Origin of the sequence: Aliiroseovarius marinus, from assembly GCF_050881025.1 — a bacterium.
Taxonomy (GTDB): domain Bacteria; phylum Pseudomonadota; class Alphaproteobacteria; order Rhodobacterales; family Rhodobacteraceae; genus Aliiroseovarius; species Aliiroseovarius marinus_A.
In genome coordinates, this window is the sequence record NZ_JBNNXQ010000001.1 from 390,001 (window position 1) to 845,811 (window position 455,811).

Annotated in this window: 433 protein-coding genes, 7 tRNA genes, 1 pseudogene and 3 riboswitches (2 of these 444 cut by a window edge); of the genes and pseudogenes, 230 read left to right on the plus strand and 211 right to left on the minus strand. The window is 57.7% G+C overall.

Translation table 11 applies throughout. The features are described from left to right. Positions 1–306, minus strand: partial view of a winged helix-turn-helix transcriptional regulator gene (locus ACRY08_RS01815; protein ID WP_432448118.1) — the 5' portion only. It extends 111 nt beyond the left edge of the window; 306 of the gene's 417 nt are visible here — the first part of the coding sequence; its start codon is at positions 304–306; its stop codon lies beyond the left edge, outside the window. 105 nt (positions 307–411) lie between these two features. On the opposite strand from ACRY08_RS01815, the gene ACRY08_RS01820 reads away from it, so the two are divergent. Further along, positions 412–807 (plus strand): hypothetical protein, encoded by a 396-nt coding sequence (locus ACRY08_RS01820; RefSeq protein WP_432448119.1) that lies wholly within the window; start codon positions 412–414, stop codon positions 805–807. Here ACRY08_RS01820 and ACRY08_RS01825 read toward each other — a convergent pair. Further along, positions 771–2,276: an FMN-binding glutamate synthase family protein gene (locus ACRY08_RS01825; protein ID WP_432448121.1), complete on the minus strand. Its 1,506-nt coding sequence runs from the start codon at positions 2,274–2,276 to the stop codon at positions 771–773. The two genes, ACRY08_RS01820 and ACRY08_RS01825, sit on opposite strands and share 37 nt — an antisense overlap. A gap of 364 nt (positions 2,277–2,640) precedes the next feature. Here ACRY08_RS01825 and ACRY08_RS01830 point away from each other — a divergent pair, with 364 nt between their 5' ends. Further along, positions 2,641–2,874: a hypothetical protein gene (locus ACRY08_RS01830; protein WP_432448123.1), complete on the plus strand. Its 234-nt coding sequence runs from the start codon at positions 2,641–2,643 to the stop codon at positions 2,872–2,874. A 182-nt stretch (positions 2,875–3,056) separates the two neighbouring features. Here the strand turns inward: ACRY08_RS01830 and clpB are convergent, their stop codons facing one another. Then, the gene (clpB, locus tag ACRY08_RS01835; protein WP_432448124.1) at positions 3,057–5,672 is read right to left on the minus strand and encodes an ATP-dependent chaperone ClpB; all 2,616 of its coding nucleotides are present in this window, start codon (positions 5,670–5,672) and stop codon (positions 3,057–3,059) included. A gap of 199 nt (positions 5,673–5,871) precedes the next feature. On the opposite strand from clpB, the gene ACRY08_RS01840 reads away from it, so the two are divergent. Further along, positions 5,872–6,150: a hypothetical protein gene (locus ACRY08_RS01840; RefSeq protein WP_432448125.1), complete on the plus strand. Its 279-nt coding sequence runs from the start codon at positions 5,872–5,874 to the stop codon at positions 6,148–6,150. 53 nt (positions 6,151–6,203) lie between these two features. Next, positions 6,204–6,899, plus strand: a complete 696-nt coding sequence (pyrF, locus tag ACRY08_RS01845; RefSeq protein ID WP_432448127.1) for an orotidine-5'-phosphate decarboxylase — start codon at positions 6,204–6,206, stop codon at positions 6,897–6,899. Between the two features lie 72 nt (positions 6,900–6,971). On the opposite strand, the gene ACRY08_RS01850 is transcribed toward pyrF, so the two are convergent. The 3 genes from ACRY08_RS01850 to ACRY08_RS01860 form a co-directional block, all read right to left on the minus strand. Continuing rightward, a complete protein-coding gene (locus tag ACRY08_RS01850) occupies positions 6,972–7,241 on the minus strand; it encodes an NfeD family protein (RefSeq protein WP_432448128.1) in 270 nt (89 codons plus the stop codon). Next, positions 7,241–8,128, minus strand: coding sequence for an SPFH domain-containing protein (locus ACRY08_RS01855; RefSeq protein ID WP_432448129.1), 888 nt, complete (start codon positions 8,126–8,128; stop codon positions 7,241–7,243). The genes ACRY08_RS01850 and ACRY08_RS01855 overlap by 1 nt, the downstream gene beginning before the upstream one ends. Before the next feature lie 66 nt (positions 8,129–8,194). Then, complete coding sequence (locus tag ACRY08_RS01860; protein ID WP_432448130.1) at positions 8,195–8,620, minus strand: NUDIX hydrolase; 426 nt, start codon at positions 8,618–8,620, stop codon at positions 8,195–8,197. A gap of 51 nt (positions 8,621–8,671) precedes the next feature. On the opposite strand from ACRY08_RS01860, the gene ACRY08_RS01865 reads away from it, so the two are divergent. Further along, positions 8,672–9,925 (plus strand): DNA polymerase IV, encoded by a 1,254-nt coding sequence (locus tag ACRY08_RS01865; RefSeq protein WP_432448131.1) that lies wholly within the window; start codon positions 8,672–8,674, stop codon positions 9,923–9,925. Between the two features lie 127 nt (positions 9,926–10,052). Here ACRY08_RS01865 and ACRY08_RS01870 read toward each other — a convergent pair whose 3' ends face one another. Beyond that, complete coding sequence (locus ACRY08_RS01870) at positions 10,053–10,913, minus strand: N-formylglutamate amidohydrolase (protein ID WP_432448132.1); 861 nt, start codon at positions 10,911–10,913, stop codon at positions 10,053–10,055. Positions 10,914–11,071: 158 nt separating this feature from the next. On the opposite strand from ACRY08_RS01870, the gene ACRY08_RS01875 reads away from it, so the two are divergent. Both ACRY08_RS01875 and ykgO read left to right on the plus strand, forming a co-directional pair. After that, a tRNA-Val gene (locus tag ACRY08_RS01875) sits at positions 11,072–11,146 on the plus strand. Between the two features lie 81 nt (positions 11,147–11,227). After that, positions 11,228–11,353: a type B 50S ribosomal protein L36 gene (ykgO, locus tag ACRY08_RS01880; protein WP_039685556.1), complete on the plus strand. Its 126-nt coding sequence runs from the start codon at positions 11,228–11,230 to the stop codon at positions 11,351–11,353. A 194-nt stretch (positions 11,354–11,547) separates the two neighbouring features. Here ykgO and ACRY08_RS01885 read toward each other — a convergent pair whose 3' ends face one another. After that, the gene (locus ACRY08_RS01885; RefSeq protein ID WP_432448134.1) at positions 11,548–12,768 is read right to left on the minus strand and encodes a phenylacetate--CoA ligase family protein; all 1,221 of its coding nucleotides are present in this window, start codon (positions 12,766–12,768) and stop codon (positions 11,548–11,550) included. Between the two features lie 112 nt (positions 12,769–12,880). Between ACRY08_RS01885 and ACRY08_RS01890 the strand changes: the two genes are divergently transcribed. Beyond that, complete coding sequence (locus ACRY08_RS01890) at positions 12,881–13,693, plus strand: hypothetical protein (protein ID WP_432448136.1); 813 nt, start codon at positions 12,881–12,883, stop codon at positions 13,691–13,693. A 95-nt stretch (positions 13,694–13,788) separates the two neighbouring features. Here ACRY08_RS01890 and ACRY08_RS01895 read toward each other — a convergent pair whose 3' ends face one another. The 6 genes from ACRY08_RS01895 to ACRY08_RS01920 all read right to left on the minus strand — a co-directional run bounded on the left by ACRY08_RS01895 (position 13,789) and on the right by ACRY08_RS01920 (position 21,157). Then, a complete protein-coding gene (locus ACRY08_RS01895; protein ID WP_432448137.1) occupies positions 13,789–14,613 on the minus strand; it encodes an ABC transporter ATP-binding protein in 825 nt (274 codons plus the stop codon). Between the two features lie 83 nt (positions 14,614–14,696). Continuing rightward, positions 14,697–15,983, minus strand: a complete 1,287-nt coding sequence (locus ACRY08_RS01900; protein WP_432448138.1) for an ABC transporter substrate-binding protein — start codon at positions 15,981–15,983, stop codon at positions 14,697–14,699. A gap of 109 nt (positions 15,984–16,092) precedes the next feature. Further along, positions 16,093–17,169: a branched-chain amino acid ABC transporter permease gene (locus ACRY08_RS01905; RefSeq protein WP_432448140.1), complete on the minus strand. Its 1,077-nt coding sequence runs from the start codon at positions 17,167–17,169 to the stop codon at positions 16,093–16,095. 3 nt (positions 17,170–17,172) lie between these two features. After that, a complete protein-coding gene (locus tag ACRY08_RS01910) occupies positions 17,173–18,159 on the minus strand; it encodes a branched-chain amino acid ABC transporter permease (RefSeq protein WP_432448141.1) in 987 nt (328 codons plus the stop codon). Positions 18,160–18,170: 11 nt separating this feature from the next. Beyond that, a complete protein-coding gene (locus tag ACRY08_RS01915; RefSeq protein WP_432448142.1) occupies positions 18,171–18,995 on the minus strand; it encodes an ABC transporter ATP-binding protein in 825 nt (274 codons plus the stop codon). Further along, positions 18,992–21,157, minus strand: a complete 2,166-nt coding sequence (locus tag ACRY08_RS01920) for an AMP-binding protein (RefSeq protein WP_432448143.1) — start codon at positions 21,155–21,157, stop codon at positions 18,992–18,994. The genes ACRY08_RS01915 and ACRY08_RS01920 overlap by 4 nt, the downstream gene beginning before the upstream one ends. A 226-nt stretch (positions 21,158–21,383) precedes the next feature. On the opposite strand from ACRY08_RS01920, the gene ACRY08_RS01925 reads away from it, so the two are divergent. Together ACRY08_RS01925 and ACRY08_RS01930 are read left to right on the plus strand one after the other, a co-directional pair. Continuing rightward, the gene (locus ACRY08_RS01925) at positions 21,384–23,309 is read left to right on the plus strand and encodes a PAS-domain containing protein (protein WP_432448144.1); all 1,926 of its coding nucleotides are present in this window, start codon (positions 21,384–21,386) and stop codon (positions 23,307–23,309) included. Continuing rightward, the gene (locus ACRY08_RS01930; protein WP_432448145.1) at positions 23,306–24,007 is read left to right on the plus strand and encodes a response regulator transcription factor; all 702 of its coding nucleotides are present in this window, start codon (positions 23,306–23,308) and stop codon (positions 24,005–24,007) included. Before ACRY08_RS01925 ends, ACRY08_RS01930 begins: the two co-directional genes overlap by 4 nt. Here the strand turns inward: ACRY08_RS01930 and ACRY08_RS01935 are convergent. Both ACRY08_RS01935 and fdhF read right to left on the minus strand, forming a co-directional pair. Further along, the gene (locus ACRY08_RS01935; RefSeq protein ID WP_432448146.1) at positions 24,004–24,369 is read right to left on the minus strand and encodes a hypothetical protein; all 366 of its coding nucleotides are present in this window, start codon (positions 24,367–24,369) and stop codon (positions 24,004–24,006) included. The two genes, ACRY08_RS01930 and ACRY08_RS01935, sit on opposite strands and share 4 nt — an antisense overlap. Then, on the minus strand, positions 24,366–27,116 hold the full coding sequence (gene fdhF / locus ACRY08_RS01940; RefSeq protein ID WP_432448148.1) for a formate dehydrogenase subunit alpha: 2,751 nt from the start codon (positions 27,114–27,116) through the stop codon (positions 24,366–24,368). The genes ACRY08_RS01935 and fdhF overlap by 4 nt, the downstream gene beginning before the upstream one ends. A 146-nt stretch (positions 27,117–27,262) precedes the next feature. Between fdhF and ACRY08_RS01945 the strand changes: the two genes are divergently transcribed. The 6 genes from ACRY08_RS01945 (at position 27,263) to ACRY08_RS01970 (ending at position 31,537) form a co-directional block, all read left to right on the plus strand. Beyond that, entirely contained in the window at positions 27,263–27,913 is a 651-nt protein-coding gene (locus ACRY08_RS01945) for a histidine phosphatase family protein (protein WP_432448149.1), read from the plus strand. A gap of 10 nt (positions 27,914–27,923) precedes the next feature. Beyond that, positions 27,924–28,979: a saccharopine dehydrogenase gene (locus ACRY08_RS01950; protein WP_432448151.1), complete on the plus strand. Its 1,056-nt coding sequence runs from the start codon at positions 27,924–27,926 to the stop codon at positions 28,977–28,979. Between the two features lies 1 nt (position 28,980). After that, the gene (locus ACRY08_RS01955) at positions 28,981–29,229 is read left to right on the plus strand and encodes a SemiSWEET family sugar transporter (RefSeq protein ID WP_432448152.1); all 249 of its coding nucleotides are present in this window, start codon (positions 28,981–28,983) and stop codon (positions 29,227–29,229) included. A 13-nt stretch (positions 29,230–29,242) separates the two neighbouring features. Continuing rightward, the gene (locus ACRY08_RS01960; protein WP_432448154.1) at positions 29,243–30,382 is read left to right on the plus strand and encodes a saccharopine dehydrogenase family protein; all 1,140 of its coding nucleotides are present in this window, start codon (positions 29,243–29,245) and stop codon (positions 30,380–30,382) included. A 169-nt stretch (positions 30,383–30,551) separates the two neighbouring features. Beyond that, positions 30,552–31,031 carry a hypothetical protein gene (locus tag ACRY08_RS01965; RefSeq protein WP_432448155.1) on the plus strand — a complete coding sequence of 160 codons (480 nt, stop codon included), beginning with the start codon at positions 30,552–30,554 and terminating at the stop codon, positions 31,029–31,031. Between the two features lie 47 nt (positions 31,032–31,078). Next, positions 31,079–31,537: a hypothetical protein gene (locus ACRY08_RS01970; RefSeq protein WP_432448156.1), complete on the plus strand. Its 459-nt coding sequence runs from the start codon at positions 31,079–31,081 to the stop codon at positions 31,535–31,537. Positions 31,538–31,552: 15 nt separating this feature from the next. Here ACRY08_RS01970 and ACRY08_RS01975 read toward each other — a convergent pair whose 3' ends face one another. The 9 genes from ACRY08_RS01975 to ACRY08_RS02015 all read right to left on the minus strand — a co-directional run bounded on the left by ACRY08_RS01975 (position 31,553) and on the right by ACRY08_RS02015 (position 43,798). Next, complete coding sequence (locus ACRY08_RS01975; RefSeq protein ID WP_432448158.1) at positions 31,553–32,773, minus strand: DNA recombination protein RmuC; 1,221 nt, start codon at positions 32,771–32,773, stop codon at positions 31,553–31,555. After that, entirely contained in the window at positions 32,770–34,632 is a 1,863-nt protein-coding gene (mutL, locus tag ACRY08_RS01980; RefSeq protein ID WP_432448159.1) for a DNA mismatch repair endonuclease MutL, read from the minus strand. The genes ACRY08_RS01975 and mutL overlap by 4 nt, the downstream gene beginning before the upstream one ends. Positions 34,633–34,807: 175 nt before the next feature. Further along, complete coding sequence (locus ACRY08_RS01985) at positions 34,808–36,118, minus strand: M16 family metallopeptidase (protein ID WP_432448161.1); 1,311 nt, start codon at positions 36,116–36,118, stop codon at positions 34,808–34,810. Beyond that, a complete protein-coding gene (locus tag ACRY08_RS01990) occupies positions 36,118–37,464 on the minus strand; it encodes a M16 family metallopeptidase (RefSeq protein ID WP_432448163.1) in 1,347 nt (448 codons plus the stop codon). Before ACRY08_RS01990 ends, ACRY08_RS01985 begins: the two co-directional genes overlap by 1 nt. A 380-nt stretch (positions 37,465–37,844) precedes the next feature. Beyond that, on the minus strand, positions 37,845–38,378 hold the full coding sequence (locus tag ACRY08_RS01995) for a DUF3035 domain-containing protein (RefSeq protein WP_432448164.1): 534 nt from the start codon (positions 38,376–38,378) through the stop codon (positions 37,845–37,847). A 56-nt stretch (positions 38,379–38,434) separates the two neighbouring features. Next, positions 38,435–38,908 (minus strand): signal peptidase II, encoded by a 474-nt coding sequence (locus ACRY08_RS02000; protein WP_432448166.1) that lies wholly within the window; start codon positions 38,906–38,908, stop codon positions 38,435–38,437. Between the two features lie 4 nt (positions 38,909–38,912). Continuing rightward, positions 38,913–40,505, minus strand: coding sequence for a bifunctional phosphoribosylaminoimidazolecarboxamide formyltransferase/IMP cyclohydrolase (gene purH / locus ACRY08_RS02005; RefSeq protein ID WP_432448167.1), 1,593 nt, complete (start codon positions 40,503–40,505; stop codon positions 38,913–38,915). 139 nt (positions 40,506–40,644) lie between these two features. Then, on the minus strand, positions 40,645–42,402 hold the full coding sequence (locus tag ACRY08_RS02010; protein WP_432448168.1) for a heparinase II/III family protein: 1,758 nt from the start codon (positions 42,400–42,402) through the stop codon (positions 40,645–40,647). Between the two features lie 136 nt (positions 42,403–42,538). Continuing rightward, entirely contained in the window at positions 42,539–43,798 is a 1,260-nt protein-coding gene (locus ACRY08_RS02015) for an RsmB/NOP family class I SAM-dependent RNA methyltransferase (RefSeq protein WP_432448170.1), read from the minus strand. Positions 43,799–43,866: 68 nt separating this feature from the next. On the opposite strand from ACRY08_RS02015, the gene ACRY08_RS02020 reads away from it, so the two are divergent. Next, positions 43,867–44,082 (plus strand): DUF1674 domain-containing protein, encoded by a 216-nt coding sequence (locus ACRY08_RS02020; protein ID WP_432448171.1) that lies wholly within the window; start codon positions 43,867–43,869, stop codon positions 44,080–44,082. 100 nt (positions 44,083–44,182) lie between these two features. On the opposite strand, the gene truB is transcribed toward ACRY08_RS02020, so the two are convergent. Then, positions 44,183–45,088, minus strand: a complete 906-nt coding sequence (truB, locus tag ACRY08_RS02025) for a tRNA pseudouridine(55) synthase TruB (protein WP_432448174.1) — start codon at positions 45,086–45,088, stop codon at positions 44,183–44,185. Further along, positions 45,088–45,519 carry a 30S ribosome-binding factor RbfA gene (rbfA, locus tag ACRY08_RS02030; RefSeq protein WP_432448176.1) on the minus strand — a complete coding sequence of 144 codons (432 nt, stop codon included), beginning with the start codon at positions 45,517–45,519 and terminating at the stop codon, positions 45,088–45,090. The genes truB and rbfA overlap by 1 nt, the downstream gene beginning before the upstream one ends. 96 nt (positions 45,520–45,615) lie before the next feature. Here rbfA and dapB point away from each other — a divergent pair, with 96 nt between their 5' ends. Further along, positions 45,616–46,425 (plus strand): 4-hydroxy-tetrahydrodipicolinate reductase, encoded by an 810-nt coding sequence (gene dapB / locus ACRY08_RS02035; protein ID WP_432448177.1) that lies wholly within the window; start codon positions 45,616–45,618, stop codon positions 46,423–46,425. A 100-nt stretch (positions 46,426–46,525) separates the two neighbouring features. Here dapB and deoA read toward each other — a convergent pair whose 3' ends face one another. Then, positions 46,526–47,836, minus strand: coding sequence for a thymidine phosphorylase (gene deoA / locus ACRY08_RS02040; protein ID WP_432448178.1), 1,311 nt, complete (start codon positions 47,834–47,836; stop codon positions 46,526–46,528). Positions 47,837–47,943: 107 nt separating this feature from the next. Between deoA and ACRY08_RS02045 the strand changes: the two genes are divergently transcribed. Then, complete coding sequence (locus ACRY08_RS02045) at positions 47,944–48,450, plus strand: DUF1643 domain-containing protein (protein WP_432448179.1); 507 nt, start codon at positions 47,944–47,946, stop codon at positions 48,448–48,450. 15 nt (positions 48,451–48,465) lie between these two features. Here the strand turns inward: ACRY08_RS02045 and ACRY08_RS02050 are convergent, their stop codons facing one another. Next, positions 48,466–49,716: a calcium-binding protein gene (locus tag ACRY08_RS02050; RefSeq protein WP_432448180.1), complete on the minus strand. Its 1,251-nt coding sequence runs from the start codon at positions 49,714–49,716 to the stop codon at positions 48,466–48,468. Positions 49,717–49,862: 146 nt separating this feature from the next. Between ACRY08_RS02050 and ACRY08_RS02055 the strand changes: the two genes are divergently transcribed. Together ACRY08_RS02055 and rpsO are read left to right on the plus strand one after the other, a co-directional pair. Then, the gene (locus tag ACRY08_RS02055; RefSeq protein ID WP_432448181.1) at positions 49,863–50,171 is read left to right on the plus strand and encodes a DUF5665 domain-containing protein; all 309 of its coding nucleotides are present in this window, start codon (positions 49,863–49,865) and stop codon (positions 50,169–50,171) included. A 138-nt stretch (positions 50,172–50,309) separates the two neighbouring features. Beyond that, complete coding sequence (gene rpsO / locus ACRY08_RS02060) at positions 50,310–50,579, plus strand: 30S ribosomal protein S15 (RefSeq protein ID WP_133485011.1); 270 nt, start codon at positions 50,310–50,312, stop codon at positions 50,577–50,579. A 79-nt stretch (positions 50,580–50,658) separates the two neighbouring features. On the opposite strand, the gene ACRY08_RS02065 is transcribed toward rpsO, so the two are convergent. Then, complete coding sequence (locus ACRY08_RS02065; protein WP_432448183.1) at positions 50,659–51,321, minus strand: SGNH/GDSL hydrolase family protein; 663 nt, start codon at positions 51,319–51,321, stop codon at positions 50,659–50,661. A 217-nt stretch (positions 51,322–51,538) separates the two neighbouring features. Between ACRY08_RS02065 and ACRY08_RS02070 the strand changes: the two genes are divergently transcribed. Together ACRY08_RS02070 and pnp are read left to right on the plus strand one after the other, a co-directional pair. Continuing rightward, on the plus strand, positions 51,539–52,255 hold the full coding sequence (locus ACRY08_RS02070) for a sterol desaturase family protein (RefSeq protein ID WP_432448184.1): 717 nt from the start codon (positions 51,539–51,541) through the stop codon (positions 52,253–52,255). Positions 52,256–52,439: 184 nt separating this feature from the next. Beyond that, positions 52,440–54,593: a polyribonucleotide nucleotidyltransferase gene (pnp, locus tag ACRY08_RS02075; RefSeq protein WP_432448185.1), complete on the plus strand. Its 2,154-nt coding sequence runs from the start codon at positions 52,440–52,442 to the stop codon at positions 54,591–54,593. A gap of 179 nt (positions 54,594–54,772) precedes the next feature. Here the strand turns inward: pnp and ACRY08_RS02080 are convergent, their stop codons facing one another. Then, entirely contained in the window at positions 54,773–55,231 is a 459-nt protein-coding gene (locus ACRY08_RS02080; RefSeq protein ID WP_432448186.1) for an Lrp/AsnC family transcriptional regulator, read from the minus strand. 144 nt (positions 55,232–55,375) lie between these two features. Between ACRY08_RS02080 and ACRY08_RS02085 the strand changes: the two genes are divergently transcribed. After that, positions 55,376–55,810 (plus strand): universal stress protein, encoded by a 435-nt coding sequence (locus ACRY08_RS02085; protein ID WP_432448187.1) that lies wholly within the window; start codon positions 55,376–55,378, stop codon positions 55,808–55,810. 16 nt (positions 55,811–55,826) lie between these two features. Next, positions 55,827–57,371, plus strand: coding sequence for an alanine/glycine:cation symporter family protein (locus tag ACRY08_RS02090; RefSeq protein WP_432448188.1), 1,545 nt, complete (start codon positions 55,827–55,829; stop codon positions 57,369–57,371). A gap of 207 nt (positions 57,372–57,578) precedes the next feature. On the opposite strand, the gene ACRY08_RS02095 is transcribed toward ACRY08_RS02090, so the two are convergent. Next, a complete protein-coding gene (locus ACRY08_RS02095) occupies positions 57,579–58,316 on the minus strand; it encodes a metallophosphoesterase (protein WP_432448189.1) in 738 nt (245 codons plus the stop codon). 107 nt (positions 58,317–58,423) lie between these two features. Between ACRY08_RS02095 and ACRY08_RS02100 the strand changes: the two genes are divergently transcribed. Then, positions 58,424–59,107, plus strand: coding sequence for an aquaporin (locus ACRY08_RS02100; RefSeq protein WP_432448190.1), 684 nt, complete (start codon positions 58,424–58,426; stop codon positions 59,105–59,107). A gap of 162 nt (positions 59,108–59,269) precedes the next feature. Here ACRY08_RS02100 and serA read toward each other — a convergent pair whose 3' ends face one another. Both serA and ACRY08_RS02110 read right to left on the minus strand, forming a co-directional pair. Further along, a complete protein-coding gene (serA, locus tag ACRY08_RS02105; RefSeq protein ID WP_432448191.1) occupies positions 59,270–60,862 on the minus strand; it encodes a phosphoglycerate dehydrogenase in 1,593 nt (530 codons plus the stop codon). A 64-nt stretch (positions 60,863–60,926) separates the two neighbouring features. Then, positions 60,927–62,069, minus strand: a complete 1,143-nt coding sequence (locus ACRY08_RS02110; protein WP_432448192.1) for a phosphoserine transaminase — start codon at positions 62,067–62,069, stop codon at positions 60,927–60,929. 278 nt (positions 62,070–62,347) lie between these two features. On the opposite strand from ACRY08_RS02110, the gene serB reads away from it, so the two are divergent. Both serB and ACRY08_RS02120 read left to right on the plus strand, forming a co-directional pair. Continuing rightward, positions 62,348–63,226 carry a phosphoserine phosphatase SerB gene (gene serB / locus ACRY08_RS02115; protein WP_432448834.1) on the plus strand — a complete coding sequence of 293 codons (879 nt, stop codon included), beginning with the start codon at positions 62,348–62,350 and terminating at the stop codon, positions 63,224–63,226. Further along, positions 63,219–63,977 (plus strand): TSUP family transporter, encoded by a 759-nt coding sequence (locus ACRY08_RS02120; RefSeq protein ID WP_432448193.1) that lies wholly within the window; start codon positions 63,219–63,221, stop codon positions 63,975–63,977. Before serB ends, ACRY08_RS02120 begins: the two co-directional genes overlap by 8 nt. A 31-nt stretch (positions 63,978–64,008) precedes the next feature. Here ACRY08_RS02120 and ACRY08_RS02125 read toward each other — a convergent pair whose 3' ends face one another. Then, positions 64,009–65,013 (minus strand): asparaginase, encoded by a 1,005-nt coding sequence (locus ACRY08_RS02125; protein ID WP_432448194.1) that lies wholly within the window; start codon positions 65,011–65,013, stop codon positions 64,009–64,011. A gap of 188 nt (positions 65,014–65,201) precedes the next feature. Here ACRY08_RS02125 and ACRY08_RS02130 point away from each other — a divergent pair, with 188 nt between their 5' ends. The 4 genes from ACRY08_RS02130 to ACRY08_RS02145 all read left to right on the plus strand — a co-directional run bounded on the left by ACRY08_RS02130 (position 65,202) and on the right by ACRY08_RS02145 (position 67,833). Further along, positions 65,202–65,729: an invasion associated locus B family protein gene (locus tag ACRY08_RS02130; protein ID WP_432448195.1), complete on the plus strand. Its 528-nt coding sequence runs from the start codon at positions 65,202–65,204 to the stop codon at positions 65,727–65,729. A gap of 103 nt (positions 65,730–65,832) precedes the next feature. After that, positions 65,833–67,023 carry a 23S rRNA (adenine(2503)-C(2))-methyltransferase RlmN gene (gene rlmN, locus ACRY08_RS02135; RefSeq protein WP_432448196.1) on the plus strand — a complete coding sequence of 397 codons (1,191 nt, stop codon included), beginning with the start codon at positions 65,833–65,835 and terminating at the stop codon, positions 67,021–67,023. Positions 67,024–67,151: 128 nt separating this feature from the next. Beyond that, the gene (locus tag ACRY08_RS02140) at positions 67,152–67,454 is read left to right on the plus strand and encodes a hypothetical protein (RefSeq protein WP_432448197.1); all 303 of its coding nucleotides are present in this window, start codon (positions 67,152–67,154) and stop codon (positions 67,452–67,454) included. Positions 67,455–67,635: 181 nt separating this feature from the next. Continuing rightward, the gene (locus ACRY08_RS02145) at positions 67,636–67,833 is read left to right on the plus strand and encodes a hypothetical protein (protein ID WP_432448198.1); all 198 of its coding nucleotides are present in this window, start codon (positions 67,636–67,638) and stop codon (positions 67,831–67,833) included. A gap of 9 nt (positions 67,834–67,842) precedes the next feature. Here ACRY08_RS02145 and ACRY08_RS02150 read toward each other — a convergent pair whose 3' ends face one another. After that, on the minus strand, positions 67,843–68,685 hold the full coding sequence (locus ACRY08_RS02150; RefSeq protein WP_432448199.1) for a TIGR00730 family Rossman fold protein: 843 nt from the start codon (positions 68,683–68,685) through the stop codon (positions 67,843–67,845). A gap of 146 nt (positions 68,686–68,831) precedes the next feature. On the opposite strand from ACRY08_RS02150, the gene ACRY08_RS02155 reads away from it, so the two are divergent. The 5 genes from ACRY08_RS02155 (at position 68,832) to ACRY08_RS02175 (ending at position 72,734) form a co-directional block, all read left to right on the plus strand. Next, entirely contained in the window at positions 68,832–69,431 is a 600-nt protein-coding gene (locus ACRY08_RS02155; protein WP_432448200.1) for a GntR family transcriptional regulator, read from the plus strand. A 170-nt stretch (positions 69,432–69,601) separates the two neighbouring features. After that, positions 69,602–70,189 (plus strand): biotin transporter BioY, encoded by a 588-nt coding sequence (locus tag ACRY08_RS02160; RefSeq protein WP_432448201.1) that lies wholly within the window; start codon positions 69,602–69,604, stop codon positions 70,187–70,189. Beyond that, on the plus strand, positions 70,182–71,147 hold the full coding sequence (gene bioB / locus ACRY08_RS02165) for a biotin synthase BioB (RefSeq protein WP_432448202.1): 966 nt from the start codon (positions 70,182–70,184) through the stop codon (positions 71,145–71,147). Before ACRY08_RS02160 ends, bioB begins: the two co-directional genes overlap by 8 nt. A 92-nt stretch (positions 71,148–71,239) precedes the next feature. Beyond that, on the plus strand, positions 71,240–72,067 hold the full coding sequence (gene dapD / locus ACRY08_RS02170; RefSeq protein WP_432448203.1) for a 2,3,4,5-tetrahydropyridine-2,6-dicarboxylate N-succinyltransferase: 828 nt from the start codon (positions 71,240–71,242) through the stop codon (positions 72,065–72,067). Between the two features lie 301 nt (positions 72,068–72,368). Next, positions 72,369–72,734 carry a hypothetical protein gene (locus ACRY08_RS02175; protein WP_432448204.1) on the plus strand — a complete coding sequence of 122 codons (366 nt, stop codon included), beginning with the start codon at positions 72,369–72,371 and terminating at the stop codon, positions 72,732–72,734. An 82-nt stretch (positions 72,735–72,816) separates the two neighbouring features. Here the strand turns inward: ACRY08_RS02175 and ACRY08_RS02180 are convergent, their stop codons facing one another. The 3 genes from ACRY08_RS02180 to ACRY08_RS02190 form a co-directional block, all read right to left on the minus strand. Further along, positions 72,817–73,407, minus strand: coding sequence for a hypothetical protein (locus ACRY08_RS02180; protein ID WP_432448205.1), 591 nt, complete (start codon positions 73,405–73,407; stop codon positions 72,817–72,819). 117 nt (positions 73,408–73,524) lie between these two features. After that, positions 73,525–74,598 carry a Hint domain-containing protein gene (locus tag ACRY08_RS02185; protein WP_432448206.1) on the minus strand — a complete coding sequence of 358 codons (1,074 nt, stop codon included), beginning with the start codon at positions 74,596–74,598 and terminating at the stop codon, positions 73,525–73,527. Positions 74,599–74,616: 18 nt separating this feature from the next. Next, positions 74,617–76,233, minus strand: coding sequence for a Hint domain-containing protein (locus tag ACRY08_RS02190; RefSeq protein ID WP_432448207.1), 1,617 nt, complete (start codon positions 76,231–76,233; stop codon positions 74,617–74,619). A 268-nt stretch (positions 76,234–76,501) separates the two neighbouring features. Here ACRY08_RS02190 and dapE point away from each other — a divergent pair, with 268 nt between their 5' ends. From dapE to ACRY08_RS02205, 3 genes are read left to right on the plus strand one after another with little or no spacing between them, the layout of a single operon-like run. Then, positions 76,502–77,650 carry a succinyl-diaminopimelate desuccinylase gene (gene dapE, locus ACRY08_RS02195; protein WP_432448208.1) on the plus strand — a complete coding sequence of 383 codons (1,149 nt, stop codon included), beginning with the start codon at positions 76,502–76,504 and terminating at the stop codon, positions 77,648–77,650. Then, positions 77,647–79,914, plus strand: a complete 2,268-nt coding sequence (gene rnr, locus ACRY08_RS02200) for a ribonuclease R (protein ID WP_432448209.1) — start codon at positions 77,647–77,649, stop codon at positions 79,912–79,914. Before dapE ends, rnr begins: the two co-directional genes overlap by 4 nt. 28 nt (positions 79,915–79,942) lie before the next feature. Further along, on the plus strand, positions 79,943–81,094 hold the full coding sequence (locus tag ACRY08_RS02205) for a lytic murein transglycosylase (protein ID WP_432448210.1): 1,152 nt from the start codon (positions 79,943–79,945) through the stop codon (positions 81,092–81,094). 3 nt (positions 81,095–81,097) lie between these two features. On the opposite strand, the gene ACRY08_RS02210 is transcribed toward ACRY08_RS02205, so the two are convergent. The 10 genes from ACRY08_RS02210 to ACRY08_RS02255 form a co-directional block, all read right to left on the minus strand. Further along, the gene (locus ACRY08_RS02210) at positions 81,098–82,045 is read right to left on the minus strand and encodes an MBL fold metallo-hydrolase (protein WP_432448211.1); all 948 of its coding nucleotides are present in this window, start codon (positions 82,043–82,045) and stop codon (positions 81,098–81,100) included. A 128-nt stretch (positions 82,046–82,173) separates the two neighbouring features. After that, positions 82,174–82,866, minus strand: coding sequence for a ribulose-phosphate 3-epimerase (gene rpe, locus ACRY08_RS02215; protein WP_432448212.1), 693 nt, complete (start codon positions 82,864–82,866; stop codon positions 82,174–82,176). Positions 82,867–82,947: 81 nt separating this feature from the next. Further along, entirely contained in the window at positions 82,948–83,439 is a 492-nt protein-coding gene (locus ACRY08_RS02220; RefSeq protein ID WP_432448213.1) for a hypothetical protein, read from the minus strand. After that, a complete protein-coding gene (locus ACRY08_RS02225) occupies positions 83,439–83,933 on the minus strand; it encodes an RNA pyrophosphohydrolase (protein WP_432448214.1) in 495 nt (164 codons plus the stop codon). Before ACRY08_RS02225 ends, ACRY08_RS02220 begins: the two co-directional genes overlap by 1 nt. 241 nt (positions 83,934–84,174) lie before the next feature. Then, positions 84,175–85,512, minus strand: a complete 1,338-nt coding sequence (locus tag ACRY08_RS02230; RefSeq protein WP_432448215.1) for a S41 family peptidase — start codon at positions 85,510–85,512, stop codon at positions 84,175–84,177. 4 nt (positions 85,513–85,516) lie between these two features. Continuing rightward, positions 85,517–86,650 (minus strand): murein hydrolase activator EnvC family protein, encoded by a 1,134-nt coding sequence (locus ACRY08_RS02235; protein ID WP_432448216.1) that lies wholly within the window; start codon positions 86,648–86,650, stop codon positions 85,517–85,519. A gap of 26 nt (positions 86,651–86,676) precedes the next feature. Beyond that, entirely contained in the window at positions 86,677–88,197 is a 1,521-nt protein-coding gene (gene gpmI / locus ACRY08_RS02240) for a 2,3-bisphosphoglycerate-independent phosphoglycerate mutase (RefSeq protein ID WP_432448217.1), read from the minus strand. A gap of 84 nt (positions 88,198–88,281) precedes the next feature. Next, entirely contained in the window at positions 88,282–88,752 is a 471-nt protein-coding gene (gene rlmH / locus ACRY08_RS02245; RefSeq protein ID WP_432448218.1) for a 23S rRNA (pseudouridine(1915)-N(3))-methyltransferase RlmH, read from the minus strand. A gap of 15 nt (positions 88,753–88,767) precedes the next feature. After that, complete coding sequence (gene rsfS, locus ACRY08_RS02250) at positions 88,768–89,133, minus strand: ribosome silencing factor (RefSeq protein WP_432448219.1); 366 nt, start codon at positions 89,131–89,133, stop codon at positions 88,768–88,770. 186 nt (positions 89,134–89,319) lie between these two features. Beyond that, complete coding sequence (locus ACRY08_RS02255) at positions 89,320–89,970, minus strand: hypothetical protein (RefSeq protein ID WP_432448860.1); 651 nt, start codon at positions 89,968–89,970, stop codon at positions 89,320–89,322. On the opposite strand from ACRY08_RS02255, the gene ACRY08_RS02260 reads away from it, so the two are divergent. Both ACRY08_RS02260 and ACRY08_RS02265 read left to right on the plus strand, forming a co-directional pair. Continuing rightward, positions 89,939–90,484 carry a DUF2975 domain-containing protein gene (locus ACRY08_RS02260; protein WP_432448220.1) on the plus strand — a complete coding sequence of 182 codons (546 nt, stop codon included), beginning with the start codon at positions 89,939–89,941 and terminating at the stop codon, positions 90,482–90,484. The two genes, ACRY08_RS02255 and ACRY08_RS02260, sit on opposite strands and share 32 nt — an antisense overlap. Continuing rightward, a complete protein-coding gene (locus ACRY08_RS02265; protein WP_432448221.1) occupies positions 90,484–90,687 on the plus strand; it encodes a helix-turn-helix domain-containing protein in 204 nt (67 codons plus the stop codon). The genes ACRY08_RS02260 and ACRY08_RS02265 overlap by 1 nt, the downstream gene beginning before the upstream one ends. A gap of 44 nt (positions 90,688–90,731) precedes the next feature. Here the strand turns inward: ACRY08_RS02265 and ACRY08_RS02270 are convergent, their stop codons facing one another. Continuing rightward, positions 90,732–92,135 (minus strand): mechanosensitive ion channel family protein, encoded by a 1,404-nt coding sequence (locus ACRY08_RS02270; RefSeq protein WP_432448222.1) that lies wholly within the window; start codon positions 92,133–92,135, stop codon positions 90,732–90,734. Positions 92,136–92,396: 261 nt separating this feature from the next. Between ACRY08_RS02270 and leuC the strand changes: the two genes are divergently transcribed. The 9 genes from leuC to ACRY08_RS02315 all read left to right on the plus strand — a co-directional run bounded on the left by leuC (position 92,397) and on the right by ACRY08_RS02315 (position 101,307). Beyond that, entirely contained in the window at positions 92,397–93,806 is a 1,410-nt protein-coding gene (gene leuC, locus ACRY08_RS02275) for a 3-isopropylmalate dehydratase large subunit (protein ID WP_432448223.1), read from the plus strand. Between the two features lie 12 nt (positions 93,807–93,818). Next, positions 93,819–94,424, plus strand: coding sequence for a 3-isopropylmalate dehydratase small subunit (gene leuD, locus ACRY08_RS02280; RefSeq protein WP_432448224.1), 606 nt, complete (start codon positions 93,819–93,821; stop codon positions 94,422–94,424). A 259-nt stretch (positions 94,425–94,683) separates the two neighbouring features. After that, positions 94,684–95,523, plus strand: a complete 840-nt coding sequence (locus ACRY08_RS02285) for a hypothetical protein (RefSeq protein WP_432448225.1) — start codon at positions 94,684–94,686, stop codon at positions 95,521–95,523. A 116-nt stretch (positions 95,524–95,639) separates the two neighbouring features. Next, a complete protein-coding gene (locus tag ACRY08_RS02290; RefSeq protein WP_432448226.1) occupies positions 95,640–96,605 on the plus strand; it encodes an endonuclease/exonuclease/phosphatase family protein in 966 nt (321 codons plus the stop codon). A gap of 75 nt (positions 96,606–96,680) precedes the next feature. Continuing rightward, complete coding sequence (gene leuB, locus ACRY08_RS02295; protein WP_432448227.1) at positions 96,681–97,784, plus strand: 3-isopropylmalate dehydrogenase; 1,104 nt, start codon at positions 96,681–96,683, stop codon at positions 97,782–97,784. Between the two features lie 81 nt (positions 97,785–97,865). Further along, entirely contained in the window at positions 97,866–98,450 is a 585-nt protein-coding gene (locus tag ACRY08_RS02300; protein ID WP_432448228.1) for a GNAT family N-acetyltransferase, read from the plus strand. A 58-nt stretch (positions 98,451–98,508) separates the two neighbouring features. Continuing rightward, positions 98,509–98,585: transfer RNA gene (locus ACRY08_RS02305), tRNA-Pro, on the plus strand. Between the two features lie 231 nt (positions 98,586–98,816). Then, a complete protein-coding gene (locus ACRY08_RS02310; protein ID WP_432448229.1) occupies positions 98,817–99,740 on the plus strand; it encodes a threonine ammonia-lyase in 924 nt (307 codons plus the stop codon). A gap of 4 nt (positions 99,741–99,744) precedes the next feature. Next, on the plus strand, positions 99,745–101,307 hold the full coding sequence (locus tag ACRY08_RS02315; protein WP_432448230.1) for a hypothetical protein: 1,563 nt from the start codon (positions 99,745–99,747) through the stop codon (positions 101,305–101,307). Positions 101,308–101,402: 95 nt separating this feature from the next. Here ACRY08_RS02315 and ACRY08_RS02320 read toward each other — a convergent pair. Continuing rightward, positions 101,403–101,489: transfer RNA gene (locus ACRY08_RS02320), tRNA-Leu, on the minus strand. Between the two features lie 264 nt (positions 101,490–101,753). Between ACRY08_RS02320 and ACRY08_RS02325 the strand changes: the two genes are divergently transcribed. Further along, a complete protein-coding gene (locus tag ACRY08_RS02325) occupies positions 101,754–102,740 on the plus strand; it encodes a complex I NDUFA9 subunit family protein (protein ID WP_432448231.1) in 987 nt (328 codons plus the stop codon). Positions 102,741–102,805: 65 nt separating this feature from the next. Here ACRY08_RS02325 and ACRY08_RS02330 read toward each other — a convergent pair whose 3' ends face one another. Then, positions 102,806–103,609, minus strand: coding sequence for an undecaprenyl-diphosphate phosphatase (locus tag ACRY08_RS02330; RefSeq protein ID WP_432448232.1), 804 nt, complete (start codon positions 103,607–103,609; stop codon positions 102,806–102,808). 240 nt (positions 103,610–103,849) lie between these two features. On the opposite strand from ACRY08_RS02330, the gene ACRY08_RS02335 reads away from it, so the two are divergent. From ACRY08_RS02335 to queG, 5 genes are all read left to right on the plus strand, one after another. Continuing rightward, positions 103,850–105,283, plus strand: a complete 1,434-nt coding sequence (locus tag ACRY08_RS02335; protein WP_432448233.1) for an NAD(P)-dependent oxidoreductase — start codon at positions 103,850–103,852, stop codon at positions 105,281–105,283. A 59-nt stretch (positions 105,284–105,342) separates the two neighbouring features. After that, positions 105,343–109,893 (plus strand): glutamate synthase large subunit, encoded by a 4,551-nt coding sequence (gene gltB / locus ACRY08_RS02340; RefSeq protein ID WP_432448234.1) that lies wholly within the window; start codon positions 105,343–105,345, stop codon positions 109,891–109,893. 95 nt (positions 109,894–109,988) lie between these two features. Continuing rightward, a complete protein-coding gene (gene mtgA / locus ACRY08_RS02345) occupies positions 109,989–110,729 on the plus strand; it encodes a monofunctional biosynthetic peptidoglycan transglycosylase (protein ID WP_432448235.1) in 741 nt (246 codons plus the stop codon). 63 nt (positions 110,730–110,792) lie between these two features. Next, positions 110,793–111,458: an FtsZ-binding protein FzlA gene (gene fzlA, locus ACRY08_RS02350; RefSeq protein WP_432448236.1), complete on the plus strand. Its 666-nt coding sequence runs from the start codon at positions 110,793–110,795 to the stop codon at positions 111,456–111,458. 35 nt (positions 111,459–111,493) lie between these two features. Then, positions 111,494–112,540 carry a tRNA epoxyqueuosine(34) reductase QueG gene (queG, locus tag ACRY08_RS02355; protein WP_432448835.1) on the plus strand — a complete coding sequence of 349 codons (1,047 nt, stop codon included), beginning with the start codon at positions 111,494–111,496 and terminating at the stop codon, positions 112,538–112,540. Here queG and ACRY08_RS02360 read toward each other — a convergent pair. The 3 genes from ACRY08_RS02360 to ACRY08_RS02370 all read right to left on the minus strand — a co-directional run bounded on the left by ACRY08_RS02360 (position 112,530) and on the right by ACRY08_RS02370 (position 114,319). Then, entirely contained in the window at positions 112,530–112,940 is a 411-nt protein-coding gene (locus tag ACRY08_RS02360; protein WP_432448237.1) for a hypothetical protein, read from the minus strand. The two genes, queG and ACRY08_RS02360, sit on opposite strands and share 11 nt — an antisense overlap. A 16-nt stretch (positions 112,941–112,956) precedes the next feature. Then, positions 112,957–113,385 (minus strand): hypothetical protein, encoded by a 429-nt coding sequence (locus ACRY08_RS02365; RefSeq protein ID WP_432448238.1) that lies wholly within the window; start codon positions 113,383–113,385, stop codon positions 112,957–112,959. 67 nt (positions 113,386–113,452) lie between these two features. Next, positions 113,453–114,319 carry a branched-chain amino acid aminotransferase gene (locus ACRY08_RS02370; RefSeq protein ID WP_432448239.1) on the minus strand — a complete coding sequence of 289 codons (867 nt, stop codon included), beginning with the start codon at positions 114,317–114,319 and terminating at the stop codon, positions 113,453–113,455. A 187-nt stretch (positions 114,320–114,506) separates the two neighbouring features. On the opposite strand from ACRY08_RS02370, the gene ACRY08_RS02375 reads away from it, so the two are divergent. Further along, positions 114,507–115,013, plus strand: coding sequence for a MarR family winged helix-turn-helix transcriptional regulator (locus tag ACRY08_RS02375; RefSeq protein ID WP_432448836.1), 507 nt, complete (start codon positions 114,507–114,509; stop codon positions 115,011–115,013). Beyond that, the gene (locus tag ACRY08_RS02380) at positions 115,006–115,707 is read left to right on the plus strand and encodes a response regulator (RefSeq protein ID WP_432448240.1); all 702 of its coding nucleotides are present in this window, start codon (positions 115,006–115,008) and stop codon (positions 115,705–115,707) included. Before ACRY08_RS02375 ends, ACRY08_RS02380 begins: the two co-directional genes overlap by 8 nt. A gap of 39 nt (positions 115,708–115,746) precedes the next feature. On the opposite strand, the gene ACRY08_RS02385 is transcribed toward ACRY08_RS02380, so the two are convergent. Further along, the gene (locus tag ACRY08_RS02385; RefSeq protein WP_432448241.1) at positions 115,747–116,301 is read right to left on the minus strand and encodes a hypothetical protein; all 555 of its coding nucleotides are present in this window, start codon (positions 116,299–116,301) and stop codon (positions 115,747–115,749) included. A gap of 46 nt (positions 116,302–116,347) precedes the next feature. Here ACRY08_RS02385 and ACRY08_RS02390 point away from each other — a divergent pair, with 46 nt between their 5' ends. The 4 genes from ACRY08_RS02390 to dxs are packed head-to-tail and all read left to right on the plus strand — an operon-like array spanning position 116,348 to position 120,330. Beyond that, positions 116,348–117,283, plus strand: a complete 936-nt coding sequence (locus ACRY08_RS02390) for a histone deacetylase family protein (RefSeq protein ID WP_432448242.1) — start codon at positions 116,348–116,350, stop codon at positions 117,281–117,283. Then, positions 117,280–117,522, plus strand: coding sequence for an exodeoxyribonuclease VII small subunit (locus tag ACRY08_RS02395; protein ID WP_432448243.1), 243 nt, complete (start codon positions 117,280–117,282; stop codon positions 117,520–117,522). The genes ACRY08_RS02390 and ACRY08_RS02395 overlap by 4 nt, the downstream gene beginning before the upstream one ends. Beyond that, positions 117,523–118,377 carry a polyprenyl synthetase family protein gene (locus ACRY08_RS02400; protein WP_432448244.1) on the plus strand — a complete coding sequence of 285 codons (855 nt, stop codon included), beginning with the start codon at positions 117,523–117,525 and terminating at the stop codon, positions 118,375–118,377. It abuts the gene before it with no gap. 24 nt (positions 118,378–118,401) lie between these two features. After that, the gene (gene dxs, locus ACRY08_RS02405; protein ID WP_432448245.1) at positions 118,402–120,330 is read left to right on the plus strand and encodes a 1-deoxy-D-xylulose-5-phosphate synthase; all 1,929 of its coding nucleotides are present in this window, start codon (positions 118,402–118,404) and stop codon (positions 120,328–120,330) included. On the opposite strand, the gene ACRY08_RS02410 is transcribed toward dxs, so the two are convergent. Beyond that, positions 120,327–121,160 carry an SDR family oxidoreductase gene (locus ACRY08_RS02410; RefSeq protein WP_432448246.1) on the minus strand — a complete coding sequence of 278 codons (834 nt, stop codon included), beginning with the start codon at positions 121,158–121,160 and terminating at the stop codon, positions 120,327–120,329. The genes dxs and ACRY08_RS02410 overlap by 4 nt on opposite strands. 73 nt (positions 121,161–121,233) lie before the next feature. Here ACRY08_RS02410 and ade point away from each other — a divergent pair, with 73 nt between their 5' ends. The 6 genes from ade to ACRY08_RS02440 all read left to right on the plus strand — a co-directional run bounded on the left by ade (position 121,234) and on the right by ACRY08_RS02440 (position 127,240). Continuing rightward, on the plus strand, positions 121,234–123,060 hold the full coding sequence (gene ade / locus ACRY08_RS02415) for an adenine deaminase (protein WP_432448247.1): 1,827 nt from the start codon (positions 121,234–121,236) through the stop codon (positions 123,058–123,060). Further along, complete coding sequence (locus ACRY08_RS02420) at positions 123,060–124,544, plus strand: AMP nucleosidase (RefSeq protein ID WP_432448248.1); 1,485 nt, start codon at positions 123,060–123,062, stop codon at positions 124,542–124,544. Before ade ends, ACRY08_RS02420 begins: the two co-directional genes overlap by 1 nt. A gap of 247 nt (positions 124,545–124,791) precedes the next feature. After that, on the plus strand, positions 124,792–125,079 hold the full coding sequence (locus ACRY08_RS02425) for an HU family DNA-binding protein (RefSeq protein ID WP_432448249.1): 288 nt from the start codon (positions 124,792–124,794) through the stop codon (positions 125,077–125,079). Positions 125,080–125,170: 91 nt separating this feature from the next. After that, positions 125,171–126,046 (plus strand): DMT family transporter, encoded by an 876-nt coding sequence (locus ACRY08_RS02430; RefSeq protein WP_432448250.1) that lies wholly within the window; start codon positions 125,171–125,173, stop codon positions 126,044–126,046. A 57-nt stretch (positions 126,047–126,103) separates the two neighbouring features. Then, positions 126,104–126,817, plus strand: a complete 714-nt coding sequence (locus tag ACRY08_RS02435; protein WP_432448251.1) for a cytochrome c biogenesis CcdA family protein — start codon at positions 126,104–126,106, stop codon at positions 126,815–126,817. Positions 126,818–126,829: 12 nt separating this feature from the next. After that, entirely contained in the window at positions 126,830–127,240 is a 411-nt protein-coding gene (locus ACRY08_RS02440; protein WP_432448252.1) for a thioredoxin family protein, read from the plus strand. A gap of 34 nt (positions 127,241–127,274) precedes the next feature. Here the strand turns inward: ACRY08_RS02440 and aroC are convergent, their stop codons facing one another. After that, positions 127,275–128,384, minus strand: a complete 1,110-nt coding sequence (aroC, locus tag ACRY08_RS02445; RefSeq protein WP_432448253.1) for a chorismate synthase — start codon at positions 128,382–128,384, stop codon at positions 127,275–127,277. 66 nt (positions 128,385–128,450) lie between these two features. After that, a complete protein-coding gene (locus tag ACRY08_RS02450; protein ID WP_432448254.1) occupies positions 128,451–129,416 on the minus strand; it encodes a DMT family transporter in 966 nt (321 codons plus the stop codon). Positions 129,417–129,512: 96 nt separating this feature from the next. Then, positions 129,513–129,620, plus strand: a riboswitch (TPP riboswitch). 38 nt (positions 129,621–129,658) lie between these two features. On the opposite strand from ACRY08_RS02450, the gene thiB reads away from it, so the two are divergent. From thiB to ACRY08_RS02465, 3 genes are read left to right on the plus strand one after another with little or no spacing between them, the layout of a single operon-like run. Continuing rightward, positions 129,659–130,648, plus strand: a complete 990-nt coding sequence (gene thiB / locus ACRY08_RS02455; RefSeq protein WP_432448255.1) for a thiamine ABC transporter substrate binding subunit — start codon at positions 129,659–129,661, stop codon at positions 130,646–130,648. After that, a complete protein-coding gene (locus ACRY08_RS02460; RefSeq protein WP_432448256.1) occupies positions 130,624–132,183 on the plus strand; it encodes a thiamine/thiamine pyrophosphate ABC transporter permease ThiP in 1,560 nt (519 codons plus the stop codon). The genes thiB and ACRY08_RS02460 overlap by 25 nt, the downstream gene beginning before the upstream one ends. Next, positions 132,170–132,862: a thiamine ABC transporter ATP-binding protein gene (locus tag ACRY08_RS02465; protein ID WP_432448257.1), complete on the plus strand. Its 693-nt coding sequence runs from the start codon at positions 132,170–132,172 to the stop codon at positions 132,860–132,862. Before ACRY08_RS02460 ends, ACRY08_RS02465 begins: the two co-directional genes overlap by 14 nt. Here the strand turns inward: ACRY08_RS02465 and ACRY08_RS02470 are convergent. From ACRY08_RS02470 to dapF, 10 genes are all read right to left on the minus strand, one after another. Next, positions 132,859–133,383, minus strand: a complete 525-nt coding sequence (locus ACRY08_RS02470) for a GNAT family N-acetyltransferase (protein WP_432448258.1) — start codon at positions 133,381–133,383, stop codon at positions 132,859–132,861. The genes ACRY08_RS02465 and ACRY08_RS02470 overlap by 4 nt on opposite strands. A 147-nt stretch (positions 133,384–133,530) precedes the next feature. After that, entirely contained in the window at positions 133,531–134,328 is a 798-nt protein-coding gene (locus tag ACRY08_RS02475) for a cytochrome c1 (RefSeq protein ID WP_432448259.1), read from the minus strand. Positions 134,329–134,342: 14 nt separating this feature from the next. After that, the gene (gene petB / locus ACRY08_RS02480) at positions 134,343–135,656 is read right to left on the minus strand and encodes a cytochrome b (RefSeq protein ID WP_432448260.1); all 1,314 of its coding nucleotides are present in this window, start codon (positions 135,654–135,656) and stop codon (positions 134,343–134,345) included. 11 nt (positions 135,657–135,667) lie between these two features. Further along, positions 135,668–136,234 (minus strand): ubiquinol-cytochrome c reductase iron-sulfur subunit, encoded by a 567-nt coding sequence (gene petA / locus ACRY08_RS02485; RefSeq protein WP_432448261.1) that lies wholly within the window; start codon positions 136,232–136,234, stop codon positions 135,668–135,670. A gap of 219 nt (positions 136,235–136,453) precedes the next feature. Further along, the gene (locus tag ACRY08_RS02490; RefSeq protein WP_432448262.1) at positions 136,454–137,056 is read right to left on the minus strand and encodes a glutathione S-transferase; all 603 of its coding nucleotides are present in this window, start codon (positions 137,054–137,056) and stop codon (positions 136,454–136,456) included. A 3-nt stretch (positions 137,057–137,059) separates the two neighbouring features. Then, on the minus strand, positions 137,060–137,338 hold the full coding sequence (locus tag ACRY08_RS02495; protein WP_432448263.1) for a hypothetical protein: 279 nt from the start codon (positions 137,336–137,338) through the stop codon (positions 137,060–137,062). A gap of 77 nt (positions 137,339–137,415) precedes the next feature. Further along, entirely contained in the window at positions 137,416–137,754 is a 339-nt protein-coding gene (locus ACRY08_RS02500; protein WP_432448265.1) for a hypothetical protein, read from the minus strand. Positions 137,755–137,809: 55 nt separating this feature from the next. After that, positions 137,810–138,421 carry an FMN-binding negative transcriptional regulator gene (locus ACRY08_RS02505; protein ID WP_432448266.1) on the minus strand — a complete coding sequence of 204 codons (612 nt, stop codon included), beginning with the start codon at positions 138,419–138,421 and terminating at the stop codon, positions 137,810–137,812. Between the two features lie 34 nt (positions 138,422–138,455). After that, positions 138,456–139,718, minus strand: a complete 1,263-nt coding sequence (mtaB, locus tag ACRY08_RS02510) for a tRNA (N(6)-L-threonylcarbamoyladenosine(37)-C(2))-methylthiotransferase MtaB (RefSeq protein ID WP_432448267.1) — start codon at positions 139,716–139,718, stop codon at positions 138,456–138,458. Between the two features lies 1 nt (position 139,719). Beyond that, entirely contained in the window at positions 139,720–140,556 is an 837-nt protein-coding gene (dapF, locus tag ACRY08_RS02515; RefSeq protein WP_432448269.1) for a diaminopimelate epimerase, read from the minus strand. Between the two features lie 109 nt (positions 140,557–140,665). On the opposite strand from dapF, the gene ACRY08_RS02520 reads away from it, so the two are divergent. Beyond that, positions 140,666–140,741 (plus strand) — tRNA-Lys (locus ACRY08_RS02520). A 227-nt stretch (positions 140,742–140,968) separates the two neighbouring features. Here the strand turns inward: ACRY08_RS02520 and ACRY08_RS02525 are convergent. Next, positions 140,969–141,958: a type I glyceraldehyde-3-phosphate dehydrogenase gene (locus tag ACRY08_RS02525; RefSeq protein ID WP_432448270.1), complete on the minus strand. Its 990-nt coding sequence runs from the start codon at positions 141,956–141,958 to the stop codon at positions 140,969–140,971. A 74-nt stretch (positions 141,959–142,032) separates the two neighbouring features. After that, positions 142,033–142,860, minus strand: coding sequence for a bifunctional allantoicase/(S)-ureidoglycine aminohydrolase (locus tag ACRY08_RS02530; protein ID WP_432448271.1), 828 nt, complete (start codon positions 142,858–142,860; stop codon positions 142,033–142,035). A 182-nt stretch (positions 142,861–143,042) separates the two neighbouring features. On the opposite strand from ACRY08_RS02530, the gene ACRY08_RS02535 reads away from it, so the two are divergent. From ACRY08_RS02535 to ACRY08_RS02550, 4 genes are read left to right on the plus strand one after another with little or no spacing between them, the layout of a single operon-like run. Then, positions 143,043–143,678 (plus strand): CDP-alcohol phosphatidyltransferase family protein, encoded by a 636-nt coding sequence (locus tag ACRY08_RS02535; protein WP_432448272.1) that lies wholly within the window; start codon positions 143,043–143,045, stop codon positions 143,676–143,678. Then, entirely contained in the window at positions 143,675–144,883 is a 1,209-nt protein-coding gene (locus ACRY08_RS02540; RefSeq protein WP_432448273.1) for an ABC transporter substrate-binding protein, read from the plus strand. The genes ACRY08_RS02535 and ACRY08_RS02540 overlap by 4 nt, the downstream gene beginning before the upstream one ends. A 45-nt stretch (positions 144,884–144,928) precedes the next feature. After that, positions 144,929–146,623: an ABC transporter permease gene (locus ACRY08_RS02545; protein WP_432448274.1), complete on the plus strand. Its 1,695-nt coding sequence runs from the start codon at positions 144,929–144,931 to the stop codon at positions 146,621–146,623. Beyond that, complete coding sequence (locus tag ACRY08_RS02550) at positions 146,616–147,248, plus strand: ATP-binding cassette domain-containing protein (RefSeq protein ID WP_432448275.1); 633 nt, start codon at positions 146,616–146,618, stop codon at positions 147,246–147,248. Before ACRY08_RS02545 ends, ACRY08_RS02550 begins: the two co-directional genes overlap by 8 nt. Positions 147,249–147,251: 3 nt before the next feature. Here ACRY08_RS02550 and ACRY08_RS02555 read toward each other — a convergent pair whose 3' ends face one another. From ACRY08_RS02555 to uraH, 6 genes are all read right to left on the minus strand, one after another. Further along, positions 147,252–147,902: an energy-coupling factor ABC transporter ATP-binding protein gene (locus tag ACRY08_RS02555; protein WP_432448276.1), complete on the minus strand. Its 651-nt coding sequence runs from the start codon at positions 147,900–147,902 to the stop codon at positions 147,252–147,254. Further along, positions 147,889–148,677, minus strand: coding sequence for a cobalt ECF transporter T component CbiQ (cbiQ, locus tag ACRY08_RS02560; RefSeq protein WP_432448277.1), 789 nt, complete (start codon positions 148,675–148,677; stop codon positions 147,889–147,891). The genes ACRY08_RS02555 and cbiQ overlap by 14 nt, the downstream gene beginning before the upstream one ends. Then, a complete protein-coding gene (locus ACRY08_RS02565; protein ID WP_432448278.1) occupies positions 148,674–149,267 on the minus strand; it encodes a cobalt ABC transporter permease in 594 nt (197 codons plus the stop codon). Before ACRY08_RS02565 ends, cbiQ begins: the two co-directional genes overlap by 4 nt. After that, the gene (gene cbiM / locus ACRY08_RS02570) at positions 149,264–149,881 is read right to left on the minus strand and encodes a cobalt transporter CbiM (protein WP_432448279.1); all 618 of its coding nucleotides are present in this window, start codon (positions 149,879–149,881) and stop codon (positions 149,264–149,266) included. The genes ACRY08_RS02565 and cbiM overlap by 4 nt, the downstream gene beginning before the upstream one ends. Positions 149,882–149,891: 10 nt before the next feature. Next, entirely contained in the window at positions 149,892–150,677 is a 786-nt protein-coding gene (locus tag ACRY08_RS02575; protein WP_432448280.1) for a DUF4198 domain-containing protein, read from the minus strand. Between the two features lie 118 nt (positions 150,678–150,795). After that, positions 150,796–151,007, minus strand: a riboswitch (cobalamin riboswitch). 121 nt (positions 151,008–151,128) lie between these two features. Further along, positions 151,129–151,482 carry a hydroxyisourate hydrolase gene (gene uraH / locus ACRY08_RS02580; protein ID WP_432448281.1) on the minus strand — a complete coding sequence of 118 codons (354 nt, stop codon included), beginning with the start codon at positions 151,480–151,482 and terminating at the stop codon, positions 151,129–151,131. A gap of 299 nt (positions 151,483–151,781) precedes the next feature. On the opposite strand from uraH, the gene puuE reads away from it, so the two are divergent. Together puuE and ACRY08_RS02590 are read left to right on the plus strand one after the other, a co-directional pair. Then, positions 151,782–153,197, plus strand: coding sequence for an allantoinase PuuE (gene puuE / locus ACRY08_RS02585; RefSeq protein ID WP_432448282.1), 1,416 nt, complete (start codon positions 151,782–151,784; stop codon positions 153,195–153,197). Further along, complete coding sequence (locus tag ACRY08_RS02590; protein ID WP_432448283.1) at positions 153,194–153,691, plus strand: ureidoglycolate lyase; 498 nt, start codon at positions 153,194–153,196, stop codon at positions 153,689–153,691. Before puuE ends, ACRY08_RS02590 begins: the two co-directional genes overlap by 4 nt. On the opposite strand, the gene ACRY08_RS02595 is transcribed toward ACRY08_RS02590, so the two are convergent. Further along, positions 153,682–155,760 (minus strand): M10 family metallopeptidase C-terminal domain-containing protein, encoded by a 2,079-nt coding sequence (locus ACRY08_RS02595; protein WP_432448284.1) that lies wholly within the window; start codon positions 155,758–155,760, stop codon positions 153,682–153,684. The two genes, ACRY08_RS02590 and ACRY08_RS02595, sit on opposite strands and share 10 nt — an antisense overlap. 298 nt (positions 155,761–156,058) lie before the next feature. On the opposite strand from ACRY08_RS02595, the gene ACRY08_RS02600 reads away from it, so the two are divergent. The 4 genes from ACRY08_RS02600 to ACRY08_RS02615 all read left to right on the plus strand — a co-directional run bounded on the left by ACRY08_RS02600 (position 156,059) and on the right by ACRY08_RS02615 (position 159,995). After that, the gene (locus tag ACRY08_RS02600) at positions 156,059–156,811 is read left to right on the plus strand and encodes an energy-coupling factor ABC transporter ATP-binding protein (protein WP_432448285.1); all 753 of its coding nucleotides are present in this window, start codon (positions 156,059–156,061) and stop codon (positions 156,809–156,811) included. After that, positions 156,786–157,397 (plus strand): energy-coupling factor transporter transmembrane component T family protein, encoded by a 612-nt coding sequence (locus ACRY08_RS02605; RefSeq protein WP_432448286.1) that lies wholly within the window; start codon positions 156,786–156,788, stop codon positions 157,395–157,397. The genes ACRY08_RS02600 and ACRY08_RS02605 overlap by 26 nt, the downstream gene beginning before the upstream one ends. Before the next feature lie 5 nt (positions 157,398–157,402). Further along, positions 157,403–157,948, plus strand: a complete 546-nt coding sequence (locus ACRY08_RS02610) for a biotin transporter BioY (RefSeq protein WP_432448287.1) — start codon at positions 157,403–157,405, stop codon at positions 157,946–157,948. Between the two features lie 316 nt (positions 157,949–158,264). Then, a complete protein-coding gene (locus tag ACRY08_RS02615; protein WP_432448288.1) occupies positions 158,265–159,995 on the plus strand; it encodes a DUF262 domain-containing protein in 1,731 nt (576 codons plus the stop codon). Positions 159,996–160,003: 8 nt separating this feature from the next. Here ACRY08_RS02615 and pncB read toward each other — a convergent pair whose 3' ends face one another. The 5 genes from pncB to ACRY08_RS02640 form a co-directional block, all read right to left on the minus strand. Then, positions 160,004–161,296 (minus strand): nicotinate phosphoribosyltransferase, encoded by a 1,293-nt coding sequence (gene pncB / locus ACRY08_RS02620; RefSeq protein WP_432448289.1) that lies wholly within the window; start codon positions 161,294–161,296, stop codon positions 160,004–160,006. Further along, the gene (gene pncA, locus ACRY08_RS02625; RefSeq protein ID WP_432448290.1) at positions 161,297–161,905 is read right to left on the minus strand and encodes a bifunctional nicotinamidase/pyrazinamidase; all 609 of its coding nucleotides are present in this window, start codon (positions 161,903–161,905) and stop codon (positions 161,297–161,299) included. It abuts the gene before it with no gap. 136 nt (positions 161,906–162,041) lie between these two features. After that, a complete protein-coding gene (locus tag ACRY08_RS02630; protein ID WP_432448291.1) occupies positions 162,042–163,013 on the minus strand; it encodes a polysaccharide biosynthesis/export family protein in 972 nt (323 codons plus the stop codon). A gap of 292 nt (positions 163,014–163,305) precedes the next feature. Beyond that, entirely contained in the window at positions 163,306–163,959 is a 654-nt protein-coding gene (locus tag ACRY08_RS02635; RefSeq protein ID WP_432448292.1) for an ABC transporter ATP-binding protein, read from the minus strand. Between the two features lie 10 nt (positions 163,960–163,969). Beyond that, entirely contained in the window at positions 163,970–165,382 is a 1,413-nt protein-coding gene (locus ACRY08_RS02640) for a hypothetical protein (protein ID WP_432448293.1), read from the minus strand. Positions 165,383–165,395: 13 nt separating this feature from the next. Between ACRY08_RS02640 and ACRY08_RS02645 the strand changes: the two genes are divergently transcribed. Both ACRY08_RS02645 and ACRY08_RS02650 read left to right on the plus strand, forming a co-directional pair. Continuing rightward, on the plus strand, positions 165,396–166,265 hold the full coding sequence (locus ACRY08_RS02645; RefSeq protein ID WP_432448294.1) for an ABC transporter permease: 870 nt from the start codon (positions 165,396–165,398) through the stop codon (positions 166,263–166,265). Between the two features lie 107 nt (positions 166,266–166,372). Next, positions 166,373–168,271, plus strand: a complete 1,899-nt coding sequence (locus ACRY08_RS02650) for a DUF4422 domain-containing protein (protein WP_432448295.1) — start codon at positions 166,373–166,375, stop codon at positions 168,269–168,271. Between the two features lie 30 nt (positions 168,272–168,301). Here ACRY08_RS02650 and ACRY08_RS02655 read toward each other — a convergent pair whose 3' ends face one another. Continuing rightward, on the minus strand, positions 168,302–169,144 hold the full coding sequence (locus tag ACRY08_RS02655; protein WP_432448296.1) for a hypothetical protein: 843 nt from the start codon (positions 169,142–169,144) through the stop codon (positions 168,302–168,304). A 230-nt stretch (positions 169,145–169,374) separates the two neighbouring features. Between ACRY08_RS02655 and ACRY08_RS02660 the strand changes: the two genes are divergently transcribed. Further along, complete coding sequence (locus tag ACRY08_RS02660; protein WP_432448297.1) at positions 169,375–170,373, plus strand: glycosyltransferase; 999 nt, start codon at positions 169,375–169,377, stop codon at positions 170,371–170,373. Positions 170,374–170,401: 28 nt separating this feature from the next. Here ACRY08_RS02660 and glf read toward each other — a convergent pair whose 3' ends face one another. Further along, complete coding sequence (glf, locus tag ACRY08_RS02665) at positions 170,402–171,550, minus strand: UDP-galactopyranose mutase (protein ID WP_432448298.1); 1,149 nt, start codon at positions 171,548–171,550, stop codon at positions 170,402–170,404. 176 nt (positions 171,551–171,726) lie between these two features. Continuing rightward, positions 171,727–173,439 (minus strand): M10 family metallopeptidase C-terminal domain-containing protein, encoded by a 1,713-nt coding sequence (locus ACRY08_RS02670; protein ID WP_432448299.1) that lies wholly within the window; start codon positions 173,437–173,439, stop codon positions 171,727–171,729. 244 nt (positions 173,440–173,683) lie between these two features. Between ACRY08_RS02670 and ACRY08_RS02675 the strand changes: the two genes are divergently transcribed. Together ACRY08_RS02675 and ACRY08_RS02680 are read left to right on the plus strand one after the other, a co-directional pair. After that, complete coding sequence (locus tag ACRY08_RS02675) at positions 173,684–178,132, plus strand: hypothetical protein (protein WP_432448300.1); 4,449 nt, start codon at positions 173,684–173,686, stop codon at positions 178,130–178,132. A 98-nt stretch (positions 178,133–178,230) separates the two neighbouring features. Continuing rightward, entirely contained in the window at positions 178,231–179,052 is an 822-nt protein-coding gene (locus ACRY08_RS02680) for a DUF2793 domain-containing protein (protein ID WP_432448301.1), read from the plus strand. A 39-nt stretch (positions 179,053–179,091) separates the two neighbouring features. On the opposite strand, the gene ACRY08_RS02685 is transcribed toward ACRY08_RS02680, so the two are convergent. Then, positions 179,092–179,727, minus strand: coding sequence for a sugar transferase (locus ACRY08_RS02685; RefSeq protein ID WP_432448302.1), 636 nt, complete (start codon positions 179,725–179,727; stop codon positions 179,092–179,094). Positions 179,728–179,766: 39 nt separating this feature from the next. Then, the gene (locus ACRY08_RS02690; RefSeq protein ID WP_432448303.1) at positions 179,767–181,101 is read right to left on the minus strand and encodes a UDP-glucose dehydrogenase family protein; all 1,335 of its coding nucleotides are present in this window, start codon (positions 181,099–181,101) and stop codon (positions 179,767–179,769) included. A gap of 186 nt (positions 181,102–181,287) precedes the next feature. Here ACRY08_RS02690 and ACRY08_RS02695 point away from each other — a divergent pair, with 186 nt between their 5' ends. From ACRY08_RS02695 to ACRY08_RS02705, 3 genes are all read left to right on the plus strand, one after another. Then, positions 181,288–181,923, plus strand: a complete 636-nt coding sequence (locus ACRY08_RS02695; RefSeq protein WP_432448304.1) for a CAP domain-containing protein — start codon at positions 181,288–181,290, stop codon at positions 181,921–181,923. A gap of 157 nt (positions 181,924–182,080) precedes the next feature. Continuing rightward, positions 182,081–182,293 carry a hypothetical protein gene (locus ACRY08_RS02700; protein ID WP_432448305.1) on the plus strand — a complete coding sequence of 71 codons (213 nt, stop codon included), beginning with the start codon at positions 182,081–182,083 and terminating at the stop codon, positions 182,291–182,293. 128 nt (positions 182,294–182,421) lie between these two features. After that, positions 182,422–183,852, plus strand: a complete 1,431-nt coding sequence (locus ACRY08_RS02705; protein ID WP_432448306.1) for a mannose-1-phosphate guanylyltransferase/mannose-6-phosphate isomerase — start codon at positions 182,422–182,424, stop codon at positions 183,850–183,852. Positions 183,853–183,879: 27 nt separating this feature from the next. Here ACRY08_RS02705 and ACRY08_RS02710 read toward each other — a convergent pair whose 3' ends face one another. Together ACRY08_RS02710 and ACRY08_RS02715 are read right to left on the minus strand one after the other, a co-directional pair. Next, positions 183,880–184,611 carry a YjbF family lipoprotein gene (locus ACRY08_RS02710; protein WP_432448307.1) on the minus strand — a complete coding sequence of 244 codons (732 nt, stop codon included), beginning with the start codon at positions 184,609–184,611 and terminating at the stop codon, positions 183,880–183,882. 2 nt (positions 184,612–184,613) lie between these two features. Next, on the minus strand, positions 184,614–186,734 hold the full coding sequence (locus tag ACRY08_RS02715) for a YjbH domain-containing protein (RefSeq protein ID WP_432448308.1): 2,121 nt from the start codon (positions 186,732–186,734) through the stop codon (positions 184,614–184,616). A gap of 213 nt (positions 186,735–186,947) precedes the next feature. On the opposite strand from ACRY08_RS02715, the gene ACRY08_RS02720 reads away from it, so the two are divergent. After that, entirely contained in the window at positions 186,948–188,105 is a 1,158-nt protein-coding gene (locus ACRY08_RS02720) for an acyl-CoA dehydrogenase family protein (protein WP_432448309.1), read from the plus strand. 11 nt (positions 188,106–188,116) lie between these two features. After that, positions 188,117–189,193 (plus strand): CaiB/BaiF CoA transferase family protein, encoded by a 1,077-nt coding sequence (locus ACRY08_RS02725; RefSeq protein WP_432448310.1) that lies wholly within the window; start codon positions 188,117–188,119, stop codon positions 189,191–189,193. Here the strand turns inward: ACRY08_RS02725 and ACRY08_RS02730 are convergent. The 4 genes from ACRY08_RS02730 to ACRY08_RS02745 form a co-directional block, all read right to left on the minus strand. Then, a complete protein-coding gene (locus ACRY08_RS02730) occupies positions 189,190–190,359 on the minus strand; it encodes an HlyD family type I secretion periplasmic adaptor subunit (protein WP_432448311.1) in 1,170 nt (389 codons plus the stop codon). The two genes, ACRY08_RS02725 and ACRY08_RS02730, sit on opposite strands and share 4 nt — an antisense overlap. Then, the gene (locus ACRY08_RS02735) at positions 190,359–192,803 is read right to left on the minus strand and encodes an ATP-binding cassette domain-containing protein (protein WP_432448312.1); all 2,445 of its coding nucleotides are present in this window, start codon (positions 192,801–192,803) and stop codon (positions 190,359–190,361) included. Before ACRY08_RS02735 ends, ACRY08_RS02730 begins: the two co-directional genes overlap by 1 nt. Then, on the minus strand, positions 192,800–194,083 hold the full coding sequence (locus tag ACRY08_RS02740; protein WP_432448313.1) for a TolC family protein: 1,284 nt from the start codon (positions 194,081–194,083) through the stop codon (positions 192,800–192,802). Before ACRY08_RS02740 ends, ACRY08_RS02735 begins: the two co-directional genes overlap by 4 nt. A 109-nt stretch (positions 194,084–194,192) precedes the next feature. Further along, positions 194,193–197,420, minus strand: a complete 3,228-nt coding sequence (locus ACRY08_RS02745) for an Ig-like domain-containing protein (protein ID WP_432448314.1) — start codon at positions 197,418–197,420, stop codon at positions 194,193–194,195. 328 nt (positions 197,421–197,748) lie between these two features. Here ACRY08_RS02745 and ACRY08_RS02750 point away from each other — a divergent pair. From ACRY08_RS02750 to ACRY08_RS02790, 9 genes are all read left to right on the plus strand, one after another. Beyond that, a tRNA-Arg gene (locus ACRY08_RS02750) sits at positions 197,749–197,825 on the plus strand. A gap of 712 nt (positions 197,826–198,537) precedes the next feature. Further along, complete coding sequence (locus tag ACRY08_RS02755; RefSeq protein ID WP_432448315.1) at positions 198,538–199,569, plus strand: LacI family DNA-binding transcriptional regulator; 1,032 nt, start codon at positions 198,538–198,540, stop codon at positions 199,567–199,569. Positions 199,570–199,687: 118 nt separating this feature from the next. Next, positions 199,688–200,974, plus strand: a complete 1,287-nt coding sequence (locus tag ACRY08_RS02760; RefSeq protein WP_432448316.1) for an ABC transporter substrate-binding protein — start codon at positions 199,688–199,690, stop codon at positions 200,972–200,974. A gap of 216 nt (positions 200,975–201,190) precedes the next feature. Continuing rightward, complete coding sequence (locus ACRY08_RS02765; RefSeq protein WP_432448317.1) at positions 201,191–202,066, plus strand: carbohydrate ABC transporter permease; 876 nt, start codon at positions 201,191–201,193, stop codon at positions 202,064–202,066. A 12-nt stretch (positions 202,067–202,078) separates the two neighbouring features. Next, entirely contained in the window at positions 202,079–202,912 is an 834-nt protein-coding gene (locus tag ACRY08_RS02770) for a carbohydrate ABC transporter permease (RefSeq protein ID WP_432448318.1), read from the plus strand. A 9-nt stretch (positions 202,913–202,921) separates the two neighbouring features. Further along, entirely contained in the window at positions 202,922–203,926 is a 1,005-nt protein-coding gene (locus tag ACRY08_RS02775; protein ID WP_432448319.1) for an ABC transporter ATP-binding protein, read from the plus strand. Further along, positions 203,923–204,696: an L-iditol 2-dehydrogenase gene (locus ACRY08_RS02780; RefSeq protein WP_432448320.1), complete on the plus strand. Its 774-nt coding sequence runs from the start codon at positions 203,923–203,925 to the stop codon at positions 204,694–204,696. The genes ACRY08_RS02775 and ACRY08_RS02780 overlap by 4 nt, the downstream gene beginning before the upstream one ends. After that, complete coding sequence (locus ACRY08_RS02785) at positions 204,696–206,192, plus strand: mannitol dehydrogenase family protein (protein WP_432448321.1); 1,497 nt, start codon at positions 204,696–204,698, stop codon at positions 206,190–206,192. The genes ACRY08_RS02780 and ACRY08_RS02785 overlap by 1 nt, the downstream gene beginning before the upstream one ends. Positions 206,193–206,260: 68 nt before the next feature. Next, a complete protein-coding gene (locus tag ACRY08_RS02790; protein WP_432448322.1) occupies positions 206,261–207,187 on the plus strand; it encodes a carbohydrate kinase family protein in 927 nt (308 codons plus the stop codon). A gap of 33 nt (positions 207,188–207,220) precedes the next feature. Here ACRY08_RS02790 and ACRY08_RS02795 read toward each other — a convergent pair whose 3' ends face one another. Then, entirely contained in the window at positions 207,221–208,168 is a 948-nt protein-coding gene (locus ACRY08_RS02795; RefSeq protein ID WP_432448323.1) for an SDR family oxidoreductase, read from the minus strand. A gap of 159 nt (positions 208,169–208,327) precedes the next feature. Here ACRY08_RS02795 and ACRY08_RS02800 point away from each other — a divergent pair, with 159 nt between their 5' ends. Then, the gene (locus ACRY08_RS02800; RefSeq protein WP_432448324.1) at positions 208,328–209,221 is read left to right on the plus strand and encodes an AraC family transcriptional regulator; all 894 of its coding nucleotides are present in this window, start codon (positions 208,328–208,330) and stop codon (positions 209,219–209,221) included. 285 nt (positions 209,222–209,506) lie between these two features. On the opposite strand, the gene ACRY08_RS02805 is transcribed toward ACRY08_RS02800, so the two are convergent. Further along, positions 209,507–209,944, minus strand: a complete 438-nt coding sequence (locus ACRY08_RS02805; RefSeq protein ID WP_432448325.1) for a MarR family winged helix-turn-helix transcriptional regulator — start codon at positions 209,942–209,944, stop codon at positions 209,507–209,509. A 113-nt stretch (positions 209,945–210,057) separates the two neighbouring features. Here ACRY08_RS02805 and ACRY08_RS02810 point away from each other — a divergent pair, with 113 nt between their 5' ends. The 3 genes from ACRY08_RS02810 (at position 210,058) to ACRY08_RS02820 (ending at position 212,251) form a co-directional block, all read left to right on the plus strand. Further along, on the plus strand, positions 210,058–210,510 hold the full coding sequence (locus tag ACRY08_RS02810; protein ID WP_432448326.1) for a signal transduction protein: 453 nt from the start codon (positions 210,058–210,060) through the stop codon (positions 210,508–210,510). A 39-nt stretch (positions 210,511–210,549) separates the two neighbouring features. After that, complete coding sequence (locus ACRY08_RS02815; RefSeq protein WP_432448327.1) at positions 210,550–211,029, plus strand: DUF1772 domain-containing protein; 480 nt, start codon at positions 210,550–210,552, stop codon at positions 211,027–211,029. 73 nt (positions 211,030–211,102) lie between these two features. Then, positions 211,103–212,251 carry a ferredoxin--NADP reductase gene (locus ACRY08_RS02820; RefSeq protein ID WP_432448328.1) on the plus strand — a complete coding sequence of 383 codons (1,149 nt, stop codon included), beginning with the start codon at positions 211,103–211,105 and terminating at the stop codon, positions 212,249–212,251. A gap of 306 nt (positions 212,252–212,557) precedes the next feature. On the opposite strand, the gene ACRY08_RS02825 is transcribed toward ACRY08_RS02820, so the two are convergent. The 5 genes from ACRY08_RS02825 to ACRY08_RS02845 all read right to left on the minus strand — a co-directional run bounded on the left by ACRY08_RS02825 (position 212,558) and on the right by ACRY08_RS02845 (position 218,794). Further along, positions 212,558–213,958: a TRAP transporter large permease gene (locus ACRY08_RS02825; RefSeq protein WP_432448329.1), complete on the minus strand. Its 1,401-nt coding sequence runs from the start codon at positions 213,956–213,958 to the stop codon at positions 212,558–212,560. A gap of 10 nt (positions 213,959–213,968) precedes the next feature. Further along, a complete protein-coding gene (locus tag ACRY08_RS02830) occupies positions 213,969–214,601 on the minus strand; it encodes a TRAP transporter small permease subunit (protein ID WP_432448330.1) in 633 nt (210 codons plus the stop codon). Positions 214,602–214,659: 58 nt separating this feature from the next. Continuing rightward, on the minus strand, positions 214,660–215,670 hold the full coding sequence (gene dctP, locus ACRY08_RS02835; protein WP_432448331.1) for a TRAP transporter substrate-binding protein DctP: 1,011 nt from the start codon (positions 215,668–215,670) through the stop codon (positions 214,660–214,662). A gap of 122 nt (positions 215,671–215,792) precedes the next feature. Further along, positions 215,793–217,133 carry a sigma-54-dependent transcriptional regulator gene (locus ACRY08_RS02840; protein WP_432448332.1) on the minus strand — a complete coding sequence of 447 codons (1,341 nt, stop codon included), beginning with the start codon at positions 217,131–217,133 and terminating at the stop codon, positions 215,793–215,795. After that, positions 217,133–218,794 (minus strand): sensor histidine kinase, encoded by a 1,662-nt coding sequence (locus ACRY08_RS02845; protein ID WP_432448333.1) that lies wholly within the window; start codon positions 218,792–218,794, stop codon positions 217,133–217,135. The genes ACRY08_RS02840 and ACRY08_RS02845 overlap by 1 nt, the downstream gene beginning before the upstream one ends. Before the next feature lie 529 nt (positions 218,795–219,323). Here ACRY08_RS02845 and ACRY08_RS02850 point away from each other — a divergent pair. The 7 genes from ACRY08_RS02850 to ACRY08_RS02880 all read left to right on the plus strand — a co-directional run bounded on the left by ACRY08_RS02850 (position 219,324) and on the right by ACRY08_RS02880 (position 228,335). Further along, entirely contained in the window at positions 219,324–220,697 is a 1,374-nt protein-coding gene (locus ACRY08_RS02850) for an aspartate aminotransferase family protein (RefSeq protein WP_432448334.1), read from the plus strand. A 10-nt stretch (positions 220,698–220,707) separates the two neighbouring features. Beyond that, on the plus strand, positions 220,708–221,892 hold the full coding sequence (locus ACRY08_RS02855) for a M24 family metallopeptidase (protein ID WP_432448335.1): 1,185 nt from the start codon (positions 220,708–220,710) through the stop codon (positions 221,890–221,892). Between the two features lie 3 nt (positions 221,893–221,895). Continuing rightward, entirely contained in the window at positions 221,896–223,062 is a 1,167-nt protein-coding gene (argE, locus tag ACRY08_RS02860; RefSeq protein ID WP_432448336.1) for an acetylornithine deacetylase, read from the plus strand. Between the two features lie 220 nt (positions 223,063–223,282). Next, positions 223,283–224,533 carry a sarcosine oxidase subunit beta family protein gene (locus ACRY08_RS02865; protein WP_432448337.1) on the plus strand — a complete coding sequence of 417 codons (1,251 nt, stop codon included), beginning with the start codon at positions 223,283–223,285 and terminating at the stop codon, positions 224,531–224,533. Positions 224,534–224,543: 10 nt separating this feature from the next. After that, complete coding sequence (locus ACRY08_RS02870; protein ID WP_432448338.1) at positions 224,544–224,840, plus strand: sarcosine oxidase subunit delta; 297 nt, start codon at positions 224,544–224,546, stop codon at positions 224,838–224,840. Then, complete coding sequence (locus ACRY08_RS02875; protein WP_432448339.1) at positions 224,837–227,791, plus strand: sarcosine oxidase subunit alpha family protein; 2,955 nt, start codon at positions 224,837–224,839, stop codon at positions 227,789–227,791. The genes ACRY08_RS02870 and ACRY08_RS02875 overlap by 4 nt, the downstream gene beginning before the upstream one ends. After that, positions 227,784–228,335 (plus strand): sarcosine oxidase subunit gamma, encoded by a 552-nt coding sequence (locus ACRY08_RS02880; protein WP_432448340.1) that lies wholly within the window; start codon positions 227,784–227,786, stop codon positions 228,333–228,335. The genes ACRY08_RS02875 and ACRY08_RS02880 overlap by 8 nt, the downstream gene beginning before the upstream one ends. 10 nt (positions 228,336–228,345) lie before the next feature. Here the strand turns inward: ACRY08_RS02880 and ACRY08_RS02885 are convergent, their stop codons facing one another. After that, positions 228,346–229,359: a GlxA family transcriptional regulator gene (locus ACRY08_RS02885; RefSeq protein ID WP_432448341.1), complete on the minus strand. Its 1,014-nt coding sequence runs from the start codon at positions 229,357–229,359 to the stop codon at positions 228,346–228,348. Then, positions 229,356–230,264 (minus strand): LysR family transcriptional regulator, encoded by a 909-nt coding sequence (locus tag ACRY08_RS02890; RefSeq protein ID WP_432448342.1) that lies wholly within the window; start codon positions 230,262–230,264, stop codon positions 229,356–229,358. The genes ACRY08_RS02885 and ACRY08_RS02890 overlap by 4 nt, the downstream gene beginning before the upstream one ends. Positions 230,265–230,376: 112 nt before the next feature. On the opposite strand from ACRY08_RS02890, the gene ACRY08_RS02895 reads away from it, so the two are divergent. The 6 genes and pseudogenes from ACRY08_RS02895 to ACRY08_RS02920 all read left to right on the plus strand — a co-directional run bounded on the left by ACRY08_RS02895 (position 230,377) and on the right by ACRY08_RS02920 (position 236,133). Next, the gene (locus ACRY08_RS02895) at positions 230,377–231,825 is read left to right on the plus strand and encodes an aldehyde dehydrogenase family protein (protein ID WP_432448343.1); all 1,449 of its coding nucleotides are present in this window, start codon (positions 230,377–230,379) and stop codon (positions 231,823–231,825) included. Further along, positions 231,825–232,802 (plus strand): membrane dipeptidase, encoded by a 978-nt coding sequence (locus ACRY08_RS02900; RefSeq protein ID WP_432448344.1) that lies wholly within the window; start codon positions 231,825–231,827, stop codon positions 232,800–232,802. The genes ACRY08_RS02895 and ACRY08_RS02900 overlap by 1 nt, the downstream gene beginning before the upstream one ends. Continuing rightward, the gene (locus ACRY08_RS02905) at positions 232,799–234,484 is read left to right on the plus strand and encodes a hypothetical protein (RefSeq protein ID WP_432448345.1); all 1,686 of its coding nucleotides are present in this window, start codon (positions 232,799–232,801) and stop codon (positions 234,482–234,484) included. The genes ACRY08_RS02900 and ACRY08_RS02905 overlap by 4 nt, the downstream gene beginning before the upstream one ends. A gap of 17 nt (positions 234,485–234,501) precedes the next feature. Beyond that, positions 234,502–234,651, plus strand: a pseudogene (locus tag ACRY08_RS02910) (DUF3726 domain-containing protein); the annotation flags it as partial. A gap of 126 nt (positions 234,652–234,777) precedes the next feature. Beyond that, positions 234,778–235,110 carry a hypothetical protein gene (locus ACRY08_RS02915; protein WP_432448861.1) on the plus strand — a complete coding sequence of 111 codons (333 nt, stop codon included), beginning with the start codon at positions 234,778–234,780 and terminating at the stop codon, positions 235,108–235,110. 12 nt (positions 235,111–235,122) lie between these two features. Then, on the plus strand, positions 235,123–236,133 hold the full coding sequence (locus ACRY08_RS02920) for an Ldh family oxidoreductase (protein ID WP_432448346.1): 1,011 nt from the start codon (positions 235,123–235,125) through the stop codon (positions 236,131–236,133). A 277-nt stretch (positions 236,134–236,410) separates the two neighbouring features. Here ACRY08_RS02920 and iolG read toward each other — a convergent pair whose 3' ends face one another. Genes iolG through iolD form a run of 5 tightly spaced genes read right to left on the minus strand, consistent with a single transcriptional unit; the run spans position 236,411 to position 241,941 of the window. After that, positions 236,411–237,400, minus strand: coding sequence for an inositol 2-dehydrogenase (gene iolG / locus ACRY08_RS02925; RefSeq protein WP_432448347.1), 990 nt, complete (start codon positions 237,398–237,400; stop codon positions 236,411–236,413). 1 nt (position 237,401) lies between these two features. Next, positions 237,402–238,232, minus strand: a complete 831-nt coding sequence (locus ACRY08_RS02930) for a class II fructose-bisphosphate aldolase (protein ID WP_432448348.1) — start codon at positions 238,230–238,232, stop codon at positions 237,402–237,404. Continuing rightward, entirely contained in the window at positions 238,229–239,086 is an 858-nt protein-coding gene (locus ACRY08_RS02935; protein ID WP_432448349.1) for a 5-deoxy-glucuronate isomerase, read from the minus strand. Before ACRY08_RS02935 ends, ACRY08_RS02930 begins: the two co-directional genes overlap by 4 nt. A 12-nt stretch (positions 239,087–239,098) precedes the next feature. Then, positions 239,099–240,073 carry a 5-dehydro-2-deoxygluconokinase gene (iolC, locus tag ACRY08_RS02940; protein ID WP_432448837.1) on the minus strand — a complete coding sequence of 325 codons (975 nt, stop codon included), beginning with the start codon at positions 240,071–240,073 and terminating at the stop codon, positions 239,099–239,101. Further along, a complete protein-coding gene (iolD, locus tag ACRY08_RS02945; RefSeq protein ID WP_432448351.1) occupies positions 240,073–241,941 on the minus strand; it encodes a 3D-(3,5/4)-trihydroxycyclohexane-1,2-dione acylhydrolase (decyclizing) in 1,869 nt (622 codons plus the stop codon). The genes iolC and iolD overlap by 1 nt, the downstream gene beginning before the upstream one ends. Positions 241,942–242,063: 122 nt before the next feature. Here iolD and ACRY08_RS02950 point away from each other — a divergent pair, with 122 nt between their 5' ends. Genes ACRY08_RS02950 through ACRY08_RS02960 form a run of 3 tightly spaced genes read left to right on the plus strand, consistent with a single transcriptional unit; the run spans position 242,064 to position 245,224 of the window. Continuing rightward, positions 242,064–243,167, plus strand: a complete 1,104-nt coding sequence (locus ACRY08_RS02950; protein ID WP_432448352.1) for a Gfo/Idh/MocA family protein — start codon at positions 242,064–242,066, stop codon at positions 243,165–243,167. 19 nt (positions 243,168–243,186) lie between these two features. Beyond that, a complete protein-coding gene (locus ACRY08_RS02955) occupies positions 243,187–244,080 on the plus strand; it encodes a TIM barrel protein (protein ID WP_432448353.1) in 894 nt (297 codons plus the stop codon). A gap of 10 nt (positions 244,081–244,090) precedes the next feature. Further along, complete coding sequence (locus tag ACRY08_RS02960; protein ID WP_432448354.1) at positions 244,091–245,224, plus strand: Gfo/Idh/MocA family protein; 1,134 nt, start codon at positions 244,091–244,093, stop codon at positions 245,222–245,224. Between the two features lie 2 nt (positions 245,225–245,226). Here the strand turns inward: ACRY08_RS02960 and ACRY08_RS02965 are convergent, their stop codons facing one another. Continuing rightward, the gene (locus ACRY08_RS02965; RefSeq protein ID WP_432448355.1) at positions 245,227–246,225 is read right to left on the minus strand and encodes a LacI family DNA-binding transcriptional regulator; all 999 of its coding nucleotides are present in this window, start codon (positions 246,223–246,225) and stop codon (positions 245,227–245,229) included. Between the two features lie 189 nt (positions 246,226–246,414). Between ACRY08_RS02965 and ACRY08_RS02970 the strand changes: the two genes are divergently transcribed. The 7 genes from ACRY08_RS02970 (at position 246,415) to ACRY08_RS03000 (ending at position 253,241) form a co-directional block, all read left to right on the plus strand. Next, positions 246,415–247,365 (plus strand): sugar ABC transporter substrate-binding protein, encoded by a 951-nt coding sequence (locus ACRY08_RS02970; RefSeq protein ID WP_432448356.1) that lies wholly within the window; start codon positions 246,415–246,417, stop codon positions 247,363–247,365. A 73-nt stretch (positions 247,366–247,438) separates the two neighbouring features. Continuing rightward, a complete protein-coding gene (locus ACRY08_RS02975) occupies positions 247,439–248,560 on the plus strand; it encodes an ABC transporter permease (protein ID WP_432448357.1) in 1,122 nt (373 codons plus the stop codon). A gap of 1 nt (position 248,561) precedes the next feature. After that, entirely contained in the window at positions 248,562–249,350 is a 789-nt protein-coding gene (locus ACRY08_RS02980; RefSeq protein ID WP_432448358.1) for an ATP-binding cassette domain-containing protein, read from the plus strand. A 390-nt stretch (positions 249,351–249,740) separates the two neighbouring features. Next, positions 249,741–249,953, plus strand: a riboswitch (cobalamin riboswitch). A 102-nt stretch (positions 249,954–250,055) separates the two neighbouring features. Continuing rightward, complete coding sequence (locus ACRY08_RS02985; protein ID WP_432448359.1) at positions 250,056–250,463, plus strand: DUF1636 family protein; 408 nt, start codon at positions 250,056–250,058, stop codon at positions 250,461–250,463. Continuing rightward, positions 250,460–251,242 carry an ABC transporter ATP-binding protein gene (locus ACRY08_RS02990; protein WP_432448360.1) on the plus strand — a complete coding sequence of 261 codons (783 nt, stop codon included), beginning with the start codon at positions 250,460–250,462 and terminating at the stop codon, positions 251,240–251,242. Before ACRY08_RS02985 ends, ACRY08_RS02990 begins: the two co-directional genes overlap by 4 nt. A gap of 24 nt (positions 251,243–251,266) precedes the next feature. Next, the gene (locus ACRY08_RS02995) at positions 251,267–252,211 is read left to right on the plus strand and encodes an ABC transporter substrate-binding protein (protein ID WP_432448361.1); all 945 of its coding nucleotides are present in this window, start codon (positions 251,267–251,269) and stop codon (positions 252,209–252,211) included. Positions 252,212–252,215: 4 nt separating this feature from the next. Further along, complete coding sequence (locus tag ACRY08_RS03000; protein ID WP_432448362.1) at positions 252,216–253,241, plus strand: FecCD family ABC transporter permease; 1,026 nt, start codon at positions 252,216–252,218, stop codon at positions 253,239–253,241. A 132-nt stretch (positions 253,242–253,373) separates the two neighbouring features. Here the strand turns inward: ACRY08_RS03000 and ACRY08_RS03005 are convergent, their stop codons facing one another. The 3 genes from ACRY08_RS03005 to ACRY08_RS03015 all read right to left on the minus strand — a co-directional run bounded on the left by ACRY08_RS03005 (position 253,374) and on the right by ACRY08_RS03015 (position 256,417). Then, positions 253,374–254,885 carry a tripartite tricarboxylate transporter permease gene (locus ACRY08_RS03005; protein WP_432448363.1) on the minus strand — a complete coding sequence of 504 codons (1,512 nt, stop codon included), beginning with the start codon at positions 254,883–254,885 and terminating at the stop codon, positions 253,374–253,376. 1 nt (position 254,886) lies between these two features. Then, positions 254,887–255,369, minus strand: coding sequence for a tripartite tricarboxylate transporter TctB family protein (locus tag ACRY08_RS03010; RefSeq protein WP_432448364.1), 483 nt, complete (start codon positions 255,367–255,369; stop codon positions 254,887–254,889). A gap of 64 nt (positions 255,370–255,433) precedes the next feature. After that, a complete protein-coding gene (locus tag ACRY08_RS03015) occupies positions 255,434–256,417 on the minus strand; it encodes a tripartite tricarboxylate transporter substrate binding protein (RefSeq protein WP_432448365.1) in 984 nt (327 codons plus the stop codon). Positions 256,418–256,525: 108 nt separating this feature from the next. Here ACRY08_RS03015 and ACRY08_RS03020 point away from each other — a divergent pair, with 108 nt between their 5' ends. Genes ACRY08_RS03020 through ACRY08_RS03030 form a run of 3 tightly spaced genes read left to right on the plus strand, consistent with a single transcriptional unit; the run spans position 256,526 to position 259,522 of the window. Next, complete coding sequence (locus tag ACRY08_RS03020) at positions 256,526–257,194, plus strand: response regulator transcription factor (RefSeq protein WP_432448366.1); 669 nt, start codon at positions 256,526–256,528, stop codon at positions 257,192–257,194. Beyond that, positions 257,187–258,536, plus strand: coding sequence for a sensor histidine kinase N-terminal domain-containing protein (locus ACRY08_RS03025; protein WP_432448367.1), 1,350 nt, complete (start codon positions 257,187–257,189; stop codon positions 258,534–258,536). Before ACRY08_RS03020 ends, ACRY08_RS03025 begins: the two co-directional genes overlap by 8 nt. Next, positions 258,515–259,522, plus strand: coding sequence for an ABC transporter substrate-binding protein (locus ACRY08_RS03030; RefSeq protein WP_432448368.1), 1,008 nt, complete (start codon positions 258,515–258,517; stop codon positions 259,520–259,522). The genes ACRY08_RS03025 and ACRY08_RS03030 overlap by 22 nt, the downstream gene beginning before the upstream one ends. Here ACRY08_RS03030 and ACRY08_RS03035 read toward each other — a convergent pair whose 3' ends face one another. Then, entirely contained in the window at positions 259,523–260,401 is an 879-nt protein-coding gene (locus ACRY08_RS03035; RefSeq protein WP_432448369.1) for a hypothetical protein, read from the minus strand. Between the two features lie 11 nt (positions 260,402–260,412). Further along, a complete protein-coding gene (locus tag ACRY08_RS03040) occupies positions 260,413–262,773 on the minus strand; it encodes a vWA domain-containing protein (RefSeq protein WP_432448370.1) in 2,361 nt (786 codons plus the stop codon). Positions 262,774–262,858: 85 nt separating this feature from the next. On the opposite strand from ACRY08_RS03040, the gene ACRY08_RS03045 reads away from it, so the two are divergent. Further along, positions 262,859–263,578 (plus strand): response regulator transcription factor, encoded by a 720-nt coding sequence (locus ACRY08_RS03045; protein WP_432448371.1) that lies wholly within the window; start codon positions 262,859–262,861, stop codon positions 263,576–263,578. Between the two features lie 66 nt (positions 263,579–263,644). Here ACRY08_RS03045 and ACRY08_RS03050 read toward each other — a convergent pair whose 3' ends face one another. After that, positions 263,645–264,109 carry an Lrp/AsnC family transcriptional regulator gene (locus ACRY08_RS03050; protein WP_432448372.1) on the minus strand — a complete coding sequence of 155 codons (465 nt, stop codon included), beginning with the start codon at positions 264,107–264,109 and terminating at the stop codon, positions 263,645–263,647. 114 nt (positions 264,110–264,223) lie between these two features. Between ACRY08_RS03050 and ACRY08_RS03055 the strand changes: the two genes are divergently transcribed. Then, on the plus strand, positions 264,224–265,438 hold the full coding sequence (locus ACRY08_RS03055) for a methionine gamma-lyase (protein WP_432448373.1): 1,215 nt from the start codon (positions 264,224–264,226) through the stop codon (positions 265,436–265,438). Between the two features lie 22 nt (positions 265,439–265,460). After that, positions 265,461–267,857, plus strand: coding sequence for a 1-deoxy-D-xylulose-5-phosphate synthase N-terminal domain-containing protein (locus ACRY08_RS03060; RefSeq protein WP_432448374.1), 2,397 nt, complete (start codon positions 265,461–265,463; stop codon positions 267,855–267,857). A gap of 14 nt (positions 267,858–267,871) precedes the next feature. On the opposite strand, the gene ACRY08_RS03065 is transcribed toward ACRY08_RS03060, so the two are convergent. From ACRY08_RS03065 to ACRY08_RS03105, 9 genes are all read right to left on the minus strand, one after another. Beyond that, a complete protein-coding gene (locus ACRY08_RS03065) occupies positions 267,872–268,666 on the minus strand; it encodes a substrate-binding domain-containing protein (protein ID WP_432448375.1) in 795 nt (264 codons plus the stop codon). Beyond that, complete coding sequence (locus ACRY08_RS03070; protein ID WP_432448376.1) at positions 268,663–269,376, minus strand: ATP-binding cassette domain-containing protein; 714 nt, start codon at positions 269,374–269,376, stop codon at positions 268,663–268,665. Before ACRY08_RS03070 ends, ACRY08_RS03065 begins: the two co-directional genes overlap by 4 nt. After that, complete coding sequence (locus ACRY08_RS03075; RefSeq protein WP_432448838.1) at positions 269,373–270,077, minus strand: ABC transporter permease; 705 nt, start codon at positions 270,075–270,077, stop codon at positions 269,373–269,375. Before ACRY08_RS03075 ends, ACRY08_RS03070 begins: the two co-directional genes overlap by 4 nt. 192 nt (positions 270,078–270,269) lie before the next feature. After that, complete coding sequence (locus ACRY08_RS03080) at positions 270,270–271,265, minus strand: ABC transporter ATP-binding protein (protein WP_432448377.1); 996 nt, start codon at positions 271,263–271,265, stop codon at positions 270,270–270,272. Continuing rightward, positions 271,262–272,296 carry a Gfo/Idh/MocA family protein gene (locus ACRY08_RS03085; protein ID WP_432448378.1) on the minus strand — a complete coding sequence of 345 codons (1,035 nt, stop codon included), beginning with the start codon at positions 272,294–272,296 and terminating at the stop codon, positions 271,262–271,264. The genes ACRY08_RS03080 and ACRY08_RS03085 overlap by 4 nt, the downstream gene beginning before the upstream one ends. Then, complete coding sequence (locus ACRY08_RS03090; protein WP_432448379.1) at positions 272,293–273,132, minus strand: carbohydrate ABC transporter permease; 840 nt, start codon at positions 273,130–273,132, stop codon at positions 272,293–272,295. Before ACRY08_RS03090 ends, ACRY08_RS03085 begins: the two co-directional genes overlap by 4 nt. Positions 273,133–273,144: 12 nt before the next feature. Beyond that, the gene (locus ACRY08_RS03095) at positions 273,145–274,059 is read right to left on the minus strand and encodes a carbohydrate ABC transporter permease (RefSeq protein WP_432448380.1); all 915 of its coding nucleotides are present in this window, start codon (positions 274,057–274,059) and stop codon (positions 273,145–273,147) included. Positions 274,060–274,123: 64 nt separating this feature from the next. Beyond that, the gene (locus ACRY08_RS03100; RefSeq protein ID WP_432448381.1) at positions 274,124–275,377 is read right to left on the minus strand and encodes an ABC transporter substrate-binding protein; all 1,254 of its coding nucleotides are present in this window, start codon (positions 275,375–275,377) and stop codon (positions 274,124–274,126) included. Positions 275,378–275,398: 21 nt separating this feature from the next. Next, positions 275,399–276,292 (minus strand): N-acetylmuramic acid 6-phosphate etherase, encoded by an 894-nt coding sequence (locus ACRY08_RS03105; RefSeq protein WP_432448382.1) that lies wholly within the window; start codon positions 276,290–276,292, stop codon positions 275,399–275,401. Positions 276,293–276,463: 171 nt separating this feature from the next. Between ACRY08_RS03105 and ACRY08_RS03110 the strand changes: the two genes are divergently transcribed. From ACRY08_RS03110 to nagA, 4 genes are read left to right on the plus strand one after another with little or no spacing between them, the layout of a single operon-like run. After that, the gene (locus ACRY08_RS03110) at positions 276,464–277,351 is read left to right on the plus strand and encodes a BadF/BadG/BcrA/BcrD ATPase family protein (protein WP_432448383.1); all 888 of its coding nucleotides are present in this window, start codon (positions 276,464–276,466) and stop codon (positions 277,349–277,351) included. Then, a complete protein-coding gene (locus ACRY08_RS03115; RefSeq protein ID WP_432448384.1) occupies positions 277,348–278,103 on the plus strand; it encodes a GntR family transcriptional regulator in 756 nt (251 codons plus the stop codon). Before ACRY08_RS03110 ends, ACRY08_RS03115 begins: the two co-directional genes overlap by 4 nt. 21 nt (positions 278,104–278,124) lie before the next feature. Further along, on the plus strand, positions 278,125–279,156 hold the full coding sequence (locus tag ACRY08_RS03120; RefSeq protein ID WP_432448385.1) for an SIS domain-containing protein: 1,032 nt from the start codon (positions 278,125–278,127) through the stop codon (positions 279,154–279,156). Further along, positions 279,153–280,292, plus strand: a complete 1,140-nt coding sequence (gene nagA, locus ACRY08_RS03125) for an N-acetylglucosamine-6-phosphate deacetylase (RefSeq protein WP_432448386.1) — start codon at positions 279,153–279,155, stop codon at positions 280,290–280,292. The genes ACRY08_RS03120 and nagA overlap by 4 nt, the downstream gene beginning before the upstream one ends. Before the next feature lie 131 nt (positions 280,293–280,423). Here nagA and gyrB read toward each other — a convergent pair whose 3' ends face one another. The 9 genes from gyrB to mutM form a co-directional block, all read right to left on the minus strand. After that, on the minus strand, positions 280,424–282,841 hold the full coding sequence (gene gyrB, locus ACRY08_RS03130; protein ID WP_432448387.1) for a DNA topoisomerase (ATP-hydrolyzing) subunit B: 2,418 nt from the start codon (positions 282,839–282,841) through the stop codon (positions 280,424–280,426). A 213-nt stretch (positions 282,842–283,054) separates the two neighbouring features. Next, on the minus strand, positions 283,055–283,675 hold the full coding sequence (locus ACRY08_RS03135; RefSeq protein ID WP_432448388.1) for a LysE family translocator: 621 nt from the start codon (positions 283,673–283,675) through the stop codon (positions 283,055–283,057). Then, complete coding sequence (locus ACRY08_RS03140; protein WP_432448839.1) at positions 283,672–284,088, minus strand: VOC family protein; 417 nt, start codon at positions 284,086–284,088, stop codon at positions 283,672–283,674. The genes ACRY08_RS03135 and ACRY08_RS03140 overlap by 4 nt, the downstream gene beginning before the upstream one ends. After that, positions 284,088–285,194: a DNA replication/repair protein RecF gene (gene recF / locus ACRY08_RS03145; RefSeq protein WP_432448389.1), complete on the minus strand. Its 1,107-nt coding sequence runs from the start codon at positions 285,192–285,194 to the stop codon at positions 284,088–284,090. The genes ACRY08_RS03140 and recF overlap by 1 nt, the downstream gene beginning before the upstream one ends. Positions 285,195–285,230: 36 nt before the next feature. Next, a complete protein-coding gene (gene dnaN / locus ACRY08_RS03150) occupies positions 285,231–286,349 on the minus strand; it encodes a DNA polymerase III subunit beta (protein ID WP_432448390.1) in 1,119 nt (372 codons plus the stop codon). A 137-nt stretch (positions 286,350–286,486) separates the two neighbouring features. Then, positions 286,487–287,854, minus strand: a complete 1,368-nt coding sequence (gene dnaA, locus ACRY08_RS03155) for a chromosomal replication initiator protein DnaA (RefSeq protein ID WP_432448391.1) — start codon at positions 287,852–287,854, stop codon at positions 286,487–286,489. Positions 287,855–288,448: 594 nt separating this feature from the next. Continuing rightward, a complete protein-coding gene (rpsT, locus tag ACRY08_RS03160; protein WP_432448392.1) occupies positions 288,449–288,712 on the minus strand; it encodes a 30S ribosomal protein S20 in 264 nt (87 codons plus the stop codon). 157 nt (positions 288,713–288,869) lie between these two features. After that, on the minus strand, positions 288,870–289,646 hold the full coding sequence (locus ACRY08_RS03165) for an enoyl-CoA hydratase (RefSeq protein ID WP_432448393.1): 777 nt from the start codon (positions 289,644–289,646) through the stop codon (positions 288,870–288,872). 66 nt (positions 289,647–289,712) lie between these two features. After that, positions 289,713–290,564 carry a bifunctional DNA-formamidopyrimidine glycosylase/DNA-(apurinic or apyrimidinic site) lyase gene (gene mutM, locus ACRY08_RS03170; RefSeq protein WP_432448394.1) on the minus strand — a complete coding sequence of 284 codons (852 nt, stop codon included), beginning with the start codon at positions 290,562–290,564 and terminating at the stop codon, positions 289,713–289,715. A 74-nt stretch (positions 290,565–290,638) separates the two neighbouring features. On the opposite strand from mutM, the gene ubiE reads away from it, so the two are divergent. Further along, on the plus strand, positions 290,639–291,391 hold the full coding sequence (gene ubiE / locus ACRY08_RS03175; protein WP_432448395.1) for a bifunctional demethylmenaquinone methyltransferase/2-methoxy-6-polyprenyl-1,4-benzoquinol methylase UbiE: 753 nt from the start codon (positions 290,639–290,641) through the stop codon (positions 291,389–291,391). A gap of 1 nt (position 291,392) precedes the next feature. Beyond that, positions 291,393–292,922 carry a 2-polyprenylphenol 6-hydroxylase gene (gene ubiB / locus ACRY08_RS03180; protein ID WP_432448396.1) on the plus strand — a complete coding sequence of 510 codons (1,530 nt, stop codon included), beginning with the start codon at positions 291,393–291,395 and terminating at the stop codon, positions 292,920–292,922. Here the strand turns inward: ubiB and ACRY08_RS03185 are convergent. The 3 genes from ACRY08_RS03185 to ACRY08_RS03195 form a co-directional block, all read right to left on the minus strand. Then, the gene (locus tag ACRY08_RS03185; protein ID WP_432448397.1) at positions 292,908–293,783 is read right to left on the minus strand and encodes a phosphotransferase family protein; all 876 of its coding nucleotides are present in this window, start codon (positions 293,781–293,783) and stop codon (positions 292,908–292,910) included. The two genes, ubiB and ACRY08_RS03185, sit on opposite strands and share 15 nt — an antisense overlap. Before the next feature lie 169 nt (positions 293,784–293,952). Continuing rightward, positions 293,953–294,627, minus strand: a complete 675-nt coding sequence (locus tag ACRY08_RS03190) for a flagellar hook capping FlgD N-terminal domain-containing protein (protein ID WP_432448398.1) — start codon at positions 294,625–294,627, stop codon at positions 293,953–293,955. A 10-nt stretch (positions 294,628–294,637) separates the two neighbouring features. Further along, positions 294,638–296,251, minus strand: a complete 1,614-nt coding sequence (locus ACRY08_RS03195) for a flagellar hook-length control protein FliK (RefSeq protein ID WP_432448399.1) — start codon at positions 296,249–296,251, stop codon at positions 294,638–294,640. Between the two features lie 196 nt (positions 296,252–296,447). Between ACRY08_RS03195 and ACRY08_RS03200 the strand changes: the two genes are divergently transcribed. The 6 genes from ACRY08_RS03200 to ACRY08_RS03225 all read left to right on the plus strand — a co-directional run bounded on the left by ACRY08_RS03200 (position 296,448) and on the right by ACRY08_RS03225 (position 300,158). After that, positions 296,448–296,672 (plus strand): rod-binding protein, encoded by a 225-nt coding sequence (locus tag ACRY08_RS03200; RefSeq protein WP_432448840.1) that lies wholly within the window; start codon positions 296,448–296,450, stop codon positions 296,670–296,672. Next, entirely contained in the window at positions 296,659–297,012 is a 354-nt protein-coding gene (locus ACRY08_RS03205; protein ID WP_432448400.1) for a hypothetical protein, read from the plus strand. Before ACRY08_RS03200 ends, ACRY08_RS03205 begins: the two co-directional genes overlap by 14 nt. Positions 297,013–297,215: 203 nt before the next feature. Further along, on the plus strand, positions 297,216–298,508 hold the full coding sequence (locus ACRY08_RS03210; RefSeq protein WP_432448401.1) for a flagellin: 1,293 nt from the start codon (positions 297,216–297,218) through the stop codon (positions 298,506–298,508). A 77-nt stretch (positions 298,509–298,585) separates the two neighbouring features. After that, positions 298,586–298,966 carry a flagellar biosynthesis regulator FlaF gene (gene flaF / locus ACRY08_RS03215; protein ID WP_432448402.1) on the plus strand — a complete coding sequence of 127 codons (381 nt, stop codon included), beginning with the start codon at positions 298,586–298,588 and terminating at the stop codon, positions 298,964–298,966. Continuing rightward, positions 298,963–299,367 carry a flagellar biosynthesis repressor FlbT gene (gene flbT, locus ACRY08_RS03220; RefSeq protein ID WP_432448403.1) on the plus strand — a complete coding sequence of 135 codons (405 nt, stop codon included), beginning with the start codon at positions 298,963–298,965 and terminating at the stop codon, positions 299,365–299,367. The genes flaF and flbT overlap by 4 nt, the downstream gene beginning before the upstream one ends. A 98-nt stretch (positions 299,368–299,465) precedes the next feature. Then, a complete protein-coding gene (locus ACRY08_RS03225) occupies positions 299,466–300,158 on the plus strand; it encodes a DUF1217 domain-containing protein (protein ID WP_432448404.1) in 693 nt (230 codons plus the stop codon). Between the two features lie 21 nt (positions 300,159–300,179). On the opposite strand, the gene ACRY08_RS03230 is transcribed toward ACRY08_RS03225, so the two are convergent. Next, complete coding sequence (locus ACRY08_RS03230; protein WP_432448405.1) at positions 300,180–301,637, minus strand: FliI/YscN family ATPase; 1,458 nt, start codon at positions 301,635–301,637, stop codon at positions 300,180–300,182. Here ACRY08_RS03230 and ACRY08_RS03235 point away from each other — a divergent pair. Genes ACRY08_RS03235 through ACRY08_RS03275 form a run of 9 tightly spaced genes read left to right on the plus strand, consistent with a single transcriptional unit; the run spans position 301,599 to position 306,151 of the window. After that, entirely contained in the window at positions 301,599–301,979 is a 381-nt protein-coding gene (locus ACRY08_RS03235; protein ID WP_432448406.1) for a FlgB family protein, read from the plus strand. The genes ACRY08_RS03230 and ACRY08_RS03235 overlap by 39 nt on opposite strands. A gap of 11 nt (positions 301,980–301,990) precedes the next feature. Then, the gene (flgC, locus tag ACRY08_RS03240; RefSeq protein WP_432448407.1) at positions 301,991–302,383 is read left to right on the plus strand and encodes a flagellar basal body rod protein FlgC; all 393 of its coding nucleotides are present in this window, start codon (positions 301,991–301,993) and stop codon (positions 302,381–302,383) included. An 11-nt stretch (positions 302,384–302,394) separates the two neighbouring features. Then, positions 302,395–302,685: a flagellar hook-basal body complex protein FliE gene (gene fliE, locus ACRY08_RS03245; RefSeq protein ID WP_432448408.1), complete on the plus strand. Its 291-nt coding sequence runs from the start codon at positions 302,395–302,397 to the stop codon at positions 302,683–302,685. Further along, positions 302,685–302,951 carry a flagellar biosynthetic protein FliQ gene (locus tag ACRY08_RS03250; protein ID WP_432448409.1) on the plus strand — a complete coding sequence of 89 codons (267 nt, stop codon included), beginning with the start codon at positions 302,685–302,687 and terminating at the stop codon, positions 302,949–302,951. Before fliE ends, ACRY08_RS03250 begins: the two co-directional genes overlap by 1 nt. A gap of 1 nt (position 302,952) precedes the next feature. Further along, the gene (locus tag ACRY08_RS03255) at positions 302,953–303,672 is read left to right on the plus strand and encodes a flagellar hook-basal body complex protein (protein WP_432448410.1); all 720 of its coding nucleotides are present in this window, start codon (positions 302,953–302,955) and stop codon (positions 303,670–303,672) included. A 12-nt stretch (positions 303,673–303,684) separates the two neighbouring features. Continuing rightward, a complete protein-coding gene (flgG, locus tag ACRY08_RS03260; RefSeq protein WP_432448411.1) occupies positions 303,685–304,470 on the plus strand; it encodes a flagellar basal-body rod protein FlgG in 786 nt (261 codons plus the stop codon). After that, positions 304,470–304,910 carry a flagellar basal body P-ring formation chaperone FlgA gene (flgA, locus tag ACRY08_RS03265; protein ID WP_432448412.1) on the plus strand — a complete coding sequence of 147 codons (441 nt, stop codon included), beginning with the start codon at positions 304,470–304,472 and terminating at the stop codon, positions 304,908–304,910. The genes flgG and flgA overlap by 1 nt, the downstream gene beginning before the upstream one ends. A 9-nt stretch (positions 304,911–304,919) precedes the next feature. Continuing rightward, positions 304,920–305,645, plus strand: coding sequence for a flagellar basal body L-ring protein FlgH (flgH, locus tag ACRY08_RS03270; RefSeq protein WP_432448413.1), 726 nt, complete (start codon positions 304,920–304,922; stop codon positions 305,643–305,645). Between the two features lie 11 nt (positions 305,646–305,656). Next, positions 305,657–306,151 (plus strand): flagellar basal body-associated FliL family protein, encoded by a 495-nt coding sequence (locus ACRY08_RS03275; protein WP_432448414.1) that lies wholly within the window; start codon positions 305,657–305,659, stop codon positions 306,149–306,151. 10 nt (positions 306,152–306,161) lie between these two features. On the opposite strand, the gene ACRY08_RS03280 is transcribed toward ACRY08_RS03275, so the two are convergent. From ACRY08_RS03280 to ACRY08_RS03290, 3 genes are read right to left on the minus strand one after another with little or no spacing between them, the layout of a single operon-like run. Beyond that, complete coding sequence (locus tag ACRY08_RS03280) at positions 306,162–307,403, minus strand: NAD(P)/FAD-dependent oxidoreductase (protein ID WP_432448415.1); 1,242 nt, start codon at positions 307,401–307,403, stop codon at positions 306,162–306,164. A 14-nt stretch (positions 307,404–307,417) separates the two neighbouring features. Next, positions 307,418–308,383 carry a proline racemase family protein gene (locus ACRY08_RS03285; protein ID WP_432448416.1) on the minus strand — a complete coding sequence of 322 codons (966 nt, stop codon included), beginning with the start codon at positions 308,381–308,383 and terminating at the stop codon, positions 307,418–307,420. After that, positions 308,358–309,296 carry a dihydrodipicolinate synthase family protein gene (locus tag ACRY08_RS03290; protein ID WP_432448417.1) on the minus strand — a complete coding sequence of 313 codons (939 nt, stop codon included), beginning with the start codon at positions 309,294–309,296 and terminating at the stop codon, positions 308,358–308,360. The genes ACRY08_RS03285 and ACRY08_RS03290 overlap by 26 nt, the downstream gene beginning before the upstream one ends. A 127-nt stretch (positions 309,297–309,423) precedes the next feature. On the opposite strand from ACRY08_RS03290, the gene ACRY08_RS03295 reads away from it, so the two are divergent. Continuing rightward, positions 309,424–310,089 carry a GntR family transcriptional regulator gene (locus ACRY08_RS03295; RefSeq protein ID WP_432448418.1) on the plus strand — a complete coding sequence of 222 codons (666 nt, stop codon included), beginning with the start codon at positions 309,424–309,426 and terminating at the stop codon, positions 310,087–310,089. Positions 310,090–310,220: 131 nt separating this feature from the next. Here ACRY08_RS03295 and ACRY08_RS03300 read toward each other — a convergent pair whose 3' ends face one another. The 9 genes from ACRY08_RS03300 to ACRY08_RS03340 all read right to left on the minus strand — a co-directional run bounded on the left by ACRY08_RS03300 (position 310,221) and on the right by ACRY08_RS03340 (position 321,993). Beyond that, positions 310,221–310,913, minus strand: a complete 693-nt coding sequence (locus ACRY08_RS03300) for a fumarylacetoacetate hydrolase family protein (protein WP_432448419.1) — start codon at positions 310,911–310,913, stop codon at positions 310,221–310,223. Further along, complete coding sequence (locus ACRY08_RS03305; protein ID WP_432448420.1) at positions 310,910–311,746, minus strand: alkaline phosphatase family protein; 837 nt, start codon at positions 311,744–311,746, stop codon at positions 310,910–310,912. The genes ACRY08_RS03300 and ACRY08_RS03305 overlap by 4 nt, the downstream gene beginning before the upstream one ends. A gap of 158 nt (positions 311,747–311,904) precedes the next feature. Further along, the gene (locus ACRY08_RS03310) at positions 311,905–313,542 is read right to left on the minus strand and encodes an ABC transporter ATP-binding protein (RefSeq protein WP_432448421.1); all 1,638 of its coding nucleotides are present in this window, start codon (positions 313,540–313,542) and stop codon (positions 311,905–311,907) included. Then, positions 313,539–314,354, minus strand: a complete 816-nt coding sequence (locus tag ACRY08_RS03315) for an ABC transporter permease (protein WP_432448422.1) — start codon at positions 314,352–314,354, stop codon at positions 313,539–313,541. Before ACRY08_RS03315 ends, ACRY08_RS03310 begins: the two co-directional genes overlap by 4 nt. After that, positions 314,351–315,307 carry an ABC transporter permease gene (locus ACRY08_RS03320; RefSeq protein WP_432448423.1) on the minus strand — a complete coding sequence of 319 codons (957 nt, stop codon included), beginning with the start codon at positions 315,305–315,307 and terminating at the stop codon, positions 314,351–314,353. The genes ACRY08_RS03315 and ACRY08_RS03320 overlap by 4 nt, the downstream gene beginning before the upstream one ends. 9 nt (positions 315,308–315,316) lie before the next feature. Next, entirely contained in the window at positions 315,317–316,903 is a 1,587-nt protein-coding gene (locus ACRY08_RS03325) for an ABC transporter substrate-binding protein (RefSeq protein WP_432448424.1), read from the minus strand. A gap of 236 nt (positions 316,904–317,139) precedes the next feature. Further along, positions 317,140–319,794, minus strand: a complete 2,655-nt coding sequence (locus ACRY08_RS03330; RefSeq protein ID WP_432448425.1) for a TRAP transporter large permease subunit — start codon at positions 319,792–319,794, stop codon at positions 317,140–317,142. An 11-nt stretch (positions 319,795–319,805) separates the two neighbouring features. After that, the gene (locus ACRY08_RS03335; protein WP_432448426.1) at positions 319,806–320,798 is read right to left on the minus strand and encodes a TRAP transporter small permease subunit; all 993 of its coding nucleotides are present in this window, start codon (positions 320,796–320,798) and stop codon (positions 319,806–319,808) included. A 109-nt stretch (positions 320,799–320,907) separates the two neighbouring features. Beyond that, a complete protein-coding gene (locus tag ACRY08_RS03340; RefSeq protein ID WP_432448427.1) occupies positions 320,908–321,993 on the minus strand; it encodes a TRAP transporter substrate-binding protein in 1,086 nt (361 codons plus the stop codon). 389 nt (positions 321,994–322,382) lie between these two features. Between ACRY08_RS03340 and ACRY08_RS03345 the strand changes: the two genes are divergently transcribed. Genes ACRY08_RS03345 through ACRY08_RS03355 form a run of 3 tightly spaced genes read left to right on the plus strand, consistent with a single transcriptional unit; the run spans position 322,383 to position 326,974 of the window. Then, positions 322,383–322,847, plus strand: coding sequence for a MarR family winged helix-turn-helix transcriptional regulator (locus ACRY08_RS03345; protein WP_432448428.1), 465 nt, complete (start codon positions 322,383–322,385; stop codon positions 322,845–322,847). A 9-nt stretch (positions 322,848–322,856) separates the two neighbouring features. Beyond that, the gene (locus ACRY08_RS03350) at positions 322,857–323,906 is read left to right on the plus strand and encodes an efflux RND transporter periplasmic adaptor subunit (RefSeq protein WP_432448429.1); all 1,050 of its coding nucleotides are present in this window, start codon (positions 322,857–322,859) and stop codon (positions 323,904–323,906) included. Positions 323,907–323,914: 8 nt separating this feature from the next. Beyond that, a complete protein-coding gene (locus ACRY08_RS03355) occupies positions 323,915–326,974 on the plus strand; it encodes an efflux RND transporter permease subunit (RefSeq protein ID WP_432448430.1) in 3,060 nt (1,019 codons plus the stop codon). A gap of 102 nt (positions 326,975–327,076) precedes the next feature. On the opposite strand, the gene ACRY08_RS03360 is transcribed toward ACRY08_RS03355, so the two are convergent. The 4 genes from ACRY08_RS03360 to ACRY08_RS03375 form a co-directional block, all read right to left on the minus strand. After that, positions 327,077–327,150: transfer RNA gene (locus ACRY08_RS03360), tRNA-Gly, on the minus strand. 155 nt (positions 327,151–327,305) lie between these two features. Further along, positions 327,306–327,773 carry a thioesterase family protein gene (locus ACRY08_RS03365; protein WP_432448431.1) on the minus strand — a complete coding sequence of 156 codons (468 nt, stop codon included), beginning with the start codon at positions 327,771–327,773 and terminating at the stop codon, positions 327,306–327,308. A 15-nt stretch (positions 327,774–327,788) separates the two neighbouring features. Then, on the minus strand, positions 327,789–328,655 hold the full coding sequence (locus ACRY08_RS03370) for an amidohydrolase family protein (RefSeq protein WP_432448432.1): 867 nt from the start codon (positions 328,653–328,655) through the stop codon (positions 327,789–327,791). Beyond that, a complete protein-coding gene (locus ACRY08_RS03375; RefSeq protein WP_432448433.1) occupies positions 328,652–329,653 on the minus strand; it encodes an ester cyclase in 1,002 nt (333 codons plus the stop codon). The genes ACRY08_RS03370 and ACRY08_RS03375 overlap by 4 nt, the downstream gene beginning before the upstream one ends. A 135-nt stretch (positions 329,654–329,788) precedes the next feature. Between ACRY08_RS03375 and ACRY08_RS03380 the strand changes: the two genes are divergently transcribed. The 24 genes from ACRY08_RS03380 (at position 329,789) to ACRY08_RS03495 (ending at position 352,486) form a co-directional block, all read left to right on the plus strand. Then, complete coding sequence (locus ACRY08_RS03380; protein ID WP_432448434.1) at positions 329,789–330,844, plus strand: ABC transporter ATP-binding protein; 1,056 nt, start codon at positions 329,789–329,791, stop codon at positions 330,842–330,844. 81 nt (positions 330,845–330,925) lie between these two features. Beyond that, positions 330,926–332,152 carry an ABC transporter substrate-binding protein gene (locus ACRY08_RS03385; RefSeq protein ID WP_432448435.1) on the plus strand — a complete coding sequence of 409 codons (1,227 nt, stop codon included), beginning with the start codon at positions 330,926–330,928 and terminating at the stop codon, positions 332,150–332,152. A gap of 65 nt (positions 332,153–332,217) precedes the next feature. Next, a complete protein-coding gene (locus ACRY08_RS03390; RefSeq protein ID WP_432448436.1) occupies positions 332,218–333,243 on the plus strand; it encodes a carbohydrate ABC transporter permease in 1,026 nt (341 codons plus the stop codon). 1 nt (position 333,244) lies between these two features. Next, positions 333,245–334,126: a carbohydrate ABC transporter permease gene (locus ACRY08_RS03395; protein ID WP_432448437.1), complete on the plus strand. Its 882-nt coding sequence runs from the start codon at positions 333,245–333,247 to the stop codon at positions 334,124–334,126. A 124-nt stretch (positions 334,127–334,250) separates the two neighbouring features. Continuing rightward, positions 334,251–334,787, plus strand: coding sequence for an ester cyclase (locus ACRY08_RS03400; protein ID WP_432448438.1), 537 nt, complete (start codon positions 334,251–334,253; stop codon positions 334,785–334,787). A 4-nt stretch (positions 334,788–334,791) separates the two neighbouring features. After that, positions 334,792–336,120 (plus strand): histidinol dehydrogenase, encoded by a 1,329-nt coding sequence (gene hisD / locus ACRY08_RS03405; RefSeq protein ID WP_432448439.1) that lies wholly within the window; start codon positions 334,792–334,794, stop codon positions 336,118–336,120. Between the two features lie 64 nt (positions 336,121–336,184). Beyond that, positions 336,185–337,234, plus strand: coding sequence for an ester cyclase (locus ACRY08_RS03410; RefSeq protein ID WP_432448441.1), 1,050 nt, complete (start codon positions 336,185–336,187; stop codon positions 337,232–337,234). After that, complete coding sequence (locus ACRY08_RS03415) at positions 337,231–337,995, plus strand: SDR family NAD(P)-dependent oxidoreductase (protein WP_432448442.1); 765 nt, start codon at positions 337,231–337,233, stop codon at positions 337,993–337,995. Before ACRY08_RS03410 ends, ACRY08_RS03415 begins: the two co-directional genes overlap by 4 nt. Next, the gene (locus ACRY08_RS03420; RefSeq protein ID WP_432448443.1) at positions 337,992–339,017 is read left to right on the plus strand and encodes a LacI family DNA-binding transcriptional regulator; all 1,026 of its coding nucleotides are present in this window, start codon (positions 337,992–337,994) and stop codon (positions 339,015–339,017) included. The genes ACRY08_RS03415 and ACRY08_RS03420 overlap by 4 nt, the downstream gene beginning before the upstream one ends. Beyond that, on the plus strand, positions 339,004–339,993 hold the full coding sequence (locus tag ACRY08_RS03425; RefSeq protein WP_432448444.1) for an ester cyclase: 990 nt from the start codon (positions 339,004–339,006) through the stop codon (positions 339,991–339,993). Before ACRY08_RS03420 ends, ACRY08_RS03425 begins: the two co-directional genes overlap by 14 nt. Positions 339,994–340,144: 151 nt before the next feature. Next, positions 340,145–341,107 carry a cupin domain-containing protein gene (locus ACRY08_RS03430; protein WP_432448445.1) on the plus strand — a complete coding sequence of 321 codons (963 nt, stop codon included), beginning with the start codon at positions 340,145–340,147 and terminating at the stop codon, positions 341,105–341,107. A 27-nt stretch (positions 341,108–341,134) separates the two neighbouring features. Then, positions 341,135–342,259: a cobalamin-independent methionine synthase II family protein gene (locus tag ACRY08_RS03435; protein ID WP_432448446.1), complete on the plus strand. Its 1,125-nt coding sequence runs from the start codon at positions 341,135–341,137 to the stop codon at positions 342,257–342,259. Beyond that, positions 342,256–342,951 carry an alpha/beta fold hydrolase gene (locus ACRY08_RS03440; protein WP_432448447.1) on the plus strand — a complete coding sequence of 232 codons (696 nt, stop codon included), beginning with the start codon at positions 342,256–342,258 and terminating at the stop codon, positions 342,949–342,951. The genes ACRY08_RS03435 and ACRY08_RS03440 overlap by 4 nt, the downstream gene beginning before the upstream one ends. Next, complete coding sequence (locus ACRY08_RS03445; protein ID WP_432448448.1) at positions 342,948–343,643, plus strand: RraA family protein; 696 nt, start codon at positions 342,948–342,950, stop codon at positions 343,641–343,643. Before ACRY08_RS03440 ends, ACRY08_RS03445 begins: the two co-directional genes overlap by 4 nt. A gap of 441 nt (positions 343,644–344,084) precedes the next feature. Further along, positions 344,085–344,537 carry a c-type cytochrome gene (locus ACRY08_RS03450; RefSeq protein ID WP_432448449.1) on the plus strand — a complete coding sequence of 151 codons (453 nt, stop codon included), beginning with the start codon at positions 344,085–344,087 and terminating at the stop codon, positions 344,535–344,537. Positions 344,538–344,558: 21 nt separating this feature from the next. Then, complete coding sequence (locus tag ACRY08_RS03455; RefSeq protein ID WP_432448450.1) at positions 344,559–345,923, plus strand: cbb3-type cytochrome c oxidase subunit I; 1,365 nt, start codon at positions 344,559–344,561, stop codon at positions 345,921–345,923. A gap of 1 nt (position 345,924) precedes the next feature. Beyond that, complete coding sequence (locus tag ACRY08_RS03460; RefSeq protein WP_432448451.1) at positions 345,925–346,731, plus strand: CbbQ/NirQ/NorQ/GpvN family protein; 807 nt, start codon at positions 345,925–345,927, stop codon at positions 346,729–346,731. Positions 346,732–346,804: 73 nt separating this feature from the next. After that, positions 346,805–348,748 (plus strand): nitric oxide reductase activation protein NorD, encoded by a 1,944-nt coding sequence (locus ACRY08_RS03465; RefSeq protein WP_432448452.1) that lies wholly within the window; start codon positions 346,805–346,807, stop codon positions 348,746–348,748. Then, a complete protein-coding gene (locus ACRY08_RS03470) occupies positions 348,745–349,281 on the plus strand; it encodes a cytochrome c oxidase subunit 3 (RefSeq protein WP_432448453.1) in 537 nt (178 codons plus the stop codon). Before ACRY08_RS03465 ends, ACRY08_RS03470 begins: the two co-directional genes overlap by 4 nt. Next, complete coding sequence (locus tag ACRY08_RS03475) at positions 349,281–349,544, plus strand: hypothetical protein (RefSeq protein WP_432448454.1); 264 nt, start codon at positions 349,281–349,283, stop codon at positions 349,542–349,544. The genes ACRY08_RS03470 and ACRY08_RS03475 overlap by 1 nt, the downstream gene beginning before the upstream one ends. A gap of 77 nt (positions 349,545–349,621) precedes the next feature. Beyond that, positions 349,622–349,825 carry a hypothetical protein gene (locus tag ACRY08_RS03480; RefSeq protein WP_432448455.1) on the plus strand — a complete coding sequence of 68 codons (204 nt, stop codon included), beginning with the start codon at positions 349,622–349,624 and terminating at the stop codon, positions 349,823–349,825. Next, a complete protein-coding gene (locus ACRY08_RS03485; RefSeq protein WP_432448456.1) occupies positions 349,822–350,082 on the plus strand; it encodes a hypothetical protein in 261 nt (86 codons plus the stop codon). The genes ACRY08_RS03480 and ACRY08_RS03485 overlap by 4 nt, the downstream gene beginning before the upstream one ends. 535 nt (positions 350,083–350,617) lie before the next feature. Next, complete coding sequence (gene hemA / locus ACRY08_RS03490; RefSeq protein WP_432448457.1) at positions 350,618–351,841, plus strand: 5-aminolevulinate synthase; 1,224 nt, start codon at positions 350,618–350,620, stop codon at positions 351,839–351,841. Positions 351,842–351,898: 57 nt separating this feature from the next. Beyond that, the gene (locus ACRY08_RS03495; protein WP_432448458.1) at positions 351,899–352,486 is read left to right on the plus strand and encodes a DUF2478 domain-containing protein; all 588 of its coding nucleotides are present in this window, start codon (positions 351,899–351,901) and stop codon (positions 352,484–352,486) included. Here ACRY08_RS03495 and ACRY08_RS03500 read toward each other — a convergent pair. The 22 genes from ACRY08_RS03500 to ACRY08_RS03605 all read right to left on the minus strand — a co-directional run bounded on the left by ACRY08_RS03500 (position 352,459) and on the right by ACRY08_RS03605 (position 374,832). Continuing rightward, positions 352,459–353,172 carry a sirohydrochlorin chelatase gene (locus ACRY08_RS03500; RefSeq protein ID WP_432448459.1) on the minus strand — a complete coding sequence of 238 codons (714 nt, stop codon included), beginning with the start codon at positions 353,170–353,172 and terminating at the stop codon, positions 352,459–352,461. The two genes, ACRY08_RS03495 and ACRY08_RS03500, sit on opposite strands and share 28 nt — an antisense overlap. 27 nt (positions 353,173–353,199) lie before the next feature. After that, positions 353,200–354,765, minus strand: coding sequence for a cytochrome D1 domain-containing protein (locus ACRY08_RS03505; RefSeq protein ID WP_432448460.1), 1,566 nt, complete (start codon positions 354,763–354,765; stop codon positions 353,200–353,202). Then, complete coding sequence (gene nirJ, locus ACRY08_RS03510; RefSeq protein ID WP_432448461.1) at positions 354,740–355,954, minus strand: heme d1 biosynthesis radical SAM protein NirJ; 1,215 nt, start codon at positions 355,952–355,954, stop codon at positions 354,740–354,742. Before nirJ ends, ACRY08_RS03505 begins: the two co-directional genes overlap by 26 nt. Before the next feature lies 1 nt (position 355,955). Continuing rightward, positions 355,956–356,444, minus strand: coding sequence for a siroheme decarboxylase subunit beta (gene ahbB / locus ACRY08_RS03515; protein WP_432448462.1), 489 nt, complete (start codon positions 356,442–356,444; stop codon positions 355,956–355,958). Next, a complete protein-coding gene (locus ACRY08_RS03520) occupies positions 356,441–356,893 on the minus strand; it encodes an Lrp/AsnC family transcriptional regulator (protein WP_432448463.1) in 453 nt (150 codons plus the stop codon). Before ACRY08_RS03520 ends, ahbB (ACRY08_RS03515) begins: the two co-directional genes overlap by 4 nt. After that, positions 356,890–357,888 carry a siroheme decarboxylase subunit beta gene (gene ahbB / locus ACRY08_RS03525; protein WP_432448464.1) on the minus strand — a complete coding sequence of 333 codons (999 nt, stop codon included), beginning with the start codon at positions 357,886–357,888 and terminating at the stop codon, positions 356,890–356,892. The genes ACRY08_RS03520 and ahbB (ACRY08_RS03525) overlap by 4 nt, the downstream gene beginning before the upstream one ends. Positions 357,889–357,891: 3 nt before the next feature. Further along, the gene (locus ACRY08_RS03530) at positions 357,892–359,043 is read right to left on the minus strand and encodes a cytochrome D1 domain-containing protein (protein WP_432448465.1); all 1,152 of its coding nucleotides are present in this window, start codon (positions 359,041–359,043) and stop codon (positions 357,892–357,894) included. Beyond that, entirely contained in the window at positions 359,040–359,345 is a 306-nt protein-coding gene (locus ACRY08_RS03535; protein ID WP_432448466.1) for a c-type cytochrome, read from the minus strand. Before ACRY08_RS03535 ends, ACRY08_RS03530 begins: the two co-directional genes overlap by 4 nt. Then, on the minus strand, positions 359,338–360,102 hold the full coding sequence (gene cobA, locus ACRY08_RS03540; protein WP_432448468.1) for a uroporphyrinogen-III C-methyltransferase: 765 nt from the start codon (positions 360,100–360,102) through the stop codon (positions 359,338–359,340). The genes ACRY08_RS03535 and cobA overlap by 8 nt, the downstream gene beginning before the upstream one ends. Positions 360,103–360,323: 221 nt before the next feature. Continuing rightward, positions 360,324–360,752, minus strand: a complete 429-nt coding sequence (locus ACRY08_RS03545; RefSeq protein ID WP_432448470.1) for a cupredoxin domain-containing protein — start codon at positions 360,750–360,752, stop codon at positions 360,324–360,326. 61 nt (positions 360,753–360,813) lie between these two features. After that, positions 360,814–362,613 carry a NapC/NirT family cytochrome c gene (locus ACRY08_RS03550; protein ID WP_432448471.1) on the minus strand — a complete coding sequence of 600 codons (1,800 nt, stop codon included), beginning with the start codon at positions 362,611–362,613 and terminating at the stop codon, positions 360,814–360,816. 103 nt (positions 362,614–362,716) lie between these two features. Beyond that, positions 362,717–364,393: a cytochrome D1 domain-containing protein gene (locus ACRY08_RS03555; RefSeq protein WP_432448472.1), complete on the minus strand. Its 1,677-nt coding sequence runs from the start codon at positions 364,391–364,393 to the stop codon at positions 362,717–362,719. Between the two features lie 219 nt (positions 364,394–364,612). After that, the gene (locus tag ACRY08_RS03560; RefSeq protein ID WP_432448473.1) at positions 364,613–365,311 is read right to left on the minus strand and encodes a Crp/Fnr family transcriptional regulator; all 699 of its coding nucleotides are present in this window, start codon (positions 365,309–365,311) and stop codon (positions 364,613–364,615) included. Positions 365,312–365,554: 243 nt separating this feature from the next. After that, the gene (locus tag ACRY08_RS03565) at positions 365,555–366,454 is read right to left on the minus strand and encodes an FAD:protein FMN transferase (RefSeq protein ID WP_432448474.1); all 900 of its coding nucleotides are present in this window, start codon (positions 366,452–366,454) and stop codon (positions 365,555–365,557) included. Next, a complete protein-coding gene (locus ACRY08_RS03570) occupies positions 366,451–366,969 on the minus strand; it encodes a nitrous oxide reductase accessory protein NosL (protein WP_432448475.1) in 519 nt (172 codons plus the stop codon). Before ACRY08_RS03570 ends, ACRY08_RS03565 begins: the two co-directional genes overlap by 4 nt. After that, positions 366,966–367,787 carry an ABC transporter permease gene (locus ACRY08_RS03575; protein WP_432448476.1) on the minus strand — a complete coding sequence of 274 codons (822 nt, stop codon included), beginning with the start codon at positions 367,785–367,787 and terminating at the stop codon, positions 366,966–366,968. Before ACRY08_RS03575 ends, ACRY08_RS03570 begins: the two co-directional genes overlap by 4 nt. Further along, positions 367,784–368,680: an ABC transporter ATP-binding protein gene (locus ACRY08_RS03580; protein WP_432448477.1), complete on the minus strand. Its 897-nt coding sequence runs from the start codon at positions 368,678–368,680 to the stop codon at positions 367,784–367,786. The genes ACRY08_RS03575 and ACRY08_RS03580 overlap by 4 nt, the downstream gene beginning before the upstream one ends. Further along, positions 368,670–369,929: a nitrous oxide reductase family maturation protein NosD gene (locus ACRY08_RS03585; protein WP_432448478.1), complete on the minus strand. Its 1,260-nt coding sequence runs from the start codon at positions 369,927–369,929 to the stop codon at positions 368,670–368,672. The genes ACRY08_RS03580 and ACRY08_RS03585 overlap by 11 nt, the downstream gene beginning before the upstream one ends. Positions 369,930–369,932: 3 nt before the next feature. Next, positions 369,933–371,846, minus strand: coding sequence for a TAT-dependent nitrous-oxide reductase (gene nosZ, locus ACRY08_RS03590; protein ID WP_432448479.1), 1,914 nt, complete (start codon positions 371,844–371,846; stop codon positions 369,933–369,935). A gap of 23 nt (positions 371,847–371,869) precedes the next feature. Further along, positions 371,870–373,999 carry a 4Fe-4S binding protein gene (locus ACRY08_RS03595; RefSeq protein ID WP_432448480.1) on the minus strand — a complete coding sequence of 710 codons (2,130 nt, stop codon included), beginning with the start codon at positions 373,997–373,999 and terminating at the stop codon, positions 371,870–371,872. A 41-nt stretch (positions 374,000–374,040) separates the two neighbouring features. Next, complete coding sequence (locus ACRY08_RS03600; RefSeq protein ID WP_432448481.1) at positions 374,041–374,538, minus strand: hypothetical protein; 498 nt, start codon at positions 374,536–374,538, stop codon at positions 374,041–374,043. A gap of 218 nt (positions 374,539–374,756) precedes the next feature. Then, positions 374,757–374,832: transfer RNA gene (locus ACRY08_RS03605), tRNA-Thr, on the minus strand. 174 nt (positions 374,833–375,006) lie between these two features. On the opposite strand from ACRY08_RS03605, the gene ACRY08_RS03610 reads away from it, so the two are divergent. Beyond that, positions 375,007–376,239: a urate hydroxylase PuuD gene (locus ACRY08_RS03610; protein WP_432448482.1), complete on the plus strand. Its 1,233-nt coding sequence runs from the start codon at positions 375,007–375,009 to the stop codon at positions 376,237–376,239. A gap of 27 nt (positions 376,240–376,266) precedes the next feature. On the opposite strand, the gene ACRY08_RS03615 is transcribed toward ACRY08_RS03610, so the two are convergent. The 3 genes from ACRY08_RS03615 to ACRY08_RS03625 all read right to left on the minus strand — a co-directional run bounded on the left by ACRY08_RS03615 (position 376,267) and on the right by ACRY08_RS03625 (position 379,801). Continuing rightward, entirely contained in the window at positions 376,267–377,769 is a 1,503-nt protein-coding gene (locus ACRY08_RS03615; protein ID WP_432448483.1) for a heme biosynthesis protein HemY, read from the minus strand. Positions 377,770–377,779: 10 nt separating this feature from the next. Continuing rightward, entirely contained in the window at positions 377,780–379,033 is a 1,254-nt protein-coding gene (locus ACRY08_RS03620) for a COG4223 family protein (RefSeq protein WP_432448484.1), read from the minus strand. Positions 379,034–379,117: 84 nt separating this feature from the next. Continuing rightward, positions 379,118–379,801, minus strand: coding sequence for a uroporphyrinogen-III synthase (locus ACRY08_RS03625; RefSeq protein ID WP_432448485.1), 684 nt, complete (start codon positions 379,799–379,801; stop codon positions 379,118–379,120). A gap of 86 nt (positions 379,802–379,887) precedes the next feature. Between ACRY08_RS03625 and tsaD the strand changes: the two genes are divergently transcribed. The 5 genes from tsaD to ACRY08_RS03650 are packed head-to-tail and all read left to right on the plus strand — an operon-like array spanning position 379,888 to position 383,075. Then, the gene (gene tsaD, locus ACRY08_RS03630) at positions 379,888–381,003 is read left to right on the plus strand and encodes a tRNA (adenosine(37)-N6)-threonylcarbamoyltransferase complex transferase subunit TsaD (RefSeq protein WP_432448486.1); all 1,116 of its coding nucleotides are present in this window, start codon (positions 379,888–379,890) and stop codon (positions 381,001–381,003) included. Continuing rightward, complete coding sequence (locus tag ACRY08_RS03635; protein ID WP_432448487.1) at positions 381,000–381,947, plus strand: NAD(P)H-dependent glycerol-3-phosphate dehydrogenase; 948 nt, start codon at positions 381,000–381,002, stop codon at positions 381,945–381,947. Before tsaD ends, ACRY08_RS03635 begins: the two co-directional genes overlap by 4 nt. Then, entirely contained in the window at positions 381,948–382,220 is a 273-nt protein-coding gene (locus tag ACRY08_RS03640; protein WP_432448488.1) for a YciI family protein, read from the plus strand. After that, entirely contained in the window at positions 382,220–382,636 is a 417-nt protein-coding gene (locus ACRY08_RS03645) for an EVE domain-containing protein (protein WP_432448489.1), read from the plus strand. The genes ACRY08_RS03640 and ACRY08_RS03645 overlap by 1 nt, the downstream gene beginning before the upstream one ends. Positions 382,637–382,685: 49 nt before the next feature. After that, on the plus strand, positions 382,686–383,075 hold the full coding sequence (locus tag ACRY08_RS03650; protein WP_432448491.1) for a DUF1761 domain-containing protein: 390 nt from the start codon (positions 382,686–382,688) through the stop codon (positions 383,073–383,075). Positions 383,076–383,343: 268 nt separating this feature from the next. Here the strand turns inward: ACRY08_RS03650 and ACRY08_RS03655 are convergent, their stop codons facing one another. Beyond that, positions 383,344–383,685 (minus strand): DUF2853 family protein, encoded by a 342-nt coding sequence (locus ACRY08_RS03655; protein ID WP_432448492.1) that lies wholly within the window; start codon positions 383,683–383,685, stop codon positions 383,344–383,346. Positions 383,686–383,848: 163 nt separating this feature from the next. Between ACRY08_RS03655 and lysM the strand changes: the two genes are divergently transcribed. Next, positions 383,849–384,268 carry a peptidoglycan-binding protein LysM gene (gene lysM / locus ACRY08_RS03660; RefSeq protein WP_432448493.1) on the plus strand — a complete coding sequence of 140 codons (420 nt, stop codon included), beginning with the start codon at positions 383,849–383,851 and terminating at the stop codon, positions 384,266–384,268. 154 nt (positions 384,269–384,422) lie between these two features. Beyond that, positions 384,423–385,631 carry a tryptophan synthase subunit beta gene (gene trpB, locus ACRY08_RS03665; protein WP_432448494.1) on the plus strand — a complete coding sequence of 403 codons (1,209 nt, stop codon included), beginning with the start codon at positions 384,423–384,425 and terminating at the stop codon, positions 385,629–385,631. A 143-nt stretch (positions 385,632–385,774) separates the two neighbouring features. On the opposite strand, the gene ahcY is transcribed toward trpB, so the two are convergent. Further along, on the minus strand, positions 385,775–387,160 hold the full coding sequence (gene ahcY / locus ACRY08_RS03670) for an adenosylhomocysteinase (protein ID WP_432448495.1): 1,386 nt from the start codon (positions 387,158–387,160) through the stop codon (positions 385,775–385,777). Between the two features lie 136 nt (positions 387,161–387,296). Here ahcY and ACRY08_RS03675 point away from each other — a divergent pair, with 136 nt between their 5' ends. After that, positions 387,297–387,890 (plus strand): HD domain-containing protein, encoded by a 594-nt coding sequence (locus tag ACRY08_RS03675; RefSeq protein WP_432448496.1) that lies wholly within the window; start codon positions 387,297–387,299, stop codon positions 387,888–387,890. Then, positions 387,890–388,357, plus strand: a complete 468-nt coding sequence (locus ACRY08_RS03680) for a GNAT family N-acetyltransferase (protein WP_432448497.1) — start codon at positions 387,890–387,892, stop codon at positions 388,355–388,357. Before ACRY08_RS03675 ends, ACRY08_RS03680 begins: the two co-directional genes overlap by 1 nt. Here ACRY08_RS03680 and ACRY08_RS03685 read toward each other — a convergent pair. The 3 genes from ACRY08_RS03685 to ACRY08_RS03695 form a co-directional block, all read right to left on the minus strand. Further along, a complete protein-coding gene (locus tag ACRY08_RS03685) occupies positions 388,347–388,628 on the minus strand; it encodes a hypothetical protein (RefSeq protein ID WP_432448498.1) in 282 nt (93 codons plus the stop codon). The two genes, ACRY08_RS03680 and ACRY08_RS03685, sit on opposite strands and share 11 nt — an antisense overlap. Positions 388,629–388,696: 68 nt before the next feature. Beyond that, on the minus strand, positions 388,697–389,251 hold the full coding sequence (locus ACRY08_RS03690; RefSeq protein ID WP_432448499.1) for an ActR/PrrA/RegA family redox response regulator transcription factor: 555 nt from the start codon (positions 389,249–389,251) through the stop codon (positions 388,697–388,699). 83 nt (positions 389,252–389,334) lie between these two features. After that, positions 389,335–389,964, minus strand: coding sequence for an SCO family protein (locus ACRY08_RS03695; RefSeq protein WP_432448500.1), 630 nt, complete (start codon positions 389,962–389,964; stop codon positions 389,335–389,337). A gap of 102 nt (positions 389,965–390,066) precedes the next feature. Here ACRY08_RS03695 and regB point away from each other — a divergent pair, with 102 nt between their 5' ends. The 8 genes from regB (at position 390,067) to trxA (ending at position 402,106) form a co-directional block, all read left to right on the plus strand. Continuing rightward, the gene (regB, locus tag ACRY08_RS03700) at positions 390,067–391,491 is read left to right on the plus strand and encodes a sensor histidine kinase RegB (RefSeq protein ID WP_432448501.1); all 1,425 of its coding nucleotides are present in this window, start codon (positions 390,067–390,069) and stop codon (positions 391,489–391,491) included. 155 nt (positions 391,492–391,646) lie between these two features. After that, entirely contained in the window at positions 391,647–393,236 is a 1,590-nt protein-coding gene (locus tag ACRY08_RS03705; RefSeq protein WP_432448502.1) for a PAS-domain containing protein, read from the plus strand. A gap of 41 nt (positions 393,237–393,277) precedes the next feature. Continuing rightward, positions 393,278–393,766: a tRNA (adenosine(37)-N6)-threonylcarbamoyltransferase complex ATPase subunit type 1 TsaE gene (gene tsaE / locus ACRY08_RS03710; protein WP_432448503.1), complete on the plus strand. Its 489-nt coding sequence runs from the start codon at positions 393,278–393,280 to the stop codon at positions 393,764–393,766. Continuing rightward, complete coding sequence (locus ACRY08_RS03715) at positions 393,763–394,767, plus strand: aminoglycoside phosphotransferase family protein (protein WP_432448504.1); 1,005 nt, start codon at positions 393,763–393,765, stop codon at positions 394,765–394,767. The genes tsaE and ACRY08_RS03715 overlap by 4 nt, the downstream gene beginning before the upstream one ends. A gap of 11 nt (positions 394,768–394,778) precedes the next feature. Continuing rightward, positions 394,779–395,447, plus strand: coding sequence for a nucleotidyltransferase family protein (locus ACRY08_RS03720; RefSeq protein ID WP_432448505.1), 669 nt, complete (start codon positions 394,779–394,781; stop codon positions 395,445–395,447). Beyond that, positions 395,440–398,385 carry a double-strand break repair protein AddB gene (gene addB, locus ACRY08_RS03725; protein ID WP_432448506.1) on the plus strand — a complete coding sequence of 982 codons (2,946 nt, stop codon included), beginning with the start codon at positions 395,440–395,442 and terminating at the stop codon, positions 398,383–398,385. The genes ACRY08_RS03720 and addB overlap by 8 nt, the downstream gene beginning before the upstream one ends. Further along, positions 398,382–401,750 (plus strand): double-strand break repair helicase AddA, encoded by a 3,369-nt coding sequence (addA, locus tag ACRY08_RS03730; protein ID WP_432448507.1) that lies wholly within the window; start codon positions 398,382–398,384, stop codon positions 401,748–401,750. Before addB ends, addA begins: the two co-directional genes overlap by 4 nt. 35 nt (positions 401,751–401,785) lie before the next feature. Continuing rightward, positions 401,786–402,106 carry a thioredoxin gene (trxA, locus tag ACRY08_RS03735; RefSeq protein ID WP_432448508.1) on the plus strand — a complete coding sequence of 107 codons (321 nt, stop codon included), beginning with the start codon at positions 401,786–401,788 and terminating at the stop codon, positions 402,104–402,106. Positions 402,107–402,171: 65 nt separating this feature from the next. On the opposite strand, the gene ACRY08_RS03740 is transcribed toward trxA, so the two are convergent. Further along, a complete protein-coding gene (locus ACRY08_RS03740) occupies positions 402,172–402,774 on the minus strand; it encodes a L,D-transpeptidase (protein ID WP_432448509.1) in 603 nt (200 codons plus the stop codon). A 165-nt stretch (positions 402,775–402,939) separates the two neighbouring features. Here ACRY08_RS03740 and ACRY08_RS03745 point away from each other — a divergent pair, with 165 nt between their 5' ends. Beyond that, complete coding sequence (locus ACRY08_RS03745) at positions 402,940–403,452, plus strand: CAP domain-containing protein (protein WP_432448510.1); 513 nt, start codon at positions 402,940–402,942, stop codon at positions 403,450–403,452. Positions 403,453–403,493: 41 nt separating this feature from the next. Here the strand turns inward: ACRY08_RS03745 and ACRY08_RS03750 are convergent, their stop codons facing one another. The 5 genes from ACRY08_RS03750 to ACRY08_RS03770 form a co-directional block, all read right to left on the minus strand. Then, on the minus strand, positions 403,494–403,988 hold the full coding sequence (locus ACRY08_RS03750) for a L,D-transpeptidase family protein (RefSeq protein WP_432448841.1): 495 nt from the start codon (positions 403,986–403,988) through the stop codon (positions 403,494–403,496). A gap of 100 nt (positions 403,989–404,088) precedes the next feature. Continuing rightward, on the minus strand, positions 404,089–405,312 hold the full coding sequence (locus ACRY08_RS03755) for a class I SAM-dependent RNA methyltransferase (RefSeq protein WP_432448511.1): 1,224 nt from the start codon (positions 405,310–405,312) through the stop codon (positions 404,089–404,091). Continuing rightward, positions 405,309–406,430, minus strand: a complete 1,122-nt coding sequence (locus tag ACRY08_RS03760; protein WP_432448512.1) for a CCA tRNA nucleotidyltransferase — start codon at positions 406,428–406,430, stop codon at positions 405,309–405,311. Before ACRY08_RS03760 ends, ACRY08_RS03755 begins: the two co-directional genes overlap by 4 nt. A 20-nt stretch (positions 406,431–406,450) precedes the next feature. Next, complete coding sequence (locus ACRY08_RS03765) at positions 406,451–407,065, minus strand: CoA pyrophosphatase (RefSeq protein ID WP_432448513.1); 615 nt, start codon at positions 407,063–407,065, stop codon at positions 406,451–406,453. Then, positions 407,037–408,035 (minus strand): Hsp33 family molecular chaperone HslO, encoded by a 999-nt coding sequence (locus tag ACRY08_RS03770; RefSeq protein ID WP_432448514.1) that lies wholly within the window; start codon positions 408,033–408,035, stop codon positions 407,037–407,039. The genes ACRY08_RS03765 and ACRY08_RS03770 overlap by 29 nt, the downstream gene beginning before the upstream one ends. Before the next feature lie 68 nt (positions 408,036–408,103). Here ACRY08_RS03770 and ACRY08_RS03775 point away from each other — a divergent pair, with 68 nt between their 5' ends. After that, positions 408,104–408,538, plus strand: a complete 435-nt coding sequence (locus tag ACRY08_RS03775; RefSeq protein WP_432448515.1) for an NUDIX hydrolase — start codon at positions 408,104–408,106, stop codon at positions 408,536–408,538. On the opposite strand, the gene ACRY08_RS03780 is transcribed toward ACRY08_RS03775, so the two are convergent. After that, a complete protein-coding gene (locus tag ACRY08_RS03780) occupies positions 408,529–409,821 on the minus strand; it encodes a PP2C family protein-serine/threonine phosphatase (protein WP_432448516.1) in 1,293 nt (430 codons plus the stop codon). The genes ACRY08_RS03775 and ACRY08_RS03780 overlap by 10 nt on opposite strands. Positions 409,822–409,964: 143 nt before the next feature. On the opposite strand from ACRY08_RS03780, the gene ACRY08_RS03785 reads away from it, so the two are divergent. Beyond that, entirely contained in the window at positions 409,965–410,279 is a 315-nt protein-coding gene (locus tag ACRY08_RS03785) for an Hpt domain-containing protein (RefSeq protein WP_432448517.1), read from the plus strand. On the opposite strand, the gene ilvA is transcribed toward ACRY08_RS03785, so the two are convergent. Further along, positions 410,276–411,523: a threonine ammonia-lyase IlvA gene (ilvA, locus tag ACRY08_RS03790; RefSeq protein ID WP_432448518.1), complete on the minus strand. Its 1,248-nt coding sequence runs from the start codon at positions 411,521–411,523 to the stop codon at positions 410,276–410,278. The genes ACRY08_RS03785 and ilvA overlap by 4 nt on opposite strands. Positions 411,524–411,640: 117 nt before the next feature. Here ilvA and ACRY08_RS03795 point away from each other — a divergent pair, with 117 nt between their 5' ends. After that, complete coding sequence (locus ACRY08_RS03795) at positions 411,641–412,864, plus strand: argininosuccinate synthase (RefSeq protein WP_432448519.1); 1,224 nt, start codon at positions 411,641–411,643, stop codon at positions 412,862–412,864. Between the two features lie 64 nt (positions 412,865–412,928). Here ACRY08_RS03795 and ACRY08_RS03800 read toward each other — a convergent pair whose 3' ends face one another. Next, positions 412,929–413,807, minus strand: a complete 879-nt coding sequence (locus tag ACRY08_RS03800) for a ribokinase (protein WP_432448842.1) — start codon at positions 413,805–413,807, stop codon at positions 412,929–412,931. Between the two features lie 140 nt (positions 413,808–413,947). Between ACRY08_RS03800 and ACRY08_RS03805 the strand changes: the two genes are divergently transcribed. Beyond that, positions 413,948–414,997 (plus strand): isocitrate/isopropylmalate dehydrogenase family protein, encoded by a 1,050-nt coding sequence (locus tag ACRY08_RS03805; RefSeq protein ID WP_432448520.1) that lies wholly within the window; start codon positions 413,948–413,950, stop codon positions 414,995–414,997. A 172-nt stretch (positions 414,998–415,169) separates the two neighbouring features. Beyond that, positions 415,170–417,386, plus strand: a complete 2,217-nt coding sequence (locus ACRY08_RS03810; protein ID WP_432448521.1) for an NADP-dependent isocitrate dehydrogenase — start codon at positions 415,170–415,172, stop codon at positions 417,384–417,386. A 51-nt stretch (positions 417,387–417,437) separates the two neighbouring features. Here ACRY08_RS03810 and ACRY08_RS03815 read toward each other — a convergent pair whose 3' ends face one another. Further along, the gene (locus ACRY08_RS03815) at positions 417,438–418,304 is read right to left on the minus strand and encodes a hypothetical protein (protein ID WP_432448522.1); all 867 of its coding nucleotides are present in this window, start codon (positions 418,302–418,304) and stop codon (positions 417,438–417,440) included. Positions 418,305–418,346: 42 nt separating this feature from the next. Beyond that, a complete protein-coding gene (locus ACRY08_RS03820) occupies positions 418,347–420,608 on the minus strand; it encodes an NADP-dependent malic enzyme (protein WP_432448523.1) in 2,262 nt (753 codons plus the stop codon). A 242-nt stretch (positions 420,609–420,850) separates the two neighbouring features. Here ACRY08_RS03820 and galE point away from each other — a divergent pair, with 242 nt between their 5' ends. Together galE and mutS are read left to right on the plus strand one after the other, a co-directional pair. Further along, positions 420,851–421,861 carry a UDP-glucose 4-epimerase GalE gene (galE, locus tag ACRY08_RS03825; RefSeq protein WP_432448524.1) on the plus strand — a complete coding sequence of 337 codons (1,011 nt, stop codon included), beginning with the start codon at positions 420,851–420,853 and terminating at the stop codon, positions 421,859–421,861. Positions 421,862–421,957: 96 nt separating this feature from the next. Continuing rightward, on the plus strand, positions 421,958–424,582 hold the full coding sequence (gene mutS, locus ACRY08_RS03830; protein ID WP_432448843.1) for a DNA mismatch repair protein MutS: 2,625 nt from the start codon (positions 421,958–421,960) through the stop codon (positions 424,580–424,582). A gap of 49 nt (positions 424,583–424,631) precedes the next feature. On the opposite strand, the gene ACRY08_RS03835 is transcribed toward mutS, so the two are convergent. Further along, a complete protein-coding gene (locus tag ACRY08_RS03835) occupies positions 424,632–425,198 on the minus strand; it encodes a nucleotide exchange factor GrpE (RefSeq protein WP_432448525.1) in 567 nt (188 codons plus the stop codon). A 23-nt stretch (positions 425,199–425,221) separates the two neighbouring features. Continuing rightward, positions 425,222–426,283, minus strand: coding sequence for a heat-inducible transcriptional repressor HrcA (hrcA, locus tag ACRY08_RS03840; protein ID WP_432448526.1), 1,062 nt, complete (start codon positions 426,281–426,283; stop codon positions 425,222–425,224). Between the two features lie 70 nt (positions 426,284–426,353). Between hrcA and rph the strand changes: the two genes are divergently transcribed. From rph to hemW, 3 genes are read left to right on the plus strand one after another with little or no spacing between them, the layout of a single operon-like run. Further along, positions 426,354–427,064 (plus strand): ribonuclease PH, encoded by a 711-nt coding sequence (gene rph, locus ACRY08_RS03845; protein ID WP_432448527.1) that lies wholly within the window; start codon positions 426,354–426,356, stop codon positions 427,062–427,064. Further along, a complete protein-coding gene (gene rdgB / locus ACRY08_RS03850; protein ID WP_432448528.1) occupies positions 427,064–427,672 on the plus strand; it encodes an RdgB/HAM1 family non-canonical purine NTP pyrophosphatase in 609 nt (202 codons plus the stop codon). The genes rph and rdgB overlap by 1 nt, the downstream gene beginning before the upstream one ends. Then, positions 427,665–428,822: a radical SAM family heme chaperone HemW gene (gene hemW / locus ACRY08_RS03855; RefSeq protein WP_432448529.1), complete on the plus strand. Its 1,158-nt coding sequence runs from the start codon at positions 427,665–427,667 to the stop codon at positions 428,820–428,822. The genes rdgB and hemW overlap by 8 nt, the downstream gene beginning before the upstream one ends. A gap of 8 nt (positions 428,823–428,830) precedes the next feature. Here the strand turns inward: hemW and ACRY08_RS03860 are convergent, their stop codons facing one another. The 7 genes from ACRY08_RS03860 to ACRY08_RS03890 all read right to left on the minus strand — a co-directional run bounded on the left by ACRY08_RS03860 (position 428,831) and on the right by ACRY08_RS03890 (position 436,194). Further along, entirely contained in the window at positions 428,831–429,721 is an 891-nt protein-coding gene (locus tag ACRY08_RS03860) for a ParB/RepB/Spo0J family partition protein (protein ID WP_432448530.1), read from the minus strand. A gap of 8 nt (positions 429,722–429,729) precedes the next feature. Then, positions 429,730–430,524 (minus strand): ParA family protein, encoded by a 795-nt coding sequence (locus ACRY08_RS03865; protein WP_432448531.1) that lies wholly within the window; start codon positions 430,522–430,524, stop codon positions 429,730–429,732. Continuing rightward, positions 430,517–431,137, minus strand: a complete 621-nt coding sequence (gene rsmG, locus ACRY08_RS03870) for a 16S rRNA (guanine(527)-N(7))-methyltransferase RsmG (RefSeq protein ID WP_432448532.1) — start codon at positions 431,135–431,137, stop codon at positions 430,517–430,519. The genes ACRY08_RS03865 and rsmG overlap by 8 nt, the downstream gene beginning before the upstream one ends. Next, entirely contained in the window at positions 431,134–433,017 is a 1,884-nt protein-coding gene (mnmG, locus tag ACRY08_RS03875; protein WP_432448533.1) for a tRNA uridine-5-carboxymethylaminomethyl(34) synthesis enzyme MnmG, read from the minus strand. Before mnmG ends, rsmG begins: the two co-directional genes overlap by 4 nt. 12 nt (positions 433,018–433,029) lie before the next feature. Beyond that, positions 433,030–434,319 carry a tRNA uridine-5-carboxymethylaminomethyl(34) synthesis GTPase MnmE gene (mnmE, locus tag ACRY08_RS03880; RefSeq protein WP_432448534.1) on the minus strand — a complete coding sequence of 430 codons (1,290 nt, stop codon included), beginning with the start codon at positions 434,317–434,319 and terminating at the stop codon, positions 433,030–433,032. A gap of 28 nt (positions 434,320–434,347) precedes the next feature. After that, complete coding sequence (rho, locus tag ACRY08_RS03885) at positions 434,348–435,619, minus strand: transcription termination factor Rho (protein ID WP_432448535.1); 1,272 nt, start codon at positions 435,617–435,619, stop codon at positions 434,348–434,350. Positions 435,620–435,744: 125 nt separating this feature from the next. Next, positions 435,745–436,194 (minus strand): CopD family protein, encoded by a 450-nt coding sequence (locus ACRY08_RS03890; RefSeq protein ID WP_432448536.1) that lies wholly within the window; start codon positions 436,192–436,194, stop codon positions 435,745–435,747. A gap of 394 nt (positions 436,195–436,588) precedes the next feature. On the opposite strand from ACRY08_RS03890, the gene ACRY08_RS03895 reads away from it, so the two are divergent. The 4 genes from ACRY08_RS03895 to dnaQ are packed head-to-tail and all read left to right on the plus strand — an operon-like array spanning position 436,589 to position 439,341. Beyond that, positions 436,589–437,188 (plus strand): Maf family protein, encoded by a 600-nt coding sequence (locus ACRY08_RS03895; RefSeq protein WP_432448537.1) that lies wholly within the window; start codon positions 436,589–436,591, stop codon positions 437,186–437,188. Then, a complete protein-coding gene (locus tag ACRY08_RS03900) occupies positions 437,185–438,021 on the plus strand; it encodes a shikimate dehydrogenase (RefSeq protein ID WP_432448538.1) in 837 nt (278 codons plus the stop codon). Before ACRY08_RS03895 ends, ACRY08_RS03900 begins: the two co-directional genes overlap by 4 nt. Next, positions 438,018–438,617: a dephospho-CoA kinase gene (coaE, locus tag ACRY08_RS03905; RefSeq protein WP_432448539.1), complete on the plus strand. Its 600-nt coding sequence runs from the start codon at positions 438,018–438,020 to the stop codon at positions 438,615–438,617. Before ACRY08_RS03900 ends, coaE begins: the two co-directional genes overlap by 4 nt. Next, complete coding sequence (gene dnaQ, locus ACRY08_RS03910; RefSeq protein WP_432448540.1) at positions 438,610–439,341, plus strand: DNA polymerase III subunit epsilon; 732 nt, start codon at positions 438,610–438,612, stop codon at positions 439,339–439,341. The genes coaE and dnaQ overlap by 8 nt, the downstream gene beginning before the upstream one ends. 6 nt (positions 439,342–439,347) lie before the next feature. Here dnaQ and secB read toward each other — a convergent pair whose 3' ends face one another. After that, a complete protein-coding gene (gene secB, locus ACRY08_RS03915; RefSeq protein WP_432448541.1) occupies positions 439,348–439,839 on the minus strand; it encodes a protein-export chaperone SecB in 492 nt (163 codons plus the stop codon). Between the two features lie 105 nt (positions 439,840–439,944). On the opposite strand from secB, the gene idi reads away from it, so the two are divergent. Further along, positions 439,945–440,466, plus strand: a complete 522-nt coding sequence (idi, locus tag ACRY08_RS03920; RefSeq protein ID WP_432448542.1) for an isopentenyl-diphosphate Delta-isomerase — start codon at positions 439,945–439,947, stop codon at positions 440,464–440,466. Here idi and ACRY08_RS03925 read toward each other — a convergent pair. Next, the gene (locus tag ACRY08_RS03925) at positions 440,446–440,943 is read right to left on the minus strand and encodes an FxsA family protein (RefSeq protein WP_432448543.1); all 498 of its coding nucleotides are present in this window, start codon (positions 440,941–440,943) and stop codon (positions 440,446–440,448) included. The two genes, idi and ACRY08_RS03925, sit on opposite strands and share 21 nt — an antisense overlap. 105 nt (positions 440,944–441,048) lie before the next feature. Between ACRY08_RS03925 and ACRY08_RS03930 the strand changes: the two genes are divergently transcribed. From ACRY08_RS03930 to ACRY08_RS03940, 3 genes are read left to right on the plus strand one after another with little or no spacing between them, the layout of a single operon-like run. Next, positions 441,049–441,708, plus strand: a complete 660-nt coding sequence (locus ACRY08_RS03930) for a Tim44/TimA family putative adaptor protein (RefSeq protein ID WP_432448544.1) — start codon at positions 441,049–441,051, stop codon at positions 441,706–441,708. Further along, entirely contained in the window at positions 441,708–442,739 is a 1,032-nt protein-coding gene (mltA, locus tag ACRY08_RS03935) for a murein transglycosylase A (RefSeq protein WP_432448545.1), read from the plus strand. The genes ACRY08_RS03930 and mltA overlap by 1 nt, the downstream gene beginning before the upstream one ends. Before the next feature lie 3 nt (positions 442,740–442,742). Beyond that, positions 442,743–443,345, plus strand: coding sequence for a Smr/MutS family protein (locus ACRY08_RS03940; RefSeq protein WP_432448546.1), 603 nt, complete (start codon positions 442,743–442,745; stop codon positions 443,343–443,345). Between the two features lie 3 nt (positions 443,346–443,348). On the opposite strand, the gene ACRY08_RS03945 is transcribed toward ACRY08_RS03940, so the two are convergent. Both ACRY08_RS03945 and hslU read right to left on the minus strand, forming a co-directional pair. Continuing rightward, complete coding sequence (locus tag ACRY08_RS03945; RefSeq protein WP_432448547.1) at positions 443,349–444,443, minus strand: alpha/beta hydrolase; 1,095 nt, start codon at positions 444,441–444,443, stop codon at positions 443,349–443,351. A 55-nt stretch (positions 444,444–444,498) separates the two neighbouring features. Then, complete coding sequence (gene hslU, locus ACRY08_RS03950; RefSeq protein ID WP_432448548.1) at positions 444,499–445,806, minus strand: ATP-dependent protease ATPase subunit HslU; 1,308 nt, start codon at positions 445,804–445,806, stop codon at positions 444,499–444,501. A 140-nt stretch (positions 445,807–445,946) separates the two neighbouring features. Here hslU and ACRY08_RS03955 point away from each other — a divergent pair, with 140 nt between their 5' ends. Beyond that, the gene (locus ACRY08_RS03955) at positions 445,947–446,702 is read left to right on the plus strand and encodes a glycoside hydrolase family 25 protein (protein WP_432448549.1); all 756 of its coding nucleotides are present in this window, start codon (positions 445,947–445,949) and stop codon (positions 446,700–446,702) included. Here ACRY08_RS03955 and hslV read toward each other — a convergent pair. Next, on the minus strand, positions 446,689–447,249 hold the full coding sequence (gene hslV, locus ACRY08_RS03960; RefSeq protein WP_432448550.1) for an ATP-dependent protease subunit HslV: 561 nt from the start codon (positions 447,247–447,249) through the stop codon (positions 446,689–446,691). The two genes, ACRY08_RS03955 and hslV, sit on opposite strands and share 14 nt — an antisense overlap. 290 nt (positions 447,250–447,539) lie before the next feature. On the opposite strand from hslV, the gene ACRY08_RS03965 reads away from it, so the two are divergent. Then, a complete protein-coding gene (locus ACRY08_RS03965) occupies positions 447,540–448,268 on the plus strand; it encodes a hypothetical protein (RefSeq protein ID WP_432448551.1) in 729 nt (242 codons plus the stop codon). A 13-nt stretch (positions 448,269–448,281) separates the two neighbouring features. Here the strand turns inward: ACRY08_RS03965 and hemH are convergent, their stop codons facing one another. Together hemH and ACRY08_RS03975 are read right to left on the minus strand one after the other, a co-directional pair. Further along, positions 448,282–449,316 (minus strand): ferrochelatase, encoded by a 1,035-nt coding sequence (hemH, locus tag ACRY08_RS03970; protein ID WP_432448552.1) that lies wholly within the window; start codon positions 449,314–449,316, stop codon positions 448,282–448,284. Between the two features lie 51 nt (positions 449,317–449,367). Then, complete coding sequence (locus ACRY08_RS03975) at positions 449,368–450,198, minus strand: SAM-dependent methyltransferase (protein ID WP_432448553.1); 831 nt, start codon at positions 450,196–450,198, stop codon at positions 449,368–449,370. Positions 450,199–450,222: 24 nt separating this feature from the next. On the opposite strand from ACRY08_RS03975, the gene ACRY08_RS03980 reads away from it, so the two are divergent. Genes ACRY08_RS03980 through ACRY08_RS04000 form a run of 5 tightly spaced genes read left to right on the plus strand, consistent with a single transcriptional unit; the run spans position 450,223 to position 453,297 of the window. Then, entirely contained in the window at positions 450,223–450,945 is a 723-nt protein-coding gene (locus ACRY08_RS03980; RefSeq protein ID WP_432448844.1) for a ComF family protein, read from the plus strand. A 47-nt stretch (positions 450,946–450,992) separates the two neighbouring features. After that, positions 450,993–451,250, plus strand: coding sequence for a glutaredoxin 3 (gene grxC / locus ACRY08_RS03985; protein WP_432448554.1), 258 nt, complete (start codon positions 450,993–450,995; stop codon positions 451,248–451,250). Positions 451,251–451,253: 3 nt separating this feature from the next. After that, positions 451,254–452,072 carry a carbon-nitrogen hydrolase family protein gene (locus tag ACRY08_RS03990; protein ID WP_432448555.1) on the plus strand — a complete coding sequence of 273 codons (819 nt, stop codon included), beginning with the start codon at positions 451,254–451,256 and terminating at the stop codon, positions 452,070–452,072. Further along, positions 452,072–452,518 carry a MarR family winged helix-turn-helix transcriptional regulator gene (locus ACRY08_RS03995; RefSeq protein WP_432448556.1) on the plus strand — a complete coding sequence of 149 codons (447 nt, stop codon included), beginning with the start codon at positions 452,072–452,074 and terminating at the stop codon, positions 452,516–452,518. Before ACRY08_RS03990 ends, ACRY08_RS03995 begins: the two co-directional genes overlap by 1 nt. Continuing rightward, a complete protein-coding gene (locus ACRY08_RS04000) occupies positions 452,515–453,297 on the plus strand; it encodes a GNAT family N-acetyltransferase (protein ID WP_432448557.1) in 783 nt (260 codons plus the stop codon). Before ACRY08_RS03995 ends, ACRY08_RS04000 begins: the two co-directional genes overlap by 4 nt. Positions 453,298–453,415: 118 nt before the next feature. On the opposite strand, the gene ubiG is transcribed toward ACRY08_RS04000, so the two are convergent. Next, positions 453,416–454,168 (minus strand): bifunctional 2-polyprenyl-6-hydroxyphenol methylase/3-demethylubiquinol 3-O-methyltransferase UbiG, encoded by a 753-nt coding sequence (gene ubiG, locus ACRY08_RS04005; protein ID WP_432448558.1) that lies wholly within the window; start codon positions 454,166–454,168, stop codon positions 453,416–453,418. A gap of 52 nt (positions 454,169–454,220) precedes the next feature. Between ubiG and pip the strand changes: the two genes are divergently transcribed. Next, on the plus strand, positions 454,221–455,210 hold the full coding sequence (pip, locus tag ACRY08_RS04010) for a prolyl aminopeptidase (RefSeq protein ID WP_432448559.1): 990 nt from the start codon (positions 454,221–454,223) through the stop codon (positions 455,208–455,210). A 49-nt stretch (positions 455,211–455,259) separates the two neighbouring features. Next, positions 455,260–455,811 carry the 5' portion of a class I SAM-dependent methyltransferase gene (locus tag ACRY08_RS04015; protein ID WP_432448560.1) on the plus strand. The gene runs 63 nt beyond the window's last position, so 552 of the gene's 615 nt are visible here — the first part of the coding sequence; it begins with the start codon at positions 455,260–455,262; its stop codon lies off the right edge, out of view.

Sequence of the window (455,811 nt, forward strand, 5' to 3'; positions counted from 1 at the left end):
CTTAAACGGCACCCCGTCGATTTCTCTGTGTTTGTTTCCCCATTCCAAGAGCGCGAGAAGCGAAACCGCCAACCCCTTCCCTGCGCTTGTCAGGTGATACTCATACCGCGTGCGGGCGCCTTCGGGTTTATATGGGTGCTTTTCGACAATTCCGGCTTCGGTCATTGTTGCCAATCGCGACGACAACACCGACTTGGGGATCGAGATATCCTGCCGTATCGCCTCGAATTTGTGAACGCCGTAAAAAAGCTCGCGAATAATCAGCAAACTCCAGCGATCCCCCAACAGCTCAGCGGCTTTGGCCATACCGCAGCGTTTAGGAGAAAACTGAACATATGATTCTGAGTTTGACATTGATACCTAGCCATTCTAGCGTCATCTGAGTTCGGAAATCAAACTCAGGATTCGCACATGTCTGCTTTATCGCTTCTTTTGCTCGCCAAGATCATACTAACCCTACCACTCATCAATCTCTATCTCTTTGGGGACCAAAAGAGACTTAACAGCCTGCACGGTCAATACGGAGACAATCCCATGATCTATCGGTTTTGCGGGATCGGTCTTCTGGCACTTGTCGCCATATATGGTGCCGCTTTGACAAATTCACTATCCGGCGCGCTTCCCTTCGATCTCATTCTGGTGGGCATTGTCGTGAACTTGGGTGCCGCGACAATGTTGCTTGCATGGAATTCTCACCCCAAGCTGCGCTTTTCGATGTGGGTCTTCGGTGGCGCCGGCGCGGGATTTCTGCTGACCCTGGCCTTTCCTGATCAGGCTTTGATCCCTTTGCTCAACTCCGTCGCGTAAGACGGATAAATCTCGTTCATCGGAATGGATCGCCCGCTATCCTGCACCAGCCGCACGTGCCGCCTGCGCATCTGACGCGGCTCGGCCACACCGACCGAATGGGCGATGGTCTCGACCTCTTTCACGATGCCCTTGGCATAGCGCGCGACCTTCTCGTATTTATCCTCGGGCACCAGACCCTTTTGAAAGCGCGGATCATGGGTTGTGATGCCGGTGGGGCAGGTGTTCTTGTTGCACTTCAACGCCTGAATGCAACCCAGCGAGAACATGAAGCCACGCGCCGAGACGATGAAATCCGCGCCCGCACAAATCGCCCAGGCCACGTCACCGGGATTGACCAGTTTGCCCGAGGCGATGATGCGGATACGATCATGCAGCCCACGCGCATCCCGCAAGTCGACGATCTGCGGCAACGCCTCGCGAATAGGCATGCCCACCAGATCAATCAAAGGCATCGGCGCGGCCCCCGTGCCGCCCTCGCCCCCATCAATGGTGATGAAATCCGGGGCATCCTTGGGGTCACGCGCGGCGATCCGGTCAAACAGCTCTTCAAATGGCTCAATCGCGCCGATCACGGTTTTGAACCCAACCGGTTTGCCGGTGACCTCTCGAATATGAACAAGCATATCCAAGAGATCATCCCAATCGTCGACCTCTGGATGGCGGTTGGGCGATATGGAGGCCTCGCCTTCGCGAATGCCCCGGATCTCCGCAATCTCGGCCGAGACCTTTTCCGCGGGCAGAATGCCGCCTTTGCCGGGCTTGGCGCCCTGCGCCAGCTTCAGCTCAAACATCTTCACCTCGGGGTGGGCCGCTGCCTCGCGCAGCTTCTCGTCAGACAGGTTACCGTCATGATCGCGCACCCCGTATTTCGCGGTGCCGATCTGAAACACCACGTCGCCCCCGCCTTTCAGATGATAAGGCGACAGACCACCCTCGCCCGTGTTCATCCAAACGCCCGCTTTCGCGGTGCCCATGGACAAAGCCTCGACGGCGGGGCGTGACAGGGCACCAAAGCTCATGCCTGACAGGTTGAAGAAAGATTTGGCCTTATAAGGCATACGCGCATGGGGTCCGATCACCATGGGGGCTGTCTGGGCATATTGGCTGCCCAAGGGCGGGAAGGCTGCGTTCACAAAGATGGGCGTTCCGGTGACGGAAAGGTTGCGGGTCGACCCAAAGGCCACCGTGTTGCCATGGCCAGAGGCCGTGCGTTCCACCCAGTGACGCTGCGCGCGGTTGAACGGCAGCTCTTCGCGATCCATGGCAAAGAAATACTGGCGGAAAAACTCGCCAAGGTTGGAAAACAACGCGCGGAACCGGCCGATGACCGGATAATTGCGGCGCACCGCGTCATGGGTTTGCAACCGGTCGATCAGGTAAAGCACCACGACCACGGCCAATGCCACGCCGACCAGAAAGATCAACACCTGCGCCAAAAGCTCGATTGCCCAGAACATTGATTGCATCACATACCCTCCGTTGTCCGGGCAAGTGTAGCGCTCTGGGCGCTGGGGGAAAGACGCGCGCGCTGACATTTCCGTGGGTGCGCGCAAATTCCCGCCAGCCGCGCGCAGATACGTTTTTTGGGCAAAGCGCCGCCGATCAGCCCGGCTGGAACCGGACGGAAGCCGCCAGTGGCAAATTCCTGCTTTGGACCAGATGTTTTTCGCCTATGGGTTGAGGGTATTTTCGCGATCCCCTGCCGATTTTACCGAGACTTACCTTTTCCGGGTGAACCGGGCGGTCCCCAATGTTGGGTTGTCCCCGCGCCGTCTACCGGCGTGCTCGATAACACGAACAACTCACAACCCAACTCACGGAGTTCTACAAATGAAAATTGCATCTTTCGCAAGTGTTCTGGTCCTTGCCGCTTCAAGCGCTGCTTTCGCAGACGGGCTGGACGCAGATGGGGATGGCGTGGTGACCATTGATGAAATGGTCTCCATGTATGCAGATGTCACGCCCGAGGCATTTTCCACGGCTGACACAAATGACGACGGGACACTGGACGCGGATGAACTTGCTGCGGCTCAGGAAGCAGGTTTGATCCCCAGCGAAACCTGACGGTCCCGAGGCGCATCACGATGGCCGCTTGCCCCGATCCCCTACCACCGGGCCAAAAGGTCGCGTGACCCATCGCCTCTGGCACCATGCGTCGTCTCCCCAGACGCACCACTCACGAAAGACTGCGCCCGCCAGATATTCCCTGGCGGGCGCGACTTTATATATAGCTGTGTTCCGGGCACTTAGTGCACCACGGCATCCTCGGGCGGCTTGCGGTTGGACGATGACACGCGGTCACCCACCAAAAGCCCATCAGCGCCTGCGCTGACCGTGATGGTGTCGCCATCCATCACATCACCCGCCAGCAGCATCTCTGCCAGCTGGTTCTGAAGCGCACGCTGGATCACGCGCTTCAGAGGCCGCGCACCGAAGACCGGGTCATAGCCCTCGTCCGCCAACCACTTCTTCGCCGCCTCGTCCAGATCAAGCGAAATGTTGCGCCGCCCCAGACGTTTGGTCAGGCGACCCAGCTGAATGTCGACAATACCATCCATGTCTTCGCGGGTCAGGCGATCGAAGATGATCGTTTCATCCAGACGGTTCAGGAACTCGGGGCGGAAATGCGCGCGCACCGCGTCCATCACATCCCGCTTCGCGTCCGACGCATCCGCCCCATCGGGCAATTGGCTCAGCGCCTGCGCGCCAAGGTTCGAGGTCAGGATGATCAGCGTTTGCTTGAAATCCACGGTGCGCCCCTGCCCGTCGGTCAGGACACCATCGTCCAAGACCTGCAAAAGCACGTTGAACACATCCGGGTGCGCTTTCTCGACCTCGTCGAACAGCACAACCTGATAAGGCCTGCGCCGCACGGCTTCGGTCAACACGCCGCCTTCGTCATAGCCGACATAGCCCGGAGGCGCACCGATCAGGCGGGCGACCGCGTGTTTCTCCATGAACTCGGACATGTCGATACGCACCATCGCGCTGTCGTCGTCAAAGAGGAAGTCCGCCACGGCCTTGGTCAGCTCGGTCTTGCCCACGCCGGTCGGCCCAAGGAACAGGAACGAGCCCAGCGGGCGGTTTTCGTCGTTCAGACCAGCCCGCGCGCGGCGCACAGCGTTGGACAGCGCGGTCACCGCAGAGCCCTGCCCGATCACGCGACGGCCAAGGTCCTCTTCCATGCGCAGAAGTTTTTCGCGTTCGCCTTCCAGCATTTTCGAGGTCGGAATACCGGTCCAGCGTTCGACCACCGAGGCAATCTGTTCTGGGCGCACGGCTTCCTCGACCATCATGTCGGCCTCGGCGCCTTCGGCTTCCTCGAGCTTCTTCTCAAGCCCCGGAATGACGCCGTAAGACAGCTCACCCGCCTTCGCCAGATTGCCCTCGCGCTTGGCACCGTCCAGTTCTGCCCGCGCCCGGTCCAGCTGTTCTTTCAGATCGCGCGCACCTTCCAGCTTGTCGCGTTCGGACTGCCACTTGGCGGTCAGGCTGGCGGATTTCTCGCTCAGGTCCGACAACTCAGCCTCGAGCTTTTCAAGCCGGTCTTTCGACGCCTTGTCGTCCTCAACGCGCAGCGCTTCGGCCTCGATCTGCATTTGCAGGATCTGACGGTCGAGCGCATCCAGCTCTTCGGGTTTTGAGTCCACTTCCATGCGCAAACGGCTGGCCGCTTCGTCCACAAGGTCGATGGCCTTGTCGGGCAGGAAACGGTCGGTGATATAGCGGTGCGACAAGGTCGAGGCTGCCACCAAGGCGCTGTCCGAGATCCGCACCCCGTGGTGCAGCTCGTATTTTTCCTTGATGCCCCGCAGGATCGAGATCGTGTCCTCAACCGTCGGTTCCTCAACCATCACAGGCTGGAAGCGACGGGCCAAAGCCGCGTCTTTCTCGACATATTTGCGGTATTCATCCAGCGTCGTGGCGCCCACACAGTGCAGCTCGCCGCGCGCCAGCGCAGGCTTGATCAAGTTGGCCGCATCCATCGCGCCATCCGATTTACCCGCACCCACAAGCGTGTGCATTTCGTCGATGAACAAGATGATTTCGCCCGCCGCGGCGGTCACTTCGTTCAGGACCGCTTTCAGGCGTTCCTCGAACTCACCGCGGTACTTCGCACCAGCGATCAAGGCACCCATATCCAGCGCCATCAGCTTTTTATTGCGCAGGCTTTCAGGCACGTCACCATTGATGATGCGCAGGGCCAAGCCTTCCGCAATCGCGGTTTTACCCACGCCGGGCTCACCGATCAGAACCGGGTTGTTCTTGGTGCGGCGACTCAGCACCTGCATCGCGCGGCGAATCTCTTCGTCACGCCCAATAATCGGGTCGATCTTACCCTCAGCAGCCGCCTCGGTCAGATCGCGCGCGTATTTCGACAGCGCTTCATAGCTGTCTTCGGCACTGGCACTATCTGCCGTGCGGCCCTGACGGACCTGATTGATCGCGGCGTTCAATTTCTTGGCGTCCACGGCACCCGCATCCAACGCATCCCGCGCGTTCGATTTCACAACGGCCAAAGCCGTCAGCAGCCGTTCAACAGGCACAAAACTGTCGCCCGCCTGTTTGGCCAGCTTCTGCGCCTCGTCGATCACGCTGGCCGTTTTATTGTCCATATAGACCTGAGCGCCATCGCCCGTGACCTTGGACAGCTTGCCAATCGCCGCATCGACGGCCGCACGCACGCGATCGGGCGCACCGCCTGCCTTGGTGATCAGGTTGGCGCTCATGCCTTCCTCGTCATCCATAAGGGCCTTCAGCAAATGTTCGGGAACCAGTCTTTGGTGGTTTTCGCGCATGGCGATGGTCTGTGCAGCCTGAATGAAGCCGCGCGACCGCTCGGTGAACTTCGACAAGTCCATATCACTCTCCTTCTCAAGCGCCCATATTCGGAATGCCCGCCCCTGCGGCACATTCCATTGGGCCTCAGTTTCAAAATGGGAAGCACCTGACAAAAATACAAGATGACGCGACTTTCCAAATAGTCCCCTAAATAGTGAACGAATTTTGCCACAAACTTGAGGCAGATTCGTTGTGTTCACAGTAACGAGGGGACCGAAAATGCGCGTCACTGATGTCGAGATCTCAGAAACAGTCTTCAACGCCCAAGCCGGGGCGCATTTCGCACAGGTGGTGCTGCGCCTGTCCGACGCGGCGGGCAATCTTGTCAGCGACGGCTATTACCTGTCTCGCGCCGCTATGGATGAACATGCAGAGCCGATGACCATTCGCAAAGCACTGATCGACGACGCCTTGCGGCAAGCGCGCCGCATGCCGGAATATCGCAATGGCAGGCAGGAATTGTCGATGGATGCCGACTACGGCCCTATGGTCGCCTGATTGCCAAACATCGCAGCTGCGGTTACCACGGGGCCAAATAAAGGAGCCCCACCATGTCCGACGACCGCCTGATTGTTGCCCTTGATGTCCCCAATGCGCTGGAGGGCCTAAAAATGGCCGAAACGCTGGGGGATGCGGTGAATTTCTATAAGATTGGGCTTGGCATGCTGACCGGAGGTGGTTTGGCGCTGGCCAACGAGCTCAAGACTGAGCTGGGCAAGAAAATCTTCCTCGACATGAAACTTTTCGACATCGGCAACACGGTCGAGGCCGCGGTACGCGGTCTGGCGCAGTTTGATCTGGATTTCCTGACAGTTCATGGCGACCCCCATGTGGTGCGGGCCGCTCAGGAAGGTAAAGGCGCCAAGGATATGAAAATCCTTGCCGTGACCATCCTGACCTCGCTGGACCGGTCGGATCTGGATGCAAGCCTGATCAAACAAGGCGACGTGCAGGACCTGGTTCTGGAACGCGCCGCGCGCGCGATGGAGGCCGGTGCCGATGGGGTCATCGCCAGCCCGCAGGAGGCCAAGCTGATCCGCGCCCTGCCAGAGGCGACGGGCAAATTGATCGTCACGCCGGGCGTGCGGCCCGCAGGGACGGCATTGGGGGATCAAAAGCGGGTGGCCACCCCCGCTCAGGCCATTCAGGATGGTGCGGATCATATTGTGGTTGGCCGCCCGATCCGAAATGCAGAAAATCAGCGCGCGGCCGCCGAAGCCGTGCTGGCCGAGCTTGCGGCCATCTGAGCCTACAAACGAAAAACCCCGCCTCGGTGTCGAGACGGGGTTAAAAACTGGGTGCGTCGAAACCGAAACGCGCTACATTTCATTGATATCCGTATCCCATGTTTTGGCCTGCCCCTGACGCACGCCGAAAACCCGCCGCATGCCAATCCATGCCGCGATCGAGATCACGGCAAAAACCACCAAAAGCCACGGCAGGCTGGGCGATAGTCCCAAAAGCAGCAACAGCCCAACGACCCCCGCGCCAACCGCGAAGCCCAGGAAAATGAAACCAGGTGCCAGCATTTCAAGAATGCCCAACGCAATCGCGCCTGCCACCCAGACCCACCAAACAGACCACAACATCACGATTTCCCCTTCAACAACTTGAACGCATCCCCGAAGGCATCAATCGCATGGGCCGGCAAAATGACGGTCTGCTTGCCCTCTCCCGCGCCGACGGCGGTCAGGGCTTCGACCTGTTTCAATGCCACCTGATACTGCGCGGCCTCGATTCCGTTTTCCTTGATCGCCTTGGCCACAACCTCGGTGGCATAGGCTTCGGCATCCGCCGTGATCCGGCGCGCCTCGGCCTCTTTCTGGGCGGCATAAAGCTCGGCATCTGCGGCCAGTTCCACAGCCCGGCGCTGGCCCTCGGCCTCGGTGACCTGCGCCCGCCGCGCGCGTTCCGCATTCAACTGCTGCAACATCGCCTCGCGGGTGGCCGCATCCAGATTCACGTCCAGAATCTCGGCCCGCGTGACTTCGATCCCCCAGTCATCCACCGCATCGGCGACCTGCTGTTTGATCTGGCTGATCAGCTGCTGTCGGTTGGATTGCACCTCGTCCAGCTCCATCTCGCCGATGCCCGCGCGCACGATGCCCGCCACCGTGGTGGCAATCGCTGCATCCACGTCGCGGATACGGTAGACCGTCTTTTCAGGCTCCAAGATACGGTAGAAAACGCTGGTTTCCACCTGCACCAACACGTTGTCCGAGGTGATCGCGTCCTGACTGGCGGTGGGCAACTGGCGCTCCAGAATGCTGACCTTGTGGCGCACGCGGTCCAGAAACGGCACGATGAAGTTGATCCCCGGCCCCAATACCGACTGAAGACGTCCGAACCGCTCGACCACGTATTTCTGGCTCTGCGGCACGATCTTGACGCCCAGAAAAACGGCAAGGATCAGGAAGAAAGCAAGCAGCAGCAATACGGCATTGCCGCCGCCAAGCTCGGCTGGAATCTCGTTCATAAAAAGGACCTTTCACTGTCAGTCATTGTCTTAAAGATGGGGGCTTTTGGCGGGATTTTCAATCCGTCATAGCCCCAACCCAACCAGTGCCAGCCGCAATCGAGGTTTGAAGGTCGGGATGGCACGCGGGTCATTCAGCCAACGTTCTGGCGACATCAACCGCCAGCGCTGCCCCTCATCCCCAAACTGGATTTGATCCTCATGACCTTTGGGCAGTACTGCGCCAAACCACCATGACCGCTGGGCGCGATTGTCCAGATTTGGGAAGTCCTGCGCCCAGACAAGCGCCGAAGGAGGCAGCGCAAGCCCCAGTTCTTCGTGTGTTTCGCGCAAAACACAGTCCGCGGGGCTTTCCATGCCTTCGCGCCCACCGCCGGGAAAGTCCCACATATTCGGCCACACAATGTCAGGACGATCATCGCGCAGGATAGTCACCAGCTGATCACCAATCACCAGCACCAACTTCGCCCCGTTGAAGTCCTGTTTTTTCATGAGCGCACTCTAGGGTTTGTGACCCGCCCGCGCATCCGCTAATTTCACGCCATGCCATCGCTGTGCCGATCTTGCCTGACCCCCTTTGATGCGGGGCGCCGCTGCCCCAAATGCCGCAGCCCACGGGTAATATCACATCCCGAACTGTTTGAGCTGAGCATCGCGCACATGGATTGTGACGCCTTTTATGCCTCGGTCGAAAAGCGCGATGCACCCGAGCTGGCTGACAAGCCGGTGATCATTGGCGGCGGGCGGCGCGGCGTGGTGTCAACCGCCTGCTATGTGGCCCGCATTCGCGGGGTGCGGTCGGCCATGCCGATGTTTCAGGCGCTGAAGCTTTGCCCCGATGCGGTGGTGATCCGCCCGCGTGGCAGCCACTATGCGGCCGTGTCAAAGCAGATCCGGGCAATGATGGATGACCTGACCCCCTCGGTGGAGCCCCTGTCGCTGGACGAAGCTTTTCTGGATATGACAGGCACAGACAAGCTTCACCACGCCGCCCCAGCGGTGATGCTGGCGGGGCTTGTGAAACGCATGGAGGATGAACTTGGGCTGACCGGGTCCATCGGGCTCAGCCACAACAAGTTTCTGGCCAAAGTGGCCTCGGATCTGGACAAGCCGCGCGGGTTTTCCGTGATCGGGAAAGCCGAAACAGCCGATTTTCTGCGCGACAAACCCGTGGGGCTGATCTGGGGCGTGGGCGGCGTCAGCCAAGCCGCGCTTGATAAAGCGGGCATCCGCACATTCGCAGACCTGCTGAGATGGGAAAAGGATGACCTGCTCCTGCGGTTCGGCGGTATGGGCGAACGGCTCTGGCATCTGGCGCGCGGCGAGGACCGGCGCCGCGTCAGCGCGCATGCGCCAGTGAAGTCCATTTCCAAGGAAACGACCTTTTTCGAAGACACGTCAGATGCGGATCTTCTGGATGGCCACTTGTGGCGCCTGTCCGAACAGGTCGCCGACCGGGCAAAAGCAAAAGACCTTGCCGGTCAGGTGGTCACGTTGAAACTGAAACGCGCGGATTTCCGCAGCCTCACCCGGCAAAGCAATCTGGGCGACAGCACCCAATCGACAGACCGCATATACCGCACAGCGCGCGGGCTTTTTGACACCGTGATCGCCGAAGGACCATTTCGCCTGATCGGCGTCGGCATCAGCCACCTTGGCCCGGCGCAGGACGCCGACCGTTCTGATGACCTTCTGGACCCGAACGCCGCAAAACGGCGCGCCGCCGAACGCGCCACGGACAAGTTGCGTGAGAAGTTTGGCAAGTCGATCATTCGCAAGGGGCGAGCGCTGCGCTAAAGCGTTTCGACTTATTGTTGAGGCACAACAATGAGACGAAACGCGCGGAACCTACCCACGTTGTGGGCGTTTCGAAATCAACTTATGTCTCAAGTTAATCTCGAAACGCTTTAACGCACTCCAAAGGCTATTCGGCCGCCAAAGCGATATCGCCTTGCCCGATCTCTACAAGATCGGCGATGACATCCGACAACCGATCCCGCACCGCGTGGAAATTCGCATTCGGGCGGATCGAGGCCTCGTTCATGTAAAGCGCGCGGTCAATTTCGACCTGCACCACATGCTGCCCACGCGATGGGCGGCCATAGTGGTGAGCCATATAGGCCCCCGCAAACGGGGTGTTGCGCGATGTGATGAAGCCGGCGCGCGTAAAGGCCGCTTCGACCTGCTCCACGATCCGGCTGTCCGCCGAAGCCCCAAAGCGGTCCCCCAGAACCACCTGTGGTGCGGGGCAATTGCGACTGGCCAGACCGGCCACGGCTTCATGTGGCATGGAATGACAATCGATCAGGATCGCCTGACCAAAACGCGCACGTCGCTGATCAAGCAACGCCTGCAATGCCCGGTGATAGGGATGCCAATAGCTGTTCAGCCGCCGTTGCGCCTCTCCCAGTGTGATCTTTCCACGATAGATGGCCCGGCCACCCGAGACGACGCGCGGAATGACCCCCAGCCCCGATGTCACCCGCGCATTGGTATGGCTGTGGCGCAAGCCTTTGATCAGCGCGGGGTCCAGTTCGTCGGCGCCTCGGTTCAGATCCACATAGGCACGCGGCGCATTTGCTGTCAGAAAAGCCGCGCCATGACGGGGGGCCGAGGCAAAAAGCTGGTCGACAAAGGCATCTTCAGAGGACCGGATTGCGCGCTCGTCCAAAATGGAGCGATCAAGGAATTCCCATGGGTAATGCCGCCCGCTATGGGGCGAGGCAAACAGCACCGCGCTGTTCAATTCGGCAGGTTCAGCAAGATGGAAAGGTTCTTGGGACATGCACACCTCTTTGTCATTACATATAAAGGCAAAAATTCTCTGACCAAAAGCCCTTGCACATGACCCCGACTCCTTTTATAGGAACGCGAACCGGCGCGGGAATTCCCGCGTCGCGTTGTTTGGATTGGCTCTTTTGAGCTTGTTCAGCTAAGATTTTCGGGCGATTAGCTCAGCGGTAGAGCACTTCGTTGACATCGAAGGGGTCACTGGTTCGATCCCAGTATCGCCCACCATGAACCGCCGGACGACTGCAGGGTCAGATGGCAAAATGAAGCCTAGGCGCAACCGCAGCGCCGCGTTGAAGGAGATGGACCATGAAAGTTCGTAACTCGCTCCGCTCGCTGAAAAACCGTCACCGCGATTGCCGTATCGTGCGCCGTAAAGGCCGCGTATACGTGATCAACAAGACGCAGCGCCGGTTCAAAGCCCGCCAGGGCTGATCGCTTTAGCAGCGTTCGTTGAAAAGGCCGCCCAATGGGCGGCTTTTTTGTGTCTGATGCATGGGAAGCAGCCGAGACAATAACCGGGCCCACAGAATAACCGGGCCCACAGATCGTTCCTGCCCGAAACAAGAAAAAGGGCCGGGTTGCCCCAGCCCCTTCCAGGAGGAAACTCTGGTTGAAGTGTTTCGGTCTCAGTCGTAGACGCGCTGATCGTCGATGACGATGCCATCGTTGGGCAGACTGCCGGGGGTCACCAGCTCGATCTTGCCTTTCAGCTTCAGCGTATCGGCCACCGACTTGGCATAGGCATCTGCATCGCCTCCCTCGGCCTCGACCTGCACGGTCATCGCGTCCATTTCGCCAACACGGGTGGCAATCACGCGGGCCTTGGCGATCTCGGCATGTTTGGCGACGAAATCTGCGACCTGCTCGGGGCGCACGAACATACCCTTGATCTTGGCGGTTTGGTCAGCGCGGCCCATCCAGCCTTTGATGCGCATATTGGTGCGCCCACAGGGGCTGACACCGGGCAGCACAGCCGACAGGTCGCCCGTGGCAAAGCGGATCAGCGGGTAATCGGGGTTCAGCGTGGTCACCACGACCTCGCCCACCTCACCGGGTGCCACGGGGTCTCCGGTGCCGGGGCGCACGATCTCGACGATCACGCCTTCATCGACAATCATACCTTCCATCGCATCGCTTTCATAAGCCACGTTGCCCAGATCGGCAGTGGCATAACTTTGCAGGCAGGTGATGCCACGATCCGCATATTCCTGACGCAGGCTGGGAAAGAGCGCCCCACCGCCCACGGCCGCTTTGGTGATCTTCAGCTTGATGCCATCCGCATCCGCACGGTCGAGGATGATTTTCAGATAGTCCGGTGTGCCTGCATAGGCCGTGGTGCCGATATCTGCAGCCGCGCGCACCTGCAATTCGGTCTGGCCAACACCAGCCGGAACAACAGCCGCGCCCACCGCACGTGCACCGTTTTCAAAAATCATGCCAGCAGGGGTCAGATGATAGCCAAAGCAGTTCTGAACGATGTCCCCTTTTCCAATGCCACAGGCATTCAGAAAGCGGCCCATGCGCCACCAGTCATGACCGACACCACCGGGTTCATAGATCGGGCCAGGGCTTTGAAAGATATGGGAAAACTCATGGGTCGGCAGGCCACCAAACCCGCCCAGAGGGCCGTTTTCAGCCTGCGATTTGCCAATCTCGGATTTGCGCAACACGGGAAGTGCGGCGAGCGCCTCGGCCGAGGTGATCTTGGCCGGGTCCACATCCGCCAGAAGCGTGGCGTAACCGCTTAGCGCCTTGGCTTTGGCAATCTGCTTGGGCAAGGCATCGGCCAGACCAGCAGCGCGTTCATCCGCCGAGCGGGTTTCAAGGGTGTCGAAATACTCAGACATGGTGGGGACCCTTTCGTTGCAGCGGCAGCGTTGAGCAGGGGGAAACCCGGCCATGCGCTGCATGCAATTGTATACCTATGTTGGTTTGCGTTAGTGTGTGCTGCAACGCAGCATGGGCCGTTTCATCATGATCGACATGACAGACCGCATTCTTTTTGACGAGACCACCCAGATGGTCGAGATCGATTTCTCGGGCCTGACCCTGGGCAGTTCGCAGATCGTGAACGATGTCTACGACCAGATCCACGCGGCGATTGCCGCAAGTGGAGAAGACAAGTGGTTCATCTTGCTGAACGTCACCGGCATGCGCGTTGACAGCTTTGCCTGGACCTCGCAAAGCCGACGCGGCAAGGCGCTGACCAAAGCGCATAGTCAGGGCAGCGTGAAGCTGGATGACAGTGACATCACGCGCAAGGAACTGGCGCGCACTGCGGGAACCGATGCGTTCAATCCGAACCTGTTCGCGGGTCGCGATGCGGCCCTGGCGCGGATCGCCAGCTTCCCCTCGCAACGTGTGGCGAAACTGGACCGGACGCCGCAATATGATGCGGCGCAGATCTCTGGCCGATTGACGTTGACCGATACCGGCCGGTTGGCTGAAATTGACCTGTCCGGCCTGACCCTGCGCCATTCTGGCGACGTCGATGTGGTCTATGGCACCATCGCGATGATGTTGGAGGAAACCGGTCAAAAATGGTTCTTTCTGATCAACACTGAAGGGCTGCGCGTTGAACAGCCCGCATGGCTGTCCCAATCGCGCGCGGCCAAGCGGTTGCGTCTGAGCTACGCGCTTGGGCAGGTTGGATACGGCACAGCCGAACCCCGTGACAATGCGGCGCAAATCGTGGCGCTGCACCAACCCGAACCGCGCGACCGTAGGGCCGCGCTGGCCGAGTTGGACGCCATGCGCGCCCGCGTGGCCTGAGCGACAATTCACGCGGGCTACGGCCCGGCCAATTGCGCGCAGGGCACCCGTCGACACACGAGGTGCCGACAATTTATGCCACGTTTTCAAGTGCATCAGGCCAGCCAACGCTTCCGGCGGCGGTAAGACCGTACATCACGGAAGCTCTTGCGGCCTTCGTCGGACATGCCGAGATAAAACTCTTTCACATCCGGGTTTTCGCGCAGTTCTGCGGCCGGGCCGTCCATCACGATGCGGCCGTTTTCCAGAATATACCCGTAATGGGCATATTTCAGCGCCACATTGGTGTTCTGCTCGGCCAAGAGGAAGGTCACGCCCTGTTCTTCGTTCAGACGTTTCACGATCTCGAAGATCTGCTCCACAAGCTGCGGGGCCAGACCCATCGAGGGTTCGTCCAACAAGATCATCTCGGGGTTCGACATCAGAGCGCGCCCCATGGCAACCATCTGCTGCTCACCACCAGACGTATACCCGGCCTGGCTCTTGCGGCGCTCTCTCAAGCGCGGAAAATATTCATAGACCATCTCAAGATCGCGCGCGATCGCGGCCTTGCCCTGGGTGCGTGTATAAGCGCCCGTCAGCAGGTTTTCTTCAACCGTCAGGTGTTCAAAACAATGGCGGCCTTCCATCACCTGAATGACCCCACGCTTTACCAAAGCGGCCGGGTTCTGTTCGGCAATGTTTTCGCCCTTGTGCTCGATCGAGCCCTTCGTGACTTCGCCGCGTTCGGCTTGCAGAAGGTTCGAGACAGCTTTCAGCGTGGTCGTCTTGCCCGCGCCGTTGCCGCCCAGAAGGGCCGTAATACCACCCTTGGGCACGGTCAGGCTTACGCCTTTCAACACGAGGATCACGTGATTGTAGATCACCTCGATATTGTTGACCTCCAGAAGGGTCTCGTCTGTCTTTGCGGCGTCCAGCATATCAGGTCGTCCTGTTCGTAATCATGTCCCTGGGGGGTGTCCGGGCCCTGTCAGGCCCGGACGGTTTCGTCACAAAGCGTTGCTCAGTTGCAGCGCTCGGTGATGCTGTTTTCAGCGGCATAGGCAGCCGAGTCTTCGTCGATCAGCGGCTGGATCACATCCATGTCCGACGCGCCGAAGTCAGAAATCAGCGCCCACTTGCCAGCGGCAGCGTCCCATTGCTGGATCGCACCAGTGCCCGGTCCGCCGTGGTTCTCACAGCTTACGGTGAACGAGGGGCCAAAGCCGCCCATGCCCAGTTCGGCCATGCGTGCTTCGGTGATTTCAAGCGCTTCCAGACCGTCGCGCATCTGCGCTGCGGTGATGTCTGCGGTGCCGCTCAACTCCTGAGCTTTCTTGGCAGCCTCTGCCAACAGCATCGCCGCATAGACGCCACGGTTGTAGATAGCTTTGCCGATGTTGTCGCCCGCACCAGCCGCTTTGCCAGCATCCACAACGTGTTTCTGAATGTCAGCAAACACCGGGAAGTCGTCACCAACCGCGTGGAAGGTCACAGCCTTGTAGCCATTGGCTGCGTCGCCAGCCGGGGTCACATCGTGGTCACCACCCGACCACCACACACCGATGAAGTTCTCCATCGGATAGCGGATGTTGGCGGCTTCCTGAATGGCAACCTGGTTCATCACGCCCCAGCCCCACATCAGGACATTGTCGGGACGCTCACGACGGATCTGCAGCCACTGCGATTTCTGTTCCTGACCGGGGTGGTCAACAGGGATGGCAACCAGTTCGAAGCCGTGCTTTTCAGCCAGGCCTTCCAGCGTGCGGATCGGCTCTTTGCCGTAGGCAGAGTTGTGGTACAGCAGGGCGATTTTCTTGCCCTTGATGTCGCCGCCATTGATCTCGAGCAGGTGGTTCACAGCCAGCGAAGCCGCGTTCCAGTAGTTGGCCGGGAAGTTGAAGACGTTCGAGAACACCTTGCCGTTGGCTGCCGAGGTACGACCGTAGCCGGGGGTGTAGAGCGGAATGTTGTCAGCGGTCACTTTGGGGATCAGCTGATAGGTGATGCCGGTCGACAGCGGGTTATACACCAGAGCGCCTTCGCCCTTGGTCGACTCGTAGCATTCAACGCCTTTTTCGGTGTTATAGCCGGTTTCACATTCGATCACGTTGACCGCGACGCCACCGATACCACCGTCACGTTCATTCAGAAGCGTGAAATAGTCGGCAAAGCCGTCAGCATAGGGGATGCCGCCCGCGGCGTAAGGGCCGGTGCGATAGCTGAGCGAGGGGAACACCAGATCCGCAAGGACCGGGGTCGCCACCATAAGGGCCGTAACGCTGGCCGCTGCAAGTTTCGTAAATTTCATTTGCTTCCTCCCTAGATAGCAAGTGTTTGTGCCCATTCGGGTCACGTTGGATCGGTGGGCTGATCCTCCTCCTCGAAGGATCAACACACCAGATGGATGTCCGGGGCCCTTAGTGCGGGAAGGGCCACAGACGCAGTTTCTCTTTCGTCAGGCGCCACAGTTGCGCCAGACCGTGCGGTTCGAGGATCAGGAAGATCACGATAAGTCCACCGACGATCATGAACTCGAAATGCGCTGCCAGATCGGTCGGCCAGCCAAGGCCACCCACCAGCACGTTCTTCAGCAGAACCGGCATCAGGACCATGAAGGCTGCGCCTGCAAAGCTGCCGAAGATCGACCCCAGACCACCGATGATGATCATGAAGAGGATCAGGAACGATTTGGCGATGCCGAAGCTTTCGCCTGCTTCTGCGGCGCCAAGATACACGGCGAAGAACAATGCGCCAGCAACACCGACAAAGAAGGACGAGACCGCAAAGGCCGTCAGCTTGGCCATCAGCGGGTTCACCCCGATGATCTCGGCCGCAATGTCCATATCGCGGATGCCCATCCACTGGCGCCCCATCATGCCGCGCGTCAGGTTGCGGGCCACCCAAGCCAGCACCACGACGAACACCAAACAGATCAGGTATTTCGCCCAGGCTTCCGTATTAGGGCCGGTCACGATCACGCCGAAGACAGAACGCTCAGGCGCGTTGATCTGCCCAGATGCCGAGTAGTTGTAGAACCACGGCACCTTGTTGAAGACCCAGACCAGAAAGAACTGGGCAGCAAGCGTGGCCACGGCAAGGTAGAACCCCTTGATGCGCAGCGACGGCAGGCCGAACAGGACCCCAACGACGGCGGTGATGCCACCGGCCAGCAATACGTGGATCACGATCGACACCTCCGGGAAGGCAACCATCAGCTTGTAGACCGCATAAGCGCCCACAGCCATGAACCCCCCGGTACCCAGTGACACCTGACCAGCATAGCCGGTCAGGATGTTCAGGCCCAGCGCCGCGATGGCGTAGATCAGGAACGGGGCAAAGACCGAGTTCACCCAGTAGTCGTTGACGAAGAACGGGATGACGCAGAAGGCCACGAACATCGCGATATAGTACCCCATGCGATCCAGGCGGATCGGGAAGGTCTGGTTGTCGTCCTTGTAGGACGTCTTGAAATCACCGGCTTCACGGTAAAACATGGATCATACCCTCTCGATGATTTTTTCGCCAAACAGGCCCTGTGGCCTGAAGATCAGGAAGACCAGAGCCAGCACATAGGCGAACCAGTTCTGGGTTGCACCGCCGACCAACGGGCCGATGGCAAATTCGAAAAGCTGCTCGCCCACACCGATGATCAGACCGCCGATGATGGCGCCCGGGATCGAGGTGAAACCACCCAGCATCAAAACTGGCAGAGCTTTCAGGGCAATCAGCGACAGCGAGAACTGCACGCCGGACTTGGCGCCCCACATGATGCCTGCAACCAGAGCCACGAAGCCCGCAATCGACCAGACCAGAACCCAGATGAAGCGCAGCGAGATGCCGACCGACAGGGCTGCCGAGTGGTCATCTGCCACCGCGCGAAGGGCACGGCCCTGCTTGGTATACTGCGAGAAGATCACCAGCGCGGTCACCAGAATGATCGCCACAAGCGTTGCGACCAGATCGAGGTTGTCGATGAAGAACCCGTAGCCGAAGGCGTTGTAGGTCAGGTTGTCGATGGCCATGTTCATGCCCTGTGGCAGGCCAACATCAAGCGTCTTGATCTCGGACCCCCACATGATGTCCCCGAAGCCTTCCATGAAATAGGCCAGACCAATGGTCGCCATGAACAGGATGATGTCGGGTTGGCCGATCAGGTGCTGCAGGATGTATTTCTCAACGATCCAGGCAAAGAGCACCATGACCCCGGCCGCCAAAATGATCGCGATGATCGACGGCACTTGCCACGGGAAGTGATGAATATGCGTGCCGAAAACCGCATTGATCAGGTGGCTGAAGGGCACTTGGCCCTGCTGAATGCCCACCAGCGTCAAGGCCGCAAACAGCGCCATAACACCTTGAGCATAGTTGAAGATACCGGACGCCTTGAAGATCAAGACAAAGCCCAGCGCGACGAGTGCGTAGAGTACCCCGGCCATCAGGCCGTTGAGGGTAACCTCCATCGCAAAGAGTAGTTGTTCAGGCATGATCTCCCCCCTTAGTCGTGCGACACGCCGAGATAGGCGTCGATCACATCCTGGTTGTTGCGCACCTCGTCCGGTGTGCCGTCCCCGATTTTCTTGCCGTAATCCATCACGACCACGCGGTCGGACAGGTCCATGACCACGCCCATATCGTGTTCGATCAGGGCGATGGTGGTTCCGAACTCGTCATTCATGTCGAGAATAAAGCGGGACATGTCCTCTTTTTCCTCTACGTTCATGCCGGCCATCGGTTCGTCGAGCAAAAGCAGCGACGGTTCAGCAGCCAGCGCGCGCGCCAGTTCCACACGTTTCTTCAGACCGTAAGGCAGGCGCCCCACGGGCGTCTTGCGGATGTGCTGAATTTCAAGAAAGTCGATGACCTTCTCGCAGGCTTCGCGGTTTTCCAGCTCTTCGCGTTCCGCTTTGCCCTTCCAGATGGCCTGTTGAAACAGGTTCGAGCTCATCTTGTTCAGGCGGCCGGTCATGATGTTGTCCAGCACGGTCATGCCGTCAAACAGCGCGATGTTCTGGAAAGTCCGGGCCAGACCCTGCTGCGCCACCTGATAGGGGCGCATGGGCGGGCGTTTCGACCCACGGAACCAAACCTCGCCTTCCTGGGGTTTATAAAACCCCGAGATGACGTTCAGCATCGAGGACTTACCAGCCCCGTTTGGGCCGATGATCGCGCGGATCTCGCCTTCGCGGATATCAAAGCTGATGTCCTTGATCGCAACCACACCGCCAAAGCGCAGCGTGATGTTCTTGAGGTCCATGACAACGGGGCCAATGGTGCGCCCGTCTTCGGTGACGTAGCTGTCGGCGTTCATATCGGTCGTCATTCTGCCGCCATCCCCTGTTTGGTGCCAACCACAGCCGCATCGCGGATTTCGAGGGTGGCGTTGATCGAACCCTTGCGGCCATCCTCGTAGGTGACCTCGGTTTCGATATATTGCTCGGATTTGCCGCCATAAAGCGCGTCGATCAGAGGTTTGTATTTCTCCTCGACGATCTTACGACGCACTTTCCGGGTGCGGGTCATCTCGCCGTCATCTGCGTCCAGTTCCTTGTGAAGGATCAGGAAGCGGTGGATCTGACAACCCGACAGCATCTCGTCTTCAGCAACCGACTTGTTGACCGTTTCAACGTGTTCCTGAATGGTCGAAACAACGTCGGGATGGCCGGCCAGTTCCTGATAGGAGGCATAGGCCACGTTGTTACGCTCTGCCCAGTTGCCGACGGCGGTCAGGTCGATGTTGATGAAGGCCGTGCACATGTCGCGGTCATTGCCGAAGACAACAGCCTCCAGAATATCCGGGTAGAACTTCAGTTTGTTCTCGACATATTTCGGCGCGAACATCCGGCCATCGGCCATCTTGCCCACATCCTTGGCGCGGTCGATGATGCGCAGGTGGCCGTTCTTCTTGTCGAAGAAGCCAGCATCACCGGTTGCGACCCACCCTTCCGGGTCCTTGGTGTCAGCGGTCGATTCCGGGTTGTTGTAATATTCCACAAACGTGCCGGGCGAGCGGTAGAAGATCTCGCCATTGTCTTCCAGGCGAATTTCCACGCCCGGCGCAGGCACACCCACGGTATCGTTGCGCACTTCGCCATCCGGCTGGACTGTGATGAACACGGTCGCCTCGGTCTGGCCGTAGAGCTGTTTGAGGTTGATCCCCATCGAGCGGTAGAAGGCGAAAATCTCCGGACCGATGGCTTCACCGGCGGTGTAACCCACCCGGATGCGGCCAAAGCCCAGCGTGTCTTTCAAGGGCCCGTAAACCAGCACGTCACCACAGCGATACTTGAAGTATTCCTGCAGGCTACCGCGATAGAGCTTCAGCCCCAGCGGGTCTTTTGCCTTGAAATGATCACGCGCTTTCGAACCGTGGCGCAGTTTCGCAAAGCCAAGACGAATTGCGTTTTCGACAATCGTTTCAGCCGCGAAACCGATGCCCATCGCGTAGTTGAAGCCGTGGCGCAGTTTTTGCTCCAGCGTCTTCTTCTGGGTCGTGACCTTGCGCTTGGGCATGCCGTATTTCTCACCGGCGCCTGCTTTCGCGAAGTCCATGAAATGGTGGAACAGGGCGTATTTCAGATCGCCGCTGTCTTCCATACGGATCATCACGTTGGTCAGCTGGGTTTCAAACACGCGCGGCGGGGCGAAGTAGTAGGTCGGCCCGATTTCGCGCAGGTCGGTCATCATCGTGTCTGCCGATTCCGGGCAGTTCACGCAAAAACCGGTCCACATGGCCTGACCCAGCGAGAAGATGAAGTCACCCACCCATGCCATCGGCAGATAAGCAAGAATGTCTTCGTTGGTGCCAAGGCGATCAAACTCGGACGAGTTCTTTGCGCTTTCGATGATGTTGCGGTTCGACAGAACCACACCTTTCGGACGACCGGTGGTGCCCGAGGTGTAAAGCATCACGCAGGTGCTGTCATAACCCAGCTCGGCTTCGCGGGCTGCCATTTCGTCTTCCAGACGCGCATGGGCCACGCGGCCTTCTTCCTGAATGTCGTGATACCAGTGCAGATGGCTGTGGTCGTATTTGCGCAGACCACGCTTGTCGTAATAAAGCACATGTTCGATGTGATGGATCTTGTCCTGCACCTCGATGACTTTATCGACCTGTTCCTGATCTCCGCAGATGACAAAACGTGCGCCGCAATGGTCCAGCACGTATTCCATCTCTTCGACCACCGCATCCTGATAAAGCGGCACGGGTACAGCGCCAACTTTCTGTGCGGCCACCATCGCCCAATAATGGGCCGGACGGTTGCGGCCAATGATGGCCACGTGGTCCCCGCGGTTGATCCCCAAAGCCAAAAGACCCAAAGCGAGGTTCTGAATCTCTTCAGCGGCCTCAGCCCAGGTCCAGCTTTGCCAGATCCCAAATTCCTTCTCCCGATAAGCCGGGCGATTTCCATATTCCTTCACATTCCGCGCGAGTAGCGCTGGAATCGAGGCAAACGCGCCTGCAGAGGCTAGTTCTTGTGCCAAGTGTTCCTCCCACCGTCGATTGGCCGACGTTCCCAATTCTGGGGTCTGGTTGTCGGCGAATCTTCACCCTCAACCCTGACGTAAAAAAACTCGGGGTCAAAGGTTTCGGCACTTTTTCGCAAATGTATCGAATTGTTACAGATCGGATTTTGCACGAAAATCCCGCCACACGCGCCCTTTCCACCCGCCCGCACAGGTGCTACCGATAAACGCGGGAGGACCTTGCGTGCCGCTATATTCATCCGAAACAGCAGCCCTTACTCAGGCAGGCCTGAACCTAATTCAACAAGCCCTTTCGATCTATGATCGCAAGCTTACGCTGGTCATTGGCAACCGCCAGTTTCAGGACATGTTTGACTTGCCCGACCACCTGGCCCAACCCGGTGCAGGCTTCGCTGAAACCATTCGGCACCTTGCTGAACGCGGTGATTATGGTGCGGTCGGGGATATCGAAAGTTTCGTAACGTCACGTGTCGATCAGGCGCTGGCCTTTGAACCGCATTATGTCGAACGCACACGCGCCAATGGCCGTGTGATTTCCGTCGAGGGGCATCCGTTGCCACAAGGGGGATGGGTCACGGTCTATACCGACATCACCCCGATCAAACGGCAAGAGGCCCTTCTGCGCGCACGATCAGAAGAGCTGTCTGACAAGGTGCTTGGCTACACCGAAGAACTGGCCTCGACCAACCGCGCGCTGGCATCCGCCAACACGGCATTGGAAGAAACCAAACGCCAGTTGACGGAAATGGAAAGCCGCACCCGTCTGACCGCTGAGATGATGCCCGCTCATATCGCGCGCATCGATCAGGATCAGCGATATACGTTTTCCAACCGGCGGCTGGGAAAGGTCATTCCGGGGCGCCCCACGGACCTCTTGGACCTACACGCTTCTGAAGCGTTGGGGGACGAAGCCTATGGGCATATCGGCCCATTTTTCGCCAAAGCTTTTGCCGGTGAACCCAGCGTGTTCGAGTTTACCCACGAAACCTCTGGCCGGCGCATCCGCGTGGCGTTGACCCCGGATGTCAGCGAAGAAGATCAAGAGATCACGGGCGTCTACATCCTGTCGATGGATGTCACCGAAGAGGCCCAATCCCGCGCCGCATTGGCCCAGACGCGCAAACGCGAGCTGGCGGCTCAGCTGACCTCGGGCGTGGCCCATGACTTTTCGAATTTGCTGACCATTATCATGGGGTTGCAGAGCCGTTTGGCCTCTTTGGCAATAGGGGATGAGGCACAGGAACTGGTGCAGGCGACCAACGCGGCCGTGCGCCGTGGCGGGGTGCTTCTGGATCGGATCGCCTCGATTTCGGGGCGCCGGGATATGCATATGGAACCCGTCGATATCACCGAGATGTTGCGGGTCCTGGCCAGCCTTGCCCGCCCGACACTGCCCGACAATGTGACGCTGGATATCGAAATCCGCGACCTTGATGGCCCCTTGGTTCTGGATGCGGGCGCGGTGCAGGACGGGCTTTTGAACCTGATCATCAACGCGACCCACGCGATGGATGACGCCGGTGGGGTCATCACCCTGATTGCCCGCCCGATCCGCGAAACATGGGTCGAGTTTCGCGTCACCGATACAGGGCCGGGCTTTGCCCCCGAGGCGCTGGATCATGCGCTGGACCCGTTTTTCACCACCAAGGGCGGCGAGGGCTCCGGTCTTGGTCTGTCCATGGTCTATGACCAGACCAAAATGGCGGGTGGTCAGCTGAAAATCTTTAACGGCGAAGGGTGCGGCGCGGTCGTATCGATGCGCCTGCCCTTGCGAAAACCAGAACGCCCGATCACGCCACGTCTTGTGTTGCTGATCGAAGATCGCGACGAAATTCGGGAATCTGTGCGCGAAATGCTGATTTCGATGGGGCATCAGGTGATCGAAGCAACCTCGACCGAAGAGGCGCGCGATCTGGTGGCGTTGGACGGGCTTGGATTGATCCTGAGCGACATTATGCTGAAAGGGTCTGAAACCGGGCCGGAACTGCTGCGCGATCTTGCGGCAGAGGGGCTGAATGTCCCGATGCTTCTGATGACCTCCTTGCCTCCGGACGATCCACGCCGCAAGATGGCAGGGTTCGCCGTTTTGCCAAAGCCCTTCACAGCCGGAGAGCTGGCCACGTTTCTCTCGCAAGAGGTGCCATCATGAGCCAACCGATGATTGCCATTCTGGACGACGAACCGGAAATCCGGCGCATGCTGTCAAACGCGTTGGAAGAGGCGGGGTTTCGCACCGCGGCCTTTGCCCGCGCCACGGAATTTGAAGCCGCGCTGAACACGATGGCGCCCGATGTTTGCCTTGTGGATCTGGGCCTTCCGGACCGGGATGGACTGACGCTTGTGCACCGGCTGGCGCTGGAACGCGGCGCATCAATCATTATCATTTCTGGGCGTTCACAGGTGCAAGATCGCGTGACCGGGCTGGAACTGGGGGCGGATGACTACGTCACCAAACCCTTTGAGCCCGCAGAAGTGGTCGCGCGCGTGCGGGCGCGGCTGCGCGGTCAAAGAACCGGCATCAAAACCTCTCAGCTTGCCCGCTTCAACGGCTGGACCGCGCATTTTGACCGCTATGTTCTGGAAGATGACAAAGGCGAGGAGACCGCCTTTTCCCATGCAGAAGGCGAGGTTTTGCGCCTGTTTCTGGACGCCCCTAAGCGGTTGATTTCACGGGCACAAATGCAAGAGACCTTGGGCGGCGTCGCGGGCGAGAGCTTTGACCGGGCGATGGATGTACGCATCTCGCGACTGCGCACCAAGCTGCGCGAAGACCCGAAAAATCCTCGCCTGATCAAGACGATCTATGGCGCGGGATATATTTTTCTGGGTGATGTCAGCTGGGGTTAACGCAGCCGCCAGTAAGCAATTGCAAACAGGGCTTCTGCGGCAACGGCCAGAAAAATGCCCGGCCCGGCAAAGCCGCGCAGAAACTCAACCGTGCCCAAAAGCCCAAGTCCCGCCATCATGATAGCAAACCCCGTGCAGATGGCGCGACGCAGATCGGATGGAGCCGCGTCGCGGCCCAGCCATGCAATCAGGCCCAGCCCGACAAACAGCATCGCAGCCCGTCGCGCCATAAAACCTGCGCTTTCATGCGCCCCCACCTGAAACAGCCAATAAATCAGACCGGGTGCAAAGGTCAGGACCACCGCAAGCACGGCACACAGGGCCGCGGCGATGGTTGAAAGCTGCCTGTAGGTCACATTCATTGCGCTGCGATGACCTCGACCGCCTCGACCTTCACCGCGCAGAACTTCATCTCGGCAATCTTGCCATAGGGATCAAGTGCGGGGTTGGTCAGCAGGTTGGCCGCGGCTTCCACATAGGCGAACGGCAGGAAGACCATGTTTTCAGCGACGGCGTAGTCCGCCCGCGCCATAACGTCGATGGTGCCGCGCCGGGTGGTCAAGCGCACCATGTCGCCAGCCTTCATCCCCATGTCGCGCAGCGTTTTCGGGTTCAGCGAGCAGTTTGCCTCGGGTTCAATCGCGTCCAGCACCGTGGCGCGGCGGGTCATCGAGCCTGTATGCCAATGCTCAAGCTGGCGCCCCGTGGTCAGCACCATCGGGAATTCTTCGTCGGGCACCTCGGCAGGCGGGATGATCGAAGCTGGTGCAAAGCGAGCACGCCCCCCTTCACGCGGGAATTTGTCTCCAAACACCACCGCCTGACCGGGGTCTTCGGGCGACAGCGACGGATAGGTGACGGCGTTCTGGGTTTCCAATCGGTCCCACGAGATATTGGACAGCGAGGGCATGACCCGCTCCATCTCTGCGAAAACCTGGCTCGGATGGTCATAGGTCCAGCCCAGCCCCATGCGTTTTGCCAGCTCGGTCGTGATCTGCCAGTCCTCTTTTGCCTCGCCGGGGGCGGGCACGGCGGGGCGACACATCTGCACCTGACGGTTGGTGTTCGATGTCGTGCCGGTCTTTTCGGCCAGTGCGGCGGCGGGCAGAATAACGTCCGCATAGCAGGCGGTTTCGGTTAGGAAGATGTCCTGGCTGACAAGAAACTCCATCCGGCAGAGCGCTTCGCGCACGTGGTTTACATCCGGGTCGGACATGGCCGGATTTTCACCCAGAATATACATGCCCTTGATCTTGCGATCGTAAACCGCGTCCATGATTTCAACCACGGTCAGGCCGGGGTTCGGGTTCAGCTCGTCGACACCCCAGACCTCGCGATAGAGCGCCTGAACGCTTTCATCCTTCACCGATTTGTAGTCCGGGTAGAACATCGGGATCAGACCCGCATCAGACGCGCCCTGCACGTTGTTCTGACCTCGCAGCGGGTGCAGACCCGTGCCCGGACGACCCACATTCCCGGTCATCAGCGCCAGCGCGATCAGGCAGCGCGAGTTGTCGGTGCCGTGCACGTGCTGGCTGACACCCATGCCCCAGAAGATCATGCCGTTTTTGCCAGCCGCAAAGGTGCGCGCAGCGGCGCGCAGCTCATCCGCCGGGATGCCGCAGACCTCTTCCATCGCTTCGGGCGTGAAGGCCTTCAGATGCTCGCGCATCGCCTCCCAATTCTCGGTATGCGCGGCGATATAGGCATCGTCCTGCAGGCCTTCTTCGGCAATCACATGCATGATCGCGTTCAGCATCGAGACGTCCGCGCCGGGCTTGAACTGCAAGCGGTGCGTTGCGAAACGCCCCATGCCCACACCGCGCGGGTCCATGACGATCAGCTTGCCACCGCGCTGGGTGAACTGTTTGAAATAGGTCGCAGCGACGGGATGGTTTTCGATCGGGTTTGATCCGATGACAATGGCCACGTCGGCGTTTTCGATCTCGTTGAAGGTCGCAGTCACAGCGCCCGAACCGACATTTTCCAGAAGGGCCACAACCGACGATGCGTGGCACAGCCGCGTGCAGTGGTCGACGTTGTTGTGGGTAAAGCCCTGACGAATGAACTTCTGGAAGAGATAGGCCTCTTCATTGGTGCATTTGGCCGAGCCGAAACCGGCCACCGCCTCGCCACCATGGGTGTCGCGCAGGTCCATCAGACCCTTGGCGGCGACATCCAGCGCCTCGTCCCATGTGGCTTCGCGGAAATGGGTCAGCGGGTTGGCAGGGTCCACGTTCAGACCCTTTTCAGCGCCCTCTTTGCGGATCAAGGGTTTGGTCAGGCGGTGCGGGTGGTTGATGTAGTCAAAACCAAAGCGCCCCTTCACGCACAAGCGGCCTTCGTTCGCGGGGCCATTGATGCCCTCGGCATAGACAACCTTGTCATCTTTGACCTTCAGGCTGACCTGGCAGCCCACGCCGCAGAAGGGGCAGATGCTTTCAACTTCGCGGTCGAAATCCGAGGTGTCCTGAACCTTGGCAGGCATCAGTGCGCCCGTTGGGCAGGCCTGCACGCATTCGCCACAGGCCACACAGGTGGACGCGCCCATCGGATCGTCGATATCGAAAACCGGATAGGCGTCATGCCCGCGACCGGCCATGCCGATCACGTCATTCACCTGCACTTCGCGGCAGGCGCGCACGCAGAGGTTACACTGGATGCAAGCATCCAGATTGACGCTCATCGCGACGTGGCTGTCATCCAAAAGCGGCACGCGGTCCTCTTCCAGCTTCGGAAAGCGGCTGGCTTCGACACCGTTCAGCGCTGCCATGTCCAGAAGGTGAGACGAGGTATCATGCGCGGCTTCAGGCTGGTCCGCCATCAAAAGCTCCACCACCATCTTGCGAGCAGATTTTGCACGCGCATTGTCGGTGGTGACCACCATGCCTTCGGCGGGTTCACGGATGCAGGATGCCGCCAGAGTGCGCTCGCCCTCGATCTCGACCACGCAGGCGCGACAGTTCCCGTCGGCGCGCAGGTTCGGAACATCCTTGTGGCACAGATGCGGAATCAGCGTGCCTTCGCGCTTGGCCACATCCCAGATGCTTTCGCCTTCGCGGGCCACAACGTCGCGCCCATCAAGGGTGAATTTGATACCGTCGGTCATCCGTTCCTCCGTCATTCAACGACCAGTATAAACCACGGCTTTCCCTTCGTCATTTCGTCATTCCCGACGCCCGGCATCGTTTTTGCGCCAGACCCCCCTTTCCGAATTGTATCCAATTCTCTAGCAATGGGCGAAAAGGAGCGCACATGACCACCATCACGCTGATCCGCCACGGGCAGGCCAACAACACCGCAACGGACGAGGCGGGCTATGACAGGCTGTCTGATCTGGGCCGCCAGCAAGCGCGGTGGCTGGGGGAACACATGCGCGACACGGGGCAACGATATGAACGCATGTACACCGGCACGCTGACCCGCCACCAACAGACCGCAGATGAATGGGGCGCCAAGGACTTCACCGCCGATGCCCGGCTGGACGAAGTGCGTTATTTCGACCTGTCCGAACGCATGCACGCGCAGTTCGGCATCCCGCATCCAACGAGCCACGAGGAGTTCGTCGACCATTTGCCCCTAACCTTTGCCGCGTGGCAAGAAGGCAAAATCGACGGCGCACCCGAAAGCTTTCACGATTTTCAGACGCGCGTGTCCGAAGTGATACATGACATCGCAGAGCGGGGCGAAGATGCAATCATCTTCACCTCGGGCGGGTTCATTGGCATGGCAACACGGGTGGTAATGGGGTTGGATCTTGGCCCGTTCACCCGCACAATCCTGCCGATCATGAACAGCTCGATCCACCGGATGCGCCTGATGAATGCCGGGCTGACGCTGACCCAGTTTAACGCGGTGCCCCATTTGGAAGCCAAAGACCGCCACCATGCGCAAACCCATATCTAAGGAGACGACGATGACACATCTATGGGTTCGGGCCGAACAACGCCCCAATGAAGATCGCGTTGGATTGACACCGGAAGGGGCCGCCACGCTGATCAAGGCCGGGCTGCGCGTCACGGTCGAAGAAAGCCGCGTGCGGGCGATTGGTATTGATGGCTACCGCGATGCAGGCTGTGGAATTGCGGCTGAAAACAGCTGGCCCGACGCGCCGCTGGATGCGATCATCTTTGGTCTCAAGGAACTGCCCGAAGACGGCACCCCCCTGCCCCATCGCCACATCATGTTCGGTCACGCCTTCAAGGGCCAGCATTCGGGCCGGGCTTTGCTGGAGCGTTTCAAAGCAGGCGGCGGGACACTCTATGATCTAGAGTATCTGGTGGATGAAACCGGCCGACGCGTTGCAGCCTTCGGCTATTGGGCCGGGTTTGCGGGCGCTGCGGTGACGCTGAAAGCCTGGGCCGCACAAAAGCATGGAAAAATCTGCGGTCCGGTCGGCGCTTACAAGAACAAAGACGCGTTGATGGACGAGCTCCGCGCGGAACTGGACACAACTGGCGCGGACCGTCCGAACGCCATTGTCATCGGGGCATTGGGCCGTGTGGGCACGGGCGCTTCGGACCTGATGGAGGCGATGGGCGTCACGGTCACAAAATGGGACATGGCCGAGACCGCAAGCGGCGGACCGTTCCCCGAAATCCTTGACCACAGTCTTTTCATCAACTGCATCCTCGCGGGGCCGCAAACCCCGGTCTTTGTGCCGAAAGCCGCGCTGACCGCTGACCGAAAGCTGACTGCTATTGGCGACGTGGCCTGTGACCCCGACAGCGACTACAACCCGGTGCCCGTCTATGACAAAGCGACCAGCTGGGACGCCCCCGCCCTGCGCGTGGCGGAAGATCCCGTGCTTGATGTGATGGCCATCGACAACCTGCCCTCGATGCTGCCCTTGGAAAGCTCGATCGACTATGCCGGGCAGCTTTTGCCCTCGCTTGCGACGCTGACCGATTTGACATCGGGCGTCTGGGGCCGGGCCGAAGCGACGTTCCGCACTCATATGAAGGACATCTAGCATGGAAACCCTGATCGGCAGCCTTGCCGGGATCGTCAGCACCATTTGCTGGATGCCGCAAACCCTGCGCACATGGCGCACGCGGCAAACCAAGGACCTGTCGCTCTCGACCAACCTGCTGGTGCTGTTGTCGGTCACGCTGTGGCTTGTCTATGGCATCATGCTGGGTGCATGGCCCATGGTGATCGCAAACGCCATTGCGATGGCACTGGTCGGGTCGATCATCGTTGCGAAACTGAAATTCGGCTAAAGGAGCCTTTGACATGACAATCCACTGGTGTGGCACCGGCCTGTCGGCCATCCCCGGCCTGCGTCGCCTGATTGAAAACGGGCGCGAGGTCATCGTCTGGAACCGGACGGTCGAGAAGGCGAAAGAGGCCGTGGGCGATCTGACCAAAGACATTCGCGCGTTTTCGCTGGACGCTCTCGCAGACGCGCTGCAACCCGGCGACATTGCGGTCTCGATGCTGCCCGGCGACCTGCACGTGCCCGTCGCCAAGCTGTGCCTTGAGAACGGCGCGCATTTCGTGTCGTCCAGCTATATCGCGCCCGAAATGCGCGCGCTGGATGGCGCTTTCAAAGACGCCGGACTGGCCTGCGTGAACGAGATCGGGTTGGACCCCGGCATCGACCACCTGATGGCCCATTGGCTGGTCGCGGATTACCGCGCCTCGGACGCCTATGACGTGGGCAACAAGCTGAGCTTCATTTCCTATTGCGGCGGCGTGCCCAAGATCCCGAACCCGTTCCGCTACAAGTTCAGCTGGTCGCCGCTGGGCGTGCTGAAAGCGCTGCGTTCGCCCTCGAAATCCATCAAAGACGGCAAGCCATACGACGTGGCCCGCCCATGGGACGCGATCAGCGCCTATACCGCGCCCTTGCCCGAAGCCGAAACATTCGAGGTCTACCCAAACCGCGACTCGATCCCCTTCATGGAGGACTACAATTTCGACCCCGCATGGGACGTGGACCTGTTCGTGCGCGGCACCCTGCGCCTGAACGGCTGGGCCGAGGCATGGAAAGACGTGTTCGCCGAGGTCGAAACGCTGGATGGCGCATCCGGTGACGCGCGACTGAAAGAGATGTCCGACCAGTTCTGGGACGAAAACTCCTATGACGAAGGCGAACCCGACCGCGTGATCATGTGCGTCGCGCTGAAGGCCCAGAAAGACGGGGCCGATGCCTACCACAAAACCTATGTGATGGACGCATGGGGCGATGATCGCGGCACCGCCATGGCGCGTCTGGTGTCTACGCCTGTGTCGCTCGCGATCGACATGGTGCTGGACGGCAAAGCCCCCTCAGGCGTCACCGCCGCCACGGCTGACCCCAAACTGATCGAGACGTGGATGGGTCATGTAAAGGAACTCGCCCAACACGTGGCCGTGGTCGATCACACCTGAATATTGCGCCCGGCGGCAACGCCGGGCGATCCGCTTTTCCATCCGCTAACCATTTCTAAGCTCGCTTGCGGCAATCATACAAAGATGTGGAACGATCTAGATCCGATCTTCGGCCTTGGGCGTGGTCAGTGCATCGGGCAGGTCCATACAGATGCGGCGAAGAGCAACTATGTTAAATCTTAAGAAACATAAGAAATGGGCACTTGTTTGCGCGGGGTTCATTGCACTGAATTTCATTGGCATAAAAACCACCTGTGTGCGCCTTCCAAATGGGATCAATATTGGAAAACAAGCCGTTCTTGACCTGAGCATGTCCTACTGGAAGCCTGACATCGTACCGAAGTACCCAAGCGGAGCATCGCTTATCCCTGGAGATGCCTGGCCGTTTTATGCGACTGAAACCACCGTCTATGGCAGGGCGATAATGGTCGACGCAACCGATGATTTCGGATTTGCTTGGCGCAAAGATATTGGCTTGACTAAACGCCGCGACGATCCAATTCAATACGATAAAATCGTGTCTGAAGCGGGTGAACTATTGGAAGGTATACCGGATGGCATACTGGGGGTTCACATCGTGATGCTAGAGCTTCAGAAGCGCCCGGAATATGCCGGGCAGCGCTGCAGAACTCGACTGATCAGATGGTAATTCTCCGCGCGACAAAACGATACCGACTGCCAACACTTGGGCGCTCTTTGAAATGGGCACTTGTTTGCGCGGGCCTCGTCGCACTGAACTTCATTGGCGTAAGAACCACCTGCGTGCACCTTCCGAATGGGATCAATATCGGCAAACAAGCCGTTCTTGACCTGAGCAGGTCCTACTGGAAGCCTGACATCGTGCCGAAATACCCAAGCGGAGCATCGGTGCTTCCCGGGGATGCTTGGCCGTTTCACACCACCGCAACGACCATTTATGGAACCGCAGAGGATAGCAAACATGGCGATTTCGAGTTTGCCTGGCGAGAAGATACCGGCTTGATCAGACATGACGAGGACCCGAGGCTGTACGAAACGCTGCTGTCCGACGCGGGTTCGCTACTTGAAGGAACTATCTATGGCGGGTTCGATTCTCACATCGTGTTGTTGGAGCTTCAGAAGCGCCCGGAATATGCCGGGCAGCGATGCAGAACACGGCTGATCAGATGGTGGTGACCGGCGCCGATCGCTTCACCCCTTCCCAATCGGCACCACATTCTCGGCCCCGTCAGACAGTTCCTCAAAATCAAAGTTGTCCAGCCGTGCGGCCCGCTTCCCCGCACGCTCCGCAGCCGTGGTAATCCCCTCAACATCGCGGCGCGCCTGATCGAAATGTGTCTCCAGCTTACCCGCGCGCTCGACCACCAGTTCCACATCGCGGTGCAGGTTTTTCAGCATCTTGCGGATCTCGCCCGCCTGTTCGCGCATCCGCGCGTCTTTCAGGATCGCGCGCATGGTGTTCAGCGTGGCCATGCAGGTGGTGGGCGACACGATCCAGACGCGCGCCTCGAACCCTTCGCGGACCAGTTCGGGGAAGTTGGCGTGCAGCTCGGCATAGACGGCCTCGGACGGCAGGAACATCAGCGCGCCATCGGCGGTTTCGCCTTCGATGATGTATTTTTCCGAGATCGCTTTGATATGCGCCTTCACGGCGACCTTCATCGCTTTGGCGGCTTCGTTGAGCTCGTATTGCGTCTCGGCCTTGCGCAGCGCCTCATAGGCCTCCAACGGGAATTTCGAGTCGATGACAATCGGGCCGGGCGGATTCGGCAGGTGGATCAGACAATCCGCGCGTTTGCCGTTCGAGAGTGTCTGTTGCAGGTCATAGCTGTCTTTTGGCAGCGCCTTGGACACAATATCCGTCAGCTGGATTTCCCCAAACGCCCCGCGGGTCTGCTTGTTCGACAGGATATCCTGAAGGCTCAGCACGTCACCCGACAGTCGCGTGATATTGTCCTGCGCCTTGTCGATCACGGCGAGCCGTTCCTGCAGCTGCGTCAGGCTTTGGGTGGTTTTCACCGTGTTGCCCTGCAGGCTTTCTTTCATTCGTTCCTGCAACTCGGACATGGCGCGGGCGGATTTCATAGCATTGTCATGCAGCCGGTCGTTCATCTGCTGCTGAACCGCCGCCAAACGATGCTCCATCGCCTGAAGCACCTGCGTCTGCCCTGTCGCCTGTGCGTCCGAGACCGTGCGCAACCCGCCCGACAGCTGGTCCTGCCCGGCACCCAGCACCTGCACCGCCTGCCCAAGCCCGCCCATCTGTCGGGCCAAATCCTCGGTCGCCTGCGTCGATCGGCCTGCCCGGCGCATCACGACCAACAGCAGGATCACGATCAACAGCGCCAAAACCGCGCCGCCAATGGCAAGCAATGCCGGAAGCTCCAGCGTTGTGTCACCGATATGGATCATGTGCGTCCAAACAGCCTTTCGATATCTGCGAGTTTCAGTTCCACATAGGTGGGGCGCCCGTGGTTGCACTGTCCGGAATGGGGCGTGGCCTCCATTTCCCGCAGAAGCGCATTCATTTCTTCGGGCCGCATCCAGCGGCCCGACCGGATCGAGCCGTGGCAGGCGACGCGAGACAGAACAGCCTCGATCTTGGCCTGCACCATGTTGCTGTCACCCAAGTCGGCGAGTTCGTCCAGCACGTCCTTGATCATCGCGCTGGCGTTGATCTCGCCCAGAATGGCCGGGGTTTCGCGCACGGCGACGGCGTCGCCTCCGAAGGGTTCGATGACCAGCCCCATCCCCGCCAGATCATCCGCGACCTCGAGCAATCGCGCCACGTCACCCGCTGACAATTCAACAATTTCGGGGATCAGCAGCGCCTGACGCGCGACGCCATTTTCCGCCATCTGGCGTTTCAGTTTTTCATAAACCAGACGTTCATGCGCCGCGTGTTGGTCGACGATAACCATGCCCGTTTCGGTCTGCGTGATGATGTAGTTCTCGTGCACCTGCGCGCGGGCAGCCCCCAAGGGCAGCGCCTCTTGCGGGGCGTTCTGTTCGGGCTCGACCACCGGGTCGAACCGGGCCGAGGGCGCGGACATCTCGGCAAAGCCGGGCGTCTCGGGTGTGGGCATTTGCGCCTGATAGGACGAACGCATCGCGCCAAGGCTGGGGCGATCCATCTGATAGACGCGCGGTTCAGTCGGCTCGGGCCGCATGGCCCCCAACGCTGCCCCCGCCACAGTCGTGGACGCACGATGGCCAGCATTCGCCAGCGCATGACGCAGACCCGAGACAATCAGCCCGCGCGCCACGCCGGGTTCGCGGAACCGCACCTCGGATTTCGCCGGGTGAACGTTCACGTCGACCAGATGCGGGTCGCAACTGACGAACAGCGCCGCCGCCGGGTGACGGTCGCGGCTGAGAAAATCGAAGTAGGCCGCGCGGAGCGCACCGTTCAGCAGCTTGTCCTTCACCGGACGGCCATTCACGAACAGAAACTGCGCCACCGCAGCGCCGCGTGAATAGGTCGGCAGAGCAGCAAAGCCGGTCAGGCGCAGCCCTTCGCGTTCTGCATCAATCGGAATGGCATTTTCCGCGAAATCCCGGCCCAGGATCGTCGCCAATCGGCCCGAAAGAGCGTCGAACATGTCGCCGGTTTCCGGGTCCGCGCGGAAGGTCACGCGACCTTCGCCGCCCCCCGAGACATCGCGCAAGCTAAAGCCGATCTGTGGTTCGGCCATGGCCAGCCGTTTCACCACATCGCTGATCGCCTGTGCCTCGGCCCGGTCGGTGCGCAGAAACTTCAAGCGTGCCGGTGTGGCATAGAACAGGTCGCGCAGCTCGACCACCGTGCCGCCAGAAAGCGCAGCGGGCTTCACCGGCTCCATCTGACCGCCCGCAACCCGGATCACCGCCGCGTCAAACCCGTCTGCGCGCGAGGTGATGGACAGCCGTCCCACCGCGCCAAGCGACGGCAAAGCCTCGCCGCGGAAACCAAACGTGTGAATGTCCAGAAGGTCCGACCCGTCGATTTTCGACGTTGCATGGCGCGACATCGCCAGCGTCAGATCGCCCGGCGCGATGCCACAGCCGTCATCGGTCACGCGGATCAGTGTCTTGCCGCCATCGGCATAGGCCACCTCGATCCGGGCGGCCCCCGCGTCAATGGCGTTTTCCACCAGTTCCTTCACCGCCGAAGCCGGACGTTCCACCACTTCACCCGCCGCGATCCTGTTGATCGCAGCATCATCCAGTTGGCGGATGACCGGACGGCGCGTGGCCTGATCCGGGCTTATGTGGGGGCTATCCTCGGGCATACCACAAAACTTAGCATAGCCTCGCCCGATTCGACCATTGGCGAAATCCGCAGTGTTCGGTCTAAAGCGTTTCGATTTATTGTTGAGGCACGACAATAAATCGAAACGCGCGGAACCTACCAATGTCGTGGGCGTTTCGAAATTAAGTTGTGATCCAACTTAAACTCGAAACGCTTTAGTTTGATGTCACGCCATCGGGCTGTCCGACCACGACGAAATGCAGTTTATCGGGTTGGAAAAGGGTCGCCGCGACCCGGTTCGCGTCCTCCAACGTGACCGCATTGATCTTGTCATTTCGGCTGGCGATATAGTCAATTGGCAGACCTTCCATCTGCATCGCCACCATGATGTTTGCAATATTGGCATTGCCGTCAAACCGAAGCGGATAGGAACCTGTCATGTAGGTTTTCGCGGCGGTCAGTTCATCCTGCGTGAGGCCATTCGTCGCCATGTCGGACCATTCATTGCGCACCACATCAATCGCCTCGGCCATCACCCCATTCTGTGACGAAAAGAAACCGATCAGGCTTTCGGAGAGGTCTGCCGGATAAAGGTAAGTGCTGATCCCGTAGGTCAGCCCGCGCTTTTCGCGCACTTCATCCATCAAACGCCCATTGGACCCCAAGCCGCCCATAACCTCGTTCAGGATATAGGCCGGGAAGAAATCCGGGTGGTCGCGGGGCAGGCCCACATGGCCAAATCGCGCCACGGATTGAGGGGTGTCGAATGGGACGACAGACACACCGCCCGGCAAGCCAAACGCCACCCGTTCAGGCACTGCAGCCCCCGTCGCGGGCAGACCCTCAAACAGCTGATCCAGCAAGACGCCCAGCTCTTGGGCAGAGATGTCACCAACTGCGCCGACAAAGATCCGATCCAAAGCTATTGCATCAACAAAGGCCTGTTGAATGTCAGCGCGGGTCAATGCCGAAACGGTTTCCTCTGTGCCGCCGTCAAAGCTGCCATAGGGATGGTTCCCATAGGCCGCAGCATTCCACGCATCCCCCGCAATTGAGTTTGGGTCGGTGGCGCGCGATGCTAGATGGGACAGAACCTGCCCGCGCACGCGCTCTATCGCATCCTCGTCAAAGCGAGGTTCCGTCAGGGCACTGTGCAACAGCGCCACCGCGGCATCGCGATTTTCGGTCAGAAACTGCGCCGAGATCGAAACAGTATCCACACCCGCATCGAACCCGTAAGACGCGGCCAGTGCTTCGCGTGCCTCGGCAAACCCCTGCGCGTCCAGATCCCCTGCGCCCTCTTCAATCAGGCCCATCATCAGGTTCACGGAACCGCGTTTTCCCGGTCGGTCCAACGACGTGCCGCCGCGAAACCGGATTTCAAGTGACGTGAATGGCAAAGCATTCTCTTCAACCAGCCATGCGGTGATCCCCCCCGGCGAAGTCACGTTCTGGATGGCAATCTCTGCCCGCGCAGGAAGGGTCAAAGCAGCCAGTGCTGCCAAGGTCAGAATAAGGCGTTTCATCACATTTCTTCTCCACCTTCAGGGACCAGCCAGCCGGTCACGGCCCGCCGTTTGTCAAAGACCGCGCGGGCGGCTGCCATCACATCGTCGGGCGTGATGGATTGCAACACGTCAGGCCATGCATGCACGTCTTCAAGTGTCAGCCCTGACGTCAGCGCGGACCCATAACGTTCCGCGCGCGCCATCACATCATCAAGCGCATAGGTCTCGCCTGCGCGGATTTGAAACTTGATACGGTCGAACTGCTCAGCATCAATGCCCGTCTCCAGAAACTGGGCCACTTCACGATCCAGCGCGGCCTCGGCATCCTTCAGGCTCACCCCTTGTGCCGGCACCACGATCAGCGAAAAGCTTGTGCGATCAAGTGAGGTCGAGCTATACCCCGCGCCCGCATAGACCGCGATGTTTTCGTCAAACTGCAAGGCGCGGCCAAGTACCGATGTCGCGCCACTTCCGCCAAGGATTTCAGCAAGATAAACCAAGGCGGCCGCCTGTTTTTGATCCCCCGGATCACGTTCAGGCGCCAGATAGCGACGCAACACATAGGGCTGTGCCACACGGGCATCTTCAAAGCGAAGACGGCGTTCCGCCAGTTGAGGCGGTTCGTCAAGTCGGTCGCGCGGGGCAAGATCGGGCGTTGGGGCGAGCGGGCCATAGTGCTCCTGCGCCAAGCGGCGTACCTCTTCCGGTGTCACATCCCCGGCAACCACAAGAATTGCATTGTTGGGCGCATAAAAGCGCTGGTAGTAGGCCAGCGCAGCTTCTCGCGACAGGTCTTCCATTTCATGCCGCCAGCCGATGACCGGCGTGCCATAGGGGTGGTTCAGATAAGCCGCCGCGTTCATTTGTTCACGAAACAGCGCAGCCGGGTCGCTGTCCGTGCGCTGCGCACGCTCTTCCAAAATGACGTCGCGCTCGGTTGCGATATCATCTTCAGTCAGCTTCAGATTGCGCATCCGGTCGGCTTCCATCTGCATCATCAGTCCCAGCCGATCTGCCGCAACCCGTTGAAAATAAGCCGTGTAATCCTGCGAGGTAAACGCATTGTCCGACCCGCCATTCTCGGCCACGATCCGACTGAACTCTCCCGATGCCATATTGTCCGTCGCTTTGAACAACAGGTGTTCCAGAAAATGCGCGATGCCGGACACGCCGGGCGTTTCATCCGCGGCACCGGCACGATACCACAACATGTGAACGACCACCGGGGCGCGGTGATCCTCGATCACCACCACGTCCAGACCGTTCTCAAGCGTGAAATCAGTGACGCCTTCAAGCGCCTGACTTGTTGTGGGAAGACCCACGGTCAGCATCAAGGCCAAGGCCCCCGCCATCAATCTGTGCATCGGCTGCTCCTTCTGTCCGGTTGCGAAAGCGTTTCGAGACTAACTTGCGACACAAGTTGATTTCGAAACACCCACAATATCAATATGTTCCGCGCGCATCACGCTTATTATCGCGCCTCAACAATACGCCGATACGCTTTAACAAGGTACGACTTGATGGCCCATCATCAAGCCTTGGCAACAGAGATGTGAACGAAGTTAAAGCGTTTCCAGTTATTGCTGACTCAGAGCAATAACTGGAAACGCCCACCATCCTTACATGCTGCGCGGCGTTTCCACATCACGTTCGTTCAACGTAATATGAAAACGCTTTAATGAACCGTGCGCCAGCGGCACTTTGCGCAACGGCAAAAAGGGGCCAATCGGCCCCTTTCAAGTGATTATTCCACCACCAGTGACGGATCGGGTGGCGCAGCCGGGGTCCACAAACCACGGCGGCGCAGACGTTCCAGTTCGCGGTGTTGGTCCAATTCCTGGGCCTCATAGGCGCGGTAGTAGACATTCACGTTGAACAGGCGCTCCAACACTTTACCGCGGTTGTTTTTACGCCATTCAAGATCTTCGGCGGCGAGGCTTTGGCGGATATTCGGCGCAACACCGTAACGGCTTGCCGCGTTGACAATCGCGACTTCGCTTCCACGCAGCTTCGCAGTGTTGGCGCGCCCGCCCAATGCTTGTGCTGCATCTGCCAAAGGCGTCGGATCGGTCAGGTTTGCACCACCGGGCGTCGGGGTCGGCAAAGCACTGAAATCTTTCGGAGGTGTCAGGGGTTTCGTTGGCAGAATGGCGAACTCATCCGGGCCACCTTGTGTGGCCTTGATGTTGAGCAACTTCGGCTCGTTTCCGCTTGAACAACCAGCCAACACGGCCAGCGCCGCTGAAATGGCAAGAATTTTCAAAGACGATCCACGCATTTGACGTCCAACCCCCGGGTTTCCTACGAGCTTCTTAGCCCATTCGCAAAGGCACGTCACGGGGTGTTCTTCGACCCAGCAAAAAGAACCAGCCCAAACGCCCCTGCAAAGACGAATACATCCGCGACATTAAACGAAAATGGGTTCTGGATGCCACAGCAAGACATGTTTAGAAAATCGATGACGGCACCGTGAATCACGCGATCCGCGACATTGCCCAGCGCCCCCCCGACCAAAAGCCCGGCCGAGATCACAGCACGCCGCGCCAAAACCTCTTTGCGCACCCATTGAATGACCCACAAACAAATCACCAGACCCAGCACCACAAGCACCCAGCGCGTGGTTTGCGCATCAGATCCGAACAGGCCGAAATTCACCCCCCGGTTCCAGGCCATCTGGTAAACAAGGTAAGGTGGATAGATCGGAAGCGTGCCAAGACGCTCAAGGTCCAGCACCAAAAGCGCGTGATATTTGCTGGCCTGATCCAACACGAAGGCCAAAAGACCTGACAGAAACATCACGCGCATCATGGGCTTAGTGCCGGAAATGGCGCATGCCGGTGAACACCATGGCAAGGCCTGCTTCGTTGGCGGCGTCGATCACTTCATTGTCGCGCATGGAACCACCCGGCTGGATCACGCAGGTGCCACCGGCGGCTGCGGCCTCCAACAGACCGTCGGGGAAGGGGAAAAACGCATCCGATGCCACGGCAGAGCCTTTCGCAAGGCTTTCATCCAGCCCCAGCTCGGCCGCCATACGTTCCGCTTTCGATGCGGCGACATTGGCACTGTCCAGACGGCTCATCTGGCCGGCACCAACGCCAACAGTTGCTTGGTTCTTCACATAGACGATCGCATTCGATTTCACGTGTTTGGCCACTTTCCACGCAAAGAGCAGATCTTTCATCTGTGCGTCCGTCGGTGCCTTTTCGGTCACCACCTTCAGGTCATCCAGACCGACGTAGCCCACGTCTTTGTCCTGCGCCAAAAGGCCACCAGCCACCTGCTTGTAGGCGGTCAGAGGTGCGCGCGTATCGGGCAGTCCGTCGGTCAACAGAAGACGCAGGTTTTTCTTGGCGGCAAAAATCTCTTTCGCCTCTTCGGACGCACCGGGGGCAATCACCACTTCGGTGAAAATTTCGGTGATCTTGGTGGCGGTTTCCGCGTCCAGCGGCTGGTTCAGCGCGACAATCCCGCCAAAGGCCGAGGTGCGGTCGCAGTCAAACGCCTTTTGATAGGCCTCGGACAGCGTCGCGCCCTGCGCAACGCCGCAGGGGTTGGCGTGTTTGATGATCGCCACTGCGGGGCTGACAGCCGGGTCAAATTCGGCGACCAGTTCGAACGCCGCATCCGTGTCGTTGATGTTGTTGTAAGACAGCTCTTTGCCCTGCAGCTGAACCGCCGTGGCCACGCCGGGACGGTTCGATCCATCGGTGTAGAACGCAGCCTTCTGGTGGCTGTTTTCGCCATAACGCAAGGTCTGCTTCAACTCGCCCGCAAAGGCGCGACGGCGCGGGGCGTCCAGCGCCAAAGCCCCCGCCATCCAGGTGGAAACAGCAGCGTCATAGGCCCCGGTGCGCGCATAGGCGATCTGCGCCTGACGCTGCCGGAAGGCGTAAGAGGTTTCGCCGCCATTGGCATCCAGCTCGGCCAGCAGAGCGTCATAATCCTGCACATCCACGATGACGTTCACAAACGCATGGTTCTTGGCCGCCGCACGGATCATCGCCGGGCCGCCAATGTCGATGTTTTCAATGCAGGTGTCATAATCAGCACCCTTGGCCACGGTTTCCTCGAACGGATAGAGGTTCACCACCAGCAGGTCGATTGCGCCAATGCCATGTTCCTCCATCGAGGCAACATGCGCATCATTGTCACGCAAGGCCAGCAGACCGCCATGCACCATCGGGTGCAGCGTCTTGACGCGGCCATCCATCATTTCAGGGAAGCCTGTCACATCAGCCACATCCTTCACCGCAACGCCCGCATCACGCAGCGCCTTGGCAGACCCACCCGTGGACAGGATCTCGACCCCGCGGGCCTCCAGCGCTTGTCCCAGCTCGATCAGGCCGGTTTTATCGGATACGGAAATCAGCGCACGGCGCACGGGATGAAGGTCGGTGGTCATGTCGGTCTGGCCCCCCAAGGCCTGAAAGTCGTTCGCGCAAGGCCCGTCGATCAAAGCTGGATCACAACCTGATATCCAAACGCTCGCAGCATCAATTCAGTTACGAGCGCTTCGATGGTCACTTGGTTTCAATGACGCATCAAAACGCTTCTGGCAGCTCCGCCCGGTCGGCCTGTTCAAGGTCGCGTAGGACGGTTGGGGTGTCCTGCGCCTTTTCCAGCGTCCAGCGGATGCGTGTCGCATAATCCATTGCGACGCCGGATAGAACCACTTGTTTTGTTTTTCTGGGCTTGAGGCGTATCTTTTCCAGATAAACGCTGCTTTCCAGCCGCATTTCTCCGCGCCCTTCAAACCGAAGCACCCAGATCTCGCCCGATCTCAGCGCCATCGACACCGCCGTGCCCCCCAGATCAAGCGTGGCATCAACCTCGGGGTGCAAATGAAACCGGATGGAAAATGGAACACCCTGAAGCGCCGTGGCATCAAGCGCTTTGTCAAACAGCGCCTGATCCGCGTCGGTCACGGCTGCCAGCGTATCTTCGCCCTTCAGGTCACGCCCGTCATGCGACAACTCAATCCGGCGCATATGGGTCAGCCCGCAGCTGGGCGCGTACCCATCATGTGCCGCCACCAATCCGCTGGTGTCGCCTTCCTGCACCCGCTGCAGGTGAACATGTTTGGGGGGCGCGATCAGAAACAGACGCGGTATGCCGCCCACAAGAACCGGTGCCGACAGGCGTGACGACGAAAGCCCCTGCATTCCCAACACCGAATGCGATGGGGTGGCGCGGCCCGCTTTGTGCCACTCTTCTCCGAAATGCGCACCAGAGCCGCAGTTTACAATCAAGGGGCGGCGCCCTGACGTGACTTCCATCGCCAGGGTCGAGGCATGCCCATTGACCGAGGCTACGCCTTCGGGCGGGGGGGCCGTGTCGATGATCACGCTTGTGCGCCCTGCCGCAAGCCGCGAATAGCCCATAGCCAGCCCGGTATTGACAGCCGCCCTGATGCCCGAGCTTGCCAGTGCGTGATCAAGTCGCCCCTCAAGGCCACGCCCACCACCATGAAACCGGGCAAGCCCGCCGTCTGCATGGCGCAAAGCGCGCAGGGTTGGTGCGATCCGTTCAATCGCCGCCAGATGTGCCTCCTCTGCCTGACGCCCGCTTTCTGACAGGGCGAGAGCAGCCCAGTTCAGCAAGGTGAAAACCTCCAGCAACTCTTCAGGGTTGCGGGTGGCGATGCCCCCATCCGCGTCGATCTGGCTTTCGCATTCTTTAGCCAGCGCCACCAAAGCCGGCTCCACGTGGCGTTCCATGCCGGTCAGGCCAAGACCTGCATAGACCAGCCCCGTCAGCGCCTCGAACCGGGGCAACCCGGCCGATGCGGCCTGCCAGCGTCGTGACAGGAAAATCGTCTGCTGCCCAAGGGACCGGAAAAAGGCGGCACTGTCGTCGGACTTCATCCCGCCCAGCAAAAAGAGCGCATGATTGATCCAACGGATCAGGCGACGCCCGGTCAAATCCGGCGTCCAGCCTTCCCCCCGTCCGCGCCCGTATCTGGAAATCCAGTCCATCAACCAGCTTTGCGCCCGTGCCCGCGCATCTGCATCACCAACCGAAGCCAGATCATCAAGCCAGACAAACCCCTGCAGTTCTTCGGTGAACCCCTGACTGGGTGGATCAATGACCCACGGGCTTTGATCCGGCGCATTCACAAGGTGACCCGCACATAGGAAATTGCCCGCAATCAACTGCTTGCCGCGCGCATAGGCGCCAATTGTGCGCGGTTCCGGCTGAGACACGAACCCGGTGGCAGGCCGCGCCCGCGCGGCACGTTTGGCGTGCCAGCGGTTGGCAAAACGGGTGCGAAACCCGGAAGAGCGTGGTTCTGTCTCCAAAATCGTGCCTCGCCTCAAGTCACTGTCCGGTGGCCGCCCTGCGGCCAAACCCCTCTGGCGGGGGAATTACCGGCAGCATACAGGCCCGCCGGGGCCAAGTCATCGGAGAATTCCTGCCCGCGCGGTTTTTGCCGCCTCAGGGTTTTGTGAAGGCCGTGATGAAGAACCCATCCATGCCGCCCTGATCACTGAGATAATGCGGGAAAAGGCGCAATCCCTCCGGCCCGATCCAGTCTGGATCAATCCCGTCCAGACGCAGGGTATCAAGATCAGGGGTCAGGCCGGGATGCCGTTTGATGGCGTCACGCACCTGTTCCTCGCCCTCGTCGATCAAGAGGCTGCAGGTGCAAAACACAAGCCGCCCGCCCGGCTTCAGAAGCGCCAGCGCCCGGTCGATCATATATTCCTGCAACTCGAACAAAGCCGCGAAATCGCCACCATCCTTGGCCTGCGGAAGATCCGGGTGGCGCCGGATCGTGCCGGTCGCCGTGCAAGGCGCATCCAGCAAGATCGCATCATAGGGTCCGCCTTCATGCTCCAGCGCATCGCCCGCCAACAGCTCTGCCTCAAGCCCCGTGCGGTCGAGGTTTTCCTTCACCCGCTTCAGGCGCCCTTCTGACACATCCAGCGCCGTGACATTGGCCCCCATGGCGGCCAGCTGCATGGTTTTGCCGCCGGGTGCTGCACACATGTCCAGCACCTTGTCCCCGGGCTGCGGCGCAAGGATGCGCGCGGGCAACGCCGCGGCGACGTCCTGCACCCACCAATCGCCCGCCTCATAGCCGGGCAAATTGCTGATCTGTCCATGTTCTGCCAGCCGCACCGATCCGGTGGGCAGAAGTGATCCACCCATTGTGTCCGCCAGCGCGCGCGCATCTGCTTTCGCCGTCAGATCCGCCGGCGCGCCCGCGAAATGCGCGGCCTCCATCGCGGCCACAGCGTCCTTGCCGTAATCCGCCAACAGAGGTTTGCGCAGCCACTTGGGCAGACGCGGCACAGGCAGGCTGTCCCATTTGGCGCGATCTCCGTCGATCTTGCGCAAAACCGCGTTGACCAGCCCCCGCGCATGTTCCGTGTCTTTCTGCACCTTGGCGATCTCGACACAGGCATTCACCACACCATGCGCCGCGCCGCCATCGCAAATCTCGGCCACGCCCAACCGCAGGATATTCAGAACACGCGGCACCGGTCGTTGTCGCAGATAAGGCCCCAACATCCGATCGCAGCGATCCATGCCGCGCAGGGTCAGCATCACCAACCGCTGCACACGGGCGCGATCTTCGACAGGCACTTTTGCCAGCCGTTTTGGCAGCGCCTCGGACAAAAGCCGGTTTTCCTCGGTCACATCATCCAGCAGGTCTACCACCAGATGCCGCACGTCTTTCGGCTGGCCCATCATGCATCCTTTGCGTTTCAACTGAACCGGGCCTATATCATCCCCAAGAAAGCCTCAAGGATTGCAGCATGTCTGACGACCACGAAAACGCCGCCCCCACAGCCGAGGACGAAAAGCGCGATCTGCCGCCTGCCGCACTGCGCGCACTGGCCGAAGCAGAAGAGCGCCGCAAGAAAGCCGCGGCTGAGGCCAAAGAGATTGCCAAAGAATACGGAGGCCGCGATGGCCCCGAGCCCGTGCGCTTTGGCGATTGGGAAAAAAAGGGCATCGCGATCGACTTCTGATCGAACACCTGCAGCACACCCGGACCCGTGCCGCAGGCACGGACCGCCCCAAGCCCACCCCCAAGCCGGTTGACCAGCAGGTCAAAAAGGCGCGGGAGCGTTACTGGTTGAACACGCGGCTTGGGTGCAACTCACCGGCACGGTAGATGCCAACCGCCACCGCCTTGCCTTCGAAACTGGCCCAGGCTTCGTCGCCATAATCCACATCTGACGTCAGCACAGTGCCCGGATTGCCATGCCGCAAACGGGTCGCGCCATCCAGATTGGCGATCAGCTCGGGCAGGTCCTGCAGACCTTCTTCAAGTGGGCGCAGATAAGCGTCCAGATCGCCGGTTTTGGCCAGTTCCTCGACCAGATCCATGCTGACGCCATCTTCGGCATCAAACGGGCCCGACCAAATCCGGCGCAACTCGCGCACATGGCCGTGACAGCCCAGCGCCATGCCCAAATCCCGCGCAATGGCACGCACATAGCCGCCTTTGCCGCAGGTCATCTGAAGCGTGACGTGATCAGGGTCGGGACGATCCACAAAAACCAACTCTTCGACCCAAAGCGGGCGGGCGGCAATCTCGACGTCTTCGCCATCGCGTGCCAGCTTATAGGCGCGCTCCCCATCGATTTTCACTGCCGAGAACTTGGGCGGTATCTGCATGATGTCGCCGGTGAATTGCCCAAGGGCTGCGCGGATATCCTCGTCCGTCGGGCGCGCATCGCTTTCTGCAATCACTTCGCCCTCGGCGTCATCCGTGTTGGTGGCCTGTCCCAGCCGCACCGTGAACTCATAAGCTTTCAGCGCGTCGGTGATATAGGGCACGGTCTTCGTCGCCTCGCCCAGCGCCACGGCCAAAACGCCGGTTGCTTCCGGGTCCAGCGTGCCTGCATGGCCCGCTTTCTTTGCGTCCATCGCCCAGCGCACTTTGTTCACAACCGCGTTCGAACTGATACCGGCGGGCTTATCCACGACCAGCCAGCCATGGATGTCACGCCCCTTCTTGCGACGTCCCATCAGCTGTCCTCTGATCCGTCCATGTCACTATCTTGCGTGTTGCGCAGATCACGCTGCACAGCCTCTTGCGACAAGAGGCGATGCGTTTGATCCATCTGGTCGAAGGTCTCGTCCACCATGAAACGCAAGTCCGGGGTGTGCTTGATCTTCAGCGCACGCCCCAAGATGCGGCGCAGCTCGCCCTTGTTGCGGGCCAGCGCCTTCACGGCCTCGTCGCCGCCCTTGCCACCCAGTGGCAGCGCATAGACAGTCGCAATCGACAGGTCAGCGGTGACCCGCACCTCGCCGATGGTGATCGACATACGCCCCAGGTCGGGGTCATGCACATCGCCACGCATCAGGGTCTCGGACAGGGTCCGGCGGATCAGTTCAGCCACCCGCAGCTGTCGCTGGTTCGGGCCACGTTGGTCATCAAAACGGTTCTTTGCCATAGGCGCCATTTAGGGCTTCCTTGCACGCGACGCAATGGGGGCTTTGCCAAGCAGGCCTTCGCGCGCTAGATAGCGGGCAGTTTGAAGGAGACGATCATGAGCGAATTGCCGGGCATTGTGGTGATGGGGGCATCGGGCCGTATGGGGCAGATGCTGGTGCAAGAGGTAACAGCCAACCCCAAGGCGCGCCTTGCCGGTGCGCTGGAGCGCCCTGGCCATGACTGGATCGGACGCGACATTGGCGAATGCATGGGCGGCCAACCGCTGGGCGTCACCGTCTCGGACGATGCGCTGGAGGTAATGGCCAAGGCGCAGGCCGTGATCGACTTCACCGCCCCCATGGCCACCGTCGCCATGGCCGAAATCGCCGCGCAGGCGCGCGCGGTGCATGTGATCGGCACCACGGGCCTTTCGGATGATGACCTGAAAAAGGTCGCTCTGGCAGGACGCCACGCGAAAGTCGTGCGCGCAGGCAACATGAGCCTTGGCGTGAACCTTCTGGTGCAGCTGACCAAGAAAGTGGCCGAAGCGCTGGACGAGGATTACGACATCGAAATCACCGAGGCGCACCATCACCACAAGGTCGACGCCCCATCCGGCACCGCCTTGATGCTGGGCGAAGCCGCCGCCGAAGGGCGCGGTGTGGATCTGGCAGAGGTATCGGATCGCGGACGTGACGGTATCACTGGTGCACGTGAGCGCGGTCATATCGGCTTTCATGCGGTGCGCGGCGGCGACATCGTGGGGGAACATGATGTGATGTTTGCCGCTGCTGGCGAACGGATCGTGCTGCGCCATCTGGCCACGGACCGTGCCATTTTTGCGCGCGGCGCCGTGAAGGCTGCCTTGTGGGGGCAGGATAAAAAACCCGGTGAATACAATATGTTGGACGTTCTCGGCCTGTAGGCACGCCGCCAATGAAGGGATATGCTCTCGCCTGTCCTTGCCCTAACGGGCGCTGACAGTTGAGGGTAGCCCGTGCCTGCGGCACGAAAGCGGCTTGCGCTCAGGTCAGGATATCCCGGATCAGCGGTCGCTCTGGCGGTGCCTCTTCACCGATGACATAGGCTGCACGCAGGTTCGCTATTGCCACGTCTGCGTCGGCATCATTGGCCGCATGCACAAAGGCGATCACATCCCCTTTGCTCACCGATTGCCCCACTGGTGCTAGTCTGCTAAGCCCAACCGCCGGATCAATCCGGTCCGATGCTTTGCGACGCCCGCCTCCCAGCTCCACCACCGAAAGCCCAACATCACGCGCCTGAATACCGGTGACAAACCCAGACGCCTGCGCTGTGACGTCCCGGACAATCGGCGCCTCGGGCAAGTGGGTATCGGACCGTTCCAACAGATCCGTGGGCCCACCCAAAGCGGTGACCATGCGCGCAAAAACCTCGGCCGCCGCGCCGCTGTCCAGAACCTGGGTTACACGGGCGCGCGCCGCTGCCTGATCGCCCTCGACGCCCGCCAGGATCAACATCTGAGCACAAAGCCCCGTTACCACCTGATCCAGCCGTTCAGTGCGACGCGCGCCGGTCAGAAATTCAATGGCATTTTGCGTCTCCATCGCATTGCCCGCCGCATCCGCCAGCGGCTCATTCATATCCGTCAAAAGCGCGTGGCAGGGCAGACCTGCCAGCTTTGCAACCTTTTGGATGGAACGCGCCAAATCCTGTGCTTGCGAAAACTCGGCCATGAAAGCGCCATTTCCGAATTTCACATCCATCACCAACCCCTCAAGCCCAGCAGCCAGCTTTTTTGAGAGAATCGAGGCGGTGATCAGCGGGATGCTTTCAACCGTCGCGGTCACATCGCGAATCGCATAAAGGCGCTTGTCGGCAGGCGCCAGAGCCGCCGTCTGGCCAATGATCGCACAGCCGACATCGCGCACCACCCTGTCAAACAGCGCATTATCCGGCTGCGAGATATAGCCCGGAATGGCATCCATCTTGTCCAAAGTGCCGCCCGTGTGGCCAAGGCCGCGCCCGGAAATCATCGGCACATAGGCCCCGCAGGCCGCCAGAATGGGGGCCAGCATCAAGCTGACATTGTCCCCCACGCCACCGGTCGAATGCTTGTCGACCACTGGCCCGGGCAGATCAGGCCAACGAAAGACATCACCCGTATCGCGCATCTCAAGTGTTAAAGCTGCTGTTTCATCCGGTGTCAGCCCGTTCAGCCAAGCGGCCATGGCAAAAGCAGCCACCTGCGCGTCACTGGCACGCCCATCGGCGACGGATTGCACCAACTCAGACAGCTCCTCGGCGCTCAGCACCTGTTTGTCCCGTTTTTTGCGGATGATTTCTGAGATCAGCATTTGCACCCCTTTCCCTGTCACCTTCTGCCCTTCTTCGCGGCAAGGCAAGGGCGCACAGATGATGATCAGGGCTTGCCAATTCCGCAACAGGCAGACACAAATCCATCATGATCACGCGCGCGTTTCAAAAGGGCGATGCCCAGTCGACAGCGGTCTATTCAGACTGCGAATCTTACCGCTATATGCTGACGCGGATCTGGGACCCTGCCGGGCGCAAAGCGCTGTTCATTATGCTGAACCCTTCGACCGCAACGGAAGTTCAAAACGACCCCACTGTCGAGCGCTGCGAGCGGCGCGCCCGCACGTTGGGATTTGGGGCGTTTCGTGTCACCAACATATTCGCTTGGCGCGACACGGACCCGCGCAAAATGCGCGCCGCAGAGGAGCCAATCGGGCCGGGCAATGACGCGGCGATATTGGAAAGCTGCCCTTGGGCGGATCAGATCATATGCGGCTGGGGGGCGCATGGGGCGCATCTTGATCGCGGCAATCAGGTCGAGGCGTTGCTGCGCGGCACTGGGCTGCCAACTCATCATCTGGGGCAAACCAAAGACGGGCACCCGAAACACCCACTTTATATTGCCTATGCACAACAACCCGAACGGTGGTTTTGACACCACTTCCGTTCGTCAGACCGTGATATCCTGCGTGACTTCGACGTAAACGTCGTGAATGGTCGCCCCCGGAGCGCCGCGCAGAATGGCAACGACATCTCCGTTCACGGTCACCACGCCGTCGCTTCCGTCACCGGATGGCTGCACATCGTAAACCATGCCCTCTTCATCCAGCTCAGGGTCCAGAGAAATTCTCAGGAAATCTTCGCCCGGCACGAAATCAGTCACCTCGGCGCTGCCAATGCCTTGTTCCGCATCGGAATAGAGCCAGAAGGTATCATTGCCTTCGCCACCAGTCGCCGTATCCGCGCGATCCATAATCAACGTATCATTCCCGGCGCCGCCATCCAGCGTGTCCGCATCGCCATCAATATGCCAATCGAAACTACGCAATTCCTGCGAGCTTTCTTCGAGAGCGTGGCCCAGATGATCAATGACATCGTCACCATCACCCCCAAAAAGCGTATCGGCACCCAAGCCGCCAGCCAGGTGATCATCGCCGGCACCGCCATCCAAGATGTCATCATCCTGTGGCGCGGTTTGCCCAGACTCGGTCAACTCATGCGCGCCACCGCGCAGAATATCATCACCCTCTCCGCCCAAAAGCGTGTCATCGCCATGACCGCCATCCAGAATTGCTTCAATGCTATCGGCCCCGTCGAGACTATCATTGCCCTCGCCTCCAAACGCGGCACTGGCCCCTTCACCCGTGGTGATCTGGTCATCGCCACCACCGCCAAAGAGATAGCCCGCATCGTCGCCGCCTGTCAGAACGTCATCCCCGTCTCCGCCCGAAAGCAGATCAACGGCGCTGCCATCATCGTTTGTCAGTCTCGCGGTGCCGTGGAACAAATCGGCATCACCGCTACCAGTACCGTCAACGCCATCATCTTCAAGCGCCAGGTCATCACCGGCATCCGACCCGGTAACAACATCCGTTTCGGTCACGAAATAAGGCATATCCTCGCGGCCATAATGGGCGTCGGTTTCGCTGCCAAGAAGCTGGTCCAGAAGCGTTTCTTCGCGGTGCGGACTGGGACCATCGCCCATTCCGTCATCCGGCGATAGCACATCACCACCGGATGTATCACCCGAGCCGCCACCTGATCCCGACCCGGCAATGAAGTCGCCATTGTCGCCGACCGGCGGTTCATCGTTCCCCAATCCATTGCCTTCGCCATCATCCGGCGCATCGGCAGAAGACAGCAGGCCATCGGACATAAAGGCTACGGGCACCAGCCCAAGGAACAACAACGAAAACAACATCGAACTGGTCGCTCACTCTTTCAACGGGTTACACCCCGCGAGGATTCGCGGGGCAACAGACACATTCATCCGCTTGCGATTTTAGTCCATGCGTCGCAAACTCACAGAGAATAATACCTCGGATTTTATGTTAATGCAGGTGCAAAATGGTTAACGCGCCCGATGGGACGCCATCGCAACAGCAGCAAACCCAGCTTGCCGCAGAGGTTCGCCACCTACGCACAGAGGTTGAACGGATGAACAATCACCGGTTCATTCAGCTGCATGACAGCCTATGGAAGCTCGGTTTATTTCAGCTTTACAGGGGCCTGGCCTTCGGTTTGGGGTCGGTTCTGGGGGCCACTTTGCTGTTGTCATGGGTCATCTATGCGCTTGGAACCATCGACTTTATCCCTGTGATCGGGGACTGGGCGCATCAGATCATCGAAGAAATCGGCGTGCAGTCCGCCCCTTAAACGGGTTTTCCTTGCCAACTATGGAGATTCTGCCTATACGCCCCCATCCGCTTGCTTGCGCGGGCGGAGCCTCCATGGGCCTTGCTGGACGACATCCCGGCCTGCGCCATCCACTTCAATCTTGTAAAGGAGACCCCGATGTCGATCACTGCTGAAGAAAAGAACCGCCTGATCAAAGAGTTCGGCACCAAAGAAGGCGACACCGGTTCGCCCGAAGTTCAGGTTGCCATTCTGTCGTCGCGCATCGCGACCCTGACCGAGCACTTCAAAACGCACAAGAAAGACAACCACGGCCGCCGTGGTCTGTTGAAAATGGTTGCCCAGCGCCGCAAGCTGCTGGACTACACCCGTGCGAAAGACGAAGCACGCTATCAGGACCTGATCAAGCGTCTGGGTCTGCGTCGCTAAACGCATATCCATACCAACAGAAACGCCCGTCTTCATCCGAAGGCGGGCGTTTTCTTTTGCGCAGACGCGATGTTTCGCCTCAGCGCGTGCGGTCCAGTTTGCGGATCATCTGCGCCAAGCGCACCCCGATCGCAGCACTGCCTTTGCGCGACGGGTGGATCATATCGGCGCCGTGATAGGATCGGTCCCCATGCGGAACAAGTTTGGCGTTTGATAGGAAATAGACGCCCTTATAGCGCTTCGCCATGGTCTTCAGGCGTGCTTCATAGGCGTCACCGTCATCCTTGCAACTTTCGATCACGGACCCGACGCCGGGGCTGCGCAAATAGCCCACCATGATCACTTTTGCACCGGTCTGGCGGATACGGCCGACAAGGTTCACCACCTCTCCGCGTTTGCCGTCTTTGGACACCATGCGATCGATGCGGCGATCACATTTGTTGCACCCACAGCCAAACCACAGGTCATTGCCGCCGCCGGACAAAACAACCCAATCCCACGGCTTGCCGCGAAACTGCTTGCCGATATTCATGCCAATCGCTCCAGTCAGGGGCAGATTGTAGATGATGCGCGCGCCACCCACTGCGCGGTTCGCAACCGGCTCCTTCAAGGACTTGCCCAACATATCACCTATCGAGCGTTTCGACCCCTTGTGCCATGCCATCAGACTGTCGCCGATCACCAAAATACGCGGAGATTGCGCCTCTTTGGCAACCGAAGGCGAGCCGGTCAAAGCTGTCATGAAAACCACTAAGGCAAGAAACACGTCACGCATCATATGCACGTCCAATACTGAAAATGGGCTTCATCCGAAGTACCGCCAACGCCCCGGTGCGATCAAGTCACAATCCCGAAACAACCAGTTTCGTGCCGCACAGACGCGTCGCAACCTGACGCGAGGTCGGGCTTGATCCTTTGGCCCTGCCTGGAACAGGCTGACCGGGAAAAGGGAGGTCGCAATGAAGGAAACACTGCGGGTTTTGATGAATATGGGCACGCTGCACCGGTTGTTTCCGTTGTGGCTGGTCGGTGTCGCAACGCTGGTTATTGGAGCCACCTGGTGGCTGTTTCTTGCGCTGGCCTACGGCGTATTGGCACAGTTCTTCGTCGAATATGCCATGCACCGTTTTCTTCTGCACCGCGAACCACCCACCGATCAGGGCGTCTTCAACGACCTCTATCGCAGCCATATCGGGCATCACGAGTTTCCCTCGGACCCCGAGTTTTTCACAGGCGGCGACCACTGGTATCCGGTGAAATTTGGCCTATTGTCCTGCACGCTGCACGTGCTCGTTCTGTGGCCGATACTGGGGCTGCAATCTGCCGTGCTGTTTAGTGTGGTCGCCCTGTTTGCCGGATCGATCAGCGCCTATACGTTTTACGAATACTGCCACACATTGGCCCATTTGAACGTGCCAAAAGGCTGGTTCGGAAAACGCATCACCCGCACGCATCTGGCGCATCACTTTCAGGATCACGAGGCCACCTATCATGTCAGCTTCGGCATGAACTGGATCGACCGGCTGTTTGGCACCAAACATGACCCAGACACCGCCCGCGCCCGCTATGACCGCGAAACCATCCTGTCCATGGGCATGGACCCGGAAGACCTGCGCCTTGTCACGGCCCGCAAGGCTTTCGGCATCACCAAACTGCCACGCGGCAAGCTGGGTTGATCCCCGCCTGTTTGCGCCTGACAGTTTTGCTTTCCAAAGCCCTTGTTTTCCTGTATGGGCCACGCATCTGAGACGTGACGCTTTGACCCCGGCGCATGAAACGATAGAGGGGTCGGTGGCAATGGGGCCACCATGAAAACGGAAGACCCGGAGGGCCGGGAGTGCTTCCAACTAGGAAAACATGATGTTTGACGTAACTAAAAAATCGATGGAGTGGGGCGAAGAAACCCTGACTCTGGAAACGGGCAAAGTTGCCCGTCAGGCCGACGGTACCGTGATCGCCACTTTGGGCGAGACATCCGTTATGGCCAACGTGACCTTCGCGAAGGCACAGAAGCCCGGTCAGGACTTCTTCCCGCTGACGGTTCACTATAACGAAAAATACTACGCCGCTGGTAAAATCCCCGGTGGCTTCTTCAAACGCGAAGCGCGTCCGACGGAAAAAGAGACGCTGACCTCGCGTCTGATCGACCGTCCGATCCGCCCGCTGTTCGTGCGCGGCTTCAAAAACGAAGTTCTGGTGATCTGCACCGTGCTGAGCCACGACCTTGTCAATGATCCCGATATCGTGGCCATGATCGCGGCTTCCGCTGCTCTGACCATTTCGGGTGCTCCGTTCATGGGTCCGATCGCGGCGGCTCGTGTTGGCTTTGAAGACGGTGAATACGTTCTGAACCCGACCTGCGATGACATGCATCAGCTGCGCAACAACCCCGACCAGCGTCTGGACCTTGTTGTGGCTGGCACCAAAGACGCCGTGATGATGGTGGAATCGGAAGCCTACGAGCTGACTGAAGCTGAAATGCTGGGTGCGGTGAACTTTGCACACGAGCAGATCCAGCCGGTGATCGACCTGATCATCGATCTGGCCGAAGAAGCGGCGAAAGAGCCGTTTGACTTCCAGCCTGCTGACTACTCGGACCTCTACGCTGCTGTGAAAGCCGCTGGCGAAGACAAGATCCGTGCTGCTTACGGCAACACCGACAAACAGGAACGCGTTGCGGCCCTGTCGGTTGCCAAAGAGGAAATCGTTGCCGCTCTGACTGAAGAGCAGCAGGAAGACGAGAACCTTGGTTCGGCGCTGAAGAAGCTGGAAAGCGCGGTTGTACGCGGCGACGTCGTGAAAACCGGCAAGCGCATCGACGGTCGTGCTCTGGACACCGTGCGCCCGATCGTATCGGAAGCAGGCATCCTGCCCCGTACGCACGGTTCGGCCCTGTTCACCCGTGGCGAGACCCAAGGTCTGGTTGTGACCACTCTGGGCACCGGCGACGACGAACAGATGATCGACGCGCTGACCGGCACCTACAAGTCGAACTTCATGCTGCACTACAACTTCCCGCCCTACTCGGTCGGCGAAGTGGGCCGCTTTGGCTTCACTGGCCGTCGTGAAATCGGCCACGGCAAACTGGCATGGCGTGCGCTGCAGGCAGTTCTGCCCTCGGCCACCGACTTCCCCTACACCATCCGCGTTGTGTCCGAGATCACCGAGTCGAACGGCTCGTCCTCGATGGCATCGGTTTGTGGTGGCTCGCTGTCCATGATGGACGCGGCCGTGCCGCTGAAAGCACCGGTTGCCGGTGTTGCCATGGGCCTGATCCTGGAAGATGACGGCTCTTACGCTGTTCTGACCGACATTCTGGGTGACGAAGATCACCTAGGTGACATGGACTTCAAAGTGGCTGGTACCGAAGACGGCATCACGTCACTGCAGATGGACATCAAGGTCGCAGGCATCACGCCTGAGATCATGGAGAAGGCCCTGGCACAAGCCAAGGAAGGCCGTCTGCACATCCTGGGCGAGATGAACAAAGCGCTGTCGGAAGGCCGTCAGGAGTTTTCGGCACACGCACCGCGCATCGAGACCATGAACATCCCGACCGACAAGATCCGTGAAGTGATCGGCTCGGGCGGTAAGGTCATTCGCGAAATCGTCGAAGTGTCGGGCGCCAAGGTCGACATCAACGACGACGGCGTGATCAAGATCGCATCGCCCAACGGCGACGCCATCGCCAAGGCTTACGAGATGATCCACGCGATCGTCGCAGAGCCGGAAGAAGGCGCGATCTACACCGGTAAAGTTGTGAAGATCGTCGACTTCGGCGCCTTCGTGAACTTCTTCGGCAAGCGCGACGGCCTGGTGCACGTATCCCAGATCGAAAACCGCCGCCTGAACCATCCTTCGGACGTTCTGAAGGAAGGCCAGGAAGTGAAAGTCAAACTGCTTGGCTTCGACGATCGCGGCAAGGTCCGCCTGTCGATGAAAATCGTCGATCAGGAAACCGGCGAAGAGATCGCTCCGGAGCCGAAAAAGAAAAAAGAAGACGCTGACGACTAAGGAGGACGGTTCGGGGCACCCCGAACCGGCACCCGGCTTCGGCTGGGTGCGTGTTGTCAGACAAAAGAAAGCCCCGGTGTTTTCACCGGGGCTTTTCTGTTGCGCGGGGCTGCTTTGAACCCGTTTTGACAGATGCCACAACGGGCATGAATGACAGCTATGAAAACCGCTCGCGATGATCAGTCTGCAAGGTAGAATCCTCTGAACTCTTTGACCGTCGACAGGCAAAGGAGGGTCTTCATCTGTGCCACAGACGGGATGAGTGACAAACGCTCCCGGTACAGCGACTCGTAGTCCTCGGTATTTCGTGCTGCCACACGGATCAGATAGTCGGACTCTCCAGAGATCAGATGACATTCCAGAACCTCGGGCATCTCGTGAATAGCCTTCTCAAACGCTTCGATGTGTTCGCGCCGCTGGCTTGTCAGTTTGGCCTCGATGAACACCTGAATCTCCAATCCGACCTTCTTGCGATTCAGTCGTGCGGCGTAGTGAGAAATCTTCCCTTCGGCCTCAAGCATCTTTACCCGCCGGTGGCAGGCAGACAGCGAAAGTCCAACCTGTTCGGACAATCGCGCCATGGAAATTTGGCCGTCCCTTTGGAGTATGGAAAGAATGCGGGTATTAAGCTGATCCATGGGAAAAATTCTTACTCCAGGCTGTGGCATCGAAATATTTCCAGAAATTTTCCTAAATATCAAGAAATGGGAGAACCTTTCTTGTTGCGGTTGCGCTAACCTAAACCCGTCCTGAAACGGACACTCAACAAAAGGGAGGGAAAAATGCCCCACAAGATCGTCGTCGGCTATGACGGCAGTGACAGCGCCAATGCGGCGCTCGCATTTGCAACGGATCTGGCCAAAGCGCAAGGCGGCAACATTGTCGTCGCCCATGTGTTGGAATGGTCGCCATACTCGTTTCTGACCCCAAGTGAACTGGAGGAGCGTCACAAGCGTCGCGGTGAAGAATTGGAGCGCGCAGAGGCTGCGATACTTGCTCCGGCAGTTGAACGTTTGAAAGACAGCGGGCTGCAAATCGACACGGCTCTGAAATACGGTAACATCGCCACAACCTTGGGCGATATCGCGAACGCGTGCGGTGCCGACCAAATTGTGATCGGCCGCAACGGTGAGCCCGGTCTCTCGTCGCGTGTCTTCGGTTCTGTTGCCATCAGTCTTGCACAGGCCGCCCCCGTGCCTGTGACCATTGTGCCTTAAGCGAACAGGAAATATCATGACCAATCAAATTAAGGCGGCAGCTTTGGCTGCTCCCGCCATTCTGGCAGCATCTGCGCCAGCCATGGCTCAATCACTTGATCAAACCATCAATGAAGGCTTCGCAAGCGCGACCGGATGGTTCGTTAGCTTCATCTTCAGCCCGTTCCCCGGAACTTCGTTCCCATGGATTGTGATGTGGCTGGTGATCGCAGCAACGGTATTCACGCTCTACTTCGGTTTCATCCAGTTTCGGGCCTTCCCGCACTCGATCTCGCTGGTCAAGGGTGATTACTCCGACCCCAACGACGCGGGCGAGGTCAGCCACTTCCAAGCGCTTGCCACGGCCCTTTCAGGTACCGTTGGACTTGGTAACATTGCTGGTGTGGCCGTGGCCGTCGGCATCGGCGGACCCGGTGCAACATTCTGGATGATCCTTGCTGGCCTTATGGGCATGGCATCGAAATTCACAGAATGTACGCTGGGTGTGAAATACCGCAATGAGTACGAAGACGGCACCGTATCCGGCGGCCCGATGTACTACATGACCAAAGGCTTCAAGGAGCGCGGTCTTCCCGCAGGCGGCTTTATGGCGGTCCTGTTCTCGGTCTTCTGTATCCTTGGTGCCTTCGGTGGCGGCAACATGTTCCAAGCCAACCAAGCGCATGCACAGATTGCAAACGTTGTCGGCGACTACCCGGGCTGGATCACAGGTCTGGTCTTTGCCGCAATCGTATTTGCGGTGATCGTTGGTGGTCTTAAATCCATCGCAAAGGTGACCGAGAAAGTCGTTCCCTTCATGGGCGTGCTTTACGTGCTGACCGCGCTGGTCATCCTGATCATGAATGCAAACATGATCGGTTGGGCGTTCGGCGAGATCTTCTCGGGTGCGTTCACCGGCGCCGGTGTTGCCGGTGGTATGGTCGGTGCACTGATCCAAGGCTTCAAACGGGCTGCATTCTCGAACGAAGCTGGCGTTGGTTCGGCGGCGATTGCCCACTCGGCAGTGCGCACCAAGGAACCGATCACGGAAGGTTTCGTATCGCTCCTGGAGCCGTTCATCGACACCGTCGTGATCTGCACCATGACCGCCCTGGTGATCATCATCACTGGTCAGCTGATCAGCGATCCGAACACCGGCATGTATCTGCTGGACGAAGGCGCATCGACCATTCAAACGGTTGATGGCAACAAAGGCGTGGCGCTGACATCTGCAGCATTCTCGTCGGCCATTCCGTTCTTCAAGTACATCTTGGCGATTGCGGTTATCTTGTTTGCCTTCTCGACCATGATCAGCTGGTCTTACTATGGCCTCAAGGCCTGGACCTTCCTGTTTGGTGAAGGGCAGACCAAGGAACTGGTGTTCAAGATCATCTTCTGTATCTTCGTCGTGATCGGTGCCTCGGCCAACCTTGGCCCAGTGATCGACTTCTCGGATGCAGCGATCTTTGCCATGGCAGTTGTGAACATCGTCGCGCTCTACTTCCTGATGCCCGTGGTAAAAGGCGAGCTGGACAGCTATCTGTCGCGCCTGAAATCCGGAGAGATCAAGAAGTTCCACTAAGTGCGCTGCGCGCTCCAACACGGAGCGTGTAAATGACTAAGCCGCCGAACATCTCGGCGGCTTAGTTTCGGCTTGGTGGATTGAAGAGCCTAGGGTTTGTCGCCCAACACCGACAAACCATCAAAAGCAGCCATTCATCTTCAGAGGCGTAATGGCTGCTTTGTCCCGCATCGCAGGCGTAATAACTCGGCTTGATCCCGCCGCTCCTTACGTAACAACCACTTCGCGCCCGCCAGCCCCCAGCAACCACACATCCCGCCCCTCAATCACCGCGGCCGAGATCGCTTTCCCATGCCCTGCCCCGGTGTCGATGTTCACCCGATTGCCATAGTGTGTGACCGCGTCGACAGGCGTATGGCCGTGAACGATCAGCGGGCCGTGGTCTGCGTCTGATTGGTGGAACTCTTTACGAATCCAGCACAGGTCATCCTCGGTTTGATCCGCAAGCGCGACGCCTGGACGGATGCCTGCATGGGCGAAGTAGAGATCCCCCAACTGATAGCTGGATGGCAGCTGCGCCAGATAGGCCCGGTGGCTCTCGGGCACCGCGGCACGGGCCTTGGGGTGAAGCTGATAGGTGCGGATACCTTCGGGCACCTCGACACCATAGCTTGCCAAGGTTTCGACCCCACCAATCCGCGTATGCAGCCAGTTGTGGTCATAGAGCAGCTGGGTATCGACCATGGGGTGTTCGCGCAGGAACATCTCCATCATGCGATCATGATTGCCCTTCAGAACCACCCAATTCTCACCACGCGCTTGGCCCTCGATCAGGAATTGGATCACGCCCTTGCTGTCCGGGCCACGGTCTACCAAGTCGCCAATATGTACAACCGGCGCATCACCATCACCACAGCGCGCACGATCTTCGGCAATCAGGGCGTGCGCCGCCTGAAGCTTGTCGAGATGGCCGTGAATATCTCCGATCGCATAGGCGCGCGTCATGTTGACTTTCCTTGTGGGTTTCTATGGCGCCAAATTCCCCGCGACCCGTGGATTTGTCCAGCCCAGAATGGTCGCCAATGCAAATTAGGAAAGAGGGGATCCCCCCAATGAAACACGCAGTAGCAGAATTTATCGGCACCATGACCTTGGTGCTGTTCGGATGTGGTGCCGCAGTGATTGCAGGCGCGGATATTGGCCTGACAGGCATCAGCTTTGCCTTTGGTCTTGCGCTTGTCGGTATGGCTTATGGGATCGGCAATGTGTCGGGTTGCCATATTAACCCAGCTGTGACGATCGGCGCGGTGATCGCGGGTCGTCTGCCCAGCCCAAAAGCGCTGACCTATATCTTGGCGCAGCTGGCCGGGGCCGTCGTGGGCGCAGCAATTCTGTATGTCATAGCGACAGGCAAAGGCGGCGGGTATGACGTGGCCACATCAGGACTTGGACAGAACGGCTGGGGCACTGGCTATTTGGGCGAATATAACGTGGTCTCAGCCTTTGTGTTCGAGCTCGTCGCAACCTTCCTGTTCGTCGTGGTGATCCTTGGCGCGACAGGTGCAGGCGCTCCTGCGGCTGTCGCAGGGATGGCGATCGGCCTGACCTTGGTGGTGATCCATCTGGTCGGCATCAACGTGACCGGCGTATCGGTAAACCCCGCCAGATCGTTTGGCCCGGCTCTCTTTGCCGGGGGGCATGCACTTGGTCAACTATGGCTCTTTATCCTGGCACCGGCACTGGGTGCAGTAGCGGCCGGACTATTGTTCAAGTCAGGTATGCTTGACGCAGACTAAAGCGCTTCGACTTATTGCTGAGTCACGGCAATATATCGAAACGCGCGGAACCTATTGATGGTGTAGGCGTTTCGAAATCAAGTTGCGATCCAACTTAACCTCGAAACGCTATAATCAACAAAAAGCCCCGGAATTCCGGGGCTTTTCTCTTCAGGTCGACACTTATACGTCAAAAACCAATGGGCTGACGGTATTGAACATCCCGGTGTCACAAAGCGACTTCAGGATTGGTTCAGGGATCGGATTGTCCACATAAAGGATCGCAATCGCATCCCCACCGGTTTCCTTCCGGCCCAAGGTAAAGTTGGCGATGTTCACGCCATTTTCACCCATGGTTTTACCCAACGTCCCGATAATCCCCGGCACGTCATTGTTGGTGGTGTAAAGCATATGCTGGCCGATCTCGGCGTCGATATTGATGCCCTTGATCTGAATGAAGCGCGGCTTGCCATCCGAGAACACGGTCCCGGCAATCGAGCGTTCGCGCTTGTCGGTCACAACGGTCAACTTGATGTAACCGTCGAACGTGCCGCCCTTGGCCTGCGTGGTGGTCGAGGTCTTGATGCCGCGATCCGCTGCCACGACCGGCGCGGACACCATGTTCACGTCAGGCGTCTGCGGCTTCATCAGACCAGCAATCACGGCGCAGTCCAGCGCCTTGAGGTTCATTTCCGAGGCCACACCATCATAGAGGATGTTCACGGCCTTAACCGGCTCGTCGGTCAGCTGGCCAACAAAGGCGCCCAGATGCTCGGCCAGTTTGATCCACGGACCCATGACCTTGGCTTCTTCGGCAGTGACCGACGGCATGTTCAGCGCGTTTTGCACAGCCCCGGTCAAAAGGTAATCCGACATCTGTTCGGCCACCTGAAGCGCCACGTTTTCCTGTGCCTCGGTGGTGGCCGCGCCAAGATGCGGCGTGCAGACCACGTTGGGCAGGTTGAAAAGCGGGTTCTCGGTGGCAGGTTCTTCAGCGAAGACATCGAAGGCAGCGCCAGCAACGTGACCCGATTTCAGCAGGTCGGCCAGCGCCTCCTCGTCCACCAGACCACCACGGGCACAGTTGATGATGCGCACGCCTTTCTTGGTCTTCTCAAGGTTTTCGCGGCTCAGGATGTTGCGGGTGGCGTCGATCAGCGGGACGTGCAGCGTGATGAAATCAGCGCGTGCCAGCAGCGCGTCCAGCTCGACCTTTTCAACGCCCATTGCGTCCGCTTTCTCTTCCGACAGGAAGGGGTCATAGGCGACGACTTTCATCTTCAGACCCAGCGCGCGGTCACAGACGATGCCACCGATGTTGCCTGCACCAATGACGCCAAGCGTCTTGTTGGTCAGCTCGACCCCCATGAATTTCGACTTCTCCCACTTACCCGCATGGGTCGAGGCGCTTGCTTCGGGGATTTGACGCGCCACGGCGAACATCATCGCGATGGCGTGTTCGGCGGTGGTGATCATGTTGCCAAAGGGCGTGTTCATCACGATCACACCGGCTTTCGACGCGGCAACCTTGTCCACATTGTCGGTGCCGATCCCGGCGCGCGCGACCACTTTCAGATTGGTCGCAGCTTCAAGGATCTTTTCGGTCACTTTGGTGGCCGAACGGATCGCCAGACCGTCATAGTCTCCGATTTTGGCGGCAAGTGCGTCCTTGTCTTTGCCAAGGTTGGGTTCGAAATCAACGTCAATGCCGCGATCGCGGAAGATCTGAACGGCGGTTTCCGAAAGCTTGTCGGAGACGAGTACTTTGGGGGCCATGGTGGTGGTCCTTCTTCAAAGATGTAGGGGAAAGTCCCGCGCGGGTTTGCGCGGGACGGAATGCTTATTGCGCGTCGATCTCGGCGTTGAACGCCCAATCGATCCACGGCATCAGGGCCGCGACATCCGACGCCTCGACCGTGCCGCCGCACCAGATGCGCAGACCGGCAGGCGCGTCACGATAGGCGCCCACGTCCAGCGCTACGCCTTCGGTTTCCAGCCGCTTGGCGACAGCCTTGGCAAAACCGGCGCCATCTTTGATGCGCGCATCGGTGAACTTCACGCAGACCGAGGTGTTCGAGCGCGTCGCCACATCATCCGCCAGGAAGTCGATCCAGTCGGTCGCCTCGACAAACTTGGTCACTTCGGCGGTGTTGGCATCAGCCCGCTTGATCAGGCCTTGCAGCCCACCCACGGACCGCGCCCAATCCAGCGCAAAGAGGTAGTCTTCCACGGCCAGCATCGAGGGCGTGTTGATCGTCGCACCCGTAAAGATGCCCTCGATCAACTTGCCACCTTTGGTCAGGCGGAAGATCTTCGGCAAAGGCCATGCAGGGGTGTAGCTTTCCAGACGCGCGACCGCGCGCGGGCTCAGGATCAGGATGCCGTGAGCCGCTTCGCCGCCCAGCACTTTCTGCCAAGAGAAGGTGGTCACATCCAGCTTGTCCCACGGCAGGTCCATCGCAAAGGCGGCCGAAGTGGCGTCGCAGATGGTCAGACCTTCGCGGTCGTCCGCGATCCAGTCGCCATTGGGTACACGCACACCCGAGGTGGTGCCGTTCCATGTGAACACAACGTCATTGGCAAAATCGACCGATGCCAGATCAGGCAGCTCGCCATAGTCAGCCGTCTTGGCAACAGCGTCGATTTTCAGCTGTTTCACAACATCGGTGACCCAGCCGGCCCCAAAGCTTTCCCATGCCAGCATCTCGACGCCGCGTTCGCCCAGAAGCGACCATAGGGCCATCTCAACCGCACCGGTGTCGGATGCGGGCACGATGCCGATCTTGTAATCTGCCGGAATGCCCAGCACCTCGCGCGTGCCTTCAATAGCCGCTTTCAGCTTGTCCTTGCCAATGGCGGCACGGTGCGAACGGCCCAAAGCGGCGTCCGACAAAGCATCAAGAGTCCATGTGGGGGGTTTGGCGCAGGGGCCAGAGGAAAAACGCGGGTTAGCCGGCCGCGTTGCCGGTTTCGAAATAGCCATCGATGCTACCCTTCCAGATAAAGCGCCCCTCGTTGGGGAGGGGTGTCCCACGGACCGAGGTAAGGGTCAGGCACGCCCGGTGCAAGCGGAAATATGTCGTGATTGTCGCCCGATGGGTCGAAAACGAGCGCCAAATGACTACGATCGGAAACTTGCGCGCCATCGCGAAACCCTGAATTAACACCCGGTTTACGGATCAAACACAGATTTGCCCTTGTGAAGCGCGGGCCATCTGCCGCATGAAACAGGCAACGAAACCGCCCAGGAGAGAGCTCTTCATGTTCGTCACCACGCTGATCGCATCCCCCAAAGCCCGCAACCTTGACCCGGCGCTGGTCGAGAACCTGCGCAACGCCTGGGGCGGGGGTGACGTGGTGTGGCTTGCACCCGATGAAGCGGCCAGTTTTGATCTGGAAACCCCACCGATGAACGCGCAGGATGTCTGGCAAAGCTGTCAGGATATGGGCGTCGATCTGGTGATCCAGCCGCGCCATGGCCAGCGCAAGAAAATGCTGCTGGCGGATATGGATTCGACCATGATCCAGCAGGAATGCATCGACGAACTGGCGGATGAAGCCGGCGTGGGTGCGCGCGTGAAAGACATCACCGCCCGCGCCATGAATGGAGAGCTGGATTTCGAAGGCGCCATCGACGCGCGCGTTGGCCTGCTTGAGGGCCTGCCCGAACGCATCATCGACGACGTGCTGAAAACCCGGATCACCTATATGCCGGGCGGCGCCACTTTGCTGGCCACGATGAAAGCCAACGGGGCTTATGCGGCGCTTGTCTCGGGCGGGTTCACAGCCTTCACCAGTGCTGTCGCCACCAAGCTGGGGTTTGACGAAAACCGGGCCAACACGCTCGATGTGAAAGACGGCAAGCTCACCGGCCATGTGGTGCGCCCCATTCTGGGGCAAGAGGCCAAGCTGGAAGCGCTGGACCAGATCACTGATCGGCTGGGCATTGACCGATCCGAGGTCATCGCCGTCGGGGATGGCATGAATGATCTCTTGATGCTGGCCAATGCCGGAACCGGGGTGGCGCTGCACGGCAAGCCTGCCCTTCAGGCCGAATGTGATGTGCGGATCAACCATGGTGATCTGACCGCGCTTTTGTACCTGCAAGGCTACGCCAAGTCCGAATTCGTCGATGTTTGAAGCATCGACCGAGGTCTTTCTGTTCCTACTGGCCGCGGGTTTCGTTGCAGGCTTCATTGACAGTATCGCAGGCGGCGGCGGGCTGATCACATTGCCAGCTCTGATGTTGGCAGGCGTGCCGCCTGTCACCGCTTTGGCCACCAACAAAGTACAGGGGCTGTTTGGCGCAGGCATGGCGGCGATCACCTATGCGCGCAAGGGGCATGTCAACCTAAGGCAACAGGTGAAGCCCGCCTTAATCGCCTTCGCCGCGTCCCTTCTGGGTGCGCTTTGTGTGAATGCTCTGCCAACCGATCTGATCCGCTGGTTCCTGCCCGTTCTTCTGGTCGCCATCGCGCTGTTCTTCGCGTTGAAACCGGGCCTCAATGATGTGGACAGGCATCAACGTCTGACGCCTTTGGTGTTCGCTTTGACATTTGTACCGCTGGTCGGATTTTATGACGGACTTTTGGGTCCGGGCGCAGGTGCGTTTTATATGCTGGCCTTCGTCAGCATGGCCGGTCAGGGCATCCTGAAAGCCACCGCCCATACCAAGCTGTTGAATTTTGCGTCAAATGTAGGCGGGCTTGCGGGGTTTTTAATTGTGCTGTCGCCCCTTTGGTTCGTCGGCATCATGATGGGGGCCGCGCAAATCGCCGGCGCCTATGCCGGCGCCACCCTTGCATCGCGCATCGGGTCAAAACTGATCAAACCCCTGCTGGTGATCGCGTCCTGCGCCATGGCGATAAAGCTGGTCATTGACCTGCTCTAGTCAACGAGCACCCAGGTCAGGCGCACGGACGCTACATCGCGAGCAAGGTTTCCGCGGGCCGGATTTCCCCCGTCACCAACCCTGCGAAGTTCACGACATCCGGGTTCAGACGTTTCTTCACATCAGGGTGGGCGGGATCGAGCACACCAAGCTTGACCAAAATAGCGGCAATCGCGCATTCCGAGGCCCGCGTCGCCCCATCTTCGATCTTCAGCGCCACGCCCAGCTGCAAATCAGGGATGATCGCGATGAAAAATGCCTCGGCGCCGGTTTTCAGAGCAACTTTGCCCGGAGCCGTGCGCATCAGTTCCGTGCAGGCGCGGGTTTCGCCCGCCACCAGATCGGGGTGCAGCATCATCGCCTCGCGCAACCGGACCGAGGCACGTGCCCGCGCATCTCCGTCTTCTTTTGCTGCCGCAAACCCGGCCATTGCGCGCCCCATGCCCAGCACGGTGCAGGCATGGTTGGGCGCCGAGCACCCATCGATCCCATAGCCGGGACTGACCTCGTCCGTGACTTCTTCGAAAGCTTGTTTGATGGCCAGCTGAATGGGGTGATCCACCTCGACATATTCCGGGTCCGTCACGCCCATATGGCGGCTAAGGGTCAGAAAGCCTGCGTGTTTGCCTGAACAGTTGTTGTGAATGCGGCAGGGGCTGTCATCGGTTTTGATCAACCCGATCTTGGCAGGCTGATCCGCCGGCCATTGTGGGCCGCAGCGCAAATCATCATTGCCCAGCCCCATATCGTTCAACCAACGCGACACGCGATCCGTGTGGATGGCCGCGCCCTGATGGCTGGCACAGGACAGGGCTAGCTGTTCGGTGGTCAGCCCGGCCGCATCCGCCGCGCCGCTTTCCACCAATGGCAGCGCCTGCAACATCTTGGCGGATGACCGTGGGAAAATCATCTGATTGGGATCCCCCCAACCGTGAACCACCTCGCCTTTGGCGTTGCACACCACTGCATGGCCACGGTGCTGACTTTCCAACATACCGCCGCGCCAGACCTCAACCAGACGTTCCGATTGCCCCATCCCAAGATCCTTCCCTGCATTTCCACGACAAACGCGCGGATTTCCGCCACAGGGGCTTTCATTGCCCCTGCTTTTCAAGCTAAACTAAAAGGACTTGGAAACGACCCAAGCGCATCCGTCAAGGGCCACGTCAGATGGCCTGAATGCGCAAGGGCATGAGGCAGAGGCAGCTGGAGGCTGTGTTAGACATGAAACGGACGATTTTGGGCGCAATTTCCGCGCTGAGCCTAACGCTGGTCGCAACCGGAGCTGTTGCGCAGGAAAGTTCGAACCGCGTGGCCGCGAATACCGATTGGAGCGTCTTCGTAGAAGACAACCCGACCGAATGCTGGAGCGTCTCCAGCCCTAAGGAAACCGTAAACACCAAGAACGGCCGCGCCGTTGCGGTGAAACGCGGCGATATCCTGCTTTTCGTCAGCTACCGCCCCGGCAACAAGGTGAAAGGCGAGGTCTCGTTTACCGGCGGCTATCCCTTCGCCAAGGGGTCCACTGTGGAACTGGCCATCGGCAGCTCGACCTTCCAGCTGTTCACCGACGGGGAATGGGCCTGGTCGGCCTCGCCAGCCGAGGATGCCAAGATCATCGCGGCGATGAAACGCGGCGCCAAAGCCTCGGCATCGGCCCGGTCATCGCGCGGCACCCAGACCAAAGACACGTTCAGCCTGCTGGGCTTTACGGCGGCGGTTGAAGAAGCTGGCAAGCGCTGCGGCGGATAAGTTCTTTTCTTCAGGCAGGCAAAGCGCGCGGGGCTGAAAGCTTCGCGTGACAAGGCTCGTGCGATGGCCTATAGCTGCCGCCCTGATTTCGAAGGAACGCGCTATGGACCCGAAGGCTCCGATCACACAGGATGTCATGACCATCCCCCGCAAACCCCCCGAGGGCGACAAACGCAACCTCGTTGGGATGACGCGCGACCAGATGCGCGATGCGCTGATCCAGATGGGCACGCCTGAAAAGCAGGCCAAGATGCGCACCGGGCAAATCTGGCAGTGGATCTATCAGTGGGGCAAACGCGACTTCGCGGATATGACCAACCTAGCCAAGGCCTATCGCGCCCAGCTGGACGAACATTTCGTGATCGAAATCCCCGAGGTCGTGACCCGGCAGGTGTCCGAAGATGGCACCCGAAAATACCTGTGCCGCATCGCCGGCGGCCACGAGGTCGAGGTCGTTTATATCCCCGAAGAGGGCCGCGGCACGCTGTGCATTTCCTCTCAGGTGGGCTGCACGCTGACCTGCTCTTTCTGTCACACCGGAACGCAAAAGCTGGTGCGCAACCTGACCGCGGCCGAGATCATCGGCCAGGTGATGATGGCACGCGACGACCTTGACGAATGGCCCGTGCCCGGCGCGCCCAAGGATGAAACGCGTCTGTTGTCCAACATCGTGCTGATGGGTATGGGCGAGCCGCTCTACAATTTCGACAACGTGCGCGACGCGATGAAGATCGCGATGGACGCCGAGGGCATTCAGCTGTCACGCCGCCGCATCACCCTGTCAACATCAGGCGTGGTGCCCGAGATTGCCCGCACGGCGCAGGAAATCGGCTGCCTTTTGGCGATCTCGTTCCACGCCACCACGGATGAAACCCGCGATGTGTTGGTGCCGATCAACCGCAAACACAATATCGAAGAGCTTCTGAGCGCGCTTGCCGCCTATCCCAAAGCCTCCAACAGCGAGCGGATCACCTTTGAATACGTGATGCTGGCGGGTGTGAACGATTCAGACGAGGATGCCCACCGCCTGATCGACCACATCAAGCGTCACAACATCCCGGCCAAGATCAATCTGATCCCGTTCAACGAATGGCCGGGCGCGCCCTACAAGCGGTCGTCCAACAACCGCATCCGTGCCTTCGCGAACATCATCTATCAAGCCGGATACGCCAGCCCGATCCGCAAAACACGTGGCGAAGACATCATGGCGGCCTGCGGTCAGCTGAAATCGGAAACCGAACGCGCCCGCAAATCGCGGCGCCAGATCGAGGCCGAGGCCGGGATCACGCGCTGATCCAAAAACTGTCATGGCCCGCGCAATCAGGTCAAAACACCTGACCTGAAAACCGTGGCGGCACACGACAATCCTCTTTAGGCTCGGTGCATATTTCAAACACCATTTGCCAAAAAAGGGAGAAGAACATGTCTTGTTGCGACAGTTGTGATGACCGCAAATCAATGGTCGAAGCCGCCAGCACCTGGATGAATGGGATCAGATCGGGCCAACGCCGATCGGTCACCCTGTATTTTGACGACGGCTATGTGGCCACTGGGCGATTTGTATCGCTGGAAGACGGCTTTTTCACATTCGCGAACGCCCGCAATCCCGGACAGGGCGCAGGCAACAGCAGTGACACTGCCTGGCGCTATGAGGACTTTCCCTATTGCACCGTGAAGCGCATCAGAAGGGACTATTTCCGGCCCTATAAAGGCAGCGGAGAGTAGCGCAACCCAACGCATTGCCCACCAGGTCAATCCCAAACGGGTCCATCCCCTTCGCCTTTTTGTGGCCACAGACAGGCGATGTCTTGCCAGAATTTGCCCCCAAAACACCGCTTTGGTGTTCAATTTCTGCCACCGACACCCTGCATGGTTAATGGATCACGAACGAGGGTGGGCCTTGACCATGCAAATCAAAACAGAAACCAATCGCGTGCTGGACTTTCTGGCCGCTGAACGCGCCAAAGCACCGAACTTTCGCAGCTTCCGGCGCCAGTTGGTGGAATATGGCTATTGCATCTCGAAAGGGGCGCACGGGCTGGTGGTCGAAACCCTGCCCAACCGCCAAACCGTATGTGCGCTCCCTCGAGAATTGCACGTGTGATCTGACGCTCTAGCGCCCCGGCAACGCCGTGCGCGCGCCATCGGAAGGCCAGTTGTCGATCGCGTCAACGGCCTCTTGCGCCGTTTCAACGAACTTGAACAGGTCCAGATCCTCGGCGCTGATGGTGCCCGCATCTGACAGCGCGTCCCAATTGACGATGCGCGTCCAGAACTCCTGCCCGAACAGCAGAATAGGCACTTTCTTCATCCGCCCGGTCTGAATCAGGGTCAACGCTTCGAACAGCTCGTCAAGCGTCCCGAAACCCCCGGGGAAAATGGCAATTGCCTCCGCGCGCATCAGGAAATGCATTTTGCGGATCGCAAAATAGTGGAAGTTGAAACACAAATCCGGGGTGACGTATTCATTGGGTGCCTGCTCATGCGGCAGCACGATATTCAGGCCGATTGATACCCCGCCTGCATCCTCTGCCCCGCGATTGCCTGCTTCCATCACACCGGGGCCACCACCGGTCACAACAACGTTTTCGCGGTGGCTGTTCACCTTCGAGCGCAAGGTCATAAGCCGCGCAAATTCGCGCGCTTCATCATAAAACCGCGACAGCTCTTTCAGCGTTTCCGTGCGCGCGCCGTCTTTCTTCGCGGGCTCCGGGATACGCGCGCCGCCAAACAGCACAACCGTGCTTTCGACCCCGTATTCCTGCATCAAAAGCTCCGGCTTCAACAGCTCAAGCTGCAAACGCACCGGACGCAACTCGTCACGACACATGAAATCCAGATCATCATAAGCAAGCTTATAGGCGGGCGCGCGGGTCTGCGCGGTGTCGGGGGTTTGGTGTGCGGCCTCGCGATCCTGATGGCTGTCGCGAAGCGGGTGGTTGCGGTCGTCTTTCATGTCACTGATCCTGTCACAGCTGCGTTCCCCCAAGAGCTAACGCCTTTGCACGACAGTGACCAGACTTGCGCGATCAAGTTACGGCGAGAATGGGATTGCACCAGCCCACCGCGGGTTTTATCTATTATCTAAAATATGAGGCCCTCATGACAGCTACCATCGCCGATTCCATCTATCGCGAGCTTAGCGCGCAGATCATCTCGGGCGCGCTGCCGGCGGGTGAAAAGCTGCGTCAGGACCATATCGCCAAGGCGTTTGACACCAGCCACGTGCCCGTGCGCGAGGCTCTTTTGCGGCTTGAGGCCCATGGGCTGGCACAAAGCCAACCGCGACGGGGCATGCGGGTCACCGCGCTGGATCCCGAAGAGGTGCGCGAAGTCACCGAGATGCGCGTGGCCCTTGAAACGCTGGCTTTGCGCCACGCCACGCAGCGCGCTACGCCGTTGGACCTGAAACGCGCAGATGACCTGCGCAAGTCCTGCGACGACGCCACCGATATGCCCAGCTGGGAAGCCCGCAATCGCGCCTTTCACATGGCCACCCTTTCCCCCTGCGCCATGCCGCGGCTGTTGCAGACGATAGATGATCTGAGCATCGCAAACGCCCGACACCTATATGCCCATTGGCGTCATCGTTGGGTCCAGCGCATCGATACTGACCACGCGGCGATTCTTCAGGCCATGCGCCGCAAGGATGCAAACGCCGCATGTGAAATACTGACCCGCCACCTGCGCCGCGTCAGCTAAAGCGTTTCGACATATTGTCGTACCTCAACAACAAGTCGAAACGCCTCAAACTCCACCCGCCCATTTTATCTACGAAATTCTGACTGGATATTTTGTGCTTGATATTTTTATCAATAAAAAAGATGCTATGCCCCGACTCATGGTAATTTTATCTACAAAATGGAAAAACGATGACCTCCACCACTCACGCCCCCACCGAAACCCGCAGCCTGTCGCTTTCGGGCCAAGCCATTCGCATCGCCATCGGCGTCGCCCTCCTTGTGGCTTCATCCAAGTTTCAGGTGCCCTTCTATCCGGTGCCGATGACATTGCAGGTCGCAGCCATCATGCTGATCGCCGCCACTTATGGCCTGCGCCTTGGCACGGCCACCTTCGCGGCCTATCTGGCTGCTGGCGCAGCTGGCCTGCCGGTTTTTGCCGGCACGCCTGAAAAAGGCATCGGACTGGCCTATATGCTGGGCGGCACCGGCGGCTACCTACTGGGCTTCCTGATCGCCACCGCGATTGTTGGTTTCGTTGCTGACCGGATGCACAAGCTGGCGATCATCCCCGCGATGCTGGCGGGTCTGGCCGTGGTTTATGCGCTTGGCCTTCTGTGGCTGGCACAATTTGCGCCTGACACCACGACGCTGCTGGCCTGGGGCTTCACGCCTTTCATCTTGGGGGATCTTGTGAAAGTGGCCATCGCCGCCGTCATCGCCATCAAGCTGCCCAAGGCCTTGGGCAGCACGATCCGGGGCACCCAGCCCAATGCTTGATCAGCTGAACGACATCCGGTCCGACTGGACGGTTGACGAAGTGGAGGCGCTGATGCGCCTCCCTTTGCTTGAACTGGTCAGCCGCGCCAATATGGTGCACCGCGCCCATCACGACCCGGACGATATTCAGAAGGCCAGCCTTCTATCGATCAAGACGGGCGCCTGCCCGGAAGACTGCGCCTATTGTCCGCAATCGGCCCATCACAAAGAGGTCGAGCTGGACCGCGAGAAGCTGATGAATCCGGCCCATGTGGTGTCGCTGGCCAAACGCGCCCAACAGGCAGGTGCCGAACGGTTCTGCATGGGGGCCGCCTGGCGTCAGGTGCGCGATGGCGAGGAGTTCGACAACGTGCTGTCCATGGTGCGCGGCGTGCGTGACCTGGGCATGGAAGCCTGCGTCACGCTGGGCATGTTGAAACCGCATCAGGCCGAAGCCTTGGCCCAAGCGGGCCTGACCGCCTACAACCACAACCTCGACACCAGCCCCGAGTTTTACGGCAAGATCATCACCACGCGGACCTATCAGGACCGGCTGGAAACGCTGGCGCATTGCCGCGATGCGGGTCTGGATCTGTGCTGCGGCGGGATCATCGGCATGGGCGAAAGCCTGCGCGACCGCGCCTCGATGCTGCAGGTGCTGGCGGGTTTTGATCCGCACCCCGAAAGTGTCCCGGTAAACGCGCTGGTCCCCGTCGAGGGCACACCGCTGGAAGGCCAGCAAAAAGTCACCGCCTTCGATCTTCTGCGCATGGTCGCGACCGCGCGCATCGTGATGCCAAAAACCCGCGTGCGCCTGTCGGCGGGTCGGTCCGATTTCAGCCCGGCAGAGCAAGCGCTTTGCTTCCTCGCGGGCGCAAATTCGGTCTTCTATGGCGATGTGCTTTTGACCACGCCCAACGCGGGCACCGGTGACGATGTGGACATGTTTGCCGCTTTGGGGGCATTGGACGGCGCTTGAAGCCCACGAAACCCCGCGCGCCCGTTGCACAATGAGCGCGCGGGCCTTATAGCCCATGCGAAACATTTCTTACCGTGACGGAGCTGCCTGACATGTCGAACGCCCAACTCGAAGCCGCCATCGAAGCCGCCTGGGAGGCGCGCGACACGATCACCCCCGCCACCACAGGCGAAACCCGCGAAGCGATCGAAGACACTCTGAATGCGCTGGACAGCGGCAAGCTGCGCGTCGCGGTTCGTCAGGACAATGGCGACTGGCACGTGAACCAATGGGCCAAGAAGGCCGTGCTGCTGGGTTTCCGCATCAAGGACATGGAAGAGCACTCCGGCGGGCCGCAAGGCGGCGGCTGGTGGGATAAGGTCGATTCGAAATTCAAAGGCTGGGACGACAACCAGTGGAAAGCCGCAGGCTTTCGCGCCGTTCCCAATGCCGTGGTCCGCAAATCGGCCTATATCGCGCCGGGCGTGGTTCTGATGCCGTCTTTCGTGAACCTTGGCGCCCACGTGGACGAAGGCACCATGGTCGACACTTGGGCCACTGTCGGTTCTTGCGCCCAGATCGGCAAAAATGTGCACCTGTCAGGTGGCGTTGGCATCGGCGGCGTGCTGGAGCCGATGCAGGCCGGCCCGACGATCATCGAAGACAACTGCTTCATCGGCGCGCGGTCCGAAGTGGTCGAAGGCTGCATCGTACGCGAAGGCTCGGTTCTGGGCATGGGCGTGTTCATCGGCCAGTCGACAAAGATCGTTGACCGTGAAACCGGCGAGGTCATGTATGGCGAAGTGCCGCCCTATTCGGTGGTCGTGGCAGGCTCGATGCCCTCCAAGAACGGCATCAATCTGTACTGCGCCGTGATCGTGAAACGCGTTGACGCCAAAACCCGTTCGAAAACAGGCATCAACGAGCTTTTGCGCGATTGATCCCAAACAAAACGGTACCCTGATTTTCAAGGGCGTGCAGGACCAACCCTGCGCGCCCTTTTTTCTTTTTCCAAAGAAAAAGTGACGTAAATGCCGCCCTCGCCCGTATCACCTTTGTATCATCCAAGAATAAGGGAGGATCACATGATACGCATCATTTTCCTGTCAGGGCTGATCGCGGTCGGATATGCGGCGGAAGCGGCCCAAAGCACCGGCTCTGCCCCTAAACCCACGACCTGTTCGATCGCTGTTTAACCCGGCAAGACTTGATCCCACTGTGGATGCGGCCTAAGCCCTGCATATGGACAAAGACAAGAAACCGAAAAAACCCAAGAAGCCACATCAGGTCTACACGCTGTTGATCGAGGTGGGCCGCAAAGAGGGCGACGGGCTGCCCGAGGGCGCCACGGGGGCTGCGCTGGTGTGCTATGCGTCTGGCGTGGACGAAGCTGAGGCCGTGCGCGAAACGGTCGCCATTCTGAGGCAGGCTGACCTCGCCCCGCTGGACGTGTCCGGCTATGGCAGTCTGGACGAGCGTCTGGACCAAGGCCATGACATCCCTTCGGAAGAGCGCGAGTTGATGGGGCGTGCACTTGCGGAAAACAGCGTGATCGTTGCACAGATGACGCCCTTCTTCGACGACGCGCGCGAAGGCGCGAAACACTGATCTGCACGGGCTGCCCAAGGCCGCCCGTCACCCATCAGAAGATGACGAACGGCTCCGGGCGCACCCTATTTGAGTTACGCCATCAGGGGCGCACGATGGTCACGAAACTGTCGGGCACTGACGGATCCTGCATCAGGATCTTGGCGAGCTCCAGCCGCAGCTGAGACCGATCGCCACCCGCCGTGGTGGCGCCATTGCTTTCGATGATCTCTCCCTCGATGGACAAGGTAATTGCCCGCCCTTCAAAGGCTTGCTGCATCATCGCAATCATCGCAGGCTCCATGCCGCTTTCTGCCGCCGCCTGTTTCAGCTCTGCCAAATCAAACGATACGCGCAGATCGCCATTCTCAAGCCGCTCGATTTTCGCCGATTGCGCCGGAGACATGCCATCATCACCTGCCGCGTCAGCCTCTTCGTTCAGTTTGGCAATCAGGTTATCAATCGTGTCCGTTTCTTCCGTCACACATTGATAGCCTCCGTCATCCAGAACCGTGCCGACACCATCTTCGCAGGGGTCATCACCACTTGCCGCCGCCATCTGATAGGCTTCTGGCCCCATGGTGATCACTGATTTGACCGTGGCCGTGTCGTCGTCATGGACAACAAGCTTCATTTCGGCATCGAAACAGGCCGCCAAAGGCAGCAACAGCAAAAGAAAGAAAAGCTTTTTCATGGAAGTCCCCGAATATCTGTTTGCGGTCAGGCTAAAGCGTTTCGGGACAAACTTGAAGCACATGTGTGTTCCAAAACGCTTCAGAGCGCGCGCGGCGTGGTCCAGAGGCGGATCGCCTCACGCCACGTCCATAAGCGCCAATCCGCGCGCTTCGAACGCATTCAGCGTTGGGTGACACGGCACGCCGCCCAAGGGCAGAAATGCCGGGGGGATATGCGCCAGCGGCGAACTTGCATGAAGTGTCTCAGAGCTGAGCGTGTCGCCAATACACAAGCTTTCCGCCCACATGCCCGCCACATTCAAGTCCGCATGACGATCAAGCACGATATGCACCCAGTTGGCTGACCGCAAACGGCGCAGCTCTTCGACCCCGCGGTGGCCCAGAAGAAACCGGGCCTCGACAAATAGTTTTTCCCGACCGAACATATATTCCGCGCGTTCGTCGCTCAGCAGAAGCTTATAGTTCGGGGCACAGATCAGATCATCTTGCAGTCCGAAATATGGCGCGCGCAATCGGATCGCCCGTGACAGGCCAACCATTGGAAGGCTCTGGCGCACAAGATGGCGCACCGGCAGAGTGAAGCCGGACCCGGTGACCACGCGATCCCCGACATTAAGGTCTTGCACAGGGACATAGCCTGATTGAGTACGCACCAGCGCGCCCTCGTGCAGGCCAGCGGGCAAAGGCACGGGACAAACCTGATCAGCGAAAGCCAGCACACGCACCGGCCCTGCACAATATCGGCGCCCCGCGCGGGTCAACAGGACCAGATCGGACACGGGCATGGGAAACGGGTTGTCGGCAATCTGGATCATCGGGGCGTCAAGCGCTTCGCCCTCAAGCGACAGGCGGGCTGTGCCGCAAGCCGCGTCCCAGCTGAAGGTTGCACGCAATCGCCCGGGTCCAAGCGTGGGAGGCAAGCTCAATGCAATCACGCAGCGGCTGTCTGCATGTTCCTGTGTCTGGACAAGCATCAACCGATTGTCCGCACCAAGATGCAGCTTTAACCGACGTGCCCATCCCTCTGCGGCACTGAAATCCACAAGCGTCGTCCCACCGTCCGGCGGCGAGACATATTCGAACTCGACCAGAAGACTGCCCCGCGACAGAAGCTTCCGGGTGTCCGATTGCATGTCAGGGCAAACACGAAGCTGCGCTTCATAAAGGTCCGATATGCCGATCCAACCCATCTGCGCGCCTCGCCCGCCTTACGCGGCTTCGCGACTGGCCACCAGCAACCGCGCCTCATATCCCTTCAGGGTGCGCCGCGCTGCGGGCGAATAGCCTTCGCCGGTGGTTGGATCGATTTCCGGGAAGATCGCGCAAATCTCTTCAACGATCTCTTGCTCAAAGCTCTTTGTGGTCTGCGGTCCGGGCAGGAAGCTTTCCGATGCCAGCCCGTGTGTGAACACAACCTGATGACGATCAAAGAGCAGATGCACATAGTCAACGTCGCCGCCCTCGATCCGCCGCACCGACCGGTCGTTGACCAGATCCTTCGCCGCCACAAGCACCTCGCGCTCTCCAAACAAAAGCTCGGCCAGCGCATCGCGGATCAAGACCCGATGCAGCGGAGAGACCATGACCTCGCCATGTGTTCCGAAGGTGTTTTCACGAATGCGGATGGGGGCAAAATTGCCCCGTGCCTCAACAGCACGACGCCCGATCCAGCGCAGCGGCTGGGCACCATTGTCCTTGGTCAGCACCAGATCCCCTGGCTCCAAGCCTTCGACCGGGCGCGGACCATCTGGTGTGTCGACCAGCGTTCCCGCGACAAAGCACGGAATGCTGTCCACGGTCACAAAAGCGGTGTCCGTCTCGCCTGTGACACTGTCTTCAACCTTATAGGTGAAGCTGACGTTTTCGGTATCACCATCGCCCACAAGGGTCAGGGTGCCATCCGCATTCAACTGCACCGTCTGCCCCGTCGACAGGGTGACGCTATCCCCTGCGGTCACGGCAATCCCGTTGATATGCGTGATGGTCAGCACACCGGTCGAACTTGTGGTGTCATTCGCCAGCACGTCGATGGTTTTCGACCCATCGGGGTACAGGTTTGTCGTGTCGTCAAAGGCCAAAACTGCGGATTGGATCGAATCCCCCGCAATCAGCAGATTTGAGTCGTAAGAGCTGTCCGCCACATCCGCGATACCGATCTTGATCGAGTTTACGACCCCTGCTGTGACCGGGATTTTCACCGACATTGTAACGGTGAAACCATCCATCTCGGTGTTGTATTGGTCCCCGGTATTGTTGACGTAGAGGTTCGAGTTGTCGGTCGCGTTCACATTCCCGACAGAGCTATCTCCGATCGCCATTTCAACTTCTTGACCATTGATCCAGATGCCAACAGCGTCATTGTAGATCGAATTGGTATATTCGGGATATTCCTCGGACGAGAAAACGAACTGCATCGAGATATACTCGACACCAGCATCTGGCACGAAATCAATTTCCAGGAACGAGGCGTCATATGTATTGGTGCCGGCCAAGGCATTAAAGTCACTGTCGTTGTTCACGCCATAGGTATTGCGCGAAGTGTTCGAGTTCATGTTGGTGTTGGACCCACCATGGCTGTTGGTGAAGCTGGACGTGCGCCCCGTCGACAGAATGACACCGCTGTCAGAGGGCGTCACGCCGGCAGTGGTCGTATCCCCGCCGGAATAGGTGCCCGAACTGCGCCAGTCGCCGGAATAGGATGCCCCGGTCACGGTGACCCCGTCGCCGAAGATTTCTTGCGCCATATTCATGGCACTTGCGCTGTTGTTGATCGAGAGCTCGTTTGCTGTCGCCACGGCCGCCTCCATTCTCAGCGGCAGGGACATGGGAACAAACCGGGCGCAAAGGCGCCGGATATTGGATGCTGCTCTGTCGTGAACCGGCCGTGGTTTTCCACGTGCATACGGCGCACTGACCCTGCCTCAGGTCATTGTTTTCACAACTATGCCTGAATTTTTCCGTTCTGTTAACACATTGTTCACAATTCACGGGCGAAACGCAGGGCTGTCTCCCCCGCGCCACAGCCGCTTATGACAACGCGCCGTTTGCAGCCCCCTTGCCATGCAGGTAGAGAGGAAGAAAGGAGACCCGCGAATGTCACAGCCCATCGATCCCGTTGCCCTGACACAGAAACTGGTGCAATGCCCCTCGGTCACGCCTGACGAAGGTGGGGCGCTGGTCTTGCTGGAGGGGCTGCTGACGCAGGCGGGCTTTGCCTGCACACGGATCGACCGGGGTGGAATCTCGAACCTCTTTGCCCGATGGGGGTCGAAAAACGCCCGCACGCTGGGCTTCAACGGCCATACGGATGTGGTGCCGCTGGGCGACCGAGCTGCCTGGACCGTGGACCCGTTCGGCGGCGAGATCCGCGATGACGGGTTTCTTTATGGGCGTGGGTCCACCGATATGAAATCCGGCGTTGCCGCCTGGGTTGCGGCGGCGATTGATTTCACCCGCGACGCCCCTGAAGATGCCTCGCTGGTGATCACCATCACCGGCGACGAAGAAGCCGATGCCATTGACGGCACCACGGCTATCCTCGACTGGATGAAGGATGCGGGCGAAAGCATGGATGATTGCGTCGTCGGCGAACCCACCTGCCCCAATGAGATGGGCGAGATGATGAAGATCGGACGGCGCGGGTCGCTGACCGCCTTCTTCACCGCGCGGGGCGTGCAGGGCCATGCCGCCTATCCGCATCGTGCGCTGAACCCCGTGCCCGCTTTGGCCCGGCTGATCGCTGATCTGGACGCGCATGAGCTGGATCAGGGCACCGATCATTTCGACGCCTCGACACTTGCCGTGACCACCTTTGACACCGGCAACCCGGCGACCAATGTGATCCCGGCCGACTGCCGCGCCACGGTCAATATCCGCTTCAACGACGCGCATTCGTCAGACAGCGTGATCAAGTGGCTCAAGGGCGAGTGCGCCCGCGTGGGCAAGGACACAGGCGTGGACATCGAGATGACGGTGAAGGTCTCGGGCGAAAGCTTCGTGACCCCGCCCGGTGCCTTGTCCGAGCTGATCGCCACCTCGGTCGAAGCCGAAACAGGGCGCCGGCCCGAGGCCTCAACCTCGGGCGGAACGTCAGATGCGCGGTTCGTGAAAAACCACTGCCCTGTGGTCGAATTTGGCCTTGTGGGCAAAACCATGCACGCCGTGGATGAACGGGTCGAGGTGGCACAGATCACCCAGCTTAAATCCATCTATACCCGCATCATCAGGGATTATTTCGCATGAGCCGCATTCCGACGAAACAAGAGGTTCTGGACTGGATCAGCGAGAACCCAACCCAGACCGGCAAACGCGATATCGCACGGGCCTTCGGCATCAAGGGGGCCGCGCGCATTGACCTGAAACGGCTCTTGAAAGAGCTTGAAGCGGACGGTCATCTGGCCAAACGCGGCAAGACCTATCGCGACCCCGACAAGCTGCCCCCGGTATCCGTGCTGCGTGTCGAGGCCCCCGACGCCGATGGCGACCTGTTCGCAAGCCCGATGGAATGGGCAGGCGAAGGGGCCGCGCCGCGTGCGCTGATCATCGCCAAGGAAGGCGATCCGGCGCTGGCACAGGGCGAACGCATCCTGGCCCGCATGACCGAGGTGAAAGACGAACCCTACGCCTATGAGGCGCGTCTGATCCGCCGCATCGGCACCAACCCGATCCGCATTCTGGGCATCTTCCGCAAAGGATCGGAAGGCGGGCGCATCGTGCCCATCGACAAGGGTGCGGACAAGGAATGGCGCGTCGACCCCGGCGCGGACGAAGGCGCAAAAGATGGCGAGCTGGTCGAGGCGCAGCAATCCGGGCCGAAGTCCCGCATGGGCCTGCCCCGCGCGCGCATCGTGGCACGGTTGGGCGACCCGACGGCGCCCAAGGCCGTCAGCCTGATCGCCATCCACCAGCACGGCATCCCCGACGCCTTCCCCGACAAGGTGATCGAAGAAGCCGACGCACAAAAACCCGCGGGGCTTTCGGGCCGCGAGGACCTGCGCCACCTGCCCCTGATCACCATCGACCCGGCGGATGCGCGCGACCATGACGACGCGGTCTACGCTCATGCAGACGACAACCCCAAGAACCCCGGCGGGCACGTGGTTTGGGTCGCGATTGCTGATGTGGCGCATTACGTGACCCCCGGCTCGGCGCTGGATCACGAAGCGCGCCGCCGGGGCAACTCCAGCTACTTCCCCGACCGCGTGGTGCCGATGCTGCCCGACCGCCTGTCGGGTGATCTGTGCAGCCTGCACGAAGGTGTGCCGCGCGCCTGTCTGGCCGTGCGCATGGTGCTGGACGCGCAGGGTGAAAAGAAAAGCCACAGCTTCATTCGCGGGCTGATGCAGTCCCATGCCTCTCTGAATTATGCCGAGGTGCAGGCCGCACAGGACGGCCAACCCAACGATAAATGCGCACCCCTGATGGACGAGGTGATCGCGCCGCTCTACGCCGCCTACAAGGCCGCCCGACTGGCGCGCGAGGCTCGCCAACCGCTGGATCTGGACCTGCCCGAACGCAAGATCATACTGGGAGAGGACGGCAAGGTCGCCTCGGTCAATTTTGCCGAACGGTTCGACGCCCACCGGCTGATTGAAGAGTTCATGATCCTCGCCAATGTGGCCACCGCCGAAGAGCTGACCCGCCTGCGTCGCCCGCTTCTGTTCCGGGTGCATGAAGAGCCCAGCCCGGAAAAACTGGAGGCGCTGCGCGAGGTCGCACAGGCCTCGGGCTTTACGCTGGCCAAGGGGCAGGTTCTGCAAACGCGCCACCTTAATCACCTGTTGGCACAGGCCGAGGGTACGGAATTTGACGAGCTAGTAAATATCTCGACGCTCCGGTCGATGACACAGGCTTATTACCACCCGCAAAACTTCGGGCATTTCGGCCTGTCGCTGAAAAGCTACGCGCATTTCACGTCGCCGATCCGGCGCTACTCTGACCTGATCGTGCACCGCGCGCTTGTGACTGGGCATGGCTGGGGGGATGACGGGTTGTCGCGGGGGGATATCGACGGGCTGGAAAGCACCGCGCAGCATATTTCCGAGACCGAGCGCCGGTCCATGATGGCCGAACGTGACACTACGGATCGCTATTTGGCAGCCTATCTGGCCGAACGCGTGGGGGCCGAATTCACCGGGCGGGTGGCCGGCATCGCGCGCTTTGGCCTGTTTGTGAAACTGGATGATAGCGGCGCGGACGGGCTGGTCCCGATCAGCACCATCGGAAATGACTATTTCCGTTTTGATGCGGACACCCAAACATTGACCGGCGAAAGGTCGAACCTTGTCATAGGCTTAGGCCAGCGGGCCTTGGTAAAGCTGACCGAGGCTATTCCGACCACCGGGGGGCTGGCACTGGAACTGCTGGAGCTGGAAGGGCGCAAGCTGCCAACTGCACGCGGGCGCAGCCGGGGGAAATCCGGGGGGAAAACTGGCGGGCGAAAAGCCATGACATCCAAACGCAAATCCGCCAAAATCAAGCGAAAGGTAAAGCGATCGCGCAAGTAGCGCCCGCAAATGTGTATGAGGTGTCTGAGTGTCCGGACAGAGTACGTCCCAATTCGAAGGCTTTGAAAGCTGGGTTGTCGGCTTTCGAGATCGGGCGCTGGCGACAGGGGTCTCGGAACGGACGCTTGACCTGTGCTGGCCAAGGCTTTTGCCAGACCCGCGCATCTTGGAAAAACAATCCCATCAGGCTGAATTTACCCTGACCATCTGCGCCTATCTGGATCGGGTGGTCAGTGCGAAACGGGTCAAGGATGGTCGGGCAAGCTTTCGGGCTCATCGTTCCCTTTTGGTGCGGATCGCAGACCGATATCGGGTCGATGCGGCAGCCATCATGGCCATTTGGGGGGTCGAGACGAATTACGGCCGCACCCGCGGGGATTGGTCAACGCTTGGCGCCTTGACCAGTCTGGCACATTCCGGTCATCGCGCCGATTTTTTCGAAAGTGAGCTTCTGGCAGCTTTGTCCATTTTGGATGCAGGCGACATAACGCCAGCGGCCATGGTGGGCAGTTGGGCCGGCGCGATGGGGCATGGGCAGTTTATGCCCTCAAGCTATCATCGCTGGGCGGTGGATTTTGACAGGGATGGACGGCGCGATATCTGGCAGGAAGACCCGACCGATGGTTTGGCGTCGATTGCCAATTATCTTTGGGAACACGGTTGGCGGTTGGGCGCGCCCTGGGGTGTTGAACTGGGGCTGCCCGCGGGGTTCGACTATAGCCTGACCGGGCGCACCACCCGCAAGACCACAGCCGAGTGGACGGCCCTTGGGGTCACGGCTGCCGATGGCGGCGCGCTGGGCGACTACGGGCGGGGCAGCGTTCTTTTGCCGTCTGGCGCAGAGGGCCCCGCGTTTCTGACCTATCACAATTTCGATGTGTTGCTGACCTATAACCGGGCGGAAAGCTATGGCATTGCCGTTGGTCATCTGGCGGATCGGCTGTCCGGGGGACGCAAATTTCTGACACGCTGCCCCGAGGGTCTGACAATGCTGACCCGCGCCGAAATGCGCGAATTGCAGGAACGCCTAACCGGACTTGGGTTCGACACGCAGGGCGCGGACGGGTTCACCGGACCAAACACGCAAGCCGCGCTGCGTGCCTATCAGGCGGCGCGCGGGATGGTGCCAGACGGGGTCGGCACCGGCGCGGTGCTGCAAGCGATCCGCGCCGCGACCTGAGACTTACTCGAATTCCATCTCGGCATAGACCTGACCTGCATTCTTGGTGGCCAGTTCTTCAAATGTGTCGTGATGGGCAAACGGTGTCTGGTCGACGTAATAGGCCTCGTCAAGCGTGCCGCCGTTTTCCAGCAAGCTGCCAATCTCGCCGCGCAGATGCTTAAGATAGCCGATTGTATGTGCCTCGACCTGCGCCATGTTGGTGGGGTAGCCGTGGCCGGGGATCACATAGGTGGCATTGATCGGTGCAAAGACGGTTTCCCAGGTGTCAATCCAGCAGCTTGTGCACGTGTCTTCGAAGATCGGCGGGATGCGATTGTGGAAGGCCATATCACCTGCAATCATCAGGCTGTCTTCTGGCAGCCAAACCTGAATGTCACCCGGGCTGTGGGCAGGACCGGAATAGAGCACCTCGATGGTTTTTCCGCCCATCGTAATGACCTCTTTTTCCTCAAAGGTACGGGTCGGGCCCATCGGTTCGGTGCCTTCCCAGTTTTCCTGCGCATAGCGCTTCATGCCTTCGAAAAGCTGGCCTGCATATTCTTCAAACTCATGGGCCGCATCCACATGGGCCAACACCTCGACCCCCTGCGAAATCCAGTAGTTGTTGCCCAGCATCGCATGGCCCTGGCCGTTTTCGTTGATCACCAGCTTCACCGGCTGGTCGGTGATCGCCTTGATCTCGGCGTGCAGCGCTTCGGCCAGCTTGTAGTTGGCGCCCGCATTCACAACCACCACACCGTCGCCCGTCACGATAAAGCTGAGGTTGTTGTTATGGCCTGCATTTTCATAGGTCGGAGGGGCGGTGGCGCCGATGGCGGACCAGACATTCGGGATCACCTCGACCGGTTTTTCGTAGAGCACCGACGCCGGGTACTGGTCTGCGATGTCTTCATCTGCCAACGCGGGCAGGGCGAGACAGGTCAGGATGGCGGTGGTGATGCGAAACATGGGGGTCCTCCGGAAATAAGCTTCGGATAGATTGTCACATTCGCATGTGTTGTTCTAGCAAAAAGAGAACGCGTCCCGCCGGGGGATGTTAGGCCTCCGGCGGGGATGTTTTCGACAAGAAGAAGAGGTCAGCCCTGCGCGGCTTTGGCAGCGGCGCGCAGCGCGCGGATGTTGTCGCCATAGACCTCGGGCGTGTCGACCGATCCACCTTTGAACACGGCCGATCCTGCAACAAAGCAGTCGGCGCCCGCTTCGACCAGCGGCCCGATTGTGGTGGGATCAACGCCGCCATCAACCTGGATGTGGATGTCACGGTCCCCGATCATCTCGCGCACCTGACGCACCTTTTCGACCGAGGAGGGGATGAACTTCTGCCCACCAAAGCCGGGGTTCACACTCATCACCAGCACCATATCACAAAGCGGCAGCAGGTGTTCGATCACCGACGCAGGCGTGCCGGGGTTCAGGCTGATGCCTGCCTTGGTGCCGGTGGCCTTGATGGCCTGAAGCGTGCGGTGGGGGTGCGGGCCTGCCTCGTAGTGGGCGACGATCATGTCGGCCCCGGCATCGGCATAGGCTTCGATATACGGATCAACGGGCGCGATCATCAGATGCACATCCATGAAGGTCTTCACATGCGGGCGGAAGGCTTTCACGGCGGGCGGGCCGAAGGTCAGGTTCGGCACGAAATGCCCGTCCATCACATCCACATGCACCCAATCCGCACCCTGCGCTTCGATGGCCTGAATTTCCTGCCCGAAATTGGCGAAATCGGCAGAAAGGATCGAGGGCGCGATCTTGATGGAACGATCAAAGGACATGGGCAGGTCTCCGGCAGCAGGGATTTGCCGTTCTTATAGAGAGTTTCGCGCATTTGCGAAGAGCGAAAGCGCCGCCCGGTGCTAGCGCTGCGGCAAATCAGGATCACAACGCTTGCCTTGCATGCACCCCTTTACCTTTTGAAGCGTTGCCCGATCCGGTTCCCCAAAAGCAAACCCGCCGCAGGGATTGGTTTCCAGAAGATAGCGACCATCTTCGCGTTTCAGAAAAACGAGGTGTTCAACGCCATGGGCCAGACCGCCGCACCACGGGCCAAAACACTGCACGTTGATGTCGATGTCTCGCGCGAAGTCCGCATCAAACCCGGAGCGGGTCAGGCTTTTGCCTTCGATCCGGCCTGTCAGATGGTTGTCGGGCTTCACATCCTGCTGCCGCTCCCAATCCACCTTGGGCAGTTTGCGTTCGTCGAATGTGAGCTTGCCCAGAACGGCGACATAATCGTCCGGTGACTTGGCTGCATCTTTGAAACCGGCGACCGCGTTATACGGCATGCAGGACAGGGCAGACACAGCCGTTGGAAGGACGAAAAACAATAGGGCAAGCACAACACGCATCACAAATACTCCTGAAACCCTTTTACCACTTTTGCATAGATATCCCGCTTGAACGGCACGATGTTTTCGACCACCTGATCTGCCCCCATCCACTGCCAGGCACTGAATTCCGGGTGGTCTGTTTCAATATTCACCTGACTGTCATCGCCATGAAAGCGTAACAGGAACCAGCGTTGCTTTTGACCGCGATAGCGCCCCTTCCAGATTTTCGGGACAAGGTCGTGGGGCAAATCATAGGGCAACCAATCGGGCAGTTCGGCTTCGATGGTGACAAGGTCATGGGTGATACCGGTTTCTTCCCACAACTCACGCAGGGCGGCATCGCGCGGGTCTTCGCCATCATCGACGCCACCTTGCGGCATTTGCCACGCGGCGGCTGTGCCCAGTTTGGGAGCGTCAAGTCGTTGGCCGACAAGGGCTTTGCCTTGGGCGTTGACAATCATGATGCCCACACAGGGACGATAGGGCAGCTTGGCGATTTCTTCTGGGGTCATAGGGGCCTTCCGTGGGGTCCATGTCACTTTGGGATGATCCTAAGCATCATGTCAGGAATGGCCAGAGCGGAACGACAAAGGGCTGCCTGACGGCAGCCCTTAAAGCGTTTCGGGACAAACTTGAGGCTCATGTTTATTCCGAAACGCCCACAACATTGATATCTCTTGCCGCGTTTCGGCTTTCCCCTGTCTCAGGTTGAAACCGAAACGCTTTTACCAAAAGTTACCATTTCCCAGCCGGTTACTTTGCGGCCGAGATCGTCGACAGACCTTTGATCAGATCCACAGCATAGGACAGCTGGAAATCGTCATCGCGCAGCTTGGCAGCCTCTTCGGCAGCTTCGCGTTCTTCTTCAATCTGGCGCTGCTCGTCTTCGGACAAGCTGTCATTATTCAGACTGCCACGCAGATCGGCCTCGGACCGCTGACGGGCGGCGTTTTCATCCTCGGAGGTTTCACTGTCGGGTTGACGCGGAGGCTGCTCAACCACGATATCCGGCGACACGCCCAGCGCCTGAATAGAGCGCCCCGACGGCGTATAGTACCGGGCAGTTGTCAGGCGCATGGCCCCGTTTGACGCAAGCGGCATCACCGTCTGAACCGACCCTTTGCCGAAGCTCTTGGTGCCGACAACAATCGCGCGGCGATGGTCCTGAAGCGCGCCCGCAACAATTTCAGAGGCCGAGGCCGAGCCGCCATTGATCAGCACAACAATCGGCTTGCCTTCGGCAAGATCACCCGGTTCGGCGTTCTCGCGCGAGCTTTCGCCCGGATTGCGACCACGGGTCGACACGATCTCTCCGCTTTCAAGGAACGCGTCGGATACGGCAATCGCTTGTGTCAACAGCCCGCCGGGGTTGTTGCGCAGATCCAGAACGAAGCCTTCAACCTTGTCCATGCCGCCCAGCGCTTCAACCTCGCGCGCAAGGCCATCGGCCATGTTGGGGTAGGTTTGATCGTTAAACGTGGTCACACGCAGGACAACCGTGTTGCCCACGGTGCGCGCCGTGGCAGCGGTCAGCTTGATCGTGTCGCGAATGATCGAAACGTCAAAGGGTTCGTCCACGCCTTCGCGCACCACGGTGACAATGATCTCGGACCCGACAGGACCACGCAGCAGGTTAACCGCATCATCCAGTGTCAGCCCCAAAAGGCTGTCGCCATCCACATGGGTGATATAGTCGCCCGACTGCATGCCCGCATCATCCGCCGGCGTGCCATCCATCGGCGAGACCACGCGCACGAAGCCCTCTTCCTGCGTCACCTCAATCCCCAGACCGCCAAAAGACCCGCGGGTTTGCACACGCATATCAGCCGCATCTTTCGGCGACAGATAGCTGGAATGCGGATCAAGCGAGGTCAGCATCCCATCAATGGCGGCCTCGATCAGCTCTCCGGCTTCGACCTCTTCAACATATTGCGCGCGGATACGCTCGAAGATATCGCCAAACAGATCGAGCTGTTCGTAGACACTTGCGTTCTGATCGGCTTCCTGCGCCAGAAGCGGGCCTGCCACTTGTGTGGTCAACACCACCCCTGCGAGCGTACCGCCCAGCGCGGCCATCACGAACTTCTTCATCACATTATTCCTTGCCTGCCGCGAACCAGTCAGCTGGATTCACGGGCGTTCCATCTTTTCTCAACTCTATATAAAGCGTTTCCGACCGCTCTGCGCCAGTTCCTTCCTCCGGATTGATCAAAAACGCTTGATCATCGCCGGGGGCCGCCCCGCCCATAAGGCCAATTGGGGCGCCTTTGGCCAGCACTTCGCCCACATCGCCGTAAAGCTGGCCGAGCCCTGCAAGCACCATCAGATAGCCTTCACCCGGCTCGATAATGGCCACGTTGCCATAGTCAAGAAGCGGGCCAAGATAGCGGATCGTGGCTGGCCACGGCGTTGTGACGATGGCCAGGGGGCGGGTTGCCAGCACAAAACCAGGGCGGCGCACACCGGCGGCGTCAACCTCGTTAAAGCGGCGGATCACCTGCCCCAGAACCGGCATGTCCAGTCGCCCGGCTGCGCCGCGGAAATCGGGCAAGGTTCCAAACCCGCCCCCGCTTTCCGGTTCCGACATCAACCCGTCGGCAAAACTGGCCAGAGTGTCGGCACTGTCCAGCAAAGCCTTCATGCGCGCTTCGTCAGCGGTGAACCGGCGCGGTAATTCGATGCGCCGCGCGATGGCGAGGCTCAGTTCGAACCGGGCCTCTTGCGCGCCCTCCAGCCCGGCCTGCAAGGTGGTCACCGCGCTTTCTTGCAATTTGCGCAGGGTTGTCAGCTCTTCAAGCCCGGCGCGCAAGGTTTCTGCCTGCGCCTGTAGGGCCGGGGTCACCTCGGAGAGAATCATCCCCGCACGCGCGGTGCCAATCGGGCCATCCGGGTGGATCAAAAGCGCAGGCTCGGGCGCTTTCTGGATCGTTTGCAACACGCCCAGAAGCTGCGCCAAGCGATCGCTTTCAGCCTCCAGCGCGCCTTCGATTGTGGCCTCGCGCAGGCTGGCCCGACGCAACCCGTCGCGCAACGCGGCCAGCCCATCTTCATAGGCTTTTACCGTCTGGGTCAGCGCCGCCACGCGATCACGGGATTTCTGTGCATTGGCCAAAGCATCCGTCGCCTGATCCAACGCCTGCATGGCGGCGCGGGCAGCTTCGGTCGGGTTCGAGTTCTGTGCGCTCAGCGGCGTGGTCGAGGCCACCACCGCCAATCCGATGCCTGCCACAGCAGACCAGAGAGCGCGCGTCCGGATCACCGGCAGATCAGGCTTTCGCCGGTCATTTCAGGCGGCTGCGACAGCCCCATCAGCTCTAGCACCGTGGGGGCCAGATCCGCCAAACGTCCGTGGTTCAACGTAATGCCGTCAGGCCCGCCAAACAGCACCACCGGCACCGGATTTGTCGTATGCGCGGTGTGCGGCCCGTTGGTCGCCTGGTCCCACATGGTTTCGCAATTGCCGTGATCAGCCGTGACGATCATCGCGCCGCCGACCTCTTCCAGAACCTCCAGAACCCGGCCCAGCCCGTCATCCACGGCCTCGCAGGCCGCAATGGCTGCGTTCAGATCACCCGTGTGCCCAACCATATCGGGATTGGCAAAGTTGGTGACGATCAGGTCATAGCCCTCGCGAATGGCCTCGACGAAATGTTCAGTCACATCGGGGGCGGACATCTCGGGTTGCAGGTCATAGGTAGCGACTTTGGGCGAGGCGGCCATATAGCGGGTCTCGCCCTCGACCGGATCCTCTTTGCCACCGTTCAGGAAGAAGGTGACATGGGGGTATTTCTCGGTCTCGGCGGTATGAAACTGGGTTTTGCCGTGTTTCGCGACCCATTCGGCCAGCGTGTTCACGATATCCCGCTTGGGAAAGCAGGTGGTCATATAGGCGTTATGGGCGTCGGAATATTCAACCATGCCCAAAAGAGCCGAAAGCCGGGCGCGCTTGCCCACGTCAAATTCGTCAAAGCCCGGCTCGCCAATGGCGCGCAGAACCTCACGGGCACGGTCGGCGCGGAAGTTGATGAAGAACAGGCCGTCGCCGTCCTGAAGGCCCGTGTGGTCGTCGATGATCACCGGACGGATGAACTCGTCAGTGGTCTCGTTGTTGTAGGCCGAGGAAATTGCCGCATCGACCGAGCTGAAGATGTTTCCGGTGCCATGCATGATCGCGTTATAGGCCAGCGACACCCGCTCCCACCGGTTATCACGATCCATCGCAAAATAGCGCCCTGACAAGGTGACGATGCGCGCGTCTTCAGGCAGGTCAGCCTGAAAGGCCGCCAGCTGTTCGCGGGCAGATTGCGGGGCTACATCGCGCCCGTCGGTGATCGCGTGAATGGCAACGGACAGCCCTGCATCGGTCAATGCCTTCGCAGCGGCCACAAGGTGATCCTGATGGCTGTGCACACCGCCCGGGCTGACCAACCCCGCAATATGGGCGGTCCCACCGGCGGCTTTGACATTGGCGGCAAATTCCTGAAGGGCTGCGTTCTGGAAAAAGCTGCCATCCTCGATCGCCAGATCAATCTGCCCCAGATCCATCGCCACCACGCGGCCTGCACCGATATTGGTGTGGCCGACCTCGGAATTGCCCATCTGACCGGTTGGCAGCCCCACATCTGGCCCGTGTGTGATCAGGGTGTTTGACGGGCAGCTGGCCATCAGGCGATCAAAATTGGGCGTTTTCGCCAAAGCAGGCGCGTTATGCTCCACGCCATCGCGCAGACCCCAGCCATCGAGAATACACAATACAACGGGTTTCGGGGTGGTCATCGCGGGGTCCTTTTGCTGCTCGCCCTCTATCTATGGCGCGGGGGCGCATATGGCAACGGGCGCGCGCCGATCAGGCTGGATGTTTCAGACGCGGTGATAGGGGCTTCCGGCCAGAATACTGGCCGCACGATAAAGCTGTTCAGACAGCATCACGCGCACCATCATATGTGGCCAGACCATCTTGCCAAAGGACAGGCTGGCGTCGGCCTTGGCGCGCAGGGATGGGTCGATCCCGTCGGCACCTCCGATAACAAAGGCAACATCCCCGCGCCCGTCGTCGCGCCAGCGGCCCAGCAGGTTGGCGAAATCCGGCGAGGACATGACCTTGCCGCGTTCGTCCATCGTGCAGATCAGCGCGCCCTTGGGAATGGCACGCTCCAACAGGGGTGCCTCGGCAGACATGCCGCCCCCCTTTTTGTCTTCGACTTCATGGAGTGAAAGTGGCCCGAGGCCCAGCGCCCGCCCGGTCCGGTCGAACCGGGTGGAATAGTCATTGATCAGTTCAAGTTCGGGCGATTTACGCAGCCGTCCGACCGCGCAGACATGCACGCGCATTTCATCGCCCCCTGATCAGGTCGCGGCGTCAGCCGCGCCCGGTTCCATCCACATCTTCTCAAGCTGATAGAACTCGCGCACTTCCGGGCGGAACACATGCACGATCACATCGCCCGCATCGATCAGCACCCAATCGCCCTGGCTTTTGCCTTCGAGCTTTGAAAAGACGCCCATTTCTTGCTTCAGCTTGTCGGTGAGCTTTTCCGAAATCGCTGCGACCTGACGCGTCGAGCGGCCCGAACAGACCACCATATTGTCAGCCATCTGCGACTTGCCGTTAAGGCTGATCACCACAACGTCTTCGGCTTTGTCATCTTCAAGGGACTTCAGGACAAGCGCCAGCATCTGCTCGCTGGCTGTTTTTCCGGGGTTAGCCGTCATTGCGGTTTCCCCTGCGGTCGCGCCTGATGCGACCTCTGTTGGCAAAGACAGGACATTGTCCTCCTAACGCTGCACACCGTTCCGCCCCGGTGCTGGGCATGGAAGAATCGTAACACCTGTTTCAGGCAAGCTCAATTGCTACCACCTGATACAGGCGCGTTTTTGTGCAGCTATGCAACAATCCCGTTACTTGCAGAGGTCAAGCCCTGTCGCCGCAGAGGCGGCATCGATATCGCCAACTGCCTCCAGGGCGCGGTCGATCGGGACATTTGTCATCAGCGGCATCATCGTTTTTCCGCCATCCGTACTAAGCCGGATTGAAAACACAGCATCAGGCGTAGGGCCATTCCATTCAGCACAGGCAGCCACACCTACGGATAACGAACCGGTCGACGCATCCGCATCCTCAGTTTCCCAAGCACGCGCACGAGCGATATCTGCGCGCAGGCGGGGAAGATCATTTTCCGCGACACGATAGATGTTGCCTGCACGCGCAAGAACATAGCTGTGCTCAAAGCTTTCCCCCGTGGTCGCAAACCGGGCCGACAGACCAAGCGACGCACCGCCTTCAGGCACCCTGACGCCACTTGGCAGCTGAAGCTCAACGGCAATATCTGCGGGATCATTTGCAAAGGGGTCCATGGTCGCCAAACGCGCTAAGGTAAGCGGGTTCATTTGGCCGCAAGCAGACAGAGACAGCACCAGAAAGGCTGCAAATAGGGCTTTCAACATAACAGGCTCCAATTTTCGCTTGAAAGTTTTCTTTAATGTTTTACGATAAATTTTAAATGTAAAGGATAAAGTTATGGCCGAACACAGGATCCCAAGAAAATACACACGCCTTGCAACCTTGGGGCAGGGATTAAGCCTGCTTCTGCTCGCCGGGATTCCGCTGTTCCTGCTTGGGCAACTGGTTGTTCAAGGCCCTGAAACCTATCTGGAATTCATACCGGGCGCAGAGGCAGCATACCCCCCGGGCCCGCCCCGATCTGCGCTTTTCGCGGCAATTGGTCTGGGCGCGCTTCCAATAGCGGCTAGCCTTTGGGCTTTGTGGCATATCTCGTGCCTTTTTGCCTGCTTCCGCTCGGGGCACATTCTTACAATTGTCGCGACGCGCCATGTCAGGCGCATTGGGCAGGCACTGCTCTTGCAGGCTGTGGCAGCCTTGCTAACGGTGCCGCCAATCACAATGCTTATGACTTTGCACAACCCTGAAGGGCATCGACAGGTCGCGGTAGGGGTCGGATCAAATGAGCTATGGTTGGTTGTAAGCGGCGTGTTGCTGATCGTGATTGGGGCGGCTTTTTCGCAAGCGGTTGAGATCGACCAAGAGAACCGGGGTTTCGTGTAATGCAGATTACAGTAACTTTGGACGTCATGATGGCGCGTCGCAAAATCAAAGGGCGTGAACTGGCCGACAGAATCGGGATCAGCGAACAGAACCTAAGCCTGCTGAAAAGCGGCAAGGTGAAGGGCGTTCGCTTTGAAACTCTGGCCAAAATCTGTGATGTGCTTGATTGTCAGCCCGGCGATATACTTGAGGCGCAGGAATAGGGGCCGCCCGACAATTTGGCGACCAACCCTGGCGAGCCCCCAGATCAATCCGAAATGTGATGAGCGGGCTCTTCTTCCAGCATCCGCACCTCGCGCTGCGGGAAGGGGATCGAGATCCCGTTTTCTTGGAACGCATCCCAGAGCGACAGATAGACATTGCCGCGAATATTGGTCAGCCCGCCCGAGGGATCGTCAATCCAGAACCTCAGAATATAGTCCACCGAGCTGTCGCCAAATCCGACGATATGGCAGACCGGCGGACGGAACGAGAGCACACGGTCAACGCCACTCGCGGCCTCGATCGCAATTTTGCGCACCTTATGGGGGTCATCGCCATAGGCCGTGCCAAAGAAGATATCGAGCCGCACGAAAGAGTTCGTATGTGACCAGTTCACCACTTGCCCGGTGATCAGGTCCTCGTTCGGGATCAGATATTCGCGCCCGTCGCGCGTCACGACCGAGACATATCGCGCACCCAGCTGTTCGATCCAACCGAAGGTATCGCCAAGGCTGATGACGTCACCGGGCTTGATCGACTTATCCAGCAGGATGATCACGCCGGACACAAGGTTCGACACCACCTTTTGCAGGCCAAAACCAAGGCCCACACCGATGGCACCGGACAGAACCGCCAGCCCGGTCAGGTCCACCCCCACGGCCTTCAATGCGATGAAAAACGCCGCGCCATAAAGCGCCATTTGGATGAACTTGACCGCCAACACCCGCATCGAGGGCGAAATGTCCTCGTTTTGTTGGATGCGTGCAGCCGATCCCGTGGCCAGAAGCCGCGCCAGCGCAAACAGCACTGCCAGCACCACTACCACGCGCAGAATGGTCCAAAGAGAGATGCGGAAATCCCCCATCTCCAGCGCAAGGTTATCCAACACATTGGCGGCCTCGGCGGTCACCCCAAGGAAATAGAGCGTCACATAGATCCACATCGCCCACATGACGATGCGCCGAACAGGTCGGTTCGAAATCAGGAACGCTGCAATCCCAACAAAAAGCCACGCACTGACAATGGTCGCGACAAGGGCAATCAGATAGCTGCGCGACGGCCATGTCACCTCGCGCATCACTGACACTGTGCCCCATGACAGCACCAGATAGACCATCATCGAAATGCGGTTGCGCAGGTGAATGGCGAAACGCAGCTTGCGTTTGGACCAACCCTCTTGTGCGCGCAGCCAGGCCTCGACCCGTGGACGGGCAACCCGCCCGATCACAAGCGAGATCGCCACGAGGCACAGCATGATCACCACTTGGTAAAGCCGCCAGGTCTGGGTCAGGCTCAACAGGAAATCACCGCCATCCTCAACAAGGTCCAGCACCTGTTCGGTCAGCGTGCTACTCGACGCGCCTGCCCCGCCTTCGGTTGCCCCCGCGGTGGGTTCTGAAAGCTGTTCGGCGGTTGTGGCGGCCGAAGTATCAACCGTTTCCTGCTCCATTTGGCCTCCTGTTTTGCCCAGCATGACACGGGTTGAAGTACGAGGTCCAGAGCCTGCGCCCTTGCCCCACGCTTCGGAACCATGTATCCCCGCGCCATGACTCGGATTTTTGACATGGATGACCACGCGTTTCTGCCGTGGCGCTTCTTCGGCGCCCAGAACGCGGTGCTTGCCTGCCTATAAGCCTTTGACGCCCGTTCACGCGGGCGAGCAATCCCTGTCACCCTACCCAAATTCACAATGATATCCACGGAGAGCGATATGACCGCCCCGAAGACACTCTATGATAAAATCTGGGATGCCCACGTAGCCCATGAAGCTGACGATGGCACCTGCCTTTTGTATATCGACCGCCATCTGGTGCACGAAGTGACCAGCCCGCAAGCCTTCGAAGGCCTGCGCATGGCGGGCCGCAAGGTGCACGCGCCGGACAAGACCATTGCCGTGCCGGACCACAACGTGCCGACCACTGCAGGCCGCGAGGACCCGGCGCAGATGACCGAAGAAAGCCGCATTCAGGTGGCTGCATTGGACACGAACGCCAAAGAGTTCGGCATCAACTATTACCCGATGAACGACGTGCGCCAAGGCATCGTGCACATCGTGGGCCCCGAGCAGGGCTGGACCCTGCCCGGCATGACCGTGGTCTGCGGTGACAGCCACACCGCCACCCACGGCGCCTTTGGTGCGCTGGCCCACGGCATCGGCACCTCGGAAGTGGAACATGTTCTGGCGACGCAAACGCTGATCCAGAAGAAATCCAAGAACATGAAGGTGGAAATCACCGGCAAGTTGAAGCCGGGCGTGACCGCCAAAGACATCACCCTGGCCGTGATCGGCGAGACCGGCACCGGCGGCGGCACGGGCTATGTCATCGAATATTGCGGCGAAGCGATCCGCGATCTGTCGATGGAAGGCCGCATGACCGTCTGTAACATGGCCATCGAAGGCGGCGCGCGCGCGGGCCTGATCGCGCCAGACGAAACCACGTTTGAGTATTGCAAAGGCCGCCCCCACGCCCCGAAAGCAGGCCAGTGGGAACAGGCTGTCGAATACTGGAAAACGCTCTTCACCGACGAAGGCGCGCATTTCGACAAGGTTGTGACGCTGAAAGGTGAAGAGATCGAGCCGGTCGTGACCTGGGGCACCTCGCCCGAGGACGTTCTGCCGATCTCGGCCGTGGTTCCCAGCCCGTCGGATTTCGAAGGCGGCAAGGTCGACGCAGCTGCGCGTTCGATCGACTATATGGGCCTGACCCCCGGTCAGAAACTGACCGACATCGAGATTGACACCGTCTTTATCGGCTCCTGCACCAATGGTCGCATCGAAGACCTGCGCGCCGTGGCAGACGTGGTCAAAGGCAAGAAGATCAAAGACGGCATGCGCGCGATGATCGTGCCCGGTTCGGGACTGGTGCGCGCTCAGGCCGAAGAAGAAGGTCTGGCCGAGATCTTTGAAGAGGCCGGTTTCGAATGGCGACTGGCCGGGTGCTCCATGTGCCTTGCCATGAACCCCGACCAGCTGGCTGAAAACGAGCGCTGCGCCTCGACCTCGAACCGCAACTTCGAGGGTCGTCAGGGCTACAAGGGCCGCACCCACTTGGTATCGCCCGCCATGGCCGCTGCCGCCGCGCTGACCGGTCGCCTGACCGACGTTCGTGACTTGATCTAAGGAGACCGCAAGATGGAAAAGTTTGAAAAACTGCACGGCATCGCGGCCCCAATGCCGCTGGTGAACATCGACACAGACATGATCATTCCGAAAGTGTTCCTGAAGTCGATTGCCCGCACGGGCTTTGGCAAGAACCTGTTTGACGAGATGCGCTATAACCGCGACGGCTCGGAAATCGAGGATTTCGTGCTGAACAAGCCGCAATACCGCAACGCCGAGATCCTGATCGCCGGTGACAACTTCGGCTGCGGCTCGTCGCGCGAACACGCGCCTTGGGCAATTGCAGATTTCGGCATCAAATGCGTGGTCTCGACCAGCTTTGCCGACATCTTCTTCAACAACTGCTTCAAGAACGGCATCCTGCCGATTGTCTTGCCGCAGGCTGAGGTCGATGTGCTGATGGAAGACGCGGAACGTGGCGAAAACGCCCGTATGACCGTGGACCTGGAAGCCCAGGAAATCACCACTTCGGAAGGCACCACGATCAGCTTCGAGGTCGACGCCTTCAAGAAGCACTGCCTGTTGGAAGGTCTGGACGACATCGGCCTGACGATGGCGAAGAAGGCTTCAATCGAGGCCTATGAAACCCAGGCATCCGCGGCGCGCCCCTGGGTGTAAACGCCTGAAAAAATAACGAAAAAGAAAAGGCCGCCATGTTGCGGCCTTTTTTGTCTCGAATTTGGTGCAAAGTCGCACCAGTTTTCTCTTAATTCCACCACATTTGCCCTGCCAGATGGTCCGGTAGTTGAACTGGAGTTGTGAGCGTGCGCAGTATGTCGCCTGAGGCAAAAGATGACGCCCCAAAAGGCGCAGCTCCAACCGGGAAACAGGATGCGGCACGCAATCGCATCCGGCCAGGTGGAAGGAAGAGGCAGTGATGAACCGCATGATTGGTGCGTGTTTCCGCGCAGTATTGATGGTGATGCTTGTCGCCACCCCGTCGCTATTGGTGCCGGGTGTCTCTGGCGAGAGCGGCCAGATCGTCGCCATCGTGGCCTTCTTTGCCGCCGCCTTCACGATTTTCGAATATGGCTCCACTTACCCCGGCATGGTCGAGTTTCGGGATGCCCCACCCTTTAACCGGCTGCGTTACATCAGCCTGTTTGCCATGGTGTTTTGCCTGTCGGTGATCGCACGCGGTCAGACCGACACAACCACAGCCACGCAATTCCTGACATCCATTGGAGTGCTTGTTGGACAGGCCATCGACTTTCCCTTCAGCCCCGTGCGGCTGGTGGTGTCGATGCTGCCCGATACGGCCTCGTTCACGGATATGGTTCTGTTGCGCGCCGCAGCGGGCATGGCCTACCTGATTTCCTTGCTGTCCATGGCGACCTTCCTGATCTCGCTCAGGTTCACCAATTGGCCGATGCAGGCCACAACCGCTTTCAACGTCTGGATCAACCTGCCGACATTCGACCCGACCACGGGCGGAGACGTCGTGCGCCGTCTGATCCGGGACGCGCGGTTCAATATTCTTCTGGGCTTCCTGTTGCCCTTCATCACGCCTATCATCGTCTCTGCCGCAGCTTCTGTCTTCGGCACCATCTCGGTGGTCAATACGCAAACCCTGATCTGGACGGTGACAGCATGGGCCTTCCTTCCTGCGAGCCTTTTCATGCGTGGCATCGCCATGCAGCGGGTGGCGCTGATGATCAGCTCCGAACGCAAACGCAACACGCGCCGCGCCGAGGAAAATGGCTTCGTAACCGTGTAAGCGCAGCGCTCGTCGCAGCGCTTACCCTTGCAGCTTTCCCCCTACAAACGGCCAGTGCCGAGACCCTGCGTGTCGCCAGCTATCACGCCGATATCCGCAAGAAAGGGCCGGGCCTTTTGTTGCGAGATATCCTGAAGGGCGACACGCAGATCGAGGCGCTGGTGCGCGTGATCGTCACCGCAAAACCTGATGTTCTGGCCCTGCAGGGTTTTGACCATGATCTGGAAAATCACGCGCTGCATGCCTTTCAGAACGCGCTGGCCGCGGCGGGCCACGCAATGCAACACAGCTTCTCTGGCCCTCCGAATACGGGGGTAGAGACAGGGCTGGACCTGAACGGAAACGGCCGGTTTGGCGAAGCTCAGGACGCGCATGGTTATGGGCGCTACACGGGTCAGGGGGGTATGGCGGTGCTCTCGACCATCCCAATGGGCCAGATCCGCGATTTTTCACAGATGCTATGGAAGGACCTGCCCGGCAACAGCTTGCCCGGTCCGGATGACCTGCCATTGCCAGCCCCCGACGCCGCGACGATGCTGCGTCTGTCCTCGGTCGCTCATTGGGATATCGAGCTGACGCCCCCCGGCGCGCCCGCATTTCATCTGCTGACCTTCCACGCCAACACCCCCGTTTTCGACGGGCCCGAGGATCGAAACGGCCGTCGCAACCATGATGAAATCACCTTCTGGGCACGTTATCTTGATGGTGAACTGGCGGGGCACCCGGCCCCTTCCACACCCGTGGTGATCGCCGGAAATGCCAATCTTGATCCCGAGGACGGGGATGGTCGAAAACAGGCCATCCGTGCGCTGCTGGCCCGGCCCGATTTGCAGGACCCACGCCCGCAAAGCGCCGGGGGTGCCGCGGCGGCAGACCCAGAGCACCGGGGGGACCCGGCGTATGACACCGCCGACTGGCCCGATGGCAAACCCGGCAATCTGCGTGTCAGCTATGTGTTGCCCGATGCATCCCTTAACGTGACTGACAGCGGCGTGGTCTGGCCCGCGCCGGATGATCCGTTTGCGCAAACGGTTGAAACCGCATCACGTCACCGGCTTGTTTGGGTCGATATCAAGTTTTAAGCCTTTGTTTTCTTGACCCGAAGCGCCCGGCAGGCTACGCCCATCTGCGACGAATTCAGTGCAAGGAATGCCCCCATGACGAACCCCTCTCTGCTCATCCTGCCCGGTGACGGTATCGGCCAGGAAGTGATGACCGAAGTGCGCAAGGTCATCGATTGGATCGGCGCGAAACGCGGCGTGACCTTCGACGTGAGCGAGGACCTTGTGGGCGGCGCGGCTTACGACAAATACGGATCACCACTGGCCGACGAGACCATGGCCAAAGCGCAAGAGGTTGACGCCGTGCTGTTGGGCGCCGTGGGCGGCCCGAAATACGATGACCTTGATTTCTCCGTCAAACCCGAACGCGGCCTTCTGCGCCTGCGCAAGGAAATGGACCTTTATTCCAACCTGCGCCCGGCCCAGTGCTTTGACGCGCTGGCGGATTTCTCGTCGCTGAAAAAAGACATCGTGTCTGGTCTGGACATCATGATCGTGCGTGAGCTGACCTCGGGCGTTTATTTCGGCGAGCCGCGTGGCATCTTTGAAGAAAACGGCGAGCGTGTCGGCATCAACACCCAGCGCTACACCGAAGCCGAAATCGAACGCGGCGCGCGTTCCGCTTTTGAACTGGCGATGAAACGCGACAAGCGCCTGTGTTCGATGGAAAAAGCCAATGTGATGGAATCGGGCATCCTGTGGCGCGAGGTCGTGACCCGCGTGGCCAAGGACTACCCCGAGGTCGAGCTTTCGCACATGTATGCCGACAACGGCGCCATGCAGCTGGTGCGTGCCCCCAAGCAGTTTGACGTGATCTACACTGACAACCTCTTTGGTGACATCCTGTCGGATTGCGCCGCCATGCTGACCGGATCGCTGGGCATGCTGCCCTCGGCCTCGCTTGGTGCGCCCATGGAAAATGGCCGCCCCAAGGCGCTTTACGAACCCGTACACGGCTCGGCACCGGACATCGCGGGCGAAGGCAAAGCCAACCCCTGCGCCTGTATCCTCAGCTTCGCCATGGCGCTGCGCTATTCCTTCGACATGGGCGAAGAAGCCGACCGTCTGGAAGCCGCTGTCGAGAAAGTGCTGGCCGATGGCGTGCGCACCGGCGACCTGTTGAACGAAGCAGGGAAGACCCCGGTGTCGACCTCGCAAATGGGGGATGCGGTGATCGCGGCGCTGGACGCCAGCCTGTAATCTTTCCACCTTGTCTTTCAAAGCGGCCCGACAGATGTCTGGGCCGCTTTTCTTTTGCGCAATCGCCCCCATATCCAACGCATGACACAAGTGATTTTACATGATGAGCTGCCATCCGGGATGGAGGCAGAGGCCGCAGCGCTCTATTGGGAGGCCTTCGGCGGCAAGTTGGGCAAGCTTCTTGGCCCCGACAACCGCGGTCGCGCTTTTTTCGAGCGCAGCGTGAACCATGCGGCCGTGATCGCCGCCACGGATGCAAACGGTCGCCTTTTGGGGATTGTGGCCCATCAGGCCAGCGGCACCGGTTTTTCCAACGCCACCACCGTGACGCTGTTTCGACACTATGGGCTGGGCGCATTGTGGCGGTTGATCCCGCTGGCGATGCTGGAACGCGCTGCGCCGAAGGGCACTCTGCAGATGGATGGCATCTGCGTGTCAGCTCAGGCGCGCGGACAGGGTGTGGGGCAAGCGCTGTTCAACCGGCTTTTCGACATGGCGCGCGACAGGGGGTTCGCCCGCGTGACGCTGGATGTGATCAACACCAACCCACGCGCCCGTGCGCTTTATGACCGTTTGGGTTTTCAGGCGACCGGAACCGAAACCACCGGCCCGCTGAAACCGCTACTTGGCTTTGACAGCGCCACGAAAATGGTCCTGACCCTGTGATCGCAGCATTTTGGGGCTTGCCACCCGCCCGTCATGGCACTATCCCACGCGGCACGGTCGGGCTGTAGCGCAGCCTGGTAGCGCACCTGCTTCGGGAGCAGGGGGTCGGAGGTTCGAATCCTCTCAGCCCGACCAGTTTCCACGTCATTGCTTTTACGTCCCGGCGAAAGCTGCGGGTTCTATGGCTGCACTGATAGGATGACGACAGGGGCGCGTCGTCACCCCCGCGCCACCCCTGACACCGCATTTCAAACGCCCCCCCCTTTTCCCCTTGGCAAGTTTTGCCCCACCCCATTAGGGTATTTACATACCAATCGGGACAGAAAGATCCCGACCCGTTTTGAGGCCCACAGACGAGTTGCACCAATGACCAACGCCTTGCAGACGCCCCTGCGTGACCTGCACACCGAAGATGGCCGCGTTTTCGTGAAAGATGAAACCGCGCAGATCGGTGGGTCGTTCAAGTTCCGCGGCCCGGATCGCTTTTTTGAAAAGCACCCCGAAATTCGCGCCGTTGTGACCGCCTCCAGCGGCAATCACGCCATCGGGGTCAGCAATGCCGCCAAGATGAACGGCGCAAAGGCAACGATCTATCTGCCCGAAAACACGCCCGAAGCCAAACTGTCCAAGATCCAACAAGCGGGCGGCATCTGCCGCATGGTGCCCGGAAGCTATGAAGATGCGCTAAGCGCGGCCATCGCCCATGCCGAAGCTGGCCCGGACACCCTGCTGCCCAGCTATGACCACCCCGAAATCATCGCCGGGAATGGCGGGCTTTATGACGAAGCCGAAGCGCAGGCTGGCACCCGGTTTGACCGCATCGCTGTCCCGGTCGGCGGCGGCGGCTGCGTGTCCGCCGCGATCCACTACGCGGCTCGGAATGGCGCGCGGGTTCTGGCCGCTGAATACGCCCCGTTTGAACGGATCAGGCAAATCGCATTGGAACAGCAGGGCGACGACATTCAGACCGACCACCCGGCCGCCCCGTCAACCGAAGGGATCGCGATCCGCACCTTGGGCAAGCTGAACCGCCAGATCATCGCAAGCTGCCCAACACTCGATCTGGCTCAGGTGACCTATGAAGAGATGCTGGCCGCCTGCCGCTGGCTCTATGACAGCTTTGGCATCATGGCCGAACTTGGCGCCTCGGCCGGGGTTGCTGCCGCACTGAAACATCGCGCGCAGGGCGCAAGCACGCTTTGTGTGGTGACAGGTGGCAACATCGACCCCACACTACATGCAGAACTGATGGCCGGCCCTTCAAGCCCGCCCGACAGAGGCAAGGATTAGAGCCATGTGGACCCCTTTGGCTTTCGAACGGGATGAATACAAACTGGCACGCGCTGCCGGGCCGGTCTTTTCACATCAGTTCATCCTGACCCCTGACCCGATCGATGAAAGCGACGAGTTTCAACGTCACGACTTCGCGGGCCTGCATCTTTATACCGGCGCAAAGCTGAACGTTCAGATGGCAAAGTCCAAAGCGACCGAGGTGATGGTCCTTGGGGTTGCGGTGGACCCGGACGGGCATGTGCTGACATCCGAACGCCTGATGGACATTCTGCGCGACCACAAAAACAATCTGGCCGAGACGGCGGACTACCTGTCGATGAGCGCTGGACGATATATCTTCGCGATCAGCAATTCCCGCAGCAAATACCTGTATCTTGACCCAACGGGCATGTTGTCCGCGGCATGTGATCCCAAACGGGGCGTCATCGCCTCGGTCGCCACATTGGCCGTGCCCGGCCCGGTCGAACCCAGCGACTACCCAATGTGGGAAGAGGCCGCCTACCCTCGCGGCGCGCGGTTCTCTTTTGGCTATACGCTTGACCGGCGGGTGCGTCAGCTTTTGCCAAACCATCGGCTTGATCTGAAGACATTCACCTCAGAACGGCACTGGCCTTCCGAGGCGCAGGATCTGCGCTGCGCCAGTCCCGAACGTGCCGAAGAGGTGGTCAAGATCGCTTCGGACCGGCACATTCAGGTAATCAGCGCACTGGCCCGCCATTTCCCTGTCGCCCTTCCGGTCACCGCCGGACAGGACAGTCGGCTTTTGCTTGCCCATTCCAAGACATGCCTGAAGGACATCAAGCTGTTCTTCACCCATGTCACCAATTTCAACACCGAACGGGACGCCGAGATTGGCAAGACGCTTTGCGACAAAATTGGCGCGCCCCATACCACCTTTCGCGTGATTGGAAACTTTGGGAAGTTCCGCCCAGACCTTCCCCTGCCCGATCTGCGGCGTCGCATGCTGATCCGTGCGGGATATCTGGTTGATGAGGGCGACCTTGAGCTTGATCCGCAACAAAAACGAGAGCTTGCCGCCGCCGAGGCCGTGCCCGAAGATCATCTGGTGCTGCGCGGCCATGTGACGGATATCTCGAAAGCCGTGCTTTGGCGGTTTATCGGTCTCAAATTTTTCAAATTCCATCGCACCGACGCCTTGCCCGCAGAAACGGCCATCCGGCTGATGCAGCTGCGTCCGGCGAAAAGCGGGATTGTCGATTTTGACAAGTTCAATCCGCTTTACAACGCGTGGATCAAGGGATTGCCGAAAGAGCTGCACCGGCGGTCGGTAGATATGCTGGGCGTCGAACAGTATCGCCCCTACAGCCTCGGCCTGTCGTTCAACAGCTATCAGCGCAACTTCTATTTGGCGCCCGGCAACGACCGGCGCATTATCGCAGCCCTGGCCACCCCACCACCTGATCTGCGCGCCATGCTGTATGTGAACGACATGCTGCTTCAGCAGACTGTGCCGGAATTCTGCGAGATCGAATATGTCCGCGCCGACGACAATGCCATCCGCGAACGCCGCTGGCCGATGGAACGGTCACTGGACACCCAGTGACCTGCGCATCCGAACCGCCTGAACAGGGCATCACGCAACCATGCCCAACGCAGCGGTAGCTGTACGCTCTTTCACCGGAATGTCATCGGGGGAATTGGTGCCCAGAAGAGGACTCGAACCTCCACGTCCATACGGACACTAGCACCTGAAGCTAGCGCGTCTACCAATTCCGCCATCTGGGCACGGGTTGGTGAGGCGGGGATGTAAAGTGACCCGCCGGGAGTGTCAATAACATTTCTAAGCTTTTCTGACAGGTTTCGATTTTCTTTTTCCGGCAGAGAATTGCGAATCCCGGCAACCGGTCTTGCTGATCCGGTCCGCATCCCTGACAAATCGCTTCCAGAACCTCTTCAAACACCTTTGATTACTGTTTGCGCCTTGCTCTGCTCCTCTATCAGGGCTATTCAGTGGCCAAGGAATTTCCAGCGGTTTCAAGGAGAGCTCGCATGTCAAAACTGGTCACCATCTATGGCGGTTCAGGCTTTGTCGGGCGCTATATCGCGCGCCGGATGGCCAAGCAGGGATGGCGTGTACGCGTGGCAGTTCGCCGCCCGAATGAAGCGCTGTTCGTCAAACCCTATGGCGCCGTCGGACAAGTCGAACCGATCCTGTGCAACATTCGTGACGACAATTCTGTCCGCGCCGCCCTGCAAGGTGCGGATGCTGTGGTCAATTGCGTCGGTGTGCTTAGCGAGATTGGCAAAAACGGTTTTGATGCTGTCCATCACGAGGGCGCTGAACGTGTGGCCCGTCTGGCGACTGAAGAGGGCGTGAGCCAGCTGGTTCAGCTTTCAGCCATTGGCGCGGATGCCCAGAGCGACAGCGAATATGCGCGCACCAAGGCCGCTGGCGAAGCAGGCGTTCAGGCCGCTTTTGCCGGTGCTGTGATCCTGCGCCCGTCGGTGATTTTCGGATCAGAAGACCAGTTCTTCAACCGGTTCGCCGAAATGACCCGTTTTGGTCCGATCCTGCCAATCACCGGCGGCAATACCAAATTCCAGCCCGTGCATGTGGACGATGTGGCAAAGGCCGCTGAAGCCGCTGTTCTGGGACAGGTTGAGCCGGGCGTCTACGAGCTTGGCGGTCCCGATGTTGAAACCCTGCGCGCGCTGATTGACCGGATGCTGAACGTGACAGAGCGTCGTCGCTTGGTGGTAAACCTGCCTTTCGGCATCGCGCGACTTCAGGCTGGCATTTTTGATCTTGTGCAGTGGATGACACGCGGCCTGGTGAAGGCCCCTCTGACCCGTGATCAGGTGCGCAACCTCGCCCATGACAATGTGGTCAGCGAAGGCGCAAAGACCTTCGAGGATCTGAACATCACGCCGCGCGCCATGGCCGCGATTTTGCCTGACTATCTCTGGCGCTTCCGCAACCATGGACAATATGCTGCCATTCAGGCCTCGGCCAAGAATCTGCGCAGCGACACCTGATATTTTGAACGAATTTGGACAGGGGCGCGACATGTCGCGCCCTTTGCCGTTTCTGAGGCGTCGTTTCAGAGGTAAACGATTCCCAACAGGATCACCCCCAGCGCCACGCGATAAATCACATAAGGTGTGAAACTGACCGACCGCAGAAGGCGCATCATCAGGCTCAGCGCTAGAAGGGCGGCGAAGAAGGAAAACACCGCTGCAATCGCGCCATCCCGCGCCACTTGCGCATTGGCGGTGGCGACCACCTCGACCCCCAGAAGTGTCGCGGATGCAATGATGGTCGGAATTGACATCAGCATGGCCAGCTTGGCACCATCTGCCCGCGCGTAGCCCAACGCACGCGCGCCCGAAATAGCTGCGCCAGACCGCGAGGTGCCGGGGATCAGCGCCAGCGCCTGCCACAGCCCCATAATCACCGCATCCCGCATAGACCAATCTGTGGCCTGCTTCACTTCAGCGCCCTTTTGGTCAACCCAATAAAGCACAAGCCCGAAGATGATCATGGTCCACGCGATGACCGCAACCGAGCGCATCGCGTCATCCAAACCTGTCAGCTTCAGCACCAACCCGAACAAAACCGCCGGAATCGTAGCGACAATCAGCAAGAAAGCCAGTTTTGCCCCCGGCGTATCCACCTGCCCGCGCATAAGACGCGGCAAGCCTGCAAGGGCCAGACGCACGTCTTGCCAGAAGAACAAGACAACCGCCCCCAACGTGCCCAAATGCACCGCCACGTCGATCGCCTGCCCTTGATCCGGCAAGCCCGTCACATGCGGCAACAGCGCCAGATGGCCGGAAGACGAGACCGGCAGGAACTCGGTCAGGCCCTGAATAATGGCGACCAGAAACAGATGAGCAAGCGACATGAACAGCCCCCGATTGATGTTGACGGCAAGCTACAGAAGCGACCCCCGAAGGGACAGGGGGATAATATGTCAGTACCGCTGACTATTATTGCAGCACTCACCGCGTCAAAATCACACATTCCGACAATTATTTCGCATTTAGGTCAGTATTATTGACTTTTCATTCACATAGAGTCTCTATAGAAGTCACACTCCAAGCCAAAAGTCTGCCCATGACGGGCCAGCCGAGGGAGAGCCAGGATGGCAAAACAGCCAATGTTGAAATTCGTGTCGGTCGACCGGGATATGCCCCAAAAGCGCACCGCCGAGACCCGCAAAGAAGATTTCAACGAGATCTACGCTGAATTCGCCGCTCAGAAAGCTGCCGAGCAGGCCAGCCGCTGTAGTCAGTGTGGCGTGCCCTATTGCCAATCCCATTGCCCGCTGCACAACAACATCCCCGACTGGCTACGGATGACGGCAACCGGCCGCCTGAAGGAAGCCTATGCGCTGAGCCAATCGACCAATACCTTCCCGGAAATCTGCGGCCGCATCTGCCCGCAGGACCGCCTGTGTGAAGGCAATTGCGTGATCGAACAATCCGGCCACGGCACCGTCACCATCGGCGCGGTCGAAAAATACATCACCGACACAGCCTGGGAAAATGGCTGGGTCGAAGACATCACCCCGGTTGCGGATCGGTCCGAGAAGGTTGCCATCATCGGCGCAGGCCCCGGTGGTCTGGCCGCCGCGGACGTGCTGGTGCGCGCTGGCGTCAAAGTCACTGTCTATGACCGCCATGACCGCGCGGGCGGGCTTTTGACCTATGGCATCCCCGGCTTCAAACTGGAAAAAGACGTGGTCATGCGCCGCGTGAAACTGCTGGAAGATGCGGGCGTTCAGTTTGTGCTGAACTGCAATGTCGGTGAAGACATCACCTTCCAGGACATCCGCGCTCAGCATGACGCGGTGCTGCTGGCCACGGGCGTCTACAAGGGGCGTGACCTGACAGGGCCGGGTGCAGGGGCAAAAGGCATTGTGCCCGCACTGGACTACCTGACCTGCTCGAACAAGCTGAGCTTTGGCGACAGCGTGCCTGAGTTTGACAGCGGCGAATTGAACGCCGAAGGCAAAAACATCGTCGTCATCGGCGGCGGTGACACCGCGATGGACTGTGTGCGCACAGCGATCCGTCAGGGCGCCAAATCGGTAAAATGTCTCTATCGCCGCGACCGCGCCAATATGCCCGGTTCGCAGCGTGAAACACAAAACGCCGAAGAAGAGGGCGTGGAGTTCGTTTGGCTGTCGGCCCCGAAAGGGTTCTCGGGCGATCCGGTCAATGGTGTGATCGTGCAAAAGATGCGCCTTGGCGCACCGGATGCTTCGGGACGTCGCAGCCCGGAAGTGATCGAAGGTTCGGACTATACCGAAGATGCCGATCTGGTCATCAAGGCGCTTGGATTTGAACCTGAGGACCTGCCGACCCTTTGGGGCGAAAAAGACCTGCCGGTCACACGTTGGGGCACTGTGAAAGCCGCTTTTGGCACCCACCAGACCGACCTCGATGGTGTCTGGGCCGTAGGCGACATCGTGCGCGGTGCATCGCTGGTGGTCTGGGCCATTCGCGACGGGCGCGAGGCAGGCGCCAACATTCTGGACAGCCTGAACGCGACCGCCGCTGTCGCCGCTGAATAAACCCCATTTCCGGGCACGCCGGGCATCACGGCCCGCGCCCATCCGCAAGGAGAACCGACATGACGAAATATGATGAAAACTGGGTCCGCCGCGAAGAAGCCAAGCGCGCCTTCATGAACGAACATAGCCTTTATCGCGAAGGCGACGAACACAGCTCTTGCGGTGTTGGGCTGGTGGTCGCAGCAGACGGAAAACCGTCACGCAAAGTGGTCGAAGCGGGCATTGATGCCCTGAAAGCCATCTGGCACCGCGGCGCAGTCGACGCAGACGGTAAGACGGGTGACGGTGCGGGTATCCACGTGGATATCCCCGTGCCCTTCTTCTATGACCAAATCCGTCGCACGGGTCACGAGCCGCGCGAAGATCAGCTGATCGCCGTGGGTCAGGTTTTCCTGCCACGCACAGATTTCGGAGCACAGGAAGCGTGCCGGACGATCGTTGAATCCGAAGTTCTGCGCATGGGCTACTACATCTATGGCTGGCGCCACGTGCCGGTGGACATCGACTGTCTGGGCGACAAAGCCAACGCCACCCGACCCGAGATCGAACAGATTTTGATTTCAAACGCCAAAGGTGTCGACGAAGAAACCTTTGAACGCGAGCTTTACGTGATCCGTCGCCGGATCGAGAAAGCCGCCGCGAGCGCACAGATCAACGGGCTTTATATTGCATCGCTCAGCTGCCGCTCGATCATCTACAAAGGCATGATGCTGGCGGAACAGGTTGCGGTTTTCTACCCCGATCTGATGGACGAACGGTTCAAGTCTAAATTTGCGATCTATCACCAGCGCTATTCGACCAACACCTTCCCGCAGTGGTGGCTGGCGCAGCCCTTCCGCATGCTGGCCCATAATGGCGAAATCAACACGCTGAAGGGCAACCTGAACTGGATGAAATCGCACGAGATCCGCATGGCCTCGTCCTTTTTTGGCGAACTTGCCGAAGACATCAAACCCATTGTCCCCGGCGGGTCGTCGGATTCGGCCGCGCTGGATGCCGTGTTCGAAGTGATGGTGCGCGCGGGCCGCTCGGCCCCGATGGCGAAAACCATGCTGGTGCCCGAAAGCTGGTCCAAGCAAGCCATCGACCTGCCCCAGGCATGGAAGGACATGTATTCCTATTGCAACTCGGTCATGGAACCGTGGGACGGCCCCGCCGCCCTTGCCATGACGGATGGTCGCTGGGTCTGCGCCGGTCTGGACCGCAACGGATTGCGCCCGATGCGCTATGTGGTCACCGGCGACGGGCTGGTCATCGCAGGGTCCGAAGCAGGCATGGTGCCCACGGATGAAGCGACTGTGGTTGAAAAAGGCGCGCTTGGACCCGGGCAGCTTCTGGCCGTGGATACCAAGGAAGGCAAGCTGTACCACGACACTGAAATCAAAGATAAACTGGCCGCAGCCCAGCCCTTTGGTGACTGGGTTGGCAAGATCAGCGATCTTGAAGAAAGCCTGTCACAGCTGGAAGAGAAGCCGCTTTATCAAGGCGACGAGTTGCGTCGCCGTCAGGTGGCGGCCGGCTTCACGCTGGAAGAGCTGGAACAGATCCTTGCGCCCATGGCCGAGGATGGCAAAGAGGCGCTGGCCTCGATGGGCGACGACACGCCCTCGGCGGTTTTGTCCAACAAATATCGCCCGCTGTCCCACTTCTTCCGTCAGAACTTCAGCCAGGTGACCAACCCGCCGATCGACAGCTTGCGCGAATTTCGCGTCATGTCGCTGAAGACGCGGTTTGGCAACCTGAAGAACGTGCTGGACGAAAGCGGCGCACAGACAGAAATTCTTGTGCTGGACAGCCCCTTTGTCGGCAACGAGCAGTTCGTGAAGATGACCGAAGGCTTCAACGTGCCCATGGTCGAGATCGACTGCACCTTCTCGTCAGATGGCAGCGACGGCGCGTTGCGCATCGCGCTGGAAGACATCCGCGCCAAGGCCGAAGAGGCCGTGCGTTCGGGGGCTGGCCACCTTGTTCTGACAGATCAGGCACAGGGCGAGGATCGCATCGCCATGCCGATGATTCTGGCCACCTCTGCCGTGCATAGCTGGCTGGTCAAAAAGGGCCTGCGCACCTTCACGTCGCTGAATGTGCGGTCGGCAGAATGCCTTGACCCGCATTATTTCGCGGTGCTGGTGGGCTGTGGCGCGACCACGGTAAACGCCTATCTGGCCGAGGATTCGCTGGCGGATCGGATCGAACGCGGGCTGCTGGATTGCTCGTTGACCGAGGCGGTGCGCCGCTATCGTGAAGCCATCAACCAGGGTCTTTTGAAGATCATGGCAAAGATGGGCATCTCGGTCATCTCGTCCTATCGCGGCGGGTTGAACTTCGAAGCCGTGGGCCTGTCGCGCGCCATGGTGGCCGAGTATTTCCCCGGCATGACCTCGCGTATCTCGGGCATCGGTTTGAACGGCATCCAGAAAAAGTTGGAAGCGGTGCACGCGTCTGGCTTTGGGCCCGGCATGGAAGGCGGCAACAAAGTGTTGCCCGTTGGCGGCTTCTACAAGTCGCGTCGCTCGGGCGAGACACACGCATGGGAAGCCACCTCGATGCACCTTTTGCAATCGGCTTGTGACCGCGCCTCGTTCGAGATGTGGAAGCAGTATTCGGCCAAGATGCGGTCGAACCCGCCGATCCATCTTCGTGACCTTCTGGACATCAAGCCGTTGGGCAAGCCCGTTCCTGTCGAGGAAGTGGAGAGCATCAACGCGATCCGCAAGCGTTTCGTGACGCCGGGCATGTCGCTGGGCGCCCTGTCGCCTGAGGCGCATAAGACGCTGAACGTTGCAATGAACCGGATCGGCGCCAAATCGGATTCGGGTGAGGGCGGTGAAGATCCCGCACATTTCCACCCCGAACCCAATGGCGACAACCCGTCGGCCAAGATCAAGCAGGTGGCGTCAGGCCGTTTCGGTGTGACCGCCGAATACCTGAACCAGTGTGAAGAACTGGAAATCAAGGTCGCCCAGGGTGCGAAACCCGGCGAAGGTGGTCAGCTGCCCGGCATGAAGGTCACCGACCTGATTGCCCGTCTGCGCCACTCGACCAAGGGGGTCACGCTGATCTCGCCGCCGCCGCACCACGATATCTATTCCATCGAGGATCTGGCGCAGCTGATCTATGACCTCAAGCAGATCAACCCGCGCTGTAAAGTGACGGTGAAACTGGTTGCTGCCTCGGGCGTGGGCACGATTGCGGCTGGTGTGGCGAAGGCGAAAGCCGACGTGATCCTGATCTCGGGCCACAATGGTGGCACCGGGGCATCGCCTGCGACGTCGATCAAATTCGCCGGTCTGCCGTGGGAAATGGGTCTGACCGAGGCGCATCAGGTGCTTGCGATGAACAACCTGCGCGACCGCGTGACGCTGCGCACAGATGGCGGCCTGCGCACGGGGCGTGACATTGTCATGGCCGCGATGATGGGCGCCGAGGAATACGGCATCGGCACCGCAGCCCTGATCGCGATGGGCTGTATCATGGTGCGCCAGTGCCAGTCGAACACCTGCCCGGTGGGCGTCTGCACGCAGGATGAAGACCTGCGTGCAAAGTACACCGGATCAGCGGATAAAGTGGTCAACCTGATCACCTTCTACGCACAGGAAGTGCGCGAAATCCTCGCCTCGATCGGCGCGCGTTCGCTGGACGAGGTGATGGGTCGCGCGGACCTTCTGAGCCAGGTGTCTCGTGGCTCGGCGCATCTGGACGATCTTGACCTGAACCCGCTTCTTCTGGTGGTCGATGGCGCTGACAAGATCGAATACAACCGTGATCGTGACCGCAACGCGGTGCCTGACACGCTGGACGCCGAGATCGTGCGCGACGCGCAGCGTTTCTTGGAAGATGGCGAGAAGATGCAGCTGTCCTACACGGTGCAGAACACGCACCGCACAGTGGGTACGCGGATTTCCTCGCATATCGTGAAACGCTTCGGCATGCGCAACTCGTTGCAGCCTGATCACCTGACAGTGAAGCTTCAAGGCTCGGCCGGTCAGTCGCTGGGAGCTTTCGCAGCACCCGGCCTGAAGATCGAAGTGTCAGGTGACGCCAACGACTATGTCGGCAAGGGGCTGTCGGGCGGCACCGTGGTGGTGCGCCCGCCGCTGGTCAGCCCACTGGTCGCGGCTGACAACACGATCATCGGCAACACGGTGCTTTACGGGGCAACCGATGGTTACCTCTTTGCTGCAGGGCGTGCAGGCGAACGTTTCGCCGTGCGCAACTCGGGCGCCAGCGTGGTGATCGAGGGCTGTGGCTCGAACGGCTGTGAATACACAACCGGCGGTGTCGCGGTGATCCTTGGCTCGATTGGGTCCAACTTCGGCGCGGGTATGACGGGCGGCATGGCCTATCTGTACGACCCCGACGGCGAGGCGCAGGACCACATGAATATGGAAAGCCTTGTGACCTGCCCGGTCACGGTCGACCATTGGGAAGCCCAGCTGAAAGGCCTGATCGAACGCCACGTGGCCGAGACCGGTAGCCAGAAGGCAACCGAGATCCTGCGCCATTGGGAGCTTGAGAAAGGCAACTTCCTGCAGGTCTGTCCGAAAGAGATGCTGGACAAACTGCCCGCACCGCTTTCACGCGAGGCTGACGCGATCCCGGCAGAGTAAGCCAACCCAAAACGCTTTGAATCGCCCGCCACCGTGCGGGCGATTTCTTTTGTGCGGTCTTGACCTGAAACCCCGGCGCGTGGTCAGAAAGAACCGTGGCACGAGCAAAAAAGAAATCCTCTCGCAAGACGCGCAAACCGGGGCTGCTGTCGCGGTTGATCGGCCCGCCGCTAGGCTGGATGCGGCGCTGGTTGCGTCGCGCTGTGCTGCTGCTGGCTGCCATCTTCGTTCTGGGCATCGCGGGCTACGCGGTGATCAACCCGCCAACCACACCCTACATCCTGTCCGAAAAAATGCGCCTGGGCGAAGTTGACAGGGCGTGGGTCGATCTGGACGAGGTCGCACCGATCATGGCGCGGTCCATCGTTGCGGCTGAAGACGCAAATTTCTGCGCGCATTGGGGATTTGACATGCGCGCGATCCGGGCGGCGATCGAAGACGGCGGCGGTCGGGGCGCTTCGACCCTGACCCAGCAGGTGGTCAAAAACGTTTATCTCTGGCATGGCCGGTCATGGCCCCGCAAAGCGCTGGAAGCCATGATCACGCCCGCGGTGGAACTGGTTTGGTCCAAGCGCCGGATCGTCGAGGTTTACCTGAACGTGGCGGAGTTCGACGAAGGTGTGTTCGGCATTGAAGCCGCGTCGCGTCACTATTTCGGTATTGGACCAGAGGCGCTTTCCGCCGTGCAGGCTGCCCGGCTGGCCGCGCTTTTGCCAAATCCGAAGGAACGATCCGCCTCGCGCCCCTCTGCATTTGTGCGAAAACGCGCGCAATCCATTCTGGATGGGGCGGCCACGATCCGCGCGGACGGGCGATCGGCTTGCTTCGAGGATTGATCCCGGCGTGCAATCGGGGCAATAGAAGAGAGAGATTTTTCCCAAAGTGACCCTGACTGCACAATGAACCGCCTTTATCACGCCCCCCTGTCCCCCTTCTGCCGCAAGGTCCGCCTGTCGCTGGCTGAAAAGAAGATCGAAGTCGAGTTGGTCGAGGAGCGGTATTGGGAACGCAGCGCGGAATTTCTGCGCCGCAATCCGGCAGGCAAAGTGCCGATCCTGAAAATTGACGGCAAACTGATGACGGAAAGCGCCCCGATTTGCGAATATCTGGAAGAGGCGTATCCAATGCCCTCTTTGCTGCCCGAAGACGCAGATGGCCGCTACGAGGTTCGCCGACTGGTGGCTTGGTTTGACGACAAGTTCCACAACGAGGTCACATCAAACCTGCTGTATGAGCGGGTGAACAAGAAGGTCATGGGCGCAGGCTACCCGGAAAGCTCGAAGATCAAAGCCGGCGCGAAAGCGGTGAAATACCACCTCGACTATATGGGTTGGTTGCTGGATCAGCGGCGTTGGCTGGCAGGCAATATGATGACGCTCGCGGATTTCGCCGCCGCCGCGCATTTGTCGTCGCTGGACTATATCAGTGACGTGGATTGGAACCGGAATGAAAACGTGCGCGAATGGTATGCGAAGATCAAATCGCGCCCTGCCTTCCGGTCCATTCTTGCCGACCAGATTCCCGGATTTCCGCAGCCCGCACATTACGCGGACCTGGACTTTTGACCTCGACCGGGAAGAAAGCGGGATCATCAAATTCCATAGACCCGGTCACAGCCAAATCAGAGATTGACGAACGCGCACGTGACGAAGGGTTTGCAGCCACCGGCGTGTGCCGCCCGGATGCTGTGCCTGAGATTGCCGAGCGCCTGAACCAGTTCGTGGCCGAAGCGCGACATGGGGATATGGCGTGGATGGGCGAACGCATGGGGTGGCGCGGTGACCCCTCTGCGCTTTGGCCCGAAGCGCGTTCTGTCATCATGCTGGCAGAACCCTATACGCCAGATCACGACCCGATGGCCGTTTTGGGTCAGCCCGACCGCGCCGCCATCAGCGTTTACGCGCAAAACCGCGACTATCATGACATCGTGAAAAAGCGCTTGAAGCGCGTTGGCCGCTGGATGATTGAACGCTTTGGCGGAGAGATCAAAGTGTTTGTCGACACGGCACCGGTGATGGAAAAACCGCTGGCCGCGGCGGCGGGGCTGGGCTGGCAGGGCAAGCACACGAACCTGTTGTCACGCGACTTGGGGAACTGGTTTTTCCTTGGCGCAATTTTCACCACGCTGGAACTGCCCGTGGACACGCCGGGCCGTGAAAACTGTGGCAATTGCACAGCCTGTCTTGAGGCCTGCCCGACAGATGCCTTCCCTGCCCCGTTCCAGTTGGATGCCCGACGCTGCATTTCCTATCTGACGATTGAGCACAAAGGCCCGGTAGATGAAGCGTTGCGCGGCCGTTTGGGCAATCACATCTATGGCTGCGACGATTGCCTTGCCGCCTGTCCGTGGAACAAGTTTGCGGTCGCGGCCTCGGAAATCAGATATGCCGCACGGGACGAGCTTTTGGTTCCGAAACTGGCAGAATTGTCATTGCTGGACGACGCAGGGTTTCGTGCGCATTTCGCGGGCAGCCCGATCAAACGCATTGGGCGGGATCGGTTCCTTCGAAACGTACTTTATGCGATTGGCAATTCGGGTGATCAGACGCTTGCGCCGCATGCGGCAGCGCATTTGGCCGATGAAAACCCAGTGGTTGCCGACGCGGCAAAATGGGCCGCAGAGCAGCTGTCGCAGATCAGCGACTGATGCGATACGCCTCGACAACGCTGCGAATGCTGCGCGGAGCCGCGGCATATGAGACGGGCTTGAACTTGGACGCCCCCGCCTGAAACGCCACCCTTACACGCGTAGAATTGGCCACCGGTTTGATCGTCACATGGGCATCAACACCCTTGGCACGAAACGCCCGGTGCAGGGATCGGGCCATATCATCGGCGGTCTCTCGCAATTTTGCATTCGTGCCGACCAACAAAGTCACCTGAATGCCCTCGCGATATCCACCTGTATAGGTGCGCAATTTTTCGACAGTTTGCGACAAAGGGCGCGCTGAAGGATCACCGGTCATGGCGTGATAGCCGAGCGCCCCAAGGGTGGGTGCCCCAAGCAGAGCACTTGCTGACAGGGCATAGACAAAATTGGCCGTCATTCACCATTCTCCTGCATCAGTTGTCGGGGTCTGAATTGAAGGGCACATTCATGCGGTAGGCTTCGACCGCAGCGCGAATGCCCTGCGCGGCTTCGGAATGGGCAACAGGGCCGATATGAGACGCCCCGATGTCATAAGTCACACTGGCAGGGCCACCCGGTTTCGCAACCATCTCTATCGTTGTTTCAACGCCCTTTGCCGCGAACCCCTTTTGAATGGCGCGCGCCAGTGCCTTCGGTGCGGATTGGCGATCCGGATTCCATGTGATGCGGGTCACGATCTGGATGCCCTTGGCCTCGCCGCTATGCTGGTCCAAAGCTTCTTTCGTGATGCCCAAAGGGCGTACTGTGGGGTCTTGGCTGTACCATGCCCAGCCCAAGGCAAGCACAGTGGGGATGGTGATCACAAAGAAGATGCCAATCAGATATTTGGTGCTGGTGCGCATAAAAAACCCGGCCTTTCCTGCGGACAGGATAAAGGCCGGGTGTTCAATTTCAGTTAAGTGGCGCCGTTTAGCTGCGCACGAGTTTTTCGTAGCTTTCCGCGATATCGCGGGTCAGAGCACCCACTTCAAACGTGTAGTCACCAATCTGGCCCACCGGGGTCACTTCGGCAGCGGAGCCGGTCAGCCAGCACTGTTCGAAATCGGCCAGCTCTTCGGGCATGATGTGACGTTCGATCACGTTGATGCCTTTCTCTTTCAGCATGCCGATTACGGTCTGGCGGGTCAGCCCGTTCAAAATCGCATCGGGGATAGGCGTGTGCACCTCGCCGTCCTTCACGAAAAAGACGTTCGCGCCGGTCGCTTCGGCCACATAGCCGCGATAGTCCATGAACAAAGCATCCGAACAGCCCTTTGCTTCAGCCGCGTGTTTGGACATGGTGCAGATCATGTAAAGACCTGCGGCCTTGGCTGCGGTGGGAATTGTTTCCGGCGAGGGGCGTTTCCACTTGGCAATATCCAGCTTCGCACCCTTCATCTTGGCGTCGCCATAATAGTCGCCCCAAGCCCAAGCAGCCACAGCCATGCGCACCGGGTTTTTCGCCGAACTGACACCCATATCCTCGCCGGCCCCACGCCAAGCCACAACGCGCACGTAGGCGTTGGTCAGGCCGTTGGCCTCTACAACGGCTTGCTTTGCGGCCTCGATCTCATCAACGCTATAGGGGATGGGCATATCCATCATCTCGCCCGATTTCAGCAGGCGTGCCGAATGCTTGCGGCTGAGGAAAATCTTGCCGTCGTAAAGACGTTCACCCTCGAACACCGACGAAGCGTAGTGCAAAGCGTGGCTCAGAATGTGGACGTTCGCATCACGCCATTCGACCAGTTGGCCGTCCATCCAGATCTTGCCGTCGCGATCATCATATCCGCTCATATTCCCGTCCTTTCCAGTTCTGCGCCCCAGCTCATTGCCCAAGGCTTTTTCCAAAAGTTGCGCGAAATTGGTCCGCATCGGACATAATATTTCGCGAAATCCGCAATTCGCTATCAATTGATTCTTGGAAAGTCAACAACACTGACATAAAACTGGAACCTGTAACATGAAATGTGATGAGGGTCCGATGGCGGATGTACACACGCCCGGGGGGCAGTCTCTGCTGTTTCTGACAGACGAGCAGCTGAGAAAAGGGATCGAGGCAATGTTCTTTGCCTATCGCGGCTTCACCGCCGACCCTGATCGTATTCTTGATGAACACGGCTATGGGCGCGCGCATCACCGGGCGCTGCATTTCATCAGCCGCACGCCGGGCACCACGGTCAACAACCTTCTGTCGATCCTTGGCGTCACCAAGCAGTCACTGAACCGCGTCCTGCGCACTCTGATCGAAGATGGCTTGGTGGAAAGCCAGGTCGGCAAGCGTGACAAACGGGAACGCAACCTGATCCTGACGGACGCAGGTGTGGCGCTGGAACAGGCCCTGTCTGTTGCCCAGCGCGAACGCATGCGCCAAGCTTACCGCGAAGCAGGGCCTGAGGCTGTGCAAGGGTTTCGCGCCGTGTTGGAGGCCATGATGGACCCACAGCTGCGGCGGCATTTCAATCGGCTGAAGGACGAGCAACATGGCTGATCTGGCAGAGGCTCATCTTCTCATCATTGATGATGACGAACGCATCCGTGGGTTGCTGCAGAAATTTCTGGTGCGCAACGGTTTCTGGGTTTCCTCCGCCCGTGACGCGGCCCACGCCCGACGCCTGTTGGACGGGCTGGATTTCGACCTGATCGTGATGGATGTGATGATGCCCGGCGAAGACGGGATCAGCCTGACGCGCGGCCTGCGCGAAACGCTGTCCACACCCATTCTTCTCTTGACAGCCAAGGGCGATACCGAAGACCGCATTCGTGGGCTGGAAGCCGGGGCAGATGATTATCTGGCCAAACCGTTTGAGCCCAAAGAGCTGCTGCTACGCATCAACGCGATCCTGCGGCGCGTCCCAACGCCCGCAGACACCGTGGCGCCAAAGGACCTGACCTTGGGCGACAAACGCTATGACACGGAACGCGGAGAGCTATGGCAAGGCGAAGAGCTTGTCCGCCTGACCGCCACCGAAGCGCAGTTGATGAAGATATTTTCGGCCACACCGGGCGAAGCCGTCAGCCGGACGTCATTGGTTGAACAGCTGGGCCGGGATCAGGGGCAGGCACAGGAACGCGCGGTAGATGTGCAGATCACCCGGCTGCGTCGCAAGCTTGAAATAGACCCGAAACAACCGCGATACCTGCAAACGGTGCGTGGGGCGGGCTATATGTTGGCGCCGGACTGAGGCGAGGCTTTCCAAGGGAAAAGATGCTCGGCCGGTGGCCTAGTGAAACAGGGCAGCGCATTCTTCGGGCATGTCATAAAGCCAAACGAAGTAGGGCCGACTTTCGGTTCGCAACTTGATCCATGCCCGCTGTTCGTCGACACCGCCATTTCCGCCGGTAGCGATCTCTCCATTGCCGGACAGAAAATTCAGGTCACATATCCCGCTGTTTTCAAGGTCAAGCGTGTCATACCAGCGATAGGTGTATCCTGCGATCATCAGCTGATCCTTGCGCCATGCCAGTGTGATCACCTGCTCCCACCGATTGCGACCTATGGCTATGTTTTCTGATATCACCTGAAGCGACCCACCGGGGGTCAGGTTCAGGCTGGGTTGCTGCCCAACACCCCCGATCCAAACGGCGCGCTCTACCCACATATCTTTGGGGTCGCCATTCAGCCGGATCAAAAGATCCGCTTCACCGGTGTCACCGGCTTCGATCAGCCTGGCAAGATCCGGGATGCCATCCCCGGTGAAGTCCCCGACAAGCTCAGTGGTAAACCCCTGCGCCCAAACCGGGCTGGCGACAAAGACAAGCGGCAGGATGTAGCGCATTGGAACCTCTCTTGTTGTCGCCTCACTATTGTCCTAGCGTCGCGACATGACAACTTTGCTCTATACCCACGCCGTTTGCCATGACCACATCACCCCGCCCGGACACCCGGAACAGGTGGCGCGCCTTGAGGCGATCAACGCCACTCTATCAGGCACTGCGTTTCAGGACCTGATCCGTCGCGACCCGCCGATTGGCTCGCTTGACGACGTGCGGCTTGGCCATTCCCGCGCCTATTTCGAACGGATCGAGAATGCGCAACCCGTCGAAGGGTTGGCACAGCTGGATGGTGACACCTTCATGGCGCCCGGTTCGTTCGAGGCCGCCTTGCGCGCCATTGGCGGCAATATTGATGCCATCGATCAGGTGATGAGCGGACAGGCCCAGAACGCGTTTGTGGCCTGTCGCCCCCCGGGCCACCACGCCGAAAAAGCCAACCCGATGGGGTTTTGCCTGTTCTCGACCGTGGCGATTGCCGCCATTCATGCAGCAAACGCCCATGGTCTGGAACGCATCGCGGTTCTGGATTTCGACGTGCATCATGGCAACGGCACGCAGGATGTGCTGTGGCATGAAAGCCGGGTGCGCTTTGTCTCGTCCCACCAGATGCCGCTTTATCCCGGATCGGGCGGCATTCACCAAAAAGGGGCATTTGGTCAGGTGATCAATATCCCTCTTGAAGAAGCCACCGGTGGAGAGGTTATGAGGGAGGCCTGGGAAAAGGTTCTTTCGGAAGAATTGGAACCCTACGCGCCGCAGCTTGTGCTGGTGTCCGCTGGCTTTGACGCCCATACGCGCGATCCTTTGGCCAATCTGAACTGGGAGACCGAGGATTTCGCATGGCTGGCGCATCGCATCTGCGATCTGGCGGATAAATGCTGCGACGGGCGGGTGGTATCATCGCTTGAGGGCGGCTATGATCTGCAAGCTCTTGGCGACAGCGTCGGGGCATATATTGGCGTGATGATGGAGCGGGGCGCATGAGCGACAAACCAGTGAGCGAGATGTCCTTCGAGGACGCAATGCGGGAACTTGAAACCGTGGTTGGCCAGCTGGAACGCGGCGACGTGGCGCTTGAGGATTCCATCAAGCTTTATGAACGCGGGGCCGAACTGAAAGCGCGCTGCGAAACCAAGCTGAAAGAGGCCGAAGAAAAAGTGGCCGCGATCACGCTGGACAAAAGCGGCACGCCGACCGGAACCTCGCCTGTCGAAGGCCAGTAAATGTTCAAGACGCGGCTAGAAGACGCCGCCCGCGCCGCGCGCAGCCATCTGCACGCAGCCATTGACCCGGCTGGCGCCCTGTCTGCGCCCATGCGCTATGCCACATCCGGCGGCAAAGGTCTGCGCGCTTTCCTTGTGCTTGAAGGGGCGCGACTTCACGGCATGTGTGACACCCGCGCGCTTTGGCCTGCCGCCGCCATCGAAGCCATCCACGCCTATTCCCTTGTGCATGATGACATGCCTTGCATGGATGATGACGACCTGCGGCGCGGGTTGCCAACCGTGCACAAGAAATGGGACGAGGCCACCGCCGTTCTGGTCGGCGACGCGCTGCAAACACTGGCATTTGAGCTTCTGACACATGAAGATGTCGGCGACGCACGTGTGGCCTTGGTCGCCTCTTTGGCGCGTGATGCCGGGCAGCTGGGGATGGTGCATGGTCAGGCGCTGGATATTGCGGCCGAGACCGCCGAGACCCCGCTCACATTGGAACAGATCACAGAGCTTCAGGCCGGAAAAACCGGTGCCTTGATCCGATGGTCAGGCGAAGCGGGCGCCGTTCTTGCCGGGGCAGATTCCGGGCCGCTTAAAGACTACGCAACCGCATTGGGTCTGGCGTTTCAGATCGCAGACGACATTCTGGATGTCGAAGGCGATGCCTCTGCCGTGGGCAAAGCCGTGGGCAAGGATGCAGATGCCGGCAAAGCGACCTTCGTGTCCCTGCTGGGGCTAGATCAGGCGAAAACCCGCGCAAAAGAGCTTGTGGATCAGGCCTGTGACGCGCTTTCGCCCTATGGCGCGGACGCAGATACCTTGCGAGAGGCCGCGCGCTTCGTTATCCAGCGAGACAGGTAGCCCCGAAAGCCAACCGAGACATACATGGCCAATACACCTGACACTCCCATTCTGGACCGCGTGAAGGTTCCTGCCGACATGAAAACCCTGTCGGACCACGAACTTGAACAGCTGGCGCATGAGGTGCGGGCCGAGACCATTTCCGCCGTGTCAGAAACCGGCGGGCATCTGGGCGCGGGGCTTGGCGTTGTTGAGCTTACCGTTGCCCTGCACGCCGTCTTTGACGCGCCCAAGGACCGGATCGTCTGGGATGTGGGCCACCAATGCTATCCGCACAAGATCCTGACCGGACGCCGTGACCGCATCCGCACCCTGCGCTGCGAAGGCGGGCTATCGGGCTTCACCAAACGGTCAGAAAGCCCATTTGATCCGTTTGGCGCGGGGCACAGCTCGACCTCGATTTCCGCAGCACTGGGGTTCTCGGTCGCGCGCGACCTTGGCGGCGCGCCTGAACACGGGATCGGTGACGCGGTGGCGGTGATCGGTGACGGGTCCATGTCCGCCGGCATGGCGTTCGAAGCCATGAACAATGCAGGTCACCTGAACCGCCGCTTGTTTGTGATTCTGAACGACAATGACATGTCCATCGCGCCACCAGTGGGCGCGCTGTCCAGCTATCTCAGCCGCCTTTATGCCGAAGAGCCGTTTCAGGAACTGAAAGCCGCTGCCAAGGGCGCGGTCAGCCTGTTGCCCGAACCCTTTCAGGAAGGCGCGCGTCGGGCCAAGGAAATGGTCAAGTCGATGACTGTCGGCGGCACGCTTTTTGAAGAGCTGGGCTTTTCTTACGTCGGGCCCATTGATGGTCACGATATGGACAGCCTTTTGTCCGTCCTGCGCACTGTGCATGATCGCGCCACCGGCCCGATGCTGATCCATGTGATCACCAAAAAGGGCAAAGGCTATGCGCCCGCCGAAGCAGCCCGCGACCGTGGCCATGCCACTGCCAAGTTCGATGTGGCCAGCGGCAAACAACACAAAGCACCGTCAAACGCGCCCAGCTATACCTCGGTCTTCGGCAAGGAGCTGGCGCGGCTGGCCGCTGAAGACGACAAGGTCTGCGCCGTGACCGCCGCCATGCCGGACGGGACCGGGTTGAACCTGATGGCCGAACGCTATCCGTCGCGTTGCTTTGATGTGGGCATTGCCGAACAGCACGGCGTGACCTTCGCAGCGGGTCTGGCAGCGGGTGGTCTAAAACCCTTCTGCGCGATGTATTCGACCTTCCTGCAGCGCGGCTATGATCAGGTTGTGCATGACGTGGCGGTGCAACGCCTGCCCGTGCGCTTTGCCATTGACCGCGCCGGGCTGGTTGGTGCCGATGGCGCAACCCATGCCGGGTCCTTTGATATCACCTTCATGGCAAACCTGCCCGATATGGTGGTGATGGCTGCTGCTGACGAGGCGGAGCTGATGCATATGATCGCCACGGCTCATTCCATTGACGACCGTCCCTCGGCCTTCCGCTATCCGCGCGGAGAAGGCGTGGGTGTTGAGCTGCCCGAAACGGGTCAGGTGCTGGAGATTGGCAAAGGCCGCATGATCCGAGAAGGCGCGCGGGTGGCGATCCTGTCATTCGGCACACGCCTGTCCGAGGTCGAAGCCGCCGCTGAATCCTTGACCGCGCGAGGCATCAGCCCAACCGTGGCAGACGCCCGTTTCGCCAAGCCCTTGGACCGCGAAATGATCCTGTCTTTGGCTGAAAACCACGAAGCGCTGATCACCATCGAAGAAGGCGCCATCGGCGGTTTCGGCAGCCATGTCGCCCAGCTGCTGGCTGAGGAGGGTGTGTTTGATACCGGACTGAAATTCCGGTCCATGGTGCTGCCCGACACCTTCATCGACCATGCATCGCCCGCGCGCATGTATGAAGATGCGCAGCTCTCCGCCAAGGATATCGAAGCCAAGGTGCTGGATGTTCTGGGCATTGCCCAAATCGGCGAAAAACGGGCCTAACCTTCAGCTTTCAGCAGGGCTTTCAGCCCGTCCTGATAGGTCGGGTAACGCAGTTTCACGCCCAGTTCTTCCTTAATTCGGTCATTGCGCACGCGCTTTGATTCCGCGTAGAAGCTGCGCGCCATGGGGGTCATGTCTGCCGTCTCGAAATCTTCGGAGAGCGGCGCGGGCAGCCCCAGAAGTTCAGCAGCATAAGCCAGCACATCCTCGGGCGGGGCAGCGTTGTCGTCACAGAGGTTATAGATGCGCCCCGGATTTGGTTGCGCAACAGAGGCCAAAAGCACCTGCGCAATATCCTCGACATGAATGCGCGAAAACACCTGATCTTTCTTGATGATCCGCCGCGCCGTACCCTTGCGCACCTTGGCAAACGGCCCACGTCCCGGACCATAGATGCCCGCAAGCCGGAAAATATGCAGCGGCAGGCCGGTTTCCGCGGCAAGGGCTTGCCAGGCGGCCTCGGCTTCGACCCGCATTTGCCCGCGTTTGGTCGAGGGCGTCAGCGGTGTGGTTTCATCCACCCAACCGCCTTGATGATCCCCATAAACCCCAGTGGTGGACAAATAGCCCGCCCAGTCCAGTTGCGGTGCAATTGACGCGATCTCGTCTCTAACCCGGCGCAAAACGGGATCTCCGTCCGCATCCGGTCCGGCAGAAATAAGCAAGTGAGTGGCGCGTGACAGAGGCTCGGAGATATCCGTGCCCGGCCATTTGATCACGTTCGGGCCAGCCTCCCGCGAGGTGCCGATGATGGTGAAATCGTCTGGCAGCGCGGTTGCAAAAGCGCGCGCGGAATAGCCGTAGCCGAATATGAAAAGCGTCTTGTCCATGCGCGCAGTATCGCCACACAGGCTGGATTGAAAAGCGCTAAATCACCCCCGCGCGATAGGGGGTTGCGCTAACATGAGATTTCAGAACAATTGGTCCATGCAAAGACCAAATCTGAAAACATGGCCTGAAAGCGCTGCCCGATTGATCGCCGTGGCGGCCGGGCGCGAGCAGGCGGACAGTGTGATACAAGGCGGGCGCGTGGTGAATGTCCACACGCGCGAGGTTCTGGACTGGCAAGTGGCCATGGCCGATGGGCGGTTCGCCTATGTCGGCCCGGATGCCAGCCATTGTATCGGGTCAGACACACAGGTGATTGACGCCGGTGGGCAGTATCTGATCCCGGGTCTGTGCGACGGGCATATGCATATCGAAAGCGGCATGCTGACCCCGGCAGAATTCGCCCGCGCGGTCATCCCTCATGGGACCACCACCATGTTCACCGACCCGCACGAGGTCGCCAATGTGCTGGGGCTGGAAGGCGTGCGCCTGATGCATGATGAGGCGCTCATCCAGCCTGTGAACATATATACGCAAATGCCAAGCTGCGCGCCCTCTGCACCGGGGCTTGAGACGACAGGATTTGAAATCACCCCCGAGGATGTGGCCGAGGCGATGACATGGCCCGGCATCATCGGGTTGGGCGAGATGATGAATTTCCCCGGCGTGATCAACGGTGATCCCAAGATGCTGGCCGAAATGGCCGCCACGCAGAACGCGGGCAAAACCATCGGCGGGCACTATGCAAGCCCGGACCTTGGCCCGAATTTCCACGCCTATGCGGCTGGCGGTCCGGCAGATGATCACGAAGGTACCTGCGAGGCCGACGCGATCGCGCGCGCACGGCAGGGAATGCGGTCGATGATGCGGCTGGGATCTGCGTGGTTCGATGTTGAAAAGCAGATCACTGCGGTCACGCAAAAGGGTCTGGACCCGCGCAATTTCATCATCTGCACCGATGATTGCCATTCTGGCACGCTGGTCGAGGAAGGCCACGTCAACCGCGCCCTGCGTTATGCGATCAGCTACGGCTGTGATCCGCTGGTCGCGCTTCAAATGGCGACGATCAACACCGCCACGCATTTCGGGTTGGAGCGCGAATTAGGCTCTATTACACCCGGACGGCGCGCGGATGTGATCTTTACCGATGATCTCTCCACCCTGCCAATCAATCGGGTTTTCGCCCGTGGCGTCAGCGTAGCCGAAGCCGGCAAGATCACTGTCGACTGCCCTCATCTGAAATGGCCCGCCCATGCAAAGGCGACAATGCATCTGGGCAAAACCATCATGCCGGACGATTTCATCGTGAAAGCGCCCGACGGGGCGAACTCTGTGACCGCGAAGGTGATCGGCATTGTCGAAAACCAGGCGCCAACAAAGGCTCTAACACGGGACCTTTCGGTGTCTGACGGCATCGTTCAGACCGACGAGGCGCAGGACGTGGCGCAGGTTGCCCTTGTCGAGCGCCACAAAGGTACGGGCGGTGTCGTGAACGGGTTTGTAAACGGGTTTGGGTACACTGGCCAAATGGCCATGGCGTCCACCGTCGCGCATGACAGCCACCACATGATCGTGGTCGGCACATCACGCGATGACATGGCCTTGGCGGCCAATCGCTTGGCCGAGGTTGGCGGCGGAATGTGTGTCTATCAAGGCGGACGCGAGCTTGCCCTGGTCGAACTGCCCGTCGCGGGCCTGATGTCTGATGAACCTGCAACCGAAGTGGCCGAGAAAGCCAAAGGCATCATTGATGCGATGGAGACCTGCGGCTGCACACTGAACAATGCGTCGATCCAGCACAGTTTCTTGGCGCTGGTTGTCATCCCCGAGTTACGGATCTCTGATCTGGGGTTGGTGGACGTAACGAAATTCGAACTGACCGATTTGTTGAAGGATAATTGATGACCCCTGCCGACATTTCCATCCCTGCCCGAACACCTGATGGGGGCGCGCATGAGGTTTTCACGGACCCGCAGGCCGCAGTGGCACGATTGCAGGCGCTGTATGATGCGGCCTGCGCCTTTCTGTGCGACGCCTTCGAAGCAAACGCATCCGGCGATCAGCCACCGACACGATTTCGCGCCTTCTATCCTGAGATTCGCCTGACCACGACCAGCCACGCCCAGACCGATACGCGGCTGAGCTTTGGCCATGTCTCGGCGCCCGGCACTTATGCCAGCACCATCACGCGGCCCGATCTGTTTGAAAACTACCTGATCCAGCAAATCAGGCTTCTGATCGAAAACCACGGCGTTCCCGTGCAGATCGGATATTCGACCACGCCGATACCGGTGCATTTTGCCGTCTCGCGCAATCCAAACATCACCGTGCCGCAAGAAGGTGCGATGACCTATCCGCTGCGTGATGTCTTCGACGTGCCCGACCTGTCCACTACAAATGATGACATCGTGAACGGCGTGGCTGAACGTGATGCCAGCGGTGCGGGGCCGCTTGCGCCTTTCACGGCGCAACGGGTGGATTACTCGCTGGCACGACTGTCACATTACACCGCCACCATGCCCGAGGACTTCCAAAACCACGTTCTGTTCACGAACTACCAGTTCTATGTCGAGGAGTTCGAGGCCTATGCCCGCCAGATGCTGGCCGATCCCAACAGCGGCTATGACGCTTTTGTCGGACCGGGACATCACCGCATCACCTCTGCAGAGGCCGATTTGCCCACCCCGGCAAAACTGCCGCAAATGCCAAGCTATCACCTGACCCGTGCAGATGGTTCCGGGATCACTCTGGTCAATATCGGCGTAGGTCCATCCAACGCAAAAACGGCAACGGATCATATCGCGGTGCTGCGCCCGCACGCTTGGTTGATGGTGGGGCACTGCGCGGGCTTGCGCAACAGCCAGCGGCTTGGGGATTTCGTGCTCGCCCATGCCTATTTGCGCGAAGACAAAGTGCTGGACGACGACCTGCCCATCTGGGTGCCAATCCCGCCTCTGGCCGAAATCCAGATCGCGCTGGAACAGGCTGTGGCCAAGGTGACCGAATACGAAGGGTACGAGCTGAAACGCATCATGCGCACGGGCACGGTTGCGACCTTGGACAATCGCAACTGGGAGTTGCGCGACCAGCGAGGGCCGGTTCAACGTCTGTCCCAATCCCGCGCCATCGCTTTGGATATGGAAAGTGCCACAATCGCGGCCAACGGGTTTCGCTTCAGGGTGCCCTACGGCACGCTGCTTTGCGTGTCCGACAAGCCTCTGCATGGCGAGTTGAAATTGCCAGGCATGGCATCGGACTTCTACAAGACGCAGGTCGCACGGCATTTGCTGATTGGCATTCGTGCGATGGAGAGCCTGCGAAACATGCCGATCGAACGCATTCACAGCCGGAAGTTGCGCAGTTTCGAAGAGACTGCTTTCCTTTAGGGAACCCAGATCAATCAAAACACACATCGGTGCGACGCGCGTATTTCGATCAAACTCCAGAAGTGACTTCGATCAGTCCCGTCCCCCGTTGAATGGGCAGAAAACCAGTAAATCAAGAGGCCATTTCGGCAAAAAAGCGCTATTTATAGGGGAAATATGATCAACAAACCGTTGTGTCGCCCCTCTACATACAGTTAAATGCGCGCAATGAAGCCCAAGTAATGGGTAAATGTGAGGAGTGTAATACATGTCGAAACCGATGACCAAGACGCAGCTTGTTGCTGCACTGGCCGAAGAAATGGGCGCTGACAAGAAGTCGGCAACCGCTGCGCTGGAAGGCATCATCAGCATCATCACCAAGGAAGTTTCGGGCGGCGGCGCCGTGACCCTTCCCGGTGTTGGCAAGATCTACTGCCGCGAGCGTCCGGCCCGTATGGTGCGCAACCCCGCCACCGGCGAACAGATCCACAAAGACGCCGACAAAGTGGTCAAAATGACCATTGCGAAAGCTCTTAAGGACAGCGTGAACGGCTAAGCCGACCGCTTTCGGGCTTGCCCCGATACCTGAATTCAGAAAGGGTCGCCTCAGGGCGGCCCTTTTCTTTTCTCCGCCTGCCGGAGGAACAATGGATTTGCGCGCGATCATGATGGGGCTGGCCTTTGCCCTGATGTGGAGTTCGGCCTTCACATCTGCTCGGATCATCGTGTCCGACGCCTCGCCGCTTTTCGCGCTATCGCTTCGTTTCTTCATTTCCGGGCTTTTGGGCGTGTTGATCGCAAAGGCGCTGGGACAGACCTGGCAATTGACCCGCACCCAATGGCGTGCCGTGGTGATCTTTGGCCTGTGCCAAAATGCGCTTTACCTCGGGTTGAACTTCGTTGCCATGCAGTGGGTCGAAGCCGGGCTGGCGTCGATCATCGCATCGACCATGCCCCTGATGGTCGCATTCGCGGGCTGGGTGGTGATGGGGGACCGTCTACGCCCTCTGGCCATCGCAGGTCTTTTTGCAGGTGTCGTTGGGGTGGCGATGATCATGGGGGCACGTCTGTCCGGTGGGGTCGACGTGACAGGCGTCATCCTGTGCTTCATTGCGGCGGCGGCCCTGACGGCGGCCACGTTGGCGGTGCGCACCGCCTCGTCAGGTGGCAACCTGATGATGATCGTTGGCTTGCAAATGTTCGTCGGCGCCATCGCGCTTTTTGGCGCGGCCCTGGTTATGGAAACCCCCGCTGTCACACCCAGCCTGAAGCTTGCCCTGGCCTTCAGCTACACGGTGCTGGTGCCCGGCCTTCTGGCCACATGGGTGTGGTTTGCGCTGGTGGGCCGGATCGGTGCGATCAAGGCGGCCACGTTCCACTTCCTGAACCCGTTCTTTGGCGTGGCCATCGCATGGGCATTGCTGGGCGAAGCGCTGTCGATCACGGATTTCATCGGCGTGGCCATCATCACGGTGGGCATTCTTGCCGTTCAGCTGTCGAAACAAAACCCCACAGAGACGTGAAGCGGTTTGCCGCCATCGTGAGATGACTTTCGCGCCAAACTCCGTGACATTGCAGTCATGGAACTTGTCTTCGGATATCTTGCGGGCCTTCTGACCCTGATCAACCCCTGCGTCTTGCCGGTGTTGCCCATTGTCTTGGCCACCGCGTTGCAAGCCAGCCGGTTTGGCCCCATGGCCGTTGCCGCCGGGATGAGCGTATCTTTCGTCACGCTGGGCCTTCTGGTCACCGTGCTGGGCTACACGATCGGCCTGACCGAAGACATGGTCGCGCGGGCGGGTGCCATCCTGATGGTGGGCTTTGGCCTGATCCTGATGACCCCGGTTCTATCCGAGCGTTTTGCGACGGCCACGGCCGGTGTCTCGGCCCAGGCAGACACGACGCTGGATGACGTGGACCGGGGCGGCCTGTCCGGTCAGTTCCTTGGTGGGATGTTGCTTGGCGCAGTCTGGAGCCCCTGCATCGGCCCCACGTTGGGCGGTGCGATCTCACTCGCCTCGCAAGGCAAATCGATCACGTGGGCCGCCGCAATCATGATTGCCTTCGCACTGGGTGTGTCCACGATCATCATCGCATTGGGCTATGGCGCGCGGGCCGCGATCATGCGCAGGCAAGCGCTCATGCGGAGAATTGCGCAGAAATCCCGGCCGATCATGGGCGTGGTCTTTGTCGCCGTCGGCACCGCCATCCTGTTCCGTTTTCACCACACACTCGAAGCCTGGGCCGTGCAAAACCTGCCCGCCTGGCTGAATGACCTCTCTGTATCCCTCTGAAAGGAGACCACCATGAACCGTCGAGACTTCCTGTCCCTGACCGCAGCCGTATCCCTTGTCCCCGCCTTGGCGCGCGCAGGCGCCATGGACTATGCCCCGGGCCTTGTCACCAAGGCGTTAGAAAACGGCGAGACCGTGTTTCTAGACTTCAAAGCCAGCTGGTGCTCGACCTGCGCGGCGCAAGAACGTGTGATCAACGCCCTGAAGGCCGAGAACCCGGCCTATGACAAAGCCATCACCTTTATCGACGTGGATTGGGACCAGCATGGCAAATCAGAGCTTGCAAAATCCCTGCGCATTCCGCGCCGTTCAACACTTGTGGTGCTGAAAGGCGACAAGGAACTTGGCCGCATCGTTGCAGGTACATCCAAGGCGGATATTAAGGCTCTGATGGACACGGCGCTAGACGCCGCTTCGGCTTAAGCTCGACCTCTATGAAATCGGCTAAGGCAATACCTTAGCCGATCTGGCCGCGCGGCCCTTCGCCGATCTGCGCGCGATGCAGCATCAGGTGATCAAGGATCACACAGGCGGCCATCGCCTCGCCCACGGGCACAGCGCGAATACCAACACAGGGGTCATGACGCCCCTTGGTGATGACCTCGATCGCTTCACCAGTTTTGGTGATCGACTGGCGTGGGGTCAGGATCGAGCTGGTCGGCTTCACCGCAAAACGCACGACAATGTCCTGCCCTGACGATATGCCACCCAGAATGCCGCCAGCGTGGTTCGAACTGAACACGGGCTGCCCGTCATTCCCCATGAAAATCTCATCTGCATTTTCGGTTCCGCGCAGACCTGCAGCGGCCATACCTTCGCCGATCTCGACGCCTTTTACGGCGTTGATTGACATCATCGCGGCGGCCAAATCAGTGTCTAACTTGGCATAGATCGGCGCGCCCAGTCCGGCTGGCGCGCCACGCACCACAACTTCAATCGCAGCACCGACAGAATCGTTTTCCTTCACACGCAAATGCTGCAGATAGTCTTCCCATTCCTGCACGGCGCTCGCATCGGGCAACCAAAAAGCATTCTGGTCAATCGCGTCCCAGTCAAACTTTTCACGATCCAGATGCTTTTCGCCCATCTGGGTCATGTAGCCCTTGATCTCGAGCCCCGGCACCAGCGCCTTCAGCGCCTCGCGGGCAACACCCCCGGCGGCCACGCGCGCGGCCGTTTCACGGGCCGAGGATCGGCCTCCGCCGCGCGGATCGCGAATCCCGTATTTCTGCCAATAGGTGATGTCAGCATGACCGGGGCGAAAGGTTTTTTCGATCTCGCCATAATCCTTGGAGCGCTGATCCGTGTTTTCGATCATCAACTGGATCGGCGTGCCGGTGGTCTGGCCTTCGTACACGCCCGATAGGATGCGCACCTGATCCGGTTCGTTGCGGGCGGTGGTGTTCTTGTTCTGACCCGGACGGCGCTTGTCCAGCCACACCTGCAGCATCTCAGGTTCAAGCGGTACGCCGGGGGGGCACCCGTCCACGGTCGCGCCCAAGGCAGGCCCGTGGCTTTCACCCCAGGTGGTGACACGGAAGATATGACCAAAGCTGTTCATCGACATGGGTGCGCTCCTTCATTCCCCAGCGTGATAGCGAAGGGAGGTTCGAAAGGGAAGCACCCCGGCGCATCACTCCCCGCTTTGCTGTGGCCTGCGGTGTTTCGGCTTCGGTGAGGGACCCGCATCATAACGCGGGTTCGGGTTGCGCAGGATGGGGTTGCGCACCGAAACAGACGGGCGGCTTTCCCGCCAGACGATGAACACGCCCGAGGCAATGATCACCGCGGCACCAACGCCCACCCACATATCCGGCAGCTCGCCGAAAAACAGCGCCCCGAATGCGGCGGCCCACAGGATTTGACTGTATTGGGTTGGCGCGACCACCGCCGCTGGTGCCGCGCGGTAGGCCGCAATGATCATCATCTGCGCAAAGACCGACATGACCCCCACGCTGGCAGCCAGCCCAAGGTCGGTGATTTGCATCGGCACATACACGAAAGGCAAGGTGATCCCCATCGCCAAAATGGATGACAGCATGGGGTAAAGGATCATGACCGCTGTACGCTCTTCTCCGCCGATCTTGCGCATGATGATCGACCCAAGCGCTGAACAGAACGCCGCTATCAACGCGCAGATATGTCCAAAGGTGATGACGGTCACACCCGGGCGCAGCACGATCAGCACACCTATTAGGCCGATAATCACGGCGGCCCAACGCTGTCCGCGCACCGGCTCTCCCAGAAGCATCGCGGACATGGCGGTGATCAGCAGAGGTGTTGCAAAAAGCAGCGCATATACTTCTGCTAGGGGCAAAACGGTAAAGGCATAAAACGCCGTGGACATCGCGATGACGGATGTGGCCGCACGGGTCAGGATCAACCACGGATGATGTGGGCGGAAATTGTCGACCTGCCGATCAGCCAGCATCATCACAGCCATCGGCACAAAGGCAAACAGCATGGCAAAAAAGATGATCTGAAACACGGCAAACTGCATGCCGAGCTGTTTGATCACCGCGTCATGGGTGGCAAAAATCGCAAAAGCGGCAAAGGCAAAGCCCAGCCCGCGCAGGGGGGATTGAGGCATCTCCGACATGGAGCCGTCCGATCATAGTGGGTGTTAACGCTCACATCGCTGATCTTTAGGCCAAGGTCAAGGGGCTTGCAAATCTCCTGCAAACCCGTCAGGAGTAATCCCACCTCGGGGTGCTGTGACACCACAGCTGAGATGCGCAATCCGCGCGGACCCGTTGAACCTGAACCGGCTAACACCGGCGGAGGGAAGGTGATTTGGATGCCCCAAATGCCCCCATCCGTCCGGCGCATATGGAGGACCCAATGAAGACAGCCCTTTCATTTGTCGCAGGACTTGCACTGACCACGACCGCCGCCCTGGCTGCGGATAAACCCGTGCTGCAAGTTTATGCGCCTGACTATTTCGCATCCGAGTGGGGCCCCGGCCCTTCGATCGAAAAAGGCTTTGAAGCCCAATGCAATTGCGATCTGGAGTTTGTCACCGGCGACGTCATGCCCCGCCTGATGCTGGAAGGCGAACGCACCGAAGCTGACGTGGTGATCGGCTTGAACACCGACGTGACTGCCCGCGCCCGTGCGTCCGGCCTATTCGCCGCTCACGGGTTGGACGTCAGCGGCCTGACCCTGCCCGTCGACTGGACCGACGACACCTTCGTACCGTTCGACTACAGCTATACCGCCTTCATCTATGACAACACCAAGATCACCGAGGCGCCCACCAGCTTTGATGCGCTTCTGGCGATGCCGGACGACACCAAAATCGTCATTCAGGACCCGCGCAGCTCGATCTCGGGCCTGGCGCTTCTGTTGTGGGTCAAATCAATCTACGGCGATAAAGCAGACGAGGCTTGGGCCAAGCTGAACCCGAAGATCCTGACCGTCACCAAAGGCTGGTCAGAGGCGTATGGCATGTTCACCGATGGCGAAGCCGACATGGTGCTGTCCTACGTGACCTCGCCCGCCTATCACATCATCGCCGAGGAAGACCTGACCAAGTCTGCCGCCATCTTCGACGAAGGCCACTATCTGTATGTGGACCTCGTGGGCAAAATCGCGAACACCGATCAGCCTGAACTGGCCGACGCCTTCATGGCCTATGTGCTCAGCGAAGAATTCCAGTCAGGTATCTCGACCACCAACTGGTCCTTCCCGTCGAAACTGGCCGCTGACAAGCTGCCGGAAGGCTTCCAAAACCTTCCCGTGCCCGCCAAGGCGCTGGTCTTCTCGGAAGAAGAGGCCGAGGCAATCCGCAAGTCGGCTCTGGACGAATGGCTCGCCGCGTCTACCAAATAAACCGCACCACCATCCTTGGCGCCCTGGCGCTTGGGGTGGTGGTCTGCCTGACCCTTGGCACGCTCATCGCTGTTGCGATGCGGGCCGAGGGCGGCACGGGCCTAGGCCCGGCTGATTGGGCCGCGCTGCGCTTTACGATTTGGCAAGCGCTTCTGTCTGCTGCCCTCAGCGTCATCCTTGCGATCCCCGTCGCCCGCGCACTGGCGCGCCGCAGCTTCCCCGGCCGCTCTGTCCTGATCACCCTTTTGGGCGCGCCGTTCATCCTGCCTGTGATCGTTGCCATCCTTGGCCTGATCGCAGTATTCGGCCGCACCGGGTTGATCTCGCAGGTCCTGGGATGGTTCGGGTTCGAGCCGATCTCGGTCTACGGCTATCACGGCGTCATTCTCGCCCATGTGTTCTTTAACTTGCCGCTCGCCACCCGCCTGATCCTACAAGGCTGGCTGGCCATTCCGTCCGAACGCTTCCGTCTGGCGGCATCGCTTGGCATGGGCCCCTCTGACATCGCCCGCACCTTGGAACGCCCGATGCTGCGCGAGGTCGTGCCTGGTGCGTTCCTAGTCATCTTCCTGATCTGCCTGACCTCTTTCGCCGTCGCGCTTGCGCTTGGCGGTGGACCCAAAGCGACCACGGTGGAACTTGCAATCTACGAGGCATTCCGCTTCGATTTCGACCTTGGCCGCGCGGCTCTTCTGGCGCTTGTGCAGTTCACCCTTGGCGCCACTGCAGCCCTTCTGGCCCTGCGCGTGGCGATCCCCGGCGATATGGGCACGGGGCTGGACCGCGCCGTGACCCGCTGGGACGACACCCGCCTTTTGCGCGTGCAAGACGTCACCGCAATCCTTCTGGCGAGCCTTTTCCTGATCCTGCCCCTGACCATGGTTGTGCTGGACGGGTTGCCTCGTCTATTGACCCTCCCGGCCGAGGTCTTCTCCGCCGCGGCCCGTTCCGTCATGGTCGCGCTACTCTCGGCCGCTGTAACCTTGATGCTCTCGCTACCGATTGCCGCTTTCGCGGTGCGTAGCACGTCGCGGTTGGTCGAGGGCATCGGGTATCTCACCATCGCCGCTTCGCCTCTGGTGATCGGCACCGGGCTGTTCATCATCGTCTTTCCTTTCGTAAAGCCGTCGGACCTTGCGTTGCCGATCACGGCGCTGGTGAACGCGGCCATGAGCCTGCCGTTTACCCTACGCGCGCTGGTGCCCGCCCTGACCGCGATCGAGCGGGACTACGGCAAGCTGGCGGATGGGCTGGGGATGACCGGAATGGCCCGGTTGCGTCACCTGTGGCTGCCGCGCCTGCGCCGACCGATGGGATTTGCACTGGGGTTGGCGGCGGCTCTGTCCATGGGCGACCTTGGTGTCATCGCCATGTTTGCAGACGGATCAAATGCCACTTTGCCCCTACAGCTTTATCGCCTGATGACAGCCTATCGGATGGAGGACGCAGCCGCAGCCGCCCTTCTGCTTCTGGCCCTGTCTCTGGCGTTGTTCTGGGTCTTCGACAAAGGAGGTCGCGTAGATGCTGACCGTTGACAACATGCGCATCGCGCTGGGTGATTTCAGCCTTGCCGGAGATTTCAAGATTGCCCCCGGAGCACGCGTTGCCGTGCTTGGCCCGTCCGGGGCCGGGAAATCCACGTTGCTGGCGGCCATTGCTGGGTTCCAACCGCTAGATGCGGGGCAAATCCTCTGGGACGCAAAGCCCATGCCCAAAGACCCCGCCGCGCGTCCGATCAGCATGGTATTTCAGGACAACAACCTGTTCCCCCACCTGACCGTCGCGCAGAACGTGGGGCTGGGCCTGCGCCCGAACCTGCGCTTGTCAGACGAGGACAATACCCGCGTCGCAAACGCCCTGACCCGCGTGGGGCTGGAGGGTATGGGAGACCGCAAACCCGCGCAGCTCTCCGGTGGTCAAATCGCCCGCGTGGCGCTGGCCCGCGTGCTCTTACGCGACCGCCCGGTGCTGCTTCTGGACGAACCCTTCGGCGCGCTTGGCCCTGCGCTGAAAGCCGAAATGCTGGAACTGGTCCGCACGCTGCTGGATGAGACCGGAGCAACTCTTCTGATGGTCAGCCACGACCCTGAGGACGCCCGCGTGCTGTGTGATCAGGTGGTGCTGGTGGCGGATGGGGTGGCCCATGCGCCCGTTGGGACGGAGGAGATGTTCGCGAACCCGCCGGAGGTGATGCGGGAGTATTTGGGAGGCTAAGGAAACTCACGCACATACATGTCGGTGTCCGCAGTCGAGAGTTCTTGTTTCAATTCAAATCCGGCTTTCTGTAGCACACGCGCCGAAGCAATGTTGTGCTTGTCGACACCGCCAACCAAACGCACGGGCCTGATTTGTCCGACGGCCGAGCACAGGCCGAGCAACATCTCCGACGCGTACCCCTGCCCCCATGCATGTTGTGCAAACAGATAGCCAATATGCAGCACGGTTTGACCTAGTGCGTCCGCCCCTTCTGCAAGGATCAACAGCCCCACGATGTCAGACGTATGCAGGCTCTCTATAATATGAACGTCACTTTCTTCGAACCTGGCATCAATCCAGTCCGAAATAGAGCCCTTGCCACCCTGCAATTGAAGAGACGGTGGCAGATGTTCGAGAACCTCTGGCGTCAGAACTCCACGGAGCTCAACTTCCAGAGATGCGCGCCTCACATGATCCGCAAGCACGTCGCGCCAACTGAATACCGAGAGATGCTGTGTTGTGAAGCAGCAGCAGGCCATCGAGGCTCCTAGATCCGAAGTTTGAGCAACCCTATCAGGTGCCAAAGCTTCAGTCCATTTGCGCCCGAACCCGTGGCCTCCCACATGGCCGGTTGGACAAAAAAGGGCGCCTTGCGGCGCCCTTCTCTATTCTATCAAACCCAACGCTTAGGCGTCGAATTTCTTGCCCTTGTGCGGGGCCCAGAGCTTCTTGTTCGTCAGGTACAGAAGCGAGGTCAGGAGGACCAGCATCAGGACCGAAACGAAACCGGCTTGCTTGCGCGCCATCATCTTGGGCTCAGCTGTCCACATCAGGAAGGCTGCAACGTCTTCGGCCAAGTGGTGGGCCGAGTTGTTGTGACCGTCGTCATAGTCGACGGAACCATCTTCCAACTGCGGAGGCATGGAGGTCCAGCCACCCGGGAACACGTCGTTGCCGTTCAGGTACTGACCAGCGACTTCCTGTTCTTCACCGTTAAACCCGGTCAGGAAAGCGGCGATGTATTCCGCGCCACCCATGCCTTTGACCAGCTGGTTCAAACCGGTGCCTGCCGGGCCGTGGAAGCCCGCGCGGGCCTTGGCCATCAAGGACAGGTCAGGACCCATGCCGTCACCTTCAACGGTCGGGAAGAAGTCCGCAGGCGTACGCGCGCGGTCATCATCCAGTTCCGGATCAAAGATGGTGAAGTTTTCGGCCGCATAAGCGCGAACTTCATCCTCGGTGTATTCGGGGCCACCTTTGTCCGACAGGGTACGCAGCGGCACGTAGCGCAGACCGTGACAGGCCGAGCAGACCTCGGTGTACACTTTCAGGCCGCGACGCAGCTGTTCCTTGTCATACTTACCAAACGGGCCTTCGAACGAGAAAGCAACGTCATGGACGTGACCGCCGTCCCCAGCTGCCTGAGCCGGACCAGCGGCCAGACCCAGAGCGATGATAGCGGTTGCTGTGAGTTGTTTGATCATTGTTCTCGATCCTCTCACTCGGCTGCGCCGGGATAATGGGCGTTGAAATCTTCCTCGATCGTTGCCGGCGGCGTTGCGGGTTTCTCGAAGAGACCCAGAAGCGGCAGGATAACCAGGAAGTAGGCGAACCAATAGGTGGAGCCGATCAGCGAAATCCAGTCATGCGGGAAGTTCGTGTCACGTGCACCAACCCACATCAGAACGACGAAGTCGATCAGAAGCAGGCGATACCACCATTTGAAGGCCGGGCGATATTGACCAGAGCGCACCGACGATGTGTCCAGCCAGGGTGCCAGGGCCATCACGATGATGGCGCCGAACATGGCCAGCACGCCGAAGAACTTGGCGTCGATGATGCCGCCGGTCACGAAGCTGACCAGTTGCACAACCCAAACGTCAGCAGTGAAGGCGCGCAGGATCGCGTAGAAGGGCAGGAAGTACCATTCGGGCACGATATGTGCGGGCGTCGCCAGGGCGTTTGCCTCGATGTAGTTGTCGGGGTGACCCAGATAGTTGGGCATGAAGCCGACAATCGCAAAGAAACCGATCAGAACCAGACCCAGCGCGAACAGATCTTTGATCACGAAGTAGGGCCAGAACGGCAGGGTGTCTTTCTTGGCTTCTTCTTTCGAACCACGGCGCACTTCAACACCGGTCGGGTTGTTGTTGCCCGTGGTGTGGAAGGCCCAGATGTGAACAGCGACAAGTGCCGCAATCACGAAGGGCAGCAGATAGTGCAGCGAGAAGAAGCGGTTCAGCGTGGCATTGTCCACAGCAGGTCCGCCCAGAAGGAAGGTCTGCAGCGGCTCGCCGATGAACGGGATCGCACCAAAGAGGCCGGTGATAACCGTCGCACCCCAGAAGGACATCTGACCCCAAGGCAGAACGTAGCCCATGAAGCCCGTGGCCATCATCAGAAGATAGATGATCATGCCAACGATCCATGTGATCTCGCGGGGGGCCTTGTACGACCCGTAGAACAGGCCGCGGAAGATGTGGATGTACACAGCCAGGAAGAACAGCGATGCGCCGTTCATGTGGATATAGCGGATCATATGACCGCCATTTACATCACGCATGATGTGTTCGATCGACGCGAAAGCCAGATCAACATGCGGGGTGTAGTGCATTACCAGAATGATGCCGGTGACGATTTGCAGCACCAGGCAGAAGGCAAGAACGATGCCCCAGATCCACCACCAGTTCAGGTTTTTCGGCGTGGGGATCATCAGCGTGCCATAAGCAAGGCCAACGATGGGCAGACGTTCGTCCAGCCACTTTTCAAAGCCCGACTTGGGCTCGTAGTGATCGTGAGGAATTCCAGACATGTAAGCCTCCCTTATCCCAGTTTGATCGTCGTTTCGTCGACGAACTCGGCGACGGGAACGGGCAGGTTTTCAGGTGCCGGACCTTTGCGGATACGGCCCGAGGTGTCGTAGTGCGACCCGTGGCAGGGGCAGTACCAACCGCCAAACTCGCCAGCGCCATCACCCAGAGGCACACAGCCAAGGTGAGTACACACACCCATCATCACCAGCCATTCGCCAGCTTCGTCCATGGCACGGTTCTGGTCGTCTGCCGACAGGGCTGCGTCACGGTTGTCGTTACGGGCGAAACCGTCGATCAGGTTGTCAGCGGTGTTGTCCGCACGGGCAACGTCGATTTCTTCCTGCGTACGGCGGCGGATGAAAACCGGCTTGCCCAGCCATTTCACGGTGATCTGGCTGCCAACGGCAACGTCAGCAATATCAACGCGAATCGAGCTGAGCGCCCGAACATCGGCGGATGGGTTCATCTGATTGACGAGCGGCCAGGCGGCAGCACCGGCTGTTACAGCAGCGGCCCCCCCGGTTGCATAGTAAAGGAAATCCCGGCGGGTCCCTTCATGGTCGTCGGCGTGTGACACGAGCGCATCTCCCTAGCTAGGTTGCAAAACCGCAACCGACACGACTTGAGACCGCTTGAGAAAGCAGTCCGTTTCGCGGCTGTTTAGCCAACCAGAAGCGTTCAGTCCAGAAGTCATTAGGGCGCAGGGGGGGCTTTTCAAGCCATTGATGTCACATGTTAGCGCCCGCAGCATGATTTGTGCGCATTCACCCCCTCTGGTTGAGCCGTCATGGGCGACTCAGGTGGGCTTGGTGGCAACCATGGCTTCGCGGGTGCAAAACACGGCAAACCAGTCATCCAGAGCATCCCGGCCCTTGCGCCAGTTTCGATCGTCATGACGGAAATCCAGATAGCCCAGCGCGCAGCCCACAGCAATCTGCCCCATGTCGAGCGGACCTGAAAGATGGCTCATCCAGCGGCTATTGAGCGCATCCAGCGCGCCTTCGATCTTGCCCCATTGGGCATCCATCCAGCCGCCATACTGCATATCTTCGGGACGGCAACGGTTCTCGTAGACCATCAGCACACCTGCATCCATGATTGCATCCGCAGTGGCTTCCAAGGTCAAAACTTCCCAGATCCGATCCTCGGGGTACAAATTGCTGCCCGCGCGGGCGTCCAGAAAACGGGTAATCACCCGGCTGTCATACAGCGCCGGCCCATCCGGTCGGATCAGCGCAGGAATTTTTGACAGCGGGTTTGCGGCTGTGATCGTGGGATGCGGCGCGGTCGGGGACGACGCGATATCAATCCGCTCGATATCCTCGTTTTGACCGGTTTCATGAAGCAATACCCGCACCTTGCGGGCAAACGGCGACGGGCCAGCCGAGATCAGTTGCATCTGTTACACCTTTCGAAATCGGATACGGGTGAGGCTGACGGCATCAATCTCGAACCCCGGCCCATTTTCGCCAAGCCGGATCACCCGGCGCATCCGCGCGGTGGTGTTGACCTGTTCGCGCTCGCGCCGCGCGGTCAGACCCTCTGGCGCATCATCCAAGGCATCCTCGGCACGCTGATCACGCCGCCCGCGTTCAACCGAACGGGCAAGCGCATAAGTCGCAACCGCGACAGTGCCGTAACGCAAAGCGACGGCAGCAATTGGGGCAAGTGGTAGAGCCATGGGTTCCTCCTTGTCCTAAATGTAGGAAGTCCGACCGCTTCTGTCCACTTACGCAGGGGTATCCACACTGATTATAGCTATTTGTCGCCAGAGTCAGACTTAAGCTTCTCAAGATGCTCCTGACGCATTTTTGCAGTCATCTCGATCCGGCGTTCGTTTTGCAGGGCCCGAGCGCCGTCAATATCTCGCTTCGCTCGAGCATACCAAACGACGCCCACCAGACCGCTAAGAGCAAGGCTTATCACAACAGCCATGGGTATCGAGATTACCGTCAGCCCAAGTTCCCAACGGATTGGAAAACTGACCACTGTGAAAACACCCCATGAGAGCATCCAAAACAGGAAAGCCTCATTGGAAGCACTCCGCCGGGCATGGCGTGCAAGATATGCATCGCTTTCAATTTTGTTGTGATTCAAAATTACCTCCACCCATTCATATAGTTATGATAGGGTGCAACTTGGGGCTTTCAACCTAGGCGGGCGGTTCATTCATCAGTTTTGCAACTTCGGCAAGCTCCTGCCCAAGGCCAGTTAGCATGTGCCGTGCCGCGGATTTGCGCACCCCATCGGGTTTGTTTTGGCCCAGTTTCCACGTGCCATCAATCGTCTCGACCTCAAGCCGCATGGGAACAATCATGCGCTCCATTTTTGCAATGGCTTCGGGTGACATCTTGTCGAAGGTCCATGGGGCTTTGCCTTCAATGCGCGCCTCGTACGCCGCTGACTGACGTTCAAGAATGTCATGAAGCGCAACCTGCTCCAGCGGGACCAGCCGCCCACGCAGATGCACGGCGACATAGTTCCAAGTGGGCACCTGATCCTCCGCCCCGTACCAATCGGGCGAGACATAGCCATCCGGGCCCGTCACGGCGATGACCGCCTGGGTCTCCTGTTTCAGCCGGGCAATGGGATTGGAGCGGACCAAATGGAACTCGGCCATCTTGCCGTCATCGGATAGAAGAAACGGGATGTGAGACAGCAAAAGCTCATCCGCTGTCACGCAAAGCGTGCCGAATGCGCGCGTTTGCGCGAAGCTGATATTCGCGGCCTGCTCCGCGCCACGAAAGATCTTGTTGGGGTGCATGTTTCATCCTCTGGCAGTCCTGCCCGGAAGATGATCAGACAATCAGTTGTTTGTCCACGATGCGGCTTGGTGTGGCCGTGATCAGCGCGCCTTCTTCTTGCGGCTCATCAAAGACAACTTCAGCAAAGAACTCGGTGCGTCCCATTGTTGGGTTTTCCATCAAGACCCGATGTTCACGCCCGACATGTTCCGACAAATGGCGTTGAACCTGCGCATCTCCCGCCGCGCGCAGCCGTGCCGCACGCTCTTTGATTACGTTGCCGTTCACCTTGTTGGGAATCTTCGCCGCAGGCGTGCCTTCGCGCTTTGAGTACGGGAAGACGTGCAGCCAGGTCAGGTCACAATCTTCGACAAGCTTCAGGCTGTTTTCGAAATGCGCATCGGTTTCGGTGGGGAAGCCTGCAATGATGTCCGCACCGAAGGTGATGCCGGGGCGCAGTTTGCGGGCCTCTTCACAAAACGCAATTGCGTCGTCACGCAGATGGCGGCGCGCCATGCGTTTCAGGATCAGGTCATCGCCGTGCTGCAGGCTGAGGTGGAGATGTGGCATCAATCGCGGCTCGGAGGCGATGGCCAGCATCAGGTTCTCATCCGCCTCGATGGAATCGATCGAGCTGATGCGAAGGCGCGGCAGGTCCGGCACCAAACGCAGAATACGCATAACCAGATCGCCCAAACGCGGTTCCCCCGGCAGGTCAGCACCCCAGCTGGTCAGGTCCACGCCGGTCAGAACGACCTCGTTGAAGCCGCGATCCACAAGACGTTTGATCTGGTCCACAACCACGCCCGCAGGAACAGAGCGGGAGTTTCCTCGGCCATAGGGGATGATGCAAAATGTGCAGCGGTGATCGCAGCCGTTCTGGACCTGCACATAGGCACGGGACCGCGTGCCGAACCCATCGATCAGGTGGCTGGCGGTTTCCGTCACCGACATGATGTCGTTGACCTGCACGCGCTCAGTCTCGCCGATCAGGTCGGGGGCTAGCCCCGCCCAAGTTTCAGGCGACATCTTCTCATGATTGCCGATGACGGCGTCGACTTCATCCATGGCGGTGAAGGTCTCGGGCTCGGTCTGAGCCGCACAGCCGGTGACGATCACCTTGGCGTCAGGGTTTTCGCGGCGCAGCTTGCGGATCTCCTGCCGCGCCTTACGCACGGCTTCCGCAGTCACCGCACATGTGTTGACCACCACGGCCCCCTCAACGCCCGCATCATCCGCCAGACGTTTCATCGCCTCGGTTTCATAGGCGTTCAGGCGACAGCCCAGCGTCGCAAAGACAGGAGGTTTCGACGCCATCTTACAGCCCCTTCAGGAAGGCTTGCGTCAGCTGGCCCTTATAAACAAATGCGGTGGGGCCGGTCATCCAGACGCCGTCGTCGCGCCAATCCAGGGTCAACCATCCGCCATCCAGCTCCATCCGCACGCGCTTGTCCGTCAGGCCGCGTTGATGGGCCGCCACAGCGGTCGCACAGGCGCCGGACCCACAGGCCAGGGTGATCCCGGTGCCGCGCTCCCAAACGCGCATCCGGATCTCATCGCGTGACCGCACCTGAGCAAACTCGACATTTGTGGCTTCTGGGAAAAGCGGATCGTTTTCGAACCGGGGACCAATGCCTTCGACATCCACCGCCTCGGCATCATCCACAAAGAACACGCAATGCGGATTGCCCATGCCAACGGCCACAGGATCGCCATCTAGTGGAAGATGCTGCAAGTCCACATCCTGTGACAGCGGCAGATCTTTCCACGTCACCTGAGGTTGCCCCATGTTGACAGCAACCAAATCGCCATCGGCACGAGCCTCCAGCAGGCCGCGCGCAGTGCGGATCGTCAGCGCATCCTTGCCCGTCTGATCCATCATATAGCGCGCCACACAGCGCGTCGCGTTCCCGCAAGCGCCGGCCCGGCTGCCATCCGCGTTCCAGAAATCCAGATCAATATCCGCCTCGTCCGAGCTTCTGATCTCGGCCAGTTGATCGAACCCGACTCCACGATTGCGATCGCCCAGCCCCGCTGCCAAATCACCTGTCACAATAGCATCCCGCCCCCGTGAATCGATCATCACGAAGTCATTGCCTGCCCCATGCCATTTCATGAACTCAAAGGCATCCATATCTGCGCTTTCATTGGCCATAGGCCGCGATATAAGCCCTTGGCAAAACTTTTGCCAGAGATCGTGCAGATTCATTCGAAAATGGGGTTGACCCCGACCGCCCGTCGCTTTAGTCACCGCGCCACAGAGTGGGCCGTTAGCTCAGTTGGTAGAGCAACTGACTTTTAATCAGTGGGTCGAAGGTTCGAATCCTTCACGGCTCACCACTTTCATCTTAAATATCAAGATGTTGCGAGCCGCGCCTTAGGGCGCGGCTTTCGCTTGTCGAGCTGCCAGAGACGGCTCAAAGACGCAATAGGTGAGAATCGAGAGCGCTTCAGATACTGCTCTCCATACTGTGAAATTCATCCACAGCCATGGCAGAACACCGACACCAACGCCGGCAAAAACCGTCTTTCAAACATCGACAACCACACGATCCAAATTGGAAAACCTAAGCGCGTGCGATCCGTTTCGCCACATCGAGCATGCGGTGCGAAAAACCCCATTCATTGTCATACCAGCCAAAGACCCTCAAAAGTCCACCGGCACAGACCGAGGTCTCCAACCCTGATATCACAAGGCTTTCCGGGCGCATTCTCAGGTCCGAAGAAACCAGCGGTTCTTCCGTCCACCCCAGAACCTGCCCATTGGCCGCAGCTTTCAGTATTTCATTGGCTTGTTCCTCAGATGCATCCCGTGACAATCGCACGGTCAGGTCAATCGCAGAAACACTGGCGGTCGGAACCCGGATTGCACGCGCCTCGATCCGATCTGCCAGATGCGGCAGCACTTCGCCCACAAGGTTGCGTGCGCTGGTGGTTGTTGGCACCATGGACAGTGCCGCCGCCCTTGATCGCGCCGGATTATCGCGCGGCTTGTCAACAGTTGGCTGGCTGCCGGTATAGCAATGCACCGTGGTCATATGTCCACCGACAATGCCCAGCTCGTCATCAAGAAGCTTTAGAAGCGGGGCCAACGCATTGGTCGTACATGAGGCGTTCGACACAATCTTCTGTCCCGTCAGCTGATCATCATTCGCGCCCAGCACGATGGTCACGTCAGCCTCGGATGATGGCCCTGAAATCAGCACATTCCGGGCACCTGCCTGAAGTCCGCGCTCTGCCACCGCGCGTTTTCCGGCCATGCCGGTGCATTCCAGAACCACGTCGATATCGCCGAGATCCATCGAACTGATATCTGCAAGATCATGAAAAGGAATGGTTGTGCCGTTGATGGTCAATTCACCATCACCTGCCGTCACCTCTCCGGGGAAGGGCCCAAAAACACTGTCGTATTTGAACAGGTAGGCACAGGTATCAAGGTTCTCGATGTCGTTGATAAAGGCCACTTCGAACGGGCCGGGATCAGCGGACAAGATGCGCAGGATCGACCGGCCGATACGGCCAAACCCATTCAGCCCGATGCGGATTTTATCTGACATGCCTTCATCCCTTCACGCTTTGCAACGTTACAGAAGGGGAATGGCTCAGAAAGCGCAAGAGCCAGTGGCGACATTTACGGGTGTCCAAGCGGCATGTGCCGATTGACATCCTTGTAAAGCAGATACCGGAAGGGGCCGGGGCCGCCTGCATAGCAAGCCTGCGGGCAAAATGCGCGCAGCCACATGTAGTCGCCGGCCTCTACCTCGACCCAATCCTGATTAAGCCTGTAGACCGCCTTACCTTCCAGAACATAAAGCCCGTGCTCCATCACATGGGTTTCGGCAAACGGAATCACGCCGCCGGGTTGAAAGGTGACGATATTGACATGCATGTCATGAGACATATCCGCCGGGTCCACGAAGCGCGTCGTGGCCCAAGCCCCATCCGTATCGGGCATTGGGATCGGTGGGTGGGTGGCCTCGGTCGTGACAAAGGGGCGGGGCGGGGCAATGCCATCAACCGGCTGATAGGCTTTCCGAATCCAGTGGAAACTGGTGGGCTCTGTGGACACATTGGACAGCGTCCAGCCGCAGCCCGCGGGAAGATAAGCATACCCCCCTACCCCCAGCACATGCTCTGTGCCTTCAATATTCAAAGCAATCTCGCCCGCCACAACGAAGATCACGGCCTGCGCGCTGGTGTCGGCTTCTGGCTGCGTGGACCCACCGCCGGGTGCGACTTCGGCAATATAGTGCGAAAACGTCTCCGCAAAGCCGGACAGGGGTCGCGCCAATACCCAGAACCGCGCCTTGTTCCAATGGGGCAGCGCCGAGGTGGTAATGTCTGAAAGCGTGCCCTTCGGGATCACCGCATAGGCGTCGGTAAAGACGGCACGGTCGGTCAGCAGCTGCGTTTGCGGTGGAAGGCCGCCTTTGGGCACATAATAGGTGGGTTTGGACATGAGCCTCTCCTTCAGACGCCCCACTAAAGCGCGAATAGGCGCAAACGCCAAGCAATTTACGCCCGACGCTGAGGGCCGAGATGACAGCATCTCACGTTTTCGTAAGTTGGATAGACGCGAACCGGAATTCGGTTCACAAAACACACGAACCCACGCAGGTTTGGGATCAACAAGGAGGCGTCATGCTGGACGCATATGCACGAAAACTGATTGACCCGCCCCTGAACAGGGTGGGGCGCATGCTGGCGCGCATGGGCATCAGTGCGAATGCCGTGACGCTTTTCGGGCTTGCACTGGGGCTGGCGGCTGCCGGGGCGATTGCCGCCGGGGCCTTTACCATGGCGCTTTGGTTGGTGCTTCTTTCACGGCTGGCTGATGGGCTGGATGGTGCAGTGGCACGTGCGGCGCAAAAAACCGACTTCGGCGGCTATCTCGACATCGCTTCGGATTTTCTGTTTTACGGCATCGTGCCCTTCGGCTTCGTGCTTTATGACCCGACAACAAATGGCATTGCAGGCGCTTATTTGTTGCTAAGTTTCTATGTGAACGGCGCAAGCTTTCTGGGCTTTGCCATCCTGGCCGAAAAGCGCGAAATGCAAACAAGCGCTCAAGGCGTGAAGTCGCTTTATTACTCCAACGGACTGCTTGAAGGCACCGAAACCATCGCCTTTTTTGTGCTGCTTTGCCTGGCACCCCGCTTCTTCATGCCACTGGCTTGGGCCTTTGGCACCTTGTGCTTCATCACCGCCTTCCTACGCGTCTGGGGCGCGTATCAGGTGTTTGGTGACCCGATATCCGATCAACAGGAGACCTCATGAAACCTCTCGCTTTTGCCGCCGGTCTGGCGGTGTCCACCCTATTGCCACTGGCCACTCAAGCAGACCCTAATCCGGCGGATTGGGACGCTGTCCTGACCGAAGCAAAGGGTCAGACCGTCTATTGGAACGCCTGGGGCGGATCGCCCACCACCAATGCCTTCATTGACTGGGCCGGCGACCAGATCGAAGCGCGCTATGGCGTCACATTGGAACATGTGAAACTGACCGACACCGCCGACGCCGTGACCCGTGTTCTGTCTGAAAAGCAAGCCGGACAGAACGAAGATGGCGCGATTGATATGATCTGGATCAACGGCGCCAATTTCGCATCGATGAAAGATGCGGACCTTCTTTTCGGGCCCTTCGCCGAACAGCTTCCAAACTGGGAATTTGTCGATGTTGACGGCAAAACCGTGCGCACCGACTTCACCGTGCCAGTCGACGGCTTTGAAGCCCCGTGGGCCATGGCGCAGGTTGTGTTCATGTATGACACGGCGGACATCCCCGCTCCCCTGCCCTCGGCCGCGGCAATCCTTGACTGGGCCAAGTCGCATCCGGGTCGCTTCACCTATCCGCAGCCACCGGATTTTCTGGGTACCACTTTTCTAAAACAGATGCTGGTCGAGCTGCTCGATGACACCACGCCACTCTCGCAACCGGTGACAGACGAAACCTATGCCAAAACCACCGCCCCGCTTTGGGATTATCTTGAAGAGTTGACACCCGTGCTTTGGCGCGAGGGTCGCACCTTTCCCGCCACCGGCACGCAGCAGATCCAGCTGATGAATGACGGCGAGCTGGACCTGGCCATCTCGTTCAGCCCCGGCGCGGCCTCTACCGCCATTGCCAATTACGAGCTGCCAAACACGGTGCGCACCTTCGTTCTGGACAAAGGCACGATCGGCAACGCCTCATTTGTGGCAATTCCCTATAACTCGGGCTCGAAAGCTGGTGCGATGGTGCTGGCAAACTTCCTGATGTCCCCCGAGGCGCAGGCCAACGCCCAAAATCCCGATGTACTGGGCTATGGCACGGTCCTGAATATGGATGCCCTGTCCGACGACGATCGCGCCCGGTTCGAGGAACTGGAACTGGGCATTGCCACCTTGTCGCCCGCAGAGCTTGGCCGTGTACAGGACGAGCCGCATCCCAGCTGGATGACCCGCATTGCCGAAGACTGGCAATCCCGCTACGGCGTGCAGTAACCTCTGTGCCCCGCGGTCAATGCGGGGCGCAAACCAGACACTGATATGGCCAGCTTCCCGCGCATTCCACTTTTCCCTGCCCTCACCGCACTGATCCTTCTGGGACCAGTTGTGACCGGTTTGGCGGGCACGGTTCTGCCTGCATTTGGCCATTTCCCGGCAGCCGGCCATCATGGCCCGTCGCTGGACGCCTTTCGCACCCTTCTGACATGGCCGGGATTGGGGGCGGCCACGCGGCTCTCTCTTGTCACCGGGCTGGCCGCTTCGTTCCTGTCAATCGCGATGACCGCGCTGATTTTGGCCGGTTGGTCAGGCACGCGGGGGTTTCGTAGCCTTGAGCGCCTGTTGTCCCCCTTCCTGTCCGTGCCCCATGCGGCGGCGGCCTTTGGGCTGGCTTTTCTGATCGCACCGTCTGGTTGGATCGCAAGGCTGTTTTCACCCTGGCTCACCGGGTGGGACCGCCCGCCCGATCTGTTGATCCTGAACGACCCTTGGGGCCTCAGCCTCATCGCGGGAATGGTGGTGAAAGAGGTGCCATTCCTGTTGCTCATGTCCATCGCGGCCCTTGGCCAGATAGATGGCACAAGGCGCATGGCGCTGTGTCAAAGCATGGGGTACGGGCGCATTCGGGCATGGATGATCGCCATCTTCCCGGCGCTCTATGCGCGCATTCGCTTGCCCGTGCTGGTCGTGCTGACATGGTCCATGTCCGTGGTCGATGTGGCCGTCATCCTTGGACCATCAACGCCCCCGACACTATCGGTGCAAATCGTGCGCTGGATGTCAGACCCGGACATCGCGCAACGCCTGCTGGCCGCTGCGGCGGCCTTGTGGCAATTGGGACTTGTCATTGGGGCCGTTGGGCTTTGGTGGCTGGGCGAACACCTATTCAGCCGGCTGGGCCTTGTCCAAAGCCAGTCCGGGCGCCGCGGATCACATGACTTACCCCTGCGGGTGGCTGGGTTCACAATGGGGCTTGCAACGTCAATTGCGCTGATCTTCAGCCTGCTTGGATTGCTTGTCTGGTCCTTTGCCGGGTTCTGGAGCTTCCCCGACCTTGCCCCGGATCAACTTAGCCTGCGCAGTTGGGCGCGCCACTGGTCGGGCGCGTTCGAGGCCTTTGGTGAAACCGCCCTGATTGCCACGCTTGCCGTCGCAATCGGGCTTGTCCTGACCGTCGGCTGCCTGGAAACCGAAGAGCGTCACAACTTACGCCTCACCCGGCGGGGCATGTGGTTGATCTATCTGCCCTTGATCGTGCCGCAAACGGCCTTTTTGCCGGGGCTTCAAACCCTGTTTCTGACACTTGGGTTGGACATGGGGCGCATGCCTGTTGTGCTTATGCATCTGGTCTTTGTCTTGCCCTATCTGCGCCTGTCGCTGGAAGGGCCGTGGCAGGGATGGGATCGCAGACAAGCCACCGTGGCCAAGGCCATGGGCGCGTCGCATGCGCGTATTCTCTGGCGTTTGCGCCTGCCCATGCTTCTGGCGCCGCTTCTGACAGCGACTGCTGTGGGGGTGGCAGTTTCCGTCGGGCAATATCTGCCCACGTTGCTGGCAGGCGGTGGCCGGATTGAAACATTGACCACTGAAGCGGTTGCTCTGGCCTCGGGCGGAGACCGGCGTGCCATTGGTGTATTTGGATTGATGCAGACGGGCGCCGCATTGCTGCCATTCGCGCTGGCCTTGGCTCTGCCCGCGCTGATATGGCGCAATCGAAAAGGGGTAAGATATGGCTGACGGTCTTTCGCTGGAAAACATCGTAATCAAAAAGGGAGAGGACACCCTTTTGTCAGTCGACGCGCGGATTCCCCCCGGCACAGTGACCACCATTATGGGGCCGTCTGGCGTTGGAAAATCCACACTTCTGTCAGCAGTGATTGGCACATTGGCCCCTGAGTTCACGCTCTCTGGTCAGATCAAACTGAACGGGCAGGATCTGACCCGCTTGCCCCCCGAAGCCCGCGGCACCGGCATCCTGTTTCAGGACGCGCTGCTGTTTCCCCATCTCAGCGTCGGTGCAAACCTTGCATTTGGCCTGACGCCCGGCGGCACACGCACGGAGCGGCGAGACAGGATTGATGCCGCCCTTTGCGAGGTTGGCCTTGAAGGGTTTGCCCAGCGTGACCCCGCCACCCTCTCAGGCGGGCAACGCGCACGGGTGGCCTTGATGCGTATGCTGCTGTCACAGCCCAAAGCGCTGTTGCTGGACGAACCCTTCGCGGGTCTCGATGCTGAGTTGCGTGGGCAGATACGGGATCTTGTCTTTGAGCACGCAAGCGCAGGCGCTTTGCCGGTGCTTTTGGTGACACATGACCGCGAAGACGCGCTGGCCGCCGGTGGGCCAGTCATCACGCTGGATTAGAGCCTAGAAACGGGTCAGTTTGCAGCTTTCAAGCCGATACCCCGTCGGCGCGATACTGGTGCGAAACTCGGGGTCGTGACTGACCAGTAAAATGGATTGATCCAAGCTGCTCAGGATATCAACCAGACGGGCATAATTGTCCGGGTCAAGCGCATTGGTCGGCTCATCCAGGATCAGCACCTCTGGCTCCATCGCCAACACCGTCGCGAGCGTAACCAAACGCTTCTCGCCGCCTGAGAGCTTATGCGTGACACGGTCGCGCAGGTGCATCAGCCCCAGCCGGGACAAAACATCGTCAACAATCGACAGGGCTTCATGTTTAGACTTGCCCAGATTAAGCGGCCCAAAGGCAACATCTTCGGCAACCGTTGGGCAGAAAAGCTGGTCATCGGCATCCTGAAATACAAACCCGATACGGCGGCGCAGATCGTGAAAATCAGCCTCTTCCGTTCGTATCTGGCCAAAGGCCGAAATCTCGCCCGATGTGGGCACCAAAAGACCCATGATGATTTTCAGAAGCGTCGATTTCCCTGCCCCGTTCGGACCGACAATCGACAACCGCTCGCCGGGTGCCAACCGCATTGATGCGCCGTCAAGCACCGGGTCCAGCCCCGGATAGGCAAAGTGAATGTCTGAAAGCTCAATGAGCGACATAGGCGACCTCTGCCCAGATCAGGGCGGCCAGAGCCAGCGACAGGGCGCCGGCAAACATCAAATCCATACGGGTCAGGCGGAAGTCTTCCAACAACACGATCCGGCCGGAAAACCCACGGCATTTCATCGCGGCCAGAATGCGTTCGGATCGTTCAATCGCGCGCACCAGCATCATGCCCACCAGATAGCCATAGCTACGATAGGTGTGCCAATTGGTGCTCGGTCGGAACCCCCGCAGTTTCATCGAGGTTCTCAGGCGCAGATATTCCTCGCGCAGCACATCGATATAGCGGATCGTGAACATCATCAGATGCACCAGCCGTTCAGGCGTTTTCAGCGCAAACAGCGCGTGCCCCATGGTGACGGGTTCCATCGAGCCAACCAAGGTCATCACCGCCAGAATGACCGCATTGGCAGTCAGTGCAATTTCCGTGGCGCGCCAGAGGCCTTCCCATGTGGCATCAAACCCCCACAGGGTGAATATAGGCGTGCCGGGCATGGTAAAGGGCAGCAAAACCAGTGTGAAGATGATGAACCCATCCATCATCGCCATGCGTTTCAGCGTCTTTTGAAACGGCAGCCCTGAAATGACCAAAAGCCACATCGACAGGATCAGGGCAACCGACAGAACGCGCAGATCAGACAGGCCGACCACCGTGATTGCATAGACAACCGTCATCACAATCCGCATGCGCGGGTCCAAGGACGATACCGCCGCCCGCAGCGCCCCAAAGCCTGACAGGGGTTTGTCGCTTGATGTCAGGACATAGGTCACTTACCACCCTCCAGCTTGCGCCGCGCGGCGATATAAAAGCCCAGCCCAAAAAGGCCAATGATATAGCCGATCCCACCCAATACGGTCTGCAAGTCGTTCTTGTTCTTATAGGCGGCGATCTCTTGGCGCAGCGGGCGCAGTTCCGTGCGCAACATGGTGGCCAGCTCTGATCTGGCTTCGTCTGTCAGCCCCGCATGCACGGCCTCTCCTGCGTTGACAGTGTTCCCTTGCAGAACCGACGCCCCTGCGCTGTCCTGGGCAGCAACCTGCCCCATCAGTTGGGCGACTTCGGCGGCAGGCATGGTGACCTCGGCCACGTGACCCGCACCAAGGTCACCGCGAAAAATATGGGTGACCGGCTGTGTTGGGGTAAAGATGAAAAACCCATCTGCATCGGTCACGGTGTCACCCAGTTTTTTACCGGAGTCGTCAAACACCTCAATCGCCAGTTCAACGGCCATATCACCGCTGGAAAAGCCGATCTCGCCTTCGATGTCAGATCCAGAGGCAAAGACGCTGGCAATCACGTTGTGCGCCAACAGAGGAAGCGGCACGGACAGGGCAAGGATCAACGAGATGATGCGGATCATGCGAGACTACCTCGTGGGTTCAAAAACAGCTCGGGCTTCACACGGCGGGCCAGGAAGATCGCAGCACCTGTCAAAAGTGCTTCGATTACCATGACCGGGATATGAGCAAAGAACACAAGTTTGGCTGCGGGGATAAACTCATCCCCGGACAGCATCAGCGAAAAGGCAACGGCGAGCGTGGTTGTGGCGATGGCAAAACCGCCGCCAATCCCACCCCAGATCGCGCCGTGCATTGGGCTGCCGCGAGCCACAAGCGGGCGGAAAATCAAACCCGCCATGACAGCAGGCAGAGCAATATTCACCGCGTTCACGCCCAGAACGGTCAGCCCGCCGAAGCCAAAGAATACCGCCTGTAGCAAAAGCCCGACAAACAGCGCAGGAAAGGCCGCCCAGCCCAGAACCAGACCGGCCAACCCGTTCAGGATCAGGTGAACCGAACTGGGGCCGATCGGCACATGGATCAGTGACGCCACGAAGAAGCTTGCAGACAGAACCCCAGCCGCCGGGATACGTTCCAGCGGCAGTTTCTTTAGCCCCATGGCGAGGCCGCCAACCGCAATCACCGCGCCGCCAAGCAGCACGGGATTTGACAGGGCTCCATCTACGATATGCATTGCGCGGTCCTTACTTCAGCTCTGTGGCGTTGATCCACAGAACGGCGTCCTGGCTCAGCTCTTTGCCGTCATGCTCTTTCGCCGGGCCGGACCCCAGCGCCGCGAACCCCCAATTGCCTGCTTTCGGGATGCCGAACGTGAACACGCCATTGGCATCTGTCATGGCAACAATCGTGCCGCCCGGCATCGGGCCGACCGTGGCGTCAGTGGTTGCAAAAGCCGTCAGGTCGGGCTCGGACGCCATGTATTCGATCTCGATCTCGGCACCCGCAACAGGCTTACCCTCTGACAACACGATCCCAGAAAAAGTCGAGCCGACGACGACGTTATAGGGTTTGTTCAAAGGCAGAATCTCGGTCGGCAGACCAACGGGCTGGTCCCAATCGGTGGGCAGCGTGTTGCGGTTCAGAACCGATTTCGTGATCTGCTGAATGTAGATATCTTCGCTTTCCTCATAGTACGGCGCAGGCACGGTCACGACCACATAGTCACCCGAGCGTTTGACCGGCACAGAGGCGGTAAATGCAGCGGCTTCATTGTGTGCGCCCTTGAACGTAGCGGGCGCCACACGATCCATCAGGTCGGTTTTCTCGCCATTGTGGATCATGAAATACTCTTGCGGCTTTTCCATATCCATGGCGTGCCCGTTTTCCATCGGGTGCCAGAAAATCAGGCCCATCGGCACGTCGCCGGGCTTTTCAATCAGCACCTCGTCAGTGTGTTGCAAAAGGAAATGTGCCTGTGCGGCAACAGGTAATATAGCGGCCAAGGCTGCGGCCAGAATTGTCTTCTTCATATCGTCCTCATTCGACGTCGCAGGTCGCCCTGCAATTTAGAATGAACGAACGGGGTATTGGCTCGGGAAGGTCTTTGACCGCCGGGCCAGACGCTCACCCCGGCGTCCGGTGGAAATGGGCAATGCCCAGCGTCCGGCAGGTCTCCTGACTCGCGGGTCTTTGCTTGGCTGGCCTTCCCGGGATTGCCCCAGTGGCATATTCAGCTTCGCTCGCCGCTCACAGTTGCGGGGGCAGTTACGGGTTTGGCGCCTTATGGCTACACCTCACCGTATTCCCTATTACTACCGCGGTGCCTCTGCACGCACGGAACCGATCGCTTGATTTGAATGTCAGATAAGCAAGGTGCGAGTCAAGCAATTGCGCTTGCGCAAATGGGTCGCAGACAGGCAATAGCATGTCGCGAAATATCGCAACACACTGATTTTGCGTCACTTAATTTCAAGAGATTTATTAGCTACCGCGATAGGTGGAATACCCATAGGGGCTTAGCAGCAGCGGCACATGATAATGAGCAGGCTCTGACATACCAAAACGCAGGGGGACCTGATCCAGAAACAAAGGTTCTTTTCCGCTTTGATCTGACACACGCAGGTAGTCCCCGGCATGAAAAATCAGTTCATAAACCCCGGTTTCAAATTCATCTGCTGGCAAAATCTGTTCATCGGTGCGCCCATCATCATTGGTCACAAGCGACCTGACCAATGCCCGCGTGTCACCTTCAATCCGGTAGAGGTCAATTTGCAGCCCTTGAGCTGGGCAGCCCTTGGCTGTGTCGAGCACATGAGTGGTAAGATATCCGGTCATTGCGGCCTCCGTTCAGTCACCTCGCTACTATGAAGGGGCAATAGGCTTTGAACCAGCCCGTTCTTACCTGTGGCGTCCGGCGGCGCGCTGGATGCCTTGCCACAAGCCTTATCCTTCTTGGCACGCACTTAGATCCAACAAAGCCGAAAGCCGAGAGCAACGGCTTGCAGAACAAAGGCACGCTCTCAGGCATGACTTCGCATCATCATCCAGCAAATCCAACAAAACATGAAACGCTCGTGACCTCGCACAAATTCGCATATAACTGGAAAATCAAACCACGTCGCGAAGAGGTTCCTGTGAAACGATACACCCGTGATATGCGCGGTTACGGCCCCAATGCACCGCACCCGCAATGGCCGGGCAACGCCAAGGTCGCAGTTCAGTTCGTGTTGAATTACGAAGAAGGGGGCGAGAATTGCGTGCTTCATGGCGATGCCGCATCCGAGGCCTTCCTGTCTGACATTCCGGGTGCATCCCAATGGGCCGGGCAACGCCATTGGAACATGGAATCAATCTATGAATACGGTGCGCGGTCCGGGTTCTGGCGCCTGCACCGCTTGTTCACATCCGCGGGCATTCCTCTGACAATTTACGGCGTCGCGACCGCTCTTGCGCGCAGCCCGGAACAGGTTGCTGCAATGCGGGCCGCCGATTGGGAAATCGCAAGCCACGGCCTGAAATGGGTCGAACACAAAGACATGACCGAAGAGGATGAACGCGCCGCGATCGCCGAGGCGGTGAGGCTGCACACCGAAGTCGTGGGCACACCGCCGCGCGGGTGGTATACAGGGCGCTGTTCTGAAAACACGGTGCGCTTGGTCGCTGAACATGGCGGGTTTGACTATGTATCCGACACCTATGACGATGACTTGCCCTATTGGGCTGAAATAGGGTCGCATGATCAGTTGATCATTCCCTACACGCTGGAAGCAAATGACATGCGATTTGCCACAGCACCCGGCTGGGTGACAGGGGATGACTTCGGGCGATATCTGATAGATGCCTTTGACACGCTTTACGCAGAAGGCATCGAAGGGCGCCCCGCGATGATGACCGTGGGCCTTCATTGCCGCCTGATTGGGCGGCCGGGCAAAATTGCAGGGTTGAAACGGTTTATCGCACACCTTCAGTCTCATGATCACGTCTGGTGCCCTCGTCGGATCGATATTGCCGCGCATTGGGCCAATACCCATCCTCCGGCCCGCTTCGAGCGACCGAGCCAGATGCCGAAAGACCGGTTCGTCAGCCTATATGGCAGTATTTTCGAACACTCACCCTGGGTCGCGGAACGTGCCTATTCACTGGAACTTGGCCCGGCACATGACAGCGCAATCGGGTTGCACAACGCGCTTTGCCGCGCTTTCAGATCGGCAACAGAGGAAGAACGTTTGGCAGTACTGAACGCCCATCCGGACCTTGCCGGCAAACTGGCTTCGGCAGGTCGGTTGACCGCAGAGAGCACGTCGGAACAAGCGGGCGCGGGGCTGGACATGCTGACGGATGAAGAGCGCGCGACCTTCACCCGCCTAAACACGGACTATGTGGCCAAACATGGCTTTCCCTTCATCATCGCGGTGCGTGACCACGATAAAGGCTCTATCCTTGCTCAATTCCACAAACGGATCGACAATGACCGCGCAACGGAATTTTCGGAAGCCTGCCGACAGGTCGAGCGGATAGCCGCATTCCGCCTGAAGGACATGCTACCGTGATCGTCGCCCAGCCTCTGACCGCAGACGCATTCTCCGCGTTTGGTGATGTGATCGAGCTGACCGACCGTGACAGCCTGACCATCAATGACGGCATGTGTCAAAGGCATCACGATCTGGCGCATCTCGATTTTTCAGACGGCAAAGCCGGGATCAGCCTGTTCGACGGAAAAGCCCGACAGTTCCCCTATTCTCTGGATCTTGTCGAACGCCATCCATTTGGCTCTCAGGCCTTCATTCCGATGAACAATGTACCTCTTCTGATCACGGTTTGCCCGGATGAAAACGGACACCCCGGAACCCCGCAAGCCTTCCTGGCGCGCGCGGATCAGGCTGTGAACCTGCACCGCGGCACATGGCATGGCGTGCTGGCCCCGATTGGCGCGCAAGGGCTATATGCGGTTGTGGATCGGATCGGTGCCGGCAGCAATCTGGAAGAGGTGCGCTTTGAGAAGCCCTACAGGATCAGCGCGCCCAATTCGACCAATCAGAAATAAGAAATGTCGTCTGCCATCGCCATCTTGTTGCTGACATCAGACACAATAAGCTTATCGCCGTTGCCGAAATTCAGATACAAATCACCTTTGTAGAGCTTCCCGTATTTTTTCAGCATGGAAGAAACGGACATATTGCCTTGAACCAGATCACGATCAATCTTGATCTTATCTCCCTGCCCAGCACGGAAATCGGCAATGCGGTCCACACCGTCGTTGAATATGAATGTGTCTGCACCGGCGCCACCATACAGCTTGTCTGACCCCCGACCGCCATACAACTTGTCATTGCCATTTCCACCGTTCAAGGTATCGCCTTGGTCTCCGCCATAAAGCTTGTCAGCACCATTTCCACCATAAAGGCGGTCAGATCCGCTGCCACCCCACAAGTTGTCGTTTCCATCAAAGCCGTGAAGGAAATCATTACCGTCTCGTCCTACAAGACCGTTCCAAGCACTATTCCCGCGCACTTCGTCGTTTGCAGTTCCGCCAAATACAATTTCAACTGAGGTGAACTTGTCGCCAAACGCCGCACCCCAAGCTTTTTTACCACTGCGCAAATCAACAACAACCCGCGATGCCTCGGCAGAGTAATCTGCTGAATCGCGCCCAGCACCACCATCAAACCGATCAGCACCGGCGCCACCAACCATGCGATCGTTGCCGTCCTGACCTCTAAGCCAATCCGCACCGTTTTCACCGTTCAGAGTGTCATTGCCGGCGCCGCCACGAATTTCATCAGCACCGTCGCCGCCCATAAGCTGGTCATTGCCATTGCCACCACGCAGCAGATCCTCCCCACCGCGCCCTTCAAGGACATCATTACCGTTGCGCCCCTCAAGAGTGTTGTTTTCACCATCCCCATTCAGGGTGTCATCAAAATTCGACCCGACAACATGCTCAATCGAGACATACTGATCCCCGGCTGCCGCGCCCGACTGAGACACAGCCTGTAAGTCAACACCAACCGACCCCGTTGCATTGAAGTAGGTTACCCAATCCCTACCGGTGCCGCCGTCGTAGGTATCAGCGCCCAGACTATGCCAAAACAGATCATTGCCACCGCGCCCAAACAACTGATTGTCACTGTCATTGGCAAAAAACACATCAGTTCCACCGCCGCCAATGGCATTTTCAATCACCACCCCATGCGAAAGTACAAGGTTTCCCGTGTAGCCCAGAACATCGGAAATCCCTTCCTCACGCAAATCGAGCTTTTGCTTCACATTCACGTTGGAGAAATCAAATGTATCCGTGCCCGATGTATCAAACACGGTCATGGTCGTACCAATATATTCCCCCGCCAGCGAGGCGAACTGGGAGGCAGGCCCTTCGGCGTTGGAATTGAAGCCATAAGTAGTTGCGCCCGCGTTTGCTGCAACCGGCACGCCGTAAAGGTCCTGTATGGCCTTGATGTCGGCTGCCATCGGGGTCAGCACAAATGCCAAAGACGCATCAATGTCTGTATTCTCGGTTTGCGAGAAATAGGACATAACCGTCATCTGCCAACTGTCCTGCCGGTACTGGGCGTCAGCCCCATAACTGGCAGACCCGTTGTAACTTCCGGAATGTCCCAAGCCCAGCGCGTGCCCGATTTCGTGGACATAGGTCTGGTAGGAATAGGAATGCAGGTCATATTCATCCCCGGCATACCACCAGGTCGGAATATTCACGAATGACTGCGTGATGGTAGAGGAATACCACGGGTTGGACCAAGCGAATGCGCCGCTTTGGTCGCTTTGCTGAAATACAATCTGTGCGCCGGCACCGCCCGTATTCTGAAACGTGATCCCCGACACTGCCGACCAAGCTTCGAATGCCTGCTCAACAAACCAAACGCCCGCAGCATCAAGTTGGTCAACCGAATAGGTCAGCGTACCGCCAGCGGCAACGTTGAACTTATGCGGCGGTGCGAGTGAGGCTTCGTTCCAAAACCCTGTGGTCAAATAGTCAGCGACCTGATCAACGGTGAAATTCTGTTTGTTAGACGAACTCGAACCCGAACTGCCGCTGCCACTGTGCCCCTCGTCGTGACCGTGGTCGTGATCATGCGAATGCTGGCCCATCACCATAACTCGTTCCTCAATATATTTCTCGCCTGCAGATTGATTACACCGTTCACCAACACATCATCAATACCCGTATCCGCTATCCATCGCAGCGCAAGAAGATTACCGCTCATGGGTTAAACTGAGCTTAGTATCGCTGAAAAACCCGACGCAGAGCTTCTGACATGATGCCGCACACAACACCCGACGCGAAACAAGGCAAGAATAGTTGACTTCCAGCCAGTCTCACGACAGTTGGGGATCACCCTGCATAAGCACCAACCGAGCGAACCGACCGCCAAAACCGGGACAGTACGACGCCATGCAAAATATGACAGAGACGAAGCAAAAATCTGCCGACCAGATCGCGGCGCGTATGACCGGTGTGGATCTTACCCTCGACGGAAAGCCCGTTTTGACGGACGTCTCTGTGACTCTTGCCCACCCGCGGATCGGGGTGGTTGGGCGGAACGGCTCGGGAAAAACCAGTTTCTCGCGTGTGCTTTGTGGTCTGCAAGCCCCCACATCCGGTCAAATTCGTATCGACGGGATGGACCCGGCAAAGAACCGCAAGGCCGCTTTGCAGGTCGTCGGCATTCTTTTTCAGAACCCCGACCACCAGATTATCTTCCCAACCGTGATCGAGGAGGTCTCCTTTGGCCTGAAGCAACAAGGGCATGACACCCCTGAAACCGCCGCACTGGACGTGCTCGCGCGGTTTGGCAAAGCCCATTGGAAAGACGCGCATATCTACAGTCTTTCTCAGGGTCAAAAACAGCTGGTGTGCCTGATGTCGATCCTTGCGATGAACCCGAAGCTTGTGATCCTTGATGAGCCGTTTTCAGGTCTGGATATTCCGACCCGGCGCCAAATCCAGCGCTTCCTTGATCGCTATGAGGGGACCCTTGTGCATGTCTCGCATGATCCCCGTGATCTTGCGGAGTACGATCACATCATCTGGATCGACCAAGGCCGTCTGCATGAAGAAGGGCACCCAGCCGACATCCTGCCGCGCTATGAAGATGCAATGAACAAAATCGGAGAGGGCGATGATATCTCTGACCTCTCCAGTTGAAACGCGCGCGCATAGGTGGCCCGCGGGTCTGAAACTTGGCGCGCTGTGCCTGTCGACAGTTTTGCTGTTCATGATCAAGCCCCCCCTGTTTCAACTATGCGCCGGGGCCGTGACACTTGGGCTATACCTTCTGCCCGGCCGCCTTTTTGCAAAAGCAGGCGCGCGCGCCCTGTGGCGGCTTTGGCCTTTTGTGTTGCTGTTGATGGTCTGGCACGTGATCAGCGGCGACCTTGGGCAGGGCCTGCTGATTTCGACCAGAATGATCACGGCGGTGGGTCTGGCAAATCTGGTAACGATGACAACCCGGCTAAGCGATATGATTGCCCTGATCCGGTGGCTGGCAACGCCTTTGCGGCTGATCGGGCTAAAAACTGTCTATCTTGAGATTGCCATCGCGCTGGCCATACGTTTCACGCCAGTTCTGCTGGACAAATCGCAAAAGCTGTCGCAGTCATGGCGCGCCCGATCCGCACGTCGCCCCGGTTGGCGCATTGTTCTGCCCTTTGCCGTGTTGGCACTGGACGATGCGGACCACGTTGCCGAAGCCCTGCGCGCACGCGGCGGATTTGATGCCATGAAGGAGTGAGGACCATGGAAAAGAACGTAACTCTTATCGCCCTGTTTGCAGCCCTGATCGCAGCACTGGGGCTGATCCCGCCGATTTCCCTGCCCATCGGCGTGCCAATCACGGCGCAAGGCCTTGGCATCATGCTCTGCGGCACCGTGCTTGGCGCAAAACGCGGCGCACTGGCGGTGCTTTTGTTCCTGCTGCTGGTCGCAATCGGATTGCCGCTTCTGGCCGGCGGACGTGGCGGCGCGGCCGTCTTTGTCGGCGCCACCGGAGGCTTCCTGTTCGGCTTTCCCATCGCCGCTTTCGTCACGGGCCTGATCGTGGAGAAATGGCGCACAGGCAAACTGGCCGTGATCGCAAGCGTCGCCGCCATCATCGGGTGCGTTCTGGTGCTCTATGTATTCGGCATCATCGGCATGTCGATTGTGCTGGGCAAACCGATCATGGCCATGGCGGCCGTGATGGGCGTCTATGTTCCCGGAGATATCGCCAAAGCTGTCATCGCCGGGCTGCTGACCTCGGGCCTTTACAACATCCGCCCCGCCAGCGTCCTGTCGCGCAGCTGATACGCCCAAACACCGGGTTGGGCGCCAGACGCCCACCCCAATCTCTGCACCCGCGGTCGAGCACCACCGCGCAGCAATCCCCATGCGACCCCGAGGCCGCGAGCTATACCCAAAAAGCCGTCACCGCCGCCCGGAATTTCCTCGGGAGAGGATGGGCCGCGTGACAAGCGGAAATGTTTAAACCTTTTAACGCGGGACAGGCCGGGAAGTTGAAAGTTCTACGGCGTTTTGGGTTGGGGTTTAAAGGGTTTGAGGCTGAATCTATTGCAGCTAATCTAATTTAAGTGGATGTTGTTCGGTAGATCGAGAGGCACTTATGGCGACAAAGACATTTAGTACAGACAACAATACATATCGGCAGTTGCTCGCTGGAGGCGGTACATTACAGATCCCAAGATTTCAAAGAGACTATAGCTGGAAAGAAGAGCAATGGGATGACCTCTGGTCTGACGTTCTTGATTTGATGGAAGAACCAGATGGTGGATCTCACTATATGGGCTATTTGGTCTTGCAACCCAAAAAGGGAGATGTGTTGGACATCATTGATGGGCAGCAACGAATGACCACCCTCTCCCTTTTGGTTCTTTCGGCGATGCGGAAGCTCAAAGAATTAAAGGCTTCCGGGTATGATGAACTCAAAAACGAACAAAGACTTGAGGAACTGCGGAGAACCTACATAGGACAAATTGACACGGTTTCGCTGGAGGTTAATTCTAAACTCACTTTGAATCGAAACAACGATCACTACTACCAAACCTATTTGACAACGTTGCGCACAATGCCGTCGCGTGGTTTCAAAGCGTCTGAGCATTCAATGCGAAAGGCTACAGATTGGTTTTCGAAGAAATTTGCGGAACACGTCAGAGCAACTGGAAGACCTGAAGACGAACACGGCGAAGTGATCGCCCAGTTCGTGGACACGCTGAGTCGGGGTTTGTTTTTCACGGTTATTACTGTTGATGATGAGCTAAACGCATACAAAGTATTCGAGACTCTAAACGCAAGAGGAGTGAAGCTTGCTGCACCTGACCTGCTTAAGAACTACCTGTTCTCAGTAATCAGTAGGGACGCTGACCCTAAGAAGCACGACGAGGAAATGGATAGGGTCGAACAAAGATGGTCAAATATTCTGGAGCGACTTCAATCGGAGAACATTACGTCATACTTGCGCACCTATTGGGGAGCGCGTCGCTCATTTGTTCGCCAATCAGAACTCTTCAAAGTAATTAAGAGAAGTATCGACGACAGAAAACAAGCTTTCGAACTGATTTCGGGTCTTGAAGATGGGATGGAAACTTATCTTTCCCTGAGCCAACCAGATCAATCAGCGTGGACTGGCGAAGACAAAGACAACGCCAAGCTTTTGAAAATGTTCAGTGTACGTCAACCCTTCGCGCTTTTGATGGCGGCTCAAGATCGCATCCCGAACGGCTTTAGTCAGATACTCAAAGGCATTGTGAACATCACAATGCGCTACAATGTTATCAGCAATCTACAGGCAGCGGAACAAGAACGGACCTATTCGCGCGTCGCAATCGCAATATCAAAAGGGGACCTAATAAATTCAAACGAAGTACTAAGCGAACTTCGTTCTGTTTATCCAAGTGATCAAGTTTTTAAGGCTAGTTTTGAAACCAAAACATTTGACACGACAAACAGTCGAAATAAGCAGATTGTCCGCTATTTGCTCGCAAAGATCCAAGCCCAAGAAACTCAAACGGCATTCTCTTGGCCGCCTCCCGCAATCAGCGTAGAGCATATTCTTCCTGAAAACCCAGATAAGAACTGGCCCGAATTTGACGACGCGACGGCAGCAGCGGAAGTCTACAGGATCGGGAACATGACGCTTCTAGAGGAACAAACAAACCGATCTATCGGCAACAAATCCTACAATGATAAACGCCCTGAGCTTGCAAAAAGTAAGATTCTGACAACTTCGAAGTTAGCGGCAAGCTACCAAACTTGGGATATAGATGCTATTAATGATCGGCAATCTTCTATGGCTAAAATGGCTACAGGTATCTGGCGCGTAGCTCAACTTTCTTAGTTCCAAGCTTAAACCACCACCTCCATCCCCACCTGCTCGCCGACGCCAAACACCCGCTTACAGCGCGCAATCTCGTCCTCCGGACCCATCGCCTTGTTGGGGTTGTCGGACAGTTTCACCGTCGCCCTCCCGTTTGCTTTCACGGCCTTACAGACCAGCGAGAACGGGGCGAGGGCGTTGTCCGGCACGAGGTCTCGGAAATCGTTGGTCAGGAGCGTACCCCATCCAAAGCTGGTGCGCACTCGACCCGCGAATTGCTGGTGCAGTTCGATGATTTTGTCGGTGTCCAGACCGTCCGAGAAGATAACCATTTTCTGGGTGGGATCCTCGCCGCGGGATTTCCACCAGTTGATGGCGGTCTCGGCGCCCGTCGCGGGGTCTCCGCTGTCGATGCGGATGCCGGTCCAACCGGCCAGCCAATCAGGGGCGTTCTGAAGGAAGCCTTCGGTGCCATAGGTGTCGGGCAGGATGATGCGCAGGTTGCCGTCGTGCTCCTGTTGCCAGTCAGCGAGCACGTCATAGGGGGCTTGGGCGAGTTCGGCGTCGTCTTGGGCCAAGGCCGCGTAGACCATGGGGAGTTCGTGGGCGTTGGTGCCGATCGCCTCGATGTCACGTTTCATGGCGATGTGGCAGTTCGAGGTGCCGACGAAGCTGCCGCCCAACCCCTCCATCGCCGCTTGCACGCACCAGTCCTGCCAGAGATAGGAGTGGCGGCGGCGGGTGCCGAAATCTGCAAGGCGGAGGGTGTCGAGGGTGCGGAGCCCGGAAATCTTCTCCCACGCGCGGGTCATGGCGCGGGCGTAGAGGACTTGCAGTTCGAACTTGCCCATGCCGCGCAGGACGGCGCGGGAGCGGAGTTCCATGAGGACGGAGAGCGCGGGGATTTCCCACAGCATAACCTCGGGCCAGGAGCCTTCGAAGGTGAGTTCGTATTGGTCGCCCACGCGTTCGAGGTGGTAGGCGGGGAGGCGCATGTTCTCGAACCACTCCATGAAGTCGGGGCGGAACATCTGGCGTTTGCCATAGAAGGTGTTACCGCGCAGCCATGTGCTTTCGCCACGCGACAGCGATAGCGAGCGGATATGATCGAGTTGCTCACGCAGTTCACCTTCGTCGATGAGGTCAGCAAGGGGCACGTGTTTTGAGCGGTTGATCAGGCTGAAGGTGACCTGCGCGTCGGGTTTGTTGCGGAAGACCGACTGACACATGAGCAGCTTGTAGAAATCGGTGTCGATCAGCGAGCGGACGATCGGGTCGATCTTGAAGCTGTGATTGTAGACGCGGGTGGCAATATCGACCATTTACGCCTCCAGCGTGACGCCTGCGGCGCGCATGTTGTCACGCGCTGTGGCAAGCGAGCCGTCAAGGCCGATGGCCCGGCAAGCGTGTTCCAGCACGGTGACGTCGAAACCCAGTTTGGCGCCGTCGATGGCCGAGTAGGCGACGCAGAAATCAGTGGCGAGGCCGACTAGGGTCAACTTGGTGACGCCACGGCTACGCAGGTAGCCCTCCAGCCCAGTCGGCGTGGTCTGGTCGTTCTCGAAAAATGCCGAGTAGCTGTCGATCTGCGGGCGGAAACCTTTGCGGATCACAAGGTCGGCGGGGTCAGTCAAGAGGTCAGGGTGGAAGGCCGCGCCTTCGGTGCCCTGCACGCAGTGGTCGGGCCAAAGGACTTGGGGGCCATAGGGCATTTCGGTCATCTCAAACGGGGCTTTGCCGTCGTGGGAGGTCGCGAAAGACGAATGGCCCGCCGGGTGCCAGTCCTGCGTGAGCACCCCAACAGCGAACTCAGGCAGCATGGCGTTGATCAGCGGCACGATCTGGTCGCCATCGGCGACGGCAAGCGCTCCGCCCGGGCAGAAGTCATTCTGCACATCGATAACGATCAGGGCTTCATCTATTGGGCGCATGGCAATCCTCCTGAAACTACATGGGTAGGCAGCACAGGGGACCGGGTCAAGTTGTTGCTGTCAGAGGCAAGCACCGGACACGAAAAGGGCGCACCCAGTGATGCGCCCCGTTTGGTTTTTCATAGTATCTGTCAGATCAAAGTCGACTGATATCGTAGGTGATCCCCGTCAACTGGCGCAAAACGCCCAACAAAACGCCCGCCGAAGCAATTGAGCTTTCGGTGACAAGAACAGTGTCGCGATCCTGCACCTCAAACTTACCCGCGCTGAACAAGCCATCAGCCGTCGTCAGGTCGATCACGAAAACTGTACGCTCGTTTTCGGGGCCATTGCCGTCATTGCGCACGGCTTTCGACGAATAGTTGCGAAGCACTAGGATACCTTTGGGATTTGCGCGTCCGTCGGTCAACCCACCGATCATCGACATGGCATCAAGGGCAGAGATCTCTGACCGCGAGAAAGGCACAATGGCTTCTTTGCTCGCGGCCCCAAGCGAGCGGAAATAACGGCTGTCTGAAACCAAGGCGATCTTGTCACCGGGACGCAGGGCAACATCTGCTGAAGAACGGCTCATCACATGATCAAGCGACCGCATATAAGTACGGCCACCACGGATCAGCTTAACTTGCGGGTTCTTGAGATTTTGCTGCGGGCCTCCGGACGTGGCGATCGCGTTCAGGACGGTCATGTTCGGATCCTCAAGCGGGATCGGGCCAGGGTTTGAAACACCCGCCACAACCGATACGGCACCACGAACACCTTGCTGCACCCCAAGCTGAACCTGAGCCGAAGGAATGACCTCTTCATATTTACGCTGGATACGTGCACGCGCTGAAGGCTGCGACAAACCGGCAATGTGAACGGTACCCACAAACGGCAGGAAAATGGTTCCGCCCGCAGACACCTGCATGTCCTGCATGCTTACAGTCTTCTGCGAGGGAGAAGACAAAAGGCTGTCCTCTTCACTGTCCCAAACCGTGATATTCACACGATCAAAAGCGCGAATGGGCTTGTCTGATCCGACTGCACCCTTGCCGGGCCAAGAATAGCTTTTCTTGCTGTCCGCCGCTGGCCACTTGGAGAATTTCGGCAAGCTTTCGCGTGTCACACGATAGACAGCAAGATCTGAATGCGTCGTGTTTTCACTTCCAACGACCTCAGATTGAAAAGCGGCCCCGCGAGGCGCACCGCATGCACCCACGGCCAAGAGCGAAATAACAACCAAAATCAAGCGCATATACGCACCCCCAATGTGCCAGATCCATTGACGCTAAACAGTCTACAAATCGCCGTGGACCATAGGGGGGAAAGCCAAATTTAACAAGGTGGGTATCGCATATTTTGACATGTGCGCCACCCAGAACACAACCAGCAGCGCTTTGCCGAAGACTTCAAGTTAACTACGCGCTCATTTCCCGGTGCTTCTCGACCGCCTCACCAACATCCTTGAAATGCATGATCTTGCCCTTGTGCAATATACAGGCCTGGTCACACACCCGTTGGATCACGTTCAAATTATGCGTCACCAAAAGCGCACCGCTGGACTGCATCCGGTCCGTGAAAACACGCATGCTTTTCTTGCGAAACCGCGCATCGCCGACTGACGTAACCTCATCGACCAGGTAGGTATCGAACTTGATCCCCATAGACACACCAAAGGCCAGGCGCGAACGCATACCTGATGAGTAGGTTCGAATAGGCAGATAAAAACGCTGCCCAAGTTCGGCAAACTCCTCGACATAGGCGCGCAGCTCATCCGTATCCACACCATAAATACGTGCTAGAAACTTGGTGTTTTGCGCACCTGTAAGATCCGGGTGGAAACTGCCCGAAAATCCAATCGGCCAACTTACTGTACCCGAAATATCTATCGTGCCGCTGTCCTTCGCCATAACACCTGCAACCATGCGAAGAAGGCTGGATTTTCCCGCACCGTTGCCGCCCAGCAGGCCAATGACCTTTCCTGACTCAAAATCGATACTGATATTGTCAGCGACAACATTTGTCTGCCCGTTCAAATAGTAGGCTTTGCGCAGGTTCCTTATCCTGATCATCGCGACCTCGTTAGCGCCTGTCGCGTACAGAATAGTAGATCATCGTCGCCACAACCCAAAGCCCGAGCAAGAAAACCGCAATGGTTCCGATGATAATGAGCCGCTGAGGGTGCTGTGCTGATTCAGCGAGAGTTGGCTCGATATAGGCCGCAAGATACCGCGACTTACGCGACGCCTCTGCTGTTGCTGCGTCAAGATTGGCCAAGGCTGATAGGTAAGTGGTTTCCGCAAACTTCCGGTCTACCGAAAGACGTTCATATTCACCGATCAAATCTGCGTAGGCGCCACTGATCGTGCCCTCTTCTGAACTGAACCGTTCACGCTCGTCGGCCAAGCGCTGCTCGATCACTTCAACGCGACGACGCGCCTGAACCAAACGCGGATCACCTGCGCGCGCGGTCTGCGTATACAAATCAAGTTCGATTTGCGCTGATGCCAATTGCGTCTGAAGTGAATTCAAAAGCCCCATGCGCCCGAGAATGTCGGCTTCAGGGTCAATGATCTGTGTCCTCAGACGGAATGTTTGAATGGCCGTGCGCGCCTCGCGCAATCGCTCCAATGCTGCATCCAGCTCTGCACGCGCATAGCTCGTCGCATCATTTCTGGCAATTGCCGTCAGATCATTGATCATGCGAGAGCTTTCGTCGTAAATCTGATCAGCAACCGCTTTCGCATCTTCAGGGCGAAATGCTGTGACGCGGACTTCAATCAGCCCAGCCCCACTGTCGTAAAACACCTTAACAACCCGCTTCCAGAACGACTGTAGTTCCTCGATGGTGGCATCTTGTTTAACGCCAAATATCGGGTCACTTGGCATATGGTACATAGCCTTCAGATCAAGCGCCTCATCCACCAGGCGCACAATCCTCTGGCTTTGGATGAACTCGAACAGAACATCGGTGTCAGAACCGCTTGAGGACCCCGACAATTGTGCAATGCCCCCGAGCATCTCGACAGGAGAAGCTTGATCTTCAGCGCGAACGAAAAAGCCAAGATGAGACGCATATTGATCTTTGGCAATCAGCGTAAGGTAAGCGGTCGCCAATAGAACGGGCACCACAACGGCGCCAATAAATGTCTTTTTTACAAGGCCGTGACGCTTGCGCAGCCTAGCTGGTCCAGCGGGCTGAGGGAGTGGCTTCTCATCCGGTTTCTGAGCAGGCTCTTGTTGCTTGGCTGGCTCCGTTTGCGGCTCAGTTACGTCCTGCTTTGAATTATCAGCCGATTGCTCGGACGTGTTCTGATCAGCGGTTGCTTCTGGCTGAGCGGATGCGGTCTGTTTGTCTTTCTTGATAGGGGCATCTCCCCATCCATCATCATCCAGTTCGTCATCCAGCGCCTTCGCCTCGGCTTTGGCGTCCTTGGCGGCGTCATCGGCGTCTGGCCGCTTTTCCTCAACGGAAGCTTTAACTGCTGTATTCATTTGTGTATCCAAGTTGAAACACTTTGCAAAACGAGTGCTTTGGGGCACTTATCGGACACCTGACGAAACGAATCAACTCGATATTGAGAATATGGTAGCAGCTACACCACAGGACCCGACACGATTTAAGATGGGTCGCGCAATCGTCGCACTCATGCTGCGTGAGATGAGTTCGACTTATGGACGTTCATCTATGGGCTACTTCTGGGCGCTCGCGGAACCCATTGGTGGCATCGCCTTCCTGACCGTTATCTTCTCGCTTGCCCTGCGTTCACCCTCTATTGGGGATAGCTTCGCGCTTTACTACGCAACAGGCATGCTGCCGATGCAGCTGTTCACGCAAACAAGCAACAAAACGGCGGCATCAATCAAGTTTTCCAAGGCATTGCTGGGCTACCCAAGGGTCACCTTTGTGGATGCGATCATTGCCCGGATCACACTGAATAGCCTGACCCATTTCGTCATCAGTTTCGTTCTGATTGGCGGCATGGTGATCATCAGCCCATCCTTTGTCTTTCTGAACGTCCCGCAAATGGCCCTGGCATTCATGATGGCTGTTTCGCTGGCATTGGGTTTCGGAATGATGAACTGCTTTTTGTTCTGGCGCGTTCCTGTTTGGAAACAGCTTTGGGGCATCCTGACGCGCCCGCTATTTTTGATATCTGGCGTGCTCTACAATTTTGAAGACCTACCTCAAAACGCGCAAGACATTTTGTGGTACAATCCTGTGGTGCACGTGATTGGCCAGATGCGAATGGGTGTCTTTGCCACGTATGAACCCACGTATATTTCGTATATTTATGTCTTCGGGCTGTCGATCACGTTTACGGCCTTGGGGCTCGTACTTCTCAAGCGCTACTACAACGACATCATGTTCAAATAAACAGGCGACGCAAGCTGATTGGCACGTCGCCACCATAGGCCAATCCTTGCCTATCAAGGGGGCATACTCTAACTAAAGCGCGTTTGCCGCCCCTGAAAGACCCATACATGACCGCCACGCTTTACACTGCCTACCACAAAGCCTCTCATATTCTTGAGAACGATTCAGTGCGACCCATCCATGTTGGCGCTGCAGCGTCCGATCATGTCTTGCCCATGCAACGAGATGATGAAGGCGATCATATTTCAGAAAAGAACCCATATTTCTGCGAGCTGACAGCCCAGTATTGGGCGTGGAAGAACGACACCACATCCTCACATGTGGGCCTGCAACACTACCGCCGATTTCTGCAAATCAACCCGGATACAAACAAGGACACATTGTCCATCCACGGGACACGGCTGCCCGGGTTCTTCTACGGCTTCATCGATGACATCGGCCAATCAACAGACCAAATCGAACGCTGCGTGGCCGAATATGACATCGTTCTTCCAATCCCCTTTGACGTCAGCAATATCGGCTTCAGATCTACGCGCGAACAATACGCAAAATCCGAACATCACATCGGTTCGGATCTGGACCTTGTGGAAGAGATTATCGCAAGCGATCACCCTGAGTACGTAAACGCCTGCAAGGCTGAGTTTGACGGAACGGTTTTTTATCAGACCAACACGTTCCTGCTGCGCAAAGACATTTTTGACGACTACAGCAGCTGGCTTTTTGACATCTTGTTCAAAGCAGAGAAGCGGATCGATGCCAGTGCGCGCGACCAGCAAGCCGCACGTGTTTTCGGATATCTGTCCGAGCGTCTCTTCAACGTCTACCTGCGGCGCTATCGCGAAATGCACCCGGAGACCCGTGTTCTGGAGGTTCCTCTGTGTTTCATCGAGAACACTGACCCGTTAGAGCCGATCCCGGAGTTTTTCGAATTTGACGACGTCGAACAGACCATGCAGCTGGCGGTCGCCACGGATGCCAATTTCGCGCCCTATTGCCACGTTCTTGTGGCATCGGTCATCCGCAATCGCAAACGCGACTACGGCATCAACATCATCCTGCTCGAAGGCGGCCTATCCGCACAGGATATCGACCACTTCCGTCGTTACGCAAAACGATATCCGCTTGTAAATGTTCAAGTTCTTTCAATGGCGCATGCGTTTTCAAACGTCTATCTACGCCCGCCATTCTCCAAAGAAACCTTTTATCGTCTGATCCTGCCAGACCTGCTGCCCAATCATAAGAAGATCCTGTATCTGGACGCAGACATGACTGCGGTCGAAGATATCATCGAGCTGTGGGAGACCGAACTCGGAAACGCGCCAATCGCTGCTGCGACAGACTTCATCAATGTTGGATTTCAGGAAAGCGGCACACCCAGCGACATTGCCACGGGGACAATTCCAGCCAAGACTTATGCCGCGAACGTCTTGGGTCTGGACGGCATCGAAAACCAGTACTTCCAAGCTGGCACCTTGTTGATGAACCTTGACGAACTGCGCAAACGGAACATGTCGCGCATCCTAGTCGACGACATCCAGAAGAACAAATACTGGTTCCTGGATCAGGATGTTCTGAACAAACACCTCGCCCGCGATGCGGTGAAAATCGGGCAAGAGTGGAATGTATATCACGTTGCAGACGACCTAATGACAGCACTCGGCGCAGAACATCTCGCCGAGCTGAATGCGGGCCGCCAGTCACCCAAGATTGCCCATTTCGCCGGTATTGCCAAACCGTGGCACAACACGGTTCACCCGCTGAGCTGGGTGTTCTGGGAGCATGCCCGTCACACCCCATACTACGAAATCCTGATTATCCAGCTAAAGCGCAAACACCTGATTCAGCTTTTCCCCCATCCAAAAGATCTGTTGGGGCGCGCCTCTTTCAATCAGCCGAAGATGACGCTCTACCGATCCCTGCGCATGGTCTATCAACGCCTGCCCAAACGCGTGCGGGGCTATCTGCCACATAATTTGGTCAGAAAACTGGTCGATATGCTGCGCTGACCAGACAGAGCGCTCGCCAAGTCTACGGCCTCACGACCGCAGCGAATTGATCACACGGCGCAGGTGGTATTTTGCCTTGTCCTGAAGCGTCGGAGGTTGCGCGGCCCGGGGGGTATTCGGATAGGCCCCCAACTTCTCCTGCTGCTCCATGATCGTATCGTATAGCTCCAAATCCAGCTGGTTGGCGTTGCGGAACTTCTCCAAAACGACGGGACTGATATCCGCTTCGGTCACCACTGTGCCGTGCTCGACTCGTTTGAGCGTGTTCACAACCGGCACCTCGATAGTCCGGTCCTCCTGCTTCACCGCACTGACAACACGCGACAGATACCAATCAGTGCGGTCCTGTGTGGCCACACCGATATAGTGCTTGTTCAACCTAGCCATCAGAAGGTCACGATCATTGACCCTGCCACACAACCATCTCACTTGCCGGTTCGCCGCCCGCTTCGCCCCGGTAAAGGTCAGCACATAGTCGTCCAGGGATGCAAACTTCTCGGCGAAACTGGCGTGTCTCGGGTGCATGTTGCTGCGATTGTAGTTGTACAAGGACACCACCCGCTTGAGCGGTTCGCGGATGACCGCGATACAGTAAATTGGCCGAGGGCGGGGAAGTCCCGGATAGAACAACCCTGAAAATTCCAAGTGCCCCGTCAGGAACTTACCATCATAGGGGGCCTTGCTATTGGCCTGCTTCCATTCTTCGCGCGCCTTGTCCCATGCAAGATGCAGGTTGGGCGAAAACTCCGCCTTCAAAACCGATTGAACGGCAACACCTGCAGTCTTCGGAATGTGGATATGGGCAAGCATGCTGTTAGGTTCGATCGGGAGTTTCCCCATCAACCTGTCCATGCATTCATCCAAATCTTGCACCTTGTTATCCTCACGCCTCTTCAATCTCTTGCGTCCGGTTAGCAACTCAAACCAAATAAATCAATTGCACCCGAACCGATGCGAGGCACCGGTAGAAAAAAATATCCGGCGCGACGGACACCCCACCCTTGTAGGGGGCATGGTGGATTGTGGGAATCATTGACATTGCCATGCAACTATGGGGAATAGTCCGGATATTTCGGCCAAGCGGCAAAATAAAGGGCAGCCCATTGACACGTCAAACCAACGACCTATCAAGCCGCCTAAAACTCATCGCCGTCGTGGTGACATATAACCGACTTGCCAAACTCAAGCTGACGATTTCGCATTTGCTTGAAAACGCCCCCCATGCGCTTGATACGATTGTGGTGGTCAACAACGCGTCGACCGATGGGACGGCCGAATGGCTTGATACCGTAACCGACCCTCGTGTCGATGTGATGACCTCGACCCGAAACCTTGGTGGTGCCGGGGGATTTGAGAAAGGGCTGCGGCGTGCCTTCGGGCATCATCATGCCGACTGGGCAGTGGTGATGGATGACGACGCCTGGGCCGAGGTTGGCGCGTTCGAAAGCTTCGTGACTTCTGCGCCTGATGAAAACACCGCGGTTGCTGCTGCGGTCTATTACCCGGACGGCCGCATCTGCGAAATGAACCGCCCGTCAGAAAACCCGTTCTGGCACCCGCGCATTTTCCTGCGCACGCTTGTGAAGGGACGGGATGGCTATCACATTCCCCATGATGCTTACTCTGCACCCACGCCACACCCGATTGACCTGACCTCTTTTGTTGGCCTGTTCATCTCGCGCCAGATGGTCGAGGTCGCGGGCTACCCTGACCCCGGTCTGTTCATCTACGGCGATGACGTGATCTATACGCTGGGGCTGCGCAAGCAGGGGTTCAAGATCAACTTCGACCCGGCCCTTCGGTTTGTGCACGATTGCACGACCTTCACGCCCGGACAGAAGAAAACCTACACCCCTCTGTGGAAAGTCTACTACGCCTACCGCAACGGTCTGATGATGTACCGCCGCGCCGGAGGGATTATGTTCTGGGCGCTTCTGCCCCTGTTGCTGATCCAGTGGAAACGCGTGGCGAACCGCTATGGCGACAACAGGGACAAATACGAACGCTTGCGCAAGATCGGCATCCGCGACGGGCTGCGCCGCTGTTCAAAACGGTCTCATGCCGAAGTGCTTGAGATCATGAATGGCCGGGATGCTGGCTAGCAGGGTGCAAAAGCCGCGCGCCGTCAGGTCAAAGCGGATCGACAAAAAACGCCGGAACCTTGCCGCCATTTGAGCTGGCCGACAGAAAACCGTCCGCAGCATCCAAAGCCTCGCGGATTGTCACATCCATATCGAGGTAACGATAGGTGCCCAACCGGCCAACGAAACTGACACGCGCAGTCTGCTTTGCCAGTGCGACATACTCTGCCAGCAGCGCTTTTTCATCTACCTGGCGGATCGGGTAGTAAGGGATATCATCCGGCCCGCATTCACGCGAGAACTCGCGGTAGCACACAGACTGGTCATGGCTTTCCCATGGGCTGAAATGCTTGTGTTCGGTGATCCGGGTGTATGGCACGCTCTCCTCGCCATAGTTCATCACCGCACAGCCTTGATAATCCCCGTCATGAGAAAAACGTTCGAAATCAAGGGTGCGATAGCCCAAACGACCCAGTTCATAGTCGAAATAGCCATCTAGCGGCCCGGAATAGAACACGTGGTCATACCCATCGGCCTGATCGCGAGAAAAGGTCGTTTCGAGATGAACGGTGATCGAAGGGTGATCCAAAATCGCCTCGATCAGTGCCGTATACCCCTGCTCTGGCATGCCCTGAAACTTGTGAAAGAAATAGTTGTCATCATAGTTGAAACGCACAGGCAGCCGCTTGAGGATACTTGCGGGCAGCTCAGATGGATGCATGCCCCATTGTTTGATCGTGTACCCTTTGAAGAACGCCTCGTAGAGGTCTTTACCGACAAACCGCATGGCCTGCTCTTCGAAGGTTTGCGGGTCGCTGATGCTGGTGTCGGCCTGTTCACTGGTGATGAACGCATGGGCCTCTTCCGGGCGCATTGCACGTCCGAAGAACTGGTTGATCGTGTGAAGATTGATCGGCAACGAAAACACAGTGCCCTTGGCCGTCGTTTTCACCCGGTTCTTGTAAGGCAGGAAGGGGGTGAAACTGTTGACGTAGGTCCAGACCTCTTCATCATCCGTGTGGAAGATATGCGGGCCATAGACGTGCACCATGACACCCGTTTCATCGTCGCGTTCGGTATGGCAATTCCCCGCCACATGAGACCGGCTGTCGACAATAGTGATATCATGACCAGCTTCGGCAAGCTTGCGACCAATCACGGCGCCGCTCAGCCCCGCCCCTACGAGTAGAATTTTCATCGCCAACTCCGCCATTTCAAATCCAGAGGGGTTGTTTCATATCCACCGAAGCAAAGCAAATTCTATTGATCACGTGCCAGACAAACTGGCCCAAAATGGGTGTCGTCGGATCAGGGGAGCAGGGCCCTGCGCACCAAAAAATCATACACGGGCCATAGTCCTAAATCGAGCAGTCGCTAGAAAAACTGTATGTCATCCGCAAGCGCGGTTAAGCCCGTTACGCCATTCACGGTCAGACTGTCGCCATTGTCCAGCGTTATCACCGCGTTTCCATTCACGATCTCCGCGTTGTCGATCAGGAACTGAGCGGCATCTGTTGTGGCAACAAGGCTCGCTTTAATTCTGATCGTATCCCGTTCAGATCTATTAAAGTCGACAATTGTATCGTTGCCTGCAGTGAATTCAAAAACATCCGCACCAAGACCGCCTGTCAACAGGTCCGCACCACTTCCACCGCTCAGAATATCATCGCCTGAAGAACCACCAAGCTGATCATCGTGGTCCCCGCCATACAGCCTGTCGTTCCCATTTCCGCCAACAAGAACATCATTCCCAGCGGAGCCATATAGAAAGTCCGTATGATCGCCACCATAAAGCTGATCGTTTCCGTTCCCACCAATAAGGAAATCGCTTCCGGTGTTTCCATAAAGCTGATCGTTCTGATCCCCGCCATAGAGGTGATCGTTGCCCCGCCCCCCCGAGATCAGGTCATGCCCCGTTGATCCATAGACCGTATCAGCATGGTTACCGCCATAGATTTTGTCGCTACCGCCATCCCCAACAAGATAGTCATTCCCATCCGCGCCATAGAGACGATCATTCCCATCGCCCCCGAAAATCCGATCATTTCCCCCCAGTCCATTGACCATGTCATTCCCCCTCCAGCTTCTAACAAGGTCATTTCCGTTGCCCGCCCAGATTTTGTTTGCGACCCAGTTTCCAAACAACTGATCATCTCCAGCACCAGATTTGATATTCTCGATGATCGTTTTTTTCTCGATTTTCACATTTTTATATTTGCCACGCACATTGGAAAAGCTCCCCGGCGACAGGGATATTTTCTGGTCCTTCAGGGTATGAGTGAACTTCAGAACATCGATGCCACCTTGATCAAAAACGGTCATGGCACCCACATATTTGGTTTTCGAAAAAAGCTTGGCCGGACCTGCTGCGTTCGAATGCACCCCCCAAATTGTGTTTCCGGCATTCACTTTCTTGGCCCCACTCGGGACACCATAGAGGTTCTGAATCGCGTGAATATCTGCCGACATTGGCGTCACCACATACGCTTTCGAACCAACAACGTTTGGGTTTTCCGTTTGCGAAAAGTAAGACATGACACTGGATTGCCAGCTGTCATCGGCAAATTTTGCGTGTTTATGAAAACTGCCATGACCATTGTAATTGCCGGGGTGTCCCAGACCCAATGCATGGCCCAATTCGTGTAGATAGGTCTGATAGCCATAGCTGACGAGCTTGTAAGCATCCCCAGCAATCCAATCTTTCGAGACATTGATATGCGCCTTAACGATCTCGCTGCCTTTGTAGTAGTTGACGCTATAGGCCCCCTTCTGGGCATCGTCGAAACGAATGTCAGATTTTGAAAAGGCCACTTTCTTGAAGCTGATACCTGAAACGGCAGACCAGGCGGCGAGTGCTTTGTAAGCAAACCACTTCCCTGATTTTGAAAGCTTGTCGGCATTGAAGGTAATGACACGCCCGGGTTCGAGATCAAAATGGGCGTTCTTAGGTGTTTTTAAGTAGGCCGCGAAACCCGACGTCAAATGATAGGCAAGACCTTGGTCGCCACCAAAGGGTTTGGCTTGATAGCTCGTTACGACATTGTTTGCCTGAGCTCCCCATTGGAAAAAAGTTTCAGCCTTGTGCATTTACTCAACTCCATATTCTTCATCGGGCCGCAATTCTCAACGTCAGTACGCTAAGCTGGAAATGAGGCATTTTTAGGTCGCTGACCCGGTCAGTCTATGGGTTCGAAAATCAACATTTCATTAATTATCAATTGCTAACAAATAGTTGCGCGTTTCTTAGTTTCCATAAATCGCTGTTAAGAACTGCGCCCCGATATTGGGTCTGCGCCAATTTGTGCGTGGGTGAAATATCGAGGTGGTCGGGGTGGCCAGTTTTAGTTTCGCTGGTACCGTTGCTGGTGCCAGCATACTCTACGAGTCCGGCATCACGGACGTGCAGATCACATGGCAGGGTGGCCAAGCGTATCTGTACACGGTGAGCGGTTCTGCAGACGGGGTGATGGCGTTTTCCATCGGCTCAGGCGGGACCCTGACCCTCCGTGAACAGATCGCGACAAGCAGCGGCACGGTGGCCTCGCCAGTGCCAACGCTGGAAGTTGTCGAACACAATGGATCTGAAACCCTGCTTGCCTTTGGCCAGTATGACTGGCTTCTTTCCGGCTTCGACACGCAAGGCAATGCGGGGCTGGGCAATGTCGAGCAGTACCAATGGGGCCCAAGTGGCGTCGGGCTTCTGTCCGCTTTCCACGCGGCCCAGATTGATGGAACAACACATATCTATGCCGCGAGCACCACAGGCACAGGGTTCAAGCACTACACGGTCGATGCATCGAACACTTTCACCCTTGAAAGTGATCATAGCCAGTTCGCATCGATTGATGAGCCGGACATCGTGGACTTTGAAACCATCAATGTTGGCGGCACAGAAGTTCTAATTGCCATTTCTTCGCTACATGACGGCATTCAAAGCTTCACACTGGACAGCAATGGGACACCGACACTGGTCAGCGATTTCGCCGCGGAAAACTACTTTCCAGTGGGCAATCCAACAAAGATCACAACGGTAGAAGTCGGAGGGTCGTCTTTTGTGATCGCGGCGGCTGCCGGCAGCTCTTCCTTGACCGTTCTGGAAGTTGCTTCAGATGGGAAGCTCACGCCGGTTGACCACGTGATCGACAACCTCTTTACCCGTTTCTCTGACGTGACCGAGATCGCCTCCATCACCGTTGGAGACCGCGCCTATGTCGTCGCCGGGGGATCGGATGACGGGTTGTCGTTATTCACCGTCTTGTCGGATGGCACCTTGGTGTTGCTGGACACGATTGAGGACACCAATTCGACGACGCTGCAAAACATCTCTGCGTTGGAAATGGTGAATATCGGTGGTCAGATTGTCGTCTATGTGACCAGTGAAACAGAAGCAGGAATAACGAGTTACACGATTGACCCCGGCAGTCTTGGTCAGATCATTGAAGGGGGGATTGGCAGCGACACTCTGGCCGGTGGCGCCTCGCAGGATATGCTGCTGGGTGGGTTGGGGAATGACACCCTGTCGGGGGGCAACGGCGCGGATATTCTGAAAGACGGAGATGGCCAAGACACTCTGACCGGAGGAAGCGGCGCAGATAGGTTCTGCCTTGTGGCCGACGACGAACTGGACACGATTACGGACTTCAATCCCTCGCAGGACACGCTCGATCTGTCCGGCTATCATATGCTTTATGACGCCAATCAGCTGAACATTCAGTCGATGTCGTGGGGAGCGAAAATCACATATCGCGACGAAACGCTCGACATCTATCGCGCGGGCGGAGGCGCGTTGAACGCCTCTCATTTCACCACCAACAGCACCTTGACGTTGGAAAGACCGCCGAACGGGTTCGAACAAATCGCCGACGTTTTTTCAGGCACCGCAGGAGACGATGTTCTGGTCGGAGACGACGGGCGTGACATCCTGCACGGCCTTGATGGAAACGATACGATACTGTGGTCAGAGGGTGGCGATCTTTTATATGGCGGTGCGGGCATTGACACTGTGTCATATGCAAGTGCCGCGACCGGGGTGACCGTCAATCTGAACACCGGTGCAGGTGACGGTGGTGCCCTTGGCGATCAATATGATTCCATCGAGAACGTTCAAGGGTCTCAATTCGCGGACCATCTGACGGGCAATGGCGGTGCAAATCAGCTCTTCGGCGGCAACGGAAATGACGTCCTGAATGGTGGCGCGGGCGCGGATCACCTTGATGGTGGACAAGGGATCGACACCTTGAGCTACGCGTATCAAGGACAGTCTGTACACGTGTCACTGCTGACAGGAACCGCGACCGGAGGCGCCAGTGGGGACACATGGGCCAACATCGAAGACCTCAGGGGTTCGAACGGCAGTGACGTCTTGGAGGGGGAACACGGGAACAACAGGATCGAAGGCGGCGACGGCCATGACGTCGTGCATGGCCAGGGCGGCCAGGACACTCTGCTTGGCGAAAACGGCAATGACACTCTTCATGGCGGGGACGGGAACGATACGCTGGAAGGCGGCGACGGAAACGATCATCTTCACGGAGATGATGGTGACGACATCCTGCGCGGTGGGAATGGGGATGACGTCCTGTCTGGGGGCGCTGGCGCGGATCAATTCATCGGTGGCGCAGGTACCGACACGCTTGATTACTCCGGTATTAGCGGAGGTGTCACAATCGACTTTAGAACAGGCGTTGGAACCGGGAACGCTCTTGGGGATACGATCCATTCGATCGAGGTAATTGGCGGGTCAAACGCGAATGACAACATCGGAGGAACCGATGATAGCGAAACCCTTCAGGGCAATGCGGGCAATGATGTCCTGAAGGGCCATATGGGTGATGATTCCCTTTATGGAGGCACGGGCGACGATGTGTTGATTGGGGGCGTGGGAGCCGATGTGATGTTCGGCGGCACCGGCATGGATACAGTCTCTTACGCAGCGGCCGCTCAGGGTGTTGAATTGAGCCTGCAATCCGGCGGCACAATCGGGGAAGCGCTGGGCGATCAGTTCAACTCTATTGAGCGTGTTGTCGGTTCTGACCACAACGACGTGATTTCAGGCAATTCCAGCAACAACTATCTAGAGGGTGGTCAGGGGGATGACGTACTGATCGGCGGCGGCGGCAACGACCAGCTTGTGGGTGGCAGCGGGTTTGATCTGATCAGCTATGAGACCGCCCAGAGCGCTGCCAACGTTTGGCTTTGGTCTGGGACCGGCTCGGGCGCGGCACAGGGGGACAGCTGGTCAGAAATCGAAGGGGTTCGCGGCTCCAACTATAACGATTTGCTGAGTGGCGATGATCAAGACAACAGATTGGAAGGTGGGCGCGGAAATGATCGGCTCTATGGCGGTTTGGGTGCGGACCTGCTGTTGGGCGGTGACGGCAATGACTCGCTGTTTGGCGGGGACGGAGATGACGATCTGCACGGTGGCTCGGGTGACGACACATTTGTGGGCGGCAGCGGTGCAGACGTTTTCAACGGCGGCGACGGCATCGATACCCTGGACTACTCATCCATAAGCGGGGGTGTCGTGGTCGATTTTACCAACGGAACCGGGGCCGGAGATACTGCGGGAGATCAGATAGTATCGATCGAGATTATCCGAGGGTCGGAACAACTGGATATTATCCGCGGCTCTACAGATGCTGATCGGCTTTATGGCGAGGGAGGAAACGACACGCTGCATGGCGATCTGGGCAACGACCGATTGTTCGGTGGATACGGCGGCGACATACTGACGGGGGACGACGGCGCAGATAGCCTCTTTGGTCAGGCCGGAACAGACACGCTCAATGGTGGAGACGGCGACGATATCCTAAGCGGTGGGGATGGCAATGATGTGTCCTACGGCGAAGACGGGAACGACCTGTTCTATTCGGGCAACGGCAATGACCTGTTTGATGGAGGAACCGGTTTCGACACTGTCAGCTATCTTGGGCAAAGCAACGGTGTAACGATCAACCTGTCGAAAGGTTGGCATGCCGGGGCAGCCCTGCGCGACAGATTTGTTTCGATCGAAGAATTCATTGGCACAAACAAAAGAGACCTCCTGACCGGCTCTTCAGGAAACGATACATTTCGCGGTGCAAATGGCCATGACGTTCTGAACGGTCGAGGAGGAGATGATGTGTTGTACGGCGGCATGGGCAATGACCGCTTCATCGCCGGTCTCGGAAGCGACCGTTACTATGGTGACACGGGCCGTGACACCGTTGATATGCGCTACAGCTCAAGCGCCGCAACTGTCGATCTGGCACTGAACACGGCGGGCGGATCCATGTCTGGCGACAAATTCTACAGCATCGAGATTCTTTGGGGGTCAAAGTACGGGGATGTCTTCACCGGCAACTGGGCCAATAACGTTTTCAAAGGGTTCGGTGGAAACGATCGCATGCACGGCGGGAACGGCCACGATACGCTTTATGGCGGCGGAGGGCATGACTACCTGTGGGGCGGTTCGGGCAATGACACCCTTCGCGGCTATAAAGGCAGGGACTATCTGGATGGCGGCCCGGGGAATGACCGGCTCTATGGTGGGCAGGGCGGCGATACCTTCGTTTTCAATGCAGGCCGAGATCATTTCAAAGCTTTCAGTCATAAATGGGACACCATCCGACTGGATCGCGATTTGTGGGGCGGGGGCTGGAAATCTGTCAAGAACATCCTGAAATACGCAAAAATTAAGGGAGGCAAGGCTCACTTCGACTTTGGAGGTGGCGACAAGCTTGTCATCGATGGGGTGAAAAAACTAAGCTACCTGGAAGACAATATCGAAACCTACTGAAGCGCCAAAGCCGCACCCGCAACGCACGCTCCCCTGACCCGGTGTTAACCAATTGGCAGCATCACTCGGACGGGAGGTTCAAATTTGCGGAGATCCCCATGAGCAATTCCACAGTGCTGTCGCTGCCGCTTTTGCAGGCATCACAGGCGCAGAAACACGTCACTCATAACGAAGCGCTTCGGCTGCTTGATATCCTTGTGCAATTGTCAGTGAAAACCGCTGATGACACCGCCCCACCGCCCGGAGCAACCGATGGCGACCGGTATTTGGTGGCGGCAGGCGCAACCGGAGACTGGGCCGGCGAAGACACCAAAATCGCCCTGCTGGAAAATGGCAGCTGGCAGTTCTTCACCCCGCTGGAAGGTTGGCGCGCAGATGTCACGGCCAGTGGTGAACAGATGCGCTTTGATGGCAGCAGCTGGATCCTTGTTTCACAAGACCTCAACGGTATTGACCTTGTTGGCGTGAACACCTCGGCCGACGCCACCAACCGGCTGGCGGTTTCAGCGGATGCAACATTGTTGACCCATGATGGCAGTTCACATCAGCTGAAAGTCAACAAAGCCTCGACCGGCGACACCGGGTCGCTGCTGTTCCAGAACAACTGGTCGGGTCGCGCTGAAATGGGCTTGGCTGGCACCGATGATTTCTCGATCAAGACCAGTGCAGACGGGTCTGCGTGGAATGACACGGTGATCGCTTCGACCACTGGTGACGTCGGCATTGGCAAAGCCCCTGCTGCGAAACTCGACGTCGATGGCATCATGCGGTTGACCCCGGTGACAGTAGCAAGCCTGCCTGCGGCCGCAACACAGGGCGCAGGCGCAATCGCGTTTGTTTCCGATGCGTCCGGAGGTGCCCAGCTTGCTTATTGCGATGGCACAGCCTGGCTGAAAGTGGCCGATGGCACAGCCGTCTGAAGACATCACAAGATGCGGCAGGCCCTCGTCTGCCGCGTCTTAGCCGCGCATACGCCGCGCACGACGACCGGGCAAAGGCATCAGTTTTGCAGCGGTAAGATACAGGACATAGATATCCAGCCGGATGGATTTATTGCGGCTATAAATCGCATCCAGTTCCGCTTTGCGCGGAATGCAGCGACGGATATACACCGCTTCGCTTTCTTTTTGCGACGCGCATTTCGCCAGCATCCGCTCTTCATGACCGTGGAAAATAATAGATGCCAGCCCGGTAATCCCCGGACGTTCCTGAAGCACCACTTTGTAAACCTCGGGACATTTCTTGACGTATCTCGGATCAGGCGGACGCGGCCCGACGAAACTCATCTCGCCCTTCAGCACATTCCAGATTTGTGGCAATTCATCCAGCCGCCAACGGCGCATACTGCGACCCAGAGGCGTGATGCGGTTTTTTTTGTGCCCGCCGGTGATGCCCACATTCTCATGCGCTGGAACAGAGCGCATGGTGCGCACTTTCAGAAGGTCAAATTCTCGGTCAAAACTGGCGCTGCGGCGGGAACGATAAATGAACGGTCGTCCATCCTTCACAATCACCACAACATAAAGCACCGCCAGCACCGGGATCACCGGTACGGCAAGCAAAAGTGCAAACGTGATGTCAAAGAGGCGCTTCAAACTCAGCCTGTTCCGTTCCAATCGAACCCCTACCGGGGGTCAGCCAACCCATCCATCTTTATCGAAACCACGGCGCCCAATGGCGCAGTAAGCTTCGAACCCGGCACGCTTGGCATCTTTGGGAGAATAAATGTTGCGCAAATCTGCCATTCGCGCGGTCTCCATCCGTTTTGCCAACCGCTTCAGATCCAGAGCACGGAACTCGTTCCACTCGGTCAAAATCACCACTGCGTCCGCATTCTGCGCCGCCTTATACGCATCTTCAAACCAATGTGCACCCGGTAAAAGCGCTTCCCCCTCAGAACGCCCTTGCGGGTCCACCACACGCAGCTTGGCCCCTGCCCCGATCAACGCAGGCACAATGGTCAGCGCAGGCGCATCCCGCATGTCATCGGTATTGGGTTTGAAGGTGACGCCCAGCATCGCAATGGTCTTGCCGGAAACAGAACCGTCGCAAAGATCGACAATCTTGTCGATCATACGCCGCTTAACCTCGTCATTGACGGATATGACCGTCTCGGTGATCTGCATCGGCATCCCATGTTCCTGCCCGATCCGTGCCAACGCGCGCGTGTCCTTGGGGAAACAACTGCCGCCGTAGCCCGGCCCCGCATGCAGGAACTTGTTGCCGATCCGGCCATCCAGCCCAATGCCTTTTGACACCTGTTTCACGTCTGCACCCACACGCTCACAAAGCGCGGCGATCTCGTTCACAAAAGTGATCTTGGTGGCCAGGAATGCATTGGCCGCGTATTTGATCATCTCGGCGCTTTCCAGATCGGTGGTCACAATTGGGAAATCGCGCAGGAAAAGCGGGCGATAGATCTCTGCCATGACATCTGCAGCCCGTTCAGTCTGCACGCCAACCACCACTCGGTCGGGCCGCATGAAGTCGTCAATCGCCGCGCCCTCGCGCAGGAATTCCGGGTTCGAAGCCACATCAAACTCAAGCTCTGGGGCAGCCTTGTGAATGATCTGCTTCACCTTACGGTTGGTGCCCACAGGAACGGTCGATTTGGTTACGATTACCGCGTAGTGATCAAGCGAATCAGCAATCTCTTCAGCCGCTGAATATACATAAGTCAGGTCCGCATGGCCGTCTCCACGACGCGTTGGCGTTCCAACTGCAATAAAAATCGCATCCGCGCCCTTCAACGCCTCTTTCAACTCCTGCGTGAAGGAAAGTCGGCCAGCGGCAACGTTTTTTGCCATCAAATCCTCAAGGCCCGGCTCATAAATCGGGACCTCACCACGTTCGAGCATCGCGATCTTCGAGGGGTCCTTGTCGACACACACGACATCATGACCAAAATCCGAAAAACAAATGCCCGATACCAGCCCGACATACCCCGTTCCGATCATCGCAATTTTCATCTGCTCACACTCACCAAATTTGTCATTATTCTTACCAAACCGGGATGCGCCATCAGGCCTTTCCTGTCAACGCTACAAGCGATATCCCGCCGGAAAAGCCTGGTCCCAAAAATGCCAGATTCACGTCACCGCAATGCCGTGTAAATCTGCGATGCATGACAGGTCATAACCTGTCGGAGATGTGTGATGAAAAAGAAATTTGGCTTGCCGCTTCTTGCCGCCGCTGCGCTTTCTGTGTCGCTCTTTGCGGGACAAGCCCATGCTGCCTGCGCAGTGAAACATGTGCCAGGGTCCGAAAAATCCATATCTCACAAGGGGTTGAACCAAGCCCTGTTGGAACGCGCCATCTTGGCAAACATCAATGCCGAACGGTGCCGCCGCGGATTGTCACCGCTGGCTTCAAATGCTGGCCTGCGCAAACAAGCCGCCCGCCATTCAGCATGGATGGCAAGTGCCCGCCGCCTAAGCCACAAGGCAACACGCGGAAATCGTTCACTGAACGCGCGCCTGAAAGCATCGGGCATGCGATATCGCGCGGGTGCAGAGAACATTGGCGTCATGAATGTCTACAACATCCATGGCCGCCACTTCATGATTCGCGCCGCCAGCAGCTGTAACTTCACAACAACTTCGGGACAGCGCATCAACAAGCACAGCTATGCAAGCCTTGCGCGCCTTGCGACACGTTTGTGGATGGAATCGCCCGGCCATCGTAAGAATATTCTGAAAAGAAACGTATCTTACAGCGGTATAGGCGGCGCCATTCAGCCTGCAGCAGCGCATTGTGGTGAGGTTTTCCTTACCCATATCTTCGCGGGGTAAGGCAGGTATTGCAATGCTGCCACAGGGTAGGATTCATCTCTCTTGTGAGCACTTTGAAACCAAAAACAGACTTCCAATAGAGCCGCGTGTGTGCAAAACAATCATGGACGGCTCGCTAACCAAGCGATGCCCGCGAATTAATTATGGAGTATGGAACATGAAAAAAGTGATGACCCTTGCCGCTGCCGGCATGATCGCCCTGACCGCCCCGGCTTTCGCTGGCGCCTATGGTGACTCGGTTGTAGCCGAAGAAGAAGTTGTTGTTGTTGAAGAAGCAGGCAGCTCGCTGGGCAACACCGGCATGGCTCTGCTGGGCCTGGCACTGGTTGCTGGCATCATCGCCGCTTCGGACTCGTCGTCGGAAGAATAATTTGATCTCCTCGAAAGAGGTTATCAAACGAAAACGGCAGGCCCTCGGGCTTGCCGTTTTTGCTTTTTAGGATCATGATTCCTCACATGTTCGCCAGTGTCGGCGTCATTCATTAGGTGAGGCATCGTGTGAACAGAATTGTTCCGATCATTCTGGCAGGCGGCATCGGAACGCGGCTCTGGCCGATTTCACGCCAAAGCTATCCCAAGCAGTTTCGCAAACTTCGCGACGGCTCCAGCCTGTTTCAACACACGGCGCGTCGCTTTCAGGGCCGCGGATTTTCGCGCCCAATCATCATCACGGGTGAAGATTATCGCTTTCACGTGGTTGAGCAGATGGGCGAAATTGCTGGCTTGCCAGAACTGATTTTGCTGGAACCCAGTGGGCGCAACACGGCCCCTGCTGTTCTGGCGGCAACGCTGGCACAGGCGGAAAAGGATCCCCAAGCGCTTTGTCTGGTGACACCCTCAGACCATTTCCTACCCGACAGTCCCGCGTTTCTACGCGCCGTAGAGATTGGGACCCAAGCCGCATTGGAAGGCCATATTGTCACGTTCGGCGTCAAACCTGATCGCCCGGAAACGGGGTATGGCTATCTGGAACTTCCGCCCACACCGGATCACGATACCTCATGGGTCAAGCTCCTCTCGTTCGTTGAAAAACCCGACCTTGCAGACGCCGAGACGTTTCTAAATGAAGGGCGCCACCTATGGAACGCGGGCATTTTCCTGTTTCGCTGCGCGGATATGCTGGATGCATTCCGCGCATATGCCCCCGAAATGCTGCCCGGCGTGCAAGACGCCCTTAGGAACCACAAGCCGGACCTTGGCTTTACCCGTCTTGATCCGTCTGCATGGGATCAAGTCGAAGCGCAGTCGATTGACTATGCCGTGATGGAACACGCCAAAAACCTGGCTGTGGTGCCATATGACGGGCGCTGGTCGGACCTGGGCACGTGGCAAAGCATGTGGCAGGAGGAAGCGCCAGAGGATACCCCCGATGGCGCCGTTACCATTGGCGAAAGCCATGCTGTTGATTGTCACAACAGCTTTCTGTTTTCAGATGGTGGCAAACAGGTTCTTGTCGGGCTGGGGCTGGAGAACATCGTGGCCGTTGCGACAGGGGATGCCGTTCTGGTGGCAGACCGCAACCGTACCAACGAGGTCGGCGAACTGGTCAAAACGCTGTCTGGAAAAGGAATAACCCAAGCAAAAGAGCTTTCACGGGACTATCGTCCATGGGGTTGGTTCGAACGGCTGGCATCAGGGTCCGGTTTTCAGGTCAAGATGATCACCGTGCATCCGGGCGGCATTCTGTCGCTTCAGTCACACACGCATCGCGCCGAACATTGGGTTGTTGTGGAAGGCGAAGCCGAGGTGACCATCGGCAACGACACCTTCACCCTGCGCCAAAACCAGTCCGCCTATGTCCCAACCGGCGAGGTCCACAGGCTGGAAAACACGGGGGATCGCGACGCCGTTCTGATCGAAGTTCAAACCGGCAGCTATCTGGGCGAGGATGATATCATTCGCTACGAAGACGTATACGCACGCAGCTAAAGTGTTTCGCCGCCCGGCGCGATCAAATCAAAGGCGCAGGTTCTGAATGGCAAGGCTGCCGATGCGCTGACCAACCCATTGGCTGGATTTCAACACATTGCCGCGCCCATCAACCCAGTAAAGGTTGGTGAACGAAATCGCGCCGTTCGAACAGCTCTCTTTCATCACCGCCGCATCTGCATTGATGTCCCCGACAGCGACACGCTCGGACTTGGTCCGCGCCAACGTACAATTCACTGTCAGGCGCGTATTCTGACCCAGATCACCCAGATAGTAGTGATCGCGTGTGTAGCTCGCATTGCGGCGCGCCGTGATTGCCGAAACCGCGCTGTCGATGCTTGACGACATCAAGTCTTCACCCAGCCCGCGCGTGTTCGTCAAAACTCCGCGATTATAGGTGATCCCTTGTCCCGTAGCGCTGCCCCAGGTCACGTGATTGCCATTGCGCCCAACCGGGTTCATCGCCAGTACCGAGTTGGTTTCAACCCGTACCACAATCGCAATCGGGCCTTTGGTCGCTGCAAGAGCTTTGGCAACGATCACATTGGGATCAGCCGCTGCCGCAGGGCCCGCCGTTTTCTTGGCCTTGCCGGGTTTGATCTTGGACCCAATTTTCTGGCCCGCATCTTTCAGAAACCCGGCCGTCGCCTTGGCCAGTTCTGTTTCACTTTTGTCAGATCCACAGGAAGCAAGAGCCAGCACAAGTCCAGCCCCCATTAGCACCGCGCGGGCGCGTCTGTTCACATCAAGCCGCAGCACGGTTACCTCCAGAATTTACCCCAACGGTTGGCGAAGGCATCTCCGTGACCTTCCTCAACCCATTCAAACAGGCGACCATCCACCTTCAGGCGTGCGCCACCGTCACGTTCCAGCGAACGCAGCTCGGCAGCTGATTGATTGCGCGATGGGGTGCCCAGCGCCCATTCAAACGGAATTGACAGGCGGATACCTTTGTCAAAGGACCCTTCGCCGAAATCCTCGGCCGAGACGTTGGTCTTGGTGGCATAGCCCCCAATCTTCCAACCGTTGGCGAAGGTCCGATCCACCGACAAAGTGGCCCCGTAGTCGCCAGCCAGATAGCGGCCAACATCAACGCGGGTCGAGAAACCGTTGCCAAAGTCATAATAGGCCGACACGTGGCCGGTTACGATGTCGTAGTCCTGGAAACCAAAGAGCTGATCATAGTCACGCTTCTTCACCCAAGCGACTTCACCACCAATGGCCAAACGGCTGTCCACGGGCTTCCACAATAGCTCAGCCGAGACACCGCCGAACATCTTTTCCAGATAACCCACGGTTACGCGGCTATAGAGGTTTTTGCCCGGACGGTCGTACCAGCTGGCCGTCAGGTGTTCGATCGCGGGGTCGCCCTGCTGCGCATAAAGCGCGCCTTCGGTGCGCACATGCGGCAGCACAGAGGTGTTGAGATAATCATCATCGTCCAGATTGCCCCAGATACTTTTCTGGATCGCGCCGGACAAAACGATATTTGGCGTCAGCTGATATTTCGCGCTCAACCGCACGCCGAAATCACCGCGCACCGGGCTTGAGGGGTCAAAGAAGCTCAGCGCCATATAAGGGGCCAGCGCCCAGCTGAACCGGTTTTCAGGGTTCACCAGTTCGGAATTGCGCACCGCGCGCGGCGTGGCTTCGTCGATGGTGACGTGCTTGAATATCTCGGTGGACGGCGCATGCTCCAAACGCTCGATATCACTGCGGCGCATGGTGACGCTGGACAGGGGAACGCCGTTTTCCACCAAGGTGACCACAAAGGTCTCGACCGAAGGCGGCATGGCATGGGTCAGGATACGTGCGGTGCGACCGACGGCCTGCGACTGGGCATTAAAGCGCTTGTTCTCGACCTTAACTTCGACCCGGTTGGCCCCAAGGTTCATGGCGTGAAGAACCATGCCTTCTTTACCAACAGCATCACCGACCGCACGACGCAAACCCGTTTCATTGGTGGGGTCTGACACCCATGCCGTATCCCATGCCGCTGCATTCGAACGCGACGGGCGCGGCTTTACCGGCAGAGGCGCTTTTTCATTGCCCGAACGTGCCTGCGGATTGCGCGGGTTCAGACGGAAGGTCAGGCTTGCACCCAACGTGTTGCCGGCGACGTAAAAGGCGTTCAGGTGAACGGCCGGGGCCACTTCGTAATCGATACCAAAGTTGAACGGGGAGTCATGGGTCATAATGCCATGCTCGCGCTCACGCTGGAAACTGTCCGACGAATACTCGGCCTTGACGGTCAGCTTATCATTGACCTTATAGGACAAGCCCGCAAAGGGAGACACATCCCCCCGGAACCACTGCCCAAAGCTCAGGTTTCCGCCCACACCGAAATCAAGATCAGGGCGCACGCCGGTTGAACCGATCACGTTGTAGGTGGCAAGTCGCCCCCAACCCAGACCGCCGGTCACTTGCAGACGGTCACCGAAACTTTTCGTCGCAACGACATATTCACCCGCGTAGATCCCGGTGCCGATCAGGTCGCGGATACCAACCGAGACGGCCGGCAAATACTTGCTTTCGTTCAGGATGCGGTATTGCAGGTCGAAACTGCGATCGAAAAAATCTTGCCCTTTCAAGGGGCCGCTGATCCAGTATTTCTCAAGCTTGGTGTAACGGAAACTGCCCGACAAACGCGGCAGGATCTGGAAGGTCAGCGTGCCGTTCGCGATCGGGCCAAACTGCGTATAGGTGAAGGCAAGCTCACTATCCTCTGCAGCCGCGGCCGACGGCATCGCGATCAATCCGGGCGTACCGTAAATGGTATAACTTGATGACAGCGTGCCAACTTCGGCCATCGCAGGTGTCGATCCCACGCCCAGAAGGCCCAGCGCTGCAAGTTTGCAGAAGTCCACCCGAATATTCCTCACCGCTGTCTCCGTTCAACGCTTTTGTTTTCAAATACGTGATCCTGAAAGACAAAGCACGAAAAACCGACACGATCCTTCGAAAACTGGTGGATTGTCGCGCAAATACACAGGTTCCGTCGCGTCTGCTCTACAATGTGTAACGCCACGTTACCAGCCCTGACGGGGCAGCCTGCGCATATAGTTCAGGAAAATCACACCGAAACGGAGCACCCCATGAGCCTGTTCACCCCTACCGCCGCCTGGGTCAGCGACGAACACCGTATGTTCGCTGAAATGACCAACCGCTTTTTTGCCGATGAACTGACCCCGAATATCGAACGTTGGGTGGATCAGGGCATTGTGGATCGCGACTTCTGGCGCACGGCCGGGCAGGCAGGCATCATGGGTGGCGCCATTCCCGAAGAACATGGCGGCGCGGGTGGCGATATGGGCTTCGAAAGCGTTGTTATTTATGAACAAACGCGAACGGGGGATTGCGGCTGGGGCTATGGCATTCAGTCGATTGTGACCCACTACATCACCGCCTATGGCAGCGACGAACAGAAAGCCCGCTGGCTGCCCGGCCTTGCCTCGGGCGAGATTGTGGGCGCCATCGCGATGACCGAGCCCGGCACGGGATCTGATCTGCAGGCGGTACGCACGCGGGCCGAAAAGGACGGCAACCAGTATAAGATCAACGGATCGAAGATTTTCATCACCAACGGACAGGCTGCTGACCTGATCATCACCGTGTGCAAAACCGACCCGGAGGCCGGCGGCAAGGGCATCTCGCTGATCGTTGTCGAGCCAGACAAATGTGAAGGGTTCGAGCGAGGCAAGAACCTTAAGAAACTGGGCATGAAAGCCAATGATACTTCCGAGCTGTTTTACCAGGATGTGAAGGTGCCCCTGACCAACCTTCTGGGCGCGGAAGAGGGGCAGGGATTTTACCAATTGATGAAGCAGCTGCCGTGGGAACGGTTGCTGATCGCCATTCAGGCCCTTGGGGCGATTGATTTCGCGCTGGAACAGACAATTGCCTACACACAAGAACGCAAGGCCTTTGGCCAGCGTGTGATGGATTTCCAAAACACCCGCTTCAAGCTGGCCGAGTGCAAAACCAAGGCCGAAGTGCTGCGCAGTTTCGTCAACGATGGCATCGCGCAACTGATCAACGGCACGCTGGACGCTCCCACCGCCTCGATGGCGAAATATTGGGGCAGCGAGGTGCAAAACGAGATCATGCATGAATGCCTGCAGCTTTTCGGCGGCTACGGCTATATGACCGAATACCCGATTGCGCGGCTTTATGCGGACGCGCGGGTACAGATGATCTATGGTGGCACAAACGAGATTATGAAAGAGCTGATCGCCCGCTCGATCGACAGCTGATCGGAGATACCATGCCCCCGCTTCAAGGCCTGAAAACCGTCGAAATACAAGGCCTTGGCCCCACACCTTTTGCGGCTATGTGGCTTGCAGATATGGGGGCGGAGGTGGTGCGCATCCAACGCCCGAACCTCAAGCCACTGATCCCACAGAAGGTGGATGTGCTGAACCGCGGGCGCGGCTTTGTTGAACTGGACCTGAAGGACGATGCGGACCGCGCCCGCGCGCATGACCTGATCACCCGCGCCGATATGCTGATCGAGGGCATGCGCCCCGGTGTGATGGAGCGTCTGGGTCTGGGCCCCAGTGATTTCCCGAACAATCCCGGTCTGGTCTATGGGCGCATGACAGGTTGGGGGCAATCCGGCCCGCTGGCGCAATCGGCGGGCCACGACATCAACTACATTGCGATCACCGGCGCGCTCCATGCCATTGGCGGCGCACATCCGGTGCCGCCTTTGAACCTTCTGGGTGATTTCGGCGGCGGCGGCATGTATCTGGTGGCTGGCATGCTGGCGGCCCTGCATGGCGCGAAAACCACGGGCAAAGGGCAGGTGGTGGACGCCGCGATCACCGATGGCACCGCGCATCTGATGGCGATGATCTATTCCATGTATGGGTCGGGCATCTGGGCCGACGCGCGCGAAGCGAACCTGCTGGATGGTGGCGCGCCGTTTTATGCGGTCTATGAATGTGCTTGTGGCGGGCATATGTCCGTGGGCGCGCTCGAGGCAAAGTTCTATGCAGAATTTCTGGACCGGATTGGGCTGTCAGACGCAGACCTACCCGCACAGATGGACGTACCCGGCTGGCCTAAATTGCGAACGGCTTTCACCGAGAAGTTCAAGGAAAAGACCCGTGACGAGTGGGCGGCCATTCTGGAAGGCACGGACGCCTGCTGCGCGCCTGTCCTGTCCCTGTCCGAAGCGCCCGAGCATCCGCACAACAAGGCGCGGGGCAGCTTCATCCAGATCGACAATGTGGTGCAACCCAATAGCGCCCCACAGATGTCTGGCCAGAGGGATGGCGCCGCGCCCGGAGAAGAGCAGACACCGCTACCCTTCGCAGACGTTTTGTCCCGCTGGGCTTAAGGTTCGCGGAACGCTTCGCGCGATTTGTAGAGCGGCTTCAACAGATACTGCAGGATGGTCTTTTCGCCCGTGTGCAGTTCAACCTGTGCCAACATTCCCGGGCGGATTTCGATCTGTTTCTGACGATCTGATAACCCGGACATATCCATGCGCACGGTCACCCGGTAATGCGGTTCAGCGTTGGGGTCACGTTCTTCTGTGAATGTATCAGCCGAGATGAAGTCTACTTCGCCCTTCAGCGACCCATAGATCGTGTAGTCATAGGCCGACAGTTTCACCGTCGCCTCTTGCCCACGTTTCACATTGGCGATGTCCTTGGGCTTCACACGCGCCTCGATGAACACGTCTTCGTCCAAGGGAATGATCTGGAAAATCTCTTCACCGGGGCGCACGACGCCGCCGATGGTGGTCACGGCCAGGTTGTTCACGATGCCGCGCATCGGGCTTTTCAACACGGTCCGGTTCAGCTGGTCCTGGCTCAGTTTCAGGTTCTGCTTCAAGGTCGCCAGCTCTTTCAACGTGTCGGAATATTCTTGCGCGCGGTCCAGTTCGGTCTGGGTGACGATCTCGTTATAGCGCATCTCGGCGTCACCAAAGGCCTTGCGCACGCGTGTCACTTCGATCAGGGCGACGATCTTGTCGTCCAGCAAATCTTCCATCACCTGCAGCTCGCGCCCGGCTTCATCCAGCACGCGTTTTGCGCCTTCGGAGCGGCTGACATAGTCGCCCTGACGCGCCGCCAACAGTGCGCGTTCCGAAGCAACAATATCGCGCCCGCGGGTGGCGAACTCTTCCGGCACCGTGAAATCAAACTGCCCTTCCAGCTCGGCCTCCAGCCGCAGGCGGCGAATTTCCAACGCGGCGATCTGGTCCAACAGATCATCCACCGAGGTCTGAAATTCGGTCCCGTAAAGCCGCGCCAGAACGTCGCCCGGTTCGACCACGTCACCCTGTTTCACCGTCAGCTCTGCCAGAATACCACCTTCGAGGTTCTGAATGATCTGCGGGCGTGACGATGAAATCACCGTCCCGTCGCCGCGCACGATCTCGTCCACCCAAGCGAAGGCCGCCCAGAGCAGGAACAGGATCACGGTTGCCGCCGAAAGGTAGACCACCGTCGACGGGCCCTTCAGATCACTTTCAAACTGCGCGTCAAGCGAGGCCATCAACTTGCTCCTTGTCCAGCAGATTTCAGATGCGACAGAACCTGATCACGCGGACCGTCCACAGCAAGCCGACCGTTTTGCATGATCACCGTGCGTTCCGTCAGTTTCAGGATCGGCACGCGGTGGGTGGCGATGATTGCGGTGCGACCCTGAAGCCAGCTTTCCAACCGGCTGACCAGTGTCGTCTCCAAGGTCTGATCCAGCGCGGCGGTGGGTTCGTCCAACAGCACCACTTTCGGATCCTGCAGCCAGATCCGCGCCCAACCGATGGACTGGCGCTGACCGATGGACAGACCTTCGCCCGCGTCACGAATTTCAAGATCCAACCCCTTAGAATGACCGCGCACAAAGGGGCCAAGACCCGCGAAGTCCAACGCCTGCAACAGGCGATCATCGTCGCGCTCCAGTGACGACAGGTTCAGGTTGTCGCGCAGCGTGCCGGCAAACAGCCGCACGTCTTGGGACAAGTACCCAATGTTGCGGCGCAGATCGCGCGGGGCGATCTGGCTCATGTCGATCCCGTCGATCATCACGCGGCCCGATTGCGGCGCATAAAGGCCCGACAGGATCTTCAGAAGCGTCGATTTTCCCGATCCATTGGCACCAAGCACCGCCAGCCGCTGCCCCGGCTCGATGGCCAGGCCGGGTACATCCAGTCCCGGCGCGTCCTCGTCATAGGCGAAACGCAGCTCGCGCAGTTCGAAATTCCCCGACAGGGTTTCGCGGCGCAGATAGGTGCGTCCCTCGGCCTCGTCCTGTTCAGAGCCGGCAATCGTATCCAGCCCGTCCAGTGCAGATTTCACGTTGGACCAGCGCGCCAGCGTGGATGACAGCTGTGTCAGCGGCGACAGGGTACGCCCCGTCAAAATGCCCACGGCAATGATCGAGCCCACAGTAAACTCACCCGCGAAAACCAGATAGGTGCCCATGATCACGGCAGAAACGTAAGTGGCCTGTTGCACACCCTGCGACCAGAAGGTCAGCCAGCCCGACAGCCGTCGCTGTTCACTGTTCTTCACCGCCGACAACATGGTCAGCTCGGTCCACAATCGGCGCACACGGTCTTCACCGCGCTGCGATTTCACCGTGTCATGTTCAAAGATCACCTCGTGCAACAGCCGTGCCGCCTTGGCCGAGGCCCCTTGCGTTTCCTGGCTGATCCGCACCATGTGCTTTTGCAGGAAATAGCCCGGCAGCACCATCAGGATGCCACCTGCAATCAGGATCCACACAACGTTTCCGGCGATCGAGGCGACCAGCGCAAGGAACAGGAAAATGAAGGGAATATCGGTCAGCGCACCCACCGACGACGCAGTGAAAAACTCGCGCACCGAGCCAAATTCGCGCATCGCCGAAAACAGCCCCGACGGCGAGGTCGGCCGTTTGTCCGAGCGCATGCCCAACACCCGATCCATCAAGAGCTTCTGGATGTTCAGCTCAATCGCCCGCCCAGCCCCGTCCATCAGACGCGCGCGGGCAGCTTTCAACCCGGCCTCAAGCATGATCGCAACGAAAGCGCCTGCCGCCAGCACCCAAAGCGTGGCCGAGGACTGGTGCGGGATCACCCGGTCATAAACCTGCAGCGAAAACAGCGCGACGGCGACCGCAAGCAAGTTCGCCACGAAAGAGCCCAGCGCTACATCCATGAAGTAGCGCTTGTATTTCGGCAGCTCGCCCCAGAACCAGTGATCAGCCAGACGCGAGGTCGCGTGACGGTCGGCCAAGTCGTTCAGGCTTGCCTCGGCACGCAGCACGACACCTGTGAAATGCGGCGCGAAATCGGCCAGCGGAACCTCGGTGCGTCCTTCGCGGGCGCCCGGTTCAAACAAGGTCACATGATCTGCGGTCTGCGCCTCGACCAGCACAACCTGACCGTTTTGCATCATCGCCAAACCGGGCCAGATTTGAGGTGTTGGCACGCCAGAGAGAATGCGTTCGCTGCTTAACCCAGTTGAGGCGACCCCTGCCTCGATCACATCAATGCCAATCGCTTCGTCAGGGCCAAAACTCTCTGCCCGCGTGACCATCGCTTCGGCGATATCCACCGCATGTGCTTCATGGCCCAGCAGCCCGGCATAAGTCGCGATCAACTGCGCGCGGCCCTGCAAACGCTCTTGTGCGGTCAGGTTTTGCGTTGGTGTATTTGCCGCCGGGCGCACCAGTTTGGGCTTGGGCTTGATCTTCATGCGCGGCTTGGGCGCCGAGACCTTTGCCGCATCTGTCTTCTCTGGGCTGGGCGTTGCCACCTGCATAACCTTGCGGCGTGCTTTCGGCTGAGCCGCTGGTGGTTTGGGCGCGGGTTTCGGTGTGGAAACAGAAACCGTCCGGCGTGCCTTTTTCGGCGCAGGGTTGGCATTTGCCGAACCACCACTGACCCGGCGCGCCGTCGCCCCCGATATTGTCGTCGGCAGGGGCTTGCCCTGTGCGGCGTTCGGATCGCTCATATTTCAGATCCGTTCACCAAAAGGCCAAACTCACGCGCGGCCTCAACTTCCGTCCGGGCAATCTCATAGCGCACAGACACATGTTCCTGTTCCAGTCGCGACAGGTTCTCGACCACGCCAACCACATCCATGACTGTGCGTTGACCTGCGTTGAACTGACGCTTGAACAGGTCGGTATTTGCCCGCGCCTGCCCCACAAGGCTTTCGGCCTGTTTTTCACGTCGCTTCAGCGAAATGAGCTTCTGCGTCAGCGCAGCTTGCCGGCGGCGGCTGTCTTCCTGCGCCTGTGCGATCCGGCGTTCAGCGCCATCGCGCGCGGCCTTTACAGCTGCCAGATTGTCCATCGTGCCAAAACCGAACCCCTGATCCGAGGTCATCATCAGGCCCGCTTTCCCAGTGCCACCGATCTCGCCGCGTGCAGCCAGCCCTGGCAACAGCCCGGCCCGGTCAATCTTGGCCTGCGCCACATCGCGGCTCAGTTCCGCTTCTGCCAGAAGTACGGTCAGCGGTTGCCCGCGCGACGGGTCTTTGACATCTGACGTGCCCTTTACCCCGGTGACATCACTTGCCGACATCGCCGACAGCTCTGCCAGCGACGTCTTGGCGTTTTGCATTTGGCTGTCATAGGTGGATTGCAGCTCGGACAGCTTGGCGCGGATCACGTTTTGCTCGGACATATCCGACACCCCGCCATTCACGCGCGCCGTCATGATCCGGTCAAATTCGCGCATCTGCCCAAGGGCACGGTCGGCCGCGGCGGCTTTCTCGCGTGCCTCTTCGGCTTTCAGATACAGCTCAAGCCCTGTGTGGACGCGATCATTGGTATCAACGGACAAGTTCACGGCAGCGGCTTCAACATCCGCACGGGCGAACTCGCGCTCGGCCTTCTTGCGGCCATTGTCATAAAGCACCTGGTCCACGACCAGTGACGCAACCAGCTCGCCAAGGCTATCAAGGGAAACCTGCGGCCCCAGCGTTGGCAGCCAGTTCTTGTCGGCGGCACGGGCGCGCAACTTGGCGGCGGTCAGCTCGGCCTCGGCCGGGCGGGACGAGGCCGCCAGCACCGACTTGGCAATCTGATCGTAGGACGACCCCGGCATCAACACTGACTGGCGCGCCTGAAGGTTCGAGATGGTGGCAGATTGCGTCTTGCCTTCTGGTTGGAAGAAATTGCGCGGCGAAGATCGTGTGACCTCTGCCCCATCGCCTGGCGCGGATCCAAGACCCCCGCCGATGCCGTTCATGCACCCGCCCAGCGTCGTGCACAGCACAACAGCCATAAACGTGCGCGGAATATCCCGCCCTTTGAACAAAGCTCTGCCTCGCTTTTATATGTTTATCGGCAGGCCGCGATCATTTGGCGCCGCGGCCTTGCCGTTACTCGTATACTTACACCACGCTGGTGTTGACGTTCACGTCCTCCTGAATATAGAGCACGCCTTCGTTGCCCAGCGTATAGATCTCGTAGGTCTGACCGTTGATGGTCTCGGTCGTGTTGGTGTCCACGGCGCCAGCCGCATTCACCGTATCGCCACTGCCGCCATGGATGGTCAGCTCGTTCGAGTTGCCCGACGCGGCCAGCAGATCAGCTTCCGAAATGGTCAGAGTGCTGTCTTCCGAGTACTGCAACATGTCCACCGCTTCGATCTGGAACCCATCCAGCCCGGCGTTGGTCAAATCGAACGACGTCGACACGCCGTCATTGGTCAGCATCAGGGTCGAGGACTGGTTACCCGCCGCATCGGTCTTGGTGAAGACCAGCTGCGTGCCATCGGCCAGCGGCGCATCGAAGTCAAAGACCAGCTCGCCATATTCGGCGTCCACCTCAAGGTCATAGGCAACCTCGCTGATCGACCCGTCCGGGTTCAGCTGCTGCACAACTGTGGTGCCTTCGTCATCCAGCGTGTTCACTTCGCGAAGACCGTTGGTGCCCTGGTTGATCGCGGTGACCAAAGGCGCATCGGGCGCTTCTGCATCAACGGCGATGACCTCGGTGGCGGTGGCCCGGTTTCCTGCCAGGTCCTGCGCTGCGACGGTCAGGGTAAAGTCACCCTGCTCTGTCGGCATTTCGGCACCTTCAAAGTCCACGTCCCAATTGCCGTTTGCATCGACAATCGCCTGATGGGTGATGCCGTTGAAGGTCACATGAACAATGGATCCGGGTTCTGTGGTGCCCGTAAAGGTCATGCCATCTGCAGCCTCGGCGCCATTGACGACATCGCCATTGGTGCCTTCTGTGCTGGTGATCGCATGGTTGGTCACGATCGTGTCCACCTCGATATCCTTGGTCAACACATCCACGTTGCCTGCCGCATCGGTCGAGGTCACGGTAATGCCGCTGTCGCCGTGCTGAATGTCACCGACACCGAAATTCACACTCCAGTTGCCCGATCCGTCAACCGTTGCCGGTACAGCCGCGTTGCTTCCAATCTGCACCATCACTGTCGAACCAATTTCGACCGTGCCGGTGATCAGAACACCATCGTCAAGCTCTACGGCATTGATGACATTGTCACCGGCAATATTGCCTGCGGTGATCGAATGATTGTCAACAAAAGTATCCACTTCGACCGTATCGCTGACCGTCTTGGAGTTGCCATACTGATCGCTGATCGACGCCGTGATATTCGCGGTATAGTCACCCTGTGTGACTTCATTGGCCTGATAGACCGCAGACCATTCCCCGGTCGGAGAAGCGGTCACAACTTTTTCGACACCATGTAGTGTCACAGTCACATCCATGCCCGGCGTCGCTGTGCCGGTCACGATCACACCATCTGACGATTCAACCGCGTTGATCACATCGTCCAGCTCAATGGGAGCAGAGGACAGCGCCACATCACCCGCGACCGTATCCACGATCACATTTTGGGTCAGGCTAGAGGTGTTACCTGCCAGATCAGTGGACGACACCACCAGCTGGGTGGTGGTTTCCCCTGACGGCAGTTCAGCCGTTGTGAAGTCAAAGCTCCATGCACCGTCCGAACCCACGGTCATGGTTTTGGTCGTGCCCCCCAGCGAAATGGTGACACTTGCGCCCGGCTCTGTTGTGCCGGTCAGGGTCAAACCGCCTGCCACATCTGCGGCATTCAGAACGCCGTCATCAATGGTCGCATTCGCATCCTGTGCAAAGTCACGCACCAGAGTGTCGATCTCAACCGTGTGGCTGGCCGTCGCGATGTTGCCGGCAGGCGACGTCGCGGTCGCCGTAAACTCCGCATCATATTCACCCGGAGTGAAATCGCCGGCTGGGAAGGTCACAGACCAGCTGCCATCCACGGCGACCGTGGCGGGATAGCTGTCACCACCCACCATCTGCACCATAACGGTCGATCCGGGTTGGGCTGTGCCAGTCAGCGTCACACCACTGGGCAATTCGCCTTCGTTGACAATGCCGTCTCCGGCCACCGGAGTGGCGCTGAACTCGACCGACGCTGTCGTGTCGACCGACAGAGTTTCAGTCACTGTCGTGGTGTTGTTATAGCCATCGGTCGAACGGATCGTGACATTGGCTTCGTATTTGCCTGTCGGAATCTCGCCCGTTGCGAAATTGACCGTCCAGCTGCCATCTGTGCCAACTGTCGTGGTATGCGTGACCCCGGCAATCGTGACAGACAGGCTTGCACCCGCTTCACCCTGCCCCGAAATCTCGACCCCATCATCGCGATCAGACCGGTTTACGGTGATGCCCGTCGATTGGGTGCCATAGGTCACATCCACATCGGGCGCCGTTTGGTCGATAAAGACATTCGGGCCGTCCAGGTTGATCACCTTTCCGCCCTCTTCGGTGATTGTCACCGATGCATCATAGTCGCCATCCGCGGGCACGTTCCCACCGGTAAAGCTGGCGCTCCACTCTCCATCGTCTCCAATCGTTGTCGTGACGGTTTTACCGCCGATGACAACTTCGACAGTGGATCCCGGCGTGCCGGTGCCCGTCACGATAACCTCGCGCGTGTCGCCGCCTCCGATCACCTGAGCCGTATCATCGACGCTCGGTGTATAGGTCTTGTCGCCGCCGCCACCGCCGCCGCCAGTGCCACCGTCACCATCATCTCCGTCACCGCCGCCAAGCACGCCGCCAACCAGCCCAAGACCGCCAACAGCCCCTGCGATCGGCAGTGCCGCAGCACCAGCACCGCCACCGGCGCCAAGAAGACCAAGGCCCAGCGCCTGCGAGACTTCTTCGTCTCCAGCAACGACACCGTCCGCATAAACATCCGCGCCGGCCTCGGCGACGACCATCGGATCATCTGGGAAGACCAACCCATCCAGATGGCTCCATTTGCCCCAGCTGGCCGCTTCGGCGTAAGAGACGCGGCCATGCGCATCGACGGACGCTTCTATAAGCGCGCCGTTTTCATTCAGATACAGGTGATTTTCCTGAACCCCGTTATCTGCGAAGAACCCGCTCAACACGATCTTGCGGCCATCCGCCAGATAGAGTTCCAAGTCCTCTCCAGCTCGAACATATTCCCGTACTTGATCTCGCCCGATATTAAGCGAAACCGCGCCATCCTGGCCCAGGGTCAATGTGTCGGAAATTCCGGATTCAATAAGTGCGCCGTGCTGCAAAATGCCAGCATCGTCGCGAACGATATACTCGATCGCCTGCATGGTACCGCCTACCTCAGTATGTTACGGCCTTGTTTTTATGGCCGTTTCTTTTGCTCTATTCTCCCATTAGCCAGTTTTTGCGCATATTTCTAGTGGAAATCCCTCAAACAAACACAAAATGGGCCATGCGGCGCGAAATGTTGTAAATTCGCAAACAATATATTGGGGGGAGACTTCTGCACCTCTACAAGCAGAAATCGTCGACAGGACCCATTCGGGGGTGCTTGGGTGCATCTTTCGGGCGTAACAATAAACAAACCAAAACGTCGATTTTTTTCGTTTTAGCGCTTGCAAAGCCCGCAACCGAAGGATACATCCCCGCTACCGCGCTCTGGTAGCTCAGCTGGATAGAGTACTTGACTACGAATCAAGGGGTCGGGGGTTCGAATCCTCCCCAGAGCGCCACTTCTTCCTCTGTGAAACGACGCATAGTTTTGGCATTTGACGACCATACTCGTTCCACTGGCGGTTTTTCCTTATTCCTCATGCTAGGGTCAGACTTACAGGCTCAGACGGCTTGGCCAAAGACAAAGGCCTTACTAATCGGGTTGCCAGTGGAGGAGCGCTGCACTCTCACTCACTGAGACGGTCAGGTGTGTTTGGCTTAACCTGTTATTTCCGACCGAAGGATACGTGTCTCACTTACGAGGTGAAGGGAGGGCGGAAAGGCGTCACTCGCCGCAATACAGAGAACACCCATGGTCGCAAACAACAGTATCGCCAATCACCTGGTGGGTGCGGAATATGCCATTGATGTCTATTCGCGACGACTGCGGTGCGGGGCAAAGCGGATGTGTGCAGCTACGACTATTGGCTACGCAGCGTTTCTTGATATCCGCGGCCTATTCTCCACTGGGTCGACAAACAGGTCGTTGAGCTAAGATATGAGGTGCTGCACCCAACTTTTTCATTTGCTATGCCCTGACTGCGCCAGAGTTGGTCTAGCAAGCGCGTGCTCCTCTAGGCGATCAACGAAAACATTTCAGACAAGCTGTTCTTGCTTTGGCGCCAAGGCAAGAAGTATTTTTACGCGCGTCAACTATAAACTTTACAACAATGAGCTTCTTAAGCATCCTTCGAACCTAGGAAAAGGAACGTGCTTACGGAAGGGTTCGCTATGAGCGATCAAAAAATCAAGAATATGGAGGACTTTGCCGCAGTTAGCGGTATCTCTCGTCCGACAATTTCGAAGTATTTCAATGATCCCGATAGCGTTCGGAAATCCACGCGCGAGAAAATCGAGACCGCGTTAGAGCAACATGACTATCGGCCGAACATATATGCGGTGAATCAGAATCGACGTCAGACTAAAAATATTGGTTTGGTGGTTCCCAACTTAACTGACCCCTTTTTCGCCGGTTTTGCCCGAACGATTGAAGGGCTTGTCGTCAAGGCTGGCTTTAATCCGTTGCTGCTCAGCTCTCATGGTGGGCCCGAGCAAGAGCTTGCAAACCTCGACAGCCTTCGGTCTATCAAACCAGCGGGTGTGTTGTTGGCGCCCCTCGGTCGGGCATCGCTAGAAAAGCAGGTTCAAGAGTTCACCGATGAAGTCCCAACCGTGTTGTTTGACGCCAATCTCGAAGGGATTGGCGAGGCGTTCTTTGGCTCAGACAACAACCAAAGTATCAGTTTGATTGTTGATTATCTGTGCCGATCGGGCGAGCCACCGGTATTTTTTGAGTTGAAGGCACCCATCAACCCAAACGCATACAAACGACGTTCCGCCTATTTAGACGCCATGGAACGATTGGGGCATTCGCCACATCTGATCCAGGTCGATGGACAGGGTTGGAACTTTGAAGAAATCGGTTTTCGTGAAGGATCTCGGATCCTATCCAATCAACAGCTTCCTTCGAAAACAATTTTGTGCTCAAACGACCGGCTCGCAATTGGTCTGCTCGCAGCTGCATTTGAAAACGGCTTGAAGGTCGGCCGTGATCCGGGGGCTTCTCTTAGAATTGCTGGGCATGACGATCACCCATTCTCGCGCTTTACATGCCCGAGCTTGACGACCGTCTCGCAAGACTATGAGGCTATTGCAGCAAAAAGTGTCGAGACCGTTTTGTCATTGGTCGATTCTAGAGAACGCCTAAAAACGCGCGAAGAAATGCTATTTGAGGGTAAGCTGGTCATGCGGGGTTCTGCTTAACGCTATGATATCATTAAACTTACTTAGCTAATTTTACGCGTGTAAAGATATGGATTGACGCGAAGCAATAAACGTTGGTAGCGTTTGTGCACAACATCCAATCTAGGGAGGAACCCGGATGTCTTTTAAAAATGCACTTTGCGCTGCAAGCGCAATTGCCCTTTTGGGGGGCGCTGGCGCGAACGCCGACAGCCTGACAATCGCGATCGTGAACAACGGTCACATGATCAACATGCAAAAAGTCGCAGAAGCCTACACTGCGGAAACCGGGGTCGAACTCAACTGGGTTTCTCTGGAAGAAGGCGTCCTGCGCGAGCAGGTTACTTCGGACACCGCGACAGGTGGCGGTCAGTATGACATCATCAACATTGGCATGCAGGAAGCGCCCATCTGGGGGGCTGCTGGATGGATCGAACCGCTGAGCTTCAGCGCTGAATACGATGTGGATGATATCCTGCCTGCCATGCGAAATGGTCTGTCGCACGAAGGTACGCTCTATGCCGCGCCCTTCTATGGTGAATCGTCAATGGTTATGTACCGCAAAGACCTGGCTGACGCCGCCGGTGTAACCATCGCTGACAACGACAGCTGGGACAATGTCAAGGCCGCCGCAGCTGCAATCCACGACCCGGAAAACGGCGTTTATGGCGCCTGTCTGCGCGGCAAGCCGGGCTGGGGTGACAACATGGCGTTCATCACCACGGTCGTTAACTCGTTCGGCGGTGCTTGGTTTGATGCCGACATGAAACCTGTTCTGGATAGCGCAGAATGGAATGCCGCGATCAACTTCTACGTTGATTTGCTTGGCAACTATGGCCCTCCGGGTTCGGAAGGGAATTCGTTCAACGAAATTCTTGCGCTCTACAATGAAGGCAAGTGCGGCATGTGGATCGACGCGACGATCGCGGCTTCGTTCCTTGAAGTCGACGGTGTCGCCTACGCGCAGTCGCCGAACGCTGGCAACCCTGTTGGGGCCAACTGGTTGTGGGCATGGGCGATGGCAATCCCCGCCGGTTCACCGAACGCTGAAGCTGCTGGTGCCTTCATCGAGTGGGCAACGTCGAAAGACTACGTGAAAGCCGTTGGCAACCATCCGGACTTTGGTTGGGGCTCTGTTCCGACCGGTCAGCGTGCATCGACCTATGCGATCCCTGAATTCCAGGCCGCAGCGGGTTTCGCAGCTGCTGAATTGGCAGCGATCGACAGCGCCGCACCTGAAGCAACAGAACTGAAGCCTTACGTAGGCGTTCAGTTCGCCGCCATCCCGGAGTTCCCGGAAGTAGGTTCGGCAGTCGCTCAGGAGATGGCTGCTGCTCTGTCCGGTGCCAAGTCGGTCGAAGATGCTCTGGCAGCATCACAAGCCGCAGCTGATGCAATCATGCGTGAAGCTGGCTACTACGAGTAACTACACAGCTAGGAGGGCCTGGTCTCGCCGGGCCCTCTCACCACTCAGCCGCTTTTGTTGAGTTAACGACCCTGCGGCGCCTAAAGTTCAATCATTCGCAACTGACACGTCACAAGCTAAACGATGACCTCGTTTTGCTGGGAGGATAGACTAATGTCTGACAGAAAGCTTCCTAGGCTTCTTCAAACTCCAGCGGTTCTGCTGCTATTGGTTTGGATGCTGATCCCACTTGGGATGACTCTTTACTTCTCGTTCATCCGGTATGTGCTGAACAGCCTTCGCCGTCCGGAATGGACGACGCCCAGTCTGAGCAACTGGCGTGGGTTCGGGAACTATGAATTTGTTCTGAAGTCCAAGGATTTCCTGCTCGCCATTCAAAACAGCCTCTTCATCGTGTGCAGCATTCTGTTTTTGACTGTGATTTTGGGTGTGCTGATTGCGGTTCTGATCAACAAGAGCTTTCCGGGGCAAGGAATTGTCCGGGTATTGCTGATCTCACCGTTCTTCGTAATGCCTGCGGTGAATGCCGTCCTTTGGATCAACATGATCCTTGACCCTGTCCTGGGTTTGCAGGGTATCGCCGTTGCCGGGATAAACGATATCCTAGATGGGTTGCGACAAATGCCCGTTCTTGGCGGCTTCTTCTCGCTTTGGCCAGAATTTGAACCGGTATCGTTCCGTGCGACCCAAACATCCGCCATCGCGGTGATCATGATGGTGACATGGCAATGGACACCCTTCGCGGTTCTCATCTTCATGACCTCGCTTCAATCCGAGGATCAGCAACAAAAAGAAGCTGCTGTACTGGATGGCGCAAGCACCTGGTCGCAGTTCCGGTTTCTGACACTGCCGCACCTTGGCCGCCCGATTGCCATCGTGGTGATGATCCAGGCGATTTTCCACCTTTCGCTCTATGCGGAAATCGAGATCGTAAGCCGCGGCAACGGGAACAAGAACCTGCCTTACCTGATCGGTGAGTTCGCTAACAACAACATCGGCGCAGCCAGTGCCACCGGCATCTTTGCCGTAATCCTTGCCAACATCGTCGCGATCTTTCTGCTGCGCATGGTTGGCAAAACTCTGATGGAATAGGAGGGCTAGATCATGGCAATCGTTGCACAATCCTCGAAGTTTGGCACTTATGGGCGCCCTGTTCTGGCCTGGGGTGTTGGGCTGCTGTTCTTCTTCCCCATTTTCTGGATGGTTTTGACAAGCTTCAAAACAGACGCAGACGCGGTGAAGCCTGAATTCCTGTTCTTCTTCACACCAACGCTTGAGAACTATCTCAACATGACCGAGAACTATGACTATTGGCGCTTTGCCCGTAACTCTGTCATCTCAGCTGTTTCAGCGACAGTGTTTACCTTGTTCGTCAGCGTCCCCGCAGCCTATGCGATGGCGTTCAACCCAAGCCGGGCGACCAAGGACGTTCTGATGTGGATGTTGTCGACCAAGATGCTTCCGGCAGCGGCAGTGCTGTATCCGATGATCTTCTTGGCAAAAAGCATCGGGCTGTATGACACCCATATCTTGGTCATCACCGTGCTGAGCCTGATCAATCTGCCGATCGCAATCTGGATGTTGTTCACCTACTTCAAGGAAATCCCGAAGGACATCATCGAAGCGGGCAAAATGGACGGCGTGAACACATGGGGCGAGATCAAAGAGATCCTTATTCCCCTTGCTTGGGGCGGCATTGCATCAACCGCGCTTCTGGTCTTCATCTTTTGCTGGAACGAAGCCTACTGGACGGTTCGCCTGACCACCATCGACGCGGCGACTCTCTCTAAGCTCATTGAAGGCAACCGGGCCCCTGAAGGTCTGTTCTTCGGACGCCTTTCAGCCGTCTCAACCGCAGCCGTCGGACCCATCGTTGTCCTTGGATGGTTCTGCCAGAAACAACTAGTCCAAGGCTTGACCTTCGGCGCTGTGAAATAAGGAAAGATCATGGGACGTATTGTACTCGATCAAGTATCCAAGAAATTCGGTGACGTTGAAGTCATCCCCCCACTGGACCTGACCATCGAAGATGGAGAGTTTGCTGTTTTCGTCGGTCCGTCGGGCTGCGGCAAGTCCACGCTTCTGCGCATGATTGCGGGTCTCGAGGATCTAACCTCCGGCAACATCGAAATCGACGGCGAGGTCGTGACCGAGGTTCCGCCTTCGAAGCGCGGCTTGGCCATGGTGTTCCAGTCCTATGCGCTTTATCCGCATATGACGGTGCGCAAAAACATCGGCTTCCCGCTCCGCATGGAGAAGATGGAACAGGAAGAGATCAACAAACGTGTTGAAGCCGCTGCGCAGTCTTTGAACCTGAACGACTATCTGGATCGCAAGCCCGGGCAACTTTCCGGTGGCCAGCGACAGCGGGTCGCCATTGGCCGCGCGATCGTACGTGACCCTTCAGCATTTCTGTTTGACGAACCACTGTCGAACCTTGATGCAGCATTGCGCGTCGGGATGCGTCTGGAAATCAGCGAAATGCACGAACGCATGCAGACAACCATGATCTACGTGACGCATGATCAGGTTGAAGCGATGACAATGGCCAACAAGATCGTAGTGCTTCAGGCTGGTGTGATCGAGCAGGTTGGCTCGCCGCTGGAACTGTATCACAAACCTCAGAATGTGTTCGTGGCAGGTTTCATCGGCTCACCGAAGATGAACATCTTCTCTGGCCCAGAGGCTGAAAAGCTGGGTGCGCACACCATCGGAATCCGCCCAGAGCACACTGACGTCAGCATGACTGAAGGCACCTGGAAGGGCACCGTGGGTGTCGCGGAACACCTTGGGTCTGACACGTTTATCCACGTTCATGATACCGGGCTTGCAGACATGATCACTGTGCGCATCACCGGAGACATTTCGGTGAAACACGGAGATGACATTTATCTGACCCCGCAAGCGGATCAGATCCACAAATTCGACGCACAAGGGCTGCGGATCGAATGAACCGTCTGGATGGAAAATCTGCGCTGATAACGGGGGGCGCCCGTGGCATCGGGTTGGCCTTCGCCAAAGCCTATGCGGCCGAGGGTGCGCGGGTTGCCATTGCGGACATCAACGTTGAAAGGGCGCGAGACGCCGCAGCCGAAATTGGTGACGCAGCACTGGCCGTGGAAATGGATGTCTCTCGACAAAACAGCATTGATGCGGCTGTTCTTAAAACGGTGTCGGAATTCGACCAGATCGACATTCTGATCAACAACGCGGCCGTCTTCACCGCCGCACCGATCATCGAAATCACGCGTGAAGACTATGCGCGTGTATTCGACATCAATGTTGCTGGAACCTTGTTCACTCTACAAGCCGTTGCGCGTCACATGATCGAGCAAGGCATTCGGGGCAAGATCATAAACATGGCCAGTCAGGCGGGACGTCGGGGAGAATCCCTGGTTGCCACCTATTGCGCCTCGAAAGCAGCCGTCATCAGTTTGACTCAGTCCGCTGGGCTGAACCTGATCGCGCACGGGATCAACGTGAACGCGATCGCCCCGGGGGTCGTGGATGGTGAACACTGGGACGGCGTTGATGCTCTTTTCGCCAGGTACGAGGGTAAGGCCCTGGGACAAAAGAAAAAGGAAGTTGGCGACGCCGTTCCCTTCGGGCGAATGGCGCAGGCGGAAGACCTAACCGGGATGGCGATTTTTCTTGCCTCTCAAGACTCCGACTACATCGTTGCACAGACCTACAATGTCGATGGCGGGAACTGGATGAGCTGATGGTAGATCTCGCGCAGGAAACCGAATTGATGAAACTGAACGACGCGACCCTAAGTCAGCTCCCCGAGGCTGTCTTGCGCCCGCGCTATGATCGCGCGCGGCTTAAACCTGGGATTGTCCACATAGGCGTTGGCAATTTTCACCGTGCCCACCAAGCATGGTATCTACATCGCCTGATGCAACAGGGCGACGCGTTTGATTGGGCGATCATTGGTGCAGGCGTTCGTCAATATGACGCCAGCATGCGGGAAAAACTGCTTGCGCAGGACTGCTTGACAACGCTGATTGAACTGGACCCATCGTCGGCGACTGCGGAAGTTATCGGCTCGATGATTGATTACCTTCCCATCGAGGACAGCAATAGCGCACTGATCGAACGAATGGCACGGCCAGATATCCGCATCGTGGCAATGACCGTGACCGAGGGTGGATATTTCATTGACCCAGCCACCAAGGGATTTGACCCAACGCACCCAGACATCATCCATGACAGTCGCAACCCTAGTACGCCAAGAACCGCGTTCGGAGCGATTGTTGCGGCCCTTCGTCTGCGCCGTGAAAACGGGTTCGGCCCCTTCACCTGCCTGTGCTGTGACAACTTGCAGGGCAACGGGGATGTACTACGCCAAACAACTGTATCTTTGGCGCGACTAGCGGACCCAGATCTTGCAAACTGGATTGACGCAAACTGCACGTTTCCAAATTCCATGGTCGACAGTATTGTACCCGCAACCGGCCCGAACGAGCTGGCCTTGGCGCAGCAACTGGGCATTGATGATTTGACCCCTGTGACCCACGAAAACTTCCGCCAATGGGTGATGGAGGACGACTTCTGCGCCGGACGCCCGAACTGGGAAAACGTCGGCGCCACCTTTACGGATGATGTCCACAGCTTCGAGACAATGAAGATCCGTATTCTGAACGGTGGTCATCAGGTGATCGCCGTTCCGGGTGAGGTTCTTTCGATCAAAACGATTGCAGATTGCATGAAACATGAACTGATCAGCCAATTCTTTACCAAAGTGGCGCAAGAGGAGATCGCACCGCTGGTCAAACCTGTCTCGGGCATGGCCACAAAGGAATATGTCGCGTTGGTCCATAAACGTTTCTCAAACCCCAAGATCATCGACACAACCCGTCGGGTGGCCTTCGACGGCTCTTCGCGCCATCCCGGTTTTGTTATTCCCTCTATCCGTGAAGGTCTTGCGAATGGCACTCCTATCGAGGGGCTTACCTTGGTCGAAGCAGCATGGGCACGGATGTGTGAAGGGACGCGTGATGATGGCAGTCGGATCGAGCCGAACGATCCAAACTGGAACGACTTGAATGCGAAGGCCTTGGAAGCTCGTACAAAACCGAGCGCATGGCTTGAGATGAGCCAATTTTACGGTGACCTCGCGGTTGAACCTCGTTTTGCTGACAGCTTCGCTCGGTGGCTCTGCTTCATATGGGAAGAAGGGCTGGAAGCTGCGATCACAACCTATCTCGAAACCTGAGACATGACCCAAATCTACAATTTCATGCACGCGACTGGTATTCGACCCTTGTTCATTGAGGAAATCCTATGATCCTTTGCTGTGGTGAAGCCCTAATCGACATGATCCCTGAGCAAACGGTTCAGGGTCCGGATGGCTACGTGCCGCGATCCGGCGGTGCGATATTCAATACAGCCATTGGTTTGGGTCGCCTTGGTTGTCGCACGGGCCTTCTAAGCGGGATTTCAACAGATATGTTTGGCCATCAACTTATGGCCGATCTGAGGGCTAGCAATGTCGACACCCGATACGTCATTCGATCAGATCGTCCAACGACACTTGCGTTTGTAAAGCTATCCGATGGACATGCGTCGTACTCGTTTTTTGACGAAAATTCCGCTGGCCGAATGATTGCACCACATGACCTGCCTGAAAAAGTTGACGATGTATCCGCCCTATATTTCGGCGGCATCAGTCTGGCTTGCGATCCGGGTGCCGAGACCTACGCGCAACTTGCCGAAGTGCTTGCGCCCAATTGTGTTGTGATGATCGACCCCAATATCCGGCCCAGTTTCATCAAAAATGAACAGGCATATCGGGACCGCCTTGAGCGACTGTTCGGTTTGGCCGATATTGTGAAAGTCTCCGACGAAGACTTGAACTGGATCATTCAAACTGCGGATACGCTTGAGGAAAAAGTCACTCAAATACAGAAACTTGGGCCTTCAGTTGTGATCATGACGCGTGGCAGCTCCGGTGCGCAAGCATGGTTGCCAGATGGGCGTTCAATCTTTGTCGCCAGTCAGAAGGTCGATGTTGTCGACACCGTTGGTGCTGGGGACAGTTTCAATGCCGGTGTCCTTGCAAACCTGTCCGAAGCAGGTTTGCTTACCAAAACCGCAATTCGTGCGGTGTCAGAAAATGACCTCGCGGACGCAATTGGTTTCGGTGCGCGAGTCGCTGCAATCAATGTCGGCCGAGTTGGCGCAAATCCACCATGGCGTGATGAGCTTTGATAAATCGATTAAGCACGCCACGTGAGTATGCAACTAGAAATCCCAGCAAAATCCTGTCGCCTCTTCAGACACTTCCCATAGTTTTTCCATGACAGCCTTGTCGTAGGCGTGAGGATTGAGCCTGCCCTTGCCAACCGGGCCGCCAGTTTGCATTGGCCCCGTGGGTCCATAAAGTGCGCGTTGCTCCAGCCCATCCTCGGTCGCACACATGATTTCCGGATAAGCGCCCTTCTCTGCGCTTTGTACCATTGGCGTCTTGCTGATCAGCCACCAAGCTATCCGCGTCAAAAGTCCGCCACTGGAGCTTATCAATGATGTCGCGGAAGCACCGGGGTGGCAGACGTATACCTGAACTTCCTTACTTGTCGCCGTTAGACGATCCTGCAGCTCATAGGCGAACATCATTTGCGCCAATTTGCTTTGGCTGTAGACAGGGTTGGCACTGTAATTCTTATCCCAGTTCATATCGTCAAACTGGATCGTCTTGATCCCCAGATTGTATCCTAGGCTTGCTACTACAACGATCCGCCCCCTACTTGCATTGATCCGGTCATACAGCATTCCGCACAGCAGGAAATGACCGTAGTGATTTGTTCCAAGCTGGCTTTCAAAGCCATCAACCGTCAGCTTCTGTGTCGGCACTTGCGCGATGGCTGCGTTGCAGATCAGAGCGTCGATCTGAGGAACAGCGTGCTTCACCTCATCCGCCGCGTTGCGCACGCTTGATAGATCGGACAAGTCCATACGTACAAAGCTCACATCAGCTTCTGACCCGAACTCTTTTTTCAGCTTCTTGATAGCAGCAGTCGATTTGTCCGCGCCGCGGTTCAGCATCACCACCTTTGCCCCTTTCGACAGGAATATCCGCGAGGCCTGAAATCCGGCACCGGCGTTGCCGCCCGTGATGACATAGGTTTTACCCGCAAGTGACACGAGACGTTCAGGTGACCAGCCTCTGGGTCCAAAAGTTGTATCTGCCATTATTTGCTCCTTCTGGCGCTGGCGTGCGCGGTTCATACCTCATCCTGAAAAGGTAGATAACTCTCACCAATAGATACAAATAGGCGATATCATCGCGATTACTTGCCTAATTGTCTCAAGCGAGTTGTTTCACCTATAGTTGCCGCACTAGATTGACCCATGAGCAAAAACCAGATCAAACAGCTTATAAAAAGCCGTGCTAACCAAGACGGCCTAACGGAAACCGGCATTCAGGGCGTGCGCTTGTTCCAGGCGACACAAGCGATCCCTTGTATTCCTGTAGTATATGAACCCTGCATCGTTGCCATCGTGAGCGGCACGAAGGAGGCCGTTTTGGATGGCCGAAGGCATATCTACGACGACAGGCAATACTTGTGCTGCCCAATGTCGATGCCCGTGAAGGCGGGGACACCTACTGCATCCCCCGACAATCCCCTCTATGGCGTATTCATTTCACTAGATCAGCGAGCCATGACGGAACTGGCATTTGAGATGGAAAACGCCGGAGAGGTCCTCCCTGCAACCAATGAGGGTTTGCGCGTAGACGGGATCAAGATGGCCAAATGGGATACGCGTTTCACCGATGCGCTGTTAAGGCTGTTGCAACTTGGAGCGAATCCGACGGACACGGCGGTTCTCGGGGATGCGCGTTTGCGCGAACTGTACTATGCGATCCTTCAAGGCGAGGCGGGGATCTTTGCGCGGCACGCCTTTGGTGCCGGTAACGCCATCGCGCGGTCCATCGCGCATGTGTCGTCACATCTGGATGCACCGATTTCGATTCATGACATGGCGACCCGCGCAGGCATGAGCCGCGCCGTTTTCCATCGCAAGTTCAAGGAAGTCACGACAATGGCGCCGATCCAATTCGTGAAATCTATGCGCCTCAACACTGCGGCGATGAAAATCGCAGGCGGCATGACCGTGAACACCGCGGCAATGCAGGTGGGATATGTCAGCACGTCCCAGTTCAGCCGAGAATTCAAACGCATGTATGGGCAGTCACCACGACGGTGGAGAGATGACCATCAGGTTGCGATTGGAGATAATTGAGCATGCATTTTACCATTTCATTGAGAAGTCTCAGACCAGGCGGGTTTTGCAAAGGCTCCGGCTTGTCGCGAAATCAGGATCGCCAAGCTTGCCGCCAAGTTGCCTTTGATTGGTCCATCCTGATCAGCCAAGATCATCAAGTTTACAACTTGCCTCAGACCCAACTAACGCTTCCACAAGTTGAACGCACATAGTTCTTTCGGCTCAACGGCTTAACACCTGGACGAGGTAGCTAAGGCTAGTCTCACTGTGGCGCTCTGTTCGGCACAGCATCGGCAGCTCGAATTAGCTTTCTACTTCCTTGATCCTTCCAATAACGCGCCGCATGTAGTCCAAGAATGCTTGTGTCTCTGCGTCTGAAAGATCGGCGAGCACATCTTCGTTGATTTGCATCGCTGCCAGATGGGCCGAGTCCCGAATAGAGCGCCCTTTCTCAGTCAAATGGATTGTGCGCGCGCGCGCATCCGCCGGGTGCTCTTTGCGGGTAATCAACCCATCTCTCTCCATCCTTGTCAGCGTGTTTGCCAAGGTTGCTTGCTCGATATCGAGCAGCGCCAAAAGCTCTTTCTGCGTTAGTCCGTCTTTCTCCCATAGGACCAAGAGTGTCGGGAACTGCCCGGGGACAATCCCGAGCGGTGCTATTCGCTTGCGAAGTATTTCTACAAGCAGGCGGGCCATGTGGTTCACGAGGTATCCCGCTGAAGTCATGCGATCAAATTCCATAGCTCACAATTATCATTGCATAGCAAGCTATGTAACAGTATATAGCTTGCTATGCAAATCGAATCAGAAGGATCATTTTGATGAAAACACTCTCAGCAACTTGCGCCCTGCTCATGGCTCTTTCGGGCGCAGCGATGGCTCAATCAGACAAGATGACACCTGGTCGCGAGCTGGCGGAGCTTGTCTTTGGCTCAATCGAAGATGACCCGAACGGAACCGCCGACATGGGTGAGTTTGTCAGCTTCGGCCAAGACATTTACATCTCGATGGACGCCAATGACGACGGTTCTGTGGATAAGAATGAGTTTATCGAATGGGACTTTGGTTTCGACTTCATCGCAGAAGATGAAGGACAGGAACGCGCATATCTAACAGCGCAAAAGGTGATCTTTGCGATCTGGGATCGCGATGCCGACGGTAAAATCACCCAAAGCGAATATCACAAATCCATGGTGAATGACTTCAAACGCGCTGACGTTGACGACGACGCGTTTCTGACGCGTGGCGAATTCCTAGACGGTTATGTCGTCAACCTCGCCTATCGCGCCGCGCTTACCGGCAACTAAGCCCTTCACTTCACAAAACAGGTCGGGCTGATCTGGCACATGTGGGTCAGCTCAAAACAACGGAGCCAGAGCATGATTAAAGCAGCATTCAATATTGTGGCCATCTGCGGGGCGGCAGGGTTTGCAGGCGTTATGCTGAGCATCGGCGTGACACTGGGTGGGTATTGGCGCAGCCTGCCCACACAAGATTTTCTCGATTGGTTCGCAACCAACAATCAGTTCGTTTCGCGATCAATCCCGCTCATCTTCATGCCAACTCTGATCGGTCTGATCGGGTCTGTTTCCCTGTCCTGGGGCAACCCCGAGCTTAGATATTGGTTGCTGAGCGCGGCGTGTGTCTTTGTCGTGGCCATCCTTACATTTGCGTTCTTTGTGCCAACCAACACAGCATTCGCCGCAGGAAACATGGACGCAGTCACAGGTGCCGCTAAACTGAACCAATGGCTGACAATCCACTATTTCCGAATTGGGTTTGGCTTTGCCGCCGCGATATTCGGCTGCATCGCGCTCAAAGCATGACTGCACAAACTGACTTGCCCCAAAACACAACATTTCTGGCCCTCGTTGAGGCCATCGCGAAGAGGATAACCAAATGAAAACCCGCATCCACGCCATCGCAGGCGCAATCGGCCTGCTCATGATCCTGACCTTCTGGAGTTCGACCGTTCTGTCAGAGCTGTTTGGATCATATGAAACCATCGCGGCAGTGAAGGGATGGATCCTCAAGGGGATGTTCATCCTGATCCCGGCAATGGCAATTGTCGGCGGATCAGGGATGTCGCTGGGGTCGGGTCGAACAGAAAAACTGGTCACGGCCAAGCAGAAACGGATGCCGATCATTGCGGCCAACGGGCTTTTGATCTTGTTGCCGATGGCCTTCATTCTGGAAGCCAAAGCCGCGGCCGGTACGTTTGATACGATGTTCTATATTCTGCAAGGGATCGAACTGATCGCAGGCGCGACCAACCTGACTTTGATGGGTCTGAATATGCGCGATGGTATCCGTTTGACCGGGCGGAAGGGCCAAACAACAACAGTGAAGGTCGTAGGGCGCGAGATGGTTGCGGATGATACGCTTGCCGTGAAGCTCGCAAAACCCGCCGGGTTTACATTTAAGCCGGGCCAAGCCATCCGCCTGACGATCCCCGCTGAAGCAACGCATGGTGCGGGTGAAGCACGCATTCTTTCGATCGCAAGCGCCCCTCACGAGGCCGAGATAACCGTCATAACTCGCCTGCGCGACAACAGTGCCTTTAAGCAGGCTCTGAAAGTGATGCCAGAAGGCACGGAGCTGCAGATCGCCGGGCCGCTGGGCAGCTTTACGAAGGACGGTGATCAAGAGCGTCCCTCGGTATTTCTGGCCGGTGGGATTGGCATTACACCGTTTCTGTCAATGATCCGCGACGCTGATCACTCTGGCCGCTTGGACAACACAACGCTGTTCTATTCCAACCGCAGCCCTGCCGGTTCGGCGATGCTGGAGGAGTTGCAAAAACTGGCTTCGGCACACACAGGATTTCAGCTGGTCGCCACGATGTCAGATGCCAAAGAAGGCAGTGATTGGAAAGGCGCAACAGGTTGGATCGATCAGGAGATGCTGCGCAAGCATCTGACCGACCTCACAAGCCCGGTCTACTATTGCGTCGGTCCCGGTACATTCGTTGCAGCGATGACTGAATTGCTGACCTCAGCAGGTGTCAAAAAAGACAATATTCGGCTTGAACAGTTCAGCGGGTATTGATGCTGATCAACTCGGTGTAGGTTCAATTTGCCCGGATCACTTTCAGGCAATTGAATAGCAGTCATTAATGCCTGACGCGGCATTGGTCGCGTCCAGGCTCTTTCTGGGCACTCTCTGCACCTGGAACCAATGACCGCTTTCAAGCTGCTCTGAGGCGACGGAAAACCTCTGTGTCGTCAATGGCAAAACTATGCTTCGCCTCACACAGGCACAGCCAGAGACAAGACCCCGTCAAATAGGGTCAAACGCTTTCTACCCAGCGCACGCCACATCGAAAGCACTTGCTCAACAGGCCTTCGAACGTTGTCAGACTTGCCCGGGCAACCACAGTACAATTGCAGGGAATGCGACCAGAAGTGCGATCGTGATGGCATCCGCGATGAAGAACGGCGTCACGCCCTTGAACACATCCTGAACACTCAAATCATCGCGCACGCCCGCTACGACGAAGCAGTTCAAACCGATCGGTGGTGTGATCAGACAGAACTCGGCCATCTTCACCACCAAGATCCCGAACCAGATCGCACACATTGGCCCCGACATCCCGAAGGTGCTATCCGCAGCGGACACGAACTCGCCCCCGTTCAGGGCCATGACGGCGGGATAAACCACGGGCAATGTCAAGAGCAGCATGCCGATGGCGTCCATGAACATTCCCAAGACCGCATAGGCCAGCAGGATGCAGATCAGGATCAGCATGGGCGACATGGTCAGCGATGTGATCCAAGCCGAGAACGCGGCGGGAAGCTCGGCAAAGCCTAGGAACCGGACATAGATCAGCACACCCCAGATGATGGTGAAGATCATGACGCTCAGCTTCGCGGTTTCCAGCAGAGCATCTTTCAGCTGTGCCCACCGCATCCCACGATAGAGAGCCATCAGAAAGACCACGAAGGCTCCGATTGCGCCACCTTCTGTCGGGGTGCCCCACGCCTCGCCGCCAAACGGGTTGTAAACAAATAGGATGATGGTCAGGACAACGACAAGGATCGGCAAGGCGGGGGGGAGCGCGACGAAACGCTCTTTCCACGTGAAGCCTTTGACGGGGGGCCCGAAATCTTTGATCACCACCGCCATACCAACGATCAGGGCGCCATAGATGAACGCCGAGAAGGCGCCCGGGATGAAGCCCGCCAGCAAGAGCTTGCCCACGTCTTGTTCGACGATAATTGCATAGATCACCAGAATGGCCGAGGGCGGGATGAGCGACGCCAGCGTACCACCCGCAGCAACCACACCCGCTGCAAACTGCTTGTTATAGCCAATCTTCAGCATCTCGGGGATGGCGATGCGGGCGAAAACCGCCGAGGTCGCCACAGACGCACCGGACACCGCGGCGAACCCTGCGGTCGCGAACACCGTCGACACAGCCAACCCACCGGGCACCCACGCGAGCCACCGCTTTGCAGCCTCGAACAGGGCTTTGGTCAGCCCGGCATAATAGGCCAGATAGCCGATCAGGATGAAGGTGGGGATCAGGCTAAGCGCCTGACTGGAAATCTTGGAATGCGGCACTTGGCCAGCGGTTTTGACCGCAATGGTCATCGCCTTGCCGAAGCGGGCCGGATCATAGCCAAACTTGGCCCAGAAAATCCAGATCAGCCCAATCATTCCGGCAGTTGCCGCGGCAAAGGCCACGCGCATTCCCAATATGACAAGAACGAGAAGGCCGCCCGAAACGATTAGGCCAATTTCAATCGGTTCCATACCATTATCCTTAAGCGTCGTTGCCCGAGACGTGCTCGGCTTCCATTGCGGCCTGCTGGGCGGCGTCGGCGATCAGCGGAACGGCAATTGGGGACGTTGTCCCAGTGACCAAAGCGCGTGCATAGGCCCAGACCTGCAACGCAAGGCGCAGGCACAGAACAGAGAACGCAACGGGGGCCAGGAGTTTCGCGGGCCAAAGCGGCAGAGAGATATCGACCGAGCTGTCGCGGCTCCACAAGGGCGCGGCGAAGTCAAAGCTGCGGTCGAAATGTGCCCAGCTGCCCCAGACAAGAAGCAGCATCAGGGCAAGAACGAACAGCGTTGTGATCAGCTCGACCAGATACAGGCTGCGACCACGAAGTGCGCCGACCAGCATGTCCATCCGAATATGACCTCCATCGCGTTGAGTAAACGAGATGCCCATGAAGGCAATCAGTGGCATGGCCTGTTCGATCCAGTCTATATAGCCCGGCAGGGGCTGATTGGCGAAGTTGCGTCCGCTGACGGATACGACTGCCAGGACCATCAGGGAAAAGACTGCAAGCCCGCTGATCAAGGCCAACACGCCTTCAACGCGATATAGCTTTTGGTCGATGCGGCTTAGGACGCTGTCGTCGGTCAGGACAAGGGATGAACCTGCCATGGCACCACTCCGTTCAAAAAAAGGAAGCCCTGCGCCGGCGAGGCGCGGGGCGATGGGTTTAGCTGCCGTTGGCAATCATGCCGGTGACAAGATCATACAGCTCTTGTGCGGGCAGGCCCCGAGCCGTGTTATCGGCGATCCACGCCTCGGCGGCCGGGGCAGCGGCGGCATCGCGGAAGGCTGCAATCTCGTCATCCGAGAAGGTGACCTGCTGGATGCCCTTTTCTTCCAGCGCGGGGCCCCATGCGACCATGGTCTTGTTGTTGTAGTTGTCGACATAATGGGCCAGAGCCTCGTCCACGGAACCCAACAAGGCATCGCGGTGTTCATCCGACAGATTGGCCAGCGCGTCCGAGTTCACCACAACCGGGCAGTTCACGGTGCCGGGGTTCAGGTTGGTGGTCCACCAGGTGGCGTTCTCAATCGTGCCAAAGGACATATGGGCATGGGGGGCAAAGCTGACCGCCTTGACCACACCGCTGTCCATGGCCTGACGCACTTCCGAGGCAGACATCGAGGTCGGAACAGCGCCAATGGTTTCCATTGCCTTGCCAATCCCACCGGTCGCGCGCACGGTCAGACCCTTGAAGTCTTCCAAGGTTGAGGGCGCATCACCCGCACCAACAATGTTATACTGGGGCAGAGGCGACGGCATCAGCAGCGTCGCGTTCCAGCGCGCCATGTCAGCTTGCGTTGCCGGGTGGTTATAGACCGCCATCGACAGCGCAATCTCTTGCTCAAGCGACGTTACACCCAAAAACGGCAACTCCAGCACGGTGATCGAAGGGTTCTTGTCGCGGTGATAGCCCGCGCAGAACTGGGCCATTTCGAACGCTTCAATCGAAATCCCATCCAAGTTTTCTTTGTTCTTGGATAGGCCGCCATAGCTGAGGTTCAGGGTGAACTCGCCATTGGTTTTCTCGCTGACCAACTCGGCCAGTTTCTCAACATGCTCGGTAAAGGCGCGGCGTTTGCCCCACAGGGACACGTTCCAATCTGTGGCGAATGCTTCGCTGGCAATAGTCAGAGACAGCGCAGCAAGAGCCGCGCTTTTGAAAGTCGATCGCATGGTATTCCTCCCAGAAATCGCGAATTTGTGGGCACAGTATCCGTGCTGCGATCAGTCCTGACTATGAGGGAAATTGCCTGCGCTGAATGGCCAGCCCTGCGGAAATCCGCAGGGCAAATGGGCTACAGTAGCGCGTCTTTATCCAGCCCCAGTTTGACGATCTTTTCGTTCAACGTCCGGCGCCCGATCCCAAGCGCCTCGGCGGCGGCATCCATGCGGCCCTCATGCGCCTGAATGGCCTTGCCAATCAGCTCGCGCTCAAACGCGGCCACGGCTTCGCGCAGAGTGCCGGGAATATCGTCCAGATGCTGATCGGCTTCGATCGCCTGGGTCATGGAGCCCCCGCCGCGCCGCGCCGCCAGCACACGGCGCTCGCACACATTGCGCAATTCGCGCACATTGCCAGGCCAATCATGGGCCAGAAGGGCTGCCAGATCGTCCTGCGTGAGAGGGGGGACGGCCAGCTCATAAATCTTGGCGTAGTCATCCAAAAAATGGCGCGCCAGCAAGGCGATATCATCACGTCTTTGGCGTAATGAAGGCACGGTCAATACCACTGTGTTGATACGAAAAAGAAAATCCTGCCGCAGTCGCCCCTCTTTCACTGCCTCTGCCACATCTTCACTGGTGGTCGAAATGACGCGAAATTCCGTTGTAACCGTTTGCGTCGCCCCTACGGGCAGCACTTGTTTGTCTTCCAACACCCGCAACAGCTTGGCTTGCACCGCAAGAGGGCAGGCGCAGACCTCATCCAGAAACAACGTTCCGCCCGAAGCAGCGGTCAACCGCCCCTCGCGCTCACCTGCGACCCCGAACATCTCGACCTCGAATGTGTCAGGGGACAGCGCAGCACAGTTCAAAGCCAAAAATGGCACCTGCCCGTCGCCTCCCAAATCATGGAACGCCTGGGCAACCAATTCCTTGCCAGTTCCGGTTTCGCCGGTGATCAGAACGCTGGCCCCAATATCGGCCAAGGCCATGACATCATCGCGCAGTGTTGCGACCTCATCTGTTTGCCCCAGAAGAACCCGATCCAACCCGGACAACCGCATCAGCCGGGCTTTCAGCCGAGCGTTGTCGCGCCGCATCCGATTTTGTTCTGCGGCATGTGTCAGGATGCGCAGCAGGCGACGCGGTTCATAGGGCTTTTCGACAAAGCTATAAGCCCCATCCTGCATCGCTTGAACCGCCATCGGAATATCCCCATGCGCCGAGATCAGCACAAGCGGCGGGGCCCGTTCAAAATCCAGAGAATTCAGCAGCTCGAGCCCGCTCATGCCAGGCATCTGAACATCTGAGAGGATCACATCAGGCGTCATATCCACCAGCATCAACGACACCTGCGCAGCGCGCGAAATTGCCTCTGCATGCCAACCCGCCGCAGTCAGGAGATCCACGAGCGATTGGCGCATGGCTTTGTCATCATCGACAATCAAAACGCTATAGGGGCGTGTGTCCACCATCAAACCTGACCCTCTTCAAACGCGGCATGAGGAAAGGTTACACGAAAAACCGCCCCTTCCGGGTCAACATTTCGCGCGGTCATCTCGCCATCGTGATCCTTCACAATACTGGCCGAAATCGCCAGGCCCAGCCCCATCCCGCGCCCACTTTCGCGGGTCGTGACAAAAGGCTCCTTCAGGTCTTCCAATGTGGCGGAGCCGATGCCATGCCCGTTGTCTTCGATCTCGACCCAAGCATCAGCGCCGGTGATACCAGCCCGCATAATCAACCTCGGGGGGGTACGATCTTCGCTGGCATCCAACGCGTTGCGGACAAGATTGGTCATGACCTGTTCAACCCGCAATCGAATACCGCGAATGGGAACAGGCTGTGGCGGCAGATCCAGCGCCACCTCGGCCCCGATCTGCTGGACATTCGGCGCGACAAGTTCAAGCGACATCTGGATCGCCTCGCGCAGGTCCAGTTCTTTGAACGCTTCGGCATCCGAGCTTGCGAAAAACTTCAGCTGACGGGTGATCCCCTCCATCCGATCCACCAACCCACCGATATCAGCGGTCAGCTTATTGCCGCCACCCCCGCCGATCTCGGCGGCAACAAGGTGATTTCGCATGGCCGCAATTGGCTGCCCCAACTCATGTGAGACCGAGGCGGCCAGCCGTCCTAGGGCAGCCAGTCGGCTGGCGCTCTCAAGCTCGTTTTGGGTGCGTTTCAAGCGTCGCTCGGCCGTCAGCCTTTCGGTGATCTCCGTTGCCAACCGTTCGTTCGCCTGCCGCAGCTCGGCCTCTTCACGCTCAGAACGGCGCAGTTCCGCATCCACACGGCGCGCGCGCTGGATTTGAAACAAGATCAGCGCGACCGCAGCAAGAATCATTGCAATCGCTGTCACCAGCCACGCCCGCGTGCGCGCTTGATCATCGCTTGCAAAGAAATGGAGCTGCCACCCATGCGGCAGGTCATCCGCCACCAGATGCAGATGCTCAGATGACCCGATCCGGGCGCGTTGATCTGCCAGCAAGGACCAATCGAGTGGCGCCAAATCTTGTCCCGAGAACTGCCGCGCCTCAACTATTTCCTGCCGCCGTTCCGCCGTCAGCGGTGATAGCACCCGATAACGCCACGATGGGTCCGATGCCAGCAATACCACCCCATCCTTGTTGGCCAGAAACACCCGCTCGCCCGAACTGACCCAATTGTCTTCAAGCCCAGAGATATTGATCTTTATCGCCAGAACGCCAAGCATCTCGCCGGTCGTGTCATAAACCGCATCCGCCATGAAATATCCCGGCAGACCCGTGGTTGCCCCAATCGCATAAAACCGCCCCTGCTTACCCGATAGCGCATCCTGAAAATATGGGCGGAACGCATAATTCTGCCCGATGAAACTGCTTGTGTCCTGCGCGTTCGAAGCGGCAATAGTCAGACCATCCAGATCAATCAGATAAATCGCATCCAGCCCGGCGCGCGCCGCAAAATCCCGGATCCGCGCGTTCAGCTGATCCGTCCCGCGCCCTTTCGCGGTCTCGATCACAAACGGATCGCGAGCCAGTACGTAGGTCAGGTGCGAAAACCGCTCCAACTCCCCCGAAACCGAGCTTTGATAGAGCGAAAGGCGCCCCTGTGCTTTGGTCAGCTCTTCCGATTGAAAATAGCTATAGGACATCCTGAACAGGATGAGCGAAACGACCACAGTCGCGACGATCGGTAGGATAAGAGACCGCAAACGCATATAAATCGATTGGCTGGAAACACATGGGAAAGCAAGTGATTACTTTTCTCTCTCCATTGCAGGGCGGGAGTTGCAACTGCTCGAGCTACTCAAATGGGGCGCTAAATACTCGGCACCCGTAAGGGGGAAGTTCGTGTCTGCCGATGATCAACGGAAGGGTTATCTGCACCCCTGCATACTCGAGACCTCGGATTTACCCGTGCCTTGAGAAGCTGGCTTTGACGTTCTTTAAGGAGCCTTCAGAACAAGCCTTCACAACCGATCATCGCCGGGCTGTAATTTTTGTTGCTGAAGCGGGTACCTTCATGCATCAATTGAAATACCCAGACAATAAAGGCATTGCGCGCTGCTGTCGGGGAGAGCGGAGCCCGTCTGCTCAGGTTGAACCCCTAGGGTATCATGCGTGCATCAGGCTCCTTTCACGACACCCGGCGGCGCGCCGCCTGAACCTGAAGGGCACTGCATGCTTCACAATGATCAACTTGAAACCTGGGACCGCGAAAACTTCTTTCATCCCTCGACGCATCTGGCCGAGTTCGCGCGGGGCAACGCTCCTCATCGCGTGATCACCGGCGGTACCGGCTGTCATATCGAAGATCGCGACGGGAACCGCCTGCTCGACGCCTTTGCCGGACTTTACTGCGTGAATGTGGGCTATGGCCGGCCCGAGATTGCCGACGCAATTGCCGACCAGGCCCGCGAGCTGGCCTACTACCATTCCTATGTCGGGCATGGGACCGAAGCCTCGATCACCCTGTCAAAAATGATCATCGACCGGGCACCGAAGCACATGTCGAAGGTCTATTTCGGTCTGTCCGGCTCGGATGCGAACGAAACCAACATCAAGCTGATCTGGTACTATAACAACATCCTTGGGCGTCCCGAGAAAAAGAAGATCATCTCGCGCTGGCGAGGGTATCACGGGTCTGGGTTGATGACGGGATCGCTGACCGGGCTCGAGCTGTTTCACAACAAGTTCGACCTGCCCTTGGCGCAGGTGATCCACACCGAAGCGCCCTATTTCTTCCGTCGTCCGGATGTCACCCAAACCGAGGCCGAATTCGTGTCCCATTGCGCATCAGAGCTGGAAGCACTGATTGCACGTGAAGGCGCTGACACCATCGCCGCATTCATCGGCGAGCCGGTGCTGGGCACGGGCGGGATCGTGCCGCCACCCGAGGGCTATTGGGAGGCGATTCAAGCGGTGCTTGAGAAGCACGATATTCTTCTGGTCGCAGACGAGGTCGTCACCGGGTTTGGTCGCTTGGGAACGATGTTTGGGTCAGAACACTATGGCCTTCGCCCGGACCTGATCACCATCGCCAAGGGGCTGACATCGGCCTATGCACCGCTGTCGGGCACCATCGTGTCAGACAAGATGTGGAAAGTGCTCGAGCAAGGAACGGACGAAAACGGACCCATCGGTCATGGCTGGACCTATTCGGCCCACCCGATTGGCGCGGCGGCTGGCGTTGCCAACCTGAAGCTGATTGATGATCTGGATCTGGTCGCGAATGCGGGCGCGGTCGGGGGGTATCTGAACGCAACGATGCAGGACGCATTAGGGTCACACGCTCACGTCGGCGAGGTCCGCGGCGAAGGGATGCTGTGCGCGGTCGAATTCGTGGCTGACAAGGACAGCCGCACATTCTTTGATGCCGACGACAAGATCGGCCCGCAGATCGCCGCCAAACTGCTGGAACAAGACAACATCATCGCCCGCGCCATGCCGCAGGGAGACATTCTGGGCTTCGCCCCGCCGTTCTGCCTGACCAAGGAAGAAGCGGACCAGATCGTGGCCGCCACGGTGCGGGCTGTTCGCGCGGTACTGAGCTAAGGAGGTTTCAATGGCACAAACAAACGCACCATTCAGCCAAGCAGAATATCAACGCAGACTGACTCTGACCCGAACCGCGATGGCACAGGCCGGACTGGATGCGATCTTTGTCACCGATCCGTCAAACCAAGCGTGGCTGACCGGCTATGATGGCTGGTCCTTCTATGTCCATCAGGGTGTGATCCTGACGATGGAGGGCGAGCCGATCTGGTGGGGCCGCTACATGGACATGATGGGCGGACGCCGTACTTGCTGGATGGGTCACGAGAACATACTCGGCTATGGCGATCACTTCGTTCAGTCCACCGTGGTGCATCCGATGCAAGACCTTGCCGCGCACCTCAAAGCGCGCGGATTGGACAAAGCCCGTATCGGCGTCGAGATGGAGAACTACTACTACTCGGCCAAGGCTCATGCGGTGCTGAGAGAAGAAATGCCCGAGGCCACGCTTGAGGATGCGACCGCTTTGGTGAACTGGCAAAGACTGGTCAAATCCGAAGACGAGATTGCCTTCATCCGCAAGGCGGCGCGTATCTCGGAAAAAGTGGTTCAGACCGCAATTGACCGCGCCGCGCCGGGCGTACGCAAGAACGATCTGGTGGCTGACATCATGCATGCGGGCATCACCGGGGTCGGAGAGGTCTGGGGCGACTATCCTGCGATTGTCCCCCTGACGCCCTCCGGGCTGGACGCCACCGCCGCCCATCTGACATGGGACGGTGCCCCGATGCGCGAAGGCGAAGCGACCTTCTTTGAACTCTCAGGCTGCTACCGCCGCTATCACGCACCGCTCTGCCGGACCGTGTTCCTTGGCAAACCGTCGGAGGAGATGCTGCGGGCAGAACAAGCCCAGCTTGAAGGCATCGAAGCAGGTCTGAACGCAGCGCGGGCCGGCAATCGCACCTGTGACATCGCCAATGCCTTCATGGATGTGCTTGCCAATCACGGGATCGAACGGTCAGGCCGGATGGGCTATCCCATTGGCCTGAGTTATCCGCCCGACTGGGGGGAACGCACCGCGTCGATCCGCAGCGAAGATGAAACGGTTCTTGAACCCGGGATGGTCTTCCATTTCATGCCTGCGCTTTGGATGGACAGCTGGGGGCTTGAGACGACCGAAACCATCCTGATCCGCGACAGCGGCGCGGCCGAGCCGATGTGCAACATCGACCGTAAGCTCTTTGTGAAAGGCTAACCCATGCTGATTGATGCCAAGCGCATTCTGAAAGACCTGATCGCTTTTCCAACGGTCTCGGCGGATAGCAATCTGGCAATGATCAGCTATATGGAGGATCACCTTGAAACCTGTGGGGCGCGGGTCGAGGTTTTTCACGATCCCACGGGGCAGAAAGCCAATCTTTTTGCCACGCTGGGGCCGGACGTCGACGGTGGGCTGGTCCTGTCCGGGCACAGCGATGTGGTGCCCGTCACCGATCAGGACTGGTCTTCGGACCCGTTTGAAATGGTTGAACGTGATGGAAGGCTTTACGGGCGCGGAACCTGTGACATGAAAGGGTTTATTGCCGCGACACTTGCGATGGCTCCGCATTTCGCACGAACGCCTCGCAGCTCACCCATCCACTTTGCCTTCACCTATGACGAAGAAACCGGCTGTATTGGAGCAGGGCATCTGGCGCAATCGCTGTCTGAGCGCGGCATACGCCCCTCAATGGCGATCATTGGCGAGCCGACCATGATGCGCATTATCGAAGGCCATAAGGGCTGCTACGAGTATTCGACACACTTTCAAGGGCTAGAAGGCCACGGCTCGGCCCCCGATCTGGGGGTGAACGCGGTGGAATATGCGGTGCGCTACGTGGCGCGGCTTTTGGAATTGCGCGACCAGCTGAAGGCCAAGGCGCCAGAGGATAGCCGTTTTGACCCACCGTGGACCACGCTGAACGTCGGCGCCCTGCACGGCGGCAGCGTGCACAATGTTATTGCCCCAAAAGCAAAGGTGGATTGGGAAATGCGGCCGGTGCAGAACTCGGATGCGCAGTACGTCAAGCAAGCCATCGACACCTATTGCACCGACACGCTGCTGCCTGCCATGCAGGCCGTGTACCCGGATGCCTCGATCGAGACCGAGATCATCGGTGAGGTCGCAGGTTTGATCCCGGTTGATGGCAACGAAGCCAAGCGCATCCTAACCGAACTGACCGGGGCCAATTCGGCAGATGTCGTCCCTTTTGGAACAGAGGCCGGGATTTTTCAGAAGCTTGGCATGGATGTTGTTGTCTGTGGGCCGGGAAGCATTGAGCAGGCCCATAAGGCAGACGAATTCCTCGAGATCGATCAGCTGTCGCAATGTCTGGAGCTGCTGAAAAAAATTGATGGGGCAATCGCCAAAGTCGTTGCAGATTGATCGTTATGTGTTCCGGCACTGGCAGCCAATCCAGCATGGCGCCAGACAAAAGCTCTTGGCTGAGGTTGGACGCCAACGCATCTGACAGCCAAAAAAGATGCACATCAAACAGATCTTCTCAGACCCTAGTTGTCGGTTTTGTGGGTGCTTTTGGCAGAAACAATGCAGGCAATGTGGTCGCAAATGCATCCTACTTGGTAATGAACTATCAGGATGCACCATGAGATATTCTGCTCTGAGACTGATCAAGGAAGCCCTGACCGGCCACAAGGGCTGGGGCGCGCAATGGCGCGATGCTGATCCTAAAGAAGCCTATGATTATGTGATCATTGGAGGCGGCGGGCATGGGTTGGCCACAGCCTATTATCTGGCGAAAGAGTTTCAGGGCGCGCGGATCGCGGTGCTGGAAAAGGGCTGGATCGGTGGCGGCAATGTGGGTCGGAACACCACGATCATCCGTTCGAACTATCTGCTGGACGGAAACGAGCCGTTTTACGAGTTTTCGCTGAAGCTCTGGGAAGGCCTCGAACAGGACCTGAACTACAACGCGATGGTCAGCCAGCGGGGCATTCTGAACCTCGTGCATACGGATGCGCAGCGGGATGCGGCGCGCAGGCGCGGCAACGCGATGATCCTGAACGGATCAGATGCTGAACTGCTGGATACAGACGGCGTGCGCGCCATGTATCCCTTCCTGAATTTCGACAACGCCCGTTTCCCGATCAAGGGTGGGCTGTTGCATCGCCGCGGCGGCACTGTGCGCCATGACGCGGTCGCCTGGGGCTATGCCCGCGGTGCGGACCAGCGCGGCGTGGACATCATCCAGAATTGCGAAGTCACGGGCTTCAAGATCGAAGACGGGCGCGTGCTGGGGGTTGAAACCTCGCGCGGGTTTATCGGCGCCAAGAAAGTGGGCGTCTCGGTCGCAGGCAGCTCCAGCCGCGTGATGGCAATGGCAGGGATGCGTCTGCCCATTGAAAGCCATGTGCTGCAAGCCTTTGTGTCCGAGGGATTGAAACCCTTCATTCCGGGCGTGATCACCTATGGCGCCGGTCATTTCTATTGCAGCCAATCCGACAAGGGCGGGCTGGTCTTTGGCGGCGATATCGACGGCTACAATTCCTACGCGCAACGCGGCAACCTGCCGGTGGTCGAGGATGTGATCGAGAGCGGCATGTCATTGATCCCCGGTCTAGGTCGAGCGCGGCTTCTGCGCAGCTGGGGCGGTATCATGGACATGTCGATGGATGGCTCACCCTTCATCGACAAGACCCATATCGAAGGGCTCTATTTCAATGGCGGTTGGTGCTATGGTGGCTTCAAAGCCACGCCTGCCGCGGGCTTCTGCTTTGCCCATCTTCTGAAAACCGACCACCCGCATGAGACCGCAAAAGCCTATCGGCTGGACCGGTTCATGACCGGGCACATGATCGACGAAAAAGGGCAAGGCGCCCAGCCCAACTTGCACTGAGGACAGAGAGATGATCATCAACCATCCATTGCTGGGACCACGTGATGCACAGGAATTTACCTATCTGGGCGACGCAAATCTGATCAACCGTCCCTATTGGCTGTCGGAAAACGCCCTGCGCGAGTTTCACGACTATCTGCATCTGCGCGACAACCCGGCGGGTCTGCACCGCGAACTGTGGTTCCACGAACAGGGTGACCGGTCATGGCTGGTCGTGACCCGCGACACCACCACGCATGAGATCACCAAGGTCGAACTGGCCCGCGATGTTGCCCGTGCCAACGGTGCCGCTGTGGTGGTGCAATGACACAGGTAAACCGCCTTGCGGGCGGGCTGATCGACCACGCGACCCCGCTCACTTTTAGCTTCGATGGCAAAAGCTATCAAGGTTACGCGGGCGACACGCTCGCCTCTGCGCTTCTTGCCAATGGTGTGAGCCTGATGGGGCGTTCGTTCAAATACCACCGCCCGCGCGGCGTGCTGACGGCCGGGTCCGAGGAACCAAATGCGCTGGTCGAGCTGCGCTCTGGTGGACGACAGGAACCCAACACCCGCGCCACCGTGGCCGAGATTTATGACGGGTTCGTTGCCCATTCGCAAAACCGCTGGCCGTCGCTGGAACGCGATGTCATGGCGATCAATGATCGCTTCTCGGCCTTCCTGAGCGCTGGGTTTTACTACAAGACCTTCATGTGGCCGCGGGCGTTTTGGGAGAAGCTCTACGAGCCGATCATTCGCAAAGCCGCCGGTCTGGGCAGCCTGACAGGCGAAGGTGACCCCGACGCCTATGACAAGGGCTTCCTGCATTGCGACCTTCTGGTGGTGGGCGCAGGCCCTGCAGGTCTGGCCGCCGCGCTGACGGCTGGTCGGGCAGGCGCGCAAGTGATCCTTGCGGACGAGGATTTCCGTCTGGGCGGACGTCTTCTGGCAGAAACCGCTCCGCTGTCCGATCAGTCCGGCGCGGAATGGGTTGAACACGCGCAGGCCGAATTGACCTCGCTTACCAATGTCCGCGTGATGCCGCGCACCACCGTCTTTGGCGCGTACGATCACGGCGTCTATGGCGCGGTCGAACGCAACGCGGATCACCTGATTGCCCCCGAGGCAAACAAACCTCGCCAGACGCTCTGGCGAATCTATTCCAAACGCGCTTTGGTCGCCACCGGTGCGATCGAGCGTCCGATCGGGTTTGAAAACAACGACCGTCCCGGGGTGATGCTGGCCGGAGCCACCCGCGCCTACGCCAACCGCTATGCGGCCACGCCCGCGCAGTCGGTTGTGGTTTTTGCCAACAACGATGACGCCCACCAGACCGCCCGCGACCTGATCGCCAAAGGGATCGAAGTGCCCGCCGTTGTGGATATCCGCCCCGATGCACCAGCCATAGACGGCACCGAGGTGCTGTCCGGCGCGCATGTCGTGGACACCAAGGGCCGTCTGGATCTGAGCTCGGTCACCGTGCGCTTGGCAAACGGCCAGACCCGCGTGATCCCCTGTGGTGCACTGGCCATGTCGGGCGGCTGGAACCCCAACCTTGGCCTGACCTGCCATCAGCGTGGGCGTCCGGTTTGGAATGAAGATATCCATGCCTTTATGCCGGGAAAGGGCTTGCCATCAGGACAGAGCGTTGCTGGGGCAGCCATGGGTGAGATGTCGACCCATGCGGCGTTGATCGGAGGCGCTGCGAAGGCTGTGGAAGCGCTCTCAGATATGGGCATCGCGACCAATGCAGCGGACTTGCCCAAAGCCGAAGACGCTCCGGTGTCGCTCACCCCGTTTTGGCATGTGCAGGGCGCAAAACGCGCATGGCTGGATTTCCAGAACGACGTCACCGTCAAGGATGTGAAACTGGCGCATCAGGAAAACTTCACATCTGTCGAGCACTTGAAACGCTACACCACGCTGGGCATGGCGACCGATCAGGGCAAAACCTCGAACATGGGCGCGTTGGCGGTGATGGCCGAGCTGACCGGCAAGTCGATCCCCGACACGGGCACCACCATTTTCCGCCCGCCTTACACGCCGGTCTCGATGGGTGCGTTTGCGGGCCGTGCGGTGGGGAAAGAGTTCCATCCGACCCGCCTGACCCCCAGCCACAAATGGGCCGAGGAGCAGGGCGCGGTGTTTGTTGAGGTCGGCAACTGGCTGCGCGCGCAATGGTTCCCGCAAGACGGCGAGACGCACTGGCGCCAATCGGTGGACCGCGAGGTTCTGGCGACCCGCAACTCGGTCGGTATCTGTGATGTGACCACGCTGGGCAAGATCGACGTTCAGGGGACGGATGCCGCGGAATTCCTGAATAAAATCTATGCCAATGGCTTTGCGAAACTGCCTGTGGGCAAGGTGCGCTATGGGTTGATGCTGCGCGAAGATGGCGTGGCCTATGATGACGGCACCGCCGCCCGTCTGGCCGAAGACCATTTCGTCGTGACCACCACCACGGCCAACGCGGTTCTGGTCTATCGCAACATGGAATTCGCCCGCCAATGCCTGTGGCCGGATCTAGACGTACAGCTGATTTCCACCACCGAGGCCTGGGCGCAATACGCGGTCGCTGGCCCCAATGCGCGTAAGCTTCTGCAAAAGATCGTGGACCCGGACTTCGACATCTCGAACGACGCGTTCCCGTTCATGGCCTGCGGTGAAATCACCGTCTGCGGCGGCTGTCGTGCACGGCTCTTCCGCATCTCGTTCTCGGGCGAATTGGCGTATGAAATCGCCGTGCCGACCCGCTATGGCGACGCCTTGATGCGCGAGATGATGGCGGCGGGTGAAGAGTTCGACGTGACCCCCTATGGCACCGAAGCGTTGGGCGTGATGCGGATTGAAAAGGGACATGCGGCGGGCAACGAGTTGAATGGCACCACCACGGCGCTGAACCTCGGGCTGGGCCGCATGGTGTCGACCAAGAAGGATTGCATCGGCAATGTGCTGTCGCGTCGCGATGGGATGAACGCAGAAGATGCGCTGAACCTTGTGGGACTGCGCCCCGTGGACGCGTCGAAACCCGTTCCAGCCGGCGGGCATCTTATGAACGCGACCGGTCCTGTCAATGCGGCGCATGATCAGGGCTATGTCACCTCGGCCGCCTATTCGCCAATACTGCAAAGCGCCATTGGTCTAGGGTTTGTCAAGTCCGGATTTGAGCGGATGGGCGAGCAGTTGCGGCTGGTTAACCCACTGGAAGGGAAAGAGGTTTTGGTCGAAATCGTCAGTCCTCATTTTGTCGATCCGGAGGGAGAGAAGCTCCGTGCATAAGTTGAAACCCATCACCCCGCTGGGCACGGAGACCCCGCGCGTGGACCAGATCGGAACGCTGACCATTTCCGAAGTTGTGGATCAGGCTCTGGCATCTGTGGCTGCACGTGAGGGACAACTGGACGCGCTGACAAAGGCGTTTCCATTGACCTTGCCGGATGTGGGGACATCCGCAACTCAGGGCGATCTAACCGCTTTTTGGACCGGTCCCGATCAGTGGATGATCTCGGCCAATCACGACCAGCACGAATTGCTGGCCGCTGAGGTGAAACATTTGGTCGGCACCACCGCGTCCGTCGTCGAGCAAACAGACGGTTGGTGCCGGTTTGACATTTCGGGCGCCGCCCTATGCGACCTCATTGAGCGTCTGTCCAATGTGCCTGTCCGTAGCATGGCCACCGGCGATGTCATTCGCGGTACAATCGAGCATCTGGGCGCGTTCTTGTGGCGACTGGCCGGCGACCGCATGGCCGTGATCGCCCCGCGGTCCTCGGCCGCGTCCTTGCATCACGCATTGGTGGCGGCGGCCCGTTCGATCGCCTAAGCCACGCAATTCACGAGGGCAGCGCGTCGCTGCCCTTGACCCGCATCGAGTTCTTCGCCCGCCGATCTGCAATCGGCGTCATTCCAAAGCTTTCGCGGTAATGCCGCAGAAACGCGCCGGGTGTGGCATAGCCCACCATAAACGCGACCTCGGTCACCGGTGTATTGGAATACAGCACCAGCTGGCGCGCTTGGTTCATCCGCATTTTCCGGTAATATTTCAACGGGCTCTGCCCCGTCGCTTCCTTGAAGCTGCGTTCCAGCGAGCGGGTCGAGACGCCCACCGCCTCGGCCACTTTGCTGATCTGGATCGGGCTCTCGATATGCTCGGCAAAATGCTCGATTGCGCGCGCGACCTGTTTGGGCAGCAGGTCCTGACTTTTTGCGGTGTCATGGGCCGGGGTCTTCTGTGCGGCGGCGGCGCTGCGGATATAGGGGTGCTGGAACCAGCAAGCGACCTCGGCCATGATGTCTCCGCCCAGACGGGTCTCGATCAAAGACAGCATGTGGTCGAAGGCGGCCGAGGCGCCGGAAATGGTCGTATAATCCCCATCTTCGCAGATCACCGTGCTTTGCGCCGGGATGTCTGGAAACTCAGCCTCAAAAGCAGCCTCGTAGCACCAATGAACCGACAATGGATTGTCGCGCGTCAGCCCGGTATGGGCCAGGGCAAATACCCCCCCACTGATCGCGCCAAGCCGGGTTTTGCTGCGCTGATACCGTTGAAGGGCGGCATTGGCGCGTGACGGGGCTGCGAAGCGGGCATTTGGGCCAGCGGTGAACAGCAGAAGATCCAGCTCTCCGGCGTCGGCCAGCGTGCAATCCGGGGCAAAGCTGACCCCGGCTGACGAGCCTACTGGGGCGTCCTCCTCGGCAATCACCTTCCAGCGAAATGCCTCTTGCCCTGAGATCTCATTGGCGGCACGCAAGGGTTCGATGCATGAGGTCAGGCAGGCCATCGGAAAGCCGGGAAAGATCAGGATCCCCAAGGTTAGAGGCGGCAGGGTGGTGCTTGCATCGGTCACGAGGGCGCTCCCATCACTGTATCTTGCGAGATCTCTGCAGCGATCTCGAGGATGTGCCGTTCCAGAAGGCGTGCGGCGGGGGATAGGGTCGAATCAGCCCGGCGCAGCAGGTGAATTTCGCGCTTTGCCTGAGGATCAGCCAGCGGGCGAAAGACCAAACCCGCTGAGTTTGATGCCCTGACGGCCATTTCGGGTAGAATTGTGATGCCGATATTGGCCTGCACCATCCCCATGATTGATGTCAGGTTATGAGCCGACAACAGCGCTTTTTCGTGCAGCAGAACCGATGCATCAGCGCTGATCCCCGCCGACAGCGAGTTCGCAATAAGCCGCTCGTTCGCCAAAGCATCCCAGGTGACCGGGCCGGTATCCTGCGCCAACGCATGGGACCGCGCGCAGATCACGCCAAACGTGTCTGACAACAGGTGGTGACTGTTCAGTCCTGTGTTTTTCTGGCCCAGTGTGGCGATGCCAATATCGATACGGTCACGCGACAGTTCGTGCAGGATCGAGCTAGAGTCCATATCGCGAAGCTCAATGTCGACATCGCCGTAGTCATTGATATGGCGTGAAAAAACCTGTGGGATGATGGTGCCTGCAACAGATGGCACGGTGGCGATGCGCACATGCCCGTGGGTGGCCTTGGCAAAGCCCTCGATCGCTTTCACCGTGTTGTCGAACTGCTGCAGCTCGCGCTCGGCCTGCTCCAGAACAAAGCTTCCCAAAGCGGTCAGTTTGCTTTTGCGGTCGGTTTCAAACAGGGGTTCACCCAGATGGGTTTCCAGCTGTTTCAGCATCATGGACACAGCCGAAGGCGTGCGCCCCAACGTCTGGGCCGCATCGCTTAAATTTCCGCTGCGGGCAACGGTCGCAAAGCCGCGTAGCATTTCAATCTTCAGCGCCATTGTGATCACACTTCAGTTTTGCTTTAATAGCTTTCAGTAATTTGAGTTTGATTGAAGTTGTCAAAAAAGTCCATACTTGTCGAAACTGACTTCTGTGTGAGGCGACACTTCCATGACTGATATCCAAAAGAACTTGATCGCTGGCGAATGGCTGGCTGGCGTAAGCGAGATTGAAAACCGCAACCCATCGGACCTGTCCGATCTGGTCGGCGTATTTGCGCAAGCCAGCAGCGACCAGCTAGAGGCCACGCTGGACCAAGCCAAGGTGGCACAGCGCGAATGGGAAGCCTACGGCATGGAGCGCAAGCAGGCGGTTCTGAACGCCATCGGCAACGAGCTGATCGCACGCTGCGAGGAACTGGGCACGCTTCTGGCCCGTGAAGAAGGCAAACCCTTCGCGGAAGGCAAAGGCGAGGTGTACCGCGCCGGCCAATTCTTCACCTACTACGCAGCGGAATGCCTGCGTCAGATTGGCGAGAACGCGGACAGCGTGCGCCCGGACATCGAAATCGACGTGCGCCGCGAGGCTGTTGGCACCGTCGCCATCATCTCGCCCTGGAACTTCCCGACCGCGACAGCCTCGTGGAAGATCGCACCGGCCCTGTGCTACGGCAACGCCGTGGTGTGGAAACCCGCCAATGTGACGCCCGCCTCGGCTGTTGCGCTGGCCGAGATCATCAACCGCCAGGACATTCCGAAAGGTCTGTTCAGCCTTGTGATGGGCGCAGGTCGCGAAATCGGCCAGCGTCTGGTGGAAAGCCCGAAGGTGAACGCCATTTCCTTCACCGGTTCGGTGCCTGTGGGCAAGGGTATCGCCTCGGCCGCGATCCAGAACCTGACCAAGGTGCAGATGGAGATGGGTTCAAAGAACGCGCTGGCCGTGATGGACGACGCCGATCTGGATCTGGCCGTGACGCTGGCCCTTGGCGGCGCCTTCGGTGGCACCGGTCAGAAATGTACTGCGTCCTCGCGTCTGGTTGTGCACGAAGCCATCCACGACGCCTTTGTCGAAAAACTGGTGGCTGGCGCACAGGCGATGAAGGTGGGTCACGCGTTGGAAGAGGGCACCCAGATGGGTCCCGTTGTCAGCGAACAGCAGTTGTCCGAGAACCTTGCCTATGTTGATCTGGGTAAGTCGGAAGGCGCTGAACTGGCCTGTGGCGGTGCGCGTCTTGAGATGCCGCATCAGGGCTTTTACATGTCGCCGGGCGTGTTCCTGAACACCACCAACGACATGCGCATCAACCGCGAAGAGATGTTCGCGCCGCTGACATCCGTGATCAAGGTTGGCAGCTATGACGAGGCGCTGGCCACCGTCAACGACACCAACTTCGGTCTGACCTCGGGCATCGTGACGAAATCGCTGGCCCGCGCCACGCATTTCCGCCGCAACGCGCGCACAGGTGTTGTCACCGTGAACCTGCCGACCGCTGGCACCGATTACCACGTGCCGTTCGGTGGCCGTGGCGACAGCTCCTACGGCCCGCGTGAACAGGGCAAGGCAGCCGCCGAGTTCTACACCACGGTCAAGACCGCTTACATCAGTGCCGGTCCTGTCTGATGCGTATCGACGGTCTTCAATACGCCAACTGGTCCGAGAAGATCTTCCGCCAGCTTCGTGAAGGGGGCGTGGATGCAATCCACGTCACCATCTCGTACCACGAGAACTTCCGCGAAACGGTTCTGAACTTTGAAAAGTGGAACCGCTGGTTTGAAACCTACCCGGATTTGATCATGAAAGGTCAGTGGGCTTCGGATATCGACGTGGCCATTGAGACCGGGCGCACGGCTGTTTTCTTCGGCTTCCAGAACCCGTCGCCGATTGAAGACGACATCGGTCTGGTTGAAATCGTGCACACGCTTGGTGCGCGCTTCATGCAGCTGACCTATAACAACCAGTCGCTTCTGGCGACCGGCTGTTACGAGGCCGAAGACATGGGCATCACCCGCATGGGCAAACAGGTCATCAAAGAGATGAACCGCGTGGGCCTTGTGGTGGATATGAGCCACTCGGCAGACCGTTCGACCATCGAGGCGGCCGAGCTGTCCGAGCGCCCCATCGCCATCACCCATGCCAACCCGCATGACTGGTCGCCTGCGCTGCGCAACAAGAAAGACGACGTGATCCGCGCCGTGACGGAAAACGGCGGCATGTTCGGTTTCTCGATCTACCCGCACCATCTGAAAGACAAGTCCGCCTGCACGCTGGAAAGCTTCTGCGAGATGATCGCCCGCACGGCAGACAAGTACGGTGTTGAGCATCTGGGGATCGGCACCGACCTGTGTCAGGACCAGCCCGACAGCATCGTTGAATGGATGCGCGTGGGCCGGTGGACCAAGGAAATCGACTACGGCGAAGGGTCTGCATCAAACGCAGGCTTCCCGCCGATGCCCAGTTGGTTCGAAGACAACCGGCACTTTGGCAACATCGAAGCTGGCTTGAAGGCCACTGGCATGTCTGCCGACGAAGTTGCCGGAATCATGGGGCGCAACTGGTATCGTTTCTTTGGCGAAAACTTTGGGGCTCGGATCAAATGAACAAAGCAGATTCACATAGTGCGCGCCGAGACCCCGCCATCGTGATGCGCCTTGAGCGTCTTGGATCTCTGCATCAATGCCGCCTGAGCTTCATGCGTGTCCTTACCCGCCGTTTGGCGCAAGAAAACTGGCAGTTCTCACGTCCGGTATTTGACGTTGATGCCAATGGCGTAGGGCATGCAGTCTATACAGCACAAGGGCCGCAACGCGCATACTCTCTTGTGGCCTTTGCGCATGATCTGCCGCCAGAGATGCGCTCGGATCGCGTGATCGCAACCGCATGGGATGCCACATTCACGCTATTTGACGGGGTCCCGGATGCCGATGACATCAAGCGTCTGTCCGAAAACGTACCACTGCAAGAAGCGGGTCGGGTCAGCGAAAAGGAAATATCGGTTTCGCGCGCCAATCGATCGGTGCGTCTATGGGCTCATTTCGTAGATGCCCTTGCGTCTGGTCAGCAGCCCGATCAAGACAAGATTGATGCTGTTGGATACCTGATGCGAACCACTGCAGTCTATGGATCAGGCAAGCTGGGCGCGGCGGACCGCGAAAGCATTGCAGACCGCGATGAAATGATCGTCCCTTTTCAGGCCGAGATGTTGTCGGTCTTTCTGACCCGTGCCTTCGTGCGTGATCTGGTCCAGCATATGGCAAATGCCAAGGGTGGCGCCGATGCGGTGCAGCTTGACCCCGGCATTGCCCGCCAGCTTGGGATCGGCAACTCGACGGGATTGGGAATGGCGCCCTTCATCGTCAATCACCCCATTCTGTTCAACAACTGGATCATTGCCCGCGAAGAGGCGATTGCCCGCGTGCGATCCCTGAAAACGGCGACGGATGCCGCACGAAAGACCTTCACGAACATATTGCGCAGAAGCGAGGCCTCGGTTGACCGTTGGCAGTCCGAGCACCCGATCCAGATTGAGAAGCTCACGCAACTGCGCGCTGATATTGCGACCCTATCTGCGTTCATCGAAGGGGATGTTCTTCTCGGTGACAACCCATGGGACGAACTGATGCAGTGGGCAGAAAAGGAGCTCAGCCTGGAAGGGCAGGAGCTTGTTGCCTCGCTTGTGCTCGAACCTTACGGCGATCTTGTAGATGGATTGGCGGTCTGCATGGCGGACAGCAACGCGGATGCTTTCGCAATTGATGGCGCCATGTCCGTCGCGCAATGTCGGGCGCTGATCGAAAAAAGTTTCGGCTGGGCGTTCGACATTGACTGGACTAAAAAAGAAAACCGCGCGCGCGCTTGGTATGTTTCGGAAGAGAAGCTTGAACCGCGCCTTGGAGAACGGTTTGACGAACCGATCGAGGACTACGAACAGCCCCTTGCCCCTGCGCGTGATGCGGTTGCCGCCCACGTAGGTCTTGCCGCGTTTGACGATGAACAGCCGATTGCCGAGTTCCTGTTGCATCACCCCGAACATCGCCACACGATCCGGCGTGCGCAGATTGGCGGCATCGCGCCCTATGGCGAAATTCATGACAACACGATCTGCGCCACGGTTCTTCCCATCGACATGTTGCGCGCCAAACTATCTTTCTTTGGCGCAACACATTTCGACCCACGTTCTGATCGTTGGGTTCGTATTTGCATGTATGCCGGCGCACCCTACCCAGAAGATCTGACAGACGAAAACGCGGACCTTTGGGTGTACCCGGAGGTCACACAATGAGCTACTCGTTGAATGAGATGGAAGCGACAGCCAAGCGTGCGACGCGTGGTGCAGGATACCCCTGGGGTTTGGCCGAGGACGCTGCAAAAGCTGCCCGCTGGCTTTGCGTTCAAGGTCTGGATGGCAGCGCCGAGTTGGCGCACGTTTTGGAATGTCGATTTGAGGAACAGCCCACGAAACACAGGCCACACGCGCTTGCAGGCGTTTGGCAGGCCGAAAGCGATCTATGCCCCCTTGCTGCGGGTGCTTTATTGTCTGATTGCGCGCAGAACTTGAGAGCTGCACCGATTGAGATGCAGCACGTTATTGCCCCATCGGTTCTGCTGCCCTTTGCGGCAAACGCTGCAAAACGGCTGGGTCGAGCGGTCCTTATCGAAATCGACGAAGTGGTCGCCGTGACAGATGGCGCGCACCTCGACGTGCAAGGCAAACTACCCAGCCTAGCTCAGCGGGTGGTGGTGTCCCAATGCACTGAAACGGTGACGCCCCGCCACTTGCAGACCCGCTCTCACCCCTCCGCACAAAGCTGGGATATTCTGAACCGCTTTGCCCACAAGACATACGCCCCCGCAACCGAAGAATCCCGCGCATTGGGTGCCGGGGCGGGACTGTCTGACAATGACTAAGAAAGCATCAACATGGTAGATACGCAAACCCTGACCCTGGCCGAGATCGAAGACCTGTCTTTCCGTGCGCTTGTCGCCGCCGGTACATCTGAAGACAACGCGCGCCCTCTGGCGGCGGCCACTGCCGCGACCGAAGCCGACGGCGTTGCCAGCCATGGGCTTGCCTATATCCCGATCTATTGCGAACACGTGCAATGCGGGAAGGTAGATGGTCAGGCCAAGCCGAGCCTGACACGCCCACGCCCCAGCGTCGTCGCCGTCGATGCCGCAACCGGTTTTGCACATTCGGCAATTGATCTTGGGTTCGAAGCCTTGATCCCCGCCGCCCGCGAACAGGGCGTCGCCGTTTTGTCGATCCGCAACAGCTATAACTGCGGCGTTCTGGGGTATCACACCTATCGGTTGGCACAGCAGGGGCTGCTTGGCATCGGCTTCACCAACGCACCGGCGTCCATTGCGCCTTCTGGCGGAGCCAAGCCGGTCGTGGGGACAAACCCGTTTTCGATTGCGGCCCCGGGCGTGGATGGTCAGCCCGCGATCTTGATTGACCAAAGCGCCAGCACCATCGCCAAAAGTGAGGTGATGAAACATGCGCGTGAAGGCAACCCCATCCCCGTTGGATGGGCTTTGGACGCAGATGGCAACCCGACAACCGATCCAAATGTGGGGCTGAAAGGCTCGATGGCACCGTCGGGTGGCTACAAAGGCGTCGGCGTCGCGTTGCTGACCGAGATCATGGCCGCTGCCATGACCGGCGCAACCCTTGGAATTGACGCGTCACCCTTCTCGGGAACAGCGGGAGGCCCCCCAAAAACGGGGCAGTTCTTTATCGCAATTGACCCCGGAGCCACCGCAGGCGACGCCTATTCAACCAGTGTTGTCGCTTTGGCCCAAGCTATTCACCAACAAGAAGGCGCGCACCTACCTGGTGATGGCCGGCGTCATAAAAGGTTGTCTGCACAGAAAAATGGCGTTGCCGTAAACAAGGCAACACTTGCCAAGATCGAAGCAATCTTGAGCTGAAACCGGGCGGGAACTGATCGAAGCCTTGCTGTTCACAATGGTCATGGGGCTTGTGTGTGTTGTACTGGCGAGAACACTCTATCGCGACGGTGTGCACGATAAATCGGATGCAGCGGATCGAGCGTTGGCAGCTGAATGCGTAAGTTAGAACAAAACCAGGCAGCCCCTAACGGATGCCTGGTTTTACCGATCTCGAACCCCAACAAAAACTTGGACTAAGTTGAAGCCACAGCAGGCGACACAGCAACAAAACGGGGCGCCCGAACGCTTAGTCCTTTCAGATCAGGTTCACTGGTCCGCCCTGAACATAGGACTCTGTAGCTTTATCTGCGAGAATCTGTGCTTGCAGCCCATCATTCAAGTTTGGCGTTGGGGATGTGCCCTTTGATATCGCGTCGATGAAATGGCGCATCTCGGCACGGTAGGCGGCTTCATATCGTTCCAGGAAGAAATGTTGCGCAGGGGCCCGCGTGAACCCCGATGCGGTGGCCATTTCGACAGTGTTTTCATGGACGTTGTCTGCACGCAGCATCCCACCAGACCCATGCACTTCAATCCGTTGATCATAGCCATAGCTGGCGCGGCGCGAATTTGTAATCTGGCAGATCTTGCCGCTGGCAGTGGTCAAGGTAACAGCGGCCGTATCGACATCTCCTGCCTTGCCGATCTCGGGATCAACAAGTGAGGCGCCGACGGCATAGATCCGAACAAACTCCTCGCCCAGCAGAAAACGCGCCATGTCCAGATCATGGATCATCATGTCGCGAAACAACCCGCCTGAGCTTTTTATATAGCTGACGGGGGGTGGGGACGGATCGCGAGACTGGATCGTCACGATCTCGACTTCACCGATCTGTCCTTGCCGCAGGCGGGATTGCAGGTCTGCAAAGTTTGGATCAAAGCGCCGGTTGAAGGCCGTCAGGAACGGCACGCCAGCGTCTTCCACAACCTTCATGCAATCGCGGATGCGATCTGATGACAGGTCCACGGGTTTCTCGCAGAAGATGGCTTTGCCCGCACGGGCAGCGGCATGGATCAGGTCGTAATGCGTGTCCGTCGGGGTGCCGATCACCACGGCGTCTACGTCCGCGCTTTCAATCAGGGCCAGGGGCTCCAGCACCTTCGCGCCGGTGCGGTCCGCCAAGGCTCGCGCCGGGTCGGCGAAGGCATCCGCGACAGCGGTCACCGAGGTGCCGTCGATCTGGCTGATCGAGCGGGCATGTACCTGACCAATCCGGCCACAGCCCAGAAGTCCAATCCGTGTCATCTTAGGCTCCTTTGAACGCTTGCAGAACCCGGCGGGTTGCTGCCACCACCGGGTCGTGGGTTTCTTTCAGGATTTGCACCCGGTCAAACCGCGCCGGGTCGGCATTGATGGCATCGCGCAGAGCGTGTCCAAAGGCCATGCGCAGCTCGGTCCCGATGTTGAACTTGCAGATCTTCGATCCACGGGCAAGCGCGGTGCGCTGGGCGACCGGCACGCCTGAGCCGCCATGGATCACCAAGGGCACCTCGGTCACGGCCTCGATTGCACGAATGCGATCCACGTCCAAACCGCCTTCCTTGTCCTGCTGCAAATGCACGTTCCCGACCGAGATCGCCATCGCATCCACGCCGCTGTCGCGGGCGAAGGCCGCGGCTTCCTCGGGGTCCGTCCCGGCAGAACCTTCGCCACCGGAATAGCCGACGAAGCCGATTTCGCCTTCACAGGACACACCTGCCGCATGGGCCATTTCCGCAATCGCTGCGGTCTCGTCGATGTTCTGCTGAAGTGGTTTGCGCGACCCGTCGAACATCACCGAGGTAAACCCGCTGTCGATCGCCTCGCGGCATTCATCGAACGTGTACCCGTGGTCAAGGTGCGCCACGACCGGAACAGACGCGGCTTCGGCCAAATGGCGAAACATCTTGCCAAGTACCGGCAGGGGCGTGTGCTCGCGGCAGGACGGGCCTGCCTGCAGAATGACCGAAACACCCTCGGCCTCGGCCGCTGCCACATAAGCGCGCATTTCTTCCCAGCCCAGCGTGACCAGACCGGCCACGGCGTAGCCTTCCTTCAGCGCGGGCTGAAGGACATCTTTCAACGTCACAAGGGTCATTTGAACTTGGCCACCATGTCCATGATGCCGGGAATGGTCTGCAGCTGCTCTTCATGCGTCGGCTGGAAATACTGCTTCAGCGAGCGCTGGCTGAGACCGCCCAGAATGGTGAAGTAATACATCTGATAGCCCGGCAGAACCGCGCAAGGATGATAGCCCTTGTCCAACATGATCGTGGACCCATCCATGATATGATAGGCATCACCCGGCTTGTTGTCTTCACGCTGCAACATCTGCACGCCCGAACCGTAATTCGGCTTGAAGCGGAAATTGTAGGTCTCGTCGTGGCGGGTTTCGATCATCCCACCCTGCGGGTGCGGGCGATCCGTGTCGTGCTTGTGCGACGGGAAGCCGGACCAGCCGCCTTCGCCCACGGTGTAAAGCTCGCTGACCAAAAGGCGCCCCACGCGGTCGTGGTGGTTTGCGCCAAGGATATGCTTGATTTTGCGGTGGGTCTTGGTGTCGTCCGATCCGTATTGCACCACGTCCAATTCGGCCTCGCGCACGTCGAAAGGCTCTAGCACCTTGTCGTATTTCGCACCGGCGATGAAGGTCTCGGTCGCATCGGTTTTACAGGTGATACGCACCTTGGCACCGACGGGGACATAGACGCCCTCTGGCTCGCCATCCCACACGTCCTCGGTGCGGTTTCCGAGGTCGGGATAGATCGCGCCCTCGACATCCACATCGACCGTGCCGGTGGCAGGCACCACGCAGGTCTCGTAGCCGGGTACGGCGTATTCGAAGACCTCGCCCTTTTTCAGTTTGACAATGTTGAAATAGTTCAGCGGGACCAGGTCGTTATCCGCATCCACAATGGGTTTGTTCTGGTTGTCATGAGGCGCAATATGCATTGGGCTCTCCTTTCATTCCGTTGGGCCGGGATGCGAGGCCAGAAAGGCCTCAAGCTCGGCGGTTGTGGGCATGGCGTTGGCGCAGCCGGGTTTCGAGACGACGATGGATGCACAGGCCGAGCCGCGCAGGACGGCGTCGCGCAACCTGTGTCCTGCAGCGATCGAGGCCAGCAGCCCCGCCATGAAGCTGTCGCCAGCACCATTGGGTTTAACGGCAGTGACGGGATAGATGCCTGTTCGGATCTCTTCCCCATCAACCAAGGTGATCGCGCCTTCATGGCCCATCTTATAGACCACCATGCGCCCTTCGGCGGCGAGCGCACGCGCTTTGTCGAGCCCTTTGTCGATGCCGCCCGCCATGAAGCCAAACTCCTCGTCATTGCCGACGATCAGGTCACTTGCTTCGCCCGCACGCGACAGGACGTCTGCCGCAACCTCGGGCGAGGGCCAGCTATAGGGGCGGTAGTCGATGTCAAAGATCACCGGCAGTCCGGCCTTGCGGGCCTTGTCAAACGCCCCAAAGGTGGCCGAACGCGACGGTTCGGCAGCAAACACGGTGCCTGCCGTGATCAGTGCCGTAAAGGCCGAATAGTCGACCGCATCCATATCCGCTTCGGTGACCTGAAAATCGGCGGCCCCGTTGCGATAGATGACGTTCTGGAAATCCTCGATACAGCTTTCATATACCGCCAGAGATGTCCGGGCCTCGCCGCCGACCGACCGGACATAGCGTGTCTCGACGCCGTAGTCTTTCAAGCGGTTCAAGCAGAACCGTCCCACCGCGTCATCCGAGACGGACGTCACCAGCGCGGCCTCTGCTCCGAGCTTCACAAGCCCCGCGCAGATATTGGCCGACGAGCCGCCCAGATCAGCGCGGAATGTGGTGGCATCTTCGCTTTTGGTACCAATCGGGTCCGCGAACATATCCATGCCCGCGCGTCCAAAGACTGCAAAACGATTGCCTTTGATGCCTTCGATCAACGCCATCATACGCCTCGACGCTGCTTGGAACGGGAAGCTTCCCAGTCGATATGCGCGGCGCGCACGCGGTCATCTTCGGTGATGTGTGGTGTGCCGACCTCCCACCAGGCGTGACCTTCGGTGGTCCAGCCCTCGTAGGGGTCCACATCCATCACAATCACATAGGTTTTGTCTGACGCCTTGGCCCGTTTGAACGCCTCGCCAAGCTCGGCAGGGTTCGAGACCTTTTCGGCAACAGCCCCCATCGACGTCGCGTGGGCCACGAAGTCCACGCCAAAAGGCTGCGGGATGGTCGGGCAGTCCTCGAGCAAGTTGTTGAAGCTTTCGTTGCCGGTGTTGTTCTGAAGCTTGTTGATGACGGCGAAGCCACCATTGTCCAGCACCATGACGATCATCTTCTTGTCCGACAGGACGCTGGAATAAATGTCGGAGTTCAGCATCATATAAGAGCCATCGCCGCAGAAGGTGATCACGTCCTGATCAGGCTCCATCTGGGCTTGCGCGATGCGGGCCCCCCAAGCGCCTGCAATCTCGTAGCCCATGCAAGAGAAGCCGAACTCAACATCGACGGTGCCAATGTCCAAAGTGCGCCAGTTGGCGGTCACCTCGGCGGGCAGACCGCCAGCCGCAGCCACAACGCGGTCGCGTTTGTCACACAGGGCGTTCACAACGCCGATGGCCTGTGCATAGGAGTTCGGACGGTTGCCGTAGGACACGTTCTTTTCAACATAGTCGTCCCAGCTTTTCCGCTCGGCCTGTGCAAAGGCCACCCAATCTGCGGGTCCTTTATAGTCGCTCGCAGCACCTAGGGCCGCAAGACTTAGCTTGGCGTCCCCCACAACGGGCAGGGACATGTGCTTGCCCGCGTCATGCCGCGCCGCGTTGATTGAGATGAATTGCGCATCCTTGTCAAAAGCCGTCCATGAACCTGTGGTGAAATCCTGCAGGCGGGTGCCGACAGCGACGATGACGTCTGCTTTCTCGGCGATCGCGTTGGCGCTATCCGATCCGGTGACGCCGATGGGGCCGATGTTCAGCGGGTGCTCTGCCAGCATGTTGGCGCGCCCGGCGATGGTTTCGACCACCGGAATGTTGTGGGTCTCGGCAAACGCGGTCAGCTCGTCGACCGCGCGCGAGTACTGCACGCCACCACCCGCGATGATCATGGGACGTTCGGCGCCAGCGAGGGCAGCGACCGCATCGGCGATCTCGGCATCGTCTGGCGATTGCCGACGAATGCGGTGCACCTTCTTTTCAAAGAACTTGACCGGATAGTCATAGGTCCAGCCCTGAACATCCTGCGGAAGGCCAAGGAAAGCCGGGCCGCAATCAGCGGGGTCCAGCATTGTGGCGATTGCGGCCGGCAACGACTGGATCACTTGCGCCGGGTGGCTGATACGATCCCAATAACGGCTGACCGGCTTGAACGCGTCATTCACACCAAAGGTCGGATCGTAGAAGTTCTCCATCTGCTGCAGCACGGGATCAGGCAGGCGGGTCAGGAACGTGTCGCCGCACAAAAGCAGCATGGGCAAACGGTTGGCATGGGCAAGCCCGGCTGCCGTCAGAAGATTGGCGGTGCCCGGTCCGGCGCTCGCCGTACAGAACATGAAACGCTGGCGCAGCCATGTCTTGGCATAGCCCGCGGCTGCGAATCCCATACTCTGTTCATTCTGTCCACGATACAGCGGCAGCTCGTCACGCACAGTGTTCAGTGCCTCGCCCAGACAGGTCACATTGCCATGCCCAAAGATGCCGAAACCGCCTCCACACAGGCGCATTTCTTTTCCGTTGATTTCAATGAACTGGTTGGAAAGCCAGCGAATGATCGCCTGAGCGGTTGTCAGGCGGATGGTGTCGTCTTGCGCAGACATGTCAGCGTATCTCCCACGGGAAAAGTCAGTGCGGTGCCGAATGCGGCTTGCGGGGTTTCGATTCTCAGGATACAGTTTTTGCAACCGGTTGCAAATTGTTTTCAAACGAGGGAGGCGTCAACGTGGCACAGATCGGCATTGGCATCCTTGGTGGCGGCTACATGGGTAAGGCCCATGCGGTGGCCATGTCCGCTGTTGGCGCAGTGTTTGGAACGACGCTTCGCCCGCGATTGGAAATGGTCTGCGCGTCGTCCCCGGAAAGTGCCGAACGCTATTGCCAAGCCTATGGGTTCGCCCGCGCAACTGATAATTGGCGCGCGTTGGTCGAGGATGATGCGGTCGAAGCGATTGTCATCGCCACGCCGCAAGAAACCCACCGGCAGATCGCCGAGGCCGCCTTTGCCTTGGGCAAGCCTGTTTTCTGTGAAAAACCTTTGGGTGCATCGCTTGAAGACAGTGCGTCCATGGTGGCCACGGCTGAGGCATCGGGTGTGACGAACATGGTTGGTTTCAACTACATCCGCACGCCAGCCAGCCAATACGCGCGCGCCTTGATTGAGGCCGGAGAGATTGGCGACATCACCTGGTTTCGTGGCGAACACACAGAGGATTTTTATGCGGACCCGCAGACTCCAGCGAGCTGGCGCACCAGCGGGATGGCAAATGGCACGATGGGAGACCTTGCGCCGCATATGGTGAATGCAGCGCTGGCCCTGTTGGGTCCGATTGCGCGGGTCATGGCCGAAGTTGAAACCGTTCACAGTGATAGGCCGGGCGGGCGCGTGACCAATGACGACCACGCTCAAATGATGTGCCGCTTTGAAAATGGGGCAATGGGACAGATGTATTTCAGCCGCATCGCGACCGGGCGCAAGATGGGCTATGCATATGAAATCACCGGCACCAAAGGCGCGATCCGCTTTGATCAGGAAGATCAGAATGCGCTTTGGCTTTATCGGATGGACGACCCCGAAGCCGAGCGTGGCTTTCGCAAAATCCTGACAGGTCCCGCCCATCCTGACTATGAGCCCTTCTGTCAGGGACCGGGGCACGGCACCGGGTATCAGGACCAGATCATTATCGAGGCCCGCGACTTCCTGCGCGCCATCGAAACCGGCGCGGATGTGTGGCCCACCTTCCGTGACGGGCATGAAGTGAACCGGGTGATTGCAGCGGGGCTTGCCTCGTCTGATAGTCAAACCTGGAAAGACATCAACGACTTCTGAGCATCGGAGACACTAAAAGATGAGCATCAGAATTGGCAACGCGCCCTGTTCCTGGGGTGTTGAGTTTGCGGATGATCCGCGCAACCCGACATGGCGATCTGTCCTGAAAGACTGCGCCGAGGCGGGCTATAAGGGCATCGAATTGGGGCCCGTGGGCTTCATGCCTGAAGACCCTGCCGAGCTGGGTGAAGCATTGGCCGAACACGATCTGGACCTGATCGGCGGCGTTGTGTTCCGTGCCTATCACGACCCTGACGCATGGGACGATGTTCTGGACGCCACGCACCGTACGGCGCGGGCGTTGAAGGCGCATGGCGCGCAGCATCTTGTGCTGATCGACTCGATCTCGCCCCGCCGTGCGCCAACCGCGGGTCGGGCAGCCGAAGCCGAGCAGATGGACAAGGCCGAGTGGGTGGCCTATCGCGACCGGATCGCGGAAAGCGCCCGGATTGGCGCAGAGGAATATGGCCTGACCGTCGGCATCCACGCCCACGCCGCGGGTTTTATGGATTTCGAGCCGGAGCTTGAACGGTTGCTGAACGAGGTCGACGAAAGGCTTCTGAAAATCTGCTTTGACACTGGTCACCACTCCTACGCCGGCTTTGATCCCGTGGCGTTTATGAAGCGCCATGTCGATCGGATTTCCTATATGCATTTCAAGGATATCGACCCAAAGGTGAAAGCCGACGTGATCGAGAAGCGCACTGGCTTCTATGATGCCTGCGGGCAAGGGATCTTCTGCAATCTGGGCGAGGGCGACGTGGACTTCCCGGCCGTGCGCCAGGTGCTGTTGGACGCAGGGTTTGAAGGCTGGTGTACGGTCGAACAAGACTGCGACCCAACGCTTGACCCAGACCCTGTGGGAGATGCTCGCAAGAACCGCGAATACCTAGAATCCATCGGCTTCAAGTAAGGGGGGCGACATGACGAAACTGAAATGGGGCATGATCGGGGGCGGCGAAGGTAGCCAAATCGGTCCGGCGCATCGCCTTGGCGCCCTTGCAGACGGCCGCTTCGAATTCACCGCTGGAGCCTTGGATCACCGTCCCGATGTGGGGCGCGAATATGCGCAGCGTTTGGGCCTTGCAGCGGACCGTGCCTATGGCGACTGGGAAGAGATGCTGGCAGGCGAAAAAGACCGAGACGACAAGATCGATCTGGTCACTGTTGCCACACCGAACGCCACGCATTTCGAGATCACCAAGAACTTTCTGGAAGCCGGCTTTAACGTGCTGTGCGAAAAGCCGATGACCATGACGGTCGAAGAAGGTGAAGAGATCGTCAAGGTCGCCGAGAAATCGGGCAAGATCTGCGCAGTGAACTACTGCTATTCAGCCTATCCGATGGTACGGCAGGCCCGCGCGATGGTGCGCGCAGGCGAAGTTGGCAAGATCCGTCTGGTCGTCACCAGCTTCAGCCATGGTCATCACGGCGATGCGACGGACGCCGACAATCCGCGTGTGCGTTGGCGCTATGATCCTGAAATGGCAGGGGTTTCCGGGCAATTTGCCGATTGCGGCATCCATGCCCTGCACATGGCGAGCTTCATCTGCGATGACGAGGTGCAACGCCTCTCGGCCGACTTTGCCTCGACCATTCCGTCGCGTGTGCTGGAAGATGACGCAATGGTCAATTTCCGCATGGAAGGCGGAACTGTTGGGCGGCTTTGGACGTCGTCGGTGGCCATCGGCCGCCAGCACGGGTTCGACATTCAGGTGTTTGGTGAAACTGGCGGGCTGCGCTGGGCGTCCGAGCAACCCAACCAACTGGTCTATACCCCGGTTGGTGGCCGCACCCAGATCATCGAGAAGGGCGAAGGCGGACTGCATGAAGACGCACAACGTCTGAGCCGCGTGGCCATCGCCCATCCCGAGGGCTTCCCGCTGGCCGTCGCCAACATTTATTGCGATCTGGCGGATGCCATCTCCGGCGCGGATCGCGACGGGTTGCCCAATGCGGCGGATGGTGTGCGGTCCATGGCTGCCGTTCACACTGCTGTGGCGTCGGCCAAGGATGGCGGGGCATGGATGGATGCCCGCCCGCCGATGTTCCGATAAGCTTATGGGGCGGGGCGCAATGTGCCCCGCTCGACGATTGAACAAGGGAAAATTCGGGCCTCGGGATAGCGGTCCGGTTCGTCCAGCATTGCCACCATCAGTTCGATCGACGAGGTCACGATCTGCTGGATCGGCTGGTGAATCGTGGTCAGGTCGATGTTTTCCCACCGCGCCATTTCCATATCGTTCAGACCGATGATGCCAATGTCCTCAGGCACGCGCAGATTGCTGTCCTCGATGGCGGATAAAGCACCGATGGACAGCACGTCATCACCGCAGAAATAGGCTTGAGCGGGGGTGGTTTCGATCAGCCTGAGCATCTCTTTCCGTCCCGCATCGAACGAATAGGCTTCGGCAAAGGAGTGGGCGGTCAGAATGTCCGGGTGCTTGGTCATCTCTGACATGAAGCCGGCATATCGGTCCTGTGTCGACGTGGCATCCTCGGGGCCGCCCATGAATCCGACATGCGTGTATCCGCGCGCGATCAGGGCCTGCGCAGCCATGCGTCCGCACTCAACGTTGTCGATCCCGACAACATGAACCTGCGGTGCCGATGAGGAACGCCCAAAGCTGTGCACAACCGGCACGCCCGCGTCGCGAAACGCCTTAGCAAAGCCGGGCGGCAATGTGGACGAGGCGACAACGACGCCATCGACAGAATACTGACGCAGCATCCGCACCGACGCTTCGGGGTCCGTTTCGTCAGTCAAGTTCACCAGAAGCGGGCGCAAACCACGGTCCTGAAGCCCCCGTGTGAACAGGTCAAATACTTCAAGGAAGATCGGGTTGTGGAAGTTGTTCGAAACAAGACCAATCAGTTTTGTGCGCCCCGTGGTCAGCGAAGAAGCAAGAGCATTCGGGCTGTATCCAAGATCGCGCGCGGCCTTTTCAACCTTGCGCCGCATTTTATCGGAAACCGATGCACCATCGGTGAAAGTGCGCGATACGGCCGACCGTGATACGCCTGCGCGTTCTGCAACCTCTTTCAACGTAACGGCCATGTAGTGCTTGCCTTCTTAGCTTGCGTCTTTGATCCTTTTAGCGCGTTTTCTCGGTCTCTGCAGCATGAAACGAACCAGTCCTTTTTGCAACCGGTTGCAAAATGATGTCGGATGTGGTTTACTTTGAGTCGGAGAGGCGGGGAGGACCGCTCTCGCACCGGAAATAAGGTGAATTTTTGGGAGGAAATCATGACTTCACTTACGAAGAAACTTGCGCTTGCGGCCGCCGTGGTTGCAGCGCCGCTGATGGCGGCGACCGCTGCCTCGGCCGAGGGCGAGAAATACATTCTTGTCAGCCACGCGCCTGACAGCGACAGCTGGTGGAACACCATCAAGAACGGCATCGCGCTTGCTGGCGACCAAATGGGTGTCGAGGTTGAATATCGCAACCCGCCCACCGGCGACTTGGCTGACATGGCCCGCATCATCGAGCAGGCCGCAGCATCTGGCCCGAACGGCATCATTACGACTCTGTCGGACTATGATGTGCTGTCCGGCCCGATCAAAGCAGCCGTGGACAGCGGCGTTGACGTGATCATCATGAACTCGGGCACGCCGGATCAGGCGCGTGAAGTTGGCGCGCTGATGTATGTCGGTCAGCCGGAATATGATGCAGGTTACGCTGCCGGTCTGCGCGCCAAGGGTGACGGTGTCGGTTCGTTCCTCTGCGTGAACCACTACATCTCGTCGCCTTCTTCGACCGAGCGCTGCCAGGGCTTTGCTGATGGTCTGGGCATCGAGCTGGGCAACCAGATGATCGACTCAGGCCAAGACCCGTCAGAGATCAAAAACCGCGTTCTGGCCTATCTGTCGGCCAACCCGGACACAAATGCTGTTCTGACGCTTGGGCCGACCAGCGCAGATCCCACGCTGTTGGCGCTGGAAGAAAACGGCATGGCCGGTGACATCTACTTCGGCACCTTCGATCTGGGCGAAGAGATCGTCAAAGGCATCAAGTCCGGCGTGATCAACTGGGGCATTGACCAGCAGCCCTTCCTGCAGGCCTACCTGCCGGTTGTGGTTCTGACCAACTTCCACCGCTATGGCGTTCTGCCCGGCAACAACATCAACTCCGGCCCCGGCTTCGTGACAGCGGACGGCCTGGAAAAAGTTGAGATGTTCGCAGGCGAATACCGCTGATATTCTCCCAAAGGGCGGCCGGAGCGATTTGGCCGCCCTTATTCCATCCTGAATAAGGACACAGAGGCTTACCATGTCCAATGCACCCACCGAAACCGCGGTCGATGAAAGGATCAAAACCCGATCCCGATTCCGCGAAGCGATGATCCGCCCCGAACTGGGCGGGATTGTCGGCACTGTCGCCGTTTTCACATTCTTCCTGTTGTTTGCCTTCGACAGCGGCATGTTCAACAGCCAAGGCATCATGAACTGGTCAACCGTTTCGGCCCAATTCATGATCATTGCCGTGGGCGCCTGCCTTTTGATGATCGCAGGCGAATTTGACCTCTCGGTTGGCTCAATGATCGGCTTCGCGGGGATGCTGATCGCAATCTTCAGCGTGACACTCGGCTGGCCGGTCTGGATGGCGATCCTTCTGACATTCGCAATGTGTATCGCGATCGGGGCACTGAACGGATACATCGTGATCCGCACTGGCCTGCCAAGCTTTATCGTGACGCTGGCCTTTCTCTTCATCCTGCGTGGCTTTGCGATCTTCCTGCCGCAGGTGATCGAACGCAAAACCATCATTGGTGGGATCAAGGATGTGGCCGAAGGTGACTGGCTGGCGCCGATCTTTGGCGGCAAAATTTTCACCGGCCTATTCCAGTGGATGGGGGACGCGGGCATCATCGCCGTGTTCGAACGCGGCAGCCGCAAAGGCCAACCCGTCGTCGATGGCATTCCCATGCTGATCATCTGGGCCATCGTTCTGGTTATTTTCGGCCACGTTCTGTTGACCAAAACCAAATTTGGCAACTGGATCTTTGCCGCAGGCGGTGACGCCGAAGCCGCGCGCAACTCGGGTGTGCCGGTCAACAAGGTCAAGGTCCTGATGTTCATGTTCACCGCATTCTGCGCGACCGTCTTCGCTGTCTGCCAGGTGATGGAGTTCGGATCGGCCGGTGCCGACCGCGGTCTTCTCAAGGAATTTGAGGCGATCATCGCCGTGGTCATCGGTGGCGCGTTGCTGACAGGTGGCTATGGGTCTGTGTTGGGGGCGGCGCTTGGCGCGCTGATCTTCGGCGTCGTCCAGCAGGGCCTGTTCTTTGCCGGTGTCGAAAGCAGCCTGTTCCGCGTGTTCCTTGGGGTGATCCTGTTGGGCGCCGTGATCCTGAACACCTATATCCGTCGCATCATCACGGGGGAGCGTTGATATGAATCCTGAAAAAGCTCCAATCATCCAGATGAAGAACATCGAGAAGCATTTCGGCAGCGTGATCGCGCTGGCGGGTGTCTCGCTCGAGGTCTTCCCCGGGGAATGCCACTGTCTTCTTGGTGACAATGGTGCCGGCAAATCGACCTTCATCAAGACGATGTCAGGCGTACATCAGCCGACCCATGGCGAGATTTATTTCGAGGGCAAGCCAATGAGCTTTGGTGACCCGCGCGATGCAATCTCGGCAGGGATCGCGACAGTGCACCAGCACCTTGCGATGATCCCCCTAATGTCGGTCAGCCGCAACTTCTTCATGGGCAATGAGCCGGTGAAGAAAGTTGGGCCGATGAAGTTCTTCGATCATGACCTTGCCAATCAGGTCACGATGGAGGAGATGCGCAAAATGGGCATCAACCTTCGTGGCCCGGATCAGGCTGTAGGCACCCTATCAGGCGGCGAACGTCAAACGGTCGCCATTGCGCGCGCCGTGCATTTCGGCGCCAAGGTGTTGATCCTGGACGAGCCCACATCGGCTCTAGGCGTGCGTCAGACCGCAAATGTGCTGGCCACGATCGACAAGGTCCGCAAGCAAGGCATTGCGGTGGTTTTCATCACCCACAACGTGCGCCACGCCTTGGCTGTTGGAGATCGGTTCACAGTTCTTAATCGCGGCCAGACACTTGGTACGGCCCAGCGCGGACAGATCACGCCCGAAGAACTGCAAGATCTGATGGCGGGCGGACAAGAGCTGGTTGCTCTGGAAGGCAGCTTGGGGGGCACGGTCTAAGTCCCGCGCTCACCAAATCCGACCAATACCGGAACATAAAACGCAAAGTAGCACCCGCTGGCCTTAGTGCCTGCGGGTGTTATGCCATCGCGCCGTTGGACCTGTCTCGTATTTGAACCACCCAATACGCGCATTTCCGCCAACTTTTCTCAGACTGCGACCGTGCATTGTCTTGCCTAGAGCCGAGTGGCGGCGGCGTGGATTGTAAGTACCATTGATGCATTCAAAGAGTGCCATCCTGGCTTTTCATCGTGCGTTCAACGATCTCTATCAAGTCAATTTGACTTAGCTGGCGCAAGTGCGAAATCACCAAAAACCCAAAGAGTTCACGACGCGCTCTGTTGCTTGTTTCGGCGCGCAACTCTTGTGTTGACAATCATCGCACTCCTCGACAGCTTCCAGCGTGATGGTTTCGGCGCGCCAAAGGCAAACCGGATGAAAAGGGAATACGGTGAGGAAGAGCCAATCGGCGCCAAACCCGTGACTGCCCCCGCAACTGTAAGCGGCGAGCACCCCCGAGACACCACTGGAGCAATGCTCTGGGAAGGTAGGGGGAAGCATTGAGCCGCGAGTCAGGAGACCTGCCATCTGAACCGAAACTCAAACCGGGCGGGGTGTCCTGGAAGGAGGCCAGTTTGGCTTTGATGGCATTTGCCGCGTTCAGATTTGGTGTCTTTCCCTCCCCGCACACGCGCGGAGGGCGTCATGAACCGGAACACAACACACAAAATTACCATCTGCACATCCTGCCGGCACAAAGGCAGAACCTGTCGGCCGAGCTATGAACTGATCGACAGGCTTCGTCTGGCCGTGTCCGCCGTGGGCGATGCGATCAGCGAAGACTTCGAGATCTCTGGCACGGCCTGCATGGCAGGCTGTGATCGCCCCTGCACGGTCGCCTATCACAGCACGCGCAAAGCATCCTATCTGTTTGGCGACATCAACCCGGATGACGACATCGCCGACCTTTTGGAATTTGCACGACAATACGCGCTCCTTCACGATGGATGGTGCAGCTCTGTCGATCGACCGGGGAAACTTCGGAGCACAACCCTGGCCCGCATTCCGGCCACCATCATGGCCGTAGAAGACACTTTGGAGCGGGCATCATGAGCGCTGCAGGACTACGGGTCGAAGGCGTCACCTGGGCACCGTCACGCAAGTGTCCTTTGCTGCTCCATGAAACAAGCTTTGATGTCCCGGCGGGGCAAACCCTTGGCGTCGTCGGGCCAAACGGAGCGGGCAAAACCACGCTTTTGCGTCTGATCTATGGCTTTAACCGGCCGTTCACCGGACAGGTGTCCGTTGGTGGCCAGTCTCTGTCCACCCTCGCCCCGCGCGCGGTCGCCCGTATGGTCGCCGCCGTATTGCAAGAACAACCCACCGACTTCGCGCTGAGCGTACGCGAGATCGTCGCCCTTGGCCGCGTGCCACATCGCTTGGGCTTCGCGACCCTCGGCAACCGCGATGAGGAAGTGATCGCAGCTGCCCTAGACCGAATGGACCTGCACGGCATGGCACATCGCAGCCTGTCGACCCTTTCGGGCGGAGAGCGTCAGCGCGTCATGGTGGCCCGGGCTCTGGCGCAGGAGCCTCAGGTTCTGGTGTTGGATGAGCCGACCAATCATCTTGATATCCGGCATCAGCTTGAGGTGCTCCAACTGATCCGAGACCTTGATCTGACCATCATCACCTCGCTGCACGACCTGAACCTCGCCGCAGATATCTGCGACCAAATCTTGGTGCTGTGCAACGGGCATATGATGGCCGTTGGCACCCCTCAAGACGTGCTATCTGACCGGCTGGTATCAAAAACCTTCATGGTACAGGCCCGACTTGAAGAACTGAGCCTGAGCCGCAAATCCCATTTCTCTTTTCAACTTCCAAACTGAACAAAGGCAAACCCTATGAAACACATGTCCCATGCCCTTGGCATGAGCCTTCTGGCGACCTCGGCAATGGCAGATGTCACCGTCGACAGCTGCAACCGACACGTCACCTTTGACGCGCCGCCCAAAGCTGCCGTGTCCAACGATGTGAACCTGACCGAAATGATGCTGGTACTTGGTTTGGCCGATCGCATGGTCGGCTACACCGGCATTTCGGGCTGGAAAACTCTGAATGAAAATATGCGATCTGGTGTTGAAGTCCTGCCCGAACTTTCCGCCAAATACCCCTCGAAAGAAGTGCTGGTCGGCGCGGGCGCCGATTTTTACTTTGCCGGCTGGAACTATGGCTTGAAGGCAGGTGGCGAAGTGACGCCCGAAACCTTGGAGCCCTTTGGCATCAAGGTCTACGAGCTGACCGAAAGCTGCATCCATATCGGCGAGAAGCCGAAAGTCAGCATGAATGACATGTACAACGACATCCTGAATCTTGGGAAAATCTTCGGCGAAGACGTCAAAGCGCAGGAGCTGGTGGCAGGTTATAAAACAGAGCTGAGCACCTTCACCGCAGGCCTGAAAACCGCCGACCAGCCGCTGCGCGTGTTTGTTTATGACAGCGGCGAAGACACGCCCTTTACCGCAGGACGATACGCCATGCCGACCGCGTTGATCGAAGCAGCGGGCGGCAAGAACATCTTGGATGATTTTGAGAAAAGCTGGGCCACTGTCACGTGGGAAGAGGTTGTCGAACGCAATCCCGAAGTTGTTGTGATCGTGAATTACGGCGATGTGACCGCCGAAGAGAAACGCGCCTTCATGATGAACAACCCGGCTTTTGCCGATCTTGACGCGGTAAAGAATGACCGTTTCGTCGTGCTGGAATATGTCGAAGCCACCCCCGGCCCGCGCAACATCAACGCCGTGAAGAAACTGGCCAATGGTTTCTGGGGTCACGGCGGTCATCAGGGGCAATAAGACGATGCGGCACTCCACACAGCGTTTCCCCCTGGCGGGTATTTTCCTGATCGGAGCAGCTCTGTTTGGGCTGTCGCTTTCCTTCGCAATTTCGGTGGGCGCGGTTTCCGTGCCCATCGACACCGTGTGGGGCGTGTTTTTCAACCGAATGGGTCTGTCGGATGCCGAACCCACCTGGTCCGCGGGGCGCGCCGCCATCGTGTGGGAAATCCGCTTCCCCCGTGCGCTTCTGGCGACAATGGTCGGGGCCGGGCTGGCCGTTGTCGGTGCGTCGCTTCAAGCGGTTACCCGCAACCCGCTGGCTGATCCTCACCTGCTGGGCATCTCTTCAGGCGGCGCATTTGGCGCGGTGGCGGCGCTGTTGCACACGGGCCTATTCATGGGGCTCCTGACCGTGCCGCTCATGGCGTTTCTGGGTGCCCTGATGGCCACGGCCATGGTGTTGGGCGTGTCACGGATGGCCTCTGCCACCTCGGCGGATCGATTGGTTCTGGCAGGCGTTGCCGTGTCCTTCGTGATTATGGCAGGCGCCAACATCCTGATCTTTCTGGGCGACCCACGCGCCACACATACGGTGGTGTTTTGGATGCTCGGAGGGCTGGGTCTGGCCCAATGGTCACATCTTGCCTATCCGCTTGTCATTCTTCTGCTGGCCGGGGCCTGGCTTTGGGTGCAATCGCCAAAGCTGAATGCCATGACGATTGGGGACGAAACCGCGACGACACTTGGTATCTCTGTGGCCAAGTTCCGTTTGTCCGTCTTCGTCGCAGGCGCCCTCATCACCGGCGTCATGGTCGCCTTCTCGGGGCTTATCGGATTTGTGGGTTTGATGGTGCCTCACATCGTGCGGATGATGGTGGGCGGGGACTATGCACGTGTCCTGCCGGTATCCGCCTTGTTCGGGGGCATCTTCCTGCTCTGCGCTGACATCGCCGCACGTACCCTGATGGCACCCGAGGACATTCCAATCGGCATCATCACCGGCTTGATCGGCGGGTTGTTCTTCATTGGAGTTTTGGCACGAAGGTAAGCCAACACATACTGCTCTTGCAGTGGCGCGATGATCAGCTTCTGCGTTTGGTTACCTAAAGCGTCCTGCCATAAACCTGATTTGCGGGTTTGGGGCAGGACGCGCGAAACGACGATCAAAGGGGGATGACATTCAATCGCCCTCGGCAACCCCTTCAGCGCGTGCTTTTGCACGCCTTGCACGATAGCTTGGCAGCGCGACCAACAGCACCGCGACCGCCAGAAGCGCAAGTGTCAAAGGCCGTTCCCAGATAAAGGCAATTCCATCGTAGAGTTGCATTGACCGCGCAAAGTTGTCCTCCATCATACCACCCAGAATGAAGCCAATCAGAAGCGGAGCAAGCGGATAGTCGGCGAATTTAAGCGCCGTTGCGAAAACCCCGAACCCGACCAACAACAAAAGTTCGGTTGCATTGTTCTGGCCGATATAGGCCCCCATAAGCGTGAAGAACAATATGAATGGGATCAGGAAGTTGCGCGGAACCGACAAGACCTTGGCGATATAGGGGATCAAGGGCAGGTTCAAAATCAACAGGACAAGATTGCCAATGAACATCGAAATGATGACTGCCCAGAAAATCTGAGGCTCATCAATCATCAGGCGTGGTCCGGGGGTAACATTCAACGCGATCAGCGCACCCAACAGAATGGCCGTTGTCCCTGAACCAGGAATGCCCAATGTCAGCAGAGGCACGAAAGAACCCGTACAGGCCGCATTATTGGCGGTTTCTGGTGCCGCGAGTCCTTTGATCGACCCTTTGCCAAACTCGTCCTGTTCATGTTTGGGGGCGATATTGCGTTCAACTGCATAGCCAAGAAAGCTGGCGATGGTTGCCCCCGCACCGGGAAGCACCCCGATGAAAAACCCCTGCAGAGATTGTCGCCCTATGACAGGGGTCAGAGCTTTCGCCTCTGCGCCGGTGATCCGCAGATCCTTGATTTCGCCACTGTTCCCACTCAGACTTTTGGGTTTCAGGACAAGAAACAGCGCTTCAGGCAAAGCAAACATAGCCATCGCCAGCGTGATAAAGCCAAAGCCCGACTGCAAATCCATGATGCCCATCGTGAACCGTGGCAGGTTGAACAATGCGCCTTCGCCCACAGTAGCCATGATAAGACCCAGCAGTGTCATGATCATTGCTTTGGCCACCTGACCGGTTCCCGCGAATGCGGCAATCGCTGAAAGCCCGACCACCATCAGTGCAAAATATTCAGCTGAATGGAAAAGAAGCGCAACGGAGGACAGCGCAGGTGCAAATATCATCAGCAACAACGCCCCGATGGTACCGCCCGCAAAGCTGGAGATTGCTGCGATCGTCAGTGCTTTTCCTGCCTTGCCCTGTCGCGCCATGGGGTAACCGTCAAAACTTGACGCCACGGTGCCAGCGACGCCAGGCGCATTGAGCAGGATAGAAGACGTCGAACCTCCGAAGATCGCACCATAGTAGACGCCTGCCAGCAGGATCAGAGCCGCAGACGGGTCCCCCATCGAGATCGCAACAGGGATCATAATCGCAATAATCGACATTGGTCCAAGACCGGGCAGCATGCCGATGAACGTGCCAATCAGGCAGCCGCCAATCACCATGAAAAGGTTCTGAAACGAAAGCGCCGTTGTCAGGCCAATAAGCAGTCCTTCAATCATGTCAGCCTCCGATAAAGCCCGGCAAGGGGCGCATGTAGATGCCAAGAACTTCCTGCACCAGATACCACACGCCAACTGCTGAGATCACAGAGACTGGCAGCATGATGTGCCATTTGCGCTCACCCAGAATAAAGGAGCCAAGTGCAAGGAACGTTGTGGTGGAAAGAAGAAATCCAGCGGGACGAAGGCAAAGCGAATAGGCAACCATAAGCGCCAAAAGCATCAAAGCCTGACCCAGATGATAATCTTGCAAACGCCGATAGTCGATTTCGGCTTCTTTGCTTTCACTTTTCTCAAAACCCAGAAGAATGATCAGCGTTGTGAACACGCCAAGAACCGATAGAACTTTCGGAAACGTGCTTGGCCAAATCGGATTGCGGCGCATGAACGGAGCAAGGTTTCCATCCATGGTGAACCATGCCGCATAGCCATAGGCCAAACATACGCCCAACAACAAAAGTGCGATCCAACGATCCAGTGCCACTGACTTCCCTCCCAAGAAACTTCGATTTGCAGCAGAGCGTCAGCCGCTCTGCTGCGTGTTGTAGTCAGAGAAAGCCGAGCTTTTTCATCAGACCGCCGATGGCTTCTTCCTGCGCTTCGAGGAATTTCAGGAAGTCATCTCCGGAATTGTGGATATTGACCCACCCGTTGCGGGCGCGCACGTCTTCCCACTCTGCCGTATCATACATTTTGGAAAGCGCTTCCTGATACATGGCCAGTTTGTCAGCAGGCAAACCCGGAGCCCCAAAGAACCCGCGCCAGTTCACAAACTCAGTATCAATGCCCTGCTCTTTCATGGTCATCGCATCAGGTGCTGCACCAACGCGCTCGGGCGAGGTGACGCCAATGATTTTCACCTCTCCAGCATTGGACAGATCAACAGCCTCGGAGAAGCCTGTCGACAAAGCGGCAATTTCGCCAGACAGCAACGCCGCCATGGCTTTGCCACCTGCATCATAGGCAATGTACTTCACGTTCAGTGCATCTTTGCCTGCAGCTTCCATCACCATGGCCGCCACCAGATGATCCATCCCGCCGGGTACAGATCCACCACCGATAGCCGTTTTCGCTGGATCGGCGTCATAGGCGGCAATCAGATCTGCCATCGAGTTGATCGGGCTGTCCTTGCCAACAACAATGGCCGCATAGTCCCCAATCGTACCTGCAACAAGCGTCAGATCCCGGAAGTTATGCGGAAAAACACCGGTAAGCGAGCGAATGACGATGGGCGTTGAATTGACCATCAGGGTACCGTGGCTGCTGGCTGCATTTTCGATCAGATACCCAATCGCCTTGCCGCCACCGCCGCCAGACATGTTTTCAAAAGTGGCGCTGCCAACAAGACCCGAAGCCGTCAGAGCCTCGCCCGTTCCGCGCGCCGTTCCATCCCAACCACCACCGGCACCGCCGGGGATCAGAAAGTGAATACTGTCAGCAACCTTGTGCCCATCAGCCAAACCCGGCCCTGCAAGACCAAGCGCTGCCATAGCCGCGATAAAGGTGCGGCGACCTAGTGCAAGTTTCAACATATTGTCCTCCCAATTGACAACTGTCCGCATCGCGGCTCAGTTGAAGGGATATGAACACACCAACCTGACACAAACCTGTCACACGCCAACAAGAGGCTGACACCGGCCATGAAGTTCCTGCTGATCGAAGACAATCAAGAACTGGCAAACGCAATCGGCTCTCGGATGCGACTAGACGGCCATGTTGTTGATCACGCAGAGAATTTGGAAGACGCATCGGAGTTCGTTGCCACGGGGGACTATGACCTTATCTTGCTCGATATCATGCTTCCTGACGGCGACGGACGAGAGTTTCTGAAACGCCACAGAGCAAGTGATCTTGATACGCCAGTCATCGTTCTGACCGCGCGAAGTCAGGTCTCGGATAGAATCGGATCGCTTGATTTGGGTGCTGATGACTACATGACCAAACCATTTGATCACGCCGAACTCGAAGCCCGATGCCGCGCTATTTTGCGCCGCAGAACAAAAAACACAAAGACGACGATCGAGCTGGGTGGGGTCATTTTTGACCCGGTAGCAGGTCGTCTGAAAGTCGCCGGCACACTGGTCAATTTACGCAATCGAGAGCTTCGCCTTCTAGAGATTTTCATGAATGCGCCGGGGCAGGTTTTTTCAAAGAGCAAGCTCTCGGATCGACTGTTTTCCTACGATGACGATGTCTCTGAGAACGCGATCGAGGTCTATATCGGCCGCCTTCGCAAACGTCTATCCGCATCAGATTTGGGGATCACGACATTGCGCGGGATTGGCTACAGGCTGGATCAGAATGAGTAGCGCCGCCGTCTCTGGATCACTCAGAAACCAGTTGATGTTGGCATTGATCACTGGCGCCGCAGTTCTTGCATTTCTGTTATTTTTCACCGTACGCAGCTTTGCCGTTCAGGTCGCCCAACGTGGTCAGGACAACATCCTTCAGGCCTCGGTCACTGCGATGCTTGATGCAGCCGCCATCCGCGATGGAACGGTCGAACTTGATCTTCCCTATTCTGCATTCTCCATGCTTGGAACACCCGCAGATGACAGGGTGTTCTATGCCGTTTATCAAGATGGCCAGTTCTTGTCAGGCTATGACGATCTGGCATTCACTGATGAGGCTACGTTTCAATCCGGACAGATACGCGGGTCTCATGTGCGCATGACCGGAGCAACCCGCACGCTAATTGGACAGGGAAAACGTACGGACATTCAGATTGTCCTTGCCCAGACACAGGATTCTCTGTCGAAAACACTCCGTCAGATTTCGCGCAATGCAGCCATTCTGGGTCTAAGCTTTTTCGCGCTGGCCGCTGTTCTGTCCTATTGGGCAACCGCGACAACGATCGGCCAGTTAGGCCGGCTGACAACCTCGGTCACACGAAGAGGGCCACAGGATCTTAGCCCCTTTCACAAACCGGTACCGCACGAAATGGCGCCACTGGTCACATCACTGAATTCCCTTATGGGACGACTTGATCATTCCCTGAGCCAATCAGAAGACTTCATTGCCGAGGCCGCACATCGTGTGCGCACCCCGCTTGCAACAGTCCGGTCTTATGCCGAGGCCACCTTGCAGCGGGTCGACAAGCCAGAAAACCGCGACGCCATGCGCGCGATGGTCAAAGCCATCGATGAAAGTTCACGCGCGGCCGGGCAGCTTCTTGACCACGCCATGATCACATTCCGGGCCGACCACTTGAACAAAGACGACATCGATCTCGTCAAACTGGTGCGTGATTTGGTCCAGCGCATGACACCCATTGCCGAAATGAAAGACATGTCGATCTCGCTTTTGGGTGACCCAACCGTACCATCTTCTGGCGACCCCATTTTGCTTCAGAATGCTGTGCGCAACCTGATTGACAACGCCATGAAATACGGGCCCGCCGAAAGCACAATCGAGATTTCTGTTTCGCAAGCCCCCAAACCACAGATCTCCGTATGCGATCACGGGCCGGGCTTTCCTGAAACAGAAATAGAATTGCTGACAAAGCGGTTTCAACGCGGCGCGAACGCCAAGGATACAATTGGGTCCGGGCTTGGCCTGACAATCGCTCAAGACGTCGCCGTCGCCCATGGAGGCGCGATCAAACTGAGCAACCGACCCGGAGGTGGCGCATGCGTTTCTATCTTGCTTTAGCTCTTATATTCCTTTGCAACACCTCATGGGCACAGGAATGGGAAGATCACGAAACCTTCAGCGGCCCGCAAAGCAGCACCACGCTGAAAGTCATATCGAGCACAGACACGGATCTTTTTGCCCCTTTGATCCAGGCTTTTATGACGAAAAACCCCGACGTTGCCGTCGATTATTTTGTGACCGGAACCGCGGATCTCGACAGGCTCTTTCGCAAGGAACCAGACGGGTTCGACATCGCCATATCAAGCGCGATGGACCTGCAGTTCAAACTTGCAAATGATGGCTACGCCCGCGCGCTGAACACTATTGTGCACCCTCCGTGGGCACATTGGAGAAAAAGCTTGTTTGCCTTTACTGCCGAACCAGCTGCAATCGTGATCAACAGGTCGGCTTTCGATGGCTGGCCTGTCCCTCGGTCGCGTCAGGAGCTGATCGAAGCCTTGCGGGCACGCCCCGAGTTTTTCCGAAATCGTATCGGCACCTATGACGTAAACCAGTCCGGGCTCGGCTACCTTTTTGCAACACAAGACGCCCGGGCGACCGATACGTTCTGGAGGCTTATGGAGGTTATGGGAAGCTTGGGGGTTCGGCTATACTGTTGTTCGGGCGATATGATTGATGATCTGATCAGCGGGGAAATCATGGTCGCCTACAACGTGCTTGGCAGCTATGCCGAAGCCCGCTCTGACAACCAAAACACCCTCGAGATCATCTTGCCCTCAGACTTTCCCACAACAATGATGCGAACCGCTTTGGTATCGCGTAACTCCAAAAACTGGACAGCAGCCGAAAGGTTCATCCAGTTTCTGGTCACCTACCAATCCAATCCAGCAGAAGACACGCAATCGCTACCGCCATTGATTGACAGGAAAAACGGTTCCGAACGCGCGACTATTGCGCTTGGCCCTGCCCTGATGACTTTTCTGGACACCCTAAAGCGAAACAAGTTTCTTACCGAATGGGAGAATGCGGTGATCCAGAACTAGTCAGCTCTCGGTTTTGGTATACGCCCCGGTCACAATGGCGGTGCAGACCTCTGACCCGCCGGCCATTTGCGCCAATACGGGCGTCAGCTTCATCAGCACCCGCCCCCAGACATCAATCCGGGTTTCCGACCGGGCGGCGAGTGCGAAGGTGACGCTTAGTGACATGCCGGAGCCGTCGACCTCCAACTTGTAGGGTTCCGCGTGAAAGCCGTTCGTCCCGCTTTCCACCCAATGAAGCGATGCATAATCAGGGTTCAGATCGGCAGGCACCCAGCCCGGGTGGCTGAAGATAACGTCTTTGCTTGCGGACCGAATGGCCTGCGCCGCAACCATTTCACCGACGCCCTGCGGGCAGCCAGAGATATCCGGCGGCGCCATCTGCAGGCCCCATGTGCCATGTTGCGGATGAAATCGTGTCTGTGTTGTGCCGGTGAAGAAGTCCTTCGGGCCATCAAAAACAGTTTCAGTTTTCAAAGCGTCATCTGCCGTGAAGGTGATGTCTTCGCGTGTGTCCAGACCCTCGCCTTCAGCGAAGTCCAGATTCTCTCGCAGATCGCTGCCTTCACCTTCGGCAAAGGTTATATCGTCGTGTTTCTCTGTCACAACCCCATCTGCGCCAAAGACCATCTCGTATTCTTCGGGCGAGGTATAGGCCGGGCTAGTCGCTCCGGTTTTCGCATTTTTCACGATGATCTCGGGCACCCCGAAGGTATCGACAATACCGCGCCCTGCGAACATGTCGTTCAACGTGGCCTCGTCCAACATCGTGCCCGAAAAGCTCAGCTCGCCCCCGTGATCAATATATAGCGGCAGTTCCTGCGCGGCGCTCGCCAAAGGCAGCGTCGACATCAGCATTCCGATAATCATGCATCGCTTCATCACAGGACCCCTTAGTAGAGTTTCACAAATGCGGTCTGGTTGGTCGCGGTATTGGTGATCTGACCCGACCATTGATTGCTTTCGCCATCCCAATTTCCGGGACGTGACAAGAGCAGCTCGATGGCCCCATCCGCAAAGGCAACGCGCCCCTGCATGCTGGTCACAAGGGGGTGGTTGTCCCAGCCAAGGCGCAAATCAGCCTCGACCACAGACCCGTCCTGCAGGCCAAACTGACCGGGATTGGACAGCATCATCTGCGCTTTGATGGTCTCTGCCCGTTCATCTGGTTCCACGAACTTCATCAACCCGATTGTGCCGCCCATGATCTTGTCCTCGACGGTCCAGCTGCGGTCCAGCGGCAGCCAACCCTCGGGTTTGGGCATGTCGCCATGCAGGCTGAAATAGATCAGCTCGAAATCTGTCTGATCACGCAAAACATCCGTCGCCTCGTGGCACAGCAACCCTTGCGGAACCTCTTTACAGGGACCAAGCTGCGCGTCCCATTGGCGCGGGTTGAGCGCCACGCCGAATGCGCCGCCATGCGCGCGCGCCATGTGAACGGTCGGCTGCTCTGCCTGTGCCCCGCCAGCGGTGGTGTAGTAAAACGGCTCTTCGCTGGCCCAGCCGGCGGGCATGGCCCATTCCAAGGCCACGCGGCGATCCTGTATCCGACAGGGAGCCTCTCCGTCGCAGGCAGCCCAGACCGTAAATGGCAGGGATCTGGGACCGCTTTCCGCAGCCAGCTCTTCTTCGCTGATCATCGTGTCAGCGGCTTCGCCACTGGCGGAATGATCCCCGATGTCCTGCGCACTGTCTGGCAGGATGTCGATCACCGCCAGATGATGGTCCGTTCCATCCTGACGCAAAAGCTGAAGGCGATATGTGCCGGGCTGGACCTGTGGCGGCACCAACACCAACCCTTCATCGGGCACATCCGCCAAATGGCTATCCTGACCATCCAACCCGATGAACATCACCTGATCACCCTCAGTGATAGGCCCGTCCACCCGAAGCCCCCCGCCCATGCCGGGGCTAAGCGGTTCAACAAGCTGTGCCAGAGTGAAGACGGGCGCGGCATCCTGCGTGACAGCCGCCGCGTCGCCAGAATTGCTTTGCGTACCCGGCGCGACCAAAGTGACCGGGAAACGGCCCAGATTGTCCCCCAGATCGTAGCTTCCGTCGGCGATGACAATGATCTCATATGCGCCTGCTGGAAGGTCATATTCCCATGGATTGAAACTGTGCTCGGTGGTGTCGGGGTCGCTTCCAAACCGGTAGGTATAGGTCACATTCTGGTCATAGGCGCTGGCCCCGGCAGGAAAGAGCATCACGTTGTAGGTGGCGTTTTGTTGCAGGGGTTTCAGGCTGGTCAGCGTGAAAGAGATGCTGCCATCCGTGGCAAATGGCCCGGCACTTGTCACCTCGAACGCCGCGTTGCCTGCGGCAAATGGAATGGCAACCTCTTGCGTTGTGCCATCCAGAGTGACGGCCAGCTCTCCGGCCCCGCCATCCCCTTGCGCCTCGAAGCGCCAATCGCCGGTGGGCAATGCGATCTTCAGCCCGGTCAACACCTGATCGGCCCCGGTCAGGCTGCCAAGGTCGCGTGTTTCCCCTGTGTCCGAGTTGGTTGCGCGAAGCGACACAGTGGCGGGGCGTGCGGTCCCTTCTGATGTCGACACCGTCACATGGGCTGTGGTCAGGATGGTGGGGCTTGACGTGGACTGCGTCACCTTCGTCATGGCGGTGCTCAATGTTTCAGCGTTGCGTGCGTCCAAATACGTCCCGCCGGTGCTGTCAGCCAAACATTGCAACTGGGCTTTGTCTGCCGCTTCGCGGATATCAAACCCAATCACATGAGCGGTGAAATCAACGCCAAGCTTTTCAAGCTCTGCCCCCACGGCACAAGGGTCCAGATCGCAGGTTTCCCGGCCATCCGACAACAAAACAACCGTGGCTGCATTTTCAGTGTATTTCAGCTCTTCTGCCGCCATCCGTACCGCTTGCGAAAGCGGTGTTTTGCCGCGAGGCACCAACCCTTTCACCACCTCCGCCAGACCCGCAGCCGCCGCGGCTGAGGGCCGGGTCAACAGCTCGATATCACCGCAATCCCCTTTGCGCCGATGCCCATAGGCGATCAGCCCAACGGGTTGTTTTGTCTGCACCCAGGTCTTGGAAAGATCTGCAAACACCTTGCGGGCAATCTCGATCTTGGCGGTGCCGTCCACCTGCCCCCACATGGACCCAGAGGCATCGAACACAACCATCAAATCAGCGTCGTCCGCAGTCTGGGCATGTGCCGCTGTCCAAAATGACGACGCGATCAGCGCATAAAAACCCGCACCACCCAGATAAGACCAACGTGACTTTGCCATTCCAATCCCCTTCAACAATGTATCGCCGATGATTGAGTGGCTTGTCGGAATTGGCAACTTATCAAAACTGATATATCAATTTCATATGAACAGAGATCTTCTGGAAGCTGCCTATCGGCTTGAAACGGCAATGTCGCTGGAAAAAACCTGGCGCACGATCTCGGATGTCATGACGAGTCACCAGTTGAACCGTATGTATTATATCATGCGTGACGATGGCGCCGTGCCAAACTGGTTTGTTCTGTCCAACCTTCCAAGCCACTGGCCCCTGCAGGAAACAAAGAAACCCGGCTTTTTCGAACCTTTTGTCGCCCATTGCTGCGCCACGTTTGAACCAACCAAAGTTGGCGTGGAGTTTGTGGACCGGCATCAGGGGTATATTGACGACCAGACGCGCCAATATATTTCAGAGGTGGCCAAGTTCGATTGGACCGCAGGCCTTGGCTTCCCTTGCGGCCTGATTGGTTCGGGCCAATATGGCGGGTTTCTGATTGGCAACGATATGAACCGCCATGATTTCGAGCGCAGCGTCTTGCCGTTGGTGGACCAGTTGCAATCCTTCTGCCTGATTGCGCATCGAAAAATTGACGACTGGCGCCGCAAACACGCAGAGATTTCACCACGTCGCCGCCTGAGCGCACGCGAACATCAAGTGCTGGAACTGATGTCGAAAGGCCTGCGCCCCAAAGCCATCGCCGCTCATCTGGACCTGAGCGAAGCGAGCATCCGGCTTTACATTAAGAACGCACGCCTGAAACTGGGGGCTGCCACGAAAGAAGAGGCTTTGGCACGCTTTTTGCAATAAGCAAAACTAATCCACGCCACTCAATTCTTTGCAATCCAGTACAAGTTGCCGCTTGGAATTCCTGCTTCAGTTTTCATAGGCGTTGGGAAAAACAGCCGTTCGTTTAACGGTTCCATAGACAAAGCTCGTATCGATAGAGGCGATGCCACCGATGGGGTGAATGCGGTTTCGAATGAACATTTCATAGGCGTCTAGGTCAGGCACAAGCACGCGAAGCTGATAATCCATCGCGCCCGTCATCACATGACACTCCAGAACTTCTTCAATCAGACGGATCTGCTTCTCGAAATTCTGAACATCCTCTTGGTTGTGACGTTCCAGTTTAACCCGCACGAATACCGTGATGGCAAGGCCATAGGCAGCCGCATCGACATCGGCACTGTAGCCTTGGATAACCCCTTGTTCCTCCAAGTTCCGAACGCGGCGCAGGCAGGGAGACGGCGATAGGTGCACCGCATTTGCAAGGTCCTGATTTGTCATGCGGCCGTCTTGTTGTAGCGCGCGAATGATCTGTTTGTCTTTGGCGTCCATGTTCGACCTTATTGGCATATTATGCCAAATTCGTAGCAAGACGAGGCATAATTGGCAAGCACATGCCTTTAGCGGAAGCATATCATGACCTCAAATTACAACAGGAACCACGTCATGATCCGTCATTCTGGCTTTGCCACCCGCGCCATTCACCATGCCTATGATCCTCAACAGAATGAAGGCGCCCTGACGCCGCCATTGCATCTGACGTCAACTTTTGCCTTTGAAACGGCAGAAGCGGGGGGTGAGATGTTTGAAGGCGCGCGCGAGGGCCACATCTATAGCCGCATCTCGAACCCGACCTGCGACCTTCTGGAGCAACGCATTGCTACCCTGGAAGGCGCTGAAGCCGCGCTGGCGCTCTCTTCAGGTATGGGCGCAATCACGGCGGCGCTTTGGACCGTTCTGAGCCCCGGTGACGAACTGATTGTCGACGAAACACTTTACGGCTGCACCTTTGCCTTCATGCGTCATGGGCTGGCCAAATGGGGGGTCACCATCACCCATGTGGATATGACCGACCCCGAAAACGTCCGCGCCGCGATCAGCGACAAGACCCGCGTTGTCTATTTTGAAACGCCCGCCAATCCGAACATGCGCTTGGTGGACATCGCCAAGACAGCAGAAATTGCCCATTCTGCCGGGGCAATTGTGATCGTCGACAACACCTATGCCACGCCATATCTGACCCGCCCGATCGCGCTGGGTGCCGATCTGGTGGTGCATTCCGCCACCAAGTACCTCGGCGGTCATGGCGACGTGGTGGCCGGTCTGGTCGCAGGCACGGCTGAAATGGTGCAGGATATCCGCCTTGTCGGCATGAAGGACATGACCGGCGCGGTCATGGCGCCGTTCAACGCCATGCTGATCCTGCGCGGGCTGAAAACACTGGCGCTGCGCCTTGATCGCCATTGCGCCTCGGCCCAGACCGTGGCCGCCTGGCTGGACGCCCACCCGGCGGTTGGCACGGTGCATTACCCCGGCCTGACCTCGTTCCCGCAGCATGATCTGGCCAGCCGCCAGATGGACAAGCCCGGAGCAATGATTGCCTTCGAGCTTGCCAGCGACATGGAAGGCGGCATGGCAGCAGGGATCGCCCTGATGAACCGCCTGAACATGATCCAGCGCGCCGTGTCCCTTGGTGACGCGGAAAGCCTGATCCAGCACCCCGCGTCGATGACCCATTCGACCTACACCCCCGAGGAACGCGCCGCCCATGGCATCAGCGACGGTTTGATCCGCCTGTCCGTTGGTCTAGAAGAGGTGGAAGACATCCTTGCCGATCTGGACCAGGCCCTGCCTACGCCCGCACGCCAGGCCGCTGAATAAGCCAACCAAGGGAAGCTTTGCCATGACTGCAGATATTCAACATCTGAAAACCATCGAGCAGCGGCTCTTGTGGTTGTCGCATTGGATGATCCACCACGCCAACCACCTGCGCCCGAAGGTGGATGGGATCAAGATCGGCGGGCATCAGGCCTCGTCGGCCTCGATGGTGTCGATCATGACCGCACTCTATTTCTCGACCCTGAAGCCCGAGGATAGGGTGGCCGTGAAGCCCCATGCTTCGCCAATCTTTCACGCCATTCAGTATCTGATGGGCAACCAGACGCGCGAGAAAATGGAAAACTTCCGCGGCTATGGTGGGGTGCAAAGCTACCCCAGCCGGACCAAGGATATCGACGACGTGGATTTCTCGACCGGGTCCGTGGGTCTGGGCGTGGCGATCACGTCCTTTGCCTCGATTGTTCAGGACTACATCAAGGCAAAATCCTGGGGCGCGGATGCCCCGATGGGCCGCATGGTGGCGCTGGTTGGCGACGCTGAGCTGGACGAGGGCAACATTTATGAGGCCCTGCAGGAAGGCTGGAAGAACGACCTGCGCAACACCTGGTGGGTCATTGACTATAACCGCCAGTCGCTGGACGGGATCGTGCGCGAGGGGTTGTTTGAACGGATCGAGAAGATCTTTGACGCCTTTGGCTGGGACGTGGTGCGTATCAAGCACGGCGCCCTGCAACGTGCCGCCTTTGAAGAACCGGGTGGCGACAAGCTGCGCGCGTGGGTCGACAGCTGCCCCAATCAGGACTATTCGGCCCTGACCTTCATGGGCGGCGCGGTCTGGCGCAAGCGGCTGATGGATGATCTTGGCGATCAGGGTGATGTGACCGCACTGATCGAGGCGCGCAGCGATGACGAGCTGGCGGCCCTGATGGAAAACCTCGGCGGCAACTGCGTCGAGACCATGGCCCAGAGTTTTGACGCCATCGACCATGACCGTCCGACCTGTTTTCTGGCCTATACGATCAAAGGCTGGGGCACGCCCATCGCAGGTCACAAGGACAACCACGGCGGGTTGATGAACACCACCCAATTTGGCGCCTGGCAAAAGCACATGGGCGTGGCTCAGGGTGAGGAATGGGAGCCGCTGGCCACCGTCAGTGACCCCGCCGCGCTGCGTGACTTCCTGTCACGGGTGCCCTTCTTTTCCAATGGCCCGCGCCGCTTTGCCGATGACAAGTTGGCTGTGCCCGCCATCGACATCGACACCTCGCGCGAGACCTCGACGCAGATGGCCTTTGGCAAGGTGCTGGATGACCTGTCAAAAGGCGACAGCGAACTGGCCGCGCGCATCGTGACCACCTCGCCTGACGTGACGGGGACCACCAACCTTGGGCCCTGGGTGAACCGCCGCAAGCTGTTTGCGCGCACCGCGCAGGCTGATGCCTTCATCGAAAACCGCATCCCCTCGACTGCGAAATGGGAGTTCACGCCGGACGGCCAGCATATCGAGCTGGGCATCGCCGAGATGAACCTGATGCTGCTTTTGGGCGCGGCTGGCCTGTCGCATTCGATCTTCGGCAAGCGGCTTATTCCCATCGGCACGGTCTATGACCCCTTCGTGGCCCGCGGGCTCGATGCGCTGAACTACGCCTGTTATCAGGATGCGCGCTTCATCCTTGTGGGCACGCCATCCGGTGTGACGCTGGCGCCTGAAGGCGGCGCGCACCAATCGGTGGGTTCCCCGCTGATCGGCATGTCGCAGGACGGTCTGGCCAGTTTTGAACCGGCCTTTGCTGACGAGCTGGCGGTGATCATGGGCTGGGCCTTTGACTACGTGCAGCGCGACGGCGAAGGTGACCCCGACGAACGCACCTGGCTGCGCGATGAAACCGGCGGATCGGTCTATCTGCGCCTGACCACCAACCCCATCGAACAGCCCGGCAAACGGGTTGATGATGACTTCCGCCAGGGGGCCATCGACGGCGCCTATTGGCTGCGCAAACCCGGGCCGAACTGCGAAGTGGTCATTGCCTATCAGGGTGCGGTTGCCCCCGAGGCGATCAAGGCGGCAGGTCAGATCGGCGAAACCCGCCGCGATGTGGGCGTTCTGGCCGTGACCTCGGCCGACCGTCTGAACGCCGGCTGGACGGCCGCGCAACGCGCGCGATCACGTGGCAATGTCTCTGCGCAATCCCACATCGAAACCCTGATGGCGGGTCTTCCACGGCACTGCAAACTCATCACCGTGATAGACGGGCACCCGGCCACCCTGTCATGGCTCGGCAGCGTTGAGGGGCATCAAACCATCCCGCTGGGCGTCGAGCACTTTGGCCAAACCGGCACGATCGGTGACCTGTATCGTCACCACGGCATTGACGCCGACGCGATCGTCAAGAAGGTGAACGCCTTGACGGATGGAAGACGCACAGACCGAAGCGTGTTGGATCAACTGGCCCGGAACTGAGGTTTTTCCTCGGATCATTCCGCGTTGAAGACAAACAGCGTCTCGCCGTCGATCTTGTAGCCATTGATCAGCTCTTTGGCTGTTTCGGAATGCAACCACGCCTCCAACTCGGCCGCCAGTTCGGTTTTCACATGGGCGTGGTTGTCGGGGTTCACGGGCAGATAGGCGTATTGGTTGAACAAAACCGGATCCCCGGCAAACAGCACAACAAGGTCGCTTTTATTCCCGAAGTTCAACCAGCTTGCACGATCCGCCAAGATATATGCGTTCAGACCCGCCGCCGTATTCAAAGCCGCGCCCATCCCCGCGCCCACCGCATTGTACCAGTTGCCTTCGGGTAAGATTTCCGCCGCGTGCCACAAACTGAGCTCTTTCTTATGCGTACCGCTGTCGTCGCCCCTGCTGACGAAGGGGGCACGGGCATCTGCGATACGCTTCAAAGCGTCTGCCGCCTTGCCCGCCTCTTTCACATTGGCGATATCCTTTGCGGGACCGACAAACACGAAATCGTTGTACATGATCTCGGTGCGATGCAAGCCAAAGCCCGCTTCCAGAAACTTCTCTTCTGCAGCGCGTGAATGAACCAAAATCGCATCCACATCCCCGGCCTCGCCCAATTTGATCGCTTGACCCGTGCCGACCACCAGAAGCTGGACATCGATCCCGGTGTCTTTCTTGATCTGAGGCAACAGAATGTCGGACAAACCCGAATTGTGAAATGACGTGGTCACCGCCAGCTTCATTTCTTCCGCAATGGCCCCTGTGGCCAGAAAAACGGCGGTAGCAGCAGCGAAGAACGCTCTTTTCATTCGACGATATCTCCTTTTAGAAAGGCTTGAGATTCAGGGCTGGAATTGCCACCGAAGAACGTTTCCGCGCAGCAGTGTTCGTGGATCCTGCCATTCAGTAGGAACAGGACTTCAGTCGCCAGTCGACGGGCCTGACCCATATCATGGGTCGACATTATCAACCGTGTTCCAACCGCTGCCGTGCGGGTCAGAATCTCTTCGATCTCACGCGTCGCGCGCCCATCAAGAGAGGCGCAGGGTTCGTCGAGAAACAGAAGCTCTGGTTTGGTTATAAGCGCGCGGGCAAGCGCGAGTTTCTGGCGTTCGCCGCCGGACAGGAAATGACCAGGACGATCCAACATGTCGGCCAATCCCACCTCTGCCGCTGCATCGGCTGCGTGATCTCGTGCGTCGGCCCGGCTGTACCCGGCCAGTCGTAACGGATAGGCCAGATTGCCGACAACCGACCTGCGCATCATAATCGGCTGTTGAAATACAAACGCCTGATGGGCGCGGGCTTCCTCGGGCGAGCAGGCCCACTGAATGCTGCCGCCTCCCAACCGCGCAATGCCATGCATCATGCGCAAAAGCGACGTCTTCCCGGCGCCGTTCGGACCAACAACAACGGTGACCCCTTTCGCTTGCAGTTGAATATCCACAGGGCCGACCAGTGTTTTGCCGGCGCGGCGCAGCGTTGCACCCTTAAGTATGACTGGGAAAAGATTGCTCACCAACGCCCCGCCCGTTCGGTTTGGCCAATCACGTGGATGGCAAGGTTGACAGCAATGGCCATAGCGATCAGCACAAAACCCAAACCAAGGGCCAGCGCGAACTCTCCCTTTCCTGTTTCAAGTGCAATGGCAGTCGTCAGAACACGTGTATGATGGTCAATATTGCCTCCGACCACCATGATCGCACCGACCTCTCCGATCGCACGACCGAACCCGGCGAGTGACGCGGTCAAAAGTGCCCGACGTCCGTCCCAGAGAAGGGCTTGCACCCGCTGCATCTGTGTCGTGTTCATCGAGATCAACAAGTCATGATAGTCTGACCACAGCTCACGCAGTGACTGATGGGCAATGGACGCAATCAACGGCACGATAATAATGACCTGCGCGATGATCATGGCGGTCGGCGTGAACAAAAGGCCCAAAACTCCAAAAGGTCCCGACCGGCTGAGCAACACATAGACGATCAGACCCACCACCACCGGAGGCAAGCCCATAAGCGCATTGAGAACCGCGATCGTAACCCGGCGCGCCCGAAACCTGCGCACCGCCAGCAAGGCGCCCAAAGGCAACGCAATCGCCGAAGCGATCAGCAAAGCTGATAGCGTCACATATAACGACCGCAACGTGATTTCGATCAGGTCCGCGTCGAACGTTATGAGCAGCCAGAAAGCTTCTGTTATCCCGGACCAGATTTCCAAGATGTCATCCTCTAATGCGCCCAAGGACCAACGGTCCAGATCGCCGCCATGGTGGTCAGATTGCTCGACCACCAGCTCGATGATCAACCACAACTTTACGCGAGGCAAAAGAGGTTTCTAACAAAGAAGCGGCATTTTGGTTGCGTTGGCCGCCTCCACGCGGGTGTCCCTCGGCTTCAGTTTCCGAGCGGCCGTCTAGCCAACGCGTGCGCCCTCAGGGTCAAAATAGAAAACACTCTTGTTGGCATACCCGAATGTCAGCTGTTGACCGTCATGGACATCATGCTGACCAAACAGCCGCGCCGTGATCTGTTGATCCCCAACATGCGCAATAACGTTGGTGTCACCGCCAAGCTTTTCCACATGGCTTACGGTCACGGACAAAGCCCCATCCTTGTCAACAAACAGGTCCTCCGGGCGCACGCCCATGGTGCGATTGTCACCATCCGTCACCAAGCTTGCAGGGAAGAAATTCATCGCTGGAGAGCCAAGGAAACCCGCCACAAACTGGTTGGCCGGGTTGTTGTAAAGCTCCATCGGACTGCCCACCTGTTCGACCCGGCCATCGCGCAGAACAACGATCTTGTCAGCAAGCGTCATCGCCTCTGTCTGGTCATGGGTCACATAGATCATCGACGTGCCAAGCTGCGCATGCAGACCGGCAATCTCGATCCGCGTGTTCATGCGCAGGGCCGCATCAAGGTTCGACAGGGGTTCGTCAAACAGGAAAATCTTCGGGTGACGCACAATGGCACGGCCAATGGCCACACGTTGCCTTTGGCCGCCCGAAAGTTCGGATGGGTATCGGTCCAGATATTCGTCCAGATTAAGCATCCGGCTGGCCTCGGCCACGCGGTCGTCGATCACGCTTTTGGGCTGCTTTTCCTGTTTCAGGGCCAGCGACATGTTTTTGCGCACATTCAGATGCGGATACAACGCATAGCTTTGGAACACCATTGCAAGCCCCCGCTTCGAGGGCGGGGTCATATTCACCACATCATCCCCGATCCGGATCTCACCCGAGCTTGCGTCTTCAAGCCCGGCAATCACGCGCAGAAGGGTTGACTTGCCGCAACCGGATGGGCCGACGAATACGACGAACTCGCCTTCTTCGATCTCGATATTGATGTCTTTCAAAACATGAACTTTGCCGAAGGATTTGTTCACATTGGTCAGGGTCAGCGCCGTCATGGCGTCACCTCCGTTAGGTTTACGGGTTGTCCGGAACGGACGCTTTCGTCAGCGGCCAGGCAAATGGCCAGAGACTGAACAGCGTCCTGCATATGGCGGGTCAGGTCGATGTCATCACGGATCGCGCGCAGCATATAGGCTTGTTCGGCGTCACAGAGGTCCTGGTGGCCGGGCTCGTCCGGCAGGTCAATCAGGGTATCGCCATCGGGGCGGTGCACCAGCAACCCACCGACCTTTGTGTGGCCATCCACATCTGAAGACTCCGCTTTGTCGGCTTCGGTGATGGAAACCGACCCGGCGGGCGAGATCACGTCTTTCACAAAAAACGCCGTCTCGGACATCATGGGCCCCCAGCCAGCTTCGTACCAGCCGACCGATCCATCGTCGAAGGCGACCTGAAACTGGCCGTAGTTGTACATGTCGGGCGCAATCTCGTCGGACAGGCGCAGGCCCATCGCGTTCACGCGCACGGGTTTGGCATCCGTGATCTGGCACCAGACATCGATATAGTGCACCCCGCAATCGACGATTGGCGCAGTGGTCTGCATCAGGGCTTTGTGGGTCTCCCACTCGGCACCTTTGCTTTGCTGGTTCAGGTTCATTCGGAAGACGTAGGGCCCACCCAAAGCACGGGCTTCTTCGATCAGGCGCACCCAGCTGGGATGGTGGCGCAGGATATATCCCACAACCAGTTTCCGGCCCAGCCGGGCCGCCGTTTCCACAACCCGGTGCGCGTCATCCACCGTCGTTGCCAAGGGCTTTTCGACGAAGACATGTGCGCCTGCTTGCATCGCAGCCACGGCATAGTCTGCGTGGCTATCGGAATAGGTGGCAATGACCACGAGGTCGGGGTGAGTGGTGGCGAGGGCCTCGTGGAAATCGGTATAGATCGGATAGTTGGTCAGTTCAGGCTGATCGGTCTCACCTGAGCGATTGACCAGCCCCACAATCTCAGCGTCCGGGTGGTGGTGATGCGCCAGCGCATGGCTCATCCCCATATTGCCCAAGCCTGCGATTAGAACTCGGGTCATTTCACAGCTCCCGACGTGATGCCGCGGATCAGTTGACGCGAGAAAATCACATAAAGCACCAAGACCGGCAGGATCGCCATCGACAGCGCGGACAGAACCGCATTCCAGTCGGTCACAAATTGACCGATGAAGACCTGGCTGCCCAGGGTGAGCGTTTTGGTTTCCTCGGCCGGGGCCAAGATCAGCGGGAACCAAAGGTCGTTCCAGATCGGGATCATGTTGAAGACTGCAACCGTCGCCATGGCTGGGCGCACCAAGGGCAGCACCAGTTTGAAGAAGATCGCGTATTCGGAAAGCCCGTCAATGCGCCCCGCATTCTTCAAATCGTCCGAGACCTGCTTCATGAACTCGGACAGGATGAAGACAGCCAGTGGCAGGCCTTGCGCGGTATAGACAAGGATCAGCGCCCAGAGCGAGTTAACCAGCCCTGTCGCCACCATCATCTCAAGGATCGCAACGGTGCCGATGCGGATCGGGATCATGATGCCAAGAGCAAGGTAAAGCCCCATCAGCGTGTTGCCTTTGAACCGGTACTCGGCCAGTGCAAAAGCCGCCATGGCACCGAACAACAGCACAAAGAACAGCGACGCAACGGTCACGATCATCGAGTTCTGGAAGTAGAGGAAGAAATCCCCCTGCTTCATCACCGTCTGATAGCCGATCATCGAAAAGCTGTCCGCATCTGGCAAGGCTAGAGGCTCGCGGAAGATTGCTTTGCGCGTCTTGAAACTATTGATCAGGATCACGAAGACCGGGAACAACGCAATCAGCGTGTAAAGGATCAGCGCGCCATGCATCGCGGCTGTATTCAGCGGGTTTGTGCGGGCCTGGTTCATGGTCCTAACTCCTTACAGCTGATACCGGCGCATCCGGGTTTGGATGCCAAAAAGATAGAGGCAGACACCCACCAGGATGATCGCGAACATGGCACCAGCGATGGCCGATCCCATATGCGGGTCACCCAGTTGCAACTGGAAGCCAAAGAACGTCCGATACATGAACGTGCCAAGGATATCGGTCGAGAAATCTGGCCCCGCCAGCGCACCTTGCGCGGCATAGATCAGGTCGAACGCGTTGAAATTACCGACGAAAGTCAGGATCGAGATGATGCCGATGGACGGCAGGATCAGCGGAAGCTTAATCTTCCAAAAGGCCGACATGCCGGTGATCCCGTCAATCTCGCCCGCTTCCAGAACCTCTTCGGGGATCGACAAAAGGGCGGCGTAGATCAGCATCATCGGGATACCGACAAACTGCCAGACGGAAATCAGCGCAAGCGTGGTCAGCGCGTATTCTTCTTTGCCCAACCACGGCGCAAACAGAGATTTCAGACCCACCGCGTCCAGCATCGAAGGTGCAATACCCCAGATGGGCGACAGGATCAGTTTCCACGCGAAGCCAACAATCACGAAGCTCATGATCGTGGGAATAAATATGGCCGATCGGTAGAGCGCGGCGAACCGGAGCCTTGGATGGCTCAGGATGGCTGCCAGCGCGACGCCGATTGGGTTTTGGACCAGCATATGGACCAGAAAGAACCAGAAGTTATTGCCCAACGCGTTCCAAAACTGCTCCGACCAGATCGGGTCCCCGAACAGCGTGCGGAAATTCTGAAGCCCTACATAGACACGCGTTTGATCCACTTCGCTGAACAGCGACAAGCGCAACGTGTTGAACAGCGGGAAGATCATCACTGCCGTATAGACAAGCACCGCAGGGGCAAGGAACACGGCAATATGCCAACGGATACGAGGCTTTTGCATGGGAAACTCCGGGTGTGTGCCCGGACGCCATCAAAGCGTCCGGGTCGTTTGCAACAGAGGGAGGTTACTGTTGCGGTGCGTACCAGCTAGCCAGACCGTCTTGCAATTTCTGGCCAAGCTCTTCGGGCGACGAGGTGCCTTTGATGGCGGCAACCGATGCACCCCAGGTGTCATTTTCCAGGTTCGGCGTGCCACGCGACAGGATCTGGTATGTCGAGCGGATAGTGCTTTCGCACTCGCCGCGCCAGCCGACGATCTCTTTCGCCAGCGGGTCTTCCAGCTCAACAGGCGTGCTGGACAGCGGGAAGAAACCGGGCAAGGCGTTGCCGAAGATCGACGCGAACTCGGGGCTGGCGACCCAAGACAGGAAGGTTTTTGCCGCTTCCGGGTTGGCCGTCTTGGCGTTCATACCGATGCCGATATCGGTGTGGTCCGAGATATAGCAGGTGTCGCCCGCATTCTGGACGGGCGGCTTGAAGGCGCCCATTTCGAAGTCAACCAAAGCGTTGAAGCCCGAGATTTCCCACGAACCGGCCGGATAAACCGCAGCACGGCCCAGCGTGAACAGGTTCTGGCTGTCGGGATAGGTCTGGGCCTCATAGCCGTCCCCCAGATAGCCGCCCCATTTGGCGAGCGTCGCATAAGGCGCTACCCACTGCGGGTCGGTCAGTTTCTGTTCGCCTTTGATCAGCGCCAGACGACCTTCCTCACCTTTCCAATAGTTCGGACCGATGTTGTTGTAGCCCATGGTTGCGGCTTCCCACTGGTCGTTGGTGCCCATCGCCATCGGGATATAGCTGCCATCTTCCTTGATCTTATCGAGGGCGGCGAAGAACTCGGCTTCGGTGTTTGGAACTTCGATGCCCAGCTCGGCAAAGGCATCTTTATTGTAGATGAAGCCGTGGATCACCGATGCCATCGGCACGCAGAAGCTGGCCGAGCCATCATCGGTCTGCCACGCAGATTTCGCCACGTCCGAGAAGTTGCCCATGGCTTCCATGCCGCCCAGATCAGCCAGATGACCGGCATCATACAGCGCAAGCGAGGCGTCAAACGGGCGACAGGTGATCAGGTCACCGGCAGAGCCCGCGTCCAGCTTCGAGTTCAGAACTGCGTTATATTCCGCAGGGGCCGACGGGGTGAACTTCACCTTGATGCCGGGGTGTTCGGCCTCAAAGGCCGGAATAATCTTGTCCTGCCACAGGGTCAGGTCGTCATTGCGCCAGCTTTCGATGGTCAGCGTGACATCTTCAGCATAGGCGCTGGTCGCGACCAGCGCCGTTCCAGCAAGGGCCAGTGAGATAATGTTGCGTTTCATGTTTTCCTCCCAGGGGTTTGGTTATTGGTTTTTAAGTTTCTCCAGCACCGGACGCAGACGCCCTTTGCTGGAAATCAGTTGCGCCTGAGCGGCCTCAAGACCGCCCACGCCGCAGGCAATTAAAATGGCCGGCTTCACCTGACCGCCCGCCTGTGACAAGGCATCCGCAGCAACTGCATCATCCACAGCTGAAATCTGCGCCACGATCGTGCGCGCACGTGTGACAAGCTTGGCGTTGTCGGCGGTCAGGTTGACCATCATGCCGTCGTGAACATGACCCAGTTCGACTGCCATCAATGTCGACAGGCTGTTCAGCGCGATCTTTTGTGCGGTGCCCGCGCCCATGCGGGTCGACCCAGACAGAACTTCAGGCGGCGTCGCCAGCAAGATCGGATGGTCGGAAAGCTTCAGCAAAGGCGTGCCTGCATTGTTGGCGATGCCAATCACGGTGGCCCCCGCAGCTTTTGCAAGGCGGGCTGCTTCGAGTGTGTAAGGGGTTGTGCCACTGGCCGAGACGGCAATCACGCAATCTTGCGCCGTTATATCGTTCAGGCTGGCCTGTATCTGATCCGTTTCATCTTCTGTGCCACCCGGCATCTCGGCGCTGGTGGGCAATCCACCTGCCATGTGAATGCGTATCTGGGCAGGTGGGATGGAGAACGTCCCCCCCAACTCCATCGCATCGGCCGCGGCCATCAAACCGGAAGAGCCCGCCGCCACATAGTGCAAACGACCACCCTGCGCGATGCAGGTCGCCATCGATCGACTTGCTTGCGCAATAAAAGGGGCCGCCGCATCTACAGCGGCAGCGGCATCACCCTGCCCTTGCGAAAGAAGCACAGCAATCTCGTCCAGCGGCTGCTTATCCAGCCCCTTTGCGGCGACGTGCAATTGTTCCGTGACCTTTTGCGACACGCGATTCCCCCCTTGGATTGGCAAATAACATACCTATTAGATACCATTTGTCTACCATTTTGTTTTAGCCGCCCATCCACGGGCAAAGTTGGGCGCAAAACCAGCTATTTCGCGTAGGCAATTGCCAGTTGGCTCTTTCAATGTTCGAAAAGGTATTATATAGGTATCAGAATGAATCGCATGACGACCCATACCACTTCACCCGTTCTTGCCATTGATGGCGGCGGAACGCGCTGCCGCCTCGCCCTAAGGGACAGGCAGGAAGACGCGATTGTCGAACTTGGCTCAGCCAATGTCACAACGGATTTTGACGCTGGAATTTCAGAACTTATCCGCGGACTGGACCAACTTGCTGCGCGCACCGGTCTGTCTCTGGCCGCCTTGTCCAAATTTCCCGCCTATGTCGGGCTTGCAGGTGTCGCCGGTGAAGCCATTGCTGACCGGGCCGCCAAGGCGCTGCCATTCGAACATATCCTGGTTGAAGACGACCGCCCGTCCGCGCTTGTCGGTGCATTGGGCGCGAAAGACGGTATCGTGGCGCATTGTGGCACCGGATCATTTCTGGCCGCGCAGTCAGATGGACGTCGGAGATTTGCGGGTGGCTGGGGGCCCGTGCTGGGTGACCCGGCATCTGCGCAATGGGTAGGGCGACGCGGCCTGACAATGACATTGAACGCAGTGGATGGCATATGCGACCACAGCGCCTTGTCCCGGTATTTCCTTGACCGCTTCTCAGGCGCTGCAGGCATTGTTGCCTTTGCCGCAACCGCGCGCCCGTCTGAATTTGGGGCGCTAGCTCCGCAAGTGACAGCACATGCGGAAGACAAAGACCGGCTAGCCCGAAAAGTGATGCAAGAAGCCGGTGACAGCATCGCGGATGCTCTGCCAGTGTTGGGTTGGTTGCCCGGCATGACCATCTGCCTGACGGGCGGAATTGCCCCCCACTATGCACCATACCTGCCGGACACCATGCAAAGCTGCATCGCCGCCCCGCTGGGCAGCCCTTTGTCCGGCGCATTGGCACTGGCGCAAGCATTCAGCGAGGAGATCACCGCATGACCGCCTCTGATTTCCTCGACCCGCAAGCCTGGCTGGGGCAAAGCTCTGGCCCGCGTTACGTACAACTCCGCCGTCGCCTTGAAGACGCGATCGAACAGGGCATACTGCCTCCGGACAGCTCTTTGCCGCCCGAACGCGAAATTGCAGAGATCACGGACCTGTCACGCGTCACCGTGCGCAAGGCCATTCAAGAGCTGGTGAAATCTGGCATTGTCGAACAGCGGCAAGGGTCCGGGTCCTTTGTACGCGCCCCGGTGGCGCGGGTCGAACAGTCCCTGTCCCACCTGACTTCCTTCACCGAGGACATGAGGCGCCGGGGGCTTGAGACCACGTCGCGCTGGCTGGAACGTGGCGTTTTCATCCCATCGCCAGAAGAGGTGCTGACGCTGGGGCTTGCCACGGGCGATTCCGTCGCACGCATCTATCGTCTGCGCGAAGCCGGTGGCCAACCCATGGCGCTGGAACGCGCATCGCTGCCCATGGACATCCTGCCCAACCCGATCGAAGTATCGCGATCACTCTACGAAGTGCTTGAACAAAGCGGCAATCGCCCGGTTCGGGCCGTACAAAAGATCTCGGCGATAAATCTGGACCCCGAGGATGCAGATCTTCTGGGCGTGGCAGAAGGCACCGCCGGGCTGAGCATTCAGCGCATTTCCTATCTGGACAGTGGCCGCGTGGCCGAGCTGACCAAATCTGTCTATCGCGGCGACGCCTATGACTTCGTGGCCGAGCTGCGCCTCTCCAATTGAACAACATGAAGGCTGCCTGACATGTCAAACCAACCGACAACGCGCATGCGGCGCGAAATCAATGAAATTCCCGACGCTGTTGAACGGCTGTTGACCGAAGGGCGCGCGGGCGTTCTGGCCACGGCCGAGGAAATCCGCGCCTGCGACCCGCGTTTTCTTCTGTCCGTGGCACGTGGGTCATCGGATCACGCGGCAACCTATCTAAAATACGTAAGCGAGCTGCTTCTGGGCCTGCCGATGGCCTCGGTCGGACCGTCGGTCAAATCGATTTATGGCGTCGACGTGGCGGGCAAAGGGTCGCTCTGTATCTCGGTATCTCAGTCAGGCCAAAGCCCGGACATTGTGCGCCTGACAGAGGCCTTCGCCAAGACCGGCGCCTATACTGTGGCGATCACCAATGACGCCGACTCACCTTTGGCCAATGCGACCACGGCGACCCTGCCCATCCATGCCGGCCCAGAGCTGAGCGTGGCAGCGACCAAGACATTCGTCACCTCTCTTGTCGCCGGGCTTTGGCTTCTGGCGCAGTTAAAGGACGATGCCGAGCTGATCACAGCCATTCATGCATTGCCCCGACACCTTCAAGAGGCAACCGAATGCGACTGGTCCCCGGTAGTCGAAGCCGTCGACGGGCGGTCCCTGTTCACACTTGGGCGCGGACCAAGCTGGGCGATCTCGAATGAAGCGGCCCTGAAGTTCAAGGAAACCAGCCAAATCCATGCAGAAAGCTATTCGTCGGCCGAAGTGCTGCACGGTCCGGTTTCCATCGTCGAACCGGGTTTCCCTGTGATCGCGTTTGCCGCACAGGATGCGGCCGAAGACAGTGTCGCGGAAGTGGCAGATACGCTCGCCGACAAGGGGGCACTTGCCTTCGCGACCTCGAACCGGGTCAAATCGGCCACCTGCCTGCCCCATGTGCGCACCGATCACTGGATCACCGACCCGATCGCCTCGATCGTCTCGTTTTATGGCATGGTTGAAACCGTCGCGGCCCGCCGCGGGATCAACCCGGACACACCGCGCCACTTGAAGAAAGTGACAGAAACGGTATGACACAAACGGCGGTGACATTTCGCAATGGGCGCATCTTTGATGGGTCGGAATTCCACGACGCACACGCTGTCCGTTTCGAAAACGGCGTGCTGAGCGCTTTTGGCCGCGACACCGAAATCGAAGATATCGGCCAGGTAGTCGATCTGGCAGGGGACATCCTCAGCCCCGGCTATGTTGATCTGCAAGTCAATGGCGGCGACGGGATCATGCTGGGCGATGATCCATCGGTCCAAACCCTTGAACGCATGTCACGCGCCCATCGCGCATTGGGGGTCACTTGGTTTCTGCCCACCCTGATCACCGACACGGCTGAAAACACACGCGCGGCAATTGCCGCCACAACCGACGCCATCAGACAAAAGGTGCCGGGCATCGCAGGTCTTCATCTGGAAGGCCCGCACCTGTCCGTCACGCGCAAAGGGGCCCATGACGCGGCGCTGATCCGACCGATGCAGGATGATGACCTCTCCGAGCTTCTAAAGGCGGCAGCCACGCTGCCCTGCCTGAAAGTAACCATCGCTCCGGAAAATGTGTCCGAGGCGCAGGTTGCGGCCTTGGCCGATGCAGGCGTGCTGGTGTCACTTGGGCATACAGACGCGGACTATGACACCTGCAGGCGGTACATGGATGCGGGCGCGCGCTGCGTCACGCATCTGTTCAACGCAATGAGCCAACTGGGCAATCGCGAACCGGGCCTTGTGGGGGCCGCCCTGTCTGCCGGAGAGGTTTCGACAGGTTTGATTGCGGACTTGGTCCATGTCCACCCGGAAACCATCCGCGCTGCCTGGTCAGCAAAGACCGGTCCCGGGCGCATATTTCTGGTCAGCGACGCCATGGCCGTAGCGGGGTCTGACACAACAGAATTCCAACTGAACGGACGTACCATTCACCGCCAGGACGGTAAGCTGACACTGGACGATGGGACACTTGCCGGTGCAGACCTTGATCTGACCACGGCTATACGGATGCTGGTGACGAAGGTCGGTATGCCCCTTGCAGAAGCGCTTAGCGCGGCAACAAAATCCCCGACGCAACTGATCAAGATGCCAACAAAAGGCCCAACGGACCCAGATTGCAACCTGTCAGATCTGATACGGATTTCCCATGATCTCAGCAAATTGGAAATTCTTGGGTAAAGCTATCACCACCCTGCTCCCTATCCCAGACGTAGGTCGACAGAGCAGTAAGATCGGGCAGGACGCGCGAAACATGGATATGTTGCGCTGCGCCCGACCAATTCCCCGGCTCAGGTTAGAGGTCGGACGCTTTAGAAATCTAGGTTTTCCACGGAAAGCGCGTTTTGCTGAATGAACTCGCGGCGGGGTTCCACCACATCGCCCATCAGCTTGGTGAAGATGTCGTCAGCCTCGGACAAATCATCCACTTTTACCTGCAGAAGCGTGCGCGCTTCCGGGTCAAGCGTTGTTTCCCAAAGTTGATCGGGGTTCATCTCTCCCAGCCCTTTATAGCGCTGCAACGTCAGGCCCTTTTCCCCCTCGGCAAGAACGGCGTTCAACAGGCCGATCGGACCCTGAACCGTGATCTCGCGATCTTTGCGCGACAGCTGAGAGCTATCGCGATACACATCCCGCGTGTCCATCGATACTTCGGACAGGCGACGTGCTTCGCCTGAGCGCAGCACGGCACCATCCAGCGTGCGAATCTCTTCAACGCCACGCAGAATACGGGCCAGCCGAATGCCGTGATCCTGTGTGATCCGACCCTGCCAGCCACGCTCGTATTCCACTGCCACTTTGTCCAGCCGCGCTGCAACATCGTCTGCCACACGCTGCAAATCGGCATCTGCACGACCCGGATCAAACGCACCGGCAAGCGCGGCTTGTTCCAGAATATTGCGCGGATAATGCGTGGGGAAGGCATCCAGAATACGTTTGAACGTGCGCGCGCCATCAACCACACGCGCCAGATCTGCCCCGGCGATCTCTTCGCCGCTGGACAGGCGCAGAACGGTGCCCTCAATGCCCTGATCAATCAGGTAGTCCTCAAGAGCGGTCTGGTCTTTCACATAGACCTCGGACTTGCCACGCGCCACTTTGTAAAGCGGCGGCTGCGCGATGTAGAGATACCCGCCCTCGATCAGTTCCGGCATCTGGCGGAAGAAGAAGGTCAAGAGAAGCGTGCGAATATGCGCGCCATCCACATCCGCATCCGTCATGATGACGATCTTGTGGTAACGCAGCTTTTCGATGTTGAATTCGTCGCGACCAATGCCGGTGCCCAAAGCGGTGATCAGCGTGCCGATCTCCTGACTGGACAGCATCCGATCGAACCGCGCGCGTTCCACGTTCAGGATTTTACCGCGCAGAGGCAGAACAGCCTGATCATGGCGCGAACGACCTTGCTTTGCAGACCCGCCGGCAGAGTCACCCTCGACCAAGAAGATTTCACGTTTGGCCGGATCTTTTTCCTGACAATCCGCAAGCTTGCCGGGCAGCGATGCCACATCAAGCGTTGATTTCTTCCGCGTCATTTCACGGGCTTTGCGGGCGGCTTCGCGGGCCAACGCGGCCTCGATGATTTTGCCGACGATCATCCGCGCGATTTGCGGGTTCTCATCAAACCACTCTTGCAGCTTTTCGTTCATCAGACCTTCGACAGCAGGGCGCACTTCCGACGACACCAGTTTGTCCTTGGTTTGTGAACTGAACTTCGGGTCCGGCACTTTCACCGACAAAACACAAGTCAGACCTTCGCGCGCATCGTCCCCGGTGAAATTCACCTTTTCCTTTTTCGCCAATCCCGAAGAGTTGGCATAGAGGTTCAGCGTGCGCGTCAGCGCCCCACGGAAGCCCGCCAAATGCGTGCCGCCGTCGCGCTGAGGGATGTTGTTGGTGAAAGGCAGCACGTTCTCGTGATAGCCATCATTCCACCACATCGCGACCTCGACCCCGATGCCATCCTTTTCGCCGGTCACGAAAATCGGCTCTTCCATCAAAGGGGTCTTCGAGCGGTCAAGATACTTCACGAACTCCTTCACGCCACCATCATAGTGCAGCTCAGAGCGCAGCTTTTCGGCCGGACGTTCATCTTCGATGATGATGCGCACGCCGGAATTCAGGAAAGACAGTTCGCGCAGGCGATTTTCCAGCGTCTTGAACTGATAGTCGAGGTTCGAAAATGTGTCGGTCGAGGCCAGAAAGCGCACCTCGGTCCCGGTGCGGTCGCCACACTCGCCCACGACCTCAAGATGCTTCGCTGTCTCGCCGCGTTCAAAGCGCGCCACATGCTCTTTGCCGTCGCGCCAGATGCGCAGCTCCAGCCAGTCGGACAGGGCGTTCACAACGGACACACCAACGCCGTGCAGGCCGCCGGACACCTTGTAGGAATTCGAATCGAACTTCCCTCCGGCATGCAGCTGGGTCATGATCACCTCTGCGGCTGAAACGCCCTCTTCCGGGTGCGTGTCGACAGGAATGCCGCGCCCGTTGTCGCTGACCGACACGGAATTATCCGCATGGATCGTGACCGTAACCGCGTCGGCGTGACCGGCCAATGCTTCGTCGATGCCGTTATCCACGACCTCGTAAACCATATGATGCAGACCCGATCCGTCATCGGTGTCACCGATATACATGCCGGGGCGCTTGCGCACCGCCTCCAAGCCTTTGAGAACTTTGATGGATTCGGCGCCGTATTCGGCACCGTTCTGCGCGTCGTCAGTCATGTGGGACTTCCTGTTGTTCGTTCCGGAAAATATAGTGTTTCCGCACAGGATTGTCACGCATGTGACACAAGATTTAGCGGTTTTATGGCGATGTTTTTCCTAAAGCGTTTCGACGTATTGTTAAGGCACAATAGTCAGGCGAAACGCGCGGAACCTATTGATGTTGCGGGCGTTTCGAAATCAACTTTTGTCTCAAGCTAATCTCGAAACGCTTTAGACGAAAGGGATCACCAGTCCGACCATAACCAGCAGGCCTCCGGCCGCGTAGTTCATGTGCGTAAGTGCGCTCTCGGACGACAACAGAACACGGGCACGATCAACAAAATACGCCAGGATCAGATTGCCCACCAAGGGTACGATGAAGGACGCCACCGCGATCGCGATAATATCAACACCCGTCAGGCGCGAGAGGTCGAAGAACCCCGGCAAAACCCCCATGTAGAACAAAATGGCCTTGGGGTTTGACAAGATCACGATCAATCCCGCCACGAAACCTGCCAGCATACCTGGCCGCGTTAGCCGCCCGTCACCAGTCACTTTTTGGCCAGCCGACCGGATGATCGTGATACCAAGCCAAAGAAAGAAGAGTGCCGCGATGATGCGCAGCACCAACATCCCCCCTTCGACGCTGGCGGCCACCCAGCCCATGCCCAGCGCGGCCAAAACGGACCAGAAGATATCTCCGACCGCAACACCAAGCGTCAGCGGCCAGGCCTGCGCATATCCACCTGCCAAAACCCGTGCGACCAGCGCCACCCAGACCGGCCCCGGTGTCAAAAACAGAATGAACAGTCCAAATATGTAGAAGCCGAGTTCAGCGGGCGAGATTGTCATGCCAGGTGGCCGTCCTCATCCAGCGGCCAGTAAGGATTCATCGCATATTCCCAGACATGCCCGTCAGGGTCGGAGAAATATCCAGAATACCCACCCCAAAAGATTTTTTCAGGCCGGGTGACCACATTGCCCCCGGCGGTAATGGCCGCGTCGTAGGCCGCATCAACCTCGGCTTCTGTTGGAAAATTCTGCCCGAGAGTCATCGCGCCGGTTCCCAAACTCTGGACGGGGCGCTTCATGTCCTCGGAAAGCCCTTCAAGCGTATAAAAACCCAGTTTCATGCCATTCATGTCGTAAAAGGCCACCTTCTCCATCACTTCAGATGGCGACCAGCCGATTGCGCCGTAGAAGGAGACAGCACGGTCCAGATCCTTCACGCCCAACGTGATCAACGTAACCCGGTTGCTTTTCATCATGTCACCTCCTGCACATCCGAGATCCCATCGACCTCGGTCACTTCAAAATGGCTGGCGCGCGCACCCAGTTCGGCGAACAATTCCGGACCAGTGCCGGTCATGAAAGCCTGCGCGCCCAGCGCACAAATCTCGTCATAAAGCGCTGCGCGCCGTCCGGCATCCAAATGCGCGGCAACCTCGTCCAGCAACAAGATTGGCGGGGCGCCGAAGCTTTCTGCCAGTGCGCGCCCATTCGCCAATATCAACGACACCAATAGCGCTTTCTGCTCGCCCGTTGAACAATCCCGGGCAGCAATGCCCTTGGCCGCATAGACCGCCGCCAGATCACTGCGATGCGGGCCCACAAGCGTGCGGCCAGCCATCAGATCACGCGAACGGCTTTCCGCGAAAGCCAGCGCAAGATCTGCGCTGTCTTCGGGTAAATCCTCCCCAACCGGCTGGGTCATAGAGAGGTCCGCCACGGGAAATGCGGTCTCGGCCTCTTTCTGAGCTGATAGTAACTGCGCCACAGCCTGGTTTCGGTTGGCAATGATCATCGCCCCTGAGCGCGCCATCTGCGCCTCTAATGCGCCATACCATTGCCCATCCCGCTGCCCGTCTTTCAACAGCCTGTTGCGATCGCGCATGGCCTTTTCATAACTTAGAACAGCATCCGCATGCCCCGGCTCGAAGCTCATGGTCATACGGTCCAAAAACCGTCGCCGCCCTTCGGCGCCGTCCACCCAAAGCCGGTCCATCACCGGCACCAGCCAAACAACCCGCGCAATGCGCCCTAGCGCGACTTGCGGCGCGGTTTTTCCATCAATCTTCACCTGCCGGGACGTCCCGGCTTCGACCCAGGTTTCCACCTCGTGCACGTGATGAAGACTTTTCATCACGCCCGTGATTTTCCACCCCACGGCTTCAGGTTTGCGGATCATTTCGTCCAGACCCGCCCGGCGCAATCCACGCCCCGGCGACAACATAGACACCGCTTCGAGTATGTTGGTTTTGCCTGCCCCGTTGCGCCCATGCAGCACAACCGGGCGCCCATCCAGTGACAAGCGCGCCAGCTTATGGCTTCGGAAATGGCTGAGTGTCAGCTCGCGAAGGGCGAGTGTCATCGCGCCCTCCTTGTCAGCGGTTCAATGACGGACAGGTCACACACGCATGGGCATGACAACATAAACGGCGCTGGTGTCATTGCCTTCGCGCATCAGGGTGGGGTCACCGGACGAATTGAACATGAAGACAGCGTTTTCACGGTCCACCTGGCTGGCGATCTCGAGCAGGTACTTCGCATTAAACCCAATCTCGAGCCGTTCGTCATTGTACGCGACGACCAGCTCTTCCTCGGCCGCGCCCGCGTCAGGCGCGTTCACCGAAAGCACCAGCCTGTCTTCGTCCAACTGCAGCTTGACGGCACGCGACCGTTCGGAAGACACGGTGGCAACGCGGTCGACGGCCTGCGCAAATTCGCTAGCATCCACTTCAAGCTTGCGGGTGTTTCCGGCAGGGATCACGCGCGTGTAGTCAGGGAAGGTGCCGTCGATGACTTTCGAGGTCAGAGTGATCGCAGGGGTTGCAAAACGCACCTTGGTTTCCGAGACCGACACAGCAATCACCGCTTCGTCATCATCCAGAAGCTTGCGCAGCTCGCCCACGGTTTTGCGCGGGACGATCACGCCGGGCATTTCTTCGGCACCCGCAGGCAGATCCGCATCAATGCGCGCAAGACGGTGACCATCCGTGGCCACGCAGCGCAGCACCTTGCCGCCATCTGCGTCAGACACATGCATATAGACGCCGTTCAGATAATACCGCGTTTCCTCGGTCGAAATGGCAAATTTGGACTTGTCGAACAGGCGGCGCAGCACCGGTGCCGGGGCCGAGAAGTTGGCCGAGTATTCGGACGACGCCATCACCGGGAAGTCTTCCTTCGGCAGGGTGGCCAGCGAGAAGTTCGAGCGCCCCGCCTCGACGCTAAGACGCCCGGTGGCGCCGTCATCAGTCAGCTGAACAAGCGCACCATCGGGCAGCTTGCGGACAATCTCGTGCAGGGTCACGGCGGACACGGTGGTTGCCCCTGCGCGCTCAACCATCGCAGCGGTTTTGTCGACAACTTCAATATCCAGATCGGTTGCCCGGAACGACACGCTGTCGCCCTCGGCCTCGATCAGAACATTGGCCAGAATCGGAATGGTGTTGCGGCGTTCTACAACTGATTGCGCCTGTGCCACGGCTTTCAACAGTGCGCCGCGTTCAATACTGATCTTCATATCCCACTCCTGACAGATACCTGGGCCGCGCGCAGCTATCGCGCGCCGCCCGGCTCAATTTGTTACCCGGAATGTCCATTGGTTTGTCGGGCGGGTCAAGGCCTTAAGGCCCAAAACCCACCCTTGCAAGCACCCTGTCAGGCTTCCAGCGCGCGGCGCAGAAGCTCCAGATCCTCGGCAATCTGATCGTCGATGCCCTTCAGCTCGTCGATCCGCTTGACGCCATGCATGACCGTTGTGTGATCACGACCGCCAAACCGGCGACCGATCTCGGGCAGTGACCGCGAGGTCATGTGCTTGGCCAGATACATCGCCACCTGCCGCGGGCGGGCAATGGTGCGCACGCGCTTGGGGCCAATCATATCGGACAGGCGAATGTTGTAATGCTCAGACACTTTGCGCTGAATTTCCTCGACCGTGACCTTGCGATCTGACGCGCGCAAAATGTCACCAAGGCAATCCTGTGCCAACTCCAGCGTGATCTCGCGACCCACCAGCGAGGCGAAAGCAAACAGCCGCATCAAAGCACCTTCAAGCACCCGCACATTGGTCGAGATGCGATGCGCCAGGAACTCCAGCACGCCGTCGGCAATCACCAGACCCTTGTATTGCTCGCGATAAGCGTTGACCTTGTTTTGCAACACACCCAGACGCAACTCGTAGTCGGTCGGGTGCAGATCCACCACAAGGCCGCATTGCAGACGGCTTTTGATGCGATCTTCAAGGTCCTTGATCTCGCCCGGGGCGCGGTCAGCAGAAATGATGATCTGTTTGTTCTGATCCACCAGCGCATTGAACGTGTGGAAGAACTCTTCCTGCGTCGAATCCTTGCCGGCGATGAACTGAACGTCATCCACCATCAGAACATCAACCGAGCGGAACAGCTGTTTGAAATCCATCATCTGCTTTTCGCGGATCGCCTGAACAAAGCGATACATGAACTGTTCGGCCGACAGGTAAACAACGCGCAGTTCGGGCTGGCGGGTCTTCATTTCATGGGCAATGGCGTGCATCAGGTGGGTCTTGCCCAGCCCAACGCCGCCGTAAAGAAACAGCGGATTGAAGGTGACCGGGCCACCCTCGGCCACGCGGCGCGCGGCGGCATGGGCCAGCTCGTTAGGCTTGCCGACCACGAAACTGTCAAAGGTGAACCGCGCATCCAGCGCCGCACCGGGCAGGTCATCGTGATCATCTGACACAGCCGCGGCAGCAGCACCAACACCATTGGTCTTGGCAACCGCGGCTGGCTTTTCAGCCGCACCGGATTTGGGGACTGAGAACATCAGACGATTGACCGACAGTCCCGCGCCAATCATGTAGCTCAGGATTTTGTCGCCGAAATTGCGTTCCACCCAATTGCCCATGAAATTGGTTGGCACCAGAAAGGTCGCCACCCCGTTGTCCAGCTGTGCAAATTCAAGGGGCTCAATCCAGTTGGTATAGTTGTTCTGTCCCACTGCTTTCTGCAGCTTGTTACGGACCTGTCCCCATTCTTCGTTTGTCATATTACCTCGACCCGAGCTCTTCTTTTTAAGACCGTTCGCAAGCAGTCTCTTCAAACCAAAACCTACACGCGCAGAAATGCGCACACGGATCACATCGATGGTCCTGCCTCGCCAGAACCATCACCAACAACGCCACAAGGCAAACGCACAGCAAAACGGATTTGCCGTTACGTGCCCGATAGGCCACGAGACTTGATGTCGCTCAGGCGTGTGCGTCCCAAAGCACGCGCCTCCCCCTCTGTATCTGTCCGTCACCTAACGGCAACCTCGGCAGATACCGATGGTCGAATCCCTGATGATACGCAAAAGGCGGATCGCCAAGCAGCAGTCAACAACTTAACCCATTAAAAATCAACGGGTTAGTCTAAAGTTTTATCATAGTCCCAAGTCGGCGATGTGAATCGCTGAGGGCAAGCTAGCAATCTGCCAGCGGGCCACGCAACACATCTTCGCGCTTGACTCTGACTTTGGAAAAACGAATCCCAAGCCGCTTACACAATTCCGATCTTCAGCACCAAAAATGCAAAAAGAGCGTGCCCGTCTGGACACGCTCTTTTTGTTTTTCACCTGCACCCTTTCGGTGCAGAATCACGCTTAGGCCAGGGCCTTCACGCGTGCGGCCAAGCGCGAAACTTTACGCGCGGCGGTGTTCTTGTGGTAGACGCCTTTGGTCACACCGCGCATCAGCTCAGGCTGAGCAGCTTTCAGGGCAGCAGCGGCTGCATCCTTGTCGCCCGAAGCGATGGCTTCTTCAACGGCGCGCAGATAGGTGCGGATGCGCGAACGGCGGGCTTTGTTTACAGCGAAGCGACGCTCGTTCTGACGGGCGCGTTTTTTAGCTTGGGGCGAATTTGCCATGTGTCTGATCCCTCTTTCGGGTGTGTTTGCGTTGTCTAAGCTGCGCGTACAGCACCCGACCGGGTTCAGAACCGGTGATTCTGGCCTAAGCGGGCCTCACGCGCATGGATGGGCTGCCCTTTAAGCCATTTCGGCCGCAAAGGGAAGCCCTGTTTCTTTACTTGTCGCGGAACTGCGGTTCGCGCTTCTCGGTGAAGGCGGCCATGCCCTCTTTCTGATCCTCGGTCGCGAAAAGCGAATGGAACACGCGGCGTTCAAACAAGATGCCCTCGGTCAGGGGCAGTTGCTCGGCACGGTTTACCGATTCCTTGATCGCCATCACGGTGACCATGGATTTCTCGGCGATCTTGGCCGCGGCCGACATGGCTTCGTCCATCAGCTTCTTGGCGGGCACCACGCGGCTGACCAGCCCCGAACGCTCGGCTTCTTCAGCATCCATGAAGCGGCCTGTCAGGTTCATGTCCATAGATTTGGCGCGTCCAACCAGTTTGGTCAGGCGCTGCGTGCCACCCATGCCGGCCATCACGCCCAGGTTCACCTCGGGCTGGCCAAACTTGGCGGTGTCAGAGGCAATGATGAAGTCGCACATCATGGCCAGCTCACACCCGCCGCCCAGCGCGTAGCCAGATACGGCTGCGATGATCGGCTTGCGGATACGCATGATGGCGTCTTCTTCTGGTGTGAACAGATCGCCGGTGAACACGTCGACGAAGCTTTTCTCGGCCATCATCTTGATGTCAGCGCCGGCTGCGAAAGCCTTTTCAGACCCGGTGACGACGATGCAGCGCACTTTGTCATTGGCCTGGGCTTCGGCCAGGGCCTCGCCCAGCTCGCCCAAAAGCTCCAGGTTCAGCGCGTTCAGCGCGTCGGGCCTGTTCAGTTTGATCAGCGTGACGTGATCTTCGGTCTCTACGATGATATTCTTGTAGGCCATGGTTCCCCTTGCCTTTGTCCCAAGTCATTGGCCGGAATACGTAGCACGCCCGACCGTTCATTCAAGTTATCTTTGGCATTGCGCACAATAGAAAGTCGAGCGTCCGGATTGCACGATTCGCCGGATTTCCGCCTCGCAGCCCGAAGTGACGCAACGTTCACCCTCGCGGCCATAGACCCGGAAACTGTGTTGAAAATAACCAAGATCACCATCCGCCTGCCGGTGATCGCGCAAGGATGAGCCGCCGCTCTCAATCGCCTCTGACAGCACGTCGCGAATGATCGGAACCAGCCCCGCCACTCGGGTTTCGGCAATGCGCCCCGCCTTGCGCGTGGGGTGAATACCGGCCCGAAACAACACTTCACAGACATAAATATTCCCAAGGCCCGCGATGATTCCCTGATCCAAAAGAGCGGTTTTAATGGGCGTGTTCTTTCCCCGGAACGCCTCGATCAAATACGCCCCGTCAAACTGATTGCCTAAGGGCTCAGGCCCCAGAACCCGTATCAGTTTGTGATCATCCAGCGCATCGGTCTGGCACAGATCCATCGCCCCGAACCGCCGCGCATCGTTGAACGTGACCCGCGCCCCATTTTCCATGTGAAACACTACGTGGTCGTGTTTCTCCAACGGGGGATGATCATGATGGTACTTGCCCAGCGCGCGACCGGTGATCTGCATCCGGCCTGACATGCCAAGATGCACAATCAGCGTCTCGCCCGTGTTCAGATCTATCAGCAGGTATTTCGACCGCCGCCCCAGCCGCTCAATGCGCGCACCCGACAGCCGGTCCGCCATCCGGTCGGGAAAGGGCCAGCGCAGCCCTTCGCGGCGCACTTCGGCACGTTTGATGACGCTGTCCTGCATCACCGGGGTCAGCCCGCGGCGAACTGTCTCGACCTCTGGTAATTCCGGCATGGTTCAAGCCTCTCCATTGTGCGCGCCCCACTGTCACGATAAGAGGGAGCAACTGCAAGGATTGGGCAAGCCAGATGAGCACATCCGACACCAGAAAAACCCATTTCGGGTTCAAAACTGTCGACGAAGACCAAAAGGCCGGCATGGTCCATGGCGTCTTTACCAACGTAGCTTCGAAATATGACATCATGAATGACGTGATGTCCGTGGGCATTCACCGGGTCTGGAAAGACGCAATGATGGATTGGCTCGCCCCGCGCGACGGGCAGCGCCTGTTGGACGTGGCTGGCGGCACGGGCGACATTTCGTTCCGTTTTCTGGGGCGCGCGCCCGGCGCTGAAGCGGTCGTTTTGGACATGACCGAAAGCATGCTGGTCGAAGGGCGCAAACGTGCCGAGGCCGGAAATCTGGCCGACAAGCTGGACTGGGTTGTGGGCGACGCCATGGCCCTGCCGTTCGAAGACAACAGCTTTGACCGCTATACGATCAGCTTCGGTATTCGCAACGTGACCCGCATTCCCGACGCTTTGCGCGAAGCTTACCGCGTGCTGAAGCCCGGCGGTCGCCTGATGGTGCTGGAGTTCAGCCAGCTGCCCAATGACGGGATGCAAAAGCTTTATGACCTTTATTCCTTCAACGTCATCCCGCGCATGGGCAAGATGATCGCGGATGACTACGACAGCTATCAGTATCTGGTGGAATCGATCCGCAAATTCCCCGATCAGGACACTTTCCTGCAGATGATCCGTGACGCAGGGTTCGAGAACGCGAAATACCGCAACCTGTCGATGGGGATCGCGGCGATGCATTCGGGCTGGAAAATCTAAGATGCGTGGACCTCACAACATCTGGCGGCTGATCCGTACCGGCGCTACCTTCCAACGCACAGGCGCCATGGGCGTGGTGCTGGACGCGATGAGCGCCCCACCCGCGCTGCGCATTGCCGCCCGCGTGATCGGCTTTCCCTTCGCGTTTCTGGGCAAGAAAGGCGACACCTCCCTGCCGCCTGTGACCCGCGCGATCACCGCGCTGGGGCCAGCCTACATCAAGTTTGGGCAGATCCTATCAACCCGCCCGGACGTGGTTGGACCGGAACTGGCTGACCAGTTGCAATACCTGCAGGACAAGCTGCCGCCCTTCCCGCAAGAGGTTGCGCGCCGCATGATCGAGGCAGAACTGGGCATCTCGATCGACGAGACATTCTCGGAGTTTTCCGAACCCGTTGCCGCCGCCTCAATCGCGCAGGTGCACCGCGCACGCATCGCGGAAACCGGCAAAGAGGTCGCTGTAAAAGTGTTGCGTCCGAACATCGAACGCGCCTTCCGCACCGATATTGACGCCTTCCATTTCTCGGCCAAGCTGATCGAGTTTCTGCTGCCCTCGACTCGCCGTTTGCGCCCGACCGATGTGGTCGAGCATTTCGAAGGCGTGGTGATGGGCGAGTTGGATTTGCGCCTTGAAAGTGCCTCCGCCAGCGAGTTTGCCGAGAATACTGCGGGTGATGCAGGCTTCATCGTGCCCGAGGTCAACTGGTCACTGACCGGCCGCACCGTGATGACGCTGGGCTGGGGCGAAGGCATGGCCGCCAACGATCTGGAGGCCATTCGCGCCTCGGGTCTGGACATGAAGGACCTAGGCGAACGGGTGTTGCAACTGTTCCTGTCCCACGCATTGCGTGATGGGCTGTTTCATGGCGACATGCATCAGGGCAACCTGAAATTTGCTCCCAACGGAGACATTATCGCCATTGATTTTGGCATCATGGGGCGGATCGACGAATATACCCGCCGCGTCTATGCCGAGATTCTCTATGGCTTCATCACGCGCGACTATCGCCGCGTGGCCGAAGTGCATTTCGAAGCAGGCTATGTGCCAGCCAATCAGGACGTCGAAGAATTTGCCCGCGCCCTTCGTGCCGTGGGTGAACCGATTTTCGGCATGAACGCCACGCAGATATCGATGGGGCGGCTCCTGTCTTACCTCTTTGAAGTAACAGAAAAATTCGGGATGGAAACACGCACCGAGCTGATCCTCCTACAACGGACCATGGTGGTGGTCGAAGGAGTCGCGCGATCCCTGCATTCGGACATCAATATCTGGCAAGTCGCGAAACCGGTGGTGGAAAACTATATCTCCAGCTCGATCGGTCCACGCGCCTTGATCAGTGATTTGGGCCGCACACTGCGGGTCTTGGCCCGGTTCGGACCGCGCCTGCCAGAGCTGGCGGAAGCGGCTTTGATACGCCAGTCTACACCCCTTCCTGAACCTGATCGGGCCCGCCCGCTGCGTGCGATGGGTTATGTCGCTCTTGGCGGGTTCGTGGCGCTTGCGGCCGTGTGGATTTCAACCCTGCTCTAGCCCTGCCAGTTCAAGGTCAAAAGCTTGCAGATAAGCCGTGTCCCCCCGCGCGGCTTTCCACTTGCAATAAGCGGCCATGCGCCAGTGGAACAGGGGCTCTAGCGCCAGGTATCGTGTTGCCACATCCGGACGACCACTTGCACTGGCATAGGTTGCCAGAAAGTCCTGCTTTTCTGCCGGTGTCAGCGCGCGATGCCCATAGAGCACCTGCATGGTCGGGGAAAGAAAGATGGCGACATCCTCAGCGGGATCACCAATGGCCGGGCATTGCCAGTCGATCAAACGCAGGCCGTCTGGTTGCACCAGAATGTTCCCCGGTACGATGTCACCATGAAGAAAGACTTTGCGGGCAGCGGGGGCGCCGCCTGCCATAGACGGCAAGGGAAGAGTTGCCCCGGCTTCGCGCAGCATATTCTGTCCTTCGACCGTCAAAGCATCGGGCGCATCAGACCGTTCCGGCAATCCTTCCGGCAACGGCTGGGCATGCAGCCGCGCCATCGTCTGGGCAATATCCGCGATTTCTCCGCGCCAGGGTTGCCCGTCCAGATGCTCATAAAGCAAACTGGTGCCAAGCGCGCTTTGTTGAAACGCCAGCAGGCGGGGCGCCAGGGATCGACCGGCGAGTGCGGACAACGCAATTGCCTCCCGTGTCCCATCATTGACGAAAAGAGGGGTCGCCGCAGCAGGATCGTAGAGCTTGCAAACAAGATCCCGCCCACCCTCGCGATCAGAGACGCGCCAGATCGGATTGCTACGCCCACCCAGCAATGGGGTCCAATGAGCGCTTGCCGAAATATGACCAGAGGCAACCCAGAGCGCCCTAAGCGCATCCCCAGTTTTTTGTTCATCTCTGAACGGCATTCCACCTCTCCCCCAAGCCCGCAAAGCTAAAGCGTTTCGGTTTTAACCTGAGACTGGGGAAAACCGAAGCGCGCCAAGAGATATCAATGTCGTGGGCGTTTCGGAATAGACATGTGCCTCAAGTCCATCCCGAAACGCTTTAGGTTGATCCGGAGGGAAGCTCAAGTGGTCACACGGCCTCGCGCAGCGCGGTGATGGCGTCTGCCTGTACTTTCTCTCCACTTTCCAGAACCAGCCACAGATTGCCGCCATCATTCTGTGTTTCAACGATACGCCCATAGGCCTCGATTGGATCGGTGGACAGGTGCAATCCATTGCTGCGACTGGTGAGTTCAAAAGAATAGACCCCATGTGGCAGCGGATCGCCATATTGATCCAACCCATCCCATTCGACAGGTTCAGTCGACACGGGCAATGCTTTGCTGTCAACGATCCCGCCATCAGCATCTTTCACCACCAGTATCAGCTCATCGGCAGCAGATGCGGGTTTTGGGGACAAGGTGATCGGGTCACCGTCAAAGGTAACCGGCGCCGCCACGCGGGCTTCTTTTCCGACCCAATCAGCGATATCGGACATGCCCATAAGGCCAAGCTGAGTCCCCATCCCCTTGAGCAGCTCATTGGTTTGCACTTGCTGTTCAACATTGGCAAAGGTTGCCAGTTGCACCGCGTAGTCCGTGGATTCAATGGGGTTCAGGGGGTCTTGATTTTCCATCTGCGCGGTCAGCATGACAAGAAAAGTCTCGAAATCCGAGGCAATCATGGCATCGGTGCCTTCCGAGCTATCAAGATATTGCGCCGGTGGCGCGGTCAATGCGGCGGGCATGTTCTGGACGGGGTCCATCGCTGTCTCCTTAAATGCGAATATCTACACCAGACAAGGCGGCCAACGCCGGCGTCAGGTGGGTGTGCCCAGAGGGCTGTGAAGAGGGCTCTGCAGTCGCAGCGGGCTGGGAGCTGTAAATATCCGTTCTCTGTTCCTGATCAGGTGACCCATCGCCAGATGTGCTTGTGTCGCCTTGCTCAAACGTAAAACTGACATCTTCGTAGCCAAGGGTGCGGAATTCTTGTGCCAATTGTTCGATATTGCGCCGCATAAGCTCGAGCGTTTCTGGGCGTTCGAAGGTCAACGACACGGACATGCTTTGCGCGTCAGGCGCAAAGGTCATGCGAAGCTTCCCAAGCTCTTCCGGGTTCAATGTGATTTCAACTGGTTTGTCCGGCACGATGCGGGCCTGCCCGATAATCTGGGCCGCTATACTGCGTGGCACCTCTGCGGCGCGCATCTCGGCACCTGGCCTCATGCCGGATTGATCAGGCGCTCGCGGCTCAAACAGGGCAGCCTCAAACTGCTTTGACGTTTCTATGTCAGAAACCGGAATTTCGCTGAAAACATATGCATCCGGTCGGACCGGCAGCATGGAACTCCCTTGATTTGCCACCGTCAAGCCTTCCGGCGACGACGAGCTCCGCGCATCAGTAATCTGAGCTTTGATTGACGCAGGTTCGACCTCGCCCTTCAGAGCACCTCTGGTCCTTCTTGAAGGTTCCGTTTCATGCCGTGTCGATGCGTTCGCTGACCCCTGTGCAAAAGAAGGTACGGCACCGGGCTGAGTAGGAGCGACATTGGCTGCTGATGTGCTTCGATCACCAAACTGAGTTGCTCCGCCCTGTGTCTGACCTTGCAATGGCTCGCCCTTCTTGTCCGAGTGTTCCGCATTCATTTTTGCAGCGCCTGGCTGAGGTTGGTTCGGAACATCGATACGCGACGCTTGCGCAGAGCTGGCTTGCAGGGGCTGCGACAAAGCCGGCGCGTTTTTGCCGGAAACCTCCGCAGGAAACTGCGCAGGCAGGCGATCATCAGGTTCCTTTGTCGTTCTTAACGTTTCTTGCTCCAACGCTTCGTTCGATGCCGGCTGCCCATTCGAAAACGCAATGTGCGAGTTGGCCTGCGATATCACGTTTGCTTTGGCGTCTTGGGTGTCGGTTTTCGTATCTAACGTTGGCGCCGAAGGCAGCCAAAACTCAGGTTCCCCATCGGCATTGCGCGCCTGAACATGCGCAGTTTCCACCTGCCCGCTCATACGTTCAGACGGCGCTACGATTGGCGTGACCTCTGAGAGCGTCCCGGGCATGTCAGTGTTGGTCGCCGCTGCGGACCAAGGTACGCCTGTTTCTGTTTCGGTCTGAATATGAATGCTTTCCCTGGGCGCATCGATTTGCATTTCAGGTGATTTCTGCCCGCTCACAAATGGGGGCATCATGGGAACGGCGGTATCCGAAGTGACTTTGTTTGGCACATCTACGGAATTCGTCGACGCTGCCATCACGAGGTCCAAAGAGAACACGAGGTCCTGCTCGGGCACATCCTGTCCGCCCGCCTGCTCGGGCAGTTGCACAGCTTGCTCTGATGGCAAAGCTTCTTTGTCTCCGACCCTGGATAGGATCTGTTGCATTGGAATATGCATCTTTGACCTCGGGTATTCTTCCGCCGACACCAGCAAAAAAACACAGAGGAGTTACCACTTCTTTACTGGTTTGCCCGAAGATCGAGAAAATTTTCATGACCCGAGAGGCACTCGAATGATCACTGGAGCGATGCCCCCAACCGTGACGCAATCCTCTTCTGGCCCGCAGGACAACAGCGCGCGTGACAAGAAGCTTATGGACGCGGCCAAAGACCTTGAAGCAACGTTCCTGTCCGAGATGCTGAAGGCGGCAAAATTTGGCGAAGCTCGAGAAGGGCTTGGTGGCGGTGGCATCGGCGAGGAACAGTTTAGCTCTTTCCTACGCCAAACTCAGGCCGAAGAAATGGTCAAAGCCGGCGGTATTGGCTTGGCGCAAACCCTGTTTGAAGCCTTGAAGGAGCGTGCCGATGGGACTGTTTAGCACCGCAGGAAAGACCGATCTTCTTGAGGATGTTCTGGAACGTGAACGAGCGCTTCTCCTCTCCGGCGACATTCTTGGTCTGCAGCAACTGATCCCACATAAAGAGACCTTGCTCAAAAACGTGGTGACGCAAACGCTGCATCCGGATGCCATTGAACGGCTGAAATCTCTGGCCGCGCGCAATCAGGCACTTCTTGAAAGCTGCGCACGGGGCGTTCAGACCGCCAAGGCGCGACTGCAGGAACTTCAATCCGTCAAACAGGAACTGCGCACCTATACAGAGCAGGGAAAAAACCAGATGTTGTCGCGGGGCACCTCCAGCTTCGAACGTCGTGCCTAGAGATATTTTCCATAAAATTTAAGGCATTGAGCGCATACGGATTTAGATTTCCTTCACAAGTTCCAAGTCAAGATTTGCCTGCATCCCGTGGGGTGGCGCGCGCCAAAAAAGGTAGCGCTCAAGTCAGAATGACTTCTGAAACCCGCTTTCGGGCGGATTGAAAAACCCGGCGCAAAGCGCCGCTTGACTGAAGGAAAATGCCAATGTCCAGCATTCTGACCAACAACAGCGCCATGGTGGCGCTGCAGACGCTGAAAAATATTAACTCGAACCTGTCTTCAACCCAGGCCGAGATCTCGACCGGTAAATCCGTCGGATCCGCAAAAGACAACTCTGCTGTCTGGGCGATCTCGAAAGTCATGGAAGCCGATGTAAAGGGCTTCAAGGGCATCTCGGAAAGCCTCTCGCTTGGGGAAAGCACCGTCGCAGTGGCGCGCCAGGCTTCTGAAACCGTGACCGACCTTCTGACCGAAATCAAAGGCAAGATCGTTGCGGCGCAAGAAGACAACGTGGATCGCGGCAAGATTCAGACCGATATCGTTGCACTGCGCGATCAGATCACGTCTGTGGTCAACGCCGCTCAGTTCAATGGCCTGAACCTTGTTGATGGGTCGCAGTCGGGCACCAACTCGAACGGGAACACTGGTGTTGACGTTCTGTCGTCGCTTGATCGTAAAGCTGATGGCACCGTTGTCACCAGCTCGATCGGGGTCGATTCACAGAACCTGTCGCTGACTGCAGGCACCACGCTCGCCGCTGGCGCCGCTTCGGTCGGCACAGATGCCGGCACCGCTGGCGTCATCGACGCGAATGACGGTGGTACCAACGATTCGATCACGCTGGATACTTTTGCGTTCCTCGACACGTCAGGTGGCGCAACCGGCACCGCGGCCGTCAAACCCGATGCCGCCGGCGTAGATACCGCCGTCGACACCGGTATGGTTGTGGGCGACCAGCTGTCGCTGACCATCGGATCGGTGCAGGGCAACTATGTGGTGAAAGAAGGTGATACCGCTGAATCGGTCGTCGCAGGCATGAAAAATGCTCTCGTATCGGCCGGCTTGGATGCCAACAGCTTCTCGATGGATATCGACACCAACGCAGCAGAGCTGGTGATCACCAACGAAACGAATGCTGACATGGCCTTCTCGTTCAGCGCAACGCGCGGATCAGGTGGCCTGGCAGGTCTGGCGACCATGGACGTTTCTTCTGCTTCCGGGGCTGATGCAGCCTTGGGTGCCGTCGAGAACATGATCCAGACCTCGATTGACGCCTCGGCGGCCTTCGGTTCGGTCGAAGGACGGATCGAAATTCAATCGAACTTCGTTGGGAAACTGTCTGACTCGCTGAAGTCCGGCATCGGCGCCCTTGTGGACGCCGATATGGAGGCCACATCAGCCCGTCTGCAGGCCTTGCAGGTTCAACAACAGCTGGGCACACAGGCTCTGTCGATCGCCAACCAGGCGCCGCAGAACATCCTGTCACTGTTCCGCTAATGAACTGAGAGGGCGCCAAAAGGCGCCCTCTTATTCACCCCTGAATACACATATCACCGTCACTGGAAGGAAAACCCGTGAACGCAGTGCCCTCGGCCAAAACGGCCTACAATTCAACATCTATGGCGCCCGTCCGCACATCTCGCGGTACAGAATACGAAGTCTTCGCGCGCGTCACACGCAACATTCAATCCGCCGCATCCGCTGGCGAAACGGGATTTGGAAAGCTCGCCCAAGCGCTACACGACAACCGGCGGCTTTGGACGCTGCTCGCAGCAGACGTTTCAGAAAACGAAAATGGCCTGCCGGCAGACCTGCGCGCCCGCATATTCTATCTTTCTGAATTCACTGCCGATCACAGTCGCAAGGTCCTGTCTGAAGGCGAAAGCGCAGACATCCTTGTAGAAATCAACACGGCCATGATGCGTGGCCTTCGCCAGATGACGGAGGCAGCATGAGCGGTCTTGTCCTGAAACTCAGCCCGAAAGAACGTGTTCTTATCAACGGCGCCGTCATCGAGAATGGTGACCGCAGATCGCGATTGTCGATTGTCACACCCAACGCCAATATTTTGCGACTTCGCGATGCCATTCATCCGGAAGAGGTCAACACCCCTGTGAGACGGGTGTGCTATATTGCGCAACTGGTGTTGTCTGGAGACGCCGAAAAATCCGAGGCGAAGCTGCAACTTCTTCGCGGCATTGAACAGCTAAGTCAAATCCTTGTGGATGACGACAGCAGGTCGCTTCTGGACAGCGCTTCATCCGCTGCAATGGACGAGCAATTTTATCTCGCCATGAAGCATCTTCGTGCGTTGTTGCCACGCGAAGAGCGGCTGCTGGCTGCGCGCCTGTCATGAGCTATCAGCCGGTCATACCATTCGGCGGCATGGCCGGTTGGTCCTTTCTGAACAGAACCAGAGAGGCCCAACAGGAGGCATTTGAAACCTCGCCTCAGATGCAGCGTGATACCAATTATTTCGTTGAAAATATTGGAAAAATACAGACCGCCGAGGAGTTGGTCGGCGACTATAGACTTTTGAAGGTCGCTCTTGGGGCCTATGGTCTGGACGACGACATCGGGAACCGGTTCTTCGTGCAAAAGGTGCTGGAAGACGGAACACTGGACACAGATGATCTTGCCAACAAATTGTCTGACAAGCGCTACCTTGAAATGGCACAGGATTTCGGGTTCGGAGATTTCGACATACCCAGCACCCAGCTTTCGGATTTTGGAGCCAAGACGGTTGAGGCCTACAAAGAGAGACAGTTTGAAATCGCTGTTGGAGAGCAAAGCCAAGACCTGCGCTTGGCCATGTCTCTTGATCGCGATTTGGGCGAGATCCTGAAGAAATCCAGCTCCGACGAGACAAAATGGTTCAGCATGATGGGCAACCCACCTTTGCGATCCGTGTTTGAAACCGCACTCGGGCTTCCCAGCAGCTTTGGCACGCTCGACCTTGATCAACAACTTGAGGAGTTTCGCAATAAGTCCGAGCAATATTTCGGAAGTTCCGAGATTGACCAGTTTTCCGATCCGGAAAAGCGCGAAGAGCTGAACCGGCTCTTCCTTGTGCGCTCTCAAATCGCCAATGGAACAGCCTCGATGTCAGGTGGCGCAATCGCACTAACCCTTCTACAAAATATTTGACCGTAGACGCAGGCCACCTCGTCAAGCATCCGTCTGCATGGCGGCCGTCAGTTTCTCAAAACTCGCCCCAGTCCCCGACACTTCGCTTTCTGTCAGGAACTTGTCCAGCAATGGCCAGGCCTGAATCGCTTCGTCCAGTTCTGCATCGTTCCCTGCACTGTACAGCCCAGAGCGGATCATCATTTCAGATCGATCATATGCTCCCAACAGCCTACGTGCCTTTGATATCAATAGGTTTTCTTCATCAGTTGCTGCATCCGGAAGCGCTCGGGAAACGGATCTGAGAAGATCAATGGCCGGAAATCGGCCACGCTCCGCAATTTTTCGGTCCAAAACAACATGACCGTCCAGAACACCCCGAAGAATATCCGCGACGGGTTCTTCCATATCGGATCCTGCGACCAGTACCGAAAACACGGCGGTGATATCCCCAGAACTGCCAGCCCCCGGGCCCGCCCGTTCACACAAGGTGGTGATTTGATGTGCCGTTGAGGGTGGAAAACCGCGCAGATTCCCAGCCTCCCCTGACGCCAAAGAAATCTCTCTATGTGCCTCAGCAAAGCGCGTGACGCTATCCGCCAGAAAAAGCACATGCTGACCCTGATCGCGAAAATGCTCTGCAATCGTCATGGCGGTCCACGCACATCGACGGCGCACCATTGGAGACTGGTCCGAGGTCGCCGCGACGACCACTGACCGCCGCATACCTTCTTCTCCCAACACACGTTCGACAAACTCACGCACTTCGCGCCCTCGTTCGCCAACAAGCGCAATCACGACAACATCAGCTTGTAAACCGCGGGCAAGTTTCGCGAGCAACGTAGATTTACCAACACCCGATCCGGCGAATAGCCCGATGCGTTGCCCCCGGACGATCGGCAACAACGTATTGAAAACAGCCAACCCCGTTTCAAGCCGCGCGCCCAACGGACGGCGCTCGGTCGGATTGATCGCTTCCCCGCGCAGCTTTCTGCCAGACACACCGCGCAAGATGGGCCGTCCATCCAGTGGTTGACCCATCGGGTCCACCACACGCCCAATCCAGCCATCATCCGGCGCGATACTCACGCCCCCGTGCAAGATAACCTCATCACCGATTTGCACGCCTGTCGTGTCACCGTCAGGCAAGATGGTCACCGTGTCTTTCGACAGGTTCAACACCTCGCCCATACGGGCACTGGCATGTTTCGGCTTAATTTCAACCAGATCGGCCTGAGCCGCTTTATCCGACAGCCCCGAAACCTCGAGCACACCGCGAGAGATAGAAGAGATTCGACCGATATCAGCGGCAATCTGAAAAGACGAAATCTCTGCACATAGTTGTTCCAATCCGACTGTGGTCACCTGATGTTCCTTCTGCTTCTGGAAACCGTTTTTAAAGGAATCAGGGTTAAGGCTTAGTTGAAGCCAATCGAGGGAGAAGCCCCGATGTACGAAAAAATGCAGATCTTTAACAAGGCAACCAGCCTTGCGAAACATGCCGCTGCACGTCAGTCCGTCATTGCACAGAATGTGGCCAATGCGGATACACCCGGGTATCGCGCCCGGGATATTGCCTCATTCGCGCAATCCTATAAGGCAGGCGAAAGCGCGAGCATGCGCGCCACGCGGGTTGCTCATCTGAATGGCGCCATGGGCGCCCAATCCAACACCGAACCCGATGAAGTCTACCGGCCGGGGGCCATGTCCCCCAACGGCAACTCAGTTGCGCTGGAAAGCGAAATGATGGCCGCGGCCGAGGCAAAACGGGATCACGACCTAGCACTCGCCGTTTACAAAACAACGCTTGGCATCATGCGAAGCTCGCTTGGCCGCAGATAGGGGGCAGCACCATGAGTGATCTTAGAAATTCCGTTGCAGCCGCCGCTTCTGGCATGCAGGCCCAGGCCGAAAGGCTGCGCCATGTGTCAGAGAACATCGCGAATGCTGACACGCCGGGTTATCGCCGGAAAATGGTTAGCTTTGAGGCCGCCATGAATGCTGGTCAAAGCACCGGTCTTGTCGAGACCGGCAGGGTGCAGCTTGATAAGACAGCGTTGCCTTCCGTGTTCGATCCATCTCATCCGCTTGCGAATGAAAACGGGTTCTATGACGGGTCAAATGTGGACCTTGTGATCGAGCTTGCTGACGCACGTGAAGCCCAGAGAAGCTATGAAGCCAACCTGAAAATGTTCGACCAGTCCCGCCAAATGTCACGCGGGCTGCTGGACCTGCTGCGTAGATAAAGGAGAGAACAATGGATATCAAAACCGCTCTCGCGACACAGCAATATGCTGCATCCCGGCAAGCCGCTCAACCCATTCAAGGGTCAGAACAAAGTGCGAACTCTTTCGCTCGGGTTGCCGACGATTTTGCGAAAACAGTTCAAAATGCGGAACAGACGGCCATGTCAGCCATGTCCGGAGATGCCGACCCGCACGCCCTGGTGCAAGCCCTCGCACAGACTGAACTGGCGGTCGAAACTGCCGTCACCGTTCGGGACAAGGTGGTCGAAGCCTACCAGGAAATTCTGAGGATGCCGATCTGATGGATGAGATTGTATTCTACGACACCCTGCGAGCCGGGCTTTGGAGCGCAACCCTGATCTCCATGCCGATCCTGACGGTCGCGTTGATCGCCGGTCTGGTTGTTGGCTTGTTTCAAGCCCTGACATCCATTCAGGAAATGACACTGACCTTTGTCCCCAAGCTGGTGGCAATTCTCGTCGTGTTCTGGGGCAGCATGGGGTTCATGACCGAAACGCTCGTCGGGTTCTTTCAAACCCGTCTTATCCCACTGATCGCAGGAGGATAGCATGGACAATATCGGCTACACCTCCCTTACCCGCCAATCGGGCCTGATGCGCGAAATGCAGACCGTTGCGAACAACATCGCGAACGCATCAACAACCGGCTTCCGGCGCGAAGGTGTTATCTTCTCGGAGTTCGTTCACAACTTGGAACAAGCCGACCCGTCCCTATCAATGGCACGTGCCAACACTCGTGCCATTGATCTGAGCCAGGGCACATTGACCCAAACTGGTGGCACGTTCGACTTCGCCATCGAAGGCGATGGGTTCTTTCTGGTTGACGGGGCAGATGGGCAATATCTGTCGCGCGCTGGATCATTCACGCCTTCTGCAGAGGGCGAGTTGATGACCGCCGACGGATACCGGCTTCTGGACGCAGGAGGGTCCCCTGTTTTCGTGCCCCCCGGCGCGCAGTCAATCATCTTGTCGCGTGACGGCACAATGTCTGCAGATGGAAACCCGCTGTCGAATATCGGGCTATATGTTCCGACCGACCCAAACGACTTGCTGCATAGAAGCGGTGTGCTGTTCGAAGCACCCGGCGGTGTCGAGCCCGCCCTGACGGAACCCGTCATTCTGCAGGGGTTCGTTGAGAACTCAAATGTCGATCCGATCATCGAGGTCGCCCGCATGATCGAAGTTCAGCGCAGCTATGAACTGGGCCAACAATTTCTTGAAACCGAGGATCAGCGCATCCGCTCTGTCCTGAAAACGGTCATGGGATAAAGGAGATCTAAGATGAGAGCACTCAAGATTGCCGCGACCGGAATGATGGCCCAGCAGATGCGGGTTGAGACCATTTCCAACAACCTCGCGAACATGTCGACCACTGGCTATAACGCGAGAAGGGCGGAATTTGCGGACCTTCACTACCAACAACTTGCACGCGCCGGGTCGATCAATGCGTCCAATGGCGCGACATTGCCGACGGGTATCCAGCTTGGGTTGGGCGTTCGTACATCCTCGGTCAATATGCTGGTCCAACAAGGCACCCTTGCCCAAACCGGCGGCAAGTTGGACCTTGCAATCGAGGGTCAAGGCTATCTCGAAGTTACACTGCCGTCAGGTGCGTCAGCATACACACGTGATGGGGGACTGAAGCTCACAGGTGATGGATTGATTGTCACCACGGATGGCTACCCCGTTGTGCCGGAAATCACCGTACCAGCGGATGCGCGCGACATTTCTATCAACGCGGACGGGGAGGTCTATGCCTATTTCGAGAACGTCGTCGAACCTGAACTTCTAGGCAGTCTGACCCTTGCGAATTTCACAAATGACAAGGGATTGGAGGCCATCGGCTCAAACATGTTCCGTGAAACGCCTGCATCCGGTCCCGCCGTTGTGGGGGCTCCTGGTGAAGATGGTCGTGGACGCCTTCGGCAGGGATATCTTGAAAACAGCTCTGTCGATTCAGTACGTGAAATCACCGAACTGATCGAAGCGCAGCGAGGCTATGAGCTGAACTCAAAAGTCATTACCGCAGCCGATCAGATGCTCGCAGCAACGACCCAGGTGCGCTGATGAAACATCTGATCTGGACATTTCTATTCGGCAGTTTTGCACTGCCCGCGCTTTGCGACACGGTGGTGGCCACCCGCAACATCCGAACCAACAGCATTATCACGGAAACCGATCTAAAACTGGTCGCAACGGAAACTCCGGGCGGATTCGATACGGTAGAGGATATTGTCGGCCAAGAGGCCCGCGCAGTCATCTATGCCGGACGCCCGGTCATGGTCAAAGACATTGGCCCACCTGCCCTGATCGAACGCAATCAGATCGTCGCCCTTCTGTATAAGGCAGGTGGGCTTTCCATATACGCAGAAGGTCGAAGCCTATCCCGTGCCGGGTTGGGTGATCGCGTTCGAATCATGAATCTCAGCTCTCGTTCAACTGTCTCTGGCACCGTCCAGCAAGATGGCAGTGTGCTCGTTTCAAGTTCAATTCAACACACAAACTAAAGGCAGATTATGCGGATTGTTCTCCTCTTCATCACTCTGATCTCAATCACCGCATGTGCGCGAGTAAAAGACATTGGGCAACCACCCGAACTCCAACCGGTCGAAATGAGCGCCGAGCACATAGCTATGAACGCCTCCGCTCTTCCACTGAAAACTCCTGAAAAGCCCAAGCAGCATCGGGCCTCTTTGTGGAGCGGTGGACGCCAATCATTGTTGGGCGATCGCCGCGCGCAGATGGCCGGAGACATCATGACAGTGGTGATTGAAATCAATGATCGTGCGGAGTTTTCCAACAGTTCAGCACGCGCCCGCGGAGGGGCTGAAGAGATGGGAATTCCAAACCTTTTTGGGATCCCGCAATCAGTGGACAAAGACCTTCCGACAGGCGCGTCTCTTGGCAAGGCGGTTTCGCTATCTTCCAGCAGCACCTCAAATGGGAACGGCACTATCAAGCGAAACGAAAAGCTTGAGCTCCGCGTTGCTGCAACGGTGATTGGCACTCTTCCAAATGGCGTCCTTCAAATTCAGGGTACGCAGGAAGTACGCGTAAATTTCGAACTCAGAGAGCTTCTTGTCACAGGGTTTGTTCGCCCCGAAGATATCTCGCGCCAGAACGAGATCTCATATGACAAAATCGCCTCGGCTCGCATTTCATATGGTGGCCGTGGACAGATTACGGACGTGCAACAACCGCGATACGGCCAACAAGTCGCCGATATCGTTCTTCCGTTCTAAGGACTGGATCAATGGGTAAAATACTTCCGATACTTCTTGCATTGATTGGCTTGGCGGCTGGTGTTGGTGGCGGCATTATGTTGCGCCCGCCTCCCGAAGTGGTTGAAATCAACCCCTGCGGCGAAGGGGAAGCTGCACCAAAACCTGCTGCCGAAGAAGATCTCGAGGAGGAAGGGGCAACAAGCAGCGAGTTCGTGAAACTGAACAATCAGTTTGTTGTGCCAATCATCGAAAGTGAGAAGGTCAAAGGGCTTGTGGTGCTGTCCTTGAGCATAGAGGTCGAAACGGGCTCACGCGAAGGGGTTTACCAGAGGGAGCCGAAGCTACAGGACGCCCTACTGCAAACTTTGTTCGACCATGCAAACCGCGGAGGATTTGATGGCGTATTCACACAATCCAGCCGCCTGGACACGCTGCGCACGGCCCTTACAGAAAGCGCCCGCGTCGTTTTAGGCCCTGTCGTGATAGATGTCGAAGTCACCAACATTGTCAGACAGGACATTTAAATCATGGCGATTAGAACCGGTCAGAGGAAAAAGGCGTCAGATCAATAGCGCCGGACCGGTCCAATACCAAATCTCTGACCAGTTCGGCGGTTCCTGCCGATTGCGTTAGGCCCAAATGCGCATGCCCGAATGCGTAGACCACCTGATGCGCACGGCTGGAACGGGAGATCACAGGACGGCTGTCGGGAAGCGATGGGCGGTATCCCATCCATTGCACTCCATCTTTCAGATCGATACCCGGCATGAAACGGCGCACTTTTTCAACGAGGATTTCAGACCGGCGATAGTTTGCGGGCGCTTTCAGCCCTGCAAGCTCAACAGCCCCGCCTATTCGAATACCATTCCCGATGCGGCTGGCAACAAACCCATGATCAGCGAATGTTACATGTGTTTTCAGATCGAAGGTCGTATATGCGTAGGTCGTGTTGTAGCCGCGTTCTGTTTCAAGCGGCATATGATCCCCAAGCTGCTTTGCCAGATGATGAGACCATGCACCTGCTGAGATCACACAGCTTTTTGCCCGCCATTTCCCGTGATTGGTCGTAACCTCGACGTGATCGTCTATTGTCTGAATGCCACTGACCTCGGCAATTTCGAAGCACCCGCCCGCATCCTGAAAGGCCTGACCCACATTTTTTGTCCAAACCGCAGGGTCTGTGCAATTGAACCATCCAGGCGTATACCCAGCATAGGTGAAACGAGACGAGATGCCGGGCTGCACCTCTGCAATTGCAGCCGCAGACCTGAGAAGTTCAAAATCAATTCCCAGCTCCTTTCGCCTGTTCCAGACATGACCAGCCGCATCGAAGCTGCGTTGACTATCATATAGCTGAAGCTGCCCTTCGCGCCGTATCAGATGCTCGGCCTGAAGCCGGTTCAACTGACGTTCAAACGCGTCTTTGCACAGCCTCATCAATTCCGCCTGAGCACGTATGGATTCCAGATAGGTTTTCTTGTGACTGGCCCGCCAGAACCGATACATCCATGGAAGCAGTGCTGGCAAATAGGTGGGGCGCACCGAAAGTGGCCCAAGCGGATCGAGCAACCATCGCGGCGCTTTTTGCATAATGCCAGGCGCGGCAAGAGGCTCGATTTCAGAGAAGGCAAAGGCGCCCGCATTGCCTGCCGATGTCTCGGCACCAACCCCTTTTCGGTCTAGAAGCAGAACTTTCTGCCCCGCGTCCCGCAACGCCAGCGCCGCGCTAACTCCAACGATCCCTGCCCCAATGACAACTACATCAAAACTGCTCATGCCGTCCCTACCTGTCAGGAAATTCCATTCATGTATGGATCGTCGCAAGAAAAAATCAATTCAGAAAGTGCCGTGACATAGGCGCGGCCCAATATTTCCGGGACTACTCGATCATTTTCCGCATGCTGAAACTTCAAGCGATATCGGCTTCCAATGATGCTCTCTTGCACCCAAGTATCTCCGGGGGCCACACAACCGTCTTCCGCCAAACAGGCCAGCTTTGCCGACGACCCCGTGCCGCATGGGGAGCGGTCAAAAGCACCACCCGGGCAAAGCACAAAATTGCGCGCGTCACTTCCTTCCCGCAGGGCGGGTCCCGAGAATTCGATATGATCAATAAACGCACCGTTTTGGCCCGTGATATTATCAGCCACCAACGCATCGCGTATTCGTGTAGCGATCACTGTCAAATCGTTCACATGAGACAGCTGCAAAGGCGTTTCGATGTCGCTGGTCAGGAAAAACCAGTTGCCGCCCCAGGCCACATCGCCGGAGATCTGACCCAGCCCGTCGACGGCTACAGTCACATTTTTCAGATGCCTGTAGCTGGGAACATTGGTCACACGAACGGTGTTGTCATCAAGTAGGTCAACCGCAACCACGCCCACAGGTGTTTCAAACCGATGAACACCCGGACTGATGCGCCCCAGATAAGCAAGCGTCACCGCCAAGCCGATCGTGGCATGACCGCACATCCCAAGATTTCCAACCGTGTTGAAAAAAATCACGCCAGCCGAGCAGCTTGGGTCTTCGCTTTCGACCAGATAGGCGCCAACGATGGCATCATGACCACGCGGCTCGTTCAAGACGGCTGAGTATATCCAAGCGTGGTCGTTGCGCAGAACTTCGGCCTTCTGCGCAACGGTGCCCGGTCCAAGGTCAGGACCGCCGCTTAGAATAACCCGCGTGGGTTCGCCCGCGGTATGGCTATCAACCACTTTCATATTGGGCCGATCAGCCCTGACCTTTCCAGTTCGCATACCAAGCCTTGAATTGTTCAAATTGCGCACGCGCAAAGTTGCTTTGGGCCGCACTCAACTTATCGCTTTCATTGAAATGATAGCGGTAGTTCTTGTCCCCGGACAGCTCCATCAAAAACTTGTAGTAAAGAACCAGGTCGGCGCCTTCATCAAAGCGGGACAGAACCGCCAATGCATCTTCCAATTCCAAGGCGCGCCGATGGGCCACCGGATCACCTTTCGCCGCTTTGGATGAAAGCTCGACCAGATGCAGGACTTCTTTGGGCAGCACGTTGCCAATACCCGTGATCGCCCCTTCGGCGCCGCATCGGGTATACCCATGCACCACGGCCGTATCTACGCCGACAGCCAAGGTAACTTTGTCATCCTGGGACGTGATATGCTCCGCCGCATAGCTTAGGTCATCCTTGCCCCCAAATTCTTTGAAGCCAACCAAGTTCGGATGTTCAGCACGCAAGGAAAAAAACAAATCCGCACGTGTTGCGAACCCATAATAGGGGCTGTTGTAGATTACCGCAGGCGTATCGGGGGCGGCTGACAGGATCGCTTTGAAGTGATCGCGTTGCGCTGCAATCGAACTGCCACGCGACAAAACACGAGGGATCACCATCAGCCCTCGTGCGCCGACAGCGGCAGCATGTTCTGCATGGGCCACCGCCATGCGCGTGTTGATCGCGCCCGTACCGACGATGACCGGCACCCCTGCATCCGTCAGGCGCGCGACACCTTCCATGCGTTCGGCATCGGTCAAAAGCGGCCAATCCCCCATCGAGCCGCAATAGACAACGGCCGACATGCCTTGTGCCATCAACGCCGCGCCCTTCTCGACCAGAGCGTCAAAGTTTGGGGTGCGGTCCGCGTTGCAGGGGGTCATCAACGCAGGAATGCATCCATGAAAAGCAGAAACAGTCATCACTTCGTCCTTTAAACCTGATGTTTTCATGTGCATAACTTATATTGTATCCAATATTCAATATAAATATCGAAATGCTTCAACCTTTGGACACAACTTGCTAATCTGCGCCGAAGGAGACCCCTCGATGCAGCTAAAATCCGTGGATATTTCGAAAACAGCCTCGGCCACGTCGATCATTTTTGATTCGCTCAAGAAGGCGATCGTCGAAGGAGAGCTGACCGCTGGGACGCCTCTTCGGCAGGACGAGATCGCAAAAATGTTCAACACGTCCCGCATACCGGTGCGAGAGGCGATCTTACGTCTGGAAGAGCACGGATTGGTGAAATCTCAGCGTTATAAGGGCGCTGTGGTGTCATCCCTGTCACCAGAGGAAGCGTCAGAGATTTTTGACTTTCGTGCTTTGCTGGAACCGCATCTGATTGGGGTCGCGGTTCCCAAAATGACGCCTGAAGTCCTTGCAACCTCGCGCACCTATTGTGATGCATTTGCCAAGTCACCAGACCCGATGGAGTGGGGTGATTTGAACCGACGTTTTCACGCCACCCTCTATGAGGCCAGCGGGTTGACCTATCACATCGAAGCCATCGACAACGCGCTGAACCGAATTGACCGTTACCTGCGCGCGCAGCTGGTCCTGAGCGATGGCATGATGCGGGCAAACAACGAGCACAGCCAGATCCAGGACGCGTGCGAGCGCGGTGACGCCGAAGCTGCTGCAGACCTGACACGGGCGCATATTCTTGGTGCGCGCGACAGCTTGTTGTCAAACCTCGCGCGCCTGACGCGTTAACAGGGACACGCTTTACTTTGGGTCGCTGATTATCTGTCCGCGACAAACCCTGCCGTTCTCGGGTTCGACGCGGTGTCTGAGACTTTGGGAAAACACGTGGGGAACCCGTTCGTCCTCAGAAACTCATCCACCTATTCCGCTTCAATATGTGTCTCGACCCGGCCCAAGCCGTCAATCTCTGCAACGCAGTGATCACCGTGGGTCAATTCAGAAACACCTTCTGGCGTACCGGTGAATATCAAATCCCCGGGCATGAGTTCCACCAATGACGACAGATACGCGATCACTTCCTCAACCGACCAGATCAAGTCTGACAGGTCAGATGTCTGTCTTGCCTCACCATTCACCGACAGCGCAATCCGACCCTGTTTGAAATGTCCCGTTTCACCGACTGGATGCAACTCTCCGCAGGGCGCAGAATGGTCAAAACCTTTCGCCATATCCCATGGACGCCCGGCCGCTTTCGCCTCGGCCTGGATATCTCGCCGGGTCAGATCATTTCCCACTGCATAGCCCCAGACGTGATCCAGCGCGTCCTTGACGGCAATGTCGCGCCCGCCGGTGCCTATGGCGACCACCAGTTCAACCTCGTGATGCAGGTTCGATGTGCCGGGCGGGTAGGATATGGTTGCGCCATCCGGCACCAAGGTGTCAGCAGGCTTTGAGAAAAAGAACGGCAACTCGCGGTCTGGGTTTGACCCCATTTCACGCGCATGGGCTGCATAATTCTGACCAACGCAATAGATCCGGCGCACTGGGAACTTTTGATCGGACCCGGCCACGGGTAAAAACGGTTGTGCCGATGCGGGAATTGCCCAAGTCATTTAAGAAACACCTTTCCATTCATCGTGTCTGCGACCGGCGCGCCCATCAGAGACAAAACAGTTGGCGCCAATTGCGTTTGGCACAGAATATCACTGTCATCCGCAATCGTTGCATCCCCGAAATAGTAAAGCGCGACATCCTGTTGCACATCTTCATGACCGCCATGATGACCGCGATCTGTTTGGCCGTGATCAGCGGTCACGATCACCTCATAACCCTGATCCCGCCAGCGTTTGATGAACGGGGCCATCTGTTCATCCATCTTGAAACAGGCATCATCCATTTCATGACAGTCATGCCCAAATCGGTGCCCCATACTGTCCAGCGTACACGTGTGCAGGATACCGTAGTCGATCTTCTTGCGCTCGCACAGCATGGTCAGCGTGCCAAACAGATCGACATCCGCGGGGGTGCATTGGTTGATCATCCCATAGCCGGACATTGTGTGGAACCGGCCGTGATTGATGGTGTCGCTGTCTGGCTCGTCATATTCCACATCACGCACCACGTCGAAAGGCGAACGATTGAAGAACTCGGACCAGAAGGAATGCGTGACCGCCCCCGTCACGCCACCTGCCTTACGCACCTGACTGAAAATGTCGTCATGTGACAGGCGAAAGACGTCATGATTGCCCGTGCAGCCGTGCTCCTGCGGGGTGACCCCGGTATGGATCGAAGCATAACAGCTGGCCGAGGTCGACGGCAGCACCGCGCGCATCTTGAGCAATTTGGCGTCGCCGGATTGCACCCAACCTTCCAGATTGCCAAATAACCGGCGCCAATTGCGATACGGCACACCGTCGATGATAAGAAGCAGGAGTTTTCTGTCCATGTCTGCGCCCTTCCAGATTGCGCATTACGTTGCCTCACCCTAAGCGCCCCCAATCACAGATTTATGCAACATACGCGCCAAGTTGATGTCGGTTTTGATCTTCGCAACGAAAACGAGGGCATCAATGCGATGCCCTCGTCTGGATCTTGCCGCCGACCCTAGTTGCCTGCACTTTCCATCTTGCGGTTTTGGACAACCTCTTCCAGCCAGCCAAGCCGCATTTCAGGAACGGAACTAAGCAGCAGGTCGGTATAGTCGTCAAAGGGCGGCGCAAGCACTTCAGCCTTCGGGCCATAGCGCACGACGCGCCCCTGATACATCACAGCAATACTGTCCGCGATGGCTTTCACCGTCGCAAGATCGTGGGTGATGAACAGATAGGCCACGTTTTCGATCTTTTGCAGATTTTCCAGAAGTTTCAGGATGTCATCAGCCACCAAAGGATCAAGCGCCGAGGTGACTTCGTCGCAGATGATCACTTTGGGTTTGGCCGCCAGTGCGCGGGCAATACAGACACGTTGCTTCTGTCCGCCCGAAAGCTCTGCTGGATAGCGATCGATAAAAGCTTCGCCCATTTCGATCTCGTCCAGAAGCTCGATGATCCGCTTCTTCTTTTCGGCACCTTTCATGCCGAAATAGAATTCCAAAGGCCGACCGATGATCGTCCCAACGGTCTGGCGCGGGTTCATGGCGACATCTGCCATCTGATAAATCATCTGCAGCTCGCGCAGGTCCTCACGCGAACGGCCTTCCAAATCCGAAGACAGGTCACGCCCGTCAAAATGGATTTTTCCTTCTCGTGGGGGGAGCAACCCGGTGATCACACGCGCGGTTGTCGATTTTCCTGACCCGCTTTCCCCCACCACAGCCAGCGTCTGGCCGGGATGCAGTTCCATGGAGACATTATGCAACACGTCGAAATTCGTGCCCTTGTATCGGGCGGTGACATTTTCCACCGTCAGAACAGGTGTGTCCGTGGGCGGCTTGCCATCATGTTGTGTCGACCGGACAGACACCAGGTCGCGGGTATATTCCTCGACCGGGTTGTTGATGATCTGATCTGTCGTGCCATGTTCGACCATGTCACCCATCTTCAACACCATGATCTCATCCGAGACCTGCGCCACCACCGCAAGATCGTGCGTGATATAGAGCGCAGCCACACCGGTGTCCCGAATGGCTTCTTTAATCGCCATCAGAACGTCGATCTGAGTGGTCACATCAAGTGCGGTTGTTGGTTCGTCAAACACCACCAGATCAGGCTCGGGACACAGCGCCAGCGCCGTCATGCAGCGCTGCAACTGACCGCCCGAAACCTGGTGCGGATAGCGATCACCAATGTTTTCGGGATCCGGCAGGCCAAGCTTGGTGAACAGTTCAATCGCGCGGGCCTCGGCGACTTTCTTGGTGAACTTGCCCGCGTGCAAAGACGCCTCGATCACCTGTTCCATGATCTTCTTGGCCGGATTGAAACTGGCGGCAGCGGACTGGCTGACATAGGTCACCTCGGTCCCGCGCAGCTTGCGCAAATCGCGTAGGCTGGTGCCAATGATCTCGCGACCGTTGACCCAGACTTTGCCGCCGGTGATCTCGACCCCACCCCGGCCATAGGCCATCGAGGCAAGGCCGATGGTGGATTTCCCCGCCCCGCTTTCACCGATCAGGCCAAGCACCTTGCCCTTCTCAAGCTCAAACGAAACGCCGTGGACAATTTCGATATCCTTGGGTTTTTCGCCGGGTGGATAGATACGCGCGCCGATTTTCAGGTTTTCGACCTTTAAAAGCTTGTCGCTCATCCGCGGCCTCCTTTCAGGCTGGTGGTGCGGTTCAGCACCCAGTCGGCGACAAGGTTCACAGAGATCGCCAATGTCGCAATGGCCACGGCAGGCACAAGCGCTGCCGGGATGCCATAAACAATGCCGTCTTTGTTTTCCTTCACAATGCCACCCCAGTCAGCATTGGGCGGTTGTACGCCAAGGCCAAGGAACGAAAGTGTCGACACGAAGAGAACAGCGAAGATAAAGCGCAGACCCATTTCGGCCACCAAAGGCGATAGCGCGTTGGGCAGGATTTCGCGGAAAATGATCCAGCGACGCCCCTCGCCGCGCAATTTGGCAGCTTCAACGAAATCCATGACGTTGATATCAACGGCGACCGCGCGGGCCAGACGATAGACACGGGTCGAATCCAGCAGTCCCATCACAAGGATCAAGATGAACAGTGTCACCGGCATGACTGAAAGCACAACCAGAGCGAAGATCAGTGTCGGGATCGACATGATCAGATCGACAAAGCGGCTCATTGCCTGATCAATCCAACCGCCAACCACTGCAGCTGTAAATCCAAGGATTGAACCGAGTGTAAAGCTGAGGATCGTCGCAGCGGTGGCGATGAAAATCGTCGTCCGCCCGCCATAGATCATACGGGTCAGCAGATCACGCCCAATGTTATCGGTGCCCAGCCAGTGCTCTGACGAGGACGGCTCCCAGACATCACCAACGATCTCGGTCATAGAGTAAGGCGCAATCAATGGGGCAAAGACTGCCACAAAGAAATACAGCCCGGTGAAAAACAGGCCGATCAAGGCCGCAGGAGGTATTCTTGTCATTTCGGATGCCTCAGCCTTGGGTTCGCCAGGATCGACACGATGTCAGCCACCATGTTCAGCCCGATATAGACCGCCGCGAAGATCAGGCCGCAGGCCTGCACAACGGGCACGTCACGTTTGGCCACGTGGTCAACCAGATACTGGCCCATGCCGGGATAGACGAAGACCACCTCGACAACCACAACGCCCACAACAAGATACGCGAGGTTCAGCATGACCACGTTCACGACAGGGGCGATGGCATTTGGGAACGCATGGCGTGCGATGACCTGAAAGCTTGTCAGGCCCTTCAGTTCAGCCGTTTCGATATAGGCCGACTGCATCACGTTCAGAATGGCGGCACGCGTCATACGCATCATATGCGCCAGCACGACCATGGTCAGAACAGTCACAGGCAGCGCAATCGCGCTGAGCTTCTCGCCCAGAGACATGCTGTCATAGATCGTGGACACGGTGGGCGCCCAGCCCAGTTTCACGCCGACATAGAACATCAGCACGTAACCGATCAGGAATTCAGGTACCGAGATCGACGCCAAAGTCACCGCCGAAATCAGTTTGTCGGGCCAACGTTCGCGATAGCGCACAGCCAATAGACCAAGGAAAATGGCCAATGGCACGGCAACAACTGCGGCCCAGAACGCCAGGAACAGCGTGTTTTTCAGACGCCCGCCAAGGCTATCAACAATGTCACGACCATTGGTCAGAGCCGTGCCCAGATCACCCTGCAGCGCACCAAACAGCCAATTGAAGTAGCGTGTGGTGGCGGGCTGATCCATGCCCAGTTCTTTGCGCAGGTTCGCAAGGCTTTCGGGCGTGGCGGACTGTCCAAGGATGTTTTGTGCGACGTCACCCGGCAGGATGGTGGTGCCCGCAAAAATCAGCACCGAAGCCGCAAGAAGCAGAAGGGCGCTCAGCGCAAGGCGCTGAGCTACCAGTTTAAGGACGGGATGCATGAGCTGGCCTTATTTCAACCAGCAACGCGAAGCTGCCAGACCAGCCATCAGTTCGGCGTTCGGATCTGGCATATAACCACCGATGTCGTTGCTGACCCCGTCGATGAAGTCGTTGAACATCGGAACAATCACGCCACCTTCGTCATGCAGGATGCGTGCCATGTTGCTGTACAGCTCTTTACGCTTAACCGGATCAAGCTCGGCCTTGGCTGCCTGCAGCATGTTGTCGAAATCGGCGTTCTTGAAACGGGTGTCATTCCAGTCAGCCGTCGACAGATAGGCCGTCGAATACATCTGATCCTGCACCGGACGGCCCGTCCAGTAAGACGCACAGAAGGGCTGCTTGTTCCAGACTTCCGACCAGTAGCCGTCATTCGGTTCACGCTTGATTTCCAGCGGAATGCCAGCGGCGGCCGCACTTTGCTGGAACAGCTGTGCCGCGTCGACAGCGCCCGGGAAGGCGGTTTCAGCGACACGCAGAATGATCGGAGTACCATCGTGGCCCGAGTTCTTATAGTGCTCGGCCGCTTTAACCGGATCGTATTCGCGCTGCTCCATGCTGTCGTCGAACAGCGGGTAAGCAGCGTTGATCGGAACATCGTTGCCGACGCCACCATAGCCGCGAAGGATCTTGTCCACCATTTCTTGACGGTTGATCGCGTATTTCAGCGCAAGGCGCAGCTCTTTGTTGTCGAAAGGCGGCGTGTCGGTGTGCATGATGAACACATAGTGACCACGGCCCGAGACGTTCTGAACGGTGATGTTTGGTGCGCGATCCAGCAGGCTGGCGATCTTCGGATCGACCGAGTTCACCATATGCACCTGACCCGACTGCAGAGCCGACATACGGGCGGTTGCGTCGTTGATCACCAGAATCTCAACCGAGTCTGCGTGCCCTACGCTGTCATCCCAGTGATTGGCAAACTTGGTGAAGGTGTGGCGCACACCCGGTTCGTTGCTTTCAATCTGGTAGGGGCCCGTGCCGATCCCGGCATTGGGGTCATCCATGCCGCCATTGGGCTGGATCACCAGGTGATAGTCAGCCATCAGATAGGGAAGGTCAGCATTCGGCGTATCAAGGTTCAGCGTCAGAGTGTTGCCGCTGACCGACATGCTTTCGATGCCCTTTACGATACCCAAGGCGCCCGATTTGGATTCTTCATTCGAATGACGCTCGATCGTTTTCATCGCGTCTTCTGCGGTCAGGGTTTTGCCATTGTGAAACTCAACGCCCTGACGAATGTTGAAGTGCCAGGTTTTCGCGTCAGCCGAGCTGTCAATGCTTTCCGCAATGCGCATGTCGATCTCACCAGTTGGCGAGACGTTCACAAGCGTATCACCCCAGTTGCCCAGTGCAGCGCGCGGCGTCTGTGACGCAACAAGGCCCGGATCCAGCGAATCCGTACCTGCGCCACCGTTCATACCCAGTTTGATGGTGCCGCCCTTGTTGGGTGCAGCCGCCATGGCAGCGGTGGACAGCATGGTGCTTGCCGCAGCAGTCGACATGCCCAGCGCGCTGGCGCGCCCCATGAAATCGCGACGCGACATCTTACGTTCTGCCACGCGCTTGGACAGGTATTCGAGTTCTTTTGACATTGAGTGCTCCCTGAGTGTTCGGCGTGACTCGTGGTCCGCCTTTTTTATCGGTTCCGCTAACAGAGTTGCCCAGAAGCAGGCATATCGCAAGGGTGGATACCGACTTCGCGTTACAAGTTTGCGACATGCAAAGTCAAAAAGCGACACTCAACTTGGCGCCTGCGACATCGATGCAGCCTTACCAGAAACGAAAAAAGGCCGGGAAATGCCCGGCCTTTTCAGTTCGTTGATACCAATCAGAAGTTCAGAGAAATATCCCGATGGTACGAGGTGCACGACGCCATTTCGAGCGCTTGCTCTCTGGTAAAGCGCGGCTGCTGACGGACACCAAGCGTGTCACTGATTCCATCCACATAGACCGTCAGACCGGAGCGAAGAGCACTGTCTGCAGAGGCGCGCCAGCCCAGCTGAGCCTCGTAAGCCGCAACCGCATCGTCATAGGCGGCCATCGCCTTGTCGCGATCGGGCGTTTTGGCTTTCAGCGCTTTGCGGGCCTTGCCCAGCGCCTTCTTCACATCGCCCGCGCCTTCGATCTTGCCAAAAGCCTTCGCAAGATCGTTTACAAGACCCTCAGCTTCCTTTTCCGGGACCGTCATGATGGTTGCTTTCATGTCGCGCAGTTGTTGCTCCATTGCGGCAAAATCATCATTTGCATCCAGCACAGCCAAAACAGCCTGCGGCGCCTCATAGGCCGCATCCGCAGCGCGGCGATATTTGGTGCGCGCGGTGTTCTCTGCCTTGGTCAGCTTCTGGAATGTGCCATTCACTTCGGCCCAGCTTGCGGGGATTTCCGATTTCAGATGCTCTATCTCGGCCTGCAGAACGGCGACCTCTGCTTCAAGGGCTGCACGTGCTGACGCTTGGCTTTCGTCACGCATCCGACTGATCGTCGTCGACAGCTCTTTCGCATGGGCTTCTGCGCGGCGAACTTTCTTCTCGATCGCGCGCACGACCTTCTGTTGCGGACGATAAGCATCTGCAGCGGCTGAAACTTCGTCAGCAGAGGCAAAAGCACTGTCCAGCTCGACAAGTGCCGTGTCAGCCGCATCAAATCCGTCGGTCAGGTCACCGGCCAGATCCTTGGGCAGCACAGAAAGATCCATGGCGCGTGCTGCTGAAATCGCATCTCGCGTGGCGGTGCTTTGTGCCAATTGCTGACCTACATAGTCTTCAAGGCAGAGCTGCAGCTTGGGATTGCGCGGCGGCGGGCTGCTTTCAGACAGGAAGCTCACCCGGTTGGGCAGGTAGTTCACCAAAGGCGGGTACAGACCCACGATCACCAGTGCTGCGATCTGCAGCGAAATGAACGCGATGACGCCCTTGTACATCTGCACGGTCTTCACAATCGCCGGAGCAACCCCGCGTAGATAGAACAGCGCAAAGCCGAAAGGCGGTGTCAGGAAACTGGTCTGAATGTTCAGACCAATCATCACGCCCAACCAGACTGCGGTGATGTTTGCTTCGGGGTCAGCCAGCAGGATCGGCGCAACGATGGGCACAACAACCACGGCAATCTCGATAAAGTCGAGGAAGAAGCCAAGGATGAAGATCACCAGCATCACGATAAAGAACTGCATCCAGAAGCCGCCGGGCAGGCTCAGAAGGAACTCTTTCACAAGCTCTTCGCCACCAAAGGCGCGGAAGGCTGCCGTCAGCATCGCCGCGCCCAGCAGAATGATGAACACCAGCGACGTCGTCTTGGCGGTTTCAAGCATGACGCCCGCCAGCGTGTCTTCGATATTCATCACGCGCCAGCAGGACCAGACAAGCGCCACCAGCAACATCACGACAGCAATGGCGCCAAGGATGATGCCCAGCATGTCCGTGCTGTCTTGAATAGACTTCACGTTCATGTCGAAATTGGCTAGGACAAAGCCAATCATCGTCAAGGCAGCAATGGCCAGAAGGGCCGGATAATACAGTGACTTACCGGCTTTCGGCAGTCGGTATCCCGCCATGATCATCGCACCTGCGGCACCAATGGCACCCGCTTGGTTGACCGTGGCCACACCTGCGATGATCGACCCCAGTACAAGGAAGATCAGCGCCAAAGGCGGCACCAGCGTGATCAGCATGGTTTTGACGAAGGTGGTGTCATATTTGCCTTCGTAGGGCACAGCCGGCGCCAGTTTCGGGCGCAGGATCGCGAAGACCAGAATATAGGCCATATACAGGCCCACCAGGAGCAGCCCGGGAATGAACGCGCCAAGGAACATTTCGCCTGCCGAGGTGGAAGCCACATCGAAGACGGACGGCATTGACAGCTCCCCCGTCGCCTCTTTGTGCAGAGCCTTACGCGCAGTCGAAGCTTGGTCCGTGGCCGATGCCAGCTGGTCGGCCAGAATGATCAGCACGATGGATGGCGGAATGATCTGCCCCAACGTGCCCGACGCGGCAATCGTACCCGTCGCAAGTGACGGCGAATACTTGTTGCGCAGCATTGCAGGCAGCGAGATCAGGCCCATCGCAACAACGGTTGCCCCGACGATCCCGGTGGTAGCCGCCAAGAGCGCGCCCACGAAAACAACCGAGATACCAAGACCACCCGGCACCGGGCCAAAAAGTTGTGCCATCGCGACCAGGAGGTCTTCGGCGATTTTTGACCGCTGCAACATGATGCCCATGAAGATGAACAATGGGATGGCGATAAGCGTATCCCTCTCAACCTCCCAATAGACCCCCCTGAGGTTGGTCACCCCCGCAGACAGCCATTGGTTTGGCCCACCCGAATGGAAATAGGCATCAGTTGAGCCTGCAAAGATATAGCCGGCACCCGCCGCAAGGCCGATGGTGATGATGGCCGCGCCGGGAAGGGCAAAGGCCACGGGATAGCCTGACCCAAGCGCTGCGGCCATGATCAGGATAAGAAGAGCAAGGAAGTAGAATTCCATCAATCAGGTCCTCAGTGCGCCGCCGGTGCGACGTCTCGGTGTCCGGGCTCGTCGCGTTGGTCTGCGACGGCCTCAAGGAAATAGCTGACAAACTGGATCAGCATGGTGATGGCAAAGACGCCCAGAAAGGCGGCCATCTGGTATTTGATGAACATGCCGACGCCGCCGGCCTGGCTGATCTCGAAGTTGACGATCGGGCTGTTGATGATTGCGGTTTTGCCGTTGAAGCCAACCGCCATGATCACCCAGACGGTGCTCATACCCAGCGCAATCGACCCAAACGCATTCACGAATCCGCGCGTGGTACGCCCGAAGCCCGCATAAAGCACGTCGACGCGCACATGGCCCTCTTCAAACAACGTATAGGCCGAGGCAAAAAGGAACAGTGCCGCATACCAATAGCGTACAAGGTCACCCATCAGGGCTTGTTCATAGCTGAAGACAAAGCGCGAGATCACGATCAGAAGCTCTGCGGCCACGATCATCAACGCAAGCCAGGTAAAGCCCAACGTGCGCGAGCGCAGCGCAATCAAGAAGCCCAGTGCGATCAATGGCATGTGAATGTATGGGCCAACCCAGCGCGCCTTGTTGAACAGCTTGGCCGTCTCATCCCCGAACATGGCGTTCAGGATACCTTCGACCCGCATGAAGGCCACGGCGCTGTCAGCAATCCCGACCAGCAGCACGGCCCAGAACATTGCCCGGATGATGTAGATGTTGAAGTGATGAATTTTCATCGCATCCCAGCGCAGCGATGTAGATCGGCTGCCCAGAACATAAAGCGCAGCGACCCCGATTGACGCGGCATAGACCGCCAGGTTCACCCAGCTGCCGCCCGTGGCGCTTCCGTTGAAAAACGGCTTCACACCCGGCAGTCCAAACCCGACCACAAGAGCGTTATTCACCAAAAACGCAAACAGGAAACCCAGCATGCCCCAGGCAAAAAGCCGGGCCGTAATGGCGGGTTCGCCGTTGCGTGGAATGTCGGAAAAATCGGTTGCCATATGCTCCCCCGAGATCTGAAGACGCTTTGCCGGTTTTCACACCCAGACCGGCCGCCTTGCAAAAGAGCGGGACCGAAGCCCCGCTCTGATTTCATTTATACGTCGTGGTTCAGCCCAGACCCAACACGCGGTTGCGCTGGTTGATGTAGCCCACTTCGAACTGAGCCATCATGTTGCCCATTTCGCGCAGCTTGCCCTGGAAGCTGTCATTGATGCGCGCAGCCAGATCCGAGTGGTCGCGCGTTTCCGCGAACACTTCTTCTGCCGCCTCACCGAAGCTGTCCCAGACATCGTCATTGAACGAACGCACCTGCACGCCCTGCTCGTCCACGAGCTTGGCCAGGTACTCACCATTCTTGGCGATAAGTTCGTCATGCGCATAAGCGTGCTCTTCTGCACAAGCGGCTTCGATCACGGCTTTCTCGTAATCGGACAGACCTTCGTACCACGATTTGTTCATGCCGAAGGCCAGACCACCGCCCGGCTCGTGCATACCAGCCGTGTAGTAGAACTTGGCCGCTTCGTAGAACTTCATGAAGTAGTCGTTATAGGGACCAACCCACTCGGTCGCGTCGATCGAACCCGAAACAAGGTTTTCATAGATCTGCGAACCCGGCAGCGACACGGTCGAGGCGCCCAGTTTCGACAGAACCTGACCACCAAGGCCCGGCATACGCATTTTCAGACCCTTCAGGTCATCGGCGCTTTCGATTTCCTTGTTGAACCAGCCACCAGCTTGGGTGCCGGTCGAACCACAGGCCAGAGCCTTCAGGCCGAACTCGCCCGAAACCTCATCCCACAGTTCCTGACCGCCACCAAAGCGGATCCATGCATTCCATTCCGGGGTCGACATACCAAACGGTACGGACGTGAAATAGGCAAAACCGGGGTGTTTGCCGGTCCAGTAGTAATCGGCGGCGATATAGGCCTGCGCGTTGCCCGAGGCAACTTCGTCAAACGAATCAAACGCGCCAACACGTTCGCCCGACGCGAAGTATTCAACGTTCAGCGCGCCATCGGACAGTTGACCGATCCGGGCGGCCAGGCGCTGTGCCGAGATGCCCAGACCCGGGAAGTCCCGCGGCCAGGTCGATACGATGGTCAGGGTCTTGCCACCTTGGGCAAGTGCAGGGGTTGCAAGTGCGGTTGCACCGGCACCCAGCGCTGCACCCTTCAGAAACTTACGGCGTTCCATGTTGGTATTTCTCCTCCGAGTTTTATTCTGATCTTGTCAGAAGCACGAGCCCGACCAACGGCCAGCCCGCGCTGCCACGCCAATTACTACGCAGCTAAAATCAGATTTCAAATGATATTTCGCCAACTGGTAATATTTTTTTACCAGTTGAGGTCAGACATGCCTGAGCCAGCTGCGGCGTGATATCCCCACAAACTGGACCTAACACCTTGATGATTGCCGAGGATTCGCATCTGCGCAATGGCAAGCTTGAGGTTACGTATGGGCAAGTTCGTCGCAGGTGAACTGACTGACATAATTGCTCAAAAAGGCCGCAATTTTACTTTCTTCTCTGGATATTTCATTTTCTGAACTATAATGAGAGGCAGTCGAGTTGAATTTGGTGCACAATGACCCGCCCTGAAAAAGACCCGTATCTTGTCCCACCGCCCGAACCAGAGCTGCGCGCTTTGATTGGGGTTTTCGCGCTTTACCACTTTATTGAAACCAATATGGACGTGCCGGATGCCGCGTGTGACCTGCCCCATTTTGAGCGCAAGATCCTGGTGTCACTGGATCACCCAAAGCGAATCGGAACGCTCGCACGCGAGATGAATGTGCTACCATCAACCATGACCGTCGCAGCCGACCAACTGGAACTTCACGGGCTGGCCCAGCGCGCTCGCGACCCGGATGATCGCCGGGCCTGGCTTTTGACCCTGACCGAAAAGGGACAAGCCCAGCGCACGGAATTGGTTGCACTGGCACGCGCGCTGCTTTGCGACACTCTTGGCCTAAGCGAAGACGAGTTACATGGGTTTGCAAAGATCGCCGCCAAGATACACACGAATATTCGTCACCTGACGACCAACTGAGGACCGCCTATGACTGTTACCAAATCCGCACTGACCGCACTGGCTCTTTCCTTCGCCACCGCAGTGTCACCGGCGTCAGCACAAGACATCGCAAAGCCGGTCAAACTGATGACCATCGAGGACAAACGACTGGCCTTCAGTCGGGTTTTCTACGGCAAAGTCGTCGCACGCCAGACCGTGGACCTGGCATTTCAGGTTGGCGGGCAAATCACCGAGTTTCCTGTGATCGAAGGCGAATTCGTGGCCGAAGGCAGCCTAGTGGCCCAGTTGGACCAAGAACAATTCTCACTAGCCTTGGAACAGGCGACTTTGCAGAAGGATCAGGCCGAACGCACGCTTGAACGCCTGACCAAACTGCGCGGCAACACCGTCAGTCAGGTTTCGATTGATGATGCGGAAACCCAGGTTGGTCTAAGCGACATCGCGTTCCGACAGGCCGAAAAGAACCTGGACAACGCCACGCTCTGGGCGCCCTTTGACGCCTTGGTCGCAGCTCGCCACGTGGGCAACTTCAACACGATTGGCGCCGGATCCCCGATCGTGCGGTTGCACGATATGAGCGAAATCCGGGTGGAAATTGATGTGCCCGAAATCCTGTTCCAAACCGCGGGCGATGAAAAGAACCTGAGCATTGATGCCCATTTCCCCGGCCATGACGGCGCTTACCCGCTGCAAATTCGCGAGTTCAATGCAGAGGCTGCATCTGCAGGCCAAACCTATCGGCTGACCTTGGGCATGGTGCCTCAGGACGGGTTGCGCGTTTTGCCCGGCTCATCGGTGAATGTCGAAATCTCGGCTGATCACGACGCGGCTGTGATCGATCTTCCACAATCCGCCATGGCGGTGGCCCCGGATGGGACACCCCAGGTCATGATCTATGTCGAAGGCGCGGATGGCACTGGCACCATCAGGGCCACATCTGTCGAGATCACCCCCGCCGCCGATGGGCGTGTCACCGTCACATCAGGCCTGTCGCAAGGCGATGTGATCGTCGCTGCGGGGGCCTCCGCGGTGTCTGATGGCGCGCGCGTTCGTCCCTTCAACGGCTTTGCGAACTGAGGTCTGACATGCTCAACATTGCCCGCGCCTCAATCGAAAAGCCGCTTTATACGTGGCTGATCATCCTGACGATGCTGCTTGGCGGCATCTACGGGTTCTTCAACCTTGGTCGACTGGAAGACCCGGCCTTTACCATCAAACAGGCCGTTGTGGTCACCCACTATCCGGGTGCCAGTGCCCAGCAGGTCGCAACCGAAGTGTCCGAACCGCTGGAAAGCGCCCTTCAGAAGATGGAGGAGGTCGACAAGATCACCTCGACCAACCGTCCCGGTGAAAGTCGCATTGATGTCGAGATTAAATCCACCTACCCGGCAGACGCGCTTCCAGACATCTGGACCCGACTGCGCGCCCGCATTCGCGACACCGCGCGACAGTTGCCGTCGGGCGTTGCCCAACCCTTTGTGAACGACAGTTTCGGTGATGTGTTTGGCTTGTATTACGCCGTCACAGCGCCGGGGTTCTCTGACGCCGAAAAGCACGATCTGGCCACATTCCTGCGCCGCGAGCTGCTGGTCGTTGATGGCGTGGCCGATGTGGACCTTGCAGGCCTGCCCGAAGAGGTCATCTATGTCGAACCCAACATGACCATCGCCTTCAATCAGGGCATTCCACCAAACGCGCTGATGCAGGCATTTTCCACGTCAAACTCGGTGGCCCCGGCTGGCGGGCTGGACAGTGATGGCGGCCGCACAAGGTTTCGAACCCCTGAAGGCTCGGACACCGTCGAAGACATTGCGTCCCTGACGGTCGGTGTGAACGGCGTTCTGGTAAACGTTATCGACGTCGCCGAGGTCAGCCGTGAACGCGCGGCCAACCCAACCCAGATGATCCGCTTCAACGGGCAAGATGCGTTTACCATCGCCATTGCCGGGCTTGAAAACGAAGACATTGTGAAAGTCGGTCACCGCGTGGATGCCAGGCTGGCCGAACTGGATGCCAGCATTCCGCACGGCATTGACCTTCACCCGATCTATCAACAGCATCTGGTGGTCGAGCAAAGCTCCAACGACTTCCTGAAGAACCTTGCGATGTCAGTTGCCATTGTCATCGTGGTTCTGGGCGCGTTCATGGGATGGCGCGCGGCGTTGGTGATCGGCTCCACACTGCTTTTGACGGTCGTCGGCACCCTTTTGTTCATGTGGCTTTTTTCGATCGAGATGGAGCGCATTTCACTGGGCGCGCTGATCATCGCCATGGGCATGCTAGTGGACAATGCCATTGTTGTGGCCGAGGGCATGCAGGTCTCGATGTTGCGCGGTCGCACGTCGCGTGAAGCCGCAGACGAGGCAGCGCAGAAAACTCAGATCCCACTTCTTGGCGCAACCGTCATCGGTATCATGGCCTTTGCCGGGATTGGGTTGTCACCCGACAGCACGGGCGAGTTTCTCTTTTCGCTTTTCGCAGTGATCGGCATATCGCTTCTGCTGTCATGGGTTCTGGCCCTGACAGTGACACCGCTTTTGGGTCACTATTTGTTCAAAGAGGACAATCAAAGCGCGGACGACGCCTATTCTGGTCCGTTCTTCCGGGCTTACAAACGCATATTGGACTTGGCGCTGACCTTCCGCTGGCCCGTCATTGCTGCACTTGTGGCGACCACGGCAGCCTGTTTCATGGGGTTCGCGCAGGTTAAACAGCAGTTCTTCCCGAACTCGAACACGCCCCTTTTCTTTGTCTACTACAAGCTTCCGCAAGGCAGTTCGATCCATCAGGTCTCAGAGGACCTGACCCAAATCGAAAACTGGTTGCTCAAGGAAGAAAAAGTTGTGTCGGTCGCATCTTATGCTGGTCGCGGGGCGTCGCGTTTCATGCTGACCTACGATGGTGGCAAAGACAACCAAAGCTACGGTCACCTGATCATCCGCACCGCAGATCTGGCAGATATTCCTGATCTGCATTCCCGGCTTGAAACCTTCGGAAAAGAGACCTTCCCCGAAGCGGAATTCCGCGTGCAGCGTTTGGTGTTCGGCCCCGGTGGCGGCGACCCAATTCAAGCACGTTTCTCGGGCAGCGACCCAAAGGTGCTGCGGGCCTTGGCCAATGAAGCCATTGATCTGATGAAGGCAAATTCAGACAACCTTCTGAACCTGCGCACGGATTGGCGCGAGCAAGAGCTCGCCATCGAGCCGGTCTACGCCACGCAACGCGCCCAGTCGGCAGGGATCACGCGCGATGATGTGGCGTCGACGCTGCTTTTCGCGACAGACGGGATGCAGGGCGGTGTCTATCGCGAACGCGAACGTCAAATCCCTATCATCCTTCGCCGCCCGAATGACGAACAATTCAACCTGAACAACCAGTTGGTCTTTTCGTCAGTCGCAGGCCAGCACCTGCCCATCGAGCAGGTCACGGACGGGTTTGAGTTCAAGGTTGAAAACACTTTGGTTCAGCGCCGTAACCGCGTGCCGACCATATCGGTTGGTGCGGATGTTGCACCCGATGTAACCCCAGCCCACGCCCATGGCGAAATCCGTTCCGCAATCGAAGCGATGGCGCTGCCTGCTGGGTATAGTTTGGAATGGGGGGGCGAATTTGAAAACGCCAGCCAAGCGCAGGAAAGTCTTGGTGCGCAGCTCCCGCTGAGCGCATTGATCATGGTCCTGATCTCGATCCTGCTGTTCAATGCAATCCGCCAGCCGATTGTGATCTGGTTGTTGGTGCCGATGTCGGTAAACGGTGTCGTGGTCGGGCTATTGGGAACAGGCATGCCTTTCAGTTTCACCGCCCTTCTGGGGCTGCTCAGCCTGTCAGGTATGCTGATCAAGAACGGCATCGTTCTGGTAGAGGAAATCGACCTTGTCCGCGCACCGGGCCTGCCCTTGCGACAGGCCATCATTGATGCCTCTGCATCACGTGTGCGCCCGGTCGTTCTGGCAGCGGTGACCACAATCTTGGGAATGGCGCCACTGTTGTCAGACGCGTTCTTCGTTTCCATGTCAATCACGATCATGGGTGGACTGGCCTTTGCCTCCATCCTGACATTGGTGGCCGCGCCGGTCTTCTATTACGTGTTTTTCAAACGCGATGAAAAACGGGAAGTCACAGACAAAGCGGCGCAACCTGCATGATCTTCTGCGGGGTGTTCATGGTTGGACATCCCGGCATACATGCACGAAACGAAGCGGATATTCCTGCCGCATATCGGTATGCTTGAAGCTGTGTGAAAGGACTGGAGCGGGCGGCGGGAATCGAACCCGCGTCATTAGCTTGGAAGGCTAAGGTCTTACCACTACACAACGCCCGCCCAGTAAAATCACGACATATTTCATGCGCTTCTGGGCGTCAAGTGCACCCAGCACGGGAAATTGGAAGAGTGGTTGCTTGAAGGGTCTAAACCAGCCACAACCCGCAATAACCAAGCGTGAGCATCTGGCAATTGTGAATTGACTTGTTCTTTGGTCAAGTCGAGCGCCAGAGCATCATCTTGCGGGACCGGCGGTCGAAAGCATCTGGGTTAGGCACTCGCGCTGATGCCAACCGTTCGGCAATCTCGGGCGGCATGGCTGCTGCACGTGGTTCTGGGTTTTGGTTGACGTGAAGCTCCATGGTCTCGCTGATCGCCACGGGGGTGCCGTCGTGCTGCATGGTCAGATGCAGGTGAAACCTCTTTTCGTCGCTGTCCAGCACCACGGTTTCGACACGCAACTCTGCGCCAAGTTTGACCTCTTTCAGGAAATACTTGTGGTCTTCCAGCAGGTAGATCGTGCATCCGGTGCGCTGGCGATATGCCGCGTCGAACCCGATCGCATCCTGAACGGCGTCGACGGCATAGCTGAAAATCAGCCCGTAATAGGCGTCTTGCATATGGCCGTTATAGTCGATCCAGTCGGAAATGACGGTGGTCTCGTAGATGAAGGTTTCACTCATCTTTCAGTCCTTACCTCAGAGCCCATAGAATGCCGCGGCAGTATCATGGAATACCGCCTTGTGCATCTCGTGCGGAACGATGGCGCGGTGCGCTTTGACCAGCGTGGCATAGTCGGAATACAGGCTGTCGACCGGGAAGTTTGATCCGAACATGCAGCGGTCAGGACCAAACTGCTCAAGGCAGGTTTCGATGATTGGTCGGAAGTCGTCGACTGCCCAATCATGCTGAAACATACCCAGGCCCGAGAGTTTACAGGTCACTTGGGGCAGGGCAGATAGGTCGCTCAGTTTGGTGGCCCAATCGGCAAGCCCCGCGGTTGAACGATCATTCGGGCTGCCTGCATGGCATAGGGCGACCTTGGTGTCCGGGGCCTGTTCCAGCACCCGCGCAGTTTTGGCCATCAGCTCGGGGATCAATTGCAGATCAAAGGACAGTCCGCGATGGCCAGCCTCGCGCAGCCCCTCAAGAAATCGCGGATTGTCCAGCAGGTCGTTGGTGCCTGTTACTGCGTCTTCACCAGGCGCGCGGCCGACGATCTGACGCACGCCCTTGACGGTGGACAGCGCTTGAAAGGCATCGAGCTGCGCGTTCAGATCCGCTCCGGTCAGGTCGCAGAACACTACCTGCGCAATCGGCCAGTCTGGCGTGGCATCGGCGACGGACTGTACCCATTTGGCCTCGGCCAAGCCGTCATCGGCGCCGACCTGAATGTGGACCGATGCCGAGACCCCTTGTGCCGCCGCATCCCTGCGAAATTCATCCAGCAGATAGTTTCGTTGAATCGGTGAGGGGTCTCCGAAAAACCGTTCGACGCCTTTGGCCATCAGCCAAGGATAGCGAACCGCAGTCAGGTCCCACAGGTGATGATGCGCGTCGATCATGCGTATTCTCCGTCCTGTAGGCGCTGCAGGACATCAAGGCCCTGCGATTTCCAAAAATGCAGAAGGTCGATGAAGATCCAGTTCTCGGCCAGCTTATCCCCGTCACGGCGATAGATGTCGATCACGCGAAACTCACTCGTCTTATTGGTCGCAGGCATTCCCATGAAGTCACAGCTTAGACGGGCCGTGAAATTGGGCCAACCGAAGAAACCACCATAAGCGCCCTCGGCCAGTCGGGCGATGTGGGTGGTTTTGGACCGGTCCGAGAATGCTGCACGGAATGGGCCAGAGTGCTGTTTCGCATATCGTTGGATCGTATAGGTCGCACCGATTCCGGTCGGCCCCCACCATAGCATGTCCTCGGCCCAAGTCTGTCGCAACTCATCTTCGAGACTCAGTTCGTTGTCCCATTGCCCAAGATCACCAATCATGCGGTTGATCAGGGCCAGCGTATCCCTGCCTTCCTGTGAGGGTCGGTCATCGAACAGCAACCCGTCATGGGTTTGTGGCCCGGGTTGCACCAATTGAGCGGCGGTATGGTCGGGGAAAGGCACAATGCCCGCCTGAGCCATCAGGTGCAGCAGGTCGAAGTACATTGCCGTCTCGACGATCCTGCCTCCTTCGACCTTGTGAAACTCACAATAGCGTAGCATGGCGATTTTGCCGGTCGGCGGGATGCTGCAAAAGGCCTTGTCGAACAGACCCATCAGGTGCCCCATAGACACCACCCAGACGCTAGAGAATTCGTCCATGTGGTTGGCGCCTGCAAAAAAGATATCTTGGCGCCGCTGGAGCGATGTCAGACTTTGGCGCAGCGGACGCCAAAAGTCGGTCGCAACCTGCGAAGGGGCGGTCATCTCATTAAACGGATGGAACCCGCGCCACACGAAATTTGCGCCTGTATGTGCCTGCAAGACCTGCACCAGATCTGAGTCTGGGGCGTCGAACGCGGCATGGAATCGCTGCACCACGGCTTTGGCGTCTTGAATCATCTTCATTAATTTTCGCTTCCCGTCAGTGGCTTGAGGACTATTTGCATACGCTTGCAAAATTACCTTGCCAAATTGTCGCAGGCCAGTCTAACGTTTTTGCATGCGTATGCAAAAACTGATTCCAATGGGAGGGGAATCCGAATGGCCGAGATTCAGCTGAAGAACATCAGCAAGCGTTGGGGCAGTTTCGTGGGGGTTGAAAACTTCGACCTGACCATTGCGGATAAAGAGTTTCTGGTGCTTCTGGGACCGTCGGGCTGTGGCAAGACCACCACCATGCGCATGATCGCAGGGCTTGAAGATGCGACCGAAGGCGACATTCTGGTCGATGGCGTCAAGGTCAATGATCTCGAGCCCAAGGACCGCGATGTAGCGATGGTGTTCCAAAGCTATGCGCTCTATCCCAACATGAACGTCTACGAGAACATCCGCTTTCCGCTCAAGGTGCGCGGCATTGACCCCAAAACCCATGACGAAAAAGTCCGCCGCGCCAGCGCCATGGTCGAGCTGGACGATTTCCTACACCGCAAACCGGCCGAACTGTCGGGCGGCCAGCGTCAGCGCGTGGCCTTGGCCCGTGCCATCGTGCGCGAGCCCAATGTGTTTCTGATGGACGAACCACTGTCGAACCTTGACGCAAAGCTGCGCGTCTCGACCCGGGCGCAGATCAAGAACCTGTCGCACGAGTTGGCCGTGACCACGATCTATGTGACCCACGACCAGATCGAGGCGATGACCCTTGCCGACCGCGTGGTCATTATGAAGCAGGGAGTGGTACAGCAGGTTGGAACGCCGGTCGACATCTATGACCGACCGGCCAACACCTTTGTCGCCAGCTTCATCGGCTCACCTGCCATGAACCTGATCGAGGGTACGATGGAAGGCGGAGTGTTCCGTTCGAAATACACTGAAGTTACCGGGCTGGATGCCCCCGACGGCCCCATAACCCTTGGCTTCCGCGCCGAGGACGCGAACGTCGTTGTTGATGGCTCCAAAGGCGAGATAAACGCGCCGATCTACACCCTGGAGCTGTTGGGAGACAGCACCATGGTCTCGGTCCGTTTGGCCGGTCAGTTGGTGTCAGTGAAAGCCGACAAGACATTCCGCGCCGAAATCGACGACACCGTCTCGATGCATATCCACAAAGATCACTGCCACCTGTTCGATGCTGAAACAGGGGCACGTTTGGGGAGTTAACCCCACTTCTTCCGCCGCAAGGCGGGACCATCAAAGGGTGCAGACTTCGAAGATGCACCCACCACCCAGGGAGGAATACCAATGTTTTTTAGGAAAGTGGCTCTGTCCAGCGCCTTTGCCCTCATGGCAGGAAGCGCCTTTGCCTGTGAAATTGGCGCGCGCGTGAACATCATCGGCAACGAATTCCCGGCAATTCAGACCGTTGGCGCAGGCGCGGCGGAATGTACCGGTGCAGAGGTAAAGAGAAACCTGACTGCGGACCACAAGGACATCCACGTGGCCGGTATGCAGGGCAACCCGGCAGAGTACACCTCGGCGATCGTGGCGAACTCGACCCTGACCATCTTGATGAATGACGATCTGGTGCGTCCGCTGGATGAACTGGTCGCAAAGCATGGGCAAGGCTTGCAGAAGTCGCAGCTGATCACCGTCGACGGCAAAGTAATGGCTGTTGCCTTCATGGCAAATGCCCAGCACCTGATGTACCGCAAGGATGTTCTGGCCGATCTGGGCATCGAGCCGCCAAAAACCTATGAAGAGATGCTCCAGGCGGCCAAGATGATCCGCGAGAAGGGCGTCATGCAGAACCCGATCGGCGGCGCATATGCTGCGGGTTGGAACTTGGCGCAGGAATTCAACAACATGTTCATCGGTTATGGCGGCACCTTCTTTAAGGAAGGCACCGCAGAACCGAACATCAACTCGGAAGCTGGCGTGAACACGCTGAACATGATGAAGGCGCTGACCGAGTACATGAACCCCGATTTCCTGACTCATGACTCGAACGCGACCAATGCCGAATACCGTGCGGGCAACATCGCGCTTCTGAACATGTGGGGCTCGCGCGCCGCAACCCAGACCACTGCTGACGGTGTCACAGACGAGGTCAAGAACGGCCACGCCATCGCGGGTCCGATGACCGTGGGCGGCGGTTCGATCCCGGCGTCGACGCTGTGGTGGGATGGCTGGACCGTAGCCAAGAACATTTCGGACGAGGAAGCCGAGGCGACCTTCGTTGCTATGATGAACGGTATCCGTCCCGAGCTGATGCAGGATGCGGAAATCGCATCGCAAGCTGTCTGGCTGATCGAAGGCTATGAGCCGACCGAGGCAGCAATTGGTGTGTTCGACGCTGCAAAAGCTGGCACAGTGCCCTACCCGATGGTTCCCTATATGGGCCTGATGCATGGCGCGATCGGCAACGAACTGGCCGACTTCCTGCAAGGCAAGGAAAGCGCCGAGCAAGCGCTTGCCGACATCGAAGCAGCATATCGCGCTGCAGCCATGGAAAAAGGCTTCCTTAAGTAAGTCTTCCTCCCAACCGGAGAGGGGCAATCCTCTCCGGTTTTCATTCACTTAGTCTGGGTCCCAAGATGAAACATAGAACGTTCTTCTGGTTCTTCCTGCCGACGGGTCTTGCGATGTTTCTGTTCATCGCGCTGCCGATTGTTTCGGTGGTGACCCAGTCGGTCTTTGCCCCACATGAAGCGGTCTTAAAGACCGTTGAGAACTGCACCCCTCTGGTGGGCTGTACGACCGAAACCACCGTCGACCAAGAGGCCACCCGCGCCATCCGCGACGCGCAACCCCTTGGTCGTTTCGTCGGGCTGGATATCTATCTGGACCGCGGACACCTTGCGATTGCTGAACTGAACGAGGCATGGGACACCGCAGAGACCTGGGGTGACTTCTGGGACCGCCTGTTCAACCTGCCGCTTTATCGCGCGCTGGCATTTACCCTGACATTTACCTTCATCGTGACCCCGATGCTGATTGTGGTCGGCTTGATGATCGCGCTCGCCGTGAACTCGCTGCACCGCCACCTGAAGGGTCTGATGATCTTCTTCTCGCTTCTGCCGATGATCGTGACGCCGCTGATCGGCTCGCTGATCCTGTTCTGGATGGTCGACAGTCGCGGCATCATCGGTTCGGCGCTGGTGGCGCTGGCGGGGGATCCGAATTTCTCGCTCAAGGCATCGACCGGGCTGACCTGGGTGATGTTGATCGTCTACGGGATCTGGCACTCGGCCCCATTTGCCTTCGTGGTCTTCTATGCCGGGCTTCAGACCTTGCCCAAAGACCAGATCGAGGCCGCTCAGATTGACGGTGCAACCCGCTGGCAACAGATCAAATACGTGGTTGTTCCACACCTGATGCCGCTGGTGACCTTTGTGGCGCTGATCCAGCTGATGGACAACTTCCGGGTCTTCGAGCCTGTGGTCGGCTTCAACGCCTCGGCGCATGCCACATCACTGTCGTGGATCATCTTCAACGATCTCGGCGGCGAAACCCGACAGCTCTCGGCTGCTTCTGCAACCTCGGTTCTGACAATCATTGGCGTCGCAATCCTGCTGTCGCCCGTCCTGGTGCGCACTTGGCGTGATTTTAAGGGGAAGTAACATGGCCTCCAAAGCACAAAGACGCCCGCTGGGCCTGAGCATCATGATTTATGGCTTTGTTGGGCTGTGGTTCATCCTTGCCGCCTTCCCGTTCTTCTGGACGCTGTGGGGATCGTTCAAGGTCGAGCTCGACTTCTTCTCGATCGCAGACTGGACCAATGCCATCACGGGTGAGCGCACCAAGGCAACCTATGACAGCGCCTTCACCGGTGCCGCCTATCACGGCGCATGGGTGCAGGAAGAGTTCTGGCGCAATGTCATCAACACCTTCATGGTGTGCTTCTTCGTGGTCCTGACCTCGCTGACAATCGGCACGCTGGGTGGCTATGCTCTGTCGCGTTCTGGCTATCGCTATACCTTCTGGCTGCTCATCACCGCTCTGATCTTCCGCGCCATGCCGCCGATTACCTTGGTCGCCGGGTATCTGCTGCCCTTCTTTGAATGGAACGTTTGGGGCATTCTGCCGACCACGATCATCGTACTTGTGGCGATCAACCAGCCCTTCACGCTATGGATGCTGCATTCCTTCTTCCAGAACATCCCCAAGGAACTGGATGAAAGTGCCAAAGTGGATGGCTGTACCCAGTTTCAGGCCTTCCGCCATGTCATCGTGCCGGTCATGTGGCCGGGCGTGATCACCACCGGACTGTTCAGCTTCCTTCTGGCCTATAACGACTTCGCTGTTACCGCGATGCTGCTGTCGGAAAGCAACCGCACCATGGTGCCTGCCATCGCCGCTTTCCTTGGCACGACCTATACCGAAGGCAACGTGATGTTTGCTGTTGCGGCTGTTGTCTCGGCTACTGCGCCCCTGTTCGTCCTGGTGATGTTCTTCCAGCGCCAGATCGTTTCGGGTCTGACCGCCGGAGCCGTAAAGGGATGAGCGCATCCGCCCGTCATAACGCCATGGCGCGCCATCCGGCGTTGAACAGAATGCCACGGGATTTTCTGAGCGGGGTGCGCGTCACCCCCTCACGACCCCAATGCATTCTGAAAGGAGAGGCCCGATGAAAGGCTCCCGTCCCGAACAAGCCGTGCTGACGCGCGACACTGACATAAGCAAAACAGACGAAACCCGCCGGGTGATCGAAACCATGGTGGACGGTCTGAACGACCACCGCATCGACGACATTGGCGAGTTCTTTGCCCAAGGGTTCCGCTGGATGGGCAACCAAGGCTGCGGCACCAAGACGGGACTGCAAGAGTTCCAAGACAACTGGCAGCGCCCGTTCCAAGCCGCGTTTTCGGACAAAACCTGCATCGATGAGGCCCGCCTTTACATGGGCGAATGGGCCGCCGCCTTCGGGCGTCAGGAAGCTACCCATTCAGGGGAATTTATGGGCATCGCGCCCACCGGCAAGCGGGTCGAGATCCGCTATATGGATTTCTGGAAGGTCGTGGACGGCAAGATCGTCGACAACTGGGTGAACGTAGATTTCGCCCATGTCGCCGCACAGCTGGGCGTCGACCTTTTCAACGGCGAGGGCTGGGAAGCATTTGATCGCGGCGAAAAAGAAGCGCCGCGTCCCAAGAACCAAGGATAAGACCATGACCATCGAATACCTGAAACGTGGCAAACCCGAAGCAGACCGTGCCGAGGATGACGCCAAGACGGCGGCCGTTGTCGCCGCCACTCTGAAAGACATCGAGACGCGTGGCGACGCAGCAGTGCACGAACTGGCGGTCAAGTTCGACAGTTACGACCGTCCCAGCTATCGCCTATCTGAAGACGAGATCAAGGCCATCATCGACAAGGTCTCGGACCAAGACATGGCTGACATTCGCTTCGCCCAAGAGCAGGTGACGAACTTCGCCCAAGCGCAGCGCGACAGCATGCTGGATATCGAGGTTGAAACCTTGCCCGGCGTGATCCTTGGACACAAGAATATCCCGGTGCAATCGGTGGGTTGCTATGTGCCCGGCGGCAAGTTCCCGATGGTGGCCTCGGCGCATATGTCAGTCGCCACGGCAAAGGTGGCCGGCGTGCCGCGCATCATCGCCTGCACGCCGCCCTTCAACGGCGAACCAAACCCCGCAGTGATCGCCGCCATGCATCTGGGTGGCGCGGACGAGATCTACGTTCTGGGCGGCATCCAAGCGGTGGGTGCGATGGCCATTGGTACGGAAAGCATTGCGCCCGTGCACCTGCTGGTCGGCCCCGGCAACGCCTTCGTGGCCGAAGCCAAGCGTCAGCTCTTTGGCCGCGTTGGCATCGATCTGTTCGCGGGCCCGACTGAAACCATGGTGATTGCGGACGACACCGTGGACGCCGAACTGTGCGCCACTGATCTCCTCGGTCAGGCAGAGCACGGATATAACTCTCCTGCTGTGCTTGTCACCAACTCTCGGAGCCTGGCCGAGGAGACCCTGTCCGAGATCGACCGCATCCTAGACATCCTGCCCACCGCTGGCACTGCACGTGTCAGCTGGGAGGAGTATGGCGAGGTGATCCTGTGCGATACCTATGATGAGATGCTGGCCGTGGCAGACGATATCGCATCCGAGCACGTGCAGGTGATGACCGATCGTGATGACTGGTTCCTTGAAAACATGACCTGCTATGGAGCGCTGTTTCTTGGCCCGCGCACCAATGTCGCCAATGGCGACAAAGTGATCGGCACCAACCACACGCTGCCGACCAAGAAGGCCGGGCGCTATACCGGCGGTCTTTGGGTGGGCAAGTTCTTGAAAACGCACAGCTATCAGAAAGTCACCACCGACGAGGCGGCAACGCTGATCGGCGAATACGGCTCGCGTCTGTGCATGCTGGAAGGCTTTGTTGGGCATGCCGAACAGTGCAATCTGCGGGTGCGTCGCTATGGCGGGATCAACATCCCCTATGGCGAAGGGGCACCCTATCGCGACGCCGCAGAGTGAGATGAAGACGGGGGATGAGGGGCACTGCCCCGCGCTCCCCAAGGTATTTTGAACAAGAGGAAAGATGGACCGTCATAGCCGCCACAAGCAGTTGATTGCGCCCCTGCGTGCGGCGATGCGGGATTTCTCTGGGCAGCCGGTGCGGGAGGCTCTCGAAGGGCTTCTGGCCGAGGATGCCGAGATCCGTTTGTGTCATCCCATTGGCACGATGCGCGGGGCAGGCGAAGTCTATAAAACCGCCTATGCGCCGCTCCTATCTGCGATGCCCGATTTGGAACGGCGCGACTGGATCGTCATGGCGGGCGTGGATGGCCACGGCTGCGATTGGGTCGGGTGCGCTGGGCATTATCTTGGCACCTTCACCGCGCCTTGGCTGGACATTCCACCGACTGGTCATCTGGCACATATGCGCTTTCACGAGTTCTACCGCTTCAACGGCGACAAGGTTGTCGAGGTGCAGGCGATCTGGGACATCCCGGAACTGATGATGCAGGCTGGGGCATGGCCCATGGCTCCGTCGCTCGGGCGTGAGATTTTTGTTCCCGGACCTGCAACGCAAGACGGTTGTGTGGCGGATCCGTGGGATGCCGCGCGGGCCCAGGCGTCCTGCGACCATATCGTCGATATGCTGTCCCATCTTGTCCGGCACCCCGCGCAAGGTGGGCCCGAGGTGATGGAAATGGAGCGCTTCTGGCATCCACGGTTCAACTGGTACGGCCCTGCCGGGATCGGCACCGCGCGCGGCTTCGAAGGCTTTCGCAACTGGCATCAAATCCCGTTTTTGGCCGCCATGCCCGATCGCGGCGCCCACGACGACGCGTTGACCTTCCACTTCTTCGGGGATGGCGACTATGCCGCTGTTACGGGCTGGCCCAACATGAAACAAACAATCAGCGGCGATGGCTGGTTGGGGATCGCGCCCGCTGGGCAAGAGATCACGCTGCGCTCACTGGACTTCTGGCGCATGGAAAACGGGTTGATCCGTGAGAACTGGGTGCTGGTCGATCTGCTGGACATTTTCGACCAGTTGGGTGTGGATGTGCTGGCACGTATGCGCATGTTCAACAAGGCCCGACCAACGGGCAGAATTACTAAGACCGGAGACCGCCCATGACCCTGCCCAATACCCCTTCTTTCCGACTGGACGGAAAACGCGCATTGGTCGCCGGGGCCAGTTCGGGTATTGGTCTGGCCTGCGCTGTGGCTGTGGCCGAGGCTGGGGCTGAGGTCACGGTCGCGGCCCGTCGTGCCGAGGCGCTGGAGGATCTGGTCTCGCAGTTGAAGGATGCAGGGTTCTCGGCGCGGGCGCTGGCCATGGATGTCGCAGACGTCTCGGCCACGCAGGCTGCGGTGGCAGAGCACGGTCCATTTGATGTGCTGGTGAACTCTGCCGGGTTGGCGCGCCACTCCGCTGCCGAAGACACCATGGAAGATGATTTCGATGCCGTCGCGGGTCTGAACATCAAAGGGGCCTATTTCCTGACGCAAGCCGTGGCCAAAGGGCTGATTGAAGCAGATAAACCCGGATCGCTGATCAACATCTCAAGTCAGATGGCCAAGGTTGGCGGTCTGGACCGCGCTGTCTATTCCGCCACCAAACACGCGGTGGAAGGCTTCACCAAGTCTATGGCGATTGAGTGGGGCAAGAAGGGCATCCGGATCAACACGATCTGCCCGACCTTCATCGTGACCCCGCTGACTCAGTCGACCTTTGATCGCCCCGAGCGTCGTGCCTGGATCGAGGACAAGATCAAGCTTGGCCGCATTGGTCAGGTCGAGGACATTATGGGCGGGGTGGTCTTTCTGGCGTCCGAGGCGTCTAGCCTGATTACCGGAACCGCCTTGATGATCGATGGGGGGTGGACGGCAGAATGAAGCTCAAGGTCACATCCGCCGAAGTTGCCGAACGCGCTGGCGTCAGCCAGTCTGCGGTCAGCCGCGTCTATACACCCGGAGCGTCTGCGTCGAAGAAAACGATCGAGAAGGTACGCAAAGCTGCGGCTGAACTGGGCTATCGCCCCAATGTTCTTGCGCGCGCCATGGTGTCAGGTCGGTCGCGCATCATCGGGCTGGTGGTGGCCTATCTGGAAAACCAGTTCTACCCGATCGTGCTCGAGAAGCTGTCCAATGCGCTTCAGGAACAGGGCTATCACATCCTGATTTTCACGGCGCCAAACTCGACAGACGGGATCGACGGCGTGATTCAAGATCTGATGGACTACCAAGTGGATGGGATCGTGGCGGCGTCAGTCTCGTTGTCGTCGGACCTGGCGGAACGCGCTACACAAGCTGGCATCCCGGTGGTTCTGTTCAACAGGGGCCAAGACAACAGCCCCTTTGTCGAGGTGACATCGGATAACATAGCGGGTGGGCGACAGGTGGCAGAATTCCTGCTCGAGGCAGGTCACGAACGGATCGCGCATATCTCGGGCTGGCAAGGCAGTTCGACCGGACGTGAACGGCAGCAAGGCTTCAATGCCGCCCTTGCCGAGGCAGGGGCCGCGTCGGTGGCCACGCTGGATGGAATGTATAATCGCGATGTGGCGATGGAGTGCACCGAGACCCTGCTGCGCGATCACACCCCGGACGCCATTTTCGTCGGCAATGACCATATGGCCTTCGCGGTCATTGACCGGCTGCGTGCCCATGGCGTGGTGGTCGGCCAAGACATCTCAGTCATCGGTTATGACGATGTGCCGATGGCGTCGTGGGGGGCCTATGACCTGACCACGATCCGCCAGCCCGTGAACCGGATGGTGGATGCCACGGTCTCGGCTTTGATGCAGCATATCGAAAACCCAAACGCCGCAGAACCGCGCCGCGAGGCCATCGAAGGGCCGTTGATCGTGCGCGGTTCTGCCCGCAAGCCCAAAGGATGGACCAATGAAGGGATTTGACCCCAAGTTCCGCGATTTTCCTGATTACATTATCGGGATCACCAAAGAGATTTGGGAAGATCGCGGGCTGGCCACGCTGCATGACTATTACGCGCCCAAAATCGTGGTGCGCAGCCCCGGCAGTGTGGTGATCGGCAATGAAAGCGTGATTGGCGCCACCATGGCGACCCTTGCTGAATTTCCCGACCGCGAGCTGCTGGGCGAGGATGTGATCTGGTCCGGCACACCCGAGGATGGGATGCTGTCCTCGCACCGGATTCTGACCACGGCGACCCATCTGGGGGATGGCGTCTACGGGGCCGCTACGGGCAAACGTTTGGCCTATCGCGTGATTGCCGATTGCCACGCCAAGAACAACGCCATCGACGACGAATGGCTGATCCGCGACCAAGGCGCGATTGTGCGGCAGATGGGTTGGGATGTTGTGGACTATGCCCGCGATCTGATTACCCGCGAAGGCGGACCCGAGGCCTGTGTCAAACCCTTCACGCCCGAGATCGACCAAACCGGCCCCTATAGAGGGCACGGCAATGACAATGAATGGGGAAGTCGCCACGCCGGCATTCTGACCCGTATCATGAACGCCGACATCACCGTGATCAAAGCGGAATACGACCGCGCGGTGCAGGCTGAATTTGCGGGCGGTGTGACCGGCCACGGCTGGGATCCCGTCGAACGGTTCTGGATGGGTCTGCGCGCCTCCTTCCCGTCGGCAAAGTTCAAAATCCACCATCAGATTGGCCGCGACGACGCGCATATGCCGCCCCGCTCCGCCATTAGGTGGAGCCTGACAGGGACACATGACGGCTGGGGCGCGTTCGGGCGTCCAACAGGCGCGCAGGTCCATGTGATGGGTGCCAGTCATGCCGAGTTCGGCGCGGTTCTACCCGGTCAGGTCAAACTGCGTCGCGAATGGACCCTGTTCGACGAAACCTCGGTCTGGAAACAGATCTTGCTGCACACGGGTGATCTCTGAATGGCGAGCCGGATTTCATATCTGGATGCCAGTCAGGCGACCCGCAGGTTCCACTGCTTTCGGGCAGCCTTGCGGGCGAAGCGGCTGAACAATCGCCCGCCCGGGGCTGAGATGTGACCCCACAATCTCAGCACATGAAAGGAACAAAGATATGAGTACCATCCAATCCCGCATCGTCCGCTATGGCGAACTGCAGCCCTGTAAAACCGCCTTCATCGACGCCCACACGCCGGGCTCGGACCAGAAGGAAAACTTCACCATCATTGGCGGCGGCGTGTCGGAAAGCCCCGACCAGCATGTCCACATCACGGACAAGATTGGCTTCAACATTGGCGCGGCAGGACAGCCCCCGAAATGCCGCAACAGCCTGCACAGCCACACCACCGCCGAGGTGTTCTTCGTGGCCAAAGGCCGCTGGCGCTTTTTCTGGGGCCTGCACGGCAAAGCAGGTGAATTCATCGCCGAGGAAGGCGACATTTTCAACATACCCACCGGCATCTTCCGTGGGTTCGAGAACGTTGGCGATGACTACGGCATGATCATGTCGATCCTTGGCGGCGATGATGCGGGCGGTGGTGTGACCTGGGCCCCGCATGTCATCCAAGACGCCGAAACGCATGGCTTGATGCTGGGCGAAAACGGCGTGCTCTATGACAGCAAGAAGGGCGAGGAACTGCCCCACAACGTGGCCCCGATGCCGCTGCTGACTGACGAGCAACTGAAGGACTATCCCGAGGTGCCGGTGGATGCAGTGATCGGCCACTATGTCGCTCGTTATTGGGATCTGGCAGCCCTAGCGGCCAAAGGGCCTGCGAAGGTCATCGGCGAAGATGCCGTCATCAAAGACAAGCCGGGGTTCGAGGTCGAGTTCCTCGCCCGTGGCTCGGCTCAGAACGATGCGGTCACCGCGGATAAACCGGTGGTCCTGATGCCCGCACGCGGCCATTGGCGCGTGTCGGTGAATGATGTGACCACCACGGTATCCGGCGGCGACACCGTTCTGGTTTTGCCCGGTGAAAGCTATTCGGCAGCACCATCCATGACCGGTGAGGCGGGACTGTACCGCATCACCGCCACGGATGATCCGGCGGGTGCCACGTGGACCGGAAACTGATCTGAAACCAACGGGAAGGAGCCCACAATGACGCATATCAAAACCACCCATGTGGGCTCCCTCCCACGCTCGCAGAACGTGGTCGATTTCATATTCGCCCGCGAAAACGAGCAGCCTTTCGATCAAGCCGAGTTTGACGCCTGCATGACCGCCGCGGTATCCGAGACCGTGCGTAAACAGGTTGAGGCCGGGGTCGACATCGTGTCCGATGGAGAGACCTCGAAAATCTCCTACGCGACCTATGTGAAGGATCGTTATACCGGCTTTGCAGGCGATAGCCCGCGCAACGCGCCTGCCGATCTGAAGATGTTCCCCGGCTTTCTGAAGCGCCTTGCCGATGATGGTGGCACGCCAAAATATGCCCGCCCCATGTGTGTGGGCGAGGTGGTGTCGAAGGGGCAGGGAGAGCTTGAAAAAGACATCGCCAATCTGAAGGCTGCGATGGCCGAACATGGTGCCGAGCGGGGCTTCATGAACGCCGCCTCGCCCGGCGTGATTTCCCTGTTTCTGCAGAACGACTATTACAAGAGTCGCGAGGCCTATCTGGCTGCACTGGCCGACGCAATGAAGACGGAATACGAGACCATCGTTGCCTCGGGTCTGGACTTGCAACTGGACTGCCCCGATCTGGCCCTGTCGCGCCATATGCTGTTCACGGACCTGTCGGATGACGAGTTCATCAAGGTCGCGAACATGCATGTCGAGGCGCTGAACCATGCGCTGTCCGACGTGCCCGCCGACAAGGTGCGCGTGCATATTTGCTGGGGCAATTACGAAGGCCCGCATTGCTGCGACATACCCATGTCCAAGATGTTCGACACGCTGATGGCGACCAAGTCGCGCTACGTGCTGTTTGAAACCTCGAACCCGCGCCACGGCCACGAATGGACGACCTTCCGCGATCGTAAGGCGGATATCCCGGACAATAAGGTGCTGGTGCCCGGCGTGGTCGATACGACAACCAACTTCGTGGAACATCCCGAGCTGGTTGCTGAACGCATCACCCGCTTTGTCGACATCGTGGGTGCAGACCGTGTGATTGCCGGCTCGGATTGCGGCTTTGGCACGTTTGCGGGGTTCGGCGCGGTTGACCCCGACATTGCCTACGCCAAGCTGAAATCACTGTCCGATGGGGCGGCTTTGGTCAAATGACGCCTCTGATCCTGCTGCCCGGGATGATGTGCGACGCGCGCCTGTTTGGGCCGCAGATCGACGCGCTGTCCGGGCCCACTCCCCTTGTGATCATGCCGATGGGCGCGCATGACAGCATGTCCGCGCTGGCCAGGAGCGTGCTGCGCAACGCGCCGCCGCGCTTTGCGGTGGCGGGTCTGTCGATGGGCGGCATTCTGGCGATGGAGGTTCTGCGCCAAGACCCTAACCGCGTTGCCGGGATGGCCCTTATGGACACCAACCCCTTGGCTGAAAAGGAAGAGGTCAAAGCCCGCCGCGCGCCACAGATTGCCGCCGCCAAGAACGGTGAGCTACGCCGGGTCATGCGAGATGAAATGAAGCCGAACTATCTGACCGACGGCCCTAATCGCGGGGCCATACTGGACCTGTGCATGGCGATGGCAATGGATCTGGGCCCAGAGGTGTTCGTAAACCAGTCCAAGGCCCTGCGCGACCGCCCGGACCAGACGGATACGCTGCGCGCCTTCACTGGACCGACGCTTGTGCTGTGTGGGCGGGATGACGCGCTGTGCCCTGTCTCGCGCCATGAACTGATGCATGACCTCATGCCCCACAGCACGCTTGAAATCATCGAAGACGCGGGCCATTTGCCCACGTTGGAACAACCTGAACAAACCACGGCGGCCCTGTCCCGCTGGTTGGAGGCCCTATGACCCCATCCCTTCTTGCCCTTCTGCAAAAAGTCGACACGCCCACCATTTGCAACGCCATCGAAGTGGCCCAAGGCAAACGCGGCTTCAGCGCCTTCACCCGTGGCACCATGCTGTGCTCGGACCCGGATGGCGGGGCGATGGTGGGCTATGCCCGCACTGCGAAAATCGCCGCCGTGAACCCGCCTGAAGAAGACCCCGCCGTGATCAAAGAGCGGCGCATGAACTACTATCGCCACATGTCAGAAGGTCCGCGCCCGGCGGTTACAGTGGTCGAGGACTTGGACTATCCCCACGCCATCGGCGCCTATTGGGGCGAGATCAACACGACTGTCCACAAAGGCTTCGGCATATCGGGCGCGCTGACCAACGGCGTGATGCGCGACCTTGGCGATCTGCCCGAAGGCTTCCCTGTGGTGGCAGGATCAATCGGCCCGAGCCACGGCTTCGTTCATGTGAAAGAGATCGGCACCGAGGTCGAGATTTTCGGCATGACAGTGCGCGACGGCGATCTGGTGCATGCCGACCGACATGGTGCCTTGGTCATCCCACCCGAGGTAGTGCCAATGCTCGAAGACGCGATCCACAAACTGCTCGATACCGAAAAGCTGGTTCTGGATCCCGCCCGTGCCGACGGGTTTGACTTCGACATGTTCGAGAAAGCTTGGGCAGCGTTCGAGACCTCACGGACCTGAAGCCAAGTTAGGCAAGTCAGACAATCCTGAAGCCGGCTTTCACCGCAATCGTTGCGAAGGAGGGGAATGGGCCATTACCGCCCCTCCATTGCGGCTTCTCTGTTCAATTTCCATTCCGAGCGCAATAACGCTCTCCCTCCCGGTCCTCGGGAGGGTGGGTAAAGAGAACTCTCCGGTGTGGGAGCGCAAATCTGTGCGATCTTTCCCGCACCGCGTCCAATTTCCAAAGCCCGTTCTATGGCGGTTTGGCGCGCGGCTTGTGCCGCACGCTGAGCCGGATCAGGCGCGCGCATGACACCCTCGAGTTTAAGCCAGCGGTGAAACAGAGCGTCGCTTCGATCACGACCACAACCCGAAAGCGCAAGCTCCTTAACAATAGTCAAGCAGCTTGCGCGGGGACTCGCCTATCAAAAAACTCGGATAACTGAGCTGGAGGCCGATATGCGAGAAGTCATGACTAAGACCATGGCACGTAACGTGTTCTATGGCGGCTCGCTGTTCTTCATTGTGGTCTTTTTGATTTTGTCGGCACATTCGGTTCGCTACGTCGTGAACCAGTCGACAGCAAATGCCCCACTGACGGACAGTGTCGCCCGTGGCAAACATGTGTGGGAAAAACACGCCTGCATTAACTGCCACACACTTATGGGGGAAGGTGCCTACTTTGCCCCGGAACTTCAAAACGTGATGACCCGGTGGGGTGTGCAAGACGAACCTGAAGACGCCTTTGAGGTGTTGAAAGGTTGGATGGAAGCGCAGCCGACCGGCATCGAAGGGCGTCGTCAGATGCCACAATTCAACCTGAGCGACGAAGAGATTCGTGATCTGGCGGAGTTCTTCCGCTGGGTGAACACCATCGACGCCCAAGGTTGGCCGCCCAACGAGGCGGGCTAAGGCCGGACGAGGAGACAAGACATGAAATACCAAACACAAAAAATTGCCTATTGGTACTTCCTGGCAGCCATGGTGTTGTTCGCCGTGCAGGTGTCAGGTGGCCTTTTGGCAGGTTGGATCTATGTCAGCCCGAACTTCCTGTCCGAGCTGCTGCCGTTCAACATCATCCGCATGCTGCACACCAACTCTTTGGTCGTGTGGTTGCTTCTGGGGTTCTTTGGTGCGGCCTACTTCCTTGTACCGGAAGAAGCTGAACGCGAGATCCATTCACCCAAGCTGGCCTATCTGCAGCTGATCATCCTGCTGCTGGGAACCGCGGGCGTGGTCGTGACCTATGTGTTCGACCTGTTCCAAGGCAACTGGCTGCTGGGCAAGGAAGGCCGCGAGTTCATCGAACAGCCGGTCTGGGTGAAAGTGGGCATCGTCGTTGCCGCTTTGATGTTCCTTTACAACATCTCGATGACGGTTCTGAAGGGTCGTAAAACCGCGATCACGAACGTGCTGCTTCTGGGCCTCTGGGGTCTGGCACTGCTGTTCCTGTTTGCCTTCTACAACCCCGCAAACCTGGCGCTGGACAAAATGTTCTGGTGGTACATCGTCCACCTGTGGGTGGAAGGTACCTGGGAATTGGTGATGGCCTCGATCCTGGCCTACCTGCTTCTGAAACTGACCGGTGTGGACCGTGAGGTCATTGAAAAATGGCTCTATATCATCGTCGCCACCGCGCTGTTCTCGGGCATTCTGGGTACAGGTCACCACTACTACTGGATCGGTCTGCCCGGCTACTGGCAGTGGATCGGTTCGATCTTCTCATCGCTTGAGGTGATCCCCTTCTTCGCCATGATGAGCTTCAGCTTTGTCATGGTGTGGAAAGGCAAACGCGACCACCCGAACAAAGCGGCCTTGCTTTGGGCATTGGGTGCCGCAACTGTCGCCTTCTTTGGCGCAGGTGTCTGGGGCTTCCTGCACACGCTGCACGGTGTGAACTATTACACCCACGGCACGCAGATCACGGCCGCTCACGGTCACCTTGCCTTCTTCGGCGCTTATGTGTCGGTGAACCTGGCGATCTTCACCTATGCCTTCCCGATCCTGACCGGTCGCGACCCCTATAACCAGGTCCTCAACATGGTCAGTTTCTGGCTGATGACCGGTGGTATGGCGTTCATGACCTTTGTCCTGACCTTTGCAGGCACCGTGCAAACGCACCTGCAGCGCGTCATGGGTGAGAACTTCATGGACATTCAGGAAGGTCTGAACATTTTCTACCTGATGCGCTGGGGCTCTGGCCTGTGCGTCGTCATCGGTGCGATCCTGTTCATTTACGCCCAACTTGCGCCGCGCAAAGAGATCATCACGCGTAGTGCTGAAAGCGAAGGTGCCTGATATGGCCGCCGTAGAAAAAACCACGGAGGGGGCTTCGGCCCCCTTCTACTCACCCGTCGCCGATGAATGCGAAATTTTTGAAGCCGCTGAACGCCATGGGCTGCCGCTGCTTTTAAAAGGTCCGACCGGATGTGGTAAGACCCGCTTCGTCGCTCATATGGCCGCCCAACTGGGTCGCCCCCTTTACACCGTTGCCTGCCACGATGACCTCTCTGCCGCCGACCTTGTGGGTCGCTACCTTCTGAAAGGTGGAGAAACCGTCTGGGTCGATGGCCCCCTGACCCGCGCTGTGCGCGAGGGCGCCATTTGCTACCTCGACGAGGTTGTCGAAGCCCGCAAGGATGTCACCGTTGTTCTGCACCCGCTGACCGATGACCGCCGCATCTTGCCCCTGGACAAGACTGGCGAGGAGATCGAGGCTGCTTCGGGCTTCATGCTCGTGGCCAGCTACAACCCCGGCTACCAGAACATCCTGAAGACATTGAAACCTTCAACCCGCCAGCGTTTCCTTTCTGTCGACTTCGATTTCCCTTCCCACGACCGTGAAATCGAGATTGTGACACGCGAAAGCGGGCTGGATGTCAGCCGGGCGACGTCCCTCGTCCGGCTGGCAAACAAACTGCGCGGCCTGAAAGGCCAAGATCTGGAAGAGGGCGTCTCGACGCGCCTTGTGATCTACTGTGCCACGCTGGTTCAGGACGGCATGCCCGTCGAACGCGCAATCCGCACAGCCATGATCGAGCCCCTGACCGACGACGAAGATGTCAAGCAGGGCCTTCTGGATCTGGTCACCGCGATCTACGGCTAAGGCCAAGTTGCGACCGGTCACGCGCCGGTCGCAACACACCCAAACAGGACAACCTAATCACCCGAGGTTCCCCATGTCCGAACGTATTTTCGACCCCTTTGAGCCCGAAGAAACCGTTGGCAAGATCTGGCACAAATATGCCAGCGCTCTGGATGCCCGCGACGACCATGACGACACCGCCGTGTCTCTGGACGAAATCTCCGGCCGGCTCGGGGTGTTCTTCCGCGGTCTTGGCGGCAGCCACGCCGCCGAGATCAAGCCAGCAACGATGAAGGTCTCGAACCACCGCTTGTCTTTCCGCAAGGCCCTTGGCACATGGCGCGAACGCGAGGTGCGACCCAGCTTTGACGGCGAGGCGCTGCGCCTGCCCGAAAAAATTGCCGAGTTCCCCGCCCGCGAGGCAAATGCCGCGCTCTATTTCTGGCTGGTGGCTTCGGTTGCCCATGCGCCCGAGGCAGTCTTCGAAGATGATCCCCTACGTGCGGATTTGCGCGCGCTTCAAGCCTCGATCGCCATGACGCAGGCCACACTGAACGATTGCCCCGGCCTTCGCGGGTTTTATGAAACCCTCGTGGGCGCCTGCCGCACTATGCGCCCTGACACCAAATTACCGCGCGTCGAAGCCGCGATGGAAGCCGCCATCGAGCACTTGCTGGGCGGCCCGGAACCCAAGGGCAAACTGGCGATGGAATTTGTCACTCTGATCCGCCAGCCGGGCGCGCTGCTGGACGCCCATTCGGCCCCGTCAGGCTATCGCCCCTTCCGCCCGGTGCCGATGTGGCCCGACCTGCGACCGATGGCCAAACGCGCAGCCGTGGACCGGCTGCCCGAAAGCGAAGAGCAAGGACAGGGGCAAGGTGAGGAAGCCGAGGGCACCAAGGCGGCACGCCGGTCCGAAAGTGATCTGGCCGAGCGTCGCGACAGCCTGATCCTGCACAAGTTCGAAGCGATTTTCAGCTGGGTGGAAAGCCTGAACATGAACCGTCGCGTCGAAGATGATGACGAGGATAACGCCCGCCGCGCCGCCGAAGACCAAGACGAGCTGGCGCTGGGTCAGGTGTCTAAGAAAACGGCGACGCGCCTGAAGTTCCACCTTGACCTCTCACCCGAGGACGCCGATCGCGAGCGGCTCTCTGGCAAACACATGTATCCTGAATGGGACCACCGCACGGCCAGTTATATCCCCGACCACGCCCGAGTTCTGTCCAGCGTCGCGGACGAGGTCGAAGCCATCGACCCCGACCCAGCCACCGCCCGGCGCATTCGTGCCGTGAAACGGCAGTTCGAAGCGCTGCGCCCGAAGCGCGTGATCCTGCCGCGCCAGCTGGATGGTGACGAACTGGATCTGGAAGCCGCGATTGCGGCGCAGGTTGAACTGCGCGCCACAGGCCGCTCCAGCGACCGGGTCTATCGCGCGGCAAAGGTTCTGGAGCGTGATCTGGCGATCTCGGTCCTGATGGATATTTCACGTTCCACTGAGGCCGCCATAGGCGACCGTCAGGTGATCGACGTGGAAAAAGAAGCGCTGACCGCGCTGGCTTGGGGACTGAACGCCTGCGGCGATGATTTCGCGATCAACACGTTTTCGTCTCTGAAGCGGGGCCGGGTCTATGTGCAGGAATGCAAAGGTTTCGACGAACCTATGGGCCCAAGGGTCGAGGCGCGCATCGGAGGGCTGACCCCGGCCTTCTATACCCGCCTTGGCGCCGCAATCCGCCATAGCTCCACCGGACTGGACGACCGCCCCAACGCGCGCCGCCTTCTGCTGGTCATCACCGATGGCAAGCCCAACGATCTGGATCACTACGAAGGCCGCCACGGGATCGAAGACAGCCGCATGGCTGTGCGCGAAGCCCGCCGCAAAGGCCATGCCGTGCACGGCGTCGTGGTGGATCAGAAAGGGCAGGGCTGGGTGCAACGGATCTTTGGCACGGACGGATTTTCAGTCGTGCCCGATGCAAGCCGCCTGACCGCCGCACTGCCCGAGATTTATCGCCACATCACAGGTGGGGCATGACGGATCAAACCAGCGTTCTGGACGAGCTGCCCGGCGATCTGATGATCTGGATTCTTATCGTGTCCGAGCTTCTGGTTTTTGGCGCCGGGCTTTTGGCGTTTCTGGGCATGCGGGCGATGGACCCCACCGGGTTTGCCGAAGATCAGGCGGTCTTGAACCGCGTGGCCGGCGCCGCCAACACCGTCGTTCTGGTCACCAGCGGCTATTGTGCGGCCCGCGCCGTGCATTCCGTGAACCGCACCCGCCACTGGCTGGCAGGTGCGATGGGGCTGGGACTGGTCTTCCTGATCGTCAAATGGTTCGAATACGCTGAAAAGGCGCGGCTGGGCATCTCGATCGAGACCAGCGATTTCTTTACCTTCTACTACCTGCTGACCGGGTTTCACGCCCTGCATGTCGTGGCCGGGCTGGTGATATTCGCGCTGCTCATGCGCTGGGGGAACGCCCGCAATCTGGAAGCCGGGGCTGCGTTCTGGCACATGGTCGATCTGGTCTGGATCCTGCTGTTTCCCATCATCTATCTGGTGCACTGATGACCGCAACGATCCTGACCCGCGCATTGGCCCTGCTTGTGGCACTCAGCCTGATGACCACCATCTTTGCCGGCGTCCTGCCCGAGGCTGGGCCGGTCTTTGTCATGACGGTGCTGCTTCTGTCAGGCCTGAAATCCCGCGTGATCCTGACCGACTATCTTGGCCTGCGCGCGGCCCCGACATTCCGGGCGGGGTTCACCGCGTTTCTGATCGGATTTCTGGGGCTGGCTGCACTGCTCTATGCCCTGCCTTTAGCGATGTGAGCCTGCTTGACCATGATCAAGAAAAGGCGACCCAAGGCCCGCTATGTTGGGGGCCGAACATGACAGGAGTTCAGAAGATGAACGCTTTCAAACTGGCCGCAGCTGCGGCGCTCATGGCCTCACCCGCCATTGCCCATCACGATCATACCCCGCTACGTGAAGCCGTTGTCGACGGCCACTCCCACGCGGTTGGAGGCGCAACCATCTGGCTGGCCGCAGGCGCCATCGCCATGGTGATCGCGCTGTTCGCCGTGCAGAAATCGGTATTCCGCAAGCGATGACGCCCGCGCAAAACAAATCCGGGCGCTGGCCTGTCTGGGCCGTATCTCTGGTGCTCTACCCGTTTGCAGCAGGGGCCGCTTATGTGAACCTGTTCTTCCTGTTCCTGATGGGGCAGGCGATAGGGCTGCGCGCCATTTCCAGCGTCGAGGCCGTGATCGGCGGTATCATTCTAGGCATTCCCTTTGCCTGGATCGCCGGGCGCTGGATGCGCGGCATGATCGACGAGGCCGAAGACGCAGCCGACCGCGAAATCTAGACTCAGGCCAGTTTGGTTCTCAGGCCTTTCTCTGCTACCCGAGTTAAAAATTGCGATCGCCTGATCTGTATCGATGGGCATTGGTCGGCATATAGGCGCGATCAAAATCCGCTTGAAGTTACACTTTCCAAGGCCCGAAACGTCAGATTATTTGCGCCGCTTGACGTTGGTTAAGTGCCGCGTGAAGCAGCTGTGTCAGGTTCGCTTCATGGCCCACCCAGCGAGGTTCCTACCCTTCCACCTCGTTCCTGTTTCTCGACGACGGCCTCAGTGATCATGTCGCCTCTGTTCTTGGGTGAGGCCGGCGGCGACGCAGATCACGCCCGGGTGTTCGCACCCATAGGCCAACCGCCTTTATGCATGATCCCTCATGCATGCCGAGGCCGGTCGCTGCCCCTTACCGGGCAGCAGGCGGTTGGTCTTTCACTTTGTCGTAAGCACAAACTGAAATCCTGCGCGACTTGACTATCGTCATGCCCCACAGACCCCAGATCATGTTCACTTGGTGCAACGACAGACGTTCGGAGGATGACACATGGACTATCAGGCCTATTTCAAAACCCGCCTGAACACCCTGCGGGAAGATGGAAATTATCGCATCTTTGCTGATCTGGAACGCAAACGCGGCGCCTTTCCCAACGCCCACCACCGCGGCGAGAACGGCAAAGGTGACGTGACCATCTGGTGTTCGAACGACTATCTCGGCATGGGTCAACACCCTGATGTGCTATCGGCCATGCACCATGCGCTGGACACAGTGGGCGCTGGGGCTGGCGGCACCCGTAATATCTCGGGCACAACACATGAACATGTATTGCTAGAGGCCGAGTTGGCCGACCTGCATGGTAAGGAAGCCGCGCTCCTGTTCACCTCGGGATATGTCTCTAACTGGGCGGCACTGGGTACTTTGGCATCGCAAATTCCTGGCTGCATCGTGTTCTCGGACGCCCTGAACCATGCCTCGATGATCGAAGGCATTCGCCATTCGAAAGCACCGCGCGTCATCTGGAAACACAACGACCTTGAAGACCTCGAAGCAAAGCTCGCCGCTGCCGATCCCACGGCGCCAAAGCTGATCGCATTTGAAAGCGTCTACTCCATGGATGGCGACATCGCTCCGATCAATGAGATTTGTGACCTTGCCGACAAATACGGCGCCATGACTTATCTGGACGAGGTCCACGCCGTCGGCCTTTATGGCCCGCGTGGTGGCGGTATCGCCGAACGCGAAGGATTGATGGATCGGCTCACCGTGATCGAAGGCACATTGGGCAAAGCCTACGGCGTGGTGGGCGGCTACATAGCTGCCTCGGCCGAGCTGTGTGACTTTGTGCGAAGCTTTGCCAGTGGCTTTATTTTCACAACAGCACTTCCCCCGGCTGTCGCAGCAGGTGCCCGCGCGTCTGTACAGCACTTGAAACGCTCACAGACCGAACGGTCCCGGCAAAAAGAACGTGTCGCAACCGTGCGCGCTGGATTGGACGAAATGGGCATCCCGCATATCGAAAACCCCAGCCACATTATTCCGGTGATGGTCGGTGATCCCGTGAAGTGTAAGTTCCTTTCGGATGTGCTGATGCGTGATCACGGCATCTACATTCAGCCGATCAACTATCCCACAGTTCCCAAAGGCACCGAACGGCTGCGCATCACACCATCCCCGGTACACACAGATGCGGATATCCAGCACCTGCTGAACGCGCTGGAAGAGCTTTGGGCGCAATGCGAGATCGCACGGGTTCCAATGGCAGCGCAGTAGGCGAATTGGCATCCTGCCGCGTTGAGAAACGGTTCTGGCTATTTTGCTTCATTGCACATGGCCGCACATCTGGTGCTGGCACAAATACAGAAACGGCACGAAGAGAAGACTATGAAAATAGGCTCTATTACGTCTGAAAACCGCGGCGAAACCGATCAGATTCTCGTCGATCTGGCTGCGAAGATGCAGGCAAATGGCAAACGCCTGGTGGGTATCGTCAAGGATGTTGAATATGAAAGCCGGTTTGAGAACGGATGTGACATGCGGGTACGGGTACTGCCCGATGGCCCCGTCATACCCATTACACAATCTCTAGGTGACGGATCAGGCGCTTGCCGCCTTGATCCAGCCGGCATTACATTGGCGGTTCAAACCGTGATCAATAGCAACCTGAAAGAGGCAGATTTGTTCATCCTGAACAAATTTGGCCCGGAAGAAGGGCAAGGGCGCGGATTTCGTGATGCAATCAGCCTTGCCGTCAGCGCAGGCGTGCCTGTTTTGGTCGGGCTGGGATCAGGGGCCGAAATTCGCTCAAAGTTCGACATGTTTTGCGGCGGGGTGGCCGAAGCCATTGCCCCCGATTTGAACAAAATCGAACGCTGGGTAGATAGCGACAATCAGCTGGCCGACCGCAACAGGCTGTGATCAGCTTCGTACCCGCTGATGGCGTCGGCAATCATCTGGTCGACCCCCGGAAAACTGCTGATCACAGGTAGAACATGGCCGGTAAAACCACCTGATTTCAATGCTGCGTCGACGTCGTCCCGGACATGCTCGCCTTCCATTGCGAAATAAGGAAGACAAAGCGCGCCTTTGCCCACCTTTTTACACATGTCGATGATGGACGGATCTTGCTCCAGAAAGCCGACTTCCACCCTCGCATCCGGCAAAAGCTTGCCCAGCGCTGCGGAAAACGTGCGGGTTACACGTGCAGGTGCCGATCGCCCGCTGCCCGACCCATGCGCCACCACAAACAAAGAGGCATTTTCCGACTGAAGCGATTCCTGCACCTGCTCTGCGGCAATTCCCGGAAGGGCCGGGTCCATCCCAAATGGCACCATGATATCGCCCTGTCGCGATGCGACCCGACCCGCCAATGCCGTCCGAACGAACCACCCATCCGTCATGAAAAGAGGATATATCGCACCTCCGGGTTTCAACCGTTCAAGCGCTTGCTCCAAGCGACCCGGAGCCGCCATCGTGGCACAGCTCAGTACCGTATCTGACATCTTGTCCTGAACCCCTTCAACCAGCCTGTGCAATGCGTTTTCGGCTGGAATAGGGTCTGAAGGCTGACCATGTGACACGATGAGTGCATCAGCAAGTTGCATTTCTGGCTCCTTTTGTGCGAGCGCGGATCAGTGGCTTGTACCTTCTTCGAAGGTGATCTTGTTTTGAACATTATACTTGCCAGAAGGCTTTCGCATCGGCAGGCGTTTTACGATTTCAAGCGTCTTGGCATCATAGACCAGAACCTCGCCGTCATCCTCCCAAACCGACACCAGCGCATGGCTGCCATCCTTGGTGAATTCAACATGAGCAACCGTCGCGCCCGGAACCGGACGCAGGGTTTTCACAATCTCCAGGCTCTGTTTGTCGATGATGTGCATCGCGTCTTTGTTCGGTCCAAAAAACACATCCGCCCAGACATAGGGGGAGTTTTTATGGCTGCGCATGAAAAAGCCCGGCCCGTCAGTTTCGATTCTTTTCACAGTTTGCCAACTTTGCATGTCGATCACGGACACGACGCCTTCTTTCAGGTGAGGCGTTGCCATCACGGTGCTGTCACCATGCGCCCAGGTAATACCCGATCCCAGATGCGGCATGCCCGGAAGATCCAGATCAGCCACTTTCTGTCCAATCACAAGATCAATGACCAGCCCGTCCTCTCCCTTTCGTGACGCACCCATGACGTGCTCGTAGCTTTGGTCAAAGAAGAAATCGTCCAAGAAGTCCGGTGTGGTGATTTTTCGGACCGGAAAATCGGTGTCTTGCTTCGTCGGACCTTCGACCCGCCAATCATGGGTGAACCCACCAGCAAAGAGGTTCATATCGGGATGTTTGGCATAAGAAACCTCCCATATCTCAGGAACATCCTTTAGGGCGAGCACAAAGCTTTCACGCGGCGGCGCCTGATATACAGCTGAAACGCGACTGGGCGTACCATCCTTGCCTAGGACCTGGTGAACCTCGGCAACCGACAGATCTTCGGTTGACAGGATGGTCAATGTATTGGGCAGGTAGTTGGCGACAGCAAGCCATTTGCCGTCACCCGACATGGCGATGTTTCGACTGTTCAGCCCCGCGCGCACACGGCCCACCTGTTTCAACGCATAGATGTCATATTTCTGCACCCAACCATCGCGCGACATGATGAAAACGAACTTGCCATCCGGTGTGAATTTCGGCCCGCCATGCACGGCAAAAGGTGTGGCAAACCGATCGAGCACCTCGAACGTGTCCCCATCCAGAACCGAGACATGGTGATCCCCGGTTTCCACCGCCAGCGTGATATTCATCGGGTCCGAGGACCAGACCGGGCCATCAACAGGCGCATAATCCTCGTCCATCACCCTGCTGGCCATGATTTCCTCCGGCCCCCAAGGCGGGATCACATCAAGCGGTGTCTTCAGATACGCTGCGAGCTCCGCGATACGCTCATCTGACAATTCTTCAGCGTAGCCCGGCATCTGCGTGGCGACGCGACCGTCGCGGATGACCGCTTCGATCTTGGGGCCGCGCATACGCTTCAGCGTTTCCGGGATCAACGCAGGACCTTGAGCCCCAAGGCGATTGGCATCGTGACAGTCGGCACAAAGCTCTTGATAATCCGCGACGGGGTCGGCCCAGAGGGCAATAGGTAGAGCCGCAATGCCAACAGCCATTGCGATGGCGCGCTTAAGTGAACTGGTGTTTCGGGTCATTGCTTTTACCTCGGAAGGGGGTGACTTCGAGCCGTTCAGCATCAGCCACGCCAATTTCGTCATTTGTCAGATAGCAGGCCGGGTCTTCGGCCCACGGGTCTCCGGTAACCTGCAGCGCGCGGATGCGGGTATTGCCACCACAGACATCCTTGATCGCACAGTCCCCGCAGCGCCCTTTGAGCGGCCGCGGGCGGGTACGCAGAGTGGCCAGCATCGCATCATCCCCGGTCCACAACTCGGAAAATGGGGTCTCTTTCACATTCCCGATCGTGTAGTCGGACCAGTAGGTGTCCGGGTGAACCTTGCCGAGAAAGTCGATGTTGGCGACGCCCAGCCCGGACGCATTTCCGCCCCAGGCCACAAGGTGATCACGCAGGTGGGCAACCAAGGCCGGTGCAAACCGCGCTTGCGCCCATTGCAGGAAATAGCCTGCATCCGCATCATTGTTCCCAGTCACAATGTCCAGCTGTCGGCCACCATTGGCGCTTTCCCAGGCACGTTCCAGAAGCAGGTCCATTCCTTTTCGCGTCATCTGGTGATGGGCATCTTCACCGCGATGCTTGTCGCCGCGCCCGGCATAGACGAGGTGCGAAAGATAGAACTTATCAACCCCCTCATCATCACAAAGCTTCAGAAGGTCTGGCAGATGGTGTTGCGTGCCCTCGGTCAGGCAGAACCGCAAACCCACACGCACGTCGCGCTTCTTCAATTCACGCACGCCGCGGACTGCGGCATCAAAGGCGCCGTCTACTCCGCGAAACCAATCGTTTGTCTTGCCGATTCCGTCGATCGAAATGCCCACATAGTTGAACCCGATATCCGCCACCTGATCAGCCGTATCGCCAAAAATCTTGGTGCCATTTGTGGACAGCGCCAATACGCGCGTAAGCTTGCGCGCCCGTTCGGCAAGTGGGAACAGATAGGGGCTGTCCAGTGGCTCGCCCCCCGACAGGATGATCGCAGGTACTTTGAACTGGCCGAGATCTTCCAGCGTCTCAAACGCCTGATCCTCGGTCAGCTCGCCAGGAAACTTCACATCGGCGGACACCGTGTAGCAGTGGCGGCAACGCAGGTTGCAACGACGTGTCAGGTTCCAGATCACCACCGGTTTCACCATGCCCGACCCACGGCGCTGGCGCACGGGGGTAGGGTTGGCAAGCTGATGCATATATTCAGTCAGGCGGAACATATCAGCCCCCTTTCTTACGAAGCCGTAGCCCCGTCTTTTTCAGAATTCGGGTGGAATAGAGTGTATCCGAGGCAATCAACGCGTCGCCCAGAAGGTCCACGATCTGAAGCCGCTTCTCCTCTACCTCTTCGCGCGATGACCCATGCACCATGGCAAAAAGATTGTAGGGCCAATCAGGTAGGGCACGCGGACGTTCATAGCAATGCGTGACAAAAGGCAGCGCGCCGATCTTCGGACCGATCCTGGCCAATGAAGCGTCTTCGACATTCCAAACCGTCATGCCGTTGGCTGTCATTCCCAGCTTGTAATGGTTGGGCGCAGCGGCGATCCTGCGGATCACGCCACTTTCCTTCATAGCAGCCAGTCGGGTGGTCAGATCATCTTCAGTCAGGCCAAGCTCCTTGGCCACTTGCGCATAAGGCGCGGGAACCAAAGGCAAGCCCGATTGCAAAGCCTCAATGATGGTGCGATCTGTTGCATCAATCGTCATGCCGCCACCCTGAAGCCAATGAAAAACTCCTGAAGCTTCGGGAACTGATTCACTTTCAGCCCGGTTTCCGCTTCGATCTTTGCCGCAGTGTCGGCAATACCATCCAATGTCTCGCAGGCCAGCACGAACCACATATTCAACTTGTGAGCGCGTTCGTAATTATGCGCGACCTCGTCAAAGGCATTCACCTTTGCGCAAACCTCGTCAAAGCGCGCGGCCGGCACTTCCATCGCACAAAGACAAAAGGCCCCTCCCATGGCGGCAGCATCGAAAAACGGCCCAAACCGGGTCAGAATACCGCTTTCACGCAGGGATTTTACACGGATCAGCAGCGCGTCTTCGCTCAGGCCCAGCTTGCTGGCCAGCGGCGCGAAAGGGCGAGGCGTCAAGGGAAGATCCTCTTGCAGCGCGTTTACCAATGCCCGGTCGATATCATCCAGATCGTTCATGCCACGGCCCCTTTTCTGCGCGTAATCATCGCACCATTCTGGCGAAAGCAGCGGGTCGAGAAGAGCGCCTTGTGTTCGCACCCAACAAGCGGCTCAAGCGCTTTTGCGCGTTCCAGAACCGCCATGGCATCCGGCCGGGACTTGGCATGGATCATGGAGTAAAGCCGGTATGGCCAAACATCATCGACAGGTGTGCGTTCGTAGCAGAGCGTAACGCCCGGAAGTGACGCCAAGGCGGTCCCCGCTTCAACGACGCGCGAAGCAGACACGTTCCAGACCACCATCGCATTCGATGTCCAGCCCAACGCCCTGTGGCGCACAATCACGCCAAGCCGCGAGAGAACTCGGGCTTTCTGCAGCGCCGTGATCCGGGAAAGAACATCATCTTCCGAAAGCCCAAGGTCGCGGGCAACCTCGGCATAAGGCGTGGGCACGATCGGAAGACCCTGCGTCAGGGCATTCATGATTTCGTGATCTCCCGCCTGAATAGAGTCTAATTCAAGCGGTGTTTGCTCAGAAGAGCTTATGGGATTTGATACGCCCGACATACGAAACCCAAGATCGACATTGAACGGGCGAACCAGTCTAAGGTCCAAGACCCGCAAACCTGATCTTTCACTGATCCGCGCCAGCGTCGCGTCTACATGAGCGCGATCGGGGCCGGTTGCGACGAACCACAGGTTCCAGTGGTCTTCGCGCTCATAGGAATGGTTTACACCTGGTTCATCATTGATGATCTGGGCGACTTTCTCCAGGTCCACTTCGGGTGCTGCGACCGCGGCCAGAGTTGAAGCAGACAGAGTGTTCGGGGCGCAGGTGCCGCCAACACGCGTAATCCGCCCGCTTTGGTTCATCCGGGTCAGGCGCGACAGAACATCGTCTTCCGAGATGTCCAAATCCTTGGCGATAATCTGAAACGGGCGTGGGCAGATGGGGAAATTCCGTTGCCAATCATCCAGCAGCCTGCGGTCAATGGGATCGTGAACGTTTTTCATCACTCACAACCCTGTCCGATGCGCACGCGCAGTAAAGAAGATGCCCGACGGGCTATCGGCCTCGATCTCGCGCAGGAATTCGAAACTGTGAGTGTCATAGACCTTCACTTTGTTCTCATCCCGCACGCTGACCCAGATTTCATGCCCGCGCGACGTGAACTCCATGTGCAACACGGCGGGGCCGGGTTTGAACTGATGGATCACCTCTTTGGTGACGCTGTCGATCACCTGAATGGTGTCATTCATCGGATGCGCAAAGTTGACCCATACCTGACGCCCATCAGGGCGGGCCATGGCGAACACCGGCTGGCTATAGGTTTTGGTGCGGCCGGTTTCTTCCAGCGTGTTGGCGTCGATCCAGAGCACCTCGTGGTGACCAACGGCGGGCAACACGAATTCCGCGCCGGTCAGCGCCCAACCTTCAAGGTGAGGCATCTTGTAGACCGGCATTTCTTTTTGTCCGCGCCCATAATTGGGCAAAACACGGATGGGTTTCGGGTTGTCCTGCCAAAGGTCGAGCGCGGTCAGGCCGTCCTCACCGAAAAGCCCGGTGATATAGGTGCGTCCATTGCCAGTCACCAATGCGTCATAGGGGTTTTCACCCATCTCAGGGATCTTGGTGATCGCAGGGGCGCCTTCGCCAGACATGTCGGCAATCCAGGTCTCGCCCGTGTCCCACATGGTGAACACAAAACGGCGGCCCGGTGCGTCGACCAGCCCGATGGTTTTTGATCCGGTCGGGATGTCGGCCACCATCTCAAGCGTGTCGGCATCAAAGACGCGCACGCCGCCGGGTTCGTAGTTTGAGACCGCGACCAGCTTGCCGTCGTCAGAAATTGCGCCGCCGATCGAGTTTCCGCCCTGCACGACGCGCCCTGCTATCTTGCGTTCAACGATATCCACCTTCGTCAAACCGCCATCACGGCCAAACACATAGGCGTAGCGTTCATCCGGCGAATACACCATCGAAGCATGGCTGAGATCCCCCAAACCCTCGATTCGCGCCAGCGACGCGCGCTCGGACTGATCCACCAGAAGAACCGATCCTTTGGCGCGTTCGATCACAAGGCCAAGATCGCCGGTCGCAATGGTATCGGCGATGGCGGTTGTCCCCAGCATGGCAGCAAGAACAATGGAAGAGATCAGCGGTTTCATTCTGTGCTTCCTTTCAAAAGATAGTCGGCAATCCAGGCGGCTTCGGCCTCGGTGATCAGAGGGCGCCAAGGGGGCATGGCCGTGTCCGGGATTCCGTCCAGGATCACGATCTGCAGTACCTCGGGGTCATAGTGCTCTAGGGTCTCGGGCCGGATATCCGGCCCCAGCCCACCCTTAAGGGTCAGCCCATGACAAGAACCGCAATCCTGATGCACCAAACGCGCCAACGCGTCTGGATCAGGTCCGGCACTTTCTGCATGCGCGGCACCCATGAAGAGAAGAGAAGCCAATAAACTACGCATGGGCCGCAACTTCCTGGGCCGGGTCAGGCAATGCTTCATCATAAAGTGAGACGACTTTGCCGATGTAGAACAAAGTGGGCGGTTTCAGCTTGGCTTCGCGACTGTCCGTCGCGATCCGATCAAGTCGTGAAATCAACCGGCGTTCATCTGTGGTTGTCGCCTTCGATATGGCCATCACAGGGGTCGAGCCGGACAGGCCTTCGGTCATCAGCCCCACGGCGATCTGACCAATATTAGCGACCCCCATATACACAACAAGCGTGGTGTTCGGATCGGCCAGCTTCTTCCAGTCCAAATCCAATACGTCGTCGGATTGCCGGTGACCTGTCACAAACTGCACGCCAGTTGCCAAACCGCGATGGGTCAGCGGCACGCCGGTCACACTGGCCACGCCCTGAGCTGCGGTAATGCCTGGAGCATACTCGACCTCAATCCCGCGTTCTTTGAGATGTGCTGCCTCTTCCGAGCCACGCCCAAAGATCAGCGGGTCGCCGCCTTTCAGGCGCGCCACAATACGACCTGCAGCGGCCTCGTTTGCAAGTATCTCATTGATGCCCTCTTGCGGAACAGTATGCCGGTCAGAGGCTTTTCCAACGTAGATCATCTTTGCATCGGGGTTGGACATCGCGACAATCTCGGGTGACACAAGGCGATCATACACAACCGCATTCGCCTCTTTCAGCATGCGAACCGCCTTCATGGTCATCAGCTCCGGGTCGCCGGGGCCTGCGCCGATGAGGTATACTTTTCCGGTCATGACTTCTCTCGCTCGTCCATTGTCTGACCACAAGCCACACACCATCATGGACGACTGCACGGGTTCTGCGCCGTAGGGGAGGTATCGCCAGCGGGTGAGGCTTGGGCCGCGTTACAAGGGTAAGATGCGCGCAGGACGCCCTTGGTTCCTTGACAAAAGTTAAGCCGCCCTGAATTCAGAGCGGCCTGCTATTTTTGACGTTCATTTCCCATTGTTAGGGTCTATTTTGATGTGACCGTAACCATCCCGATCATCTCTTGTGTTTCCCAATGAGGACCACAAAGGTATTTTTGATCACCCTCCGTCAGGAACGTGAACTCGATGACTTCTTCCGGAAAGGCGCGATCGCTTTCGGGCTCTCCGGGAACGATCACGCTGTGGCTGGTGCGTTTATCGACATTGACCCAACGCACGGTCGTGCCCACGGGAACGGCAATCTCAGCAGGGCAGAAGCTGTACTTGTACATCTTCACCACAGTGACACCTTCTGCTTCTTCAGAAGGGGCACCGGTCATCTCAGTATAGCGCTCTTCTGCTTCGGCACATATGGCCGCGCGCTTGGCATCATCCCCATCAGCAGCACCAAACGAAACCGAACATAGAAGAGCGGTAGGCGCCAGGAAGGCCGTACGGAAAAATGAAAGCTGCATGTGATGTCCTTTCCGAAAGGAATATACGCGGCGGCCTACTGGGATCGGCCGCCGCGTCAGTTTATTGTGCGACCACGTTGATCGTGGCTTCTGCGTTGTCCAGAGCAAGGCTGGTGTTCAGTGTCACGTGGTGGAAACGCGCGGCTGCAAAGTCATCATGGATTGCGAAGCCAACCGTATAGGTTTTGCCCGCCTCCAACGCGACATCGCCTTCACCACCAACCAAAGGCCGCGAGAAGACCACGGTCCAAGTGCCGTCCGGTGACAGATTGGCTTCGCCCGCCATTTCGCCACCGTTTTGCACGCGGCTTTCCAGCAGGTAGCCGTTTTCTGCCGTACCATCAGCGTAGACGCGCAGAAGATCCATGAAGCTGCCATCGGCCAGCATCTGGTCGATCTCTTCGGGGGTCTTCAGCTGATCCCAGCCACCCTGAGCCTTGCCGCGACGGCCCTTGATCTCGATCTTGGTGCGGCTTTCGCTCAGATACTTGGTGATTGTACTGTCAGCTTTCAGCTGGGCTGCCACATCACCGCTGGCGGCGATTGCCTCTGCACCCGGATCGAACGGCATATAGGTGTTGTCCGCGTGGCAGGTCGCCCAGCAGCCAACCTGATCGCCCATCTCGATACCCGTACCGGTGATCATCATGGCCACCTTAATCTGGTTGTCCGGGTCCATTTTTCCGCCATCCACGAAGGGGGCAGGCTTGTGGCCGTCATCCGTCCATTGCATGCGGAAATAGACATTTTCGCCATCATGTGTGGCCTGAACAGTTGCGCCGATCACACCACGTTTGCCGGGAATAGGCGTTGGTTCCAATTCGTCCTTCTTGCCGCCACCACCGGCGACAATCTTGGTGCCGATGGCCTCCATTTCGGCCGCGTGGCAAGTGGTACACTGATCGCCACCCTTGGTCAGCGGACGGGCGCCACCATGGGTTTTCCCGTTCTGCACCCATTCAAACGAAGCTTGCCCCGGATAGAACAGGGTCAGGTCAGACGCGGCAACCGCGCTCCAGTCCACATTGGGCGCAACATTGCCACCCTCCGCAGCTCCGGCATCGGTCGCTGTGCCAGACATCTCGGCCTCGACCTTGGCGCGCTCGTCAGTGCGCGCGGCTTCAACAGCCGCCATGATTCGTGCCTTCTGAGCCTCTTCCTCGGCCTTCTTGGCTTCAGCTTCAGCCGCTTCCTTGGCTTCGACACGCGCAAGGCTGTCCAGATAGGCCTGCGGGATTTCACGGGCAAATTTCGGGTTCGGTGCTTCCAGCGTTTCCAGATATGCCTCGTCTGCACGGTCGCGCACATCAAGGTGTGCAATGCCCTTGTGGCAGTCGATGCAGGTCTGCCCGTTTTGCATGGCGTTGAGGTGCTGCTGACGGGCGCGCGGCGCTTGAAACTCCGGCATCATGCTGTCGAAATGGTGACAGTTGCGGCATTCACGGCTGTCCGTGGCCTTCATCCGTTCCCATTCATTCATCGCCAGTTGCAGGCGGTGCGCGTCAAATTTTTCAGGCGTGTTGATCTTGCCAGTGATCTTGCCCCACACCTCTTTCGAGGCCTTGATCTTGCGGATGATCTTGTGAGTCCAGTCCTTCGGCACATGGCAGTCCGAACAGACCGCGCCCACACCAGACCGGTTCACATCGTGGATCGTGCCTTTGTATTCCTCATAGACGTAATCTCCCATCTCATGACACGAGATGCAGAAGTCCTTGGTGTTCGTGGCTTCCATGGCGGTGTTGAAACCACCCCAGAAGATAATGCCCGCTATAAAGACGCCGGCAACCCCGGCCAGGGGCATGCCCCACAGGAACGTGCGTCTCCAAAGCGGCTTTTTGGGTGTTTGACCGTTGGTCATTGTCCAGGCTCCATTTTGGCTGGGTTAGAGACTGATTCCCATCCGGGTTTCAGCAAAAAGGGGCGGGCGCTTGGCCCGCCCCCTGGGTGTTTTCAAATCGCCCTTAGGTGACGTGGTTCGAACGGTTGTAAACGTTGAACTTGCCGGTCGGGGCATAGAGACCTTTCACACGGGTCTTCTCTTCCAGAGTCTGAGCGTCGAAGATAACCATCTCGCCGTTCGGCTCTTTCGAAGAAGCACGGTTCCATTTCGAAACCCATACCTCGGTGCCATCTTTGTTGAACTCGAAGTGAACGGCGACGTTGCCTTCCTCTTCGGTGATCTGGATGGTTTTCACGATCTCACCGGTCTCTTTCGAGATGACCTGAACCGACTGCTGCACTTCCAGCTCGGGGTGCTTCGTCTGGTCAACCCAGTAGTAGTCCGAGTTCGGGTGCGTCCGGATGAACAGACCAGCACCATCGGTTTCGACCTCGTAGCAGGTCTTCCAGGCGTCGTCCGGGCGGCCTTCGGGGTCGTTGCCCCAAACCGTCACGGTGCCTTCACCAAGGTGCGTCGTACCAGCAACCGGACCACATTTCGGGTCAACCCAGTTGGCGCCCGGGCCGGGGTGCGGCAGAGCAGCGGTGTCGATCATTGCCTCAAGCTTGCGCTCTTTGGTGTCCACAACAACCATCTTGTTCGACGCGTTGGCCGCAATCTGGAAGTAACGACCGGTCGGGTCAAAGAAACCATCGTGAAGGAACTTGGCCGAGTTGATCTTGTCGATCCTGAGGTTGTCCAGGTCGGAGTAATCAACCTGCCACAGCTGGCCCAGTTCTTTCACGGCAACGATCCAGGTCGGCTCGTTCGGCGTGGTGTAGATGGCTGCCACGCGGCTTTCTTCCACATAGTCGCCGTCCACGTTGGTACCGCGGGTCGAAACCACTTTCAGCGGCTCCATGGTCTGGGCGTCAACGATCGCGAAATGCGGAGGCCAGTAAGCGCCACCGATCACGTATTTACCGTCGCCGGATACAGCCACGTCACGGGCGTCATAGCCAATGGTGACTTCTGAAACCAACATCTTGTCCGGCGTCTGCCAGAGGTCGATTTTGGTCATCTTGCCGTCGCGGCCCATCGTGTACCAGAAGCGGCCCGGATTTTCCGGCTCTTCCAGCTTGTGGTGCTCGGAGGCTTTCAGAACGTGCACAGCATAACCTGTCGGGATGTGTGCCAGAACTTCTTTGGTGTCGCCGTCGATCACGGCCACTTTGCCTACGTCACGCTCGATGACGACGAAGAAGTTTTCCCAGTTGCGGCCATGCAGCGGCTCGGTCGGGTAGTCGGCTTCTTCGACATAGACCTTGCGGGTCTCTTTCATCATAGCCAGTGACATCTCTGGCGGCTTGGGCGGATCCATCTGGATATAGGTCGCCATATCCTTGATTTCCTGCTCGGTCATGATGTCCGAGAAGTTGTTCATCCCGCCTTCAGTACCCCAGGAGATGATTTTCTCCAGGCGTTCCTGACCAAGCTTCAGCGTACCACTGATGGTTTCGGTACCGTCAGCGTTTTTGGTCTTCACAACCGGCTCAAGGCTTTTGCCGGTTGCACCTTTGCGCAGCACGCCGTGACAACCGGCGCAGCGTTCAAAGTAGAGTTGTTTCGAGGCTTCGAAAGCCTCCTCGCTCAAGGTGGGGCCCTCGGCCATAGCCGGCAGAGCGACGCTGCCCAGCATCATGGCAAAGCCAATCCCCAGCGAATTGCGGATTTTCTTTTGGGTGGTTCCAAGTGACATGATCACTCTCCGTTTGCTTGGTGAGGCAAGGAGAGAATGAACCGAGTAGGGCTGGGTCTTCTTGACAATTGTCAACAAGACTCTCGAAATCGTGAGCGACCGACTTAATCACATATATATCAATGGTTTGGTCACGTTTTTTTCGGCTTTGAAACGTTGAATTCCGGACGCAAAAGCCCAACCCAATCCCACTTAACCTGTGAACTTCAAAGAATCCTGTCAGCGCAGCCAGGCTTGCGCAGGATCTTCTTCGGCGTAGACACGAAGATGGGCAATGTCATCAATCTTCGCCCGGTTCTGCTTCACCGAAACCCCTTCGCTTTTCAAACGTGCAAAAGCGCGACTTAGGCTTTCCGGTTTCATGCCAAGACGTCCCGCAATCAGGATTTTGTCGTAAGGCAAAACGACCTCGCAGGAACCCGTTTCGCATTCACACAACTCGCACAGAAACTCGGCGACACGCTGTGCACCTGTCCGGGCTTTCAGCGCCTCGATCTGGGCAACAAGGTTGTGCAGATGGGCAAAGGTTGCAGACAGAAGCGAAATGGCCGTATCGGGAGTTTCACGAATTCTGCGCAGGTAATCCTCTGCCTCAATGCGCATCAAGGTGCATTGGGTCACAGCCTCTGCGGAAACCGGGTAAACATCCCCGCGGAACGCTGCAGCCTCTCCGAAACTGCGGCCCTTTGTGAACACGCCGACAACCGCCTCGGCCCCGCTGGGTGCGATCCGATACAGTTTCACCCATCCTTGCAACACAATGAAAATCGCTTTCGCCGTTTCGCCTTGCAAAAAGATGGTCTGGCCGCGGTCGTACTCATGCACAATCGCGCGCGACAGAAGCAACTCGGCCTCTTCCGCTGGCATGGAGCCAAGCAACAGCGATTTACGCGCCAGCGCTTTGTATTCCGGCTGCATTCGGTGGCTCCCCTCGCTACCTGCCAGTATTGGATACGATTTTTAGCCCCATATTGGCAAGCAAACTGCAGCGCCCTTCCGCGACGGAGGGTACGTTGGGTCTATGAGTTTTTCAAACCAAAGCGTTTCGAGATTTACTTGAGACACAAGTTGATTTCGAAACGCCCACAACATCAATAGGTTCCGCGCGTTTCGCCTCATTGTTGTGCCTCAACAATAAGTCGAAACGCTTTAACTATGTGTTCAGGCGGTGATCAACTTCTCAATTCGCGCTGACGGAAAGCGATGCATCATCGCGTCGACCTGCTTTGGCGACATGATGCAAGCTGCGGTGGACAGGCCGTCGGCAATGGCCGCCTCTGCCGCCGATACACACACCATTTTCTGACGTGCTGCGTGACCCGATGGCGATATGATGTGGCGTTGATCTGCACCATAGCCCATCGCCACGGGCGCTGAAGTCGCTACAGCGCGGTCAGAGGTGGTCAGCCGATGTACGAGCCGGCCATCCGGAAGAGCAACCCCAATCGACCACGGCCCGGAAGGTCCGTTCCCCATCGCGGCGACCTCGCCCATATCCAGCAATACGTTTCGCAACCCCTGCGACCGCAACAGATCTGCGATGCGGTCAGTGATCGCGCCCTGCGCCACACCATTCAACGTCAGCGAGCCGCCTCGGTTCAACCGGACAGACGATGTTCCAAAGCTCAGCTGACCCCACCCCACCAGCGCCCTTGCTGCCGCAACACGCTCAGGATTTTTCTGCAACGCGAGTGCCGTCCACAAAGGCTGGATCGACGGATCGAATGCGCCTTCGCTGGCCTTGTGCAAAACGTCGCAAAGGCTGAGAAGCTGCAGAAGCTCTGGCGAAGGAGTGGTCAGCACCTTGTTTTTGTTCAGTCGGGTCAGCTCTGAATCGTCTCTATACAGGCTAAATATGCCCTCGAGACGTGACAGTTCCGCTTCGATCAGCCCGAAAATAGGTGCGGCTTCACTGTCGCTAATCCCCACCAGTTTCATCGAGACAGGACCTCCCAATGCATAGCCGGTCCAGCGTGCCACATGTGCACAAGCCGCGCCGGGGAAAACAGCGGTGGCGGCGGCGGTGATCGCCAAAAAACGGCGGCGGGTGGTGGTGTTCATAGCGGGGTCTCCAGGGTGAGAGAGAGATCAACAGGGCCAAGCGCGGCCTCATCGGGAATGGCGTCAAAGGGCAGGCTTTCACCGCCATAAGTGGCGGTAAACTCCGCAGCCCCTTCAGGTGTGGCAAAGGGCACAATCTCTGGGGCGCCCATACCTCCGGCGACCATGGCGCCGACCACATAGATCGCGTCGTCGGCTGGAATCCAGTTCGACACGCCCGGCTCTGCCCAGCTGGAAGCCGCGCTCATATTGCTGACATAAATCGCTGTTATCTCGGCGTCACGTTCCGGGCTTTTCAGATAAGCGATCATGTCACGCACCTGTGCAAAGAACAGGGGGGCAGGATGACCATCCAGATGAATTTGGCCCTTTGGACCACCATGTTCGGCAATGTTCATCTGACAGAAATAGCTCAGCGCCTGTTCGGTCAGATCAGCCGGGGGCGGAGGCGCTTTTGCCTCGTCTTCATTGCAAGCGGCCAGCGCCAGCGTGGCAAGCAGGATGAAGCGCTTCATGGCTCGACCCTCTTGAACGCGGCGCGGGCCAAAAGGAACGCCAGAACCGGCCAGACAGCCAGCGATGCGGGCGCTGCCCATGCGGGCAAAGTCTGTGCGGCTCCCGCCATGCCGGATGCCAAGGCGACGCCGTCCGAGGCGGCGATATTCCACACCCGGAACGCATCCGCCGGGTTGGCAACCATCAGCCATGGGAAGATCGAGCGGGTGAACGTGCCGCTGCCATCCATTACGACTGCGCCCAGAAGGCCAAGGTCATAGAGCACGACAAAGACCAGCCACAGGCCCGCCGACAAGCCAGCCGCAGCAGTTGCGCTGCGAGATAGGGCGGACACGAGGTAGCCAAGCGCAAGAAAGACCGCGCCCAGAAGGATCGAGGTGGCGATCAGGCGGGCCAGAGCAATCAGGCTCTCTGCCCCTGCCCCGCCGGACCAAGCAGCAATCGCACCCGCCGAGCCAAAGCCGACGGTCATGGCAAAACCAAGGGCCGCCAGATGCGCGGCGAACTTGCCCAGCAGAATTTCTCCCCGCCCGGCCGGGTAGGACAGTAGCAAGGACAGGCTGCCGCGTTCGGCTTCGCCTGCGATGGCGTCGAAACTGATCATCAGGGCCAGAAGGGGCGCGAGGTAGACCGACAGTGTGGTCATCGAGGTGACCGAGATGGTCAGCATATCGACCCCCAACGTGCCTGTCGGCGCGCTGCCTGCAAAGGTCAATGCCAGTGCGAAGAGCACCATCACGATCGTTGCCATCAAAAGCCAGCGGTTGCGGCGAAGGATCAGCATCTCGGTCGAGGCGATGGACAGGAAACGGGTCATTGCATCCCCTCCTTGGCATAGTGACGATAGAGGTCTTCAAGCCGCGGCGGCGTCATTTCGATATCCGCGACGGCCTCGCCCATCGCGGCCACGTCACGCAGCCGGGCCATCTTCTGGTCGGGGGCGCAAAGAATCTCGACCGACGCGCCATTGATGCGCGTGCCGCCCATCGTTTCAGCGATCTGATCGGCATGGGCGCCGGTAGCGCGAATGCGCAATCGGGTGGGCAGACCGGCCTGGACCGACAGCGCCTCGAGCGTGTCATCGGCCACCTTCACGCCTTGGCGCAGAATGGCGATGCGGTCGGTACGCGCCTCGACCTCGGTCAATGCGTGGCTGGCGATCAGAACGGCGGTGCCTTGTGCGGCCAGCTCGTCGATGATGGCATAAAGGTCTTGGCGCGAGATCGGATCGAGCCCACTTGTGGGTTCGTCCAGAAGTGCCACTTTTGGACTGCCCAGCAGGACCTGCGCCAGACCCAGTCGTTGGCGCATTCCCTTGGAATAGGCACCAATCCGGCGGTCCATGGCGTCGCCCAGACCCACGCGATCCAGAAGGCCGGAAATATCCGCGCCCTGCCCATCAAGCCGGGCAAAGAGCGTCAGTTGCTCGCGCCCGGTCAGGGCCGGGTGAAAGCTGACCGCTTCAGGAAGGTAAGCGGTCATGCGGCGGGCCTGTGCCGAGCCGGGCTTCGCGCCATTGATGCTTATCCGGCCATCCGTGAGAGGTGTCAGGCCCAGTATGGTCTTGATCAGGGTGGATTTCCCCGCCCCGTTATGACCCAGAAGCGCCACGCGCTCGCCGGGGTTCACGGTCAGGGAAACATCGTCCAGAACGGTCGCTTTGCCGCGATCCTTCCGAACGTTTTCAATAGTCAGTGCGTTATCCGTCATGGGGCACCTTTGCGATCGCAGGCGGTCTCGGCGCCTGCATGAGTGGGTGAGAGTCCACCACCCCGCCCGGTAAAAGCGCGGGGAAAGCGGATTGAGACCAGCGCACCAGCTGAACAGCCGGAGAGCCAAGAAGCATTTTTGCGGCAGGTTGGGTCCACAGCACGTGATCCATGCTGTCATTGGGGCGGTAAGGCGCGTCGGCCACGCCGTCCCCGTCCACGTCAAACGCGGCGAAGTCGGACCAGTGGTTGCCCTGTCCTTCCTCGGACCATTCGACCCATTTGGTCGACACGTATTTCACCTGCGTTCGGTTGCCGATGAAGCTGTTGCCAACGATCCGGTTGTTGTCGGAGCCGGCGGTAAAGTGAATGCCAATCCCGCAGCCCTGAAACCAGTTGCCAGAGAAGTCGTTCTTGTTCGAGTTATAAAGGAACGTGCATTTCTCGGCCGCGTTCTTCACATAGTTCCCGGTGATCACACTGCGGTTGGCGTAGTTCAGCATGACGCCGTGGTCGCGATCATTGATCGACACATTGTCCGTGACCTTCACGCGGGTTGAAAACATGATCGCGTAGCCAAGGTGGTTGCCGATCGACACGTTGCCCGACACCTCGGTGTTGTCGGCATACATATAATGTACGGCAAAGCGCAGGTCGCGGAACGTGTTATCGCGGAAGATGTTCTTTTTCGATGAGTTGACGAAGATGCCATCGCGGCCCCAGCGGACCCGATTATTTTCGACAATCGCACCGGGCGCGTTCCAGACATAAATGCCATTGCCGCGCGCGTTCATATGGCGATCCTGACGTCCTTCGATCCGGTTGCCCGACACCAACGCATCATCCGCGCCGTGGATGTCGATGCCGTAAAGGTTGCCCAAAAGCACGTTGTCGCGAATGACCGGCGCGTCAGCAGTTTTCAAAAGCTGAATACCACTGTCGATGCCCTCATGTTCGGACCCGGAGCCAATCACGGTCAGGCCTTGCACGGTCACGTTGTCACCGGTCACGGTGATCACGCTGCCGCTGCCTTGCCCGTCAATGGTGGCTTCCCCGCCCCCATCAAGCGTCACGGCTTTGTCCAGAACGACATTTTCAAAGTAAGTCCCGGGCCGCAGGCGAAGCGTGTCGCCTTCTGCGGCCCGAGCCAGTGTTTCGGCAATGGCTCCTGTCCTGTTGGGCACATCCCAATCCGCCGCCTGCGAGGGGTAGGCAGACAGAATTAATCCAAGGGTCAGGAGCCACCGCATATCTTACGCCTCGCGAGGTTCTACGAACATCCGGCCGCGCATCTCCATGTGGAGCGCGTGGCAGAACCACTGGCAATAGAACCAGTGAACGCCCGGACGGTCTGCGACGAAGGTCACGGATGCGGTTGCCTGCGGGGCGACCTCCATGGCGACACCGAAGTTGGCCATGCAGAACCCGTGGGTCACGTCGTCCACGTCATCAAGGTTGGTCACGTAAACGGTCACCTCGTCACCTTGTTTGACGGTGAACTTCTCCATCGAGAAGGTCGGTGCGACCGAGTACATGTAAACACGCACCTTGGTCGGATCGTCCTTGTCGCGGATGATCTCGTCATGGCCGTCTTCCAGCGACACACCATCGGCTTCGGCCTGCTTACGGGCGTCTTCCCATGTAATGTCGTTGCGATCCCAGACATTGACCGGGTTCACTTTCGAACGATGAACAACAATTGAATCGTGCGGCTCGGCGAAGGTCGGGCCATCGTGGACCACCTTCATCTTGTCGCCCGAGATGTCGATCAGCTGCTCGTTTTCAGGCTTCAGCGGACCAACATTCAGGAAGCGGTCTTTCGAGAACTTGTTCATCGAAATAAGCCACTTGCCGTCAGCTTCGGCGGTTTCACCCATCGAGGTCGAGTTGTGGCCCGGCTGATAGTGCACGTCCACCTTGTCGCGGATCGGGTCAACGTCTTCGCCTGCATAGGCTTTGATCGCGTCTTCGATATTCCACTTCACAACCTGGCTGTCCAGGAACAGCGTGGTGTAGGCGTTGCCTTTCCCGTCAAACGCGGTGTGTAGCGGTCCAAGACCCAGTTCGGGCTCGGCCACAACGCAGCTGCGTTCATCTGCACCGGCGAACACGTCGTCAACTTTTTCAACGTCGATCACCGAAACGGTGGGCGACAGTTTACCGTTGATACAGATATGTTTCTTGTCCGGAGCCGCATTCACGCCGTGTGGCGAGTTCGGGATTGGGATGTAGCGCGTGTAGTTCTTGTTCTGACCCTTACGGCCATCAATCACTTTCACACCTTTCAGCTCCTGATAATCACCTGCGGCGATGCCAGCTTCGATTTCCTTGATGTTGAAGACAACAACGTGGTCCAGCTCGCTTTCGGTCATCTCGGGCAGGTTCATCCCCATTTCCGAGTTATACGAGGTCGAGAAGGCGTATTTGCCCTGGTAGTCACAGTCGGTGTTGTCGAGGTTACCCGACACGATCACCTGCCATGCAATCTCCATGGTGTCGCCGTCGATCGCCGTGAAGATGTTCACGTATTCGGTCGGTTCGTCCAGGATTTTGCCGTCATTGACCAGCGGTGCTTCGTGTTCACCGTTGGCGAAAACGTAGCCAGTGCGCGGGAACTTCTGCGGACGCAACCCGTGGATGTCATGCGCGTTCGGGATCTCGATGATCTTGTCGCATTTCATCACGTCACAACGCACGCGGGCCACACGGGTGTTGGCTTTGTCGTTCATGAACAGATAGCGGCCGTCATAGGTACCATCCGTGAAGGACATGTGCGGGTGGTGAAGGTCACCGTTGTCATAGGTGACTTTGTTGTTTGCAGCCAGGAACTGCTTGGTTTCCGGCAGCAGACCTTCAGTCAGAATTTTCAGCGACTCGTTGGTTTGACCCCAGCCAGTGGCCGAGCAACGGTTGAACACGGGCACCCGCATCAGCTCGCGCATCGAGGGCATACCCAAAATGCGAAGCTCGCCGGTTTGGCCCGAGGACCAGAAGCCGTAATATTCGTCAAGTTCGCCGGGCTCCATGCTGACCTTGGCAGCCGCGCTTGCCTCTTTTGCGGTCATCAAAGTAGAGCCGACACCGGTGCCGGCGAAGACCGCGCCCGTGGCGGTGGCCCCCAACATGCCCCGGCGGGTCATGGATAGTTTCTTGGTTTCTTCAGTCATTGTGTTTCCTCCTTGGAGTATGACTATTTGGCGTTTGGATGGTTCGCCGGTGGGTTTCGCGGTGGGATCGTCATGTCCACCTTCCCGGCACGCTCACGACGCTTCAGCGTCTTGATCACAACCGGGCATTTCTCGGACGACTGGTACAGAACCTGGCAATGCAGGCAGTCGACACACTCGTTGGGATTGATCTCGCCTGTCGGGTGAATGGCCTGAACGGGGCATTCATTGCGGCAGGTCTGACAGGGATGGCCGCATTCGTGATAGCGTTTCAGCCAATCGAACATGCGGATACGGGCGGGGATCGCCAGCGCACCGCCCAGCGGGCAGAGGTAGCGACAATAGAAACGCTCGACGAACAATCCGGCGATCAGAAGCAGGACGGCAAAGACCACGAAGGGCCATTCGCGCACGAACTTCAGGATGATCGCGGTCTTGAAGGGTTCAACTTCGGCATAAGTCTCGGCCAATGGGATCGAGACCATCGACAGACCAAAGAGCCCGAAGAAGATCATGTATTTGATCGGCCACAGGCGTTCATGCAGGCCCCATGGCAGAGTCCATTGCGGGATTTTCAGCGCTTGGGCGGCCTTGTTCAAAAGCTCTTGCAGCGCACCGAAGGGGCAGAGCCAGCCACAATAAGCACCACGGCCCCAAAAGATCAGCGCGGCGGCCACGGCAAACCACTGAATGAAGACCAGCGGGTCCATCAGGAAGGCATCCCAGGTGAAGCCCGACCGCAAGCTACCCGCCAGCGCCATCAGGTTCACGATGGACAGCTGCGCGTTGGCATACCAGCCAAGGAATACCAGCGTGAAACTCAGGTAACCGATGCGGAACCAGTAAAACGCGCGCGCGTTGCGGGTGGCGTGAAACTGGAAGAAGAACGCGCCGGTCAGGACCAGAAGCATGACGCCCAGCACGCCAATCTCGACCGTTTTGTCTTTCCAGATGCGTTTCCACAGCGCGGATTTCGCGGCGGCTTCAGCATCCGCGTCATCGACAACGGGTGCAGCGGCTGCCACGGGCAACAAGAAACGCTCGGGCAGTTTGTAACCAAGATCAAACGTCAGGAACGTGCGCTCAAGTGCGCCAATCGACCGCTGCGCCAAAAGCTGCATGCGGAAAGGCTCGGTCGGGTCAAACTCGGCGTTCGCGGGCACCTTGAAGATGTCCAGCTCGGTGAAGCTGGGGCTGTCATCGGTGGCCAGCGCACCAAGACGGCGTTGTTGCTTGTCAAAGAAACGCACCGAGTTATCGCCCTGGATCATCTGAATCCGGTCGAAAATCCCACCGCGCACATAGCCCGAGCCTTTGAAACTGTAGGCCCCGCGCCCCAAAAGCAAGATCGCCTGCTCGCCTTCGTCCAACCATTCGATCAGGTTTGCGTATTCCGCGTTGCCCAGCAGGGTCCGGCCAATGGACGGCACCGAGACCACGGCCATATGCATGTCGATGAACGTGTCTTCGGGTGCGCCGCGTTCCGGGCGGGCAATGGCTTTAGGGTCGCCAGTCGCCTCAAACGCCGCGTTGATCTGACCAATGTCCAGTGTCAGGCGACGCACCGACCCGTCTCCGGATAGGGTGGACCAGTCCGAGGTCTCGTCCTTCGTCATGTCAATCTCACGGCGCGGCCCGTCTTGGGTGGCCGGGGACAAACCGCCCAGTCCAAGCGCACGCGACACTTTGATGCCGCCCCGCACAAGGCTGTCGTCGATCACCATGATCGTCACGGTCGCCCCCGAGATAATGTCCAGGTCATGCGCATCGCCACCCGCGGCCGCCTCGGCCTTCAGGTCCAGCCCGGCATAGCCCTCGGTCAGCTTGACCATTTTCGAATTGGGAATACCGATCAACACAATCGGTTCGGAGTGCTTCACCAGCTTCACGCCGGTCAGCACCGCATCGTGATCAATCGCGGCAACCACATGAATGGGTTTGCCGGAATAGCCCGTCGTGCCGACGAAATCCGAAGTCAGGAAGGCAAACGCAATGGTCTCGCCACCCTTCAGGATTGGCGCAACCGGAACATCGTCGCGAATGGGGCCGAACGCATCAGCGCCGGGGACCAGTTCGGCCGGGGTCAGATCGGGAAGGAACTTTGCAAGACTGTCTGCGCTTGCAGCGGTTGTCACAACCCCGCTCAGGGTCATAACGAGGGCACAAAGCCAAATATATATTGCGCGCTTTACGTTCACAGCGCACCTCCATTGAAAAGGGAATCCGCCATGATCGCGCACAAGGCGCGCGCTGTTTTTTCTTTGTTCACAGTTGGGGGGCCACGGGTTTCGGGCCAAGCATGTTTAGACCACAGCCCAGAAAACTGAGGACCTAAGGAAACCTGCATGGCTTGCATTTCCAGCTGAAGTTGTTGTGTGCCATTGACAGCCAAAAGGTCAAAGGCAACCGTCGCGCAGTTCACGCAATCTGCGCAGTCCGGGCAATCTGTGCTTTCATCAGGTGACCCCGATTTCGCAATGGCGTTCCCGTCGGAATCCATTTGCACATATGACACACCGAAATCCGAACAAATCTCAATCCAGTTCCCAGATGACGCCTGCGCAGCATTCACGCCGATCAACTGAAGCGACAGTGCAAGAACAGCCATAATAGCAACCGCAGAACGCAAAGCGCCCGCAGACGCCAACAGCGCCTTGGCATACCAGCCTCTATGATTTGCGAAAAAACGCACGCGTGATTCCCCGGTCAGTTTCCTGACCAAGTTCCTTCGGAAAGGCCGGGCACTTATTGACAATAGTCAAAGGGGGGTGTGCATTTGACGTGCTTTGGCCCTGAGAGCTTAGTCTCGCAAGCATTGAAAGCAGCCGCTCTCTCAGCGCGGGCTGCTTGGGAGGTCACACCCACGGCTCGGAAAAAAATCTTCTGGAATATGGAGTTATTTGATTTTTTTGGTGCCGCTGAGAGGACTCGAACCTCCGACCCCATCATTACGAATGACGTGCTCTACCAGCTGAGCTACAGCGGCCCATGTCAGCTGCCCTTCACGGGGGCAGCAGCGAGGGGGTTTTAGACGTGCGCTGGGATGGGTGCAAGAGAAATTCCGTCCGGCAAAAGCCAACAAAAGATTGGACCTGAACCATGGTTTTGAGGTTAGTCTGGTGGTCGCGCCGCTGACGGCGTTGGGAAACGGGGGCTAAACATGACAGACCTTGCCATTTTCTGGGAATGGATCGCCTTTGCAGTGAGGTGGTTGCACGTGATCACGGCAATCGCATGGATCGGGTCATCTTTTTATTTCATCGCGCTTGATCTTGGGTTGCGCAAAGCCCCGGATCTTCCCAAAGGCGCGCATGGTGAGGAATGGCAAGTGCATGGAGGCGGGTTTTATCACATCCGCAAGTATCTGGTGGCACCGGAAAACATGCCCGAACACCTGACCTGGTTCAAATGGGAAAGCTATGCAACCTGGCTGTCAGGAGCTGCCCTTTTGATGGTGATCTACTGGGTCGGCGGCGAGCTCTACCTGATCGACGCCACCAAGACTGAATTGGCATTGTGGCAAGGCATCGCGATATCAGCGGCCTCATTGACCGTCGGATGGCTGGTCTATGACAGGCTGTGCAAATCCGGGTTGGCGGCAAAACCGACCCTGCTGATGCTGCTGCTTTTTGCCCTTCTGGTGGCAATGGGCTGGGGCTACAATCAGATTTTCACCGGTCGCGCGATGATGCTGCACCTTGGCGCCTTCACGGCGACAATCATGACAGCAAATGTGTTTTTTATCATCATGCCCAATCAACGTATTGTGGTGAAAGACCTGCAAGAAGGTCGCACACCTGACGCCAAATACGGGAAAATCGCGAAACTCAGATCGACACATAACAACTATCTGACCTTGCCCGTCGTGTTTCTTATGCTGTCCAACCACTACCCGTTGGCCTTCGCATCACAGTACAATTGGGTGATCGCCGCACTGGTCTTTCTGATGGGTGTCACAATCCGGCATTATTTCAATTCGATGCATGCCCGCGTTGGCAAACCCACATGGACATGGGCCGTTACCACGATCCTGTTTATCCTGATCATGTGGCTGTCCACCGCCCCGCTGGACCAAAGCGACTATGACACTGAAGAATCGCGGGCGCTTACACCGACCGAACAAAGGTTCGCGCAAGCCGCCGGGTTTGAGGATGTCTCGGACATCGTTCTGGGCCGCTGTTCGATGTGCCACGCGCGCGAGCCGGGCTACGAAGGCATTCACCGCGCGCCGAAAAATGTGCTGCTTGAAACTGCCCCAGAGGTCGCGCGCTGGGCCAAGGCGATTTACCTGCAGGCCGGGCGTACAACGGCCATGCCGCCTGCCAATGTCAGCTACATGGAGCCCGAAGAGCGTCACGCCATCGTGGCATGGTATCAGGCGGCAACCAACTGATCCCGCCTGACCGCTGCCTTACGCCGATCAGTGGATAATGGGCTTCTCGTCTGCCTCTTTGACAACTTCGCCCTCCAAGACAGTTGGCTCGTCCTCTTCCTTGGCCTCAACCATATCCGCTGCCTCTTCGTCTGCTTGGGCGATTTCGGCAGTTTCGTTGCCAACCACTAAAGGCAGCATCTCTGTCCCGGCAGGAACGGCATCCTCTGCTGCGGGCGCGGGCTTCCAGGCCAGCGTGTCAAACCCATCGCAGTTGTTGCAGACAGGAAGCCAGGCGGCGTGAACATGGTTGCAGCTTTCGCAGACCCACTGAGGACCACGCGGCGCGGTGACGGCACGTGCCAACAGCGCACGAACGTCGTGATCTGTCGCTCCCTCTCCGCGTTCGATGGCCGCAAGCAGTGTCAATGCACGCTGTGACGGCATCGTATCGGGCAAATCGCCCAGCGCCTTGCGCGCCGCAGGATAGTCCTCGGCTGCAATGTTCAATTCAGCCACCAACATTCGGGTTTCCGGATCGCCGTCACGATGCTTGGTCAGCGCTCGGAACCGCTTGATCCGTTCGGACGGGCTTTCTTCTGGGGCGATTTCGGCGAATGCCGCTGCGATGTCAGGATGCGGTTGCGCGGACCATGCTTTCACCAACACCCGAGCCGCATATTTCGGCTTACCGTCCTCGATATACCCACGCGCAGCCATGACGGCTGCCGGCACCAGATCAGGCGATAGACGGTTCGCCTCGATCGCAGCTTCGCGTGCTTCGATGGGGTTACCGTCTTTCATCACACCTTTCGCCTCGGACAGTGCAAGAACCGCATCACGACGCTTGTGCACGTCACGCGGCAACGCGCCGTATTTCAGCTTGGCACCCAATGTTTCACGTGCGCCTTTCCAATCGTTGTTTTGAGCCTGAAGGCCCAGCAGAAGATCCTGCGTTTCATTATGACGCGGCTTCAGGGCAAATGCCTTCTTCGCCAGCTTCATCGCGGTTTCCGTGTCACCTTCTTCGATCTTTTGCTTCATAATGCCACGAACACCAACAAACTGGGTGCGTTCGTCTTTCAATAGCCGCTTGTAAACCTGCGCGGCTTTGCGTTTATCCCCTGTCATTTCGGCAGCTTGCGCACTGAGCAGATTGGTCAGTTCAGGGCGGCGCAGGTATTTCTCGGCCCGCGCGGCTTTGGTCATCGCCGTGCTGCCTTCACCCGATGCCAGCGCCATCATGCCCTCGGCCAGCGCCTCGTAGCCTTTGCGCTCACGCGAGCGGTCAAAGTAGCGCGAAATCGCTGTTTCATCCCCGTTCACGAAGCGGATGAATGCCACCAGCAAACCAAAAACGATCAAGGCCAGCCAGATCACAATCACCAGAAGCACTCCGGCAATAACCGCTTGCAAAGGCGCCATGTTGAATTCGGTCGCACCGATGGCGATGCGCACACCACCTTCGGTTTCCATAAGGATGCCGGCCCCCATCGTCACAAGCGCGATGGCAGCCACAAAAAGGATAATCTTGAAAAGAGACCAAAGCATCGGCGCGTCCTTAATTCAGGTTCAGTTGTTGGGCAGTTTCGCGGGCGGCATGAAGGGCATCGCGGCGTTCCGTTGCCCGCGCGATCCATGCATCAAGCGCAGGCTTTCCTGCCTCTGGCATAGCTTCAAGCTCGTTCAAGGCGACATCAATCTGCCCGGCTTTCAGCGCAGCCTCGGCGCGCGACAGAACGGCATCTGCATCATCGCCCTCTTTCGGCTCCAGCGAACGTGTGCCCAGCTGAGTGCGGAAGAATGCGGAAACCCGGTCCATAGACCCATCTTCCACCGCGGCACGGATCGACGCCTCAAGCGCAGACCGAGCGGCCTCTGGAAAGCTTGTTTGCAGGTTTGTCTGGGTCGCCACCCCGTCTGCCGCCGCAGATGAAAGCGCGGCCGGAGCCTCAATCGCTGCATTTTCAGTCAAATCAAAAAGCGCATCGCTGAAGGGCTGGCCCGTTTCAAGTGCGGCTTGCAAACGCGACAAAGCTGCGCGAGCGGCGGCGGATTTCGCAGCCGTAGCGGCCGACACTTCTAACGTTTCCGCGTTTTCTTTTTGCGATGTGATTTGCGCCAGTTCTGTATCCAGCATCTGACGCATCTGCTGCAATTCACGCTCGTATGCCGCCGCAGCTGCGGCCGCGGCTTCCATGCCAGAGCCTTGGGGCAGCTTTTCGACGGTATGAATGCGATTTTCCAGCTCGGAGATTTTGCCCGACAGCGTGTCGAATTGCATCCGAAGTTGCTCCAAGGCGCCCGTGGTCTCGCCGCGCAACTGATCGACTGCACGATCAGATGAAAGAGCTTCAATCGCAGTGGAGCGTTCTGCACCCGCCGCTTCCAGGCCAGCTACATGTTCCTTCAGCGCTCCAAGTTCTTCTACAATCGGGTCTACGCCATTTTGCGGGAAAGGCCATTGATCTGGATATCTTGCGGCGCCAAATCCAGCCGCAGCTGCGATTGCGCCCCCAAGCAGCAATGCAAAAAAACCAGATCCACTGGTTTTCGTTTTTTCAACGGCCACCGGCTCCACTTTTTCTGCGCCCGCCTCCGGCGCCCCATCGACTGATTTGTCACCGTCAGACACTGGGGCCGCTTTCGATCCGTTGTCATCTTCAACCAGATCATGCACCGGCTCTGTTTTCGGCGACTCCTTAGATGCTGGTTTCGCTTTTTCAGCAGCTTTTTCGGAGCTGGTGTCTTCGATCACCACGGCCTCTTCGACCTTCTCCACCTTGTCCTTGGCTGGTTTGCGCGATTTGGCCAATGTGTGAACCCCCGAATCTCACTTAAAATTTGCGACTTTTACGTCACTTAACCTAGCTTGCACCCGCCCAGCTCTCAAGCTGGGTCACGCGTTTAACGCTGCGACAATCCTGCTCACCATCGCATTCCCGGTGGGTTCCGGGGCAATCTCGACGACCCCTCCCATCAACTCCGTCCATGCCGCTGCGACCGCATCGCTTATTGCAATGACGCGGAGCCTCTGGCCAGGCCGGTCAATCGCCTGACCAGTCAAGCGGGCCGAACGCGGTGAAAAAAGGGGAAGGAGCGTTGGTTCCTCCCCTTCAATGGCTTTCTTCGCAGCGACACTAAGTGGTTGCGTGACCTGCGCATAAACCTGCAAATCCTGTGTGGTGCGCCCCATCTCACGCAAGTGGGCAGCTATATCCACCGCCTTATGTGATCCACACAGATGCACCAGAGGCGCATCGCCCGAGGTTTCTCGAAGCTGATCCAAAAGCCTGTGTGCATCAGGCGCCAAAGTAACAATAGTCGCACCCTGCGCCCGCGCGTGCTCTGCGGTTTTTTGCCCGACACAATGAACATTCACCCCGAGAAGTGGGCCCCGCACCGCATTGCAGGAGGTCAGGATCACTTCGGCCCCTGTGGGCAAAACAGGCCAGTCGCCGATTGGCGCGATCTCAATCACAGGCGACAGGATCACGTCTGGCTCATGGCCAAGACCTTGCACAACATCGCGCAACAGGCTCTGTGCGGCCTTGGCCGGGCGCGTCAGAACAAGTTTTGTCATGTTTGGCATGGGCATCGCCGGGATTGTCTCATCTCAACCTAGGTGTTACCCCGAGCCGACCACCCTCGCAACAAATCGCTATCATTATGACCGACTTCGCAGATACAGCAGGCACGCTCACCTTCCTTGGGTTGGAAAGCTCTTGCGATGACACGGCCGCTGCCGTGGTCCGACACGACCCCGGTTTACCGCCCAAAGTGATATCCTCGGTTGTTGCTGGGCAAACAGAACTGCACGCAGATTTTGGCGGCGTTGTGCCGGAGATCGCAGCCCGCGCCCATACTGAGAAAATGGATATCTGCGTGGAACAGGCTCTAACAAAGGCGAATTTGAACCTTTCTGACGTCGACGGAATTGCCGTAACGGCCGGACCAGGCCTGATCGGGGGCGTTTTGGCGGGGGTCATGTGCGCAAAAGGTCTGGCCATCGGGTCAAGCAAGCCTTTGGTCGGTGTGAACCATCTGGCGGGCCACGCCCTGACCCCTAGGTTGACGGATCAAATCGAATTTCCCTACCTCATGCTTTTGGTCTCTGGTGGCCATTGCCAGTTTCTTATCGCCAAAGGACCCGAAGAGTTCACCCGCTTGGGGGGAACCATTGATGATGCTCCAGGGGAAGCTTTTGACAAAACAGCAAAGCTTCTAGGTCTGCCACAGCCCGGTGGACCTTCGGTTGAAGAACAGGCACATATGGGCGATGCAAAACGTTTTCGGTTCCCCAGACCACTTCTTGATCGACCGGATTGCGATATGAGTTTCTCAGGCCTAAAGACCGCCCTTTTGCGCGAACGAGACCGGCTTGTCGAAACACATGGCGGCCTTCACAAACAAGATCGGGCAGATCTTTGCGCAGGTTTCCAGGACGCAATCCGTGACGTACTGGCCGAAAAATCGAAACGCGCATTGTTGCGGTATATGGAGCTGTCTCCAGAACACCCAACCCTTGCCGTGGCCGGGGGTGTCGCCGCCAACATGTCAATTCGGGGCGCGTTAGAGACGATTTGCGCCGAATTGGACACCCGTTTTCTCGCGCCTCCCCTCTCTCTTTGCACGGACAACGCTGCGATGATCGCTTGGGCCGGTATCGAGCGCTATCGCTTGGGTGGTCGCGATGGCATGGACTTAAAAGCCCGCCCGCGCTGGCCACTGGACGCACAGGCGCCTGCCATGCTTGGATCGGGAAAGAAAGGAGCCAAGGCATGAGCATTTCAGTTTTGGGCGCAGGTGCATTCGGTACCGCCTTGGCAATCTCACTTGCCCAGGACGGAAAGCGGATAGTGCTTTGGGCACGTGATCCGGGGGACATGCAGAACACGCGCGAGAACACGCGCCGCCTTCCCGGATACGAGCTTCCCGCCAGCCTGACGGTCACAGGTGACCTCGCGCAAGCCTGTGATGCGCCCATTCTTTTGCTGGCCACCCCGATGCAAAGCCTTTCGGAATTCATACGCGCTCACGCAGATATCCTGTCGGGAAAGATTCTTGTGGCGTGCTGCAAGGGTGTTGATCTGAAAACGGGTCTTGGTCCCGCGGAGATCATCCGCGCCAATTGCCCAAGCGCTACCCCGGCGATCCTGTCCGGCCCAAGTTTTGCAGTTGATATCGCGGCTGGTTTGCCCACCGCCCTTACACTTGCTTGCGAAAACGGCGAGATACTTCAGTCTGCGCTTTCAACCCACAATATCAGGCTCTATCGCAGCGCAGATCTGGCAGGGGTAGAGATCGGCGGCGCGCTCAAAAATGTCGTTGCCATCGCCTGTGGCATTGCAATTGGTGCCGGGCTGGGGGAAAGCGCGCGGGCAGCTCTGATGACGCGCGGCTTCGCTGAAATGCAACGATACGCGATCGCACATGGCGCTCGGCCCGAAACTCTGGCTGGTCTGTCCGGTTTTGGTGATCTGGCCCTGACTTGCGCATCTGAAAAGTCACGTAACTTCGCATATGGCCTTGCATTGGGCCGCGGCACCGCGCTCCCCACCGGCACCACGGTTGAAGGGAAAGCAACAGCCAAAGCAGTCTCTATTCACGCCCAATCCATAGGTCTTGATATGCCAATCGCGGATATGGTCGTCGCCGTTCTGGACAATCTCATCACCATCAGAGAGGCTATCGACATGTTGCTAGCCCGCCCGTTGAAGGAAGAATAAATGCTCATCGCGATCATCTGCACTGACAAACCCGGCGCAATCGAAACCCGCAAAGCCAACAGAGAGGCCCATCTTGCCTATCTGAAAGACACAGGCGTCGTTCAGCAAGCCGGACCATTTCTTGATGATGATGGCGTTATGTGCGGCTCGCTTCTGGTGTTGGACGTGGATGACATGGCAGAGGCAAGAACATGGGCGGAAAATGACCCTTATGCCAAAGCTGGACTCTTCTCCGATGTGCGCATCCAGCATTGGAACAGGGTGATTGGATAATGGCTTATTGGCTGTTCAAATCCGAGGTATCAACCTGGAGCTGGGATCAGCAAGTTGCCAAAGGCGACGCAGGCGAAGAATGGGATGGCGTGCGAAACTATCAGGCGCGCAATCACATGCGGGCGATGAAATGTGGTGACCTTGGGTTTTTCTACCATTCACAAAAGGAAAAAGAGATCGTCGGCATTGTCGAGGTGATCGCTGAAAGCCACCCCGACAGCACAACAGATGACGCCCGATGGGACTGCGTGGATATCAAGGCCGTTCGAGCGCTGAAAAACCCCGTATCACTCGCCATGTGCAAGGATGATGTTCGGCTTGCAGATATGGTTCTTGTCAACAACACGCGCCTCTCCGTACAGCCCGTGTCAGAAGATGAGTGGCAGATCATCCTTCAACTGTCTGAAGACGTCTAAGAGTGCCTGTGCCATACTGATCACAGAAACGGCAAACAGGAGAGATCATATGTTGCAAGTATTGGTAGCTGCAATCGCAGGGTATGCCTTTGGCGCGGCTTGGTACATGGCGCTGGCCAAGCGCTGGGTCGAAGCATCAGGCATCGAGACTGACGAAAATGGCCGTCCTCTGAACGGGTCTGACCCAAAGCCATATATCGTTGCCTTTGTCGGCGCTATATTGGTTGCAGGTATGATGCGCCATATCTTCGCCATGGCAGGCATCGAAGGGGCTGGCAAATCGGTCATAACCGGCCTGGGACTTGGCCTTTTTGTGGTTGCGCCTTGGATGGCAAACAACGTGATGTTCAGCGATCGGTCAAAATCGTTGATTTGGATTGATGGCGGCTATGCGGTTGGTGGCTGCACCGTGATTGCATTGGTTTTGGGACTGTTCTGAGCCCTTCAAACAAAAAGGAGGGCTCCGACGTCTCGAACCCCTCCTTTTCCACCCCACGTGCTCCCTCAGCACCACACGTGTCTCTGAATAAAAAGGGTCCGACCGTCCTGATCGTTCTTAGAAGCTAAAACAGTTCAGGCTGTTTCGCAATCTCATAGAGCGTCGAAAACTATTCAAAATCAATGCATTAAGGTTTCTTAAGCCTTAACAGAAAACAGGGCGATGCCAATTCTGACAACGCCCTGCTTACAAAAGAAAAATCGTCAGCTTACCCGTAGACGGATTCCTTACCGAAATGCTTCACCAGCATATAATAGACGACAGCGCGATACTTGTTCCGTTCGCTGCGCCCATAGGTTTCGATCACCGCATTGATCGCATCCATCAGCTGAGGACCATCAGCAAGACCCAGCTTCTTGATCAGGAAGTTCTCTTTGACGGTCTCAAGCTCACTGTCCTGCGTCGCAGCTACGGTCGAAGCGTCATCATTGTAGATCGCCGGCCCACACCCAATCGTTACCTTGGTCAGAAGATCCATATCCGGCGTGATGCCGCATTTCGACTTCAGATCTTCAGCATATTTTGCAATCAATTCGTCACGTTTTCCCATTTCGGTCTCCCAAAGTTGCGTCCGGGCACAGCCCCAATTCAGTAAAAGACTAGGCGCAATTAACGACTTCGCAAAGGAAAAGTTTGCCCCAGCATTCCCCCTAGGATTTTGCGTTGTAATAACGCAGGATGCGGCGGACACTTGGTCTTACAAGGAGGAAATCATGGGTCTGTGGAACTTTGTGAAAGGCGCCGGAAAGTCGCTTTTCGGTGGAAACGACGAGGCCGCTTCGGCCGATACGCTGAACAAAGAGGTCGCCGATCTGGGTATCGACACCTCGGGTCTGGATATCAAGGTTGACGGTGAGAAGGTCACCGTCTCGGGCGGCGAGAACCTCAGCGCAGAAGAGCGCGAAAAGGTCATTCTGGCTGTCGGTAATGTTGAGGGCGTCGCAGAGGTGGAGGCCGAGCTGGAAAACGAGCCGACCTTCCATACTGTAGAGAAAGGCGACACGCTTTGGGCCATCGCGGAAAAAACACTTGGCAACGGCGCGCGCTACAAAGATATCTTTGAAGCCAACAAGCCGATGCTGAAGGACCCGGACCTGATCTACCCCGGTCAGAACCTGCGCATTCCCAGCTGATCTGCACCGATACACCAACATTCACGGCCCGCCCAATCGGCGGGCCGTATTTTTATTGCCCCATTGGCCTCACAGCCGCAATTTTCGACTTGTAGCGTGGCCCGTTTCCCTGTCTCATCCCGGTGAATGCAGACAGACTAGGGGACCACGGAACATGGCATCATATTTGAAATCCACACCGACACGTGAGGGCTATTTTGGCGACTACGGCGGAGCGATGCTGCCACCCCCGCTTGAGCCTCACTTCAAAGAGATTCGCGAAGCCTATGACCGCATCTCGAAATCCGCAGATTTCATTGCCGAACTTCGCCATATTCGCAAACACTTCCAGGGTCGCCCAACCCCGGTTTCCTATCTTAAAAACCTGTCCGAACAATGTGGCGGGGCACAGATTTATGCCAAACGCGAGGACCTGAACCACACCGGTGCACACAAGCTGAACCATTGCATGGGCGAAGGTTTGTTGGCCAAGTTCATGGGTAAGAAAAAGCTGATGGCGGAAACCGGTGCAGGCCAACACGGCGTCGCGCTGGCCACCGCCGCTGCTTATTTTGGTCTGGAATGCGAAATCCACATGGGCGAGATCGACATCGCCAAAGAAGCCCCCAATGTCACCCGGATGAAGCTTCTTGGCGCAGAGGTTGTGCCGGTCGGCTTTGGTGGACGTTCCCTGAAAGAGGCCGTGGACAGCTGTTTTGGCAGCTACATGGAGCAAGCCGATAACGCACTTTTCGCGATTGGCTCTGTCGTAGGCCCGCACCCTTTCCCAATGATGGTGCGCGACTTCCAACACATTGTCGGCATTGAGGCGCGCGAACAGTTTTTGGAAATGACCGGTGATCTGCCAGATATGGTCGCCGCCTGCGTGGGTGGTGGATCGAACGCAATGGGCCTCTTTTCGGGCTTCATCGACGATCAGGATGTCGAACTGTACGGCGTCGAACCGATGGGGACATCGTCGAAACTGGGCGAACATGCCGCCACAATCACTTTCGGTGAAGATGGCGACATTCACGGCTTCCGCACCATGGTTCTGAAAGACGAAAACGGCGAGCCCGCACCCGTGCATACGGTTGCCTCAGGTCTTGACTATCCGGGCGTTGGGCCGGAACACGCCCATCTGCACCGCACTGGCAAAGCGAACTATACCGCCTGCGACGACAAAGAAGCGCTGAACGCGTTTTTCACCGTCAGCCGCACCGAAGGCATCATTCCGGCTCTCGAAAGCGCCCACGCGGTCGCCTTCGCCATGCGCGAAGCCCCTAAACATCCGGGCAAATCCATCCTGATCAACATGTCAGGCCGCGGTGACAAGGATATCGACTACGTGACAGAAAACTTCGGCTTTGGTGAAGACCTCTAAACTCGACACCTGCCGCGCGGCTCATTTTTTTGTTCAAAGAACCTTGAGGTGAGCGGCAAAACCGCTAGGGGCAATGCCCCTAGCTTGAAAAAGCAAAGCGCCGCCCGGTTGGGCGGCGCTTTTCCGTCAGGAAACCTTCTGGATCAGTACCGGTAGTGTTCGGGCTTGAAAGGACCGTCGACTGAAACACCGATATAGTCGGCCTGCTCTTTGTTCAGAGTAGAAAGCTTGACGCCAATCCGTTCCAGATGCAGTCGCGCCACTTTCTCGTCCAGATGCTTGGGCAGAATATAGACGTCATTTTTATACTCATCGCCCTTCAGCCAAAGTTCCATCTGCGCCAGAACCTGATTGGTGAAGGACGCCGACATCACGAAGCTGGGATGCCCCGTGGCATTGCCAAGGTTCAACAGGCGCCCTTCTGACAGCAGAATGATCCGGCTGCCCGAGGGCATCTCGATCATATCAACCTGATCCTTGATGTTGGTCCATTTATGGTTCTTCAGGCTTGCCACCTGAATTTCATTGTCGAAGTGGCCAATGTTGCCAACAATCGCCATGTCCTTCATCGCGCGCATATGCTCGATGCGGATCACATCCTTGTTGCCAGTGGTGGTGATGAAGATGTCAGCATCGGAAACCGCGTCTTCCAGCGTCACGACCTCGAACCCATCCATCGCGGCCTGCAGCGCGCAAATCGGATCAACCTCGGTCACCTTCACACGCGCGCCGGCCCCACGCAGCGATGCCGCAGAACCCTTGCCCACATCGCCATATCCACAGACAACTGCAACCTTACCCGCCATCATCGTATCGGTCGCACGACGAATGCCGTCCACCAGAGATTCCTTGCAGCCATATTTGTTGTCGAACTTCGACTTGGTGACAGAATCGTTCACGTTGATCGCCGGGAAGGGCAGCTGGCCGTTTTTCACCAGATCGTAGAGGCGGTGCACACCGGTGGTCGTTTCTTCCGACACACCCTTGATTTGGTCACGCATCTTGGTGAACCAACCGGGCGTTTCCGTCATGCGCTTTTTGATCTGTGCGTGAATGACAGCCTCTTCCTCAGATCCGGCAACACCCAGATCCTCGCCCGCTTCAGCACGCGCACCCAGAAGGATGTAGAGCGTGGCGTCGCCGCCATCATCCAAGATCAGGTTCGGACCGTCCGGAAACTGGAACGAACGATCCAGATAGTCCCAATGTTCTTCCAGCGATTGGCCCTTGATGGCAAAGACCGGCACGCCCGCATCAGCAATCGCCGCCGCCGCGTGATCCTGCGTCGAGAAGATGTTGCACGACGCCCAGCGCACATCCGCACCCAACGCGACCAGAGTTTCGATCAGCACTGCGGTCTGGATCGTCATATGCAGAGAGCCAACGATACGCGCGCCCGAAAGCGGCTTGGCCTCGCCATACTCGTCACGCAGCGCCATCAGGCCCGGCATCTCGGTTTCGGCAATATCAAGCTCCTTGCGGCCGAAAGCGGCAAGAGCGATGTCTTTGACAATATAATCCTGGGTCACGGCGGTTCTCCGGTCTTGATCCCGTTTCGTTGCGCCTGCCCTAGCATCCTACCCGTGAACACGCAATGAACGCCGATTGACTTCACGCGCAAAAAGGCGACATTGCAGACCTCAATCGGCAAAGAAGGACCCCAAAATGCCCGCCCAACCCCGCGCCTGGCAACGTATGCTTTCGGGACGTCGTCTGGACCTGCTCGATCCCACCCCAATGGATATCGAGATCGAGGACATCGCCCATGGGCTGGCTTTTGTCGCACGTTGGAATGGGCAGACCTTGGGCGATTTTCCCTATTCCGTCGCCGAGCATTCCCTGCTGGTCGAAACCCTTTATACCCGCATGAACCCGAACGCCCCGGTCAAATGGCGACTGGCGGCGCTGCTGCATGACGCACCGGAATATGTAATCGGCGATATGATTTCGCCGGTCAAGGCCGCCGTTGGCCCCAGTTACGGAGAGCTGGACGACCGCCTCACCGCCGCCATCCACATCCGCTTTGGCCTACCAGCGAAATTACCTGTCGCCGTCAAGAAAGCCATCAAGCGCGCCGATAAGATATCAGCTTTTCTGGAGGCCACACAGATCGCAGGGTTCAGCACGGTTGAAGCCGGGAAGTTTTTCGGCACTCCGAAACCGGACCTGACTACAGGCCTGGAAATCACATTACGCCCCCCCGCAGAGGTGCGCCGTGATTTCACCCAACGCCACGAAGCGTTGCTAAAGGAGCTTTGATGATCACGACCCGAGAAGCCCGGCCAGAGGATGCTCAAGGCATGAGCGAATTGATCACGCCGATCCTTGAGGGATGGGGAAGCAACCGCCGCCGTGATCCGGAACACATGCGTGCAAATTACATAGAGCACACGGACAATATCCGATGCACCATCGCGTATGATGAAACTGGTCAAATTCTGGGATTTCAGTCTCTAATCCTGCCCAAAACAGCCAACCCTTACAACACACCAGACGGCTGGGGAGAGATCGGTACATATGTAGCAGTAAGCAACGGACGCTCAGGTATTGGGCGGGCAATGTTTGCCGATAGCTTAGATGCTGCACGCAAGGCAGGGATCACAGATATCGAAGCCTCGATCGGACGCGACAATCCCCAAGGGCGGGCCTACTACGCGGCCATGGGGTTCGTGACCCATGACCTAACGGAAACGCTGGACAGGAAACGGTACCGGGTCAGCCCGTAGCGGTGCAGGTCTTGCCCGAAGCCGTGCCGCCTGACCGCCAGCCAACAAACCGTTCTTTGGTAAAGGTCAGAACAAGATTACCCCACCGCAACTGCTGCCGGATTTCCGGCGCGCACCCGGTTAATGGCAGCGCGACATGGCGCCCCAACTCTCGGTCAAGAACGGGCACAACACCTTTCGGAGAACGCCCGAAATCGATGCGCTTGCCAACGGGATCCACCCGCAGCCCGGCATTGTCTGGTCGAATATCCACCCCGATGCGAGGAGGCATTTTTTCAGGTTGAGGTGCGACGCAGCCTGACACCAAAACAACGCCGATCAAAAAAGCACCGATACGCGTCATTTCGGGCTGCGTTTGGCCAGAATCCGTTGCAGGGTCCGGCGATGCATATTCAACCGTCGCGCTGTTTCGGACACGTTGCGGTCGCACAGCTCGTAAACGCGTTGGATATGCTCCCAGCGCACACGATCTGCTGACATTGGATTTTCGGGCGGCGGCGGCAGTTCGTCGGGCTTGGCCAGCAAGGCCGCCGTGATGTCATTGGCATCCGCGGGTTTTGACAGATAGTCATTTGCCCCCAGCTTTACCGCAGCGACAGCCGTGGCAATGGCGCCATATCCCGTCAAAACAACAACGCGCGCATCTGGGCGTTTTTCACGGATGGTTTCGACCACATCCAGACCGTTGCCATCCTCCAATCGCAGGTCAACCACCGCATAGGCTGGCGGGCGGGCGGTCGCGATTGCACGACCGGCCGCAACGGACCCGGCCGTTTCCGGCGCGAAACCGCGTTTTTCCATCGCTCTGGCAAGCCGCCGCAAGAACGGTTCATCATCATCAACCAGCAGCAGAGTTGCATCATCCCCAATCGGAGCCAGTTCCTCGGTCGTCATCCGTCACCCTCCGGATCGCGCTTCATCAATAGAATACCTAGGCATTCCCTATCGTCAGGTCAAATTCGACGCCGCGTTCCCTGCTATGCGCCAAGCGCATCAATGAAGCACCCAACCCGATCCGCCATAGACGCCGGACTTTCATCGCGCTTGAAGAAATCCGCAAAGCCGCTTTCAGGAAACATCAGATAGGTGAAGGTCGAATGGTCGATCAGATAGTATTCTTCCTGGCCGGCTTCTGGCTCTTGCTTGCGATAGTAGGTTTTGTAGGCCTGACTGGCGGCCTTCACCTGTTCAGCCGTGCCCGTCAAACCAAGCATATCTTCATGCATATAGCTTGTGAAATCGGCAAGATGCTCTGGTGTGTCGCGTTCTGGGTCGACAGAAATAAATGCCGACTGAACATCATATCCGCGATCTTCAAGCAGGCGCATAGCCTCGGCGTTTCGGGCATTGTCCAGCGGGCAAACATCCGGGCAGAACGTGTACCCAAAGTAAACCAACGTTGGTTTGGTGATCACATCCTTTTCTGTCACAGTCTTGCCGGTTTCATCCACCAGTTCGAAAGGCCCCCCGATCGAGGCCACCCCAGTGCCAACACTACCCGCACGGCATTGGGCAAGCACATCGCCTTCTCCGGACGTGACATAGTAGGTGACACCAACAAGAGCGGCGACGGCGGTGGCGGCGACAATGGCAGATACGCGCTGCATCAGATTACTCCTTCAATCCTGGCGGCATTGATCCTTTGTTTTACGACGACTAACAAGGGAACATGTTGACGCAAGCAAAAAACACCCGGGGCAGGATCACAAATGACTGATGAGACCAGCCAGGTAGCACAACCCACCTCTCAGGATGCAGTCAACTTCAAAAACCGGCTGACCATCCGCTTGCGCACTCTTGTGGTGCTGCGCTGGGCGGCGATCTTTGGCCAGCTTGCAGCGATCATCGTCGCTTTGCGGTTCTTTGCGCTCGACATAAATCTTGGCCTTGCAGCAATCGCGATTGGCATGGCGGTTGTTGCGAACCTTGCTTCGATCGCTGTTTACCCCCGCAACATGCGCCTGAACGAACGGCAGGCAATCCTGACGCTGATGTTCGATACATTTCAGCTGGCCTTCATGGTGTTTTTGACCGGTGGGTTGCACAATCCGTTTGTCGTTTTGATTGTCGCACCCGTCACAGTCGCAGCCACAGCGCTTTCCAGCCGCGCCACGGTCATCGTCGGCGCTTTCGCCGTTGCGGCAACAACATTCGTGGCCGATTTCAACTTGCCGCTGTTAACCCTTTCCGGCGAAGCCATGCGGATGCCTGATGTCTTTGTCTTCGGGCTTTGGGTGGCCGTAGTCATTTCGGTTGTCTTCATTGGCCTATATACGCGCCGGATCTCGTCAGAAATGGCATCGATGTCAGACGCGCTACTCGCCGCACAAATGGCACTTGCGCGTGAGCAGAACCTGACCGATCTGGGCGGTGTCGTTGCCGCTGCCGCACATGAGCTGGGCACACCGCTCGCAACCATCAAACTTGTGGCATCCGAATTAGCCGAAGAACTGTCCGACCGGCAGGAGTTGCGCGAAGACGCAGCTCTTATCCACGAACAAGCCAACCGGTGCCGCGACATTCTTCAATCGATGGGGCGGGCTGGCAAAGACGATATGCTGGTCAAAACAGTCCCCATCATCGCGCTGATCGAAGAGGCTGCTGAACCTCACAGCGACCGCGGGAAGATAATCGAAATCGAGATCACTTGCGAAGGCGCTACTCCCGAAAATCAACCGTTTGTCCAGCGCCGCCCGGAAATCATTCATGGGTTGCGAAACCTGATCCAGAATGCGGTCGATTTCGCATCGACCAAAGTCTGGGTCGAGCTGTGCTGGAGCGATCACGACATTCGCATTCGCGTCATTGATGATGGGAAAGGGTATTCGCCAGACGTGATTGGCTGGATAGGCGACCCGCTATTGAAAGCACGCAAACCCAGTCACGAGCGCGGCACACGTTCTGGGTACAACGGCATGGGTCTGGGTTTGTTCATTGCCAAAACACTGCTTGAACGGACAGGGGCGCAACTGAGCTTTGCCAATGGCACCGAACCATACACCGGACGCCCACACCCGCGCGAACGATCCGGCGCCATCGTCCAGGTCACTTGGAATCGTGCCATAAGCGGATTGGAATCACACGCATCAGGCGCAGCGCTTGGGGAAAACAAGCCCTTTCCCGTGCAAGGATAAGCAAGATAGGTTAACGTCCTTTAGGACATTTTTCCTGTGGTTTCTAAGCGCTACACGAAATTGCCATATTCAGTTAAACCTTCATTAACCAAGCACAGCTTAGGTTGAAGCTTGTCTGATGCGTGCCCGCACGCTGCAAATCGACAGGTGGAATGATGGAAAATACAGTTCTTGCTCTTGGCCTTGTTGTTGTCGCTTTTACGATTTCCCTTGTTAGCCTCTATGTGATGTCCCTGTTTGAACGCCGCCGAAGCAAAACTTTAAGGCATGAGGCGAACTCGGAACTGGGAAGCATTGTTTTCCTGTTTGATAACGAAACCTCTGTGGATTCCACATCAAACGCTGAACAGCTTATGGCATCCGCGCCGCGCCAGAGAAACAAAAGCGATTGGGGGCATTTTGCAGCTTTGCTGCAGCCTCGCTTTCCAAACCTGACCGAACAAATCGGTGAACTGGCCGAACTTGGCCAGATGACCATCGTCTCATCAGATGGCAGCAATCGCATCGAAGCAGAGTGGCTAAACGGACTGGCGCGCATTGAGCTGATAGACACCGAAAGCGCCAGTGACGCGACGATGCCCGATCGCCTCAGCCTCGCAGCGATGCAGCACGAACTGGACACGTTGCGCAGCACCGCAGAACACGTGCCCCATCTGATCTGGCGTGAAAATGATCAACACGCCATCACATGGGCCAACCGCGCCTATATCGACACGGCTGCATTGCTTACCCCTGATGTGGACATTGCACCCTGGCCACCACAACGTCTGTTTGAACGGGCCCACCTGAACGAAGTTCGTGACGGTCAGGATGATCAATCCCCTCTGCGCATGGCGATTGACCTGCCCAATCGCAGCGAACGCAGCTGGTTCGAAATTCACGAGACAATTCTTGGCAATGAAAGCCTGTTTACCGCCACACCCGTCGACAAACTGGTCCACGCCGAAAACTCCTTGTCAGAATTCGTGACAACCCTGACCAAAACTTTCGCTCACCTGCCCATTGGTCTTGCGATTTTCGACCGCAAACGTCAGCTGGCCCTGTTCAATCCAGCGCTGACTGACCTTTTGACCTTACCGATTGAGTTTCTTGTCGGAAAACCCAAATTATTCTCTTTTCTGGACCAGCTGCGTGAAAAACGCATGATGCCCGAACCGCGCGACTACATGTCTTGGCGCCAACAAATGGCCGATCTGGAGGCCGCGGCGGTAAATGGCACGTATGAAGAAACGTGGTCCTTACCCACCGGCCAAACCTATCGGGTCACGGGCAGGCCACAGCCCGGGGGCGCCGTTGCCTTTCTCTTTGAAGACATCACCGCAGAGATATCGCTGACCCGCCGATTCAGGTCAGAGCTCGAAATGGGGCAATCCGCGCTCGACAGCATGCCCGAGGCGGTGGCCGTATTTTCCGCAGGCGGCGTCCTTTCGATGTCGAACGAAGCTTATGATTCACTTTGGGGCAACGACCCCTCGACAACTCTTGGCGATGTAAATCTGGGGGACGCTGTCGCAACATGGCGCAGGAAAGCGCAGGACACTCAAGTCTGGCAACAGCTTAAAAGCTTTGTCGCGGCGCATGGCGAAAGAACGGAGCAACACGCTCAGGTGCCCCTAAAGGATGGTCGTACGCTGGAATGTCGCTTTGTTCCGGTCATCCGTGGGGGGACGCTTGTCAGTTTCCGGCCTTCGCAAACAAAACAAGACCCCGCAAAGCTGGAGACGCCCGTACCGCTGGAAGCATGAACAGGCTTGCGTCGAGATAATCAGGGGATAAAACTCCTGCCATGGGCAAAGCGTTTTATCACAAGCTACATTTATCGACCGCCACGGATACTCAGGATTTTGCGATTGCCCTTGCTGCCCGCCTGAAGCCCGGAGACACAATACTTTTGGAAGGGCAGATCGGCGCCGGCAAAACCCATTTTGCGCGCGCGTTCATACAATCCCTTCTTGCGGCACATGGCCTTATGGAAGATGTGCCATCGCCGACCTTTACCATTGTTCAAACTTATGAGGCAGGCGGGGTCGAGGTCTGGCACGCGGATCTATATCGCCTGACCCACCCCGATGAAGTCGAAGAGCTGGGGTTGGTGGACGCGTTCACGTCAGCCATTTGTCTGGTTGAATGGCCCGACCGCCTTGGCGAGTTATTGCCCGCTGACGCGCTGAAAATCTCATTTTCACCGCACCCGGAAAAAGGTGAAGATTACCGCGAAGCAAACCTGACATCGACCGACCCCAAGTGGTTTGAAGCCCTAAGGGGGCTGCTATGACGACATCGCCGCGGCAAACCGAAATTGATGGTTTCCTCAAATCTGCAGGATGGAACAACGCTCAGCGCATTGCCCTGACCGGCGATGCTTCGACACGGTTATACGAACGGTTGATCCGAAATGATTGTGGAAGCCAGGCAATCCTGATGAACGCCGCTCCGGAAATCGCGGGGTCACAAGCCCGTTTTGTCGAGGTCACGCAATTCTTGGCGGATCTGGGTCTGTCAGCGCCATCCGTTTTGCATCAGGACCTCGCACGCGGGTTGCTGCTGCTAGAGGATTTGGGCGATGCGCTATTTGCAAATCTTACCCACTCATCCCCAGAGATTGAGCCTGAACTCTACGAAGCAGCAACCGATGTCATTCACCATCTGCACAGCGTTGCCGCGCCTGAAGACCTGCCAGATTTCGGCCCACAGGAAATGGCTGAAGCGATAGATCTGGTATTTTTGTGGTACCGCGATGGTGGCGCAGACGTGCTTACGGAATCCGACCAGAAAGCCACTGCTTCTCTTGCCCAATTGTTGTCCGGGATTGGTTCGTTCGATTGGCTGTCTTTGCGGGACTACCATGCGGAAAACCTCATCTGGCTACCAACTCGCAAAAAGCTGGCACGCGTTGGGCTTCTTGACTATCAGGACGCGGTCCGAACCCACCGCCTCTACGATCTGGTTTCTCTGATCCGAGATGCCCGCCGCGATGTGCCTGACGCCCTTGCGACTCATCTGATCCATCGTTTTGCTGATAAAATCAGCATGACCCGAGAAGAGGCTGAACGACAGGTCGCAATCATTGCTGTCCAACGCAATCTTCGTATTTTGGGGGTGTTCGCGCGCCTGTCGCTTCGTGACGGGAAAGCTGGCTATACTGATCTTCTTCCAAGGGTCTGGAGGCACCTTCAACACGATCTGTCCCACCCCGCTTTGGCTGGGTTTTCAGAAACTCTCTCGTCACTGCCCGCCCCGACCCCCTCTCACCTCGCGACGCTGGTTTCCAAATGATACACTCCGCCATGATCTTCGCCGCCGGGCGCGGCACCCGCATGCTGGACCTGACCCGGACACGTCCAAAGCCTTTGATCGAGGTTGCGGGAAAACCCCTGATCGACCATGCGCATGCCCTGACCATCGACGCAGGCATTCAAAATACCGTGGTCAACGCGCACTATCTTGGAGACCAGATTGCTTCACATTTCAACGGCCGGAATGTGCAGATATCGAATGAGCCGGATGCACTTCTGGAAACCGGAGGAGGCCTAAAACACGCACTTCCGCTTCTTGGGGCTGACCCAGTTATCACGCTGAATTCTGATGCTGTCTGGACCGGACCGAACCCAATTAAACGCCTCATGGAGGCATGGGACCCCGACCGTATGGAAGCGCTGTTGATGCTGGTGTCCAATCAGAACGCCGTCGGGCACAAGGGGAAAGGTGATTTTTTGATGAGTGAGACAGGGCGCCTGACCCGCGGACCTGGCTTGACCTTCACGGGCTGCCAAATCATCAAAACGAACCGGATCGCGACCCGGCCAGAGACAGTGTTTTCGCTGAACCCCGTATGGGATGAAATGATCCAAGAGGATGGCGTATTTGGGATATGCCATGACGGCAACTGGTGTGATGTGGGTCATCCCGAAGGCATAAAACTGGCTGAGGATATGCTGGAGCGATTGAATGTTTGAACCCAGCGACCGCCCTCGCGTTTTCGGTGTTGGCCTTGGTGTGGATTTTCCCAAAGCACTTCTGGCGGGATTGAGAACACGGCTAAGATCACACCCACCGCATGCCTTCTCGCGGGTTGAGTTGATCGTAAACACACGCAAGATGCAGTCCCGACTGCACGAGCTGGTCTTGCAAAGCGGTCCAACTTTTTTCCCAAAAATCCGCGTGGTCAGCGATCTGGTGTCTGACGTGTCTCTCACCGGTGCGATGACACCCGTTTCACCGCTTCGCCGTCGCCTTGAATTGCGCCAACTGGTTGTCGCTTTATTGGCACGTGAACCGGATCTTGCACCGCAAAGCTCTGCATTTGACCTTGCCGACAGTCTTGCAAAACTCATGGATGAAATGCACAGCGAAGGCGTTACGCCTGAAACCCTTCGCAACCTTGATGTAGGCGATATGTCCACACACTGGGAGCGAAGCCTAAGCTTTGTATCACTGGTCGATCGGTACTTTGGCGAACAGGAAGAACCTGATGTCGAAACCCTTCTAAGGCTATCAATTGAAGAAAAAATAAGGAACTGGACGGCATCGCCCCCTGAACATCCGATCATCATTGCAGGATCAACCGGGTCGCGTGGCGCGACAGCTCTGCTGATGCAAGCCGTCGCGAAATTGCCGCAGGGTGCGGTCATTCTTCCCGGTGTGGATGAAAACATGTCTGAAGCTCAATGGTCGCGGCTGGACGATAGTTTGACCGGCGAAGACCATCCTCAGTTCCGCTTTGCCAAGCTGGCCCGCAGCCTTTCGTTGACGCAAAATGATATCACCCAATGGAACCCTGACAGTAAACCAGCGAACGCGCGTCGAAACGCGCTTGTTTCATTGGCCCTTTGCCCGGCACCCATCACAGACCAGTGGATGGTTGAGGGTAAAAAATTTGTGGATGTGCGGACCGCAGGAAAGGGCCTGACCCTCGTTGAAGCGCGACTTCCACGTGAGGAAGCGCAGGCAATCGCGGTTATCCTCAAGAAATCTCTACAGGATGGCGTGCCCGTCGCACTGATTACGCCGGATCGGAACCTAACCAGACAGGTATCCGCCATTCTGGACCGATGGCACCTGATCGCCGATGACAGCGCGGGACGCCCTCTGTCTCTTTCTGCCCCCGGTCGGTTTTTGCGGCAGGTGCTGGACCTGCTGTGCGGCGACCCAGGAAATGAGGGGCTTCTTGCCCTTCTAAAACATCCCTTAACGCACAGCGCACCCAATGGTCGCGGCGATCATTTGCGCAGAACGCGCGAGCTTGAACTGCAAGTCCTAAGGGGACATCATGGTCCGCTTTCGCCGCAAAAGCTCTTGGACTGGGCGGCGAAATTTGAAGAGGATCCAGATCGGATTGCCTGGGCAGAATGGATCATAAACACTTTCTTTGACACCACGCTCAAAGGGGAAAATGATCTTAGCTCACTGCTGGCTCATCACCTGAAACTTGCAGAGAGTATCGCGCAAGGCGTCAATAAACAGGAAGCCAGCCAGCTTTGGCAGAACACCGCGGGTGAGAAAGCACGTGAAATCGTCTCCAAGCTGAAACAAGAGGCCGCTCACGGCGGAAAGATGGCTGCGTCTGAATATCGCGATCTTTTTAGGTCCGTTTTTGATAAGGAAGTCATTCGGGATACGGTATCTTCGCATCCTGGCATTATGATCTGGGGGACCATGGAGGCGCGGGTCCAGGGTGCTGACAGGGTCATACTTGCAGGGTTAAATGAAGGCTCATGGCCCGAAATGCCAGCGCCCGATCCCTGGCTAAACCGCCAGCTGCGCCTTGACGCCGGGCTTCTTTTGCCCGAACGCCGAACAGGCCTGTCTGCGCACGATTTTCAGCAGGCCATCGCAACAAAAGAGGTATTTCTGACGCGCGCCAAGCGAAATGATGAAAGCGAAACCATTCCCTCGCGCTGGCTAAACCGACTGTGCAATTTAATGTCAGGCATGTCTGACGAGGGCATCGAAACGCTCGAAGAAATGCGGGAGCGAGGCAAGAAATGGCTCGTATGGGGATCCATGCTGGACGAGCCGGAAGACGTGATAGCCGCATCACCCAGACCCTCGCCCGCACCGCCGGTCTCGACACGACCCAGCCAGCTTTCCGCAACTTCGATCACGCGTTTGGTGCGTGATCCATACTCTATCTATGCTGAAAAAGTTCTTGGGCTTCGTGCACTTGCCCCACTCAGCCAAACCGACGACCCATTACTGCGGGGTACGGCAATCCACGAGGTGTTTGAAAAATTTGTAGCTGGATATGTGGACGGCGCAGATTTTGAAAGTGAACGCGCACGCCTGCTTGCAATCGCGCAAGACGTCCTAGGCAATATGGCCCCATCGCGTGCTGTTGAGCTTCTTTGGCTGGCAAGGATCGATAAGATTGCCGATTGGTTCATTGACGGTGAAAAAGACCGTCAGGCCCGGGCGGATGAGATTGCCCTGGAAATCAGAGGCACGCTCCATATTCCCGAACTTGGCTTCACCCTGAATGCCACCGCCGACCGTGTTGACCAGCTGTCAGATGGTCAGCTCGACATCTATGACTATAAAACCGGGCAACCTCCCAGCAAGAAGGCTCAACTTCATTTCGATAAGCAACTTCTGTTGGAGGCTGTCATCGCTGAAGCGGGTGGATTTAAAGATATCGCACCACGCCACATACGTTCAGTTTGCTATCTGGGCCTTGGTAAGGGCGTTGTTGAACGCACTGAAATAACGCCAGAGATCACACGCAGCATCCGTGAAGAGCTTCACAGCCTGATCAGAGCCTATTCAAGCCCAGAACGCGGCTACACCTCACGGCGCGCCGTTCAGAAACAGCGCTTTGATGGGGACTACGACCAGCTCGCCCGCTTCGGTGAATGGGATGACAGCGAAGATGCTGAAACAATGGAGGTCGGAACGTGAACATCGACAGCGCCACGCTTCGACAGAACGAAGCCGCGACACCTGACACCTCTACATGGCTTTCGGCAAATGCCGGATCCGGAAAGACCCGCGTTCTGACCGATCGGGTCGCAAGGCTTCTTTTATCAGGCGTGTCACCGCAGAACATCTTGTGCCTGACCTACACCAAAGCCGCCGCAAGCGAGATGCAGAACCGTCTGTTTCAGACTTTGGGCCGCTGGGCCATGCTGGACGACACAACACTGTCTTCCGAACTAAAAAAACTTGGAGAACAGGCCGGAGGCGATCTGGCCTCAGCGCGGCGTTTGTTTGCACGCGCTATTGAAACGCCGGGCGGGCTGAAAATTCAAACCATTCATGCCTATTGCGCCGGCTTGTTGCGCCGCTTCCCAATGGAGGCGGGTGTCTCGCCGCAATTTACTGAAATGGATGATCGCGCATCAAAAACCATGCGGCAGAACATCTTGGAACGTATGTGCGAATCCTCTGGCGATAGTGCTTTGGTTCAAGAAATCTTCCGCTATCTCGGGGGCGGGGATATTGATGGCTTACTGATCGACATCACAAAACATCGCGAGCTTTTCATAACGCCCCTGACCAGGGAAGAACTGAAGCAAAAACTTCAGATTTCTTCTGCCGACAGCATCGAAGATGTGCTCGAGACCTGTTTTCAGCCAGGGGATCTGAATACCCTCAAGGCCTTTGCAAGCCATCTCGCCACAGGAAGCGCGATGGATGTCAAACACGCAAAGCTTCTGGCGGAGGTTTCTCTGACGCATCCGAATATGGCGCTTCTGTTGGCTCTTGAGAAATTTGTCCTTCTTCAAAAAGCGCCTTTTGAGGCCAAAATCGGCAAAGTTCCAACGAAGAAGCTTCAAACCGGTGTTTGCGAAGCAATTATGCCCCAGTTGAATGCACTCTTCGAACGTGTTGAGCAGGCCCGCAGGCAGCGCATTGCGCTTTCAAACCTTGAAAGGAACCTTGCTCTGCATGCGTTTTCTCATAGGTTTTGTGCGCTCTATGAAACTGAAAAAGCTCGACGAGGATTTTTGGATTTCGATGATCTGATCACCAAAGCAAGATCCCTTCTGACCGATCCCTCGATTGCATCTTGGGTTCTGTACCGACTTGATGGCGGAATTGACCATATTCTTGTGGACGAAGCTCAGGATACGAGCCCCGCGCAATGGGCCATCATTGATAATCTTGCGCGTGAGTTCACCAGCGGATCTGGCGCGCGCGATGACGTGGAGCGGACCATATTTGTCGTTGGTGACCCTAAGCAATCCATCTACTCATTTCAGGGCGCTGAGCCTGCCGCCTTCGAAAAAATGCGCGACAGTTTTGCCTCTCGTTTGAAGGATGTGGGGAAAACGCTTTCGGTTTTGCCGCTTGAGCATTCATTTCGATCGTCGGCCGCAATTCTGGAGTTTGTCGATTCCGCGCTGGACGAAGGGGATGGGCTAGGTGGTGAATTCAAGCACATCGCATTTTTTGACCAGCTCCCCGGTCGTGTTGATTTGTGGCCCGCTGTAGAGCAGGTGTCGGATGACGAAGATCGCCTTTGGAGCGATCCCGTCGATCGACCCTCGCCGCGCAATCATGTGGTGCAGCTTGCCGACCATATCGCGCAAGATATCCAGCACCTCATAGAAACAGAGACTATTCAAGCCAAAGAAGGTCATCGAAGAGCTGTGACTGCAGGAGATATTCTTATCCTCGTGCGGTCTCGCTCCACGCTTTTTGATGAAATAATCCGCGCCTGCAAAACACGCAACTTGCCGATATCCGGCGCAGACCGGCTCAAAGTCAGCGCTGAGCTTGCGGTAAAAGACCTGACAGCAATTCTGTCATTTCTTGCCACGCCTGAAGATGACCTGTCGCTGGCCTGTGCGCTCAAGTCCCCGTTATTTGGTTGGAGCGAAGATCAGTTGTTTCGCCTGTCGCACGGTCGCCCTAAGGGGAAATATCTTTGGCGCGCCCTGTCGGAGCAAAGCGAACGATATGAGCAGGAACTTGCAGTCCTGAGTGATCTTCGAGACGTTTCCGATTTTCTGCGTCCCTATGAGTTGATCGAGCGCGTCCTGAACCGGCATCAAGGGCGCCGAAAGTTCTTAGGTCGTCTTGGCCAGGAGGCCGCCGATGGGATTGATGCATTCCTGTCTCAATCCATGGCGTTCGAGCGATTGGAGGTTCCCAGCCTTACCGGGTTTCTGAACTGGCTTCAGGCTGATGACATAACAATTAAACGACAGATGGATACGGTGGGCGATCAGATCCGCGTCATGACAATTCATGGCGCCAAAGGCCTGGAAGCTCCCATCGTCTATCTTCCAGACCTTGCACGGAAAAGGGTTACGACCCCTCCGCAGGTGCTGTGCGTGGATGGACAATACCCGGTTTGGACACCTCCTTCCAATGAACGAGATCCTCTATCCGAAGACGCGTTGTTGAGCCTTCGGCAGGCCGACAACGAAGAACGAAATCGTCTTCTCTATGTTGCCATGACACGCGCTGAACAGTGGCTAATCCTGGCCGCCGCCGGAGAAGTCGGGGAAAAAGACACCGAGTGGTATCGCATATGCGAACGTGCGATGAGCCAGCGGCCTGCGGTGAAGCACGCCTTTCCGACAGGTCTGGGTCACCGGCTGGAACACGGGAGTTGGGACGGCGCCATTCATAGCCCCTCCCCAGAAAAAGAGTCTATTTCAGCTGAAAATGACACTTGGGAAACGGACATCCACCCTCTTCAGCCCCAGACCCCCAGCCCGGCATCTCCATCTCAGCTTGGTGGTGAAAAAACTGTCACAGGTGGCGGCGAAGAGGATCGGAACCCCGAAGCTTTGGCTCATGGAACCTTTGTCCATCAGCTGCTGGAACATTTGCCACAACACCCCGAAAGCAGCTGGGTAAAAATCGCCGGGAAATTGGCGGAAGCCAACAACCCAGAGCCCCATTCAGATTTCAAATCAGCCCTTCGAGAAGCATCCGGAGTAATCCAGGATCCGGAATTGAGCTGGGTTTTTGGGCCAGAAAGCATGGCCGAGGTGGAGGTCAGCACACCGCTAGGCCAACCCAATGAACAGATCATGCATGGAATTCTTGATCGGATAATCATCCGGGACGATCACATTCTTGTGGTCGACTTTAAGACAAATCGCCGCGTACCGGGTGAGCTTGATGATGTCCCAGAAGGGATTTTACGACAGATGGGAGCCTATCGTGCAATGCTCAAACCACTATATCCGCAACACGATATTGAAACGGCGATCATCTGGACCGCATCGCGCGATCTGATGTATTTACCCGACGCTTTGGTCGATCAGGCCTTTGCGCGCCTTGACGCTTCTCACCTGCCTACCTAGGTTCTCGTCAACCACTAGTTTCAGGAGAACACAAAATGGCAACTGTCGCTGTCACTGACGCCACTTTCGACGCCGAGGTCCGCAATTCCGATATCCCGGTCATCGTGGATTTTTGGGCTGAATGGTGTGGCCCGTGCAAACAGATTGGCCCGGCTCTGGAAGAGCTTTCGGCCGAGTATGAAGGCAAGGTCAAAATCGTGAAGGTCAATGTAGACGAAAACCCGAATTCACCCGCTCAGATGGGTGTACGCGGTATCCCTGCATTGTTTATGTTCAAAGATGGTCAGGTGATTTCAAACAAGGTTGGCGCTGCCCCGAAAGCTGCACTGCAGTCCTGGATCGACGAAAGCGTCTGATACTCACTTCAGAAACAAAAAACCCCACCTGATTGGTGGGGTTTTTTTTTGGTGCTCAATCAGGTTCAGATCAACAGTACCTGAGTACCCTTTTTCGCATATCCAAAAAGCTCCTGAATGTGCTGATTGTAAAGCCCGATGCAGCCATTCGACGACTGACGCCCGATTTTGCGCGTATCATGGGTTCCGTGGATTCGGTAATAAGTCCAACCCAGATAAAGCGCGTGAGTGCCCAACGGATTATCCGGCCCCGGCCCCACAAAAGCAGGCCATTCCGGGTTGCGCTTGCGCATCGCGGGGGTCGGCGCCCAGGACGGACCTTCTACCTTGCGAATTACGCTGGTGCGACCGCGGCGCGTCAGATCTTCTGACAGTGGGACAGACGATGGGTACAGGCGATAAATCGAGAGGTCTTCAGACCAATAATGCAAAACGCGCGAGCTGATATCCACAAGGATCGCACCATTCTTGGTGTTGCTGAAATAGGGGCGCCAATCCAAAGAGCGAAAGCTTGAAATATTCCGCTTCACCACCTCGGTCAGATCACGTTCGACTTCGGTGGTATTGCCAAATTGAGCCAATGCCGGGCTTGCAATTGTCCCTGCTGCCGCAACAGACCCGCTCAGAAATGCGCGCCGACCAAGCACGGTCTTGGTATTTTTCGACATGGGTTTCTCCATAAAATCACTCATATTTTCTAGCCTTATATTGCGAACTGGCATCAGTCGCAAATCAAACACATGTGAAATTGCCCAAATCAAGCGTGCGTTATTTGATCTTGGATCATTCTCTCTATAGACAGACTTGGAAACAATCTTTTTGTGAGTACCACAATGCGCCCTATTTTAATTGCCCTTGCCACAGCTCTTGCATTGACCGCCTGTCAGACCGGGGGGACCGAGGGAGGCTCGAAGGTCTATCGCATCTCTGCCGCAAAAGCGTCTAAGGTTCAGTACCGCATGCTGGATTCCATAAACGAACTGCGTCAGGCCTCAGGCGCGGGACCTGTTAAGCTGGATAGCAAGCTTAACGCAGCAGCATCCACGCATGCGCGCGATATGTCGGTGCAGAACCGGCCGTGGCATTTCGGCTCGGATGGGTCTTCACCCATCGATCGCTCAAATCGCGCTGGATTCCGCGGCATGTTCATCGGCGAAACCATTTCCGAAACCTTCGAAGATGAGCTGCAAACACTTTCTGCCTGGATGGACAAGGAAGACACCCGGCGCATCATCCTTGATCCTCGCGCAACAAGCATGGGATTCTCTTGGCATCAGGAGCGTAACGGAAAACTGTGGTGGGTGCTTGAGATGGGACGGGCGGGAACATTGGTTCCGTCTAGCTAAGCGATCGAAGCGAGATAGAACCCCTGCCCAGCCGCAGCTGCTCAGGGGTTGATATCAATGATCGTGCCCACACGAACCATCGTGTAAATCTCGATCATTTCTTTATTGTCCACGGAAATACAGCCAGCCGTCCAGTCTGGCCCGTTGGGATCCTGCTTGCGACGATCCCCGTGGATAAAAATATCTCCGCCGGGTTTTCGCCCCTGCGATTTCGCAAAATCAATATCATTCTGATTGGGGTAGGATATTCCAAGCGAAAGATAAAACTTGCTTCTGGGGTTTCGCCGATCAATCAGATAGCGCCCTTCGGGCGTGCGGCCGTCGCCTTCGAATTGCTTTGCACCGGTAGGCGCGAACCCAAGTTCGATATCATAGGCCTTAAGAACATCAGCATGGTGCAAAAGGTACATCTTCCGCGCTGATTTGTTGACAACAATCCGCGTCACTTCCGGTCCTGTATATTCATGCCGCTTAGGGCCACAAGACATCAGCAAGGCCACAGAAAGCGCCAAACAGGCTGCAAGTACTCGTTTCATGACTGATCCGCTCTTTATGGTTTCTTGCGCGTTATCGTAGTGCACAGCCCGCGGAAGGCAAGAGAGCCATTCTCCGCGACGCCGATCGGCAATGGAATTCCTAAGGCAGGCGGAAAATCGCGGCCTGTTCGACATGTGTGGACCATCTAAACTGATCAACAACGTGAACCGGCCCCATCTCATATCCCGCTCCAACAAGAACAGAAGCATCGCGTGCAAAGGTGACCGGATTACAGGACACCATCGCAATACGCTTTATCCCCGATTTCGCAAGCTCAGCGATCTGAGCCTCAGCGCCTGCACGCGGGGGATCAATCACAGCGGCATCAAAGCCCTTAAACTCATCAGGCAGAAGCGGCGCGCGGAAAAGATCGCGGGTTTCAGTGGTCACCATCCGCAGGCCTGATGTATGACGCCACCCTGCATCAAGCGCCTGCATCATGTCTGCTTGACCTTCGACCGCGTGAACTTCGGCATTCTCGGCAAGGGGAAGTGAAAAAGTGCCACATCCCGCAAACAGATCTACAACCCGACGCGCATCGCGCAGCCCTTCTTTTACAACCGCCAACAGAGAGGCTTCGCCTTCCTTGGTAGCTTGCAAAAACGCTCCAGGCGGGGGCGTTACCTTCGCCGCACCGAAAACCTGGAAAGGCGCACGGGCCATCGCGATCACTTCGCCATCCCAACTGAGCCGTGCAAGCCCATATTCATGCAAAAGCTGAGCGAGCGTGGCTTCGAGCGTGCGATCAAGGGGCTTGCCCCCCGTCACAGCTACATCCAGACCATTTGCAGATAGCGTCAACGTTGCCGAAATCTCTGCTTTGCGAGAAGCGCCTGCCATTGCCAAAGCGCCAACGGCCTTACACCCGTCAAGAATTTCAGGAACAAGTAATTTACAGTTATCGATGCCACTGATCGAACCGGATGCGCGCCCATGAAATCCAACAATCGGGCCCTTTTTTCCCCGACGTGCTGAAAGCGTCGCTCGCCGCCGCGAGAGGGCAGGAGATGTCTCTGTTTCAGCCAAATCTGCACTTATTCCGCGCGCTGATAGGGCCAAACCAACAACTTCATTTTTCCAATTGGCAACGAAATCATCCGAAGCATGCTGCAACGAACACCCCCCGCAGGCATTGTAGTGCGCACATGGCGCCTTGATGCGATCTGCTGATGGCGTGACGATACGCGGTGATGCGATCCGACCATCGGCAACATCCCCAGTCACGATCTCACCCGGCAAACAACGCGGCGCAAAAACGGGGCCTTGGGCAATACCATCTCCTTGATGGCCCAATCGCTCGATATGAAACAGCGTCTCTGTCACGTCAGCAGTTCCTCTTTGCTCAACTGAAATTCGGAAGCAATCCAGACAGCCTCCAATCGCTTCAATTCTGTTCCAAGTTCCGCGCCGGTAAATTCAGGCATCAGATCCTTGGCCTCAACTGGGAAACACACACGCGTTCCGCGCTCCAGATCCGACTCTAATCCTGCAGGAAGAGGTGTTTCGAACACTGCGGCACGCAATAGTATGATGTCCCGTGCCAGTTCAGATCCATGCCGATATGCAAGCTCTGACGGTGGCGTGACTGTTCCAATACCATCCCGCAATTCCAGCAACCGTGCTGCTTGCTTGCGAGACAGGCGCAAACGCCTTGCTGTTTCGTCCCCGCCCAACAACGCCAAGCGGCGCAATGGATCAGCAGATATCCCGGCTTCCAGATGTACCAATAAGCCCAACTTGGACGCATCCGCTCCCGGCAGAAGGCAGTTTAGAACCCCTGACGCCTCCATCGCTGCCAATGCCGGCGCCGGGTCGGGCGCTTTCATAAGCTTCAGCATTTCTGCACCAATCCGCTCCGCCGAAAGCGTCTCTAATCCTGCCAAATTTGCCGCACAGGCTGCCAGCCCGTCCGGGTCAATTCCTGCATACGCATCACCGAACCACGCATGGAACCGGAAAAACCGCAGGCTGCGAAGATAGTCTTCCCGGATGCGCGTCTGCGCATCATCGATGAACCGCACCCGACGTGCGGCCAAATCCTTCAAGCCATTTACTGGATCATGCACGACCCCGGAACGATCCGCATAGAGAGCGTTCATTGTAAAATCACGCCGATGCGCATCGTCTTCAACCGTAGTTGAAAATGCCACAACAGCCCGCCTGCCATCCGTTTCGACGTCACGGCGAAAGGTCGTGATCTCGACCGGAAGATGGTCGCAAATCACGGTCACTGTGCCATGCTCAAATCCAGTTGGCACAACCTTTAAACCCGCCTTTTTTGCCAAATCCATCACGCGCTGAGGTGTTGCATCTGTGGTCATGTCCAGATCAGAGACTTCGACCCCCAACAGCGCATTTCGTACACATCCACCAACCAAAAAGGCCTGATGCCCTTTCTGGAGCAACAGATCAAAAATCCGCTGAAGGCGCTCATCCGCCAACCAGGTTGATGTGATACGTGTCATGTTTCCAACAATTCAGCAAAACCCCGCAGCATGCGAGCCGTGGCACCCCAAATATAATAGGGGCCAAATGGAACCGTTTCATAGTTGCGCATTCTGCCCTGCCAAATCCGGCCTTGTTGGCGGTATTGAGCAAGATCAGTGACGTGTTTGAGCGGAACCGAGAACACCTCTTCAACTTCCCCCGGCTCCGGAGTTGGCGTAAATGTGTCTGAGATGAACGCAACAACCGGCGTGACCAAGAAGCCCGTTACCGTTTCATGTGGCGGTAAGTTCCCAAGAACTTCAACACTGGCTGCCTGAAGTCCGATTTCTTCATGCGCTTCACGCAGGGCAGCGGCTTCGATCGACGCATCGGCATCGTCGCGCTTGCCGCCCGGAAAAGCGATCTGGCCGGGGTGATGTTTAAGCGCAGAGGACCGTTTGGTCAGGATAACGCTCAACTCAGACTCGTGATAAAACAGGGGGACAAGCACCGCCGCTGGCCGCAATTGGCGGTCCGGCGATAATTTTATATCCGGATGTAGATCGAAATCAGAACTGGCCGGGCCAGGCCGGGCAAGAGCCATGCGGATATTATCCAAGTCAGACGTCACCCGAGCCGCCCTTTGCATCCTTTCCCACCGTCATTGGATCAAGGTCGTAATGCGCGCCACAAAACTGGCAATCCGCCGTCACGCGCCCGTCCTCGGTGGTCATATGCGCCAAATCCTTAGCCGAATAAATGGAAAGGCTTTCTCTCACACGGTCTTCAGAACAAGTGCAGCCAAAACGAACAGGTTGCGCGTCAAACACGCGCGGGCCTTCTTCGTGAAACAGTCTGTATAGCAGGTCCGTGGGCGTCACGGAGGGCCCAACCAGCTCCATCTCCTCAACTGAATCCAGCAAGATATTCGCCCGGTTCCAGTTTTCCTCGTCATCTCCGCTGACCAAATCTGACGCTGTCAAAAGCCCATCTTCATCTGTGCCTTCGTCAATGCTGACATGCGGCGAAGCTTTTGGCATATGCTGCAACATGACCGCTCCGGCACGCCAGCCATCCTCTCCTTCACCCCAAATCGACTTTCCAAATGTCAGATGGAAACGGGTGGGCAGCTGTTCAGATTGCGCGAAATAGGCTTGAGCACAATCAGCCAGAGAGGTCCCGGCGATAGGCGTCATTCCGGTATATGGTGCTTTGCCATCACCCTGATCGATCAAAACGGCAAAGAACCCTTTTCCGATCAAATCCAGCCCAGCACCACCGGCGGCAAGTTTTTCTTCGTCATAGCTGGCATAGGCCCGGATCATTGCGGGTTCGGCATCCGAGCCGGGGGCATAGTAATCCGTTGCGATCAACCTTGCGCCACCATCGCCTCTGATTTGCAGGGACAGTTTCCAACGCAGTTTGATTGCCTGGCCGATCATCGCAGTCAGGATCGCCGCTTCAGCGACTAGCGCCTCGATCTGCGCAGGATAGTCATGCTGAGACAGGATCTGATCCAGCACGCCATCAAGGCGCGCGAAGCGTCCGCGCACATCGCTTCTGTCCAGTTGAAACGGGAGGATCGTATCATCCCAGGCGATCTTGTTTCCGAGTGTCATGGGGTTTCCTATTGGCCGTTAGATTGGCATACCGCGTCTATATGGGGGCGGCAACCAAAGGTAAAAGGATGATCCGTCGATTTGGTTCTTCGAAACGCGCCAATCAGCGTTATCGGTTGCGCGCAGGTGCATATGCAATTCTGCCGCGCGCCGGCAAGCTATTGCTTACCCATCAAGGTGGTCTATTCGATGAGTTCCAGCTTCCAGGTGGTGGCATCGAGCCAGGTGAATCACCACTGGCTGCACTGTTTCGTGAAGTCTTTGAAGAAACCGGATGGACAATCGCCCGACCCAGAAAACTGGGCGCTTTCAGAAGGTTCACCTATATGCCGGAATACGATTTATGGGCAGAAAAGCTCTGCCATATCTACACGGCTTGGCCGGTGCGCATGATCTCTGCACCGACCGAGAAGGATCATTCACCGGTATGGGTGTCGCCTGACTGCGCAAAACAGCTAATTGCCAATGATGGGGACCGAGATTTTGTTGCCCGCTATGTCTGAACGCCTTTGTAGCTCATCATAATACAAGACAAGTCATCCCCAAATTCTGAGCTGCCCGCAAAGGCATCCAGCCCCCAAACCAGCGCCTCAAAAAACTGTTCGTTTGTCAAATTGTGATTCGTTGTCAGAAGCGTGGCAAAGCCATCTTCATCAAGCATATCGCCTTTTGCATTTTCGCATTCTGTAAATCCATCCGAATACAGCACCAAACGCTCACCCGGTGCGATCGTAACGGATTGTCGTTCAAAGGTTGCGCCATTGATCAGGCCCACAGGCATGCCACCTGTGCCAATATAGTCTACGGAGCCATTCTTGCGCAGGATCACCGGGTTCGGGTGCCCACATTGAGTGTACTCTACCTTGCCAGTGTGAAGGTTCAGATAGGCCAGAACCATCGTGAAGTAGTGTTCGGACTGCAGCTCATCAATCAGAATATTGTTCAATTGAGCCGCAACATCTTCCGGCGGCTTTGCACCGAAAACACCACCATCCATCTGCTCAAGCGCGATGTTTTGGCCGGGTGAACCGTCAGACAGATAGGATGCAAGCCGCGCGGTCAGCAGCGCTGACGCGATTCCGTGACCAGAAACATCAATCGAGTAGAAGGCCATACGCTTTGAATCTATGCGAAAATATCCAACAAGATCCCCCCCGACATGACCCGAAGGTTGAAGCATCTGGGACACTTCTGCGTCGATGAAATCCCGATAGGTTTCCCGAACCAAAGCCAGCTGCATTTTCCGTGCAGCCAAAAGATCCCGGTCCAGAGAGTCATACAAGCACTGCAGCTCGGCCAAAGTTGAGCTGACAAGGTTGTTTTTGGCCTGAAGCTCTTTTTGCATGGCCAACACCCGGGCGCCCGCATTGATCCTTGCGCGAAGCTCCTCTGGATTGACCGGTTTCGGTAGAAAATCGTCTGCGCCGACATCAAGGCCCTGCGCCACGGCACCTTTCTCGGTCTTCGAGGTCAGCAGGATAAAATATATGTACTTATCACCCGGCAGTTCGCGCAGCGTTTTGCAGAACTCCAGGCCATTCATACCCGGCATCATCCAGTCACTTAGGATAAGGTCGATATCCTCAGACGCACAAATCTCAAGCGCCTCGATGCCTGATGCCGCCTCTAACACTCGATAGCCTTGTTTCAACAATGAAGAACCAAGCAGCCGTCGCTGTGCGCGGCTGTCATCCACCACAAGAATCGTTCGAACAGCTTCCGTCGCCTGATCGGGCGGCTGATCAACCTTTGTAGCTTCAGGTATATGTTGCGGTATCGCGCTCAAAAGATCCTCGTTTTCCCTTGATCTGGCCCATGAATATTCCCGCCGGTTTAACAGGCGCTTAAACGTAAAATTGTCTTTTGTTTTGCAAGTTACCGGTCATTAACCTTGCTGTGGCACCCTGCGCGGTAAAGATGGAGGGATGCATGATCAGCTGGGCCCGTGTGAACGAGTTGAAAGACGAAATAGGCGAGGAAGATTTCGCCGAAGTGGCAGAAATGTTTCTGGAAGAGGTAGAGGAAGTGATCGCCAAGCTGCGTTCAGCCCCCGTTGAACAAGAGTTGGAACAGGATCTGCACTTTCTGAAAAGTTCGGCGCTTAATCTCGGCTTCGACGCCATGTCAAAATTATGCGGGGATGGAGAAACGAAAGCCGCACAAGGAGCATATTCTGCAATATCATTGCCCGGTCTGTTTGAGACCTACGAAGCCTCGAAACATGCCTTCGCGCAAGGCGCCTAGACCACAAACTCCGCGATGGTTTCGTCCTCGGTGATGTCTGAGTAAGCAAATCCATTTGCTTCCAGCTTTTCAAAGAGCGCCGCAAAATTTGCTGGATCAGTTGTTTCGATCCCCAAAAGAACCGACCCGAAATTCCGGGCGCTTTTCTTCATATACTCAAAGCGCGAGATATTGTCGTCCGGACCCAACATCTGAAGGAAGTCCTTCAAGGCACCTGGGCGTTGCGGCAAACGCAAAACAAAGTACTTTTTCAAACCCGAGAACCGTTGCGCGCGCTCCTTGACTTCGGGCAAGCGCTCAAAATCAAAATTCCCACCCGATGTGACACAGACCACCGTCTTTCCTTTGATCTGCTCTTTAAGGTCCTTAAGCGCATCCACCGACAAAGCTCCAGCTGGCTCCAAAACCACGCCTTCAACATTCAGCATATCAACAATGGTTGTGCAGATTCGGTCTTCTGGTATGGCAAGCACATGCGCGCGTGGCACCGATTTCAAAACCGAAAATGTCAGCTCTCCGATCCGCGCGACCGCAGCACCGTCCACGAAACTGTCCACCTCGGGCAACGTAACCAGCTGACCCGCCTCAAGTGCAGCAGAAAGGCTCGCCCCACCAGCCGGCTCCGCGAGCCGTACATCGACTCCATCCGCCATTTCCCGGAAATAGCGAATCATCCCAGAAGACAGGCCGCCACCGCCAACAGGCAGGACAATCATATCCGGCGCGCGGCCCAGTTGCCGGTCGATCTCTACCGCCACGCTGGCTTGCCCTTCAATGACATCACTATCATCAAAGGGGGACAGGAAGTGCCCGTTCTCAGCGTCGCAATACGCTTTTGCAGCTTCAAGCGTATCGTCGAAATAGTCACCAACAAGGCGGATCTCGATACAATCCCCGCCAAAAATACGTGTTTTCTGTATCTTTTGCTGGGGCGTGGTCACGGGCATGAAAATCACCCCCCGCACTCCAAAATGACGGCTGACGAAGGCCACGCCCTGAGCGTGATTTCCGGCAGATGCACACACAAACAAATCGCGCGACGCATCCTGCGCCAGCGCTTTGCCCATCGCATTCAAGGCACCACGGATCTTATAGCTTCGTACCGGGCTTAGATCCTCGCGCTTAAGCCAAATATCCGCGCCATACAAAGCCGACAAATGATCATTGCGCTGCAAGGGGGTTGCCGGAAACAACGCCCGCATCTGCTGTTCAGCCACACGGGCTCTTTTCAGAAAATCACTCATAGTGCGCCATGTTGCCCATCTGCGACGATGGAGCAACCCCAAAGAGCGCCTGCCCCCTTGCCCACAAGGGTCAAACCCAATACACCCGCGCGGAAACCAAATGAACGGAGACGTGACATGTCCGCGCCCAAGAAAGTTGTTCTGGCCTATTCTGGCGGCCTCGACACCTCGATCATTCTGAAATGGCTGCAAACTGAATATGGCTGCGAAGTGATCACTTTCACTGCTGACCTTGGTCAGGGTGAAGAGTTGGAGCCGGCCCGCAAAAAAGCCGAGATGCTGGGCATCAAACCCGAGAACATCCATATCGAGGACCTGCGCGAAGAGTTTGTACGCGACTATGTCTTCCCGATGTTCCGCGCCAATGCACAATACGAGGGCCTCTATCTGCTGGGCACCTCGATCGCGCGACCGCTAATTTCAAAACGTCTCGTTGAAATTGCCAAAGAGCATGGGGCGGATGCGGTAAGCCACGGTGCAACCGGCAAAGGCAACGACCAGGTGCGGTTCGAACTGGCTTGCTATGCGCTTGACCCCGACATCAAAGTGATTGCCCCGTGGCGGGAATGGGATCTTGGATCGCGCACGCGCCTTCTGGAGTTTGCCGAGCAGCACCAGATTCCGGTTGCCAAAGACAAGCGCGGCGAAGCGCCCTTCTCGGTCGATGCGAACCTTTTGCACACCTCGTCCGAGGGCAAGGTTTTGGAAGACCCGGCCGAAGATGCGCCTGATTACGTCTATCAGCGCACTGTGCACCCCGAGGATGCGCCGGACACGCCCGAATTCATCGAGATTGAATTCGAAAAAGGTGACCCCGTTGGCATCAACGGCGAAAAGATGTCGCCCGCGACCATTCTGACTGCGCTGAACGAATACGGTCGCAAGCACGGTATTGGCCGTCTGGATCTGGTGGAAGGCCGCTATGTCGGCATGAAGTCTCGTGGGATTTATGAAACCCCCGGCGGCACCATCCTGTTGGATGCGCATCGTGGCATTGAATCGATCACCATGGACCGCGGCGCGATGCATCTGAAAGACGAGCTGATGCCGAAATATGCCGAGCTGATCTATAACGGCTACTGGTTCTCGCCCGAACGCGAAATGCTGCAGGCCGCCATTGACTCCAGCCAGGACCACGTCACCGGCACCGTGCGCATGAAGCTTTACAAAGGTCTTGCCCGCGTGGTGGGTCGTTGGTCGGATCACTCGCTCTATTCCGAAGAGCATGTGACCTTCGAAGAGGACATGGGCGCCTATGACCAGACCGATGCAGCCGGGTTCATCCAGTTGAACGCCCTGCGTCTGAAACTGATCGCGATGCGCAACAACCGCTTCAAATAATCGAATTCTGAACCCTCAAACGCCCCTGTGGAAACGCGGGGGCGTTTTCTTTTTTGCGCATACCTCAGGGCCGGGCAGACAGAAATGCCTCAACTTCGTCTCGGGCAGGCATGGCATCTGCTGTGCCTTTCTGCGTAACCTGAATAGCAGAGGCCGCAGAAGCTAAGATCAGAGCCTGTTCCGGCTTGATCCCCTGATCAAGCGCCGCCGCGACATAGCCGATGAAGCAGTCCCCGGCACCGGTTGTGTCCACGGGCGTCACGGCAAATGCAGGCACTTGAAGGGGCGGGCCGTTGCGTTGCAACAAACGAGCGCCTTGCGCCCCGCGGGTTATCAAAACAGAAGGCACGTCAAGTTCTTCAACCGATTGTCCAAGCGCGCATGAAAGCTGATCCGCTTCGACATCATTCAAAACAAGCATATCTATGACCGGAAGCATCTTCGCCGCAGCTTCAGCGCTGAATGGCGCGGCGGAATAGATAACCCGCAATCCGTACTCTTGTGCCAGCTGTGCGGCTTCAAATGTCAGGTTGGTTTCGTTTTGTAAAACGAGCGTGTCGCCCTTTTTGGCACCCACCAGAATAGATTCAATGCGTTGCAGATCCTGACAGGAATTCGCACCAGAGAAGAGAACAATGACATTCTCGCCCTCAGGATCGACACAGATATTTGCATGCGCTGTGGGAACCTGAACCCGCGCCACGCCGGACACATCAACCCCCGCCGCCTTCATGCTGTCTGCGCACCATGCGCCATCAGGCCCAATGGCGCCAATATGAAACACCTGCGAGCCAGCCAATGCGGCGGCCACTGACTGATTGGCCCCTTTACCGCCCAGGCCAATGTCATGGCCGAGCGCCGCTAGAGTCTCTCCCGGGCGCGGAAGGTGTGACACTGCGTAAAAGTTATCGATGTTGATTGAACCAAGATTGAAGATGCTCACGACCGTCTCCTTATCCTTGCAGCCTAACGCCCTTGTCGGACAGCGCAAGAGCACCCTATTGTGACATGGAAGCGCTTTGTTTTATTCACTTTAGTGAATAAGACTTTGCTATTGTATTCCATTGTATACCGTATATACGAATGACAAATTCGCTTATCAGCATGGAGACCACCATGACCAAGATCCAAGCCACTCTTATCCCCGGCGATGGTATCGGCCCGGAAATCACCGAAGCCGTCACCGCCATTCTTGACCATATGGGCAGCCCCTTTGACTGGGATGTTCAGCAGGGCGGTGTGTCCGCACTGGACGCCACCGGCTCGCCCTTGCCCGAAGCCACGCTGGACAGCATTCGCCGCACCAAGCTGGCGCTGAAGGGTCCGTTGACAACACCTGTTGGCGGCGGCTTCAAGTCGATCAACCTGCAACTGCGTCAGGCCTTCAACCTCTATGCCAATGTACGCCCAACCAAGACGATCAAGGCGGATGGCCGGTTCGACAATGTGGACATGGTGATCTTCCGCGAGAACCTGGAAGGGTATTACATCTCGGACGAAGGCTACATGGAGCACAATGGCGACCCCGAAGGGAAAGTTTTCTCGACCGGCTACAACACCAAGGAAGGCGCCCAGCGCATCACCCGCGCCGCGTTTGAATATGCGCTGGCCAATGGGCGCAAGAAGGTCTCGATCGTGCATAAGGCCAATATCCTGAAATTGCTGTCCGGCATGTTTCTGGAAGAGGCGCGCAAGGTCGCTCTGGAATATGAAGGCCGTGTCGATTTCGACGAACGCATCGTAGATGCCTGCGCCATGCAGATGGTAATGTATCCCGATGCCTTTGACGTAATCGTCACCACCAACCTGTTTGGTGACATTCTGTCTGACCTCGCCGCCGGCCTGGTGGGTGGGCTTGGCCTTGCGCCCGGCGCCAACATCGGCAAAGACGCTGCGATCTTCGAGGCCGTGCACGGCTCGGCCCCTGACATCGCAGGCCAACAAAAAGCGAACCCCTGCGCCTTCCTGATGGCCGCCGGGCTGATGTTGGAACATGTGGGCAAGACGGACGACGCCCAGCGCCTGAAAAAGGCTGTGATCGAAACCGTTCAGGCCAAGGATCGCGTTACCCCCGACCTTGGCGGCACAGGCAACACCATGTCGATCGCAGAAGCGATCATGGATCGCCTGTAGCCTGAATTCGAAGGGTCGTGGCCCCGGCTGCGACCCTTTTTCACGGCGCTGTTAGCGCTCCGCCCTTTTTTTCTTCACGGGTTTTGTGTAAGGGGAAGGGGAAATCTCACCTTTCACCGTCCGGGGCGTTGACCCGCCGGTGAAGCTCTCCGCGAAAAAGAGGTGTCCTGACATGACCGATAAACCGCAAGCAGACATTCTGTATACCATTGTAGACGAAGCGCCGGAACTGGCCTCGGCCTCGTTCCTTCCGATTATCCGCAAATTCGTTTCCGCCGCTGATATTACCGTTGGCACGCCGGACATTTCGCTGGCTGGCCGCATCATCGCGACATTCCCGGAAAACCTGACCGACGATCAGCGTCAATCGGACGAACTGGCAGAGCTGGGCAAGCTTGTGAAGACCCCCGACGCCAACGTCATCAAACTGCCCAACATCTCGGCCTCGGTGCCGCAGCTGGTTGCGGCCATTGAAGAGCTTCAGGCACAGGGTTACAACCTTCCCAGCTACCCGGAAGATCCCCAGACTGACGACGAAAAGGCCATCCGTGCCCGTTACGACGCCATCAAAGGTTCAGCCGTGAACCCGGTACTGCGCGAAGGCAACTCGGACCGCCGTTCGGCCCGCGCCGTTAAGAACTTCGCCCAGAATAACCCGCATTCGATGGGAGCTTGGGAGAAGTCCTCGAAGACCAAAGTGTCGTCGATGCCAGGCAACGACTTCTATGCCAACGAAGTATCGGCCACCATCACCGCCGCCCAGGCCGGTGACGCGAAAATCGAATTCGTAGGAAAGGACGGAGCAACCACCGTTCTGAAAGACGGCTGGCCGCTGGAAGAAGGCACCATCGCGGATGCAACCTTCATGTCGGCGAAAGCGCTGGGTGCCTTCTTGGCTGACGCCATCGAAGACACCAAGAAAGACGGCACCATGTTCTCGCTTCACATGAAAGCGACCATGATGAAAGTGTCGGACCCGATCATCTTCGGCCACGCTGTCAAAGCATGGCTGGGTCCGGTTTGGGACAAGCACGGTGAAGCAATTGCTGCTGCCGGCGGTTCGCCTAACTCGGGTCTGGGTGACGTTCTGGCTGCCATCGAAAGCATGGACAACGCTGACGAGATCAAAGCGGAAATCGCTGCCTTGGACCGTCCGTCCATGTACATGGTCGACTCGGACAAAGGCATTACCAACCTGCATGTGCCGTCGGACGTGATCATCGACGCCTCGATGCCCGCCGTGATCCGCGCTGGCGGCAAGGGCTGGGACGAGGCTGGTGCGAAAGGTGACACCAACTGCGTGATCCCCGACCGCTGCTATGCCACCGTCTATGACGAAACCATCAACTTCTTCAAAGCCAACGGCGCGCTGGACGTGACCACCGCGGGTTCGGTGGCAAACGTTGGCCTGATGGCCCAAAAAGCAGAAGAATACGGTTCGCACCCGACCACGTTTGAAGCCCCGGCAGACGGCACCATCCGCATCGTGACCGCCAATGGCGACACGCTGCACGCGCATGAAGTCGAAGCTGGTGACATCTGGCGGTCCTGCACCGTGAAGAAGGCTCCGATTGAAAACTGGATCGAGCTGGCCATGGACCGTCAGCGCCTGACCGGTTCGGAAGCAATCTTCTGGCTGGACGCTAACCGCGCCCACGATGCCGAGCTGATCAAATACGTGACACCCGCACTGGAAGCCGCCGGCAAATCTGACCTGTTCCAAATCATGGCCCCGCGTGAAGCCACCGCGCAATCGCTGAAAACCATCACGGCTGGCAACGATAGCATCGCCATCACCGGCAACGTGCTGCGTGACTATCTGACCGACCTGTTCCCGATCCTGGAACTGGGCACCTCGGCCAAGATGCTGTCGATCGTGAAACTGATGAAAGGCGGCGGTCTGTTTGAAACCGGTGCTGGCGGGTCTGCTCCGAAGCACGTGCAGCAGCTGGTCGAACAAAACCACCTGCGCTGGGATTCGATGGGTGAGTTCTGCGCACTGGGTGAAAGCCTGAACTTCCTGGCGGACGTCAAAGGCAACGCAAAAGCCGGTGTTCTGGGTGCCGCAGCCGAAGCTGCGACCCAAGGTATTCTGGACAACAACCGTTCGCCATCGCGCAAAGTGGGCGAGCCCGACAACCGCGACAGCCACTACTGGTTTGCACGCTATTGGGCAGAAGCTCTGGCTGCACAATCTGATGATGCTGATCTGGCCGCCGAATTTACACCAATCGCCAAGGCACTGGCTGAAGGCGAAGCTGCGATCCTTTCCGAAATGGCCGCAGCACAAGGACCAGCCGCGGACATCGGTGGCTATTTCCGCCCATCGGTTGAGCTGAAAGCGAAAGTGATGCGCCCCTCGGCCACGCTGAACGCGATCATCGGCTGATCACTGTTTCACAATCTTAAAACGCCCCGTCGTAACTTCGGCGGGGCGTTTTTAATTCAACGGGGCCAAAACACCACCACGCTCAAGCTCTGCGCGCGTGGGTTCCCAAAGCTGATCAGGTGGCGTCTCAAAAGCTTGATCCACAAACCAGTCCTGCACACCTCGATCCGCTAAAAACTGCCGGTCTCGCTGTTGTTCAGCCTCTATGTCGAACAATGGCAGGGCCGCATTCCCCTCCAGCACATAGCGATGAAACCCCAGTTGCGCACCCGCATCCAGAATGCGTGTCTGACCGGCCATGAAGACCAACGTGCAGGACGAAGCACAGCGTCGTTGCACGTGGGTTCCAAGGTTGTTTTGTAAAACCAGCTGCGCCAACCCGCGGGCTTCAAATACATTCCCGCCATGGCTATCCAACAGAAGCGTTTTCAGGTTTGGATGAGTGACCAATGCCGCGCGAAACGCCTTCGTCACACCCGGAGATATGGTCCCTGACAACGCAAGGCTCGTACCGTCCTGAGAAACATCAAGGCTATATAGACCTGCGTGGTATTGTGACCGCCGCTCTGCATAGTCGCTTGGCGTCTCAGGGTCATCCGTCGCAAGCCAAACAGCCCACCACAAAGACATCATGACAAAAACAGCGACAATCAAGACGATCATACCGCCCCAAACAGGCAACTGCGCGCCCAGCGCCGTCCCGTGCCGATCAAGCGCTCGAAAATACCCAACCGCTTGCCAGACCAAGAGCGAAAGATCTGCTGCTATCAGGGGAAGGACCAATAATGGTGACAAAGACGCTTGATTTGAAAGCGCGATGAGGAAAGAAACCATTGCCAAACGCACACCAACCGCATTGATCCAGAAGCTCTGAACCACAGGGTGTTTGCCTTGCCAATGAGATTTCAGGTACCGCATGGCAAAGCCTAGGCCCCGCCACGCGGCTACGTCAAACGGCGTTTACTTCTCGCCCAAACGTGCGGCGGCAAGAACTGCCATGTTCAGAATGTCATTGGACGTCGAGTTCGTGGAGCAAATCTGGATCGGTTGATCAATGCCGGAAAGGATCGGACCAATCACCGTCGCGCCAGCAAGCTCTTGCATCATTTTTACCGAAATCGACGCCGAATGGCGGGCGGGTACAACCAGAATATTTGCAGGCCCTGACAGACGACAGAACGGATACTGCGCCATAACCTCAGGGTTCAGAGCCACATCAGCCGTCATCTCTCCATCGAACTCAAAATCCACGCCACGAGCCTCAAGTATTGCAGGCGCCTCGTGCAGTTTTTGCGCGCGTTCCGACACCGGGTAGCCAAATGTTGAGAAGCTGACAAAAGCCACACGCGGCTCCAAGCCCAATCCTCGTGCCACGGCTGCCGCGCGTTCTGCGATATTTGCCAGATCTTCGGTCTCGGGCCATTCATGCACCAGCGTATCCGCCATCAATACAATACGCCCGCGATGCAAAACCGCCGTAACACCAACCGCCCCATCTGCTGCGGTGGCGTCAAACACGTGGTTAATACGATCGAGAACATAGGCCGATTTCCGCGTCGCACCGGTGATCAACCCGTCACCATGGCCATGCGCCAACATCAGCGAGGCAAAGACGTGGCGATCCCGCGCCGCCAGGCGGTGAATATCATGGCGGTCGAAACCCTGTCGCTGCAGCCGCTCGTAGAGGTAGTCCTTGTAGGTGTTCAGATGCGGCGTGTTGGCTGCATTAACCACGCGCAATTCGCGCACGGCATCGCCCAGACCTTCTGCTTCCAGCTTGGTCTTCACATCATCCTCACGACCGACAACCAGCGCGCGCCCATAGCCATTCCGCTGATACTGTACAGCGGCACGCAGAGCTTGTGGGTTGTCACCCTCTGCAAAGATCATTGACGCCTGGTTCTTGCGTGCCCGCGCCGTGATCCCGCGCAGGATCGAGGCAGTCGGATCCATCCGCGCCTTCAGGCTGAGTTCGTAGCCATCCATGTCGATGATCGGGCGACGTGCCACCCCTGTGTCCATCCCGGCCTTGGCAACCGCAGGCGGGATCACGTGAATCAGGCGCGGATCGAAAGGCGTTGGAATGATATAGTCGCGGCCGAAGGTCAGCTTGGTGCCATATGCCATGGCAACCTCGTCCGGCACGTCTTCGCGCGCCAATTCAGCCAGAGCACGGGCACAAGCGATTTTCATCTCGTCATTGATCGCGCGCGCGTTGATATCCAATGCCCCGCGGAACAGATACGGAAAGCCCAGAACGTTGTTCACCTGGTTGGGATAATCCGACCGGCCAGTAGCAACGATCGCATCATTGCGCACCTCGTGCGCCTCTTCCGGAGTGATTTCCGGATCGGGGTTCGCCATGGCGAAAATGACCGGATTATCCGCCATCGAGGCGACCATATCCTGCGTCACAGCCCCCTTGACCGACACACCGAGGAACACATCCGCCCCATCCATCGCCTCTTCCAGCGTACGCAGCTTCGTATTGGCCGCATGGGCCGATTTCCACTGGTTCATGCCGTCTTTGCGGCCCTGATAGATCACGCCCTTGGTGTCACAGACGATGCAATTATCATGCTGTGCGCCCATAGCCTTGATCAGCTCAATACAAGCAATCCCAGCCGCCCCGGCGCCGTTCAGAACAATGCGACAGTCTTCGATCTTCTTGCCCGAGAGGTGCAGCGCATTCATCAAGCCAGCCGCGCAGATCACCGCTGTACCGTGCTGGTCATCATGGAAGACAGGGATATCCATCTCTTCTTTAAGGCGCTGCTCAATAATGAAACACTCGGGCGCCTTGATGTCTTCCAGATTGATGCCGCCAAAAGTTGGCCCCATCAGCTTGACCGCATTGATGATCGCCTCGGGGTCTTCGGTGTCCAGCTCGATATCAATAGAATCCACATCGGCAAATCGCTTGAACAAAACCGCTTTGCCTTCCATCACCGGCTTAGAGGCAAGCGCACCGAGATTTCCAAGCCCCAGCACAGCCGTCCCGTTGGAAATCACCGCCACAAGATTTCCCTTGGTGGTGTAATCATATGCTGTCTGCGGATCCGCCGCGATCGCCTCACAGGGAACGGCCACACCGGGCGAATACGCCAAGGACAGGTCACGCTGCGTTGTCATCGGGACCGAAGGCGTGACTTCAAATTTGCCCGGCGACGGGTCAAGATGGAAAGCTAGCGCCTCTTCAGGTGTGATCTTCGCTTTGGGCATATCGCGGGCCTTTGTCTTCTATCCGGAAGCCCAACCCATACAGGGGCAATTTCGCAGCCTCAACCGCTATTCGCGTAGTTTTATGTCTTTGGTAGCATTAATCTGGGTACTTTTCGCAAAGCCCCCACCCCGATGCCGCAATTTTCTAAATTTTTTGACTGGAATTTACCTCCGCCACTTTCCGGCGTGCCTTTTTCTTGCATCCAGCCTATATCACTCTCGGTTACTTCAAGAGGTTTCACATGGCACAGAAAATACTTTTGACGGGCGGCGCCGGGTTCATCGGGTCGCATACCTATGTGGAATTGGCGAAAGCTGGGTACGAGGTTGTCATCCTCGACAATTTTTCCAACGCCCAGCGCGATGTAACTGATCGGCTCGAAGTAATCTCTGGCCAGGACGTCACCTGTGTAGAAGGGGATGTCTTGAACGCCCCACTGCTGGACAAGCTGTTCGCAGATCACAAGTTTGACGCCGTTATTCACTTCGCTGCCTTGAAGGCTGTCGGCGAAAGCACCGAAAAGCCTCTGGACTATCTCACCACCAACATTTCGGGCCTGTACACGTTGCTTGGCGCAATGAAAAAGGCAGAGGTGTTCTCGCTGGTTTTCTCGTCATCAGCCACTGTTTACGGACAGCCCGACCAGCTGCCTGTACCCGAGACCGCACCCCGCAGCTTTAACAACCCATATGGCTATACAAAGCTGGTCTGCGAACAATCGCTGGAACAAGTTGCCGCCTCGGATGACCGCTGGGCATTTGGCATCCTACGCTACTTCAACCCCGCCGGAGCACACGATACTGCCCTTATTGGCGAAGATCCCAACGACATTCCCAACAATCTGATGCCCTATATTGCCAAAGTGGCCACAGGTGAGCTTGAGAAACTGTCGGTCTTTGGGGACGACTACGACACACCGGATGGTACCGGCGTGCGCGACTATATTCACGTGATGGATCTGGCGCGCGGCCACGTACAGTCGGTCGACGCCCTTTTGCGTACGGGCAACAGTCACACCGTGAACCTTGGAACTGGCACCGGGTATTCCGTGATCGATATGCTGCGCGCCTATGAAAAGGCTGCCGGGAAAGACCTGCCGCATCAGATGGCGCCTCGACGTGCTGGCGATGTGGCCAGCGTCTACGGAGACCCTGATCTGGCCCGTGAAGTTCTGGGCTTTCAGGCCGAACGGGACCTCGACGACATGTGCCAATCCAGCTGGAACTGGGTCTCGCGCCGCAAAAACACCTGACCCCCCTTTCGCCCCCTTCATCAACCCCCTAATCTGGCGCAAATCACGTAGCCTGGGGGCAAAAAGGTGAGCGAAAAACCGGCCAAGGTCACGCCGATGATGGCGCAGTTCCTCGAGATCAAAGAGGGCTATCCAGACGCGCTTTTGTTCTATCGCATGGGCGATTTCTACGAGCTGTTCTTTGATGACGCTGTGGCCGCAGCGGCCGCTTTGGATATCGCCCTGACCAAGCGCGGCAAGCATCTAGGCGAAGACATCCCGATGTGTGGTGTCCCAGTTCATTCTGCCGAAGGTTATCTGCTTTCCCTAATCCGGAAAGGTTTCCGGGTAGCGGTCTGTGAGCAGCTCGAAAACCCGGCAGAGGCGAAAAAGCGCGGCTCGAAATCTGTCGTAAAGCGCGATGTGGTGCGGTTGGTTACACCGGGCACATTGACCGAAGAGAGCCTTCTGGATGCACGTCGCCACAATTACCTGGCCGCATTTAACGATGTCCGCGGTGAAGGCGCGCTGGCTTGGGTCGATATTTCCACCGGTGCCTTCCATGTCATGCCCTGCCCACATCTGCGCCTTGGGCCGGAACTGGCTCGCCTTGCCCCGCGCGAAGTTGTCTTGTCTGAAACCAACACAGAGAACTCGGCAGAAGCAGTGACTGATGCGGGCGCATCACCCACCGAACTTGGCCGATCAGCGTTTGACAGCGCGAATGCCGAAAAGCGCCTGATCGACCTCTACAAGGTTGGGTCTTTGGACGCCTTTGGCAATTTCTCCCGCGCCGAAATGGGCGCGATGGGCGCAATCGTCGAATATCTGGATATAACCCAAAAAGGAAAACTCCCCCTTTTGCGCCCGCCAGTGAAAGAGCTGTCACAGGGCGCAATGCAGATCGACGCCGCCACCCGGCGAAATCTCGAGCTGACACATAGCTTGTCCGGTGGGCGCGAAGGATCGCTTCTGGCCACGATTGATCGAACGGTTACTGCAGGCGGTGGACGCTTGTTAGAACGTCGCATCTCAAGCCCATCACGCGACCTGAACGAAATCCATGCACGCCATGACGCGGTGCGTTTTCTGCTGGAACAGAGACTGATTTGCGACACAACGCGCGAAGCCTTGCGCAATGTGCCCGATATTGATCGCGCCTTGTCACGTCTGGGATTGGAGCGCGGTGGGCCCCGTGACCTTGCCGCCATTCGAAATGGTTTGGCAGCGGCGCAAGAGCTTTCGGATCGGCTTTCGCAGGGCGATCTACCTGCAAAGCTCGGGAATGCTTCACAGCGGCTCAAGGGCCATGACCCCCTGATTGACCTTCTGGACCAGGCCTTGGTGGCAGAGCCACCGCTTCTGGCCCGCGATGGCGGATTCATTGCACCGGGCTATGACCAGGATCTAGATGAATCACGCCAGCTACGTGATGAAGGGCGCAGTGTCATCGCCGGCATGCAGGCCCAGTACGCCGAACACACCGGCATCAGCGCATTGAAGGTCAAGCATAACAACGTCCTTGGGTATTTCATCGAAACAACCGCCACCCATGCGCAGAAGATGCTGAACCCTCCGCTGTCAGAAACCTATATTCACCGACAAACCACGGCCAATGCCGTGCGCTTCACCACCGTGGCGCTCAGCGATATGGAAACTAAAATCCTGAATGCCGGAAACCGTGCGCTTGAGATTGAGAAAGGTCTCTATTCCAGCCTAACTGAACAGGTATTGAAGCGGGCCGCTGAAATTGGAGAGACGGCGCGCGCGCTGTCAGAAATTGACGTCGCAACCGGCTTTGCAGATTTGGCCCGGTCAGATGGCTGGGCGGCCCCCAAGATTGATGACAGCCGCGCGTTTCACGTTCTTGCAGGTCGCCACCCTGTGGTCGAAGCCGCATTGCGGAAAACCGGCAGCTCGTTTGTTGCAAATGATTGCGATCTTGCGGATGGCACGAACAGTGCCGACATCTGGCTTCTTACCGGGCCCAATATGGCAGGTAAATCAACCTTCCTTAGACAAAATGCGCTGATCGCTCTTTTGGCTCAGGCAGGAAGCTTTGTACCAGCAAAAGAGGCGCATATTGGCCTTGTCTCGCAACTCTTCAGTCGGGTTGGCGCGTCGGATGATCTGGCACGCGGGCGATCCACTTTCATGGTAGAGATGGTTGAAACAGCGGCCATTCTAAACCAAGCCGATGATCGCGCTCTTGTCATTCTCGATGAAATTGGCCGCGGCACAGCAACCTATGACGGGTTGTCCATCGCGTGGGCAACGCTGGAGCACCTGCACGACGTAAACAAATCCCGTGCGCTATTTGCCACTCACTATCACGAAATGACCCAGCTTTCGGACAAGCTTGATGGCGTCGAAAACGCCACGATTTCCGTTAAAGAGTGGGAAGGAGAGGTTATTTTCCTTCACGAAGTGCACAAGGGAGCGGCTGATCGGTCTTATGGGGTTCAGGTCGCCAAGCTTGCGGGGCTTCCTGAAAGCGTGGTGGCCCGTGCCAATGTTGTCCTTGATGCGTTGGAAAAAGGAGAGCGAGAGGGGTCTGGCCAAAAGGCGGTGATCGACGATCTTCCGCTGTTCTCGGCAAGTGCAAAACCTGAGCCTGAAACCAAAATGCCTCAGTATCTGAAAGACCTGGAGTTGGTGCTTCACGACGCGCATCCGGATGACATGAAGCCGATCGAGGCTTTAAGCCTGCTCTACGAGCTAAAAGAAATCATGAACGACTAAGCCAACAAAAACCCCCGCGCCCTGCGGGGGTTTTAAGGTGTTCTTTGATTTAAGCGGGCGTAGAAGACACGCCAACCTGCGCAGGCCGCAAAAGCCGGTCGTGCAACATAAAGCCCTCAGCCATCACCTGAATGATGTCACCGGCCTTGGTGCCCGGAACAGGGGCCTCGAACATAGCTTCGTGCACTTCCGGGTCAAAGGCATCGCCGATTTCCGGCGCCAAAAGGCGAATGCCGTGTTTGTCAAAAATGCCCAGCAGCGCACGCATGGTCAGCTCAACACCTTCCAAAAGCGCTTTGTCCGCCTCGCCCGCCTCTTTCGAAGCGTCCAGTGCACGTTTCATGTTGTCGTAAACCGGCAGCATGTCGCGTGCGAGCTTTGATCCGCCATAATTCTCGGCCTCGCGACGGTCGCGCTCTCCACGCTTGCGTGCATTTTCTGCATCCGCAAGGGCCCGCATGAAGCGGTCTTTCATCTCATCCCGCTCTGCCCGGAGCGCCGTCAGCTCATCTTCGCCGCTCTGCTCTTCGACGCCCTCATCAGCGCCCGTTTCCGCCATCAGCTCTTCAATGGCGGCTTCCACGTTTTCAACCGCATCGGTTTTCGCGTCAGTCATGTCTTTGCCTTTGTCCTTGGCTTCTATCCTCGGTCCGCGATCATTTTGCCGATCAGCTGCGCCGTATAGTCCACAACGGGAACAATCCGACCATAGTTCAGCCGCGTCGGTCCGATCACGCCAACCGCACCAATTACCTTTCGATCAGCGTTCATATATGGGGAAACCACCAAAGAGCTACCCGAAAGTGAAAAAAGTTTGTTCTCTGAACCAATAAAAATGCGAACGCCCTCGCCCTGATCAGCGAGATCAAGGAATTCTGCAATATCACGCTTGCGCTCCAGATCATCAAACAGCGTTTTTATCCGCTCAAGGTCTGCGGCTTCGGTGTCCTGATCCAAGAGATTCGAGCGCCCGCGCACAATGAGCCGCTCATAGGGAAGCCCTTCATTTTCCCACAGGGCCGCACCACTTTCGACGAGCGCATGCGCCAGTGTATCCAACTCTTGTCGGCGCGATTTTATCTCTTGCGCGACGATGCCTTGTAGCTGAGAAATCGTGCGGCCCTCGGCTAGGGCATTCAGAAAGTTAGCGGCCTCTCGCAAAGAGCTGGGCGTTTGCCCAGCGGGCGGTGTGAACACACGATTCTCCACATGCCCATCAGCAAACACCAAAACCACCAACGCGCGATCCGGGCCAAGCGTCACAAATTCGATGTGTTTAATTGGGGCTTCGTGTTTTGGCGTCAGCACAAGACTTGCGCCGGCAGTAATGCCCGACAGCGCAGATCCGACACGATCCATCATCTGGGATATGTCGCCCTCGACACCGACAGTCGCATCAATTTTCTGCCGATCATCCGTTGTCAGGTCCGAAACCTCAAGCAGTCCATCGACAAACATACGAAGCCCAAGTTCGGTTGGGATGCGTCCGGCTGAAACATGCGGACTGCCCAAAAGACCCATAAACTCCAGATCCTGCATCACATTTCGGATTGTCGCAGCGCTGACCTTTTCTGTCATGGCGCGCGTCAGAGTGCGCGACCCTACAGGCGTCCCGGTTTCAAGATAGCTTTCGACCACACAACGAAACACCTCGCGCGAGCGGGCATTCATATCATCCATAATTTCCGGGCCGTCATGCATGTCTATTGCCTTGCCTTTTTGCCGGACCCATGGGTATCACGCTTTTGAACATGAAATAAAGGAAGAAGCCATGCGTCCCTCTGGTCGAAATTTAGATCAAATGCGTCCGATTTCAATCGAGACCGATGTGACAAAACACGCGGAAGGCTCGTGCATGATCCGGGTCGGAGATACTCATGTGCTTTGCACCGCGTCGCTGGAAGAGCGCGTTCCCCCGTTCTTGCGCAACTCGGGCAAGGGCTGGGTGACTGCAGAATATGGAATGCTGCCCCGTTCAACCGGCTCGCGCATGCGCCGCGAGGCAGCAGCTGGCAAACAAGGTGGCCGCACCGTCGAAATTCAGCGCTTGATCGGCCGCAGCCTACGTGCTGGTGTCGATCTTGTGGGACTTGGCGAGCGTCAGATCACCGTGGACTGTGATGTTATTCAGGCCGACGGCGGCACGCGTTGCGCCGCAATTACTGGTGGCTGGGTCGCGCTGCGCCTTGCCGTAAACAAGCTATTGAAAGCCGGAGATATTTCAACTGATCCCCTGATGGACCCAGTGGCAGCCGTGTCGTGCGGGGTCTATGCCGGCCAACCCGTCTTGGATCTGGACTACCCAGAAGACAGCGAAGCCGGTGTGGATGGTAACTTCGTCATGTGTGGCCCCAAGTTGATCGAGGTTCAAATGTCTGCGGAAGGCTCGACCTTCAGTCGCACTCAAATGAACGAGCTTATGGATCTAGCCGAAAAAGGCGTGTCTGAACTGGTTGCCGCTCAGATCAAGGCAACCACCTAATGCGCAAATTTGACGGCGATAAACTGGTGGTTGCCACTCATAATGCCGGAAAGCTACGCGAAATATCGGCTCTACTGGCACCGTTTGGAATCGCCGTCACCTCTGCCGGTGAGCTGGGCCTGAAAGAACCTGCAGAAACCGAAGACAGCTTTGCTGGAAATGCGCGGATCAAAGCACATTTCGCCGCCAAATCCAGCGGACTACCCGCCCTGTCCGATGACAGCGGCATCATGGTCGATGCTCTGGATGGCGCCCCCGGCGTATACACCGCAGATTGGGCCGAAACGCCCAACGGGCGCGATTTTCCGATGGCGATGGAGAAAACCTGGTCGCTGCTTGAACAAAAGTCCGCTCCACACCCCAGAACCGCACAGTTTTGCTGTACACTCTGCCTTGCGTGGCCAGACGGTCACGACGAAATTTTCGAAGGCAAAGTGGACGGATCGCTGACGTGGCCCATGCGTGGCGATAAGGGGTTTGGCTACGACCCAATCTTCGTGCCCAGGGGCTTTGACATCACATTTGCCGAAATGGACCCCGACAAAAAACACGCCATGAGCCACCGTGCGGACGCATTCGCCAAGCTGGTCCGAGGCGCCTTTGCCTGAGAATTGGCAAATTGGCGGCTTTGGGCTTTATGTCCACTGGCCTTTCTGCGCGTCTAAGTGCCCCTATTGCGATTTTAACAGCCACGTCACGGCGAAAATCGACCAATCCGAATGGGCCGAAGCCTATAAAGCTGAGATTCAGCGCTACGCGACGCAAACACCAGACCGCGTGCTGTCTTCGATCTTCTTCGGGGGCGGAACGCCCAGCCTGATGGACCCACAAACAGTGGACAGTATTATCCAGGCCGCTCAAAAGGCCTGGACCTTTGCCAATGACATCGAGATCACTTTGGAGGCGAACCCCAGCTCAATCGAGATGGAGAACTTCGCGGGTTACAAGGCAGCGGGCGTAAACAGAGTTTCAATGGGCATACAGGCCCTGAATGAAACCGATCTCCGCGCACTTGGTCGTTTGCACAGCGTAAGCGAGGCAAAAAAGGCTCTAACACTCGCCAACTCTATCTTTGATCGTGTCAGTTTCGATCTGATTTATGCCCGTCAGAACCAAACCCTGAAGAGCTGGGAGGCGGAGCTGAACGAGGCCATTGGCTTTGGCCCTACTCATATGTCGCTGTATCAACTGACAATTGAACCAGATACCGCCTTCGGCGCACGCCATAAGGCAGGTAAGCTCTTGGGGTTGCCCAGAGACGAGCTAGCGACCGATATGTATTTTCTGACGCAAGAGATCACAAAACATGCGGGCCTACCCAGCTATGAAGTCTCTAATCATGCTCAACGCGGCCAAGAAAGCCGTCATAACATGATCTACTGGCGCGGAGGTGACTGGGTTGGGATAGGTCCCGGGGCGCACGGCAGACTGACGCTGGGCAGCACCAGGTTTGCAACCGCAACACCGCTACAGCCAAATCAGTGGCTCGCCACCGCTTCTGATCAGGGAGGAGAAATCCTTCGTGACGCCCTCGAGGCAGATGAAATTGGGACAGAGTATCTGCTAATGGGCCTAAGGACGGTCGAGGGAATTGACCTCAAGCGCTTGAAAAGCATCAGCGGCATGTCCATAGAGCAAAGCAAAATCAATGGCTTACTAGAGATCGGCCTGATAGAACTGTCTAACGATCGTCTCTGGGCGACCGAAAGTGGTCGCCCGATACTGAATGGCATTATTCGCGAATTGATGCCTGATTGAGCAAGCGATCAGACAGAAAGCTTCCCGCAAAGCTCGTCGAGTTCGTCAAGATTTGAATAACGGATGCTCATGACGCCGGCCTCTCCGCCCGACAGGTGGTCGATTTGCACCTTCATGCCAATAGCAGCAGAGAGATCGGCCTCCAGCGCCTTCGTGTCTGCGTCCTTTTCTTTCCGAACTGTAGGTGATTTGGCCGGGTTAGGCTCGCTTTTTCCCTTTGCCAGCTTCTCAGCCGCGCGTACAGAAAGGCCCTTCTTAATGATCTGCCGCGCCAAATCGACCGGATTATCTGCGGTCACAAGTGTTCGCGCGTGACCAGCCGACAGCCGTCCCTCACGCACAAACTCCTGAACTTCGTCTGGCAGATTTAGCAGGCGTAGAAGGTTGGCGATGTGGCTACGGCTTTTGCCCAGAGCTTCGGAAACCTTTTCTTGCGTGTGCCCAAAGCGGTCCATCAAATCGCGATAGCCAGCAGCCTCTTCAATGGCATTCAGATCCGCACGCTGAATGTTCTCGATAATAGCAACTTCAAGCGCCTCTGTATCATCGTAGCTACGAACGATAACAGGCAACTCATGCAGTTGGGCAATCTGAGAAGCGCGCCAACGGCGTTCGCCGGCAACAATCTCATACTCACCTTCAGCATTAGGTTTTGGCCGAACGATCAGCGGCTGAATAACGCCTTTTTCTTTGATCGATGACGCAAGATCGTCCAATTGCTCTTGTGTAAAGCGGCGCCGTGGCTGTTCGGGGTTGGGCGAAATACGCTCAATTGGAACAAGCAGGTCGGCACGCCGAGGTGTTTCAGATTTTGTGGTCGAAGGCTCCTCTACCACAACATCTGCCATAAGTGCTGACAGACCTCGTCCAAGACCGCGCGATTTTTGTTTATTGCTCATAGTGCCTCCTACGCCTTTTTGGACAGCTCTCGCGCGAGATCGCGATAAGCCTGGCTGCCTTTTGAGTTTGGATCATACATCAATACAGGCATTGCAAAAGACGGTGCTTCGCTAACACGTACGTTTCTTGGAATGACCGTTTCAAAAACCAAAGCGCCCAGATTATCACGCGCATCCGCTTCCACCTGTCGGGAAAGGTTGTTCCGTGCATCATACATTGTAAGCACGACACCCTCGATGCGCAGGTCAGCATTTGCGGCCTGCCGCACCTCGCGCACAGTCAGCATAAGCTGAGACAGGCCTTCGAGTGCAAAAAATTCGCTTTGAAGGGGGATCAGGACACTATCCGCGGCGACAAGCGCATTTACTGTAAGAAGGTTCAAAGAAGGGGGGCAATCGATCAAGATGTAGTCCAGCCCAAGCGCCAGCAGCTCAGGGACCTGAAGAGCGTCCTTCAACAGATGGCTCCGCTTTTCATTTGAAACAAGCTCAATATCCGCTGAGGACAGGTCTGTAGTTGCAGGTGCGATCAACAGATTGCTAAGATCCGTTTCCTGGAGCACATCCAGTAGAGGCGCCTCGTCGAGCAAGAGGTCATAAGTCGACAGATCTCGCTTCTCAGCCCCAACCCCAAGACCGGTCGAGGCATTTCCTTGAGGATCAAGATCAAGCAAAAGCACTGATTTTCCCTGTTCCGCAAGGGCCGCGCCTAGATTGATCGTCGTGGTTGTCTTTCCAACCCCACCCTTTTGGTTGGTGATGGCAATTACCTTTGGAGATTTCGTTTGTGATGTATCAGGCACGCGAAAGTTCTCCGATTCTCAGAATAGCAGCATCCGAATTGGTCTTGCTGGCATAGGTATCATATTGAAAAGACCAGTTTTCAAGTGCTGAATCTATCTCATCTTTGTAGTTCCGGCCTTTTAAAAACAGACACTCACCATCTTTTGCAAGATGCCTGAAGGCCAGCGACAAAAGGTCATCAAGGCTTGCTAGAGCTCGGGCTGATACAATTTCCGCATTCTGCTTTGGTGCCGCCTCAATACGCTCACTTATCACAGTGAGCTTCGCACCGGTTTCTCGCCCCACGGTTCGCAAAAAAGCTGATTTTCGTTGGTCGCTCTCAATGCAGGTTGTTGTTCGATCAGGGTCCGTCTCAAGTGCCAAAATGGCCGTAACCACCCCTGGAAAGCCCCCTCCACTTCCCAAATCGCACCAATTTCTGTGATGCCCCGGCGCAATTTCTGCGACTTGGGCAGAATCCATAAAATGTCGAATCCACATGTCCCTGATAGTAGAAGGCGCAACCAGATTGATCGCGGGATTCCACTTTTGCAGAAGTGTGGCATAGGTGAGCAGCCGCTCCTGTGTTTCACGTGAAACATCGACCTGCTCAAAAAACTGCGCCTGGGTCATGCGCTGCGCGCCCTTTTGTTTTTACGAAGTCGGGACAAAAGCAAGGTAAGCGCGGCGGGCGTCATACCTTCAACCCTACCCGCATGCGCAAGGGTTTTTGGCCGAACACGGGTTAGCTTGTCCGCCAGCTCGTTTGAAAGACCATCGATTCCGCAATAATCAAAGTCATCCGGTATTTTATGTGCTTCATCCCTGCGAAGAGCGTCCACGTCTCGCTCCTGTCTTTCAATATAGTTGGCATAAAGCGCGTCACGGCCCACTTGTTGTTGAATTTCGGAGGGTATCTTCGCCAACTCAGGGGCGATACTGACAACATCAGAAAAGGTGACGTCTGGAAAAGCCAAAAGCTCGTAAGCAGAACGACGTGCGCCATCCTTACGCACCTTGAAACCGGCATCGCCAAGCTTCGATGCAGAAAAGCTGGTCGTCTTCAGTTTCTCTGTTGCAGTTGATAGCCGCCCCATCTTTTCCGAAAACAGCCGCGCCCTATTGTCACCGACACAACCCAAGCCCATCCCAAATGGTGTCAGGCGCTGATCCGCGTTGTCGGCTCGTAAGGATAGGCGGTATTCGGCGCGTGATGTAAACATTCGGTAAGGTTCGCTTACGCCCCGTGTGATCAAATCATCAACCATTACGCCAATGTAGGACGTAGCGCGGGTAAATATAGCTGGATCCAGCCCAGCCGCCTTCCGCGCGGCGTTTAGCCCGGCGACCAGCCCCTGTGCCGCTGCCTCTTCATAGCCCGTGGTGCCGTTTATTTGCCCCGCAAGATACAGGTTTTCAACATCTCGAAGCTCAAGGGTGTCCGTCAGGGCGCGTGGATCGACGTAGTCATATTCAATCGCATATCCAGACTGTAGAATTTTGGTTTGTTCCAAGCCCCTGATTGACCGAACATAAGCCTCTTGAACATCGATTGGCAAAGAAGTGCTGATGCCGTTTGGATAAACCGTATGATCATTCAGACCTTCAGGCTCCAAGAAAATCTGATGGCTTTCTTTGTCAGAAAAACGAACAATCTTGTCTTCAATAGACGGGCAATAGCGAGGGCCAACTCCATCAATATGCCCACCATACATGGCGGATTTTTCCAGATTATTCCTGATAATATCATGAGTCTGTGAATTGGTATGGGTGATCCCGCACGAAATTTGCCGCGCCTCCGGAGTGGCGTTCAGAAACGAAAACATGCTGGGCACGTCATCGCCCGGCTGAGATTCCAGCGAGTCCCAATCAATCGTCCGGCCATCGAGGCGTGGTGGCGTACCTGTTTTCAAGCGCCCCAAAGGCAGCCCGAAGCCGTCAATCCGCTCCGCCAGGCGAACGGAAGGCCGATCACCCATACGTCCGCCTTGGGACTTTTGTTCGCCAATATGAATAATACCGCGCAGAAACGTCCCAGTGGTCAGAATAACGGTTCGCGATTTTATCTCGCTGCCGTCTTCCAGAACGATTCCATGAACGGATAACCCATCAACGATCAAATCAGTGGTTTCGCCAATGATAAGCGACAAGTTGGGCGTCGAACGAACTTCTGACTGCATGGCAGATTGATAGATTTTCCGATCTGCCTGCGCACGTGGACCTTGAACTGCAGGGCCTTTTCGACGGTTTAGCAACCTGAACTGAATACCGGCGCGGTCAGCGACACGCCCCATCAGGCCATCCATGGCATCTATCTCACGAACCAGATGCCCCTTACCCAAACCGCCAATCGCTGGATTACATGACATTACCCCAAGATCTTCTTTTCTTAGGGTAACCAGTGCGGTACTCGCACCCAGTCGCGCGGCCGCATGTGCCGCATCCACACCCGCGTGTCCACCACCGACAACTACGACGTCAAAATCATAATGTTTCACGTGAAACACTCCCATCTACCGATGCGGTTATTTACCAAGGCAAAAGCTAGAAAAAATCTCATCAAGCAGATGCTCGACATCTACACGGCCTACCAAGGCGTCAAGCGCCCTCAAGGCCGTCCTAACTTCTTCCGCTGCAAACTCAGATCGGTCAGCTCCATGATCTATCTCGATTCGAGCTTCATCCAAAGCGTTCTTCGCATTCTTCATTGCGATACGATGACGCTCGCGAGTGGCCGTCCCCGCACCCTGGACACGTTCACTTAGTGTGATTGATATCTTTGAAACCAGCTCATCGAGTCCCTGCCCGGTCACCCCGGAAACTGAGAACTCAGTAGAATTTCGCTCATCAGCCTTTCCAACGACCAAAACATCTCCGTCTACAGGCTGAATGGAGAGGCTTTCGTTTTCGTGTTCCAACAAAAAGACACGCATATCTGCCGCTTGTGCCCGCGACATCGCTCTTTCGATACCGATTGCTTCAACCGTATCCGTCGTTTCCCTTAACCCAGCAGTATCCAACAGCGTCACCGCAAGGCCCGCCAGCTCCATCTGAACTTCAATGACGTCTCTTGTTGTTCCGGCAACTTCAGACGTGATCGCTGCATCTCTGCCAGCCAGCGCGTTTAGCAGTGTTGATTTGCCAACATTCGGTTTTCCAATGATTGCGACCTCAAAACCGGATCGAATCCTCTCGGCAATAACCGACCCAGAAACCTCTTTTTCCAAAGCACTGGAGACCTCTGCCAAAAGGGATCTGACCTCCGGCGACACATCAACCGGCACATCCTCGTCAGCAAAGTCAATTGTCGCCTCAAGCAATGCCGCTGCACGTATCAAATTTGCCCGCCATTTCTCTGCAATCGACCCTAGTGCACCAGAAAGCACGTTATATGCCTGCTTCCGTTGGGCTTCTGTTTCTGCCTCCAGAAGGTCTGCCAGCCCCTCGACTTGCGCAAGATCCATACAGTCGTTTTCGAGGGCACGCCGCGTAAACTCGCCTGGCTCTGCAAATCTAAGCCCATCAATTTCTGAAAGCTCAAACAAAACCGCGCGGATTACTGCCCCAGAACCATGAAGCTGCAACTCAACAACGCTTTCTCTGGTAAAACTCGATCCCTCTTCGAAACAAAGCACAAGCGCCTCATCAAGCACCAGACCACCCTGCCCAACGAGCTTTCTTAGGCCCGCCGTTCTGATTTCTGGAAGTTCACCAGCCAATTGACGGGCTGCTGAAAATGCAAGTGGCCCGGAAATCCGGACCACAGCGACACCCGCTTTTCCACGAGCACTGGCAAGAGCAAAAATCGTGTCCATTCTGCTAACTCATTGTTATGAATACATATTATGCATTCATTGAGTCGAAGAACTCGCCATTCGACTTGGTTTGTTTCAACTTGGAAATCAGGAACTCGATCGCGTCGGTTGTGCCCATTGGGTTCAAGATACGGCGCAGCACATATGTCTTCTGAAGATCCTTGGCATCAACCAACAGATCTTCTTTCCGGGTGCCTGATTTGAGGATGTCGATCGCCGGGAAAACGCGCTTGTCTGCAACTTTGCGGTCCAGAACGATCTCGCTGTTACCCGTGCCTTTGAATTCCTCAAAGATCACTTCATCCATACGCGAACCGGTTTCAATAAGAGCTGTGGCGATAATGGTCAAAGAACCACCCTCTTCGATATTCCGCGCCGCGCCAAAGAACCTCTTTGGTCGCTGCAGAGCGTTCGCATCAACACCGCCAGTCAGAACTTTGCCTGATGATGGCACCGTCGTGTTGAACGCGCGGCCAAGGCGGGTGATCGAATCGAGCAAGATCACAACATCGCGCTTGTGTTCAACAAGACGTTTGGCCTTTTCAATCACCATCTCGGACACAGCCACGTGACGCGTTGCCGGTTCATCGAAGGTCGAAGACACAACCTCACCTTTCACCGAGCGCTGCATATCCGTCACCTCTTCGGGACGTTCATCGATCAAAAGCACAATCAGATAACATTCCGGGTGATTTTTCTCGATCGAATGCGCGATATTCTGCAAAATCACGGTCTTACCAGTCCGCGGGGGTGCCACGATCAGCGAACGCTGACCTTTCCCAATCGGTGCCACAAGGTCGATGATCCGCGCGGAACGGTCTTTGATGGTGGGATCCTCGATCTCCATCTTCAGGCGTTCATCTGGGTAAAGCGGGGTCAGGTTGTCGAAAGCCACTTTGTGTTTGGCTTCCTCAGGATCACCAAAATTGATTTTCTCGACCATAGTGATCGCGAAATAGTTTTCGTTCTCTCGCGGTGCATTGATAACACCCTCGACGGTATCACCTGTACGCAGTGAATACTGACGGATCACTTCGGGCGAGACATAGATATCATCCGGGCCTGGCAGATAGTTTGCTTCAGGGGAGCGCAGAAAACCGAACCCATCCTGCAAAACTTCAAGTACGCCATCCCCGCCGATGACCCATTCATCCTCTGCCAGCTCTTTCAGGATCGAGAACATCATCTCGCCCTTGCGCATGGTAGAAGCGTTTTCGATTTCCAGCTCTTCTGCCATCGAGACGAGCTCTTTGGGGCTTTTGGCTTTCAGATCAGCGAGATTCAGACGGTTTTCGGACATGGATATGCTCTGCAATGGATCACGACGACGCTCAAGCGTGGTCTGATGACGCGTAGGGAAAAACTCAGGCCGGACGGCCTGCTTGCCCGATCACATAAGCCGCCACGTCTGTGGAGTCAACGAAATCAGAATTTAAACACCACCGAGAAGACAATCACGATCATCAAAAGCGTCGGCAATTCGTTCATCATGCGATAACGGCGTCCGGTCAGCGTGTTTGTACCTGACATGAACTCTTTTCGCCGTGCGGCCAGCCACATATGAAACCAGGTCATACCAATTACTGAAAACCCTTTCGTCCAGAGCCAGACAGACCCCCAATCCACCACACCTGGCGTCATCACCAGACAAAGGCCAAAGATCCAGCTGCTGATCATAGCCGGGTTCATGATCGCCTTCAGAAGCCTGCGTTCCATCGTTTGGAACAGTTCATCTGTTTCAGTGCCTGATCCAACAACCTCGACGTGATAAACAAACAGACGAGGTAAATAAAAAAGACCGGCCATCCAAGCAATCACAGAAATGATATGAAGCGACTTGGTCCAGAAATAGATATCTGACAGAAATTCACCCATTCTCTGCATTCCTTGCTTTCGACATGACCTGACCCTTCTTAAATAAATAAAAGAGAAGAAGAAAAGATGATGATGATGATTGTCCTGTGGATAATGGGGATTATACAATTACCCCCGAAGTTTTTCACAGGTGGATAACTACGCTTCATGCGCAGAAAACCAAAGAAAACCCTATATTTTTCTGAGAGTATAGCACCATAAAGCTGTCCAATTCTGTGGATGAAAAAGCAGAAACCTTGAAAATCCACAGGATGTAAAAATTGCTTACCTACAGTGGAAGAAAAGCGGAAACTGGAATAGAAACCACGTGACTTATCCATCTACATGATGGGGGACTGGTTTATCCCGAGATTCCAACACCGAAACAAACAGAAGTTTTCCACAAGGTTATCACATGGCTGCGTCTTTGATCCTTGCTTCAACCTCTAAGATCCGGGCAACACTTCTTCGCAATGCTGGGCTGGATATTGAAATCGTACCAGCGCGTATCGACGAAGAAATGATCCGAGCCTCTCTTGAAGCGGAAAATATGCATCCGCGCGACATTGCGGACGCTCTGGCGGAAGGAAAAGCCCGCAAAATTGCAGAAAAACACCCCGACCGGACCGTTCTTGGCTGTGATCAGGTGGCGGAGTTGGGTGGCGCCATTTTGTCCAAGCCTGCCAGCCCCGAAGAAGCGCGGGCGCAACTCTCTGCAATGTCCGGTCAAACACATCGCTTGCTCTCGGCGGCAGTTGTGTATCGAGAGGCCAAACCCGTCTGGAGACATGTAGGATTGGTGCGCCTGAAAATGCGTGATCTCGGTGCGTCTTACATACAGGACTATGTGCAGCGGAACTGGGATAGTATTCAACACTCTGTTGGTGCGTATAAACTGGAAGAAGAGGGCGTGCGGCTTTTCTCAAGGATTGACGGCGACTATTTCAATGTGTTGGGCTTGCCACTGTCCGAACTTCTATCCCATCTGATCTCGCAAGGAGATATCGAGATATGAGCGCCAAGCGCATTCCTCTGGCCGGCGTGATCGGCGATCCCATTGCACATTCGCTGTCGCCACGGCTTCATGGTCATTGGCTATCGTCTATGGGACTGCCCGGACATTATATTCCGATGCATGTGGTCGCTGAGGATTTGGAGCAAGTGCTGCGAACGCTTCAGAAAGTGGGCTTTGCAGGTGTGAATATCACCATTCCCCACAAAGAAGCCGTGCTTGAAATTGCAGATAAGATCACGGATCGGGCGGCGCTTATGGGAGCCGCAAATACATTGATCTTTGGGAAAGATGGTTCGATTTACGCTGATAATACAGATGGCTATGGATTTACGCAGAATGTGCGTCAGGGAGCTCCGAATTGGAACCCATCTGCAGGGCCGGCCGCTGTGTTTGGCGCTGGTGGTGCATCGCGCGCTGTGGTCGCTTCGTTGTTGGAGCTGGGCGTGCCCATATTGCGTCTTTCCAACCGCAGCCGTCCCCGCGCGGATGCGTTGCGTCAGGAGTTTGGTACCCGCATCGAGGTCTTCGACTGGATTCATGCCGGCAACATGCTGGATGGTGCTGAAACTGTGGTGAACACGACCTCGTTGGGCATGACTGGCAAACCGGAGTTCCGTGTACCCTTGGATGGGTTCAAGCCGGGCGCCGTGGTGACGGATCTTGTATACACGCCGCTCCGCACGCACTTCCTTCAAGCTGCCGAGGCCGCTGGTTGCATCACAGTGGATGGATTGGGCATGCTGTTGCATCAAGCCGTGCCCGGCTTTGAGCGCTGGTTTGGCGTGCGCCCAGAAGTGACCGAAGACCTGCGAACTGCGGTGATGGGCACATGAACGGGCCCTTTGTTATTGGTCTTACTGGTTCGATCGGCATGGGGAAATCCACCACCGCGAAACTCTTCGCCGAGGCAGGTGTGCCAATTTGGGATGCTGATGCGGCTGTTCATCGTATCTATTCGCCCGGAGGTGCAGCTGTTCAGCCGCTGCGCGCAATCTGCCCGGAGGCGATAGTCGATGGCGGTGTGGATCGGGACCGACTGAAGGAATGGTTGGGGCGCGATGACACGGCTTTAAGCCAGCTAGAGGCCATAGTGCATCCCCTTGTCGCAGAAGATCGCGCGACGTTTCTGGCTGAAACGGATGCGCCTGTTGTTCTTCTGGACATGCCCCTGTTGTTCGAAATCGGCGCGCACGATCATGTTGATCTTGTGGTGGTGGTATCCACCGACGCCAAAACCCAACGTGACCGCGTTTTGGCCCGCGGCACCATGACTGAAGCGCAGCTTGAAGCGATCCTTGCAAAGCAGGTTCCAGATGCTGAAAAACGAGCGCGGGCAGATGTGATTATCCCAACGGACAGCTTGGAAGGGGCTTCATTGGCTGTTTCTGAGGTGATTGCCCATGTGGAAGAAAGGCGCCGCAATGCGTGAAATCGTCTTGGATACGGAAACCACCGGATTTGATCCGCAATCCGGTGATCGCATTGTCGAGATCGGGTGCCTAGAGCTGCTCAACCATATGCCCACCGGGCGCACATATCATCAATATATTAACCCGGAACGCGGCATGCCGGACGAGGCGTTCGGCGTGCATGGTATCGGCCCTGATCTTCTGGACAACCCCCGCCCCGCTGAACCCGGAGAGGTTTTGCTGAAGGACAAACCGGTGTTCAAAGAGGTCGGACAAGCGTTTCTGGACTTCATCGGGGATGCGCAACTGGTCATCCACAACGCGAGCTTTGATATGAAGTTCCTGAACGCCGAGCTGAAGTGGATGGGCCTGCCGGAAATCCCATGGGCGCGCGCGTTGGATACCTTGGCCATGGCGCGCAAAAAGTTTCCGGGCGCTCCGGCTTCGTTGGATGCGCTATGTCGGCGCTATGCGATTGACAACTCATCACGCACCCTACACGGCGCGCTTTTGGACAGTGAAATTCTGGCCGAAGTTTATCTGGAACTAATTGGCGGCAGACAGCCGGATCTGGTTCTGGCGGGGGATACGACAGCGCAGTCCAGTAATGATGCTGTCGAAAACTGGAGGCCGCGCCCACGACCGAATGCACTGCCATCGCGCTTGAGCGAAAAAGAAACCGCCGCCCATGATGCTTTTGTGGAAAAGCTGGGCGACGGCGCGATTTGGAAAAAATTCAGCTAATTCGGTTCAGCTGACGGGCGCTTGTGCGGCCTCTGCGGCTGCGCGGCGCTCGATTTCCTGACGATACAGAGCCAGGAAGTCGACCGTATCCAGATTCAGCGGCGGGAAGCCACCATCGCGGGTGATGTCGGAAACGATCCGACGCACGAACGGGAAAGTCATGCGCGGGCATTCGATCATCAGGAAGGGATGGATCTGTTCTTCCGGCACGTTTTCGATGTGAAAAATGCCTGCATATTCCAGCTCCAGCAGGAACAATTGTTCACCGCCAGTTTTGTTGCGCGATCCGACGGTGTATTTTGTAACCACCTCGTACTGGTGGTCCACATTGCGCTTCTTTGCGTCCAGCGCAACCTCGACGCTGATATCAGGCTGAACTTCGCCCTGAACGCCGGCTTGTGCCAGGATGTTTTCAAAAGACATGTCGCGGATATACTGACCCAGCACCTGCATTTTCGGCGGGACGGGGGCTTGTTGTTGGTTTGTTTCCTCGGCCATGGGACCTCTCCTTCGGGAAAAACTGTCGGGATGTCCTTAGCAGGTTGGGCCAGCACCCTCAACCAAGGGGTTTCGCGAGCGCGAATTTGACGCTATGGGAGCCGGATGGAGACGATGATCCCCGCCTGGATTGATGGCAAACTTACCCCGGTTGAAAAGCTAAAAGCCCATGTGAAGGGCTTTAGGCATAAGGCCGTGTCCGTTTTTCTGATCCATGACGGCAAGGTGTTGATACAACAGCGCGCAGCCGGAAAATATCACACGCCAAACCTTTGGGCGAATACCTGTTGCACGCATCCGCATTGGGGCGAAGACCCTGCCGATTGTGCGGTGCGCCGGCTGGAAGATGAGCTGGGCATCACTGGCGTGGCCCCGATTTGGGCTGAGTTGTTGGAGTATCGGGCGGATGTTGGCGATGGCTTGGTCGAGCATGAAGTCGTCGACCTTTTCGTTGCGCATTGCGATGAACTTCCCGCTCTTTCGCTGAACCCGGATGAGGTTCAGGCGACGCGCTGGATCAGCCAAGAGGATCTGAATAACGAGATTTCAGAAGCACCAGAAAAATTTACGCCATGGCTGCGCATCTACATGGAAAACCACGCGAAATCAGTGTTTGGTCCAACCTGAAGGGCCTTTAATCTCTCCATGCGTTGGTTTCTTGCTTGCGGTGACATCGGTGAAGTCGCCGTCAATAATGTCCTCATCTGTCGGCCGCTGGTGTCGAGCGCCGCCCTCGGGACCCATGGTGAAGCTCTGAACTTTCACACGCGCCCGTGCCCAGTGAAACACAGCACGGCGAACGGCCGGGATCAAAAGCGCGAAGCCGACAAAATCAGTGAAAAACCCGGGGGTTAAAAGCAGCGCCCCGGAAAACAGGATCATTGCCCCATGTGCCAGCGGTTCGGTCGGATCATTAAGTTGCCCGAAGCTTTCACGCAGCTGCGACATGGCCAGCGCCCCTTGGGCGCGCATAAGTTGCGTGCCCACAACGGCCGTCAATACGACGATCAGAAGAGTGGGCCAAAGGCCAATTGCACCGCCGATTTGTATGAACAGAGCGATCTCGATCAGCGGAACTGCGATGAACAGCGCAAAAAGCCACATATTGTGCGATCTCCTTTTCGTGACACCGGTGGACTTGGCCCGGCTCTGCACCTACATATGTCACCGGTTGACGCGTTTCCATATGGCGCTTGAAAAGAGGTACACATGAGCTCTTCACTGATCCAGTTGCTCGTTCTGGCTGGCATAGCCTTGTTTTTGATCCTGCGCCTGCGCGACGTGCTGGGTACGCGTGAAGGGTTTGAAAAGCCTACCGTGGCCCGACAAGACGATCGGCGTCTGTCACGTGAGAACCTTGAGGTGATCGAAGGTGGTCCCGACAGCGACATCACTGACCACGCAGAAGAAGGCAGCGATGCGGCCAAGGCACTGGCTGCGATGAAAAGCGCAGAGCCTGGTTTTAATGTGGGTGAGTTCTTGGGCGGTGCCCGCGGCGCCTATGAAATGATCCTGATGGGGTTCGAAGCTGGCGATATGGCCAAGATCAAACCATTCCTGTCGGATGAGGTTTATGAGAGCTTTGCGGCCGTTGTCGAAGATCGTGATGCCAAAGGGCTGAGCGTCGAGGCGAATTTCGTCGGTTTGCGCGAGCTAAAGCTTGAAGATGCCGAGTTTGACAAAACCACCCGCGAGGGTGAGGTGACCGTGCGTTTCATCGGTGAACTGACATCTGTCGTGCGCGACAAAGGCGGGGATATCATTGAGGGCAACCCCAATGAGGTGAAGCGTCAGAAAGACATCTGGACCTTTGCGCGCATCATGGGGTCTGAAAACCCCAATTGGCAGCTTGTCGCAACAGGTGGCTGATGCTGGCCCGGCTGGCACTTGCGCTGGTCTTTCTGGCCGCGCCAGCCCAAGCAGCGCCCGAGGCCGCTGAGGTCACTCTTCTGTCTTTTGAGGACCTGAAGGGCTGGGATGATGATGATCATCAAGCTGGCCTTCAGGTGTTTTTGGATACGTGCCGTGATCTGGATGATGCGCAATGGCGATCCATTTGTGCGTTGGCGCAGAGCCAAGGGGACGGGAAGGCCTTTTTCGAGTTGTTTTTTCGACCCCTGCTGATTGAAAACGGTGAGCCCCCTCTTTTCACAGCTTATTATGAGCCGGAAATAGCCGGGTCATTGGTTGAAACAGATCACTATCGGCACCCGGTCTACGCCTACCCATCGGATGCTCCGAAAGGCACATCGTGGCTGACCAGGCGTGAGATTGAAGAGGGTGGTGCCCTGAAGGGGCGCGGGCTGGAAATAGCTTGGGTCGCTGATCCGGTTGAACTTCAATTCCTGCAGATTCAAGGCTCAGGGCGTATACGCTTGCGCAACGGGCAGACGGTGCGCCTTGGATACGGGGGCAACAACGGTCACCGGTTTAAGTCTTTGGGAAAAGAGCTGGTGCGCCGCGGCGTTTACGAGCCACATCAGGTGTCCCAGACCGTTATTCGCAACTGGGTTAGTCGCAATCCCGTTGAGGGGCACGATCTTCTGATGTCCAACCCCTCATACGTATTCTTTCGAAAGATTGGCACGGTGTCTCGCCAGAAGGGGCCGCTTGGGGCCATGAACCGTTCGATAACGGCACATCGAAGCCTGGCGGTGGACCCAAAATATACCCCCCTTGGTGCACCGGTCTGGTTGGAAAAAGCGGGTGCGGAACCCTTTAGTCGCCTGATGGTCGCACAGGACACCGGGTCGCGGGTAAAGGGCGCACAACGGGCAGATATTTTCTGGGGAACAGGTGATGCGGCTGGAAAAGCAGCGGGTCGCATTCGCGATGGCGGGCGCATGATTGTGTTGTTGCCGATCCAGCGCGCCTATGCGCTTTTGCCCGAGGGTCTTTGACCGATGGCGCGCCGCCCCGGGAAACTAAGCGCAGATGACAAAGCGCTTTGGAAGAAGGTGACCGAAAGCACCCAGCGCCTGCGAACCACAGCTGCACGGCCTGATGCCCGCACTGAAACGTCAGAGGCACAGCCACGCAAAGCGCCGAAACTTCCAGAAGTAAAGCACCCGCGGTTTCAGATTGGCGAACGTGCAAATCAATCCCGCAAGCCACATGATCTTGCCCCCTCAATGGCGGACCGTATTGCGGGTCAGCCGATTGCAATGGACCGCAAGGCCTTCGGCAAGATGAAAAAAGGCCGCCTGTCCCCGGAAGCGCGGATTGACTTGCACGGTATGACCATTGCGCAAGCACATCCTGTATTAAACCGCTTCATACTTGATGCGGTTGCGCATGATCGCCGTCTGGTTCTGGTGATTACGGGCAAAGGCAAGCACCGCGACGATGGTGGCCCAATACCGGTGCGCCACGGGGTGTTGCGCCATCAGGTTCCGCATTGGCTAAATTCGGCGCCACTGCGTCAACACGTCCTGCAGATATCCGAGGCTCATCTGAAGCATGGAGGCCAAGGCGCCTATTATGTTTATCTGAGGCGCAAGAGGTAAGCGCTATTCCGATTTGTTCGGGACGATCAGACGCGTGGCGTTTTGCACCACCAAAACGGATCCAGGCAATAGGCCGGGGCGAGTGGTTGGATCTTGCCCATAAGCGGCATCCAGATTTGGAAGACTGTTGAGCAGTCTCAGAAATGCTGGCGAAGCCAGCGCGACATTGTGCTCAAGCGCACCGTCAGAAAAGGCCGAAACATCCACCATCGTTACATTCAAATCGGCCAGCGCCCGGACGTCTGTTGAGTTGCCAAGACGTTCGCTTTGCCCTGTAATTCCTGCAGACAGCCGTAGTGCCCGGTCGCGGCTGGAGGTGAATATATAGAATGGCTCAGGAAGCTTGCCGATCCGTTTGGCCTGCTGGCGGAACAGGTCGATATCGATGTCTGGTGAAATCAGAACGACGCCGCCGATATTCGACAGGGCGCTATGCCCGCCTGAAATTGCCATTTGGCGCAGCGTTTCCATCGCTAGCAAAGCACCCATGGAATGACCGACAACCAAAATTTCATCGACGCCAGCACGCTCTACACTTGCCAACATTTTCTCTAGCCCATCACGTGCAAAAAGCATGGAATCGCGATCATACCCATAACCCAAGGGGTGGCCGGCGCTGGGCCAGGAATAGTGGACGGGCAGGAACGGAAGCTTCAGGTCCTCGGAGAGTTGGGCAAACCGATAAAGCCCTTCGGAAAAGCGATTGTTAAATCCATGCACAAACACAATGGCGGTTCGGGCCTCTCCGCGTCGGCCCTTCAGTGCGTTACGCATAGATTGTTCGAACGCTTTTGGTGTTGCGAACTGCGCATAATCATCCAAAAGGAAGTGCTTTGATGGGTCGGGCGTTTTACGGCCGGGCCAGTTTATTTCGCCGGGAATGCGATCTTCCGGAATAGAAATATCTGCGCGCCCGTAGAGGATTTCAGTACCCCTTTCACCTGTCGGGCGTCCCTCGGCGCTTAATTCGCGCGTTGTGGCAACAAAAACTTTCTGAACAGAACCGATCTCGCCTGCCCCACGATGAAGTGTAATCTCTCCACGAGGTGCGCAGGCAGCGAGTGCGGAGACAAGTAAGATGGGAAAGAACAGACGCAATGAACACTCCTCGGCTTTCCACTGGATAGCCGAGAAGTCCCATTGTGCCTAGCCATCAGAGGACATAGCGGCTTACATCTGTTGATGTGATCAGCGCACCAAGGTTTTCTTCGACAAAGCCCGCATCCACCACAACAGTATCACCAGAGCGATCCGGGGCCGTGAAGCTCAGCTCTTCGAACACACGCTCCAAAACGGTATAGAGACGCCGTGCGCCAATGTTTTCAACGCTTTGATTTACGTCGGCGGCAATCTTGGCGAGCGCTGAAATACCGTCTTCAGTGAAGTTAACCTCGACGGCCTCGGTGCCCATCAGTGCTGTGTACTGGCGAGTTAGTGCGTTGTCAGTTTCGGTCAGGATGCGCACAAAATCTTCTTCTGTCAGCGCGCGCAGTTCGACCCGAATGGGTAGGCGGCCTTGCAGTTCCGGCAAAAGATCTGATGGCTTTGCCACATGGAATGCACCAGAAGCGATAAACAGAATATGGTCGGTTTTTACCGGACCGTGCTTGGTTGAGACGGTGGTTCCCTCAATCAAAGGCAGCAGGTCCCGCTGAACGCCTTCGCGGCTGACATCACCGCCGCGCGCCTCTGCCCTGGCACATACTTTGTCGATCTCGTCTAGAAACACGATGCCATTTTGCTCAACCGCTTCAAGCGCGGCACGCGTGACGGTTTCGTCATCCAACAGCTTGTCCGCCTCGTCCGAGATCAGCACCTCGTAGCTGTCGCGCACGGTCATTTTCTTTTTCACGGTGCGCCCACCAAGCGCTTTGCCAAACATGTCACCCAGGTTCAGCATTCCCATGCCCTGCCCGGGTTGTCCCGGCATATCGAACATCTGCATAGGGTTCGATGCATCTGCGACATCCAGTTCAACCTCGTGATCATCCAGTTCGCCTGAGCGCAGCTTTTTGCGGAACATTTCGCGGGTTGCTTCGCGCGCGTCCTCGCCAGCGATGGCCTCGATGACACGGTCCTCAGCAGCACTTTCGGCGCGTGCTTTTACGTCTTCGCGCATATGTTCGCGGGTTTGCATGATGGCCGCGTCTACCAGATCACGCACAATCTGCTCTACGTCACGACCAACATAGCCCACTTCGGTGAACTTTGTGGCTTCGACCTTGATAAACGGCGCGCGGGCCAGCTTTGCAAGGCGGCGGCTGATTTCAGTCTTGCCGACGCCTGTTGGGCCAATCATCAGGATGTTCTTCGGATAGACCTCGTCGCGTAGATCGTCTGACAACTGCTTGCGGCGCCAGCGATTGCGCAGCGCGACAGCCACGGCGCGCTTGGCGTCCTTCTGCCCAATAATGAAGCGATCCAATTCGGATACGATCTCACGCGGTGTCAGGTCGGTCATGTCTGTCTTTCTCCAGCGGCTTCCCGTCTAAGTAAGCACCCTGCCGCCGGGTGCAAGCCTTGCGTCTTGCCGATCAGGGTCAAGCTGTGGCTTCATGGGGTCATTGTTCCACAAGTTACCCTCAGCGCGAGAGGATTTCCATGCGCCTGTTTTTGACGATACTCATTTCATTGCTTCTGAGCGTGACAATCGCGCAGGCTGGCAAACCCCTGAAGCTGAACCCAAAATATGAAGACGCGGACCCATATCCGTGGGATGAAATTTACCCGTATCAATATCCGGTGCATGGGTTGGATGTGTCGCGGTGGCAGGGGGATATCAATTGGAAACAGGCGCGGCGCTCGGGCGTGTCATTTGTTTTCATCAAGGCCACCGAGGGCGTCGAGGAAAAAGACCCGATGTTCCAAAGCCATTGGCGCGGAGCAGGGCGCGCCGGTGTGCCGCGTGCGGCGTATCACTATTTCTATTTCTGCGCACCGGCAACCAAGCAGGCGCGGTGGTTTATTCGCAACGTTCCGAAGCTGCGAAATGGTTTGCCGCATGTTCTGGATATGGAATGGAATCCGCGCTCTCCAACCTGCCGACACCGCCCCACTCCGCGCAAGGTTCGCGCCGAGGCGAAGAGGTTTCTAGACATTCTCGAGGCCCATTATGGTCGGCGCCCGATTGTCTATACGACGGTGGATTTTTGGCAGGATACCGGGATTGGAAAGCTGAAAGATACCTATTTTTGGTTGCGGTCGGTGGCGGCCCATCCCAAGGACCGCTATCCCGGTGCCAACTGGCTGTTCTGGCAGTATACCGGGACCGGACTTGTGCCGGGCGTAAAAGGAAAGGTGGACATCAACGTGTTCCGATCAACACCAGAGAACTGGCTGAAGTTTAGCCGCCAGTGATTTCTTCTACGGTCAGATTTCCGTTGGTGTAGACGCAGATATCTGCAGCGATGGCCATTGCTTTGCGCGCGATGGTTTCGGCATCACCGTCAGCCTCCATCAGGCCACGGGCCGCGGCCAGAGCGAAATTTCCCCCCGATCCGATGGCGGCAACATCATGTTCTGGCTCAAGCACATCCCCGGCGCCGGTGATCACAAACAGATCATTGCCGTCCGTGACGATCAGCATCGCTTCGAGCTTTTGCAGATATTTGTCCGTGCGCCAGTCTTTGGCAAGCTCGACCGATGCGCGCGCCAGTTGGCCGGGCGTGGCTTCCAGCTTGGTTTCCAGCCTTTCCAACAGGGTGAATGCATCCGCAGTTGATCCGGCAAAACCCGCGACCACATCGAAGCCGCCGGGGGATAGGCGTCGGACTTTCCGCGCGCTTCCTTTAATCACGGTCTGACCAAGGCTGACTTGCCCGTCTCCTGCAATTACAACCTTGCCGCCTTTGCGCACCCCGATGATCGTGGTGCCGTGCCATCCGGGGAAATCCGTCTCTGCCATGTTGCCTCCGTTGGGTTTCTTTCTATATGGACCCGTGGCCCGGATCGCACAAGCTTAGGCGGGTTGTTCTTGCTACAAGGGGCAGATAGCGTGCGCTCATGCCTGTTGCCCGAATTCTTCGTATTTATCTTGAAGTGGACATGCTTGAACACGCGCGATCCGGCGGGTTCGGCATTCTTTCCAGGTTGAAAAACGCTTTAGAATCGCGCGGTTTTCGTGTCGAGTTCCGCAGGAATAGTGACGAAGAAAGACTGAAATCTGCACAAAGGCAGGGCTATTCCCTGTTTCATATGCAGGACCCATTTCACGACCGCGCACTGAACCTGCGGCGCAGTTATTTCTATCCCTACTGGCGGATCGAGAGCACGGCTGAGCGATGGAATTTCGAGGTGGCGCAGAAAGCGTTCTATGCGCCGGTAATTGATGCAGCTGCGACAAAGGACTGGGCGGATGGCTGGCGCAAGTGGCTTTTGAAAACATCGCTTGATGCGGTTTCGCGGGACGGCCCGATCTATGTGCCCCTTCAAGGCCGCCTTCTGTCACAACGCAGCTTTCAGGTCGCTAGCCCCATTCAGATGTTGCGTGACACGCTAGAACGCAACCCCCAGACACCTGTCTTGGCTGGGCTTCACCCTGGTGAGTTTTATGAGCAGGACGAAAGAGATGCTGTCGAGGCGCTGGGCTCTGAATTTCAGAACCTGACGGTTCAGACCGGCCAGATGGAGGATGTCCTAAAGGCCTGCCGTTATGTCGTGACCCAAAACTCTTCGGCCGCGCTTATGGGGTATTTCCTGCACAAGCCTGCCGTACTTTATGGAAAGGTCGACTTTCATCATATTGCGGCGAATGTGGCTGACTTGGGGGTGGATGGCGCGTTTGATGCCGTGGCTGATCAATGTCCGGAATTCGATAAATACCTGTTTTGGTTTACCGAGATGAATGCAATCAAAGCAGATGCAGATGACGCCGAAGAGCGGCTTCTGAACTTGCTCGCAAGACGCGGCTGGGATGTGGATTAGGCGGGGTTAGAGCCTATTCTATCCACCCGCCCAGGTTTTTCTCAGCGATGCCAACCAGAGCTTGGATATGTGCGTCATCATCGTTCAGGCAAGGAATATAGCTGAAGCTCTCACCGCCTGCCTCAATGAAGGCTTCTTGGATTTCTTCTTGGATTTCTTCCAGCGTTTCGATGCAATCGGCCGAGAATGCGGGTGCGATAACGGCAATGTTTTTCTTGCCAGCTTTTGCAAGGCGCGCGACCTCTTCAACCGTGTAGGGCTTCAGCCATTCTTCCGGACCAAAAACCGATTGGAATGTCGTGGTTATTTCGGCTTCGTCCCAACCTAGCCGCTCTTTCAGCAGTCGCGTGCTTTTCTGGCATTGGCAGTGATAGGGATCCCCTTCCAGCAGATATCGCTTGGGCATGCCGTGATAAGAAACAACCAGTAGATCGGGCCGTTTTTCCATCGCTTCATAGCCGCGCTCGACGGATTGCGCCAGCGCATCCACATAGGCGGGATCGTCGAAATAGGGCTCGATGGTACGTGACGCGGGTTGCCATTTCTCGCTCATCAGCGCGCGGAAAAACTGGTCATTCGCCGTGCCCATCGTGGCGCCGGCGTAGTGGGGATAAAGCGGGAAAAAGAGGATGCGATCACAGCCAGCGGCAACCATTTCAGCGACTTTGGATTTTGTCGATGGATTGCCGTAGCGCATGCAAAAATCAACCATGACACCATCGCCATATTTGGCTTCAAAACAGTCTCTAAGCTTGGCAACTTGCGCTTTTGTGATGGTCATCAGGGGGCTTTCGCCCTGCTCTTCATTCCAGATCGATTTATATGCTTCACCTGAGGACTTTGGGCGCTTTGTCAGGATGATGGCTTGCAGGATGGGCTGCCATTTCCAGGCGGGATAGTCGATCACCCGCTTATCCGACAGGAACTCATTCAGATAGCGGCGCATGGACCAATAATCATAGCCATCAGGTGTACCAAGATTGGCAAACAAAACACCCACTTTTCGGGCGGGCAGTTTCGGGTGATCCGAGGGCATCTTCATGATCATGGCAGCATCCTTCGTCGCGTTTCGTTCTAGATAGGCGCTTTTGTCAGGGGGTCAATCGGTCAAATTGGTCTCATTGGTGCCCAGTGCGTCGGCAAGGCGCGTGGTGGCAGATCCTGGGCGCAGAGGTTTTTGCTGACTGTCGTCGGGTGTCCAGCCGGTCAGAAAGATCATCTCGAAGCTTGCGCAAATGCGCCCATTGCCTGCGGGAAAATGCGCGTCATAACTTTTGGATAGCTCTGTGAAAAAGCTGCTTGGCAAAGGTGTTTTCAGTCTTTGTTCCAGCGCATTTCGCTCTCCCATCAGGCGCAAATCCCTCATCAGGGCAAAAGCGTCTTGATAAGTGACCTCGCGCAGGGCGCTATCGGCGACCGGCAAGGCAAGGCCTGCGCGTTGCAAAAGCGCGCCCAGATCGCGGATTTCGCCCATCGGCAGAATCCGCGGAGACAAGCCGCCAGTCTTTGCAATTTCGGTTTCGGACAGGACTGCGCGCAGCTCTTGCAGTGTTTGACCGCCGAACATGACGGCCATGAAAAGACCATCCTTTATCAGTGCCCGGCTACATTGAATGATCTGACCAATAGGATCGTTGGCCCAATGAAGCGACAGGCCATGGATCACCAGGTCGTGTTCACCAGGGTGTAAAGAGAGAACCTCGGTGTCGGGTACAACGGTCGCATTCGGAAAGCTTTCAGACCATATTTCCGGAAAACCCGTAACGATCGCGGGTTTGGTAAACGTTCTGTTAACCTCTGTTAGGCGATCCTTGATTTCATCAATGGCAAGTTCCTGAAGGAACATGCCCTCTTGTGTCGCACGCCTGCGGTTCTGATCCAGCTGGCGTGTATCCGTAAGCTTTGGCGGTGTGTTGTCTGGCAGCTTCATGGGCGCGGACCATAGATGGAAGGTATGAAAATGCAATCGGTGCTGAGCCTGATCTATCCGCCGCAATGCATCAGCTGCGATCAGTCGACCGAGCGTGACTTTGCTCTATGCGGCTCCTGTTGGCGTGAGACCCCCTTTATCGAGGGCTTGGTCTGCGACCTTTGCGGGGAGCCGCTTGCTGGTGAAGATGATGGACATGTTGCTCATTGTGATGCCTGCATGAAACTGGAGCGGCCCTGGACGCAGGGGCGATCTGCGATGCTCTATGGGAAAAACGCCCGAAAGTTGATTTTGGCAATGAAACACGGGGACCGGCCTGAAATCGCGCGCGCTGCGGGTCCTTGGCTGGCGCGAGCGGGGCGGGATATCTTTCCCGATGATCCCGTGATTGTGCCGATCCCTATTCATTGGAGCCGACGGCTTAAGCGTCGCTACAATCAATCGGCCGAGCTTGGTCGGGCACTATCAAAAGAAACGCGGTTCGAGCATGTACCGGATGCGCTGATCCGGCCAATTCGCACGCAACCTCATGAAGGCATGACGCAAGAGGCACGGTTTCAAAATATGGAGCGCGCCATTCAGCCGCACCCAAAGCAAGGCGCGCGGATCAAAGCGCGGGATGTCATTTTGCTTGATGACGTTATGACATCCGGCGCCACCTTTCATGCAGCGACTCACGCAGCTTTGAAAGCTGGCGCGGCATCGGTCCGGGTTCTGTCCCTTGCGCGCGTTGCGCGAGATGCCTAATTGCCTATAGTCCGCATGGGAGCGGTTTGGCAAAAGGGGTATCTAACATGCAGCCAGTTACCATTTACACGTCGCCGCTTTGTGGATTTTGTCATGCGGCCAAGCGTTTGCTGAAATCAAAGGGCGTGAAATTCAACGAAATTGATGTCATGATGAAGCCCGCTAAGCGGCAGGAAATGATGTCACGCGCACATGGGCGCCACACAGTGCCGCAAATCTTTGTGGGCGATATTCACGTGGGCGGATGTGACGACCTCTATGATCTTGAGCGCAGCGGTAAGCTTGATCCGCTATTGGCAAGCTGATCCATGCGGGCGGCGCTGATCCAGTTTACAGCGGGCGACGATCCGTCTGTTAATTTGGAGGCGTTGCGCAGCTTGCTGGCGCAAGCAGCTCATGATGGGGCTGATCTGATATTGACGCCGGAAGTGTCCAATATCGTTTCGACCAGCAGACGCCACCAGAACGAGGTGCTGCACAAGGAAGCAGATGACCCCTCACTTGCTGCGCTGCGTAACGACGCCGAGAAGTTAGGGGTCTGGCTTCTGGTCGGATCGCTTGCCCTGAAGACAGGTGATCCGGATGGCCGATTTGCGAACCGCTCTTTCATGATCTCGCCCAAGGGGGCAATCTGTGCGCGCTATGACAAAATCCACATGTTTGATGTCGAAATAGACGCGCGCGAGAGCTACCGGGAAAGCGCAGGGTATCGTCCGGGAAGCAAGGCGGTTGTGGCGCATACGGCGCTGGCCAAGGTCGGGATGACCATTTGTTACGATATGCGCTTTCCGCACCTTTTTCGCAGATTGGCCAAAGCGGGCGCACAGATCATCACGGTTCCCGCCGCGTTTTCCCCGGTAACCGGGGCAGCGCATTGGGAAAGCCTGTTGCGTGCGCGCGCAATCGAGAACGGTGTTTTCATTCTGGCGCCTGCACAATGCGGACAGAATACCGCCAACAGAGCAACCTACGGACATTCGTTGGTGGTATCCCCGTGGGGTGAAATTCTGGCCGATGCGGGGGACGGTCCGGGCATCACAATGGTTGATCTTGACCTTGAAGACGTGGAAAGGTCGCGCGGGCGCGTGCCGTCCCTGTTTCATGATCGCGAATTTGAAGGCCCCTGATGTCGGAAAGCTCTGTCGAAACCCTGTCTGTCGCCCTTTTCAGCGAAATGTTCATGGCGGACCAGCTGGCCCGCAACCGGCTGTCGAAAGCCCTGCCAAAGGGTATGGAACTAAGTCATTTTTCCGTGCTCAACCATCTGGCGCGTGTCGGAGAAGAAAAAAGCCCCGCCCAGCTGGCCAAGGCTTTTCATGTCACGCGCGGCGCAATGACCAACACGTTGAACAAGCTGGAATGGGCAGGGCATGTTCATATTCGACCCGACTGGGATGATGCGCGGCGCAAGTTTGTGACGATCTCGCCGGCTGGACGGTCGGCGCGGGACGCAGCGCTTCAGGCCATCACGCCGATCATCTCGAATATGGTGACGAAGATTGGCAGCGATAAGGTCAGTAGCGTGCTACCGGTCTTGCGCGAAATGCGCCAACTTCTAAGCGAAGCAGAATGAACACGCTGGAACTGGCAACCGATTTCATGGTGCAATCGGGGCAATGTAACATCAGTCATTTTGATGACCGGGCTGTTCAGACCACTCCGAATGAGCCGAATTTCTGGTACGGAAATCGCGTGATTTTCAGGTCACCACCGCGTGATCCGGAGGCGCTGATTGCGCAGTTTCACAAGGACGTTCCACAAGCGAAGCATGTTTGCATCGGGTGGGATATTCCAAACCTGTCCCGCGATATGGTTGAGGCTTTGTTTGAAGGAAGCGAATTGTCGGTCGAACAGGCCGATACGCTGGCATTGCGTGGTGCATTGAAGCGAACAGAGGCCCCGGACGGCATAGACATTCGTCCATTTCACGCCCTGTCTGACTGGGCTCAAAGTGAAGCAATCGGGCGGCTGGATCTTTTGGACGACGGCGCGCCAGAGCAAGGTCTGGACCATTTTTTGAGCAAGCGATCCGATGGGCGTCGCGAGCAGATCGCGCAAGGAAAAGGGGCGTGGTTTGGTGCGTTTTCTGGTGATGTTCTGGTCGGGGATATGGGCATCTTCCATGATCAGACCTATATCCGATACCAATCCGTGCAGACCCATAGAGGCCACCGTAGACGGGGCATTTGCTCTGCCCTTTTGTGCACCGCATTGGATTGGGCGCAGAGCCGGGCAGTAAATGCTCTGCCGGTCATTGTCGCAAATGCCGATACGCAAGCCGGGCGCTTGTATCGTCGTGCCGGTTTCGAACTGGCCGAAACAACACTTTCCGCATACCGGCCGCCGCTATGAACGGTTAAAGCGTTTCGATTTATTGTTGAGGCGCGACAATAAGTCGAAACGCGCGGAACCTACCAATGTCGTGGGCGTTTCGAAATTAAGTTGTGATCCAACTTAAACTCGAAACGCTTTAGCTTTTTGGCTTTACCGAGGTCATGGCGTAGTTGACCGAAAGGTCCTGTGCCGAAAGTGACCAGCTCCATTTCACCGGGTTGAACACCATGCCCATCCGGTCAACCACATTCAGCCCAGCCGTGCCGATCAAATCCGACAACTCGTCAGGCGTGATAAATTTCGCCCAGTCATGTGTGCCTTTGGGCAGCCAGCGCATGATGTGCTCGGCGCCGATGATGGCAACCATGTAGCTTTTCGGATTGCGGTTCATGGTCGAGGCCACCATCAACCCGCCGGGTTTCAGCAGGTTCTGACACGCGGTCAGATAGGCCAGGGGATCGGCGACATGTTCGACCACTTCCATATTCAGGACGACATCGAACTGTTCACCCGCCGCTGCAAGGCTTTCGGCGGTGCAGTTGCGGTAGTCGATATCAAGCCCCATCTGTTCGGCGTGCACCTGTGCCACAGGGATATTGCCCGCTGCTGCATCGGCGCCAACCACCGTGGCGCCCAATCGCGCCATGGGCTCAGACAGCAATCCGCCACCACAGCCGATATCCAGCAGCCGCAAGCCCTTAAAAGGCTCCACATCATTCAGGTCGCGCCCAAACTCAGCGGCAATCTGGTTCGTGATATAATCCAGCCGCACCGGGTTCATCATGTGCAGCGGTTTGAACTTGCCGGTCGGGTCCCACCACTCAGCGGCCATTGCCTCGAACTTGGCAACTTCGGACGGGTCGACGGTGGTTTGAGTATCGGCGGTCATGGGAACCCTCTTTCTGATGGCAGGCGCGTCACGGGCATTATATAGATAAGATATGGACAAGGCCGCAGGAAAAAACAGCGCAGCCCCAAGGCTATATCCTCCGATCGAACCTTTCGACCGGCATATGCTGGATGTGGGCGATGGCCACAAGGTTTATGTAGAGCAAAGCGGCAATCCACACGGGTTGCCGGTTGTGGTGCTGCATGGGGGGCCGGGCGGTGGATCCTCGCCCGCGATGCGCCGGTTTTTCGATCCCAACGCCTACCACATCATTCTGTTTGATCAGCGCGGTTGTGGCCGCTCGCGCCCACATGCCAGCATTGACGCCAACACCACATGGCATTTGGTGCGCGATATAGAGCAAATCCGGATCACTCTTGGCATAGATCGCTGGGCAGTATTTGGCGGAAGCTGGGGGGCAACACTCGGGCTGATCTATTCCCAAGCGCATCCCAACAGGGTCGCCTATCTTATTCTGCGAGGCGTCTTTCTGGCGACGCGATCCGAACTGGATTGGTTTTACGGCGGTGGCGCTGGCCGCTTCTGGCCCGAGCTTTGGGATCGGTTTGAAAGCTTGATTCCCGCGGCGGAACGCCATGACATGATTGCCGCCTATCACCGCAGGCTGTTTTCCGGAAATTCGTCCGAGGAAATCCGCTATGCCCGTGCCTGGACGGGTTGGGAAAATGCGCTGGCATCAATCCAGAATACCGGGGTTATGGTGGATAGCCCCGCGGATTATGCACGGGCTTTTGCGCGGCTCGAGAACCACTATTTCCAGCACGGTGCATTTCTGGATGAAGACGGCAAAATTCTGCGCGACATGAAGCGGATCGCTCATATTCCCGGCACGATTGTGCAGGGTCGCCACGACATGATTTGCCCGCCAACCATGGCGTGGAAGCTGCACAACGCCTGGCCGTCCTCGGATTTGCGCATGATTCATCTGGCTGGCCACGCGCTTTCCGAACGGGGCATCGCCGACGAGTTGATCCACACGATGGATCGGTTGGCACGGCAGCGGGATACGCTGGGCTTGTAATCAGGGTGACGCGCGCCCAAATCGGGAAGAACAACACCTGAGGATTGTTATGAGCGACGCGAAATTCTGGAACAAAGTTGCCGACAAATATTCCCGCGATGCAATCGCGGACACGGCGTCTTATGAACACAAGCTGGAACTGACGCGCCAACACTTCACGCCGGAAATGTCTGTTCTTGAGCTGGCCTGCGGCACTGGCAGCACGGCGATCCTGCACGCGCCCCATGTCGGTCACTACCATGCCATCGACATTTCCGAGCGCATGATCGAGATCGCCCGCGCCAAAGAGATGCCGGACAATCTGACCTTCGAGGTTGCGAACTTTGAACAGATGGATATTGCGCCTGCGTCTTATGATATGGTGCAGGCGCACTCGGTTTTGCACCTGCTTCATGATCCTCAGGCAGCGATCCAGAAGGCGTTTGATGCCCTGAAGCCGGGCGGGGTGTTTGTCAGCTCGACCGCCTGTGTGGGGGGTGTCTGGTGGCTGAAGCTTGTGGCCCCTGTTGGTCAGGCGCTGGGCAAAATCCCGCATATCGCGTGGTTTTCGGAAGATGACCTGCGCCAGATGATGCGTGATGCTGGGTTCGAGGTGATCGAG

Bases quoted from the DNA above. Each gene is read 5' to 3' on its own strand.
- ACRY08_RS01820 (WP_432448119.1), top strand. From the start codon at position 412: ATGTCTGCTTTATCGCTTCTTTTGCTCGCCAAGATCATACTAACCCTA.
- ACRY08_RS01825 (WP_432448121.1), bottom strand. From the start codon at position 2,276: ATGCAATCAATGTTCTGGGCAATCGAGCTTTTGGCGCAGGTGTTGATC.
- ACRY08_RS01830 (WP_432448123.1), top strand. From the start codon at position 2,641: ATGAAAATTGCATCTTTCGCAAGTGTTCTGGTCCTTGCCGCTTCAAGC.
- clpB (WP_432448124.1), bottom strand. From the start codon at position 5,672: ATGGACTTGTCGAAGTTCACCGAGCGGTCGCGCGGCTTCATTCAGGCT.
- ACRY08_RS01840 (WP_432448125.1), top strand. From the start codon at position 5,872: ATGCGCGTCACTGATGTCGAGATCTCAGAAACAGTCTTCAACGCCCAA.
- pyrF (WP_432448127.1), top strand. From the start codon at position 6,204: ATGTCCGACGACCGCCTGATTGTTGCCCTTGATGTCCCCAATGCGCTG.
- ACRY08_RS01850 (WP_432448128.1), bottom strand. From the start codon at position 7,241: ATGTTGTGGTCTGTTTGGTGGGTCTGGGTGGCAGGCGCGATTGCGTTG.
- ACRY08_RS01855 (WP_432448129.1), bottom strand. From the start codon at position 8,128: ATGAACGAGATTCCAGCCGAGCTTGGCGGCGGCAATGCCGTATTGCTG.
- ACRY08_RS01860 (WP_432448130.1), bottom strand. From the start codon at position 8,620: ATGAAAAAACAGGACTTCAACGGGGCGAAGTTGGTGCTGGTGATTGGT.
- ACRY08_RS01865 (WP_432448131.1), top strand. From the start codon at position 8,672: ATGCCATCGCTGTGCCGATCTTGCCTGACCCCCTTTGATGCGGGGCGC.
- ACRY08_RS01870 (WP_432448132.1), bottom strand. From the start codon at position 10,913: ATGTCCCAAGAACCTTTCCATCTTGCTGAACCTGCCGAATTGAACAGC.
- ykgO (WP_039685556.1), top strand. From the start codon at position 11,228: ATGAAAGTTCGTAACTCGCTCCGCTCGCTGAAAAACCGTCACCGCGAT.
- ACRY08_RS01885 (WP_432448134.1), bottom strand. From the start codon at position 12,768: ATGTCTGAGTATTTCGACACCCTTGAAACCCGCTCGGCGGATGAACGC.
- ACRY08_RS01890 (WP_432448136.1), top strand. From the start codon at position 12,881: ATGGGCCGTTTCATCATGATCGACATGACAGACCGCATTCTTTTTGAC.
- ACRY08_RS01895 (WP_432448137.1), bottom strand. From the start codon at position 14,613: ATGCTGGACGCCGCAAAGACAGACGAGACCCTTCTGGAGGTCAACAAT.
- ACRY08_RS01900 (WP_432448138.1), bottom strand. From the start codon at position 15,983: ATGAAATTTACGAAACTTGCAGCGGCCAGCGTTACGGCCCTTATGGTG.
- ACRY08_RS01905 (WP_432448140.1), bottom strand. From the start codon at position 17,169: ATGTTTTACCGTGAAGCCGGTGATTTCAAGACGTCCTACAAGGACGAC.
- ACRY08_RS01910 (WP_432448141.1), bottom strand. From the start codon at position 18,159: ATGCCTGAACAACTACTCTTTGCGATGGAGGTTACCCTCAACGGCCTG.
- ACRY08_RS01915 (WP_432448142.1), bottom strand. From the start codon at position 18,995: ATGACGACCGATATGAACGCCGACAGCTACGTCACCGAAGACGGGCGC.
- ACRY08_RS01930 (WP_432448145.1), top strand. From the start codon at position 23,306: ATGAGCCAACCGATGATTGCCATTCTGGACGACGAACCGGAAATCCGG.
- ACRY08_RS01935 (WP_432448146.1), bottom strand. From the start codon at position 24,369: ATGAATGTGACCTACAGGCAGCTTTCAACCATCGCCGCGGCCCTGTGT.
- fdhF (WP_432448148.1), bottom strand. From the start codon at position 27,116: ATGACCGACGGTATCAAATTCACCCTTGATGGGCGCGACGTTGTGGCC.
- ACRY08_RS01945 (WP_432448149.1), top strand. From the start codon at position 27,263: ATGACCACCATCACGCTGATCCGCCACGGGCAGGCCAACAACACCGCA.
- ACRY08_RS01950 (WP_432448151.1), top strand. From the start codon at position 27,924: ATGACACATCTATGGGTTCGGGCCGAACAACGCCCCAATGAAGATCGC.
- ACRY08_RS01955 (WP_432448152.1), top strand. From the start codon at position 28,981: ATGGAAACCCTGATCGGCAGCCTTGCCGGGATCGTCAGCACCATTTGC.
- ACRY08_RS01960 (WP_432448154.1), top strand. From the start codon at position 29,243: ATGACAATCCACTGGTGTGGCACCGGCCTGTCGGCCATCCCCGGCCTG.
- ACRY08_RS01965 (WP_432448155.1), top strand. From the start codon at position 30,552: ATGTTAAATCTTAAGAAACATAAGAAATGGGCACTTGTTTGCGCGGGG.
- ACRY08_RS01975 (WP_432448158.1), bottom strand. From the start codon at position 32,773: ATGATCCATATCGGTGACACAACGCTGGAGCTTCCGGCATTGCTTGCC.
- mutL (WP_432448159.1), bottom strand. From the start codon at position 34,632: ATGCCCGAGGATAGCCCCCACATAAGCCCGGATCAGGCCACGCGCCGT.
- ACRY08_RS01985 (WP_432448161.1), bottom strand. From the start codon at position 36,118: ATGAAACGCCTTATTCTGACCTTGGCAGCACTGGCTGCTTTGACCCTT.
- ACRY08_RS01990 (WP_432448163.1), bottom strand. From the start codon at position 37,464: ATGCACAGATTGATGGCGGGGGCCTTGGCCTTGATGCTGACCGTGGGT.
- ACRY08_RS01995 (WP_432448164.1), bottom strand. From the start codon at position 38,378: ATGCGTGGATCGTCTTTGAAAATTCTTGCCATTTCAGCGGCGCTGGCC.
- ACRY08_RS02000 (WP_432448166.1), bottom strand. From the start codon at position 38,908: ATGATGCGCGTGATGTTTCTGTCAGGTCTTTTGGCCTTCGTGTTGGAT.
- purH (WP_432448167.1), bottom strand. From the start codon at position 40,505: ATGACCACCGACCTTCATCCCGTGCGCCGTGCGCTGATTTCCGTATCC.
- ACRY08_RS02015 (WP_432448170.1), bottom strand. From the start codon at position 43,798: ATGGGCCAGCCGAAAGACGTGCGGCATCTGGTGGTAGACCTGCTGGAT.
- ACRY08_RS02020 (WP_432448171.1), top strand. From the start codon at position 43,867: ATGTCTGACGACCACGAAAACGCCGCCCCCACAGCCGAGGACGAAAAG.
- truB (WP_432448174.1), bottom strand. From the start codon at position 45,088: ATGGGACGTCGCAAGAAGGGGCGTGACATCCATGGCTGGCTGGTCGTG.
- rbfA (WP_432448176.1), bottom strand. From the start codon at position 45,519: ATGGCAAAGAACCGTTTTGATGACCAACGTGGCCCGAACCAGCGACAG.
- dapB (WP_432448177.1), top strand. From the start codon at position 45,616: ATGAGCGAATTGCCGGGCATTGTGGTGATGGGGGCATCGGGCCGTATG.
- deoA (WP_432448178.1), bottom strand. From the start codon at position 47,836: ATGCTGATCTCAGAAATCATCCGCAAAAAACGGGACAAACAGGTGCTG.
- ACRY08_RS02045 (WP_432448179.1), top strand. From the start codon at position 47,944: ATGATCACGCGCGCGTTTCAAAAGGGCGATGCCCAGTCGACAGCGGTC.
- ACRY08_RS02050 (WP_432448180.1), bottom strand. From the start codon at position 49,716: ATGTTGTTTTCGTTGTTGTTCCTTGGGCTGGTGCCCGTAGCCTTTATG.
- ACRY08_RS02055 (WP_432448181.1), top strand. From the start codon at position 49,863: ATGGTTAACGCGCCCGATGGGACGCCATCGCAACAGCAGCAAACCCAG.
- rpsO (WP_133485011.1), top strand. From the start codon at position 50,310: ATGTCGATCACTGCTGAAGAAAAGAACCGCCTGATCAAAGAGTTCGGC.
- ACRY08_RS02065 (WP_432448183.1), bottom strand. From the start codon at position 51,321: ATGACAGCTTTGACCGGCTCGCCTTCGGTTGCCAAAGAGGCGCAATCT.
- ACRY08_RS02070 (WP_432448184.1), top strand. From the start codon at position 51,539: ATGAAGGAAACACTGCGGGTTTTGATGAATATGGGCACGCTGCACCGG.
- pnp (WP_432448185.1), top strand. From the start codon at position 52,440: ATGTTTGACGTAACTAAAAAATCGATGGAGTGGGGCGAAGAAACCCTG.
- ACRY08_RS02080 (WP_432448186.1), bottom strand. From the start codon at position 55,231: ATGGATCAGCTTAATACCCGCATTCTTTCCATACTCCAAAGGGACGGC.
- ACRY08_RS02085 (WP_432448187.1), top strand. From the start codon at position 55,376: ATGCCCCACAAGATCGTCGTCGGCTATGACGGCAGTGACAGCGCCAAT.
- ACRY08_RS02090 (WP_432448188.1), top strand. From the start codon at position 55,827: ATGACCAATCAAATTAAGGCGGCAGCTTTGGCTGCTCCCGCCATTCTG.
- ACRY08_RS02095 (WP_432448189.1), bottom strand. From the start codon at position 58,316: ATGACGCGCGCCTATGCGATCGGAGATATTCACGGCCATCTCGACAAG.
- ACRY08_RS02100 (WP_432448190.1), top strand. From the start codon at position 58,424: ATGAAACACGCAGTAGCAGAATTTATCGGCACCATGACCTTGGTGCTG.
- serA (WP_432448191.1), bottom strand. From the start codon at position 60,862: ATGGCCCCCAAAGTACTCGTCTCCGACAAGCTTTCGGAAACCGCCGTT.
- ACRY08_RS02110 (WP_432448192.1), bottom strand. From the start codon at position 62,069: ATGGCTATTTCGAAACCGGCAACGCGGCCGGCTAACCCGCGTTTTTCC.
- serB (WP_432448834.1), top strand. From the start codon at position 62,348: ATGTTCGTCACCACGCTGATCGCATCCCCCAAAGCCCGCAACCTTGAC.
- ACRY08_RS02120 (WP_432448193.1), top strand. From the start codon at position 63,219: ATGTTTGAAGCATCGACCGAGGTCTTTCTGTTCCTACTGGCCGCGGGT.
- ACRY08_RS02125 (WP_432448194.1), bottom strand. From the start codon at position 65,013: ATGGGGCAATCGGAACGTCTGGTTGAGGTCTGGCGCGGCGGTATGTTG.
- ACRY08_RS02130 (WP_432448195.1), top strand. From the start codon at position 65,202: ATGAAACGGACGATTTTGGGCGCAATTTCCGCGCTGAGCCTAACGCTG.
- rlmN (WP_432448196.1), top strand. From the start codon at position 65,833: ATGGACCCGAAGGCTCCGATCACACAGGATGTCATGACCATCCCCCGC.
- ACRY08_RS02140 (WP_432448197.1), top strand. From the start codon at position 67,152: ATGTCTTGTTGCGACAGTTGTGATGACCGCAAATCAATGGTCGAAGCC.
- ACRY08_RS02145 (WP_432448198.1), top strand. From the start codon at position 67,636: ATGCAAATCAAAACAGAAACCAATCGCGTGCTGGACTTTCTGGCCGCT.
- ACRY08_RS02150 (WP_432448199.1), bottom strand. From the start codon at position 68,685: ATGAAAGACGACCGCAACCACCCGCTTCGCGACAGCCATCAGGATCGC.
- ACRY08_RS02155 (WP_432448200.1), top strand. From the start codon at position 68,832: ATGACAGCTACCATCGCCGATTCCATCTATCGCGAGCTTAGCGCGCAG.
- ACRY08_RS02160 (WP_432448201.1), top strand. From the start codon at position 69,602: ATGACCTCCACCACTCACGCCCCCACCGAAACCCGCAGCCTGTCGCTT.
- bioB (WP_432448202.1), top strand. From the start codon at position 70,182: ATGCTTGATCAGCTGAACGACATCCGGTCCGACTGGACGGTTGACGAA.
- dapD (WP_432448203.1), top strand. From the start codon at position 71,240: ATGTCGAACGCCCAACTCGAAGCCGCCATCGAAGCCGCCTGGGAGGCG.
- ACRY08_RS02175 (WP_432448204.1), top strand. From the start codon at position 72,369: ATGGACAAAGACAAGAAACCGAAAAAACCCAAGAAGCCACATCAGGTC.
- ACRY08_RS02180 (WP_432448205.1), bottom strand. From the start codon at position 73,407: ATGAAAAAGCTTTTCTTTCTTTTGCTGTTGCTGCCTTTGGCGGCCTGT.
- ACRY08_RS02185 (WP_432448206.1), bottom strand. From the start codon at position 74,598: ATGGGTTGGATCGGCATATCGGACCTTTATGAAGCGCAGCTTCGTGTT.
- ACRY08_RS02190 (WP_432448207.1), bottom strand. From the start codon at position 76,233: ATGTCCCTGCCGCTGAGAATGGAGGCGGCCGTGGCGACAGCAAACGAG.
- dapE (WP_432448208.1), top strand. From the start codon at position 76,502: ATGTCACAGCCCATCGATCCCGTTGCCCTGACACAGAAACTGGTGCAA.
- rnr (WP_432448209.1), top strand. From the start codon at position 77,647: ATGAGCCGCATTCCGACGAAACAAGAGGTTCTGGACTGGATCAGCGAG.
- ACRY08_RS02210 (WP_432448211.1), bottom strand. From the start codon at position 82,045: ATGTTTCGCATCACCACCGCCATCCTGACCTGTCTCGCCCTGCCCGCG.
- rpe (WP_432448212.1), bottom strand. From the start codon at position 82,866: ATGTCCTTTGATCGTTCCATCAAGATCGCGCCCTCGATCCTTTCTGCC.
- ACRY08_RS02220 (WP_432448213.1), bottom strand. From the start codon at position 83,439: ATGCGTGTTGTGCTTGCCCTATTGTTTTTCGTCCTTCCAACGGCTGTG.
- ACRY08_RS02225 (WP_432448214.1), bottom strand. From the start codon at position 83,933: ATGACCCCAGAAGAAATCGCCAAGCTGCCCTATCGTCCCTGTGTGGGC.
- ACRY08_RS02230 (WP_432448215.1), bottom strand. From the start codon at position 85,512: ATGAAGAAGTTCGTGATGGCCGCGCTGGGCGGTACGCTCGCAGGGGTG.
- gpmI (WP_432448217.1), bottom strand. From the start codon at position 88,197: ATGACCACCCCGAAACCCGTTGTATTGTGTATTCTCGATGGCTGGGGT.
- rlmH (WP_432448218.1), bottom strand. From the start codon at position 88,752: ATGCGCGTGCATGTCTGCGCGGTCGGACGGCTGCGTAAATCGCCCGAA.
- rsfS (WP_432448219.1), bottom strand. From the start codon at position 89,133: ATGACGGCTAACCCCGGAAAAACAGCCAGCGAGCAGATGCTGGCGCTT.
- ACRY08_RS02260 (WP_432448220.1), top strand. From the start codon at position 89,939: ATGGCCGAACACAGGATCCCAAGAAAATACACACGCCTTGCAACCTTG.
- ACRY08_RS02265 (WP_432448221.1), top strand. From the start codon at position 90,484: ATGCAGATTACAGTAACTTTGGACGTCATGATGGCGCGTCGCAAAATC.
- ACRY08_RS02270 (WP_432448222.1), bottom strand. From the start codon at position 92,135: ATGGAGCAGGAAACGGTTGATACTTCGGCCGCCACAACCGCCGAACAG.
- leuC (WP_432448223.1), top strand. From the start codon at position 92,397: ATGACCGCCCCGAAGACACTCTATGATAAAATCTGGGATGCCCACGTA.
- leuD (WP_432448224.1), top strand. From the start codon at position 93,819: ATGGAAAAGTTTGAAAAACTGCACGGCATCGCGGCCCCAATGCCGCTG.
- ACRY08_RS02285 (WP_432448225.1), top strand. From the start codon at position 94,684: ATGAACCGCATGATTGGTGCGTGTTTCCGCGCAGTATTGATGGTGATG.
- leuB (WP_432448227.1), top strand. From the start codon at position 96,681: ATGACGAACCCCTCTCTGCTCATCCTGCCCGGTGACGGTATCGGCCAG.
- ACRY08_RS02300 (WP_432448228.1), top strand. From the start codon at position 97,866: ATGACACAAGTGATTTTACATGATGAGCTGCCATCCGGGATGGAGGCA.
- ACRY08_RS02310 (WP_432448229.1), top strand. From the start codon at position 98,817: ATGACCAACGCCTTGCAGACGCCCCTGCGTGACCTGCACACCGAAGAT.
- ACRY08_RS02315 (WP_432448230.1), top strand. From the start codon at position 99,745: ATGTGGACCCCTTTGGCTTTCGAACGGGATGAATACAAACTGGCACGC.
- ACRY08_RS02325 (WP_432448231.1), top strand. From the start codon at position 101,754: ATGTCAAAACTGGTCACCATCTATGGCGGTTCAGGCTTTGTCGGGCGC.
- ACRY08_RS02330 (WP_432448232.1), bottom strand. From the start codon at position 103,609: ATGTCGCTTGCTCATCTGTTTCTGGTCGCCATTATTCAGGGCCTGACC.
- ACRY08_RS02335 (WP_432448233.1), top strand. From the start codon at position 103,850: ATGGCAAAACAGCCAATGTTGAAATTCGTGTCGGTCGACCGGGATATG.
- gltB (WP_432448234.1), top strand. From the start codon at position 105,343: ATGACGAAATATGATGAAAACTGGGTCCGCCGCGAAGAAGCCAAGCGC.
- fzlA (WP_432448236.1), top strand. From the start codon at position 110,793: ATGAACCGCCTTTATCACGCCCCCCTGTCCCCCTTCTGCCGCAAGGTC.
- ACRY08_RS02360 (WP_432448237.1), bottom strand. From the start codon at position 112,940: ATGACGGCCAATTTTGTCTATGCCCTGTCAGCAAGTGCTCTGCTTGGG.
- ACRY08_RS02365 (WP_432448238.1), bottom strand. From the start codon at position 113,385: ATGCGCACCAGCACCAAATATCTGATTGGCATCTTCTTTGTGATCACC.
- ACRY08_RS02370 (WP_432448239.1), bottom strand. From the start codon at position 114,319: ATGAGCGGATATGATGATCGCGACGGCAAGATCTGGATGGACGGCCAA.
- ACRY08_RS02375 (WP_432448836.1), top strand. From the start codon at position 114,507: ATGGCGGATGTACACACGCCCGGGGGGCAGTCTCTGCTGTTTCTGACA.
- ACRY08_RS02380 (WP_432448240.1), top strand. From the start codon at position 115,006: ATGGCTGATCTGGCAGAGGCTCATCTTCTCATCATTGATGATGACGAA.
- ACRY08_RS02385 (WP_432448241.1), bottom strand. From the start codon at position 116,301: ATGCGCTACATCCTGCCGCTTGTCTTTGTCGCCAGCCCGGTTTGGGCG.
- ACRY08_RS02390 (WP_432448242.1), top strand. From the start codon at position 116,348: ATGACAACTTTGCTCTATACCCACGCCGTTTGCCATGACCACATCACC.
- ACRY08_RS02395 (WP_432448243.1), top strand. From the start codon at position 117,280: ATGAGCGACAAACCAGTGAGCGAGATGTCCTTCGAGGACGCAATGCGG.
- ACRY08_RS02400 (WP_432448244.1), top strand. From the start codon at position 117,523: ATGTTCAAGACGCGGCTAGAAGACGCCGCCCGCGCCGCGCGCAGCCAT.
- dxs (WP_432448245.1), top strand. From the start codon at position 118,402: ATGGCCAATACACCTGACACTCCCATTCTGGACCGCGTGAAGGTTCCT.
- ACRY08_RS02410 (WP_432448246.1), bottom strand. From the start codon at position 121,160: ATGGACAAGACGCTTTTCATATTCGGCTACGGCTATTCCGCGCGCGCT.
- ade (WP_432448247.1), top strand. From the start codon at position 121,234: ATGAGATTTCAGAACAATTGGTCCATGCAAAGACCAAATCTGAAAACA.
- ACRY08_RS02420 (WP_432448248.1), top strand. From the start codon at position 123,060: ATGACCCCTGCCGACATTTCCATCCCTGCCCGAACACCTGATGGGGGC.
- ACRY08_RS02425 (WP_432448249.1), top strand. From the start codon at position 124,792: ATGTCGAAACCGATGACCAAGACGCAGCTTGTTGCTGCACTGGCCGAA.
- ACRY08_RS02430 (WP_432448250.1), top strand. From the start codon at position 125,171: ATGGATTTGCGCGCGATCATGATGGGGCTGGCCTTTGCCCTGATGTGG.
- ACRY08_RS02435 (WP_432448251.1), top strand. From the start codon at position 126,104: ATGGAACTTGTCTTCGGATATCTTGCGGGCCTTCTGACCCTGATCAAC.
- ACRY08_RS02440 (WP_432448252.1), top strand. From the start codon at position 126,830: ATGAACCGTCGAGACTTCCTGTCCCTGACCGCAGCCGTATCCCTTGTC.
- aroC (WP_432448253.1), bottom strand. From the start codon at position 128,384: ATGTCGATGAACAGCTTTGGTCATATCTTCCGTGTCACCACCTGGGGT.
- ACRY08_RS02450 (WP_432448254.1), bottom strand. From the start codon at position 129,416: ATGTCGGAGATGCCTCAATCCCCCCTGCGCGGGCTGGGCTTTGCCTTT.
- thiB (WP_432448255.1), top strand. From the start codon at position 129,659: ATGAAGACAGCCCTTTCATTTGTCGCAGGACTTGCACTGACCACGACC.
- ACRY08_RS02460 (WP_432448256.1), top strand. From the start codon at position 130,624: ATGGCTCGCCGCGTCTACCAAATAAACCGCACCACCATCCTTGGCGCC.
- ACRY08_RS02465 (WP_432448257.1), top strand. From the start codon at position 132,170: ATGCTGACCGTTGACAACATGCGCATCGCGCTGGGTGATTTCAGCCTT.
- ACRY08_RS02470 (WP_432448258.1), bottom strand. From the start codon at position 133,383: ATGGCCTGCTGCTGCTTCACAACACAGCATCTCTCGGTATTCAGTTGG.
- ACRY08_RS02475 (WP_432448259.1), bottom strand. From the start codon at position 134,328: ATGATCAAACAACTCACAGCAACCGCTATCATCGCTCTGGGTCTGGCC.
- petB (WP_432448260.1), bottom strand. From the start codon at position 135,656: ATGTCTGGAATTCCTCACGATCACTACGAGCCCAAGTCGGGCTTTGAA.
- ACRY08_RS02490 (WP_432448262.1), bottom strand. From the start codon at position 137,056: ATGCAACTGATCTCGGCTGGCCCGTCGCCGTTTGCCCGCAAGGTGCGG.
- ACRY08_RS02495 (WP_432448263.1), bottom strand. From the start codon at position 137,338: ATGGCTCTACCACTTGCCCCAATTGCTGCCGTCGCTTTGCGTTACGGC.
- ACRY08_RS02505 (WP_432448266.1), bottom strand. From the start codon at position 138,421: ATGCACCCCAACAAGATCTTTCGTGGCGCGGAGCAGGCCGCGAATATC.
- mtaB (WP_432448267.1), bottom strand. From the start codon at position 139,718: ATGGCGTCGAAACCTCCTGTCTTTGCGACGCTGGGCTGTCGCCTGAAC.
- dapF (WP_432448269.1), bottom strand. From the start codon at position 140,556: ATGGCCAATGAAAGCGCAGATATGGATGCCTTTGAGTTCATGAAATGG.
- ACRY08_RS02525 (WP_432448270.1), bottom strand. From the start codon at position 141,958: ATGTCAGATAAAATCCGCATCGGGCTGAATGGGTTTGGCCGTATCGGC.
- ACRY08_RS02530 (WP_432448271.1), bottom strand. From the start codon at position 142,860: ATGTCCAAACCCACCTATTATGTGCCCAAAGGCGGCCTTCCACCGCAA.
- ACRY08_RS02535 (WP_432448272.1), top strand. From the start codon at position 143,043: ATGCTGGACGCATATGCACGAAAACTGATTGACCCGCCCCTGAACAGG.
- ACRY08_RS02540 (WP_432448273.1), top strand. From the start codon at position 143,675: ATGAAACCTCTCGCTTTTGCCGCCGGTCTGGCGGTGTCCACCCTATTG.
- ACRY08_RS02545 (WP_432448274.1), top strand. From the start codon at position 144,929: ATGGCCAGCTTCCCGCGCATTCCACTTTTCCCTGCCCTCACCGCACTG.
- ACRY08_RS02550 (WP_432448275.1), top strand. From the start codon at position 146,616: ATGGCTGACGGTCTTTCGCTGGAAAACATCGTAATCAAAAAGGGAGAG.
- ACRY08_RS02555 (WP_432448276.1), bottom strand. From the start codon at position 147,902: ATGTCGCTCATTGAGCTTTCAGACATTCACTTTGCCTATCCGGGGCTG.
- ACRY08_RS02565 (WP_432448278.1), bottom strand. From the start codon at position 149,267: ATGATCCGCATCATCTCGTTGATCCTTGCCCTGTCCGTGCCGCTTCCT.
- cbiM (WP_432448279.1), bottom strand. From the start codon at position 149,881: ATGCATATCGTAGATGGAGCCCTGTCAAATCCCGTGCTGCTTGGCGGC.
- ACRY08_RS02575 (WP_432448280.1), bottom strand. From the start codon at position 150,677: ATGAAGAAGACAATTCTGGCCGCAGCCTTGGCCGCTATATTACCTGTT.
- uraH (WP_432448281.1), bottom strand. From the start codon at position 151,482: ATGACCGGATATCTTACCACTCATGTGCTCGACACAGCCAAGGGCTGC.
- ACRY08_RS02595 (WP_432448284.1), bottom strand. From the start codon at position 155,760: ATGGTGATGGGCCAGCATTCGCATGATCACGACCACGGTCACGACGAG.
- ACRY08_RS02600 (WP_432448285.1), top strand. From the start codon at position 156,059: ATGCAAAATATGACAGAGACGAAGCAAAAATCTGCCGACCAGATCGCG.
- ACRY08_RS02605 (WP_432448286.1), top strand. From the start codon at position 156,786: ATGATATCTCTGACCTCTCCAGTTGAAACGCGCGCGCATAGGTGGCCC.
- ACRY08_RS02610 (WP_432448287.1), top strand. From the start codon at position 157,403: ATGGAAAAGAACGTAACTCTTATCGCCCTGTTTGCAGCCCTGATCGCA.
- ACRY08_RS02615 (WP_432448288.1), top strand. From the start codon at position 158,265: ATGGCGACAAAGACATTTAGTACAGACAACAATACATATCGGCAGTTG.
- pncB (WP_432448289.1), bottom strand. From the start codon at position 161,296: ATGGTCGATATTGCCACCCGCGTCTACAATCACAGCTTCAAGATCGAC.
- pncA (WP_432448290.1), bottom strand. From the start codon at position 161,905: ATGCGCCCAATAGATGAAGCCCTGATCGTTATCGATGTGCAGAATGAC.
- ACRY08_RS02635 (WP_432448292.1), bottom strand. From the start codon at position 163,959: ATGATCAGGATAAGGAACCTGCGCAAAGCCTACTATTTGAACGGGCAG.
- ACRY08_RS02640 (WP_432448293.1), bottom strand. From the start codon at position 165,382: ATGAATACAGCAGTTAAAGCTTCCGTTGAGGAAAAGCGGCCAGACGCC.
- ACRY08_RS02650 (WP_432448295.1), top strand. From the start codon at position 166,373: ATGACCGCCACGCTTTACACTGCCTACCACAAAGCCTCTCATATTCTT.
- glf (WP_432448298.1), bottom strand. From the start codon at position 171,550: ATGAAAATTCTACTCGTAGGGGCGGGGCTGAGCGGCGCCGTGATTGGT.
- ACRY08_RS02670 (WP_432448299.1), bottom strand. From the start codon at position 173,439: ATGCACAAGGCTGAAACTTTTTTCCAATGGGGAGCTCAGGCAAACAAT.
- ACRY08_RS02680 (WP_432448301.1), top strand. From the start codon at position 178,231: ATGAGCAATTCCACAGTGCTGTCGCTGCCGCTTTTGCAGGCATCACAG.
- ACRY08_RS02690 (WP_432448303.1), bottom strand. From the start codon at position 181,101: ATGAAAATTGCGATGATCGGAACGGGGTATGTCGGGCTGGTATCGGGC.
- ACRY08_RS02695 (WP_432448304.1), top strand. From the start codon at position 181,288: ATGAAAAAGAAATTTGGCTTGCCGCTTCTTGCCGCCGCTGCGCTTTCT.
- ACRY08_RS02700 (WP_432448305.1), top strand. From the start codon at position 182,081: ATGAAAAAAGTGATGACCCTTGCCGCTGCCGGCATGATCGCCCTGACC.
- ACRY08_RS02720 (WP_432448309.1), top strand. From the start codon at position 186,948: ATGAGCCTGTTCACCCCTACCGCCGCCTGGGTCAGCGACGAACACCGT.
- ACRY08_RS02725 (WP_432448310.1), top strand. From the start codon at position 188,117: ATGCCCCCGCTTCAAGGCCTGAAAACCGTCGAAATACAAGGCCTTGGC.
- ACRY08_RS02730 (WP_432448311.1), bottom strand. From the start codon at position 190,359: ATGGCCTCGCTTGACGCGCAGTTTGAAAGTGATCTGAAGGGCCCGTCG.
- ACRY08_RS02735 (WP_432448312.1), bottom strand. From the start codon at position 192,803: ATGAGCGATCCGAACGCCGCACAGGGCAAGCCCCTGCCGACGACAATA.
- ACRY08_RS02740 (WP_432448313.1), bottom strand. From the start codon at position 194,083: ATGGCTGTTGTGCTGTGCACGACGCTGGGCGGGTGCATGAACGGCATC.
- ACRY08_RS02745 (WP_432448314.1), bottom strand. From the start codon at position 197,420: ATGCAGGCGATCGAGTATATCGTTCGCGACGATGCTGGCATTTTGCAG.
- ACRY08_RS02755 (WP_432448315.1), top strand. From the start codon at position 198,538: ATGAGCGATCAAAAAATCAAGAATATGGAGGACTTTGCCGCAGTTAGC.
- ACRY08_RS02760 (WP_432448316.1), top strand. From the start codon at position 199,688: ATGTCTTTTAAAAATGCACTTTGCGCTGCAAGCGCAATTGCCCTTTTG.
- ACRY08_RS02765 (WP_432448317.1), top strand. From the start codon at position 201,191: ATGCTGATCCCACTTGGGATGACTCTTTACTTCTCGTTCATCCGGTAT.
- ACRY08_RS02770 (WP_432448318.1), top strand. From the start codon at position 202,079: ATGGCAATCGTTGCACAATCCTCGAAGTTTGGCACTTATGGGCGCCCT.
- ACRY08_RS02775 (WP_432448319.1), top strand. From the start codon at position 202,922: ATGGGACGTATTGTACTCGATCAAGTATCCAAGAAATTCGGTGACGTT.
- ACRY08_RS02780 (WP_432448320.1), top strand. From the start codon at position 203,923: ATGAACCGTCTGGATGGAAAATCTGCGCTGATAACGGGGGGCGCCCGT.
- ACRY08_RS02785 (WP_432448321.1), top strand. From the start codon at position 204,696: ATGGTAGATCTCGCGCAGGAAACCGAATTGATGAAACTGAACGACGCG.
- ACRY08_RS02790 (WP_432448322.1), top strand. From the start codon at position 206,261: ATGATCCTTTGCTGTGGTGAAGCCCTAATCGACATGATCCCTGAGCAA.
- ACRY08_RS02795 (WP_432448323.1), bottom strand. From the start codon at position 208,168: ATGGCAGATACAACTTTTGGACCCAGAGGCTGGTCACCTGAACGTCTC.
- ACRY08_RS02800 (WP_432448324.1), top strand. From the start codon at position 208,328: ATGAGCAAAAACCAGATCAAACAGCTTATAAAAAGCCGTGCTAACCAA.
- ACRY08_RS02805 (WP_432448325.1), bottom strand. From the start codon at position 209,944: ATGGAATTTGATCGCATGACTTCAGCGGGATACCTCGTGAACCACATG.
- ACRY08_RS02810 (WP_432448326.1), top strand. From the start codon at position 210,058: ATGGCTCTTTCGGGCGCAGCGATGGCTCAATCAGACAAGATGACACCT.
- ACRY08_RS02815 (WP_432448327.1), top strand. From the start codon at position 210,550: ATGTGGGTCAGCTCAAAACAACGGAGCCAGAGCATGATTAAAGCAGCA.
- ACRY08_RS02820 (WP_432448328.1), top strand. From the start codon at position 211,103: ATGAAAACCCGCATCCACGCCATCGCAGGCGCAATCGGCCTGCTCATG.
- ACRY08_RS02825 (WP_432448329.1), bottom strand. From the start codon at position 213,958: ATGGAACCGATTGAAATTGGCCTAATCGTTTCGGGCGGCCTTCTCGTT.
- ACRY08_RS02830 (WP_432448330.1), bottom strand. From the start codon at position 214,601: ATGGCAGGTTCATCCCTTGTCCTGACCGACGACAGCGTCCTAAGCCGC.
- dctP (WP_432448331.1), bottom strand. From the start codon at position 215,670: ATGCGATCGACTTTCAAAAGCGCGGCTCTTGCTGCGCTGTCTCTGACT.
- ACRY08_RS02840 (WP_432448332.1), bottom strand. From the start codon at position 217,133: ATGGTGGACACACGCCCCTATAGCGTTTTGATTGTCGATGATGACAAA.
- ACRY08_RS02845 (WP_432448333.1), bottom strand. From the start codon at position 218,794: ATGTCCTATAGCTATTTTCAATCGGAAGAGCTGACCAAAGCACAGGGG.
- ACRY08_RS02850 (WP_432448334.1), top strand. From the start codon at position 219,324: ATGCTTCACAATGATCAACTTGAAACCTGGGACCGCGAAAACTTCTTT.
- ACRY08_RS02855 (WP_432448335.1), top strand. From the start codon at position 220,708: ATGGCACAAACAAACGCACCATTCAGCCAAGCAGAATATCAACGCAGA.
- argE (WP_432448336.1), top strand. From the start codon at position 221,896: ATGCTGATTGATGCCAAGCGCATTCTGAAAGACCTGATCGCTTTTCCA.
- ACRY08_RS02865 (WP_432448337.1), top strand. From the start codon at position 223,283: ATGAGATATTCTGCTCTGAGACTGATCAAGGAAGCCCTGACCGGCCAC.
- ACRY08_RS02870 (WP_432448338.1), top strand. From the start codon at position 224,544: ATGATCATCAACCATCCATTGCTGGGACCACGTGATGCACAGGAATTT.
- ACRY08_RS02875 (WP_432448339.1), top strand. From the start codon at position 224,837: ATGACACAGGTAAACCGCCTTGCGGGCGGGCTGATCGACCACGCGACC.
- ACRY08_RS02890 (WP_432448342.1), bottom strand. From the start codon at position 230,264: ATGGCGCTGAAGATTGAAATGCTACGCGGCTTTGCGACCGTTGCCCGC.
- ACRY08_RS02895 (WP_432448343.1), top strand. From the start codon at position 230,377: ATGACTGATATCCAAAAGAACTTGATCGCTGGCGAATGGCTGGCTGGC.
- ACRY08_RS02900 (WP_432448344.1), top strand. From the start codon at position 231,825: ATGCGTATCGACGGTCTTCAATACGCCAACTGGTCCGAGAAGATCTTC.
- ACRY08_RS02905 (WP_432448345.1), top strand. From the start codon at position 232,799: ATGAACAAAGCAGATTCACATAGTGCGCGCCGAGACCCCGCCATCGTG.
- ACRY08_RS02915 (WP_432448861.1), top strand. From the start codon at position 234,778: ATGCAGCACGTTATTGCCCCATCGGTTCTGCTGCCCTTTGCGGCAAAC.
- ACRY08_RS02920 (WP_432448346.1), top strand. From the start codon at position 235,123: ATGGTAGATACGCAAACCCTGACCCTGGCCGAGATCGAAGACCTGTCT.
- iolG (WP_432448347.1), bottom strand. From the start codon at position 237,400: ATGACACGGATTGGACTTCTGGGCTGTGGCCGGATTGGTCAGGTACAT.
- ACRY08_RS02930 (WP_432448348.1), bottom strand. From the start codon at position 238,232: ATGACCCTTGTGACGTTGAAAGATGTCCTTCAGCCCGCGCTGAAGGAA.
- ACRY08_RS02935 (WP_432448349.1), bottom strand. From the start codon at position 239,086: ATGCATATTGCGCCTCATGACAACCAGAACAAACCCATTGTGGATGCG.
- iolC (WP_432448837.1), bottom strand. From the start codon at position 240,073: ATGGCGTTGATCGAAGGCATCAAAGGCAATCGTTTTGCAGTCTTTGGA.
- iolD (WP_432448351.1), bottom strand. From the start codon at position 241,941: ATGTCTGCGCAAGACGACACCATCCGCCTGACAACCGCTCAGGCGATC.
- ACRY08_RS02955 (WP_432448353.1), top strand. From the start codon at position 243,187: ATGAGCATCAGAATTGGCAACGCGCCCTGTTCCTGGGGTGTTGAGTTT.
- ACRY08_RS02960 (WP_432448354.1), top strand. From the start codon at position 244,091: ATGACGAAACTGAAATGGGGCATGATCGGGGGCGGCGAAGGTAGCCAA.
- ACRY08_RS02965 (WP_432448355.1), bottom strand. From the start codon at position 246,225: ATGGCCGTTACGTTGAAAGAGGTTGCAGAACGCGCAGGCGTATCACGG.
- ACRY08_RS02970 (WP_432448356.1), top strand. From the start codon at position 246,415: ATGACTTCACTTACGAAGAAACTTGCGCTTGCGGCCGCCGTGGTTGCA.
- ACRY08_RS02975 (WP_432448357.1), top strand. From the start codon at position 247,439: ATGTCCAATGCACCCACCGAAACCGCGGTCGATGAAAGGATCAAAACC.
- ACRY08_RS02980 (WP_432448358.1), top strand. From the start codon at position 248,562: ATGAATCCTGAAAAAGCTCCAATCATCCAGATGAAGAACATCGAGAAG.
- ACRY08_RS02985 (WP_432448359.1), top strand. From the start codon at position 250,056: ATGAACCGGAACACAACACACAAAATTACCATCTGCACATCCTGCCGG.
- ACRY08_RS02990 (WP_432448360.1), top strand. From the start codon at position 250,460: ATGAGCGCTGCAGGACTACGGGTCGAAGGCGTCACCTGGGCACCGTCA.
- ACRY08_RS02995 (WP_432448361.1), top strand. From the start codon at position 251,267: ATGTCCCATGCCCTTGGCATGAGCCTTCTGGCGACCTCGGCAATGGCA.
- ACRY08_RS03000 (WP_432448362.1), top strand. From the start codon at position 252,216: ATGCGGCACTCCACACAGCGTTTCCCCCTGGCGGGTATTTTCCTGATC.
- ACRY08_RS03005 (WP_432448363.1), bottom strand. From the start codon at position 254,885: ATGATTGAAGGACTGCTTATTGGCCTGACAACGGCGCTTTCGTTTCAG.
- ACRY08_RS03015 (WP_432448365.1), bottom strand. From the start codon at position 256,417: ATGTTGAAACTTGCACTAGGTCGCCGCACCTTTATCGCGGCTATGGCA.
- ACRY08_RS03020 (WP_432448366.1), top strand. From the start codon at position 256,526: ATGAAGTTCCTGCTGATCGAAGACAATCAAGAACTGGCAAACGCAATC.
- ACRY08_RS03025 (WP_432448367.1), top strand. From the start codon at position 257,187: ATGAGTAGCGCCGCCGTCTCTGGATCACTCAGAAACCAGTTGATGTTG.
- ACRY08_RS03030 (WP_432448368.1), top strand. From the start codon at position 258,515: ATGCGTTTCTATCTTGCTTTAGCTCTTATATTCCTTTGCAACACCTCA.
- ACRY08_RS03035 (WP_432448369.1), bottom strand. From the start codon at position 260,401: ATGAAGCGATGCATGATTATCGGAATGCTGATGTCGACGCTGCCTTTG.
- ACRY08_RS03040 (WP_432448370.1), bottom strand. From the start codon at position 262,773: ATGGCAAAGTCACGTTGGTCTTATCTGGGTGGTGCGGGTTTTTATGCG.
- ACRY08_RS03045 (WP_432448371.1), top strand. From the start codon at position 262,859: ATGAACAGAGATCTTCTGGAAGCTGCCTATCGGCTTGAAACGGCAATG.
- ACRY08_RS03050 (WP_432448372.1), bottom strand. From the start codon at position 264,109: ATGGACGCCAAAGACAAACAGATCATTCGCGCGCTACAACAAGACGGC.
- ACRY08_RS03055 (WP_432448373.1), top strand. From the start codon at position 264,224: ATGATCCGTCATTCTGGCTTTGCCACCCGCGCCATTCACCATGCCTAT.
- ACRY08_RS03060 (WP_432448374.1), top strand. From the start codon at position 265,461: ATGACTGCAGATATTCAACATCTGAAAACCATCGAGCAGCGGCTCTTG.
- ACRY08_RS03065 (WP_432448375.1), bottom strand. From the start codon at position 268,666: ATGAAAAGAGCGTTCTTCGCTGCTGCTACCGCCGTTTTTCTGGCCACA.
- ACRY08_RS03080 (WP_432448377.1), bottom strand. From the start codon at position 271,265: ATGACGGCGCTGACCCTGACCAATGTGAACAAATCCTTCGGCAAAGTT.
- ACRY08_RS03085 (WP_432448378.1), bottom strand. From the start codon at position 272,296: ATGACCCGAGTTCTAATCGCAGGCTTGGGCAATATGGGGATGAGCCAT.
- ACRY08_RS03090 (WP_432448379.1), bottom strand. From the start codon at position 273,132: ATGAACCAGGCCCGCACAAACCCGCTGAATACAGCCGCGATGCATGGC.
- ACRY08_RS03095 (WP_432448380.1), bottom strand. From the start codon at position 274,059: ATGCAAAAGCCTCGTATCCGTTGGCATATTGCCGTGTTCCTTGCCCCT.
- ACRY08_RS03100 (WP_432448381.1), bottom strand. From the start codon at position 275,377: ATGAAACGCAACATTATCTCACTGGCCCTTGCTGGAACGGCGCTGGTC.
- ACRY08_RS03110 (WP_432448383.1), top strand. From the start codon at position 276,464: ATGAATCGCATGACGACCCATACCACTTCACCCGTTCTTGCCATTGAT.
- ACRY08_RS03115 (WP_432448384.1), top strand. From the start codon at position 277,348: ATGACCGCCTCTGATTTCCTCGACCCGCAAGCCTGGCTGGGGCAAAGC.
- ACRY08_RS03120 (WP_432448385.1), top strand. From the start codon at position 278,125: ATGTCAAACCAACCGACAACGCGCATGCGGCGCGAAATCAATGAAATT.
- nagA (WP_432448386.1), top strand. From the start codon at position 279,153: ATGACACAAACGGCGGTGACATTTCGCAATGGGCGCATCTTTGATGGG.
- gyrB (WP_432448387.1), bottom strand. From the start codon at position 282,841: ATGACTGACGACGCGCAGAACGGTGCCGAATACGGCGCCGAATCCATC.
- ACRY08_RS03135 (WP_432448388.1), bottom strand. From the start codon at position 283,675: ATGACAATCTCGCCCGCTGAACTCGGCTTCTACATATTTGGACTGTTC.
- ACRY08_RS03140 (WP_432448839.1), bottom strand. From the start codon at position 284,088: ATGAAAAGCAACCGGGTTACGTTGATCACGTTGGGCGTGAAGGATCTG.
- recF (WP_432448389.1), bottom strand. From the start codon at position 285,194: ATGACACTCGCCCTTCGCGAGCTGACACTCAGCCATTTCCGAAGCCAT.
- dnaN (WP_432448390.1), bottom strand. From the start codon at position 286,349: ATGAAGATCAGTATTGAACGCGGCGCACTGTTGAAAGCCGTGGCACAG.
- dnaA (WP_432448391.1), bottom strand. From the start codon at position 287,854: ATGACAAACGAAGAATGGGGACAGGTCCGTAACAAGCTGCAGAAAGCA.
- rpsT (WP_432448392.1), bottom strand. From the start codon at position 288,712: ATGGCAAATTCGCCCCAAGCTAAAAAACGCGCCCGTCAGAACGAGCGT.
- ACRY08_RS03165 (WP_432448393.1), bottom strand. From the start codon at position 289,646: ATGGCCTACAAGAATATCATCGTAGAGACCGAAGATCACGTCACGCTG.
- mutM (WP_432448394.1), bottom strand. From the start codon at position 290,564: ATGCCGGAATTACCAGAGGTCGAGACAGTTCGCCGCGGGCTGACCCCG.
- ubiE (WP_432448395.1), top strand. From the start codon at position 290,639: ATGAGCACATCCGACACCAGAAAAACCCATTTCGGGTTCAAAACTGTC.
- ubiB (WP_432448396.1), top strand. From the start codon at position 291,393: ATGCGTGGACCTCACAACATCTGGCGGCTGATCCGTACCGGCGCTACC.
- ACRY08_RS03185 (WP_432448397.1), bottom strand. From the start codon at position 293,783: ATGCCGTTCAGAGATGAACAAAAAACTGGGGATGCGCTTAGGGCGCTC.
- ACRY08_RS03190 (WP_432448398.1), bottom strand. From the start codon at position 294,627: ATGGACCCCGTCCAGAACATGCCCGCCGCATTGACCGCGCCACCGGCG.
- ACRY08_RS03195 (WP_432448399.1), bottom strand. From the start codon at position 296,251: ATGCATATTCCAATGCAACAGATCCTATCCAGGGTCGGAGACAAAGAA.
- ACRY08_RS03200 (WP_432448840.1), top strand. From the start codon at position 296,448: ATGGACGCGGCCAAAGACCTTGAAGCAACGTTCCTGTCCGAGATGCTG.
- ACRY08_RS03205 (WP_432448400.1), top strand. From the start codon at position 296,659: ATGGGACTGTTTAGCACCGCAGGAAAGACCGATCTTCTTGAGGATGTT.
- ACRY08_RS03210 (WP_432448401.1), top strand. From the start codon at position 297,216: ATGTCCAGCATTCTGACCAACAACAGCGCCATGGTGGCGCTGCAGACG.
- flbT (WP_432448403.1), top strand. From the start codon at position 298,963: ATGAGCGGTCTTGTCCTGAAACTCAGCCCGAAAGAACGTGTTCTTATC.
- ACRY08_RS03225 (WP_432448404.1), top strand. From the start codon at position 299,466: ATGCAGCGTGATACCAATTATTTCGTTGAAAATATTGGAAAAATACAG.
- ACRY08_RS03235 (WP_432448406.1), top strand. From the start codon at position 301,599: ATGCAGATCTTTAACAAGGCAACCAGCCTTGCGAAACATGCCGCTGCA.
- ACRY08_RS03230 (WP_432448405.1), bottom strand. From the start codon at position 301,637: ATGTTTCGCAAGGCTGGTTGCCTTGTTAAAGATCTGCATTTTTTCGTA.
- flgC (WP_432448407.1), top strand. From the start codon at position 301,991: ATGAGTGATCTTAGAAATTCCGTTGCAGCCGCCGCTTCTGGCATGCAG.
- fliE (WP_432448408.1), top strand. From the start codon at position 302,395: ATGGATATCAAAACCGCTCTCGCGACACAGCAATATGCTGCATCCCGG.
- ACRY08_RS03250 (WP_432448409.1), top strand. From the start codon at position 302,685: ATGGATGAGATTGTATTCTACGACACCCTGCGAGCCGGGCTTTGGAGC.
- ACRY08_RS03255 (WP_432448410.1), top strand. From the start codon at position 302,953: ATGGACAATATCGGCTACACCTCCCTTACCCGCCAATCGGGCCTGATG.
- flgG (WP_432448411.1), top strand. From the start codon at position 303,685: ATGAGAGCACTCAAGATTGCCGCGACCGGAATGATGGCCCAGCAGATG.
- flgA (WP_432448412.1), top strand. From the start codon at position 304,470: ATGAAACATCTGATCTGGACATTTCTATTCGGCAGTTTTGCACTGCCC.
- flgH (WP_432448413.1), top strand. From the start codon at position 304,920: ATGCGGATTGTTCTCCTCTTCATCACTCTGATCTCAATCACCGCATGT.
- ACRY08_RS03275 (WP_432448414.1), top strand. From the start codon at position 305,657: ATGGGTAAAATACTTCCGATACTTCTTGCATTGATTGGCTTGGCGGCT.
- ACRY08_RS03280 (WP_432448415.1), bottom strand. From the start codon at position 307,403: ATGAGCAGTTTTGATGTAGTTGTCATTGGGGCAGGGATCGTTGGAGTT.
- ACRY08_RS03285 (WP_432448416.1), bottom strand. From the start codon at position 308,383: ATGCGAACTGGAAAGGTCAGGGCTGATCGGCCCAATATGAAAGTGGTT.
- ACRY08_RS03290 (WP_432448417.1), bottom strand. From the start codon at position 309,296: ATGACTGTTTCTGCTTTTCATGGATGCATTCCTGCGTTGATGACCCCC.
- ACRY08_RS03295 (WP_432448418.1), top strand. From the start codon at position 309,424: ATGCAGCTAAAATCCGTGGATATTTCGAAAACAGCCTCGGCCACGTCG.
- ACRY08_RS03300 (WP_432448419.1), bottom strand. From the start codon at position 310,913: ATGACTTGGGCAATTCCCGCATCGGCACAACCGTTTTTACCCGTGGCC.
- ACRY08_RS03305 (WP_432448420.1), bottom strand. From the start codon at position 311,746: ATGGACAGAAAACTCCTGCTTCTTATCATCGACGGTGTGCCGTATCGC.
- ACRY08_RS03310 (WP_432448421.1), bottom strand. From the start codon at position 313,542: ATGAGCGACAAGCTTTTAAAGGTCGAAAACCTGAAAATCGGCGCGCGT.
- ACRY08_RS03315 (WP_432448422.1), bottom strand. From the start codon at position 314,354: ATGACAAGAATACCTCCTGCGGCCTTGATCGGCCTGTTTTTCACCGGG.
- ACRY08_RS03320 (WP_432448423.1), bottom strand. From the start codon at position 315,307: ATGCATCCCGTCCTTAAACTGGTAGCTCAGCGCCTTGCGCTGAGCGCC.
- ACRY08_RS03325 (WP_432448424.1), bottom strand. From the start codon at position 316,903: ATGTCAAAAGAACTCGAATACCTGTCCAAGCGCGTGGCAGAACGTAAG.
- ACRY08_RS03330 (WP_432448425.1), bottom strand. From the start codon at position 319,794: ATGGAATTCTACTTCCTTGCTCTTCTTATCCTGATCATGGCCGCAGCG.
- ACRY08_RS03335 (WP_432448426.1), bottom strand. From the start codon at position 320,798: ATGGCAACCGATTTTTCCGACATTCCACGCAACGGCGAACCCGCCATT.
- ACRY08_RS03340 (WP_432448427.1), bottom strand. From the start codon at position 321,993: ATGGAACGCCGTAAGTTTCTGAAGGGTGCAGCGCTGGGTGCCGGTGCA.
- ACRY08_RS03345 (WP_432448428.1), top strand. From the start codon at position 322,383: ATGACCCGCCCTGAAAAAGACCCGTATCTTGTCCCACCGCCCGAACCA.
- ACRY08_RS03350 (WP_432448429.1), top strand. From the start codon at position 322,857: ATGACTGTTACCAAATCCGCACTGACCGCACTGGCTCTTTCCTTCGCC.
- ACRY08_RS03355 (WP_432448430.1), top strand. From the start codon at position 323,915: ATGCTCAACATTGCCCGCGCCTCAATCGAAAAGCCGCTTTATACGTGG.
- ACRY08_RS03365 (WP_432448431.1), bottom strand. From the start codon at position 327,773: ATGAGTGAAACCTTCATCTACGAGACCACCGTCATTTCCGACTGGATC.
- ACRY08_RS03370 (WP_432448432.1), bottom strand. From the start codon at position 328,655: ATGATCGACGCGCATCATCACCTGTGGGACCTGACTGCGGTTCGCTAT.
- ACRY08_RS03375 (WP_432448433.1), bottom strand. From the start codon at position 329,653: ATGAAGATGATTCAAGACGCCAAAGCCGTGGTGCAGCGATTCCATGCC.
- ACRY08_RS03380 (WP_432448434.1), top strand. From the start codon at position 329,789: ATGGCCGAGATTCAGCTGAAGAACATCAGCAAGCGTTGGGGCAGTTTC.
- ACRY08_RS03385 (WP_432448435.1), top strand. From the start codon at position 330,926: ATGTTTTTTAGGAAAGTGGCTCTGTCCAGCGCCTTTGCCCTCATGGCA.
- ACRY08_RS03390 (WP_432448436.1), top strand. From the start codon at position 332,218: ATGAAACATAGAACGTTCTTCTGGTTCTTCCTGCCGACGGGTCTTGCG.
- ACRY08_RS03395 (WP_432448437.1), top strand. From the start codon at position 333,245: ATGGCCTCCAAAGCACAAAGACGCCCGCTGGGCCTGAGCATCATGATT.
- ACRY08_RS03400 (WP_432448438.1), top strand. From the start codon at position 334,251: ATGAAAGGCTCCCGTCCCGAACAAGCCGTGCTGACGCGCGACACTGAC.
- hisD (WP_432448439.1), top strand. From the start codon at position 334,792: ATGACCATCGAATACCTGAAACGTGGCAAACCCGAAGCAGACCGTGCC.
- ACRY08_RS03410 (WP_432448441.1), top strand. From the start codon at position 336,185: ATGGACCGTCATAGCCGCCACAAGCAGTTGATTGCGCCCCTGCGTGCG.
- ACRY08_RS03415 (WP_432448442.1), top strand. From the start codon at position 337,231: ATGACCCTGCCCAATACCCCTTCTTTCCGACTGGACGGAAAACGCGCA.
- ACRY08_RS03420 (WP_432448443.1), top strand. From the start codon at position 337,992: ATGAAGCTCAAGGTCACATCCGCCGAAGTTGCCGAACGCGCTGGCGTC.
- ACRY08_RS03425 (WP_432448444.1), top strand. From the start codon at position 339,004: ATGAAGGGATTTGACCCCAAGTTCCGCGATTTTCCTGATTACATTATC.
- ACRY08_RS03430 (WP_432448445.1), top strand. From the start codon at position 340,145: ATGAGTACCATCCAATCCCGCATCGTCCGCTATGGCGAACTGCAGCCC.
- ACRY08_RS03435 (WP_432448446.1), top strand. From the start codon at position 341,135: ATGACGCATATCAAAACCACCCATGTGGGCTCCCTCCCACGCTCGCAG.
- ACRY08_RS03440 (WP_432448447.1), top strand. From the start codon at position 342,256: ATGACGCCTCTGATCCTGCTGCCCGGGATGATGTGCGACGCGCGCCTG.
- ACRY08_RS03445 (WP_432448448.1), top strand. From the start codon at position 342,948: ATGACCCCATCCCTTCTTGCCCTTCTGCAAAAAGTCGACACGCCCACC.
- ACRY08_RS03450 (WP_432448449.1), top strand. From the start codon at position 344,085: ATGCGAGAAGTCATGACTAAGACCATGGCACGTAACGTGTTCTATGGC.
- ACRY08_RS03455 (WP_432448450.1), top strand. From the start codon at position 344,559: ATGAAATACCAAACACAAAAAATTGCCTATTGGTACTTCCTGGCAGCC.
- ACRY08_RS03460 (WP_432448451.1), top strand. From the start codon at position 345,925: ATGGCCGCCGTAGAAAAAACCACGGAGGGGGCTTCGGCCCCCTTCTAC.
- ACRY08_RS03465 (WP_432448452.1), top strand. From the start codon at position 346,805: ATGTCCGAACGTATTTTCGACCCCTTTGAGCCCGAAGAAACCGTTGGC.
- ACRY08_RS03470 (WP_432448453.1), top strand. From the start codon at position 348,745: ATGACGGATCAAACCAGCGTTCTGGACGAGCTGCCCGGCGATCTGATG.
- ACRY08_RS03475 (WP_432448454.1), top strand. From the start codon at position 349,281: ATGACCGCAACGATCCTGACCCGCGCATTGGCCCTGCTTGTGGCACTC.
- ACRY08_RS03480 (WP_432448455.1), top strand. From the start codon at position 349,622: ATGAACGCTTTCAAACTGGCCGCAGCTGCGGCGCTCATGGCCTCACCC.
- ACRY08_RS03485 (WP_432448456.1), top strand. From the start codon at position 349,822: ATGACGCCCGCGCAAAACAAATCCGGGCGCTGGCCTGTCTGGGCCGTA.
- hemA (WP_432448457.1), top strand. From the start codon at position 350,618: ATGGACTATCAGGCCTATTTCAAAACCCGCCTGAACACCCTGCGGGAA.
- ACRY08_RS03495 (WP_432448458.1), top strand. From the start codon at position 351,899: ATGGCCGCACATCTGGTGCTGGCACAAATACAGAAACGGCACGAAGAG.
- ACRY08_RS03500 (WP_432448459.1), bottom strand. From the start codon at position 353,172: ATGCAACTTGCTGATGCACTCATCGTGTCACATGGTCAGCCTTCAGAC.
- ACRY08_RS03505 (WP_432448460.1), bottom strand. From the start codon at position 354,765: ATGACCCGAAACACCAGTTCACTTAAGCGCGCCATCGCAATGGCTGTT.
- nirJ (WP_432448461.1), bottom strand. From the start codon at position 355,954: ATGTTCCGCCTGACTGAATATATGCATCAGCTTGCCAACCCTACCCCC.
- ahbB (WP_432448462.1), bottom strand. From the start codon at position 356,444: ATGACGATTGATGCAACAGATCGCACCATCATTGAGGCTTTGCAATCG.
- ACRY08_RS03520 (WP_432448463.1), bottom strand. From the start codon at position 356,893: ATGAACGATCTGGATGATATCGACCGGGCATTGGTAAACGCGCTGCAA.
- ahbB (WP_432448464.1), bottom strand. From the start codon at position 357,888: ATGAAAAACGTTCACGATCCCATTGACCGCAGGCTGCTGGATGATTGG.
- ACRY08_RS03530 (WP_432448465.1), bottom strand. From the start codon at position 359,043: ATGAAACCGCTGATCTCTTCCATTGTTCTTGCTGCCATGCTGGGGACA.
- ACRY08_RS03535 (WP_432448466.1), bottom strand. From the start codon at position 359,345: ATGCGTAGTTTATTGGCTTCTCTTCTCTTCATGGGTGCCGCGCATGCA.
- cobA (WP_432448468.1), bottom strand. From the start codon at position 360,102: ATGACCGGAAAAGTATACCTCATCGGCGCAGGCCCCGGCGACCCGGAG.
- ACRY08_RS03545 (WP_432448470.1), bottom strand. From the start codon at position 360,752: ATGCAGCTTTCATTTTTCCGTACGGCCTTCCTGGCGCCTACCGCTCTT.
- ACRY08_RS03550 (WP_432448471.1), bottom strand. From the start codon at position 362,613: ATGACCAACGGTCAAACACCCAAAAAGCCGCTTTGGAGACGCACGTTC.
- ACRY08_RS03555 (WP_432448472.1), bottom strand. From the start codon at position 364,393: ATGTCACTTGGAACCACCCAAAAGAAAATCCGCAATTCGCTGGGGATT.
- ACRY08_RS03560 (WP_432448473.1), bottom strand. From the start codon at position 365,311: ATGCAGCCGGAATACAAAGCGCTGGCGCGTAAATCGCTGTTGCTTGGC.
- ACRY08_RS03565 (WP_432448474.1), bottom strand. From the start codon at position 366,454: ATGAACACCACCACCCGCCGCCGTTTTTTGGCGATCACCGCCGCCGCC.
- ACRY08_RS03570 (WP_432448475.1), bottom strand. From the start codon at position 366,969: ATGAAGCGCTTCATCCTGCTTGCCACGCTGGCGCTGGCCGCTTGCAAT.
- ACRY08_RS03575 (WP_432448476.1), bottom strand. From the start codon at position 367,787: ATGACCCGTTTCCTGTCCATCGCCTCGACCGAGATGCTGATCCTTCGC.
- ACRY08_RS03580 (WP_432448477.1), bottom strand. From the start codon at position 368,680: ATGACGGATAACGCACTGACTATTGAAAACGTTCGGAAGGATCGCGGC.
- ACRY08_RS03585 (WP_432448478.1), bottom strand. From the start codon at position 369,929: ATGCGGTGGCTCCTGACCCTTGGATTAATTCTGTCTGCCTACCCCTCG.
- nosZ (WP_432448479.1), bottom strand. From the start codon at position 371,846: ATGACTGAAGAAACCAAGAAACTATCCATGACCCGCCGGGGCATGTTG.
- ACRY08_RS03595 (WP_432448480.1), bottom strand. From the start codon at position 373,999: ATGACCCTGAGCGGGGTTGTGACAACCGCTGCAAGCGCAGACAGTCTT.
- ACRY08_RS03610 (WP_432448482.1), top strand. From the start codon at position 375,007: ATGACAGACCTTGCCATTTTCTGGGAATGGATCGCCTTTGCAGTGAGG.
- ACRY08_RS03615 (WP_432448483.1), bottom strand. From the start codon at position 377,769: ATGCTTTGGTCTCTTTTCAAGATTATCCTTTTTGTGGCTGCCATCGCG.
- ACRY08_RS03625 (WP_432448485.1), bottom strand. From the start codon at position 379,801: ATGACAAAACTTGTTCTGACGCGCCCGGCCAAGGCCGCACAGAGCCTG.
- tsaD (WP_432448486.1), top strand. From the start codon at position 379,888: ATGACCGACTTCGCAGATACAGCAGGCACGCTCACCTTCCTTGGGTTG.
- ACRY08_RS03635 (WP_432448487.1), top strand. From the start codon at position 381,000: ATGAGCATTTCAGTTTTGGGCGCAGGTGCATTCGGTACCGCCTTGGCA.
- ACRY08_RS03640 (WP_432448488.1), top strand. From the start codon at position 381,948: ATGCTCATCGCGATCATCTGCACTGACAAACCCGGCGCAATCGAAACC.
- ACRY08_RS03645 (WP_432448489.1), top strand. From the start codon at position 382,220: ATGGCTTATTGGCTGTTCAAATCCGAGGTATCAACCTGGAGCTGGGAT.
- ACRY08_RS03650 (WP_432448491.1), top strand. From the start codon at position 382,686: ATGTTGCAAGTATTGGTAGCTGCAATCGCAGGGTATGCCTTTGGCGCG.
- ACRY08_RS03655 (WP_432448492.1), bottom strand. From the start codon at position 383,685: ATGGGAAAACGTGACGAATTGATTGCAAAATATGCTGAAGATCTGAAG.
- lysM (WP_432448493.1), top strand. From the start codon at position 383,849: ATGGGTCTGTGGAACTTTGTGAAAGGCGCCGGAAAGTCGCTTTTCGGT.
- trpB (WP_432448494.1), top strand. From the start codon at position 384,423: ATGGCATCATATTTGAAATCCACACCGACACGTGAGGGCTATTTTGGC.
- ACRY08_RS03675 (WP_432448496.1), top strand. From the start codon at position 387,297: ATGCCCGCCCAACCCCGCGCCTGGCAACGTATGCTTTCGGGACGTCGT.
- ACRY08_RS03680 (WP_432448497.1), top strand. From the start codon at position 387,890: ATGATCACGACCCGAGAAGCCCGGCCAGAGGATGCTCAAGGCATGAGC.
- ACRY08_RS03685 (WP_432448498.1), bottom strand. From the start codon at position 388,628: ATGCCTCCTCGCATCGGGGTGGATATTCGACCAGACAATGCCGGGCTG.
- ACRY08_RS03690 (WP_432448499.1), bottom strand. From the start codon at position 389,251: ATGACGACCGAGGAACTGGCTCCGATTGGGGATGATGCAACTCTGCTG.
- ACRY08_RS03695 (WP_432448500.1), bottom strand. From the start codon at position 389,964: ATGCAGCGCGTATCTGCCATTGTCGCCGCCACCGCCGTCGCCGCTCTT.
- regB (WP_432448501.1), top strand. From the start codon at position 390,067: ATGACTGATGAGACCAGCCAGGTAGCACAACCCACCTCTCAGGATGCA.
- ACRY08_RS03705 (WP_432448502.1), top strand. From the start codon at position 391,647: ATGGAAAATACAGTTCTTGCTCTTGGCCTTGTTGTTGTCGCTTTTACG.
- tsaE (WP_432448503.1), top strand. From the start codon at position 393,278: ATGGGCAAAGCGTTTTATCACAAGCTACATTTATCGACCGCCACGGAT.
- ACRY08_RS03715 (WP_432448504.1), top strand. From the start codon at position 393,763: ATGACGACATCGCCGCGGCAAACCGAAATTGATGGTTTCCTCAAATCT.
- ACRY08_RS03720 (WP_432448505.1), top strand. From the start codon at position 394,779: ATGATCTTCGCCGCCGGGCGCGGCACCCGCATGCTGGACCTGACCCGG.
- addB (WP_432448506.1), top strand. From the start codon at position 395,440: ATGTTTGAACCCAGCGACCGCCCTCGCGTTTTCGGTGTTGGCCTTGGT.
- trxA (WP_432448508.1), top strand. From the start codon at position 401,786: ATGGCAACTGTCGCTGTCACTGACGCCACTTTCGACGCCGAGGTCCGC.
- ACRY08_RS03740 (WP_432448509.1), bottom strand. From the start codon at position 402,774: ATGTCGAAAAATACCAAGACCGTGCTTGGTCGGCGCGCATTTCTGAGC.
- ACRY08_RS03745 (WP_432448510.1), top strand. From the start codon at position 402,940: ATGCGCCCTATTTTAATTGCCCTTGCCACAGCTCTTGCATTGACCGCC.
- ACRY08_RS03750 (WP_432448841.1), bottom strand. From the start codon at position 403,988: ATGAAACGAGTACTTGCAGCCTGTTTGGCGCTTTCTGTGGCCTTGCTG.
- ACRY08_RS03765 (WP_432448513.1), bottom strand. From the start codon at position 407,065: ATGCAAAGGGCGGCTCGGGTGACGTCTGACTTGGATAATATCCGCATG.
- ACRY08_RS03770 (WP_432448514.1), bottom strand. From the start codon at position 408,035: ATGACACTCGGAAACAAGATCGCCTGGGATGATACGATCCTCCCGTTT.
- ACRY08_RS03775 (WP_432448515.1), top strand. From the start codon at position 408,104: ATGATCCGTCGATTTGGTTCTTCGAAACGCGCCAATCAGCGTTATCGG.
- ACRY08_RS03785 (WP_432448517.1), top strand. From the start codon at position 409,965: ATGATCAGCTGGGCCCGTGTGAACGAGTTGAAAGACGAAATAGGCGAG.
- ilvA (WP_432448518.1), bottom strand. From the start codon at position 411,523: ATGAGTGATTTTCTGAAAAGAGCCCGTGTGGCTGAACAGCAGATGCGG.
- ACRY08_RS03795 (WP_432448519.1), top strand. From the start codon at position 411,641: ATGTCCGCGCCCAAGAAAGTTGTTCTGGCCTATTCTGGCGGCCTCGAC.
- ACRY08_RS03805 (WP_432448520.1), top strand. From the start codon at position 413,948: ATGACAAATTCGCTTATCAGCATGGAGACCACCATGACCAAGATCCAA.
- ACRY08_RS03810 (WP_432448521.1), top strand. From the start codon at position 415,170: ATGACCGATAAACCGCAAGCAGACATTCTGTATACCATTGTAGACGAA.
- ACRY08_RS03815 (WP_432448522.1), bottom strand. From the start codon at position 418,304: ATGCGGTACCTGAAATCTCATTGGCAAGGCAAACACCCTGTGGTTCAG.
- ACRY08_RS03820 (WP_432448523.1), bottom strand. From the start codon at position 420,608: ATGCCCAAAGCGAAGATCACACCTGAAGAGGCGCTAGCTTTCCATCTT.
- galE (WP_432448524.1), top strand. From the start codon at position 420,851: ATGGCACAGAAAATACTTTTGACGGGCGGCGCCGGGTTCATCGGGTCG.
- mutS (WP_432448843.1), top strand. From the start codon at position 421,958: ATGATGGCGCAGTTCCTCGAGATCAAAGAGGGCTATCCAGACGCGCTT.
- ACRY08_RS03835 (WP_432448525.1), bottom strand. From the start codon at position 425,198: ATGACTGACGCGAAAACCGATGCGGTTGAAAACGTGGAAGCCGCCATT.
- hrcA (WP_432448526.1), bottom strand. From the start codon at position 426,283: ATGCATGACGGCCCGGAAATTATGGATGATATGAATGCCCGCTCGCGC.
- rph (WP_432448527.1), top strand. From the start codon at position 426,354: ATGCGTCCCTCTGGTCGAAATTTAGATCAAATGCGTCCGATTTCAATC.
- rdgB (WP_432448528.1), top strand. From the start codon at position 427,064: ATGCGCAAATTTGACGGCGATAAACTGGTGGTTGCCACTCATAATGCC.
- ACRY08_RS03860 (WP_432448530.1), bottom strand. From the start codon at position 429,721: ATGAGCAATAAACAAAAATCGCGCGGTCTTGGACGAGGTCTGTCAGCA.
- rsmG (WP_432448532.1), bottom strand. From the start codon at position 431,137: ATGACCCAGGCGCAGTTTTTTGAGCAGGTCGATGTTTCACGTGAAACA.
- mnmG (WP_432448533.1), bottom strand. From the start codon at position 433,017: ATGGGAGTGTTTCACGTGAAACATTATGATTTTGACGTCGTAGTTGTC.
- mnmE (WP_432448534.1), bottom strand. From the start codon at position 434,319: ATGGACACGATTTTTGCTCTTGCCAGTGCTCGTGGAAAAGCGGGTGTC.
- rho (WP_432448535.1), bottom strand. From the start codon at position 435,619: ATGTCCGAAAACCGTCTGAATCTCGCTGATCTGAAAGCCAAAAGCCCC.
- ACRY08_RS03890 (WP_432448536.1), bottom strand. From the start codon at position 436,194: ATGGGTGAATTTCTGTCAGATATCTATTTCTGGACCAAGTCGCTTCAT.
- ACRY08_RS03895 (WP_432448537.1), top strand. From the start codon at position 436,589: ATGGCTGCGTCTTTGATCCTTGCTTCAACCTCTAAGATCCGGGCAACA.
- ACRY08_RS03900 (WP_432448538.1), top strand. From the start codon at position 437,185: ATGAGCGCCAAGCGCATTCCTCTGGCCGGCGTGATCGGCGATCCCATT.
- coaE (WP_432448539.1), top strand. From the start codon at position 438,018: ATGAACGGGCCCTTTGTTATTGGTCTTACTGGTTCGATCGGCATGGGG.
- dnaQ (WP_432448540.1), top strand. From the start codon at position 438,610: ATGCGTGAAATCGTCTTGGATACGGAAACCACCGGATTTGATCCGCAA.
- secB (WP_432448541.1), bottom strand. From the start codon at position 439,839: ATGGCCGAGGAAACAAACCAACAACAAGCCCCCGTCCCGCCGAAAATG.
- idi (WP_432448542.1), top strand. From the start codon at position 439,945: ATGGAGACGATGATCCCCGCCTGGATTGATGGCAAACTTACCCCGGTT.
- ACRY08_RS03925 (WP_432448543.1), bottom strand. From the start codon at position 440,943: ATGTGGCTTTTTGCGCTGTTCATCGCAGTTCCGCTGATCGAGATCGCT.
- ACRY08_RS03930 (WP_432448544.1), top strand. From the start codon at position 441,049: ATGAGCTCTTCACTGATCCAGTTGCTCGTTCTGGCTGGCATAGCCTTG.
- mltA (WP_432448545.1), top strand. From the start codon at position 441,708: ATGCTGGCCCGGCTGGCACTTGCGCTGGTCTTTCTGGCCGCGCCAGCC.
- ACRY08_RS03940 (WP_432448546.1), top strand. From the start codon at position 442,743: ATGGCGCGCCGCCCCGGGAAACTAAGCGCAGATGACAAAGCGCTTTGG.
- hslU (WP_432448548.1), bottom strand. From the start codon at position 445,806: ATGACCGACCTGACACCGCGTGAGATCGTATCCGAATTGGATCGCTTC.
- ACRY08_RS03955 (WP_432448549.1), top strand. From the start codon at position 445,947: ATGCGCCTGTTTTTGACGATACTCATTTCATTGCTTCTGAGCGTGACA.
- hslV (WP_432448550.1), bottom strand. From the start codon at position 447,249: ATGGCAGAGACGGATTTCCCCGGATGGCACGGCACCACGATCATCGGG.
- ACRY08_RS03965 (WP_432448551.1), top strand. From the start codon at position 447,540: ATGCAGGACCCATTTCACGACCGCGCACTGAACCTGCGGCGCAGTTAT.
- hemH (WP_432448552.1), bottom strand. From the start codon at position 449,316: ATGATCATGAAGATGCCCTCGGATCACCCGAAACTGCCCGCCCGAAAA.
- ACRY08_RS03975 (WP_432448553.1), bottom strand. From the start codon at position 450,198: ATGAAGCTGCCAGACAACACACCGCCAAAGCTTACGGATACACGCCAG.
- ACRY08_RS03980 (WP_432448844.1), top strand. From the start codon at position 450,223: ATGAAAATGCAATCGGTGCTGAGCCTGATCTATCCGCCGCAATGCATC.
- grxC (WP_432448554.1), top strand. From the start codon at position 450,993: ATGCAGCCAGTTACCATTTACACGTCGCCGCTTTGTGGATTTTGTCAT.
- ACRY08_RS03990 (WP_432448555.1), top strand. From the start codon at position 451,254: ATGCGGGCGGCGCTGATCCAGTTTACAGCGGGCGACGATCCGTCTGTT.
- ACRY08_RS03995 (WP_432448556.1), top strand. From the start codon at position 452,072: ATGTCGGAAAGCTCTGTCGAAACCCTGTCTGTCGCCCTTTTCAGCGAA.
- ACRY08_RS04000 (WP_432448557.1), top strand. From the start codon at position 452,515: ATGAACACGCTGGAACTGGCAACCGATTTCATGGTGCAATCGGGGCAA.
- ubiG (WP_432448558.1), bottom strand. From the start codon at position 454,168: ATGACCGCCGATACTCAAACCACCGTCGACCCGTCCGAAGTTGCCAAG.
- pip (WP_432448559.1), top strand. From the start codon at position 454,221: ATGGACAAGGCCGCAGGAAAAAACAGCGCAGCCCCAAGGCTATATCCT.